Source organism: Erythrobacter sp. SDW2, assembly GCF_021431965.1.
In the GTDB taxonomy this organism is placed as follows: domain Bacteria; phylum Pseudomonadota; class Alphaproteobacteria; order Sphingomonadales; family Sphingomonadaceae; genus Parerythrobacter.
The window spans coordinates 457,543-906,476 of record NZ_CP090370.1; the positions used below are offsets into that span (position 1 = coordinate 457,543).

General features: G+C 65.0%; 441 protein-coding genes, 6 tRNA genes and 4 pseudogenes (2 of these 451 only partly in view). 240 read left to right on the forward strand and 211 right to left on the reverse strand.

Annotated elements, in window-relative coordinates; genetic code table 11:
- Together LY632_RS02190 and LY632_RS02195 are read left to right on the forward strand one after the other, a co-directional pair.
- Positions 1–1,417 carry the 3' portion of an ABC transporter ATP-binding protein gene (locus tag LY632_RS02190; RefSeq protein WP_234092178.1) on the forward strand. The gene continues 290 nt to the left of window position 1, outside the view, so only the last 1,417 of its 1,707 coding nucleotides appear in the window; the start codon falls outside the window, past its left edge; its stop codon occupies positions 1,415–1,417.
- A gap of 138 nt (positions 1,418–1,555) precedes the next feature.
- Positions 1,556–2,053, forward strand: a complete 498-nt coding sequence (locus LY632_RS02195) for a DUF2141 domain-containing protein (RefSeq protein WP_234092179.1) — start codon at positions 1,556–1,558, stop codon at positions 2,051–2,053.
- 3 nt (positions 2,054–2,056) lie between these two features.
- Here the strand turns inward: LY632_RS02195 and LY632_RS02200 are convergent, their stop codons facing one another.
- Both LY632_RS02200 and LY632_RS02205 read right to left on the reverse strand, forming a co-directional pair.
- Complete coding sequence (locus LY632_RS02200; protein WP_234092180.1) at positions 2,057–2,956, reverse strand: hypothetical protein; 900 nt, start codon at positions 2,954–2,956, stop codon at positions 2,057–2,059.
- On the reverse strand, positions 2,953–3,933 hold the full coding sequence (locus LY632_RS02205; RefSeq protein WP_234092181.1) for a diacylglycerol kinase family protein: 981 nt from the start codon (positions 3,931–3,933) through the stop codon (positions 2,953–2,955). Before LY632_RS02205 ends, LY632_RS02200 begins: the two co-directional genes overlap by 4 nt.
- A 167-nt stretch (positions 3,934–4,100) precedes the next feature.
- Between LY632_RS02205 and LY632_RS02210 the strand changes: the two genes are divergently transcribed.
- A complete protein-coding gene (locus tag LY632_RS02210) occupies positions 4,101–5,639 on the forward strand; it encodes a fatty acid--CoA ligase (RefSeq protein WP_234092182.1) in 1,539 nt (512 codons plus the stop codon).
- A gap of 102 nt (positions 5,640–5,741) precedes the next feature.
- Here LY632_RS02210 and LY632_RS02215 read toward each other — a convergent pair.
- Positions 5,742–5,818 (reverse strand) — tRNA-Arg (locus LY632_RS02215).
- Positions 5,819–5,939: 121 nt separating this feature from the next.
- Between LY632_RS02215 and LY632_RS02220 the strand changes: the two genes are divergently transcribed.
- From LY632_RS02220 to LY632_RS02265, 10 genes and pseudogenes are all read left to right on the forward strand, one after another.
- Positions 5,940–6,896: a hypothetical protein gene (locus tag LY632_RS02220; protein ID WP_234092183.1), complete on the forward strand. Its 957-nt coding sequence runs from the start codon at positions 5,940–5,942 to the stop codon at positions 6,894–6,896.
- A 38-nt stretch (positions 6,897–6,934) separates the two neighbouring features.
- Entirely contained in the window at positions 6,935–7,336 is a 402-nt protein-coding gene (locus LY632_RS02225; RefSeq protein ID WP_234092184.1) for a hypothetical protein, read from the forward strand.
- Between the two features lie 40 nt (positions 7,337–7,376).
- On the forward strand, positions 7,377–7,871 hold the full coding sequence (locus LY632_RS02230) for an MmcB family DNA repair protein (protein ID WP_234092185.1): 495 nt from the start codon (positions 7,377–7,379) through the stop codon (positions 7,869–7,871).
- Positions 7,872–7,912: 41 nt separating this feature from the next.
- Positions 7,913–8,635: a sterol desaturase family protein gene (locus LY632_RS02235; protein ID WP_234092186.1), complete on the forward strand. Its 723-nt coding sequence runs from the start codon at positions 7,913–7,915 to the stop codon at positions 8,633–8,635.
- Positions 8,635–9,051 carry a DUF2141 domain-containing protein gene (locus LY632_RS02240; protein WP_234092187.1) on the forward strand — a complete coding sequence of 139 codons (417 nt, stop codon included), beginning with the start codon at positions 8,635–8,637 and terminating at the stop codon, positions 9,049–9,051. The genes LY632_RS02235 and LY632_RS02240 overlap by 1 nt, the downstream gene beginning before the upstream one ends.
- Before the next feature lie 104 nt (positions 9,052–9,155).
- A pseudogene (locus LY632_RS02245) lies at positions 9,156–9,932 on the forward strand (hypothetical protein); the annotation flags it as partial.
- Positions 9,933–11,125: 1,193 nt separating this feature from the next.
- Entirely contained in the window at positions 11,126–12,106 is a 981-nt protein-coding gene (locus LY632_RS02250; RefSeq protein WP_234092188.1) for an alpha/beta hydrolase, read from the forward strand.
- 10 nt (positions 12,107–12,116) lie between these two features.
- A complete protein-coding gene (locus LY632_RS02255; RefSeq protein ID WP_234092189.1) occupies positions 12,117–13,472 on the forward strand; it encodes a M48 family metalloprotease in 1,356 nt (451 codons plus the stop codon).
- Positions 13,473–13,481: 9 nt separating this feature from the next.
- The gene (locus LY632_RS02260; protein ID WP_234092190.1) at positions 13,482–14,198 is read left to right on the forward strand and encodes a DsbA family protein; all 717 of its coding nucleotides are present in this window, start codon (positions 13,482–13,484) and stop codon (positions 14,196–14,198) included.
- Positions 14,195–15,154, forward strand: a complete 960-nt coding sequence (locus tag LY632_RS02265; protein WP_234092191.1) for a hypothetical protein — start codon at positions 14,195–14,197, stop codon at positions 15,152–15,154. Before LY632_RS02260 ends, LY632_RS02265 begins: the two co-directional genes overlap by 4 nt.
- 3 nt (positions 15,155–15,157) lie before the next feature.
- Here the strand turns inward: LY632_RS02265 and LY632_RS02270 are convergent, their stop codons facing one another.
- The gene (locus LY632_RS02270; RefSeq protein WP_234093295.1) at positions 15,158–15,715 is read right to left on the reverse strand and encodes an HD domain-containing protein; all 558 of its coding nucleotides are present in this window, start codon (positions 15,713–15,715) and stop codon (positions 15,158–15,160) included.
- A 177-nt stretch (positions 15,716–15,892) separates the two neighbouring features.
- Between LY632_RS02270 and LY632_RS02275 the strand changes: the two genes are divergently transcribed.
- From LY632_RS02275 to LY632_RS02290, 4 genes are all read left to right on the forward strand, one after another.
- Positions 15,893–17,089 (forward strand): sensor histidine kinase, encoded by a 1,197-nt coding sequence (locus LY632_RS02275; protein WP_234092192.1) that lies wholly within the window; start codon positions 15,893–15,895, stop codon positions 17,087–17,089.
- 3 nt (positions 17,090–17,092) lie between these two features.
- Positions 17,093–17,890, forward strand: coding sequence for a LytTR family DNA-binding domain-containing protein (locus tag LY632_RS02280; protein ID WP_234092193.1), 798 nt, complete (start codon positions 17,093–17,095; stop codon positions 17,888–17,890).
- 120 nt (positions 17,891–18,010) lie between these two features.
- Positions 18,011–18,871 carry a carboxylating nicotinate-nucleotide diphosphorylase gene (gene nadC / locus LY632_RS02285; RefSeq protein ID WP_234092194.1) on the forward strand — a complete coding sequence of 287 codons (861 nt, stop codon included), beginning with the start codon at positions 18,011–18,013 and terminating at the stop codon, positions 18,869–18,871.
- Positions 18,868–19,566 carry a ribonuclease T gene (locus LY632_RS02290; protein ID WP_234092195.1) on the forward strand — a complete coding sequence of 233 codons (699 nt, stop codon included), beginning with the start codon at positions 18,868–18,870 and terminating at the stop codon, positions 19,564–19,566. Before nadC ends, LY632_RS02290 begins: the two co-directional genes overlap by 4 nt.
- Here the strand turns inward: LY632_RS02290 and LY632_RS02295 are convergent.
- Positions 19,563–19,991: a nucleoside deaminase gene (locus tag LY632_RS02295; protein WP_234092196.1), complete on the reverse strand. Its 429-nt coding sequence runs from the start codon at positions 19,989–19,991 to the stop codon at positions 19,563–19,565. The two genes, LY632_RS02290 and LY632_RS02295, sit on opposite strands and share 4 nt — an antisense overlap.
- Positions 19,992–20,045: 54 nt before the next feature.
- Positions 20,046–20,291, reverse strand: coding sequence for a hypothetical protein (locus LY632_RS02300; protein ID WP_234092197.1), 246 nt, complete (start codon positions 20,289–20,291; stop codon positions 20,046–20,048).
- 189 nt (positions 20,292–20,480) lie between these two features.
- Between LY632_RS02300 and rpmB the strand changes: the two genes are divergently transcribed.
- Complete coding sequence (gene rpmB / locus LY632_RS02305) at positions 20,481–20,777, forward strand: 50S ribosomal protein L28 (protein ID WP_234092198.1); 297 nt, start codon at positions 20,481–20,483, stop codon at positions 20,775–20,777.
- Positions 20,778–20,838: 61 nt separating this feature from the next.
- On the opposite strand, the gene LY632_RS02310 is transcribed toward rpmB, so the two are convergent.
- The 4 genes from LY632_RS02310 to xseA are packed head-to-tail and all read right to left on the reverse strand — an operon-like array spanning position 20,839 to position 24,402.
- Positions 20,839–21,813 (reverse strand): esterase-like activity of phytase family protein, encoded by a 975-nt coding sequence (locus LY632_RS02310; protein WP_234092199.1) that lies wholly within the window; start codon positions 21,811–21,813, stop codon positions 20,839–20,841.
- A gap of 16 nt (positions 21,814–21,829) precedes the next feature.
- Positions 21,830–22,660 (reverse strand): M23 family metallopeptidase, encoded by an 831-nt coding sequence (locus LY632_RS02315; RefSeq protein WP_370636583.1) that lies wholly within the window; start codon positions 22,658–22,660, stop codon positions 21,830–21,832.
- A gap of 38 nt (positions 22,661–22,698) precedes the next feature.
- Positions 22,699–22,902, reverse strand: a complete 204-nt coding sequence (locus LY632_RS02320; protein ID WP_234092201.1) for a DUF2093 domain-containing protein — start codon at positions 22,900–22,902, stop codon at positions 22,699–22,701.
- 24 nt (positions 22,903–22,926) lie between these two features.
- Positions 22,927–24,402, reverse strand: coding sequence for an exodeoxyribonuclease VII large subunit (xseA, locus tag LY632_RS02325; RefSeq protein WP_234092202.1), 1,476 nt, complete (start codon positions 24,400–24,402; stop codon positions 22,927–22,929).
- On the opposite strand from xseA, the gene purD reads away from it, so the two are divergent.
- On the forward strand, positions 24,401–25,675 hold the full coding sequence (gene purD / locus LY632_RS02330) for a phosphoribosylamine--glycine ligase (protein WP_234092203.1): 1,275 nt from the start codon (positions 24,401–24,403) through the stop codon (positions 25,673–25,675). The genes xseA and purD overlap by 2 nt on opposite strands.
- On the opposite strand, the gene LY632_RS02335 is transcribed toward purD, so the two are convergent.
- Positions 25,672–26,667, reverse strand: coding sequence for an adenosine kinase (locus tag LY632_RS02335; RefSeq protein WP_234092204.1), 996 nt, complete (start codon positions 26,665–26,667; stop codon positions 25,672–25,674). The genes purD and LY632_RS02335 overlap by 4 nt on opposite strands.
- A gap of 141 nt (positions 26,668–26,808) precedes the next feature.
- On the opposite strand from LY632_RS02335, the gene LY632_RS02340 reads away from it, so the two are divergent.
- Together LY632_RS02340 and LY632_RS02345 are read left to right on the forward strand one after the other, a co-directional pair.
- Positions 26,809–27,516, forward strand: coding sequence for an EI24 domain-containing protein (locus LY632_RS02340; protein ID WP_234092205.1), 708 nt, complete (start codon positions 26,809–26,811; stop codon positions 27,514–27,516).
- Positions 27,509–27,961, forward strand: a complete 453-nt coding sequence (locus LY632_RS02345) for a hypothetical protein (protein ID WP_234092206.1) — start codon at positions 27,509–27,511, stop codon at positions 27,959–27,961. Before LY632_RS02340 ends, LY632_RS02345 begins: the two co-directional genes overlap by 8 nt.
- A 151-nt stretch (positions 27,962–28,112) precedes the next feature.
- Here the strand turns inward: LY632_RS02345 and LY632_RS02350 are convergent, their stop codons facing one another.
- The 12 genes from LY632_RS02350 to LY632_RS02405 form a co-directional block, all read right to left on the reverse strand.
- On the reverse strand, positions 28,113–28,472 hold the full coding sequence (locus LY632_RS02350; RefSeq protein WP_234092207.1) for an iron-sulfur cluster assembly accessory protein: 360 nt from the start codon (positions 28,470–28,472) through the stop codon (positions 28,113–28,115).
- Entirely contained in the window at positions 28,472–28,987 is a 516-nt protein-coding gene (locus tag LY632_RS02355) for an SUF system Fe-S cluster assembly protein (protein WP_234092208.1), read from the reverse strand. Before LY632_RS02355 ends, LY632_RS02350 begins: the two co-directional genes overlap by 1 nt.
- Positions 28,988–28,989: 2 nt before the next feature.
- Positions 28,990–30,237 (reverse strand): SufS family cysteine desulfurase, encoded by a 1,248-nt coding sequence (locus LY632_RS02360; protein ID WP_234092209.1) that lies wholly within the window; start codon positions 30,235–30,237, stop codon positions 28,990–28,992.
- 56 nt (positions 30,238–30,293) lie between these two features.
- A complete protein-coding gene (locus LY632_RS02365) occupies positions 30,294–31,049 on the reverse strand; it encodes a SufD family Fe-S cluster assembly protein (RefSeq protein WP_234092210.1) in 756 nt (251 codons plus the stop codon).
- Positions 31,042–31,803: a Fe-S cluster assembly ATPase SufC gene (gene sufC, locus LY632_RS02370; protein WP_234092211.1), complete on the reverse strand. Its 762-nt coding sequence runs from the start codon at positions 31,801–31,803 to the stop codon at positions 31,042–31,044. The genes LY632_RS02365 and sufC overlap by 8 nt, the downstream gene beginning before the upstream one ends.
- Positions 31,790–32,449, reverse strand: a complete 660-nt coding sequence (locus LY632_RS02375) for a hypothetical protein (RefSeq protein ID WP_234092212.1) — start codon at positions 32,447–32,449, stop codon at positions 31,790–31,792. The genes sufC and LY632_RS02375 overlap by 14 nt, the downstream gene beginning before the upstream one ends.
- Positions 32,446–32,991 (reverse strand): endonuclease domain-containing protein, encoded by a 546-nt coding sequence (locus LY632_RS02380; RefSeq protein ID WP_234092213.1) that lies wholly within the window; start codon positions 32,989–32,991, stop codon positions 32,446–32,448. The genes LY632_RS02375 and LY632_RS02380 overlap by 4 nt, the downstream gene beginning before the upstream one ends.
- On the reverse strand, positions 32,988–34,469 hold the full coding sequence (sufB, locus tag LY632_RS02385; protein WP_234092214.1) for a Fe-S cluster assembly protein SufB: 1,482 nt from the start codon (positions 34,467–34,469) through the stop codon (positions 32,988–32,990). Before sufB ends, LY632_RS02380 begins: the two co-directional genes overlap by 4 nt.
- The gene (locus tag LY632_RS02390) at positions 34,466–34,876 is read right to left on the reverse strand and encodes an SUF system Fe-S cluster assembly regulator (RefSeq protein ID WP_234092215.1); all 411 of its coding nucleotides are present in this window, start codon (positions 34,874–34,876) and stop codon (positions 34,466–34,468) included. The genes sufB and LY632_RS02390 overlap by 4 nt, the downstream gene beginning before the upstream one ends.
- Before the next feature lie 96 nt (positions 34,877–34,972).
- Entirely contained in the window at positions 34,973–35,914 is a 942-nt protein-coding gene (locus LY632_RS02395; protein ID WP_234092216.1) for a helix-turn-helix domain-containing protein, read from the reverse strand.
- 112 nt (positions 35,915–36,026) lie between these two features.
- Complete coding sequence (locus tag LY632_RS02400; protein ID WP_234092217.1) at positions 36,027–36,899, reverse strand: helix-turn-helix domain-containing protein; 873 nt, start codon at positions 36,897–36,899, stop codon at positions 36,027–36,029.
- Positions 36,899–38,728, reverse strand: a complete 1,830-nt coding sequence (locus tag LY632_RS02405; RefSeq protein WP_234092218.1) for a DUF885 family protein — start codon at positions 38,726–38,728, stop codon at positions 36,899–36,901. The genes LY632_RS02400 and LY632_RS02405 overlap by 1 nt, the downstream gene beginning before the upstream one ends.
- A 259-nt stretch (positions 38,729–38,987) precedes the next feature.
- Between LY632_RS02405 and LY632_RS02410 the strand changes: the two genes are divergently transcribed.
- Positions 38,988–40,022, forward strand: a complete 1,035-nt coding sequence (locus LY632_RS02410; protein WP_234092219.1) for a quinone-dependent dihydroorotate dehydrogenase — start codon at positions 38,988–38,990, stop codon at positions 40,020–40,022.
- On the opposite strand, the gene ggt is transcribed toward LY632_RS02410, so the two are convergent.
- Positions 40,019–41,620: a gamma-glutamyltransferase gene (ggt, locus tag LY632_RS02415; RefSeq protein ID WP_234092220.1), complete on the reverse strand. Its 1,602-nt coding sequence runs from the start codon at positions 41,618–41,620 to the stop codon at positions 40,019–40,021. The genes LY632_RS02410 and ggt overlap by 4 nt on opposite strands.
- 275 nt (positions 41,621–41,895) lie before the next feature.
- On the opposite strand from ggt, the gene LY632_RS02420 reads away from it, so the two are divergent.
- Complete coding sequence (locus LY632_RS02420) at positions 41,896–43,701, forward strand: long-chain fatty acid--CoA ligase (protein ID WP_234092221.1); 1,806 nt, start codon at positions 41,896–41,898, stop codon at positions 43,699–43,701.
- Positions 43,702–44,189: 488 nt separating this feature from the next.
- Here the strand turns inward: LY632_RS02420 and LY632_RS02425 are convergent, their stop codons facing one another.
- The 4 genes from LY632_RS02425 to LY632_RS02445 form a co-directional block, all read right to left on the reverse strand.
- Entirely contained in the window at positions 44,190–44,717 is a 528-nt protein-coding gene (locus LY632_RS02425) for a hypothetical protein (RefSeq protein ID WP_234092222.1), read from the reverse strand.
- 135 nt (positions 44,718–44,852) lie between these two features.
- Complete coding sequence (locus LY632_RS02430) at positions 44,853–45,023, reverse strand: CsbD family protein (protein WP_234092223.1); 171 nt, start codon at positions 45,021–45,023, stop codon at positions 44,853–44,855.
- A gap of 161 nt (positions 45,024–45,184) precedes the next feature.
- Positions 45,185–46,162, reverse strand: coding sequence for a sulfur carrier protein ThiS (gene thiS / locus LY632_RS02435; protein WP_305040822.1), 978 nt, complete (start codon positions 46,160–46,162; stop codon positions 45,185–45,187).
- A gap of 17 nt (positions 46,163–46,179) precedes the next feature.
- The gene (locus tag LY632_RS02445) at positions 46,180–46,551 is read right to left on the reverse strand and encodes a MerC domain-containing protein (RefSeq protein ID WP_234092224.1); all 372 of its coding nucleotides are present in this window, start codon (positions 46,549–46,551) and stop codon (positions 46,180–46,182) included.
- A 94-nt stretch (positions 46,552–46,645) separates the two neighbouring features.
- On the opposite strand from LY632_RS02445, the gene LY632_RS02450 reads away from it, so the two are divergent.
- The 4 genes from LY632_RS02450 (at position 46,646) to rpsI (ending at position 49,300) form a co-directional block, all read left to right on the forward strand.
- Entirely contained in the window at positions 46,646–47,725 is a 1,080-nt protein-coding gene (locus tag LY632_RS02450) for a COX15/CtaA family protein (RefSeq protein WP_234092225.1), read from the forward strand.
- On the forward strand, positions 47,722–48,039 hold the full coding sequence (gene cutA, locus LY632_RS02455) for a divalent-cation tolerance protein CutA (RefSeq protein WP_234092226.1): 318 nt from the start codon (positions 47,722–47,724) through the stop codon (positions 48,037–48,039). Before LY632_RS02450 ends, cutA begins: the two co-directional genes overlap by 4 nt.
- A 158-nt stretch (positions 48,040–48,197) precedes the next feature.
- Positions 48,198–48,677 (forward strand): 50S ribosomal protein L13, encoded by a 480-nt coding sequence (gene rplM, locus LY632_RS02460; protein WP_234092227.1) that lies wholly within the window; start codon positions 48,198–48,200, stop codon positions 48,675–48,677.
- Entirely contained in the window at positions 48,677–49,300 is a 624-nt protein-coding gene (rpsI, locus tag LY632_RS02465; RefSeq protein ID WP_234092228.1) for a 30S ribosomal protein S9, read from the forward strand. Before rplM ends, rpsI begins: the two co-directional genes overlap by 1 nt.
- Positions 49,301–49,366: 66 nt before the next feature.
- Here the strand turns inward: rpsI and LY632_RS02470 are convergent, their stop codons facing one another.
- Genes LY632_RS02470 through LY632_RS02480 form a run of 3 tightly spaced genes read right to left on the reverse strand, consistent with a single transcriptional unit; the run spans position 49,367 to position 51,403 of the window.
- Positions 49,367–50,224, reverse strand: a complete 858-nt coding sequence (locus tag LY632_RS02470) for a metallophosphoesterase (protein ID WP_234092229.1) — start codon at positions 50,222–50,224, stop codon at positions 49,367–49,369.
- Entirely contained in the window at positions 50,217–51,059 is an 843-nt protein-coding gene (locus LY632_RS02475; protein ID WP_234092230.1) for a diacylglycerol kinase family protein, read from the reverse strand. Before LY632_RS02475 ends, LY632_RS02470 begins: the two co-directional genes overlap by 8 nt.
- A gap of 41 nt (positions 51,060–51,100) precedes the next feature.
- The gene (locus LY632_RS02480) at positions 51,101–51,403 is read right to left on the reverse strand and encodes a hypothetical protein (protein WP_234092231.1); all 303 of its coding nucleotides are present in this window, start codon (positions 51,401–51,403) and stop codon (positions 51,101–51,103) included.
- Between the two features lie 167 nt (positions 51,404–51,570).
- On the opposite strand from LY632_RS02480, the gene LY632_RS02485 reads away from it, so the two are divergent.
- Positions 51,571–51,876, forward strand: coding sequence for a UrcA family protein (locus tag LY632_RS02485; RefSeq protein ID WP_234092232.1), 306 nt, complete (start codon positions 51,571–51,573; stop codon positions 51,874–51,876).
- Between the two features lie 147 nt (positions 51,877–52,023).
- On the opposite strand, the gene LY632_RS02490 is transcribed toward LY632_RS02485, so the two are convergent.
- The 3 genes from LY632_RS02490 to LY632_RS02500 form a co-directional block, all read right to left on the reverse strand.
- Entirely contained in the window at positions 52,024–52,773 is a 750-nt protein-coding gene (locus LY632_RS02490) for a LytTR family DNA-binding domain-containing protein (RefSeq protein WP_234092233.1), read from the reverse strand.
- Positions 52,770–54,008, reverse strand: a complete 1,239-nt coding sequence (locus tag LY632_RS02495; protein ID WP_234092234.1) for a sensor histidine kinase — start codon at positions 54,006–54,008, stop codon at positions 52,770–52,772. Before LY632_RS02495 ends, LY632_RS02490 begins: the two co-directional genes overlap by 4 nt.
- A 91-nt stretch (positions 54,009–54,099) precedes the next feature.
- A complete protein-coding gene (locus LY632_RS02500) occupies positions 54,100–55,620 on the reverse strand; it encodes a fumarate hydratase (protein WP_234092235.1) in 1,521 nt (506 codons plus the stop codon).
- Between the two features lie 179 nt (positions 55,621–55,799).
- On the opposite strand from LY632_RS02500, the gene LY632_RS02505 reads away from it, so the two are divergent.
- From LY632_RS02505 to LY632_RS02525, 5 genes are all read left to right on the forward strand, one after another.
- Positions 55,800–56,399, forward strand: a complete 600-nt coding sequence (locus tag LY632_RS02505) for a protein-L-isoaspartate O-methyltransferase (protein WP_234092236.1) — start codon at positions 55,800–55,802, stop codon at positions 56,397–56,399.
- 2 nt (positions 56,400–56,401) lie between these two features.
- Positions 56,402–57,865 carry a TolC family outer membrane protein gene (locus LY632_RS02510; RefSeq protein WP_234092237.1) on the forward strand — a complete coding sequence of 488 codons (1,464 nt, stop codon included), beginning with the start codon at positions 56,402–56,404 and terminating at the stop codon, positions 57,863–57,865.
- A gap of 33 nt (positions 57,866–57,898) precedes the next feature.
- Positions 57,899–58,342 carry a DUF2497 domain-containing protein gene (locus LY632_RS02515; protein WP_234092238.1) on the forward strand — a complete coding sequence of 148 codons (444 nt, stop codon included), beginning with the start codon at positions 57,899–57,901 and terminating at the stop codon, positions 58,340–58,342.
- 62 nt (positions 58,343–58,404) lie between these two features.
- Positions 58,405–60,579, forward strand: a complete 2,175-nt coding sequence (locus LY632_RS02520) for a S9 family peptidase (RefSeq protein ID WP_234092239.1) — start codon at positions 58,405–58,407, stop codon at positions 60,577–60,579.
- Entirely contained in the window at positions 60,576–60,947 is a 372-nt protein-coding gene (locus tag LY632_RS02525) for a ferredoxin (RefSeq protein ID WP_234092240.1), read from the forward strand. The genes LY632_RS02520 and LY632_RS02525 overlap by 4 nt, the downstream gene beginning before the upstream one ends.
- On the opposite strand, the gene LY632_RS02530 is transcribed toward LY632_RS02525, so the two are convergent.
- On the reverse strand, positions 60,944–61,237 hold the full coding sequence (locus LY632_RS02530; protein WP_234092241.1) for an Rnf-Nqr domain containing protein: 294 nt from the start codon (positions 61,235–61,237) through the stop codon (positions 60,944–60,946). The two genes, LY632_RS02525 and LY632_RS02530, sit on opposite strands and share 4 nt — an antisense overlap.
- Before the next feature lie 99 nt (positions 61,238–61,336).
- Between LY632_RS02530 and LY632_RS02535 the strand changes: the two genes are divergently transcribed.
- The 3 genes from LY632_RS02535 to xth are packed head-to-tail and all read left to right on the forward strand — an operon-like array spanning position 61,337 to position 62,936.
- Entirely contained in the window at positions 61,337–61,768 is a 432-nt protein-coding gene (locus LY632_RS02535) for a CBS domain-containing protein (protein WP_234092242.1), read from the forward strand.
- Positions 61,769–61,799: 31 nt separating this feature from the next.
- A complete protein-coding gene (gene erpA, locus LY632_RS02540) occupies positions 61,800–62,141 on the forward strand; it encodes an iron-sulfur cluster insertion protein ErpA (RefSeq protein WP_234092243.1) in 342 nt (113 codons plus the stop codon).
- 9 nt (positions 62,142–62,150) lie between these two features.
- The gene (gene xth / locus LY632_RS02545; protein ID WP_234092244.1) at positions 62,151–62,936 is read left to right on the forward strand and encodes an exodeoxyribonuclease III; all 786 of its coding nucleotides are present in this window, start codon (positions 62,151–62,153) and stop codon (positions 62,934–62,936) included.
- 87 nt (positions 62,937–63,023) lie between these two features.
- Here xth and LY632_RS02550 read toward each other — a convergent pair whose 3' ends face one another.
- The 10 genes from LY632_RS02550 to LY632_RS02595 all read right to left on the reverse strand — a co-directional run bounded on the left by LY632_RS02550 (position 63,024) and on the right by LY632_RS02595 (position 69,511).
- Positions 63,024–63,671, reverse strand: coding sequence for a cell wall hydrolase (locus LY632_RS02550; protein WP_234092245.1), 648 nt, complete (start codon positions 63,669–63,671; stop codon positions 63,024–63,026).
- A gap of 201 nt (positions 63,672–63,872) precedes the next feature.
- Positions 63,873–64,211 carry a DUF1491 family protein gene (locus tag LY632_RS02555; RefSeq protein ID WP_234092246.1) on the reverse strand — a complete coding sequence of 113 codons (339 nt, stop codon included), beginning with the start codon at positions 64,209–64,211 and terminating at the stop codon, positions 63,873–63,875.
- On the reverse strand, positions 64,204–64,662 hold the full coding sequence (locus tag LY632_RS02560) for a PaaI family thioesterase (RefSeq protein WP_234092247.1): 459 nt from the start codon (positions 64,660–64,662) through the stop codon (positions 64,204–64,206). Before LY632_RS02560 ends, LY632_RS02555 begins: the two co-directional genes overlap by 8 nt.
- A gap of 16 nt (positions 64,663–64,678) precedes the next feature.
- Positions 64,679–65,140 carry a PTS sugar transporter subunit IIA gene (locus tag LY632_RS02565; RefSeq protein WP_234092248.1) on the reverse strand — a complete coding sequence of 154 codons (462 nt, stop codon included), beginning with the start codon at positions 65,138–65,140 and terminating at the stop codon, positions 64,679–64,681.
- Positions 65,141–65,246: 106 nt separating this feature from the next.
- Entirely contained in the window at positions 65,247–65,816 is a 570-nt protein-coding gene (gene hpf / locus LY632_RS02570) for a ribosome hibernation-promoting factor, HPF/YfiA family (RefSeq protein ID WP_234092249.1), read from the reverse strand.
- A 48-nt stretch (positions 65,817–65,864) separates the two neighbouring features.
- On the reverse strand, positions 65,865–66,560 hold the full coding sequence (dnaQ, locus tag LY632_RS02575; protein WP_234092250.1) for a DNA polymerase III subunit epsilon: 696 nt from the start codon (positions 66,558–66,560) through the stop codon (positions 65,865–65,867).
- Between the two features lie 44 nt (positions 66,561–66,604).
- A complete protein-coding gene (coaE, locus tag LY632_RS02580; protein WP_234092251.1) occupies positions 66,605–67,204 on the reverse strand; it encodes a dephospho-CoA kinase in 600 nt (199 codons plus the stop codon).
- Positions 67,201–68,070 (reverse strand): shikimate dehydrogenase, encoded by an 870-nt coding sequence (locus LY632_RS02585; RefSeq protein ID WP_234092252.1) that lies wholly within the window; start codon positions 68,068–68,070, stop codon positions 67,201–67,203. Before LY632_RS02585 ends, coaE begins: the two co-directional genes overlap by 4 nt.
- The gene (locus LY632_RS02590; protein ID WP_234092253.1) at positions 68,067–68,678 is read right to left on the reverse strand and encodes a nucleoside triphosphate pyrophosphatase; all 612 of its coding nucleotides are present in this window, start codon (positions 68,676–68,678) and stop codon (positions 68,067–68,069) included. The genes LY632_RS02585 and LY632_RS02590 overlap by 4 nt, the downstream gene beginning before the upstream one ends.
- Entirely contained in the window at positions 68,675–69,511 is an 837-nt protein-coding gene (locus tag LY632_RS02595) for a pyruvate, water dikinase regulatory protein (protein WP_234092254.1), read from the reverse strand. The genes LY632_RS02590 and LY632_RS02595 overlap by 4 nt, the downstream gene beginning before the upstream one ends.
- 320 nt (positions 69,512–69,831) lie before the next feature.
- Between LY632_RS02595 and hemE the strand changes: the two genes are divergently transcribed.
- The 5 genes from hemE (at position 69,832) to LY632_RS02620 (ending at position 73,794) form a co-directional block, all read left to right on the forward strand.
- Positions 69,832–70,857 (forward strand): uroporphyrinogen decarboxylase, encoded by a 1,026-nt coding sequence (hemE, locus tag LY632_RS02600; RefSeq protein WP_234092255.1) that lies wholly within the window; start codon positions 69,832–69,834, stop codon positions 70,855–70,857.
- A gap of 23 nt (positions 70,858–70,880) precedes the next feature.
- Positions 70,881–71,324 (forward strand): CopD family protein, encoded by a 444-nt coding sequence (locus tag LY632_RS02605; protein ID WP_234092256.1) that lies wholly within the window; start codon positions 70,881–70,883, stop codon positions 71,322–71,324.
- 173 nt (positions 71,325–71,497) lie between these two features.
- A complete protein-coding gene (rho, locus tag LY632_RS02610; RefSeq protein WP_234092257.1) occupies positions 71,498–72,763 on the forward strand; it encodes a transcription termination factor Rho in 1,266 nt (421 codons plus the stop codon).
- Position 72,764: 1 nt separating this feature from the next.
- The gene (locus LY632_RS02615) at positions 72,765–73,304 is read left to right on the forward strand and encodes an AAA family ATPase (RefSeq protein WP_234092258.1); all 540 of its coding nucleotides are present in this window, start codon (positions 72,765–72,767) and stop codon (positions 73,302–73,304) included.
- An 82-nt stretch (positions 73,305–73,386) separates the two neighbouring features.
- A complete protein-coding gene (locus tag LY632_RS02620; RefSeq protein WP_234092259.1) occupies positions 73,387–73,794 on the forward strand; it encodes a BLUF domain-containing protein in 408 nt (135 codons plus the stop codon).
- Here LY632_RS02620 and LY632_RS02625 read toward each other — a convergent pair.
- Positions 73,791–74,195, reverse strand: a complete 405-nt coding sequence (locus LY632_RS02625; RefSeq protein ID WP_234092260.1) for a nuclear transport factor 2 family protein — start codon at positions 74,193–74,195, stop codon at positions 73,791–73,793. The two genes, LY632_RS02620 and LY632_RS02625, sit on opposite strands and share 4 nt — an antisense overlap.
- A 13-nt stretch (positions 74,196–74,208) precedes the next feature.
- A complete protein-coding gene (locus tag LY632_RS02630) occupies positions 74,209–74,907 on the reverse strand; it encodes a dienelactone hydrolase family protein (RefSeq protein ID WP_234092261.1) in 699 nt (232 codons plus the stop codon).
- Positions 74,908–75,029: 122 nt separating this feature from the next.
- On the opposite strand from LY632_RS02630, the gene LY632_RS02635 reads away from it, so the two are divergent.
- From LY632_RS02635 to LY632_RS02690, 12 genes are all read left to right on the forward strand, one after another.
- Entirely contained in the window at positions 75,030–75,290 is a 261-nt protein-coding gene (locus LY632_RS02635; RefSeq protein ID WP_234092262.1) for a DUF6489 family protein, read from the forward strand.
- A 14-nt stretch (positions 75,291–75,304) separates the two neighbouring features.
- On the forward strand, positions 75,305–76,591 hold the full coding sequence (gene mnmE, locus LY632_RS02640) for a tRNA uridine-5-carboxymethylaminomethyl(34) synthesis GTPase MnmE (RefSeq protein ID WP_234092263.1): 1,287 nt from the start codon (positions 75,305–75,307) through the stop codon (positions 76,589–76,591).
- An 85-nt stretch (positions 76,592–76,676) separates the two neighbouring features.
- Positions 76,677–78,530 (forward strand): tRNA uridine-5-carboxymethylaminomethyl(34) synthesis enzyme MnmG, encoded by a 1,854-nt coding sequence (mnmG, locus tag LY632_RS02645; protein ID WP_234092264.1) that lies wholly within the window; start codon positions 76,677–76,679, stop codon positions 78,528–78,530.
- On the forward strand, positions 78,527–79,183 hold the full coding sequence (rsmG, locus tag LY632_RS02650) for a 16S rRNA (guanine(527)-N(7))-methyltransferase RsmG (protein ID WP_234092265.1): 657 nt from the start codon (positions 78,527–78,529) through the stop codon (positions 79,181–79,183). Before mnmG ends, rsmG begins: the two co-directional genes overlap by 4 nt.
- A complete protein-coding gene (locus LY632_RS02655; protein WP_234092266.1) occupies positions 79,180–79,956 on the forward strand; it encodes a ParA family protein in 777 nt (258 codons plus the stop codon). The genes rsmG and LY632_RS02655 overlap by 4 nt, the downstream gene beginning before the upstream one ends.
- Positions 79,953–80,930 (forward strand): ParB/RepB/Spo0J family partition protein, encoded by a 978-nt coding sequence (locus LY632_RS02660; RefSeq protein WP_234092267.1) that lies wholly within the window; start codon positions 79,953–79,955, stop codon positions 80,928–80,930. The genes LY632_RS02655 and LY632_RS02660 overlap by 4 nt, the downstream gene beginning before the upstream one ends.
- A 312-nt stretch (positions 80,931–81,242) precedes the next feature.
- The gene (locus tag LY632_RS02665; RefSeq protein WP_234092268.1) at positions 81,243–83,807 is read left to right on the forward strand and encodes a hypothetical protein; all 2,565 of its coding nucleotides are present in this window, start codon (positions 81,243–81,245) and stop codon (positions 83,805–83,807) included.
- A gap of 2 nt (positions 83,808–83,809) precedes the next feature.
- Positions 83,810–84,202 (forward strand): response regulator, encoded by a 393-nt coding sequence (locus tag LY632_RS02670; RefSeq protein ID WP_234092269.1) that lies wholly within the window; start codon positions 83,810–83,812, stop codon positions 84,200–84,202.
- 6 nt (positions 84,203–84,208) lie between these two features.
- A complete protein-coding gene (locus LY632_RS02675) occupies positions 84,209–86,806 on the forward strand; it encodes a poly-gamma-glutamate biosynthesis protein PgsC/CapC (RefSeq protein WP_234092270.1) in 2,598 nt (865 codons plus the stop codon).
- On the forward strand, positions 86,803–87,576 hold the full coding sequence (locus tag LY632_RS02680; RefSeq protein ID WP_234092271.1) for a hypothetical protein: 774 nt from the start codon (positions 86,803–86,805) through the stop codon (positions 87,574–87,576). The genes LY632_RS02675 and LY632_RS02680 overlap by 4 nt, the downstream gene beginning before the upstream one ends.
- Before the next feature lie 32 nt (positions 87,577–87,608).
- Positions 87,609–88,430 (forward strand): hypothetical protein, encoded by an 822-nt coding sequence (locus tag LY632_RS02685; protein ID WP_234092272.1) that lies wholly within the window; start codon positions 87,609–87,611, stop codon positions 88,428–88,430.
- Positions 88,427–92,569 carry a hypothetical protein gene (locus LY632_RS02690; RefSeq protein WP_234092273.1) on the forward strand — a complete coding sequence of 1,381 codons (4,143 nt, stop codon included), beginning with the start codon at positions 88,427–88,429 and terminating at the stop codon, positions 92,567–92,569. Before LY632_RS02685 ends, LY632_RS02690 begins: the two co-directional genes overlap by 4 nt.
- A 37-nt stretch (positions 92,570–92,606) precedes the next feature.
- On the opposite strand, the gene LY632_RS02695 is transcribed toward LY632_RS02690, so the two are convergent.
- From LY632_RS02695 to LY632_RS02710, 4 genes are all read right to left on the reverse strand, one after another.
- Positions 92,607–93,539, reverse strand: coding sequence for a hypothetical protein (locus LY632_RS02695; RefSeq protein ID WP_234092274.1), 933 nt, complete (start codon positions 93,537–93,539; stop codon positions 92,607–92,609).
- 2 nt (positions 93,540–93,541) lie between these two features.
- Complete coding sequence (locus LY632_RS02700) at positions 93,542–94,225, reverse strand: response regulator (protein WP_234093299.1); 684 nt, start codon at positions 94,223–94,225, stop codon at positions 93,542–93,544.
- 187 nt (positions 94,226–94,412) lie between these two features.
- Positions 94,413–95,561, reverse strand: a complete 1,149-nt coding sequence (locus LY632_RS02705) for a hypothetical protein (protein ID WP_234092275.1) — start codon at positions 95,559–95,561, stop codon at positions 94,413–94,415.
- Between the two features lie 165 nt (positions 95,562–95,726).
- A complete protein-coding gene (locus tag LY632_RS02710) occupies positions 95,727–96,209 on the reverse strand; it encodes a GAF domain-containing protein (protein WP_234092276.1) in 483 nt (160 codons plus the stop codon).
- A gap of 92 nt (positions 96,210–96,301) precedes the next feature.
- Here LY632_RS02710 and LY632_RS02715 point away from each other — a divergent pair, with 92 nt between their 5' ends.
- Complete coding sequence (locus LY632_RS02715) at positions 96,302–97,780, forward strand: sorbosone dehydrogenase family protein (protein WP_234092277.1); 1,479 nt, start codon at positions 96,302–96,304, stop codon at positions 97,778–97,780.
- Positions 97,781–97,783: 3 nt separating this feature from the next.
- Here the strand turns inward: LY632_RS02715 and LY632_RS02720 are convergent, their stop codons facing one another.
- Positions 97,784–98,608, reverse strand: a complete 825-nt coding sequence (locus tag LY632_RS02720; RefSeq protein ID WP_234092278.1) for a DUF815 domain-containing protein — start codon at positions 98,606–98,608, stop codon at positions 97,784–97,786.
- A gap of 13 nt (positions 98,609–98,621) precedes the next feature.
- Positions 98,622–100,361, reverse strand: a complete 1,740-nt coding sequence (locus LY632_RS02725) for an acyl-CoA dehydrogenase (RefSeq protein WP_234093301.1) — start codon at positions 100,359–100,361, stop codon at positions 98,622–98,624.
- A 65-nt stretch (positions 100,362–100,426) separates the two neighbouring features.
- Here LY632_RS02725 and LY632_RS02730 point away from each other — a divergent pair, with 65 nt between their 5' ends.
- Positions 100,427–101,371, forward strand: coding sequence for an L-threonylcarbamoyladenylate synthase (locus LY632_RS02730; protein ID WP_234092279.1), 945 nt, complete (start codon positions 100,427–100,429; stop codon positions 101,369–101,371).
- Here the strand turns inward: LY632_RS02730 and LY632_RS02735 are convergent, their stop codons facing one another.
- The 6 genes from LY632_RS02735 to LY632_RS02760 all read right to left on the reverse strand — a co-directional run bounded on the left by LY632_RS02735 (position 101,372) and on the right by LY632_RS02760 (position 106,748).
- A complete protein-coding gene (locus LY632_RS02735; protein ID WP_234092280.1) occupies positions 101,372–101,707 on the reverse strand; it encodes a hypothetical protein in 336 nt (111 codons plus the stop codon).
- A 59-nt stretch (positions 101,708–101,766) separates the two neighbouring features.
- Complete coding sequence (locus LY632_RS02740) at positions 101,767–102,588, reverse strand: head GIN domain-containing protein (protein ID WP_234092281.1); 822 nt, start codon at positions 102,586–102,588, stop codon at positions 101,767–101,769.
- 126 nt (positions 102,589–102,714) lie between these two features.
- A complete protein-coding gene (locus tag LY632_RS02745) occupies positions 102,715–103,248 on the reverse strand; it encodes a CarD family transcriptional regulator (protein ID WP_234092282.1) in 534 nt (177 codons plus the stop codon).
- A 267-nt stretch (positions 103,249–103,515) separates the two neighbouring features.
- Positions 103,516–103,854, reverse strand: coding sequence for a ferredoxin FdxA (gene fdxA / locus LY632_RS02750; protein ID WP_234092283.1), 339 nt, complete (start codon positions 103,852–103,854; stop codon positions 103,516–103,518).
- A gap of 40 nt (positions 103,855–103,894) precedes the next feature.
- Positions 103,895–104,161: an RNA-binding S4 domain-containing protein gene (locus tag LY632_RS02755; protein ID WP_234092284.1), complete on the reverse strand. Its 267-nt coding sequence runs from the start codon at positions 104,159–104,161 to the stop codon at positions 103,895–103,897.
- A 13-nt stretch (positions 104,162–104,174) separates the two neighbouring features.
- Positions 104,175–106,748, reverse strand: a complete 2,574-nt coding sequence (locus tag LY632_RS02760) for a helicase-related protein (protein ID WP_234092285.1) — start codon at positions 106,746–106,748, stop codon at positions 104,175–104,177.
- A gap of 195 nt (positions 106,749–106,943) precedes the next feature.
- On the opposite strand from LY632_RS02760, the gene LY632_RS02765 reads away from it, so the two are divergent.
- From LY632_RS02765 to LY632_RS02785, 5 genes are read left to right on the forward strand one after another with little or no spacing between them, the layout of a single operon-like run.
- Positions 106,944–108,587, forward strand: coding sequence for a M23 family metallopeptidase (locus tag LY632_RS02765; RefSeq protein WP_234092286.1), 1,644 nt, complete (start codon positions 106,944–106,946; stop codon positions 108,585–108,587).
- A 40-nt stretch (positions 108,588–108,627) separates the two neighbouring features.
- Positions 108,628–109,623: a porphobilinogen synthase gene (hemB, locus tag LY632_RS02770; RefSeq protein ID WP_234092287.1), complete on the forward strand. Its 996-nt coding sequence runs from the start codon at positions 108,628–108,630 to the stop codon at positions 109,621–109,623.
- The gene (locus LY632_RS02775; RefSeq protein WP_234092288.1) at positions 109,616–110,173 is read left to right on the forward strand and encodes a GNAT family N-acetyltransferase; all 558 of its coding nucleotides are present in this window, start codon (positions 109,616–109,618) and stop codon (positions 110,171–110,173) included. Before hemB ends, LY632_RS02775 begins: the two co-directional genes overlap by 8 nt.
- On the forward strand, positions 110,166–112,400 hold the full coding sequence (locus tag LY632_RS02780; RefSeq protein ID WP_234092289.1) for a spermidine synthase: 2,235 nt from the start codon (positions 110,166–110,168) through the stop codon (positions 112,398–112,400). Before LY632_RS02775 ends, LY632_RS02780 begins: the two co-directional genes overlap by 8 nt.
- The gene (locus tag LY632_RS02785) at positions 112,393–112,971 is read left to right on the forward strand and encodes a gamma carbonic anhydrase family protein (protein ID WP_234092290.1); all 579 of its coding nucleotides are present in this window, start codon (positions 112,393–112,395) and stop codon (positions 112,969–112,971) included. Before LY632_RS02780 ends, LY632_RS02785 begins: the two co-directional genes overlap by 8 nt.
- 559 nt (positions 112,972–113,530) lie before the next feature.
- Here the strand turns inward: LY632_RS02785 and LY632_RS02790 are convergent.
- From LY632_RS02790 to LY632_RS02810, 5 genes are all read right to left on the reverse strand, one after another.
- Positions 113,531–115,126, reverse strand: coding sequence for a cisplatin damage response ATP-dependent DNA ligase (locus LY632_RS02790; protein WP_234092291.1), 1,596 nt, complete (start codon positions 115,124–115,126; stop codon positions 113,531–113,533).
- Between the two features lie 3 nt (positions 115,127–115,129).
- Positions 115,130–116,164, reverse strand: coding sequence for a ligase-associated DNA damage response exonuclease (locus LY632_RS02795; RefSeq protein WP_234092292.1), 1,035 nt, complete (start codon positions 116,162–116,164; stop codon positions 115,130–115,132).
- Between the two features lie 38 nt (positions 116,165–116,202).
- Positions 116,203–116,727 carry a hypothetical protein gene (locus LY632_RS02800; protein WP_234092293.1) on the reverse strand — a complete coding sequence of 175 codons (525 nt, stop codon included), beginning with the start codon at positions 116,725–116,727 and terminating at the stop codon, positions 116,203–116,205.
- 4 nt (positions 116,728–116,731) lie between these two features.
- A complete protein-coding gene (clpA, locus tag LY632_RS02805; protein ID WP_234092294.1) occupies positions 116,732–119,095 on the reverse strand; it encodes an ATP-dependent Clp protease ATP-binding subunit ClpA in 2,364 nt (787 codons plus the stop codon).
- Between the two features lie 139 nt (positions 119,096–119,234).
- Entirely contained in the window at positions 119,235–119,438 is a 204-nt protein-coding gene (locus LY632_RS02810) for a DUF1192 domain-containing protein (protein ID WP_234092295.1), read from the reverse strand.
- Positions 119,439–119,585: 147 nt separating this feature from the next.
- Between LY632_RS02810 and LY632_RS02815 the strand changes: the two genes are divergently transcribed.
- From LY632_RS02815 to LY632_RS02840, 6 genes are all read left to right on the forward strand, one after another.
- Positions 119,586–120,572: an NAD(P)H-quinone oxidoreductase gene (locus tag LY632_RS02815; protein WP_234092296.1), complete on the forward strand. Its 987-nt coding sequence runs from the start codon at positions 119,586–119,588 to the stop codon at positions 120,570–120,572.
- Positions 120,565–121,182, forward strand: a complete 618-nt coding sequence (locus LY632_RS02820) for a glutathione S-transferase family protein (protein WP_234092297.1) — start codon at positions 120,565–120,567, stop codon at positions 121,180–121,182. Before LY632_RS02815 ends, LY632_RS02820 begins: the two co-directional genes overlap by 8 nt.
- Positions 121,183–121,293: 111 nt before the next feature.
- Positions 121,294–122,190 (forward strand): UDP-2,3-diacylglucosamine diphosphatase, encoded by an 897-nt coding sequence (locus LY632_RS02825; RefSeq protein ID WP_234092298.1) that lies wholly within the window; start codon positions 121,294–121,296, stop codon positions 122,188–122,190.
- Positions 122,191–122,231: 41 nt separating this feature from the next.
- Positions 122,232–123,275, forward strand: a complete 1,044-nt coding sequence (locus LY632_RS02830; RefSeq protein WP_234093304.1) for a glycosyltransferase family 1 protein — start codon at positions 122,232–122,234, stop codon at positions 123,273–123,275.
- A gap of 130 nt (positions 123,276–123,405) precedes the next feature.
- Positions 123,406–124,116, forward strand: coding sequence for a DUF1013 domain-containing protein (locus LY632_RS02835; protein WP_234092299.1), 711 nt, complete (start codon positions 123,406–123,408; stop codon positions 124,114–124,116).
- 81 nt (positions 124,117–124,197) lie between these two features.
- Complete coding sequence (locus LY632_RS02840; RefSeq protein WP_234092300.1) at positions 124,198–125,868, forward strand: long-chain fatty acid--CoA ligase; 1,671 nt, start codon at positions 124,198–124,200, stop codon at positions 125,866–125,868.
- A gap of 64 nt (positions 125,869–125,932) precedes the next feature.
- On the opposite strand, the gene LY632_RS02845 is transcribed toward LY632_RS02840, so the two are convergent.
- Positions 125,933–126,328 (reverse strand): polymer-forming cytoskeletal protein, encoded by a 396-nt coding sequence (locus LY632_RS02845; protein WP_234092301.1) that lies wholly within the window; start codon positions 126,326–126,328, stop codon positions 125,933–125,935.
- Positions 126,321–127,424, reverse strand: coding sequence for a M23 family metallopeptidase (locus LY632_RS02850; protein ID WP_234093306.1), 1,104 nt, complete (start codon positions 127,422–127,424; stop codon positions 126,321–126,323). The genes LY632_RS02845 and LY632_RS02850 overlap by 8 nt, the downstream gene beginning before the upstream one ends.
- A gap of 307 nt (positions 127,425–127,731) precedes the next feature.
- On the opposite strand from LY632_RS02850, the gene LY632_RS02855 reads away from it, so the two are divergent.
- From LY632_RS02855 to LY632_RS14310, 22 genes and pseudogenes are all read left to right on the forward strand, one after another.
- Positions 127,732–128,403 carry a nicotinate-nucleotide adenylyltransferase gene (locus LY632_RS02855; protein WP_234092302.1) on the forward strand — a complete coding sequence of 224 codons (672 nt, stop codon included), beginning with the start codon at positions 127,732–127,734 and terminating at the stop codon, positions 128,401–128,403.
- 120 nt (positions 128,404–128,523) lie between these two features.
- A complete protein-coding gene (gene rsfS, locus LY632_RS02860) occupies positions 128,524–128,886 on the forward strand; it encodes a ribosome silencing factor (RefSeq protein WP_234093308.1) in 363 nt (120 codons plus the stop codon).
- A 55-nt stretch (positions 128,887–128,941) separates the two neighbouring features.
- A complete protein-coding gene (locus tag LY632_RS02865; protein WP_234092303.1) occupies positions 128,942–129,364 on the forward strand; it encodes a 23S rRNA (pseudouridine(1915)-N(3))-methyltransferase RlmH in 423 nt (140 codons plus the stop codon).
- A 19-nt stretch (positions 129,365–129,383) separates the two neighbouring features.
- The gene (locus tag LY632_RS02870; RefSeq protein ID WP_234092304.1) at positions 129,384–130,613 is read left to right on the forward strand and encodes a murein hydrolase activator EnvC; all 1,230 of its coding nucleotides are present in this window, start codon (positions 129,384–129,386) and stop codon (positions 130,611–130,613) included.
- Between the two features lie 118 nt (positions 130,614–130,731).
- On the forward strand, positions 130,732–132,069 hold the full coding sequence (locus LY632_RS02875) for a S41 family peptidase (protein WP_234092305.1): 1,338 nt from the start codon (positions 130,732–130,734) through the stop codon (positions 132,067–132,069).
- A gap of 18 nt (positions 132,070–132,087) precedes the next feature.
- On the forward strand, positions 132,088–132,552 hold the full coding sequence (locus LY632_RS02880) for a disulfide bond formation protein B (RefSeq protein WP_234092306.1): 465 nt from the start codon (positions 132,088–132,090) through the stop codon (positions 132,550–132,552).
- Positions 132,553–132,556: 4 nt separating this feature from the next.
- Positions 132,557–133,081 (forward strand): demethoxyubiquinone hydroxylase family protein, encoded by a 525-nt coding sequence (locus LY632_RS02885; RefSeq protein ID WP_234092307.1) that lies wholly within the window; start codon positions 132,557–132,559, stop codon positions 133,079–133,081.
- Between the two features lie 78 nt (positions 133,082–133,159).
- Positions 133,160–133,741 (forward strand): hypothetical protein, encoded by a 582-nt coding sequence (locus LY632_RS02890; protein ID WP_234092308.1) that lies wholly within the window; start codon positions 133,160–133,162, stop codon positions 133,739–133,741.
- Between the two features lie 63 nt (positions 133,742–133,804).
- Positions 133,805–134,926: a non-hydrolyzing UDP-N-acetylglucosamine 2-epimerase gene (gene wecB, locus LY632_RS02895; RefSeq protein WP_234092309.1), complete on the forward strand. Its 1,122-nt coding sequence runs from the start codon at positions 133,805–133,807 to the stop codon at positions 134,924–134,926.
- A gap of 80 nt (positions 134,927–135,006) precedes the next feature.
- Entirely contained in the window at positions 135,007–136,308 is a 1,302-nt protein-coding gene (gene wecC / locus LY632_RS02900; RefSeq protein WP_234092310.1) for a UDP-N-acetyl-D-mannosamine dehydrogenase, read from the forward strand.
- A 191-nt stretch (positions 136,309–136,499) separates the two neighbouring features.
- Positions 136,500–138,416, forward strand: a complete 1,917-nt coding sequence (locus LY632_RS02905; RefSeq protein WP_234092311.1) for a nucleoside-diphosphate sugar epimerase/dehydratase — start codon at positions 136,500–136,502, stop codon at positions 138,414–138,416.
- A gap of 73 nt (positions 138,417–138,489) precedes the next feature.
- A complete protein-coding gene (locus LY632_RS02910; RefSeq protein WP_234092312.1) occupies positions 138,490–139,920 on the forward strand; it encodes an O-antigen ligase in 1,431 nt (476 codons plus the stop codon).
- A 63-nt stretch (positions 139,921–139,983) separates the two neighbouring features.
- Positions 139,984–140,691: a polysaccharide biosynthesis/export family protein gene (locus tag LY632_RS02915; RefSeq protein WP_234092313.1), complete on the forward strand. Its 708-nt coding sequence runs from the start codon at positions 139,984–139,986 to the stop codon at positions 140,689–140,691.
- 134 nt (positions 140,692–140,825) lie between these two features.
- Complete coding sequence (locus tag LY632_RS02920; RefSeq protein ID WP_234092314.1) at positions 140,826–141,776, forward strand: Wzz/FepE/Etk N-terminal domain-containing protein; 951 nt, start codon at positions 140,826–140,828, stop codon at positions 141,774–141,776.
- Positions 141,709–142,923 carry a polysaccharide biosynthesis tyrosine autokinase gene (locus tag LY632_RS02925; protein WP_234092315.1) on the forward strand — a complete coding sequence of 405 codons (1,215 nt, stop codon included), beginning with the start codon at positions 141,709–141,711 and terminating at the stop codon, positions 142,921–142,923. The genes LY632_RS02920 and LY632_RS02925 overlap by 68 nt, the downstream gene beginning before the upstream one ends.
- A 6-nt stretch (positions 142,924–142,929) precedes the next feature.
- Positions 142,930–144,132: a hypothetical protein gene (locus LY632_RS02930; RefSeq protein WP_234092316.1), complete on the forward strand. Its 1,203-nt coding sequence runs from the start codon at positions 142,930–142,932 to the stop codon at positions 144,130–144,132.
- Positions 144,133–144,171: 39 nt separating this feature from the next.
- Positions 144,172–145,056: a sulfotransferase gene (locus LY632_RS02935; RefSeq protein WP_234092317.1), complete on the forward strand. Its 885-nt coding sequence runs from the start codon at positions 144,172–144,174 to the stop codon at positions 145,054–145,056.
- 36 nt (positions 145,057–145,092) lie between these two features.
- The gene (locus LY632_RS02940; RefSeq protein WP_305040823.1) at positions 145,093–146,193 is read left to right on the forward strand and encodes a DegT/DnrJ/EryC1/StrS aminotransferase family protein; all 1,101 of its coding nucleotides are present in this window, start codon (positions 145,093–145,095) and stop codon (positions 146,191–146,193) included.
- Between the two features lie 4 nt (positions 146,194–146,197).
- Complete coding sequence (locus LY632_RS02945) at positions 146,198–146,656, forward strand: hypothetical protein (protein WP_234092319.1); 459 nt, start codon at positions 146,198–146,200, stop codon at positions 146,654–146,656.
- 17 nt (positions 146,657–146,673) lie between these two features.
- Positions 146,674–148,122, forward strand: a complete 1,449-nt coding sequence (locus LY632_RS02950) for an O-antigen polymerase (RefSeq protein ID WP_234092320.1) — start codon at positions 146,674–146,676, stop codon at positions 148,120–148,122.
- Positions 148,119–148,442: pseudogene (locus LY632_RS14305) on the forward strand (hypothetical protein); the annotation flags it as partial. The gene LY632_RS02950 and the pseudogene LY632_RS14305, both read left to right, overlap by 4 nt.
- Before the next feature lie 102 nt (positions 148,443–148,544).
- Positions 148,545–148,679, forward strand: a pseudogene (locus LY632_RS14310) (DapH/DapD/GlmU-related protein); the annotation flags it as partial.
- Positions 148,680–148,702: 23 nt separating this feature from the next.
- Here the strand turns inward: LY632_RS14310 and LY632_RS02960 are convergent.
- From LY632_RS02960 to LY632_RS03010, 11 genes are all read right to left on the reverse strand, one after another.
- On the reverse strand, positions 148,703–150,241 hold the full coding sequence (locus LY632_RS02960; protein WP_234092322.1) for a hypothetical protein: 1,539 nt from the start codon (positions 150,239–150,241) through the stop codon (positions 148,703–148,705).
- A gap of 5 nt (positions 150,242–150,246) precedes the next feature.
- Positions 150,247–151,353 carry a glycosyltransferase family 4 protein gene (locus LY632_RS02965; RefSeq protein WP_234092323.1) on the reverse strand — a complete coding sequence of 369 codons (1,107 nt, stop codon included), beginning with the start codon at positions 151,351–151,353 and terminating at the stop codon, positions 150,247–150,249.
- The gene (locus LY632_RS02970; protein ID WP_234092324.1) at positions 151,350–152,576 is read right to left on the reverse strand and encodes a glycosyltransferase family 4 protein; all 1,227 of its coding nucleotides are present in this window, start codon (positions 152,574–152,576) and stop codon (positions 151,350–151,352) included. Before LY632_RS02970 ends, LY632_RS02965 begins: the two co-directional genes overlap by 4 nt.
- Before the next feature lie 4 nt (positions 152,577–152,580).
- A complete protein-coding gene (locus LY632_RS02975; protein ID WP_234092325.1) occupies positions 152,581–153,174 on the reverse strand; it encodes a sugar transferase in 594 nt (197 codons plus the stop codon).
- An 11-nt stretch (positions 153,175–153,185) separates the two neighbouring features.
- The gene (gene wecB, locus LY632_RS02980; RefSeq protein ID WP_234092326.1) at positions 153,186–154,337 is read right to left on the reverse strand and encodes a non-hydrolyzing UDP-N-acetylglucosamine 2-epimerase; all 1,152 of its coding nucleotides are present in this window, start codon (positions 154,335–154,337) and stop codon (positions 153,186–153,188) included.
- Positions 154,338–154,359: 22 nt separating this feature from the next.
- A complete protein-coding gene (locus LY632_RS02985) occupies positions 154,360–155,475 on the reverse strand; it encodes an NAD-dependent epimerase/dehydratase family protein (protein ID WP_234092327.1) in 1,116 nt (371 codons plus the stop codon).
- Complete coding sequence (locus tag LY632_RS02990; protein WP_234092328.1) at positions 155,472–156,500, reverse strand: polysaccharide biosynthesis protein; 1,029 nt, start codon at positions 156,498–156,500, stop codon at positions 155,472–155,474. Before LY632_RS02990 ends, LY632_RS02985 begins: the two co-directional genes overlap by 4 nt.
- Before the next feature lie 78 nt (positions 156,501–156,578).
- A complete protein-coding gene (locus LY632_RS02995; RefSeq protein ID WP_234092329.1) occupies positions 156,579–157,589 on the reverse strand; it encodes an NAD-dependent epimerase/dehydratase family protein in 1,011 nt (336 codons plus the stop codon).
- Between the two features lie 74 nt (positions 157,590–157,663).
- Positions 157,664–158,467, reverse strand: a complete 804-nt coding sequence (gene fabI / locus LY632_RS03000) for an enoyl-ACP reductase FabI (protein ID WP_234092330.1) — start codon at positions 158,465–158,467, stop codon at positions 157,664–157,666.
- A 21-nt stretch (positions 158,468–158,488) separates the two neighbouring features.
- Positions 158,489–159,346, reverse strand: a complete 858-nt coding sequence (locus LY632_RS03005; protein WP_370636551.1) for a YihY/virulence factor BrkB family protein — start codon at positions 159,344–159,346, stop codon at positions 158,489–158,491.
- A 159-nt stretch (positions 159,347–159,505) separates the two neighbouring features.
- The gene (locus LY632_RS03010) at positions 159,506–160,450 is read right to left on the reverse strand and encodes a DnaJ C-terminal domain-containing protein (RefSeq protein WP_234092331.1); all 945 of its coding nucleotides are present in this window, start codon (positions 160,448–160,450) and stop codon (positions 159,506–159,508) included.
- 99 nt (positions 160,451–160,549) lie between these two features.
- On the opposite strand from LY632_RS03010, the gene gmd reads away from it, so the two are divergent.
- A complete protein-coding gene (gmd, locus tag LY632_RS03015) occupies positions 160,550–161,620 on the forward strand; it encodes a GDP-mannose 4,6-dehydratase (protein ID WP_234092332.1) in 1,071 nt (356 codons plus the stop codon).
- Positions 161,621–161,627: 7 nt separating this feature from the next.
- Here gmd and LY632_RS03020 read toward each other — a convergent pair whose 3' ends face one another.
- Both LY632_RS03020 and LY632_RS03025 read right to left on the reverse strand, forming a co-directional pair.
- On the reverse strand, positions 161,628–162,419 hold the full coding sequence (locus LY632_RS03020; RefSeq protein WP_234092333.1) for a class I mannose-6-phosphate isomerase: 792 nt from the start codon (positions 162,417–162,419) through the stop codon (positions 161,628–161,630).
- Complete coding sequence (locus tag LY632_RS03025; protein WP_234092334.1) at positions 162,419–163,435, reverse strand: mannose-1-phosphate guanylyltransferase; 1,017 nt, start codon at positions 163,433–163,435, stop codon at positions 162,419–162,421. The genes LY632_RS03020 and LY632_RS03025 overlap by 1 nt, the downstream gene beginning before the upstream one ends.
- A 93-nt stretch (positions 163,436–163,528) precedes the next feature.
- Between LY632_RS03025 and pdxH the strand changes: the two genes are divergently transcribed.
- From pdxH to LY632_RS03040, 3 genes are read left to right on the forward strand one after another with little or no spacing between them, the layout of a single operon-like run.
- A complete protein-coding gene (pdxH, locus tag LY632_RS03030) occupies positions 163,529–164,134 on the forward strand; it encodes a pyridoxamine 5'-phosphate oxidase (protein WP_234092335.1) in 606 nt (201 codons plus the stop codon).
- Positions 164,131–165,066 (forward strand): cation diffusion facilitator family transporter, encoded by a 936-nt coding sequence (locus tag LY632_RS03035; RefSeq protein WP_234092336.1) that lies wholly within the window; start codon positions 164,131–164,133, stop codon positions 165,064–165,066. Before pdxH ends, LY632_RS03035 begins: the two co-directional genes overlap by 4 nt.
- Complete coding sequence (locus LY632_RS03040) at positions 165,063–165,869, forward strand: PhzF family phenazine biosynthesis protein (RefSeq protein WP_234092337.1); 807 nt, start codon at positions 165,063–165,065, stop codon at positions 165,867–165,869. The genes LY632_RS03035 and LY632_RS03040 overlap by 4 nt, the downstream gene beginning before the upstream one ends.
- Here the strand turns inward: LY632_RS03040 and LY632_RS03045 are convergent.
- Positions 165,854–166,981: a serine hydrolase gene (locus LY632_RS03045; RefSeq protein WP_234092338.1), complete on the reverse strand. Its 1,128-nt coding sequence runs from the start codon at positions 166,979–166,981 to the stop codon at positions 165,854–165,856. The genes LY632_RS03040 and LY632_RS03045 overlap by 16 nt on opposite strands.
- 16 nt (positions 166,982–166,997) lie before the next feature.
- Between LY632_RS03045 and LY632_RS03050 the strand changes: the two genes are divergently transcribed.
- Positions 166,998–167,369: a hypothetical protein gene (locus LY632_RS03050; protein WP_234092339.1), complete on the forward strand. Its 372-nt coding sequence runs from the start codon at positions 166,998–167,000 to the stop codon at positions 167,367–167,369.
- On the opposite strand, the gene LY632_RS03055 is transcribed toward LY632_RS03050, so the two are convergent.
- On the reverse strand, positions 167,366–168,247 hold the full coding sequence (locus LY632_RS03055; RefSeq protein ID WP_234093311.1) for a GDP-L-fucose synthase: 882 nt from the start codon (positions 168,245–168,247) through the stop codon (positions 167,366–167,368). The two genes, LY632_RS03050 and LY632_RS03055, sit on opposite strands and share 4 nt — an antisense overlap.
- A 56-nt stretch (positions 168,248–168,303) precedes the next feature.
- Entirely contained in the window at positions 168,304–169,458 is a 1,155-nt protein-coding gene (gene mnmA, locus LY632_RS03060) for a tRNA 2-thiouridine(34) synthase MnmA (RefSeq protein WP_370636552.1), read from the reverse strand.
- A 157-nt stretch (positions 169,459–169,615) separates the two neighbouring features.
- Between mnmA and LY632_RS03065 the strand changes: the two genes are divergently transcribed.
- From LY632_RS03065 to LY632_RS03095, 7 genes are all read left to right on the forward strand, one after another.
- Positions 169,616–169,918 (forward strand): hypothetical protein, encoded by a 303-nt coding sequence (locus tag LY632_RS03065; protein WP_234092340.1) that lies wholly within the window; start codon positions 169,616–169,618, stop codon positions 169,916–169,918.
- Positions 169,918–170,217 carry a DUF1153 domain-containing protein gene (locus LY632_RS03070; protein ID WP_234092341.1) on the forward strand — a complete coding sequence of 100 codons (300 nt, stop codon included), beginning with the start codon at positions 169,918–169,920 and terminating at the stop codon, positions 170,215–170,217. The genes LY632_RS03065 and LY632_RS03070 overlap by 1 nt, the downstream gene beginning before the upstream one ends.
- 117 nt (positions 170,218–170,334) lie before the next feature.
- Positions 170,335–170,601 (forward strand): GlsB/YeaQ/YmgE family stress response membrane protein, encoded by a 267-nt coding sequence (locus tag LY632_RS03075; RefSeq protein ID WP_234092342.1) that lies wholly within the window; start codon positions 170,335–170,337, stop codon positions 170,599–170,601.
- Between the two features lie 272 nt (positions 170,602–170,873).
- On the forward strand, positions 170,874–172,118 hold the full coding sequence (locus LY632_RS03080; protein ID WP_234092343.1) for an efflux RND transporter periplasmic adaptor subunit: 1,245 nt from the start codon (positions 170,874–170,876) through the stop codon (positions 172,116–172,118).
- A 6-nt stretch (positions 172,119–172,124) separates the two neighbouring features.
- Positions 172,125–175,607, forward strand: coding sequence for an efflux RND transporter permease subunit (locus LY632_RS03085; RefSeq protein WP_234092344.1), 3,483 nt, complete (start codon positions 172,125–172,127; stop codon positions 175,605–175,607).
- Between the two features lie 65 nt (positions 175,608–175,672).
- Complete coding sequence (locus LY632_RS03090) at positions 175,673–176,884, forward strand: DUF445 domain-containing protein (RefSeq protein WP_234093315.1); 1,212 nt, start codon at positions 175,673–175,675, stop codon at positions 176,882–176,884.
- A complete protein-coding gene (locus tag LY632_RS03095) occupies positions 176,881–177,408 on the forward strand; it encodes a GNAT family N-acetyltransferase (protein ID WP_234092345.1) in 528 nt (175 codons plus the stop codon). Before LY632_RS03090 ends, LY632_RS03095 begins: the two co-directional genes overlap by 4 nt.
- A gap of 22 nt (positions 177,409–177,430) precedes the next feature.
- Here LY632_RS03095 and LY632_RS03100 read toward each other — a convergent pair whose 3' ends face one another.
- From LY632_RS03100 to LY632_RS03110, 3 genes are all read right to left on the reverse strand, one after another.
- Positions 177,431–178,267 carry an energy transducer TonB gene (locus tag LY632_RS03100; protein ID WP_234092346.1) on the reverse strand — a complete coding sequence of 279 codons (837 nt, stop codon included), beginning with the start codon at positions 178,265–178,267 and terminating at the stop codon, positions 177,431–177,433.
- Positions 178,268–178,362: 95 nt separating this feature from the next.
- Positions 178,363–179,292 (reverse strand): electron transfer flavoprotein subunit alpha/FixB family protein, encoded by a 930-nt coding sequence (locus tag LY632_RS03105; RefSeq protein WP_234092347.1) that lies wholly within the window; start codon positions 179,290–179,292, stop codon positions 178,363–178,365.
- 27 nt (positions 179,293–179,319) lie between these two features.
- On the reverse strand, positions 179,320–180,072 hold the full coding sequence (locus tag LY632_RS03110) for an electron transfer flavoprotein subunit beta/FixA family protein (protein WP_234092348.1): 753 nt from the start codon (positions 180,070–180,072) through the stop codon (positions 179,320–179,322).
- Positions 180,073–180,348: 276 nt separating this feature from the next.
- Between LY632_RS03110 and LY632_RS03115 the strand changes: the two genes are divergently transcribed.
- Complete coding sequence (locus LY632_RS03115; RefSeq protein ID WP_234092349.1) at positions 180,349–180,804, forward strand: DUF6265 family protein; 456 nt, start codon at positions 180,349–180,351, stop codon at positions 180,802–180,804.
- 150 nt (positions 180,805–180,954) lie between these two features.
- Here the strand turns inward: LY632_RS03115 and sucC are convergent, their stop codons facing one another.
- Entirely contained in the window at positions 180,955–182,154 is a 1,200-nt protein-coding gene (gene sucC / locus LY632_RS03120; RefSeq protein ID WP_234092350.1) for an ADP-forming succinate--CoA ligase subunit beta, read from the reverse strand.
- 117 nt (positions 182,155–182,271) lie between these two features.
- Between sucC and LY632_RS03125 the strand changes: the two genes are divergently transcribed.
- Positions 182,272–183,072 carry a 3'(2'),5'-bisphosphate nucleotidase CysQ gene (locus LY632_RS03125; RefSeq protein WP_234092351.1) on the forward strand — a complete coding sequence of 267 codons (801 nt, stop codon included), beginning with the start codon at positions 182,272–182,274 and terminating at the stop codon, positions 183,070–183,072.
- A gap of 65 nt (positions 183,073–183,137) precedes the next feature.
- On the opposite strand, the gene LY632_RS03130 is transcribed toward LY632_RS03125, so the two are convergent.
- The gene (locus tag LY632_RS03130) at positions 183,138–183,833 is read right to left on the reverse strand and encodes an OmpA family protein (protein WP_234092352.1); all 696 of its coding nucleotides are present in this window, start codon (positions 183,831–183,833) and stop codon (positions 183,138–183,140) included.
- 177 nt (positions 183,834–184,010) lie between these two features.
- On the opposite strand from LY632_RS03130, the gene LY632_RS03135 reads away from it, so the two are divergent.
- Entirely contained in the window at positions 184,011–185,309 is a 1,299-nt protein-coding gene (locus LY632_RS03135; RefSeq protein ID WP_234092353.1) for a hemolysin family protein, read from the forward strand.
- Between the two features lie 262 nt (positions 185,310–185,571).
- Here the strand turns inward: LY632_RS03135 and LY632_RS03140 are convergent, their stop codons facing one another.
- The 10 genes and pseudogenes from LY632_RS03140 to LY632_RS03185 all read right to left on the reverse strand — a co-directional run bounded on the left by LY632_RS03140 (position 185,572) and on the right by LY632_RS03185 (position 194,727).
- Positions 185,572–185,985, reverse strand: a complete 414-nt coding sequence (locus LY632_RS03140) for a DUF3035 domain-containing protein (protein WP_234092354.1) — start codon at positions 185,983–185,985, stop codon at positions 185,572–185,574.
- Positions 185,986–185,990: 5 nt separating this feature from the next.
- Positions 185,991–186,533 (reverse strand): signal peptidase II, encoded by a 543-nt coding sequence (lspA, locus tag LY632_RS03145; protein ID WP_234092355.1) that lies wholly within the window; start codon positions 186,531–186,533, stop codon positions 185,991–185,993.
- Positions 186,533–189,463 carry an isoleucine--tRNA ligase gene (gene ileS / locus LY632_RS03150; protein ID WP_234092356.1) on the reverse strand — a complete coding sequence of 977 codons (2,931 nt, stop codon included), beginning with the start codon at positions 189,461–189,463 and terminating at the stop codon, positions 186,533–186,535. The genes lspA and ileS overlap by 1 nt, the downstream gene beginning before the upstream one ends.
- Before the next feature lie 58 nt (positions 189,464–189,521).
- On the reverse strand, positions 189,522–190,541 hold the full coding sequence (locus LY632_RS03155) for a glycerophosphodiester phosphodiesterase family protein (RefSeq protein ID WP_234092357.1): 1,020 nt from the start codon (positions 190,539–190,541) through the stop codon (positions 189,522–189,524).
- A 23-nt stretch (positions 190,542–190,564) separates the two neighbouring features.
- Entirely contained in the window at positions 190,565–191,488 is a 924-nt protein-coding gene (locus LY632_RS03160) for a bifunctional riboflavin kinase/FAD synthetase (RefSeq protein WP_234092358.1), read from the reverse strand.
- Positions 191,488–191,952, reverse strand: a complete 465-nt coding sequence (locus tag LY632_RS03165; RefSeq protein ID WP_234092359.1) for a dihydrofolate reductase — start codon at positions 191,950–191,952, stop codon at positions 191,488–191,490. Before LY632_RS03165 ends, LY632_RS03160 begins: the two co-directional genes overlap by 1 nt.
- Before the next feature lie 25 nt (positions 191,953–191,977).
- Positions 191,978–193,036 carry a 5-(carboxyamino)imidazole ribonucleotide synthase gene (locus LY632_RS03170; protein WP_234092360.1) on the reverse strand — a complete coding sequence of 353 codons (1,059 nt, stop codon included), beginning with the start codon at positions 193,034–193,036 and terminating at the stop codon, positions 191,978–191,980.
- A 225-nt stretch (positions 193,037–193,261) separates the two neighbouring features.
- Positions 193,262–193,738: pseudogene (purE, locus tag LY632_RS03175) on the reverse strand (5-(carboxyamino)imidazole ribonucleotide mutase); the annotation flags it as partial.
- A 3-nt stretch (positions 193,739–193,741) separates the two neighbouring features.
- Positions 193,742–194,428: a 2,3-diphosphoglycerate-dependent phosphoglycerate mutase gene (gene gpmA / locus LY632_RS03180; RefSeq protein ID WP_234092361.1), complete on the reverse strand. Its 687-nt coding sequence runs from the start codon at positions 194,426–194,428 to the stop codon at positions 193,742–193,744.
- Between the two features lie 140 nt (positions 194,429–194,568).
- Positions 194,569–194,727, reverse strand: coding sequence for a hypothetical protein (locus tag LY632_RS03185; protein ID WP_234092362.1), 159 nt, complete (start codon positions 194,725–194,727; stop codon positions 194,569–194,571).
- 91 nt (positions 194,728–194,818) lie between these two features.
- Between LY632_RS03185 and LY632_RS03190 the strand changes: the two genes are divergently transcribed.
- The 3 genes from LY632_RS03190 to LY632_RS03200 all read left to right on the forward strand — a co-directional run bounded on the left by LY632_RS03190 (position 194,819) and on the right by LY632_RS03200 (position 197,097).
- Positions 194,819–194,893 (forward strand) — tRNA-Thr (locus tag LY632_RS03190).
- A 114-nt stretch (positions 194,894–195,007) separates the two neighbouring features.
- Positions 195,008–195,553, forward strand: coding sequence for a PH domain-containing protein (locus LY632_RS03195; protein WP_234092363.1), 546 nt, complete (start codon positions 195,008–195,010; stop codon positions 195,551–195,553).
- Positions 195,550–197,097, forward strand: coding sequence for a PH domain-containing protein (locus tag LY632_RS03200; protein ID WP_234092364.1), 1,548 nt, complete (start codon positions 195,550–195,552; stop codon positions 197,095–197,097). Before LY632_RS03195 ends, LY632_RS03200 begins: the two co-directional genes overlap by 4 nt.
- On the opposite strand, the gene LY632_RS03205 is transcribed toward LY632_RS03200, so the two are convergent.
- Positions 197,094–197,408: a GNAT family N-acetyltransferase gene (locus LY632_RS03205; protein ID WP_234092365.1), complete on the reverse strand. Its 315-nt coding sequence runs from the start codon at positions 197,406–197,408 to the stop codon at positions 197,094–197,096. The two genes, LY632_RS03200 and LY632_RS03205, sit on opposite strands and share 4 nt — an antisense overlap.
- Before the next feature lie 49 nt (positions 197,409–197,457).
- On the opposite strand from LY632_RS03205, the gene LY632_RS03210 reads away from it, so the two are divergent.
- Together LY632_RS03210 and LY632_RS03215 are read left to right on the forward strand one after the other, a co-directional pair.
- Positions 197,458–198,453 carry a low specificity L-threonine aldolase gene (locus LY632_RS03210; RefSeq protein WP_234092366.1) on the forward strand — a complete coding sequence of 332 codons (996 nt, stop codon included), beginning with the start codon at positions 197,458–197,460 and terminating at the stop codon, positions 198,451–198,453.
- Complete coding sequence (locus LY632_RS03215) at positions 198,450–199,403, forward strand: DMT family transporter (RefSeq protein WP_234092367.1); 954 nt, start codon at positions 198,450–198,452, stop codon at positions 199,401–199,403. Before LY632_RS03210 ends, LY632_RS03215 begins: the two co-directional genes overlap by 4 nt.
- On the opposite strand, the gene LY632_RS03220 is transcribed toward LY632_RS03215, so the two are convergent.
- Positions 199,400–200,176: an SDR family NAD(P)-dependent oxidoreductase gene (locus LY632_RS03220; protein WP_234092368.1), complete on the reverse strand. Its 777-nt coding sequence runs from the start codon at positions 200,174–200,176 to the stop codon at positions 199,400–199,402. The two genes, LY632_RS03215 and LY632_RS03220, sit on opposite strands and share 4 nt — an antisense overlap.
- 63 nt (positions 200,177–200,239) lie before the next feature.
- Here LY632_RS03220 and pepN point away from each other — a divergent pair, with 63 nt between their 5' ends.
- The 8 genes from pepN to LY632_RS03260 all read left to right on the forward strand — a co-directional run bounded on the left by pepN (position 200,240) and on the right by LY632_RS03260 (position 209,779).
- A complete protein-coding gene (gene pepN, locus LY632_RS03225) occupies positions 200,240–202,870 on the forward strand; it encodes an aminopeptidase N (RefSeq protein ID WP_234092369.1) in 2,631 nt (876 codons plus the stop codon).
- On the forward strand, positions 202,863–203,621 hold the full coding sequence (gene pgeF, locus LY632_RS03230) for a peptidoglycan editing factor PgeF (protein WP_234092370.1): 759 nt from the start codon (positions 202,863–202,865) through the stop codon (positions 203,619–203,621). The genes pepN and pgeF overlap by 8 nt, the downstream gene beginning before the upstream one ends.
- A gap of 216 nt (positions 203,622–203,837) precedes the next feature.
- Entirely contained in the window at positions 203,838–204,416 is a 579-nt protein-coding gene (gene petA / locus LY632_RS03235) for a ubiquinol-cytochrome c reductase iron-sulfur subunit (RefSeq protein ID WP_234092371.1), read from the forward strand.
- Between the two features lie 20 nt (positions 204,417–204,436).
- Positions 204,437–205,729, forward strand: coding sequence for a cytochrome b N-terminal domain-containing protein (locus LY632_RS03240; RefSeq protein WP_234092372.1), 1,293 nt, complete (start codon positions 204,437–204,439; stop codon positions 205,727–205,729).
- Between the two features lie 22 nt (positions 205,730–205,751).
- The gene (locus tag LY632_RS03245; protein ID WP_234092373.1) at positions 205,752–206,606 is read left to right on the forward strand and encodes a cytochrome c1; all 855 of its coding nucleotides are present in this window, start codon (positions 205,752–205,754) and stop codon (positions 206,604–206,606) included.
- Positions 206,607–206,690: 84 nt separating this feature from the next.
- Complete coding sequence (locus tag LY632_RS03250) at positions 206,691–207,227, forward strand: adenine phosphoribosyltransferase (protein WP_234092374.1); 537 nt, start codon at positions 206,691–206,693, stop codon at positions 207,225–207,227.
- Between the two features lie 84 nt (positions 207,228–207,311).
- A complete protein-coding gene (locus LY632_RS03255) occupies positions 207,312–209,183 on the forward strand; it encodes a sodium:proton antiporter (RefSeq protein WP_234092375.1) in 1,872 nt (623 codons plus the stop codon).
- A gap of 20 nt (positions 209,184–209,203) precedes the next feature.
- A complete protein-coding gene (locus tag LY632_RS03260; protein WP_234092376.1) occupies positions 209,204–209,779 on the forward strand; it encodes an OmpA family protein in 576 nt (191 codons plus the stop codon).
- Positions 209,780–209,953: 174 nt separating this feature from the next.
- Here LY632_RS03260 and LY632_RS03265 read toward each other — a convergent pair whose 3' ends face one another.
- From LY632_RS03265 to cysD, 3 genes are all read right to left on the reverse strand, one after another.
- The gene (locus tag LY632_RS03265) at positions 209,954–210,703 is read right to left on the reverse strand and encodes a 3'(2'),5'-bisphosphate nucleotidase CysQ (RefSeq protein ID WP_234092377.1); all 750 of its coding nucleotides are present in this window, start codon (positions 210,701–210,703) and stop codon (positions 209,954–209,956) included.
- On the reverse strand, positions 210,700–212,622 hold the full coding sequence (gene cysN / locus LY632_RS03270) for a sulfate adenylyltransferase subunit CysN (protein WP_234092378.1): 1,923 nt from the start codon (positions 212,620–212,622) through the stop codon (positions 210,700–210,702). Before cysN ends, LY632_RS03265 begins: the two co-directional genes overlap by 4 nt.
- A 124-nt stretch (positions 212,623–212,746) precedes the next feature.
- The gene (gene cysD / locus LY632_RS03275) at positions 212,747–213,658 is read right to left on the reverse strand and encodes a sulfate adenylyltransferase subunit CysD (protein ID WP_234092379.1); all 912 of its coding nucleotides are present in this window, start codon (positions 213,656–213,658) and stop codon (positions 212,747–212,749) included.
- Here cysD and LY632_RS03280 point away from each other — a divergent pair.
- On the forward strand, positions 213,657–214,790 hold the full coding sequence (locus tag LY632_RS03280; RefSeq protein WP_234092380.1) for a hypothetical protein: 1,134 nt from the start codon (positions 213,657–213,659) through the stop codon (positions 214,788–214,790). The two genes, cysD and LY632_RS03280, sit on opposite strands and share 2 nt — an antisense overlap.
- 55 nt (positions 214,791–214,845) lie before the next feature.
- A tRNA-Gly gene (locus LY632_RS03285) sits at positions 214,846–214,919 on the forward strand.
- A 50-nt stretch (positions 214,920–214,969) separates the two neighbouring features.
- Here the strand turns inward: LY632_RS03285 and LY632_RS03290 are convergent.
- Complete coding sequence (locus tag LY632_RS03290; protein ID WP_234092381.1) at positions 214,970–215,365, reverse strand: PilZ domain-containing protein; 396 nt, start codon at positions 215,363–215,365, stop codon at positions 214,970–214,972.
- Positions 215,366–215,427: 62 nt separating this feature from the next.
- Positions 215,428–216,285: a pantoate--beta-alanine ligase gene (gene panC, locus LY632_RS03295; protein ID WP_234092382.1), complete on the reverse strand. Its 858-nt coding sequence runs from the start codon at positions 216,283–216,285 to the stop codon at positions 215,428–215,430.
- 84 nt (positions 216,286–216,369) lie between these two features.
- Between panC and LY632_RS03300 the strand changes: the two genes are divergently transcribed.
- Genes LY632_RS03300 through LY632_RS03320 form a run of 5 tightly spaced genes read left to right on the forward strand, consistent with a single transcriptional unit; the run spans position 216,370 to position 222,323 of the window.
- Entirely contained in the window at positions 216,370–217,182 is an 813-nt protein-coding gene (locus LY632_RS03300; protein WP_234092383.1) for a division plane positioning ATPase MipZ, read from the forward strand.
- Entirely contained in the window at positions 217,179–217,478 is a 300-nt protein-coding gene (locus tag LY632_RS03305) for a J domain-containing protein (protein WP_234092384.1), read from the forward strand. The genes LY632_RS03300 and LY632_RS03305 overlap by 4 nt, the downstream gene beginning before the upstream one ends.
- Positions 217,475–218,878: a phosphoglucomutase/phosphomannomutase PgmG gene (gene pgmG / locus LY632_RS03310; protein WP_234092385.1), complete on the forward strand. Its 1,404-nt coding sequence runs from the start codon at positions 217,475–217,477 to the stop codon at positions 218,876–218,878. The genes LY632_RS03305 and pgmG overlap by 4 nt, the downstream gene beginning before the upstream one ends.
- Before the next feature lie 30 nt (positions 218,879–218,908).
- Entirely contained in the window at positions 218,909–219,829 is a 921-nt protein-coding gene (locus tag LY632_RS03315; protein WP_234092386.1) for a DUF2059 domain-containing protein, read from the forward strand.
- Positions 219,830–219,878: 49 nt separating this feature from the next.
- On the forward strand, positions 219,879–222,323 hold the full coding sequence (locus tag LY632_RS03320) for a ligase-associated DNA damage response DEXH box helicase (protein ID WP_234092387.1): 2,445 nt from the start codon (positions 219,879–219,881) through the stop codon (positions 222,321–222,323).
- A gap of 4 nt (positions 222,324–222,327) precedes the next feature.
- On the opposite strand, the gene LY632_RS03325 is transcribed toward LY632_RS03320, so the two are convergent.
- The 5 genes from LY632_RS03325 to LY632_RS03345 form a co-directional block, all read right to left on the reverse strand.
- A complete protein-coding gene (locus LY632_RS03325) occupies positions 222,328–222,759 on the reverse strand; it encodes a biopolymer transporter ExbD (RefSeq protein WP_234092388.1) in 432 nt (143 codons plus the stop codon).
- 147 nt (positions 222,760–222,906) lie between these two features.
- Positions 222,907–223,377: a biopolymer transporter ExbD gene (locus tag LY632_RS03330; protein ID WP_234092389.1), complete on the reverse strand. Its 471-nt coding sequence runs from the start codon at positions 223,375–223,377 to the stop codon at positions 222,907–222,909.
- A 44-nt stretch (positions 223,378–223,421) separates the two neighbouring features.
- The gene (locus LY632_RS03335; protein WP_234092390.1) at positions 223,422–223,946 is read right to left on the reverse strand and encodes a biopolymer transporter ExbD; all 525 of its coding nucleotides are present in this window, start codon (positions 223,944–223,946) and stop codon (positions 223,422–223,424) included.
- 86 nt (positions 223,947–224,032) lie between these two features.
- A complete protein-coding gene (locus LY632_RS03340; protein WP_234092391.1) occupies positions 224,033–224,821 on the reverse strand; it encodes a MotA/TolQ/ExbB proton channel family protein in 789 nt (262 codons plus the stop codon).
- A 39-nt stretch (positions 224,822–224,860) separates the two neighbouring features.
- Positions 224,861–225,610: an energy transducer TonB gene (locus LY632_RS03345; RefSeq protein WP_234092392.1), complete on the reverse strand. Its 750-nt coding sequence runs from the start codon at positions 225,608–225,610 to the stop codon at positions 224,861–224,863.
- A 353-nt stretch (positions 225,611–225,963) separates the two neighbouring features.
- Between LY632_RS03345 and LY632_RS03350 the strand changes: the two genes are divergently transcribed.
- Positions 225,964–226,776, forward strand: coding sequence for a hypothetical protein (locus tag LY632_RS03350; protein ID WP_234092393.1), 813 nt, complete (start codon positions 225,964–225,966; stop codon positions 226,774–226,776).
- A gap of 68 nt (positions 226,777–226,844) precedes the next feature.
- Positions 226,845–228,179 carry a homoserine dehydrogenase gene (locus LY632_RS03355; RefSeq protein WP_234092394.1) on the forward strand — a complete coding sequence of 445 codons (1,335 nt, stop codon included), beginning with the start codon at positions 226,845–226,847 and terminating at the stop codon, positions 228,177–228,179.
- A gap of 3 nt (positions 228,180–228,182) precedes the next feature.
- On the opposite strand, the gene LY632_RS03360 is transcribed toward LY632_RS03355, so the two are convergent.
- Complete coding sequence (locus tag LY632_RS03360; protein ID WP_234092395.1) at positions 228,183–228,593, reverse strand: hypothetical protein; 411 nt, start codon at positions 228,591–228,593, stop codon at positions 228,183–228,185.
- Between the two features lie 102 nt (positions 228,594–228,695).
- Here LY632_RS03360 and glpX point away from each other — a divergent pair, with 102 nt between their 5' ends.
- Positions 228,696–229,688, forward strand: coding sequence for a class II fructose-bisphosphatase (gene glpX / locus LY632_RS03365; RefSeq protein WP_234092396.1), 993 nt, complete (start codon positions 228,696–228,698; stop codon positions 229,686–229,688).
- A gap of 184 nt (positions 229,689–229,872) precedes the next feature.
- Positions 229,873–230,808, forward strand: a complete 936-nt coding sequence (locus tag LY632_RS03370) for a ribose-phosphate pyrophosphokinase (protein WP_234092397.1) — start codon at positions 229,873–229,875, stop codon at positions 230,806–230,808.
- A gap of 48 nt (positions 230,809–230,856) precedes the next feature.
- Here LY632_RS03370 and LY632_RS03375 read toward each other — a convergent pair whose 3' ends face one another.
- The gene (locus tag LY632_RS03375; RefSeq protein ID WP_234092398.1) at positions 230,857–231,801 is read right to left on the reverse strand and encodes a helix-turn-helix domain-containing protein; all 945 of its coding nucleotides are present in this window, start codon (positions 231,799–231,801) and stop codon (positions 230,857–230,859) included.
- Between the two features lie 109 nt (positions 231,802–231,910).
- On the opposite strand from LY632_RS03375, the gene hisN reads away from it, so the two are divergent.
- The 6 genes from hisN (at position 231,911) to LY632_RS03405 (ending at position 235,804) form a co-directional block, all read left to right on the forward strand.
- A complete protein-coding gene (gene hisN / locus LY632_RS03380; RefSeq protein ID WP_234092399.1) occupies positions 231,911–232,681 on the forward strand; it encodes a histidinol-phosphatase in 771 nt (256 codons plus the stop codon).
- The gene (locus tag LY632_RS03385) at positions 232,678–233,103 is read left to right on the forward strand and encodes a gamma-glutamylcyclotransferase (RefSeq protein ID WP_234092400.1); all 426 of its coding nucleotides are present in this window, start codon (positions 232,678–232,680) and stop codon (positions 233,101–233,103) included. Before hisN ends, LY632_RS03385 begins: the two co-directional genes overlap by 4 nt.
- 133 nt (positions 233,104–233,236) lie before the next feature.
- Entirely contained in the window at positions 233,237–233,440 is a 204-nt protein-coding gene (gene rpmI, locus LY632_RS03390; RefSeq protein ID WP_234092401.1) for a 50S ribosomal protein L35, read from the forward strand.
- A gap of 119 nt (positions 233,441–233,559) precedes the next feature.
- On the forward strand, positions 233,560–233,919 hold the full coding sequence (gene rplT, locus LY632_RS03395; RefSeq protein WP_234092402.1) for a 50S ribosomal protein L20: 360 nt from the start codon (positions 233,560–233,562) through the stop codon (positions 233,917–233,919).
- Between the two features lie 105 nt (positions 233,920–234,024).
- Positions 234,025–234,918 carry an AraC family transcriptional regulator gene (locus tag LY632_RS03400; RefSeq protein ID WP_234092403.1) on the forward strand — a complete coding sequence of 298 codons (894 nt, stop codon included), beginning with the start codon at positions 234,025–234,027 and terminating at the stop codon, positions 234,916–234,918.
- A 37-nt stretch (positions 234,919–234,955) separates the two neighbouring features.
- Positions 234,956–235,804, forward strand: a complete 849-nt coding sequence (locus tag LY632_RS03405) for an AraC family transcriptional regulator (RefSeq protein ID WP_234092404.1) — start codon at positions 234,956–234,958, stop codon at positions 235,802–235,804.
- On the opposite strand, the gene LY632_RS03410 is transcribed toward LY632_RS03405, so the two are convergent.
- The 11 genes from LY632_RS03410 to LY632_RS03460 form a co-directional block, all read right to left on the reverse strand.
- Positions 235,801–236,607, reverse strand: coding sequence for a glycosyltransferase family 2 protein (locus LY632_RS03410; RefSeq protein WP_234092405.1), 807 nt, complete (start codon positions 236,605–236,607; stop codon positions 235,801–235,803). The two genes, LY632_RS03405 and LY632_RS03410, sit on opposite strands and share 4 nt — an antisense overlap.
- Positions 236,604–237,269 carry a hypothetical protein gene (locus LY632_RS03415; protein WP_234092406.1) on the reverse strand — a complete coding sequence of 222 codons (666 nt, stop codon included), beginning with the start codon at positions 237,267–237,269 and terminating at the stop codon, positions 236,604–236,606. The genes LY632_RS03410 and LY632_RS03415 overlap by 4 nt, the downstream gene beginning before the upstream one ends.
- Before the next feature lie 3 nt (positions 237,270–237,272).
- Complete coding sequence (locus tag LY632_RS03420; RefSeq protein ID WP_234092407.1) at positions 237,273–237,839, reverse strand: putative colanic acid biosynthesis acetyltransferase; 567 nt, start codon at positions 237,837–237,839, stop codon at positions 237,273–237,275.
- On the reverse strand, positions 237,836–238,549 hold the full coding sequence (locus tag LY632_RS03425) for a hypothetical protein (RefSeq protein ID WP_234092408.1): 714 nt from the start codon (positions 238,547–238,549) through the stop codon (positions 237,836–237,838). The genes LY632_RS03420 and LY632_RS03425 overlap by 4 nt, the downstream gene beginning before the upstream one ends.
- Entirely contained in the window at positions 238,549–240,717 is a 2,169-nt protein-coding gene (locus LY632_RS03430; protein WP_234092409.1) for a polysaccharide biosynthesis tyrosine autokinase, read from the reverse strand. Before LY632_RS03430 ends, LY632_RS03425 begins: the two co-directional genes overlap by 1 nt.
- Positions 240,718–240,747: 30 nt before the next feature.
- Positions 240,748–241,464, reverse strand: coding sequence for a polysaccharide biosynthesis/export family protein (locus LY632_RS03435; protein ID WP_234092410.1), 717 nt, complete (start codon positions 241,462–241,464; stop codon positions 240,748–240,750).
- Between the two features lie 72 nt (positions 241,465–241,536).
- Positions 241,537–242,832, reverse strand: a complete 1,296-nt coding sequence (locus LY632_RS03440) for an O-antigen ligase (RefSeq protein ID WP_234092411.1) — start codon at positions 242,830–242,832, stop codon at positions 241,537–241,539.
- Complete coding sequence (locus tag LY632_RS03445; RefSeq protein ID WP_234092412.1) at positions 242,819–244,036, reverse strand: nucleotidyltransferase family protein; 1,218 nt, start codon at positions 244,034–244,036, stop codon at positions 242,819–242,821. The genes LY632_RS03440 and LY632_RS03445 overlap by 14 nt, the downstream gene beginning before the upstream one ends.
- A 6-nt stretch (positions 244,037–244,042) precedes the next feature.
- Positions 244,043–244,612 (reverse strand): LptA/OstA family protein, encoded by a 570-nt coding sequence (locus LY632_RS03450; protein ID WP_234092413.1) that lies wholly within the window; start codon positions 244,610–244,612, stop codon positions 244,043–244,045.
- The gene (locus LY632_RS03455; RefSeq protein ID WP_234092414.1) at positions 244,609–245,289 is read right to left on the reverse strand and encodes an LPS export ABC transporter periplasmic protein LptC; all 681 of its coding nucleotides are present in this window, start codon (positions 245,287–245,289) and stop codon (positions 244,609–244,611) included. The genes LY632_RS03450 and LY632_RS03455 overlap by 4 nt, the downstream gene beginning before the upstream one ends.
- An 18-nt stretch (positions 245,290–245,307) precedes the next feature.
- Positions 245,308–245,928 (reverse strand): ribonuclease D, encoded by a 621-nt coding sequence (locus LY632_RS03460; RefSeq protein ID WP_234092415.1) that lies wholly within the window; start codon positions 245,926–245,928, stop codon positions 245,308–245,310.
- Positions 245,929–246,009: 81 nt separating this feature from the next.
- On the opposite strand from LY632_RS03460, the gene ung reads away from it, so the two are divergent.
- A complete protein-coding gene (gene ung, locus LY632_RS03465) occupies positions 246,010–246,696 on the forward strand; it encodes a uracil-DNA glycosylase (RefSeq protein ID WP_234092416.1) in 687 nt (228 codons plus the stop codon).
- 36 nt (positions 246,697–246,732) lie between these two features.
- Complete coding sequence (locus LY632_RS03470; RefSeq protein ID WP_234092417.1) at positions 246,733–247,515, forward strand: enoyl-CoA hydratase; 783 nt, start codon at positions 246,733–246,735, stop codon at positions 247,513–247,515.
- Positions 247,516–247,525: 10 nt separating this feature from the next.
- On the opposite strand, the gene LY632_RS03475 is transcribed toward LY632_RS03470, so the two are convergent.
- The 6 genes from LY632_RS03475 to LY632_RS03500 all read right to left on the reverse strand — a co-directional run bounded on the left by LY632_RS03475 (position 247,526) and on the right by LY632_RS03500 (position 259,477).
- On the reverse strand, positions 247,526–248,425 hold the full coding sequence (locus tag LY632_RS03475) for a sterol desaturase family protein (protein ID WP_234092418.1): 900 nt from the start codon (positions 248,423–248,425) through the stop codon (positions 247,526–247,528).
- 43 nt (positions 248,426–248,468) lie between these two features.
- Positions 248,469–249,689 carry a carbohydrate porin gene (locus LY632_RS03480; protein WP_234092419.1) on the reverse strand — a complete coding sequence of 407 codons (1,221 nt, stop codon included), beginning with the start codon at positions 249,687–249,689 and terminating at the stop codon, positions 248,469–248,471.
- A 167-nt stretch (positions 249,690–249,856) separates the two neighbouring features.
- Positions 249,857–251,293, reverse strand: coding sequence for a glutamate synthase subunit beta (locus LY632_RS03485; RefSeq protein WP_234092420.1), 1,437 nt, complete (start codon positions 251,291–251,293; stop codon positions 249,857–249,859).
- Between the two features lie 105 nt (positions 251,294–251,398).
- Entirely contained in the window at positions 251,399–256,042 is a 4,644-nt protein-coding gene (gene gltB, locus LY632_RS03490; protein WP_234092421.1) for a glutamate synthase large subunit, read from the reverse strand.
- A gap of 236 nt (positions 256,043–256,278) precedes the next feature.
- On the reverse strand, positions 256,279–258,207 hold the full coding sequence (locus LY632_RS03495; protein WP_234092422.1) for a hypothetical protein: 1,929 nt from the start codon (positions 258,205–258,207) through the stop codon (positions 256,279–256,281).
- Between the two features lie 40 nt (positions 258,208–258,247).
- Positions 258,248–259,477, reverse strand: coding sequence for a TIGR04063 family PEP-CTERM/XrtA system glycosyltransferase (locus tag LY632_RS03500; RefSeq protein WP_234092423.1), 1,230 nt, complete (start codon positions 259,475–259,477; stop codon positions 258,248–258,250).
- 64 nt (positions 259,478–259,541) lie between these two features.
- Between LY632_RS03500 and LY632_RS03505 the strand changes: the two genes are divergently transcribed.
- The 8 genes from LY632_RS03505 to LY632_RS03540 all read left to right on the forward strand — a co-directional run bounded on the left by LY632_RS03505 (position 259,542) and on the right by LY632_RS03540 (position 265,389).
- Positions 259,542–259,685 (forward strand): hypothetical protein, encoded by a 144-nt coding sequence (locus LY632_RS03505; RefSeq protein WP_234092424.1) that lies wholly within the window; start codon positions 259,542–259,544, stop codon positions 259,683–259,685.
- Positions 259,682–261,079 (forward strand): putative O-glycosylation ligase, exosortase A system-associated, encoded by a 1,398-nt coding sequence (locus LY632_RS03510; RefSeq protein WP_234092425.1) that lies wholly within the window; start codon positions 259,682–259,684, stop codon positions 261,077–261,079. Before LY632_RS03505 ends, LY632_RS03510 begins: the two co-directional genes overlap by 4 nt.
- Positions 261,080–261,160: 81 nt before the next feature.
- Positions 261,161–261,610 (forward strand): MaoC family dehydratase, encoded by a 450-nt coding sequence (locus LY632_RS03515; RefSeq protein ID WP_234092426.1) that lies wholly within the window; start codon positions 261,161–261,163, stop codon positions 261,608–261,610.
- A 97-nt stretch (positions 261,611–261,707) separates the two neighbouring features.
- Positions 261,708–262,892, forward strand: a complete 1,185-nt coding sequence (locus LY632_RS03520) for an acetyl-CoA C-acyltransferase (RefSeq protein ID WP_234092427.1) — start codon at positions 261,708–261,710, stop codon at positions 262,890–262,892.
- 5 nt (positions 262,893–262,897) lie between these two features.
- Positions 262,898–263,866 (forward strand): hypothetical protein, encoded by a 969-nt coding sequence (locus LY632_RS03525; RefSeq protein ID WP_234092428.1) that lies wholly within the window; start codon positions 262,898–262,900, stop codon positions 263,864–263,866.
- Between the two features lie 59 nt (positions 263,867–263,925).
- Positions 263,926–264,516, forward strand: coding sequence for a hypothetical protein (locus LY632_RS03530; protein WP_234092429.1), 591 nt, complete (start codon positions 263,926–263,928; stop codon positions 264,514–264,516).
- A gap of 3 nt (positions 264,517–264,519) precedes the next feature.
- Positions 264,520–264,750 (forward strand): DUF4126 domain-containing protein, encoded by a 231-nt coding sequence (locus LY632_RS03535; protein ID WP_255695725.1) that lies wholly within the window; start codon positions 264,520–264,522, stop codon positions 264,748–264,750.
- A gap of 102 nt (positions 264,751–264,852) precedes the next feature.
- The gene (locus LY632_RS03540; protein ID WP_234092431.1) at positions 264,853–265,389 is read left to right on the forward strand and encodes a hypothetical protein; all 537 of its coding nucleotides are present in this window, start codon (positions 264,853–264,855) and stop codon (positions 265,387–265,389) included.
- Positions 265,390–265,498: 109 nt separating this feature from the next.
- Here LY632_RS03540 and LY632_RS03545 read toward each other — a convergent pair whose 3' ends face one another.
- The gene (locus tag LY632_RS03545) at positions 265,499–266,752 is read right to left on the reverse strand and encodes a polyhydroxyalkanoate depolymerase (protein ID WP_234092432.1); all 1,254 of its coding nucleotides are present in this window, start codon (positions 266,750–266,752) and stop codon (positions 265,499–265,501) included.
- Between the two features lie 161 nt (positions 266,753–266,913).
- On the opposite strand from LY632_RS03545, the gene LY632_RS03550 reads away from it, so the two are divergent.
- The 5 genes from LY632_RS03550 to LY632_RS03570 all read left to right on the forward strand — a co-directional run bounded on the left by LY632_RS03550 (position 266,914) and on the right by LY632_RS03570 (position 272,605).
- A complete protein-coding gene (locus tag LY632_RS03550; protein WP_255695722.1) occupies positions 266,914–268,761 on the forward strand; it encodes an ABC transporter transmembrane domain-containing protein in 1,848 nt (615 codons plus the stop codon).
- 127 nt (positions 268,762–268,888) lie between these two features.
- Positions 268,889–271,054 (forward strand): M13 family metallopeptidase, encoded by a 2,166-nt coding sequence (locus LY632_RS03555; RefSeq protein ID WP_234092433.1) that lies wholly within the window; start codon positions 268,889–268,891, stop codon positions 271,052–271,054.
- A 79-nt stretch (positions 271,055–271,133) separates the two neighbouring features.
- Complete coding sequence (locus LY632_RS03560) at positions 271,134–271,943, forward strand: undecaprenyl-diphosphate phosphatase (RefSeq protein WP_234092434.1); 810 nt, start codon at positions 271,134–271,136, stop codon at positions 271,941–271,943.
- Between the two features lie 88 nt (positions 271,944–272,031).
- The gene (locus tag LY632_RS03565) at positions 272,032–272,286 is read left to right on the forward strand and encodes a hypothetical protein (protein ID WP_234092435.1); all 255 of its coding nucleotides are present in this window, start codon (positions 272,032–272,034) and stop codon (positions 272,284–272,286) included.
- Between the two features lie 82 nt (positions 272,287–272,368).
- Positions 272,369–272,605, forward strand: a complete 237-nt coding sequence (locus LY632_RS03570; protein ID WP_234092436.1) for a hypothetical protein — start codon at positions 272,369–272,371, stop codon at positions 272,603–272,605.
- Positions 272,606–272,875: 270 nt separating this feature from the next.
- Here the strand turns inward: LY632_RS03570 and phhA are convergent, their stop codons facing one another.
- Positions 272,876–273,814 (reverse strand): phenylalanine 4-monooxygenase, encoded by a 939-nt coding sequence (gene phhA, locus LY632_RS03575; protein WP_234092437.1) that lies wholly within the window; start codon positions 273,812–273,814, stop codon positions 272,876–272,878.
- A gap of 102 nt (positions 273,815–273,916) precedes the next feature.
- On the opposite strand from phhA, the gene ppk2 reads away from it, so the two are divergent.
- Positions 273,917–274,651 (forward strand): polyphosphate kinase 2, encoded by a 735-nt coding sequence (gene ppk2, locus LY632_RS03580; RefSeq protein ID WP_234093319.1) that lies wholly within the window; start codon positions 273,917–273,919, stop codon positions 274,649–274,651.
- Here the strand turns inward: ppk2 and LY632_RS03585 are convergent.
- Genes LY632_RS03585 through LY632_RS03610 form a run of 6 tightly spaced genes read right to left on the reverse strand, consistent with a single transcriptional unit; the run spans position 274,648 to position 279,762 of the window.
- On the reverse strand, positions 274,648–275,502 hold the full coding sequence (locus tag LY632_RS03585) for a MaoC family dehydratase N-terminal domain-containing protein (protein WP_234092438.1): 855 nt from the start codon (positions 275,500–275,502) through the stop codon (positions 274,648–274,650). The two genes, ppk2 and LY632_RS03585, sit on opposite strands and share 4 nt — an antisense overlap.
- Positions 275,502–276,731 (reverse strand): acetyl-CoA C-acetyltransferase, encoded by a 1,230-nt coding sequence (locus LY632_RS03590; RefSeq protein ID WP_234092439.1) that lies wholly within the window; start codon positions 276,729–276,731, stop codon positions 275,502–275,504. The genes LY632_RS03585 and LY632_RS03590 overlap by 1 nt, the downstream gene beginning before the upstream one ends.
- A 3-nt stretch (positions 276,732–276,734) precedes the next feature.
- Positions 276,735–277,973 (reverse strand): CoA transferase, encoded by a 1,239-nt coding sequence (locus LY632_RS03595; protein ID WP_234092440.1) that lies wholly within the window; start codon positions 277,971–277,973, stop codon positions 276,735–276,737.
- Positions 277,974–277,979: 6 nt separating this feature from the next.
- Complete coding sequence (locus LY632_RS03600) at positions 277,980–279,158, reverse strand: acyl-CoA dehydrogenase family protein (protein WP_234092441.1); 1,179 nt, start codon at positions 279,156–279,158, stop codon at positions 277,980–277,982.
- A gap of 14 nt (positions 279,159–279,172) precedes the next feature.
- Positions 279,173–279,412: a hypothetical protein gene (locus LY632_RS03605; RefSeq protein ID WP_234092442.1), complete on the reverse strand. Its 240-nt coding sequence runs from the start codon at positions 279,410–279,412 to the stop codon at positions 279,173–279,175.
- Between the two features lie 20 nt (positions 279,413–279,432).
- On the reverse strand, positions 279,433–279,762 hold the full coding sequence (locus LY632_RS03610) for a hypothetical protein (protein ID WP_234092443.1): 330 nt from the start codon (positions 279,760–279,762) through the stop codon (positions 279,433–279,435).
- A 114-nt stretch (positions 279,763–279,876) separates the two neighbouring features.
- Here LY632_RS03610 and recQ point away from each other — a divergent pair, with 114 nt between their 5' ends.
- The 5 genes from recQ (at position 279,877) to LY632_RS03635 (ending at position 284,200) form a co-directional block, all read left to right on the forward strand.
- Positions 279,877–281,670, forward strand: coding sequence for a DNA helicase RecQ (gene recQ / locus LY632_RS03615; RefSeq protein WP_234092444.1), 1,794 nt, complete (start codon positions 279,877–279,879; stop codon positions 281,668–281,670).
- Between the two features lie 82 nt (positions 281,671–281,752).
- On the forward strand, positions 281,753–282,670 hold the full coding sequence (locus LY632_RS03620; protein ID WP_234092445.1) for an SPFH domain-containing protein: 918 nt from the start codon (positions 281,753–281,755) through the stop codon (positions 282,668–282,670).
- A gap of 24 nt (positions 282,671–282,694) precedes the next feature.
- The gene (locus tag LY632_RS03625; protein WP_234092446.1) at positions 282,695–282,889 is read left to right on the forward strand and encodes a toxin-antitoxin system HicB family antitoxin; all 195 of its coding nucleotides are present in this window, start codon (positions 282,695–282,697) and stop codon (positions 282,887–282,889) included.
- Between the two features lie 3 nt (positions 282,890–282,892).
- Positions 282,893–283,150 carry a hypothetical protein gene (locus LY632_RS03630; protein ID WP_234092447.1) on the forward strand — a complete coding sequence of 86 codons (258 nt, stop codon included), beginning with the start codon at positions 282,893–282,895 and terminating at the stop codon, positions 283,148–283,150.
- Between the two features lie 57 nt (positions 283,151–283,207).
- Positions 283,208–284,200 carry a right-handed parallel beta-helix repeat-containing protein gene (locus tag LY632_RS03635; protein ID WP_234092448.1) on the forward strand — a complete coding sequence of 331 codons (993 nt, stop codon included), beginning with the start codon at positions 283,208–283,210 and terminating at the stop codon, positions 284,198–284,200.
- Here LY632_RS03635 and LY632_RS03640 read toward each other — a convergent pair whose 3' ends face one another.
- The 3 genes from LY632_RS03640 to LY632_RS03650 are packed head-to-tail and all read right to left on the reverse strand — an operon-like array spanning position 284,201 to position 286,556.
- On the reverse strand, positions 284,201–284,701 hold the full coding sequence (locus LY632_RS03640) for a GNAT family N-acetyltransferase (RefSeq protein ID WP_234092449.1): 501 nt from the start codon (positions 284,699–284,701) through the stop codon (positions 284,201–284,203).
- Positions 284,698–285,723, reverse strand: coding sequence for a GTP cyclohydrolase II (gene ribA, locus LY632_RS03645; RefSeq protein WP_234093321.1), 1,026 nt, complete (start codon positions 285,721–285,723; stop codon positions 284,698–284,700). Before ribA ends, LY632_RS03640 begins: the two co-directional genes overlap by 4 nt.
- Before the next feature lie 35 nt (positions 285,724–285,758).
- Entirely contained in the window at positions 285,759–286,556 is a 798-nt protein-coding gene (locus LY632_RS03650; RefSeq protein ID WP_234092450.1) for an exodeoxyribonuclease III, read from the reverse strand.
- Between the two features lie 114 nt (positions 286,557–286,670).
- Between LY632_RS03650 and LY632_RS03655 the strand changes: the two genes are divergently transcribed.
- Entirely contained in the window at positions 286,671–288,134 is a 1,464-nt protein-coding gene (locus tag LY632_RS03655; RefSeq protein WP_234092451.1) for an alkaline phosphatase, read from the forward strand.
- A 284-nt stretch (positions 288,135–288,418) separates the two neighbouring features.
- Here LY632_RS03655 and LY632_RS03660 read toward each other — a convergent pair whose 3' ends face one another.
- The 5 genes from LY632_RS03660 to pabB form a co-directional block, all read right to left on the reverse strand.
- A complete protein-coding gene (locus LY632_RS03660; protein ID WP_234092452.1) occupies positions 288,419–289,099 on the reverse strand; it encodes an outer membrane lipoprotein carrier protein LolA in 681 nt (226 codons plus the stop codon).
- Positions 289,100–289,167: 68 nt separating this feature from the next.
- Positions 289,168–289,335, reverse strand: a complete 168-nt coding sequence (gene rpmG / locus LY632_RS03665) for a 50S ribosomal protein L33 (RefSeq protein ID WP_010233410.1) — start codon at positions 289,333–289,335, stop codon at positions 289,168–289,170.
- A gap of 123 nt (positions 289,336–289,458) precedes the next feature.
- On the reverse strand, positions 289,459–289,875 hold the full coding sequence (gene arfB, locus LY632_RS03670; RefSeq protein ID WP_234092453.1) for an alternative ribosome rescue aminoacyl-tRNA hydrolase ArfB: 417 nt from the start codon (positions 289,873–289,875) through the stop codon (positions 289,459–289,461).
- Positions 289,868–290,533 (reverse strand): RluA family pseudouridine synthase, encoded by a 666-nt coding sequence (locus LY632_RS03675; RefSeq protein ID WP_234092454.1) that lies wholly within the window; start codon positions 290,531–290,533, stop codon positions 289,868–289,870. Before LY632_RS03675 ends, arfB begins: the two co-directional genes overlap by 8 nt.
- A gap of 97 nt (positions 290,534–290,630) precedes the next feature.
- The gene (pabB, locus tag LY632_RS03680; protein ID WP_234092455.1) at positions 290,631–292,433 is read right to left on the reverse strand and encodes an aminodeoxychorismate synthase component I; all 1,803 of its coding nucleotides are present in this window, start codon (positions 292,431–292,433) and stop codon (positions 290,631–290,633) included.
- 129 nt (positions 292,434–292,562) lie between these two features.
- On the opposite strand from pabB, the gene LY632_RS03685 reads away from it, so the two are divergent.
- Positions 292,563–294,089: a helicase HerA-like domain-containing protein gene (locus LY632_RS03685; RefSeq protein ID WP_234092456.1), complete on the forward strand. Its 1,527-nt coding sequence runs from the start codon at positions 292,563–292,565 to the stop codon at positions 294,087–294,089.
- Between the two features lie 12 nt (positions 294,090–294,101).
- On the opposite strand, the gene LY632_RS03690 is transcribed toward LY632_RS03685, so the two are convergent.
- The 7 genes from LY632_RS03690 to LY632_RS03720 form a co-directional block, all read right to left on the reverse strand.
- Positions 294,102–295,493 (reverse strand): ATP-binding protein, encoded by a 1,392-nt coding sequence (locus LY632_RS03690; RefSeq protein WP_234092457.1) that lies wholly within the window; start codon positions 295,491–295,493, stop codon positions 294,102–294,104.
- A 3-nt stretch (positions 295,494–295,496) separates the two neighbouring features.
- On the reverse strand, positions 295,497–296,261 hold the full coding sequence (locus LY632_RS03695; protein WP_234092458.1) for a response regulator: 765 nt from the start codon (positions 296,259–296,261) through the stop codon (positions 295,497–295,499).
- A 24-nt stretch (positions 296,262–296,285) separates the two neighbouring features.
- Positions 296,286–296,837: an EF-hand domain-containing protein gene (locus LY632_RS03700; protein WP_234092459.1), complete on the reverse strand. Its 552-nt coding sequence runs from the start codon at positions 296,835–296,837 to the stop codon at positions 296,286–296,288.
- A gap of 166 nt (positions 296,838–297,003) precedes the next feature.
- Positions 297,004–297,423, reverse strand: a complete 420-nt coding sequence (locus LY632_RS03705; protein WP_234092460.1) for a cupin domain-containing protein — start codon at positions 297,421–297,423, stop codon at positions 297,004–297,006.
- A gap of 3 nt (positions 297,424–297,426) precedes the next feature.
- Complete coding sequence (locus tag LY632_RS03710; protein ID WP_234092461.1) at positions 297,427–297,807, reverse strand: VOC family protein; 381 nt, start codon at positions 297,805–297,807, stop codon at positions 297,427–297,429.
- An 85-nt stretch (positions 297,808–297,892) separates the two neighbouring features.
- Entirely contained in the window at positions 297,893–299,701 is a 1,809-nt protein-coding gene (locus LY632_RS03715; protein ID WP_234092462.1) for an aminopeptidase P family protein, read from the reverse strand.
- Between the two features lie 70 nt (positions 299,702–299,771).
- Positions 299,772–300,992 (reverse strand): hypothetical protein, encoded by a 1,221-nt coding sequence (locus LY632_RS03720; RefSeq protein ID WP_234092463.1) that lies wholly within the window; start codon positions 300,990–300,992, stop codon positions 299,772–299,774.
- 130 nt (positions 300,993–301,122) lie between these two features.
- Between LY632_RS03720 and LY632_RS03725 the strand changes: the two genes are divergently transcribed.
- Together LY632_RS03725 and LY632_RS03730 are read left to right on the forward strand one after the other, a co-directional pair.
- Complete coding sequence (locus tag LY632_RS03725; RefSeq protein ID WP_234092464.1) at positions 301,123–303,285, forward strand: S9 family peptidase; 2,163 nt, start codon at positions 301,123–301,125, stop codon at positions 303,283–303,285.
- Between the two features lie 29 nt (positions 303,286–303,314).
- Positions 303,315–303,683, forward strand: coding sequence for an acyl-CoA thioesterase (locus LY632_RS03730; RefSeq protein ID WP_370636553.1), 369 nt, complete (start codon positions 303,315–303,317; stop codon positions 303,681–303,683).
- 3 nt (positions 303,684–303,686) lie between these two features.
- On the opposite strand, the gene LY632_RS03735 is transcribed toward LY632_RS03730, so the two are convergent.
- Together LY632_RS03735 and ald are read right to left on the reverse strand one after the other, a co-directional pair.
- Positions 303,687–305,354, reverse strand: coding sequence for a diguanylate cyclase (locus LY632_RS03735; RefSeq protein WP_234092466.1), 1,668 nt, complete (start codon positions 305,352–305,354; stop codon positions 303,687–303,689).
- A gap of 139 nt (positions 305,355–305,493) precedes the next feature.
- Positions 305,494–306,609: an alanine dehydrogenase gene (ald, locus tag LY632_RS03740; protein ID WP_234092467.1), complete on the reverse strand. Its 1,116-nt coding sequence runs from the start codon at positions 306,607–306,609 to the stop codon at positions 305,494–305,496.
- A gap of 187 nt (positions 306,610–306,796) precedes the next feature.
- Between ald and LY632_RS03745 the strand changes: the two genes are divergently transcribed.
- Complete coding sequence (locus tag LY632_RS03745) at positions 306,797–308,188, forward strand: OprO/OprP family phosphate-selective porin (RefSeq protein ID WP_234092468.1); 1,392 nt, start codon at positions 306,797–306,799, stop codon at positions 308,186–308,188.
- Between the two features lie 84 nt (positions 308,189–308,272).
- Positions 308,273–309,328 carry a substrate-binding domain-containing protein gene (locus LY632_RS03750; RefSeq protein WP_234092469.1) on the forward strand — a complete coding sequence of 352 codons (1,056 nt, stop codon included), beginning with the start codon at positions 308,273–308,275 and terminating at the stop codon, positions 309,326–309,328.
- A gap of 69 nt (positions 309,329–309,397) precedes the next feature.
- On the opposite strand, the gene LY632_RS03755 is transcribed toward LY632_RS03750, so the two are convergent.
- On the reverse strand, positions 309,398–310,933 hold the full coding sequence (locus LY632_RS03755; protein ID WP_234092470.1) for a DUF389 domain-containing protein: 1,536 nt from the start codon (positions 310,931–310,933) through the stop codon (positions 309,398–309,400).
- Positions 310,934–311,046: 113 nt separating this feature from the next.
- Positions 311,047–313,620, reverse strand: a complete 2,574-nt coding sequence (locus LY632_RS03760; RefSeq protein ID WP_234092471.1) for a TonB-dependent siderophore receptor — start codon at positions 313,618–313,620, stop codon at positions 311,047–311,049.
- Positions 313,621–313,812: 192 nt separating this feature from the next.
- Between LY632_RS03760 and LY632_RS03765 the strand changes: the two genes are divergently transcribed.
- Both LY632_RS03765 and LY632_RS03770 read left to right on the forward strand, forming a co-directional pair.
- Complete coding sequence (locus tag LY632_RS03765) at positions 313,813–314,967, forward strand: DUF2157 domain-containing protein (RefSeq protein ID WP_234092472.1); 1,155 nt, start codon at positions 313,813–313,815, stop codon at positions 314,965–314,967.
- Positions 314,964–315,524 (forward strand): GDYXXLXY domain-containing protein, encoded by a 561-nt coding sequence (locus tag LY632_RS03770; protein WP_234092473.1) that lies wholly within the window; start codon positions 314,964–314,966, stop codon positions 315,522–315,524. The genes LY632_RS03765 and LY632_RS03770 overlap by 4 nt, the downstream gene beginning before the upstream one ends.
- Before the next feature lie 6 nt (positions 315,525–315,530).
- Here LY632_RS03770 and LY632_RS03775 read toward each other — a convergent pair whose 3' ends face one another.
- Together LY632_RS03775 and LY632_RS03780 are read right to left on the reverse strand one after the other, a co-directional pair.
- The gene (locus LY632_RS03775; RefSeq protein WP_234092474.1) at positions 315,531–317,873 is read right to left on the reverse strand and encodes a DNA translocase FtsK 4TM domain-containing protein; all 2,343 of its coding nucleotides are present in this window, start codon (positions 317,871–317,873) and stop codon (positions 315,531–315,533) included.
- Between the two features lie 233 nt (positions 317,874–318,106).
- A complete protein-coding gene (locus LY632_RS03780; RefSeq protein WP_234092475.1) occupies positions 318,107–318,682 on the reverse strand; it encodes a thiamine phosphate synthase in 576 nt (191 codons plus the stop codon).
- Between LY632_RS03780 and LY632_RS03785 the strand changes: the two genes are divergently transcribed.
- Positions 318,666–319,325, forward strand: coding sequence for a YggS family pyridoxal phosphate-dependent enzyme (locus LY632_RS03785; RefSeq protein ID WP_234092476.1), 660 nt, complete (start codon positions 318,666–318,668; stop codon positions 319,323–319,325). The two genes, LY632_RS03780 and LY632_RS03785, sit on opposite strands and share 17 nt — an antisense overlap.
- 9 nt (positions 319,326–319,334) lie before the next feature.
- On the opposite strand, the gene LY632_RS03790 is transcribed toward LY632_RS03785, so the two are convergent.
- The 3 genes from LY632_RS03790 to LY632_RS03800 form a co-directional block, all read right to left on the reverse strand.
- Positions 319,335–320,069 (reverse strand): hypothetical protein, encoded by a 735-nt coding sequence (locus tag LY632_RS03790; protein ID WP_234092477.1) that lies wholly within the window; start codon positions 320,067–320,069, stop codon positions 319,335–319,337.
- A 132-nt stretch (positions 320,070–320,201) separates the two neighbouring features.
- Positions 320,202–322,961 (reverse strand): [protein-PII] uridylyltransferase, encoded by a 2,760-nt coding sequence (locus LY632_RS03795; protein WP_234092478.1) that lies wholly within the window; start codon positions 322,959–322,961, stop codon positions 320,202–320,204.
- Positions 322,962–322,986: 25 nt separating this feature from the next.
- Positions 322,987–324,690 (reverse strand): class I adenylate-forming enzyme family protein, encoded by a 1,704-nt coding sequence (locus LY632_RS03800; RefSeq protein ID WP_234092479.1) that lies wholly within the window; start codon positions 324,688–324,690, stop codon positions 322,987–322,989.
- A gap of 144 nt (positions 324,691–324,834) precedes the next feature.
- Between LY632_RS03800 and lgt the strand changes: the two genes are divergently transcribed.
- The 3 genes from lgt to LY632_RS03815 are packed head-to-tail and all read left to right on the forward strand — an operon-like array spanning position 324,835 to position 327,286.
- Positions 324,835–325,722 (forward strand): prolipoprotein diacylglyceryl transferase, encoded by an 888-nt coding sequence (gene lgt, locus LY632_RS03805; protein WP_234092480.1) that lies wholly within the window; start codon positions 324,835–324,837, stop codon positions 325,720–325,722.
- Between the two features lie 7 nt (positions 325,723–325,729).
- Positions 325,730–326,791 carry a class I SAM-dependent methyltransferase gene (locus tag LY632_RS03810; RefSeq protein ID WP_234092481.1) on the forward strand — a complete coding sequence of 354 codons (1,062 nt, stop codon included), beginning with the start codon at positions 325,730–325,732 and terminating at the stop codon, positions 326,789–326,791.
- Between the two features lie 60 nt (positions 326,792–326,851).
- Positions 326,852–327,286 (forward strand): DUF2147 domain-containing protein, encoded by a 435-nt coding sequence (locus tag LY632_RS03815; RefSeq protein WP_234092482.1) that lies wholly within the window; start codon positions 326,852–326,854, stop codon positions 327,284–327,286.
- Between the two features lie 140 nt (positions 327,287–327,426).
- Here the strand turns inward: LY632_RS03815 and LY632_RS03820 are convergent, their stop codons facing one another.
- Genes LY632_RS03820 through LY632_RS03830 form a run of 3 tightly spaced genes read right to left on the reverse strand, consistent with a single transcriptional unit; the run spans position 327,427 to position 331,293 of the window.
- A complete protein-coding gene (locus LY632_RS03820) occupies positions 327,427–328,974 on the reverse strand; it encodes a glycine betaine ABC transporter substrate-binding protein (protein WP_234092483.1) in 1,548 nt (515 codons plus the stop codon).
- Positions 328,971–329,738 carry an ATP-binding cassette domain-containing protein gene (locus tag LY632_RS03825; protein ID WP_234092484.1) on the reverse strand — a complete coding sequence of 256 codons (768 nt, stop codon included), beginning with the start codon at positions 329,736–329,738 and terminating at the stop codon, positions 328,971–328,973. The genes LY632_RS03820 and LY632_RS03825 overlap by 4 nt, the downstream gene beginning before the upstream one ends.
- Positions 329,739–329,781: 43 nt before the next feature.
- A complete protein-coding gene (locus LY632_RS03830; protein ID WP_234092485.1) occupies positions 329,782–331,293 on the reverse strand; it encodes a sensor histidine kinase in 1,512 nt (503 codons plus the stop codon).
- A 152-nt stretch (positions 331,294–331,445) separates the two neighbouring features.
- Between LY632_RS03830 and LY632_RS03835 the strand changes: the two genes are divergently transcribed.
- From LY632_RS03835 to LY632_RS03870, 8 genes are all read left to right on the forward strand, one after another.
- Positions 331,446–332,612 carry an isovaleryl-CoA dehydrogenase gene (locus LY632_RS03835; RefSeq protein WP_234092486.1) on the forward strand — a complete coding sequence of 389 codons (1,167 nt, stop codon included), beginning with the start codon at positions 331,446–331,448 and terminating at the stop codon, positions 332,610–332,612.
- On the forward strand, positions 332,609–332,899 hold the full coding sequence (locus tag LY632_RS03840; RefSeq protein WP_234092487.1) for a hypothetical protein: 291 nt from the start codon (positions 332,609–332,611) through the stop codon (positions 332,897–332,899). The genes LY632_RS03835 and LY632_RS03840 overlap by 4 nt, the downstream gene beginning before the upstream one ends.
- A complete protein-coding gene (locus LY632_RS03845) occupies positions 332,896–333,846 on the forward strand; it encodes an NAD(P)-dependent oxidoreductase (RefSeq protein ID WP_234092488.1) in 951 nt (316 codons plus the stop codon). The genes LY632_RS03840 and LY632_RS03845 overlap by 4 nt, the downstream gene beginning before the upstream one ends.
- On the forward strand, positions 333,843–335,450 hold the full coding sequence (locus LY632_RS03850; protein WP_234092489.1) for a carboxyl transferase domain-containing protein: 1,608 nt from the start codon (positions 333,843–333,845) through the stop codon (positions 335,448–335,450). Before LY632_RS03845 ends, LY632_RS03850 begins: the two co-directional genes overlap by 4 nt.
- Positions 335,451–335,677: 227 nt before the next feature.
- Positions 335,678–335,986 (forward strand): endonuclease domain-containing protein, encoded by a 309-nt coding sequence (locus LY632_RS03855; RefSeq protein WP_234092490.1) that lies wholly within the window; start codon positions 335,678–335,680, stop codon positions 335,984–335,986.
- A 55-nt stretch (positions 335,987–336,041) separates the two neighbouring features.
- A complete protein-coding gene (locus LY632_RS03860; protein WP_234092491.1) occupies positions 336,042–336,704 on the forward strand; it encodes a 1-acyl-sn-glycerol-3-phosphate acyltransferase in 663 nt (220 codons plus the stop codon).
- Complete coding sequence (locus LY632_RS03865) at positions 336,701–337,513, forward strand: DUF1295 domain-containing protein (protein WP_234092492.1); 813 nt, start codon at positions 336,701–336,703, stop codon at positions 337,511–337,513. Before LY632_RS03860 ends, LY632_RS03865 begins: the two co-directional genes overlap by 4 nt.
- 96 nt (positions 337,514–337,609) lie before the next feature.
- A complete protein-coding gene (locus LY632_RS03870) occupies positions 337,610–338,239 on the forward strand; it encodes a hypothetical protein (protein ID WP_234092493.1) in 630 nt (209 codons plus the stop codon).
- On the opposite strand, the gene LY632_RS03875 is transcribed toward LY632_RS03870, so the two are convergent.
- The 7 genes from LY632_RS03875 to LY632_RS03905 form a co-directional block, all read right to left on the reverse strand.
- Positions 338,240–339,961 (reverse strand): bifunctional UDP-sugar hydrolase/5'-nucleotidase, encoded by a 1,722-nt coding sequence (locus tag LY632_RS03875; RefSeq protein WP_234092494.1) that lies wholly within the window; start codon positions 339,959–339,961, stop codon positions 338,240–338,242.
- 43 nt (positions 339,962–340,004) lie between these two features.
- Positions 340,005–341,183, reverse strand: coding sequence for an NAD(P)/FAD-dependent oxidoreductase (locus LY632_RS03880; RefSeq protein WP_234092495.1), 1,179 nt, complete (start codon positions 341,181–341,183; stop codon positions 340,005–340,007).
- Entirely contained in the window at positions 341,180–342,256 is a 1,077-nt protein-coding gene (locus LY632_RS03885) for an AI-2E family transporter (RefSeq protein WP_234092496.1), read from the reverse strand. Before LY632_RS03885 ends, LY632_RS03880 begins: the two co-directional genes overlap by 4 nt.
- 13 nt (positions 342,257–342,269) lie before the next feature.
- Positions 342,270–343,007, reverse strand: coding sequence for a M50 family metallopeptidase (locus LY632_RS03890; RefSeq protein ID WP_234092497.1), 738 nt, complete (start codon positions 343,005–343,007; stop codon positions 342,270–342,272).
- Positions 343,008–343,031: 24 nt separating this feature from the next.
- Entirely contained in the window at positions 343,032–343,421 is a 390-nt protein-coding gene (locus tag LY632_RS03895; RefSeq protein ID WP_234092498.1) for a hypothetical protein, read from the reverse strand.
- Between the two features lie 58 nt (positions 343,422–343,479).
- Complete coding sequence (gene gyrB, locus LY632_RS03900) at positions 343,480–346,041, reverse strand: DNA topoisomerase (ATP-hydrolyzing) subunit B (protein ID WP_370636554.1); 2,562 nt, start codon at positions 346,039–346,041, stop codon at positions 343,480–343,482.
- Positions 346,042–346,126: 85 nt separating this feature from the next.
- Positions 346,127–346,924 (reverse strand): PIG-L family deacetylase, encoded by a 798-nt coding sequence (locus tag LY632_RS03905; protein WP_234092499.1) that lies wholly within the window; start codon positions 346,922–346,924, stop codon positions 346,127–346,129.
- 94 nt (positions 346,925–347,018) lie between these two features.
- Between LY632_RS03905 and LY632_RS03910 the strand changes: the two genes are divergently transcribed.
- From LY632_RS03910 to guaA, 3 genes are all read left to right on the forward strand, one after another.
- Positions 347,019–348,404: an L-serine ammonia-lyase gene (locus LY632_RS03910; protein ID WP_234092500.1), complete on the forward strand. Its 1,386-nt coding sequence runs from the start codon at positions 347,019–347,021 to the stop codon at positions 348,402–348,404.
- Between the two features lie 70 nt (positions 348,405–348,474).
- Complete coding sequence (locus tag LY632_RS03915; protein WP_234092501.1) at positions 348,475–350,028, forward strand: class I adenylate-forming enzyme family protein; 1,554 nt, start codon at positions 348,475–348,477, stop codon at positions 350,026–350,028.
- A 550-nt stretch (positions 350,029–350,578) separates the two neighbouring features.
- A complete protein-coding gene (gene guaA, locus LY632_RS03920; protein WP_234092502.1) occupies positions 350,579–352,153 on the forward strand; it encodes a glutamine-hydrolyzing GMP synthase in 1,575 nt (524 codons plus the stop codon).
- Between the two features lie 19 nt (positions 352,154–352,172).
- Here guaA and LY632_RS03925 read toward each other — a convergent pair whose 3' ends face one another.
- Positions 352,173–352,646 (reverse strand): hypothetical protein, encoded by a 474-nt coding sequence (locus tag LY632_RS03925; RefSeq protein WP_234092503.1) that lies wholly within the window; start codon positions 352,644–352,646, stop codon positions 352,173–352,175.
- 66 nt (positions 352,647–352,712) lie between these two features.
- Between LY632_RS03925 and LY632_RS03930 the strand changes: the two genes are divergently transcribed.
- The 5 genes from LY632_RS03930 to nth all read left to right on the forward strand — a co-directional run bounded on the left by LY632_RS03930 (position 352,713) and on the right by nth (position 356,165).
- Positions 352,713–352,973 carry a type II toxin-antitoxin system Phd/YefM family antitoxin gene (locus LY632_RS03930; protein ID WP_234092504.1) on the forward strand — a complete coding sequence of 87 codons (261 nt, stop codon included), beginning with the start codon at positions 352,713–352,715 and terminating at the stop codon, positions 352,971–352,973.
- 7 nt (positions 352,974–352,980) lie between these two features.
- Positions 352,981–353,376: a type II toxin-antitoxin system VapC family toxin gene (locus LY632_RS03935; protein WP_234092505.1), complete on the forward strand. Its 396-nt coding sequence runs from the start codon at positions 352,981–352,983 to the stop codon at positions 353,374–353,376.
- A gap of 75 nt (positions 353,377–353,451) precedes the next feature.
- The gene (locus tag LY632_RS03940) at positions 353,452–354,687 is read left to right on the forward strand and encodes an MFS transporter (protein WP_234092506.1); all 1,236 of its coding nucleotides are present in this window, start codon (positions 353,452–353,454) and stop codon (positions 354,685–354,687) included.
- 223 nt (positions 354,688–354,910) lie between these two features.
- Entirely contained in the window at positions 354,911–355,363 is a 453-nt protein-coding gene (locus tag LY632_RS03945; protein ID WP_234092507.1) for a CHRD domain-containing protein, read from the forward strand.
- Between the two features lie 73 nt (positions 355,364–355,436).
- Complete coding sequence (gene nth, locus LY632_RS03950; protein ID WP_234092508.1) at positions 355,437–356,165, forward strand: endonuclease III; 729 nt, start codon at positions 355,437–355,439, stop codon at positions 356,163–356,165.
- Here nth and LY632_RS03955 read toward each other — a convergent pair.
- Together LY632_RS03955 and LY632_RS03960 are read right to left on the reverse strand one after the other, a co-directional pair.
- A complete protein-coding gene (locus LY632_RS03955) occupies positions 356,138–356,545 on the reverse strand; it encodes a hypothetical protein (RefSeq protein WP_234092509.1) in 408 nt (135 codons plus the stop codon). The genes nth and LY632_RS03955 overlap by 28 nt on opposite strands.
- Before the next feature lie 62 nt (positions 356,546–356,607).
- Positions 356,608–356,868, reverse strand: coding sequence for a zinc-finger domain-containing protein (locus tag LY632_RS03960; RefSeq protein ID WP_234092510.1), 261 nt, complete (start codon positions 356,866–356,868; stop codon positions 356,608–356,610).
- 80 nt (positions 356,869–356,948) lie between these two features.
- On the opposite strand from LY632_RS03960, the gene LY632_RS03965 reads away from it, so the two are divergent.
- A complete protein-coding gene (locus LY632_RS03965; RefSeq protein WP_234092511.1) occupies positions 356,949–357,884 on the forward strand; it encodes an ABC transporter ATP-binding protein in 936 nt (311 codons plus the stop codon).
- A 13-nt stretch (positions 357,885–357,897) separates the two neighbouring features.
- On the opposite strand, the gene LY632_RS03970 is transcribed toward LY632_RS03965, so the two are convergent.
- Together LY632_RS03970 and LY632_RS03975 are read right to left on the reverse strand one after the other, a co-directional pair.
- The gene (locus LY632_RS03970) at positions 357,898–358,365 is read right to left on the reverse strand and encodes a hypothetical protein (protein WP_234092512.1); all 468 of its coding nucleotides are present in this window, start codon (positions 358,363–358,365) and stop codon (positions 357,898–357,900) included.
- 86 nt (positions 358,366–358,451) lie between these two features.
- Complete coding sequence (locus tag LY632_RS03975; RefSeq protein ID WP_234092513.1) at positions 358,452–358,610, reverse strand: hypothetical protein; 159 nt, start codon at positions 358,608–358,610, stop codon at positions 358,452–358,454.
- A gap of 169 nt (positions 358,611–358,779) precedes the next feature.
- On the opposite strand from LY632_RS03975, the gene nadB reads away from it, so the two are divergent.
- The 3 genes from nadB (at position 358,780) to LY632_RS03990 (ending at position 362,236) form a co-directional block, all read left to right on the forward strand.
- A complete protein-coding gene (gene nadB / locus LY632_RS03980) occupies positions 358,780–360,381 on the forward strand; it encodes an L-aspartate oxidase (protein ID WP_234092514.1) in 1,602 nt (533 codons plus the stop codon).
- A 20-nt stretch (positions 360,382–360,401) separates the two neighbouring features.
- Positions 360,402–361,100, forward strand: coding sequence for a restriction endonuclease (locus LY632_RS03985; protein WP_234092515.1), 699 nt, complete (start codon positions 360,402–360,404; stop codon positions 361,098–361,100).
- A gap of 248 nt (positions 361,101–361,348) precedes the next feature.
- Positions 361,349–362,236: an alpha/beta fold hydrolase gene (locus LY632_RS03990; RefSeq protein ID WP_234092516.1), complete on the forward strand. Its 888-nt coding sequence runs from the start codon at positions 361,349–361,351 to the stop codon at positions 362,234–362,236.
- Here LY632_RS03990 and LY632_RS03995 read toward each other — a convergent pair.
- Complete coding sequence (locus LY632_RS03995; protein ID WP_234092517.1) at positions 362,233–362,493, reverse strand: hypothetical protein; 261 nt, start codon at positions 362,491–362,493, stop codon at positions 362,233–362,235. The genes LY632_RS03990 and LY632_RS03995 overlap by 4 nt on opposite strands.
- Positions 362,494–363,028: 535 nt before the next feature.
- On the opposite strand from LY632_RS03995, the gene LY632_RS04000 reads away from it, so the two are divergent.
- From LY632_RS04000 to LY632_RS04010, 3 genes are read left to right on the forward strand one after another with little or no spacing between them, the layout of a single operon-like run.
- On the forward strand, positions 363,029–365,068 hold the full coding sequence (locus LY632_RS04000) for a ribonucleoside-diphosphate reductase subunit alpha (protein WP_234092518.1): 2,040 nt from the start codon (positions 363,029–363,031) through the stop codon (positions 365,066–365,068).
- Between the two features lie 18 nt (positions 365,069–365,086).
- Positions 365,087–365,485 carry a membrane protease subunit gene (locus LY632_RS04005; RefSeq protein ID WP_234092519.1) on the forward strand — a complete coding sequence of 133 codons (399 nt, stop codon included), beginning with the start codon at positions 365,087–365,089 and terminating at the stop codon, positions 365,483–365,485.
- Between the two features lie 3 nt (positions 365,486–365,488).
- Positions 365,489–365,785, forward strand: coding sequence for a hypothetical protein (locus LY632_RS04010; protein ID WP_234092520.1), 297 nt, complete (start codon positions 365,489–365,491; stop codon positions 365,783–365,785).
- A gap of 134 nt (positions 365,786–365,919) precedes the next feature.
- Here LY632_RS04010 and LY632_RS04015 read toward each other — a convergent pair whose 3' ends face one another.
- The gene (locus LY632_RS04015; protein ID WP_234092521.1) at positions 365,920–366,162 is read right to left on the reverse strand and encodes a DUF2171 domain-containing protein; all 243 of its coding nucleotides are present in this window, start codon (positions 366,160–366,162) and stop codon (positions 365,920–365,922) included.
- A gap of 110 nt (positions 366,163–366,272) precedes the next feature.
- Positions 366,273–367,517, reverse strand: coding sequence for a diguanylate cyclase (locus LY632_RS04020; RefSeq protein WP_234092522.1), 1,245 nt, complete (start codon positions 367,515–367,517; stop codon positions 366,273–366,275).
- A gap of 253 nt (positions 367,518–367,770) precedes the next feature.
- Between LY632_RS04020 and LY632_RS04025 the strand changes: the two genes are divergently transcribed.
- Together LY632_RS04025 and LY632_RS04030 are read left to right on the forward strand one after the other, a co-directional pair.
- Positions 367,771–368,835 carry a ribonucleotide-diphosphate reductase subunit beta gene (locus LY632_RS04025; RefSeq protein WP_234092523.1) on the forward strand — a complete coding sequence of 355 codons (1,065 nt, stop codon included), beginning with the start codon at positions 367,771–367,773 and terminating at the stop codon, positions 368,833–368,835.
- Between the two features lie 5 nt (positions 368,836–368,840).
- On the forward strand, positions 368,841–370,166 hold the full coding sequence (locus LY632_RS04030) for an AAA family ATPase (protein WP_234092524.1): 1,326 nt from the start codon (positions 368,841–368,843) through the stop codon (positions 370,164–370,166).
- A 302-nt stretch (positions 370,167–370,468) separates the two neighbouring features.
- Here the strand turns inward: LY632_RS04030 and LY632_RS04035 are convergent, their stop codons facing one another.
- From LY632_RS04035 to LY632_RS14355, 3 genes are all read right to left on the reverse strand, one after another.
- A complete protein-coding gene (locus LY632_RS04035) occupies positions 370,469–370,762 on the reverse strand; it encodes a hypothetical protein (RefSeq protein ID WP_234092525.1) in 294 nt (97 codons plus the stop codon).
- Between the two features lie 216 nt (positions 370,763–370,978).
- Positions 370,979–371,332 carry an endonuclease domain-containing protein gene (locus tag LY632_RS04040; RefSeq protein ID WP_234092526.1) on the reverse strand — a complete coding sequence of 118 codons (354 nt, stop codon included), beginning with the start codon at positions 371,330–371,332 and terminating at the stop codon, positions 370,979–370,981.
- Between the two features lie 19 nt (positions 371,333–371,351).
- Positions 371,352–371,837, reverse strand: coding sequence for an SEC-C metal-binding domain-containing protein (locus LY632_RS14355; protein ID WP_370636555.1), 486 nt, complete (start codon positions 371,835–371,837; stop codon positions 371,352–371,354).
- Between the two features lie 38 nt (positions 371,838–371,875).
- On the opposite strand from LY632_RS14355, the gene LY632_RS04045 reads away from it, so the two are divergent.
- Positions 371,876–372,130 (forward strand): YdcH family protein, encoded by a 255-nt coding sequence (locus LY632_RS04045; RefSeq protein ID WP_234092527.1) that lies wholly within the window; start codon positions 371,876–371,878, stop codon positions 372,128–372,130.
- An 18-nt stretch (positions 372,131–372,148) separates the two neighbouring features.
- Here the strand turns inward: LY632_RS04045 and LY632_RS04050 are convergent, their stop codons facing one another.
- The gene (locus LY632_RS04050; RefSeq protein ID WP_234092528.1) at positions 372,149–372,994 is read right to left on the reverse strand and encodes an SDR family NAD(P)-dependent oxidoreductase; all 846 of its coding nucleotides are present in this window, start codon (positions 372,992–372,994) and stop codon (positions 372,149–372,151) included.
- A 79-nt stretch (positions 372,995–373,073) separates the two neighbouring features.
- On the reverse strand, positions 373,074–373,226 hold the full coding sequence (locus tag LY632_RS04055) for a hypothetical protein (RefSeq protein WP_234092529.1): 153 nt from the start codon (positions 373,224–373,226) through the stop codon (positions 373,074–373,076).
- Between the two features lie 203 nt (positions 373,227–373,429).
- Here LY632_RS04055 and LY632_RS04060 point away from each other — a divergent pair, with 203 nt between their 5' ends.
- Both LY632_RS04060 and LY632_RS04065 read left to right on the forward strand, forming a co-directional pair.
- A complete protein-coding gene (locus tag LY632_RS04060; RefSeq protein WP_234092530.1) occupies positions 373,430–374,365 on the forward strand; it encodes a sulfotransferase domain-containing protein in 936 nt (311 codons plus the stop codon).
- Between the two features lie 90 nt (positions 374,366–374,455).
- Complete coding sequence (locus LY632_RS04065) at positions 374,456–374,698, forward strand: hypothetical protein (protein WP_234092531.1); 243 nt, start codon at positions 374,456–374,458, stop codon at positions 374,696–374,698.
- 46 nt (positions 374,699–374,744) lie between these two features.
- On the opposite strand, the gene LY632_RS04070 is transcribed toward LY632_RS04065, so the two are convergent.
- On the reverse strand, positions 374,745–375,275 hold the full coding sequence (locus LY632_RS04070) for a thermonuclease family protein (RefSeq protein WP_234092532.1): 531 nt from the start codon (positions 375,273–375,275) through the stop codon (positions 374,745–374,747).
- Positions 375,276–375,372: 97 nt separating this feature from the next.
- Between LY632_RS04070 and argB the strand changes: the two genes are divergently transcribed.
- From argB to LY632_RS04095, 5 genes are all read left to right on the forward strand, one after another.
- Complete coding sequence (gene argB, locus LY632_RS04075) at positions 375,373–376,278, forward strand: acetylglutamate kinase (RefSeq protein WP_234092533.1); 906 nt, start codon at positions 375,373–375,375, stop codon at positions 376,276–376,278.
- 98 nt (positions 376,279–376,376) lie between these two features.
- A complete protein-coding gene (locus LY632_RS04080) occupies positions 376,377–376,670 on the forward strand; it encodes a YggT family protein (protein WP_234092534.1) in 294 nt (97 codons plus the stop codon).
- Positions 376,667–377,560, forward strand: coding sequence for a bifunctional methylenetetrahydrofolate dehydrogenase/methenyltetrahydrofolate cyclohydrolase FolD (gene folD / locus LY632_RS04085; RefSeq protein ID WP_234092535.1), 894 nt, complete (start codon positions 376,667–376,669; stop codon positions 377,558–377,560). Before LY632_RS04080 ends, folD begins: the two co-directional genes overlap by 4 nt.
- 36 nt (positions 377,561–377,596) lie before the next feature.
- Positions 377,597–378,304, forward strand: coding sequence for a hypothetical protein (locus LY632_RS04090; RefSeq protein WP_234092536.1), 708 nt, complete (start codon positions 377,597–377,599; stop codon positions 378,302–378,304).
- Positions 378,301–378,924 (forward strand): MarC family protein, encoded by a 624-nt coding sequence (locus tag LY632_RS04095; protein ID WP_234092537.1) that lies wholly within the window; start codon positions 378,301–378,303, stop codon positions 378,922–378,924. Before LY632_RS04090 ends, LY632_RS04095 begins: the two co-directional genes overlap by 4 nt.
- Positions 378,925–379,044: 120 nt before the next feature.
- Here the strand turns inward: LY632_RS04095 and LY632_RS04100 are convergent, their stop codons facing one another.
- Together LY632_RS04100 and LY632_RS04105 are read right to left on the reverse strand one after the other, a co-directional pair.
- Entirely contained in the window at positions 379,045–379,650 is a 606-nt protein-coding gene (locus tag LY632_RS04100; RefSeq protein WP_234092538.1) for an LON peptidase substrate-binding domain-containing protein, read from the reverse strand.
- Positions 379,651–379,661: 11 nt separating this feature from the next.
- Entirely contained in the window at positions 379,662–380,582 is a 921-nt protein-coding gene (locus tag LY632_RS04105) for a tetratricopeptide repeat protein (RefSeq protein WP_234092539.1), read from the reverse strand.
- Between the two features lie 215 nt (positions 380,583–380,797).
- Between LY632_RS04105 and LY632_RS04110 the strand changes: the two genes are divergently transcribed.
- A tRNA-Gly gene (locus LY632_RS04110) sits at positions 380,798–380,872 on the forward strand.
- Positions 380,873–381,052: 180 nt separating this feature from the next.
- A complete protein-coding gene (locus tag LY632_RS04115; protein ID WP_234092540.1) occupies positions 381,053–383,224 on the forward strand; it encodes a TonB-dependent receptor in 2,172 nt (723 codons plus the stop codon).
- A gap of 9 nt (positions 383,225–383,233) precedes the next feature.
- Here the strand turns inward: LY632_RS04115 and LY632_RS04120 are convergent, their stop codons facing one another.
- The 6 genes from LY632_RS04120 to putA all read right to left on the reverse strand — a co-directional run bounded on the left by LY632_RS04120 (position 383,234) and on the right by putA (position 390,919).
- Entirely contained in the window at positions 383,234–384,412 is a 1,179-nt protein-coding gene (locus LY632_RS04120; RefSeq protein WP_234092541.1) for a trans-acting enoyl reductase family protein, read from the reverse strand.
- Positions 384,413–384,560: 148 nt separating this feature from the next.
- Positions 384,561–385,748, reverse strand: a complete 1,188-nt coding sequence (locus tag LY632_RS04125) for an acyl-CoA dehydrogenase family protein (RefSeq protein ID WP_234092542.1) — start codon at positions 385,746–385,748, stop codon at positions 384,561–384,563.
- Entirely contained in the window at positions 385,741–386,541 is an 801-nt protein-coding gene (locus LY632_RS04130; RefSeq protein ID WP_234092543.1) for an acyl-CoA thioesterase II, read from the reverse strand. Before LY632_RS04130 ends, LY632_RS04125 begins: the two co-directional genes overlap by 8 nt.
- 11 nt (positions 386,542–386,552) lie before the next feature.
- The gene (dcd, locus tag LY632_RS04135) at positions 386,553–387,107 is read right to left on the reverse strand and encodes a dCTP deaminase (protein WP_234092544.1); all 555 of its coding nucleotides are present in this window, start codon (positions 387,105–387,107) and stop codon (positions 386,553–386,555) included.
- A 56-nt stretch (positions 387,108–387,163) separates the two neighbouring features.
- Entirely contained in the window at positions 387,164–387,691 is a 528-nt protein-coding gene (locus tag LY632_RS04140) for a hypothetical protein (protein ID WP_234092545.1), read from the reverse strand.
- A gap of 57 nt (positions 387,692–387,748) precedes the next feature.
- A complete protein-coding gene (gene putA / locus LY632_RS04145) occupies positions 387,749–390,919 on the reverse strand; it encodes a bifunctional proline dehydrogenase/L-glutamate gamma-semialdehyde dehydrogenase PutA (RefSeq protein WP_234092546.1) in 3,171 nt (1,056 codons plus the stop codon).
- A gap of 172 nt (positions 390,920–391,091) precedes the next feature.
- On the opposite strand from putA, the gene LY632_RS04150 reads away from it, so the two are divergent.
- A complete protein-coding gene (locus tag LY632_RS04150; protein WP_234092547.1) occupies positions 391,092–391,883 on the forward strand; it encodes a hypothetical protein in 792 nt (263 codons plus the stop codon).
- A 6-nt stretch (positions 391,884–391,889) separates the two neighbouring features.
- Here the strand turns inward: LY632_RS04150 and LY632_RS04155 are convergent, their stop codons facing one another.
- The 3 genes from LY632_RS04155 to LY632_RS04165 form a co-directional block, all read right to left on the reverse strand.
- The gene (locus tag LY632_RS04155) at positions 391,890–393,713 is read right to left on the reverse strand and encodes a DEAD/DEAH box helicase (protein ID WP_234092548.1); all 1,824 of its coding nucleotides are present in this window, start codon (positions 393,711–393,713) and stop codon (positions 391,890–391,892) included.
- Between the two features lie 102 nt (positions 393,714–393,815).
- A tRNA-Leu gene (locus LY632_RS04160) sits at positions 393,816–393,902 on the reverse strand.
- A gap of 110 nt (positions 393,903–394,012) precedes the next feature.
- Complete coding sequence (locus tag LY632_RS04165; RefSeq protein WP_234092549.1) at positions 394,013–394,873, reverse strand: MJ0042-type zinc finger domain-containing protein; 861 nt, start codon at positions 394,871–394,873, stop codon at positions 394,013–394,015.
- 154 nt (positions 394,874–395,027) lie between these two features.
- Between LY632_RS04165 and ftsE the strand changes: the two genes are divergently transcribed.
- From ftsE to LY632_RS04185, 4 genes are read left to right on the forward strand one after another with little or no spacing between them, the layout of a single operon-like run.
- The gene (ftsE, locus tag LY632_RS04170) at positions 395,028–395,762 is read left to right on the forward strand and encodes a cell division ATP-binding protein FtsE (protein WP_234092550.1); all 735 of its coding nucleotides are present in this window, start codon (positions 395,028–395,030) and stop codon (positions 395,760–395,762) included.
- Positions 395,759–396,694, forward strand: coding sequence for an ABC transporter permease (locus tag LY632_RS04175; protein WP_234092551.1), 936 nt, complete (start codon positions 395,759–395,761; stop codon positions 396,692–396,694). Before ftsE ends, LY632_RS04175 begins: the two co-directional genes overlap by 4 nt.
- Positions 396,691–397,209, forward strand: coding sequence for a YdcF family protein (locus LY632_RS04180; protein ID WP_234092552.1), 519 nt, complete (start codon positions 396,691–396,693; stop codon positions 397,207–397,209). Before LY632_RS04175 ends, LY632_RS04180 begins: the two co-directional genes overlap by 4 nt.
- Complete coding sequence (locus tag LY632_RS04185; protein WP_234092553.1) at positions 397,206–397,889, forward strand: 1-acyl-sn-glycerol-3-phosphate acyltransferase; 684 nt, start codon at positions 397,206–397,208, stop codon at positions 397,887–397,889. The genes LY632_RS04180 and LY632_RS04185 overlap by 4 nt, the downstream gene beginning before the upstream one ends.
- Here the strand turns inward: LY632_RS04185 and LY632_RS04190 are convergent.
- On the reverse strand, positions 397,886–398,788 hold the full coding sequence (locus tag LY632_RS04190) for a prephenate/arogenate dehydrogenase family protein (protein ID WP_234092554.1): 903 nt from the start codon (positions 398,786–398,788) through the stop codon (positions 397,886–397,888). The two genes, LY632_RS04185 and LY632_RS04190, sit on opposite strands and share 4 nt — an antisense overlap.
- Positions 398,785–399,885: a histidinol-phosphate transaminase gene (hisC, locus tag LY632_RS04195; RefSeq protein WP_234092555.1), complete on the reverse strand. Its 1,101-nt coding sequence runs from the start codon at positions 399,883–399,885 to the stop codon at positions 398,785–398,787. The genes LY632_RS04190 and hisC overlap by 4 nt, the downstream gene beginning before the upstream one ends.
- Before the next feature lie 188 nt (positions 399,886–400,073).
- Between hisC and LY632_RS04200 the strand changes: the two genes are divergently transcribed.
- Both LY632_RS04200 and metW read left to right on the forward strand, forming a co-directional pair.
- Positions 400,074–401,183: a homoserine O-acetyltransferase gene (locus tag LY632_RS04200; RefSeq protein ID WP_234092556.1), complete on the forward strand. Its 1,110-nt coding sequence runs from the start codon at positions 400,074–400,076 to the stop codon at positions 401,181–401,183.
- A complete protein-coding gene (gene metW / locus LY632_RS04205) occupies positions 401,176–401,769 on the forward strand; it encodes a methionine biosynthesis protein MetW (protein WP_234092557.1) in 594 nt (197 codons plus the stop codon). Before LY632_RS04200 ends, metW begins: the two co-directional genes overlap by 8 nt.
- On the opposite strand, the gene fghA is transcribed toward metW, so the two are convergent.
- From fghA to LY632_RS04225, 4 genes are read right to left on the reverse strand one after another with little or no spacing between them, the layout of a single operon-like run.
- On the reverse strand, positions 401,766–402,608 hold the full coding sequence (gene fghA / locus LY632_RS04210; RefSeq protein WP_234092558.1) for an S-formylglutathione hydrolase: 843 nt from the start codon (positions 402,606–402,608) through the stop codon (positions 401,766–401,768). The genes metW and fghA overlap by 4 nt on opposite strands.
- The gene (locus LY632_RS04215; protein ID WP_234093325.1) at positions 402,605–403,108 is read right to left on the reverse strand and encodes a prolyl-tRNA synthetase associated domain-containing protein; all 504 of its coding nucleotides are present in this window, start codon (positions 403,106–403,108) and stop codon (positions 402,605–402,607) included. The genes fghA and LY632_RS04215 overlap by 4 nt, the downstream gene beginning before the upstream one ends.
- Positions 403,109–403,117: 9 nt before the next feature.
- Complete coding sequence (locus LY632_RS04220) at positions 403,118–403,498, reverse strand: VOC family protein (protein ID WP_234092559.1); 381 nt, start codon at positions 403,496–403,498, stop codon at positions 403,118–403,120.
- A gap of 57 nt (positions 403,499–403,555) precedes the next feature.
- Complete coding sequence (locus tag LY632_RS04225) at positions 403,556–404,668, reverse strand: S-(hydroxymethyl)glutathione dehydrogenase/class III alcohol dehydrogenase (RefSeq protein ID WP_234092560.1); 1,113 nt, start codon at positions 404,666–404,668, stop codon at positions 403,556–403,558.
- A 133-nt stretch (positions 404,669–404,801) separates the two neighbouring features.
- On the opposite strand from LY632_RS04225, the gene LY632_RS04230 reads away from it, so the two are divergent.
- Positions 404,802–405,446, forward strand: coding sequence for a carboxymuconolactone decarboxylase family protein (locus tag LY632_RS04230; RefSeq protein WP_234092561.1), 645 nt, complete (start codon positions 404,802–404,804; stop codon positions 405,444–405,446).
- Positions 405,446–405,970 carry a VOC family protein gene (locus LY632_RS04235; protein ID WP_234092562.1) on the forward strand — a complete coding sequence of 175 codons (525 nt, stop codon included), beginning with the start codon at positions 405,446–405,448 and terminating at the stop codon, positions 405,968–405,970. The genes LY632_RS04230 and LY632_RS04235 overlap by 1 nt, the downstream gene beginning before the upstream one ends.
- A 3-nt stretch (positions 405,971–405,973) precedes the next feature.
- Here the strand turns inward: LY632_RS04235 and LY632_RS04240 are convergent, their stop codons facing one another.
- Positions 405,974–407,404, reverse strand: coding sequence for an NAD-dependent succinate-semialdehyde dehydrogenase (locus LY632_RS04240; protein ID WP_234092563.1), 1,431 nt, complete (start codon positions 407,402–407,404; stop codon positions 405,974–405,976).
- Positions 407,405–407,516: 112 nt separating this feature from the next.
- Between LY632_RS04240 and LY632_RS04245 the strand changes: the two genes are divergently transcribed.
- The 4 genes from LY632_RS04245 (at position 407,517) to LY632_RS04260 (ending at position 411,519) form a co-directional block, all read left to right on the forward strand.
- Positions 407,517–407,858, forward strand: a complete 342-nt coding sequence (locus LY632_RS04245; protein ID WP_234092564.1) for a hypothetical protein — start codon at positions 407,517–407,519, stop codon at positions 407,856–407,858.
- A gap of 68 nt (positions 407,859–407,926) precedes the next feature.
- Positions 407,927–408,598 (forward strand): glutathione S-transferase family protein, encoded by a 672-nt coding sequence (locus LY632_RS04250; protein ID WP_234092565.1) that lies wholly within the window; start codon positions 407,927–407,929, stop codon positions 408,596–408,598.
- Between the two features lie 243 nt (positions 408,599–408,841).
- Positions 408,842–409,264: a peptide-methionine (R)-S-oxide reductase MsrB gene (msrB, locus tag LY632_RS04255; protein WP_234092566.1), complete on the forward strand. Its 423-nt coding sequence runs from the start codon at positions 408,842–408,844 to the stop codon at positions 409,262–409,264.
- Between the two features lie 89 nt (positions 409,265–409,353).
- Complete coding sequence (locus LY632_RS04260) at positions 409,354–411,519, forward strand: transglycosylase domain-containing protein (RefSeq protein ID WP_234092567.1); 2,166 nt, start codon at positions 409,354–409,356, stop codon at positions 411,517–411,519.
- Positions 411,520–411,589: 70 nt separating this feature from the next.
- Here LY632_RS04260 and LY632_RS04265 read toward each other — a convergent pair whose 3' ends face one another.
- From LY632_RS04265 to hflK, 3 genes are all read right to left on the reverse strand, one after another.
- Positions 411,590–413,128: a Do family serine endopeptidase gene (locus tag LY632_RS04265; RefSeq protein ID WP_234092568.1), complete on the reverse strand. Its 1,539-nt coding sequence runs from the start codon at positions 413,126–413,128 to the stop codon at positions 411,590–411,592.
- A gap of 144 nt (positions 413,129–413,272) precedes the next feature.
- On the reverse strand, positions 413,273–414,106 hold the full coding sequence (gene hflC / locus LY632_RS04270) for a protease modulator HflC (protein WP_234092569.1): 834 nt from the start codon (positions 414,104–414,106) through the stop codon (positions 413,273–413,275).
- Between the two features lies 1 nt (position 414,107).
- Positions 414,108–415,229, reverse strand: a complete 1,122-nt coding sequence (gene hflK / locus LY632_RS04275) for a protease modulator HflK (protein WP_234092570.1) — start codon at positions 415,227–415,229, stop codon at positions 414,108–414,110.
- 118 nt (positions 415,230–415,347) lie between these two features.
- On the opposite strand from hflK, the gene LY632_RS04280 reads away from it, so the two are divergent.
- From LY632_RS04280 to LY632_RS04295, 4 genes are read left to right on the forward strand one after another with little or no spacing between them, the layout of a single operon-like run.
- Complete coding sequence (locus tag LY632_RS04280) at positions 415,348–416,316, forward strand: Mrp/NBP35 family ATP-binding protein (RefSeq protein ID WP_234092571.1); 969 nt, start codon at positions 415,348–415,350, stop codon at positions 416,314–416,316.
- The gene (locus LY632_RS04285; protein ID WP_234092572.1) at positions 416,316–418,604 is read left to right on the forward strand and encodes a molybdopterin cofactor-binding domain-containing protein; all 2,289 of its coding nucleotides are present in this window, start codon (positions 416,316–416,318) and stop codon (positions 418,602–418,604) included. Before LY632_RS04280 ends, LY632_RS04285 begins: the two co-directional genes overlap by 1 nt.
- 41 nt (positions 418,605–418,645) lie before the next feature.
- Positions 418,646–419,680, forward strand: coding sequence for a ferrochelatase (gene hemH, locus LY632_RS04290; protein ID WP_234092573.1), 1,035 nt, complete (start codon positions 418,646–418,648; stop codon positions 419,678–419,680).
- Between the two features lie 50 nt (positions 419,681–419,730).
- Positions 419,731–421,113, forward strand: a complete 1,383-nt coding sequence (locus LY632_RS04295; RefSeq protein WP_234092574.1) for a cytochrome P450 — start codon at positions 419,731–419,733, stop codon at positions 421,111–421,113.
- Here LY632_RS04295 and LY632_RS04300 read toward each other — a convergent pair.
- Positions 421,110–421,265, reverse strand: a complete 156-nt coding sequence (locus LY632_RS04300) for a DUF1674 domain-containing protein (protein WP_234092575.1) — start codon at positions 421,263–421,265, stop codon at positions 421,110–421,112. The two genes, LY632_RS04295 and LY632_RS04300, sit on opposite strands and share 4 nt — an antisense overlap.
- Positions 421,266–421,321: 56 nt before the next feature.
- Here LY632_RS04300 and LY632_RS04305 point away from each other — a divergent pair, with 56 nt between their 5' ends.
- Together LY632_RS04305 and LY632_RS04310 are read left to right on the forward strand one after the other, a co-directional pair.
- Positions 421,322–422,563 (forward strand): RsmB/NOP family class I SAM-dependent RNA methyltransferase, encoded by a 1,242-nt coding sequence (locus LY632_RS04305; protein WP_234092576.1) that lies wholly within the window; start codon positions 421,322–421,324, stop codon positions 422,561–422,563.
- Positions 422,564–422,681: 118 nt separating this feature from the next.
- The gene (locus LY632_RS04310; RefSeq protein ID WP_234092577.1) at positions 422,682–423,758 is read left to right on the forward strand and encodes a PAS domain-containing protein; all 1,077 of its coding nucleotides are present in this window, start codon (positions 422,682–422,684) and stop codon (positions 423,756–423,758) included.
- On the opposite strand, the gene LY632_RS04315 is transcribed toward LY632_RS04310, so the two are convergent.
- Together LY632_RS04315 and msrA are read right to left on the reverse strand one after the other, a co-directional pair.
- Positions 423,746–424,168, reverse strand: a complete 423-nt coding sequence (locus LY632_RS04315) for a response regulator (protein WP_234092578.1) — start codon at positions 424,166–424,168, stop codon at positions 423,746–423,748. The genes LY632_RS04310 and LY632_RS04315 overlap by 13 nt on opposite strands.
- Positions 424,169–424,257: 89 nt before the next feature.
- Entirely contained in the window at positions 424,258–424,797 is a 540-nt protein-coding gene (msrA, locus tag LY632_RS04320) for a peptide-methionine (S)-S-oxide reductase MsrA (protein WP_234092579.1), read from the reverse strand.
- A 98-nt stretch (positions 424,798–424,895) separates the two neighbouring features.
- Between msrA and LY632_RS04325 the strand changes: the two genes are divergently transcribed.
- From LY632_RS04325 to LY632_RS04405, 17 genes are all read left to right on the forward strand, one after another.
- The gene (locus LY632_RS04325; protein ID WP_234092580.1) at positions 424,896–425,795 is read left to right on the forward strand and encodes a class I SAM-dependent methyltransferase; all 900 of its coding nucleotides are present in this window, start codon (positions 424,896–424,898) and stop codon (positions 425,793–425,795) included.
- Between the two features lie 16 nt (positions 425,796–425,811).
- Positions 425,812–426,663, forward strand: coding sequence for an N-carbamoylputrescine amidase (gene aguB / locus LY632_RS04330; protein ID WP_234092581.1), 852 nt, complete (start codon positions 425,812–425,814; stop codon positions 426,661–426,663).
- Positions 426,664–426,731: 68 nt separating this feature from the next.
- On the forward strand, positions 426,732–427,145 hold the full coding sequence (gene folK, locus LY632_RS04335; protein ID WP_234092582.1) for a 2-amino-4-hydroxy-6-hydroxymethyldihydropteridine diphosphokinase: 414 nt from the start codon (positions 426,732–426,734) through the stop codon (positions 427,143–427,145).
- A gap of 43 nt (positions 427,146–427,188) precedes the next feature.
- Positions 427,189–427,264 (forward strand) — tRNA-Lys (locus LY632_RS04340).
- Positions 427,265–427,360: 96 nt separating this feature from the next.
- A complete protein-coding gene (locus LY632_RS04345; RefSeq protein WP_234092583.1) occupies positions 427,361–429,454 on the forward strand; it encodes a chemotaxis protein CheA in 2,094 nt (697 codons plus the stop codon).
- Positions 429,451–429,894: a chemotaxis protein CheW gene (locus tag LY632_RS04350; RefSeq protein ID WP_234092584.1), complete on the forward strand. Its 444-nt coding sequence runs from the start codon at positions 429,451–429,453 to the stop codon at positions 429,892–429,894. Before LY632_RS04345 ends, LY632_RS04350 begins: the two co-directional genes overlap by 4 nt.
- A 54-nt stretch (positions 429,895–429,948) precedes the next feature.
- On the forward strand, positions 429,949–430,314 hold the full coding sequence (locus LY632_RS04355; protein ID WP_234092585.1) for a PleD family two-component system response regulator: 366 nt from the start codon (positions 429,949–429,951) through the stop codon (positions 430,312–430,314).
- 11 nt (positions 430,315–430,325) lie between these two features.
- Positions 430,326–431,423 (forward strand): chemotaxis-specific protein-glutamate methyltransferase CheB, encoded by a 1,098-nt coding sequence (cheB, locus tag LY632_RS04360; RefSeq protein WP_234092586.1) that lies wholly within the window; start codon positions 430,326–430,328, stop codon positions 431,421–431,423.
- Complete coding sequence (locus LY632_RS04365) at positions 431,423–432,271, forward strand: protein-glutamate O-methyltransferase CheR (RefSeq protein ID WP_234092587.1); 849 nt, start codon at positions 431,423–431,425, stop codon at positions 432,269–432,271. The genes cheB and LY632_RS04365 overlap by 1 nt, the downstream gene beginning before the upstream one ends.
- Positions 432,272–432,389: 118 nt before the next feature.
- Positions 432,390–433,904, forward strand: a complete 1,515-nt coding sequence (locus LY632_RS04370) for a bifunctional diguanylate cyclase/phosphodiesterase (protein WP_234092588.1) — start codon at positions 432,390–432,392, stop codon at positions 433,902–433,904.
- Between the two features lie 13 nt (positions 433,905–433,917).
- Positions 433,918–435,276, forward strand: coding sequence for a methyl-accepting chemotaxis protein (locus tag LY632_RS04375; protein WP_234092589.1), 1,359 nt, complete (start codon positions 433,918–433,920; stop codon positions 435,274–435,276).
- Positions 435,277–435,365: 89 nt separating this feature from the next.
- Positions 435,366–435,851 carry a (2Fe-2S)-binding protein gene (locus LY632_RS04380; protein WP_234092590.1) on the forward strand — a complete coding sequence of 162 codons (486 nt, stop codon included), beginning with the start codon at positions 435,366–435,368 and terminating at the stop codon, positions 435,849–435,851.
- Positions 435,848–438,100 (forward strand): molybdopterin cofactor-binding domain-containing protein, encoded by a 2,253-nt coding sequence (locus LY632_RS04385; protein WP_234092591.1) that lies wholly within the window; start codon positions 435,848–435,850, stop codon positions 438,098–438,100. Before LY632_RS04380 ends, LY632_RS04385 begins: the two co-directional genes overlap by 4 nt.
- Positions 438,101–438,110: 10 nt before the next feature.
- Positions 438,111–438,569: a cytochrome c family protein gene (locus LY632_RS04390; protein ID WP_234092592.1), complete on the forward strand. Its 459-nt coding sequence runs from the start codon at positions 438,111–438,113 to the stop codon at positions 438,567–438,569.
- A 7-nt stretch (positions 438,570–438,576) separates the two neighbouring features.
- Positions 438,577–439,497 (forward strand): XdhC family protein, encoded by a 921-nt coding sequence (locus tag LY632_RS04395; protein ID WP_234092593.1) that lies wholly within the window; start codon positions 438,577–438,579, stop codon positions 439,495–439,497.
- On the forward strand, positions 439,490–440,065 hold the full coding sequence (locus LY632_RS04400; protein WP_234092594.1) for an NTP transferase domain-containing protein: 576 nt from the start codon (positions 439,490–439,492) through the stop codon (positions 440,063–440,065). Before LY632_RS04395 ends, LY632_RS04400 begins: the two co-directional genes overlap by 8 nt.
- A gap of 98 nt (positions 440,066–440,163) precedes the next feature.
- Positions 440,164–443,421 (forward strand): amidohydrolase family protein, encoded by a 3,258-nt coding sequence (locus LY632_RS04405; protein ID WP_234092595.1) that lies wholly within the window; start codon positions 440,164–440,166, stop codon positions 443,419–443,421.
- 6 nt (positions 443,422–443,427) lie between these two features.
- Here the strand turns inward: LY632_RS04405 and LY632_RS04410 are convergent, their stop codons facing one another.
- The 3 genes from LY632_RS04410 to LY632_RS04420 form a co-directional block, all read right to left on the reverse strand.
- Complete coding sequence (locus LY632_RS04410; protein WP_234092596.1) at positions 443,428–444,351, reverse strand: sensor domain-containing diguanylate cyclase; 924 nt, start codon at positions 444,349–444,351, stop codon at positions 443,428–443,430.
- Positions 444,352–444,498: 147 nt separating this feature from the next.
- Entirely contained in the window at positions 444,499–445,161 is a 663-nt protein-coding gene (locus LY632_RS04415) for a helix-turn-helix domain-containing protein (protein ID WP_234092597.1), read from the reverse strand.
- A 96-nt stretch (positions 445,162–445,257) separates the two neighbouring features.
- A complete protein-coding gene (locus tag LY632_RS04420; protein ID WP_234092598.1) occupies positions 445,258–445,956 on the reverse strand; it encodes a queuosine precursor transporter in 699 nt (232 codons plus the stop codon).
- A gap of 161 nt (positions 445,957–446,117) precedes the next feature.
- On the opposite strand from LY632_RS04420, the gene LY632_RS04425 reads away from it, so the two are divergent.
- From LY632_RS04425 to LY632_RS04435, 3 genes are all read left to right on the forward strand, one after another.
- The gene (locus LY632_RS04425; RefSeq protein ID WP_234092599.1) at positions 446,118–447,425 is read left to right on the forward strand and encodes a NupC/NupG family nucleoside CNT transporter; all 1,308 of its coding nucleotides are present in this window, start codon (positions 446,118–446,120) and stop codon (positions 447,423–447,425) included.
- Between the two features lie 9 nt (positions 447,426–447,434).
- Positions 447,435–448,364 carry an isopenicillin N synthase family oxygenase gene (locus LY632_RS04430; RefSeq protein WP_234092600.1) on the forward strand — a complete coding sequence of 310 codons (930 nt, stop codon included), beginning with the start codon at positions 447,435–447,437 and terminating at the stop codon, positions 448,362–448,364.
- Between the two features lie 244 nt (positions 448,365–448,608).
- Positions 448,609–448,934: the 5' end (the start) of a TonB-dependent receptor gene (locus LY632_RS04435; protein ID WP_234092601.1), read on the forward strand. 3,082 nt of this gene lie beyond the right edge of the window; the window shows 326 of its 3,408 coding nt (coding positions 1–326); its start codon is at positions 448,609–448,611; its stop codon lies beyond the right edge, outside the window.

The window sequence follows — 448,934 nt, forward strand, 5'->3', positions numbered from 1 at the left end:
GATGCGGCTTTCGATCGGGATCGTCGATGGCCTGCGTGCCCGTGCCTTCGCCGCCTTGTTGGCCGCCGATTGGCGCACGCTTTCGCGCATGCGGCAGAGCGAGAACCGAGCGATGCTGATTTCCGAGATTGACCGGACAGCCATCGCCATCGACCAGCTCGGCGCGCTGGTGCGGATTGCCGTCGGGCTCGTCGCCATCGGCCTTGCCGCGCTGGCGATTTCGCCGCTGGTGGCGCTGGTGGGAGCGGTTGCGGGAGTGGCGGTGTTCGCGCTCTACGGTGGACTGCGTCGGCGCGCCCGCAGCCTCGGCGAAGCGCTCAGCGTGCAATATCGCGGGCTGCACGGACTGCTCGAGGAAAACCTCGATGCGCTAAGGGCAATCAAGAGCTTCGGCACCGAGCAAGCGGCGCAGGCCCGCGTGCTCGAAGGATTCCGCTCGCTGCGCGAGGTCCGGGTCCGCTTCACCGCCGATACGCTGCTGGCCCGCTCGCTGTTGCAGGTCGGAGGCGCGCTGGTCGTAGCGCTGTGCGTGTGGCTGGCGCTCGAGCGCTGGCAGGTGCCCGCGATCGTCATCCTGCCGCTGGTGGCGCTGTTCGCCCGCGCCTTGCCGCAGCTCGGCGCCCTGCTCGATTGCTGGCAGGTCTGGGCCCACGCCGCGCCGGCGGTGGTGGCTGCCGAAAGATTGATCCGCGAAACCGAGGCTGCCGCCGAGCAACCTCCCGGACAGGTTGCAGACGTGCCGCGCCTGACCCGCACCATTGCCCTGGAAGGCATTTCGCTCGCCCACCGCGAAGGCATTGCAACACTCGCCAATGTCTCGCTGGAAATCGACGCGGGCGAAACGGTCGCGCTGGTTGGCCCCTCGGGCGCCGGCAAGAGTACGCTGGCCGATATCCTTGGCGGCCTTGTCGCGCCCGACAGCGGGCAGGTGCTGATCGACGGCGTTCCACTCGATCCGGCGCGGCGCCATGGCTGGCGGCGGCAGGTCGCCTATGTCGACCAGAGCCCGGTGCTGTTCCACGGCAGCGTGCGCGACAATCTGCGCTGGGCCGACCCGCAAGCGAGCGACGCGCAGCTGGCAGAAGTGCTCGAGATGGCAGCTGCCGGCTTCGTCCACCAGCTTCCCGGCGGGCTCGACTGCCCGCTTGGCGAGCGCGGGCGGCAGCTTTCAGGCGGAGAACGCCAGCGCATCGTGTTGGCCCGCGCCCTGCTGCGTGATCCGGCGCTGCTGATCCTAGACGAGGCGACCAGCGCGCTCGACAGCGCTGCCGACGAGGCCGTGGCGCAAGCCATTGCCGGGCTGGCCGGCCAGCGGACCATCGTCATAATCGGCCATCGCGGTGCGCTGACCGATATCGCCGGCCGCGTCGTGACGCTGGAAGCGGGACGAGTCGTGCCCGGCCGGCGCAAGGCCTGAGCCAATGCTTTCAATTGCTAGCACAGCGAATTCAGCGGCAATTCACCCGCCCGCTCCTAGGTGCGGGGCCGATATGGCGGGGCAATTCCGCGGAACACGAACAAGGGACCGGCCACACTCGAGGCCGGAGAATGACCTATGACGACTTTTGGCAAGCTCGCCGCAACCGGCGCAGCACTGGCTCTGGCAGCAGGCGGGATCGCAGTCCCGGCCATGGCGCAATACCGCCAGCCGATCAGCAACAACATGGCCAAGTGCAACTCCGGCAATGGCCCGGCGGTCAAGGTGACGGTGGCGGGAATCAAGTCCTCTGCAGGCAAGATCCGGGTCCAGTCCTACCGTGCGACTTCGGCTGACTGGTTGCAGTCGGGCAAATGGATCAACCGCATCGAAGCCCCGGCCAAGGCCGGGACGATGACCTTCTGCATGCCGTTCCCGGCTGCGGGCAGCTATGCCATCGCCGTGCGTCACGACGTCAACGGCAATGGCAAGACCGACATCAGCACCGATGGCGGGGCGATGTCGAACAACCCATCGATCAACATCTTCAACCTCGGCAAGCCGAGTTACAAGAAGACTGCCTTTTCGGTCGACGGGGGCGTCGGTTCGATCACCGTCAACATGCGCTACATGTAAGCCTCAGCTGCGCGTCGCATTGCGCGCGCGCAGTACTTCGACGAAGGCACCCGGTGCGGCCAGCAGCGGGTGCTTCTCGCGGAAGGGTGTCACCTCGATAGCGACGCCCGTGTGGCGTTCGACCTTCCATGCCGCATAGCGCGCCGCCCCTTCGAACGTGGTCGTCGCTTTGGCCAACCGCAGCAGGTTGAGTGGTTTGCCCAGACGTCGCCGCTTGGCCCACCAGCGTTGGACGGCCTTGCGCTCGGTCGGCGTCATGGTCGGCACATAGACGCCGGCACGTTCGGTAAAACCGATGCCCGCCGCCTGCAGCGCCAGTGGCAGCAAGCCTTCGAAATGCACGGCATTGGCACTGAGGATCGAGTCCTCCCGCCCCGCCTTCTCGACCCGGAACTCGGCCTGGTAGGTGGCACGAAACAGGCAGCGCCAGTACTCGTCGGCACTTGCGGCCGGCGGTCCGAGCGCGACTGCCAGCCGCGCTGCGGTCTGCGCCGCTGCCGCAATCGCCCGCGTCACCGCATCGCTCTGGCTCTCGTCCGCCTGCCACACCAGCGCGCTGGGCTGGACGAAGCGGGCCCAGATCGTCGTGTCGCGGCTCTCGCCGCGACAGGCTCTGGCGAATTGCTCGAGACTCATGATCGCGACCTTGGCGCGCAAAGTTTTGCCGCCGAGCTCCCGCTCGTGATAGCTGACCCGCGGCCAGATCCGCTCGCGCTGCGGGCCAGGCATGAGCAAGTAGAAATCGAGCACGCCTTCAAGCTCGCCGGTGCGCAGGTTGGAGCCGTAGAACAGCGCCGCGAGCGCGCCTGCGTCCCTGGCGAGCGCGGCGGCGAATTGGCGCACCTCGTCCCTGGCTTCGCGGCCAAGCTGCTGTGCGATCCGATCGTGCAGTGCGCCAGTCACGGTATAACGAAATTGAGCATCGGCCCGGGCGTCACGCAATAGCGCCCGGGCTGGAAGACTTCGCCATCGAGGATAAAGCGGTCGCCCAGGTCGAGCTCGATCCGGTCGGTGCTGCGCCGATGCAGGCCCAGGGCCTCCATTTCGGGCGAGTGGTACCCGCGCATCACCCAGGGCATCCGCGCTACGATGCGGCGGCGCAGATGATCGATCACGGCGAGGCGCAAGGGGCCCGGGAAGTCCCCGAACGGCTTCAATCCGGCGGGGAAAGTCGAGAGCGAGGACAGGAAGATCATCGCCCTTGTGGTCGGATCGCCGAACGGTGCGTGATCGAGTTCTGCCATCTCCTCGCCCAGCAGAATCCGCGCCTTTGCCCCGCGCCGCCATGGATTGGTGTCGCTGCCGAAGAGAGCCTGCATCACGCCCCAGACCGCGGTGACCCCGACCGCCAACCCGTCGAAGGCGCCGAACTTGTGCGCGTCCTGCCCGCTGTCGATGGCGGCCAGAAAAACGCCCGCCCCGAGGATGAAGCCGAGCCGGGTCAGTTCCTGCCCGTCCATCGGGGCCAGCACCATCGGCTGGCGCTGCACGCGGCCGCCGTCGCGATGGGCGATGATCGCCTGCTCCAGGCTCCAGTGCTTGGGCATGCCGAGATCGACCGTCAGTGCATTGGTCTTGCCGCGGGGGAGCACGGCGATGTCGGGCCATTTGTCGCCGAACACCATGGCCCCGCCGGTCAGCGCATCGCGCACCGTGCCGTCACCGCCGTTGATCACCAGCAGTTCGACGCCGCTGTCGACGAAGCGCTGCATCGCGTCCTTCAGTTCACGCCGGCGGCGTGGCTGCTCGACCCGGATGACGGGATAGTCGGGCTCGACTATATTGGCATCGCGGTTGCGGTGGCTGCGCGGGTTGTAGAGCACGCCTGTCACGGGCAAGCCGGGCATTTCGGACAGCTTGACGGGAGCGGGATCGTTCATCGCCGGGCCGCCATGCCGCCAAACGCGCCGTGGTGCCAGTCCCTAAGCGGTGTAATACGCCAATTAACTCGCCCTTTGACTGCCCGCGCGCTTCACGACACATTCGGTTGCAAAGCAAATACCCTTCGCCCGATTCGGAACAGAAGGGACTGACGGAGAGGACCACCATGCCCGATTTTCCCGGCCCCGTGACGCTGGGCCATGCGCTCGCTGCCCAGGCAGACGAACGCGGCGAGCAGGTCGCGCTGCGCTTCGGCGACCGTGTCACCAGCTATGCCGAGTATGACCGGCACGCGACGCAGATCGCCAACGGGCTTGCGGCGATGGGGTTCAAGGAGGGCGACCGGATCGCCTATCTCGGCAAGAACAGCGACCATGCGGTCGAGCTGTTCCTCGGCACCGTGCGCGGCGGATTCGTGTTCGTGCCCATCATCTGGCGGCTCGCCCCGGCAGAGGTCGATTTCATCACCCGCGATGCCGGATCGCCGATCCTGTTCGTCGAGGAAGGCTTCGAGAGCGTGCCTTTCGAAGGCCGCAAGATCGTAATGGAACGCGAATTCGCCGCCTGGCGCGACGCGCAGAGCGATGCGCCCGTAACGACCCCGGTCGAGGTCGGCGATGCCATGCTCCAGCTCTATACCTCGGGCACCACCGGTCTGCCCAAGGGGGTGGTGCTGAGCCATTACAACGCCACTGCCATGCGCCCGATCCTGCGCGCTTCGGGCCTCAGCTGGGCCAGCGCCGATCCGGGCAGCTCGATCATCCTGGCCATGCCCTATGGCCATATCGCCGGGGTTGGCACCGCCAGCAGCGCGCTGATGGCGGGCCAGCAGCTCATCATCCATGCCGAGTTCGATCCGGCCGCGACCATTCGCGATATCCGCGATTACCGGGTCGAGTATATCTTCCTCGTCCCCGCCGCGATCCGCATCGTGCTGTCGCATCCGGACGCGGAGAATGCCGACTTCAGCTCGGTCAAGGGGCTCAACTATGGTGCCAGCCCGATCCCGCTCGACCTGCTCAAGGAAGGGGTCGAACGGCTCAAATGCGATTTCGCGCAGATGTACGGCATGACGGAAACCTATGGCACGGTCGTCAGCCTGCCGCCCGAAGACCACCGGCCCGGCCGGGAGAAAGTCATGCGCAGCGCGGGCAAGGCGCTGCCGGGCAACGAGCTGCGGATTCTCGACGAAAACCTCCAGCCGCTCCCTCCCGGCCAGATCGGCGAAGTGGCGATCAAGAGCCCATCGGTCATGATCGGCTACTGGAACCGCCCGGAAGAGACGGCCAAGACGCTGATTGGCGACGGCTGGCTGCGGACCGGCGACGCCGGGATCATGGACGAAGAGGGCTATCTCTATATCCAGGACCGGATCAAGGACATGATCATCTCGGGCGGCGAGAACGTCTATCCGGCGGAAGTCGAAAGCGCGCTGTTCGGCCATGACGAGGTGGCGGACGTGGCGGTGATCGGCGTGCCCGACGAGAAATGGGGCGAGGCGGTCAAGGCCATCGTGGTGCCCAAACCCGGCTGCTCGCCCGACCCCGACAGCATCATCGCCCATGCCCGCGAACGGATTGCCGGGTTCAAATGCCCCAAGACGATCGATTTCGTCGACGCGCTACCAAGGAACCCCTCGGGCAAGATTCTGCGCCGCGAGCTGCGCGCACCTTATTGGGAGGGTAAGGAGCGGGCGGTGAATTAGGGGCGCGCGGCGACGATCGCGACGCGATTGGTACGACTCCTAACGGCATTGGAAGCGGCATGAAACGCCAAGGGGGCGGCCCTCTCGCGAGGACCGCCCCCTTGGCGCACCCGACAGGATTCGAACCTGTGACCTCTGCCTTCGGAGGGCAGCGCTCTATCCAGCTGAGCTACGGGTGCATCGCGCGAATTGCGAAGCGCGCGTCTAGCAGAGGGGTTTGCGGCTTGCCAACGATAAAACAAAGCCCTTTTCGGCGCGCCAGCTTGCACGATGCGGCAGCGCGTGGTTTGGATGCGGGAGATGGGGGCACAAGACCGACCTGATCCGCTGCTGGCGCGGTCCGTGATCGTGACAGGCACGCATTATTCGACCACCACGCTGGTCGGCGCGTTGCTGCACACTGCGCCGGAATTCCACCTGCTGCACGAACCGCTCAATCCCGAACCGACGCCGAGTTATGATTCGCTCGGTCCGCCGCGCTGGTACGAATATTATGACGACAGCCGCTGGGAAGAGCTGCACGACAATCTGGCCCGGATACTGCAGCGCGGGCCGGTGATACCCGAGTTCCTCGCGCGCCTCGGCCGGGCGCGCTCGCCGAAGCAGCTGGGGCAGGCGTTACGCTATGCACAGCGCAAGTTTCCTGTCCTGCTCGCCCGCAAGCCAGCCATCCTCAAAGGGCCGTTCCTTGCCTTCAGCGCTCTGACATTGCAGCAGCGCGCCGGATGCAAGGTGGTGCTGTGCGTCAGGCATCCGGGGGCCTTTGCCGAGAGCCTCCTGCGCAAGACCGATGGCTTTTGCTTCCGCGACCTCGCCAGCCAGCCGGCGCTGATGGCGATGCTGCCCGATGAGGCTGACGAGATTGCCCGTTCTGCCCGCGAAGATCGCACGCCTCTCGAACAGGCGGCGCTGCTGTGGCGTGTGGTCTATGGTTTTGCCGCCAATCACCTCCTGCCCGATCCGCGGACCACCCTGGTCCGGCAGGAAGATTTCATGGGGCATCGTGACGCCACTGCACGGCGCTTGCTCGCCTTCATCGGGGGAACGGAAACTGCGGCAACCAGGCGGTTTCTGATCCAGAATTTCCAAACCCGGGCGGGCGACAGCGACCGGGACTCCTACATTCGTCGCGATCCGCGCCTCGCGACGATGAAATGGCGCCAGCGACTGAGCGGGGAAGACGTCAAGCTGCTGCAGACGATGACCGCACCGCTGGCAGCCACTTTCGGTTATGGCGAGGCAAGCTGGCAGCATTAGCGATTTGGCAAGCGGTTTGCCGCTAAGGCAGGCTTGTCATGAGCGCCCAGCCCAACACTTTCGTCGTCGATCCCGCCGCAGCTGGCCCGCGCAGCAATGCGCAGTCGCTCAGCGTGCAATGGACCGCCCTGCAGGATGCCGCAGCCGCTGTCGCTGCCCTGGCAGGTCTCGCGCCTGAACGCCCAAGCCCGCAAGTGCGCAACTTCCCGGCCCTGATCAAGGATGTCGGAGGCTGGCGCTTCGATCTCGCCTCCGACCTGATCGGCGATCTTACTGCGATGATGCGTCCGGGCCTGACCGCACTGCTCGCCGTCAATGCGCGCGGCCAGGACGCGACTGCCGCGGCCGTGACCTTGTGGCGCGAGTTTCATCACGCCCGCAATTCGGTGCTGGCGCTGGTGCCTGCAGGTGGCGAGCTGGGGCCGCGCCGCAGCGCCTGATCGCTTGACAGGCGTTCGCCCTCTGTTCCAATGAGGGCGGATGGCGACCACACCCGCACCCGGTTCAGAAGTGACCATCATCGACGCCGCTGCCGTCGCGCGCGGGATCATGCGACTGTTTGCCCGCAACGATATCTGGTGCCTGCCGGAGATGCCGCTGCGGGGCGGCAGGCGGGCCGATCTGATGGGGATCGATGCCAAGGGCCAGGTGGTCATCGTCGAGATCAAGGTCGCGCGCGGCGACTTGCTCGGCGACGGCAAATGGCCCGATTACCTTGAGCATTGCGACCGCTTCTACTGGGGCGTGGCGAATCATCTCGATCATGCACCCTTGGAGACCGAGGCCTATCGGCCGGACTGCTGCGGAGTGATCGTGGCCGACGGCTACGATGCCGAGATCATCCGCCCGGCCCCGACCCACCCGCTCGCCGCCGCACGGCGCAAGGTCGAGGTCGAACGGCTGGCCCGCGCTGCCATGCGGCGGACGACCGTCTGGGGCGACGAAGCCTGCGCAGCGTGGATGCGCGCCGAATAGGGACTTCCCGCCTTCCCGGCAGATTGGCATAGGAGGGGTTCATGTGGACCGCGATCCTCCTTTCCGCGCTGGCGATGACAGTGATCGTCGCCGTGCGCTATCTTGCCGCAAGCGGGATCTTCGCCTGGCTGACCACGCGCGTGCGGCCCGGCTTCTACGACGGGCTCGACCGGCAGATGGCCAGGGAAATCCGCTGGTCGCTGGCCTCGGCAGCGATCTACGGCGTGCCGGCCGGAATCGTCGCCTGGGGATGGGACAGTCTCGGCTGGACCCGCATCTACACCGACTGGAACGACTACCCGCTGTGGTATTTGCCGCTGTCGGTGCTGCTTTACCTCTTTGCCCACGATACGTGGTTCTACTGGACCCATCGCTGGATGCACCGCCCGCGCGAGTTCCGCCTCGCCCATGCGGTCCACCACGCCAGCCGCCCGCCCACCGCCTGGGCGGCGATGAGCTTTCACCCGATCGAAGCGCTGACCGGGGCAGTGGTTATCCCCGCGCTGGTCTTTGTGTTCCCGATCCATGTCGCTATGCTCGGCCTCGTGCTCATGATCATGACGGTGATGGGGGTGACCAATCACATGGGCTGGGAGATCTTCCCGCGCTGGCTCGTTCATTCGCGCTTAGGGAACTGGCTGATAACGGCCTCGCACCACCAGCTCCATCACGAGCGGTATAATTGCAACTACGGGCTCTATTTCAGGATTTGGGATCGCATATGCAGGACGGACAGGGGGTTGGCCGAAGTTTTTCGGCGCTGATGCTGGCGGTTACGGCGCCGCTGCTGGTGGGGAATACTGGGGCACGACAGGATATCAGCGTCACGGTCACCGACCTGCGCTCGGCCGAGGGCAAGGTGCTGGCCTGCCTTACCGCCAATGCCAAGGCCTTCCCAAATTGCGACAAGGATCCCAAGGCGCTGGCAATGACCGTCAAGGCCGGCACCACGGTCAGCTTCACATTCCATGACGTCAAGCCGGGCACCTATGCCATCTCCCTGCTGCATGACGAGAACGGCAACGGCAAAGCCGACAAGGCATTGATGATTCCCAAGGAAGGTTTCGGCTTCTCGCGTGACGCCAGAGTGCGGATGGGGCCGCCCAAGTTCTCCGCCGCCGCCTTCGCCGTGGCTGCCGAGCCGGTCCACCAACGGATCAGGATGCGCTACCTGTTCTGACGTCACCGCGTCGGCACGGCGAAGGTTTCTGCATCCACTTAACGGGATGTTTACTACGCGACGTCAGAACGCCCCTGAACGCCAAGTGAGGGGCATTGCACGTCATGGACACGCTGCGCGGACATATCGGTTCGTTTGACGACGACACCCGCGACGAGGACTACAGCGCCGATACCGGCTCCGACATTGACGGGGACGATATGGGCCGCGAAGCGCCGCCCAGCCCCGTAGGGCAGGACGAGCGCCGCATGCAGGTGCGCGCCTACAACCATTGGGCAAGCCTGCTGGCCGACCGCAACTTCCCTTCGATCGAGGATCTCGATCCCGATGCGCTGCCCGATTTCGGGCCTTACAGTGTGCTGCTCGACTTTACTGGCGGGATCGATAATCCGGCGGTCCAGTACCTGGGGGACGAGCTGGCCGAGGAATGCGGCACCCGGGGGCTCATCCGCACGCTCGACGACGTGCCCAGCCGTTCGCTGCTGAGCCGGATCACCGACCACTATATGCAGATCCTCGCCAACCAGGCGCCGATCGGGTTCGAGGCCGAATTCGTCAACCAGCGCAACGCGACGATCCTCTATCGCGGCATCCTGCTGCCCTTCTCCAGCGACGATGACACCATCGATTTCATCTATGGCGTGATCAACTGGAAGGAAATGGCCGATCAGCTCACCACGGACGAGCTGCTGCTCGAAATCGACCAGGCTCTCGACCCCGCCGGGGAAGAGGAAGTCGAGGAAGAACCGGTTGGCGGGCGTGCTCCGGATCCTGTTGCCGACTGGGCGGATGGTCCTGCCGCTGACGTGCTGTCGCTCGGCGAGAGCGCGATTGTCGAGGAAGCCAGCGAAAGCTGGGACGACGATGAGGCGTTCGACGACGAAGGTGACCTCACCGAATTTGCCCTCCCGGACATCGGCGATGCCGACGAGGAGGACACGATCAACCACGACGCCTACGCTTCGCTGATGCCGAGCGGCGGCGACGAAGATGAGGAAAGCGGCCTGGGCAGCCTGTCCGGCCTCCGCAGCAAGCCGGCCAAGAAACCCCTCGACCTCTCGATCACGCAGTCGCTCAGCCCCTACGACGGAAGCGACGCAGGCAGTGTCGAGGAGCACGACGATTTCCCGACCCCGGCTTTCGGGCAGGAGGACGACCGCTTTGCCAGCCTGCTCGGCAATGCGGCGGAGGAAGACCAGGAAGAAGATACCGACGACTGGACCTCGCCGCTCGATCTGGGTGGCGACATGGAAATCGCCGCGCACGAGCCGGGCGAGGATTCTCTCGCAGTGTTCGAGGAAGCGCCACTGCCCGGAAGCGAGCCGGTATTCGACGAAGAGCCTGTTGCAGAACCTGCGGCAGAGCCTGCCCCACGCGAGATCGAATTGCCGTCGTTTGCGCAGGACGACAGCGAGATGGGTCTCTACGATACCCTCGCCGAAGCGCGCGAGCTGGCGCAGATCGCCACATCGAGCGAAGATCGCAGCCGTGCCGCACTTTATGACGCGGTCAGCCGCGCCTATGACGTCAGCTTGGCAGCTGCAGAATCGCCCGAGGATTTCGCCGAGCTGATCGAGGAAAACGGCCTCACCATGCAGGACCGTGCGCCGATGACGCCGGTGGTCAAGCTGGTGTTCGGAGCCGATTACGACAAGACTCGCCTGACCGAATATGCCGCCGTGCTGACCCATGCCCACCGCCACGGTATCGAGCGAGGCGCGCTCAAGAGCTTCCTCGCCAAGGCTGAAGGTGGCCTCAAGGGAATCGTGGCCGCCGAACGGCGCCTGCGCCGCGAGGAAGAGGGCAGGGAAATCGAGCCGGAAGGCCAGATTCGTTCGTCGCTGGCGAAAAAGCTGCGCCAGCTCGAACTGCACGGGTTCGACGCAGTCGACCCCGTAGGCCCGGAATTCGGTATTGTCGTGATCCGTCGCCTCGGCAATGGCGAAATTGCCGTGCTGGGTGATTGCAGCGACGATATCGCGCTGGTCGAAAAGGCCGCGCGCAAGCTCGTGGGCTAGCAGCACCAACCAATAACTGCATTTGCAGAGCCGCCACTGCCCGCTAGGGGCGCGCGATGGTGCGCGTGCTTGGCAATGGGGCGAGAAGGGGTCGCAAGATGGGCTGGATCGGCTGGATCCTCTTGGCGCTGGCCGTTCTGGCCTTGGGCGTGTTCGGCCTGTGGCGCTGGGCCATGGCGACGCAATCGGTGGCATTGCTCGACCGGGTCGATGCGCTGTTTACCGCCTCGGTCGCGGAGGTTTCCGAACCGGTTGCTTTCGGGACTGCACCGGCGCAGGTGCTGCTGGTCGCCAAGCCGGCCTCCGCCACCGGACCGCTGCCCGTGGTCGTCTTCATCCACGGCGGCAGCTGGTCGCATGGCAAGGCCGGGGAGTACGGCTTCGTTGCCCGCAATCTCTCCGCCCGCGGCTATGTGGGGGTCAGCGCGGGATATCGGCTGGTTCCCGGCGGCGAGTATCCGGCCATGCTGGAAGACGGCGCTGCTGCTGTGCGCTGGGTCCGCGACAATATCGCCCGCTATGGCGGAGATCCCGACCGGATCGTGCTGATGGGTCACTCCGCCGGGGCGTATAATGCGGTCATGCTGGCACTCGACCCGCAATGGCTGGCGGCTGCAGGCGTGCCCGCCACCAGCATTCGCGGTGCCATCGGCCTGGCCGGCCCCTATGATTTTCTCCCGCTCGACAGCGAAGGCACGATCAACGCCTTCGGCAAGGCACCCGATCTGGCAAAGACCCAGCCGATCGGTTTCATCCGCAAGGACGCACCGCCGCTGTTGCTGATCACGGGCGACGCGGACAAGACGGTTCGCCCCCGCAATTCGAAGGTGCTGGCCAAGGCTTTGAGCGACCTGGGAATACCCACCGACCCGGTGCTGGTCCCCGACATGGGGCACGTCGGCATTTTGCTCGCCCTTGCTCGCCCGTTTGAAGGCGACGGTACGGTGAAGAGCGCAATCTTCGATTTCCTCGCCCGCGAGACGGCAACAGCCCGGCCATCGGATTCTTCAGGGGACATTCAGGCCGCCGCACGCTAATCTGCAGGCAATGCGCATCCTTGCCCGCTTAATCGCGCTCCTTTCACTCGCCGCTTTCACCGCCCAGCCGGTGATGGCGCAGTCGATCCTGCGCGATGCGGAGACGGAAGCGGTGTTGCAGGACATGGCCGCGCCGCTGGTGTCTGCCGCAGGGCTGCAGGCTGGCAACGTCGACGTGGTGCTGATCAACGATCCGTCGATCAACGCCTTCGTCGCTGGCGGGCAGGTGGTCTACCTTCACTCCGGACTGATCGACGCAGCCGACAATGCCAATGAAGTGCAAGGGGTCATCGCGCATGAACTGGGCCACATTACCGGCGGGCATGTGATCCGCAGCGCCGACAGCTATCGCGCGGCGACCAATATCACCATCCTCTCGCTGCTGCTCGGCGTAGCCGCCGTCGCAGCCGGGGCAACCGATGCGGGTCTTGCGGCCATGATGGCCGGACAACAGGCGGCGCTGGGCAAGTTCCTTGCCTTCAGCCGGGCCCAGGAAAGTTCGGCTGATGCGGCAGGAGCGGAATATCTCTCCAAGGCCGGAATTTCCGGGCGCGGTTCGCTCGATTTCTTCGGCAAGCTGCTGAACCAGGAATTCCGCTATGGCCGCAGCCAGTCGCCCGAGGCGGAATTCTTCCGCACGCACCCGCTGTCCAGCGATCGCATCAACCGCCTGCGCGAAGTGTATACCGTCGACCCCGCATGGGAAGCACCGGACGATCCGGAGCTCGAGGCCCGTTTCGCGCGGGTCAAGGCCAAGCTCTATGGCTATCTCGCCGAACCCGCTTTTGTCCTGCGTGCCTATCCCAAGACCAGGCAGGACATCCCCGCACGCTACGCCCGCGCCTATGCCTATCACCGCGATGCGCAGGTCGAGAAGGCGTTGGCAGAAGTTGCCGGCTTGCTCGCCTCGGTGCCGGACGACCCCTATTTCCTCGAGCTCAAGGGCCAGATCCTGCTCGAATCGGGCCGCGCCGCCGAGGCGATCCCGGCCTTGCGCGAGGCGACCGAACTGACCGGCAACCACCCGCTTATCGCGACCATCTTCGGCCACGCCCTGATCGCGACCGAGGACCAGACGCACTATGCCGAGGCCGAGAAAGTCCTGCGCGCCGCGGTTGCCCGCGATCGCTGGATGCCCTTTGCCTGGTACCAGCTCGGCGTCGTCTATGCGGCCCGTGGCGATATGCCGCGCGCCCGCCTCGCCACGGCCGAACAACAGGCGATGAACCGCCAGTGGTTCCTCGCGCTGGGCAGCGCCCAGGTGGCCGAAGCGGGCCTGCCCGAAGGCTCGCCCGACTGGCTGCGCGCGCAGGACATCCGCATGCAGGCGCAGGCCGAGCTTGAAGCCGAGCGCGAGCGTCGCTAGCGCCTCGCCATGCAGCGCACACTCCTGACCATCGTTCTGAGCCTTGTCGCCGGTTTTGCCGGGGCAGCCGCCTTCACCTACAGCGGCCTCGGCGACCGCCAGGTCGAGCGCTACCTGCTGGCAAATCCCGAGCTGCTGCCCCGGGTTGTCGCCGAACTGGAAAAGGTCCAGGCGCAGGAACGTCTGGCCAGCGCGGGGATGGACATCTTCAAGCCGTTCGACGGAGCGATCCTGGGCAACCCCAATGGCAAGCACACACTGGTCAAGTTCACCGATTACAATTGCGGTTATTGCCGCGCGAGCGCCGAAGAAGTGCAGAAACTGCTCGCCGCCGACCCCGAACTGAAAGTCATAATCCGCGAATGGCCGATCTTCGGTGGCAGCGACAAAGTGGCCGCCCTGGCGCTCGCGGCGACGAGACAGGGGAAGTACGAAGCCTTCCATCAGGCGCTGTTCGCCGGCGGCGATACCAGCGAGGCTGGCATGGCCGCAGCAGCGCGCGAGGTGGGTCTCGATCTCGAAAAGCTGAAAGCCGACGCCGCGAGTCCGCAGATCGCCTACGAGCTCAACCGCAACACGCAGTGGGCGCAGGAACTCGGCTTCACCGGCACCCCCAGCTGGATTGCCGGCGGGCGCATCATCGAAGGCGCAGTCCCGGCCGAGACGCTGGCCGAAGCCATTGCCGGTGGCGATTCGGGCGGCGGGAGCGGGGCAGGCGGCAAGTGACCTTGCGCCCGGCGTGGCTGGGTGTCTGCTCGCTGCTGGTGGCAGTGGCAGCAAGCGGGGCGTCACCCCTGCCCGCCGGCTTCGCCGAGCTGCGCGCGAAAGACGAAAAGGTGTCGCGGATCGGCTTCGCGCTGGCGACCGGCAATGCTGCCTATTGCGACACGCTGACCCCGGCAACGGGCTTGCTGCTGCACGATGTTGCGACCTATGCCGACGGCGTTTCGTTGCGCGAGACCCTGGGCCTGAGCGGCGATATCGGGGTGCAGGTCGTCGTCCCCGGCTCGCCTGCGGCCAAAGCGCTTATTGCGCCCGACCAGACCATTGCGGCCGTGGCGGGCCTGACCATAACCACTATCCCGACCGAAGACAGGAAGAGCTGGGAACGGCTCGTCGCTGTCAACGAGGCGATGGAGCGATCGCTGGCGCAGGGCGGCACGCTGGCGCTGCAAATTGCAGGGCAGGAGCCGGTCACCCTGGCGGGGGTTCCCGCTTGCGCCACCCGCTGGGAAGTCGGTCCGCTGGGCAAGCGCGCTGTGGCGGACGGCACCCGGGTCGTGATCGGCGAGAAATTCCCCGGCTTCGAGTGGGACGAGGAACTGCTGGCCGCGGTGATGGCGCACGAACTGGCGCACAATGTCCTGAAGCACCGCACATGGCTCGATGCGCGTGGGCGCAAACAGAAGGACATTCGCCTGACCGAACGCGAGGCTGACCGGCTCGCCCCCTGGCTGCTCGCCAATGCCGGCTACGAGCCGGCGGCCGCGCTGCGCTTCATGAAGACATGGGGACCGGACTACAGCGGAGGCTGGCTCTTTCGCAAACGCACTCACGACGGCTGGGACGAACGCGCCGAGGCGATGGAGAGAGAAATCCCACTGGTCGAAGCGCAGCTTGCCAAGAGTGGGCAAGCCGACTGGCGTACCCACTTCGAGCGCGAGATCGCACTGTCGCAATAGGCCCTAAGCGGCCTCTTCGACCGCCTTGGTGTACATCGAATTGATAGGCCGTTCGAACACCCGGCGCACCATCGGTTCGAAGAACTCGAGCGGCTCCGATTCGTAGTCCGGATCGAAGGCGGCCTGGTCGTATTTCTCGCAGAACTCGGCGCAGGCGGCGTAGTGCGGGTGATCCCCGAACCGGTCGCGAATGTTGCGATCCATGCCGAGGTGGTGGAAGTAGTAATAGCCCTGGAACGCACCGTGGTTCTGGCAGATCCAGTGCAATTCTTCCGACACGAATGGCTTGAGGATCGAGGCAGCGACTTCAGGATGGTTGTAGCTGCCGAGCGTATCGCCAATGTCATGCAGCAGCGCCATCACCACATAGGGTTCATCCCGCCCGTCGCGGTAGGCGCGGGTCGCGGTCTGCAGCGAGTGTTCGAGCCGGTCGACCGGGAAACCGCCGAAGTCACCGTCGAGCAGCCGAAGATGGTCGAGCACGCGATCCGCCAACCCCTTGGCGAATGCCGAGTATTCGCCGCCGATGATGGCCCAGTCTTCTGCCGTGCCTTCCTTCATCTCGCGGAACTTTGCCCGCTGATGCGCGCTGTCCGCTGCGTGGCCGGGTTCGTGGCCAGGGTCGGGGTGGTGCGGTGCGTTCATGGCAATCTCTCCTCTGCGCACCCATAATATGGCACAACCGACCGGACTGCAAAATATCTGACGTTTGGAAGCAAAGGCGCTAAGACCCGCATTATGGCTGTCCTGCCCTTTCGCCCCACGCCGTTCTTCGAGAACAAGAACCGGGCCTTCTGGAACCTGCAGTTCGCGGGCTGGGCCGGCGCGGTCGTGCTGCGCTCGATCCAGGGGATCTCGAACGGACAGAGCGCCTCCTACATCATCCTGATGCTGATCGTGGGGGTGACGGGGTTCTCGATCAGCACGGTCCTGTCGGTGATCTACCGCAAGGTCATCAACCGGTCGCCACTGGTCACATGGGGCGTGACGGCAGCGGCGCTGGCAGCGGCCGTGGTCACTTATGCGGTGGTCGAGGCATGGGTCGTGGGACTCTATTTCTCGGACCGCGAAGCCACGCTGACCCAGCTGGTACTGCTCTACCTGTTCTTCGATTTTTCGCTGCTGGGAGCATGGACCGGGCTGTATTACGCGATCAACTTCTTCCTCCAGGTCGAAGAGCAGAACGACCGCCTGCTGCGGCTGGAGGCGCAGGCAACCAGCGCCCAGCTGGCCATGCTGCGCTATCAACTCAACCCGCATTTTCTGTTCAACACGCTCAATTCGATCAGCACGCTGGTGCTTCTGAAGCAGACCGAGCCCGCCAATGCGATGCTGACCCGCCTGTCCGGATTTCTGCGGCATACGTTGATCAGCGAGCCCGGCGGCAAGGTGACCGTGGCGCAGGAAGTCGAGACGCTGAAGCTCTATCTCGACATCGAGCGGATGCGGTTCGAGGAGCGGCTGCGGACCGAATTCGACATTTCGCCCGAAGCGTCCAAATCCGTTCTGCCGTCACTGCTGCTCCAGCCGCTGGTCGAGAATGCGATCAAATATGCCGTCTCGCCGCAGGAGGAGGGCGCGCGCATCAGCCTCTCGGCGCAACTGGTCGGACCAAGGCTTCGCATCACCGTGTCCGACACCGGCCCGGGATTGCAAAGGCCCGAGACGAGGGCCAGCCTGCCCCTTGCACTGGCGGGCAAGCCTGTCTCCACCGGAGTCGGCCTCGCCAATATCCGCGACCGCCTGCAACAGGCCTATGGAGACGACCACCTGTTCGAAATCCGCACACCCGATGATGGCGGTTTCACCGTCGTGATCGAGATCCCCCACGAAACCGCGTTGGACGATGCCGCAACCGCGCTGCCCCCCGCAGCCGCGCCTGTGCTGCATGCCAATGTGGAATCGCTAGATGCGCATCGCGCTACCGGAAGCTGACCCATGACCATACGTACCATCCTCGTCGACGACGAAAAGCTCGCCATCCAGGGCCTCCAGTTGCGGCTGGCCCCGTTCGAAGACGTCGAGATCATCGGCACCTGTTCCAACGGCCGCGAAGCGATCCGCAAGATCAAGACCGAGAAGCCCGACCTCGTTTTCCTCGATATCCAGATGCCCGGGTTCGACGGCTTCAGCGTGGTCAAGGGCGTGATGGAGATCGACCCGCCGCTGTTCGTGTTCGTCACCGCCTACCAGGAACATGCCATCCGCGCCTTCGAAGCCAATGCGCTGCACTATCTGATGAAACCTGTCGACGAGAGTGCGCTGGCCGACACCATCGAGCGTGTGCGCCAGCGACTGGCCGAGAAGCGCAGCGCCGAGGAAGCCGGCAAGCTGATGAACGTCCTCACCGAAGTCGCTCCTGAAGTGGCCGAGGAGATGGCCGAGAGCGCCGAGGAGAGCGGCGAACGCTTCGAGAAGCTTATCAACGTCAAGGACCAGGGCCAGATCTTCCGGGTCGACGTCGATACCATCGAGCGGATCGAAGCTGCCGGCGACTACATGGTGATCTATACGGCCGAGAATTCCCGCATCCTGCGCGAGACGATGAAGGATCTCGAGCGCCGCCTCGACCCGCGCATCTTCCAGCGCGTCCACCGTAGCTGGATCGTCAACCTCGACCAGGTGCGCCAGGTGCGCCCGCACACCAATGGCGAATGTTTCCTTGTGCTGGCCTCGGGTGCGGAAGTGAAGGTTTCGCGGTCGTACAGGGATGTCGTCGCCCGCTTCGTTCACTGATGTCTTCCGCTCGCGCCTCCGCGTGAGCGTCCTCGGTGCTGTTCCTTCGCTTTGCTTAGGGCACCTGCGGGCGCGCGGTCGCGCTTGCCGGACCTCCCCCGGCCCGGTTAGGAGCGTCTCATGGCATTCAGTATCCCCGGCTTCGACCTTGACCGTTTTGTCCGCGACACGCTGGCGGAGGACCTTGGCGAGGGCCTGCCCGGCGGCGGCCATGATGTCACTTCGGAAAGCGTGATCCCGGCCGAGGCGCGGTTCCAGGGGGTGATGGACAGCCGCGACGCCATCGTCGTCGCGGGCCTGCCGGTGGCCGAGGCCTTCTTCCGGGCGCTCGACCCGGCGATGGAGATCGAGATCCTCGCCGAGGAAGGCGCACAGGTGCCTGCGGGCACCGACCTGATGCGCCTTTCCGGCAATGCCCGCGCCATGCTGACGGCGGAGCGCAGCGCGCTCAACACCGTGCAACACCTCAGCGGCATTGCCACCATGGTGCGCGAGTATGTGACGGCGATGGACAATGCGGCCTGCACCCTGCTCGATACCCGCAAGACCATTCCCGGGCTGCGCCATCTCGAGAAATACGCCACCCGCATGGGCGGCGCGGCCAACCACCGCATGGGTCTGTGGGATGCGGCGATGATCAAGGACAACCACGTCCTCGTCGCCGGATCGGTCGGCGAAGCCGTGCGCCGCGCAGTAGACGCCGGGGTGAAGGAGATCATCTGCGAGGTCGACCGGCTCGACCAGATCGAACCGGCCCTCGCGGCGGGCGCAACCCGGCTGCTGCTCGACAATATGGCGCCTGACATGCTGCGCGAGGCGGTCGGCATCGTCGCCGGGCGCGTCCCGACCGAGGCCAGCGGCGGAATCAACTTGCAGACCATCAAGGCCAAGGCCGCGACAGGGGTGGATTACGTCTCCGTCGGCCGCCTGACGCAAAGCGCTCCAGCCGCGGACATCGGATTGGATTTCACGCCACTGTGAGGATTGCTCTCGCCACCATCGTCGCGATGCTCGTCGTTTGCCCTGCGAGCGCCCAATCCTACCAGTGCCGCGTACCGCAAAGCCTGTTGGTCCCGGACGCCAGGCAGGACGGCCCGACCCGCCGCCTGCCCGTCACCGGCTACACCTTCGCGATGAGCTGGTCGCCCGAGTTCTGCCGCACGCGCCAATCATCGCCGCAGCATCGCGAGCAATGCTCGGGTCGCAACGGCCGCTTCGGCATGGTGGTCCACGGCCTGTGGCCCGACGGGCGCTCGGTCTGGCCGCAATATTGCCCCAGCGCGGGGCGTGTGAGTGTGCCCGAGGCGAAGAAGAACCTGTGCATGATGCCCTCCGCCCGGCTGATGGCCCACCAATGGCGCAAGCACGGCGCCTGCATGGCGCGCAGCCCGGAAAGCTATTTCAAGGTCACCCGGATGATCTGGGGCAGCATAGCGCACCCCGACTACGACCGGCTGAGCCGCGAGGACGGGCTGACCGCCGGCAAGATCCGCGCCGCCTTCCAGCTCGCTAACCCCGACTGGCGACCGGAGCGGGTCGGGATCAGGCTCAACGCGCGCGGCTGGCTGGAGGAAGTGCGGCTCTGCTACGGCAAGGACTGGCTGCCGACCCGGTGCAGGCGCAGCCAACTCGGCGCGGGCGACAATGTGAAGGCGAAGATCTGGCGGGGACTCTAGCGACGGCTCGCAAAAAACGACCGCAACAGTCCCGCCGCTTCCTCCGCCCCCATGCCGGAATAAACCTCCGGCGCATGCAGGCACTGTTCCTGCTCGAACACCCGCGCGCCGTGTTCGACGGCGCCGCCCTTGGGATCGCTGGCGGCGTAATAGAGGCGGGCGATGCGCGCATGGCTGATCGCGCCGGCGCACATGGCGCAGGGCTCCAGCGTCACCCACAGGTCGCAGCCTTCGAGCCGTTCCTGGCCGAGCGCCTTCGCCGCCGCGCGAATCGCGGCGATTTCGGCATGAGCGGTAGGGTCGTGGTCGGTGCGGGGCGAGTTGTGGGCCACTGCCACGACGGAATCGCCGCGCATGACGACGGCACCGATCGGCACCTCACCCTGCGCGGCGGCCTCGCGCGCGGCATCGAGCGCGCGCAACATGGGCGACGGGACCGGCCAGCGTGGGCGCGGCCCCGTCATGCCCGGATCGGGCCTTTATTCGTTCCCGGTGACCGGTTCGCCTTCTGCATCGTCAGGCATTTTCACGTCGACATCGGGAACGTCAACGGTGACTTCCTCGGTGCCGACATCGACGTCGGCGGTTTCGACGTCGTATTCGGGCATATTGCCCCCTTCGACCTTGACCTCGGGCACTTCGGCTTCTTCAGTCTGGTCGACATCGCACGCAACGACGCCAAGGGCGAGACCGGCAGCAGCGGCGAGGGTGGCAAATTTCTTCATCGTGTTTCTCCCCAGGGGATGTCTTTATCGAATGCGGTCGCGGCCGCGGCGATGAGGAGATAACGGAGCGTCGGCACAAATGTTCCGTCACCCCCGATCAGCCAAAGGAGCGGTTGACGATTCGCCCCTCCCCCGCTATGCGCGCGCCTTTCCCGGCATTGACCGATATTTTTTGAGAAGAGACGAACCATGTCGCGCATCTGCGAACTGACCGGCAAGGGCCGCCAGACGGGCCACAATGTGAGCCACGCCAACAACAAGACCAAGCGCGTGTTCCTGCCCAACCTGCAGAACGTCACGCTGCTGAGCGAGAAGCTCGACCGCGGCTTCAAGTTCCGCGTGTCGACCCACGGCCTGCGTTCGGTCGAGCGCAATGGCGGGCTCGACAACTGGCTGCTCAAGACCAAGGACGAGAAGCTTTCGGCCAATGCGCTCAAGGTGAAGCGCGAGCTGAAGAAGGCGCTCAAGACGGCGGAAGCCGCCTAAGCCGGAACTGACCGGAATTCGCAAAGGGCGCGCGGGGCAACCTGCGCGCCCTTTGCCGTGTCTATTGCGGCAGTTTGCCGTCCCAGCGCAGCCGCACCAGCAGGGTGCGCTGGAGCACCGCGCCATTGTCGTCCGAAATCATACTGATGGTGACCGGGTAGCCATTGCCCGGATCGACCGCCAGACCTTCGAAATTGTCGGTCGGGAACGGTGGCTCGAACCTGGCAAGCTCGCGCAGCGGCCACAGCTTGTCTTCGGCGATACCCTTCGGGTCGCCGATAAACAGCGCCACCTCGAACACCGGCCAGCCAAGCGCCAACCGCCGCGCAAGCACCAGCACGCGCCCGTCGGGCAATTGCGCCATGTCGGTAGGACGGAAGCGATCGGGTACGGCAAAGGCAAATTCGACGGGTTCTTCTCCATCGAGCGGATCGCGCGCCCACAAAAGCCCGGGGAAAGCATCCGCAAACCAGCCGGAGCGGCTCTCGCGCAATATGATGAAGCGCCGGTCGGCGAGCCGCAACATCGCCTCGGGCCCGCTATTCTCGCCCCAATCGGCCATCGCCCTCGGCCTGATCCTTGCCGGATGGGCTAGTCCCGCATCACGCCGCTCGACCATGTTGAGGCCTTCATAGGCGAGCCAGACCTGCCCGCTTGCGGGATCGTGGGTGATCGATTCGATATCGAGCGAGTATTCCTGTCGCGCAAAATCCGGGTCGCCAAGGGCGGCAAGGCGGAAACCCAGCGGTCCCCCGGCGCCTAGGGCAAAGCGCATTCCCGCCCCGCGGTCGCTAGCAGCGAACATTGTCCCATCGCCCAGCGCTATCAGCCCCGAGTAGCCTCCGAAGCGGGTGTTGCGACTCTTGAGCTGCCACATGCCGACCACTTCGAGCGGGCCGACCCGCTTCACTGCGGAATCGAGGGCGGTCGCCTCGACCCCGGAACGATAGTCGATCGGGCGGGGCGCGCACCGCACAAAGGTGCCCGGCCCCAAAGCCAGGCATACCAGCGCCAGCATGAACAGCCTGAGCTTCATCGCCCGGCGCTGTGGATCAGTTCATCGGCCCGGTAAAGAGCAGCGGATCGAGCCGGGCGTCGTTCCATTTCATGCTCCAGTGCAGGTGCGGGCCGGTGGCGCGCCCGGTGGCACCGATCTTGCCGATGGTTTGCCCCTGCGTCACCACGTCGCCCTCGCGCACGAGGATATCCGAACAATGCAGGAAAGCGCTGTTGAGGCCGTTGCCATGATCGATGATCAGGAGATAGCCCTCGAGCGAGAAGGGTGTCGTCGCCGCCAGCGTCACCACCCCGTCGGCCGGGGCGACAAACGGCGTGCCGCTCGCACCGGTCGCAATATCGAGGCCCGAGTGGTAAGCGCCCGGTTCGCCGCGATAGATGCGCTGTGAGCCGAAACGGCCGGAAATCCGTCCCTTCACCGGCCAGATGAATTTCTGCGCCCAACCCCGGCTGTCGGCCCCGACCGAACGTGCCGCCTCGATCCGCTTGAGCTCGGGCTCGCGGATTTTCCAGAAGGCCTCGCTCATGCCTCCGGGCTTACGGGCAATATTGACGCGTTCGATCTGCCAGTCGCGCGGGGCGACGGTGATCGGGGCGGAATTCGCGCCGCCGTCGCTCAGGGTCGCCACCAGTTCCGCAGAAAGAGCAGCATCGCGATCGAAAGCAGCGAAAAAGCGTCCTTCGTTATCAAGCGGCAGGGCAGTGTTGCCAAGCCGCAAGCGCAGGGTACGGGGCGGGGCCTTGCCCCTTATCCAGCCACCCTGTTCGAGCTCGCCTTCGATCAGGAAGTCGCTCGGTGTAGCTTCGGCGGCAGTGACAGGACCCGCGCCGCCCGACACCACCACCGCGCCCCCGGCCACGGTCAGAGTGGCACAAGCGAATGCAATCGCCCGATACGCGCACATCACTCCTGCCCGGTCAGGCGGCGGGTGGCGATTTCGGCGCTGGCGTAGGCTTCCTGGCGCTCGACACTCCAGTAGCGCAGGTCTTCGAGCGGGATTTCGGCCTCGGTCACGGCGCACAGGACGTAGCGACCGGCGCGCAGGACGCGGAAGCCGTTCGGGCCGTACTCGAGCCGGGCAGGCTGGTTGCGGGATGACATCAACATGGGTGCAACCCTAGCAGGCCAAGATTAACCGAACAAATCTTCCTGTGCCCCGCCGAGCGACCGAGGGGGCGATTTCCGCGCCGGTTTGGATATAGGCGGCTTGGGGCCAGGCGATCCGACCGGCACCACCGCCAAGGCACCATCGGCGAATTCGACCGACAATTGCGGCTCCTTGCCAGCTGCGGCCTTGCTCCGCACCAATGCACCCGAGGAATCATGCACCAGCGCATAGCCGCGCTGCAGCGGTGCCTTGGGGTCGAGCGAGGCATGGACCCGGCCCAGCGATAGGAGTCTCTCGGATGCTTGCCGGAACCGCTGTTCCACCAGCGAGGGCGACAGCCGCACCTGTGCCAGTGCGCGCTGGCCATCGCGCAGACTGCGCTCGAGCATTTGCGGCGAGAGCCTCAACGCCCCGAGCCGTTCGCGCCCGGCGCTGGCGCGATCCTTCAGCGCCCCGCGCAACCGTTCGGCCTGCTCGTCGAGCTTCTGTGCCTGCGGTTGCAGCAGCGCCTCGATCTTCGGCAGCCGCTCCGCCCGCGCCTGCAAGCGCTCGCGCCCCAGAGATAATGGGCGTAAGACACCGCGCTGCTGCCGGGCGGCAAAATCGCTGAGTGTCGCCGCAAGTTCGCCGCGCACCGGAACCGCAATCTCTGCAGCCGCCGTCGGCGTCGGCGCGCGGCGATCCGCGGCATAGTCGACCAGCGTGGTGTCGGTCTCGTGACCGACCGCGCTGATCACGGGAATTGGCGATTCGGCGATGGCGCGGACGACGACTTCCTCGTTGAAGCTCCACAAGTCCTCGATCGAGCCGCCCCCGCGCGCGACGATCAGCAGGTCGGGGCGCGGAACCGGTCCGCCCGGCGCGATCGCACCGAAGCCGCGCACCGCCTGCGCCACCTGCTCGGCCGCGCCCTGCCCTTGCACCAGCACCGGCCACACCAGCACATGCGAAGGGAAACGGTCGGCCAGCCGGTGGAGGATATCGCGGATCACTGCGCCGGTCGGCGACGTCACGACGCCGATCACCTTGGGCAGGAACGGCAGGGGGCGCTTGCGCTCTCGCGCGAACAGCCCCTCGGCCTCCAGCCGCAGGCGGGTTTTCTCGAGCAGCGCCAGCAGCGCGCCCTCACCCGCCAACTCGAGGCTTTCCAGCACGATCTGGTATTTCGAACGGCCGGGAAAGGTGGTCAGCTTGCCCGTGGCGATCACTTCCAGCCCGTCCTCCGGCACGAATGCCAGCCGTCCGGTGGTGCCCTTCCACATGACGCCGTCGATCAGCGCCTTGTCATCCTTGAGCGCGCAATAGAGGTGGCCCGATGCCGCGCGCTTGACCCCCGACAGCTCGCCGCGCAGCCGGACATAGCCGAAGCGGTCCTCGACCGTGCGCTTGAGCAGCGCGGACAAGGCGCTGACTGTCAGCGGCTCGGCGTTGTCGCCCGCCCGTTCCCGCGCTACCAGCCCGCCAGCACTGTCATCATCGTCTTCGTAGGGGCTTGGCATGAATATCCTTCTGATCGGCGCGGGCGGGCGCGAACATGCGCTGGCCTGGAAGCTGGCGCAATCCCCGACTCTGACGAAACTCTACTCTGCCCCCGGCAATCCCGGTATCGCCGAGGAGGCCGAGCTGGTCACGCTCGATCTGGCCGACCATGCGGCGGTGAGAGGCTTCTGCCAGGACAAGGACATCGGGCTGGTCGTGGTCGGCCCCGAGGCTCCCTTGGTCGATGGTCTGGGCGATTCGCTGCGCGCTGCGGGCCTTGCGGTGTTCGGACCGGACAAGGCCCCGGCCCAGCTCGAAGGCAGCAAGGGCTTCACCAAGGACCTGTGCGAGCGGGCGGGAATCCCGACCGCAGGCTATGTCCGCACTTCCTCGCTGGAACAGGCGACCGAAGCGCTGGGCCGCTTCACCCCGCCCTATGTGCTCAAGGCCGATGGGCTTGCAGCTGGCAAGGGCGTGGTCATCGCCGAGACCCGCGACGAGGCCGAGGCGGCTCTGGCCGACATGTTCGGTGGCCAGTTCGGGGAAGCGGGTGCAGAAGTGGTGATCGAGGAATTCATGGCGGGCGAGGAAGCCAGTTTCTTCGCGCTGACCGACGGCACCACCGTCATCCCCTTCGGCACGGCGCAGGATCACAAGCGGGTGGGCGACGGCGACACTGGCCCCAACACCGGCGGGATGGGCGCCTATTCTCCCGCCCCGGTGCTGACCAAGGAATTGCAGCGCCAGGTGATGCGCGAGATCGTCGAGCCTACCGTCGCCACGCTGCGGGCCGAGGGCATGCCCTATGTCGGCGTGCTCTATGCCGGGCTGATGCTCACCTCTGAGGGGCCAAAGCTGATCGAGTACAACGCCCGCTTCGGCGATCCCGAGTGCCAGGTGCTGATGAAGCGGCTGGACGAGGACCTTGCCGCGCTGCTGCTGGCCTGTGCCGAAGGTCGATTGGCGGAGTTCGGCGAGGCGAAGATGCTGCCGGAGACGGCTCTGACCGTGGTGATGGCGGCCAAGGGCTATCCCGGCACGCCCGAGAAGGGCGGCAGCATCGAGCTCGGCTCAGCCGAGGCCGAGGGTGCCAAGGTCTTCCATGCCGGAACCGCGATGCAGGACGGCCGGCTCGTCGCCACCGGCGGCCGCGTGCTCAACGTCACCGCCATGGCCCCGAGCGTTACCGAAGCGCAGCGCAAGGCCTATGCGGCGGTCGATGCGATCACCTTCCCCAGCGGCTTCTGCCGAAGGGATATCGGGTGGAGAGAGGTGGAGCGGAAGCGAGGCTAACCCAGCTTTTCCGCCATCAGCGCCTGCAGGTCCGCCTCGGGGCGCGGGCCGTAGTGGCTGATCACTTCGGCGGCGGCGATGGCGCCGCGCTTGAGGCAGCGCTGAAGCGCTTCGCCGCGGGCATAGCCGGCGAGGAAACCGGCGGCGAACTGGTCGCCGGCGCCGGTGGTGTCGACGACCTTGTCGATCGGCTCGGCGGCGACTTCGGCGCGTGTCCCGTGAGCGATGGCGATGGCGCCCTTAGCGCTGCGGGTGGCGACCAGCACGGGGACCTTGCCCGCAACCGCAGCGACACCGGCTTCGAAGTCGCTCTCGCCGGTCAAGGTCGCCAGCTCATGCTCGTTGACGAACAGGATGTCGATCACCCCGTCCTCGATCATGGCGCGGAAATCGTCGCCGTGACGGTCGATGACGAAGCTTTCGCTGGCGGTGAAGGCGACCTTGCGCCCGGCCCTGCGGGCCACCTCGATCGCGCGGCGCATCGCCTTGCGCGGCTCTTCCGGGTCCCACAGATAGCCTTCGAGATAGAGGATCGCAGCCGACGCGATCAGTTCCTCGTCTAGAGCGCTGGCAGGCAGGAACTGGCCCGCGCCGAGGAAGGTGTTCATGGTCCGCTCGCCATCGGGAGTGACGAAAATCAGACAGCGGCCGGTCGGCGGCTCCTGCTCCAGCGGCGGGGTGTCGAAATCGATGCCCGTCGCGCGCATGTCATGGGTGAAGACCTCGCCCAGCTGGTCGTTGCAGACCTGGCCGACGAAGGCGCATTGCAGGCCCAGCATCGAAGCGCCTGCCAGCGTGTTCGCCGCCGAGCCACCCGAGACCTCGCGTGCCTGGCCCATGGCGGCATAGAGCGTCCTCGCCCCCTCGGCATCGACCAGCGTCATCCCGCCGCGATTGAGCCCGAGCTCCTCGATCAGCTCGTCCGAGCAGGAGGCGATCACGTCGACCACGGCGTTGCCGATGGCGATGACGTCGTAGCGGGGTTCGGTCATGGAAAATCCGTCTGTTGGGAAAGGGAGAGAATGACCCGGCGCGCCTAGCCGCTCGCCATGCACAGGCCAAGCCCTGTTTGGCGCGGACCGGAGGAGAGCGATTGACTTGGCAGGTGGCCCGACTCACAAGCATTCGAGAGCATGATGAGCCTCCCGAAAGCACTCGCCCGCGCCGCGGGGCAACTTGCAGACCCGGCGATCCTGCGGGTGCTGGCCAAGAGCATCGTCACTACCTTGGCGATTTTCGCGGTGTTCGGCGTGGCGCTGTGGTTCGCCGTCGACCGGGCGACCGCCACCTGGCTGCTGCCGATGATGCCCGCCGACTATGGGCCCGGAGTGACGGCACTCGTGACTACGGCGATCCTGCTGGTAAGCGGCTGGCTGCTGTTCCGCATCGTGGCGCTGGCAGTGCTGCAGTTCTTCGCCGACGAGGTGGTGCTGGCGGTCGAACGCAAGTATTATCCGCAAGCCGCCGCGAGCGCCAGGCAGCTGCCGTTTCGCGAGGACCTGCGCAACAGCCTTCGTGGCCTGGGCCGCGCTCTGCTGTTCAATGCGCTGGCATTGCCCGTGGCGCTGGTGCTGCTGTTCACCGCGATTGGCCCGGCGGTTGTGTTCCTCCTCGTCAACGCCGTGCTGCTGGGGCGCGAGCTGACCGAGATGGTGTGGCTGCGCCATCGCACCGGATCGCAGGACGCGCTCCCGCTCGGCGGGCCGAGCCGGTTCCTCCTTGGGGCGGCAGTCACCGGATTGCTCGCAGTGCCTTTCGCCAACCTGCTTGCTCCGGTAGTGGGGGCGGCAGCGGCCACCCATCTCGTCCATTCGCGCAAGGATCGCACCTCGCATGCGTAAGTACCTGTTTCTCCCCCTTGGCCTGATGCTCGCCGCGTGCGGCGGGACCGGGACAAGGGTCGCCAGCACCGGCGCGCCGGTGACGAGCGCCCCGCCACCGCGCGTCGTGACCGAACGTGTCCCGCCGACACGCCCTGCCCCGCCGCCGCCACAGCAAGCCGTCGGCCAGCTGGCACCGAAGGTCATGCAGCTGCCTGGCCTCGAAGGCGTGATCGGCGCCAATGCGAAGGAGTTGCAGCGCCAGTTCGGGGTCGCCCGGCTCGACGTCTACGAGGGCGATGCGCGCAAGCTGCAATTCGTGGGCGAAGCCTGCGTGCTCGATATCTATCTCTATCCGCTCAGCCGGGGTGCGGAGCCGACCGCGACCTATGTCGATGCCCGCCGCTCGAGCGATGCGCTGGATGTCGACCGCGCCGCCTGTGTCGCGGCGCTGAGAGGACAGTAGGTTTCCCGGCGAATTTCGTCAGGGCGGAGCGGAACCGAAGGTGTCCATCGGACAAAAACGTGCTCGACCGAGAGCCGGCGCGCAGCGGACGACCAGTCCGTGAGCACCGCAAGCGCAGGGCGGGTGCGTTTGCAGCCCGCCCTGGCGGAATTCAGACCATGAAGGATTCGCCGCAGCCGCAAGCGCCCTTGGCATTGGGGTTCTCGAACACGAAGCCGGCGGTGAAATCGTCCTCGACCCAGTCCATCGTGCTGCCGACGAGGTAGAGCACGCTGGCACCGTCGATGTAAAACACGCCGCCGGGGGTCTCGATTTTCTCGTCGAACTTCGCCTCTTCGCTGACGTAATCGACCGAATAGGCGAGGCCCGAGCACCCGCGGCGCGGGGTCGAGAGCTTGACGCCGATCGCATCGGCAGGCGCCTTGCCCATCAGCTCGGCAATGCGGGCCTCGGCGCGATCCGTGAGGACGACGGCGGCTTTCGGGGCGGGGCGGGTTCTGGTCTCGGGCATCACAGCATCCCCAGCTCGAGGCGGGCCTCGTCGCTCATCAGGTTCGGGCCCCAGGGCGGGTCCCACACCAGCACCACCTCGGCATCGCGGATGCCGGGCACGCTGGAGGCACGCAGCTCGACTTCGCCGGGCATGGTTTCGGCGACCGGGCAATGCGGGGTGGTGAGCGTCATGGTGATGGTCGCGTCGCCTTCGTCATCGACCTCGACCCCGTAGATCAGGCCCAGGTCGTAGATATTGACCGGGATTTCGGGGTCGTAGATCTCTTTCAGCGCGGCGATCACCGCTTCGTTGAGCTCGCCGCCGGGTGCGCCTGCGGGGACATTTTCCGGCTTCTTCTGCAGGAAGCCCTCGAGATAGTCGCGCTTGCGCTCCATTGTCTCGCGCGGAGTCTCCTCGACATCCTCCACTTTCGCGCGCGGCGGCTTTGTCAGCGTCGCGGCCTCGGCCTCGCTCAGCACCTGCTCGTTCGGAGCCGGGGCGGCGACATAGTCGTTCTTCGTTTCGTCGTTCATGGTCATGCTCCGGCGAAGATCCTCCGGGTCCGTTCGATCCCGCGCAGCAGCGCGGCGATATCGCTTTCGTCGCTGTAGAGCCCGAAGCTGGCCCGCGCTGTGGCGGGTACACCGAGATGCTCCATCAGGGGCTGGGCACAGTGATGGCCGGCCCTGATCGCGACATTCTCTTCATCCAATATGGTGCCGAGGTCGTGCGGATGCACCCCGTCCATCGCAAAGGAGAGGATGCCGGCGCTCGATTCCGGGCCGAACAGGCGGATAGAGTTGATCTGGCCGAGCGCCTCGCGCGCCTGCCGCACCAGCGCGTTCTCGTGCGTGTAAAGGCTCTCCATGCCCCCCAGGCCGGCAGCGGTCTCGACGTAGTCGATCGCGGCGTGCAGCGCGATGGCCTCGGTGATCATCGGCGTCCCGGCCTCGAACCGCTGCGGCGGCGGGGCATAGGTGGTCCGCTCGAACGTGACCCTGTCAATCATCGCGCCGCCACCCTGGTACGGCGGCATGGCATCCAAGATCTCCTCGCGCGCCCACAGCACCCCGATGCCGGTCGGGCCATAGAGCTTGTGGCCGGAGAAGACGAAGAAGTCGCAACCCAGCTCGCCCATATCGAGCCGCATCCGCGGCGCGCTCTGGCAGCCGTCGAGCAGGAGCCTTGCTCCGACAGCATGGGCTGCCTTCGCTGCACGTTTCGCGCCCAGCACCGAACCGAGGACGTTCGAGACATGTGCCAGCGCGACGATCTTGTGCGCCTCGGTCAGGTTCGCTTCGAGCCAGTCGAGATCGATCCGGCCATCATCGGTCAGCGGGCAGACATCGATTTGAGCCCCGGTGCGCTGGGCCACCATCTGCCAGGGGACGATGTTCGAATGATGCTCCAGCACGCTGAGCATGATCCGGTCGCCCGGTTTCAGGTTTTCGCCACCCCAGCTGCTGGCGACGAGATTGATCCCCTCGGTCGCGCCGCGCACGAACACTATTTCGGTCTCGCTTCTGGCGCCGATAAACTGCGCCACCCGCCGCCGTGCCGCTTCATAGGCAAGCGTCATCTCGGCCGAGCGGGCATAGACCCCGCGGTGGACGGTGGCATAGTCCGGCCCCAGCGCCCGGGCCATGGCATCGATCACCGCCTGCGGCTTCTGCGCGGTCGCTGCAGTATCGAGATAGTGCCACGGCTGGCCCTCGCGGGTCAGCAGGCCGGGGAAGTCCGCACGCAGATGCGCCCCCGCGCAGGCGGGGGCCTCAGGCCGCATCGCACCTTGCCGCCTGGGGTCCCCGCCTTCGCGGGGACTCACAGATGTCGAACTGCTCACACCGCGTCCCCCAGCGCATCGAGCGCGGCGTCTAGCAGGCGCTCCTGTTCGCCATCGTCGCCAATCGCCACCAGCGCATCGGCGATAAAGGCCTGCACCAGCAGCCGCTTGGCCACCTGCGGCGGCAGCCCGCGCGCGGCCATGTAGAAGCGTGCCGCTTCGTCCAGGTGGCCCACAGTCGCCCCGTGGGCGCACTTCACATCATCGGCAAAAATCTCCAGCTGCGGCACGGCGTTTGCGCTCGCACCCTTTTCCAGCAGCAGGCCCTTGAAGTCCTGCGCCGCGTCGGTCTTCTGGGCGTCGCGGGCGACCTTGATCTCACCGAGGAAATTGCCGGTGCCATGTCCCCAATGGACGCTGCGAATGGTCTGGCTGGAAGTGGCCTCAGGCTCGGCATGGACGACCTGCGTCACGAATTCGCGGGTCGCCTCACCGCCGCCAATTGTTACCCCGCCGAATTCGAAATGCGCGCCCTTGGCGAGCATCACTTCCACTTCCACCCGGCAAGACTCGTTACCTGCAATGACAGTGAACATCTCCGCTCGCGCGCCCTCGCCGAGCGTCAGGCGGACGCGGTGCAGTTCCGGGCTGTCGCTACCGACCACCATGCAGTGCGCACGGGCTTCCCCGGCTGCGAGAGTAATGTCCTTCCACTGCCCAAGCGCGTCCACGCCGAGCCGCTCCAGCGCGCCGATATCGGCATATCGCCAGGCCTCGTCACGACGGGAGGGCAAGACCGCTGCGTCAGGCATCAGCCATCACCGCGTCATAGCCTTCGTTCTCCAGCCGCAGGGCCAGTTCCGGCCCGCCGGTCTGGATGATGCGGCCGCCGGCCAGCACCGAGACCTTGTCCGGCTTCACCACGTCGAGCAGGCGCTGGTAGTGGGTGATCAGCAGCACGCCCTTGTCGGGCGAACGCATGATCGCATTGATGCCCTCGCCCACCACGCGCAGCGCGTCGATGTCGAGGCCGCTGTCGGTCTCGTCGAGCACCGCAAACTGCGGATCGAGGATGCCCATCTGGACCATCTCGGCACGCTTCTTCTCGCCGCCCGAAAAGCCGACGTTCACGTGCCGCTTGAGCATGTCCATGTCGAGTTTGAGCAGCGCGGCCTTGTCCTTGGCCAGCTTGAGGAATTCGCCGCCCGACAGCGGTTCTTCCCCCCGCGCCTTGCGCTGGGCGTTCAATGCCTCGCGCAGGAACTGGACGTTGGATACGCCCGGGATTTCGACCGGGTACTGGAAGCCGAGGAACAGGCCCGCCGCGGCCCGCTCATGCGGGTCCATCGCCAGCAGATCCTGACCGTTGAAGGACACGCTGCCACCCGTCACTTCATACCCGGGCCGTCCACCCAGCACATAGGCGAGCGTCGACTTGCCCGCGCCGTTGGGGCCCATGATGGCGTGCACTTCGCCCGCCGCGACCTCCAGGGTCAGGCCCTTGAGGATCGGCTTGGCATTCTCGCCCTCACCAACTGTGGCGTGGAGGTTCTCAATCCTGAGCATTGGTCTGTTCGGCTTTCTGCTGGGCTTCCCGCTCGTTGGCCGCAGCGCATGCGCTGCGTTCGAGCGTGATGAGTTCGTTGTAGCGATTGAGCTGGTCGCGGTAGCGCGCCAGTGCCGCCTGTTCCTCGGGCGTCTGGTCGCTCTTGCCGACCAGCGCCTCGATCCGCAGTTCCTCGGCCTGCATGTAGCTGGCGCGCTGGTCGATCAGCGTCTGGACCCCGGCGGCGCAGCTGCCGTCGAGCGAGTAGCCTGCCGAATTGGCCAGCCGGGTGCGGACCGAGAGATCGAGGCTCTTGCCGCGCGCAATGTGAATGCGGCGGGCGCGGTCGAAGATATAGGCGACTTCCGACGGCGGCGTGGCATCGGCCCCGCCGCTGGCAGCGAGCGCGGCGTTGGCTTCGGCCTCCAGCGCCACCGCCTTCTTGGCGCAGCGGGGGATGTCCTTCTCGTATTGCGAGCCAAACGAGATATCGTTGCCGATGGCGTAGGACCCGCCGCGCAGGCAGTTGTAATATTCGCTGACATAGGGCTCGATCCGCACCGGATAGTCGAGCGTCCAGGTCGTCGGATCCTCGGGATAGATCGCCAGCACGGTATCGCCCGCCTGCTGGGCGACCATGACGAAAGCGAGAGCGGTGGCAATCATGCGCGGGGTCCTTTGCTGCGCGGTGCGGCGGGGTTGCGGGGCCGCGAATAGTCCTGCCTGGGGTTCTCCGCGGCGTGCTTGCGCGCCGCGTTCTTCTTGTCGCCGATGCGCATCCGCATGCCGGCGGTGATGCGGGCGAGGACGGCGTCCATGTTCTCGAGGATATCCTCGGCCTTGATCCGCATCACGCGGATGCCAACGGCCTCGAGGCTCTTGTCGCGGCGCTTGGCGACGGTTTCGTTCTGGCCCGGCTCGTCGATGCTGATCGCCATGCCGAGGCTGTGGCAGTTGAAATCGACGATCGCGCTGCCAACCACGGCGAAGCGCTTGAAAGTATGGCGGCCGAGATCGGCCTTGGCGAACTTCTCCGCCAGCGCCTTGTGCGCCGGCGAGGCCTCGCGCCGCATCTGCCGCGCCATATCGTGCAGCGCATCGAGCCGGGACTCGGAGATTTCCCACCCGCGGCCACGCTTCTTGATGGCAGGGGCGGTATCGGCAGTTTCCGAGGGATCGGGGAGCTGGAGGGTTTTGCGGTCAGTCACCCCACACTCCCCTCAAGCGAAATTGCCAGCAGCTTCTGCGCCTCGACGGCAAACTCCATCGGCAGCTCCTTCAGCACGTCCTTGGCGAAGCCGTTGACGATCAGCGCCACGGCCTCTTCTTCCGGCAGGCCACGCTGCATGGCGTAGAACAGCTGGTCGTCGCTGATCTTGCTGGTCGTCGCCTCGTGCTCGATCTGCGCGGTCGGGTTCTTGACCTCGATATAGGGCACGGTATGCGCGCCGCATTTGTCGCCCAGCAGCAGGCTGTCGCACTGGGTGAAGTTGCGGACGTTGTCGGCATTGGGCCCAACCCGCACCAGCCCACGATAGGTGTTGTTCGATTTGCCCGCCGAAATGCCCTTGGAGATGATGGTTGAACGGCTTCCACGCCCGTTGTGGATCATCTTGGTGCCGGTATCGGCCTGCTGGAAGTTGTTGGTCACGGCGACCGAGTAGAACTCGCCCACGCTGTCCTCTCCATTGAGGACGCAGGAGGGATATTTCCACGTCACCGCGCTGCCGGTTTCGACCTGGGTCCAGCTGATCTTGCTGCGCGCGCCCTGGCACAGCCCGCGCTTGGTGACGAAATTATAGATCCCGCCCAGCCCCTCGGCATTGCCGGGGTACCAGTTCTGCACCGTGGAATATTTGATCTCGGCATCGTCGAGCGCGACCAGCTCTACTACCGCGGCGTGGAGCTGGTTCTCGTCGCGCATCGGGGCGGTGCAGCCTTCGAGGTAGCTGACATAGGCGCCCTTCTCGGCAATGATCAGCGTGCGTTCGAACTGGCCGGTGTTCTCGGCATTGATGCGGAAATAGGTGCTGAGCTCCATCGGGCAGCGCACGCCCTCGGGGACATAGACGAACGTACCATCTGAGAAGACCGCGCAATTGAGCGTGGCGAAGAAGTTGTCGTGCTGCGGCACGACCTTGCCGAGCCACTTCTTCACCAGTTCCGGGTATTCCTTGATCGCTTCGCTGATCGAGAGGAAGATCACCCCGGCGCGCTTCAGCTCCTCGCGGAAGGTGGTGGCGACGCTGACGCTGTCGAACACCGCATCGACCGCAACCTTGCGCGCGCCCTCGACCCCGGCGAGCACTTCCTGTTCCGCCACGGGAATGCCGAGCTTGTCGTAGACCGCCTTGATCTCGGGATCGAGCTCGTCGAGGCTCGCCAGCGTCGGCTTCTTCTTGGGCGCAGCGTAGTAGAACGCGTCCTGGTAATCGATCCAGGGGTAGCCGACCTTGGCCCAATTAGGCTCTTCCATCGTCTGCCACAGGCGGAACGCCTTGAGCCGCCATTCGAGCATCCATTCGGGCTCGCCCTTCTTGGCACTGATGAAGCGGACCGTGTCTTCGCTGAGGCCCTTCTCGGCGAATTCGGTCTCGATGTCCGCCGACCAGCCGTGTTCGTACTCGGCGGCCTTGGCGGCTGCTTCCCTAGCTTCGCGGTCTTGGATGTCGATGTCTTCGCTCATGCCACTTCTTCAATTCTTGCCAGCTGGGTCAGCGGGATCGCCGCCAGCGCGCCGCGCAGCGCCTCGTTCACCAGGGGCCAGTGCGGCTTGACGGTGCAATTGTGATCGACCGAGCATTCGGTCCCGTCGACGCAGGCTGTCAGCGCAATCGGGCCTTCGACCGCCTCGACAATGTCAGCCACAGTGATCGCTGCCGCCGGCCTTGCCAGCTGCAATCCGCCGCCAGCCCCGCGGACGGAGCGCAACAGGCCCGCTGCCGTAAGCTTGCTGACCAGCTTCTGCACCGTCGGCACCGGCAGCCCCGTTTCCGCCGCCAGTTCCGCCGCGCTGGTGCGCGCGCCGCCGCAATGACGCGCGGCGGCGCTCATGGTGACCACGGCATAGTCGGCTAGGTTGGAAAGGCGCATATCTAAATCGGACCAATTCGTTCCGATTAGGCAGCTAAGGTCGGTTTCCCGCCATTTCAACGCAAATCCGCTTGTTGCGAGTCGTTAGCATCTGGCTCAGATCGACGGATCGAAATCGACCCCGCCGGCATCTACGATGCGGAAATTGCGCGTGTCGAGCAGCTTGTTGAGGATCGGATTGTCGCCCCCGCCCAGCCGTGATGGGGTGCGACCCACGAAGACCCCGATCTCGCGGATCAGGTGCGACTGGTCGTAGAAATACTCCTGCACCGCTGTCACCTGCTCATCGGTGGTTTCTGGCGACGTCAGGATCGCAGCGGCGCGCACCGCGCGATACTTGCGCTTGAGGGCGCGCGGATTAAGACCGAAATAGCGTTCGACAAGCCGCTGCGTCTGGCGCCTGGAGTAGCTCGACACCGCATAAAGCGCTTCGAGCTCAGGATCGAGCGAAGTGCCGAGCCAATGGACGACCGATTCCACCAGCTGCGCATGGCGGGCGACCACTTTCTTCACATGGGCGGCGATAAAGGCGCAGAGCTCCTCGACCATGGCCGCCTGTTCGATCGCCCCTGCGACATACCGCTGGCGCAGCGATTCAAGCGGAGCCTCGTCCCGGAGCAGTTCCTCGATCGAAAAAATGCGATTGCCGTGCTCGTCCGCCGGCAGTCCGGTCAGCGCGGCCCAGCCGAGCGGCGTCAGCGCAGCGCCCAGCGAGTGGAACCCTTCGGTAAAACGGAACGGGACCGCCATGCTGGTGGGCGATTGCAGCGAAAATGGCGGAATCGGGAAATCAGCGTGGCCATCGATGTCGGCAACGCCGCGCCCCTTCAGGACCAGCAGGATCTTGCCGACATCGGCCGGTTGGATGTCCTGGATGGCCGGTTCATCGCAGCGGAAATGGAACAGCGTCGTGACATAGCGCTGCAGATTGGCAGGCGGATCGAAGTAGTCGATGGCAACACGACCGGGGATGAGGCCGACCGCCCCCTCTCCAGACCTTCGCGGGTTTGCCCCGCCTGTTCCGACCCCCACTTCCATAGAGCGACTATGCGACCTTTTTTTGCCCTGAGCGCCTGTGTGCACATTTTGCCAATATGTCCAATTTTTTACGTCTTTATACCAAGCGCTGCAGGGAACCTGGTCCCGCCGGTCAGGCGGCGGTCGTAGCCCCGAAAAGGTCTATCATGCCATATCCGTCCGGACCCAATGTATCGCTTGTTACGCTACTTTCGGTACCAAGCTTGTTCGGCGTGCGCCCGGTAAACAGCCGAATCTCGCGGATCATGTGTGCCTGGTCGAAGAAGGCGCCGGTTACTTCGTCCTGGTATTGCTGCCGCAGGTCGGGCTGCGAAAGGAAGGTTGCGGCCCTGATCGCGCGATAGCGCCTGACCAGGCGCGCCGGCGGCTTGCCGAAATAGCGTTTGGACAACCGCTGGACCTGCCGTTCCGACAGGCCTGTCTTGGCCAGGAGCTCGGGTAGATCGGGTGAAAAGCTTGAACCGAGCCAAGCGATCATGGCTGCGATGAACTCCGAGTGTGCCGGCAGGATCGGCTGCACAGCCTTGCGCACGATGCCTGCCAGCATTTCGCATGCAGCCTCCGCATCGATGTGCCCTGCTGCGAAGTCCGCACCGGCCTTTTCCAATGCTTCGGCAAGATCGCGCGAGAGCACTTCGGCTGCGTCCATCTTGCGATGTCCGAACTTGTCCACGGGAAGGCCTGCCACGGCGGCCCAGCCTTCTGCTGTGAGCGAAACCCCGCACGCCCGCACCGGTCCGGCCATGGCAAACGGCGCAGCCTCCTGCATCGGAGCGACAAGGAAGGCCGGGCTTGATCGTGCAACTTCGCCAGGCGCGAACTGCATTCGCGCCTCGCCGCTGCCGAAGGCGATCATCTGCGCCGAATAGGCCGGCAGGATATCGTCGAGCCGCGCCTCATCGGTTTCGAACACGAACAGCGTGTTCACATAGGGGGCGAGGTCGGCCGGCGCAGCAATGAAGCGGAAACGGAACTTCGGCTCCATCACTCCCCCTGCTTGGTCTGGCCCTTCTTGGACTGGTCGATCCAGCCCAGGACGTTCTCCTCAAGGATCGAAAGCGGCACCGGGCCACTGCGCAGCACCACATCATGGAAGGCGCGGATATCGAAGTCTTCGCCCAATTCCGCCTGCGCCTTGCCGCGCAATTCCATGATCTTGAGCTTGCCTATCATGTAGGCGGTCGCCTGACCCGGATAGACGACATACCGCTCGATCGCCTTGCGGATATCGCCTTCGGGATTGGGCGTATTGTCGGTGAGATACTGGATCGCTTCCTCGCGGCTCCAGCGCTTGTGGTGGATGCCGGTGTCGACCACCAGCCGGCAGGCACGCCAAAGCTCCATCCCCAACCGACCGAAATCGGAATAGGGATCGGTGTAGAAGCCCATGTCCTTGCCCAGCTCTTCCGAATAGAGCCCCCAGCCCTCGGTATAGGCCGTCACCCCGCCAAAGCGGCGGAACGGCGGGACATCGCCCAGTTCCGTCTGGATCGCGCGCTGCAAGTGGTGGCCCGGCAGACCCTCGTGATAGGCCAGCGCTTCAAGCTCGTTCTTCGACATGTCGCGCAGGTTGTACAGATTGACGTAATAGGTCCCCGGACGCGAGCCATCCGGTGCGGGACTGTTGTAGAACGCCTTGCCCGCGCTCTGTTCGCGGAAGGCCTCGACCGGCTTCACCACCATTGGCGCCTTGGGCAGCGTGTTGAAGAACTCAGGCAGTTTCGCTTCCATCGCGTCGAGCTTGGCCTGCACATCGGCGAGATAGGCTTCGCGGGTGTCGTAGAAGAACTGGTCGCCATTGCGGGTGTATTCGAAGAATTCCTGCAAGGTGCCTTCGAAGCCAACCTGCTTCATGATGACGCGCATCTCGTCATGGATACGGGCCACTTCGCGCAAACCGATGGCGTGAATCTCGTCGGCGGTAAGATCGGTGGTGGTATAGTTGCCCAGCAGCGCCTCGTAATAGGCCGCACCGTCGCGCAGGCGCCATATGCCGTCCTCGGTCGGGGCAATCGCCTGCTGGCGCTTCATTTCGACGAGCAACCGCTCGTACGCCGGGCGCACGGAACGATCCCACGCCACGACAGAGGCATTGATGAGCTCCATCTTGGCTTCATCGTCGATGTCGAGGGCATTCACCTTGGCAGCGAAATCCTCGAGCACGGCGTTGCTTTCGCCGGGTCGGATCAGGTTCTCGATGTCGGAGATGACATAGGGATAGACCCAGTCGGGGGGCATGACGCCTTTTGCTGACCGCTCGCGTGCTTCCGCAGTCAAAGTGTCGAGTACCGTGCCCAGACCCTCGATCCGACTTACATAGTCGGCCGCCTGTTTCTCGGTCGAGACGCGGTGAATGTTGATAAGGAACGCCGGCAGGTCGGCCTGTGCGCCGTTCATCTGGTCGAACAGATAGCCGTTCTCGCGGTAGGGCCAGCTTCTGGCGCTGCGCTTGGCGGCTGCCTCGAACAACCGGAACGACAGCGCATCTTCGGCAGGCAGTGCGGCCGGATCCCAGGTTTCGCGCATGGTTTGCGCTGCCCGCTGCTGCAATTCGTACTGCTTGCGGTCGCCCTCGTCGGAGAAATCACCCCAGCTGCCGTAGTCTTCGTCGCGAACCCCGCGATAGGCCTTGCTCATCGGGGAAATGGCCAGCTGGGCCGCATCGTATTCGTCGAAGAAGGTGTTGATGTCCTTTGCAGCGGGGACGTTTGCCTCAGGCGGGGCGCTGGCGCTGGCCACTTCACCGGGCACCTGGCCACAGGCAGCCAGGGCCAAAGCGGCGACGGACAGGCTGAACAAATGAATGGATTTCATGCGGAATCTCCCCTGGAACCGATTCCCCGAATCGGCGTCATGCAGGGAACGCATAAAAAAGGGGGCGGCTCCCGGCAAACCGGAAACCGCCCCACAAAGTTGAGGAACTCGTTGCATCGCTGCCTCGAGCCCTTCGGGTCGCGAGAGGGAGATTACCAAAGCGGGTGATTCGGTGATTGTATGAAAACGACAAAGCCGGAATTCGCGGGAATCGACCCCGCTCGACAGGGCCAGCGGGGGACGGCATAGGGCGGGCACCATGCTTTTCCCGCTCCTCCGCCCTTTCATCCACGCCATCGATCCCGAGCGGGCGCATCGTCTCTCGATCGAAGCGCTCAAGCTTTTGCCTCTGCCGCCCATGCCTGCCGGTGACGAGACACTGGCGATCGACGTCGCGGGTGTCCGGTTTCCCAATCCGGTCGGCATTGCTGCAGGTTACGACAAGGATGCCGAAGTGCCCGACGCGCTGCTGGGGCTCGGCTTTGGCTTTGTCGAAGTGGGTTCGATCACTCCGCGTCCGCAGGAGGGCAACCCCAAGCCGCGCCTGTTCCGCCTGAGCGAAGACCGGGCGGTCATCAATCGCATGGGGTTCAACAATGCCGGGGCCGATGCGGCAGAGACTCGCTTGAAGCGCCGCAAGCCACGCGGCGTGTTGGGCATCAACATCGGTGCAAACAAGGATTCCGCCGACCGGGTGGCCGATTATGCCGATATGACGCGGCGGATGGCCCCTTATGCCAGTTACCTGACCGCCAATATCTCCAGCCCCAACACTCCCGGCCTGCGGGCCTTGCAGGACGAGGGTGCGTTGACGGAATTGCTCGATGCGGTGATGGAAGCGCGGGGCACCGATGGCCCGCCGGTCTTCCTCAAGGTCGCCCCGGACCTGGAGCCCGCCGATATCGATGCCATCGCCCGGATCGGGATCGACAAGGGGCTGGGTGCGCTGATTGTCTCCAACACCACTATCTCGCGTCCGCCGCTCATCTCGCGGGATGCGGGCGAAACCGGCGGGCTGTCAGGCGCCCCCCTCAAATCGCTCGCCCTCCAGCGGCTCCGCGACTTCCGCAAGGCTACGGGCGGCGAGCTGCCCTTGGTCGGAGTTGGCGGAATCGGGTCGGTCGACGACGCGTGGGACCGCATCCGTGCCGGGGCCAGCCTGGTGCAGGTCTATTCGGCGATGGTTTACGAAGGACCGGGCCTTGGCCGCGTCATTGCCAAGGGGCTGGGACACAAACTCAAACAGCACGGCATGACCTCGCTACCCCAAGCGGTCGGCAGCGAAGCGCCCTAGCGGCCGCCGATCAGCACCACGCCTTCACGGCGCGGGTCGTAGCCGCCGTCGATTTTGCCATCGCGGATCAGCACCCCGTGCACGCCCGAATCCTCGCCCTGCCCGGGTGTGAGGACAATCCCGCGCTCGGCGAGGCCCGCTAGCACGGCGGGAGCGAACAGATCCGTCTCGGCGCCGATCCGATTGCCGCGTGCCACCAGGTTGGGCTGCGCCAGCGCCTCCTGCATCGACATGCCCCAATAGACCGCCGCGACCAGCGTCTTGCCAACATAGGCAGGGATCGAATTGCCGCCTGCGGACCCGATCGCCCCGGCGAACTTGCCGTTGGCGTCCAGCAGGATCAGCGGCACCATCGACGAGCGCGGCCGCTTGCCCGGTGCCACCGCATTGGGGGCTTCATCGCCATTGGGCTGGAGCGGGTTGAAGCTGAAATCGGTCAGCTGGTTGTTGAGGAAGAAACCGTCGACCATCCGGCCGCTGCCGAAAATCGATTCGACCGTGGTGGTAATCGACAGGACATTGCCCTTGGCGTCGCGGACGATGAAATGCGATGTCCCGGCCGGTTCGCGGGTCAGGTCGGCCACCACAACCTTGGCCCCTGCCGGAACCCCCGGCTCTACGGTCTCCGCCGCCTTCGGCCCGATCAGTTTCGCGCGGGCATCGATATAGGCCGGATCTAGCAGGCCCTCGACCGGGACATCGACGAAGTCCCCGTCCCCGAAATAGGCATCGCGGTCGGCATAGGCGAGGCGGCTCGCCTCGGCGAAGAGATACCACGCCTGGGGATCGCCCGGGCCGCGCTCGCCGATATCGGTGCGGTCGAGCAGGCCGAGCAACTCGATCATCGCCGCACCGCTCGATGGCGGCGGCGGGGCGCAGACCTTGTAACCGTGCCACGGGCCACACACCGGCTCGCGCCTGGCCGGTTTGTAGGCGGCAAGATCAGCCATGGTCATGGTCCCGCCCAGCGGTGCGGCGCGGGTCTTCTGGACGATCTGCGCCCCTGTGGTCCCGCTATAGAGTGTGTCGATCCCGTTGCGCGAAAGGCGCCGCAGGAACTCGGCATAGGCTGGGTTCCTGAGCAGGTCTCCCGCCTGCATGCGAGTGCCGTCGGGCCGCGAGAAATAGGCCTTGGCGTCGGGCTGTTGCAGCTGCGGAAAGGGCCCTTGCAGGAAGCGTCCCAGACGGGGCGAAATGGTGAAACCTTCGTCGGCGGTCTTGATCGCGGCATCGAACAGCCCGTCCCACGGCAAGCTGCCGTGCTCGCTGTGCAGCATGGCCAGGGCCGCCATCGCGCCAGGAACACCGGTGGCACGACCGCTCACCACGGCGCTGCGGAAATCGATCGGCTGCCCACTCTCGTCGAGGAACATGGTCCGGCTAGCCTGCGCAGGGGCCGTCTCTCGCCCGTCGTAGATTGTGATCTTGCCGGTTGCCGCGTCGTAGTAGTTGAGGAAGGCACCCCCGCCGACACCGGAGGATTGCGGTTCCACCAGCGACAACATGGTCTGTACCGCCAGTGCCGCGTCCGCAGCGCTTCCGCCCCGCTCCAGCACATCCATCCCTGCCTGTGCGGCAAGCGGATTGGCCGCGATCACGAAAGGCCGGACCGACGTGCCGGCTACTGGCGCAAAAGCCGCGGTGGAAACGGAGTCGGAATGCGGGGCGCAGGAAGCGAGTGCCAGGGCGACTACAGCGGAGCAAAGGCGAAGCAAGGTCATGGACCGGCTCTTAGGCAAGCCGTTTTGCGGTGGCAACGCAGGATGGGCCGCGATGGATGTGCGGGTTCGGCAGTGGCGGGGTTGCCGCTGCGACAGCGGAAGCTTAGAGCGCCAATGACCGTTGCAACGGCACAAGACCTGCGGAGGACGCCTTGGATTTGTCAGAGCTGGAATCGACGAAGAATCTCGTCGAGCTGTTCCTCAAACGCGCGAACGAGGGCGGTAACTCCCCCTTTCTCGGCGCCAAGCGCGGCGGACAATGGGTGACGCAAAGCTGGCGCGATGTGGCCGACCAGGTCTGCCTGCTGGCCGAGAACCTGCGCGCACTCGGCTTGAACGACGGCGACCGGGTCATGCTGGTGAGCGAGAACCGGCCCGAATGGTGCATCGCCGACCTCGCCATCATGGCCGCCGGCTGCATTACCGTGCCGGCCTATGTCACCAACACCCAGCGCGACCACATGCACATCCTCGACAATTCGGGCGCGCGAGCAGTGATCGTCTCGACCCAGAAACTGGCGGACCCGCTGCTGCCGGCGATCATGCACACCGGCATGGCCGAACATTTCATTTCGATTGAGCCAGCCAAGCCGCACCAGTCGGGCAATCTGGTGCAGCACGACTGGCCCAGCATGCTGGCGGGCGATGCCGCCGCAGCGCGCAAGGCGGTCGAGGCCCGCATCGCCGGGATCGGGCGCGAGGCGACCGCCTGCATCATCTATACCAGCGGCACCGGCGGTGCGCCGCGCGGGGTGATGCAGCACCACGGGTCGATCCTGTGCAATGTCGCCGGCGCGGCGGAAATACTCAGCGAGGACTTCGGCCTCGACAAGGACGAACGCTTCCTGTCATTCCTCCCGCTCAGCCACGCCTATGAGCATACCGGCGGACAGTTCCTGCCGATCGGGGTCGGGGCGCAAATCTATTATGCCGAAGGGCTGGAGAAGCTCGCCAGCAATATCGAGGACACCCGTCCGACGATCATGGTCGTTGTCCCGCGCCTGTTCGAAGTGCTGCGCACGCGGATCATGAACCAGCTATCCAAACAGGGCCGTGTCGCAAACTACCTGATGGACCGCGCCCTGAGCATTGGCGAAAAGAAAGCCGAGGGCCGCGCCCGAAAACGCGACGTGCCGATGGACATGATCCTCGAGAAGCTGCTGCGGCCCAAGATCCGCCAGCGCTTCGGCGGCCGGATCAAGGCGATGGTATCGGGCGGCGCACCGCTCAGCCCCGAAGTCGGCGTGTTCTTCGACTCGATGGGCCTCACCATGCTGCAGGGCTATGGCCAGACCGAGGCCGGCCCGGTGATCAGCTGCAACCGGCCCAAGGCGGGCCTCAGGATGGACACCGTCGGCCCGCCGATGCGCGGGGTCGAGGTCCAGATCGCCGAGGACGGCGAGATCCTCGTGCGCGGCGAGCTGGTGATGCACGGATACTGGCAGAACGAGGCCGAGACGAGGCGCACGCTGGTGGATGGCTGGCTCCACACCGGCGACATCGGCCATATCGACGAGGCCGGGCGGATCGTCATCACCGACCGCAAGAAGGACATGATCGTCAACGACAAGGGCGACAACATCGCCCCGCAGAAGGTCGAGGGCCTGCTGACTCTCCAGCCCGAAATCGGCCAAGCGATGGTGGCAGGTGACAAGCGGCCCTATATCGTCGGCCTGATCGTTCCCGATGCGGAATGGGCGCTGGGCTGGGCCAAGGCCAATGGCAAGAAGTTCGACCTCGAGGAACTGCAGGACCTGCCCGAGTTCCGAACCGCGGTTCGCGCGGCGATTGACCGGGTCAACCACGACCTGTCGGTGATCGAGAAGGTCCGCGGCTTTGCCTTCGCCGACGAGCCCTTCACCATCGAGAACGAGGAACTGACCCCCAAGCAATCGATCCGCCGCCACAAGATCAAGCAGCGGTACCAGGAGCGATTGGATAGGTTGTATCGGGGTTAAGCTTGGCGAAGCCGGTTCATTAGCCCAACGTCCCCGCAGATGTTCCTTACCTGATCTTTGATCGAGCGCGAATCTGCCGAGACTTGACGCAGGATTTCTGACCTCTCTGTTTGGGTCCAGACACGGTCCGGGGATGGATCATCGGCATCGCGGGGCAAATGGCGTGTGACGACGACCAGTTCTCCACCTTGGTCACGCAGGAGGGTAATAGTTGCATGGGCCAGCAAATGTCGAATTGGTCGATTGGCACACCACCTTGCGATTCGACCGTGAAGAGCATTGCAACGCCGGTCGTCCGAAGATTTTAGTCGCTTCCGGATAGCTTCAAGGTGCCCAAGAGAGCCATTTGTCACGGGCATTCCTAGAGCAATCGAGAGGTTCCCGATGGCCTGTTCTGCGGTAGCGAAATGCGTCAGTACTTGTCCGAGCCAAGCGAATGGCTCCGGGCAAGTTGATGCACCGCTTATGGGGAGTTGCTCCACTGAACCCTAAGCCGCCTCAGCCTCGATAAACTCCGGATAGAAGGTCGGCTGCTGGCTCGACCAGCCGGGCGCAGTGGCGGCGGCTTCGCTCAAGCTTTGCAGCAGGATCTTGCGGCGTTCCGGGCGGATGTCGGGGAGCGCGGCGGCGGCGACGAAGGCGCTGGGCAGCCACGGGCGGACCTGTGCGCCGAGCAGTCGTTCGTAGAGGAAGCGGAAGGCCGAGAAACCCTCGATCCGTTCCTGCCCCAGGTCGAAGGTCGCCAGGTGGATCAGCGTGCCGAGAAACCCGTCGATCCGGTCGCCCGGGCCGAGATCGGCCACATCCTCGCGCAGGCGCTTCAACTCCTGGTAGGCGACATACTGGCTGCGGATGGCGATATTCTCGTCTGCATTGCGGGCCCACACCTTGAACGCGTCGCAGCGGCCGAGCCCGATGTCGAGACTGCGGCGGATATAGCGCTGTTCGCACGGCGTGAAGCTGGCGAATTCGCGCATCTCGGCAATGCTCAGCGACTGGATACCGGTAGAGGCCATTGGTCGATTCCCCATATTGCAGAGGGAATGTCGCCCAAGATGGTTAACAATGGGTTAGGCATGGCCTCAGAAATGAAGCCACATGAAAAGGGGCCACGCAGCGCGTGGCCCCTCTTCATGGTCGATTGGCCGGGATCAGACCCTGTCGCCGAGCGCACCCTTGATCGAACCCTTGACCTGCTGGGCTTCGCCCTTGCGCTCCTGCGCCCGACCTTCTGCACGCGTTTCGGGATCGTTTGAGGCCTGCTTCACCTTGCCGACCGTTTCGTTGGCCATCCCCTTGGCTTTGTCTTTCAATTCACCCATTGTCTTTCTCCTGTCGATGTTGTTGCCGCCGGCCACCCGAGGGAGGGGGTTGGGGGTGGGCGAGCCGACGGCAAGTCGCAGGACTTGCGACTCGTGAAATCAATGGTTTGACAGGCAGCTTGTTCCGGCAGTTGCGCTGAAGAGTGGGCCTCGCGCGATGGTCAGATGAGGCCAGCCAGAGGGCTGGAAGGATCGGCATATTTGCGCGTGCCCATCCGGCCCGAGAGATAGGCTTCGCGCCCTGCCTCTACCGCCAGCTTCATGGCGCGCGCCATGCGGATCGGGTCCTTGGCCTCGGCAATGGCGGTGTTCATCAATACCCCGTCGCAGCCGAGTTCCATCGCTACGGCGGCGTCGCTGGCGGTCCCGACCCCGGCATCGACCAGCACCGGCACGCTCGCCCCTTCGACGATGAGGCGGATCGTTACCCGGTTCTGGATCCCGAGCCCCGAACCGATCGGCGCGCCGAGCGGCATCACCGCGACCGCCCCGGCATCCTCGAGTTGCTTCGCGGCGATGGGATCATCGGTGCAATAGACCATCGGCAGGAAGCCTTCCCTGGCCAACACCTCGCAGGCGCGGATGGTCTCGACCATATTGGGATAGAGCGTGCGCGCCTCGCCCAGAACCTCCAGCTTGACGAGGTCCCAGCCGCCGGCTTCGCGCGCCAGCCGCAGGGTGCGGATCGCATCCTCGGCGGTAAAGCAACCGGCGGTGTTGGGGAGGTAGGTGATCCTGTTCGGGTCGATATAGTCGGTCAGCATCGGCGCCTTGGGGTCGCTGACATTGACCCGGCGCACGGCGACAGTGACGATCTCCGCGCCGGAGGCCTCGACCGCTGCGGCGTTCTGTTCGAAATCCTTGTACTTGCCGGTTCCGACGATCAAGCGAGAGTTGAAGGTGCGGCCCGCAACCGTCCAGCTGTCGCCCTGCCCACCCCCGACGAAATGAACGATCTCGAGCGTATCGCCGTCACTCAGAGCAATGTCCTCCAGCTGCGAGCGCGGGGCAATCCCGCCATTGTGCTCGACCGCGACCTTTTCAGGCACGAGTTCGAGTTCGCGCACAAGCGCTGCAATCGTCGGAGCTGAGGTGCGGCGGGTCTCGCCATTGACGGTAAGGGTCAGCTGTTCGCTCATGCGGAGCGAGATAGCGGTCAATGCGAATGGCGCAAGTTCAGGATGTGACCGACCGACACCAGTGCAACGCCGATGATGGTCAGCACCGCTTCCTCGACCCCGTGCGGGGCGGCCAGTGCCCCGCCCATGAAGGTGAGGCCGGTCATGGCGATGACGAAAGGCGCCCGGCGGCGGTGCCGGATCGCACCCCAGCCGATGGCGACACCGGCGATGACGCAGGCGATGGCCAAGCCCCAGCGATGGATCGCCGGCGAGAGGAACCATTGCCCCCCGATGCCCAGCGCGGAAATCACCGCGATGCTGGCAAGGCAGTGGATCAGACACAGGCCGGACAGGAAAATGCCGGCGCGGTCGAGTCGCGACCGGAAAGAGGGAATCGGCTGATTCATGCTGCCGGCCATGTATGTTACGGTATATCTTTTCGCAAGGCCTGTTGCACCGAAGCGGCTTGAATCGTTCGCCCGGTGAGACCATTGGGCCAGCATGGCTACCCCCAGTGAAGTTCCCCCTCTCTCCACCCGCACCCCTGCTCCGGCTGCGCTGGCTCGCTGGCTGTGGGTCGTCGCAGCTATGGTGATAACGATTGTTGCCATCGGCGGGATCACACGGCTGACCGAGTCGGGTCTGTCGATCACCCAATGGAACCCGGTCACCGGCACGCTGCCGCCGCTGAGCGAGCAGGCCTGGCAGGCCGAGTTCGCCAAGTACCAGGCCACGCCCGAATACCGTCTCGAAGCCGGCCCGGCGGGCATGACGCTCAGCGACTTCAAGTTCATTTTCTTCTGGGAGTGGTTTCATCGTCTGATGGGGCGGATGATCGGGCTGGCTTTCGCCCTGCCCCTGGTTTGGTTCTGGATCAGGGGCCAGATCCCCCTGGGCTACAAGCCGCGCCTCGTCGCCTTGCTGGCACTGGGCGGCCTGCAGGGCACTTTCGGCTGGCTGATGGTCCGCTCGGGCCTGTCGGGCGACATGACCGACGTCAGCCACTTCTGGCTGTCCGTCCACCTGCTTACCGCGCTGTTCACCCTGTCGGGGCTGGTCTGGACCGCGCTTGACCTGCGCCGGCTCTCGCGGATCCCCGATGCCAGGCCGGCACGTCTTACAGGGGTCGCATTCGTCACCGCCGTGATCCTGTTCGTACAATTGCTGCTGGGCGCTTGGGTCGCCGGGCTGAATGCCGGGCCAGTCTCGGGCGGCGGCTTCCCCAATGGCTGGCCGGGCATGCAGGGCAAGTTCTTCCCCGATGGCATCGACTGGTCGCAAGGGCCCTTTTACGCTTTCACTCATGACCCCTACCTGCTCCACTTCCTTCACCGCTGGTGGGCGTGGGTGGCTGTCGCGGCGCTGGTGGTGCTGGCGCGCAAGGTCCGCCCCTTCGACCGGCGCGTTTCGATCGCGGTGCACACCGCATTCGGGACGCAGATCGTGCTCGGAATCGCCACCGTGCTGACGGGAGTGGCGCTTTGGATCGCGGTCGCGCACCAGCTGGTCGGTGCGCTGCTGGTCGCCGCCACTGCCTGGGCCGCCCATGCCGTGGGCACCGCGCGCAATACGGCCCGATGACGGCGCTGATCTACGCCCCTTTCCCAGACCGCGAAAGCGCGCGGGCAGTGGCCGGGACACTGCTCGGCGATAGGCTGATTGCCTGCGCCAACCTGCTTGGTGAAGTGGAGTCGCTCTACGAATGGAACGGCGAGCAGGGCGAGGGCCGCGAGATCGGAGTGCTGTTCAAGACCGATGGCAGCTTGCTCGAGCGCGCCGTGGCGCGGATCGAAGCGCTCCACCCCTACGACACGCCCGCAGTGCTGGGCTGGAAATGCGATGCGGCGGGTGCGGAAACAGCCGCCTGGCTCCGAGCGCTCAAGCACAGGCAATAGCGAGCGGTATTATTTTACCTCTCCTGAAACCCGCAAGTTTGCTTGACTTTGCGCCCTATCCCGACCAATTGGCGCGCCTTGAGCGGGCCCCTGACGGGATTCGCGCATCGCCTGTGGTTTTGCTCCAGGCGTCGAAACACTAAGGAACGAGACCAGCCATGAAGGCGCTTACGAAAGCGACCCGGTCGATCAAGCCGGCCGAGGTCGAAAAGAACTGGCACGTGATCGATGCCGAGGGTCTGGTGGTCGGTCGCCTCGCTGCGATCGTCGCCAACATCCTGCGCGGCAAGCACAAGCCGAGCTACACCCCGCACGTCGATTGCGGCGACCACGTCATCATCCTCAACGCCGGCAAGGTGAAGTTCACTGGCAAGAAGATGACCGACAAGGTCTATTACAAGCACACCGGCCACCCGGGCGGCATCAAGGAAACCACCCCGGCCAAGGTGCTGGAAGGCCGCTTCCCCGAGCGCGTGCTGGAAAAGGCTATCGAGCGCATGATCCCGCGCGGCCCGCTCGGCCGGGCGCAGATGAAGGCGCTGCACATCTATGCCGGCACCGAGCACCCGCATGACGGCCAGAAGCCGGCTGTGCTCGACGTTGCCTCCATGAACCGCAAGAACAAGGTCACCGCGTGATGGCTGACGAAAAGAAGCCCGAAGAAACCACCCCGGAAACCCCCGTGGAAACTGGCGCGGAAACCCCTGCGACCGAAACTCCGGCGGTTGAAGAGACTGCTGCTGCTGAAGAAGCCAAGGCCGAGAAGGTCACCGACCTTGCCGACCTCGGCAACATCGCCGGCGATGCCCCGCAGGCTGATGCCGCGGCAATCGCCGCCAGCTCGGCACCGCTGCGCCAGCAGGAGCTCGACAAGCAGGGCCGTGCCTATGCCACCGGTCGCCGCAAGGACGCTGTGGCCCGCGTATGGGTCAAGCCGGGCAAGGGCACTGTCACCGTCAACGGTCGCGACCAGGAAATCTACTTCGCCCGTCCGACGCTGCGCCTGATCATCAACCAGCCGTTCGCGATCACCGATCGCGAAGGCCAGTATGATGTCATCGTGACCGTCCGCGGCGGCGGCCTGTCGGGCCAGGCCGGTGCGGTCAAGCACGGCATCGCCCAGGCCCTGTCGAAGTACGAGCCGGAACTGCGCAGCACCGTAAAGGCTGCCGGCTTCCTGACCCGCGACAGCCGCGTGGTCGAGCGCAAGAAGTACGGCAAGGCCAAGGCCCGCCGCAGCTTCCAGTTCTCGAAGCGCTAATTACTGCTTCCAGTTGGAACACGAGAGGGCGGCCCTGCGGGGTCGCCCTTTTCGTTGCGTGCTGGGTCAGTGCACCGGCGGATCAACGGCCGGGACAGCACCGATGGGAGCGACCGGCTCACCCGGATGGCGCGGCGGGAGTGCATCGGGCGGAACGTCCTCGATCATCATGTCGCGTGTCGCCACCTGTTGCAGGTTGCGGACTTCGACGGCCAGTTTGCCTCCAGACCACGTAAGGGCATTGAAACTCGGGGGAGTCGAGCGGGTCCGCTGCGATAGGGTGCCGGCTCCGATCATTCGCACCGGGCCATTCGCCGTTTCCTCCGTTATATCGAACGCGTCATGGACATGTCCGCTGAGCACGGCCTCCACTGGCCGGGTTGCCAGCGCTTCAAGAGCGCGAGTGCCGCCGCGGGTAAGGGCCGTTCCCTGAGTGCCGACCTCCCGCAGCGGGTGGTGCACGGCGATAAGGGCGCGTGTGCCCGGTGGCAGTGCGTCGATGGCGGCCAGACACAGATCGAGCGCAGCAGGTGTGACCCACCCCTTCGACCAGTTCAGCCGTGGCTGCGCCCGCGTCGCCGTCTTGAGCGGGATGATGGCGAGACCAGGCAGGTCCAGCTCCCGCTCGACCATCTCCCGCATCCCGCGGAACCGGCGATAGGGGGCGAAGAAGCGCTCGATCGGATTGAAGTACGGCATGTCATGATTGCCGACGCCAACAGTCACCGGCACGCCAAGCGCGGTGATCCACGCCGTTGCCGCTGCAAACTCTCGATGCCGCGCCCGCATCGTAAGGTCGCCGGTAATCGCGACAGCAGCAGGCCGGTGGCGCGCAACCTCGTCAGCAAACCATGCGATCGCCTGCTTGTCTTCAAGGCCGAAATGGATGTCGGAAACGTGAAAGATCAGGGTGGTGTCAGCCATTGGCGGCGGTCACTAGCAGATCGACGCGGCTGCTGCCCACCGCCAATCTGGCCTGACGCACCTCTTCTGCCGGCTCGCCGTCAATGAGCATCCCAACCATGCTCCCGTCCACGGCAGCCAAAGTTATGCTGCCGTCAAGCTCGAAGGTTTCGTGAGGGCCCGAGCGGAAATCGTGCCTGAGCAGTGCAGCGAGTCCGATGGCAAATTCGCCCAGATCGTCGGCATGGTATCCGCATAGCTCCATTCGGTCGGTTGTCGGCAGAACTTCGATGAGCGGATAGCCTTCGCGCCGTCCGATTTCCGGCGCGTAGCATGCGACGCGTGAATCCGAGCTGGTAGTGGAGAATGCACGCACAGCCGATCCGGCGAGCTCGGCAATATTGAGATCGCGCATCGCCTCGCGGACCTCGTTCCACGATGTCCCCGGTCCGATCATGACCCCTGCAAGGGAATCTCTTGAGCCCGTTCGGACAACGGTGGGGCGAGTCCGCCTCGCATGGCCAGCGGCCACCGCTTCGAGAATTGCCATTGCATCGGCGTCGCCGTGCAATCGCCTGGAGGCAAGATTCATCGTGCCGCCCGGCAGGATCAGCACCGCGCCTTCCCAGCCGGCCAGATTGTTGACGACCCCGTGGATGGTCCCGTCACCACCGAACACCGCCACGATATCGTCCTTGCCCAAACTGGAAGGTAGGGGACATTCGGTGTCGGGTAGCAAAACCGATTCAACCGAGCCCAGGTTCAGCACGCGTGCACGCGCCAGCAATTCATCGATCACGGACTGGTCGAAGCTGCCGCTGCGGCAGTTGGCAACCAAGATGAAACGAGGGTTCATGGCCCTTCAAGCGTGTCGGCAGGCAATGGTTCCCGTTGGATTCAGAGTCGCTTTGAAAGAATAAGCCACGCGGCCACGGCGTTGAGTCCGGAATAGGCAGCATAGGCCCAGATAACGCCGGGATAGCCCTTGTCCGCCAGGAACAATGCCGCCAGCAGGACGACGAACTCGGTCAACAGCGATGCCTTTCCGCCCAGTGCTGCTGTGAACCACGCCGAGCTACCGAGCAGCGGGTGACCGCTTGCCAACACCGCCTTGTGCATCGCGAAATTGGCGATACCGAGCAGGAAGATCGGGACGAGCAACATCATGCCATAGTGCCGCATTCGCTCGTCGGTTGCCAAGTAGCGTTCGTCCCGTCTTTTCGCCAACCGGTCCGTTACCGTCCCCACCCGTCGAGCCGATGACGCGTGTAATCGAACCCTCCGCGCACGCCTTCGATCAAAAGCGTAGACCCGTGTTTGCGAGTGGCCACCCCCCAACGGGCCATCGCAAGACGGAGGAAATTGCCATGAAGACCCCCATGATTGCCCTTGCAGCGGCGGCCACCTTGCTGACCGGTGTTCCGGCGCTGGCCGATGACGCCGCTCCGGACATGGTCGTGCGCTACGCCGACCTCGATCTCACAACCGAAGCCGGTCAAAAGACTCTCGAAAGCCGGATCGATGCCGCAGCGAAGAAATATTGCGGTGTTGGCGAACAGCGCACCGGTACGCGGATGAAGTCCTCGCAGGCAACCCGCTGCTATCGCGATGCCAAGCGCCTCGCCAACCAGCAATTCGCCGCCATCATCAGCGATGCCAGGCGCGGCGGCTAAGCCATTGGCTGGCTGACGCGACTCCAGCCATCCAGACGGTACCGGTCAGCCGGCCGGTACCAGCACCCCGAGCCGGACGCAGTCCCCCGGCTCGGGGTTTTCCTTTTGGGGGCGGGCAAAGGGTCGAACGTGGATGTCTCCGGCGCCTTACCGCCCGGCCATCGCCTTGACCTTCGGCAGATAGGTGCGGCCGATACGCAGCGCCTCGCCATCTTCCAGCTCGACGGACCACACGCCCAAGCCATCATGGCGCAGGCCGCGAATGCGGTCCTTCCGCAGGATGGTCGAGCGGTGGATGCGGATAAAGTCCGCCGGATCGAGCCGCTTTTCAAGGCCGGCGATGGTCTGGAGTAGCAGGTAGGTCCGCGCGAGGTCGCCTTCGCCGACATGCAACCGGACATAGTCGCGCTCGGCATCTATCCGGCCGACCTGCGCGGTTTCGATGCGGATCAGTTCGGAACGATGCGGCACCCACAGTTCCTGCAACCATTCGCTGTTGGTTCCGCTGCGCACCTCGCCGCGGCGGGCGACGGCGCGGTCGATCGCGCGGGCCAGCCGGTCCTGTGCCACGGGCTTGAGGACATAATCGACTGCGTCGGTATCGAAGGCCTCGACCGCAAAGTGATCATGCGCGGTGACGAAGATCACCGCCGGGTGCGTCTCGTGCTTGCCGAGCTTGCGCGCGACGCCGAGCCCGTCGAGCCCGGGCATGGTCATGTCGAGCAGCACCAGATCGGGTCGCAGAGCTTCGACCAGCCGCAGGGCGGCCTCGCCGTCGCTGGCGGTGCCGACGACACTCAGCGCGGGGATCTTGGCGCAGATGACCTGCATCCGCTCGACCGCGAGCGGTTCGTCATCGACAATCAAGGTGCGCAGCGCGGGGGTGGGATCGCTCATGCCGCAGCCTTTCGTTCAATGGGCAGCCGCAGTTCGCTGACATAGCCATCCTCGACCGGACCGGAAGTGATGGTGGCATCGCGGCCGAAACGAGCCTCGATCCGGTCCTTCACATTGGCGAGGCCAATGCCGAAGCCGGGTTTCGTTCCCTTGGGCACGCCGGGACCGTCATCGGTGACGCGGATCACCAGCCGGTCAAATTCCTCGTCGGCGCTGACCACCACGGAAACGGGACGATTGACCGGGGCAACGCCGTATTTGACCGCGTTCTCGACCAGCGGCTGCAGGATCATGCCCGGCACCCGGCACGAAGCGAGCGCGGGCGGCAAGTCGAAGCGGACCTTGAGCCGTTCGGGGAAGCGCAGCATCTCGATATCGAGATAGTGCTGCTGCAGCGCGAACTCGTCTTCCAGCCGGACATCGGCGGTGGTGTCGTCAGCCAAGCTGTGGCGGTAGAAATTGCTCATCGCCTGGATCATTTCCTCGGCCCGCTCGGCCTTGCCGGTCATCACCAGCGAGGACAGCGAGTTGAGCGTGTTGAACAGGAAATGCGGGTTGACCTGGTAGCGTAGGGACCGCAGTTCGGCCGCCTTGGCGGCGCTGCGGAAGCGCTCCCCGCGCCGCTCCGCCGCCTGCGCTCGCGCCCCGGCCAGCAAAGCGAGATAGAGCGCCGCCCAGGCGAGCAGCAGGAAGTAGCGGCTCAGCGCGAGCTCGACGAGGCCGATCCACTGCTCATCCTTCGCGCTCGATGCAGGAAGGACGACTTGCGCCGTCGCGCCGTCGGGACCGAGCGCCCCGTCGGTATCGGGCGAATCCGGAACGGGGGCTTCGATGATGATATTGCCCGCTTCATCGCGGCCGATCTTGAAGCCGCGGTTCTCCGCCATCCTGCTTTGGACTTGGTCCTGCACGGGTGCGAACAGCATCTGGTTCGCTTGGGCGGTAAGGATGGCTGTCGGTACGGCCAGCACCAGCGCCGCCACCACCTGCATCCACATCCGGCGATGGTCAAACAGCCGCAACAACATCCACATCACGAAAGTGATGCCTGCACCCGCCAGACAAACCAGTGCCCGCCGCCACAGCAATTCGCCGAAGAAATCGAGCCCGACAATCGAACTGCGCAAGGTGATCAAGACGAAATAGCAGAACCACAGGCCCGCGATCGACAGCAGCACCTGGCGCAGCGGAACCCGCGCCATTTCGTCCGCTTCCTGTGTTTCTTCTGCAAGCATGATGTCAGCGAGCCTCTAGACCCATGCGTCCTTTCGAAACAGCCCCGTGGTCGAAGCGACTCGGCACTTGGTCGAGGGAGGTTGCCGCCAGTCAGGCCAGCAAATGTTCCTCGGCGATGCGTTTCTTCCATTGCGCCGGGGCCAGCGTGTGGACATTGTTGCCGCGCGCATCGACCGCGACGGTCACCGGCATGTCCTTGACGGTGAACTCGTAGATCGCCTCCATCCCGAGATCCTCGAACGCCACGACCTTCGATTCCCTGATCGCCCGCGCCACCAGATAGGCCGCGCCGCCGGTCGCCATCAGATAGGCGACCTTGTAGCGGCTGATGACCTCGACCGCATTGGCGCCGCGCTCGGCCTTGCCGATCATGGCGAGCAGGCCAAGGTCGAGCATCATCTCGGTGAACTTGTCCATCCGGGTGGCGGTGGTGGGGCCGGCCGGGCCGACGACCTCGCCCATCACCGGATCGACCGGGCCGACGTAATAGATCGCGCGGCCCTTGAAGCTGACGGGCAGTTCCTCGCCCTTGGCCAGCATGTCCTGGATGCGCTTGTGCGCGGCGTCGCGTCCGGTCAGCATCTTGCCCGAGAGCAACAGCCGGTCGCCATGCTGCCAGCTGTTGACTTCTTCCTGCGTCAGGTGGTCGAGATCGACGCGCTTGGCCGCAGCATCGGGTTCCCACTGGACATCGGGCCATTTCGACAGGTCTGGCTGCTCCAGGTAGGCCGGTCCGCTTCCGTCGAGCGTGAAGTGTGCATGGCGGGTGGCGGCGCAGTTGGGGATCATCGCGATCGGCTTGCCCGCCGCGTGGCAGGGCGCATCGAGAATCTTGACGTCGAGCACGGTCGATAGCCCCCCCAGCCCCTGTGCCCCGACGCCTTGCGCATTGACCGCATCGAAAATGTCGATCCGCAGCTGTTCCAGATCGGTTTGAGCCCCGCGCTGCTTGAGCTGGGCCATGTCGATCGGTTCCATCAGGCTCAGCTTGGCCAGCTTCATGCAGTGTTCCGCCGTGCCGCCGATACCGATGCCGAGCATCCCCGGCGGACACCAGCCGGCACCCATCGAAGGGATCTGTTCGACCACCCAATCGACGATATTATCGCTGGGGTTCATCATCTTGAACCTGGACTTGTTCTCGCTGCCGCCGCCCTTGGCCGCGACGTCGACCGACACCGTGTTGCCCGTCACCATCTCGACGCTCAACACGCAAGGCGTATTGTCACGGGTGTTGCGGCGGGTGAAGGCGGGATCCGCGAGGATCGAGGCACGCAGCTTGTTCTCGGGGTGATTGTAAGCGCGGCGGACGCCTTCATCGACCACTTCCTGCAGGCTCAGCTTCGAATCGAGCCGACAGCCCTGGCCCCATTTGACGAAGACGTTGACGATCCCGGTGTCCTGGCAGATCGGCCGGTGCCCTTCGGCGCACATTCGGCTGTTGGTCAGGATCTGGGCAATGGCATCCTTCGCCGCCGGGCCCTGCTCGGCCTTGTAGGCTTCGCCCAGCGCGAGAATGTAGTCCATCGGGTGATAGTAGGAGATGAACTGCAGCGCGTCGGCGACGCTTTCGATCAGGTCTTCCTCCCGGATAACCGTCATGTCGCTCATCGAAGCCATACTCCTTCTCGTAGAACCACTGTCCTTGTCGGCGCCCACGCCGCGCTAGGCCCATAATCGCACGGGGCGCAAGGCGTCAAAGCGCTTGGCGCACATGGCGTCTGTCTTTAAAGCGGCAATTGACGAGCTGTATTGTTGGTGTAATACAGCTGGCACAAGCTTGAGGTACCATGATCGACACTGCCACCTGCCCGCTGGATTTCGCCGCCGCCCGCAAGGCCATGCTGGACAGCCAGCTACGCACCTCGGGCGTCAACGAGCCCTTCGTGCTCGCTCGCATGGGTGCGGTTGCGCGCGAAGACTATGTCCCGCCCGAAGCGCAGGGCTATTGCTACATGGATCGCGCGATCGCGCTGCCGGGCAATGGAACGCTGGCCCAGCCGGTTTCGCACGGCAAGATGCTGACCGCTGCCCGGCCCGGTGCGGGCGAGAGCGTGCTGGTGGTCGACAACGGCAATGGTTACCTGACCGCACTGGTCCAACCGCTCGCCGGCAAGTGCGACAGTGTGTCGGTTGAAGACGCGGCCGCGGGCAAGAAGCGCGGCAGCTATGACCTGATCCTGGTGGATGGTGCGATCGAGACTTTCCCGGCAGCGCTGGCCAAGCGGCTGGCCGATGGTGGCCGTGTGGTCACCGGCCTGATCGACAATGGCGTGACCCGCCTCGCAGTGGGCCGCATGGCTGGCAAGGACGTGGCCTTCCGCAATATCGAAGACATCGCCCTGCCACGCCTCACCATCTTTGACGCACCCAAGGGCTGGAGCTTCTGACCATGAACCGTTTCGCCCGCAAGGCCGCCTGGCTGGGAGGCGCAGCGCTGCTCGTCGCTGCTCCGGCGCAGGCCGATACGCTGCGCGAGGCGCTGGTGGAGGCCTACAATACCAATCCGACCCTCGCCGCAGCCCGCGCCCAGCAGCGGGCCGAGGACGAGAACCCCAATATCCAGCGTGCGCAGGGCTTGCCCAATGTCACGGCGACCGGCCAGTATGTCGAGTTCGTCAAGCCTTCGCCCAATTCCTTTGCGCCGACCGAACGTCTGTTCAGCGTCGGGCCGGACCTGACAGTCCCGATCTATTCGGGTGGCGCAGTAAAGAACGGCATTGCTGCGGCCAAGGAACGTGTCGTGGCCGGCCAGGCGAGCCTCCGGGGAACCGAATCGGCGATCTTCAGCCAGGTTGTGGCCGCCTATATGGACGTGCTGCGGACCCAGGCGCTCGTCTCGCTCAACGCCAACCAGGTCGATGTCCTGTCTGTCAACCTGCAAGCGACACAGGACCGCTACGAAATCGGCGACCTGACCCGGACCGATGTCGCCCAGTCCGAATCGCGACTGGCGCTTGCGACCGCGGATTTGCGGAGTGCCCAGGCGAACCTGATCCTGGCACGTGAAACCTATATCCAGCTGGTCGGCTCGGCGCCCGACGAACTGGAGCCGCCTCCGCCGCTTCCCGGACTGCCCGCCAACCCGATCGTTGCGGTCGACACGGCATTGGAGAACAATCCCGACCTGCTCGCCGCGCGCCAGCGGGCCGAAGCTGCCGGCTTCGATACCAAGGCTGCCGGTGCCGGGAGGATGCCGAGTGTCTCGGTGTTCGCCGGGCTCGATTACAACGACTATTTCGGGACGCTGCAGGGCGGTGCTCCCGGCCTCTCGCAGACCGAGACCACTGCGAGCACGGGCGTTCGTTTCTCGATCCCGATTTTCCAGGGTGGCCTGCCCGCCGCTCGCCAGCGCCAGGCCGCCGAGCGCGAGAACGCCGCACTGGAGCAGGTCATTGCAACCGAGCGTGACGTCATCGCCCAGACCCGCGCCGCGTTCTCGAGCTACCAGGCATCGCTGCAGGTGATCGAAAGCTCGCAAAAGGCCGTCTCTGCCGCCGAGCTCAGCCTCGAAGGCGTGCGGGCAGAAAATTCGATCGGCAACCGCACCATTCTCGATGTGCTCAATGCCGAACAGGAACTGCTCCGCGCCCGCGCCCAGCTGGTGACGGCACGGCGCAATGCCTATGTCGCAGGCTTCTCGCTGCTTGCCGCGATAGGCAAGGCCGAGGCGCGCGACCTCGGCCTCGACGGCGGCGCGCTCTACGATCCGCTGACCAATTACGAGGCCGTCAACGGCCGCATCTGGGACTGGGACCGCCCCGACGATGCCGCCGCGACGTCAACGAGAACCGTTGACATTCCCCCGGCAAACGCAGAGATTCCACAGGACGCGGCGGGGTTGCCGCAGCCATAGGGTCTGCGAATCACGATTCAGGGGGGATACGGCATGCGCCAGCAGGGCGAAGCCTCGGTCGAGGAAATTCTCGAATCGATCAAGAAAGTGATCGCGCGCGACAACCGCGATGGCGCGCTCGACGCGCGTCGTCGGCGCGAGAGCGAAGCTCAGGCGGAGGAGCTTACCGACGAGGGCGCGGAAGAGGTGCTTGAACTCGACGCCGATGCGGTGGTCGAGGATGGAGAGGCCGAAGGCGCCCCGCTGCTGACCGAAGCCGCTCGCGAATCGATGCGCGACAATCTTGCCGCGCTGGCAATGCTCGCCGAACCTGGTGCCAGGCCGCAGATCGTCCGATCGGGCGAGACTTCGCTCGAGGGGCTGGTGCGCGAAATGCTGCGCCCTATGCTGAGCCAGTGGCTCGACACCAACCTGCCGCCGATGGTCGAGCAGATGGTGCGCGACGAGATTGCCCGGATCGCCGGCAAGAAGGGCTGACGCGCCCTTCGCATCGGGAAAAATCCTTGCAGGCAGGCGTTGAGGGCTTAGACCCGCGCCCCATGACAAAACATCTCGGGACTGCGCTGGCCCTCTGCCTCGCGACATCGCTTTCGACCCCGCTGCTGGCGCAAGAGGCCGACCCCGCGCCCATGACCGCGCGCGACCTCGTCACCATGCCGCGCCTCGGCGCGCCGGCGGTGTCGCCCGACGGCAAATATGCCGTCTATTCGGTCACTGTGACAGACGAGGAGACGCTGGCGCGCAAGAGCGAGCTCTACCTGCGCAACCTGACCGATCTCGATTCGGCGCCGGTCAAGTTGGACCTCGGCGAATCGGCTTTCGGCGTCACTTTCGGGGCTGATGGCCTGCTCTACTTCCTCTCGGACCGTCCCGACGAAGGCACCACCGACAGCGAAGGAACCACGGAGGTCTGGCGCGCGGTGCTCGAAGCCAATGGCAACGTCACCGGACCGATGCAGGTGACCAATATCAGCACCCCGGTCGAAGGCTTCACGCTATCGCCCAAGGCCGACGCGATTGCGCTGTGGGCTCCGGTGTCGCGCGACTGCGAAGCGTTCGGCTGCGGCACAGATGGCACGGCGCACCTGCCCGGTCCCGGCAACGGCCGCCTCTATGACGCCAATGACGGCTTCGTGCGCCATTGGGACGAATGGGAGACGCCGGGCACCTACAGCCGGATCTTCGTTTTCGGGCTGGAGGACGGCAGGGCGGTGGGCGATGGCGAACCACTCGATGGCCCGGCGGACGTAGATGGCGCTCTGACCGGCGATGCCCCGACCAAGCCCTTCGGCGGGGCTGAGGAAATCGCTTGGGCCCCCGACGGGTCGGCGGTCTATTTCACCGCCCGACTTGCCGACGCCCGGGAACCGTTGTCGACCAACCTCGACATCTATCGCGCCGCGCTCGATGGCGGGCCGCCAGAGAACCTCACTGCAGACAACCAGGCAACCGATACCACGCCGGCGGCTTCGCCCGACGGGCGCTACCTCGCCTGGCTGGCGATGGAGCGCCCGACCTATGAGGCCGACCGGCTGCGGATCATGCTGCGCGACCTCAAGACCGGCGCTGTCCAGGAGCTGACGCAGGACTTCGATCGCAGCTTCGGCTCGCTGGCATGGACACCCGATTCGAAATGGATCGTTGCCACCGCGCAGGACGTGCTCGACACGCCCGCTTTCCGGATCGATCCGAAGAGCGGAAAGGTCGAAAAACTCGATCTGATGGCGGGCAACGAGGCCCATATCGGCAATGTCGTGCCCTTGGCGGGCGATCGGCTGCTGTTCACCCGCGATTCGATCGGAGCACCGGCCGAGCTGTTCCTGTCCGCCGAGTGGCAACAGGCCAAGCCACTGACCCAGGTAGCCTCGTCCAAGGTCGGCGCGATGGCTGCGACTGTAACCACCCGCTTCAGCTTCGCCGGTGCCAATGGCGATACCGTGTGGGGCCAGATCACCAAGCTGGAGGATTTCGACGGCGCGATGCCCGCGATCCTCTACATCCACGGCGGCCCTCAGGGTTCGTTCAACGATGCCTGGTCGACCCGCTGGAATCCGCGCGTGCTGGCGAGCCAGGGCTATGCGGTGATCTCGGTCGATTTCCACGGCAGCACCGGATACGGCGAGGCCTTTACCGATGCGATCAACCGGGACTGGGGCGGCAAACCGCTGGAGGACCTGCAGAAAGGTCTCGCTGCCGCGCTCGCGCTCGATCCGCAAATCGATGGCGACCGCGCCTGCGCCATGGGCGCGAGCTATGGCGGCTACATGGTCAACTGGATCGCCGGCAACTGGCCCGACCGGTTCGACTGCCTGGTCAACCACAACGGCCTGTTCGACAACCGCGCGTTCTATTTCTCGACGGAAGAAAAATGGTTCCCGCGCTGGGACTTCGGCGGCTCCTATGCCGAATCGGCCGCAACCTATGAGAAGTGGAATCCGGTGAACCACATCGATGCGTGGAAGACGCCGATGCTGGTGGTGCTGGGCGAGAAGGATTTCCGAGTCCCCTATACTCAGGGACTGGGTGCCTTCACTGTGCTGCAGGAAAAGGATATCCCGGCGCAGTTGCTGGTCTTCCCGACCGAAAACCACTGGGTGCTGGGCGCCAAGAATTCGCTGCAGTGGCACGATACGGTGTTCGCGTGGCTTGAGCGCTGGCTGAAGTCCGACGACGAGCAAACGAGCGAGGGCGAGGGCGAGGGCGAGGGCGAGTGACATCCGAGCGCCAGCTCGACAAGGCCCGCACCGCGCTCGGCTTCATCGGCGGCGAGACGCTCACCCGGCACATCTTCCTCTGTGCGCTGAGCGAGAAGCAGAAATGCTGCCACCGCGAGGATGGCGAGCGGGCGTGGAAATATTTGAAGCGGCGCTTCAAGGAGCTCGAACTGAACGAAAGGTTCGGACTCCAGCGGACCAAGGCGGATTGCCTGCAAGTCTGCGCCGCCGGGCCAGTCGCGGTCGTCTGGCCCGACCGGATCTGGTATCATTCCTGCGATGAAGCTGCGCTGGAGGCGATCATCCAGCAGCACCTGATCGGTGGCGTGCCGGTTGAACAGTACCGGCTTCGCACAGCAGAGGATTAGTCCTCGCCGTTCCTGGGCAGGCGGTTGTCGACCGAATCGTCATGTCCCGTGCCGTTGCTCAGGAACACCAGCCCCATCAGCGCGCTCATCAGCATCATCGAGAAACCGATCCCGAGGCCGACCGCGATGAAAAAGTGCGGCGAGACATCGTTGTTGTTGGTGTAGAGCAATGCCAGCGCGATCACGACGACGCCAACGGTCGCCAGAAACATGAAGCGCATCAGCCGGCGATAGCGGGCCCAGGCGAAAGCCGCGTTTTCGGGATCGTCGAGCGGGGATTTGCCAACCATGCGCGCCTCCTGAACCTCTCGCCGCAGACAGTAAAGCGCGGGATTCGCCAAAAGCGCCAATCCGTGTCATCTTCCGTGATGTTGTGAAGGAGGAGCGAGATGGAAATCGGACATCTGATCGCCGGGCGCAGCCCCTCGGACATCATCAGCGTCGATGCGGGCCAACCGGTCCGCGAGGCTGTGGCGATCCTTGCCGGCAAGCGGATCGGGGCGCTGCCGGTGATGCAGGACGGCAGCATCGTCGGCATCTTTTCGGAGCGCGACGTGGTCTACCGCATGGCCGAGGAAGGCACTGCCTGCCTCGACAAGCTGGTGGCTCAGGTGATGACCGCGCCGCCGATCTCGGTCGAGAGAAACACGACGGTAATCGAAGCGCTGGGCCTTATGACCCGTCGGCGCATTCGCCACCTGCCGGTGATGGACAATGGCAGCTTTGTGGGCTTCGTTTCGATCGGCGACCTGGTGAAATCGCGGATCGACGAGGTCGAGCACGAGGCGCAGGCGATGCGCGAATATATCACCACGGCTTGAGACGCGACCCGGCAAGGCCTACATCACCGCCATGAGCGAGACTGCTACCCTCAACCCGGCCCTGACCGAATCCGCCGCCGCGCGGGTGCGCCGGATCGCGGAGAAGCAGGGCAAGCCCGCTATCTTGCGGCTCGCCGTCGAGGGCGGAGGCTGCTCGGGCTTCCAGTACAAGTTCGAATTGGCCGATGCGGTGGAAAGCGACGACACCCAGACGCAAACCGACGGTGTTACGCTGGTGGTGGATCCGGTCAGCCTCGATCTTGTTGCCGGGTGCACCGTCGATTTCGTCGAATCGCTCGGAGGGGCGGCGTTCCGGGTGGAGAATCCGCAAGCCGCCGCAGGTTGCGGTTGCGGTTCGAGCTTCGGCATCTAAGGTCCGCGCATGCGGATCGCTACATTCAACATCAATGGCATCAAGGCGCGGCTGCCGCGCCTGATCGAATGGCTCGAGGAAACACGGCCCGCGGTCGCCTGCCTGCAGGAAATCAAGACGCAGGACGAAGGCTTCCCCGCCGAGGAACTCGAGAAGATCGGCTATCACGCGATCTGGCACGGGCAGAAGAGCTTCAACGGCGTGGCGATCCTCGCCGACGGGGTGAAACCGGTCGAGGTGCAACGCGGACTCGGCATCGATGGCCCGAAGGAGGGCGAGGGCGAGCAGGCGCGCTATCTGGAAGCCGAGGTCAACGGCGTGCGCATCTGCAACCTTTATCTCCCCAACGGCAACCCCCATCCCGGACCCAAGTTCGACTACAAGCTGGCGTGGATGGAGAAGTTGCGCGCGCGCATGGCGGAGATCTGGGCCGAGGAAATGCCGGCCGTGGTGCTGGGCGACTTCAACGTCATCCCGGAAGACAAAGACGTCTGGTCGCCCAAGGCCATGGCCGACGATGCGTTGATGCAGCCGGAATCGCGCGATGCTTACCACCAACTGCTGGCTGACGGCTGGACCGACGCGATCAACGCCCGCAACCCGCGCGGTGGGGTCTGGACCTATTGGGATTACCAAGCCGGCGCGTGGCAGCGTGACCATGGCTTCCGCATCGACCACTGCCTGCTCTCGCCCGAGCTGGCCGACCGGCTCGTCGCCTGCGGGGTCGACAAGGAATACCGGGGGCGCGAGAAGGCGAGCGACCACACGCCGGTGTGGGTCGAAGTCGCGGTCTAGCCGCCAAATGCGAGAAGACCCCGCCGCCGCACATGCGACGACGGGGGCTCCTGCGACCCTATCCCTTCGGGAGAGGAAGGGACGGGCTTAGCGGTAGAAAATGTGGGTGCTGATCGTTGCCAGCGCCTGTTTGCGATAGCTCCACTTGGGCTTCACGTAGTTGGCGTGGAAATAGAGCGCGTCACCGGCCGCGCTGTCCCACAGGCCCTCATGGGCGATGCGGGCTATCTTGACCGCCTGCTGCCAGACGAGCGAGCGGCGCTTGATCGACGGCATGCGGCCACCCTTGACGAAAGAGAATTGCGAGCGCTGGTACACCACGCCGCAATAGTCCGAGGGGAACAGGTCGGACTCGGCGCGATTGATGACGACCTGCGCTACCGCCAGCTGGCCCGCAAGCGGCTCGCCGCGCGATTCGAAGTAGATTGCGCCGGCCAGGCATTCCATCTGCCGCGACAGCTGCGCCGGGGCGTCGAGCCGGGCGACGAGCTGGGCAAGGCTTTCGGCCTCGACCTCGGTCTCTGCGGCGGGTGCTTCGGCTTCAGGCAGCGGCTGGACGACTTCCTGTGCCACGAACTTCGGAACGGTCTCTTCGACCAGCGGGGCTGCGACGTCGGCAGAAGGGGTCGCCTCGGTCGCTTGCGCGTTGGCACCCGAAAGCTCGGTGTTGCCAGCGATGGTGGCGAGGCCGACGGCAAGGGCGGCCACGCCCGCGAAATGGGTCTTGCGACTCATGAAACTCGGTCAATATGCGGTGAGCGCACCTGGCGCAGGCTGGAACCTGTCTCGCGTTGTTTGCGTTACTGGGGGGTTGTTCGTTGCTAGCCTGCCGGCCGCTCCCCGTCTGCGTGCTAATGCTGCAACCGGAATGTTGCGGCACCGCCTGCGCACATGGAGAACGGCGCGCCAAATAGGTTTCGGGACGCTTAAGTCAACTTAACGCGGCAGCGATGCGATGAACCGTGCCGGATCCGCGATGTCTACCTCGAGGATCCAGAGATCGCTGTCCTGGCGCTGCCGTTTCGCCAAATAATCGGAGAATTCCGTTTTTTTATCAATATCTTCCATGCACGAAAGGGTCCAGGCTCGGCTTCCGTCGAGCTGGGGCATCCTTTCGTAAAATTGCGCGGACGAGCCACTTTCTATGGTTACCAGTGCGATCGTCCCGGCGTCACGCTCACCTTTGGCAAGCACGGTGGCAAAACCGCCCCTAGCCTCGACAAGCCGGATCAGAGCGGACACTTCGAGATGCGCGGGAAGGCGCGAATCAGGCATTGGAGCTCGTGTCCGCATATCCGGGCAGGCCCGACAGCGGAATATGCGAACGCATGAAGGTCCCGGTGCCGCGGCCGATTTCCTCGCCCTCATGGTCGACCAATCGTGATTCCGCCACGAACACGCGGCGCTTGCCACTGATCCAGCGGCCCTCGGCGACCACCTCCCCGACGCGCACCGGCTTGGTGAAATGGAGGTTGAAAGAGGTCGTCAGCAGGAAGCGGTCGGTCACCAGCGTGTTGGCGGCGTAAAAGGCCGCATCGTCGAGCATCTTGAAGTAGATCGTGCCATGCGCAGCACCGGCGGCATGGTAGCTCTCCTCGGTGATCTGGAACACGATCCGCGAACGGCCCTCGCCTTCGACATGAAGCTGCGATTCAAACAGCCGGTTGATCGGCGCAGAGGTATAGAGCCGTTCCAGCGCGCGGTAATGGAGACTCGCCCCGCCCATCGCTTGAGCGCCATCCTCAGGCAGCGGCACGTTCGACCGCATTGGTGATCAGCGCGTAGAGCGCGGCGTTGTCCGGGGCTTCGGCCAGCTGCCGGTGCACCTCTTCATCGCGCACCAGCCGCGAAATTGCGGCGAGGGCATGCAGGTGGGTCGCCCCGGAATTGGCCGGGGAGAGGAGGCCGAAGACAAGGTCGACCGGCATGCCGTCAGCCGAGCCGAAATCGCACGGCTCTTCCAGCCGGAGCAGCGCCACCTTGGGGCTTCGCAGGTCTTCGAGTCGGGCATGCGGAATGGCCGCGCCGCGCCCGAACCCGGTGCTGCCCAGCTTCTCGCGCTCTTCAAGGCCTTCAAGCACCATTCCGGCGTCGAGACCGTAAACTTCGGCAAAATGCTCCGCCAGCAGCGCCAGGATTTGAGGCTTGCTGGTCGCGGCAACACTCTTCACCGCTTCTGGTGGAAATCGAAACAGGGCGTCCATAACTAAGCGGGTGGTCTTTCGACAAACAATCGGGAGAATGAAAACCACGCCCTTCCAGGGGCTTGTGGTCACGTTGGAGTTGCTTGGAGTCCTGCCGCAAGCAAGCTCAGTGCGGCTCAACCCATCCGATCGCGCCGTCGCGGCGGCGATAAACCATATTGTGCCGCCCGGTGCCAGCATTTTTGAAGAACAGCGCATTGGTGTCGCGCAAGTCCAGCATCATCACCGCATCGGCGACGCTCGCTTCGGGAATGTCCACCTTGGTCTCGGCCACGATCGGCAGCGCGCCTTCCTCTTCGAGCTCTTCGATATCATCGGGCTCCGGGACAAAAATTGTGTAAGCCGCTTCTTCCTCGCGCAGGGCATGGTCGGCCTGTTCGTGGCGATCCTTGATCCGGCGCTTGTAGCGGCGCAGCTGCTTGTCGATCTTTTCCGCCGCAGCATCGAGCGCGAGATGCGCGTCCTGCGCCTGGCCATGCGCCTTGAGCACCAGCCCCTGCATGACATGGGTCACGATATCGCAGACAAACGCACCGGCCGGAGCCTTGCCGAAAGTGACATGCGAGCTGAGCGCGCGGCTGAAATACTTCTCGACGATGGCGCCCAGACGTTCGGCAGCGTGATCCTGCAAGGCGACCCCGGTATCCATCTGGTGGCCCGAAACACGAATATCCATCGTTGCCTGTCTCCTTGCTGTTGGATGTTCAAACCTACACCGGGCGGGTTAACGCCCATTGTTCCACAACGGGTCCGCGATCCCTTCGAGAAATGCCTTGTGCCGCGCGAGTTCCTCTTCGCTCGCCGTATGGGGGCGCGGCGCACGGAACACCCGCTCGATCGTCTGCATGGTTATGGCCGTCCCCGAAGCGCCGACTGCTTCGACTTCGGCATCGAGCACCAGCCCGATCTGCCGCCCGCCGAGCAGCTCCAGATAGACCTGCGCCAGCAGCTCGGCGTCGAGCAGCGCGCCGTGTTTCACGCGGTGGCTGCGGTCGATGCCGTAGCGGGTGCACAAAGCATCGAGCGAAGCCTTGGCCCCGGGATGCTTCTTGCGGGCGATGGCAACGGTATCGACCATCCGGTCAAGCGCAATCGGCTCGCGCCCGCACAGCGCCAGCTCATTGTTAAGGAAGCCGAAGTCGAATCCGGCATTATGCGCCACCAGCGGCGCATCGCCGAGGAATTCGAGCAAGGCGTCGGCCCCGTCGGCAAACAGCGGCTTGTCGGCGAGGAAAGCGGAGGAGAGGCCGTGCACTTCCTCCGCAGCGGAAGGCATGTCACGCTGCGGGTTGTAATAGGCGTGGAAGACCTCGCCGGTCGGAATTCGGCCCATCAACTCGACACATCCGATTTCCACCAGCCGGTCCCCTGTCTTGGGGTCCAAACCGGTGGTTTCCGTGTCGAAAACGATTTCACGCATTGGTTACACTATCGGCCCGATGGCGCGAGTCTGCAAGGGGTGGATTAACCTGCCGGCCGTGCAAGCAGATCGATCAGCGCGGCCACCTCGGCGCCCGTTTCCTCCAGCGTGCGTCCGGTGTCGATGACGTGGTCGGCACGGGCGCGTTTGTCCGCATCGGGCACTTGCAGCGACAGGATATGCTCAAATTTCTGCTCGGTCATGCCCGGGCGGGCGAGCACTCGCCGCCGCTGATCCTCCGCCGGGGCGGAGACGACCACCACGGTATCAACCGCTTCATGCCCGCCCTTTTCGAACAAGAGCGGAATATCGAACACCACCATCGGCCTGTCGGCATTCTCGGCCAGAAATTGCGCGCGCTTCTGGCCGACGGCGGGATGGATCAAAGCTTCGAGCCGCGCGAGCGCTGCCTTGTCGGCAAAGACCTGCGCGCCGAGCGCTTCGCGCTTCACGCCGTCCGGCCCGGTCGATCCCGGGAAGGCGGCCTCGATCGCATCGATCAGCTCGCCTTCCGGCCCCTGCATCCCGCGCACTTCGGCATCGGCGTCGAACACCGGCACGCCGGCCGCCTCGAACATGGCGGCGACGGTCGACTTGCCCATGCCGATCGAGCCGGTGAGCCCGATGATAAGGGGCCTTTTCATGCCAGCAGCCTTTCACGCAGTGCCGCGTCGTGGTCGCGCGGCGGGGCGACGCCGAAGAATTTCTGGAAGGCTTCGGCTGCCTGGCCGATCAGCATCGAGAGGCCGTCGATCGTCCCGAAGCCAGCCGCTTCGGCGCCTTCGAGCAGGGGCGTTCTGGCAGGTGACGTCACGATGTCATAGACAATCGCTCCCGGCGGGGCATGCGACAGGTCGAAGGCCAGCGGCTCCTGCCCCGCCATGCCCAGCGGCGAAGCGTTGACGACCAGGTCAAGCAAGCCTTCGCGGTCATCGAAGTCGAAATCGGTCGGCGCGGCGAAATGATCGAGCCGCGGGGTGTGATGGTCGCCGCCGGGCGCAAGCTCGTCGAGCAAGGTCCGCGCCTTGGCCGGATCGCGCCCGGCGAGCACCAGCGTGAAGCCCTCGCCCGCCAACCCCGTTACGATCGCCCGCGCCGCTCCGCCCGTGCCGAGAATGCGCGCCATGCGGTAGAGGTGCGGTTCCTTTAGCCGGTCCCGCAATGGCTCGAGGAATCCGCCGACATCGGTGTTATAGCCCTTCAGCGAGCCATTATCGCCTCGCACCACAGTGTTTACCGCCCCGACCCGCGACGCGAGCGGATCGAGCCGGTCGAGCAAGGGAATGATCGCCTGCTTGTGCGGCATCGTGACATTGCAGCCGCGCCACTGTGCGTCTCCCCGTCGCTGGGTGAGATAATCCTCCAGTTCCGCTGGGCTGACATGACAGGCCCGGTAATCGGCATGGAGCCCGAGCTGGTCGATCCAGAACCCGTGAATCACGGGCGACTTCGACTGCGCAATCGGATCGCCGATCACTTCGGCATATGGTCTTCCTGGGGGCTTGCTCATGCCTCGAGCACACCGCGTTCGCGCAACGCCTCCAGCACCGCCAGCAGCGGCATGCCGAGCACGGTGAACTGGTCGCCGATGATGCGCTCGAACAACTGCACCCCGCGCGCCTCGATCCGGAACACGCCGACACAAGCTGCGACCTCGGGCCATTCGGCATCGAGATAGCTTTCGATGAAGCTGTCCGAGAGCTCGCGCACATGCAGCACCGCCAGCCCGTGATCGATCCAGGTGATCCGGCCATCGACGGCCAGCGCCGCGGCGCTGTGCAGCCGCATCGCCTTGCCGGAGAAAAACCGCAAATGCTCGGCCGCCTGTTCGCGGCTGGCCGGCTTGTCGAAGCGGCGCCCGTCGACCTCCACCAGACTGTCGCTGCCGAGCACCAGCCGGTGCGGATCGGCCGCGGAGACCGCCACGGCCTTGGCCGCCGCCAGCGCCTGCGCGATCTCCCCGGGTTCTGCCTCTTCCATTGCTGCTTCGAGCGCACGTTCGTCGATCTCGGCGGCACGGATCTCGAAATCCACGCCCGCCGCTCCGAGCATGGCCCGGCGCGAAGCACTCTTGGAAGCAAGGATCAGGGCCCGTCCTGAGCTTTGTCGAAGGGTCATATCGGCCGCTCCTCCGGCTTGCTGTCGACGTGGCGGTCGTTGTGCAGCCGGATGATGGCGGCAGCGGTTTCCTCGATCGAACGGCGCGTCACATCGATCACCGGCCAGTTGTTGTCGGCGAACATGCGGCGGGCGAATTTCACTTCCTCGGATACCCGGTCTTTCTCGACATAGGAGGTCTCGGCCTGCTCGTTCAGCGTCAGCAGCCGGTTGCGGCGGATCTGCACCAGCCTCTCGGGAGCGGTCGTCAGCCCGACGACCAGCGGATTCCTGAGCTGGTAAAGCTTGGGCGGCGGCGGGCTTTCGATCACCAGCGGGATATTGGCCACCTTGTAGCCGCGATTGGCGAGATAGATGCTGGTCGGCGTCTTTGACGAACGGGACACGCCGGCAAGGACGATGTCCGCCTCTTCCCAGTTTTCCCAGCCGACTCCGTCGTCATGGGCGATGGTGTACTGGATCGCTTCGACGCGCTTGAAATAGGCTTCGTCCATGCGATGCTGGCGGCCGGGGCGGCCATGTGCCTCTTGCCCCAACTGGACTTCCAGTGCGGCGGTAACCTCGTCGAGAGCATCGACCGCCGGCAGCGACAACTGGTTGCAATGCTCGCGCAGCGCGGCCCGCGTTTCCGCATTGACCAGCGTGAACAACACCAATCCCGGATTGGCACTGAGTTCGGGGATGATCCGCTCCAGATGCTGGCGCGAACGGACCATCGGCCAGAAATGGCGCACGACGTCCGCGTTCTCGAATTGTGCCAGCGCCGCCTTGGCGATCATCTCCAGCGTCTCGCCGGTCGAGTCCGAGAGAAGATGGAGGTGGATACGCTTCATGGTGAACGGAAATTCCAGCTGTGGAGAAGCCCCAGCATAAACCACGGGATGGATTGGCGGACAAGCAGCGGAGAGGATTCCACCCCCGCTGTCCGCGATTCCGCCAGCCGGGATGCCGACAGGCTCAGCTGGTTTTGCGCAGGCTGGGGATAGTGGGGAGAAGTTTGCTTTGACTCACGGAATGTGCAGAGTCGCGGCGTTGTTTGGGGGTGGCACGGTCGGGAGAAATCGGGCAGGCATGGCTTATGCCCGATATCCACAGGGCCAACTGACTCCATCATCCTATTATAAATATCATTTTTGATTGGATTCTAGACCCGATGCCTGGCCTTCTTCTCGACACTTTGCGCGGCAAGCGCGGTCCGCGCACCCCGCTCTGGCTCATGCGGCAGGCAGGGCGGTACCTGCCCGAATACCGCGAGCTGCGGGCGGAGAAGGGCGGCTTCCTCGAACTGGTCTATGACAGCCCGGCGGCCTGCGAGATCACGCTCCAGCCGATCCGGCGGTTCGGATTCGACGGGGCGATCCTGTTCTCCGACATCCTGATCGTGCCGCATGCGATGGGCCAGAACCTGCAATTTCTCGTCGGGGAAGGTCCGCATCTGTCGCCGAAGCTGGAAGACAGCGAGCTGGAAGCTCTGGTGAGCGCCAAGCACCATCTCGATCCGGTCTATGAGACCGTGCGCCTGTGCCGCGCCGCGCTGGGCGATGAAACCACGCTGCTGGGCTTTGCCGGCAGCCCCTGGACGGTTGCGACCTATATGGTGGCGGGCGAGGGCAGCCGCGATCAGCAGGCCGCCCGCAGCATGGCCTATGCCGATCCGGGCAAGCTGCAGGCGATTGTCGATGCCATCGTCGACGTGACGATCGAATATCTCATCGGTCAGATCGATGCCGGGGCCGAAGGCGTACAGCTGTTCGACAGCTGGGCCGGGAGTCTGGCGCCCGACCAGTTCGAGAAATGGGTGGTTGCGCCCAACGCGAAAATCGTTGCCGCGCTCAAGGCGGCGCGGCCCGATACGCCGATCATCGGCTTTCCCAAGGGGGCAGGGGCGAAATTGCCCGCCTATGCCGCGGAAACCGGGGTCGATGCCATGGCGCTCGACGAAACGATCGATCCGGTCTGGGCCGACAGCGTGCTGCCCGAAGGGATGCCGGTGCAGGGCAATCTCGATCCCTTGCTGATCCTTGCGGGCGGGGAGCAACTGACCCGCCGGGCGCACGTCATCCTCGAGAGCCTCAAGGGCCGGCCGCATGTGTTCAATCTCGGCCACGGGATCGATCGTCACACGCCCATCGCCCATGTCGAGCAGCTGGTTGCGGCAGTCCGCAATTGGCAGGGTTAGCGCTTTCAGGCTAAGGCAGCGTCATGCAGGAATTTCTCGCGATGACCTATTACTGGCTCAAGGCCGGCCATGTGATCTTCATGATCTTCTGGATGGCGGGGCTGTTCATCCTGCCGCGGCAGATGGTCTATATGCATACCAGTGTGCCGGGTTCGGATGAAGAAGCGCTGTGGGCGGAACGGACCGGGACGCTGTCCAAGGTCATCCTCATTCCCAGCATCATCCTCGTCTGGGTGCTAGGGCTGGCACTGGCGGTCAGCATCGGGGCTTTTTCGCAAGGCTGGTTCCATGCCAAGTTGCTGCTGGTGCTGATCCTGAGCGGCTATCACGGCTGGATGAGCGCCATCGCCAAGAAAATGGCCCGCGGCGAGCGTCCACTGGCCGAGAAACAGCTGCGCCTACTCAACGAAGTGCCTGCGATCATTGCTATCGTGGTGGTCATCCTGGTGATCGTGAAGCCGTTCTAGACGGCGGGTCAACCGAACCAATCGGCGATTGACGCGCTTCGGCGGCAATCGTATCTGCAAACTCACTGGCCCGGGTATGCCACGTCCATAGTGCGTCTGCCCCGTCTCGCTTTCCCAAAGCCCGATGAGACCGGCCGGCCAATCTCTCTCATTCCCTCACGGAACAAGACACAATGCATCTCAGAGACCTCAAAGCGAAAACCCCGGCCGAGCTCGTCTCCATGGCCGAGGAACTCGGTGTCGAAGGCGCGTCGACCATGCGCCGGCAGGACCTGCTGTTCAGCATCCTGCGCGAACTCGCCGAAGACGAAGAATATGACGAGAAGATCATGGGCATCGGCACCATCGAAGTGCTGCAGGACGGCTTCGGCTTCCTGCGCAGCCCCGAGGCGAACTACCTTGCCGGGCCCGACGATATCTATGTTTCACCCAACCAGGTCCGCAAATGGGGCCTGCGCACCGGCGACACCGTCGAAGGCGAGATCCGTGCGCCCAAGGAAGGCGAACGCTATTTCGCGCTGACCAGCCTCAAGGCGGTCAATTTCGACGATCCCGATGCGGTCCGCATGCGGACCAATTTCGACAACCTCACGCCGCTCTATCCGGACGAGAAGCTGATCCTCGACACGGTCGATCCGACGGTGAAGGACAAGTCGGCCCGCGTGATCGACATCATCAGTCCGCAGGGCAAGGGCCAGCGCGCACTAATCGTCGCCCCGCCGCGGACCGGCAAGACCGTGCTGCTGCAGAACATCGCCAAGGCGATCACCGACAACCATCCGGAAGTGTTCCTGCTGGTGCTGCTGGTTGACGAGCGGCCCGAGGAAGTCACCGACATGCAGCGCAGCGTGAAGGGCGAGGTCATCTCCTCGACCTTCGACGAACCGGCCCAGCGCCACGTCCAGGTCGCCGAAATGGTGATCGAGAAGGCCAAGCGCCTGGTCGAGCACAAGCGCGACGTGGTGATCCTGCTCGATTCGATCACCCGCCTCGGCCGGGCCTACAACACCGTCGTCCCGAGCTCGGGCAAGGTCCTCACCGGCGGTGTCGACGCCAATGCCCTCCAGCGGCCCAAGCGTTTCTTCGGCGCGGCGCGCAATATCGAGGAAGGCGGCTCGCTCTCGATCATCGCCACTGCGCTGATCGATACCGGCAGCCGGATGGACGAGGTGATCTTCGAAGAGTTCAAGGGCACCGGCAACTCTGAGATCGTGCTCGACCGCAAGGTTGCCGACAAGCGCATCTTCCCCGCGCTCGACGTCGGCAAGAGCGGTACCCGCAAGGAAGAGCTGCTGGTCGAGAAGGACAAGCTTTCCAAGATGTGGGTCCTGCGCCGGATTCTCATGCAGATGGGTACCGTCGATGCGATGGAATTCCTTCTCGACAAGATGAAGGATTCGAAGACCAACGAAGACTTCTTCGACACGATGAACCAGTAGCATGGAACCGCTCGCGCCCCGCCGCATCGCCATCATGGGTGCGCCGGGGGCGGGCAAGTCCTCGCTCGTTTCAGCCCTCGCGTGCCGCGGCTGGCGCGTCGTTCCCGAAAGCGCCAGGATAATCCTGCAGCAGCCCGGCGGAATGGAGCTGCGCGCGAACGATCCGCTGGGTTTTGCCATGGCCATGCTCGCGGCCGGGCGCGACGCGTTCAATACAGTCGAGCCGGGGGAAACGGTAATCTTCGACCGCGGCCTGTGCGACATCGTGGCCTTCCTGCGCATCGGCGGCCAAGCTGTGCCCGAGAAACTGACTCTCGCCTGCCGCGAATTGCGCTTCGACGCCCCGGTGCTTCATGCGCCAGCATGGAAGGCGATCTATCGCCCCGATGCGGAGCGTATTCAGCGTTGGGACGAGGCGCTGGAGAGCGACCGGCAAAATCTTCGGGCATGGCGCGATTTTGGCTATCGCCCGATCACGCTGCCGCTGACGGATCTTGGCGGGCGGATCGACTGGTTCGAAGCGCTGTTACGCTCGGGCTGACTGAAGCCGACACAATTTGATGCCGTGCGATTCAGTATCGCTTTACTTTATGTCGGTAGGACAAAGCTTTAGGAGCAGACCGATGCAGCAATTGCTTTATAGCTCCGAAGCAAGCGAGCCTATAGCTTCGGAAGAGATTTTTCGCATTATCGCGACTTCGGCGCGCAACAACGGCGCTCGCGGGATTACCGGATTCCTTGTCCACACGCGCAACCATTTTTTGCAGTTGATCGAAGGGGAAGCAGCGGCCCTGGACGCACTGCTCGAAGATCTGGCCGACGATACGCGGCATTGCAGGCTGGAGATCCTCTCGCGAGGCGAGATAGCTGACCGAAGCTTCCCCAAATGGCGAATGGAGCGGGTTTCGCTCAGCGGCGGCGATTTAGACGCGTTCGTCGATATGCTGCGGCGCGCGAATGTGAGTCCCGAGGTTTGCAGGCAGGCGCAATCCTTTATGGCAACCGCGGGACATGCTTCCAAACCCGGCTAGTCCGGCTGCATTCGCTGCAGCATCGCCGCCATCTGCTCCCAGACTTTGTTCACGGCCTTGAGCGGCCGCACCATGACCTTGAAATCGGTGATCAAGCCGTCCTCGTCGAAGGTCAGCAGGTCGATGCCGTTGACGTGGATGCCGTCCATCTCGGCAGTGAACTCGAGCAGCACATGGGGCCCGTCGGCCATTTCGCGGACATAGTTGAAACTGCTCTGGCCCAGCGTGCCTCCGGCTGCGGTGAGATAGGCCATGACGATCGCCTTGCCGTGCTGCGGGGTATGGACGACGGGGGAGTGGAACACGCAATCGTCATGGAGGATCCTGGCCAGCGCCTCGGGCGAGCCGTGGCTGTTGGCGATGTAGTCGTGCCAGATGGCGAGACCGTCATGGCTGCTCATGGCTGTTTCTCCCTCAGGCGAGATGTTCGGCGAAGAATGCATCGGTGCGCGAATCGGCCAGTTGTGCGCCAGCCTCGTCGCGGCGGTTACCGAACTGGGTCGCGAAACCGTGGTCGAGCCCTTCGTAATCGTAGAGCGTTACCTTGGGGTGATCGTCGAGTCCCGCGTGCATCGCCTTTTGCGCCTCGGCATCGACGAAGCCGTCGGCTGTCGGGATGTGCAGCATCAGCGGATTGGCGATGGCATGCGCCTCGCGCAGCATGTCGGGCACGCCGACCGCGTAATATCCGACCGAGGCATCGGCATCGGTGCGCGCCGCTGTCATATAGGCGAGCTTGCCGCCGAGGCAGTAGCCGACCGCGCCAACCTTCTTGCCGCCGGTTTCCTGGCGCGCCCACTTGATGGTCGATTCGATGTCCCTGATCCCTTCATCGGGATTAAAACGGCCAAAGTAATCAAAGGCTTGCTGGAGTTGCGCCTCTACGTCGGGGTCGAGTTCGATATCGTCGCCCAGCATCCAGAACAGGTCCGGCGCCACTGCCAGATATCCTTGCTTTGCGAGCAGGTCGCACTTGTGGCGAATCCCGGGGTTCACGCCGAAGATTTCCTGGATCACGACAACTGCCGCCTTGGGCTCGCCGGAGGGCCGTGCCACGTAGGCCTTGAAGCTGTGCTCGCCATAATGCGAAGCGATAGTGACATAGTCGGACATGGGGGCTCTCCTGGCAATGAATCGTTGTGGCAAGGCCTATCGCTTGCACAGGCCGCTTGGCAAATCCAATTCGTGGCCCAAATAGGACAGGCGCATAATCGCGACTCGCGGGAGAAATGGCCATGAAGGTGAATATCGAGATCGACTGCACGCCCGAAGAGGCGCGGACATTCATGGGCCTGCCCGACGTCAGCAAGGCCAACAGCGTCTATGTCGACACCATGGCCAAGGCGATGAAGGGCGTGACCAACCCTGATCAACTACAGGAAATGGCCAAGGCCATGGCCCCGATGGGGCAGGTCGGGCTGAAAATGTTCCAGAACTTCGTCGAAGGCAGCATGGCCGCGAGCGCCGCGCGCAATGCCAAGAAGGACGACGACTGAGTCACCGGTTCCACGTGGAACAGTCCCCTGAGACTATTGTCGCGCTGTCGAGCGGAGCGCCCCCGGCCGCCATCGGCATCATCCGTGTGAGCGGACCACGGGCAAGTGTGGCGCTCGAAGCGCTGGGTGGAAGCCTGCCAGCACCGCGTCGCGCTGCCGTACGGATCTTGCGCAATGCCGCTGGTGCGGTGCTGGATGAGGCGCTGGCGCTTTGGTTGCCCGGTCCCAACAACGCGACAGGCGAGGATTGCGTCGAACTCCATTGTCATGGGGGCAGGGCAGTGATCGCGGCAGTGGAGAACGCCTTGCTCGCAATTCCGGGACTGCGCCGTGCCGAACCGGGCGAATTCACCCGGCGGGCTTTCGCCAACGGGCGGATGGACCTGGCTCAGGCCGAGGGACTTGCCGACCTGCTGTTCGCCGAGACCGAGCTGCAGCGGCAAGTGCTGCAAGCGGTGGCGGGCGGTACGCTCTCTGCGCAGTTCGAGGATTGGCGCTCGCGGGTGCTCGGTTTGGCCGCGCAGGTCGAGGCAGCGCTCGATTTCGATGATGAGGACGATGTCACGGGACTGGAAGGCGCTTTCTTCATCGCAGTGGAAGCTCTGAGGGATGAAATCGGCTTGTGGCTGGCGCGCCCCAAGGTCGAACGGTTGCGCGATGGGGTTCGGGTCGTGCTCGCGGGCCCGCCGAATGCCGGAAAGTCCACACTTTTCAACGTTTTGCTTCGAAGCGAGGCAGCTATTACCTCGCCGGTTGCCGGGACGACGCGTGATGTGCTCGAGCGTCCGGTCGCGTTCGCTGGGATTCCCTTCACCCTGGTCGACACGGCGGGGCTGCATGACGGCGCAGAGGATGCGATCGAGACCATCGGCATCGATCGTGCCCGCGCCGCGCTGGAGCAAGCCGATATCGTGCTCTGGCTCGGGCCGGAGGGCGAAGGCCCGGCCAAGGCTTGGGAGATCGAGGCCATGGCCGACGATCCGGCGCATGCAGCGAAGCGTGATCCATTGGCCAGGCTGTCCGCCAGGACGGGGGACGGCGTGCCAGCCCTGATCGACCGGCTGGTCAAGGCGGCGCGGAAATTGCTCCCCAAGCCCGGCGAGGCGGCAGTCAACGCCCGGCAGCACGCCCTGCTTGCAGACGCTGAAGCTGCTCTTAGCGGGATCGCTCCCACTCTCGACCTGCTTGTCCTCGCCGAACGCCTGCGCACCGCCCGCTTTGCGTTCGACCGTCTGATCGGCCGAGCCACCACCGAGGATATGCTCGACGCGTTGTTTGGGCGGTTCTGTATCGGCAAGTAGCATCGGCCAGCCTGTTCCACGTGAAACAATCATGGCCGCCGAAACAGGGTGTTTTTCGCCTGCGCTAATCTGTATGGGGCGCCGCATGCACTCGTACGACATCATCGTGGTCGGCGGCGGACATGCCGGCGTCGAGGCGGCCTGTGTCGCTGCCCGGATGGGTGTGCGCACCGCGCTGGTCAGTTTCGAGCCCGAAAAGATCGGCGCGATGAGCTGCAATCCGGCCATCGGCGGCCTGGGCAAGGGGCATCTGGTGCGCGAGGTCGATGCGTTCGACGGCGTGATAGCCCGCGCCGCCGATGCCGCCGCCATCCATTACCGCATGCTCAATCGCTCCAAGGGCAGCGCCGTGTGGGGGCCGCGGGTGCAAGCCGATCGCGCGCTATTCAAGGCGGCGGTGCAAGCGATTGTGGCGGCCGAGCCCAATCTCACAGTGGTTGCGGGGGAAGTGGCGGCGCTGCGCTTCGCGGGAGACAGAGCGGCGGGGATCGAACTGGGCGATGGCTCGGCGCTTGAGGCCCAAGCGGTGATCCTCTGCACCGGCACCTTCCTCGGCGGGCGGCTGTTCCGCGGCGAGGAGCGGCTGACCGGGGGCCGGATCGGGGAGAATGCCGCGTCGCGCCTGGCGGAGCAGATGTATGCGCTGGAACTGCCCATGGCGCGGCTCAAGACCGGCACGCCGCCGCGCCTCGACGGGCGCACCATCGACTGGGCCGCTCTGGAGGAGCAGCCTTCCGACGGCGAAGGCTGGACCATGTCGGCGCTTACGCCGCATCGCTCCAATCCCGAGGTGTTTTGCGCCATCACCCGCACCAATGCTCGGGCCCATGATATCATTCGCGCCAATCTCGACCGCTCGCCGCTGTTTTCGGGCGCGATCGGGGCGGCGGGGCCGCGCTATTGCCCTTCGATCGAAGACAAGATCCACCGCTTCGGCGACCGCGATGGGCACCAGGTCTTCCTCGAGCCCGAGGGTCTCGATACGCACCTGGTTTACCCCAACGGTATCAGCACCTCGCTGCCAACCGATGTCCAGCTCGCCATGCTGCGGGCGATGGATGGCTTGTCTCACGTGGAATTGGTCGTCCCGGGTTATGCCGTCGAGTACGACCATATCGATCCGCGTGCACTTACGAGCGGGCTTGAGCTGAAGGACGTACGCGGGCTCTATTGCGCCGGGCAGATCAACGGCACCACCGGGTATGAAGAAGCAGCGGCACAAGGGCTGGTGGCCGGCATCCACGCCGCCTGTGCGGTGCAGGGCAGGGCGGCGCCTGCGCTCGACCGTGCCAACAGCTATCTGGCCGTGATGCTCGACGACCTGACGTTGCAGGGCGTGACCGAGCCTTATCGGATGCTCACCTCGCGCGCGGAGTACCGCCTGAGACTGCGTGCGAACAACGCCTCGACGCGGCTGACCCCGCTGGCGCTTGAACTTGGTTGCGTCGGCGAGGCACGGCGGCAATGGTTCGAGGAGCGCCGGGTGCGGCGCGAAGGAATCGTAGCTGCGCTCGATACACCGGCGACAGCGAACGAAATCAACGCGCTCGGCCACAATGTGCGGGTCGATGCCGGACGCATGACGTTGCGTGAGTGGCTCCGCTTTCCGGACATCAATCTCGGCACCCTTGCGCCGCTGTTGCCACAGCAACCGCTCGACGAAGAATTGGCCAGCGAGATCGAAGAAGAAGCCGTCTACGCCCCCTATCTGGCGCGACAGGAGGCGGAACTGCGCGAACTGCGCGCCAACGAGGCGGTGATGCTTGACCCCGGGTTCCCCTTTGCCGAGGTGCCGGGGCTTTCGAATGAGATGGTAGAGCGACTTTCCAAGGCGCGGCCCGAGACACTTGCTGCCGCAGGGCGCGTACCGGGCGTGACTCCCGCGGCCCTAGCCGCAGTCTTGGTCCACGCCCGAAAGTTCGGGCAGAAGGCGGCGTGATCGCTGATGAACAGCAAGCGCGCGCCTTCGTGGCCGAACGCTGCGATGCCTCGGCAATGGAGCGGCTCGGGACGCTGGTGGACGCGCTACGCGAGGAGAACCAGCGCCAGAACCTCGTCTCGGCAGCCTCCCTTGCTCATGTCTGGCAGCGCCATATCGCCGACAGCGCGCAATTGCTCGACCATGTTCCACGTGGAACACTCGGGGGCGCGCTATGGATGGATTTGGGTGCAGGCGCAGGCTTTCCGGGGCTGGTGATCGCCGCGATGTGCCCTGAAGTGCGCGTGCTGCTGGTCGAATCGCGGAAGCGGCGCATCGAATGGCTCGATTCGATGATCGACCGGCTCCTCCTGTCCGGATGTTCGGTCGCGGGGAAGCGGCTGGAGGTGCTCGAAGGCCCGCCAGCTCGTGTCATATCGGCACGCGCCTTTGCCCCGCTCGACAAACTCCTGCGCTTGTCCGCAAGGTTTTCCACCGCCGACACTTGTTGGGTCTTGCCCAAGGGGCGGTCTGCCGCGCTAGAATTGCAGGGACTGAGCGGAAAGTGGCAGAAATTGTTCCACGTGGAACAATCGGTCACCGATCCCGAGGCGGCCATCCTGGTCGGACGCGGCACCGTTAAAGGCCAAGGGAAGGGAAGCAGCGCAAAATGATCACCATCGCGATCGCCAACCAGAAGGGCGGGGTCGGCAAGACCACCACTGCCATCAACATCGCCACCGCAATGGCGGCGACCGGATGGAAGACGTTGTTGATCGATCTCGACCCGCAGGGCAATGCTTCGACCGGCATGGGCGTCCGCGCCGAAGAGCGTACCACCTCGAGCTATGACCTGCTCGTCGATGGTCTGCCGGTAGGGGAGTGCACCGTGGCGAGCAGCATCCCGGGGCTTGACATCATTCCTGCCACCCAGGACCTCAGCGGGGCGGAAGTCGAACTGGTGTCGATCGAAGACCGTACCGACCGGCTGCGGCAGGCGTTGGATGGCTACAAGGATCATGACGTCTGCTTTATCGATTGCCCGCCTTCGCTTGGCCTGCTCACGCTCAACGCGCTGAGCGCTGCCGATACCTTGCTGGTTCCGTTGCAGTGCGAGTTCTTTGCGCTCGAAGGTCTCAGCCAGCTGCTCCAGACGGTCGAACGGGTGCAGCAGCGTTTCAACCCGGATCTCGGCATCATCGGGGTGGCGCTAACCATGTTCGATCGCCGCAACCGCCTGACCGACCAGGTCGCTGACGATGTCCGCGATTGCCTGGGAGAGCTGGTTTTTCAATCGGTTATCCCGCGCAACGTGCGCCTCTCGGAGGCTCCGAGCCACGGTCTCCCGGCACTGGTCTATGACCATTCCTGCGCCGGCAGCCGAGCCTACATGGCGCTGGCGCGCGAGCTGATTGGCCGCCTGCCCGAACAGAGGAAAGCCGCATGAGCGACCAGCGCCCGACCGATCCGATCCGCATCACCGCGCCGCGCCCGGCCGATGCCAAGAAGCGCCTCGGCAGGGGTCTCGGCGCGCTGATGGGCGAGATGCGCCGCGAGGAGCCCCTTGTGACACCGTCCGCATCTGCCGCAACCGGCGATGCGCCTGCCACTGCCGCGCCGGCAGACGGGCTCGCTACCATCCCGGTCTCGAAGATCTCGCCGCTGCCGGGCCAGCCACGTACGCACTTCGACGAAGAGGCTCTGGCCGAACTCGCGGCCTCGATCGAAGCGCGCGGGGTGATCCAGCCCATCATCGTCCGGCCAAAGGGTGAGGGCACCTACCAGCTTGTCGCCGGCGAGCGCCGCTGGCGTGCGGCGCAGAAGGCGCGGCTGCACCAGATGCCCGCCATCATCCGCGAGCTGGATGAGCACGAAGTGATGGCCCTGGCGCTGATCGAGAACATCCAGCGCGAGGACCTCAACCCGATCGAGGAGGCGCGGGCCTACCACCGTCTGTCCGAGGACGAGGGGATGAGCCAGGCCGAGATCGCCAAGCTGGTCGACAAGTCGCGCAGCCATGTGGCGAACCTGCAGCGACTGCTCGTTTTGCCGGAGGATGTGATCCGGCTGGTCGAGCAGGGAGCGCTCTCGATGGGCCATGCCCGGGCGTTGATCGGCTATGACGAAGCCGGCGCGCTTGCCCGCGAAGCGGTCGCGCAGAAGCTGTCGGTGCGCGAGGTCGAGAAGCGGGTACGCAAAGGTTCGGCGCCTGCCAAACCGGGCACCACCGTGCGTAGCTCGCGCGACCCGATGAAGGATGCCGACATCGCGGCGGTACAGGGTCATCTCGAGGAATTCCTTGGCCTCCCGGTCAAGATCAAGGCCGATGCCGATCCGCGGTCCGGCGCCGTTACCATCCGTTATCGAACGCTGGATCAGCTCGATTTGATCTGTCAGCGACTGACCGGCGGCGATATTTGATTTTAAATCATAGCTTTAATAGAAAAAAGCGGTGGTCGGGTGCCCATTGCCCATAGCCCGTCGGAATGCCTCGCTCCTAACTCCAAATTAACCACGGCGGCCTAGGCATTTCCCCTGAGTAGAGGCCTGATCCACCCAACTGGTCAGGCCATGGACAGCTGGGGTTCGGACAATGGGTTATCGACATGACAGGGCGGCATCGCCTCTCTGTGACTGTTGCCGAGCCAGCCGGCCAAAGTCGCGCAGCGCAACTTCCCGCATGATTGACTGCGAGGCCTTCGTTTGAATCCTGCGAAACTCCCTGTTCGACCCATGCGGTCGCTGCGCCGCCTCGCGCGTCTGCTCGCCCGCGAGGGTGTCGGGAGTTGGGTGTCAGTCGCCCTGGTGGTCCTGGTACTCGGCTTGCTTCACCAGTTCGGTACATTTCGCATTGTTGATGGCCAGCTGTTCGATCTGGCGACAACCCAGGCATCGGGCACCGCACCGAGTGTGGTCATTGTCGAGCGCGATCGCCAATTCGAGCGACTTGGCCGGCACGGAGTCACGAAGCTGGAAAACGAACTGGCCAAGCTCGAGGTCGAGCGGATCGGTTACCTAGGTCTACGCCAAAGTGTCTCCGCGCCTGCACTCGCTGGTCGGATCGTTGTCGGCATGGGGCCCGAAGCCGTCCCGGCAAGCGAGACCTGGCAAATCCCGATGGTTTCCCAGCGGCCCGGCCAAACCGCCGCAGCACGGATCATGATGCCAGCGGAATATGGCATCTATCGCCGTCAGGTAATGGCCATTCCCGGGAAGGGCGGCGCGCTCGCATCGTTCGAAGCTGCCGTGGCGGGTGCGGGGCCGAGGGTCGGCGACATCTTCTACATTCCCATGCCGGCACGCCAAAGCCTCCCGGTGATCACCGCCAGCCAGGTTATCGAGCAACAGTTCGCGCCGGGAGCGCTTGCCAGGACGGTGGTCATCGTCGCGGGGCAAGAAGCCTTGCAGGGAACGCTGACGACCCCGATCTCGCCAGATGCGCGCAGGACCAGCGAAGCCCAGTTTCGGGGATTCGCGATCCAGGCGCTGCGCAATGGCACTGCCGTTCGTCTCGCCCAGTCATGGCAGGCATGGCTCATCCTCGCAGCCTTGGGGGCGATCATGGGAATCGCCTATCATCGGAGCGACCCCAAACGACTGGCGCTGGCGTTCCCGCTTGCTGTCTCGATCCTCACGCTCGTGCTGGGATGGACGGCGCTGACGTTCGCCATGCGTTTGCTGCCGCTGAGTGCCATGTTCCTGCTGCCCTGGGTCGTCACCTTCCTGCGGATCCTCGGACGCGAACAGGCCCAGGACCGACGCCTCGAGATTACCGCAGCCCGCGCAGTGCAGCACGCCTTCGGGCGCTCGATGCTGCGTGAAGGCGCCCGACTGCCCGAATTCCTCGCCAACGCAGCGCGTCTAGCGGCAGTCGAGCACAGCCTGGTCATCGAACGCAAGGGCGAGAGGGCAATCGCCTATCTCCATCCCCTCAATGCCGACCCCGGCGACATCACTCTGCCGCCCAAGGAACTGGCGCAACTTCTCGATCGCCTGCGCGAACGGCATGCCACGGTCGACGCCAATCACGTCGTCGCAGGGTGGACAGGGCAGGTCCGCCTGACCTGGCTCGGAGGGACGGGACGAGACCTCTACTGGCTCTACACCTTCCCGCGCACGGGCGATCGGCGCAAGTCGGCGATGCTGGTGCGTGCCATCACCGCCTCGTTCCGCGAGTTGTTCAGCTGGCGGGCCAATCTCAACGCGCGGCAAGATCTCGACCATCGCTTGACGCCCATCGACGACAAAGTCGCGAGCGCGATCTCGCTGGTGTCGAATTCGTCCGAACAGATCAGCCATGGTTTCGACACCATCGGGACAGCGGTGATGATCTTCCACATGGTCGGCTCACCGATCCATGCCAACGCCCCGATGCGCGATATCTACCGCCAGGCCGGACTGACCGTCACCGACGCCTCGTTGACTGATGCGCTGCTTCGTTTGACCGAAATCGACCTGCCGCGGATCGACGCGATGCTGCAGGACCTGCTGATTCACGGCGGCGAAATGCGCGTGCCCATGCGCCAACTCGGGCCCGAAGAGCGCATTTTCCGCATTGCTGCGCCAAAACGCATTGCCCGTGCGCGGGAGCGCGTCATTGTGCTCGAAGCGATCGATGTCTCCGAACTCCATCGCGCGGCGGACCTGCGACAGGCGGTGGCGCTGTTCATGGACCTGCAGCTGCGCAACGATTTCGAGGCGATCATGCTGGGCGCCGACCTTGCCGCCGATCCGCGGATCACACCCGACAAGGTACGCCCGATCGTATCACGCATCGCCGATACCACCCGCCGGGCCATCGGACGGCTCGACCAAGTGGCCGACCTGGTCCGGCGCGACATCTCGAACCTCGAACATGCCTGCTATCCCGTCGATGCCGCGGCCATCGTTTCCGAGGCAGTCGAACGCACCGCTGAATTCGCGACAGAGCTTTCCGTCGAAGTTGAGACTGAGCTGCCCGGCGCATCGGGCTTTACGGTGGCCGAGCCGGTTGCCCTGGGGGCTATGTTGCGGGCCATGCTTCGCGTGCTGATCGCCGACACGCCGCAGGGTGACATGGTCAAACTGAAGCTCGAGGAACTCGAAGGGCGCACGTATATCCGGATATCCGGCGGCTTCGGCATCGCCTTGGAGCGATTGTTGCAGCTATTGTCGAACCACGAGAGCGAAGCAGCCGGTGACTATCGCACGATTGCCGAGGGCATGGCCCTGGCGATGCAGTGGGATGCCAGCGTCTCCTATTGGGGGCGCGAGGCCGACGGCTTCGGTTTCAACGTGAACCTCAAGCGGATTGGCTAGTCATGCCCGACCTCCTGCCGAAGATACTCGTCGTCGACGATGACACCATCCTCAGCGGATTGTTGCAGCTGACGCTGGAGCTCGAAGGCTACGACGTCGAGACGGCAGTCGACGGAGCCGAGGCGCTGGCGGCGCTGCAGAACAACAGCTTCGATCTCATCATCCTCGATATCGTCATGCCGAAGATGGACGGGATCAGGTTCCTGCGGGTGTTCCATGACCGCTCGATTGCTGAAGGAAAGGCACAACCGCCGATCCTGGTTATCTCGTCCGCCGTTGATGGCACCTTGACCGAACAGCATCGCGCTTTGGGCGTGGTCGGCATTGCCCGCAAGCCGATCGAACCGGCAGCGCTGGTCAATCGCGTAGGCGAGGCGCTCGCCGCCGGGATATAGCGGCGGATGGATATCTTCCCGCTGGCGATATTCCCTGATGGCGGCCTTGCCAGCTCGGTCATAACGACCGTGTGGGTAGGCGTTTTCGTCCTGTGCTTCTTCAACCTGCGTTTCGGGTGGGTGCTGTCGGGACTGGTCGTTCCAGGCTACCTTGTTCCGCTGCTGATCGTTAAGCCGATCGCGGCGGCAGTGATCGTCGTCGAAGCGATCCTCACTTATGCGATTGTCTGGATCTTCTCCGAGAAGATCAGTCGCGGCCGCTTCCCGGCGTTGTTCGGGCGCGACCGCTTCATGGGGCTGGTGCTGGCCAGCATCGCCGTTCGGCTATCGTTCGATGGCTACCTGTTGCCGCTGCTGGCGGACTGGCTGCTGGAGAATTTCGACCGCCGGTTCGACTGGAACGACAATCTCCAGAGCTTCGGTCTCGTCATCATCTCGCTGCTTGCCAACCAGTTCTGGAAGCCGGGGCTGGGGCGGGGACTGGCAGCCGCCGTGGTGACCATCGGGCTGACCTACCTGATCGTGCGCTACGGCCTGATGGAGCTGACCAATTTCCGCATGAGCGGGGTGAGCTATCTGTACGAAGGCCTGGCCAGCTCGATCCTCGCCAGCCCCAAGGCCTATATCATCCTGGTCATTACCGCGATGCTCGCGAGCCAGGTCAATGTTCGATACGGCTGGGACTTCTCGGGCATCCTCATCCCCGCGCTGATCGCGCTGCAATGGTACCAGCCGACCAAGGTGCTGACCTCATTCCTCGAGGCCATCGTCATCTATTTCATCGCCCGGCTGATCCTCAAGCTGCCGGTCATGGCCAATGCCACGATCGAGGGCGGGCGCAAGCTGCTGCTGTTCTTCAACATCAGCTTCGCATGGAAGATGGTGGTCGGCTGGGTGATCGTGTGGTGGGGGTTCGACGTCAAGACAACCGACCTCTACGGCTTCGGCTACCTTCTCTCGACGCTGATTGCGATCAAGGCGCACGACAAGAACATCTTCCCGCGCCTCGCCCGCTCGACCCTCCAGGTCAGCCTGGCCGGGGCGGTGCTGGGGAACCTCATCGGCTTTGGCCTGTCCGCCGTGGTCTCGCGGGCCCAGTCCACGGCAAGTGCCGAGGCGCTCGACGGGGCGGGCGCAGAGCTCACGCCGCGTCTCAACGCGCTTGTCGTCAGGTCGGTGGGCGATGCGTGGGTGCGAAAAGTCCGCGCCGACGCCCAACCCCTCAGCGCGCCTGCCACAGAAACGCTGCACGACCTGATCGAGCTGTTCGAGGCCAGCATCCCTGCCAGCAGTCCGTCATTCGACCTGACTGCGAGCGACTGGCGCGTGCAACGAGTGGAGGGCGGGCGCTTCGCCATCATTCGGGCCGACGAGGCAGGCGAAGAACTGCTGGTCTATGATCCGAAAGCCCGGCGGGAACTCGCGGTGATAGTCCCCGATCCCACCGAGGCACCCGGACTTGCCGCAGCCGCGCTGCAGCTCCAGCGCAGCCAGGATGCCCGCTGGCTGATCCTTGCCGCCCCGACCGGTGCTGCGGAAATCGCCGGCAATCCGGTGATCGAAACTTTCCGGGCGACATCGACCATGGCCCGCCTCACGGTTGTCGCCGGTCCAGCCAGCGAAGGCGCGCGTGCGGTGTTTGCCAACCGGGCCGCAGGGACCGTCGATCTCGCCGCATTGCGCACTGCGGTTCGGGGCCTCTCGGTCTCGCTTCGCCCCCTGCCGGGTGAGGTTGTCGGCGACGAGGGCGAGATCGCGCTGGACAACGCGGCGCTGGCGGCGCTTTCGCGCCTTGCCAGCGCCCCCGACGTGGCTGGCACTGCCATTCCGCCGTGCAGCACGCCGTCTGCCGGGAATCTCTCCAAGGGATGGGACGAACTCGGCCAGCTTGCGTTCTTGCGTTACGAGGTGGCCGCCCCGCTGCTGCAGGGTGTCGATGGCGGCATGTCTGCCGATGTGGCACGGGCCTCGGCCGGGCTGGGCGGCTTTACCCTCGACCAGTGCCGCCTGGGGACGCGCGTGCAATGGCGCCTGTTCGCGCCTTTCCGGGACGAGGGGTATCTGTTCCTCGCGCGGGGGCAGGCGCCGGCGAAGGTAGTGCTCACCTATCGCGACCCGCTCACGCCCTTTGCTGCCCGTGCCGGGGCGGCGGTGGCTCGCGAATGGGGGGCGGACGCGCTCCTGATCGGTCCTGAAACCGATTCGCTGTTCCGGCCCGCGCTCTCGTCGTTCGATGTGCTTTGGCAAGAGGTGGCAAGGCACCAGCGGCCGGTCGATGGTGTATCGGTGTTCCAGCTCCGGCTCGCGCCACATTCGGCCCAGCGATTGCGTGGCAGCTCGGACGTGGTGGTGGCGCGCGATATTGTCGCCACACCCGATACCGAATTCCTGCCTATTGTATCGGCCTTGCGCATGGCAGGGCTGCGCGCGATTCTCGCCGGCACCGATGACGCTTCCGCCGGGTTCGAAAAGCGTCCAGGCACCGCTTTGCGTTATCTCGATCAGGTGAGCGGACGCCGCTACGCCATCGGCTGGGTCATGGTCGAACCGCCTCCGCCAGTGCCTGTTGTCCCGCCTCCGGCACCCGAGGAGTTGCGCCGATGAGCCTCAGCACCCTGTCTCGCGCTGCGCTCGTGTGCCTGCTGCTGGTCATCTCTGCGCTGGTCGGGCTGATCTACGGCCCTGCGATCGCCCGCTATGTGGCTGATGCCCAGAACTCGACTACGGTCGATGCCGAAATCGATAGCCGTGCCATCGTGTACCGGCTGGAGCAGGACAAGCCGGTAACCTTCGTCTTTTCGCAGCCGGTGGATCAGGTCCGCCTGCTGGCGCAGACGGCAGTCGGCCGGCAATCCCGCGCCGATCCGGCGGGATTTGTCTATACGCTCGAAGTGCGACTCTTCTCCGGCACCGGCGAAGAGGTCCTGCGCCAGCAGTTCAGCCTTCATTCCGATGCGCCCGATACGGTCTATGCCACGGGCGAAAACTGGCGGTTCTTCCGCAACCGGCCGGAAATGGTTGCCGGGATGGACGATGTGGTGGTGGCCGCGCCTTCCCCGGCGGTCCGGGCCGAATGGCGGCTGGTCGATGCCGATCCCAAGATCCTGGCTGTCGATATCCGGGTCTATGAACGCCAGCCACTGCTCGCATCCAATGCGATCACCTCGTTCCACCGGCGCAGCGCCGAAGAGCAGGCCAAGCTGGCCGAGGCAAACGCCTTTCCCCCGGACATGCTGACGGGTGAAGAGATCGCCAACATCACCGCGAACATGTGGCGGCCGCTCGGCCCGATCGGGATAGCCGGGCGCGACTACCGGCCAATGGTGCTCTACGAGGGAACCCGGCGGCCCCGAAGGGGTGAGGACGGAGGGTGAAGCGCGGCCATGTCTTTGCAGGAGTCCTTGCCTTGGCGCTGAGCGCAGGCCTTGCCGCGCTGCTGTTCCCGTCGCTGCGCGAAGCGGTTGGCATAGCAACGCCGGATCGTGCGGCCATGTCGGCCAGCAAGCGCCTGTTCGACGCAGCGCTGGCCGGTGAAGCCAGCTCCGGTTTCCAAGGTACGGGCCTGCGCGCCCGCACTCCTCCGGAAGGCTGGGAGGGAGTGGTCTATTCCGAGCCCGAGGGACAATGCCGGGGCCGCGGAATCTATCTCGTGCGCAGCGGGAGTGTGCAGCCCCTGGCTATCACCGCGCCGCATCGCGGGGCGGATCGCAACACAGGTACGCTTGCGGCACAGCTGTTCCTCGAATCCGCTGCGGTAGCGGCAGCGTGGAACTCTGCGCCGCGTAGCCCGACCGCTACATGCCCACACGCAATCGACCTCGCCAAGGCCCCCGAGCACCCGTTCACCGCCTTCGCGCTGTCCTTTGCCCGCCGGCATCCGAAAGGGCGGATCGTCCAGCTCCATGGCTTCGATCGTGCGAAGCGTGCGACGGCAGCCACCAGCGAAGCGGCGATGATCATCTCCAATGGCACCATGACGCCCGATCCCGCCTTACTCGACCTCGCCGATTGCCTCAGCGTGGTGCTCGATCCCGCACCGGTGCTGGTGTTTCCTTATGAAGCGAAGGAGCTGGGCGCGCTGAAGAACGCCCAGGGCCAGGCACTGCGGGCAGCGGGCTTCGCGGGCTTCGTCCACCTGGAGATGGCCGGCGACCTGCGACAGCGGCTGGTCGATGACCCAGCCCTCCGTGAACGGTTCTCAAGCTGTCTGCAGGGCATTCCGGGATGACCGAGGCTTTGACCCTCGACCTGGCCGAGCGGCTCGAGCGGGGTTTCGCGCCCAAGCTCGCCCCGGTCTATGCCGATTTGCGCGACGAGGTTCTCGCCTATGCAGAAGACCGCGCCGAGCCTTCGCCTGCCCGGCGCCACGCCGAAGTGCTGGCGCATTTCTGCGAGCGGCAGATCGAAGCCATCGCCAGCCTGGCCAAAGCGGAGGCGGCGTTCCAGGCCCGTATCGTCAATGCGCTCGACGAGGCCGAGCAGCGCGCAGCCGTGCTGGCCTTTGCCGAGCAGATCGGCGCAGACTCCAAACAGTTGCGCAAGGACGCCAAGGCCTTCGATGCATTCTTCGATGCCGATGCGGTGCTCGAACGTTTTGGCAAGCGCGGGGGGGAGCGCGAACGTGCGCTTGCCTATGGGCTCGACCGCCTTGGCGTCGCCATGGGCGATGCGATGCGCGAAGATCCGGGCATCGGTTCCAGCGCCTTCTATGCCGAGGTCTTCCTGCCGCTGATGGCGAGGATGCGCGGCTGGCCGGGCGATCCCCGGGTCAGGCTCGGCGCGCATCGCTGCGTCAGGCTGCTGGCCGAGGGGTTGGCTCAGGAGCCGGAGGAACCGTGGTTCGACCAATTGCTCAGCGCCACCCGCCGTGTCTGTCTTGATGAAAGCGAGGACGTGTGGACCCAGTGCGAGGCCATCGATGCGCTGCTCGAGCTTTCGCCCGAGTCGCTCCCCTCGGTGATTGACCGGCGGCTGACGGCAGAACTCGAGTCGCGCAGCGACGGTCAGCGCGACAAGGCACTGTTCGTCCAACGCCACCTGGTGCGGCTGGTTTGTCGCAACTTCCACCGTTCGCCGCGCTTTGCCCGCTATCTCCCGGTGCTCTCCAACAGTCGCGAAGGGGCGGTACGGCAGGTTTTCGCCGAGGGCCTGCACCTGCTGCCGGCAGAACAGGCGAAGGGCTTGCTCACGCGTCTGAGGGTGGATCGCGACCGCCAAGTGCGTGCCGCGATCTTCGCCAGTCCGGGGCCGATCCTGGGGCTGGTCGGCCCGGAAGGCTACCTCCCCCATATCTGCCGCATCCTGACTCACGAGAATGACGAGTTCGTGCTACGGATTGCGTTGGATGCCGCCGGTGCGACCATGGCATGGCTGCGCGAACAGAGGCACGCCGGGCTGGAGAAGGCTTCCGCGACGCTGGGCGATGCGCTCGACCAGCTGCAACACCGGACCCAATCGACCAAAGTGCTGCGCTGGCTCGATGAAGCCCGCGAACGCATCTGGCTTTTCTCCTCGGTTGCGGCGCTGGAGGTCGCGGAACACCTCCACTCGATCATCGACGGCCAGCGCGAAGGCACGGTCCGCAAAGCCCGCGCGCTGCGACCCTACCTCGAGGAAGACCGCGAACTGGTCGGCCGGGTGATGGCGATAATTGCGCAGCGCGACTTTGGTCTTTCGCTCGAACCCGGCCGCTTCCCCGGCTTGCAGCGCGGCGAATTCTTCAAGCGGCGGCTGTGGCGCATTCTGTTCGAAGGCGGGAACAGCGCGACCGACAAGCGCCAGGCCTTCCGCCATGCGATAGGCCGCCATTACTACGGCACGATGTGGGCACCGAGCGCGCGCATGTCCGAACTCGCCCCGACAAAGGTACCGGGCGAGCCACTGTTCGAAAGCAGCGAGGGGGGCTGGCGCAACTACCTGCCGTTGCTCGACCAGGCGCTGGCTGTGCTCGACCGAGGCGGATCGGCGGAGATCTTCACCAGCGCCGGGATTACCACCGTCACGGCCCCTTCGGGCGTAATCCGCCGCGCCAAAGGCTTCTGGCGCATCTCGCGCGACTTCCCGCGCCTGGCGGCGTTGCGAAATCGCGAACCCGAGGCCTACCTCGCCGAATTGCGCAAGCTGGGCCTGGAAATCGAGTTCCGGGCCTACTCTCTTGGCGTCAAGGAGGCCAACCCGCGGATCGTCAAGCTGTTCAGCGCCGGCGGAATTCTCGCCGCGCTGCCGCTGTTCTGGGACCGGGCGCTGGCCTATTTCTCCACCGTCTATGAAAACAACCTGATCGAGCTGGCGATCTTCCTTGCGCTCGCCTGTCTGTGGTTCTTCGGGCGGCACATGGCGCTGGGCTGGCATGCCCGGCGCTTGCGCAGCCGCCTGCCGCTCTCGCTCGGCGGGTGGGGTACACGCGGCAAGTCCGGGACCGAGCGGCTCAAGGCCGGGCTGATCAACGCGCTCGGCCCGTCGATCGTTTCCAAGACCACCGGTTGCGAGGCGATGTTCCTGCTCGGCACGCCCTTCGGCGAGCTGACCGAGATGTTCCTGTTCCGCCCCTATGACAAGGCAACGATCTGGGAGCAGTACCAGCTGCTGCGCACGTCGGACGGGCTCAAGACCCGCGTGTTCCTGTGGGAATGCATGGGCCTTAACCCGTCCTATGTGAAAGTGCTGCAGCAGGACTGGATGCGTGACGATATCGGCACCATCACCAATACCTATCCCGACCACGAGGATGTGCAGGGCCCGGCCGGGCGCAACATCCCCGAGGTCATGTGCGAGTTCATCCCGCATGATTCCTTCCTGCTCACGACCGAGGAGGAAATGTACCCGATCCTGACCGAAGGGGCCGCCAAGGCCGGTACGCGGATCCAGCCGGTGACGTGGAAGGAGGCGGGGCTGATCCACCAGACCCTGCTCGATCGCTTCCCCTACGAGGAGCACCCCTACAATATTGCGCTGGTCACCGCGATGGGGGCGGAGCTGGGGCTGGAGGCAGATTTCTGCATCAAGGAAATGTCGGACCGGGTGGTGGCCGACCTTGGCGTGCTCAAGACCTATCCGCGCTCGCACATCAACGGACGCACTCTCGAGTTCGTCATGGGCATGTCGGCCAACGAACGTTTCGGGGCGATGGGCAACTGGACCCGGATGGGCTTCATCGACCACGATCTGGGCCGCGATCCCGAGATCTTCGTCTCGACCATCGTCAACAACCGCGCTGACCGCGTACCGCGCAGCCGCGTCTTTGCGCGTATGCTGGTGTTCGATGTCGCGGCCGACAAGCATGTGCTGATCGGCTCCAATATCGAGGGCCTGCTGGGCTTCATCGACGAGGAGTGGGAAGCCTACTCGAGCCAGCTCACGCTGGAGGACAAGGAAATGGACCCCTCGGCCAAGCTGGTCCAGCTGGCCAAGCATCAGCGGATCGCAGTGTCTCAGGAGGAGCTCGACGGGCGCCTTGCGGCGATGGTCAATGGGGTTACGAAAGGTGTTGCTATTGCGCCTGTGCTGGAAGCCGCGCGGGCAGGGGGACTGGCGGCGAAGCTTCAGCAGCTCGATGTCCCGCAGGCAGAGGCAATTGCCACCTTCTACGCCGCGCAGGCCGAGTTTCACGCCGAATATGCCAGGCTGGCCGAAGATGTCCGGGCCGGCCGCGGCAATGATGCGGCGGTGCGGGGACTTTTGGGCAAGGCGTTCAAGGCCAAGCTGGTGCCGGTGTTCGACTATTACATTAAGGGCGAGATGATCGTCCGGCTGGTCGCCGACCAGACCCCGCCGGGCCTCGTCAACCGCATCATGGGGATGCAGAATATCAAGGGCACCGGGCTCGACTGGGTTTATCGCTGGCAGGCGTGGGAAGTGGCATGGAGGGCCTGCGAGCAACTGCGCGACGACGATCCGGGCACGGTCGAGAAGGGCTATCGCTTCCTCGCTTCGTTCCAGGAATTCGGCGCGCTGAGCGACCGCGCGGTGCGCGAAGCGATTGCGGCTCTGCGCGAGCGGCTCGACAGTGTCCCGGCTATCTCTGCTCCCCAGCTCGATGCGCTCGAAGCGCGCGTGGACGATCAATTGCGCCAGTACGAAGGTCAGGATGCCGTCGCCAGCGCTGAGGAGCCCAAGGAGACCGGGTGGCTTGCAGCGCAAATGGGCAAGTTGCTCGATTTCACCGAAGCCTTTGCCGATGCCGGTGACGCGGTGCGGCGGCGCAAGGCGGCCGAGCGCATCTACGTTGCGCTCATAGCCGAGCAGATTTCCAGCCAGCGGGCGGCAGCCGAGCTCAAGAAGCTCACTTCAAGGCAAAAGGGCGGCTGGCTGGCCAAGGATCTGAAAGAATGGCCGCAGAAGTTGTCTGCAAAGTTGCGCGGAGGATGACTGTTTCACCCGCACAGGTCGCGCGGCGCAACTTTTCCTAGAAGCGGAAGCCCGCTGTTACTCCGACCCGGAAGGCGTCGTGGTCGTATCGGACATCGTTGGAGGTGCGGAGGCGATACTGCGCATTGGCCTCGGCGTAGAAGCCGCGCGTGTCGCTACCATAGCTGAGCTCGAGCGCCGGGCCGACATAGCTGTCCTGGCGCAATTCGCCTTGCGGGTCACCCCGGGCGATCCGCGCGTCATAGGACCAGCTACGGTACTCGACCGATGGTTTCAGACGCAGTCGTTTGGCTATCGGATGGCTGTACTCCACCTTCGCGGTGGTGCGATCATATGCGCGGGCAGGCGAGGTGTCGCTGTCGATTTCCTCGTAGGCGAGGTCGAAGCGCAACCAATGGTACGAACCGAAGCGACGGTTGTACTGGCCGGCAAAGCGCCATCCCTTGCCCTTGGGCTTGTCGCTGAGATCGTATTCGCGCCAGCGGTAGTCGGCAAAGGCCCGCAGGCGATCATTGCCGTGTTCCCATTGCAGCCGCACGCCGACACTGGTCTGGTCTGCGCGTGTGGATTCGAGCAGCGCGATGTTCTCGATCCGGCGGAACCGCAGCCGAATCTCGAACGCTTCGGACAACTCCTGTCTGAGCTCGATGGCCCCGCCATAGCTGGTGCGGTCCTGGTGGATGGGATCGGAATAGTCGTAATATCCACCTTCGACCTCGACGCGGGCACCGGTGGTCTTGCCAAGGTCGAAGTCCAGCCCGGCTTCGGCGCGAAACGCGACCCCCGAGCTGTCGAAGCCCTCGCCCTGGTCGACCGCAAGATCCGATTCGACGAGCCGGAACTCGATCTGCCCGGTGGGATCGACCTTGATGCCGCCTTCTTCTTTCGCGGACGCCGGCGCGCATGCCGCCATGACGGCGGTACCCAGCACAAGCTGCACGCAGCGCGCGATGAAGCGAGGCCAGCGCATGGTCAGACTTGCTGTCCCAGAATAATGGCGGCCTGCTTTATCACCGTGCGCGGATCGTCTCCGTCGAACCAGGCGGCCATCAGCTCGATCTCGAAGCCACGCGCTGCCTCGCCTAGCGCCGGTTCGCCGAACGAGCCTGCGGTTCCTGCCAACTGGTGCAGTATCCGGCGAAGTTCGTGCAAATGATTCTCTGAAAGGTCCGGCTTGGCCAGCGCTTCCTCCAGCGCCGTGATGGTCGACTGCTTGCGTTGGCGGAATTGTTCGGTCAGCGCGTCGTAGGCGGCGGCGCGCAGTTTCTGGGCCCGGCCCTCGGTGCCATGCCCCCAGGCATGGAGCGTCGCACGCAGGTCGGCCAAGGCGACCGGTTTCTCGAGGAATGCCTGCATTCCCGCCTTGCGGTAGCTGCGCACCTCTTCGAGGTCGGCAGCTGCAGTGATGGCGATAATCGGCAGTTCGTCGGCATCGATTCCCTCGCGCCGCAATCGGCGGGCGGTTTCGATCCCGTCGAGGATCGGCATCATGATATCCACCAGCAGCAGCGAGTAGGGCTCTCCCTCTTCGTTTGCCGCCTTGATCATCTCGATTGCTTCCAGCCCGTTCGGGGCGACGTCCATGGAAATCCGCAGACGCTCCGCCATGACCTGCATCATGTCGGCGCTGATTGCAGTGTCCTCCGCCAAGAGCACGCGCAAGGGCGCAGCGCCTGCAAAACTGCCCGCAACGGGCGCTTTGCCGGACGATGCGCGAACCCAATCCTTGGCAGGCACTTCTTTCACATGCCGGCCTATCGCAGCATATGGTTAACGCCGACCTAAGGGCTGGGCCTTAGCGTTGGGGGATTGCCCCTTGACGCCGTGCCTTCGGGACCGGGTCTTACTTACCCTTGATATACCTGATCGGCTTGGGCTTCGGCGCGGTCTTGATGGTGCGCACCTTGGGCTTCGCGGCCGGCGCAGGCGGCGGCGTGGCCTTGCGATAGGTCACGACCTCCTCCTCGACCCAGGTTTCGCGCACCACTTCCCGCACCACTGGAACCAGCGGAGTGCTCTGCGTGACGACGACAGTGGTTTGCGGGACTACGACATAGCCCTGCCACCAGCCGCCCCAGCTGGCGCTCGACCAATGGCTCTGCCATGCGCCGCTCTGCTGCCAGCGCCCATCCCAGCCGCCCCACATCGGGCCGGGGTAGGGGTAGTAGCCCTGTGCGGGCCAGTGGCCGCCGCGGGCGTAGGAGTCTTCATAGGTCCGCAGCCAGTTCTTGCAGTCGCGCTTGGTCCCGTCGCCCTTGCCGAGCGCGATCGCCTGACCGATGAACAGGCCAACGAGGCCGCCGACACCGCCGCCGATGAGCGCGCCGCCCAGCTTGTCGCCCGCCTTGGCGATGCTCCGGCCGATTAGGGCGCCGCCAGCTGCCCCGAGCAGGCCACCTGCGACTGCGCCCTGGTCGGCCCGCTTGCGACGATCCTTCAGATAGGCACGACAATCCGCGATCCATGCATCGCGGTCGATAACCGGCGGCATCGGCGGATAGTACGATCGATAGCCATAATTGCCCTGCGGGCCGGCATAACCGGCCGGCCCGTAGCCTTGGTAGTAAGGATAGCCGGGGTGCGGCGGAGGCGGGGCAGGGCGGGCATACTGCGGCTCGGGGTAGCGCGGCTCCTGATATGGCGCTGGCGCATAATCGGGCTGGCTGTACCGCACGGGCTGGCCCTGGTATTGAGGATATGCAGGCCCGGCGCGGGCATAGTCGATGTCGGGTCGGTAATCGTCGTCGTCGCCAAGATAGGCATCATAGCCGGTGTCGTAGATCTCGTACTCGGCCTCGGGGGGCAGCTGCTGGACCACGGGCTGGCGGACATAAGCCGGCTCGGGGGGCGGCTCGGCATATTGCGGCTGCGGGTCCTGGTAGACCTGCCCTTCGTATCCCATCTGCTGCGCCTGGGCGGGAACAGCGGTTACCAGTGCGGTGGCAATGGCGCCGCTGGCGGCCATCATGCGGGCGGGAATGGCAAAAGACATGGGCTTTCCTCTTCGCGAATCCACGACTCGCGCGCAGCTGCGCAACCGTAGGCGTTAAGGGAAAAGTTACCATAAGCATGCCGGGAGTCACGATTGACTCACGAATTCAGGGTGCTCTGTCCCGTTTCGGGTCGGAATTTTGGCTAACCCGCCTTACGATATCGCTCAAATGCGCTGGGCGATCCGCGCCGCCAGCGCTTCGATTCCTGCGGCGTCTACCGCACCAAAGCGAGCTTTCTCGGGCGCATCGAGGTCGATCACTGCAATGACCTTCCCATCGCGCAACACGGGCACCACCAGTTCCGACTGGCTCGCCGCATCGCAGGCGATGTGGCCGGGGAAGGCATGGACGTCCTCGACCAGCTGGGTTTCGCCGGTCGACGCTGCCGTGCCGCACACGCCCTGGCCCAAGGGGATACGGATGCAAGCCGGGCGCCCGATAAATGGGCCCAGCACCAGCTCTCCGCCGACCATGCGGTAAAACCCGGCCCAGTTGAGCCCCGGCACGAACTCCCACAGCAAGGCGGCGAGATTGGCCATATTGGCGACAGCGTCGGGCTCGCCGGCGGTCAGCGCGTCGGCGGCGTCGGCCAGCTGGCGATAGCGTTCGGCAGGTTCAAGCTCCGCCGTAGGGGCAAAATCATACATGCAGCGCGATCTAGGCCAGTTGGCCGGTCTTGCAAGCGCACAGCTGAGCAAAACAATTGCCGCCCCCGCGTAGCTCGCCTATCTCGCACGCCATGAGCAAGCTGCAGAAGATCCTCCTCACCCTCCTCGTCATTCTCGCCGTCCTCGCCGGGCTCGGCTACTGGTTGACCCGCGGCAACACCGCCGAACTGCCGGTCGAAGCCGTCACTGGCAAGGACCCGACGCTGGTGGAGCCCGAGGAAGAGACCATCCCCACGGTCAAGATCGCCAAGCCGGTCGGTTGGGCTGAGGACGAGGTGCCAGTCGCGGCCGAGGGGCTGGAAGTGAAGCGGTTTGCCGAAGGGCTCGATCATCCGCGCGTGCTCCACCGCCTGCCCAATGGCGACATACTGGTCACGCTCACGCGTGCGCCGAAGGTCGAGAGCGAGGGTGGCGGCCTGATGGATGCCATCAAGGACTGGATCGCAAGCTGGCTGATGTCGGAAGCTGGCGCCAAAGGCGAATCGCCCAATCAGTTGGTGTTGCTGCGCGATGCCAATGGCGATGGCGTGGCCGAAGTGCGCAAAGTATTGCGCGACGATCTCGATTCGCCTTCGGGCATCGCCTGGCGCGACGGGACGCTTTATGTCGCCAACCACAACGCGCTGCTCAGCTTCGACTACGAACTGGGCAGCGATACCGTGGCCGGAACGCCGCGCAAGCTGATGGACCTTCCGCCCGGTGGCGGTCACTGGATGCGTAATATCGAGCTCAACGCTGACGGCACAAAGCTTTACATCGCGGTCGGTTCGGTCTCGAACATCGGCGAGCAGGGCATGGAGGTCGAAGAAGGCCGCGCCATGATCTGGGAGTACGATGTCGCCAGCGGTAGCGCGCGGCCCTTCGCCGTCGGCCTGCGCAATCCCAATGGGCTCGACTTCAACCCCAGCTCGGGCGAACTTTGGACAACGGTCAACGAGCGGGACATGCTCGGCTCCGACCTGGTGCCCGATTACCTGACCAATGTTCCGGTGGGCGCGCAGTACGGCTGGCCGTGGCTTTACTGGAAAGACAACCTTGACGGCCGGGTCGATGCGCCGCGTCCGCCGTTCATTGTCGAATATACCCGCCGTCCGGAATTCGCCCTCGGCCCGCATGTCGCTGCACTGGGGCTGGTGTTCAGCGCCGAGGGGAACCTGATGGGCGAGAAGTTCGGCCGCGGCGCTTTCATCGCCCGGCACGGTTCCTGGAATCGCAAGCCGCCCTCGGGTTACGACGTGATCTACGTTGCCTTCGACGAACGCGGCAATCCGCTGGGCAAGCCGGTGCCGGTGCTGACCGGCTTTCTCAAGGACGATGGCACAACGCGCGGGCGACCGACTTGGGTCGAATGGGGCGGCGATGGCTCGTTGCTCGTAAGCGACGATACCGCCGGGATCATCTGGCGGGTCGTAGCACCCGGCGCGAAACCGGCTGCGGCGATCCCGCGCAACCAGCCGGTAAAGCTCAAGCCGCGCGTCTCGCTCGATGGCGATCCGTCGGCCAGTTTCGGCGACGACTTTGCCCGCAAGAGCAATCCGCTCGGGCAATAGGCGCTAGAATGACCGGCCAGAGCGTCCGGCGAGTTCGGTGACGAATTGCCACGCGGTCCGGCCGGATCGCGCACCCCGCTGCATCGCCCAGGCGAGCGCTTCGCCCTCTTCGAACGCCAGCCCGCGAGGTTCGGCATAGGCGTGAACAATCGCGAGGTAATCGCCCTTGCTGCAGGGATGGAAGCCGATCGACAGGCCGAAGCGGTCGGCCAGCGCCAGCTTGTCGTCGAGCAAGTCGCGCTCGTTCATCGCATCCTCGGCCTCCCCCGCCTTGCGCGCGACGATCGAGCGGCGGTTGGTGGTAACGGCCAGCCGCGCATTGGCGGGCCGGGCATCGACGCCGCCCTCCAGCCAGCTGCGCAGCAGGCGCGGACCCATGGCGTCATCCTCGGCAAAGGCGAGGTCATCGATGAACAGCAGGAACTGCCGTTCGATCCCGGCCAAACGGTAGAACAGGCGGGGCAGGTCCTCGAGTGCGGTCACGCCCAGTTGCACCAGCGCGAGGTTGGACCCGCTCGCCTGCGCTGCGGCCACCGAGGAGCGGATCAGCGCCGACTTGCCCATGCCGCGCGCGCCCCACAGCAGCATGTCGTGTGCCGCGTAACCTTCGGCCAGGCGGGCGACATTCTCGACCACGAGATCGCGCTGGCGATCGATCCCGCGGAACACACCCAGCGGCGGGGCGGCGATGGCCGCAACCGGATTGGCTCGGTTGTCGCTCCAGCTATAGGCGGGGGCAGCGAGCCAATCGGTCGGCTTGCGCCGGTCGGGAGCCAGCCGCTCCAGCGCATCGGCGATACGGGCCAGCGGATCTTCCTGGTCGCTCACCGGCAGAGCCACCTCAGGCTGTCAGCTTTTCGGCATCGAGCGCATAGAGCAACTCCGCCCCTTCGGTGGCCGAGGCCTTGAGCCCGCCCGCCTCGGGCACGATCCGGTCGAGGAAGAAGCGCACGGTCACCGGCTTGGTCGCGGCCAGCGCCGGTGCCGCCCCGGCTTCCACCGCAGCAAGCTGCTTGGTCAGTTGCCACCCGGCGACTGCCACCGAGCACATGGTGGTGAAGGGCACGCTGCCGGCCAGCCGGTCATCGAGGCTCGCCTCGCCGCGCATCCATTGCGCCACCGCCAGGCAATCCTCTGCCAGAACCTTGAGCCCTTGCTCGCCACTGGCATCGCGGGCAATCTCGGCCAGAAGGCCGGCCAGCGCTTCGCCATCGGCCAGCGCCAGCTTGCGCGTGACAAGGTCGGCGGCCTGAATGCCGTTGGTGCCTTCGTAGATCGGTGCGATCCGCGCATCGCGATAATGCTGCGCGGCACCGGTCTCCTCGACGAACCCCATGCCGCCGTGGACCTGCACGCCAAGGCTGGCGACCTCGATGCCGATATCCGTGCCCCAGGCCTTGAGCATGGGGACCAGCACTTCGGCACGCTGGCCGGCGCTCTCGTCGCCGAGCGTGCCGCGATCGACCTGCCCGGCGGTGTAGTAGAGCAGCGCCCGTGCGCCTTCGGTCAATGCCTTCATCCGCAGCAGCATCCGCCGTACATCGGGGTGTTCGACAATAGCGACCGGAGATTTGTCGGGCGAACCTGCGCGAGCCGACTGCACGCGGTCGCGGGCATAGGCCAGCGCCTGCTGGGTGGCGCGCTCGCCGATCTGGACGCCCTGGTTGCCGACATTGATGCGCGCGTTGTTCATCATGGTGAACATGGCGGCGAGGCCGCGGTTCTCCGCGCCGACCATCTCGCCCAGGCATTGGCCGTTGTCGCCATAGGACATGACGCAAGTCGGCGAAGCGTTGATGCCGAGCTTGTGCTCGAGACTGACCGGACGCAGGTCGTTGTGCGGCCCGAGCGAGCCATCGGCATTCACATGGTACTTGGGAACGATGAACAGCGAGATCCCGCGCGTGCCCTCGGGCGCCCCGGGGGTGCGGGCCAGCACCAGATGGATGATGTTCTTGGCCAGTGTATGGTCGCCCCAGGTGATGTAGATCTTCTGCCCCTGGATCAACCACTTGCCGGCATTCTCGCCCTCCGTGACCGGCGTGGCGGTGGCGCGCAGTGCTCCGACATCGCTCCCGGCTTGCGGCTCGGTCAGGTTCATTGTGCCCGACCATTCGCCGCTGACGAGGCGGGGCAGGTATTTCCGCTGCAAGTCGCTGCTGCCGTGGTGCTCCAGCGCTTCGATCGCGCCGACGCTCAGCATCGGTAGCAGGTTGAAGGCCATGTTGGCGGTGCCGAGGTTTTCCAGCACGTTGCAGCCGAGCGTGAAGGGCAGGCCCTGTCCGCCGAACTCGGTCGAGGAGGCGATGCTGTTCCAGCCCTGCTCGACATAGGCCTGATAGGCTTCCGCAAAGCCATCGGGCAGGCGCACGACGCCGTTCTCGAGCCGGGCACCCTCGAGGTCGCCGATACGGTTCAGGGGTGCCCATTCGCCCGCCGCAAACGCCCCTACGCCCTCTACAATTGCTTCAACCATGTCGGCCTCGGCAGCGGCGAAGCGTTCGCTTCTGGCCAGCTCCGCAATCCCGGCATTGGCGCGAATGGCGAGCAGCTGGTCCTGGGTTGGCGGGGTATAGGGGATCACTATGCGGGTCCTCTTGGGCTATCGTGCTTGGAATCTCGGCGCGAGAGATATAGCGCGCGGGCATGACGGGCAAGAACGCTACGGAAACGCTGCCGGCCGATGCCGAGGGGATCGCGCGGGCGGTGGCAATCCTCGAATCGGATGGCCTCGTCGCGGTGCCGACCGAAACCGTCTATGGCCTTGCCGCGCGGGCCGACAGGCCTGAAGCGGTGGCGAAAATCTACGCTGCCAAGGGGCGGCCGAGCTTCAATCCCCTGATCGTGCATGTCGCGGACCGTGCGGCGGCCGGGCGGCTGGTCGAATTCGATGACCGGGCGCAGCGCCTGGCGGACGCGTTCTGGCCCGGGCCGCTGACTCTCGTGCTCCCTTTGCGACCGGACAGCGGACTGGCGGGAGCCGTCACCGCCGGCCTGCCCACTCTGGCAGTGCGGGTGCCCGATCATCCCGTGATGCTGGAGCTTCTGCGCCGGCTTGGTTCGCCATTGGCCGCGCCTTCTGCCAATGCCAGCGAGACGGTCAGCCCGACCAGCGCGGCGCATGTGCGCAAGACGCTCGAAGGGCGGATCGATGCGGTGATCGATGCTGGCGAGACCCGCCGTGGAGTGGAATCGACCATCGTGGCATTGCGCGAGGGAGGTAGCTGGAGCCTGCTCCGCGAAGGTCCGATTTCGGCCGCGGAGATTGCCGCGCTGTTTGGCCGCGAAGCTGTCGCCGCATCGGGAAGCGTTGAGGCGCCGGGCCAGATGGCGCGCCACTATGCGCCGGGCAAGCCGATGCGGCTTGATGCCATACGGGCGGAGGAGGATGAGTTCCTGCTGGGTTTCGGCAGCATTGCCGGCGACTGGTCGCTGTCCCGGGCAGGCGATCTCGCCGAGGCGGCGGCGCGGCTGTATGCCGGGCTGCATGTAGCGGCCGAGGCGGACCAGCCGCGCATAGCGGTGGCGCCCATTCCCGATGACGGGATCGGCAGGGCCATCAACGACCGGCTGCGCCGCGCCGCAGCCTGACTACTCGTCCCGCTCGGGCTCGGCCGGCAGCGAGCGCAGGATGACCTGCAATTCCTCGTAGGTCTGCCGCGCCTCGTCACACGCGACGCGGTCGCCATCGAGGCATTTCCTGCGCTGCTTCTCGTATTGCCGCTCGAGTTTGCCTGCCCGCTCCTCGCGCTGGCGCAATTCGCGGCCGCGCTTCTCGTCGGCTTCCGACTGGCTGGTGGTGGCAAGGTCGACGCCCTTGCTCGCCGCCCTGACCGGCAGGGTGACGACATCGACGGCGGCCTTGGCAAGGCAGCCTTGCAGCGCAAGGCCGCCAAGAATCAGCAGAAGGGGGGCAGCAATGCGCATGGACGGCTCCTTACCGACCGGGCTGTAACCCAGGCGGCGTGAGCCGTCCATGAATGGTCTTATTCGTCCGGTTCCGGTGCCTCGGGAGTTTCGGGTGCCGTCGGCGCGGCAGGTGCCGTCGGCGCCCCGGGCGCTGCCGGCGCGGCGGCCGGCTTGCAGTTCAGCGTGCCCGAACCGAAGGCCTTGATGTTGCACTTGGCGGTGCCGGTAACGGTGATGTCGCCCGAACCGGCGATATTGGCCTCGACTTCACCGTCGGAGGCGAATTGGGCATCGCCCGAGCCGCCGACGTTGATTTCCGCCTTGTCCACCTTGAGCCCGGCCATCTCCGCCTTGCCCGAACCGCCGACGGTCATTTGCAGCCGCTCGACCGTGCCCTTCGCCAACACCGTGCCGCTGCCGCCGATGGTGATCTCCAGGCTTTCGCCTGCGAGCGTCCCGACATCGACCGTGCCCGAGCCACCGATGGTCACCTCGGCCTTGCTCGCCATGCCCGGCAGGGTGGCGGTGCCCGAACCGGCGATCACCACCTCTTCCGGCAGCGGCATGGTTACGCGGACGGTCGCGGTGCCGCCGTCCTTCCAGCTGTTCTTCTCGCGCATGATGCCGAGCGTGCCTTCTTCGAGGTTGAAGCGCAGCGCATCGACCGCCGCCTGGTCGCCTTCGACCTTGATGTCGAGCTTCGCGCCTTCGGTCACGACGAGCGTGTCAGGGCCGGCCAGGATCACGCCCCTTGGCGCGTCGCCGCTCATGTCGAGGTCGGCCAGCGGCACGCCGTCCTTGTCGCCGATGCGGATACTCATGCCGTCGCACCCGGCAACCGTCAGGCCGAGACCGATCGCCGCCACCGGCAGCAGCTTCTTGAAGAATGAGTTGAACATGGGGGTCCTCCCGAAAGCAATCTGTGTTGCTGATATAATACACCAAGACCACGTCCGCAACCCGTATGCGAAAAGGGCCGCCCCTGGCGGAGCGGCCCTCGTCGGTTTGCGCATGTCGGTTGTCGATCAGGCGTCTTCGGCGGTCTCGTAATATTGCGGCGCGTGTTCGCGCAGCACATCGAGGATCTTGCCGAGCGCGGTCGGTTCGTCGGTCTTTTCCATCGCCGCCAGTTCGCGGGCGAGGCGGCTGGAGGCCGCTTCGAAGATCTGCCGCTCGGAATAGCTCTGCTCGGGCTGGTCTTCCGGGCGGAACAGGTCGCGGGTCACTTCGGCGATCGAAACCAGGTCGCCCGAATTGATCTTGGCTTCGTATTCCTGCGCCCGGCGGCTCCACATGGTGCGCTTGACCTTGGGCTTGCCCTTGAGCGTCTCCATCGCTTCCTTGAGCGTCTTGTCGCTCGACAGCTTGCGCATGCCGATGGCTTCGACCTTGTTGACCGGAACGCGCAGGGTCATGCGTTCCTTCTCGAAGCGGAGCACGTAGAGTTCGAGCTGCATGCCGGCGATTTCCTCGCTCTGGAGCTCGATCACACGGCCAACGCCGTGCTTGGGGTATACAACATAATCGCCAACATCGAAGGCGGGAGCATTGGCTGCCATCTATAGTCCTTTCATCCTGTCGGGCCGAACCTTGCGACAGTGAAGCTCTCTGACGGCCACGCCATGCGGGCCGGGGTGCGAGCCGAATTGTCGAAGATGTGCGATCCAGCCTTTCCAGATTCTGCCGCCTGCGGAATCGAGGCGCGGGCGGTTGATGCATTATATAACAGATTCGCAACAAAATTGCCAGTGCACGACGCATCGCGCCGATTCCGCATCCGGAATCGGCGCCTGCAGCAGCAGCAATGTTGATTCAAGGGCGGAAAATCAGTCGCCTTCGCCGGGTTCGGGGCTGAAGTACTTGTCGTACTTGCCCTCTTCGCCCTTGTGCTCGTCGGCCTCGGCCGGCGGATCCTTCTTCTGGGTGATGTTGGGCCATTCGGACGAGAACTTGGCATTGACCTCGAGCCATTGCTCGAGACCGTCCTCGGTATCGGGCAGGATCGCTTCCGCAGGGCACTCGGGCTCGCACACGCCGCAGTCGATGCATTCCGAAGGGTTGATGACGAGCATGTTCTCGCCTTCATAGAAACAGTCGACCGGGCAGACCTCGACGCAGTCGGTGTACTTGCACTTGATGCAGGCGTCGGTGACGACATAGGTCATGGCAGGCGGTTCCCCCTAAAGGCTGGTCTTCCCCGCATCGCTATGGCGCTCGCCCGATTTGGTCAAGCACGTGATAGCAGCTTTGTGCTTCGGACGGCGGCCCGCGCCGTTGGGGCAGGGTGAGAATCTCTGCCACCAGCACGGAACTGCCGCGCGGAAGCGTCAGGACGTCGCCCGCTTTGACGGCATGGCTGGGGTGAACGGTCCGCAGGCCGTTGATTCGCACATGACCCTGTTCGACCATGGCGCGGGCAAGGCTGCGGGTCTTGACGAAGCGCAGCCGGACCAGCGCGAGGTCAAGTCGCACAGGCAGCGGCGCCTTACCGGACGAGCTTTGCCAGGTCGGCGAAAGGATTGCCCGGAACGGGGCCTTCGCGCTTGGCAGCAGGTGCCTGCTTGGCATGCCTGGGCGGCTTGCCCTTGTTGCCTCGCTTGCCCGCCTCCTTGTGCTGGCCACGATCATGCTGGGGATTGGAGCCCGGACGGTTGGGACGCCAGCTCCAGCTATCGGGCGCGGCCGGGCCGAACGCACCCTCGGCCAGCGGCCTCGCGCGGTGCAGACGAAAGCCGGCCGCGCCGAGCAGACGTTGGAAGCTCGCTTCGCTGAGCCCGGTCGAGATGGCGAGGGCGGGGTCGATCCGCACGCTTCTGGCGTCGGGTTTGCGGCTGCGGGCCTCATGCGCTGCGCGCAGCAGCTTCTCGGCCACATCGACGCGGATCAACTGGTCGCCGGCCGGTCGATAGCCGGCAGGAATCTGCCTGGCACCCGGAAGCACGGACCGCATCGCCGCTTCCAGCGGCCGCCGATCGAGACCTGCCTTGTGGAACGCGGCGCGCGCGGCGGGCTTGAGCAGGGCCGAGGCGAAAACGTCGAGCGCGCCGAACACAACGCCCAGCTTGCGCAGATAGGGCCGGACTTCCTTGGGCAGGTGGACGATGCCCGCTTGCTCGCGGGTGGCGAGGCCGTGACCTGCGATCAGGTTGAGCAGCAGCGCCCGCGCCTCTGTTCCCGCCGCCGGGTCCTTCGAGGCGGCCTGCAGCGAGGCCAGCGGTTCCAGCGGAGCGAGCTGTCCCTTTACCCACGCGCCCAGCGCAGCGAGGAACTGCGTCCGTTCCTGCTCCTCGATCCGGTCAAGCTCGCGCGCCGCAGCGACCCGTGGTTCCAGTGCCGATGCCGTCTGTTCCAGCCTGGCAATCTCCTGCCCGGCCCAGCGCACCACGCCGCGCTCCAGCGTTGCTGCCGCGAAACCGCTTTCGCGCAGTTTTCGGGCCTCGTCGGCCAGGATCCGCGGCAGGGCCTTCTCGGCGGCCGAAAGCAGCATCTTGCGGTCGGCGAGGTTGGCCTGCGCATCGACCGCGAAGCGGAACCCCGTGACCGTGCCGATATGCTCGCCTTCGACCAGCAGCCCGCCGTCCTCGGCCAGCGTGACCGGCAGCAGCTTGGGGTCATTGCCCAGGTTCTTCATCAGGATCGCGGTCCTTCGATTGACAAAACGTTCGGTCAGCCGCGCGTGCAGGGCATCGGAAAGCTTTGCTTCCACGCCGCGTGCGCGCGCTGCCATCTCGTCGCGGGCGAGCACCCAGTCGGGCCGCTGGCAGATATAGGCCCAGCTGCGGATCGCCGCGATCCGGCCCTGTAGCGTGGCAATGTCGCCTTGCATATTGTCGAGCTCGGCAATCCGCGCCGCGACATAGTCGGCGCCGAGATAGCCGGCTCCCAGGTCTTGCCACAGGCGGGCGACGAAACGGGCATGGGTATCGGGGCCCGACTGGCGAAAATCGGGCAGCGAACAGGCCTCCCAGAAGCGGCGGACATGGCCGGCACCCTTGATCGTGGTGGCGAGGGGTTCCTCGGCCAGTTTCTTGAGCACCGTGAGATCGATTGCCTCGGGGGCACCGCGCAATGCCGCCTCGCCCGGTTTGGCCTCCAGGTCGGCGATCAGCGTCGCAAGGCTGTCGAACCGCGGTTCCGGGTCGCGCCAATAGAGGTGTGTCAGCGGGGCGAAGCGGTGCTCCTCGATGGCATAGACTTCTTCTGCGGTCAGCTCGGGCACCTGTCCGCGCTGCCCGGCCAGAGTGCCGAAGGTGCCGTCCTTCTGGTGCCGCCCGGCGCGCCCCGCGATCTGGGCCATTTCCGCCGGGGTCAGCCGTCGCTGACTCACTCCGTCGAACTTGGTGAGCGAGGCGAACGCGACGTGGGCGACATCGAGGTTGAGACCCATGCCGATGGCGTCGGTGGCGACGATGTAATCGACCTCGCCCGACTGGAACAGTTCGACCTGCCGGTTGCGGGTCTCGGGGCTGAGCGCCCCCATCACCACGGCCGCGCCGCCGCGAAATCGCCGCAGCATCTCTGCCAGTGCATAGACCTGCTCGGCGCTGAAGCCGACGATGGCGCTGCGCGGCGGCAGGCGCGAGAGCTTGCGCGGGCCGATATGGGTGAGGGTGGAGAACCGCGGCCGGGATTCGACCCGCACCTCGGGCACTAGCTGGCGCAGCACCGGCTCCAGCGTCGAGGCGCCGAGCAGCATGGTTTCCTCGCGCCCCCGGGCGTGGAGCAACCGGTCGGTGAAGATATGCCCGCGCTCGCGGTCGGCGGCGAGCTGGGCCTCGTCCAGCGCGACGAATGCGTGACCGCCGCCCGTTCGGGGCATCGCTTCGGCGGTGCACAGGAAATAGCGCGCTTGCGGAGGCTCGATCCGTTCCTCGCCGGTGATCAGCGCGACCTGGCGTTCGCCCTTGATCCGCACCACCCGGTCATAGACCTCGCGCGCCAGCAGCCGCAGCGGGAAGCCGATCGCTCCGCTCGAATGGCCGCACATCCGCTCGATGGCGAGATGGGTCTTGCCGGTGTTGGTGGGCCCGAGGACCGCCCGGATGGTGCTGTCGGTCACGCCTTGCGATGTGGCATTGCGCGGGCGCTGCCGCAAGCAAAGCCGGCCGCTACCCACAACAGCGGTGGATTCGTCGCAAACCTGACTCGACTGGCCGCGCCTTAAACCCAAGTTAACTTTAATCCGCCAAGCCCTTCGGCCATGGAGCAAGACGGGTCGGGTCGCACGGCGTGACAGCTTCCGGCTCCGGGATCGATGGAGGACGGCCTGTACCAGGCACGTGCAGAGACAGCAGCCGGGATCTTGCCCGGTGACACGGCGAGCGGTGACTGGCGCGCCGCCGCGCTGTCGCATGCCCAGATGATCGACGACGCAGCCCCGCGCATCATCCAGCGCGCCCGCACCCTCCGCGAGAAATTCGACGGCTGGAAGTTCGAGGCGAGCGAGAAGCTCGACCGGATGGACCTCGCCCCGGACCTGGCGGAAGCGATCGGCAGCGCCCGTTGGCTGCGCGGCATGGCGACCCTGATCGGCCTCGGCGCTTTCGCTCTGTCGTTCTGGCCCACCCTCTCCCCGCTCGAAGCAGCGCCCGCCCAGCGGCTCGACCAGACCGCACGCGAGGAATTGCGCAGCCATGCCATCATGCCGCTGGCGCTCGGCGGCGACACCGGCAGCCGGATGAGCGCAACCGCGCTGGTCGAAGACCTGCCCGCAGCGCCCGAACGCCCGCAGATCCAGCTGGTCGCCACGCTGGTGCAGGGCGACAGCTTCGGCCGTATGCTCCAGCGCGCCGGGGTCGGCACGGACGAAGCCGGCCGCGTGACCCAGATGGTGTCTCGGGCAATCCCGCTCGGCGAAATCGCTGCGGGCACCCAGCTCGACATCACCCTCGGTCGTCGGCCTGCGCCCGGCGCGACCCGCCCCATTGACGCGATAGAATTCCGCGCCCGGTTCGACCTTGCGCTGGCCATCAGCCGCGATGCGGGCGGCAACCTTGCGCTGGTGCGCAAGCCGATCCGGGTCGACGACACCCCGCTGCGGATTCGCGGCACGGTCGGGACCAGCCTCTATCGCTCGGCGCGTGCGGCGGGCGCGCCCGCCAGTGCGGTGCAGCAGTATCTCAAGGCGATCGGCGAGAACGCCGATATCGACAGCGCAGTCCGTGCTGGCGACACTTTCGACATGATCGTGACCTATCGCCGTGCAGCCACCGGCGAACGGCAGGCGGGGCAGCTGATCTTTGCCGGGGTCGAACGCGCCGGCAGGCCGACCACCCAGCTGATGCGCTGGGGCAGCGAGGGCCGGTTCTTCGAAGCCAGCGGCATCGGCGAGCAGAAGAGCGGGCTGATGGCCCCGGTTCCCGGTCCGATCGGCTCGCGCTTCGGCATGCGCAAGCACCCGATCCTGGGCTATCGCCGGATGCACAGCGGGCTGGACTATCGCGCCGCCTACGGCACGCCGATCCGGGCGGTGACCGACGGCAGGGTGCTGTCCGCCGGGCGGGCCGGCGGCTGCGGTATCGCGGTCAAGCTCGGCCACGGCGGCGGCCTTCAGACCCGCTATTGCCATATGAGCCGCATGGCGGTGAGCGCCGGCCAGACGGTCCGCCGCGGCCAGGTGATCGGCTATGTCGGCTCGACCGGGCTTTCGACCGGGCCGCATCTGCACTTCGAGATGTTCCGCGGCGGCCGCGCCGTCGATCCGCAGTCGGTCAGCTACGTCACCCGCGCCCAGCTTTCGGGCGAGGAACTGGCCCGGTTCCGCAGTACTCTGGCCCAGATCAAGCAGATCGAAGTCGGCGCGGCGCTGGCCGACCTCGAAAAGCGCCCGGAAGAGCAGGACGAGCCCAAGCGCGAGATCGACAAGCTCGCCAATCGCCAGAGCAAACTGGTCGGCTAGCAATTGCGTGGAGGCGCGGATTGCGGCAACACCGCGAGCCATGACCGCCAGCTATCCCGCCACCCGCCTGCGCCGGACCCGTGCCTCCGCCTGGAGCCGCGCCATGTTCCGCGAGACGCAGCTATCGCCCGCCGACCTGATCTGGCCGATGTTCATCATCGAAGGGCAGGGGCAGGAGGAGCCCATCGCCAGCCTGCCGGGCGTCTCGCGCTGGTCGGTGGACGGCATCGTGGCACGGGCGAAGGAAGCGGTGTCGCTCGGCATCCCGTGCATCGCGCTGTTCCCCAACACCCCGCCGGCCCTGCGCAGCGATGACGGCAAGGAAGCCTACAATCCCGACAATCTGATGTGCCGCGCGATCAAGGCGGTGAAGGACGCCTGCGGCAGCGATCTCGGCGTGCTGACCGATGTCGCGCTCGATCCCTATACCAGCCACGGCCAGGACGGGCTGCTCGATGACAAGGGCTATGTCGCGAACGACGCCACGGTGTCGGTGCTGGTCGACCAGGCGGTCAACCAGGCCGAGGCCGGGGCCGACATCATCGCCCCGTCCGACATGATGGACGGCCGCGTCCGGGCCATCCGCATGGCGCTGGAGATGGGCGAGCACCACAATGTCCAGATCATGGCCTATTCGGCCAAATATGCCTCGGCTTTCTATGGCCCGTTCCGCGACGCGGTGGGCAGCGGGGGGCTGCTGAAGGGCGACAAGAAGAGCTACCAGATGGACCCGGCCAACGCGCTGGAGGCGCTGCGCGAGATCGAGCTCGATATCGCCGAGGGGGCAGACAGCGTGATGGTCAAGCCGGGGCTCGCCTATCTCGACATCATCTGGCGGGCCAAGGCGACGTTCGGCGTGCCGGTGTTCGCCTATCAGGTGAGCGGCGAATATGCCCTGATCGAAGCCGGCGCAGCGGCGGGCGTGGGTGACCGGGATGCGCTGCTGATGGAGAAGCTGGTGGCCTTCAAGCGCGCCGGGTGTTCGGGTGTTCTGACCTATCATGCGCCGGTGGCCGCCCGCATCCTGAATGGCTGACTTCCGCCACGAAACCGAACGGCTGGTGCTGCGCGACTGGCAGGACGAGGACTGGCCGCAGTTCTGGCAGGGCACCAACACGCCCGAGGTCATGCGCTGGCTCGGCGGCGTGTGCGACGATGCCAAGCGCGACGCGGCGCAGGAACGGCTGCTCTCCTACCAACGCGACCACGGCCACACTTTCTGGTGCGTCGAGCGCAAGGCGGATGGTGCGGTCCTCGGCTTCTGCGGGCTCAAGCGGTCGAACCAGGCCGGCGGGCCGATGGGCATGATGGAGGTCGGCTGGCGGTTGCGACAGGATGCGTGGGGGCAAGGCTATGCGAAAGAGGCGGCTGCCGCTTCGCTCGGCCTCGCCTTCGACCACTTCGGTGCGGAGGAGGTCATCGCCATGACCGTCGATGGCAATGCGCCGAGCTGGGGGCTGATGCTGCGGCTGGGTATGCGGCGGCGCAAGGATCTCGACTTCGCCAATGACGATTTCGATCCCGGATCGGGCGTCATCATCGTCTATTCGATCGACCGCGATAGCCGGGAGGCGCGGCGTGGCTGAGTTGGGGTTCGACCGGGTGATCCGCACCAACCGCTGGCTGTTCGTCTGCACAGTTCTCGCCGGCAGCTTCCTGCTGTTCCTGGTCCAGCCGATGGTGGCGCGGATGGCGCTGCCGCGACTGGGCGGCGCCCCGGCGGTGTGGAACAGCGCCATGCTGGTCTACCAGGCCTTGCTGCTGGCCGGATATGCCTATGCCCACCTGATCGGACGCTTCTCCATCAGGCGGCAGGCCAGCATCCATCTCGCGGTGCTGTTGCTGGCGGCGCTGACTCTGCCGATTTCGCTGGCCGACTTGCCGCCCGCGGCCAGCGGGTGGGAAGCAGCCTGGGTACCGCTGTTGTTTGCACTGACCATCGGCCCGGTGTTCTTCGCCGTCTCGGCGCAGGCGCCGCTGATGCAGCGCTGGTACGCCGCCGATCCCGCCGCCGGCGATCCCTACTGGCTTTACGCCGCCTCCAACCTCGGCAGTTTCGCCGGGCTGCTGGCCTATCCCTTGCTGTTCGAGCCGTTCATCCGGCTGGGCGGGCAAAGCTGGGTGTGGACGCTCGGCTACGGCGTGCTGATCGTGCTGGTGATGCTGGCCGCGTGGTCGCGCCGTAACGCCGGGGCGTCGCCTGAAGCCGCCGCCGATGCGCGCCCGGCGGAGCCGATCGGATGGCGGCGCATCGCCTTGTGGCTGGCGCTGTCGGCGGTGCCTTCCGGCCTGATGCTGTCGACCACCACCCACCTCACCACCGACATCGTGGCGATGCCGCTGCTGTGGGTCATTCCGCTCGGGCTGTACCTGCTCAGCTTCAGCATAGCATTCCGGGAAGAAAGCCGGATCGGTTCGTTCCTCGTCCTGGCGGCGCCGCTCATCGCGCTGTTCACCGGTGGCCAGGCGATGGCGTCGTCGAGTGGCGGCAGCTTCCTCTATGCGCTGGCCTCGCTGCTGCTCCTGATGGCCTTTGCCGTGGCGCTGCATCACCGCCTTTATGCCGACCGGCCCGGGCCGGAACGGCTGACGCTGTTCTACCTCGTCATGAGCGCCGGCGGCGCGCTCGGCGGCCTGTTCACCGCCTTGATCGCGCCGATGGTGTTCGACTGGGTGTGGGAGCATCCGCTGCTGATCCTCTCCGGTGCCGCCTTGCTGCCGCGCAGCGCCTGGAGCGGATGGTATGAGCGGCTTGGCCTGGGCGAGGAGCGCCGTCGCACCGTGGTGCTGGCGCTGCTGCTGGCGGTGTTCGCGGGCGGCTACTGGATGCAGGAGCAACTGATGCGGGGCAATGACCTCGGCGTGACGCTGGCGATGTGCATGCTGGCCGCTATCGGCTTGCTGCTGCTGATCGATCGCCCGGCGTTCCTGATCGCGCTGCTGGCCATGATGCTGGCGCGCAGCGGCTTCGATACGGTCGAGCAAAGCTGGGCAGGTGCCCGCGAGCGCAGCTTCTTCGGCGTCTATGCCGTGCGTGAACAGGAGGAGCAGGGGTTTCGCGACTTGGTCCATGGCACCACGCTGCATGGCCGCCAGTTGCTGCACCCGGCGAGGGCGCTGGAGCCGACGACCTATTACACGCGCAATGGCGGGGCCGGGCTGGTGCTGGCCCATGCGCCCGAGCTGGTCGGGCCGGAGGCGCGCATCGGGGTGGTCGGGCTCGGGGTCGGCACGCTGGGCTGCTATCGCCAGCCGGGACAGCAGTGGGAATTCTTCGAGATCGACCCGGTCGTGCTGGAATATTCGCAGGCCGGCCATTTCACCTTCCTCGAACGATGCACACCCGACGCGCCGACGCATATCGGCGATGCCCGGATCGTGCTGGAAGACATGGAGCCCGCGCGGTTCGACATCCTTGCCATAGATGCCTTCAGCTCGGATGCGATCCCGCTCCACCTGATGACGCGCGAAGCCTTCGGCATCTATAGCCGGGTGCTGTCGGAGGACGGCATCCTGCTGGTGCATGTGTCGAACCGCTTTCTCGATCTTGCCCCCATGGTCAACGGCCTCGCCCGCGCCAACGGGATGGAAGGGCGCATCAGGCGCGACACCGGCCGGTTGAGTCCCGCCGCATCGCCATCCTGGTGGATCGCGCTGGCCCGGGACGAGGCTTTGCTGGAGCGCTTGCCGAAGCCCGAGAAGGGCGACTGGGACCGGTTGCCGGACCCGCCTAAGCGGGTATGGTCCGACGATTTCGCTTCGATCCTTCCCTTCCTGCAATGGGAATCCATGCTGGAGACAAGTCATGACTGAGAGCCACGGCGACAGATTTCCGGGCGTCCGCATCATCCCCATCCACGGCAAGACGCCGCAGATCCACGAGACTGCCTTCATTGCCCCCGGCAGCGTGCTGATCGGCGATGTCACCATCGGGGCCGACAGTTCCATATGGTACAATTGCGTGCTGCGCGCCGACGTCAGCCGGATCGTCATCGGCGCGCGGAGCAATGTGCAGGACGGCAGCGTGCTCCATTGCGACCCGCCGCGTCCGGGCGATCCGGACGGCAGCCCGCTCATCATCGGTGACGATGTGCTGATCGGGCATATGGCGATGGTGCATGGCTGCACGATCCATGATCGCGGCTTTGTCGGCCTCGGCGCGATTGCCATGAACAAGGCGGTGATCGGCAGCGACGCCATGCTGGCGGCCGGCGCGATGCTGACCGAAGGCAAGGTGATGGAGCCGCGCTCGCTGTGGGCGGGGCGTCCGGCCAAACCCTTGCGCGACCTCGACGATGCCGCCGTCATGGGCATGCGGATGGGCGTGGCGCACTATGTTGAGAACGCCCGGGCGCATAGGGCGGCGGTTGAGAAACTCGGTTGATTTTTAGCCGATGAGAATCAATGCGTTGGCGTCAAAGGGGTGGAAAACCTTCCTGAAACAGGAAGGCTCGACTCGCGAATCGCGCTCTCAAAGGGAATCATAGGCTTGACGTGGTTGGGAGCCGAGTCGTTACCTCGGCTCCCTGACCATTCCGCTACGATTTTCAGCAATCGCCAGCGGGCATGGGCTCTTGCAAGCTCGGATACGTTATCCGATCCGGCTCTAAGGTCAAGGCGATTGCGACCCTTGAAAGGGCAAAGCAATGTCTGTGATTCTTGTTACTTACGACCTCAAATCGCCGGGCCGAGACTACTCGACTCTCCACGATTTCCTGACAGCGCACACGTACTGCAAAGGCCTTGAATCAGTATGGCTTCTCGACACACAACAAAGCGTTCTGAAAATCAGGGACGAGTTGCGTGCAAGAACGGATGCCAACGATAAAATTTTCGTAGTCAAACTCGGGCGAGATTGGGCTTCATATAATTACTATTGCGCCGAATGGCTGAACAAGCCTGAGAGAACCTTCTAGACGGCATTGTCGCGGGCATTGGCCACCTCAATCGCGGATCAACGCCCGCAGCGTCTCGATCCGGTCGGCCTCGTGCACCGGCTTGTCCCAGCGGATGCGGTGGATGCGGGGGAAGCGCATGGCGAGCCCGCTCTTGTGGCGCTTGCTTTCATGCACGCTGTCGAAGGCGACCTCCAGCACCAGTGTGCGCTCGACCTCGCGCACCGGACCGAAGCGATTGAGCGTCGTCTGCCGCACCAGCCGGTCGAGCTTCTTCAGCTCCTCGTCGGTGAAGCCCGAATAGGCCTTGCCCACCGGCAGCAGTTCCGCGCCCGCATCGGGGTCGCCGTCCCAGCAACCGAAGGTGTAGTCGGAATAGAAGCTGGAGCGCTTGCCGCTGCCGCGCTGGGCATACATCAGCACGCAATCGACCAGCAGCGGATCGCGCTTCCACTTGTACCACAGCCCCACGCGCCGCCCGGCGACATAGGGCGAGTCCCGGCGCTTGAGCATCAGCCCTTCGATGGCGTCGTCGCGCGCCGTCTCGCGGATCGCGGCGAGGTGCTCGAAATCGCGCGCCTCGACCACCTGGCTCAAGTCGAAATGGCTGTCGGGCAGGCGGGCCACCAGCGCTTCGAGCCGGTCGCGCCGACCAGTCCAGGGTTGCTCGCGCAAATCCTCGCCTTCGACGATCAGCGCATCATAGAGCCGCACGAAAGCGGGGTATTCGGCCAGCATCTTCTTGCTGACGGTCTTGCGCCCGAGCCGCTGTTGCAGGGCATTGAAGCTCGCCGCGCCGCCTTCCTCGCCACCCTGGTGCGTGCCCCGGACGAGCAACTCGCCGTCGAGCACCGCGGGGAACGGCAGCCGGTCCAGCAGTTCGGGAAAGGTCGCCGAGATATCGTCGCCCGAGCGCGAGTAGATGCGGGTCTCGTCGCCCGCGCGGACCAGTTGCACGCGGATCCCGTCCCATTTCCACTCGGCGACATAGTCGGCCAGATCGACCACCGTTTCCTCGAGCGGGTGGGCCAGCATGAAGGGGCGGAAGGTCGGCAGGTTCTCGGTTTCGGGCGGCTCCGCGCCATCTGCGGCCCAGGCGAACAGCTCGGCATAGGGCGGGGCGAGGCCGTGCCAGTATTCCTCGACCTGTTCGACATCGACCGCGAACGCCTGCGCAAAGGCGACCTTGGCGAGGCGGCTCGAAATGCCGATCCGCATCGCGCCCGTGGCCAGCTTGAGCAGCGCAAAGCGACCCGAAGGATCGAGCCGGTCGAGCAACTCGGTCAGCACTCGGGGCGCGGTCGCACGGGTGGTGCCGGATAGTATTTCCACGGTTTCGCTGACTGTCGGCGGCGGTGCTGCCTCGCCCTCTGGCGCCGGCCACAGCAGGCTCGCTGTCTCTGCCGTATCGCCCACGAAGTCGCGGCTCAGCGTCCACAGCACGGGGTCGATCCGCTCCTGCATCAGCCCGCGAATGGTGGAGCTTTTCACGGCAGGAAAGTCGAGCCCGTCGGTCAATGCCGCTAATGCCCAACCGCGATCCGGATCGGGCGTGCCTCGCAAGTACTGCGCGATCAGCCGCAGCTTCTCGTTGCGGCTGCGGGTATAGACCAGCGCGTCGATCAGGGCGGCGAATTCCTCCACCCGTCAGTCGTCCTCATCCTCGTAACCCACCAGCGCCAGCGCGCGCGCCTTGCGCTGGTGCAGCTGGTGCCAGCGCAGCAGGGCTTCCTCGCGGCCGTGGGTGATCCAGCTTTCCTGCGGGTCGACCTCCTCGATCGTGCGGGTCAGCTCGTGCCAGTCGGCGTGGTCGGAGATCACCAGCGGCAGCTCGACATTGCGCTGGCGGGCGCGCTGCCGGACGCGCATCCAGCCGCTCGCCATGGCGGTGACCGGATCAGGCAGGCGGCGGCTCCAGCGGTCGTTGAGCGCGCTGGGAGGACAGACCACGACATGGCCGCGCAAGTCGTCCTGGCCCGCATCGCCGACCAGCCGCAGATCGCCCAGGTCGACGCCGAGTTCCTCGTAGAGGCGGCACATGCGTTCCATCGCCCCGTGGAGGTAGATCGGCCGGGTGTGCCCTGCGCGGCGCAGTTCGGCGATCACCCGCTGGGCCTTGCCCAGCGCATAGGCACCGACCAGCACGCAAGCGTCGGGGTGCGCGACGAGCCGATCGAGCAGCTTGGCGATCTCCTGCTCGATCGGCGGGTGGGTGAACAGCGGCAGACCGAAGGTCGCCTCGGTGATGAAGATGTCGCAAGGTGTGACTTGGAACGGGGCACAAGTGGGGTCCGGCCGCCGCTTGTAGTCGCCGGTGATCACAACCCGCTCGCCCGCATGTTCGAGCAGGATCTGGGCGCTGCCGAGCACATGTCCGGCGGGAACGAAGGTGGCGTCGACCCCGCCCTGCAGCCGGATGGTCTCGCCATAGGCGGCCGGTATGGCCTTGTGCAGCACTTCGCCGGCACCGTTCTCGGCACCGGTGCGATAGCGCAGTTCCATGATCGCCAGGGTCTCGGGCGTGGCGATGGTTTGTCCGTGCCCGCCGCGGGCATGATCGGCGTGGCCGTGGGTCACCAGAGCCCGATCAACCGCGCGTGCCGGATCGACCCAGCAATCCGCCGGGACCACATGGATCCCCCATGGCTCGGCCTTGATCCAGGAAAAGGGGGCGCTCCGCATGTCGCTACAACCCGGCAAGCGGGGCCGGCGTTCCGCTCCTATTGCTCGGCAACGGCTTCGATAGTGCCCCAGCAGTCTTCGGCATCCAGCAGGTGGGAGCGAGTCCCATCGGCATGGGTCATGATAGTCCCGCCGTCGCAGACCATGGCGCGCTTGCCTTGATCCATGAAGATGAGCTGGAAGCCCGCATCCTTGCGCGGATAACGTGAGGTGTCGACAGCGCGGCCCATACAATCTGGACCCTCGGATGACGAAAGATACTCGAAGAAAACGAAGTACCCCAAGTCTTCGAATGATTCGTATTTCCAGCGCGCCGGAACCCGCTGTTCCCCACTGACGATCAGGCCGGTTCCATCGGCGTTAAAGGTCCAGCTTTCGAAGCATTCCGGCTTGCCATCCGGCCCCTTCCTGGTGGCTGCGAACTGCCATGTGCCTATTTCTATCAGTCGCGGGGCCACCGTTTCGGGGACTTGAACCCAGGGCTCGTCCTCGGCCTGCGCAGGCAAAGGGGCCACGTGCGCGAAAAGAAGTGTGGCGATTGCCGCCACAGCCGGAAAACGCATCGCCTCAGCCCTCGCTGTCGCCCGCCTCGGCCTCGGGTGCTGTCTTCGCCGCGGGCTTCTTCTTCGCCGGAGCCTTGCGCTTCGCCTTGACCTTGGGCGGGGCCGGGGTCAGTTCGAAGCTCGGCTTGCCGTCCTTGATGCTGACATGGACTTCGCCGCCATCGGCGAGTTTGCCGAACAGCAGTTCCTCGGCCAGCGGCTGCTTGATCTTCTCCTGCAGCACGCGCGCCATCGGGCGGGCACCGTAAAGCTTGTCATAGCCCTTGTCGCCGAGCCATTCGCGGGCGGTCTTGTCGAACTGGATGTCGACGTTCTGTTCGGCCAGCTGCAGTTCGAGCTGGAGAATGAACTTGTCCACCACGCGGGCGATGGTGTCCTTGCCGAGATAGCCGAACGGCACGATCGCATCCAAGCGGTTGCGGAATTCCGGGCTGAACATCTTCTTGACCGCTTCGTCGCCGGCATCTTCCTTGCTGACATCGCCGAAGCCGATGCCCTGGCGGGCCATGTCGCTGGCCCCGGCATTGGTGGTCATGATCAGCACGACATTGCGGAAATCGACGGTCTTGCCGTGGTGGTCGGTCAGGCGGCCGTTGTCCATCACCTGCAGCAGGATGTTGAACAGGTCGGGGTGGGCCTTCTCGATCTCGTCGAGCAGCAGCACGCAGTGCGGGTTCTGGTCGACCGCATCGGTCAGGAGCCCGCCCTGGTCATAGCCGACATAGCCCGGAGGCGCACCGATCAGACGCGAGACGCTGTGGCGCTCCATGTATTCCGACATGTCGAAACGCTTGAGCTCGATCCCCATGATGCTGGCGAGCTGGCGCGCGACTTCGGTCTTGCCGACCCCGGTCGGACCGCTGAACAGGAAGCTCCCGATCGGCTTGTCCGGATCGCGCAGGCCCGCGCGGCTCAGCTTCATGGCGGTGGCGAGGCGCGTCACCGCGGCATCCTGCCCGAACACGACATGCTTCAAGTCGCGCTCGAGGTTTTCCAGCGCCTTCTTGTCGTCGCTCGAAACACTCTTCGGCGGGATACGCGCCATCGTCGCGATGACGGCCTCGATCTCGCGTGCGGTGATCTTCTTCTTGCGCTTGGAAGGCGGCACCAGCATCTGCATCGCGCCGACCTCGTCGATCACGTCGATCGCCTTGTCGGGCAGCTTGCGGTCGTTGATGTAGCGCGCCGACAGTTCGACCGCGGTCTTGATCGCGTCCGGGGTATAGGTGACCTTGTGGTGGTCCTCGAACGCCGAACGCAGGCCCTTGAGGATTTTGATCGTATCCTCGACCGTCGGCTCGTTGACGTCGATCTTCTGGAACCGGCGCAGCAGCGCGCGGTCCTTCTCGAAGTGGTTGCGGAATTCCTTGTAGGTGGTCGAGCCGATGCAGCGGATCGTTCCGCCGCTCAGCGCCGGCTTCAAGAGGTTGGAGGCGTCCATCGCCCCGCCGCTGGTCGCCCCGGCCCCGATCACGGTGTGGATCTCGTCGATGAACAGGATCGCGTCGGGCATCTTCTCGAGCTCGTTCACGACCTGCTTGAGGCGTTCCTCGAAGTCGCCGCGATAGCGGGTGCCGGCCAGCAGCGCACCCATGTCGAGCGAGTAGATGACGGCCTTTTCCAGCACTTCGGGCACGTCGCCTTCGACGATCTTGCGTGCCAGGCCCTCTGCAATGGCGGTCTTGCCGACACCCGGATCGCCGACATAGAGCGGGTTGTTCTTCGACCGGCGGCACAGGATCTGGACCGTGCGGTCGACCTCCGGCCCGCGGCCGATCAGCGGATCGACCTTGCCGTCGAGCGCCTTCTTGTTGAGGTTGACGGTGAACTGGTCGAGCGCGGTTTCCTTGCCGCCCTTGCCATCTGCGGCCTTTTCCTCGGCCTGGCTTTCCTCGCTGCCCTGCGGCGGCTTGGATTCGAGCTGCTTGCCGCCCTTGCCGATGCCGTGGCTGATGAAGCTGACGGCATCGAGGCGGCTCATGTCCTGCTGCTGCAGGAAATAGACCGCATAGCTGTCGCGTTCGCTGAACAGTGCCACGAGGACATTGGCCCCGGTGACCGTGTCCTTGCCGCTCGACTGGACATGCAGGATGGCGCGCTGGATCACCCGCTGAAAACCGGCGGTCGGCTGCGGTTCGCTGCTGTCCTCGCTCTGGAGCGACTGGTATTCCTGGTCGAGATACTGCCGCACCACGCCGGTCAGTTCCTCAAGGTCGACGCCGCAGGCATTCATCACCTCGGCCGCGTCCTCGTCCTGCACCAGCGCCAGCAGCAAGTGCTCCAGCGTGGCGTATTCATGGCGCCGTTCGCGCGCCGAATCGATCGCGGCGTGGAGCGTCTTTTCGAGGTTCTGGGCGAAACTGGGCATCAGCGTACTTTCTGGCGGCGGGGGAAAGACTCCCTCACGGGAGAATATGAACAGGCATGGTTAACCAAAGCTATATTCGTCGGCCTGCCATCGACAGCATCGATATGGTGGCCCGCGGCGCGATTGCGAGCCTGCATCATCAAGACGAAGGCTTCCCGAACAATGCATCGGCGGCGGCGCGATGTGCGCCTGCCTTGTCGCGGTGAGCCTTTACGCGTTCGATCTCGGCTTCGAGCAAGGCAATCCGCTCGGCCAGCTCATCCTGTGAGTAAGGCCCGAGGTCTTCCCTCGCCAGAGTGCTGGCGGCATCGCCTCGGGGCCGGGGACGGTCGTCGTCATCCATCGATACCTATAATCATCTTGCCGGGCGCTTGCTGTCAACTGGCCACAAGGCTAGGTGCGTTTCGGGCGAAAAGCTGAGGCTTTAGGGCGACAGCTTGTGATGCGAATTGGGGGACAGACTGGCGTGGCGCAGCAAATTCCAGCAGAAATGACGGCAATCGGTTTCGATGCGCCAGGCGGCGCGGATGTGCTCCGGCCGGAAACCGTTGCCGTGCCGCGGCTCAAGCAAGGGGAAGTGCTGATCCGCGTGGGCTGGGCCGGGGTCAACCGCCCCGACTGTATCCAGCGCGCCGGGCATTATCCTGCCCCGCCGGGCGCTTCGCCGATCCTCGGGCTGGAGGTTGCGGGCGAGATTGTCGCGCTCGGTGAAGGGGTCGACCCGGAGCGTCTGGGCCAGACGGTCTGTGCGCTGACACCGGGCGGGGGCTATGCCGAGTATTGCGCAGCGCCGATCGGGCATTGCCTGCCAGTGCCGGACGGGCTCTCGCTCAAGGAAGCGGCGGCGCTGCCGGAAACGTTGTTCACCGTGTGGCACAATGTCTTCCAGCGCGGAATGGCACGCGAGGGCGAGACGCTGCTGGTCCATGGCGGCACCAGCGGGATCGGCACAATGGCGATCATGCTGGCCAAGGCGTTCGAAATGACCGTTATCGTAACCTGCGGTGACGAGGAGAAATGCGCAGCGGCGCGGCAGGTCGGGGCGGACCACGCGATCAACTACAAGACGGGTGATTTCGTCGAGCAGGTGCAGGCGATCACCGGCGGGAAGGGTGTCGAGATCGTGCTCGACATGGTCTCGGGCGATTATGTCCCGCGCAACCTCAAGTGCCTCGCTGAGAACGGTCGGCACGTGACCATCGCGATCCTCGGCGGGATGCAGGCAACGATCAACATGGCGGTGGTGATGAGCCGCCGCCTGACGCTGACCGGCTCGACCCTGCGCCCGCGCTCCGACGCCTTCAAGACCGCATTGTGCGAGGAGATCGAGCAGGTTGCCTGGCCGCTGGTCGCCGACGGCACGATCCGGCCGGTGATGGACAGGTCCTTCCCGCTGGCCGAGGCCGCCGCCGCCCATGCGCGGATGGAGGCAGGCGACCATATCGGCAAGATCGTGCTGGAGGTAGGCGGTGACTGAAGAACTGACGCTCCACGAGGATCCGCGCAGCGGCAATTGCTACAAGATCAAGCTGACCGCAGCGCTGCTCGGCCTGCCGCTGGCGATCCGGCAATACGATATCCTCAAGGGCGAAACCCGCACGCCGGAGTTTCTCGAAACAGTCAACACCCACGGGCGCATCCCGGTGCTGCAGGTCGGAGATCGCTTCCTGCCGGAAAGCAACGCCGCCTGCTGGTATCTCGCCGAAGGCACAAGGCTGGTCCCCGAGGATCGCTTCGAACGGGCGCAGATGCTGCGCTGGATGTTCTTCGAGCAATACAGCCACGAGCCCAATATCGCGACGCTGCGGTTCTGGTGTGCCTTCGTCGGGCAGGCCAATCTCAGCGAGCAGCAGCGCAGCCAGATGCTGCCCAAGCGGATGGCCGGGCAGGAGGCGCTGGCGACGATGGACGGGCACCTGCAAGGTCGCGACTGGTTCGCCGGCAATGCCGCCTCGCTCGCCGACATCGCGCTGTTTGCTTATACCCATGTGGCCGAAGAAGGCGGTTTCGAGCTTGCGACCTATCCTGCCGTGCAGGCCTGGCTGGCGCGGGTGCCGACGCTCAAAGGTTTTATCCCGCTGGCGTGACCGGTGTCGCGGCGCTGTAGCAATTGCGCCAAACCGTCACCGCATTGTGAGTCCCCCGTAACAATCATGCGGCATGAGGACCGTTGATATCAACGGATCCAGGAGCATTCGATGCTCGACGATGTCGCCAAGCATTTGCCCGACGATTTCTCCAACATTGCGGAGTTTCCGCCCGTAGAGCCGTCGGTGCCGGAAAGGCAGGTCGACGAACGGCGACGCTATCGCACGATCTGGATCAGCGACGTCCATCTCGGCACCAAGGGCTGCAATGCCCAGCTGCTGATCGACTTCCTCGACCATACCGACAGCGAGACCATGTATCTCGTCGGCGACATCATCGACGGCTGGCGGCTCAAGAAGAAGTTCTACTGGCCGGCCGAACACAACGACATCGTCTGGCGCGTGCTCAAGCGCGCCAAGCGCGGGACCCGGATCGTCTATATTCCGGGCAACCATGACGAGATGATCCGGCCGTTTTGCGGGATGGACTTCGGCGGAGTCGAAATCCGCCGTGCGGCCTTCCACGATACCGCCGACGGCCGCCGCCTGATGGTGCTCCATGGCGACGAATTCGATACCATCATGCTCGCGCACCGCTGGCTCGCATTCGTCGGTGACGCGCTTTACCACCTCATGATGAAGCTCAACAATTGGGTCGCCCGGGTGCGGACCATGCTGGACTTGCCCTATTGGTCGATTTCCAAGGCGGCCAAGCACAAGGTCAAGAACGCGGTCGAGTTCATCTCGAAGTACGAGGAAGTGGTTGCCCGCGCCGCCGCCGAGCGCGGCGTCGACGGGGTCGTTTGCGGCCACATTCACACCGCCGAGTTCCGCCGCTTCACCCATAACGGGCGCGAGGTCGAATACTGGAACGACGGCGATTGGGTGGAGGGCTGCAATGCCCTGGTCGAGCATTTCGACGGACGCATGGAGATCCTCCACTGGCCCGACGAGATAGCCAGGCGCGAGGTCGCGCAAACGGCCGACACGCTCAAGGAGGCGGCGTGAACCACCCGCTGCCCATCGGCGCTGCGGAGCGGATCGGCACCATGAAGGCGGCGCTCCCGGTCCACAGCATCGCCATCGTCAGCGACGCGTGGTTCCCGCAGATGAACGGCGTCGTCCGCACGCTTTCAACGACAGTCGAGGTGCTGTGCAGGCGGGGCTATGACGTCACGGTCATCTCGCCCGACCAGTTCCGTTCCATGCCGTGCCCGACCTATCCGGAAATCCGCCTGGCGCTGAGCTGGCCGGGTTCGGTCGGGCGACAGCTGGCCAGGCTGGCGCCCGACGCCATCCACATTGCCACCGAGGGGCCGCTGGGCCTTGCCGCGCGCAAGTACTGCCTGCGCAAGAAGGTGCCGTTCACCACCGCCTATCACACCCAGTTCCCCGATTATGTCGCGCGCCGCACCGGACTGCCGGCCACCACCTTCTGGCCCTACATCCGCTGGTTCCATGGTCCCGCCAGCGCGGTCATGGTGGCGACCGAGAGTATCCGCAAGGAACTGCGCGGGCAGGGCCTCGACCATCTCCATCACTGGAGTCGCGGGGTCGATCTCGATTGCTTTGCGCCCGATGCGCTGCCGCCGCCCGAATATGCCGCGCTGGAAGGGCCGATCCTGCTCTATGTCGGCCGGATCGCAGTCGAGAAGAACATCGAGGCTTTCCTCGAATGCAGCTATCCCGGCACCAAGGTGGTGGTCGGCGACGGTCCGGCGCGCGCGGCGCTGGAAGCGAAGTACCCCGCCGCCCGCTTCCTCGGGCGCAAGAGCGGGCGCGAGCTGGCGGGCTGCTACGCCGGGGCCGACGTGTTCGTCTTTCCGTCGCGGACCGACACCTTCGGGCTGGTGATGATCGAGGCGCTGGCTTGCGGCACTCCGGTCGCGGCCTATCCGGTCGCGGGACCGATCGACATCGTGACCGACAAGGTTGGCGCGCTGTCGGAAAATCTCGATCGCGCTATTGCTGCAGCACTCTTCAGCACGCGTGCCGACTGCGCCACCTATGGCGCGGAGTTCAGCTGGGAAGCGGCCACGGCCCAGTTCCTGTCCGGCCTGCGCGCTTTCGAAGCGGAGCGGCTGGCCGAATAGGGAGGAGCGAGCGAAGGGCATCGAATCCTTGCCCCCGGCGTCCCGATGCCCTAAATGGCCCCGCAAGCGGCCGCTCCGGAAGGGGCGGCCCTTCTGTTTTCGCCTCCTTATTTCACAGGGTAGAAATCCCATGGCCGACCAACCCAAACCGCTGATGCCACATGCGACCGCCACCTGGCTGGTCGACAACACCGGGCTCGGCTTCGACCAGATCGCCGAGTTCTGCGGCCTCCACATCCTTGAAGTGCAGGCGATGGCCGATGACCTCGCCGGTTCGAAGTATACCGGCCGCGACCCGGTCCATGCCGGCGAGCTGACCCAGGCCGAGATCGAGCGCGGGCAGGCCGATCCGTCCTATGTCCTCAAGATGCAGAAGGCACCGGTCGAAGTGACCCGCACCAAGGGGCCGCGCTACACCCCGGTTTCGAAGCGGCAGGACAAGCCGGACGGCATCGCCTGGATCCTGCGCAACCACCCGGAAATCTCCGATGCGCAGATCGGCAAGCTGATCGGCACCACCCGCAACACCATCGGCGCGATCCGCGATCGCAGCCACTGGAACATCTCGAACATCCAGCCCAAGGACCCGGTGACGCTGGGCCTGTGCTCGCAGCGCGAGCTTGATGCCGTGGTTGCCAAGGCCGCCAAGAAGGCCGGAGCGACCGAGGGTGCGGTCCCTGCCGGCGAAACCACCAGCGATCGCGAGAAGCTGATCGAGGAACTGCGCGCCGAGCGTGAAGCCGCCGAAAAGGCCGCCAACGAAGCTGCGCAGGAAGCCGAAGCCGCCGCCTGGCTCGAAGCCAAGCGGGCCCAGGAAGCCGAAGGCGACGCGGGCGAGTAATCGCTGCCTTCAGAACAATTTGAATTCGTTGAGCCCACCTTTCGCCTTGCGGGAGGTGGGCTTTGCATTCATGCTGCTGACATGGATGTCAGTAAGGTCGCCTATCACCATCCCCTGCCGTGGGATACGCAGTTCCCGCTGTTCACATTGCCCCAGCTGCTTGAGCGGACGGTGCGAGCCAACCCGGCGGCGCCGTTCCTCCACTTCCTCGGGCGGACCTACAGCTACCGGGAAATCTACTCGGAAGCGCGTCGTTTCGCGGCTGGTCTCGCTGAAACAGGGATCGCCAAGGGCGACCGCGTCGGCCTCTTCCTGCCCAATGTCCCGATCTATGCCTCGGCCTATTATGGCGCGATGATGGCCGGGGCGGTGGTGGTCAACTTCTCGCCGCTCTACACCGTCGAGGAACTGGCCTGGCAGGTCGAGGATTCCGGCACACGGCTGCTGGTGACGGTGGATGTGCCCGAACTCTATCGCACGGCGAGCGCCGTCCTGGCGGACTCCTCGCTCGAAACACTGGCTGTCGGTTCGCTCGCAGCACAGCTCCCTTTCACCAAGGGACTGCTGCTCCGGACGCTCGGCCGCAGCAAGATCGCCAAGGTCGCGTTCAACGGGTCGACACGGACATGGGCTTCACTAACGCCCGACCGCGAACCGCCTGCGATTTCGCTCGAAGCGGCGGAGGACCTCGCGCTCCTCCAATACACCGGCGGCACCACCGGGCGGCCCAAGGGCGCGATGCTGGGCCACAGCCAGCTTGCCACCAACGCGCAGCAGGTCGCCTCGATCAATCCCTTCGGCAACCCGGCAGGCGAGGTTTTCATGGGCGCGCTGCCGTTCTTCCACGTCTTCGCCAACACCGCCTTGCTCAATCATGCCATGGTGAGCGGTGGTTCGATTGCCATGGTGCCGCGCTTCGAAGCGAAGCAGGTGTTGCAGACGATCCAGAAATATCGCTGCACCGGCTTTCCCGGTGTGCCGACCATGTTCCAGGCGCTGCTGGATCATCCCGATCTGGCGAAGACCGACCTGTCCTCGCTCAAGGTCTGCATTTCGGGCGGCGCACCCATGCCGGCACCCGTGCACGACAAGTTCGAAGCGGTGACAGGCGTGCGGCTGGTCGAAGGCTACGGCCTGACGGAAACCTCGGGCGTGGTTTCGGCCAATCCCTATGTGGGGACCCGCAAGAAGGGCACCATCGGCCAGGTGGTGCCGGGCACCGACGTGTTGCTGCTCGACAAGGAGGATCCCGCGAAGCTTGCGCCCGATGGCGAGCCGGGTGAACTCGCGATCCATGGTCCGCAGGTGATGCGCGGTTACTGGAACCGGCCCGACGCCGCGGCTGACACCTTCGTCGACCACAATGGCAAGCAATGGCTGCGCACCGGCGATGTCGCCACCATCGATTCCGACGGCTTCCTGTCCATTGTCGACCGGATCAAGGACATGATCGCAGTTGGTGGCTTCAAGGTGTTTCCAAGCCAGGTGGAGGATGTCTTGCTGGAGCATCCTGCGGTCAAGGAAGCGCTGGTGATCGGTGTGCCCGATACCTATCGCGGGGAAGTTCCGCGTGCCTATGTCACCTTGCAGGCAGACGCGGGTGCAGACGGCCCGGCGCTGGCCGAATGGCTCAATGCGCGGGTCGGCAAGCATGAACGGGTAGACGAGGTGGTGGTGCGCGATAACCTTCCCAGGACGCTAATCGGCAAGCTCGATCGCAAGGCACTGCGCGCTGAGGTGCTGCCCCGATAGGAAAAGGGCCCGGATCGCTCCGGGCCCCCTGCGATCGATGCTGCGATCGATGCTGCGATCGAACCTAGTTCGCGGCGGCGAGCGTCGGTGTGCCGTCTTCGCTCGCCAGCGAGACCGGGGCCGCCTTGCCATTGCTGCGCGGGGCGAAGCGGCCGTCGACAGCGGCTCCCTGCTCGATGGTCAGTGCGTCGTAATGCACGTCGCCGGTAATGGTGGCCGTGCGCAGGATCACCAGCTCGCGCGCGTCGATCGAGCCTTCGACCTTGCCGGCGAGACGGGCGCTCTCGGCCTTCACCCCGCCCTTGATGGTCGAGGTTTCGCCCTGCACCAGCGAAGCGCAGGTGATGTCGCCTTCGATCGAACCCTCGACATGGAGTTCGGTCGAGGCCGAAATGTCGCCCTTGATGATAACATCGCTGCCGATGACGGAGAAGCTGCCGGATGCGCCTGCCCTAGCCACGGGTGCGCTCCTTGGCGGGCTGGGCTCCGGTGCGGCGGACTTCTTTGAGAACATTGGGTGCAGCCTTCAGGAAGGGACGGGGATCGATGGCGCGACCGTTGATGCGCACTTCGAAATGGAGATGCGGCCCGGTCGACCGGCCGGTGCTGCCGATGGCGCCGATGATATCGCCGGCCTCGACCCTGGTGCCGACCGTGGTGGCGAAGCGCGACATGTGGGCATAGCGGGTCATCAGGCCATTGCCGTGGCTGACCTCGACAACATTGCCGTAGCCCGACTTGCGCCCGACGAAGGTCACCACGCCCTTGGCGGCGGCATAGATCGGCGCACCGATCGGGCCCTTGAAATCGAGGCCGGAGTGCATTGCGCCGCGACCGGTGAAGGGATCCCGGCGATAGCCGAAGCTCGAGGTTACCATCGGCGCGCTCGCCGGCAAGACCTGCGGAATGCCCTCAAGGCTGCGCTCAAGCGCCGACATGCGGGCGAGGCTGAGGCCGAGACGCTCGAAGCGCGGGTCGATTTCGCCCTTGGCGCCGGTGGCGAGAAGCTCGAGCGGACCACCCATGGCCTCCATTTCGGCTCCGGCGAGCATGGCCTGCGGATTGAGGCCCAGCTGGCGGATCGCCTGCGCAGCGCGGGCGGCGCGGAGGTCGGCAAAACGCGTCAATCGTTCGACATAGGCGAGCTGACGGGCTTCGAGTTCGGCCAGCGCGCGCGCCTGCGGGAACGCGGCGCTGACCTTCTCGACGGTCTTCGCGGCTTCGGTCGAGCTGTCGGAAACGGTGTCTTCGCCGTCGATCTTGATGTCGTCGGGCAAAGCCGGGGTCATCGCTTCGAGAAAGTCCTGCCGCTTCTCCAGGTCTTCGGCGACGGCGTTGAGGTCGTCACCATAGTCCTGGATGCGTTCCTGCGCGGTGGCGACGCGGGCCTGTTCTTCGAGCAGCGACATCCGGTCGGCCTGGGCGCGGTACTGGAGGTAGCTCATCGCCCCCATGCTGACCGCCCACACCAGCAGCGCCACCACCACACCGGCGGCGGCGAGCTTCTGCACCCTGGACGATACCTTGATGAAACGGACCTGGCCTTGCGAGCGCATGAAGAACTCGCGGTCGGGAAACCAATTCGCGACCCTTGCGGCAAATCCGCTGTTTTCCAGCTTGTTGTACAATGCGACCCCGTCTCGAGTGTCCAATTCTTCCCCGCAGCGCGGCTAGCAAGGGATTCGCATAGGGTCGAATCCGGTTTCACCCGATACCGCCGAGTCGGGCGACTCGCGCGGTAAACGGATTCTTGGAGCGGGAACCAATCCCGATTCGTCCCGTGAACGCTCTCAAACTGGCGAAAATATCCAACTGCCGAAACCGCTTGGCCCCTCATGATCGATTCGTTACCCACAGGCCAATATGAGTGCGCAGGTGCGAACAGGATTGCTGGGCGGGAGTTTCAACCCGGCCCATGGCGGGCACCGGCGCATCTCGCTGTTTGCCATGACGGCGCTCGGGCTCGACGAGGTCTGGTGGCTGGTTTCGCCCGGCAACCCGCTCAAGCCGCGGGCAGGGATGGCCCCGCACGAAGCGCGCTATCGCTCGGCGCTGGCACAGGCGCGGCGCGCACCAATCCGGGTCACGGCGATCGAGGCGCAGCTTGGCACCCGCTACACCATCGATACCTTGCGGGGGCTGGTACGGCGCTATCCGGAACGCGAATTCGTGTGGCTGATGGGGTCGGATAATGTGGCACAATTCCATCAGTGGAAGGCCTGGCGCGCCATAGCGAGGCTGATGCCGATTGCGGTGATCGCCCGCCCCGGGTATGATGGTGCGGTCGCTGTCAGCCCTGCAGCGGCATGGTTGCGGCGACATCGTGTCGCGGCGAGCAGTTTCAAACAGGGCCAATGGAGTGCACCGACCCTGGTGAACCTGCGTTTCGATCCGGATCCAAGATCGGCCACGGCCATCCGCCGCGCCGATCCTGACTGGGCGTCACGCCTTCCCACCGGAAAACTGTTCGACCAGGTCACGCACCGTTCCATATTCGGCCATTGTAACTCCGGGGAGCATGAGCCCCGCGCATGATGCCCTCACGGACTCGCAATCGGCTCACTCGCTTCCCATTTACCCGCCATGACAGGAGTATCCAACTCGCCCATGACACCGGCGCACACCATCACGCCTATTGCAGGCACTTCGCCCGCCATGCCTGAAGCAGACCCCGGTTCGCTTCATGCGCTGGTGCTCGAACAGCTGGAAGAGGATCAGGCCCAGGACGTGGTCTCCGTTCCCCTCGAAGGCAAGAGCTCGATTGCCGATCACATGGTGATTGCTTCGGGTCGTTCGACCCGCCAGGTCGCCTCGATCGCACAGAAACTCGCGGAAAAGATCAAGCAGGCCGGCTTCGGCCCGGTCCGGCTCGAAGGCTTGCCCGCTGCCGACTGGGTGCTGGTCGATGCCGGCGATGTCGTCATCCACCTGTTCCGCCCCGAAGTGCGCAGCTTCTACAACCTCGAGCGCATGTGGTCGTTCGGGGATGCGCCCGCGGCTGCCATCGGCACAGCTTGAAGCCAACCGACCGGGCGGCGTTGCTGGGGACGTTTCGCCTGACTAGAAGCGCCCCATGCAACTGCATGTGATCGCTCGCGGAAAAATTGCCCGTTCGCCGGAGGGCGAACTTGTCGACCGTTATGCCAAGCGGATTACCTGGCCCCTCAGGCTGACCGAACTACCGGACACCGGCGGCCGCATCCCCGATCCCCAATCACCCCACAAGACGGTGCTGCTCGACGAACGCGGGAAGGACTTATCGTCGGAACAGCTTGCTGCCATCCTCGAACGCTGGCGCGATAGCGGCACACGTGAAGCACGCTTCGTGCTTGGTGCGGCGGACGGACATGCGGACGTAGAGCGCCTGTCGGCCGACCTGCTGCTGGCCTTCGGCTCCGCCACCTGGCCGCACCTGCTTGCCCGCGCCATGCTGCTCGAACAGCTGTACCGCGCCACCACCATTATCGCAGGTCACCCCTACCATCGCGCCGGATAATCGGGCAAAGCACGGCGTCATGACGGCAGGCCGCGTTCTCCTTGCAGTGCTGGGGCTCCTGGGCGCCGGTGCGCTTGTCCTGGCGACAGGCGGCGTGACGGCGCAGGATGTCGACGGGTTCGAGGATGCGGCAGAAATCCGGCAAGCCATCGCCGCCGCGCGCGCCGAAGCAGCCAGGGCCGCCAGTCGCGGCGCAAAGCTGGAGGCTGGCGCGCGCGAAACCACCGAGGCAGCCGACAAGACCGCGCAAGAGGCCGCCGCGCTTGCTGCCCGCATCCAGCAATCCGAAGCGCAGATCGCCGCGGCCGAAGGGCGGGTTGCGCTGATCAACAGCCAGCGGCGCGCGCTGCTCAAGCGCCTGGCCGAACGGCGCGAACCGCTGGTGCGCCTGACCGCAGCTTTGCAGAACTTTGCCCGCCGACCGCTGGGCCTTGCCGTACTCAAGCCGGGCTCGCTGCAGGAAACGGTCTATCTGCGCGCCATGCTGGAGACGACCCTGCCGCAAGTGCGCCAGCGCACTTCCGCCTTGCGCGGCGAGATCGAGCGCGGGCGCAAGCTGGAGAGCGAAGCCGCCAAGGCGCTGGCGGCGCTGCGCAAGGAACAGGATACACTGGATACACGGCGTGACCGGCTGGCCGCGCTGGAGACCCGCCAACGGCTCGCAGCCCGCAGCGCCAGCGGCGATGCCGCGCGCGAGACCGACCGCGCACTGGCATTGGCAGAAGAAGCCCGCGATCTGGGCGGACTGGTCGACCGGCTCGCCAAAGCCGGCTCGTTGCGCAGCGAATTGGCCGCCCTTCCCGGCCCGGTCCTTCGTCCCGCGTCGCCGGTCGCCGCACGCGTAGTCGCAGCACCCGGTGCCGCCACACCGGCTGGCGGGCTGGCGCCGGTCGATATCCAGTTGCCAGTCGCCGGGCGAACAGTGGCCGGTTTCGGCTCTCCGACCGAGAACGGGGTTCCGTCGCAGGGTCTCACGATCGCCCCGCGTGGCGGAGCCCAGGTTGTTACACCGGCTGCGGGCCGGGTGGTCTTCGCCGGGCCCTATCGCGGCTTCGGACGAATCGTGATTATCGAGCACGGCGCCGGCTGGACCAGCCTTGTGACCGGCCTGGCCCGAACCGACGTCGATGTCGGCGAGGAACTGGTAGCCGGCGCCCCGCTCGGCATCGCTGCGCCTGTGCGTCCTGAAATCACGCTCGAACTGCGGCGCGACGGTACGCCGGTCAATCCACTCGACTTCATCGGCTAGGCCGGTTTTTCAGGAATTCGACTGGCGTTGCCCCGCACAGGGACGAGCGACTTCACCTCATCTGGCGTTCATCCGCGCGGCGCGATAGAAGCGCAAGCGAAAGCGAGAGAGATTGCCGATGAAACTTGCCCCGCTGCTGCGTTCCGCCGCCCTCGTTACTGCCGTGGCGCTGATTCCGGCCACCACCGCCACCTTCGCCCAGGTCGATGGCCGCGTCGGTCCGGAATTCGCCCGGCTGTTCGAAGTCTACCAGCGCATCCAGGCAAGCTATGTCGAACCGGTCGACAAGGACAAACTGGTGCGCGGCGCGATCGACGGCATGCTGGCCTCGCTCGATCCGCATTCGGCCTATCTCGACGGCGGCGACCTTCAACGGCTCGAAACCATGATCGACGGCAAGTATTCGGGTCTCGGCCTGTCGGTCATCCAGGAAGATGGCGCGGTCAAGGTGATCAGCCCGTTCCGCGGCAGCCCGGCTGACCAGATGGGCATCAAGGCAGGCGACTTCATCACCCATCTCGATGGCGAGCTGATCGTTGGCGGCAGCCTGGACGAGGCGGTGCAGCGGATGCGCGGCGTCGCGGGGACTTCGATCAAGCTGACCATCTTCCGTCCGGGCCGGGACGAGCCCTTCGATGTCACCGTCACCCGCGGGGTGATCGAACTCGAGCCCGTCACCTACGAACTCAAGGACGGCAATATCGGCTTCATCGCGGTCAACGAGTTTTCCAAGGACGTCGGCAAGGATGTCTACAATGCCTGGCGCGAATTGCAGAAGAAAGCGGCGGGGCGGGTCAACGGCCTGGTGCTCGACTTGCGTACCAACCCCGGCGGCTCGCTCGACGAAGCCGTGGCGCTGAGCGACCTGTTCCTCTCCGAAGGCCGGATCGTGTCGCAGCGCGGACGGGTGCGCGGGGAGAATTATCTCTATGATGCCGAGACTGTCTATCGCGGCGAGATTGCCACCGATGTACCGATGATCGTGCTGATCGATGCCGGTTCGGCCTCGGCCTCGGAAATCGTCGCCGGAGCGCTGCAGGACCACCGCCGGGCGCTGATCATGGGCCAGACCAGCTTCGGCAAGGGCAGCGTCCAGTCGCTGCTGCCGATCGGGAACGATGCCGCGCTCAAGCTGACGACGGCGCGTTACTTCACGCCCGCAGGCAAGTCCGTGCAGGAAGGCGGTATCGAGCCCGACATCACCGTGCCGCAAATCTCCGATCCCGACTGGGAGAAACGCGCCAAGTACCAGCTGCGCGAATCCGATCTGCGCGGCCATCTGGTCAATGATGCGAGCCTCAAGGACGAGGAGCTGGAGAAGGACAAGCTGCAGGATCCACGCTTCCAGCAGACCGCCGCCCAGCTCAAGGAACAGGGGATCGAGGATTTCCAGCTCTATTACGCGCTCGAAACCTTGCGCCGCACGACCAAGGCAACAGTTGCGCTGCGACCCTGACGACAGCATAGGGCGGGCATGAGTTCGACCACGTCTTTCGCGCGCGCGCGCCTGCTCGCGCTGGTCATTCCGGCGGCCTTGCTCGCCGGGGCCTATATCTCGCAGTACGTCTTCGGGCTGTTCCCGTGCGAGATGTGCTGGTGGCAGCGCTGGCCGCATTTTGCGGCGGTCGCGCTGGCGGGGCTCGGCTTTGTGGTGGCGCCCAAGCGGATGTGGGTGGCGCTGGCGGCGCTGGCGATCATCGCGTCGGGGGCCATCGGCGCCTTCCATGCCGGGGTCGAATATGGCTGGTGGGAAGGGATCACCGGCTGCACCAGCCATGCGCCCGCTGGCGGCGATCCGCTGGAGGCCGTGCTCAATTCGCCACTGATCCGCTGCGACGTTGCGCCGTGGACGCTGCTGGGCATCTCGCTGGCGGGTTGGAACTTCCTGATCTCGACCTTTGGCGGTCTTGCCGTTCTCGCGCTTCTGGCCAAGAAGTGAGCGCATGACGGACAAAACCACCCTCGAACGCATGATCCGGGTCGATCAGGCCGGCGAATTCGGCGCGACCCGCATTTACGAAGGCCAGCTCGCCGTAATGGGCGACCGCGGCCCGCATTCGGGCGAGATCGCGGCAATGGCGCGGCAGGAAGCGGGGCATCGCAAGCGGTTCGACGCGCTGATGGCCGAGCGGGGTGTGCGCCCGACTGCGCTGCAGCCGTTCTGGTCGGTGGCCGGATATGCCTTGGGTGCGGGCACGGCCCTGCTCGGCCCCGAAGCGGCGATGGCCTGCACCGCCGCGATCGAGACCGAGATCGACAAGCACTATTCGGACCAGCTCGACCAGCTTGAGGCCTCTGGTGCCGATCCAGAGCTTGCCGCCATGATCCAGGAATTCCGCGACGACGAGCGCGAGCACCGCGATGCGGCGCTGGCGATGGGGGCGGAGAAGGCTCCGGCCTATCCACTGCTGTCCGGCCTGATCCGGCTGGGCTGCCGCGCCGCGATCAGGATCAGCGAACGCATCTGACGGGCGCTTCAGGGTGCATTCACGGCGCGGGTGCACTATATCGGCGAGACAAGACCCCAATTCTCGAGAGGTTTCGCCATGACCGGCCGCATCACCACGCTGACCTTCGCTCCTTTGCTTGCCGCTCTCGTCTTCGGTGTCCCTGCTGCCGCGCAGGACACAGGCGGCGACAAGGTGCGGATGAACATCGTCTATGGCGATGACGAGGTGGAGGAATGCCCCGAAGGCATGATCTGCGTCACCGGCATCCTTCCCGAAGAAGAGCGGTATCGCATCCCGGAGGCCCTGCGCTCGAGCGACGATCCGGCCAACACTGCCTGGGCCAAGCGCGTCGAAGCGTTCAAGTTCGTCGGCGATTTCGGCACCTTGTCGTGCTCGCCGAGCGGGGCAGGCGGCTACACCGGCTGCACGCAGGAAATGATCGACGCCGCCTATGAAGCCCGGGCCAATGCGCCTGGTGTCCGTTTCGCCAAGCTGATCGAAGCCGCCCGCGCCGAGCGCCTGTCGGAAATCGACGCCGAGGCCGCCGCCGAGCAGGAGCGCGTCGAATCGATCGAGCGCGCCTATATGGAACGGCTCGAACGGGAGCGTGACGCCGAGGATGCGGCGACGGCCGAACCCTTGCCGCAGCCCGAAAGCAGCGAGACGCCCGAAGGGTAGTCGCCGTAAATTCTTTGCGCGGGCTAGCCAGCGCTTAAGGTTTCAGGGTTAATGGCGCGGGTCATGAGCAACACGCGCAAAATCGTCACCATCTTCGGCACCCGCCCCGAAGCGATCAAGCTGTTTCCGCTGCTGCATGTGCTGGAAGCCGATCCGCGCTTCGACAGCCGGGTGCTGGTCTCCGGCCAGCATCGCGGGATGCTCGATCAGGTGCTGGAGATTGCCGGGATCACGCCGCACCATGATCTCGACGTGATGCACCCCGACCAGACGCTCGATGCGCTGACCGCGCGCCTGCTGACCGGCATCGGCGCGGTGCTTGATCTCGAGCAGCCGGACTGGGTCGTGGTGCAGGGCGATACCGCAACGGCGATGTGCGGTGCCCTGGCTGCATACTATCGCAAGCTACCGGTCTGCCATGTCGAGGCGGGGCTACGCAGTGGCGATGTCTATCATCCCTGGCCGGAGGAGGTGAACCGCAAGGTCATCGGCAGTTTCGCGGCGCTTCATGCCGCGCCCACCGAAACCTCGGCCGATGCCCTCAGACGCGAGAATGTCGATCCGGCAATTGTCCATGTCACCGGCAATACGGTGATCGACGCATTGCACTGGATCACCGCCAGGGTCGCGGCGGAGCCGGGGCTGGTGAGCGGGTTATCGGAAGTCGAGGCACGGTTTGCGGGCAAGCGCATCATCGGCGTTACCAGCCACCGGCGCGAGAATTTCGGCGTTGGGATGCGTAATATCGCCAATGCGATCAAGCGCTTGGCTGCGCGTGAGGATGTTGCACTGATCTTCCCGGTCCATCTCAACCCCAACGTCCGCGCAATCATGAACGAGGAACTGGCGGCGCTGGACAACGTCGCCCTGCTCGAACCGCTCGACTACCCGCATTTCGCGCGGCTGCTCGACATTTGCACGCTGGTGCTGACCGACAGCGGCGGCGTGCAGGAAGAAGCGCCTGCGCTGGGCAAGCCGGTGCTGGTGATGCGCGAGACCACCGAACGGCCCGAAGGGGTCGAGGCGGGCACGGCCAAGCTTGTCGGTACGGACGAGGACACTATCGTCCGCGAGGTCGAACGGCTGCTGGATGACGACGCGGCCTATGCCGCCATGGCCAAGGCGCACAATCCCTTTGGCGACGGCAAGAGCGCGGCCCGGATTGCCGACTTGCTCGCCCGCTGAATCACCGGCTCCATTACCGTTATCTTTACCTCGTTCTGCCAAGGACTGTCCGGACATCCTAACGGACAGGAACCCATTGAATGCGCGGCGAAACCAAACCCCAGGTCTGTGTCGTAGGGCTCGGCTACATCGGGCTGCCGACGGCGGCGATCATCGCCCGGGCCGACTGCCCGGTAATGGGGATCGATATCTCGCAGCATGTGGTCGACACCATCAATCGGGGCGAAATCCATATCGAGGAAGTCGATCTCGACGGCCTCGTGCGCGGCGTTGTGCAGCGCGGGCTGCTCAGGGCCTCCACTCAAGTCGCACCGGCCGATGTGTTCGTGATCGCGGTGCCGACCCCGTTCGAGAAGGACGGCCACCACACGCCCGACACGTCCTACGTTATGGCCGCCGCGACCGAAGTTGCGGGTGTGCTCAAGAAGGGCGACTGCATCATCCTCGAATCGACCTCGCCGGTCGGTACGACCGAGGCGATGCGTGACCTGATCGCGGGCCTGCGACCGGACCTGAAGATGCCCGGCAAGACCGAGGAAACCCCGGACGTTTCCATCGCCTATTGCCCGGAACGCGTTCTGCCCGGGAAGATTCTCGAGGAACTGACCCACAACGATCGCTCGATTGGCGGAATCACCCCGCGCTGTGCGCGCAAGGCGCTGGCTTTTTACAAGCGCTTCGTGCGCGGCACCTGCGTCACCACCGATGCCCGCAGCGCCGAGATGACCAAGCTGGTCGAGAACGCCTATCGCGACGTCAACATCGCCTTTGCCAACGAGCTTTCCATGATCGCCGACCACATGGGCCTCGACGTCTGGGAAGTGATCAAGCTCGCCAACCGCCACCCGCGTGTGAACATATTGCAGCCGGGTCCGGGTGTGGGCGGGCACTGCATTGCAGTCGATCCGTGGTTCATCATCAACGGTGCGCCCGAGCAGTCGCCGCTGATCAGGACTGGCCGACAGGTCAACGATGCCAAGATGCACCATGTCGTGGCGCAGGCCGAAGCGCTGATCGAAGCCCATCCCGGTGTGCCGGTCGCTTGTCTGGGGCTCGCCTTCAAGGCCAATATCGACGACTTCCGCGAAAGTCCGGCTCGCTTCGTCGCCTCGCGGCTGGCGCACAGGTTCGGTGAACGGATCGCCATTGTCGAGCCCTTTGCCGGGCAACTGCCGGTCGAATTTTCCGATACCGGGGCGACGCTGGTCGATCTCGACCATGCGCTGGAGAACTGCGGCATACTGATCGTTCTGGTCGACCACGACATCTTCAAGGCCGTCCCGATCGAAGAGCGCAGCGGGGCGATCGTCTATGACACCCGCGGCATCTGGCCCGACCAGCCCGCCATACCCCAGACATCCGGACTGCGTCTCGCAAGCTAGCCTCCCTCCGGCCCTTTTGTCATGCAGAAGCCACGAAACCTTGCCACGGCGCGCCTGGTAAACTAAGGGCCGTCACCTGCTGCTTTTGGCGGCACAAGGATTTCAATGCCTTGCTGGTGGGTTGCGGCATTTGTGATGGTAATGTCCGAGGAAATATCTCCGGGCATGGTGACACAGGGACGGCTCGGCCGATGCAATGGCTACTTGATGTTCTGATCGGCACTTTAGTGCGCGCGCTCGAACGCGTGGCTGTGTTCACCCGCGGGCAGAAGCGGTTGACAGTGCTCGCGCTCGACCTGGTGCTGCTCGTCCAGTCGGTGTGGATGGCCTATTCCCTGCGGATGGGGGAGTGGGCGTTCTGGAACGACCCGATCCTCAAGTTCGGCGGTACAGCCCTCGCAGTGATGCTGCCGGCGTTCATATGGTCGGGTGTCTACAACACCATCTTCCGCTACGCTGGGGTCGGAATGTTGCGTACGCTGGTGCGCGCGTTTCTGATCTATACGGCCGTTCTGGCCGCTGTTTTCACCTTCTATGGCATCCCAACCGTGCCGCGTACGCTGGGCCTGCTGCAGCCGATGCTGTTCTTCATCTTCGTTGCGGCCTCGCGCGTGATCATCCGGGCGCTGATCGTCGACGTGCTGGAGCGCCGCAAGTTCGGTGGCGACGTTCGCCGGGTGCTGATCTACGGTGCGGGAAGGACCGGTCAGCAGTTGGCGAGCACCATGCGCAGCGACCCTCGCTTCCAACTTTGCGGCTATATCGACGATGACAAGCGGCTCGACGGGCAGCGTCTGGATGGCCTGCCCGTTTGCTGGACCGGCGAGCTGGAGAAGCTGATCGAGCGCCAGGAGGTAACCGATATCCTGCTCGCTCTGCCGGGCGTTACACGCAAGCGGCGGCGCCAGATCCTCAAGAACCTCGGCGAATTCAACGTGCTGGTGCAGACGCTGCCCACCATGAGCGAAATCGTCGATGGCAAGGTCTCGTTCAGCGATATCCGCCCGCTCGATATCGAGGACCTGCTGGGGCGCGAACCCGTCCAGCCCAACGAATTGCTGCTCGGCCGGACGGTGGTGGGCAAGACTGTCATGGTCACCGGTGCCGGCGGCTCCATCGGCAGCGAACTGTGCAGGCAGATCGTCATGATCGGGGCGCGCAAACTGGTATTGTTCGAAGTTTCGGAATTCGCGCTCTACGCGATCCACCAGGAGTTGACGAAAAAGCTGGCGGCGGAATCGCGCAGCTTGGAACTGGTGCCGGTGCTCGACTCGATCCAGGCGGCCGAGCGGCTCGACCAGGTCTTTGCCGAGCATTCGGTCGACACGGTCTACCATGCCGCGGCCTACAAGCATGTGCCGCTGGTCGAAGCCAATCCGATCGCGGCAATGCGCAACAATATCGTCGGGACCCGGACGCTGGTGGAAGCATCGGCGCGCGCCGGGGTTGCCGACTTCATCCTGATCTCGACCGACAAGGCGGTGCGGCCGACCAATGTCATGGGCGCATCCAAGCGCGCGGCAGAGCAGGTGGTGCAGGCCTTTGCAGCGACCAGTGCGAAGACCCGCTTCTCCATGGTCCGTTTCGGCAATGTGCTGGGCTCGAGCGGCTCTGTCGTGCCGCTGTTCCGCCGCCAGATCGAGGCCGGCGGCCCCATCACGCTGACACACAAGGCGGTGACCCGCTACTTCATGACCATTCCCGAGGCGGCCAATCTCGTGATCCAGGCGGGAGGGCTTGCCAGCGGTGGCGAGGTCTTTGTGCTCGATATGGGCAAGCCGACGAGGATCTCCGATCTCGCTCGCTTGATGGTGCGGCTATCCGGCCTCACTGTGCGCGATGCTCAGCACCCGGATGGGGATATCGAGATTGTCGAAGTCGGTCTGCGGCCCGGGGAGAAGCTTTATGAGGAACTGCTGATTGGCGAAAAGCCGGAAGAGACCAAGCATGCCCGGATCATGAAGGCGCACGAGGACTTCATGCCCTGGCCCAGGCTCGACGCTGCCCTCAAGCAGTTGGCCGAGACCGATGATCCGGAGCAGGCCATCGCCTTGCTCCACCGCATCGTGCCGGAATTCGAACACAACCGAGACAACAAGGTCGCATAACGGCCCAAGCGAGCGGCTAAGGCAATGCCCCAAGGCGTTGACCGTCATGCTCACTTGGGCCAAGCCCCCGATAATGCCCACAATGACAGCCCAGCCCAAAACACGGCTTTCCCGGTTCTATTCGCCGACTGCCCGCTTCGCCGCATTGGCGAGCTTCGTCGTGCTGTTGTTCGTGCTCGGCGGCAGTTCGCGGCACGATGTCCCTTCACTGGTCATCCTGCGTCCGCTGGCCGCGCTGTTCCTCGCCTATGCCGCAGCCGGCATGACTCGCGAGCAATGGCGGCTGGTGCGCGTCCCGATCCTGCTGCTCGCGGCGCTGGCACTTGTTATCTGGCTGCAGCTGGTTCCGCTACCACCGTCGTTGTGGTCCGGCCTGCCCGGACGCCAGCCCATCGCCGAGATGGGGCAGGCGCTTGGCATGGATGGCCTCTGGCGCCCGCTCTCGATGTCGCCTGCCAAGACCTGGAATGCGCTCTTTTCACTTCTGGTTCCCGCGGCCGCATTGGCGCTGTTTGCGATTCAGGAGCCCGAGGGGCGGCGGCAGGTCTGGAGCGTGGTCCTGGTCATGGCGCTGGTGAGTGCGGCCCTCGGCGTTCTGCAGATCACCACCGGGGCCTTCTATTTTCATGCATTCAGCCCGTCAGGTTACGCCACCGGCCTGTTCGCCAATCGCAACCACCAGGGCGTTTTGCTGGCGGCCATGCTGCTGGTCGCGGCCTGGCAGTTCGGGGCCATCCGGCCGCGCCAGAGCGGCGCCGGGATGAAGGGCCTGCTGGCGCTGGCGCCGCTGGTGTTTCTTGTGCCGGTGATCTTCCTGGCCGGATCGCGCGCCGGTCTGATTTGTGCCGGACTCGGGCTCCTGCTGGCAATGGGCCTTATCGCGCAGGCGCCGCTTGTCCCGCAGAACTTTGCCCTCGGTAAACAGGTGAGGCTGTCACGCACCGCCCTGCTCGGCGGGCTTGGGCTATTCCTCGCTGCGCTGGTGGGAATAGTGATCCTGTCGTCGCGCGCACTGGCACTTGACCGGTTGTTCGATGACGGGGCGCTGGAGAACCTGCGCGTCCAGGTTTTCCCGACCTTGACCGAGATGGCGGGTGACATGGTCGTCTGGGGCTCGGGCTTCGGATCGTTCGAATATGTCTATCGGATCTATGAGCCGGTGGCGCTGCTGGGTCCCAAATATCTCAACAATGCGCACAATGACTGGCTCCAGTTCGTGATCGAAGGCGGCTTGCCGGCGGTCGTGATCCTGCTCGGCAGCGTGCTGGCCATGGGTGTGAAAACATTCGCGGCATGGCGCGCGGAGGCGGGAGAATTGCGCCGCCGCCGCCTGATGGCAGCAGGCATAATGCTGTTGCTGGCGGTTGCGAGCCTGGTGGATTACCCGGTGCGGGTTCCCAGCGTCATGGTGGTCGCCGCGCTGGCCTTCGCTACCTTGTGGATCGAGCGCGAACCGCTCAGCAGCGGTCAGCCGGAGGGCCGCGAAGGACGCCGGAATCGCTAGCCGATTTGCGGTTTACGCCGTGGCATGCACCCTCTAGTTGGAACGAAAGCTTGGATTTGATCGATGGTAAGAATGCTCTTCCTGGCCCTTTTGGCCACAGTGATTTCGGGCTGTGCCAGCGTGCCGCCGCTCGGCGGTGAAGGTGTGGAAGTTATCGCCGGCAACGAGCTGCCGGCGCCGACCCGGACCGATCTGTCGGCCAACACGCGGCCATACCTGATCGGCCCCTTCGACAAGCTGACGATCGACGTTTTCGGGGTCGACGAGCTCAAACGCGAAGTTCAGATCGATGCCAGCGGTCGACTGTCGTTTCCGCTGATCGGTGTGGTAGAAGCTGCCGGGCGCACGCCCCAGGAACTCGCCACCGATATCGAGACCAGACTACGAGGCCGATACGTGCGTGAGCCGCAGGTAACGGTCAATCTGGAAGAATCGGTGGGCCAGGTGGTTACCGTGGACGGAGAGGTCGAGAAGCCGGGTCTGTTTCCGGTGGTCGGCCGAATGACTCTGATGCGTGCCGTGGCGCAGGCCGGCGGCGTAGCGGAATACGCCAATCTAGAAGATGTCGTCATCTTCCGGGAAGTGGACGGACAGCGACTGGTCGGGGTCTATAGCCTCAAGGGCATTCGCCGTGGCAATTATGCCGACCCGGAAGTCTACGCCAACGACGTGATTATTGTCGGCGATTCCCCCACCCGCCGGATGATCGACCAGATCCTGGGCCTTGGCCCGCTCCTCACTACGCCGCTGATTGTGGCCCTGCGCCAATAATTAACAGGACCGCATAGACCATGGCCAACGGCTACCCCGCAGCATCGCTTGCCCCGCACGTCGGGACCGGGATCTATCCCGAAGTTGACACCGAATACACCCAGCGCCGCCTCGGCCTGCCGCCGGCGGAGCAGTTGTTCCGGATCATCAACAACCACAAGTGGGCGGTCCTCGCGATCATCGCCGCTTCGCTTATCGCAGGCCTCGTGGCGACACTGCTGACGACACCGCTGTATACTGCCAGCGCGCGGATCGAGATCAGCCGCTACGACGCCAACATCACCAATGTCGAAGCCGTTGACGAGGTGGACCGTTCGCGTGACCAGGAATTTTACGACACACAGTACGCGTTACTCCAGGCGCGTTCGCTGGCGACGCGGGTGGCGCGTGACCTCGGCCTCGCCAATGACGAGGATTTCTTTACTACTTTCGGCGTCTCGACCGATAGCACTGTCCAGATCGAGCAAGCGAACGAGACAGCCATCAACAATGGGCGCTCGTCGGCCCGGCTCGAAGCGGCTGTCGGCATCTTGCTGCAGAATGTCAGTATCGCGCCAATTCGCGGTTCCAGCCTGGTGGACGTCAAGTTTACGAGCCCTGACCGGGAACTGTCGGCTCGCATTGCCAATAGCTGGGTAGACCAGTTCATGGCGGCAAATCTTGCCAAGCGCTCTGCATCCACGGTTGATGCACGCAAGAAGCTCGAAAAGGAGCTGGAGGCTCAACGGATCAAGCTTGAAGAATCGGAAAAACGACTCGTAGACTACGCCTCCGCCAACGAAATCGTGACCTTCGGCGGCGCCGAGACACCCGGTGGGGAAATGACCCAGCGGACCACTTTGGTGTCTTCGGATCTGCAAGCGATGAACCAGGCATTGGCAGAGGCGAGGGCGGACCGTATCCGGGCAGAAAGCGCCTGGCGCCAGAGTTCGGGCACCCGCGAAGCCTTGAACAATCCTGCCATCAACGCCCTCCGCCAGCGGCGCGCACTGGTGGTTGCGGAACGCGAAAAAACTGTTGGCGACTTTCGAGCCGGCCTATCCGGCGGTGGAGCAGCTGACTTCGGAAATCGCCGCGCTCGATAAGAGTATCGCACAGGAAGAAGGCCGGGTTCGCTCGGTCGGTCGGGAATCCTACAACGAGGCGTTGCAGCGTGAACAGCAGCTGGCAGCGCAAGTGCAGGCCTTGAAAGGCCAGTTCGCGGGCCAGAACCAGGCTTCCATCCAGTACAATATCTATCAGCGCGAGGTGAACACCAACCGCCAGCTCTATGATGCGCTGCTGCAGCGTTACAAGGAAATCGGTGTCGCCGGCGTCGGGGCGAACAATATCTCGATCGTCGATCGGGCGACGGTACCAAAGCACCCATCGAGCCCAAACCTGCTCCTCTACCTCGCCGTTTCCTTGCTGGCGGGCCTTGGCCTGGCAGCGGCCTATGTGTTCTTGCGCGAACAGCTCAACCAGAGCCTGCGCGATCCGCAGGACGTGAAGCGCCTGCTTGGCTTGCCGACCCTCGGGGTGGTGCCGGCACTCGAGGAAGAGCGGCTGTCGGAAGACCTCAACGATGTGAAGTCGATCGTGTCGGAAGCCTACTTCTCGATCGGCACCAGCCTGTCGTTCCTGACCGGCCATGGTACGCCGCGCTCGATGCTGTTCACCAGCACAATGCCCAACGAAGGCAAGTCGACCTCGGCCGTGGCGCTGGCTCGCGTGCTGGCAAGAACCGGCAAGCGCGTGCTGCTGATCGACGCCGACCTGCGCAACCCGTCCGCGCACCTGTTCATCGGAGATGGCCGTGCGGTGGGTCTCAGCAACTATCTCGCGGGTGAAGACGATGTGGCGAGCCTCGTGCAGCCGACCGACGTCGACAACCTGTCGTTGCTGGCCGCCGGTCCGATCCCGCCGAACCCGGCCGAATTGCTGACCGGACCGCGGCTGGCCGAACTGCTGCAGTCCGGCAACCAGCCGTTCGACCACTATGTCGTCGACGGTCCGCCGGTGCTCGGGCTTGCTGACTCCCCGCTGATTGCCTCGACGGTGGAAGGGGTAATCTTCACCATTGAAGCCAACGGCAGCCGCCTGCGGGCAATCGAAACTGCGATCCAGCGGCTGCGCGATGCCAATGCCAATGTCTTCGGCGCGATCGTGACCAAGGTCGACAATCGCAATTCTAGCTACGGCTATGGCTACGGCGACAAGTATGGCTACGGCTACACCTACGGAAAGAACTGACGGTCCATGGCGGGGTTCAGTTTCTCGGCCCGCACCGGCCTGATCTGGCTAGCAGGGCTGCTGGCAGCGGCGTTTTCAGCCATGGCTGCGTCGGGCTCCATCGCCAGCGCCCGCGCACCACTGGCTGTGGTCGACATGGTGCCTGAAAGCGGCCGGGTCTATGCCGAGGCGGCAGATGCCATCCTCAAGCAAACGATCAAGGATAACCAGGGCGCCTTGCCCGACCAGATCCCGCAGGCCTCGATCGACTATTCACGGCGCGCTTTTGCGCTGGAGCCGCTGGCCGTCCAGGCCCCGCGCATCATCGCATTGTCCCGCCAGGCCGAAGGCAATGACGACGAGGCACGACGGATCATGCGGCTGCTGCCAGCGATTTCCAAGCGCGAGGCAGCGGCCAATATCTGGCTGAGCCAGGATTATGCGCAGCTGGGGGACGACGCGACCGCCTTTACCTATTTCGACATGACCCTGCGCGTCAGCGAGAGCTCGGCTCCGCTGCTGATACCCCCGCTGGTCAAGGGGCTGGAGCAGGAACAATTGCGCGCGCCGCTGATCAAGTTGCTCGAGGCGCGACCGGCATGGCAAGACGACTTCTGGCTCGAAGCGGTCCGACGCCCCGAGGTTGCCTTGCCGGCGATGCGCCTGCGGATGGAGCTGGGCAAGCAGCAGGGCAGGGCGCTGGAAGTCGACCGCGGCCTCATTGGCAATCTCGTCGCCGAGAACAAGTTTGCCGATGCGCTGTCCTATTATCGCTTTCTGACCGGCAAGCAGGGTGCCCGCGACCTGTCCTTCCCGTTCGAACGCGCCCCCACTTTCCCTCCGCTCGACTGGGACCTGGTGACCGACGGCGATTTCAGCAGTTCGATCGAGCCGGCGGCGGGCAAGATGATGATCTCGGCTGCACCGGCCACCGGCGGCGTAGCTGCGCGGCGGCTCGTTGCCCTGGAGCAAGGTGCCTACCGAACCTCCGTCCTTTTCACCGCCACAAATCCCGGCGATGTCACTATTTCGCTTAACCTGCGCTGCGCCGAAAACGATGGCGAAGCGATCCGGTCGGCACCCTTCGCCGCAGCGAGCGAAGCGGCACAGGTCCTGCGATTGCCAGCAGGCTGCCGCTACTACCTGCTTGAGATTGCCTACCGCAATGATGCACCGATCGATGGCGTCGATATTGCCATCGATTCCATTACCCTGCGCAAGGAATCCTGACTCCCCGGGCGGAGGAAACTCCGGCCGACGCCAGTGACTATGAGCCGAGCCGATCTGCCTTTTCGCCCGCTGATCATCATCGGCGCGGGCCGCTCCGGGACCAATATCCTGCGTGACGCGCTGTGCACGCTGCCGGGGTTTGCGACGTGGCCATGTGACGAGATCAACCCGATCATGCGGCATGGCAATATCGGCATGCCACATGACCGCTTCGATGCCACGCAGGCACGCCCGGCCGTGGCCCGCTTTATCCGCGGGGCTTTCAAGCGCGAATGGGAACGGCAGGGCAGGCCGGCGTTCCTGGTCGAGAAAACCTGCGCCAACAGCCTGCGCGTGCCTTTCCTCGCCGCGATCTTCCCCGAAGCGCAGTTCGTGTTTCTCCACCGGCATGGCGGCGATGTGCTCGCTTCGGCGCGCAAGCGCTGGCGCGGTGAAATGGAAATCCCCTCGCTGCCCTATTACTGGTCGAAGATCCGCTTCACGCCGCTGCGGGATCTACCGGTCTATGGCTTGCGCTTCCTCAAGGCGCGCGCGCGGATGCTGGCCGGCCAGGCGGAGCACATGGCCAGCTGGGGGCCGATAAGCCCGGCGATGCTCGACCTGCCCCCCGACGCCGGTCTCGATTTGATTTGCGCGCGGCAATGGGCCGATTGCGTGACCATCGCCCAGGACGATCTCGCCCGGCTTCATCCGGAACGGGTGCATGGCCTGGCCTATGAATCCTTCGTCACACAGCCGGCCCGGGCGCTGGAGGCGATTGCCGCCTTTGCCGTCGCCGATGTCTCGTCGGCGGATTGTGCTGCGGCCGCTGGCAATGTCCGCACCAGTTCGGTCGGTAAAGGGGCAGCGGCGCTTGCCAGCGCCAGCGCCGACGTCATTGCCATTGTCCGGCCGGTACTCGACCGGCTTGGCTATTCGGACTAGAGGCCCGTCATGCGCATCTGGCTATCACGACCCCACATGGGCGGCACCGAGCAGGGCTATGTCGCGAAGGCGTTCGAAAGCAATTTCATCGCTCCCCTCGGCCCGTTGCTGACCGAATTCGAGGAACGCTTTGCCGAATACCTCGGTGACGGGGTCCATTGCCTCGGCCTGTCGAGCGGTTCGGCGGCGTTGCACCTGGCCCTGCACATGCTCGACCTCGAGCAAGGGGACGAGGTCTGGGTCTCGTCGATGACCTTTGCCGGCGGATGCTTCCCGATCCTTTACGAAGGCGCGACCCCGGTGTTCTTCGACCTTGCCCGCGAAAGCTGGACCGTCTCGCCGGACCTGCTGGAAGAGGCGCTGGCAGATGCAGCCAAGCGCGGCAAGCTGCCCAAGGCGATCGTCCCGACCGATCTTTACGGCATGGGCTGCGATCTTTCGCGGCTGGAGCCGCTGGCGGCGCAATACGGCGTCAAGTTGATCGTCGATGCGGCGGAAAGCGCCGGCGCCAGCGTGCATGGGCGCAAATGCGGCAGCGGTGGCGATGCCTCGATCCTCAGTTTCAATGGCAACAAGATCATCACCACCAGCGGCGGCGGCATGCTCGTCTCGCGCGATCAAGCACTGATCGACCGGGCCCGGTTCCTTTCGACCCAGGCGCGCGATCCGGCCCCGCACTACGAACACAGCGTCTATGGGTTCAATTACCGTCTGAGCAATGTCTGCGCCGGGATCGGCCTCGGCCAGTTCGAAGTGCTCGACCGGCGCGTCGAACAACGCCGTGCGGTATTTGCCCGCTATGTCGAGGCCTTGTCGGACCTGCCCGGCGTCAGCTTCATGCCGGAGCCCAACTGGTCGCATGGTTCGCGCTGGCTTTCGGCCATGCGGGTCGATCCGGCGGTGGGCGTCGTCTCCCGCGAGGACATCCGCCTGGCATTGCTCGAATACCAGATCGAAAGCCGCCCGCTGTGGAAGCCGATGCATATGCAGCCGCTGTTCGATGGGACGCGCTATGTCGGCGAAGGCTTCGACGAGCTGCTGTTCGACCAGGGCCTGTGCCTGCCCTCTGGCAGTGACATGACGGCCGAAGAGCAAGGCGAAGTGATCGAGCGCGTCCGCGCGGTGTTCGGGGGCTGAACCGGTGCTGATCGAACAAAGACCGGCGCGTTGGTGGAACCTGCTCAACAGCGCGATCCCGTGGGATTTCTATCCGCTGGTTAAGACTCATCGCAAGAGCGGCGGCACCTGGCTGGCGCGGATGCTGGCCGAGCCTCGCTACGAAACAATGATGGCCGATACCGGTGCAGACTCGTTCCGCATCCGGCTGGGGATGGGCGGCAACAGGAACATGGAAGAGTGCCGTGCACTAGCAGAGCGGTACAGTTTCGAGCGCCAGGCCGATCGTCGCCCCGGCCTAGCCGACAACAGCAGCTTCCTGCGCAAAGGCGTGGGCCCATGGGCCTGTGAACCAGGGCGTGGTGCCTGCATGAGCGTGAAGTCTGTTCCCGATGGCAATCCACCAGCAATCGCCAGGCAGCGACTTGCCAGTTCACATAATGGTGCCAAGTTCAACTTGATGCGCCTCGCTGCAGTTGCCTGACTGCAGGGGAGATCGGCATGGCAAGTGTACATCATCCCTCTCACCGCGACTGGATCCGCGATCCGCGCAGCTTGCCGCGCAGCGGTGACTGGATGGCGTTCTATACGACGATTACAGTCGTCTCGGCCATCGTTACGGGTTTTTCCTGCTATGCCTTGCCCGAACTCACCAACTTCTACATTGCCAACTTCCTGACCCAGCTCGGCCTGCTCTGGCTGTGCCTCTCGGTCAAGGAGCAACGGCCGGTTTCCCTGGCCAATACGCTGTTCGCGCTATGGTTCATCTATAATCTGGTCCGGGGTGCGCAGCTGACGCTGGCCGATCACACCGGGGATGTGCGCCTTTATCTGTTCACGTTGAGCGATGACGAGATCACCCGCGGGGCAGTTATGGTTACCGCTTTCGTTTTTGCCATGGCGCTGGGAAGCCACCTTCATTTCGGGGGCATCAGGAAGGCTCCCACCCGACTCTTCGAGGGCATTCGATTTGCTGAAGCACAGGTCATCCCCTTGGCGGCTTTTGCCATGGTCCTGAGCGTGGCAGCCATCTTCCTCAGTACGTCGCAAGACGCATTGTCGGCGAAACGGGTGTACGAAACTGCCAGCGGGGTGACCACCCGCTTCGGACCGCTCACCTTCCTCCTGCACTCCGTGTTGTTCTACATCATGGGTCTGAGTTATTATCTCTTCTATTCGAAGGCGAGGGCGCGATACATCCTTATCTGCGGTGTCGCTATCACGGTCGCGGCATTGGTCATCAGCCTGCGAACCTATCTCATCTTTTTCATCTTGCCCTATGCAATGGCAGCAGCGAAACGTCTGACAATTCGTGACTTTGCGCTGATCGTCGCTGCCACTCCCTTTGTCGCCTTCTTCGTTGGCTATGTCACCTTCGAGCGCAACACGATCGGTTCCAAGGTGGAGATCGAACCGATCGAGTATGTTTCGGTCGCACTCGACGGGATCACGCTGAATGCGAACTATGGCGGCTATCTCTCCACGACGATGTCGAGCGTGGCGATCGAAAACAAAGCCCCGACCCTGTACGGAAGGACGCTGTTTGTGGATCCCGTCATGCAGTTCGTGCCGCGAACATTCTGGCCGGACAAGCCAGAAGAGCTGGGAGGCGAGCTACGCCCGTATCTCCAGGACGAAGCGCTGTTGCAGCGCAATATCGTCGGGGGTGTGCCACCCGGCATCGTCGCAGAAGCATGGCTGAACGCCCGAACGATCGGCATCATCCTGCTCGGACTGATCGTCGGCTTGATGACAAAGACACTGGCACTGGCGCAGAATCGAAGCCTGGACGCAAAACTCAACGCGATCCTGTCGTTGATCGCCGTTGTGGCGGTGTTTTTCTGGTTCGGTGGCCACTTTGCGCGCTTCTTGATGACGATGGTGCAGTTCTTCGCCTTGGCGATACCTGTGGGCTTCCTGCAAAGATATCTCTCTGGCTTCGTGCGATGAGCGTGTTCCTGTTTCAACTCCTCTTTCTCGTTGCCTCGGCAGCTGGCTGGGGCGCCGGGTTCTTCTCGGTTTTCGCCTCGCCAGACCATCGCTTCGCGGTCGAAAGACGAATCAGGGGTGCCATACTGCGCCTTTGGTTCAAGTCACCCGGCCTCAGTATCGGCAGGGTTCGGTTCGAGGATCCCCGCCGCATTGTCTTGGGCGCTGGGGTGAAGCTCTATTGCCATTCCGCCCTTGTTGCCGGGTCGAAGGGTCACATAGCAATAGGCGCAGGTTGTCATATCGGATACAATTGCGTTCTCGCTGGGACCGGCGGCATCTCGATCGGAGAGCGGTGCAATATCTCCTCGAACATTTGCATCTATTCGGTCACCGATGAACCATTCGGCAGGGATGGCGGCCCGCGCAGTGCGCCGGTGGTAATCGGCGACGACGTGCTGATCGGGGCGGGGGCGGTCATTCTGCCGGGTGTAACGATTGGCGCCGGTGCGGCGGTCGCTGCGGGCGCTGTTGTTAGCAGGGATGTGGCACCGGGAACAATCGTCGGCGGCGTTCCTGCCCATCCTCTGAGCACCCGGTCCTAGGCCCCGGAGGTTCTCGTGCCGCGCAAGTAGAGCGCGACATCAGCCAGCGCAATCAAACCGACGATGCTGCCGCTGATGATCACGGCGGCAAGCGGATGGAGCGCGGCCAGTCGGTCGTGAAGGGTCAACGAGACCGCCGCCGAGAGGGCCGGAGCGGGCATGCCCCTCAGGATAGGTGCGAGCAGTGTCCTGACCGGAACGCCCGTTTCCTTGGCATAAACTTGCGGCACGATCAGCAAATGGCCGATCGCGAGCAGTCCGCTGAACAGGAACGCCAGTCCCAGAGGCGTGACAAGACCAAGTTGGCCCAATACAAGCAAGGCTGCAGCGTTAGCCGCCGCCAAAGTGGCGGTATAGCGCACGTAAAGCCGGTTCTTGCCTGTTCCGTCGAGCGCACCGGCCCAGCCATCCGACAGGGCGATCGCGGCGATGCCGAACAGCATCACCAGCACCAGCGACCGGGTCAGTTCCAGCACCGAAGCATCGGGTACGCGCCCGCCCACCCACAATTGCAGCAACTCGTCGAGCCAGACCGACAACATCACGATGGCGCTGCCCGAAATGATTGTCTGCAGGTAATTGCTCAGCGCCAGGATCCGGTCGAAACCGCCGCCCCTGTCGGCCTCGCGCGCGCCGAAGCGGAACTTTGCCGCAACCGCATCGAGTCCCATGACGATCCCCGCCGTCAACTGGCGAACCATGCCGATCAACTGAACCGTCAGGCCAAAGGCGATGGTCGCTGCCGCGCCGAAATGGGCGTTGATGAAGAAGGTGTCGAACCTGAGGTAGAGATTGAACGAGAACACCAGCGCCAGCGCCCACAGGATCGAACGGGTCAATGCCTTGCGCTTGTCGAGGGCTCCCCAGCTCCAGCCCGGGCGAAGCAGTTCGGGCGCCTCGCGAACGATCCGCCATGCAGCGAACAGGTAGAGCGACGAGGTGAGCGCGGCGCTGGCCAGGCCGAACAGAATCAGGGCGCTCCCACCTTCGAAACCCGGGGCCAGCAGCACGAGCGGCAGCAGCACCGCGATGAAATCGGCCACCCGCTCCAGCGTCATCAGCGTGTTCATGCGGCCGAATCGCTGCATTACCATCAGCATCGTCAGCAGGGGCGAGATCAAGACAGTCGCCGCAAGGATCACGGCACGGGCACCCACGAACACCCTTGCCGCCCCGATGTTCTCCGCTGCGATGTCGAGCCGGGGCAGTGCCAGCGCCAGCATCGCCATCAGCGCCAGCCCGACGAGGCAGGCGACCGCCGAAAGCGCCATGGCCTGACGGAAGACGCCACGGAATGCCTCGTGTCCTCCGGCCTCATCCCGTCCAGCCCATGCTTCTGACAGGTGCGAGGTAAGGGCAATCCGCAAGAGCTCGCGCAGCATGATGCCGACACCCGCCCCCACCGTGACGATGGTGAAGATGTTGAAGATATCGCTGCCGTAGTTGAGTAGCTGCCGTACCAGCAGCAGGCCGATGACGAAGCCTGCCATCAGCCGCAGGTAATTTCCGGCAATCCTGGTGACTTCCGACCGCATCGGTATCAGCCTGCAGCGTGCGCGAGTTCATCGCACAGCGCGACGATGGCATCGGCGCAGCTCTCGGATTCGAACCGTTCCACCCACGCCAGCCCCTGGACCTGCCGGGCCTTGCGGAAAACGGGATCGAGTAGGCGCTCGACATGATCGGCAGCGGCAGCGACATCGCCCGGCGGCACCAACAGCCCGGCAGCGCCGACGCTTTCGCGGATCGAGGACACGTCGGTCGCGATGGCGGGACAGCCTACCGCCATGCTTTCCAGCGCGACCATGAAGAAGCTTTCGAGCTCGCTGAAAGAGACCAGCGCCAATGAGTTGGCCAATTCGGCAAACAGGCGCGGGCGGTCGACATAGCCGACAAAGTCGATGCTCTCCTGCCCCAGCGCATAATCCTTGCGCGCAGCGACATGTTCGTTGGCATCGAGCGCTTCGGGGGTGATGCCAATCAGCTTGAGACCGACCGGATTGTCCGGATGCCGCTCTGCCAGCAGGCGGTGCAGGTCGAACAGGTATTCGTTGTGCTTGTGCAGGGCCGGGCTGGTGACTGCCGCGATGGTGCGTGCGGGCATAGCGGGAATCGCCGCCTCGCGCGGCAATTCGACACCGATGTAGCGGACATGCGGGTTGCGGATCGCGCTGCCATGGGCCTGCCGTGCCAGATCGCGAATGTGCTCGCTTTCGAAGATGTTGACTGCGCTTCGCGTCAGCGCCGCCCTGGCATAGCGCGACTGGATCAGCGCCCGCGTGAAACCTACTGCGCCCCGGCGCTCGGCGAAAGGCAGGAAGGGGATGACGTTGATGTGATACGTCGCTTGCGGCAGGCTCGTCGGGATCCAGTAGTTGAACCCGAAGGCGGTGTCGCAGCGCTTCTCGGCCATCAGCCCGTCCCACTGCGCGTGGCGCACCTTGAGCGCGCCGAAAGCGCTGGCGGCGGCGGGGATATAGGTGAAGCGGACCTCGTCGCCAAGTGCCGCACCGCGCTCGCCCATGTCGGGTGTACCGGTGAAGATCTCGACGCCGTGCCCGGCGCGGGCAAAGGCGCGGGCAAGCCGCAGCATCACCGTCTGGCCGCCACCCTTGCGGATGTTGAGCCCGTCGAAGGCGATCCTCATGGCCGCGCTCCTTCAAGCCCGCCGATCATGGCGCTCCAGCGGTCCAGCACCGCGGGACGGTCTAGCTTGGTGGCGAACCATTCCGATGCCTTGCCGCGCATGGCGGGAAGATGTGCCCGCTCATCGCCGATTCGGCAAATCGCGGCGGCAATCGCTGCCGGATCGCGCGGTGCGACCCAGCCGAGACCGTTGTCGGCCACCATCCGGGCGAGCTGGCTCTCCGGCTCGACCACGCACAGCAGCGGCAGGCCGAGGCCGAGATAGGTCAGCGTCTTGGACGGGAAGGCCAGCCGGTAGAGGCCGGGCTCGAGGCTGACGATGCCGACATCGGCTGCGGCAATCTCGGCCCGGGCGGCCTCGAACGGGCGGTGGGGTTCGAACACCACCGCGCGCAGACCCGCCGCTTGCGCCTTGAGGCCCGCCAGCGCCTTGCCTTCGCCCATGAAGACCAGCTCGATATCCTGCCGCTGTGCCTCGACCAGCTTCATCGCTTCGACCAGCAGGTCGAGCCCCTGGAACTGGCCGAGGTTGCCGGCGAAGATCAGTCGCACCTTTTCGCGCACCGGAGGCGGGGGCAGGGCTGCCTTCGCGTCTTCGCCCGCGAAGTTCTCCAGCATGAAATTGTTGATCACCTCCAGTTCGCCGCGCGGGCTGGCGAGCCCACGCACGGTCGCCGCCATATCGTCCGACAGTGCCACCAGCACATCGGCATGGGCGCGGTTGCGGCGCTCAATGCCGGACAGCATGCGGTCGAGCAGGCCGCCTTCCTTCCAGATCCCGCTGTGCCCGCCCAGCTCGGGGTACAGGTCCTGGCAGTGGTAGAGGAATTTGGCGCCGAACAACGCTGCGATCCACCGCCCGATCATCCCTTGCGCAACGGGCGGGATCGTGGCGGTCCAGACAAGGTCATAGCGCTCGCCCTTGAGCCGCCGCCACAGCGCCTTGAGCAGCAGGCGGATCGGGAATGCCAGCTTGTCGAGAACCCGCACGGGTCCGATACGCCGGAAACCGGGCAGCACGCCGAACCGCTCCACCCTGATACCGTCCACCATCTCGCGGCGCCGCATGCGGAGGGCAAGATCACTCTGCTTGTAGCTCGGCTCCTGCGTCCAGATCGTCACCTCGTGGCCTTCGGTCGCCAGCCGCCGTGCGATGCTACGCAGCATCGAGGCGTAAGGCGGACTGTCGGGCCAGAAATGGCGGTAGAGGATGAGGATCTTCACCGGCCTAGCGCCTCGCCACTGTCTGCCAGATCATCGCGATGTCACGGGCAAGGCTGTAATGGTGGAGATAATCGCGATTGATCGCGACCTTGTCGGGCCAGATGACCTCGCGGTTGTAGGCCTCTGGATCGTCAGCCTCGGAGAGAAGCTGTTCCTCGTTGCGGTATTTGAGCGTGGCGGGGCCAGTGATGCCCGGGCGCAGCTCCAGTACTTCACGGTCTGCGCCTTCAAGCGTATCGGCAAAGCCCGCGACATCGGGGCGGGGGCCGACGAAGCTCATCTCGCCCTTCACCACGTTCCACAGCTGCGGCAGTTCGTCGATCTTCCAGCGGCGCAGCCTGGCGCCGAGCGGGGTGATGCGGGCATCTCCGACTGTCGTCACAGATGTTCCTTCGACCGCGCGCATGGTGCGGATCTTGTAGACAGTGAAGGGTCGGCCATGGCGCCCGATCCGCTGTTGGCGGAAGATGCCGCTGGCCCCGGTGTCGCGCCGTGCCAGCATGGCCGCAATGGCGATCACCGGCGCGCTGACGACCAGCCCCGGCGCTGCCAGCGCGAGGTCGAAGGCCCGCTTGGTAAACCGTTGCGCCGGGCTCATCGCCGCGAACCTCAGATGTAGTCGTGCATGCGGATGCCGTCCCAGCCGTTGGACAGCCGGGCGGTGCCGAGGATCAGCTTGACCACGCGTTCGGAGGTATTGGTAATCGCGTAGTCCTCCGGGATCGGGCAATGTTCGCCCGCCGCCTCCCGTGCGGCGTGGATCTTGGTCACCAGCTCGACCGCTTCGCCGATGGTGCCCGCATCGAGCCCGGTGACGACGATATTGCCGGTGTCCATCGCCTCGGGGCGCTCGATTGCGTCGCGCGGGGTGATGGCGGGAAAATCGAGGATCGAGCTTTCCTCGGCAATTGTGCCGCTGTCGCTGATGGCGCAGAAGGCGTTCATCTGCAGGTGGTTGTAATCGTGGAAGCCGAACGGCTTGAGGTCGCGCACGCGGCTGTCGAACTTCACGTCCATCGCGTCGAGCCGCTTGCGGGTGCGTGGGTGGGTCGAGACGATCACCGGCACGTCATAGCGCGCGGCGAGGCCGTTCAATGCCTCGACCAGCTGCGCCAGCCGCGGCTTGCTGTCGACATTCTCCTCGCGGTGGAGCGAGACGATGAAATACTTAGCCTTCTCCAGCCCCAGCTGGCCCAGGATAGCCGAGGCTTCGATCTGCGAACGGTAGGTCTCCAGCACTTCGCGCATGGGCGAGCCGGTCAGATAGACCCGGCGGTGCTGCATGCCTTCGCTCAGCAGATGGCGGCGGGCGTGCTCGGTATAGACCAGGTTGAAGTCGCTGATGTGGTCGACCAGCCGGCGGTTGGTCTCCTCCGGCACATTACGGTCGAAGCTGCGGTTGCCGGCCTCCATGTGATAGACCGGGATCTTCATCCGCCGGGCCATGATCGCGGCGATGGCGCTGTTGGTATCGCCCAGCACCAGCAGCGCATCCGGCCGGTGTTCCTTCAGTTCCTTCTCGGTCTCGATCAGGATGCCGCCCAGCACCGCGCCAAGGCTGGAGGTGTCGACGCCGAGAAAATTGTCCGGCTTGCGCACGCCGAGGTCGCTGAAGAACACCTCGTTGAGCTCGTAGTCCCAGTTCTGCCCGGTGTGGACGATGCGGTGCTCGGTATGCTCGTCGAGCCGCGCCATGACCCGGCTGAGGCGGATGATTTCGGGGCGGGTGCCGAGGACGGTGGTGACTTTGAGTTTCGTCATGGAAGCTTGCTCCTAGGCGTCCTCAGACCGGGTCGGCATAGGTGTCGGGATTGGCGGGGTCGAACATGCGGTGCGACCAGAAGAAGGTGATGACCTCTTCGTCGCCGACGTTCTCGATATTGTGGGTGTGGAGCGGGATCTGGTCGATCGCGGCGGGTTCGTCGCCCGAGACGCGGAACTCGTGGACCTCGTCGGTCAGCACCTTGCGGATGCGGATTACCGCTTCGCCCTTCACCACCAGGAACCGCTCGATCAGGTCGTAGTGGAAGTGATCGCCACGCGTCTTGCCGGGGTGGGTGGTTGAAAGGAAGGTGTGGCTGGCATTGCCGCCCTTGGCGCTCTCGAACAGCCTGCCGCGATGGTCCTCGTTGACCTTGAGCCTGAACGGATAATGCGCCGGATAGGCGGCGGTGCGGTAGCTGTTGAACAGCGCCAGGTCGAACGGGTCGGAAACGTCCGGGATGATGTTGCCGATGTAGAGCGCGTGGAAGCGCTTGAGCTTCTCGTAGAGCTCGACCACCCCGGTGTCGCGGCCATGCGGCGCCAGCTTGCCGACCCTGCCGTGCAGCACCGCGTCGATCGCCATCTGTGCCGCCTCGCCGGCATGGAGCAGCTGGACGCGGCCTTCGGGGTTGAGCGTCGGCTCCCCGCCCTGCCAGATCTGGTCGATCAGCGTGGCGGTGACATTGTTGTAATAGGGCTTGGCGCATTCGCCGAAGATATGCGGCAGCACCAGGTCGGTGAACTTGGGTGCGAACGCCGCCAGCAGTTCGCCCGCGATCCGCTTCGAGCGGCCATAGAAAGTGTCATGCGCAGCATGGGTCGAATTGGCATAGACGACATGCGGGGCGATCCCTGCTGCCTCGCAACCCGCGATCAGTTGGCGGGCGATGGCCGGGTTGCCTGCCTCGACCTCGGCTTCCTCGCCGCGGTTGATCCCGGCGAAGTGGAGAATCGCCTCGACGCCCTGCAATGCGTCGGCCAGCGCGGCAGTGTCCTCGAAGGTGGCCCGGTCGATCTGCACCAATTCATGCTCGGGATCCTCGCCGCGATAGCGCGCGGCGCAGGCCTGGGCGTGGATCCGGGCCGCGGCGTGCCAGCCGAGCAGGCCCTTCGCCCCGGTGACGGCGATCTTCATCGCGCGGCCTGCCAGCTTTCCAGCTCCGCCCGCACTTCGGGCAGCGACAGCAGCAATTCCTTCACGCCCTCCACGGTCAGCCGCTCGGCATTGTGCGAATGGAAATCCTCCTGCGGCGGTTTGTGTTCGGTGTCGCCTTCGGAGAAATAGGCCGAATAGTTGAGATCGCGCTCGTCGAGCTGCAGCCGCCAGTATTCGCCCAGATCCTCCGCCGTCGCCAGTTCCTGCTGGCTGGCGAGGGTTTCGTAGAGTTTCTCGGCATGGCGCCAGCCGATCACCTTGACCTCGTGGTCCGGTACTTCGAACAGTTCGAGCAGCGCGGTGACAAGGTCCTCGATGGTCGAGGCCGGGGCCTTCTTGATGAACAGATCGCCCTGCCGCGCCTGGGCGAAGGCGAAGCGGACCAGCTCGACGCTATCGCGCAGCGGCATCAGGAAGCGGGTCATCTTCGGCTCGGTCACCGTGATCGGATCGCCCGCCTTGATCTGCCTGATGAACAGCGGGATCACGCTGCCGCGCGAATACATCACATTGCCATAGCGGACGCAGGAGATCGTCGTCCCGCCCGCCCCCACTTCGCGCGCGGCGGCCTGGGCGTGCTTTTCCATCATCGCCTTGGACATGCCCATGGCATTGATCGGCTGCACCGCCTTGTCGGTCGAGAGGCAGACGAGGCTCTGCACCCCGGCCTCGATCGAGGCGCGAATGACGTTTTCCGAACCGATGATATTGGTCCGCACCGCTTCCAGCGGGAAGAATTCGCAACTCGGCACCTGTTTGAGCGCCGCGGCATGGAACACCGCATCGACGCCTTTCAGCGCCCGCTCGACGCTGCCGCGGTCCCGTATGTCGCCGATGTAATAGCGCACCCGCGGATCGCGCAGGGCATTGCGCAGCGCGTCCTGCTTTTCTTCATCGCGGCTGAGGATGCGCACTTCGGGCACGCCGTCGTCGAGCAGCGCCCGCAGCATGGTTTTGCCGAACGAGCCGGTGCCGCCGGTGATAAGGATGGAATTGAGGCTCATCGATGTCCCGTCAGTGATACCTGGCGTGTTTCGATGCGGCCCTAAACGCCCCTCCCCCCAATGGGAAGGGCGCATTTGTTACATCGGGCGCGATTGGCCGTGATAGGCGCAGTACCATTCGACAAACCGAGGCACGCCGACGTCGACGGCGGTAGTCGGCGCATAACCGAGGTCGCGCTGGATCGCGCCGATATCGGCATAGGTCTTGTGCACGTCGCCCGGCTGCATCGGCAGCATTTCGAGCTCGGCCTTGCGCCCGCAGGCCTGCTCCAGCACTTCGATGACACGCATCAGATGCTCGCTTCGATTGTTGCCGATGTTGTAGAGCGCATGCGGCTTCACCGAGCCGCCGGCCTTTTCCTCCCCGTCATTGGCAGGTGGATGGTCGAGCGCGGCGACGACGCCCGAAACGATATCGTCGATATAGGTGAAGTCGCGGTACATATCGCCGTGATTGAACACCGGGATGCTCTCTCCCGCGAGGATGCGGCGGGTAAAGTTCCACAGCATCATGTCGGGCCGGCCCCAGGGGCCATAGACCGTGAAAAAGCGCAGGCCCGTCAACGGCAGGCGGAAGAGGTGCGCGTAGGTCTCGCTCATCAGCTCGTCGGCGCGTTTTGTCGCGGCATAGAGCGAGACGGGGTGATCGGCCCGGTCCTCGACCGCGAAGGGCAACTTGGCGTTGCCGCCATAGACCGAGCTGGAGCTGGCATAGACCATATGCGCCGCGCCCCGGTGCCGGGCGATCTCCAGCAGGTTCAGGTGCCCGACCAGATTGGACTGCACATAGGCATGCGGGTTCTCGATCGAATAGCGCACCCCCGCTTGCGCTCCGAGATGGACGATCCGCTCGAACGGCTCGTCCGCCAGTGTCCGTGCCAGCAGCGCGTAGTCGGCGAAATCGAGCTTGTGGAAGACGAAGCGCTCACCCCCCTCGCCACGCAGGCGGGCGAGACGAGCTTCCTTGAGGCTGACCTGGTAGTAGTCGTTGAGATTGTCGATCCCGACGACTTCGTCCCCGCGCGCCAGCAGGCGGGCTGCGAGTTCCGCGCCGATAAAGCCCGCTACCCCGGTAATCAGTACGCGCATCGTGTTCCTTTCGACCCCGGGCTGCCCGTTGACAGCTAGGGGTGCCCGCCGCTTCTAGCGGCAAGTCGTGAAAGTCAGCTTACGGTGATATCCGGGGCGTCTTCCTGCTTCATCCCGACAACGTGATAGCCGCCATCGACATGGTGGGTCTCGCCGGTCACACCGGAGGAGAGGTCGGAAAGGAAGTAAAGCCCCGAACCGCCGACATCCTCGATCGTGATATTGCGCCGCAGCGGCGAGTTGTATTCGTTCCATTTGAGGATGTAGCGGAAGTCGCCGATCCCGCTCGCCGCCAGCGTCTTGACCGGGCCCGCGCTGATCGCGTTGACGCGGATGTTCTGCGGGCCGAGATCGTTGGCAAGATACTTCACGCTCGTCTCCAGCGCCGCCTTGGCGACGCCCATGACGTTGTAATGCGGGATGACCTTTTCCGCGCCGTAATAGGTCAGCGTCACGATGCTGCCGCCGTTGGGCATCATTTCCGCCGCCCGCTTGGCGACGGCCACCAGGCTGTATGCCGAGATGTTCATGGTCATCAGGAAATTCTCGAGGCTGGTGTCGACATACTTCCCGCGCAGTTCGTTCTTGTCGGAAAAGCCGATCGCGTGGACCACGAAATCGATCGTCTCCCACCGGCGCTTCAGCGTATCGAAGGCGCGGTCGAGTGCTTCCATATCCGACACGTCGCAATCGAAGCAGAAATCGCTGCCGAGCTGTTCGGCCAGCGGAACAACCCGCTTCGCCAGCGCTTCGCCCTGATAGGAGAAAGCCAGCTCGGCCCCGTGCTCGGCCAGCTTCTGGGCGATACCCCAGGCGAGCGACTTGTCGTTGGCGAGCCCCATGATGAGCCCGCGCTTGCCTGCCATCAGACCGGTCATATCCAGATTACTCCCTGCCCATCATTCTTGGATCGCATGGCCTTCGACCCCGGTCTTGTCGGCGCGGTCGCTTTCTTCCTCGGGCGTCTCGGCCAGCGCCGCATTCAATTCCGCGCCGATAACGACCCCGAGCCCGACAAGCCAGAAAAAGAACATCGCGACCATGATCCCCGCCAGCGAGCCGTAGGTCAGATCGTATGAAAAGAACCGTGCGAGAACAATGGGCATGGCGAGCGTGACCGCGATCCACCAGACTGTGACGAGCAATGCGCCCGGCCACTTGGGATAGCGTTTTCCGCGATACTTGGCCGGGGTCAGCGTAAGAAACAGCAGGAAGATCGATCCGTACAATCCCAGCGCGGGGACCAGCCGGGACAGCGTCAATTCGCTCAGAATGTTCGCCAGCTGGGGCACGTAGGCGCCGATGAACTGTTGCGCCGCAGTGATCATGAAGCTGGCGATCAGGGACAGCATCAGCAGCAGCACTGCTCCAACGATCACCCCCATCGAAAGCAGGCGGTATTGCCAGAAGGCCCTCACAGCGTGGGTGCCGTAGGCGCGGCGCAGGATATCGCGGATGGTCTCGATCAGGCTGCCGACGGTCCACAGGCCGACCGCGCCCCCGATCCACAACAACCAACCGCTCCGGGCGTCGAGAACTTCGCGCGCCACGGGCCCGATCGTTCTGGCGACGGTGGGCGGCAAGGCCCGCAGGACCGCATCCAGCGTGGCCGCCCGCTCGCTGTTCTCGCCAACAAAGGAGAAAATCGCGGCGCCGGTGATGAAAAACGGGAATATCGCAATCATCGCCAGATAGGCGAGATTGCCGGCGTGGATGAACCCGTCGTTATAGGTGCCGACCGCGACCCTTTTGAACACCTCGAAGGCGCGCGTGCCGGGGCCGACTTCGCGGACTATCCGGCCTTGCAGGCTCGCCTCGTGGCGGCGCGCCTCGGGGGTCGGAGACTGGACTTCACGTTCCTCGGGGTCGGGAATGTCATCCTCGGGGATACGGCCCTCCCTTTCCGGCTGGTGCGGCTAGACACCTAGAATGACGCGCGGATTGGCCGAATCGTTCCAGTCTTTCAACCTCTCGCTGAGTTCGGTGAGGTCTTCGGGCAGGCTGATTTCCAGCTTGACCAGCTGGTCGCCGCGCTTGCCCGACTTGTCGCTGAAGCCCTTGCCGCCCAGCCGCATGACTGTGCCGCCCGACGTGCCGGGTTTGATGGTCAGCATCACCGGCCCATCGACCGTGGGCACCTTGACCTTGGCCCCGTGGACCGCCTCACTGAGCGTCAGCGGCAGGTCGAGCCGGACGTTGTTGCCGTCGCGCTCGAAGAACTTGTGTGGCTCGACGGTGATGGTGACGATCCCGTCGCCGGCTCCGCCCGGGCCCTGTTCGCCCTTGCCCTTGAGCCGCATCTGGGTGCCGTCCTCGACCCCGGCCGGGAGCTTCAGATCGATGGTCTTGCCATCGGCCAGAGTGATCCGCTGGTCGCGCCGGGTCGCCGCGTCGACGAAAGGCACCTTGAGCCGGTAAGCGATGTCGCCGCCCTTGCGCGGCGGTGGCGGGCTGCGCCGACCGAACGGCGAACCGCTGCTGCGGGCACGGCCGCCCCCGCCGCCGAACAGCCCGTCGAATATGTCGCCGAGGTCGATGTCGTCGGTGCCGAAGCCCTGGAAATCCTCGGGCCGGTACTGCCGCTGGCCGCCCCCGCCTCCGAAGCCACCACGACCCATCCCGGAGAAGGGATTGGCCGGGTTGCCGTCGGCGTCGATCTCGCCGCGGTCGAACTGTGCCCGCCTGGCCTTGTCGGACAGCAGGTCATAGGCCTGCGTCACCTTGGAGAACCGCTCGGCGGCGTCGGGCTTGTCCTTGTTGCGATCGGGATGCAGCTCCTTGGCGAGCTTGCGATAGGCGCTCTTGATCTCCGCCTCGGTGGCGGTGCGCGATACGCCAAGGGTGGAATAGGGATCGGCCATGCTGTGTTAGCTAGGTGTAACAGTGGACAGGTGCAAGCATCCCTTTACCGTGCGTTCCAGCCGGTTATGGAACCGTGAAGGATCGAACGGGAGGCCGCATTGGCGGAAGCAAACGGAAAACGCGCGCTGATCACCGGTGTCACCGGACAGGACGGGGCCTATCTCGCGCGGCTGCTGCTGGAGAAAGGCTATGAGGTCCACGGGCTCAAGCGGCGTTCCTCCAGCTTCAACACCGGCCGGATCGAGGACATCTACCAGGATCCGCACGAACCCGATCCGCGCCTGATCCTGCACTATGGCGACATGACCGATGCGACCAACCTCATCCGCATCGTGCAGGAGAGCAAGCCACACGAGATCTACAATCTCGCGGCGCAAAGCCATGTCCAGGTCAGCTTCGAGACGCCCGAATACACCGCCAATGCCGATGCCATCGGGCCGCTGCGCCTGCTGGAGGCGATCCGCATCCTCGGGCTGGAGCAGCACACGAGATTCTACCAGGCCTCGACCTCGGAGCTGTACGGACTGGTGCAGGAAGTACCGCAAAGCGAGCGTACGCCGTTCTATCCGCGTAGCCCCTATGGCGTGGCCAAGCTCTATGGCTACTGGATCGTGGTCAATTACCGCGAGGCTTACGGCATGCATGCCTCCAACGGCATCCTGTTCAATCACGAAAGCCCGCTGCGCGGCGAGACCTTCGTCACCCGCAAGATCACCCGCGCGGCGGCGGCGATTTCGCTCGGGCGGCAGGACCGGCTCTATCTCGGCAACCTCGATGCCAAGCGCGACTGGGGCCATGCCCGCGAATATGCCGAAGGGATGTGGCGGATGCTGCAGCAGGATGTGCCCGACGATTACGTGCTGGCGACCGGTGTGACGACTTCGGTGCGCGATTTCACCCGCTGGGCCTTCGAGGATGCGGGGATCACGCTCGAATTCAGCGGTGAGGGCGTCGACGAGAAAGGCATCTGCGCTGCCACCGGCAAGGTGCTGGTCGAGGTCGACCCGCGTTATTTCCGCCCCGCCGAGGTCGATTTGCTGATCGGTGATGCCGGCAAGGCGCGCGAAAAGCTCGGCTGGGTCCCGCAAATGGGCGTGCGCGATCTCGCGCGGGAGATGGTCGCTGCCGATCTCGAGGTGATGCGGGCGGACACCATCGCCAAGGACTAGCGTGCCGCTACGTCGGCTGGGTGAGCAACGCCCTGCCCGAAGTGCAGGTGATGGACGCGATATCGTCGACCAGAGCGCAGGATCCGGCAGGAACAGCCGCGCCCGCGACGGTGTAATCGCCTTCGATCGGGATCAGCAGCAAGCGGTCCCGATATCGCGCCATGGTTTGCTCGCCGGGCACACCGGCGATCCGGTCGAGCCGGAAGTGTCGGCCCTCGTGCAAGGTGCGTTCATCCCATGGTCGCCCGCCGTCGCGGGCGCGCTTGGCGTAAGTCTCACGCTTCGCCACCGCCAGCGCCTCGTCAAGATGCAGCGGGCGCGGGCGACCGTAGTCATAGAGGCGATAGGTGATGTCCGAATTCTGCTGCACCTCGATCAGCGAGATACCCGGGCCGATGGCATGGATCGTTCCCGCTGGCAGGTAGAAGAAGTCCCCCGGCGCAACTTCGTGCCAGGTGAGCATCTGCTCGATCGAACCATCGAGCGCCGCTGCGCGCAGGGCATCCTCGCTGACCTCTTCGGCGAGCCCGATGGCGAGTTGCGCGCCCGGTTCGGCATCGAGGATGATCCAGCACTCCTCCTTGCCGCGCATGCCCTCGGGAGCCTGCGCGTCGCTCGGGTGGACCTGGACCGAGAGCTTCTCGCTGGTGAACAGGTATTTGACCAGCAGGTCAGGCAGCTCGGCAGGCGGATCGAACCAGATTTCCCCGATGCGTGTGTCGCTGTCATCGGCGAAGGGGGCGGGCAGTTGTTCGCGGCCCCAGACCTTTTCGACCCTGTGGGTAGGCAGCAATTGCATCACTGGCCCTTGGCTCCCGGCAACTTGCCGACGCTCTGTGCGCCTTCACGGGACATCACCAGCACTTCGTCACCATCGACCACCACGATGATGTCGCTGAGGCCGACGACGGAGACGCGCGGGCCGTCGCTGTCGATCACGACATTGGCGGCATCGAGCAGGTCGGCGCGCCCTACAGATTTCTCACCGCGCGCTTCGACCAGCGCCTGCCAGTTGCCGATATCGGACCAGCCCATCGCCACCGGCACCATCGCCTTGCGGCCAGTGGGTTCCATCACGGCGTAGTCGATGCTGTCGCCTTCGATGGCGGCGAAGGCAACGCTGTCTGGCCGAAACGCACCGCCGGTTTCGGAGCCCCCTGCCACAGCCTTGGCGACAGCTGCTGCCATGGCCGGGCGATGCGCGGCGAGTTCTTCGAGCAAGCGGCCGGCGGTGAACAGGAAAATTCCGCCGTTCCAGCTGTATCCGCCATCGGCGAGGAAGCCTTGCGCGGTTGGGAGATCGGGCTTCTCCACGAAGCGGTCGATCCTGTATCCCCCCGCGAGCGGTTCGCCGCGCTTGATGTAGCCGTAGCCGGTCTCCGGTCGCTCGGCGGCGATACCCATGCTGACCAGCCAGCCTGAGCGGGCCAGCCCTGCCCCGACTTCAGCCGCCGCGACAAATGGGGCAGTATCGGCGATGTAGTGATCGCTCGGGCACACCAGCATCACGGCATCGGCCGGTAGACGATGTGCCGCGAGTGCGATGGCTGGCGCGGTGTTGCGACCCATCGGTTCGGCCACCACCGACAGGCCTGCACCGCCCTGTTCGCGGATCAGCGGCAAATACGCTTCGCCTGTCACCACCATCGGTGCGGCAAAGCGGGCCGTGTCGGCGACACGATCGAGCGTCTGTTGGAACAGCGTCCGTTCGCCCAGCAGCGGCAGGAACGGCTTCGGCTTCGCCGGCCGGCTGCGCGGCCACAGCCGCGTGCCGCCGCCGCCGCACAAAATGACAGGATGGATCAGGGCATTCATTGCCCAGCCCGTTACCACAAATTCTCCCAAGAAAAGGTGTCATTGCAGTGCATGGGTGACGGGAGTAGGCGCGTCGATGAAGGAAACAGGCCCATGACACCGCTCGAAACCAGCGAAATTCCCGATACCGATCCCATCGCACTGTTCGCTGCCTGGATGGCCGAAGCCCGCGCCAGCGAGATCAACGATTCGAACGCCATGGCGCTGGCGACGGCGACGCCCGAAGGCGTTCCTTCGGTGCGGATGGTGCTGCTGAAGGATCACGGGCCGCAGGGCTTCACCTTCTATACCAATGCGGAAAGCCGCAAGGGGCAGGAGATCCGCGCCAATGCCCGCGCCGCGCTGCTGTTCCACTGGAAGAGCCTGCGCCGCCAGATCCGCATCGAAGGTCCGCTGAGCGAAGTCGCACCGGAGGTGGCGGACGAGTATTTCCATTCGCGGGCGCGCGATTCGCAATTCGGCGCCGTCGCTTCCGACCAGTCGCGCCCGCTCCCTGACCGGCGGGTTTTTGTCGATCGCTTTGCCGAGGCACAGGCGCGTTTCGGCGATGGCGAGATCGAGCGTCCCAGGCACTGGACCGGCTTCACCGTCACGCCGGAACGGATCGAGTTCTGGCAGGACCGGCCCAACCGTCTGCACGATCGTCGCCAGTTCGTCCGTTCGGGCGGGGGCTGGACCAGCACCTTGCTCTACCCATGAGCGAGAACCGCCACCTGCTTGCCCGAAGCGCTGCCGTGGCATCGATCACGGTCGCCGTGATCCTGGTGATGCTCAAGACCTGGGCGACGCTGCGCACCGGCTCGACCGCCATGCTCGGCAGTCTCGCCGATTCGGCGCTCGACCTCATCGCCAGCCTGGCGACGCTGGTCGGGGTCTGGATCGCTTCGCAGCCAGCCGATGACAACCATCGCTTCGGGCACGGCAAGGCCGAGGCGCTGGCGGCGATTTTCCAGGTCATGCTGATCGCGCTCTCGGCCTCGGGCATCGCCTTTCGCGCCGTCAGCAAGCTGATCGAAGGCGGCCGGGTCGAAGCGGCACCCGAGGGCATGGCCGTCTCGGTCATTGCCATTCTCGCCACGCTGCTGCTGCTCGCATGGCAGCGCTATGTCATTGCCCGGACCCGCTCGGTCGCGATCGGGGCCGACCATGTCCACTACCAGTCCGACCTGCTGCTCAACCTGGCGGTCATCGCCGCGCTGGCGCTGGACCAGTATGCCGGTTTCACCAAGGCCGATCCGCTGTTCGGGCTCGCCATTGCCGCATGGCTGCTGTGGGGGGCATGGAATGCGGCGGGCGAAGCGCTCGACCACCTGATGGACAAGGAATGGCCGGAGGAGCGGCGCGAGGCCTTCCTCACCGTGCTGGCCAAGCATCCCGATATCCGCGGCGTGCATGACCTGCGCACCCGCACCAGCGGGGCGGACGATTTCGTGCAATTCCACATGGCGGTCGATCCGCACCTGACGATCGCCGCCGTGCATGATCTGATGGACGATGTCGAAGCCCGCATCGCGCTGGATTTTCCCGATGTCGAAGTGCTGATCCACCCCGACCCTGTCGGCCTGCAGCGCGAAGAAGGCGTTGCGGGAGAAGAACTGCTGCCGGAAACCGCCAAGGGAGTGACTTCGTGAAGATACCTTACTGGCATGTCGATGCCTTCGCCGACCGCCCCTTTGCCGGCAACCAGGCGGCGGTGATGCCGCTCGCCAGCTGGTTGCCGGATGGGGTGCTGCAGGCAATCGGTGAGGAGAACAACTTCGCCGAGACGGCCTTTCTCGTCCCTGATGCGACGGGCGAGGCGGACTACGAGCTGCGCTGGTTCACCCCTGCTTGCGAAATCCGCCTGTGCGGCCATGCCACGCTGGCGAGCGGGCATGTCGTCTTCACCGCGCTCGGCGGCCACCGCGACGCGGACCGGGTCACCTTCCGCACCCGCAAGGCGGGTATCCTCGAGATGCAACGGGTCGCAGCGGGCTATGAACTGGCACTGCCGGTGATCCCGACCGAGCCGGGCGAATGGCCGGAAGCTGTCGCCTTGCTGGGCGCAACGCCGAGCGAAGTCTGGCTCAATCCCGACCGCTACGGTATCTACCTGTTCGACAGCGAAGACCAGGTCCGCGCGCTCGACCCCGACCTGCGCGGCTTGGGGGCGCTGGGCGACGACCAGTTCATCTGCACTGCTCGCGGCAGGGATACCGATGTGGTGAGCCGCGTGTTCGTGCCCGGTGGCGGGGTCGACGAGGACAGCTTCACCGGGTCGGCCCATGCCGCGCTGACCGCCTTCTGGGCGTACAAGCTCGGGCGCGACAGCTTCACCGCCTTCCAGGCTTCGGCCCGCGGCGGGCACGCCACCTGCCGGTTGGACGGCGACAAGGCCTGGCTCGGCGGACCTTGCGTGACGGTGGTGGAAGGGAGCTTCTACCTCGCGGGGTAGAGCTCGACGACGTCCTTCAGCTGTCGCAGCAGCACTGCGCGTTGCTCGGCGTCCGAATGGCCGAGCCGCACCACCGTCAGCCGCTGGCGCGGCGACACGAGGATGTACTGTCCCATGTGCCCGATGGCGGCGAACAACCCCTCGGGCTCGGCAATGGGATAGAGCGAGTCGGTATCACGGTCGGCCTCGGTGTTGAGCCACGTCTGCGCCCCGTAGAAAGCGCTGCGGGGGCTGGGGGAGGTCATGAACTCGATCCATTTGCGCGGCACCAGCTGGGCCCCGCTGACCGAACCGCCATTGCGCAGGAACTCGCCGAACCTGGCCCAGTCGCGCGCGCTGGCATGGATCAGGCTGCCGCCGACCAGCGTGCCGTGGGCGTCGAACTCCGGTACGACACTCTTCATTCCCAGCGGGTCGAACAGGCGGGCGTGGAGGAATTCGCTCACCGCCCTGCGCCGCACTTCCGGGTCCTCGCTCCCCTGTGTCAGCACCCGCGCGGCGATATCGGCGAGGATGACCGTGGTGTTGCTCGAGTATTCGAACTTTGCGCCGGGTTCGGCCTCGAGCGGTTGCTCCTCGGCCCATTTGGCCATGTCGTCGCGCCCGTCGAGAAACAGCATCCGCACTTCTGACGATTCGTAGGGCGGGTCGCCGGCCTCGGTGTGGCGCAGCCCGCTGCGCATCTGCAGCAGCTGGCGCAATGTGATCGCTCCGCGCGGGTCGCCCGGGCGCTGCCATTCGGCGATCGGCGGGCTCTGGTCGAGTTGCAACTGCCCGTCGGCGACCAGCATGCCGATCATCACCGCGGTGACCGTCTTTGCCATCGACCAGCTGACGAAGCGGGTGTCCTCGTCATAGCCGGGGGCATAGCGCTCGGCTGCAATCCGGCCGTTGTACATCACCACCGCGGCGCGGGTTTCGCCCAGCGCTTCATTGGTGAACAGGTCGTCGAGCTGGCGCGCCAGTTGCTCGTCGGGCGCGCCGGGGTCCTTGCCGACGGCGGCCAGCGCTTGCTCGCTCAGCGCCTGTTCGACCGGCGGTGCCTCGCCGCACGCGACAAGGCTTGAGGCGAGAGCCAGCATGGCGATAAGGGGGGCGACGCGGCGCTGCATGGGGCAGGCCTCTCGCATGACAGGAATCGCCTTGGCAACGTCAAAATCCGCTTCCGGGAAAACACCGGGCCAGGCCCGTCGCTGGCCCACGGTGCTGTTCGTGCTGCTGGTGCTGGCAGCGGGGGTGTTCCTGTGGTTCCGCACGCCGATCACCGGCTATGCCCAGACCGCCAGCGCCTATTCGGCCCGGGTCGCCTGCTCGTGCCGATTCGTCGCCGGACGGACGATGGAGGATTGCGCCAAGGACAAGCTCGCCGGGATGGAGCTGGTTTCCCTGACCGAGAACGAGGAGGAAAAGAGCGTTACCGCGCGCTTCCTGCTCGTTGCCAGCGATACCGCGCGGATGCGCGACGGCTATGGCTGCGTGCTGGACAAGTGGAATCGCTAGGCCGCGTTGGCGAGAAACCAGCGATAGGCATCGGCAATGCCCTGATCGAGGCCGATGCGCGGCCTCCAGCCCATCGCCGCGATCTTCGACCCGTCCATCAGCTTGCGCGGCGTGCCGTCGGGCTTCGAGGTGTCGTGATCGATCCGCCCTTCGAACCCGACCGACCGGCACACCGCCTGCGCCAGTTCGTTGATCGTCAGGTCGGTGCCCGAGCCGAGATTGACATGCTCCTCGCCCGAATAATGCGTCAGCAGGTGGACGCAGCCATCGGCGAGGTCGTCGACATGCAGGAATTCGCGGCGCGGAGTGCCGCTGCCCCACAGCGTGATCGATTCGGCCCCGGCCAGCTTCGCCTCATGCGCCTTGCGGATCAGCGCGGGCAGGACATGGCTCGATGCGAGGTCGAAATTGTCCCCCGGACCATAGAGATTGGTCGGCATGGCGCTGATGAAATCGCGACCGTACTGGCGGCGATAGGCCTGGCACAGCTTGATCCCGGCGATCTTGGCCACGGCATACCATTCGTTGGTCGGCTCGAGCGGGCCGGTCAGCAGCGCGTCTTCGGTGATCGGCTGGGGCGCCAGGCGCGGGTAGATGCAGGACGATCCGAGAAAGAGCAGCTTGTCGGCATCGTGGCGATGCGCCGCCTCGATGACGTTCGCCTCGATCATCAGGTTGTCATAGAGGAATTCGGCCGGGCGGGTGTCATTGGCGAGGATCCCGCCGACCCTGGCCGCAGCGACGATGACGGTGTCCGGCTTGTTGTCGGCGAACCATTGCCGCACCGCGCCCTGTTCCCGCAGATCGACCGAACGGTCGGCAGTCAGCACCAGGCAGCCTTCGCCCTCCAGCCGCCGCACCAGCGCCGCGCCGACCATGCCGCGATGCCCCGCGACATAGACGCGGCGCCCGGCGAGCGGGTAGATCGCTTCGCTCAAGCGGCTTTCTCCGTCGCTTCGATCCAGCCCCCGCCGACAACGCGATCACCGGCATAGAGCACCGCTGCCTGTCCGGGAGCGACGCCATACTCAGGTGTGGCAAAGCGAATCCTGGTGGTGGCGCCGTCGCCCAGCGGCCCCTCCAGCGTTACCGGTACCGGCCTCGCCAGCGAGCGGACCTTGGCCGTCAGCGGTGCATCTGGCAGCGGGCCGATGCGGTTGGTTTCGATCAGCGTGGCGGAGGACACCGCCAGCATCGCCTTTGGCCCGACCTTGACCGCACCGGCCGCCGCATCGAGCTCCACGACATAGAGCGGCTCCGGCTGGCCGCCGATCTCGAGCCCGCGCCGCTGGCCGACGGTGTAATGGATGATCCCCTTGTGCTCGCCCAGCGTCTCTCCGGTCTGCGCGTGAATGATGGCACCCGGCGCACCGCCTTCAGGGCGCAGCTTCTTGACGATCCTGGCATAGTCGCCGTCGGGCACGAAGCAGATGTCCTGGCTGTCGGGCTTGGCGGCATTGCGCAGGCCGGCCGCTTCGGCCAGTTCACGCACCTGCGCCTTGGGCAGGTCGCCCAGCGGATAGCGCAGGAAGTCGAGCTGCGCCTCGGTCGTGCCATAGAGGAAATAGGACTGGTCGCGCGCCGGATCCAAAGCGCGATGCAGTTCCGGCCCCGCTGCACCCATCACCCGGCGGACATAATGCCCGGTCGCCAGGCAATCCGCCCCCAGCTCGCGCGCCATGCGCAGCAGGTCCGTGAACTTGGGCCCCATGTTGCAGCGGATGCAGGGCACCGGAGTGCGTCCGGCGAGATAGTCGTCGGCGAACTGTTCGACCACTTCCTGGCGAAAGGCGCTTTCGTGGTCGAAGACATAATGCGCGATGCCCAACCGGTCGGCCACGGCGCGGGCGTCGCGGATATCGTCGCCGGCGCAGCACGCGCCCTTGCGCCCGGTTGCCGCACCATAATCGTAGAGCTGCAGCGTGATGCCGATCACTTCGGCCCCGCTGGCATGCGCGAGCGCTGCCACGACCGACGAATCGACCCCGCCCGACATCGCCACCACGATGCGGCAATCGGTGGCCGCGTGCGGTAGGTCGAACATGTCAGCTGCCTGTGCAGCAGGTGGCAGGAGCGCGTCGGTTTTCATGGGGGCATTCATGACGGCTGCGCCCATACACGCAGGCGGGGGTGCGGGAAAGGGGCGGGGCGGCAACCCGGCGGCAAAGGTTACTCCCGCGTTGTACAATCCTAATCGCCGGTAAACCTCGGCTTTACCCGATCTTGACGGACCCGGATGTAAAGCGGTGAACATGTACGAAAGCACATTCGAAATTCCGGGCCAGACCGACGCCGTCGCCGAACAGGCGCTGGCGGCGATTGCCTGGCCGGTACTGGTCGCACGGCTTTCGGCCCGGCGCGACCTGCGGTGCGTTCTGCTGGCTGGCGAAGCCGGCGCCGCGGCGAGCTTCAACCCGGCGGCAGCAGCCATGCTATCGCAATGGGGAGTAGGCAAACGGGATGTTAACCGAGATGTTTTAGCTCATGGCAAATATCCATGGGCCAATGGTGTCGCTCCCCCAGCGGCAGCAGGCGACCGAGAGTTTTGATGATCGAGAACCAGAAAATCCGACCGGCACAGGTAATCGGCCCGCTTGGCGAGCCGCTCACCATGGCTGACCTGCCGAGCCCCAACACCCGCCGCTGGGTGGTGCGCCGCAAGGCAGAGGTCGTTGCGGCCGTCAACGGCGGCATGCTGACGATCGACGAAGTGCTGGAGCGCTACAACCTGACGCTGGAAGAGTTCGCCTCGTGGCAGCGCGCGGTTGACCGTTCCGGTATGCAAGGGCTTCGGGTCACCCGGATCCAGCACTACCGCGATCTCTACGAACGCCAGTTGAAGTACTAGTTCACTGCGCTATCCGCCTTAAATCAATGGCTTAGAATCTGACGCACTTGCGCGCCGGGAACCACCCGGCGCGCTGTTCGTATTCTGGACATAGCAAACAGGATACGGAGAATCACAATGGGTTGGATTGTCGCAATCATCGTGGGCGGCGTCGCCGGTTGGCTCGCCAGCATGGTCATGAATCGCGATGCCTCGATGGGCATTTTCCTCAACATCGTCGTCGGTATCATCGGGGCGCTGATCGGCAATGCCGTGCTGGCGCCGCTGCTCGGCTTCGGCGGCAGCATCCAGACTTTCGACCTGGGCGCTTTCGCGATCGCCGTTCTCGGCGCCATCGTGCTGCTGGCGGTGCTGAACCTGGTCCAGCGCGGCCGCGTGCGGTAACACGCCACACAGCCAGAATAACCTGGGGCGGGGCTGCAGCGATGCAGCCCCGCCTTGCGTTTGTGGCCCTTCTTTCCCTTGTATCGGGTCCCTGTCGCCGGTCCGCTCCATTGCGCTGTTGGTAGAGCGCGCGATTGCCTTGGCCTTGGCACGGGCCTAGGGGCAGCAAGGCAAACAGGCCCGTTTCCGCCACCACTCCCTCCTGGCTTGCGCTTGGTGACTTAGTCAGATAATACAGTGGTGGTACGGATATTGCCGGTGATGGGAAGACGATGAACTACCAGCATAGCGAAATTCGCAGCGATACGCCTGCCCAGGTGGCGGGCGAGACTTATGCTGCCAAGCGATGGAACGAGCAGCGCAGCCTGCCGTGGCGCTGGATCATTCTCGGTATCCTGGTCGTCGGCGGCCTGGTGGCGGCCTATCTGTTGCTGGGCGCGGGCGAAAGCACCGCCGTTCCGGCGGCCGACCGTAACGAACAGGCTCCACGCATCACCGTTGTCGCCCCCGGCACGACCGCGATCGAAGGCGCCATCAATGCCACCGGCACGCTCGCCGCGCGTCGCGCCATGCCGGTCGGCGTGGTCGGCGAAGGCGGCCGGGTCGTTTCGGTTCCGGTCGAGCAGGGCCAGTGGGTCCGCGCCGGGCAAGTGCTCGCTTCGATCGACCGTTCGGTCCAGAGCCAGCAGGCGCGCAGCGCGGCCGCCCAGATCGAAGTCGCCAGGTCCGATGCCAATCTTGCACAAGCCAATCTGGATCGCGCGCTGCAGCTGGTCGACCGCGGATTCATCTCCAAGGCCGAAGTCGACCGCCTGACCGCGACCCGCGATGCCGCCCGTGCGCGGGTAGCGGTGGCGCAGGCGCAGTATAACGAACTGCTGGCCCGCAACGCGCGGCTCAATATTCTCGCTCCTGCTTCCGGGCTCCTCCTCGAACGCAATGTCGAGCCGGGCCAGACCGTCAGCGCCGGTTCGCCAGCGCTGTTTGTCATCGCCAAGGGCGGCGAGATGGAACTGCTGGCGCAGGTCGGCGAGACCGACCTCGCCAAGCTGACGCCAGGCGTCAGTGCCACGATTACCCCGGCTGGCATGGACAAGAGCTTCACCGGCCAGATCTGGCAGCTGGAACCGACCATCGACGCCCAGACCCGCCAGGGCACCGCGCGAATCGCGCTCAGCTACGCACCCGGACTGCGGCCCGGCGGCTTCGCGACCGCGACCATCAACAGCGGCACCATCGTCGCACCCATGCTGCCCGAATCCGCCATCCTGTCGGATGACAAGGGTGCCTTCGTCTACATCGTCGACAAGGACAACAAAGTCCGCCGCCGGGGAGTGACCACCGGCATCGTTACCCCGGGCGGGGTCGCTATCGTCAGCGGCCTGACCGGTGCGGAAAAGGTCGTGCTGCGAGCAGGCGGTTTCCTTACCGAAGGCGAAACCATCGTGCCGGAACTGCAGGGTGCGAAGAAAGCCCCGGCAGCCGCAGCGCAACCGAAGACGGCAACCAAGGGCTGATCCGGCATGGACTTTAGCAAGATCTCAGCCTGGTCGATCCGCAACCCGGTGATCCCGCTGGTGATGTTCACCGCGCTGCTGTTCGCCGGCCTGCTGAGCTTTGCCCGGATGGACGTGGTCAACAACCCGGATATCGAGTTCCCGGCCGTCAACGTGTCGATCTCGCAGCCCGGTGCCGCGCCGACCGAGATCGAGAACCAGATCACCCAGCGGGTCGAATCCGCCGTCCGCTCGATCAACGGCGTGAAATCGATCAATTCGACCGCCAGCGAGGGCAGTTCCAACACCTTCATCGAATTCGCCATCGGCACCGACCCCAACGACGCGACGGCGGAGGTGAAGAACGCGATCGATTCGGTCCGCGGCAGCCTGCCCGACGGGATCCTCGAACCGCGCATCAGCAAGGAGGAGGTCGCCGGCGGCTTCCTCGGCATCTATGCCGTCGAGGCCGACGACATGACCATCGAGCAGCTCAGCTGGTTCATCGACGATTCCATCGCCAAGCGCCTGCTCGGGATCGAGGGCATGGCCGAGGTCAACCGCTTCGGCGGGGTCGACCGCGAGATCGAAGTGATCCTCGACCTGCCCAAGATGCAGGCGCTCGGCGTCACCGCCAGCCAGATCAACCAGGTGCTGCGCCAGACCAATATCGATGCCGCTGGCGGCGCGGCCGAAGTCGGCGGCACCCGCCAGTCGGTGCGCGTGCTGGGCAGTACCGAGACCGCCTTCGAGCTGTCGCAGCGACAGATCCAGCTCGGCAACGGGCGCACCGTCAAGCTGTCCGAAGTGGCGACGGTCCGTGACGGGTACAGCGAGCAGACCTCGATTTCCGAAGTCGGCAGCAAGGAAGTGGTCAATTTCGCCATGTCGCGCGCCAAGGGCGCGTCGGACGTGACGGTGTTCTACGAAGCCAAGGACGTCCTCGCGGAAATCGAGGCCGAGAACCCGGGGATCAAGTTCATCCCGCTGTTCAACACGGTGAAGTACACCGAAGAGCAGTATTCGAGCTCGATGGCGGCGATGATCGAAGGCGCTATCCTTGCCGTCGTGGTGGTGTTCTTCTTCCTGCGCGACTGGCGGGCAACGGTCATCTCCGCCATTGCCATCCCGCTCTCGGCGATCCCGACCTTCTGGTTCATGGACCTGCTCGGCTTCAACCTCAACCAGCTCTCGTTGCTGGCGCTGGGGCTGGTCGCCGGTGTGCTGGTCGACGACGCCATCGTCGAGATCGAGAATATCGTGCGCCATATGCGCATGGGCAAGAGCGCCTACCAGGCCAGCATCGACGCCGCCGACGAAATCGGCCTGCCAGTGGTGGCGACGAGCTTCTGCATCGTTGCGGTGTTCCTGCCGGTCGGCCTGATGCCGGGCATTTCGGGGCAGTTCTTCAAGAACTTCGGCATCACCGTGGTGATCGCCGTGCTGATGTCGCTCGCCGTGGCGCGCATGATCACGCCGATGCTGGCGGCCTATTTCCTCAAGGCGCACGGTGAGGCGTCGCATGGCGAAGGTCCGCTGATGGACCGCTATATGGGCATCCTGCGCTGGTCGCTGGACCGCGGCAAGCTGTTCGCCCGCCGCGAGGGGCTGGAGCCGCCGAAACGGCGCTGGGCCTATGTGCTGAGCTTCATCCTCGTCATCCTGCTCATGATTGTCACGCCGGCCTTCGCCAGTTTCTCGCTGTCGGGCGCGCTGATGCAACTGGGGCTGGCTGACAAGCTGACCGCAGCGATTTCCAGCGATCCCCAAGCCGGCTTCGCCCAACTCGCGGGCCGCCTGCTCAACCTGTTGATCCTGGCGGTCGTGCTGTTTGCAGGATTCGTCGCGGGCTATCTGGTGCTCAAGCTGCTGGGCGCGATCTGTCGGCTGTTCGGCGACCGGTTGCGCCAGTCGTGGCAGTATCTCGAAGCACGGTTCTACGATCATCGCGTGTGGATGCTCATGACCGGCTATTTCGCGCTGCTGCTCACGGTGCAGCTGTTCGGACTGGTCCCGGCGCAGTTCCAGCCGACTATCGACGACGACAACAGCCGGATCGAGATCGAGATGGTGCCCGGCACCACGCTGGAAACCACCAAGGCGGTGGCCGACCGGGTGGCGGCCCTGCTGGAGGGCCAGCAGGAAGTGGAGCGGGCGCTGGAGCGCGTGCGCGAAGGGGCGGCAACGATCTATATCTCGCTCAGGGCCGACCGTGAGCGGACCTCGATCCAGTTCGAACGCGATCTCGCTCCCGAACTGGCCAAGATTCCCGACGCCCGGATCCGCTTCCAGTCGCAATCCGGCGGCTTCGGCAGCGGACGCGATATGACGATCATGCTGGCCGGGTCCGACCCCGAACTGCTGGAGCAGACCGCCGCCACGTTGGTCGAGCAGATGAAGGGCATCGATTCGCTGGTCGCACCGCGCATCAGCGCCGACATCAACCGGCCGGAGATCATCATCACCCCGCGCCCCGCACTCGCGGCCGAGCTCGGCGTGACGACGGCGGCGCTGAGCCAGACGATTCGCATCGCGACGCTCGGCGAGATCGAGCAGAATGCGGCCAAATTCTCGCTCTCCGACCGGCAGATCCCGATCCGGGTCAAGCTGCCCGAGGAATCGCGCGAAAGCCTGAGCACGATCGAGAATCTCCCGGTCCAGACCCGCACCGGCGGCACTGTGCCACTGTCGCGCGTGGCCGATATCAGCTTCGGTTCGGGCCCGACGGCCATCCAGCGCTACAACCAGAACCGCCGCGTACTCGTCGGGGCCGACCTGGCCCAGGGCGTCGTCAAGGGCGAGGCGCAGGCCGAGATTGATGCCCTGCCGATCCTCAAGGACCTGCCCCAAGGCGTGATCCGCGACGTCGTCGGCGAAGACGAATGGCAACAGGAGCTGGTCCGCAGCCTGACGATTGCCGTGGTTGCCGGTGTGCTGCTGGTGTTCGCGGTGCTGGTGCTGCTCTACAAGCGGTTGATGAGCCCGCTGGTCAACATGACCTCGCTGGCGCTGGCGCCGCTGGGCGGCATCTTCCTCGTCTGGATGGTCGGCCAGCCGCAGTCGATGCCGGTCTATATCGGGATCCTGTTGCTGCTGGGCATCGTCTCCAAGAACTCGATCCTGCTGATCGACTTCGCGATCGAGGAAATGGCCAAGGGCACGCGCAAGTTCGAAGCGATCATGGACGCCGGGCACAAGCGCGCCCAGCCGATCGTCATGACCACCGTGGCGATGACTGCCGGGATGGTCCCGATCGCCTTCTCCGGCCTGCTCGGTTCGGGCGACGGGGCCTGGCGCGCGCCGATGGGGACCATGGTGATCGGCGGGCTGATCATGTCGACGGTGCTGACGCTGCTGATCGTCCCGGCTGGCTTCAGCCTGGCCGACGGCTTCGAAAAGCGGGTCGGCCCGTGGCTGCGCAACCGTTTCCTCACCTACAAGCCCGGTGACGACAAGTACGACGAAAAGCATGGCGGAAGCCCCCCGCCCGAGGCTATTCCGGCCGAGTGACGACCGAGCAACGCACCATCATCGCCGCCAGCGGCCAGGAGCTGCTGGCGGATCGTGCGCGCAACATGCGGATCACCGCCACGCTGATGCTGGTGTTCATGGCGGCGGTGTTCGTTATCACCCACCGCCTGCTCGATCTCCATCCGGCCTGGGGCTACGTCAACGCTTTCGCTGAAGCCGCCATGGTCGGCGGGCTGGCAGACTGGTTCGCGGTCACCGCGCTGTTCCGCCATCCGCTCGGCTTGCCCATCCCGCACACCGCGATCATCCCCGAGAACAAGGACCGCATCGCCGACACCATGGCGCAGTTCCTGCGCACCAATTTCCTCACCCCCGCCGTGGTGGCGCGGCGGATGCAGGGGATGAATGTCGCCAAGGGCGTGGGCGACTATCTCGTCGCCCCGGGCGAGGAAGCCCGCAGCCGCATTACCGGCGGGGCAGCCGAACTGCTGGCCGAAGTGCTCGAATCGCTCGACCCCGACCGGCTGGGCAACCAGGTGCGGCAGGGGCTGGCGGGCCAGCTTGCGAAGATCGATGTCTCGCCGCTGGCCGGGCGCATGCTCGAAGGGGCGATTGCCGACAAGCGGCACATGCCGCTGATGGACGGTTTCATCCGCTGGGCCGGGCTGACGCTGGAGGACAACGAGGAGACCATCCGCCAGATCATCCACGACCGCGCCAATGCCGTGCTGCGCTGGACGGGTCTCGACGAGCGGATCTCGGCCTCGGTGCTCGACGGGCTCTATCGCCTGCTGGCGGAAGTGCTGGTCGATCCCCAGCATCCGCTGCGCGGCAAGATCGAGGAAGGGCTGGAAAAGCTCGCCAGCGACTTGCAGACCGATCCCGCGACGCGCGAGAAGGTGGAGGAAATCAAGCGTGACCTGCTCTCCAATCCGGCAGTGGCCGAATGGTGGCTGGGCGTGTGGGAACGCATCCGCCTGTCGCTGATCCGCCGCGCGCGCGAGCCGGACACCGCGCTGGGCGAGGAAATGCGCAAGATGCTGGGCGAGCTTGGCGCTGCCCTGCAGCAGGACGAGCGGCTGCAGCACCAGATCAACCGTTTCGCGCGCCGCACCGCCGTCGGCATCGCCACCCGCTACGGCGACGAGATCGTCCGCCTGGTCTCCGAAACCGTCAAGCGCTGGGATGCGACCACCGTCACCGACCGGATCGAAGGTGCGGTCGGCCGCGACCTGCAGTTCATCCGCATCAACGGCACGCTGGTGGGCGGACTGGTGGGGCTGACTATCCACGCCATTGTCCAGTTCACCGGATGAGCGGGCCGTTCCTCGTCACCGAGCGGCTGGAACTGCGGCAGCCGGTCAGGGACGACCTCCATCCCCTGTTCGAAATCATCGCCGAGCCGGAAACGCGGCGCTATCTCGGCCCCGAGCCCGCGATGCCGGACCATTTCATGCGCTTCACCCGCAATGCGGGCAGCTGGACGCTCTATGGCTATGGCACGCTGATGGTGCGCGAGCGCGGCGGCGACGGCACGCTGCTCGGCAATTGCGGCATCTTCCATTCCTGGCGCGGGCTCGGCGAGGACTTCGACGACAAGCCCGAGGCCGGCTGGATCCTGCGCGAATCCGCGGTGGGCAAGGGCTATGCGGGCGAGATCATGCGCGCGGTGCTGGCGTGGTGGGATGCCGAGTTCGCGGCCGAGCTTGTTTGCCTTATCGACCCCACCAATGTGCCTTCACTCAAGCTGGCAGCCAAGCTGGGCTTCGCGCCGATGCGCGACGGACAGATGCCGGATGGAAGTGTGGTGAAATTGCTGCGCAGGGTGCCGCCACGCTGACCGGCGCGGCCACAGTGCCGTTTCAATAGACGTCGTACCGGATGCTCAAAACGATATAGGACGCGGCGGGCTTGTCTTCGTGGTCCCTCGCCGGGTCGAATCGGGCGATGCGGAGCAGGTTTTCGCAGGCACTGCCAAACCGGTCGGCATCGGCTGATTTGACGGTGGTGCAGGCCGTTGGCCGCCCGGCAGCGTCAACATTGAAGCGCAGCCAGATGCGGCCGTCGAACCCTTCACGCAGTTCGCGGACCGGGAACCGGATATCGTTGACCCAGCTCGCCTGATCGCGGACCTTGGGACCCGCAACCAGGGCCCGCTGCTCGTCCGGATCGAAGTCCCAGCTTTCGACCATTGCATCGACGCATTGATCGAGCACCGCAAATGCCTCACCGAATTTGGGCAGGGGAAAGCGAAGATAACTCCCGGGATGCTGCTCGATCCGCAGCCATTCCGCGTCTGCGGCAGTCATTGGCACCGTCGGTGTGTCGGCCTCCGTTACCTCAGCCTCCCTGTCCTGGCCCGGCGGGGCCAATCCGCGTGAGCTGAGCAGCATGGCCTCGCCCACTCCCTTGATTCGGCCGCGCTCGACCTCTCGTTCGTGAGGGGGAAAGAAGGGGCCGAATTGTACGCTGGCGCTGGTTGCCTTGGCCCGTGTCACAGCCTCACCCGCAACAGTAATGGAGAAGCTATTCCGCTCGCCAAAGTGCTCGATTGCGAGGACGGCCTGCTGTCCATCCGCGCTATAGCTGCGTGACAACCGGCATATCCCGTCGGTCAATTCGACGTGCCAGCCGGAAACGGGCTCCAGCCGTGTGGTCTCTTCAAGCGCCAGCGCAGGCGATGCGATCGCCCCGAGCAACAAAGAAGGGGCCGCACAGAGTACGGCCCCTCTTCGAAGTAAATTCCCAAGCATCCGGCAATTTTATCCTGCCCCAATGCCGGTTGCAATCGAAGTTACAGCTTGTTCGTCAGCTCCGGCACGATCTTGAACAGATCACCCACCAGGCCGATGTCCGCGACCTGGAAGATCGGGGCGTCCTCGTCCTTGTTGATGGCGATGATGGTCTTGGAATCCTTCATCCCGGCAAGGTGCTGGATCGCGCCGGAGATGCCGATGGCGATATAGACTTCGGGGGCGACGATCTTGCCGGTCTGGCCGACCTGGTAGTCGTTGGGGACATAGCCTGCATCGACCGCGGCACGGCTGGCACCGATCCCGGCGCCGAGCTTGTCGGCGAGCGGGGTGATGACTTCCTCGAAGGTCGCGCTGTCCTTAAGCGCGCGGCCGCCCGAGACGATTACCTTGGCGCTGGTCAGTTCGGGGCGCTCGCTCTTGGCGATTTCGCTGCTGACGAAGCTCGAGAGGCCGGCATCGCCGGGGCCGCTGACGGCCTCGACCGTGCCGCTGCCGCCTTCGGTCGCCGCCTTGTCGAACGCCGTGCCGCGCACGGTGATGACGAGCTTGGCATCAGAGCTGGTCACGGTGGCGATGGCGTTGCCGGCATAGATCGGACGGGTGAAGGTCTTGTCGCCTTCGACCGAGAGGATGTCCGAAATCTGCATCACGTCGAGCAGCGCAGCGACGCGCGGGGCGATGTTCTTGCCGGTGGTGGTGGCGGGCGCAACGAAGGCGTCGTGGCTGTCCATCAGCGATGCCACCAGCGGCGCGACGTTTTCGGCCAGCGCGTGCTCATAGGCGGCGTGGTCGGCGAGGTGGACCTTGCCGACACCCGCAATCCTGGCGGCGGCGTCGGCAACGGCTGCACAGCCCGAGCCGGCGACCAGCAGGTGGACTTCGCCGAGCTTCGAGGCGGCGGTCACGGCCGACAGGGTGGCGTCCTTGACCGAGGCGTTGTCGTGTTCGACCCAAACGAGAGTTTTCATCTGTGAATCCTTTCCTGTCAGGGCCGCTTACGCGATCCCGAGCGCCTTGATCTTGGCGACGAGCGCATCGACGTCGGCGACCTTCTCGCCGGCCTGGCGGACCGGCGGTTCGGCGACCCGGACGGTGGTGAGGCGCGGGGTGATGTCCACACCGAAATCGGCCGGGGTCTTGGTGTCGAGCGGCTTCGACTTCGCCTTCATGATGTTCGGCAGCGAGGCATAGCGCGGCTCGTTCAGCCGCAGGTCGGTGGTGACGATCGCGGGAAGCGACAGCTTGACGGTCTGCAGGCCGCCGTCGATCTCGCGCTTCACGATGACCGAATCGCCCTCGACTTCGACGGTGTTGGCGAAGGTGCCCTGCGGACGGTTCATCAGCGCGGCGAGCATCTGGCCGGTCTGGTTGCTGTCGTCGCTGATCGACTGCTTGCCCAGCAGGATCAGGCCGGGCTCTTCCGCCTCGGCAATGGCCTTGAGGATCTTGGCGACCGCCAGCGGTTCGACCTCGACATCGTCATCGACCTGCACCAGGATCGCCCGGTCGGCGCCCATGGCGAGCGCGGTGCGGAGCGTTTCCTGCGCCTTGGCCGGGCCGACGCTGACGGCGACGATCTCGGTCGCGGCACCCTTTTCCTTGAGGCGGATCGCCTCTTCGACGGCGATTTCGTCGAACGGGTTCATGCTCATCTTGACGTTGGCCAGGTCCACGCCCGTGCCATCCGCCTTGACCCGCGGTTTGACGTTGTAGTCGATCACCCGCTTGACGGGCACGAGGATTTTCATGGGAGTTCCTTCCTCTCAAAGAATCACGAACGGCAATCTTGGTCGTCCGCCTAGCTTGCGTTTACGTAAACGTCAAGCAAGGCAGTTGGAACCGAATGTTGCCTTGGCAACTCCCCTCCACCTCCACCGCGCCAAGGTCAAGACTGGCTTTGGGCCAGACTGTGCTACAACTTGGCGGGGATGATCGAGCCGCAGGAGGGTTGCATGAATTGCAGGAGCATTGTGACGCTGATGTTGGGCCTATGCGCCGCCCCTCTGGCGCCGCAGGAGACGCGCGTGGGCGAGCCCGGCTTCGAGCCGCCGCCCGCCACCATCGCCGATGCGGCATGGCTGGTCGGCCAGTGGAGCGGCGAGGGTATCGGCGGTGCCGAGGCGCACGAAAGCTGGCTAGCGCCCTCGGGCGATACCATGGTCGGCACCTTCGTGCAGGAAACCGCCGATGGCGGGATCATGTTTACCGAGCACATGTACCTGATGGAACAGGATGGTTCGCTGGTGGTGAAGCTCAAGCACTTCAACCCCGACCTCACCGGCTGGGAGGACAAGGACGGCATGGTCACCTTCCGCCTGCTTGCGGCGGAACCCTGCGCACTCTATTTCAGCGCGCTGACCTACCGCTGCATTGATCCTGCAGCCGGCCCGGCAAGCGGTATGGTGGTCGCGGTGCGAATGAAGAGCGACAAGCCGGAACCGCAGGAACTGGTGTTCCGGTTCCGGCGTAGCGGAGATTGATCGGGCCTCGAGCCCAATCCAGCCGACAGATTCGCCAAGCAACGTCATTGCGAGCCGCAGGCGAAGCAATCCACGGACTGGCCGTCCCATCGGGAACGGCAGATCATGAATTGCCGCGTCGCTGCGCTCCTCGAAATGACGAGGAGAGGGTTACGCCGCTTTCTTGACCTCGGCGACGATCTTCTTGGCTGCATCACCGAGGTCGTCGGCGCTGACGATGGCGAGGCCCGAATTGTCGAGGATCGCCTTGCCTTCGTTGACATTGGTGCCTTCGAGGCGAACCACCAGCGGGACCGAGAGGTTCACATCCTTCGCCGCCTGGACGATGCCGTTGGCGATGACGTCGCACTTCATGATCCCGCCGAAGATGTTGACCAGGATGCCCTCGACCGCCGGATCCTTGAGGATGATCTTGAACGCCGCGGTCACCTTCTCGGTGGTGGCGCCGCCGCCCACGTCGAGGAAGTTGGCCGGGAAAGCGCCGTTGAGCTTGATGATGTCCATCGTCGCCATGGCAAGGCCCGCGCCATTGACCATGCAGCCGATATTGCCGTCGAGCTTGATATAGGCAAGGTCGTATTCGCTCGCTTCGACTTCGGCCGGGTCTTCCTCGGTCTCGTCGCGCAGCGCCTCGATGTCCTTGTGACGGTAAAGCGCGTTGGAATCGAAGCTCATCTTGGCGTCGAGCACGGTCAGCTTGCCATCGACGGTTTCGACCAGCGGGTTGATCTCCAGCATCGAGCAGTCGGTCGCCATGAAGGCGTCATAGAGCTGCTTGGCGAGCACCTGCGCCTGCTTGTTGAGATCGCCCTTGAGCTTCAGCGCGAAGGCCACCGCGCGGCCGTGGTGCGGCTGGAAGCCCTGCGCCGGATCGACGGTGAAGGTGGTGATCTTCTCGGGCGTGTCATGCGCGACGGCCTCAATATCCATACCGCCTTCGGTCGAGACGACGAAGGCGACGCGGCCGGTTGCGCGATCGACCAGCAGCGAGAGGTAGAATTCCCTGGCTATATCGACACCGTCGGTGACATAGAGGCGGTTGACCTGCTTGCCCGCCTCGCCGGTCTGGATCGTCACCAGCGTGTTGCCGAGCATTTCGCGGGCATTGGCTTCGACCTCCTCGAGGCTCTTGGCGAGGCGCACGCCGCCCTTGGCATCGGCGCCGAGTTCCTTGAACTTGCCCTTGCCGCGGCCACCGGCGTGGATCTGGGCCTTCACCACATACAGCGGCCCGGGCAGCTGCCTCGCTCCGGCCACGGCTTCCTCGACGGTGAGCGCGGCATGGCCGGCGGGCACGGCGATGCCGTATTTCGCGAGCAGTTCCTTGGCCTGGTATTCGTGGATGTTCATGGGAAGCGGGTCCTGTCCGTCATTGCTGCGGGTAAATGATGCGAGCGCGCCTAAGCATGGATCGGCGCGCTTGAAAAGTGTGCAATCGGGCCGCATGGGCGCGCAGAGCCAGATACGATGATCGACCACGCCCGCCTCCAGTCCATTGTTCGCGAAGCCGCCGCCATTGCCCATGCCGCCTGGCCGGGAGCCGGCCATGCGCTGGAAAGCTGGGACAAGACCCCGGGCAACCCGGTCAGCGCGGCGGATATGGCGGTCGACAGCTTCCTCAAGCGCGAGCTGATGGCGCTGCTGCCTTCGGCCGGGTGGCTATCGGAAGAAACCGTCGATGCACCGGGGCGGCTGGACAATCGCCTGATCTGGCTGGTCGATCCGATTGACGGGACGCGCGACTTCATCCGTGGTCGGCCCGGCTGGGCCGTGTCGGTCGCGTTGATCAGCGAAGGGCGGCCGCTGATCGGCATGCTCGGCGCGCCGGCGCGGAACGAGGAATGGATCGCCATTGCCGGGCAGGGTGCGCAGCGCAATGGCGCGCCGCTCGAGGCCTCGCGCCGGACGAAATTTGCCGGAGCGCGCGTGCCGACCGATTCGCTGATGAAGGAAGACCGGCTGCTTGCCATGGTCGAGAAGCCCAACAGCATCGCCTTGCGGGTGGCGATGGTGGCTGCGGACGAGGCAGACCTCGTCGCCACTCTGCGCTGGGGTTACGAATGGGACATCGGCGCTGCGGCCCTGATCGCACGCGAGGCGGGAGCGGCGACGACAGACGCCTTCGGTGCGCCGCTTGCCTACAACAAGCGCGATCCGCGCGCCTTCGGCCTGCTCGTCAGCGCTCCGGGAATTCATGCTGAGGCGGTCCAGCACCTCGCTACCCGTGCCAAGGCTATAGTGGCCAGTCAGCGTGCCGAGATCGGGTGAAACGCGAAAGGGCCGGCATTGCTGCCGACCCCACGCTTGCTGCCAGGAATGGCAGGAATTGGCGATCAGTTGCCCCGCGCAGCCTGCACGTCGGCCTGGCTGACCGGGATGATCTTGATTTCGACCCGGCGGTTCAGCGGTTCGGCGACATTGTCGCCGGTCTTCACCCGCAGATACTCATAGCGTTCGCCGAAGCCCTGGGTGGCAAGTCGCGACCGCGCCACGCCGCGGGCGGCGAGATAATCGGCCACTGCCTGCGCGCGCTGCTCCGACAGGCGCTGGTTGAGCGCGTCGGAGCCGGTCGTGTCGGTAAAGCCGTACACGTCGACGAGGCTGTTGGGGTATTTGATCAGGCTGTCCGCCACCGCATCGAGCGTGGTGTAGAAACCGGGGTTGATGCTGGCCGAACCGCTGGCGAAGGTCACACCGTCGGGCAGGCGGACGAGAATCGCGTCCTGGTCGCCAATTTCCTCGACGTCGACGCCGGCGCCGGAAACCGACTCGTCGAGCTCCTTGATCTGGTCATCGAACTGCTTGCCGATCACCGCGCCAGCGCTGCCGCCGATACCGGCACCGATGATGCGCGCGGTGTTGCCGCCGATCGCGCCGCCGAGCAGATAGCCGAGCGTCCCGCCCAGCGCCGCGCCGATGGCAGTGCGCGAGACCTTCTTCTCGCCGGTGTTGGGATCGGTCACGCACGCGGAAGTGCCCAGCAGGGCGATCGATGCAACCGAGGCCATGATGATTTTTGATGTTTTCATTTGACGTCCCTCTTTCTCTACGCGGCAGCCCCCGCGCGGGATTTACGCAGCAATCACGGCGTTTTCATGTCTCAAACCATTCTTGGCCCTGCCTGGTTCCGAAACCGTGGTCGAAACTGGCGCGATCGGGCGAGTCAGGCTGGCACACGCGCCGTTTTGTGCTAGCGCATATTCGCCGTGACACCCTTTCCCTGGCCTGACTTGTTGATCATCGCCGCGCTGATCCTGCTCAACGGGATTTTCGCGATGTCCGAGCTCGCGATTGTCTCGGCCAAGCACAATGTGCTGAAAACAAAGGCTGAAAAGGGGAGCAGCTCGGCCAAGCTGGTGCTCGAACTGGCGGCGAACCCGGGTAAATTCTTGTCAACGGTGCAGATCGGCATCACGCTGGTCGGCATTATTGCGGGTGCCTATTCGGGAGCGAGCCTGGGCGGGCCGGTGGGCGAACGGCTGCAGGCCTGGCTGGGGTTGGAGGCTGACGACGCCGCCCAGCTTGGCTTCGGCGTCGTTATTGCCCTGGTAACCTACCTCAGCCTCGTGGTCGGCGAACTGGTGCCCAAGCAACTGGCCTTGCGCGCGGCGATACCGATCGCGCTGGTGATGGCACGGCCGATGGTGTGGCTGGCGCGGATTGCGGCACCGATCGTGTGGATTCTGGATACTTCTTCGGGGGCCATTGTCCGCCTGTTCGGGGTTCGCCCGGCGGGCCAGTCCTCTGTTACGGCCGAGGAACTGCAGATGATGTTTGCCGACGCGACCCGCTCGGGCGTGCTGGAGGAAGAGCAGAGCGCCATACTGACCGGCGTGGTCCGGCTGGCCGAACGTCCGGTGCGTGAAGTGATGACGCCGCGCACCGATATCGACTGGATCGACGCCGGGGCGAGCGAGGCCGAGATTGCGGCAACCATCGCCGAAAGCCCGCACTCGTTGCTGCCGGTTGCGGAAGGCTCGCCCGACAAGATGCTGGGCGTGGTCAAGGTGCGCGAAATCCTCGCCTCGCAAGTGGCCGGTCAATCGGTGGACCTCGCTGCGCTGACGAAAAAGGCCGAGGTGATCCCGGACCAGCTCGATGCGATGGACGCGTTGCGAGTCCTGCAGCAAGCCGAGATCGCCATGGCCATGGTGCATGACGAATACGGCCACCTCGACGGGATCGTGACCCCCATCGACCTGCTCACCGCTATCGTCGGCCAGTTCGCCAGCGACCAGGACCAGGGCGAGGTGCCGGAAATCATCGAGCGTGAGGACGGCTCGTTGCTGGTGTCGGGCGCGTTACCAGCCGACGCGCTGGCCGACCGGCTGGGCATCGAATATGGCGAAGACCGCGAATTCGCGACCGTGGCAGGCTACGTCCTGGCGGTGCTCAAGAAGCTGCCCGAGGAAGGCGAACACTTCCACGACCAGGGCTGGCGCTTCGAGATCGTCGATATGGACGGGCGGAAGATCGATAAATTGCTGGTCAGCGAAGAAGGGTGATCCTTGTTTTGCGCACGCCATCCGGGGCGATATATTCTCGCTCAAGGGGCCTGAAGGACCCATCGCCGCGGGCGGCCGGTCGGTCGGCCTCGCACTCGCCTGCTGCTCGCGTTTGAGGAATTGTCCCGACATTGCTGGGTTGCGGCATCACCGGGCCGGCGGAGGCCCGGCAAGGGCGACCGCCCGTCCGCAGGCGCCCGTAGCGAAGCGAAGGAATAGCGCCGAGGACGCACCCGCGGAGGCGGGTGCGCAATCACGAGCTTCAGCCCGGAATAACGCTCTGAGCAGCCTGGCCGTCGCCCTCCGGCGCGGCGATGATGTCGCGGGTTACGCGACCCTTGGCGACGGTGTTGGTCTGCGGATCGCCCACGGCCGAGCGGATGCCCGGTTCGGCGCTGCCCGCGCGGCTGATGGCGGTGCTTTCGACCGGGCTGCGCGGGGCAGGGCCGCCGAACAGCACGTCGAGCGCCTGCTCGGCCGCGGTGCCTTCATTGGGGCGAGGGGCACCCGGGGTAGGCGGCTCGAGGTTGAAGTCGGGCGGCACCACCAGCGGCGCCTGCCGCTGCACGGCGAACTCGTCGGGCCGTTCGCGGCCGAGGATGCCTCCGCCGCTGCCACATGCGGCGAGCATGGCGCTGGCACCGGTCAGCAGGATCAGGCTGGTGGTCTTGTTCATCGCTCTCAACTCTCTGCCGGAAGCTGGTCCGGCGTCTCGGGATCGGCTGGTGTTTCCTTCTTTTCGGGCACCAGGAACGATCGGGCAAGGATAATCAGCACCCCGATGGTAATCGCGGCGTCGGCAACATTGAAGATCAGGAAGGGGCGGAATTCCCCGAAATGCAGGTCGGCATAGTCGATCACATAGCCCCAGGTGTAGCGATCGTAGATATTGCCGAGCGCCCCGCCGAGGATCAGGGAAAGGCCGAAGATGTCGCCCTTGGCCTTCTCGCGCAGCAGCCAAACCAGCACCACGACCGCGATCAGCGCGGTCGCTGCCACCAGCGCCCAGCGCATTTCGGTGCTGGTCGCTTCGAACATGCCGAGCGAGATGCCGAAATTGCGGGTCCAGCGCAGGTCGAAGAAGGGCAGCAACTCGTAAAGACCCTCGGGACGGTTCCGGAGGTCGAGCTGTACCCGCACGACCCATTTGATGTACTGGTCCACCGCGCAGACGGCCAGCGCCAGCACAATGCCCCACAGGCGGCGTTTCCCGATCGTGCCCATCAGCGCACACCCTCCCCAACGACATCGGCACAGCGCCCGCACAGCGCGCCGTCTTCTGCCACTTCGGGCAAAAGACGCCAACAGCGGCCGCATTTGTGGTCGGTCGAACGGGTTACGGTCACGGTATCGCTATCGCTGCGCGTGACTGACGCGGTGATGAACAGTTCGGCCAGGTCCGCATCGCTGAAGCCTTCGGGCACCGCGCCGGCAGGCACGATCACGTCGGCCTCGTTGCTGGAGCGGATCACCTTGTCGCGGCGCAGCGGCTCGATTGCCTCGTTGACCCGCTCGCGCAAGGCGCGGATCGCGGCCCAGCGTTCGCCATCGGCCTCGATCCCGGGAACGCGCGGCCATTCGAGCAAATGGACACTGCCGCCGTCGGGATAGCGCGACTGCCAGACCTCTTCCGCCGTGAACACCAGCACGGGCGAGGCGTAGCGCACCAGCGCGTGGAACAGGATGTCGAGCACGGTGCGATAGGCATTGCGCTTGTCGCTATCCTTGCCGTCGCAATAGAGGCTGTCCTTGCGGATATCGAAGAAGAAGGCGCTGAGGTCTTCGTTGCAGAACTCGACCAGCAGGCGGGTGTATGTGTTGAAGTCGTAGGTCTCGACCGCGTGGCGAAGCTTTCCGTCGAGATCGGCCAGCAGCGCCAGCACATAGCGCTCCAGCTCGGGGATCGAACCGGCATTGCCCATGTCGCCGACAAAGCCGTCGAGCGCACCGAGCAGGTAGCGGAAGGTGTTGCGCAGGCGGCGGTACTGGTCGGCCACGCCCTTCAGGATCTCGTCGCCAATGCGGTGATCCTCGGTGAAATCGACCGATAGCGCCCACAGGCGGATGATGTCCGCCCCGTATTCCTCCATCACCTTCAGCGGATCGACCGTGTTGCCGAGGCTCTTGGACATTTTCTTGCCCTTGGCGTCCATGGTGAAGCCGTGGGTCAGGACCTGGTCATAGGGCGCGCGGCCGCGGGTGGCGCAGCTTTCCAGCAGGCTCGACTGGAACCAGCCGCGATGCTGGTCGCTGCCTTCGAGATAGAGATCGGCGGGCCAGCGCTGATCCGGCCAGCGGTCCGATTCCAGCGTGAAGACATGGGTGCAGCCCGAATCGAACCAGACGTCGAGAATGTCGGTGACCATCTCGAACTCGTCGGGGTTGTGATCGGGGCCGAGGAATTCCGCCTTGCGGCTTTCCTCCCAGGCATCGACGCCCTGCTCGCGCACGGCAGCGACGACGCGGGCGTTGACCGCCGGGTCCTGCAGGTATGTGCCGTCGGGGCGGACAAACAGCGTGATCGGCACGCCCCAGGCGCGCTGGCGGCTCAGCACCCAATCGGGGCGGCCTTCGACCATCGAGCGGATGCGGTTGCGGCCCTTCTCGGGGAAGAACTTGACACGGTCGATCTCCGCCAGCGCACGCTCGCGCAGGGTCGAATGGTCATGGCTGACAAACGGCGCGACCGCGCCGCCGAGCGGGCTGGCGGGTGCCACTTCGAAATCGCCCACCCCCAGCGGCTGGTCCATCGGCACGAACCACTGCGGGGTGCAGCGATAGATCACCTTGGCCTTCGAGCGCCACGAATGGGGGTAGCTGTGCTGGTAATCGGCACTCGCGCTCAGCAGCGCGCCTGCTGCGCGCAGGTCCGAGCAGATCGGCCCGTCAGGCGCGTTGAAACCGGCGTTGATGACCGCGCGGCGACGCGGCTTGCCCTCGGCATCGACGTCACTCGCGCCCAGCCACAGCCAGTCGTCGCGATAGACCCCGCCGTCATCGACCGCGAACACCGGGTTGATGCCGTGGGCCTTGCAAAGGTCGAAATCGTCCTCGCCATGATCGGGCGACATATGGACGAGGCCGGTGCCGCTGTCGGTGGTGACGAAGTCGCCCGGCAGCAGCGGGCGCGGCGCGGCGTAGAACCCGCCGAGGTGGTGCATCGGGTGGCGGACAATGGTGCCAGCGAGGTCGGAGCCTTTGATTGTCTTACGGTAGGGGCCGTCCGCCGCGATAAGCTTGGTGCGCTTCTGGAATTCCTCAAGTAGCTGAGCTGCAATCAGGAAACGCTTCTGACCGTGTTCGTCGAACGCAGTGCGCGGCGGCACTGCCGCAGGCTCAATATCGTATGGACCGCCCGCAGCAATCGAGAAGAGGTAATACTCAACCTCCGGCCCATAGGCCAAAGCCTGGTTCACCGGGATCGTCCACGGGGTCGTTGTCCAGATCACCGCATGGGCACCGACCAGCTCCGCGATCGGGCTCTCGGTGATCTCGAACGCCACATCGATCTGGGTCGAGGTGATGTCCTCATACTCGACCTCGGCCTCGGCCAGCGCGGTCTTTTCGACCGGGCTCCACATCACCGGCTTGGCGCCGCGATAGAGATTGCCCGCTTCGGCAAACTTCATCAGCTCGGCAACGATGGTCGCTTCGGCGTCGAAATCCATCGTCAGATAGGGATTGTCCCAGTCGCCCTGGATGCCGAGCCGCTTGAACTGTTCGCGCTGCACATCCACCCAGTGCTGGGCGTAGGCGCGGCATTCGGCGCGGAATTCCTTCGCCGGGACCTCGTCCTTGTTCTTCTTCTGCTTGCGGTACTGTTCCTCGACCTTCCATTCGATCGGCAGGCCGTGGCAGTCCCAGCCGGGCACATAGGGTGCATCCTTGCCCAGCAGGCTCTGGCTGCGCACGACCATGTCCTTCAGCACCTTGTTGAGCGCGTGGCCGATATGGATCTCGCCATTGGCGTAGGGCGGGCCGTCGTGGAAAATGAACTTCTCGCGCCCCCGCCGCGCCTCGCGCAGCTGGCCATAGACATCCTCAGCCTGCCAGCGCGCCAGAATGCCCGGCTCCTTCTGCGGAAGGCCGGCTTTCATGGGGAAGTCGGTCTTGGGAAGGAAGACCGTGTCGCGGTAGTCAGGCTGTTCAGGCATAGGAGAGCGCCGTTAGGGCAATTGTGCCCTGCGATAAAGGGCGAGTTCGCGCCCGTGGCTACTTGTTGCGTCGCCGCTCCAGCGCGGCTTCGGCTGCCTCGACCTCAAGCTCGCGGCGGTTGTCGAACCGCGGCACCCGCGCCGGGATCACGGTGAAGCTGTCCTCGACCAGGATGAAGCCGTTGAAGGTCCGGGGGATATCGCCGAGCTGCTCGGGCAGGGTGAGGCCGCGCAGGGGCGCGTCCGGGTCATAGGATTCGACCACCACGATCCGCCCGCCGTGCTCCTCCATCCGCTGGATCAGCCGGTTGGGCCAGCCCCACAGGGTCCACTGGCTGTCGAGCGGGACCAGCATGGTCTTGCCCTTGCAGCTTTCGGGCAGGATCGATGTCCAGCCGGCCAGGCGGTAGTCGCTGGTGCATTGCCAGGCTTCCTCGCGGGTCCAGCTCCATGCGTCGGGATAAAGCTCGCGCATCCGCGCAACAGGCTTTGCCGCCCCGTAAAAGGCATCGCGCGCCTCGACCGGATCGCGCCCGGCGGCCTTATACTTGGCCGCCAGCAGGTCCGCATCACCCGCCTCGTCGGTGGTGAAGCGCACCATCAGCCGCGTCCGGCGCGGGGTATAGATGAGCATCTCCTCGAAGGTCGCGATCTTGCCCGCGCCCAGCCCGCGCAAGGGGAAGCTCTGGCCATCGGCGGTGTAGCCATGGCCGACATCGAGCGCTTTCAATTCCGCCAGTGTCTTGCTGCGCACCGCGCCTGTGCCGTCGGTGCGGCAATCGAGCGTGTCGTCGGCGTGAAAGACAAGCTCGCCGTCGCTGCTGCGGGTCATGTCGAGCGAAACAAGATGCGCCCCGAGCTGCACCGCGCGCGCAGCGGCGGCGGCGGTGTTGTCGATCAGCTTGTGATAGGGCTCGTCGATCCTGCTGGCGGTGCAGTCACCGGTCTTGACGCCCGCGTCATCGGCGACTTGCGCGATCCCGCGATGCGCGATCAGCATCGGCACCCCGCTTGGCGAAGTGGCGATCCAGCTGGCATTGACGACGGTGAAGACGAGAAATCCGATAGCCGCTGCCATGGCAGCGCCCCTGACCCATGGATTCACGCAAGCAGTTCCTTCGCCCGGGCGCAGTCCGCCTCCATCTGTTCGACCAGCGCCTCGAGCGTGTCGAACCTGGCTTCGGACCGCAGGAAATGATGAAATGCGACTTCTATTTCCTGCCCGTATAAGTCACCTTTGAAATCAAAGAAATAGGGTTCGAGCAATTCTTTGGGCGGCTCGAACTGCGGGCGAATGCCGATATTGGCCGCGCCTTTGAGTATTTGCCCGGTGGCGAGAATGCGCCCGGTCACGGCATAGATGCCATAGCGCGGGCGCAGATAGCTCTCGATGCTGAGATTGGCGGTGGGATAGCCGATGGTCCGCCCGCGCTTGTCGCCATGCTCGACCACGCCGCGAATGGCGAAGGGGCGGGTCAGCAGGCGGGTAGCGGTCTCGCAGTCGCCTTCGCGCAGCGCCTCGCGGATGCGGCTGGAGGAGATCACCCCGTCCTCGCTCACGGCCTCGACCACGCGGCTTTGGAGGCCGTGTGCGCCGCCGAAGCACTTCAGCAGCTCGACATTTCCCTTCGCCCCCTGTCCGAAGGTGAAATCGCCGCCGGTCACCACGCCATGCGCACCGAAGCGGGTGAGCAGGATCTCGGTAATGAAATCCTCGGCGGTGGTGCCCGCCAGGTCGCCATCGAAATGGAACACCAGCATCGCTGTCGCTCCGGCGGCGAGGTAGAGTTCCTGCCGCTGCTCCAGCGTGGTCAGGCGGAACGGCGGCGTGTCCGGGCGGAAAAACCGCACCGGATGCGGATCGAAAGTGGCGATGATGCTGGGTCGGCCTTCGGCATGCGCCCAGCGGATCGCCTCGCCCGCCACCGCCTGGTGACCACGGTGGAAGCCGTCGAAATTGCCCAGCGCGATGACGGCACCGCGCAAGGGGTCAGCCACAGGGTTCCGGTGATCGAGCCAGCGCATCAGCGGCGCTCATAGGTGATGTAGGAGAAGGCGGGAAGCATATCGGTGGCCGCATGGTCCTCGCGCGTCACTTCGCGCCAGCTTTCGCTGGGCGGGTCCATGAAAGTATCGCCATCATAGTCCGCATGGAGCTGCGTCACCTCGATCCGCGCGGCGTCGGTTTCGAACAGGCGATAGATTTCCGCCCCACCGATGATGGCGACGGGTGCCTTGCCAGCGAGCGCCAGCGCCTCGGCCTTGGAGTGGACCACTTGCGCGCCTTCGGCCTGCCAGTTCCGCGCCCGGGTGAGCACGATATGGCGGCGACCGGGCAGCGGTGAGGGGAAGCTGTCGAAGGTCTTGCGGCCCATGATCATGGCGTGCCCCATGGTCAGCGCCTTGAACCGCTTGAGATCGGCGGGAAGATGCCAGGGGATCGCCCCGTCCCTGCCGATTACGCCGTTCGCCGCTCGGGCGTAGATCATGAAAGGAGACGGCAGCTCCGGCACATCAGGCGTCCCACACCAGCTGCGTCGCATGGCCCATCTTGCGCCCTTCCCGCGCTTTGGCCTTGCCATAGAGATGCAGGTGGGTCGCCGGGTCGTCGAGCCAATGCGCCGCGTCGTCGGCATCCTGGCCGACGATATTGGTCATGACGATACCGGGGCTGACGGTGCGGGTGTCGCCCAGCGGGAGGCCGCAGATGGCGCGGATGTGGTTCTCGAACTGGCTGGTGGCCGCGCCTTCGATGGTCCAGTGGCCCGAATTGTGGACGCGCGGGGCCATTTCGTTGAACACCGGCCCATTCGCCGTGGCGAAGAATTCCAGCGTCAGCACGCCGACATAGCCGAGCGCATCGGCGACCTTGCCGGCCAGCCTGCGCGCTTCCGCGATATGGCATTCGACCAGGCGGCCCGCCGGCAATGTCGAGGTATGGAGCATGCCGTCGCGGTGGACATTGGCAGTGCTGTCCCAGAACACCTTCTGCCCTTCGGCGCTGCGGGCGAGGATGACCGAGAATTCGGCGTCGAATTCGACCAGCCCTTCGTAAACGCATGGTGCGCCGGGCAGCGAGATCCCTTCCGCATCGCGCGAGGTGCCGATCCGCCACTGCCCCTTGCCGTCGTAACCATCACGCCGGGTCTTGAGAATGCCGGGCGTGCCGATCCGCTCCAGTGCGTCCATCAGATCCGTCCGCGAATCGACCGGAGCGAAAGGAGCCGCGCGGCCACCGAGCCGCTCGACGAAACGCTTCTCGTTGAGGCGGTCCTGCGCCGTTTCCAGCGCGCGCGGATGCGGCACCAGCAAAGCATCGACCGGCGCGAGTGCGCCCGCCGGGACGTTCTCGAACTCCCACGTCACCACATCGCATTTCTGGGCGAAAGCAGCCATGGCGAGTGTATCGTCCCACCCGTTGACGAACACATCGTGGCACACGTCGCCCACGACATTGTCCGCCTCGGGAGTGTAGGCGATGCAGCGATAACCCATCTGCGCGGCGGCCATGGCCATCATCCGGCCCAGCTGGCCACCGCCCAATATGCCGATTGTCCCCCCTGGCTTGATCACTATTGGAACCTATTTCCCGCTTGTGAGCTTGGCGACGAAGGCTGCCACGCTTCCATACTCTTCCTTTACCCGCATCTGTACTTTGCGCATCATGTCAGAGCCTCGCTCGGGCCATCCATGGGCCTCGAACATTTCAAGAAATCCGCCGAAATGTTCCTTGGCCAGACGGCTGATAGCTTGCGCATCACCTCCCTGGGAGAAAGTCGGCGGTTGCTGATCGTCAACCGGCTTCTCCGCCACTGCCTCGGTCCGCGCGGCGCGCCAGGCTTTGAGCTTGTCCGCCAGCACGTCGTCCGATGTCGCAAGAATGCTGGCAGCCAGCAGCCCGGCATTGGTTGCCCCCGCTTCGCCGATGGCCAGCGTCCCGGTCGGCACGCCTGCAGGCATCTGGACGATGGAGAGCAGGCTATCCATCCCGCTCAGCGCCTTCGACTGCACCGGCACGCCCAGCACCGGCAGGTGGGTCATCGCGGCGACCATGCCGGGCAGGTGCGCCGCGCCGCCTGCGCCAGCGATGATGACCTTGAAACCATCGGCTTCAGCATTCTTGGCAAAATCCGCCATCCGGTCCGGCGTGCGGTGGGCGGAGACGATCCGTGCGTCATAGGCCACCCCCAGCTCGTCGAGCACTTCGGCGGCGCAGCGCATGGTCGGCCAGTCCGACTGGCTGCCCATGATAATGGCGATTTTTGCCCCGCTCATGGCTCACATGTCCTTCAGGTAAGTGCGTTCACCGGGATGCATATTCGCATCGAACTCGTAAACGATCGGCTGGCCGGTGGGAATCTCCAGCCCGGTGATGCCCTCGTTCGAAATGCCCGAGAGATGCTTGACCAGCGCCCGCAGCGAGTTGCCATGGGCGCTGATGATCACGGTCTCGCCGCTCGCCAGCACCGGCAGGATCGCGCTTTCCCAATAGGGCAGCACGCGCTCGATGGTCAGCTTGAGGCTCTCGGTCGCAGGAATGGCGATCCCGGCATAGCGTGGATCGCTGGCGAGGTCGTAGGTGCTGCCGGCCTCAAGCACCGGGGGCGGGACGTCGAAGCTGCGGCGCCAGATATGCACCTGCTCGTCGCCGTGGCGCTCGCGGGTCTCCTGCTTGTCGAGCCCGGTAAGCCCGCCATAGTGCCGTTCGTTGAGCCGCCAGTCCTTGGTTTCCGGGATCCACAGCCGCCCGCAATGCTCCAGCGCGAAATGCAGTGTCTTGATGGCGCGGGTCTGGAGCGAGGTGAAGGCCACGGTCGGCAGCACGCCCTTCTCGCGCAGCAGCTCGCCGGCGGCCCGCGCTTCGGCTTCGCCCTGCTCGGTCAGATCGACATCCCACCAGCCGGTGAACCGGTTTTCGAGGTTCCACTGGCTCTGGCCGTGGCGGACGAGAATGAGGGTGGGCATATCTTCTCCGGATTGCGATTCCGGCCCTCTCCCCCTCCCAGCCACCCGATACCGTAGCGGTCATCATATCGGGTGGCCGGGAGGGGGAGAGGGCTGGCACCGCCCCCGCGTTGGCGGGACAACAAAGCGAGCACGCCGCGTTAGCTTGTGGACTCGGGATTGGAAACCCCGCTGTCGCCTGATTCGGTCGCGCCGCTGCCCATTTCGCGGGCCTGCGCCTTCCGGCGGCGCAGGTTCTCGCGCAATTTGGCCGCGAGGCGCTCCTCGCGCGACATATTCTTGTCCGGCGCTTCACTCATGCGAAATGCTTTGCCGAATATGTCCTCCAACCTCAAGCTTGGCTTGACAATCGGGGCACTCGCGACAATAGGCCGCGCCTCGTTCCGGTTGGCTGCTGTAGCTCAGTGGTAGAGCGCACCCTTGGTAAGGGTGAGGCCGGGAGTTCAATCCTCCCCAGCAGCACCAGGATGTTCGCGCTATCGCATCGCTGGATGAGCGCGCCTGTATTTGCGCTATCGCATCGCTGCTTGAGCGCAGTCCCTCCTTGAAATCGCGACTGTCTTACTCCATTCATACACCATGGATGATGGGAACAACGAGGCTGCGCCTGTCGCGCCTGTGACCAATGCAGTCGCTGCCTATGAGCCAGAGACCTTCGAGGATGCCGACGGGATCCTGACCAGGGTCCATCCCAACCATGAAAAGCAGCTGCGGGCCGAGGGCGCGATTGTTGCGCTGGTCGTGTCGGTCGCGGCGCTGGTCGCCGATGTGGCCATCGCGGTTCCGCCCGGGGCGATCTTCGTGCCGGTGCTGGCGCTGGTCGGGCTGGTGCTGTGGCGGATGCCGCACCGCCGTTTCATCGCGCGCGGCTATGCGCTGGAAGCGGACCGGCTGCGGGTGGTGCGCGGGATCCTGTTCCGTTCGGACACGGTGGTGCCGTTCGGGCGGGTCCAGCATATCGACGTCGATCGCGGGCCGCTGGAACGCTATTTCGGGCTCGCGACGATCACGCTGCATACGGCGGGGACCCACAATGCCTCGGTCAAGCTGCCCGGGCTGCTCCATGAAACCGCACTGACGATCCGCGAAGAGATCCGCGCCCATATCAAGCGCGAGGCACAGTGAATCCGGTTGCCCTCGGCGGCGGCGAACCACGCCGCACCCACCCGCTCAGTTTCGCGGTCAAGGCATCGCAAGTGCTGCCGCAGCTGGTCGTGCCGCTGGGCTTTGCCGGATATAGTATAATCGGCAGTGACTATTCGGGGCTGGCGGCGAAACTGGCACTGGGCGCGCTGGTGGCCATCGCGGCGATCCTGCTGCCGTCGTTCCTGCAATGGCGACGCTTTACCTACCGGGTGGGCGAAAACGACATCCGGGTCGAAAGCGGGGTGCTGTCGCGCGCCGCGCGCTCGGTACCCTACGAGCGGATCCAGGACGTCAGCCTGGAGCAGAAACTGGTTCCCCGGCTGCTCGGGCTGGTGCAAGTCAAGTTCGAGACCGGCGCGGGCGGCAAGGAGGAACTGGCGCTTTCCTGGCTGTCGCAGGCCGAAGGCGAAGCTCTGCGCGAACTGGTGCGCGAACGGCGCGAAGAAGGGGAAGCCTCCCCCATCGCCGATGCCGAGGCGAAGCCGCAGGAAAACGCTGAACTTCTGTTCCATATGCCGCCGCCTCGCCTCCTCAAGTTCGGCCTGTTCGAATTCTCGCTGGCGGTCTTCGCGGTGCTGGGCGGCCTTGCGCAATATGCCGAAACCTTCCTCAATATCGAGGTCTGGGATCCGGACATCTATCTCGACTGGTTTGCCGGGCCCGGGCACTGGCTGCTCGAACTGGGACTGGTGGCGCAGGTCATCGGTGTCTTCGCCGGACTGGCCACTCTGGTGCTGATCGGACTGGTTACCGGCGTCGTGCGGACGGTGCTGCGTGACTGGGATTTCCGGCTCGAGAGGACCGCCAAGGGATTCCGCCGTCGCCGCGGACTGCTGACGCGCACCGATGTCGTCATGCCCGCGCACCGGGTGCAGGCGCTGGAGATCGGCACCGGGATCGTCCGTCGTCGCTGGTGCTGGTCGGGCCTCAAATTCGTCAGCCTGGCGCAGGATGCCGGCTCATCAAGTCATGTAGTCGCTCCCTTTGCGCAGGATAGCGAACTCGAACCGATCATCCGGGCCGCGGGTTTCCATCCGCCGGACGAGGGACTGGATTGGCAGCACCGCACCCGTGCCTATCGCAACGCCAGCATGCTGATCGATGGCGGTACGCTCGGACTGCTGTCGGTGATCCTGCTGGTGCTCTCGCAGGTGCTGGTTGATTCCGAAGCTTTCAATGGCCGCTGGTACATGGCGCTGATACCTGCGGCCTTCGGTCTGGCGCTGGCGGTGCGGCAGTATTTCCTGTGGCGGCACGACCGCAACGCCTTCGATGAAAGCCAGGTCTATCGCCATCACGGCTGGCTTTCGCCCAATACGCGGATTGCCAGCCGGGTGAAGCTGCAATCGGTCGAGATCAAGCAGGGGCCATTGGGCCACCGGCTGGGTTATGCCTCGCTCCATCTGGGCCTTGCAGGCGGCAGCTTTGCCATCAACGGCATCCCGCTGCAGCGCGCCCGCGAACTTCGCCGCGCCGTGCTCGATTCGATTTCCGGGACCGATTTCTCGGAGCTCGCCGGCTAGGCGCGCAGGTCCGCCCAGTCCGGGTGTTCTTCGAACTTCTGCGCGACATAGGAACAGCGCGGGACGATCCGGAAGCCCAGCCGCCGCGCATCGGCAACGAAGCGTTCGACCAGCAGCGCCGCAATGCCGCGCCCCCCGATCGCCTTGGGCACCACTGTATGGGTCGCGATGCGGACCTCGTCCCCGTGCTCGTCGCTCGGCTCCCATTCGAGCATGCCGTGATGCGGGCTGCCTTCGATCTGCGCGACATACTTGCCGCCTTGCCCCACGACATGGTGGAGGATGGTGACCTCGTCCGGCGAATCGCTCATCGCATTGCTCCTTCTTGCCAACAACGCTGGCGGCGCTAGGGGCGTTCCGATGCGTTTTCTCTCCGATAATGCCGCAACCGTCCACCCCAAGGTGTGGGACGCCCTGCGCGCCGCCGATGCGGTCGACACGCCCTATGACGGCGACGTGCTGTCGCAGCGGCTCGACGAAGCCTTCGGCGTGGTGTTCGGGCGCGAGGTAGCGGCGCTGTGGGTGGCGACCGGAACGGCGGCCAATTGCCTTGCGCTGGCCAGCATGGTCCCGCCACACGGTGGGGTCGTCTGCCACCGCGAAGCGCATATCGAGATGGACGAAGCGGGCGCGCCCGGCTTCTACCTTCACGGGGCCAAGCTGATGCTGGCGGAAGGGGAGGGGGCCAAGCTGACCCCGGGCGATATCGCGGCGGTGATCGACCCGATCCGCGACGACGTCCACCAGGTCCAGCCGCATGCGGTCTCGGTCACACAGGCGAGCGAGTATGGCCGGGCCTACCGGCCGGAAGAACTCGCCGCCATAGGGGCGCTGGCAAAGCAGCGCGGTCTCGGCCTGCATGTCGATGGGGCGCGCTTCGCCAATGCGGTAGCGTTTCTCGGCTGCACGCCGGCCGAAGCGGTCGGCCCTGCGCAGGCGCTGAGCTTCGGCTGTGTCAAGAACGGCGGCATGAGCGCCGAAGCGATCGTGTTCTTCGATCCCGCGCTGGCCGATGTCGTGCGCTATCGCCGCAAGCGGGCGGGCCATCTGCAAAGCAAGGGCCGCTTCATGGCCGCGCAGTTGCTGGCCATGCTCGAGGGCGATCTGTGGCTGGAGAATGCGCGGAAGGCCAATGCCGCCGCGCAGGCCATCGTCGCCGAGGCGGGCGGGCGGCTGATGCACCCGGTCGAAGCCAACGAGGTCTTCATGCGGCTCACCCCGACCGAGCGCGAAGCACTGCGGGGGCAGGGTTTCGAATTCTACGACTGGGGCGCGGATGCGGCCCGCTTCGTGGCCGCTTGGGACAGCGACCCCGTTGCCGCGCAGGCGCTCGGCAAGGCCATCGCCAGCCTGTGAACGACAGCACGCCCTCGATGCTGCACCCGCGGGTGCTGGTGCCCTTCATGCTGACCGGCATAATCTGGGGTTCGACCTGGTTTGTCATCACCGGGCAGATCGACGGCGTGCCGCCCGCATGGGGTGTGTTCTACCGCTTCCTGCTAGCGACCCCGGCGATGTTCCTGCTGGCAGTCGTGACCGGCAAGAGCCTGCGGCTGGGCAGGCAGGGTCAGCTGCTCGCCGTGGGCGTCGGCCTCGCCCAGTTCTGCGGCAACTTCCTGTTCGTCTATCATGCGGAACTGCACATCACTTCCGGCATTGTCGCGGTCATGTTCGCGCTGCTGATGGTGCCCAATGCGATCTTCGCCCGCTTCGTGCTGGGCGAAAGAGTGCAGGGCGGCTTCGTGCTGGGGAGTGCGGTGGCGATTGTCGGCGTGGTGCTGCTGCTGGTGCACGAATGGCGCTCGGCTCCGATGGGGGACAACGTGGCGCTGGGGATCGTGCTGACCGTGGGCGGCATCCTTGCCGCCTCGCTCGCCAATGTGGTGCAGGCCAATGACGTTGGGCGCAAGCTGCCGATGGTCAGCCTGCTGGCCTGGTCGATGGTCTATGGCGTGATCGCCGATGCCCTGTTTGCCTGGGTCACGGCGGGACCGCCGCCTTTGCCGCAGGACTGGCACTTCTGGGCCGGGACCGCCTATCTCGCCATCATCGGCTCGGTGGTGACCTTCCCGCTGCACTACAACCTCGTGCGCGAGATCGGCGCGGGCAAGACCGCCTACAACTCGCTCGTCACCGTGTGCGTGGCGATGCTGCTGTCGACCCTGTTCGAGGATTACCGCTGGAGCGGGCTCGCCATCGGCGGCGCGGCGCTGGCGCTACTGGGCATGGTCATCGCGCTCCGCTCACGCAAGGCCAAGGGCTTCAAGGTCGGGCAGGCGAGCAGTTTCCGGCACGATACCGACTAAAGCAGCGCCGCCAGCCCGCTGCGATAATCGGGATACTTCGGTTCCCACCCCAGCACCCGTTTCGCCTTGCCGTTCGCCACCCGGCGGTTCTCGGCATAGAAGCCGCGTGCCATGAGGGAGAGGTTGGCTTCTGCCATGCTCTGCAGCGGCGGCGGGGCCGTTCGCAGAAGGCGGCATGCCTCCTCGATCACGCTGTTCTGGCTGCACGGCAGGTCGTCGGCGAGGTTGTAGGCCCCCGGCGGTGCATCCAGTCCCGCCAGTACGCCGCTGACGATATCGTCGACATGGACCCGGCTGAAGACCTGGCCCGGAATATCGATCCTGTGCGCCTTGCCTTCACGAACCCGGTCGAGCGCGCTGCGCCCCGGGCCGTAAATCCCCGGCAAGCGGAACACGCGTGCACCACGCTCCAGCCAGAGCGCGTCGCAGTCCGCCCGCGCCGAGCGGCGACCGCCGCCCGTCGGTGCGCTCTCGTCCACCCAGGCACCCTGCGCATCGCCATAGACGCCGGTGGAGGAGAGATAGCCCAGCCAGCCGTGCTTCAGAGCATCGCCATAGGTCTCCAGCACCGGATCGGCCCCGCTTTCGCGTCCGGGCGGGACCGAGGACAGGACATGGCTCGAGATTTGGAGCCCCTCCCGCACCGCGTCCTCCTCATCGAACCGCACTGTGCCGTCGCGGCCGGTCGAGACCACGCGCCACCCCTCGCGCTCCAGCGCGGCGGCGATCCGTTTGGCCGTGTAGCCCAGCCCGAAGATGAACATTTGTTTCATGCTAGCGTTCTAGCCCCTACATGCCCCTTCGAAAGCCCGAAAAGAAAGAGTAGGTTCGCCCCCATGGACGTTGCACGCAATCCGGAAATGGCAGACGCTGCCCCCACGCCGCACGAACCGCCGGTTATCCGGCGCGAGGATTATCGGCCTTTCCCCTGGCTGGTACCGGAGATTGCACTCGATTTCGACTTGGGGCTCGAGGCCACCCGCGTGGTCGCGAAGCTGACCGTGGCCCGCAATGCCAAGGCCGATGCCTTGCCCACGATCCGCCTCAATGGCGATGGGCTCGCGCCGCTTTCGGTCAAGGTCGATGGCGAACCGGTCAGCGACTGGTCAATGAATGGTGACGACCTGATGCTGCCGCTGCCGGGCGAAGCGCACACCATCGAGATCGCGACCCAGATCGATCCTGCCGCCAATACCCAGCTGATGGGCCTCTATGCCTCGAACGGGATGCTCTGCACCCAGTGCGAATCGGAAGGGTTTCGGCGGATCACCTTCTTCCCCGACCGGCCCGATGTGCTCTCGACTTACACCGTGCGGATGCGCGGGCCCAAGGCGCAATTCCCGATCCTGCTGTGCAACGGCAACAAGATGGCCGAGGGCGAGGATGGGGCGGACCATTGGGCCGAATGGCACGATCCCTGGCCCAAGCCGAGCTACCTCTTTGCGCTGGTGGCAGGTGATCTCGTCGCCAACAGTTCCAGCTTTACGACCATGTCCGGCCGCAAGGTCGAACTCAACGTCTGGGTGCGCGAGGCCGATTTGCCGCGCACCGACCATGCGATGGAATCGCTCAAGAAGAGCATGAAGTGGGACGAGGAGGTCTTCGGCCGCGAATACGATCTCGACCTGTTCAACATCGTTGCGGTGAGCGACTTCAACATGGGGGCGATGGAGAACAAGGGGCTCAATGTCTTCAACACCAAATATGTGCTGGCCGACCCCGACACCGCCACCGATGCCGATTTCGACGCCATCGAAGGCGTGATCGCGCACGAGTACTTCCACAACTGGTCGGGCAACCGCGTCACCTGCCGCGACTGGTTCCAGCTGTCGCTGAAGGAAGGCTTCACCGTGCTGCGCGACCAGCTGTTCAGCCAGGACATGCAGGGAGAGGCGGTCAAGCGGATCGAGGATGTGCGGGTGCTGCGCAGCGCCCAGTTTCCCGAGGATTCGGGCCCGCTGGCCCATCCGATCCGGCCCGACAGCTACCGCGAGATCAGCAATTTCTATACCGCCACGGTCTACAACAAGGGTGCTGAAGTCATCCGCATGATGCGGGTGATGGCGGGGCCGCAGGCTTTCCGCCAGGGCACCGACCTCTACTTCGACCGCCACGATGGCGAAGCCGCCACCTGCGAGGATTTCGTCAAGGCGATGGAAGACGGGGCCGGTCTCGACCTCGCGCAGTTCCGGCTATGGTACTCACAGGCCGGCACGCCCAAGGTCGATGTCGCGCTGACGCATGAAGGCAGCACCGCAACGCTCACGCTCCGGCAGACTGTGCCGCCGACCCCGGGCCAGACGGCCAAGCTGCCGATGCCGATCCCGCTGAAGATCGCGCTGTTCGACCGCGATAGCGGCACGCATTCGGGCGAGCAGCTTCTCATTCTCGACAGCACCGAGAAGGTGCTGGCGTTCGAGGGTTTCACAGCCCCGCCGGTCCTTTCGATCAACCGCGGCTTCACCGCTCCGGTCGCCATCGAGCGGCAGGTCCCGCGCGAGGACCTCGTCTTCCTCGCCGCACGCGACGATGACAGCTTTGCCCGCTACGAAGCGATGCAGGAACTGGTCGTCGGCCATCTCGTCGCGGTGCTAGGGGATGGCCTGTCGCAGGCCGAACAGGCTGCCGGGCAGGACGCCATTGCCGGGGCTTTCGGTGCGATCCTGACCGACGCTGAGCTGGACGATTCGATGCGCGGCGAGCTGATGATGCTACCCAGCCAGACCTATCTGATGGAACAGATGCTGGTCGCCGATCCGGGCCGCATCCATGAGGAACGCGAGGCGCTGAAGGCCTGGCTGGGTACCCGTTTCAAGGCCGAACTCGAAGCGCTGCATGACCGCGTCTCGGCGGTTCCCTACAGCCTCGAAGGTGCGGCGCGCGGCGCGCGCAAGGTCAAGACGCAGGCGCTGGTCTATCTGGCGGCGGGTGACCCTGCCGCCACCGCCAAGCGCGCCTGGGCGCAGTTCGAGGCGGCGGACAACATGACCGACCGCCAGGGCGCGCTGATGGTGCTGTGCGGGCTCGAAGGGATCGAGCGGACCAACGCGCTGATCGCCTTCTACAACCGCTATCAGGGCAATGAGCTGGTGATCGACAAGTGGTTCACCCTGCAGGCGCTTTCGCTCCATCCCCATGCGCTCGAACATGTGAAGGCGCTGGCAAAGCATCCGGACTTCACCTTGCGCAACCCCAACCGCGTGCGGTCGCTCTACATGGCCTTCGCCGGCAATCCCGGCGCGTTCCATGCGGCTGGCGGCGAGGGCTACCGGATGCTGGCGGACCTGATCCTCGCGCTCGATCCGATCAACCCGCAGACGGCGGCGCGCTTTGTCCCGCCGCTGGGACGCTGGCGGCGGATCGAGCCGGGCCGTGCGGCGCTGATGCGGGCCGAGCTGGAGCGGATTGCCAGCAAAAAGAACCTGTCGCGCGATACATTCGAGCAGGTCAGTCGCAGTCTTGACTGACACGCTCGACATAACCCGGTCGGCCTTGCTCGGCGGGCTGCCGCATGGCTTCCTTGGCCGGGCTGGCGGGGTCAGCACCGGCGAGGTGGCAGGTCTGCAGATGGGTTTCGGGGCAGAGGATGCTCCCGAGCATGTGGCCGACAACCGCCGCCGCGCAGTCGCGGCCATACTGCCCGGCGCGGCGCTAGTGATGCCTTATCAGGTGCATTCGCCCGACGCGGTGGTGGTCGACGTGCCGTGGAGCCACGAGGACCGCCCCCGCGCCGATGCGGTGGTGACCGACCGGCCGGGGCTATTGCTCGGCGTGGTGACGGCCGATTGCGCCCCTGTCCTGCTGGCGGATCACGAGGCCGGGGTGGTCGCTGCCGCGCACGCTGGCTGGCGCGGGGCGCAGGGCGGGGTGATCGAGGCGACACTTGAAGCGATGGAGCAGCAAGGAGCACAGGCGGGGCGAATTGTCGCGGCGATCGGGCCGTGCATTGCGCAGGCCAGCTATGAAGTCGATGCCCCGTTCCGGGCCCATTTCACCCCCGATGACGAATGCCATTTTGCCGCTGGCCGCGAGGGGCACTGGCAGTTCGACCTGGAAGGCTATGTCGCGGCGCGGCTGCGCACCTGCGGCGTGGCCGCGGTCGATCCGCTCGCGCTTGATACCTACACGTTGGAAGATCGCTACTATTCCTTCCGCCGGGCAACCCATCGCTGCGAAGCGAATTACGGGCGGCAGGCCTCGCTGATCGGGCTGGCCTGACCGCTGTCACGCAAGTTGCATGAATCTGCACAAGACCTGCCCAAAAGGCCATTGGCAGATGCGGCCAATCGGGCTAGGAGCGCGCCCAAACAGGCGCAGGCCCCATTGACGGGGGAATGCGAAGGGGCCGTTTCCCTGACGCATTCGCACCGGTTCCTGGATGATTTTCTGAACTTTGCCGCGCCGGATGGCGTGGTGATTGGCAAGGCAGGACTGATGGCTGACAATTCGGGCGCCGCTGCGGCGGATGTCGTAACCGACCAGAACGAAGGCGGCGTCGACCGCCGTGACTTCATCAATATCGCTGCGATCAGCGCTGCCGGCATCGGCGGGCTCGCGGTGGTCTATCCTTTGGTCAGCCAGATGGCGCCTTCGGCCGACGTGCTGGCGGAAAGCTCGACCGAGCTTGACGTGTCGGCGATCCAGCCGGGCCAGGCGATCAAGGCGGTGTTCCGCAAGCAGCCATTGTTCGTGCGCCGCTTGACCGCGGAAGAGATTCAGGCTGCCAATGCCACCCCGCTGGGCGAACTGCGCGACGCACAGACCCTGGCTGAGCGGACCAAGGAAGGGCACAACGACCTGCTCGTCACCATGGGCGTCTGCACCCACCTCGGCTGCGTGCCGTTGGGTGCCGCCGAAGGCGAGAACAAGGGCGAGTTCGGCGGCTATTTCTGCCCCTGCCATGGTTCGCACTACGACACCGCCGGCCGCATCCGCAAAGGCCCGGCACCGACCAATCTGGAAGTGCCGGAATACGCATTCTCGCCTGACGGCGCCAAGATCACCGTCGGCTAAGAAGGACGAAAGACAGAGCCATGAGCTTTCCCTGGGCCAAGCAATATACCCCCACCAACCCGCTGATGCAGTGGATGGACGAAAAGCTGCCGTTGCCGCGGCTCGTCTACAACGCTGTCGGTGCGGGCTACCCGGTGCCGCGCAACCTCAGTTATTTCTGGAACTTCGGCGTCCTCGCCGGTTTCTGCCTCGTGCTGCAGATCATCACCGGCGTCGTTTTGGCGATGCATTATGCGGCTGATGCGACGGTTGCTTTCGGCAAGGTCGAGCACATTATGCGCGACGTCAACTGGGGCTGGATGCTGCGCTACATGCACGCCAACGGTGCCAGCTTCTTCTTCATGGTGCTCTACATCCATATTTTCCGCGGCTTCTTCTACAGCTCGTACAAGGCTCCGCGCGAAATGATCTGGTTGCTCGGCGTGGTGATCTTCCTGCTGACCATGGCGACCGCCTTCATGGGCTATGTGCTGCCGTGGGGCCAGATGAGCTTCTGGGGTGCCAAGGTCATCACCGGACTCTTTGGCGCGATCCCGCTCGTCGGCGAGCCGCTGCAGGTCTGGTTGCTTGGTGGCTTCGCGCCTGACGATGCGGCGCTCAACCGCTTCTTCTCGCTGCACTTCCTGCTGCCCTTCGTGATTGCAGGGGTTGTCATCCTGCACATCTGGGCGCTGCACCTGACGGGTTCGTCGAACCCGACTGGCGTCGAAGTGAAGAGTGAAAGCGACACCATCCCCTTCCACCCGTACTATACGGCGAAGGACGGCTTCGGGCTGGGCGTATTCCTGATCCTGTTCGCGGCCTTCGTGTTCTTCATGCCGAACGTGCTCGGCCACCCGGACAACTACATCGAGGCGAACCCGCTTTCGACCCCGGCACACATCGTCCCCGAATGGTATTTCTACCCGTTCTACGCGATCCTGCGCGCCTTCACCTTCGACTTCATCCTCCCGGCCAAGCTGTGGGGCGTGCTGGCAATGTTTGCCGCGATCCTGGTGTGGTTCCTGCTCCCGTGGCTTGACCGCTCGCCGGTTCGTTCGGGCCACTACCGCCCGCTGTTCCGGAAGTTCTTCTGGTTCGGCCTGATCCCCTGCATGATCGTCCTGTTCATCTGTGGTGGTGCGCCGGCAGCAGAACCCTTTGTGATGATCAGCCAGATCGCCACGGCCTACTACTTCCTGCACTTCTTCGTGATCATCCCGCTGATCTCGTCGTTCGAGCAGCCCGAACCGCTACCCTATTCGATCACCGAAGCGGTGCTCGGATCGGACAACGATGCCGTTCTGGGCGAGAACAAAGCGCCTGCGGCCTGAAGCGAATAGGATAGACAAGACCATGATCCGCCTCTTTTCCATCGCCGCCGGCCTCGTTTTCACGATCGTCGTGCTTACCGCATTCGGTTTCGGTGCCTACACCGCCGCGACCGAACCGGTGGTCAAGGACGCCGCGCACGAGTTCTACCAGAAGCCCAAGGCCCCGGCCGGCGGCTTCTCCTTCGACGGCCCGCTCGGCAAGTGGGACCAAGCTCAACTGCAGCGCGGCCTCAAGGTTTACAGCGAAGTCTGCGCCGCTTGCCATAGCCTCAAGTATGTGGCGTTCCGCAGCCTGACCCAGCTTGGCTACACCGAAGGCCAGGTGAAGGCTTTCGCCGCATCGAAGCAGGTTCCCGGAATCGACCCGGTGACCGGCGAGGCGACCACCCGTCCGGGCCTGCCGACCGATCACTTCCCGTCCCCCTATCCCAACGAAGTTGCGGCGCGTGCGGCGAACAACAACGCCATCCCGCCGGACCTTTCGCTGATGACCAAGGCGCGTCCTGACGGCACCAATTACGTCTATTCGCTGCTGGTCGGTTACGGCGAGGCGCCGGCCGAGCTGAAGAAGGAGTTCCCGGAATTCGAAACGCCGCCGGGGCTGAACTACAACAAGTACTTTCCCAACCTCAACATCGCCATGGCGGCTCCGCTTGCGATCGACGACCAGGTGACTTACGACGATGGCACCAAGGCGACCGTCGACCAGATGGCGCAGGACGTTGCTGCTTTCCTGACCTGGACCGCCGAACCCTCGCTGGTGAAGCGCAAGCAGACCGGCTGGGCCGTCCTCGGCTTCCTGCTGTTCGCCACCATCCTGGCCTATCTGTCGAAGCAGCAGATCTGGGCCGCAGTGAAGCCCAAGAAGGCCAAGTAAGCCCTCCTGCGGTTCACACCCTGACACCGAAGCGCTCCTCCATCACTCGATGCGAGGGGCGCTTTGCTTTCCAGTGGAGCGAAAATGACCCCTGACGCGCTCAAAACCCTGATCCGGACCGTGCCGGACTTTCCCGCGCCCGGTATCCAGTTCCGCGACATCACTACCCTGCTCAGTCATGGCGAAGGCCTCGCCGCGACCGTGATGCACCTCGCCGGCGCCGCCCACCTGGCAGGCGCGGAGGCGATTGCGGGGATGGAGGCGCGCGGCTTCATCTTTGGAACCGGTGTGGCGGTGGAGTTGGGGATCGGCTTCATTCCCGTGCGCAAGCCGGGCAAGCTGCCGGTCGTCACCATCGGGGTCGACTATGCCCTCGAGTACGGGACCGACCGGCTGGAAGTCGACCCGACCGCGATCAGCGCGGGCCAGCGGGTCGTGATTGTCGATGACCTGATCGCCACCGGTGGCACCGCACTGGCGGCAGCAAGACTGTTGCGACAGGCGGGGGCCGTGGTGGAGCAGGCCCTGTTCGTGATCGACTTGCCCGAACTCGGCGGGGCCGACCGTCTGCGCGAGGCCGGAGTCACGGTGGATGCACTGATGGCCTTCGACGGCCACTGATCACCGGACCCACCCGAACCGGGAAAGATTCGGCTGCTCGCTCATTGGTCTGGTAACACGCCAAGGGGGGCCTAGACTGGCATCATGGAATCGCAGGCAACCGTAATCGCCGCCATCGGCGTACTGGGCATCGGCGCGCAATGGATTGCGTGGCGTACCGGCTGGCCGGCGATCGTGCTGATGCTGCTGGCGGGTTTCCTCGCCGGACCGGTGCTCGGCGTCCTCGATCCCGAGGCAACCTTCGGCGACTTGATGGAGCCGATGATCAGCATCGGCGTTGCCCTGATCCTGTTCGAAGGCGGCCTGAGTCTTGACCTGCGTGAGCTGCGCCACTCGGGCAGCGCGGTGTGGCGGCTCGCCACGATCGGCGTGTTCGTCGGGTGGTTCCTGGGAGCCATGGCCGGGTACTATGTCGCCGGCCTCGTCTGGCCCGTCGCGGTGCTGTTCGGCGGCATTCTCATCGTAACCGGGCCGACGGTCGTTATTCCGATGCTGCGCCAGGCGACAATCCAGCCCCGTCCTGCATCGATCCTCAAGTGGGAAGGTATCGTCAACGATCCCACCGGCGCGCTGTGTGCGGTTATCGCCTATGAGTACTTTCGCAAACTGGCAGAAAGCCCCGGCGCCTCGCTGTTCGAGGTCGTCCCGCCGCTCATCATCGCCGCCGCATTGTCTGGCGCGATCGGCTATGCTGCTGCGCGGGCCATTGCCTGGCTGTTCCCGCGCGGTGCCATTCCCGAATACCTAAAGGTACCTGTGCTGTTTATCGCGGTCATCGGCGTTTTCGTGCTGTGCAACAGCATCGAGCACGAGGCCGGACTGGTAGCGGTTACGGTGATGGGCATCGCCTTGGCCAACATGAACGTCTCGAGCCTGCGCAGTGTCCATCCGTTCAAGGAAAACATCGCCGTCCTGCTGGTCTCGGGCATCTTCATCCTGCTCGCCGCTTCGCTCCAGCGCGAGGAACTGGCCTATCTCCAGTCGAGCTGGCGCCCGCTCGCCTTTATCCTCACACTCCTGTTCCTTGTCCGCCCACTGACCGTGCTCATCAGCCTGCTCGGCAGCCCGATCCCGTGGAACGAGCGGCTGTTCGTGGCCTGGATCGCCCCGCGCGGCATTGTGCTGGTGGCCATCTCGGGCTTGTTTGCCCTGCGTCTGGGTGACCTCAACATCGAAGGCGGGCAACTGCTGATCGGGCTGAGCTTCGCCGTAGTGGTGGCGACGGTCATTGCGCACGGCTTCACCGTCAACCTTGCTGCGCGCCTGCTGAATATCAAGGGCACCACGCGCCCCGGGCTGATGATTGTCGGCAGCACGCCATGGACGATTGCGTTGGCCAAGCAGATGCAGACGCTCAAGACACCGGTAATGGTGGCGGACCCCAGCTGGCAACGGCTCGCCCCGGCCCGGCGCGAAGGCATTCCCTACTATCACGGCGAAATTCTCAACGAAGCGACCGAGCACAATCTCGATCTGACGCCCTACAGGGTGATGGTCGCGGCAACCGATAACGAGGCTTACAACGCGCTCGTCTGCAACGAATTCGCGCACGAGATCGGCCGGGACAGCGTCTACCAGCTGGGCCAAGCGGAGGACGACGACCACCGCAAACTACCCGAAAGCCTCCGCGGTCGTGCGTTGTTCGAATCCGGTTTCGGCGTCACCGACGTCAACGAGCGACAACAGCAGGGCTGGGTCTTCCGCAGGACCCGGTTGACCGAAGAATATGATTTCGATGACGCTGTCGCCGATCTGCCGGAGGATGCCCATCTCCTCTTGCTGTTGCGGGAGGCGAGCGGCGTGATGCGGTTCTTCACCCACGCCGCCCGGCCGGAGCCGAGGGCGGGCGATATCGTCCTGTCGTTCGTACCGCCGCAGGCCCGCACCACGGATGAGGTCGCCAGCCGCCGACAGGGCAAGACCGGCGGGCGCGGCAAGGGCGCGGTGCCGGCATGACAGTTTCAGGAGACCATTCCATGTTTCGCACTTCCGCCGTCCTGTTTTTCGCGCTCCTGCTCGCCGGGTGTGGCAGCGGGGACAGCGCGCCGACGCCGCAGCCAACCACCAGCCCTGCAGTGGAGCCAACCGGCGAAGCGGTCTCGATCCTGCGGCCCGACGTCGAGGTGCCGGGTATGGTGCCGCTCGAACCGGCCCGGCTGGTAGTGAGATTCGCCGAAGGCGCCGAACTCGACGAGACCGCGAAAGAAGAACTCGCAAAGCTGGTTGAGACGCGCGCGATGAAGGAAGGCGGGCCCATCACCATCGGCGGGCACAGCGACGCGGGCGGCAATGACGCGGTCAACCAGCGTATCTCGCAGGAACGCGCCGACGCGGTAAAAGCGTGGCTGGTCGCGCAGGGTATCGACGCAGCCCGGATCAGGACCATCGCCTTCGGGGAGCAGAACCCGATTGCTCCCAATGCATTACCCGATGGTGAACCGGACGAAGTCGGCCGTGCAGCCAACCGCCGTGCCGAGGTGCTGGTGGATGTTCCCGAAGGTTCGCAGAAGCCAGCATCTCAGGAGCCTTCCCCAAGAGATTCCTCAAGCTGACTCCGGCAGGCCTCGCTGGAGGGCATTTTCCTAAATGGCAGGGGCCGCGTAACAGTTTTGCAAGCTCTTTTCCGTCGTCCGACGCATCACCGTGCACTTCGTCCCGATCCCAGACTTGTCGCCGTGGGATGTTGGTGTGAACTTGGTGTGACCTTTGGCGCAGATATACGATCGTCAGGCCAGCGCAGCGAAGACCCGCTCGGTCCACTCCCTGCGGCAGACCAGCAGGTCGGGCAAATAAGTGTCGGCCTTGTTGTAGCGCAACGGCGAACCGTCGATGCGCGAACAGAACAGCCCGTGCGCTTCGGCCACGGCGACGGGCGCGCAATTGTCCCATTCGTGCTGTCCGCCGGAGTGGAGATAGATTTCCGCCTCGCCGCGCACCACCGCCATGGCCTTGGCCCCGGCCGAGCCCATCGGCACGAGTTCGGCCCCGATCTTCTCCGCCACCGTCACGGCTTCCGCAGCCGGACGGGTCCGGCTGACGAGCATGCGCGGCTTGTCGGCCAGTGGCGGCAGGGCTTGTGGCTGGTCGGATCGCAACACGGTGCCGCCATTGAGGCCAGGCAGGGCCACCGCGCCGACCGTCGCCACGCCGCGCAGGGCCATGCCGACATGCACCGCCCAATCGCTGCGTTCCTCGCCATACTCGCGGGTGCCGTCGACCGGATCGATGATCCAGACGCGCTCCTTGGACAGGCGGGCATCGGTGTCCTTGCTTTCTTCCGACAGCAGGCCGTCCTCGGGCCGCTGCTGGCGCAGGGCATGGACAAGGAACTGGTTAGCGGTTTCGTCACCCGCTTTGCCCAGCGCCTTGCCGGACACGAGCCCGCTGCCGCGCACCTCCAGCAGGATGCGCCCCGCCGCTTCGGCCAGCGCCGCCGCCAGTTCGCCATCGGTCATCGCCACGCCCCCTTTGCTCATTTCAGCGGCAAGATCTGGGCGATGACATAATCGGCGGCTTCTTCAACCGTCATTTCCACCGTGTTGACCCGTATTTCGGGCGCTTCGGGCTCTTCGTAGGGGCTGTCGATCCCGGTGAAGTTCTTGAGCTCGCCGGCGCGGGCCTTCTTGTAGAGACCCTTCACATCGCGTGCCTCGGCCACTTCGAGCGGGGTGTCGACGAAAATCTCGATGAACTCGCCTTCGGGCAGCATTTCGCGCACCATCCGCCGCTCGGCCCGGAACGGGCTGATAAAGGCGGTGAGGACGACCAGGCCGGCATCGACCATCAGCTTGGCCACCTCGCCGATGCGGCGGATGTTCTCGATCCGGTCGGTTTCGGTGAAGCCGAGGTCCTTGTTGAGACCGTGGCGGACATTGTCGCCATCGAGCAGGAAGGTGTGCCGGTTCATCAGGTTGAGCTTGGCCTCGACCGCATTGGCGATGGTCGATTTGCCCGAACCCGACAGGCCAGTGAACCACAGCAGCCGCGGGGTCTGGTTCTTCATCGCCGCATGGTCCTCGCGGGTCACGGTGGTCGGCTGCCAATGGACATTGTCGGCCCGGCGGAGGCTGAAATTGAGCATGCCGGCGGCGACCGAGGCGTTGGTGATCTTGTCGATCAGGATGAACCCGCCGAGCGCGCGGCTGTCCGTGTAAGGCTCGAACACGATCGGGCGGTCGGTGTGGATTTCCGCCACGCCGATCGCGTTGAGGCCCAGCGTCCTGGCCGCCAGATGATCCAGCGTGTTGACGTTGAGTTCGTATTTGGGGACCTGCACCGTGGCGGTCACATTCTGCGCGCCGAGCTTGAGCCAGTAGCCGCGGCCCGGCTTCATCGCTTCCTCGCTCATCCACACCAGCGTCGCTTCGAACTGGTCGGACGCCTGCGGCGGATCGCCTGCAGCAGCGATGGTGTCGCCGCGCGAACAGTCGATCTCGTCGTCAAGGCAGATAGTAACCGATTGACCGGCCACGGCTTCGTCGAGTTCTGCACCCATGGTCACGATGGACTTGACCGTGCTGGTCTTGCCAGAGGGCACGACCCGGATCGCGTCGCCCGGCTTGACCGTGCCGCCGGTGATCAGGCCGGAAAAGCCCCGGAAGTCGAGGTTGGGGCGGTTGACCCATTGCACCGGCATACGGAACGAACGCTGTTGCGCCGCGACATTGGCGATCTCGACCGTTTCCAGATGGTGGATCAGGCTCGGCCCGGTGTACCACGGCGTGTTGGCCGAAGGCGCATCCGTGATGTTGTCGCCCTTGAAACCGGAAATGGGAATGGCGGTAAAGGCCTCGATCCCGGCCTGCCGGGCAAAGTCGGCATAGTCGCTGACGATCCGGTCGAAGATGGCCTTGTCGTAGCCGACCAGGTCCATCTTGTTCACCGCCAGCACCAGTTGCTTGATGCCGAGCAGGTGGGCGATGGTGCTGTGGCGCTTGGTCTGGACCAGCACGCCCTTGCGCGCATCGATCAGGATAACGGCGAGATCGGCGGTCGAAGCGCCGGTGACCATGTTGCGGGTGTATTGTTCGTGCCCCGGGCAATCGGCGACGATGAACTTGCGTTTCTCGGTCGAGAAAAAGCGATAGGCGACATCGATAGTGATACCCTGCTCGCGCTCGGCGGCGAGACCGTCGACGAGCAGGGCGAAATCGATCTCCTGCCCCTGCGTGCCGACCTTCTTGCTGTCATGTTCCAGTGCGGCGAGCTGGTCTTCGAAGATCATCTTCGAATCGTACAGCAGCCGCCCGATCAGGGTGGATTTGCCGTCATCGACGCTACCGCAGGTGATGAAGCGCAGCAGGCTCTTGTGCTGGTGCTGGTCGAGATAGGTGTCGATATCCTCGGCAATGAGCGCATCGACCTGGTAGGCGGGTTGGGGGGAATGATCGGTCATTGTTCTACCCTCGTCATCCCAGCGAAAGCTGGGATCGCTGTCGGTTGTGCCGGAGCTTGCGGCGCGCGGCCCCGGATCAAGTCCGGGGTTGACCCTTCGTCACCCTGAAGGGTGACGTGGCAGGTCAAAAATACCCCTCCTGCTTCTTCTTCTCCATGCCCGCCCCGCCTTCGTCCTTGTCGATGACGCGGCCCTGGCGTTCGCTGGTGGTGGTGAGCAGCATTTCCTGCACCACTTCGGCCAGTGTCGCCGCCTCGCTCTCGACCGCGCCGGTCAGCGGGAAGCAACCGAGCGTGCGGAAGCGGACCGAGCGGGTGGCGATTTCCGGCTTCTTGCCCATCACGCGTTCCAGCCGCTCGATATCGTCGGCCATGAACAGCCCGCCCTCGTACTCGTAGGTCGGGCGCGGGGCGGAGAAATAGAGCGGCACGATCTCGATATTCTCGGCCATGATGTATTGCCAGATGTCGAGCTCCGTCCAGTTGGAGAGCGGGAACACGCGGATGCTCTCGCCCTTGGCCTTGCGGGCGTTGTAGACGTTCCATAGCTCGGGCCGCTGGTTCTTGGGGTCCCAACCGTGGCTGGCGGTGCGGAACGAGAAAATCCGCTCCTTGGCGCGGCTCTTCTCCTCGTCCCGCCGCGCACCGCCGAAGGCCGCATCGAAGCCGTAGTGGTCGAGCGCCTGTTTGAGCCCCTCGGTCTTCCACATGTCGGTGTGCAGCGGACCGTGATCGAACGGATTGATCCCGCGATCCGCCGCTTCGGGGTTCTGCCACACCAGCAGCTCCATCCCCGCATCCTGCGCGCTCTTTTCGCGCAAAGCGTACATGTCCTTGAACTTCCAGGTCGTATCGACATGCAGCAGCGGGAAGGGCGGCGGCGAGGGATAGAACGCCTTCTTGGCCAGGTGCAGCATGACAGCGCTGTCCTTGCCGATCGAATAGAGCATCACCGGCTTGGTCGCTTCGGACACGACCTCGCGCATGATGTGGATGCTTTCGGCTTCGAGCCTCTCGAGATGGGTCAGGCGGCGCATGGTCTTCCTCTATCGCGGGGTCGCGTGGCAGGCGCTGTGGCAGAGCGCAATTGCGCTGACAGTTCCCATATGGGATATAGTAACGATGGCCGTCACCCTGCTCGAAGCCCAGGACCTCGTCGCGTTGCTCCATCGCGGCACGTTGGCGAGCGAGCCGTGGGGGGATTTTCTCTCCGCCTTGCGGCGCCGGATGGGCGCGGATCGGGCGCTGATCTTTCTCGCCAGTACCAATGGCGCCGAGCTCAGCCGGATCGAGCCTGGCAGCCCCGCCGCGCTGCAAGTGGAAGACATAGCTGTGCTGACGTCCCGGCACAGCCCGGTCAGGCCCAAGCGGGTGTTTGCCGGTCCCGATCTGGAAGACGTTCCGGCCCTGCCGCAACTGCGAACCTCGCTGGGCGTTTCCCATCTTCGGCTGCTGCGGGTGGACGAGAGCGGCGGTGCGTCAGCCTTGTTGGTCATCGGCAAGAACGGCGAGGACTTCGCGGCGGCCGATGTCTCGCTGCTGGCCAATCTGGCCGACCATCTCGAGATCGCCCTGCGCACCTGGGCTGCGCTCGAGCAGGAGCGGATGCGCGCGGGGATCAGCGGCGAGGCGATCCGGCGGCTCAATTTCGGCTGGTTCCTGCTCGACCGCAGCGGGGTGATTGTCGATTGCAGCGCCGAGGCCGAAGCGCTGCTGCACGAGCGCCGCGCCGTCTCGCGCACGCCGCGCGGGCTGCTTCTGCCTGATCGGCGCGAGGCGCAGGGCGCGTTGCGGCGCTATCTCGAACGGCTGGGGCGGGGCGAGATGGCCAGTCGCGCGGTTCACCTGTCGGACGAACCCTGGCTCGACATGCTGCTGACTCCGCGCGGTGGCGGTGCCCAGATGGTCGCCGCCTATGTCCACGGGGAAGCGCCGACCAGTGCCGAACGCAGCGCACAATTGATGCAACTGTTCGGTCTCAATGCGAAAGAGGCACAGCTGGCGTTGCTGATCAGTCGCGGGGTGACGATCAACGAGGCCGCTGGACAGCTCGGCCTGACCCGGGAAAGTACGCGGCTCTATTCAAAGCGGCTCTACGCCAAGACCGGGACACGGGGGCAGGCCGATCTGGTCCGGCTCATCCTTGCCAGTGTAGTCGCGCTCTCTTGAGGCAAATATTGACGAATCCGCGAGCATAGGCGAAAGGCGCTGCTCCGCTGGAGATGCGGGTATAGCATAGTGGTAATGCTCCAGCCTTCCAAGCTGGCTAGAGGGGTTCGATTCCCCTTACCCGCTCCAACCTTGCCCGCTCCAACCTTACCCGCTCCAGCGATGTCTCGCTTGTGGGCTCAGCTTCGGCCCTTGGCCCAATCGGCGGCATACAGCGCCATATCGCGCAGCTTGCCCCCTTGGGCGATATAGTCTTCCTGCAGAAGTGCGGTGCCCTTTAGCTCCGCTGGCGTGACCACTTCCTCGAATGCGATGCCGCCGACGTGCTGCGACAGCCACACCAGCTTGCCGAGCTTCTCGTTACCTCCCCATTGCAGCACCACCGTTTCGCCGGGTTGGGGATCGGGACGGCGGGAGGCTTCCTCGTCCACCTCGATCCGCCCGCCGTGGGGCGAGAGGTCGAGCAGGACGACCGGATAGGTGCCCGACAGGGTAATGCACCGTGCCGGCAGGCTGGTCTGCAGCCGCTCGGGATCGCGCCGCCGATCGGCGCCGGGAGAATCGGGGCTGTCCATGGCGGGCTTCTTACGCGCGTCCCGCTTAACGCAGGCCGCAGGGATGCGGTTAAGGCCGGGTTTCAGCCACCGACGACCATATTGTCGATCAGACGCGTGCCGCCGATCCGAGCGGCGACCAGCAGGCGCGCCTGGCCACCGGGCAAGGCATCGATCCGCGCCAGAGTGTCGGGCTCGGCCAGCGCGGCATAATCGATGCTGTCGAACCCCGCCTGCAGCAGCGCCCCTTCGAGCGAGGCCAGGGTCGGCGCGACTGCGGCACCATTCTCGATTGCCCCGATCGCTTCCTTCATGGCGCGCGGCAGCACGGCTGCGGCAGCGCGGTTCGCCGGCGAGAGGTAGCGGTTGCGGCTCGACATCGCCAGCCCATCGGCCTCGCGCACGGTCGGGACGCCATGGATGGCCGAGACATGCGGCTGCGTCAGGTCGAGGTCGCGCGCCATGGCGCGGATCACCGCCAGCTGCTGGAAATCCTTCTCGCCGAAGAAGGCCTTGTCGGGCAGGACCTGCTGGAACAGCTTGCACACCACCGTGGCCACCCCGTCGAAGTGCCCGGGACGCGAGGCACCACAAAAGTCGGCGCTGACCACACTGACCGAGACATGGGTGACAAAGCCTTCGGGATACACCTCGCTCACTGGCGGAGCCCACAACACCGCTACCCCTTCCGCTTCGAGCATGGCGCTGTCCTGGGCCAGCTGGCGCGGATAGGCGTCGAGGTCCTCGTTCGGGCCGAACTGGGCCGGGTTGACGAAGATCGAAGCGACGACATGGTCGGCATGGCGCTTCGCTTCGCGCACCAGCGCCAGGTGCCCTTCGTGAAGCGCGCCCATGGTCGGAACCAGTGCCACGGTGCTGCCATCCGCCCGCAGCTGCGCCACGGCGTTTCTCAACACATCCAGCCGATCGATGGTTTGCACGGCCCGTGGCCCTCCCGTATGTTTCGCCCCAGAAGCTGACGGCTCGCCCTAGCGCGCCCGATCCACCCTCGAAAGGCCCAAGTCGTGACTACCCATCGCCCGCACCGCATCGTTTTCGCCAACGAGAAGGGCGGCACGGGCAAATCGACCACCGCCGTCCACGTCGCTGTGGCCCTCGCCTACAAGGGTGCGCGCGTGGCGGCGATCGATCTCGACCATCGCCAGCGGACCATGCATCGCTATTTCGAGAACCGGGTCGAGACCGAGCAGCGGCGCGGCGTGTCGCTCCCCGGTGCCATCTGCGAGGTCTTCAGCGACAACAATGTCCAGCGTCTGGAGGTGCTGGCGGACAAGCTCGGCCGCGAGGCCGATTTCCTGATCTTCGACACGCCGGGACGCGACGATCCGCTCGCCCGCCACGCCGCGACCGAAGCGGACACGCTGGTCACCCCGCTCAATGACAGCTTCGTCGATTTCGATCTCATCGGCCAGGTCGATGCCGAGACCTTCAAGGTCCGCCGTCTCAGCTTCTATGCCGAACTGATCTGGGAAGCGCGGCTGAAACGCAGCAAGGCGACGGTCGAGCAGCAACGGCGCGAGATGGACTGGGTCGTGGTCCGCAACCGCACCGGCTATACCGAAGCACGCAACATGCAGCGCATCGAACGCGCGCTGACCGAGCTGAGCAAGCGGGTCGGCTTCCGTGTCACCGCCGGGCTTTCCGAACGCGTGATCTACCGCGAACTCTTCCCCTCCGGCCTGACCCTGCTCGACAAGGGGCACCTGGGCGATCTCGGCACCAGCCACCTGGTCGCGCGGCAGGAACTTCGTCAGCTGGTGATGGGGCTCAACCTGCCGATGCCGGCCGATGCCCAGCCGACCCTCGAACTCGCATGATCCGCTTCCTTGTCATCGCCGTGGTGCTTTCGGTCCTGTGCAGGTGGGCGCTGGGCAAGTGGCCATGGGAGTATCTGGCGCGAGGGCGGTCGACCCGCAGCCAGGCAATCCTTCGCGCGCGGCGGCTGTTGGCTGTTCCCGAGAATGCCAACCATTCCGAAATACTTGCCGCGCATAAGCGGCTGGTCGCCATGGTCCACCCGGACCGGGGGGGCACCAGCGAACAGGTGCACGAGGCCAATGCCGCGCGCGACCTGTTGCTCGATGAACTGCCACACGAGGTGCCCCCGCAATGAAGCATGCATTCCACCCCACCATCCTGCGCGAATACGATATTCGCGGGATCATCGGCGAGACGCTGTCGGCAGACGATGCCCGCGCCATCGGGCGCAGCTTTGCCACCCTGCTGCGGCGGGCGGGCGGCAAGACAGTGGCGGTCGGCTATGACGGGCGAGTGAGCTCGCCGGTGCTCGAGCACGCGCTGGTCGAAGGCCTCACCGCCAGCGGCTGCGACGTGGTGCGGATCGGCATGGGGCCGACCCCGATGCTCTATTTTGCCGAAGCCTCAAGCGAACAGGTGGATGGCGGCATTCAGATAACTGGCAGCCATAATCCCGCCAATTACAATGGCTTCAAGATGGTATTCCAGGGCCGGCCGTTCTTTGGCCGGGATATCCAGGACCTCGGGCAGGTCTCTGCCGAAGGCGACTGGTTCGACGGCACCGGCACGGCGCGTACGCTCGATATCCAGGAAGACTATGTTGCCCGGCTGATGGGCGCGCTCGACGGGATCGACCTGGCCAGGCTCGAACGCCTCCGCATCGGCTGGGACGCGGGCAACGGTGCGGCCGGGCCGGTGCTGGATATGCTCGCCGCGCGGCTGCCCGGCGAACACCATCTGCTCTATACTGAAGTCGACGGACATTTTCCCAACCACCATCCTGATCCAACGGTCGAGGCCAATCTGGCCGACCTCAAGGCGCTGGTCGCCGAAAAGAAACTCGACTTCGGAGTGGCATTCGACGGCGACGGCGACCGGATCGGGGCGATCGACGGCATGGGCCGCGTGATCTGGGGCGATCAGCTGCTGATGATCTATGCCGAAGATCTGCTTGCAAACCTGCCCGGTGCCACGATTATAGCCGATGTGAAGGCCAGCCGTGCGCTGTTCGAGCGGGTCGGGCAGCTCGGCGGCAAGCCGCTGATGTGGAAGACCGGCCACTCGCTGATTAAGTCCAAAATGAAGGAAACTGGCAGCCCGCTGGCCGGCGAAATGAGCGGCCACGTGTTCTTCGCCGACACATATTACGGTTTCGACGACGCGCTGTATGCGGCGCTGCGCCTGATCGCAGCGAGTGCCCGGTTGGGCAAGACGGTTACTGATCTGCGCGGGGCAATGCCGGCGCTGGTCAACACCCCCGAGCTCCGCTTCCAGGTCGACGAGAGCCGCAAGTTCGCGGTGATCGACGAGGTCAGGGCGCGGCTTGCCGAAACCGATGCCGAGGTAAACGATACCGATGGCGTGCGCGTCACCACGCCCGATGGCTGGTGGCTGCTGCGCGCGTCGAACACACAGGATGTGCTGGTTGCCCGGGCTGAGGGTGAGAGCGATGCGGCAGTCGAACGCCTGATGGCGCAAATCGACGAGCAACTGGCGCTATCCGGGCTGGTGCGCGGCGAGCAGGCAGGGCATTGAGGGATTTCGAAAATTCAGGAGGGAAGGGTTATGCTGCGTAAAGTTCTTCTGGCGCCGCTGGCTGGCGCATTGGTTCTCGCTGCTGTTCCGGCGGTGGCGCAGGACGGTGACGAACCGATGGTCGAACAGAGCATTCAAATTGCCGACACCGACACCGACACCGATGCACCTGAAGAAACTGCTCCCAATCCCTTCGCCATGCTTGCCGGGATGTTCGCGGTCGAACCCCTGACGCCAGAGCAGGAGGCCCGTTTGCCGCAAGCCACTGCCATAATCTCCAAGCTGGTTCCCGAAGGGTCGCTCGGTGAAATGATGGGCAAGACCTTCGACAATTTCATCAAGCCTTTTGGCGACCTGCCGAAATCCTCGGCGGTCGAGCGGGCGGCCAACGGCATCGGTGTCAGCCAGTACGACCTCGAACTCACCGACGAGCAGGCGCAGGAAATCGCCGACATGTTCGATCCCGCCTACGAGGAACGCGAAGCGCGCGAAATGGCGCTGCTGCCGGAAATGATGAACACCATGATGACGGCGATGGAGCCGCCCATGCGCAAGGCCATGGCGGAACTCTACGCCATCAATTTCACCGGGGCCGAACTGAGCGACATCGATGCCTTCTTTTCGACCCCGACAGGCGCGATCTATGCTCGCAAGTCCTTCACCATGGCGAGCGATCCGCGCATCGTTGCCGCTTCGATGGAGGCTCTCCCTGCGCTGCTTGGCCCGATCGGCAGTATGGAAGAAAAGGCCAAGGCCGCCACGGCCGATCTTCCGCCGGCACGGGCCTTCGCGGAGCTGACAGCAAGGGAACGTGCCCGCATCACGGCTCTGACGGGTTTCTCGGCCGAGGAGATCGAGGAATGGCTGTCGATGCGCGACACGATGGAGGCGGTCGAATGGGATTCCGAGGCCGTGACGACAGGCGATGCTTCGGATTCGGTCGAAGACTAACCGCTGACCGGACTGGCCCCATTTATTCTCCCGGTGCATTGACGGGAGAATGAAGGTGTCCGTTCCACCCGAAATCGAACGCTGGTTTGCCGGCCGCGGGTGGCGTGTGCGGCGGCACCAGGCGGAAATGCTGGCAGCGGCGGACAGCGGCCGACACGCTTTGCTGGTGGCGGATACCGGCGCGGGCAAGACCCTGGGCGGGTTCCTGCCGACGCTGGCGGATTTCTGCCCCTCCCGGTTGGGTGGCAAGGCGTTGCCGGATGGTCTGCACACGCTCTACGTCTCGCCGCTGAAGGCGCTGGCGCATGATGTGCAGCGCAATCTCCTCACGCCCGTGGAGGAAATGGGACTGCCGATCCGGATCGAGACCCGCAGCGGCGATACCCCGTCGGACCGCAAGAAACGCCAGCGGGCCAAGCCGCCGCATGTGCTGCTTACGACCCCGGAAAGCCTGTCGCTGCTGTTGAGCTATCCCGACAGTATCGAGCTCTTTTCGGGTCTCGAACGCATCGTGATAGACGAGGTCCACGCCTTCGCCACCGGCAAGCGCGGCGACCTGCTGGCGCTCAGCCTCTCTCGGTTGCAGGCCATAGCGCCGGAGCTGCAGCGAGTGGCCTTGTCGGCAACGCTCGCCAATCCCGAGGGATTCCGTGAATGGCTCGCCCCATGGGGCGATATCGACAGCGTTGCCTTGGTCGAGGGCGAAGCCGGTGCGCCGGCCGAAGTCGAGATCCTCCTGCCTGACGAGGAACGGGTACCGTGGGGCGGGCACGCCGGGACCTGGGCCGTGCCGCAGGTCTACGAGACGATCCGCAAGAACCGCACGACGCTGATTTTCACCAACACGCGCTTCCTGGCGGAATATCTGTTCCAGCAATTGTGGGACATCAACGACGATCTGCTGCCCATCGGGATCCACCATGGCTCGCTCAGCAAGGAAGCCCGGCGCAAGGTCGAAGGCGCGATGGCGCGGGGCGAGTTGCGGGCACTGGTCGCGACGGCGAGCCTCGATCTGGGGGTCGACTGGGGCGATATCGACTGCGTGGTGCAGATGGGCGCTCCGAAGGGCTCATCGCGCCTGCTCCAGCGGATCGGGCGGGCCAACCACCGGCTCGACCAGCCGAGCCGCGCGCTGCTGGTGCCGGGCAACCGGTTCGAATTCCTCGAGGCCCAGGCGGCCAAGGATGCGGTCGACCAGGGCCAGCGCGATGGCGAGGCGTTCCGGCCCGGCGGGCTCGATGTGCTGGCGCAGCATGTCATGGCCTGCGCCTGTGCCGCGCCTTTTGCCGAAGCCGAACTCCTGGCGGAGGTGCGATCGTCTTTGTCCTATGCCTGGGTCGACGAAGTGGTGTGGCAGCGGGTGCTCAATTTCGTCGCCACCGGGGGCTATGCGCTCAAGGCGTATGACAAGTTCCGCCGCATCGTCCGCGACAGGGCAGGCGTATGGCGGCTGGCGCATCCCGAACTGGCGGCCAAGCACCGGCTCAACGCGGGGATCATCCTCGATTCCGAAATGCTGGAAGTGCGTTTCCGCAATGGCCGCTCATTGGGCAAGGTGGAGGAACGCTTCGCCGCTTCGCTGCGGCCTGGTGACACCTTCGCCTTTGCCGGGCAGGCGCTTGAGGTCGAGCAGCTGCGCGACATGGAAATCGTGGTGCGGGCGACCGCCAAGTCGGCGATGATCCCCAGCTATGGCGGCGCGCGCATGCCGCTGACGACGCATCTGGCCGACCGGGTGCGGGCGATGCTGGTCGATCGTGCGGGTTGGGCGCGTTTCCCGGATGACGTGCGCGAATGGCTGGAAGTGCAGGACTGGCGCAGCCGGATGCCGGGGCCGGACAGGTTGCTGGTGGAGAGCTTCCCCCACGCTCAGAAGCACTACACGGTGTACTACACCTTCACCGGGTGGAACGCGAACCAGTCGTTGGGCATGCTGATCACCCAGCGGATGGAAGCGCGCGGCCTAATGCCGGGCGGGTTCGTCGCCAACGACTATTCGCTGGCGGTCTGGGGGCTGAAACCCGTCACCGATCCCGCGCCACTGCTCTCGCCGGACATTCTGGCGCATGAGTTCGTCGAATGGGTGCAGGACAGCTACCTGCTCAAGCGTTCGTTCCGCGAAGTGGCCGTGATCGGCGGCCTGGTCGAGCGCCAGCAGCCCGGAAAGCGCAAGAGCGGGCGGCAAGTCACCTTCTCGACCGACCTGATTTACGATGTGCTGCGGAAGTACGAGCCCGACCATGTCCTGCTCGAAGCCGCCTGGGCCGATGCGCGCGAGCGGTTGACCGATATCGGTCGGTTGCAGGACCTGCTTGCGCGTTCGGAGCACCAGCTGGAACATGTCACCCTGGAGCGGGTCAGTCCGCTGGCGGTCCCGGTGATGGTGATGATCGGCCGGGAGAGCATGCCGCAGGGTTCGGTCGATGACGAACTGCTGCTCGAAGCCGAGAGTCTCGCCAGCGCCGCGATGCGGGTGGACGATCCTCTCGGCTAAGGCATTACTTGTCGAGTGTTCCGTACCGTTCGTTACCCACGAAGGCGAATTTCCGGATGCCCGAGTCCTTGATGAGGGCGATGGTCTTGGCGGAGCGGTCGTAGCTGGCGGCCGCTGCGGGCTCGAAGCGGACTTCGGGTTGGTCGGGCCGGGCAGCGGCGGCTGTCAACTGGGCTCCGAGAACCTCGTGCGAAACCGGCTGGCCGTTCCAGAACAACCGGTCCTGGGCATCGATGGTCACGGCGTTGCGATCGACCACCGCAAGGGGCGCATCGCCTGCCGCCGGCAATTCGACCTGTGTCGAGTGGGTCATCACGGGGACGGTCAGGATCAGCATCACGATCAGGACTAGCAGCACATCGATCAGCGGGGTCATGTTCATCTCGCCGGTCGTGGTCTTGGGCAGGCGGGTGAAATAGAGCTTGCGGCGTCTCATTTTCCTCTCTCCCTTCATGTTACAGCATAACATAACAGAGAGCATTGGCAAGATGGGTCCGAAGCGGTTGGATGCCCGCTTGTCCGGGCACGAAAAAGGGGGCGGATCGCTCCGCCCCCTCTTCGATTTCGCGAAGGCGATGACTGCTTACTGAGCGCCGCCGTTGAAGGCCGGTGCACTGGCATCCTTGCCGAATGAGCCGAACTGTTCGTTGCCGACAAATCCGAACTTGGTCACGCCGGAGCCCTTGATGATCTGCAGCACCTTGGCCGACAGGTCATAGCTGGCCTGGCCTTCCGGTTCGAACTGCAGTTCGGGTTCGGGATCCATGCCCCTGGTCTCGTTGAGATACGTGACAAGGGTGCTCTGGTCGACCACGGCCCCGTTCCACAGGATTTCGTTCTGCTGGGTGAGAACGATCTTGTTCTTGACCGGATCGATCGCGTCGGGCGGCGGCGGATTGGGGTTCGGGCTCGGCAGGTCGATGTCGACCGAGTGGGTCGCGACCGGGATGGTGATGATGAACATGATGAGCAGCACGAGCAGGACGTCGATCAACGGCGTCATGTTCATGTCGGTCATCGGCATGCCATCGTCTTTGCCACCTGACATTGCCATGGTGTGGTACTCCTCTTGTCTCTAACTGCGGTCGGTTGCGGCCCTTAGGGCTCGACCGGGTTGGAGATGAAGCCAACGGTGGGATAGCCCGCCCGCTGGACAGTGTAGATGGTGCCGGCCACGCAGCGCCACGGGGCATTTTGGTCCCCGCGGATGTGGACCTGCGGAATGAGCTCGGGGTTGTCGAGCATCGCCTGCTCGCCGCCGGCCCGTTCCACGATCGATTCAAGCCGCTTTTGCGCGGTTTCGAACAGTTCGTCCGAAGTCACCGGCGAAATGTTGTTGAAGTAGACCCGGCATTCGCCGTCGCGGGCCGCACCTTCGAAGCCGGGAGTGCCCGCACTGCGGCCGGCGGCATCGGTGGTGCTGACCGTGAGCGAGAGGTTCTCGACCTTGTCCTTCGATTCAACCGATTCGAAGACAGGGATCTTGAGCTTCTCGATGGTCTGGATCGCGACCGGGACCGCGATCAGGAAGATGATCAGGAGAACCAACATCACGTCCACCAGCGGGGTGGTGTTGATGTCGGACATCGGCGTCTCGTTGCCGCCTCCTACAGAAATCGCCATGACTACATCCTATCCGTCTGTGGTCGTCTCATAGGGTTGGAACCAGGGGGGACAGGCTCGCGCCCGCCACCCCGGTTCCATACGACTTACTTCTTGACCGGGACGCCGCCGGCAGTGGTCGCCGGAGCAGCCGGCTTGGCAGCCGACTTGGCAGCCGGTGCGGCAGGCACGGCCGGCTTGATGGCGCCGTTCGAGTTGAGGTTGGCGAGCAGGTCGGTCGAGAAACCGGTCAGGTGCTCGGCGATCCGCTTGTTGCGGGCCTGCAGCCAGTTGTAACCGAGAACGGCAGGCACAGCGACCAGCAGACCGATGGCGGTCATGATCAGCGCCTCACCGACCGGGCCCGCAACCTTGTCGATCGAGGCCGAACCGGCGAGACCGATGTTGATCAGCGCACGGTAGATCCCGATAACGGTACCGAGCAGACCGACGAACGGTGCGGTCGAGCCGACCGATGCGAGGAACGACAGACCGCCGGCCAGCTTGGCGTTGATGAGGTCTTCCGAGCGCTGCAGCGAACCGTGGAGCCAGTCGTGGGCTTCGAGCTTGTCGGTCATCTTGGCGTGGCTTTCGTCGGCGGCGATGGCATCGTCGACGACCTGGCGCCAGGCGCTGTTCTTTTCGAGCTTGGTAACGCCGTCACGCAGGGTGGGGGCACGCCAGAAGCCGGGCACCTGGGTCTTGTACTGCTTCATGATCTTGTTCTGCTCGAGCAGCTTGGTGATCAGGATGTAGAACGAGCCAACCGACATGATGACGAGCACGCCAAGGATCGACCAGGCGATGACGCCGCCCTGTTCCATGGCTTCCATGAAGCCGAATTCGGTCTTGGGCGCACCGTCGGCCGCGGCGGCAGTAAGAAGTTCGATAATCATTTGCGAGTTCCTCTCGAAAGAAGCTGAATCAGATGGAAATTATTGCGGGATTTCCCACTTGACCGACTGGGTATAGGTGCCGGAGGTCGGCTTGCCTTCTCCATCGGTCGCGGGGTTGAAGCGGGCGCGACGCATCATGTTCTTGCACGTCGCATCATCGAGCAGGCCCGAACCGCTTGAACCGGTCACGGTGCAACCCGTCGGCTCACCTCTGGCGTCAACCGTGATTCGGACGGTGGTGATCCCCTGCTGTTCTTCACGCAGGGCGCGCGAAGGATAGTCATTCTGGGTCACCCAGCGGCCGGCATTGCCCCTGGGCGTTGGCGGCTTGGGCTGAACACGCGGCTTGACGGGAGGGCAGGTCGCATTGACCGGAATGACCTGGCCACCGGGGCATGTCTTGGTCGTCGGACCGCAGGAGGCGGTCTTGTCGATTACCCGACCGTCGGCGCATGTCTGCTTGCCGGCAAACGGGTCAACCCGTTCATCGCGTTCAACCTCTTTGTCCGTCGTATCGTCGAGCTGGTTGTCCGGCTTGAGGTTGAACGGGCTCGGAGGAACCACGACCGGCGGCGGTGCCGTTTCGGGGATTTCCTCGGGCGGGGGCGGGGGCTCTTCCTCAGGCTCGGGCTCTTCCACGTCGATGGTCGTAACCCGTTCGACGACGGCTTTCGCCGCCTCGTAGGCAAGACCGGTGACGAGGGTATAGCCGATTGCAACGTGAAGGAGAGCAACTAGGACGATGGCAATCATCCGATTGCCGCTCATCTGTTGGTCAGCGTAGGCCATGCAGTCGCATCACTCCGTCTGCGCCGGTAATTCCGGCTCTCAAATGTCCGGCGGCTGCACCGGACGGCGATCCTTCCATCCATCTCGAAATGCCGCACTACTCCGATTCGGCATTGCGCCGATCGGGCCGTGCCCTCAAGATGGAATCAGTCCGGGAAGTATGTTTCTCCAGCCCCGAACCGGCCAAGCCTTAGCTATTGTGCCGTGCAGGCGCAAACGCTTTATCGGTTAAGCCCGGATTCACCGTCGTGCCACGACCCTTAGGCGATATGTCCAGAACCATGCCCACAAAAACCGAAACTCTTCCGCACCAGCCTTTCGGGCGCACGATTCGTTCGCTGGCCCTTGCTGCCATGCTGACCGGCCTTGCGCCGGTCCAGGTCTCGGCCCAGCCCCTGCAGCCGGCGGCCCAGCCGACCTATTCCGACCTCGCCGACCTGTCCGATGCGGCCCAGCTGGTGGTGCGGGCCAAGGTCAACAAGCAGGTCAAGGTCGATCCGGAGCGGGCGGTCGGGGTCGCTCCCGGCTATGCCCGGCTCTACATCGAGGCGGAAACGCAGGCGCTGATCGCCGGCAATGTGCCGCTCGGCCAGGGGCTGCGCTATCTTGTCGATGTCCCGCTCGACGCCAAGGGCAAGGTGCCCAAGCTCAAGAAGAGCGAAGTCATCCTGTTTGCCCGCACCGTGCCGGGGCGGCCCGGCCAGATCCAGTTGATCGCGCCGGACAGCCAGCTGCCCTGGAGCGCGGAGCTCGAGGGGCGATTGCGCCCGATCCTCGCGGCGCTGGCCGCGCCCGATGCGCCGCCCGAGGTCAGCGGAATCCGGGACGCGCTGTCGGTCGCGGGCAATCTCAGCGGCGAGTCCGAGACCCAGGTCTTCCTGCGCACGCCGAATGGCGCACCCCTCGCCTTGAGCGTGGTCCGGCGCCCGGGATTGGCGCCCGCTTGGGGCGTGTCCTATTCGGAAATCGTCGACCAGGCGGTGCGTGCGCCGCAGCCGCAAACACTGGGCTGGTACCGGCTTGCTTGCTTCCTGCCAGCGAGCCTGCCCCCGGCGGCCAATCTTTCGCCCAACCAGGTCGACCGTGCGCGGGCCGAGGCGGACTATCGTTTCGTCCTCCAGCAGCTCGGGCCGTGCGAGCGCACGCGCAAGCCGCCGGTTATTTAGGTCAGCTGTCGCAGCGCCAAGATTAAGTGCTTCCCTTGCGCGCGGGGCTCTCGCTAGAGCCAGCCGCCATGATCGACCCGGCCAAACCCGCAGCCCCCAGTGCGCCATTGCGCCTAGCCATCGCCGGTCTCGGCACGGTCGGCGCAGGGGTTATCCGCCTGCTGGAACAGAACCGAGCCCTGGTGGAAGCCCGGGCCGGACGCCCGATCGAAGTCGTGGCGGTCAGCGCGCGCGACCGGGGGCGCGATCGCGGGATCGACCTTTCGGCCTATCGCTGGGACGACGACATGGCGCGGCTGGCGGCCGGCGACGATGTCGATGTGGTGGTGGAACTGGTCGGCGGCTCGGACGGGCCCGCTCTGGCACTGGCGCGCGACACGCTGGGGCGCGGCAAGGGGCTGGTCACCGCCAACAAGGCGATGATCGCGCATCACGGAATGGAGCTCGCCCGCTTGGCCGAGGATGGCGGCGCTGCGCTGCGGTTCGAGGCGGCCGTCGCGGGCGGGATCCCGGTGGTCAAGGGCCTGCGCGAAGGGGCTGCGGCCAATGCTGTCCAGCGGGTCTATGGCATTCTCAACGGCACCTGCAATTACATCCTCACCACCATGGAGGCGAGCGGCGCGGACTTCGGCGAAACGCTGGCCGAAGCGCAGCGGCTGGGCTTTGCCGAAGCCGATCCGGCGTTCGACATCGACGGGGTCGATGCCGCGCACAAGCTGGCGATCCTGGCCGCGCTGGCGTTTGGCGCCGAGATCGATTTCGCCAGTGTCGAGATCGAAGGGATCCGCCGGGTCCGCGCGGTCGATATCGCCCAGGCTGATGCGCTGGGCTATGTCATCCGCCTGATCGGTGTCGGCGACGTCGAGGAAGGCGAGGGCGGCCCGAAGCTGCTCCAGCGTGTTCGCCCGTGCCTTGTCGCCAAGGACCACCCGCTCGCGCCGATCACCGGACCGACCAACGCGGTGGCGGTCGAAGGCAATTTCTCCGGTCGCCTGCTGTTCCAGGGGGCGGGTGCGGGCGACGGCCCTACCGCCAGCGCCGTCGTGGCCGACCTGATCGATCTGGCGCGGGGCGATACCGCCAGGCCTTTCTCCGTCCCTGCCGCCTCGCTCGCCGCCATGCCCAAGGCCGATTCCGGCGCCCGCGAGAGCCGCAGCTATATCCGCTTCATGGTGGCCGACCGGCCCGGCGTGCTGGCCGAGATCGCCGCCGCCATGCGCGATGCAGGGGTTTCGATCCAGAGCCTCATCCAGGAGGGTGAAGCGAACGGCAAGGACGGCGTGCTGGTGGCCATGGTCACCCACACCGGCCCGGTGCGCAATGTCCGCGCAGCCGTGGCACTGCTGGAGGGCTCCGACAGCCTCGTCGAAGAGCCTCTGGTAATGCCGATCCTGCGCAGCTAGCGCCTATTCCGGCACCTCGCCCTTGGCGATCTTGTCGGCATCGGAACCCGGCGGCGGCTCGGGCAAGGCGGTGATGTCGAAATAATAGACCGGTGGCGGCGGGCACGGCGGGATGAAGCAGCCGGTCGCCACGACAGGGCCCGGGTACTTCGTCCCGACGTCAGGTGCAGTGCCGTCCCATCCCAGCTGGCTGTTGTCACCCCTGTCGGAACTCGACGGGACGCGGAACTGCGATTGTTCCTCCAACGGGGCGCAGACCACGATGACGCCGGGATCCCCGTCGGAGCATTCGACCGGGACTTCAGGTTCGGGTGCCGGCGGTCCGTACAGCGCCTGTGCGTCGGCGAGAGCCTGTTCGGCAGTGGCAGCGGGTGTCTCCGCTTCGGCCGCCTCTTCAGGGGCAGCCTGGCCCATCAGCAGAAGGGCTGCACATGTGGCAATCGCCGCGCGTCGTATCGACAATGCCACACTCCCGGTCTAGGCGCGCCCAAACGCCTGAGAGGGACTGAATCGGATATGAACACTGTTACCGCCGACCTGCGCCAGGAAAGCGAACTCGACCGCGTCCTCGTACTGGAAATGGTTCGCGTCACCGAAGCCGCTGCCATTGCCGCCTCAGCCCTGATCGGACGCGGCGACGAAAAGGCCGCCGATGCTGCCGCGGTCGAGGCGATGCGCAAGGCGTTCGACAAGCTCTACATGGACGGCACTGTGGTGATCGGCGAGGGCGAGCGCGACGAAGCGCCGATGCTCTATATCGGCGAGAAGGTCGGCGGCGCACCGGGCAAGGGGCCCAAGATCGACATTGCGCTCGATCCGCTCGAAGGCACCACCATTACCGCCAAGGCCGGGCCCAACGCGCTCGCCGTGCTGGCGGCGGCGGAAGAGGGCAACCTGCTCAATGCGCCCGACACCTATATGGACAAGCTCGCCGTCGGCCCGGGCTACCCGGACGGGATCATCGACCTGGCCAAGTCGCCGACCGAAAACGTGCGCGCGGTGGCCGAAGCCAAGGGCGTCGAGCCTTCGCAGATCAATGTCTGCGTGCTCGACCGGCCGCGCCATTCGGCGCTGATCGAGGAGCTGCGCGCGCTTGGTTGCGGCGTGGTGTTGATCGGCGACGGAGATGTCGCGGGTGTGATCGCCGTGACGGACCCTGACACCACCATCGACATGTACATGGGCCAGGGCGGTGCGCCCGAGGGTGTGCTGGCCGCCGCGGCGCTGCGCTGCGTCGGCGGACAGTTCAACGGACGCCTCGTTTTCCGCAACGACGACGAAAAAGCCCGTGCCCGCAAATGGGGCATCCCCGACAGCGAGTTCGACCGCATCTACAAGCTCGAGGAACTGGCCAAGGGCGACTGCATCTTTGCCGCCACCGGGGTGACGTCCGGCTCGCTGCTCGACGGGGTCAAGCGCCGCCGCGACGGTGTGCTGACCACCGACAGCGTGGTGATGCGGGCATCGTCGGGAACCGTGCGCTGGATCAAGGGCGAACACCGGATTTAGTTGTTCGCAGACAGGACCGCAGCGCCCACGAGCGCGACGGTCTTGCGCACCGTCAAACAACAACATGCGCTGGATCAAGTGCGAGCATCGGATCTGATCGGGGCAAACGGCGCCGCACTCTGTTGCATTCCCGTGACGCGGCGCTAGGCGGGACGCACCAACTGCCTGCGGGGATTCGCGCACCATGAAGATCATGTCCGGCAACTCGAACCTGCCGCTGGCCCGGGCGATTGCCGCCTATCTCGAAATCCCGCTGACCGATGCCAGCGTGCGACGCTTTGCCGACGAGGAAATCTTCGTCGAGATCCACGAGAATGTCCGCGGCGAGGATGTGTTCCTGGTCCAGTCGACCAGCTTCCCGGCCAATGACAACCTCATGGAACTGCTGATCGGGATCGACGCGCTGCGCCGCGCCTCGGCCAAGCGGATCACGGCCGTGGTGCCATATTTCGGCTACGCCCGGCAGGATCGGAAGCCCGGCCCGCGCACGCCGATCTCGGCCAAGCTGGTCGCCAACCTCATCACCGAGGCCGGGGCCGATCGGGTGCTGGCGGTGGATCTCCACGCCGGGCAGATCCAGGGCTTCTTCGATATCCCGACCGACAACCTCTACGCCGCGCCGACCATGGCCGCGGACATCCAGGCGCGTTACGGCGAGCGCGAGCTGATGGTCGTCAGCCCCGACGTCGGCGGCGTGGTTCGCGCCCGCGCGCTGGCCAAGCGGCTCGACAATGCCCCGCTCGCGATCGTCGACAAGCGCCGCGATCGCCCGGGCGAGAGCGAGGTCATGAACATCATCGGCGAGGTCAGGGGCCGCCACTGCATCCTGATCGACGACATCGTCGATTCTGGCGGGACGCTGTGCAATGCGGCGCAGGCCTTGCTCGACCAGGGGGCGGCCACGGTTGCGGCCTATATCACGCACGGCGTGCTGTCGGGCGGCGCGGTGGCCAGGGTGGAAGGTTCGGCGCTGACCGAGCTGGTCATCACCGACACCATCGGCGCGACCGATGCTGTGACCGATGCCAAGAAGATCCGCACGCTCACCATCGCCCCGCTGATCGGCGAGGCTGTGCGCCGGATTGCCGACGAGAGTTCGGTCTCGAGCCTGTTCGACTGAGTCTTGTTCGCTTCGCGACTTCTGCACCGGCCTCGCTGAAACAGAAAATCACTGCCAGGGGCGTCGTTTGCCCTCTTCCAGCCGGTCCAAAGCTTCCAGCCGTCGGGCCTGGCGCGCCTCAAGCGTGATTGTCATCAGTGGCTGAGGGGTCCGGACGAACTGCATCGGGGTCATCGCGAACATGGCCGAGAAATCGCGGATCAGATGCGACTGGTCGAAATAGCGCAGCGCCAGTTCCTGCGCCTCCGCCAGATCTGCCACCCCGCGCAGATGCGCTGCCATGTCGAGCGCCCGCGCGCGGCGCAATACCTGCTTGGGGCTGAGGCCGAAATCGCGCTTTGACACGCGTTCGAGTTTGCGCTTGTCGACTGCCAGCCGGTCGGCGCATGCGGTAACCGTCAGGCTCGGATCCTCGAACGCCAGCCGATAGAACCGCTCGGTCGTGCGGTTGGGCGGCTTGCCGCCCGCCTGGGCCACCAGCGCCTCCATGCAATCTTCCAGCGCATCCATCCATTGTGCCACGTCGGCCGCCGGGTCGAAGCGGTCCATCAGCGCAGCCTCGTCCCAGCCCAGCGCGGGATAGGGCAGGATCCGGTCCATTATCGATTCCGCGCTCGGCCCGCCCAGCGCATGGCAAGCCCCCGGTTTGAGCGCGAGGCCGACGGTGGCGAAGCTGCCCCGCACGCTGACCGGCATGCGGCGGCTCTGGGGACCGAAGAACAGCGCTTGCCGGTGGAACAGGTGCGAACCGTCGGCATCGTCGGCATGCCAGTCGCCATCGAGCAGCACTCGCAGCATCGGGCTGTCGCTGAATATGCCGCAGGAAATGATCGCCATCTCCGGTGCGACCATTCGGATGCCGTAGATATGCGAGACCCACGGACGCAGGCTCTCGCGCGGTGGACGATTGAACGAGATCGCTTGCCCGTCGCGGGTGGTGTCGTGTTGCGACCCCGCCTTGCGGGTTCGGCCGCGTGGCTGCTCGAAACCCATGCCGACCCTCCTGCCTGCGGCCAGCCGTAGCACAAAGACAGGCGGGCGCAATGCGCCGAATGGGCGTCGTGCTTGACGCGGTGGCCCCGGGCGGGGCAGGGCGCAAGCCATGGTCACCGCCGCAGATATCGCCCTTGCCCACCGTCTCGCCGAAGCCGCGCGGGCCGAGATCATCCCGCGTTTCCGCAAGGTCGAGGCCGAACGCAAGACGGACACGTCACCCGTGACCGAGGCTGACCGCGCCGCAGAAGAGGCGATGCGGCGCATTCTCAAGGCCGAAGTGCCGCAGGACGGCGTGGTGGGCGAAGAGTTCGGTACCGAAGAAGGGCGCTCGGGCAGGCAATGGGTGCTAGATCCGATCGACGGGACGACCGCCTTCCTCGCCGGGCGGCCGCTCTTCGGCACGTTGATCGCTCTGCTGCACGATGGATTCCCGGTGCTTGGCCTGATCGACCAGGCCATTCTCGGCGAGCGCTGGCTCGGCGTTGCCGGTAAGGGCACGACCTTCAATGGTGATCCGGTCCACACCCGCGCTTGCAAGACCATGGAGGAGGCGACCATCGCCACCACCGGGCCGCATTACTTCACCATCGAGCAAGGCAACCGGTTCATGGCGCTGGCCGGCACGACCGACCACAAGCGCATGGTCATGGGCGGCGATTGCTACAACTATGCCATGCTGGCGAGCGGGCATATCGACATCGTGGTCGAAGCTGGGCTCAAGCTGCACGACTATGCTGCGCTAGTGCCGGTGGTCGAAGGCGCTGGCGGGGTCATGTCCGATTGGAACGGCGATCCGCTGCATGCCGGGTCCGACGGCCACGTCATCGCGCTGGGCGATCCGGCGCGGTTGGAGGATGTGGTGGAGGCGCTGGGGTGAGCGAGGGCAAAAGCCGCCCGCTGTTTTTCTACGGCGTGCTGCAACCCGACCTTGCCGAAGGGGCAGTCGCCGATCTCGTGGCCGGATTGGGACCGGGTACGCCTGCGTTCACGACGGGCCAGCTCTATGTCGTGGAAGAGCGCGGCGGGTGGCATCCGGCCCTGGTGTATGATCCATCCGGCGCGCCGGTAAGGGGTCAGCTGTTCGATGGCAGCGGCGTCGACATTGCCCCACTCGATGCATTCGAGCTTGAAGGGATCGACTATGATCGCCGTGCCATCGCCGTCCGTCCCGAGGGCGGGCACTGGACCAGCGCCGAGGCCTATTGCTGGCGGCGACCCGTTACTGGGCTGGAGTCGATCGATCATGGCGATTTTGCCCGCTGGTTGCAGGAGACCGGCCTGCCGGTCCTGCGCGGCTAGCCCGCCCGAATCGCTTGCATTCTGCGCCCGGGCCGCTATGTGCGCGCCCTTCACTGACACGTGATTTCACCGCCTGCCTGGCGACAAGGGCTGCCAGGGCCGGTTCGGACGTGTCTCTGCCAAGGAGATGAAAATGCCCAAGCTGAAGACCAAGAGCGGCGTGAAGAAGCGCTTCAAGCTCACTGCCACCGGCAAGGTCAAGCATGGTGTCGCCGGCAAGCGCCACCGCCTGATCAGCCACAACGCGAAGTATATCCGCACCAACCGTGGAACCACCGTCCTGTCGGAAGCCGACACCAAGACGGTGAAGAAATGGGCCCCCTACGGGCTTGATTGATAGCTACGCGGCCTAGCCAGCCCGCTCCCCCGCCCTGCCACCCGGACTGTACCGGGTAGGTTCCGGGTGGCAGGGCGGGGGTGCGGGCCGGAGCCGGATTTAACGGAAGGAAAAACGATATGCCTCGCGTAAAACGCGGTGTTACCACCCGCGCCAAGCACAAGCGGATTCTGGACCAGGCCAAGGGCTATCGCGGTCGCCGCAAGAACACCATTCGCATCGCCCGTCAGGCCGTCGAGAAGGCCGGCCAGTATGCCTATCGCGACCGCAAGGTGAAGAAGCGCAGCTTCCGCGCCCTGTGGATCCAGCGTATCAACGCTGCGGTCCGCGCCGAAGGCCTGACCTATTCGCAGTTCATGCACGGCACCAAGCTGGCCGGCATCGAGCTCGACCGCAAGGTCATGGCCGATCTCGCCATGAACGAAGGCGCTGCCTTCAAGGCGATCATCGCCCAGGCCAAGGCAGCCCTGCCAGCCTGATGCGCGGTTGAGCGCTGCAATTCCAAGGGGCGCTGCGGCTTGGCCGTGGCACCCTTTTGCAATCGGTTGCTTGGATGATTGCGACAGGTTAGAACCCTGGTCTCAATGAGCGCTCATCCTGGCCTCGACGTCCGCTTCTTTCCTGCGCCGGCAGGCATGGCAGAGTGCATTACCACGATCTATCGAATTGAGTTCGATCCCAGCGTTGGCGAGGTCGTGTCCGACTGGCTCTTGCCCGAGTGGTGCAACCTGCGCTTCATCAGCGCCGACTCATCCGGACCCGTCGTTGTCGGTGATCATGAGGCACGGGCTGGGGGGTTCGTCGCGACAGGCCCCATCAGCAAGGCATTGTCGATCTCAACCGGGCCAGTCCGGCTGTGGGGAATCGGGCTCTTTCCGCTCGGCTGGAGCACGCTTGTCCGGGGCGAGGCCAGCGATCTGGCAGATTGTGTCTTTGATGGCGCAGACCATCCAGCCTTCGCACATTTGGCTGGCTGCTCCATCGCGCTGGCACGCGGCGAAGGCGACGATTGGGCCGAGTATCGCGAACTATGCCATGCGCTGTCCGAGCAGGCCAAGCTTCCGCGAGACGAACAGCGCATCCGTGCTGTCCAACGGGCAATGATCGATCCCTATCTGCTGCAAATTCCCGACTTTGCGGCGCGGGCGGGGGTCAGTGTTCGCACACTGGAGCGGGTTTGCCTCAAGTATTGCGGCTTCAGCCCGAATGTCATCCTGCGCCGCCAGCGGCTCGTGCGCAGCTTGGCCGCTTTCATCAACGAGGGCGATGTCCGCTGGAGCGAGGCGATCGACCGGCATTATCATGACCAGTCGCATTTCGTGCGCGAGTTCCACCACTTCATGGGAATGAGCCCGAGCGAATATGCCGGGCAGGATCATCCCGTCATGCGCGCCTTCATGCAGAACCGGCAGGATGTCTGGGGCACGCCGGTCCGGGCCGGAACCCCGCAGAAGGCGAGCGTCCTGGCCAGCGACTGATCGCGGGATAGGCCATGGCCCGCTGTCCCGCTTCGTCATGCCCGAGGCTGATCTCGCGCCTTACGTCACAACGCTCTACCACATGGAAGTCGGCCAGATAGGCGAAGGATTTCTGGCAGACTGGCTCCATCCCGAATGGGGCAATCTGAGATTCCGTGACGGCAGCCCGGTGGAGGCCGCGGTCGGTGACGCACCGCTCGCCGCTGTCCCGCAAGCGGTGATGACGGGGCCGACCAGCGTGTGCACCCGTTTTCGCGTCAGGCCGGGCCGGTTCTGGGGCGTGGGACTGCTGCCGCTCGGCTGGGCCCATTTCTGTGGCGGTGATGCGTCGGACTATCGCGACCGGTTCTGCGATGCGCGGGCGGACGAGGCCTGTGCGGCTATCGCTGCGATCGGCGACGGTTTGTTCGATGGTGTCGTAGATGTCGTTCGTGAGGCGGAGCATTTGCAGGCCGGTTTGCGCCGCTTGCTGGACCGGCAGGTCAGCGGCGAGGACCGGATCGCCAAGGTCACTGCGGCGTTGGTCGATCCCGCAGTGTCGAGCGTGGCCGAGTTCGCCGATCACACCGCGATGTCGCCGCGCACGCTGGAGCGCCTGTGCCGCCGGGTGTTCGGCTTCCCGCCCAAGCTGCTGCTGCGTCGCCAGCGCTTCCTGCGCAGCCTGGCCCGCTACATGATGGACCCGAGCATGAGCTGGCTCGGCACCCTCGATTCCGGCTATCATGACCAGGCCCATTTCGTGCGCGACTTCCACCGCTTCATGACCATGAGCCCGAGCACCTATGCCAAGCTGGAGCACCCGATCCTGATGGCGGCGATGCGCGGGCGGATGGAGGCAGCAGGGCAGGCGATGCAGGTGCTGCACCAGCCCGCCGCCAAGGCCTAGGCGGAACGGAACAGCGGCCCTTTGCGGAGTCGCTCAAGCGTGCGCTCCGGGTGCCGCAGGTGCTTGGCGAGCCGCAAGACTTTCGCCGCCAGCCGGTCGCCCGGCCCCATTGGGCGCCCCGTCAGCCGTTCGAAATTGCGCAGCGCGTTGGCGTGGTGCCGGTCCGCCAGCTTGCCCGACATGGTGATCGAATCCGCGTGAAGCCGGTAACAGCCGAGGAAATCGTCGACTGTCTCGATCCGCGCACCGGACAGGAAGAGCGAGGTCAGCAGGCCGCCATCCCAGTTGCCGCGGTCACTGGCGTCGAAACCGCCCGATTTGCGATAGGCTTCGGCGCGGATGAAGGTCGCCGGCTGGATCTGGACATGCGCCCCGGTGGCGACGGCATAGCGGGTGAAAGGCTCGGACCAGACACGTCGGATGGCAGCGCCGTGCTCGTCGATCACCCGGGCATGGCCGCAGGCGACGTCCGCCTGCGGGTGCCGCGCGAACCAATCGGCCATGCGGGCGAACGCGCCGGGCAGGACGAGGTCGTCCGAATTGAGGTAATAGAAGATGTCGCCTGCCGCCCGGGCAAAGCCCTTGTTGAGGCCATCTGCCGGCCCGTCATCGGGTTCGAACACCGCGGTGATGCGCGGATCGTCATAGCTCGCAATCAGCTCGCGGCTGCCATCGGTCGAGCCGGGATCGCAGACGATGTATTCGATCTCGACACCTTCCTGCGAGAGGACGGAATCCATCGCCGCAGGCAGGAATTGCGCCTGGTTGAACGAGATAGTGACGACGCTGAACCTCAGACTCATGCGATGAAGCCGCTCGCGCGCTGGAAATAGCCGAGATCGGACGGCAGCTCGCCCACACGCGTGGCGGGATTGCCGCGATAGAGGCCGTGTGATTGGGCGTCGTCGCCCTCGTAGACGGACCCGGCACCCAGCACCGAGCGATCGGGCAGGCTGCTGCCCTTGAGCAATATGCAGCGCGACCCGACAAAGGCGTATTCGCCAACGGTGACCGGGGCTGCGTCTTGCCTTGAGGCGCGAAAATCGAAACTGTGGCTGATGACCTGCGAATGCCAGCCGGCGAAAGTGGCGAAAGCGCCGATACGCACACCCCCGGTGCAGTCGATCAGATGGCGGTGCGTGATAGCCGCCTCGCGTTCGATGATGAGGCTCGGATCGCGCTGCGGCAGGTGCACAAAATGGCCCGGTGTGTCCTTGGGCACCGCGGTGATCCAGTTGAGATTGCCAAGCCGGGCGTTCTCGCCCAGCTCCAGCCGCGAGAGCCCCTTCACGACGGTCAGATTGCCGATCACCGCCCCATCGCCCAGCGCCAGCGCATGCGCGCCGATAAGCGAGCGCCCGATGCGTGCGCCGCGCCCGATCGTGAACCCCGGAATCAGGCCGAGCAGCAGCCTGCGCAGGAACCACGGCAAGGGCCAAAGCAAGAGCTGAAACACTATCCGCATGGCTTAACGCACCTGCCTCTCGGCCACTTGCGCCGCGGGGTTGCCGGCCCAGACAGTGGCGGGCGGAATGTCCTTCATCGCACAACCACGCGCGCCCAGGACCGCATCCTTCCCGATAGTAACTCCCGGTCCGACAAAGGCCTCTGCCGCCACCCATGCCCCGGCTTCGATCACGATGGGGCGGGTAACCAGCTGGTGTGCCGGATCGCGGTGGTCATGATCACCGGAACAGAGAAAGGCGCGTTGTGAGACGATCGCCCCTTCGCCCAGTGCGATGCGGGCTTGGTTGTAACATTGCACGCCCGGCCCGATCGAACTCCACGGTTCCATCACGAGGTTGCGTGGCAGCCAGATGCGTGCGGAAGGATAGACCCGGGCGCCCGTGCCAAGTTGCGCTCCGAACAGTTGCAACAGGAACCTTCGCCAGCCCCAGCCGAAAGGAGGAGGGACGAGCCATCCCGACAGCCGCCAAATCACTGCAAAAGCCGCTCGCTCGACCCGGTTGCCGAGCGAGAAACTCGGCCCGCCATGGCGCGATCCGGTCTGCGCCGCATCGAGGGGTTCGCTCACGGCTGGATAACTTTCATAGCGGCGCGAAGACGGTCTTTTTCCGGTCCCGGGATTTCGGACAGGGCGATGCCTTGGGCGGTGGCGGCGAGAAGATCGCTCCGCCACGGGCCTGCGTCCTTGTCGAGCGCCCTGGCCATGGCGACCCGTCCGGCCAGGACGGCGAGGTCGTCAGTGGGTTGGCGCAGGGAAACGATCCACCACAGGGCCCCGGCACCCTTGCTCGCGCGCGCCGCCATGGCCTCGCTGCCTCCCGGAGTTTTCAGGATCAGGTTCGCGGCTGCCGATGCCGGACCGCCGCCACGCGTGCGCCCCAAGGCATCGATCCGCTGTGCGGCGATTTCCGTTTCGCCATTCTCCAGTGCCAGCGCAGCCAGCCGAGCGTTGGTGATCTGGTCCCGCCAGCCGAGCGCAGCCCCTAGGTTGAGCGCAGCGGTGGGATCGGCAATCGCGCCATTTTCGGCGGCCAGAGCCAGGGCCGGTTGGCCCAGCGGCATGGCGTAGAGGGCACGCTTGGCGAACAGTGCCGAGGTCTGGCGGGCAGTGGGCGCTTCGTCCCGCAATGCGGCCCTGGCGGCGGCCAACTGCAGCGCGGCATTGTACGGAGCCAGCGCTGCGGTGGCAGCAGAGGCAGGCACCGCCTGCGGTCCGAGCAGCACAGCCCCTGCGAAACCCGCCAGCGTCGTCAGGCCGAGCGCAAGCGCACGGCGCATCAGTGCCGCTCCGCCTCGTAGCTGTAGTAATAGCCGTATTCGTAGCCGTAGCCTGCGCTATGCGGGTCGAACTTGTTGAGCACCGCCCCGTCGATCACGACCTCGTTGTTGCCCAAGCGCCGGATGGCGGCGGCGGTACGGCCCTGGCTAGCGCGCCCGGCTTCGATCACGAAGATCAGGTGTTCGATCTTCTGCGCCAGCAGCACGGTGTCGGCGAGACCCATCACCGGCGGACCATCGAACACCACCACGTCATACTTTTCGCGTGCCCAGCTGCGGAATTCCTCGAACGAAGGTCCCGAGAAATATTCGGGCACCGAAGGCGGCAGCGGGCCGGAGGCTATCAGGTCGAGGTTGGGCATGACTTCGATGACGGCATCCCCCGGAGCGATCTGGCGGGTCAGGATATCGGTCAGGCCCTTCTCGCGGCTGACTCCGAAGATCTGGTGCTGGGAAGGACGGCGCAAATCGGCATCGACCACCAGCACCTTGCGGCCTTCGCGGGCAAAGCTGCGGGCAATGCCGTAAGCGATCAGGCTCTTGCCTTCGGACTGCTGGCTGCTGGTGATGAGCAGGTCGCGCTTGTCGGCTCCGGCACCCAGCAGGCCCAGCGACGTTCGCAAAGCGGCGAACGCCTCGGACACGCTCGATTTCGGATTGCTGAGCACTTCGCCGACATCGCTCTTGCCATCAAGCCGGGGGACGCTGCCCAGAAATGGCAGTCCGAAGCGATCGGAAATGTCGTCGGGCGTCCGTGCCGCATCGTCGACGAATTCGCGCAGGAAGACATATAGCCCGGCCAGCACAGCACCGATCATCAGGCCGAGCGCGATGTTGACCAGCGGCTTGGGCCGGACCGGTGCGGCTTGCGGTTCCGCGCGGTCGATGACCGAGATATTGCTGGTTGTGATCCCGGCCGATGCGCTGACCTCCTGGAACCGCTCCAGCAGGCCGTCATACATGTTACGGCGGGTTGCGCTCTCGCGGGCGAGGATATTGAATTCGATCCGGCGTGCCTGCTCGGCGGCCGTCCCGCTGCGCAGACCCGCAACGTCGCGCTCCAGCGCCTGTTCGTTGCGCAGGGCGGCCTGGTATTGCTGGCGCAGCGAACCGCGAATGTCGGTGACGGCACGGTCGAGATCGGTCCGCAGCGAGGCAATCTTGCGGTCATGCTCCTGCATGATCGGGTGTTCGTCCTTGTAACGCGTGGCATCGCGGCTGCGGTCGGCTTCGACGACGGACAGTTCGCGTTGGAGCTGGCTGACATAGAGGTTGGACTGGACCTCCGGGATCTGGAACGGATCGCCGCCGGTTGCAGCGCGATAGCGTTGCTCGGCGGCGATACGGTCGGCCCGCACCTGCCCCAGTGCATCGGCGGTGTTGACCAGGGTGCGCTGGGTCAGCGACATCGGCGCTTCATCCGCACTCGTACCGCGATCGAGGTTCACCAGGTTGTTGTTCTGGGCATAATTGACCTGCGCGCGCTCGGCCTCTTCCAGGGCCTGCTTGGCGTCGGCCAGCTGCCCGGCAAGGTACTCGCGGGCATAGGATGAGGAATCGAACCGCCGCTCCAAATTGGCGGCGATGAAGGCCTGGGCATAGCCGTTGGCAATGACCGCTGCGTATTCCGGATCGGGGCTCTCGAACGTCAGATCGAGGATCCGGCTATAGCGCGGCAGTTCGGCGCTGACATTGCCTTCGAGGATGGAGGCAATGGCTTCGCGGCGGGTTTGCGCCATGGTCTTGCCGGGCGCGGCGACGGTGGGGGCAGGAACCTGCATCCGCTGGAAGAAAGTGTCGTCCTTGGCCAGCTCTTCGCGCTCGACCAGCTTGAGCGCGGTGCCGCGGCTGAGCAGAACGTCGATCTGGGTCTGGAGAAAGCGCTCCACATCCCAGTCGACCGAGCGAAAGCTGGGTGAATCGTCCCCCAGCACATCGTTGGTATCGCTGTCGATCTGCAGGGAGGTGCGGGCGCTGTAGACCGGCGTCGTCATCATCGTCAGCGCAATGGCTGCCGCCAGCACCAGCGCGATGATGCCGCCGACAACAAAACGGTGGCGATAGATCGCGGCCCACACCCGCCGCAGGTCGATGCCGAGGCTCGGCATGCCTTGCTCGTCGGCGAAAGCATCGCGGGCGGGATCAAGCGGCTTGGCGGGCGCATTCACGGGCGGAAATGTCCTTTGTTGGGCATCGCGTCAGTTGCCGTTGCCATCGGTGGTGGTGCCGTTGTTGCCGCCATTGCTGTCCGACAGGATGGCGAAGGTCTGGAACAGGTTGAGCAGCGGCGCGGCCTGCAAGGCATCGCGATAGGCCTGCTTGAGGCCGTCGGTGCCGACAATGACCTGGTCCCCGGCGAGGATTTCTATGTCCGGGGCGAGGCCCGCACTGATCGCGCCAAGATCGAACATAGCGCCGACGCGGTCGCCATTGTAGCGGCGGAAAACCACCACCTGGTCGTATTTGGCGGTGTTGGTGACCCCACGCGCCAGGGCAACAGCGTCGATCAGCGAGATACGTCCCGGTATTTCATAGACGCCCGGCTGGGTCACGGCACCTGCTACGGTGACCTGTTGCTGGGCCGACTCGAGGATCGAAACCGTCACGCTCGGATCGATCAGGAAGCGCGCCGCGAAACGCCGTTCGAGGTCGCGCGCGAATTCGGCAGCGGTCAGCCCGGCCGCATCGACCGGGCCCAGCAAGGGAACCTGGATATTGCCGTCGGGATCGACGATCGACTTCTCGATCGACAATTCTGGCTCGCGATAGACGGTAATGCTGACAACATCGCTGGGGCGGATTTCGACGCGGCGCGGAGTGACGATATTGCCTTCAGGGATGGCCGCATAGGCAGCCTCGCCCGCCGGGACGACCGGCTTGGGTCCGGTGCCGCACGCCGCCAGCAGGGCGGCCACGACCACCGTTAAAAACGCGTTGTATCCCGCTAAGCGCATCCCGACCCCTTCATTCGTCCCACCGCCCCTGTGTTACCCATCCATGGCCTTGGCTGGCAATGGCTTTCGGCTATTATCCTGCGTTGCGAAGGCCAAGGCAATAAGTGCGGCAAGGGCATCCGTCCGCAGCGGGTAGTCGACCGCCGAATGCAGCAGCAGGATTGCCGCCACCCACCACAGGCTCCACAGCCGTGGGGAAACCCCGCCACGCCAGTGCATGGCCGCCAAAGCGAGCAGCGCGAGAGGGGCCGCCAAGCCTGCGATCAGACCCAGCGCCCCGCCTTCCAGCAAGAGCTGCAAATAGTCGTTGTGCGCGGCTACCACATAACGCTGGTTCAGCGTGTCGAGGTCTTCGAACCCCATGAACACCGGCACGAAGCTGCCCCAGCCCGATCCGGCGGGGAAATAGCTTCGTGCTGCGGCCCAGGTCGTCTCGGCCATGTCGACCCGCTGGTCCTGGGCAAGCGTCGCAAACCGGTCGAACACCGGCGCGAGCGCGGGCAGTTGCAGCAAGGCCAGCCCGCCGAGGCCCAGCAACACGACGCCCCCGATGACAAGGCGTGCGGAAGGGCGAAGCCACAGCAAGGGTGTCACGATCAGTGCGAGTGTTCCCAGCGCAATGCCGGCCCGTGATGTCGTCGCCAGAATGCCGGTAAAGAGAACCAGTCCGGCAGCGAGCGCCATCAAGCCGGCCCTGCGGTCGTCATCGCTGGCCCTTAGAGCCGGCAGGAGCACCAAGGCGCAGGCAAGGAAGGCGGCCTGATGGTTGCGGTTGGCGAAGAGGCCAGTGGCGGCCCCTGCGTGCTCGATGTCATAGAGCGTCATGCTGCCGGTAAGCCGCTGCAGCACGCCGAACACCGCAGTAACCAGCGCCAGCGCGACAATCGCCAGCAGCAGCTTGCGCTGTTCCTCGCTCTCAAGACGACCGACGGCCACAAGCAGGATCAGCGGCGCGGCCAGCGAAGCGAGCGCGGTTGCGGCGGCGCCGGGATCCAGCGCCAGCGGTCGCCAGCCTAGCGGCAAGCCTGCGACTTCCAGAACCTGGACCGCCAGTTCGCGCCCCGGCAACGCAGTCCAGACAACTGGCGGGAGGGGCACCAGTTGCAGCCACGCGAGGGCATAGAGCGCCAGGGCCAGCAGCGCGATCCAGCCTGGTCTGTGGCTGCGCGCGCCCATCAGCAACAAGGCGAGGGTCGGCAGGCTGGCGAAGAAGCACAGCAAGACATGCAGCGGGCGCGCAGTCCCGCCCACGAGCAGGGCCACGGTGAGCTGGAACGCCACCGCAGTAAACAACCAGTCGCGCGATGCAGGTCGATCAGCGCCCGCCATCGAGCCATTCTCCGAGACGGTTGGTTCCGCGTGCAACGGCGCGCACTTCACCGCTCGAAAGTGCACTGGCGGATTCGCCCAGCCTGCGGGCCGCCCAGCGGGCAAAGCTCTCGCTCGGTCCTTCTGATACGCCTTCACGATGGATACCGCGGTCCTTGCCGCGCATCCGGTCCAGCGCCGCAATGGCCGCGCCGCGCAGCCCGTCTTCCCGCAACCTGTTCGTGACGCCCGCCACCATGCCCACCGCCTTGCGCGCTTCAAGGTCCTGCAGCAACAGCTCCGGCGCATTCACCCACACCTCCGGGGCGATGGTGAGTGTGCAACCGGTCTCTGCCAGCAGCCCCCTGCGGCAGTAGCGATCGGCCAAATGGAACAACAGCCCCGCGCCACGCGCCCAGCCGCCGCTTTCGGCCCGTTGCCAGAACGACGGCCAGTCGACGCCGCCTAGCCTCACTATCGCGGCGATATCCAACAGCGTTACCGGCCCGCCGTTGAGCCGGTTGGAATAGGCCCCGTGCACAACCGCATGGACCAGGCGATCCTCGGCCGAGAGATAGGTCACCGGATCATCGCCCGTTGGGGCGGCGCGGGCTAACATGGCGGCGCTTTCGTCAGCAGGCATCGGCCAGCCGATGGCCTCGCTGCGCTCCCACAGCCGCATATGCAGCTCCAGCCGGACACCATCGGGCGCCAGCAACGGGGGCAGGTGCTTGTCGTGGGCCAGCGATCGCTCGGGCGTGCGGGCGGAAGCTTCCTCCTGCCGATAGCCTTGGGCGAGGAGCAGTTTGAAGGCATCAAGCGCTCGCTCCTCCCCTACCAGCAGGTCGACATCGCGCATCGGACGTTCCGCCGGGGCGGCATAGGCGTGCCAGGCCGCCCATGCCCCCTTGAGCGCCACGGCGCGGATGCCGCGGGAGGCCAGCAGTCCGTTCGTCTCGAGCAGCACCTTGCGCTTGGCCAGCGCGCGGATGCCGCTGGCGCGATGCGCCTTGCGCCATCCCTCGCGGATGAACCTGGGGATCGCGAGATTGACCAACTCGCGCTCGCCGTGGGCATGGAGAATGGGCTGCAGCCGGTGTTGTGCGGCCATTGCATCGAGTATGCGCCAGTCATGCTCGCCGAGCCCTGCGACGAGCTCCGGAGAGTGCCTCCAACCGATCAAATCCAGCAGGATGCGCCGCAACTCGTGGGGGCGCAGCGCCATAGCGTATCAGCCCTGCGGGACGGAGAATGTCCCCCGGACGCGGCCGCCTTGCTCGGTCGTGACCGGCCCGCCGTCAGGTGTCGTTGCCCCGGATGCGCGCCCGTCGATGCTGGCGACGCCTGAATCGAGGTTGATGACCAGCCGCCCGCCGCTCAGCCGGTCGCCGCCACGGCTGAGCTGGACATTGCCGGCCATGGTGATGATCCTGCTGTTGAGGTCATAAACCGCCGTCCCTCCGGAGGCGCGGTCGCTGCCGCGGGTCACGACCACCCCGCCGGTGGCGGTGATGCGGGTGACGTCGAGCGCGCCGGAATCGTCGTAATTGACCACCATCCGGTCCGAGCGGACGGTCAGTCCGGCCTGGTTGACGATGACACTGCCTGACAGGATCACACGGTTTTCGCGGTCGCGCACTTCCAGCCGCCCGGCATCGAAATCGACCGGCGCGCGCGAATTGTGCCCCCCGAAGGTCTGCGCGTTGAGCTGGATACCGCCGGCAACGGCGCAGGTGGCAGCAAAGCCGATCGCGAACAGACGCAGCTGGCGGCCGGACTTGGAGACTGGGAAGGCGGTCATTGCGGTATCCTCATGGACTGGTTCACGCGGCCCGGGACCATGCGCAATTTCGCATTTCCGTCCAGCGCAACGGTGCGTGCTTCGAGATCGGCTTCGAGCCGGTCGGCCGAAAAGGTCCCGGCCGGGATCGCACCTTCCACTCCGCCGGAACCCGTCAGGCGCTTGTCGGCAAGGTCGATGCTGACCCCATTGGCGACGAAGCGATAGCCATCGGCGGCAATCAGGACCAGCGGACCACTGACCTTGAGCACTTCGTCCCTGATCGTGTAGGCGCCGCCTTCGGCCGTTAGCTGCCCCGGCCCGTCATTGAGCAGGATGCGGGCGATCACGTCCTTGAGTCTGACCACACCTTCGGCGCTCGATCGTTGCACCGCTTCGTCGGCGGTCAAAGAAAAGGGGCGGCCCTGATTGTCGGTTCCGCGATAGAGCGCGTTGTCGACCCGCAGCCGCTCGTCGATCTGGGCTACCTCGTCGCGGTCGAGCAGGAACGACACTTCACCGCGCGGCGAAAGCGGGGTGATCACCATCAGTGCGGCGACGATTCCCACGCCGATCGGCAAGGCGGTGCCGAGGAACTTGACCAGCGCATCGTGGAAGCCGCCGGGCGCAGCAAAGGCCTGGCGCCCGCGGCGCAGTTCCTTCGCATCTGGCGTTTCGATCCGGGGTGCCTGGTCCATGACTGCGTGTGTCACTGCCTACATGTGGCTGAATATATCATGTTCTTCCCACCCGGCGAGGTCGAGCCGCGCCCGGACGGGAAGGAAATCGAAACAGCCCTGCGCCATGGCGGTGCGGCCTTCGCGTTCCAGCCGATCGACCAGGATGGAGTGCATCCGGTGGAGGAAGCGCACGTCGCTGGCGGCATAGTCGCGCTGGGCATCGTTGATCGCCGGGGCGCCCCAGTCGCTCGATTGCTGCTGCTTGGAGAGGCTCTCGCCGAGCAGTTCCTCGACCAGGTTCTTGAGGCCATGACGGTCGGTATAGGTGCGGGTCAGCTTGCTGGCGATCTTGGTGCAGAAGACCGGCGCGGCGGTGACGCCGAGGTAATACTCGATCGCGGCCAGGTCGAAGCGGGCGAAGTGGAACAGCTTGAGCCGCTTCGGATCGGCCAGCAGCGCCTTGAGATTGGGCGCGGCATAGTCGCTGCCCGGGGCGAAACGGACGAGGTGCTCGTCGCCGCTGCCATCGCTGATCTGGACCACGCAGAGCCGGTCACGCCGGGTGACGAGGCCCATGGTCTCGGTATCCACCGCCAGCGGCGCATCACCGGTCAGCACGCCTGCGGGCAGGTCTTCTTCATAAAAATGTACAGCCATATGCTGAAGGCCTCTAGGCCGATTGGGAAAAGAGGGAAAGGGGACATGGTGAGCGGGCCGCCGAAGGGCTAGCAGCAGGCCATGGGCGATGCAGTTCCTCCCAGCTGGCAAGCCGCGCTTGAACCGGCGCTGACCACACCCGAAGCTCGGCGGCTGGGCGGCTGGCTGCGGGCGGAAGAGGACGCGGGCAAGGCGATCTTCCCGCCGCGCGGCAGCCGGCTCAGGGCGCTGGAGCTTACTCCGCTGCACGAGGTCAAGGTCGTGATCCTGGGGCAGGACCCGTATCACGGGCCGGGGCAGGCGCATGGGCTGAGCTTTTCGGTACCCGAGGGCGTCCCGCCGCCGCCCAGCCTCGTCAATATCTACAAGGAGCTGGAGGCAGATCTCGGCATTCCGCGGCCCGGCCACGGCACGCTGGAACATTGGGCGCGGCAAGGCGTGCTGCTGCTCAACGCCTCGCTGACGGTCGAGGCGCACAAGGCCGGGAGCCATGCCGGGCGCGGGTGGGAAGCGATCACCGATGCGGCGGTGGCGGCGGTGGCCAAGGGTGACCTGCCGACTGTGTTCATCCTGTGGGGCAGCCATGCGCAGAAGAAGGCGGGCCATATCCCCGAATTGGCGAGCGGGCCGCATCTGGTCATCCGCAGTCCGCACCCAAGCCCGCTCTCGGCCCATCGCGGGTTCTTCGGCTCGAAGCCCTTCAGCAAGGCCAATGCCTTCCTCGAGGCGCAGGGGCGGGGCACGGTGGATTGGTCCTTGCCCGGCTGACGCGCGCTTGCCATGCATCGCCGAGAGGAGAATGCCATGAGCGAAGCGCTGGTCCTGTGCGAGATTGCGGACGATATCGCCACCGTCACGCTCAACCGTCCGCATGCGATGAATGCGCTGTCGAAGGCGCTGCGACACCGCCTGTTCGAAGTCATGACCGCGGTCGATGCCGATGACAGCGTGCGCGCGGTGATCCTGACCGGGGCGGGGACAAGGGCCTTTACCGCCGGGCTGGACCTCAAGGAACTGGGCTCGACCGCAGGCGCGCTGGGCGCCGCCAATGCTGCCGGCGCGGACGAGAACCCGGTCAAGGCGATCGAGCTCTGCCGCAAGCCGGTGATCGGGGCGATCAACGGGGTCGCCATTACCGGCGGCTTCGAGGTCGCGCTCGCCTGCGATGTGCTGATCGCCAGCACCAATGCCCGCTTCGCCGATACCCATGCGCGGGTCGGGATCTATCCCGGCTGGGGGCTGAGCCAGAAGCTCAGCCGCATGATCGGCATCTCCCGCGCCAAGGAACTGAGCTTCACCGGCAATTTCCTCGATGCGGAGACGGCGAAGGCATGGGGCCTGGTCAACCACGTCGTCGCGCCCGACGAACTGCTCCCGCTCGCCCGCAAGCTCGCCGCCGACATGGCGACGATCGATCCGGCCTTCCTCGCCAATTACAAGGCGCTGATCGACGAAGGCTACGCCGCGACCTTCGGCGACGGGCTGGCGCTGGAGAACGCCCGCTCGAGCGCTGCCAATGCGCAGGTTTCGCCCGAAGAGGTCGAAGCACGGCGGATGGCGGTGCAGGAGCGCGGGCGGGGGCAGTAGTGCCGAAGGGCTATGCCGCTCGGGGCACCGCGTACTTCGGACAGTCGGATCGGCAGATCCCGTCATGCGACCATTCCGGCGGGCGCCACAGATAGGCCAGTCTATCCTGCCACCTATCGGCAGTAACGACACGGTCGCGCAGTTGGCGCAGTCCTGCGAACTGGGCGGTCAACGGATTGTAATCGTAAACCGGCTTGACCAGCCCGGGATTGGGCTCTTCGCCGAGGTATGCCGCGCTGCCGAACAGCCGGTCGAACAGCAGTGTTACCTGGCTGTAGTTGCGATCGATGTATAGCGGCTGGTTGGCATGGTGGATCTTGTGCATCTTGGGCGTCATCAGCACCCGGTCCAGCCAACCGAGTGGCGGAACGTAGCTAGCATGATTCCAGATGCCATAGGCGTGGGCGAGGACGCTGACGGCGATAAATATGACCGGATCGATCCCTATCAGCGCGGCGGGGAGCGCAAACAGTACCTTGAGCTGCCCGTCGAGAAAGAATCCGCGCGCAGCGGTCGAATGATTGAATTCGTTCGAGGAATGGTGAACCGCATGGAATGCCCACAGCAGGCCGACGCGGTGTGCCAACCGGTGATCCCAGTAATAGGCTAGCTCGTGCAGCAGGAAAGCGAGCGAAATCGCCAACAGTATCGGCAGGGTGTCGAACAGGCGCGCATTGTCGAAGACGGCGACATAAAGGGCCAGCGGCACAAGCAGGCCGATGACCAGATTGAGCGTGCTCGACATAAGGTTGAGCCCGATGGAATTGAGCGCATCGCGGTTATCGTAGGCGGGATTGCCGCGAATGGCCCATAGTCGCTCAACAACGACGCTGCCGAAATAGACTGCCGCAAGGATCGACAATGCGGCCGGCCCGCCGATGAAATTGATCGCGTCTCTCAGGCTCTCCATTTCCCGAGGCTATCACGCCCGTGGGCAAAGGCAAGCGGGCCGCTCAGAACCGCGTCACCGCTCTCAGCCCCACGGCCCACCCCGGCTTGCGTCCCGCCACAGTGCTGTCGATATACTGCACATCGGCGGTGATGCGCAGCGGTTTGGCGACCTGCAGGGTGTAGAACGCCTCGACGCCTTCCTCGTCCTCGAAACCAACGAAGGGTGCGAGGTCGTCGACCAGCTTGTCGCTCAGCGAATAGCGGAACCAGGCGAGGCCGAAGTGGTCCTGCGGGCGGAACGGGACGTCGCCCGAGATGCCGAAGATGCCGCTGACGTCGAGCGGAGTCGGGTCGCCGTCGGAGAAGAACACCTGCCCGAACGCGCCCCAGCCCTTGCCCGGGGCGTCCTTGTAAAGGCCGAGATACTGGTAAGCGGCCAGCACCACACTCGCCTGCCCCCGGGCATTGCCGAAGCTGCCGCCCGGCACCGGGCGGAGCGCGGCGGGCAGCACCTCGACCGGCGGCCCCTTGCGGGTCGTGCCCGACAGCTTGATCGCGTAATAGCCCGGCTTGCCGCCCAGCTTGACCGGGAATGTGACCGAGGCCAGCGCGCCGACGCCGGTCGAGAACGGGCTTTCGAACCCGGTATCCTGTGTCTGGATCACCGGATCGAACACCCACAGCCGGTAGAGCGCCCCCTTGGTCGGCACGGTCAGCATCGCGCCGAGCATGGATTGCGGCACGATGGTACTGGGCGGGAGCGCGAAGGCGAGGTTCTCGAACCCTTCGATCCCGCCGCCGCCGACCACCGGCAGCCCGGCGGCAATATCGAGGACGTTGACCTTGCCCACTTCAAGCGAAGTGCCCGACTGCCAGGTCTTCTTGACGCTCAGCGACAGGTCGAACTGGGTACCGTCATCGGTCGGATAGAACAGCCCGGTCTGGACCGGCAACACGCCGATCTCGCCATTGATGCTCTGGCCGTAGCGCAGCTCGGGGTGGATGTTGACGGTGAAGGAATCGTCGAGGCCGATCACCGATCCGGGGACCTTGGCGTAAATGTCGACGCGCCCGCCGTAGCGCCAGCGGTCGTCGATCCCGTTACGGATCGAGGTCCCGAGGAACTGGGTCCAGACGAATTCGACGTCGGGTTCCTTCTTTGCCGGCTGGGTGACCCCAGGTGCGGCCGGAGGGAGAGCGACGGACGTGTCGGCCGCGGCCTCACCGGGCTCTTCGGGATCAGCTGCATCCTGCGCGACCACAGCAGCAGGTGATACAGACAACAAAAGGAAGCTGCCCCAACCCGCAGCAGCGCGCATACGCAACGAGAATCCCTCCCAGATTTCAAGGCCGCACTGTTGTGCCGGCCGGTTGCGCGATCGAGCCTCCAGCCTAGCGGAAAGCCCTTATCGCACAAGCACCTTGCCGGAATCGGCGGGAAGAAATCCGTTCAGCGCGGCAGTTCGGTTACGCCCATCAGCGCTTCGTCGACCGCCCGCGCACACTGGCGGCCTTCGCGGATCGCCCACACCACCAGGCTCTGCCCGCGGCGCATGTCACCACAGGCATAGATCCCCGGCTCGCTGGTGGCGTAGCTGTCGGTGTCAGCCGCGACATTGCCGCGCCCGTCTAGCGAAACACCTGCCTTGTCGAGCAGGCCGCGCTTCCTCGGGCCGGTGAAACCCATGGCGAGCAGGATCAGGTCGGCGGGCAGGGTGAACTCGCTGCCCGGGACTTCCTGGATCTTGCCGTCCACCCATTCGATGCGGACACATTCAAGCCCGGTCACGGTCTCGCCATCGCCGACCACGCGCTTGGTCAGGACCGACCAGTCGCGGTGCACGCCTTCCTGGTGGCTCGACGAAGTGCGCAACTTCAATGGCCAGTCGGGCCAGGTCAGCGCCTTGTCCTCGTGCTCGGGTGGCTTGGGCATGATTTCCAGCTGGGTGACCGATGCAGCACCCTGCCGGTTGGAGGTGCCGACACAGTCGCTCCCCGTATCGCCGCCGCCGATGACAATGACATGCTTGCCGGTTGCGGTCAGCGTGCCGCGCGGCGCGGCGCGGACCTCGTCGTCGCCCGCGTTGCGCTTGTTCTGCTGGGTCAGGAATTCCATCGCGAAGCGCACCCCGGCCATTTCCGCGCCCGGGATGTCGAGCGCGCGCGGTTCTTCCGCGCCGCCGGACAGCACGATGGCGTCGAAGTTCTCCTGCAGCGCCTTGAAGCTGACCTCCACGCCCACTTCGGCGCTGGTCTTGAAGGTCACGCCTTCGGCTTCCATTTGCACCGCCCGCCGGTTGATGAGGTGCTTCTCCATCTTGAAGTCGGGGATGCCGTAACGCAGCAGCCCGCCGATCCGGTCCTGCTTTTCGAACACCGTCACCGCATGGCCCGCGCGGGCCAGTTGCTGCGCGCAGGCGAGGCCGGCCGGGCCGCTGCCGATCACGGCGACGGACTTTCCGGTCTGTTTTTCAGGCACCTGCGGCTTGATCCAGCCTTCGCGCCAGCCGCGATCGACGATGGCGCATTCGATGCTCTTGATGGTCACCGGCTGGTCGATCAGGTTGAGCGTGCAGCTCGCCTCGCACGGGGCGGGGCAGATGCGGCCGGTGAACTCCGGGAAATTGTTGGTCGAATGGAGGACCGTCAGCGCGTTCTTCCAGTCGTTCTCGTAAACGAGATGGTTCCAGTCCGGGATGATGTTGTTCACCGGACAGCCGTTGTGACAATAGGGAATGCCGCAATTCATGCAGCGGCTGGCCTGCGCGGCGAGCTCCTCTGCAGGCGGTTCGATCGCGAATTCGCGATAGTTCTCGACGCGCTTTTCAGGTGCGATGTAGTCGCGCTCGCGGCGGTCGAGTTCGAGGAAGCCGGTTTCTTTGCCCACGAGGTCAAATCTCCGATTTGGCCGAAGCCCCTGCGAAAGCAGGGGTCGTTCTGATACGATAGCGATCCCAGCTTTCGCTGGGATGACGGTAGAAGCTGAGAGCCATCACTCCGCCGCTTCCATGGCGGCTTCGCTCTGCTCTTCCTCGAGCGCCTTGAGCGCGCGGCGGTAATCGGTCGGCATGACCTTGACGAATTTGGCGAGGGCAGCATCCCAGTCCTCCAGCAGCGCCGCCGCCTTGGGCGAGCCGGTGTGGAGCTTGTGCCGCTCGACCAGGATGCGCAGCCGCTCCCCATCGTGCCGCAGCATGTCGCCCATGCCGAAATCGTGCACGCTGGCGGGGCGCTGGCGGGGCCTGCCAGCGCCGTCCTCCGCGTCAGGCTCGCCCGTAATCCGTTCCAGCTCGACCTGGGCCGGGTTGACCATGTCGGCGAACGCCCCGTCCTCGTCGAGGACATAGGCGATCCCGCCGCTCATCCCGGCCGCGAAATTGCGCCCGGTCTTGCCCAGCACGACCACCACGCCGCCGGTCATGTACTCGCAGCCATGATCGCCGGTGCCTTCGACGACGGCAATCGCGCCCGAGTTGCGGACCGCGAAACGCTCGCCCGCGACGCCCTGGAAATAGGCCTCGCCGGCGATCGCGCCATACAGCACGGTGTTGCCGACGATGATGTTCTCGCCGGGCGTCCGGGTAGTGCCATCGGGCTGGCGGACGATGATGCGCCCGCCGCTGAGGCCCTTGCCGACATAGTCGTTGGCATCGCCGGTCAGATCAAGCGTGACGCCGTGGGCCAGCCACGCGCCGAAGCTTTGCCCCGCGACGCCCTTGAGGTTGACGCGGATGGTATCAGGCGCGAGGCCTGCGTGGCCGTAGCGCCGCGCGACCTCGCCCGAAAGCATGGTGCCGGTGGTGCGATTCACATTCCGGATGGAGCGATCAAGCACCACCGCCTCGCCCCGCTCCAGCGCGGGCTGGCAGGCAGCGATCAGCTCGTTGTCCATGGCGCTGTCGAGGCCATGCTCCTGCGTCAGCGTGTGATGCAGTGCGGCGCCTTCGGGAAGCTCGACGCGGTGCAGCAGGCGCGACAGATCGACCCCTGCGGCCTTCCAGTGCCGTTCGACCCGGCGCATGTCGAGCCGGTCGACCCGGCCGATCATTTCCTCGACCGTGCGGAAGCCAAGCTCGGCCATGATCGCCCGCAGTTCCTCGGCGACGAAGAAGAAGTAGTTGATCACATGCTCGGGCGTACCGGTGAAGCGCGCGCGCAGCACCGGGTCCTGGGTCGCGACGCCGACAGGGCAGGTGTTGAGATGGCACTTGCGCATCATGATGCAGCCGGCCGCAATCAGCGGTGCAGTGGCGAAACCGAACTCGTCCGCGCCGAGCAGCGCGCCGATGGCAACATCGCGCCCGGTCCGCAGCCCCCCATCGACCTGCACCGCGATGCGGCTGCGCAGATCGTTCAGCAGCAGCGTCTGCTGGGTCTCGGCAAGGCCGATTTCCCAAGGGGACCCGGCGTGGGTCAGGCTGGTCAGCGGAGACGCGCCGGTGCCGCCTTCATAGCCCGAAATGGTGACATGATCGGCCTTGCACTTGGAAACGCCCGCCGCGACCGTGCCGACCCCGACTTCGCTGACCAGCTTGACCGAAATGCGCGCGCTCGGCTGCACATTCTTGAGGTCGTGGATCAGCTGGGCGAGGTCCTCGATCGAATAGATGTCATGGTGCGGCGGCGGGCTGATCAGACCGACGCCGGGGGTGGCATGGCGGACCGCGCCGATGCGCTTGTCGACCTTGTGGCCGGGCAGCTGGCCGCCTTCGCCGGGCTTCGCGCCCTGCGCCATCTTGATCTGGATATCGTCCGAATTGACGAGATATTCGGTGGTCACGCCAAAGCGGCCGCTGGCGACCTGCTTGATCCGGCTGCGCATCGAATCGCCATTGTCCATCGGCTGGAAGCGGAACGGCTCCTCGCCGCCTTCGCCGGTGTTGGAGCGCCCGCCGATGCGGTTCATGGCGATGGCGAGGGTCGAGTGCGCTTCGTGGCTGATGCTGCCGAAGCTCATTGCCCCGGTGCTGAAGCGCTTCACGATTTCGCTGGCCGGTTCGACCTCGTCGAGCGGGATCGGACCGCCTTCGGCCGGCTTGAACTCCATCAGCCCACGGATTGTCAGCAACCGCTCGCTCTGCTCGTTGATCGAGGCGGCGAAGTCGGCGTAATCCTTGTAGCTGTTGCCGCGGACAGCGTGCTGCAGCGAGGCGATGTTCGACGGGGTCCAGGCATGGTCCTCGCCGCGCAGGCGGAACTGGTAGATGCCGCCGATATCGAGCATCTCGCGGTGCAGCGGATCGTCGCCATAAGCGACCTCGTGCCGCCGCACGGCTTCCTCGGCCACTTCCTTCAGGCCGATGCCTTCGATGGTGGTGGCGGTGCCGGTGAAATACTTCTCGATGAACTCGCTCGACAGGCCGACCGCGTCGAAAATCTGCGCACCGCAATAGGACTGGTAGGTCGAGATGCCCATCTTGGACATGACCTTGAGGATGCCCTTGCCGACGGCCTTGATATAGTTCGCCTGCACCTTTTCCGGCGCGACATCGGGATGGCGGCGCTGGCGCTGATCTTCGAGCGTTTCGAAGGCGAGATACGGATTGATCGCTTCCGCGCCATAGCCTGCCAGCACGCAATAATGATGCACTTCGCGCGCTTCACCGGTTTCGACCACCAGCCCGGTCTGCATCCTGAGGCCCTGCCGGACGAGGTGGTGGTGTACCGCAGCCGTTGCGAGCGCGGCCGGGATCGGGATGCGGTTTTCGTTCTGGGTCCGGTCGCTGAGGATCAGGATATTGGCGTCCTGCAACACCGCCTCGGTCGCGGCCCAGCACATTTCCTTCAATGCCATCTCGAGGCCGTCGGCCCCGGTGGCGGCATCCCAGGTGATATCGACCGTCGCGGTCCGGAAGGCACCGTCGAGGGCGATCTCGACCGAGCGGATCTTGGCCAGATCCTGATTGGTGAGGATCGGCTGGCTGACTTCGAGGCGCTTGTGCGTACCGGCATCGCGGCCGAGCAGATTCGGGCGCGGGCCGATCATCGAGAGCAGGCTCATCACCAGTTCTTCGCGGATCGGGTCGATCGGCGGGTTGGTGACCTGGGCGAAGTTCTGCTTGAAATAGTCGTAGAGCAGGCGGCTCTTCCGGCTCAGCACCGCGATCGGCGTGTCGGTGCCCATCGAGCCGATCGGATCGTCGGCCGCCAGGGCCATCGGCTCGAGGAAGCGGGTGATGTCTTCCTGGGTGTAGCCGAAGGCCTGCTGGCGATCGAGCAGCGTGGTTTCGACCGGCGGAATCTCCGCCAGCTCGGGATCGACCGTGCCGAGGTCTTCGAGCTTGTACTGCGCGCTGTCGAGCCAGTCGGCATAGGGCTCTTCGGCGCTCAGCTTCGCCTTCAGCTCGGCGTCCTCGATGATGCGGCCTTCCTCGAGGTCGATCAGCAGCATCTTGCCCGGCTGGAGCCGCCACTTGCGGGTGATGTCTTCCTCGGCGAAGGGCAGTACGCCGCTTTCCGAGGCGAGACAGACGATGTCGTCCTTGGTGACGCAATAGCGGGCCGGGCGCAGGCCGTTGCGGTCGAGGCAGGCGCCGATCTGGCGGCCATCGGTAAAGGCGACTGCGGCGGGTCCGTCCCATGGCTCCATCAGCGCCGCGTGATACTCGTAGAAAGCACGGCGCCCCTGGTCCATCAGCGGGTTCTTGGCCCAGGCTTCCGGCATCAGCATCATCATCGCATGGGCGAGGCTGTAGCCGCCGACCAGCAGCAGCTCGAGCGCATTGTCGAGGCAGGCGGTGTCCGACTGGCCGTGCGGGATCAGCGGCCACATCTTGTCGAGGTCCGGCCCCAGCAATTCGCTTTCCATCGTACGGCGACGGGCGTTCATCCAGTTGACGTTGCCGCGCACGGTGTTGATCTCGCCGTTGTGCGCCATGAAGCGGTAGGGGTGGGCGAGCCGCCAGCTGGGGAAGGTGTTGGTGCTGAAGCGCTGGTGGACGAGGCCGAGCGCCGACTGGCAATCGGGATCGCGCAGATCGTCGTAGAACGAGCCGACCTGCGTCGCCAGCAGCAGCCCCTTGTACACAATGGTTCGCGAGCTGAAGCTCGGGATGTAGGTTTCGGTCAGCGCGGGCAGGTCGTGCTTCTCCGCCAACTTGGCGAGCGGGTTCAGAGTCTGCTTGCGGATCACCACCAGCTTGCGCTCGAACGCATCCTGGCTCGCGCAATTCGGCCCACGTGCTATCACGCATTGGCGGATCACCGGCATGGAGGCGATCACCGCCTCGCCGAGCCCGTCGGTCGTGGTCGGGACATCGCGCCAGCCGATCACCTGTTGCCCCTCCTTGGCGGCAAACTTCTCGAGCTGGCCGACGACGAAATCGCGCGCCGCCTCGTCCTGCGGCAGGAAACACATCGCCACGCCATACTCGCCGGCAGCGGGCAGATCGCGCCCTGCGGCGGCTGCCCAGCGGCGGAAGATCGGGTCGGGCGTCTGGATCAGGATCCCCGCGCCGTCGCCCAGCAGCGGGTCGGCCCCGACCGCGCCGCGATGATCGAGGTTCTCGAGGATCTGCAGCGCCTGTTTGACAATGGCATGGCTCCGCTCGCCTTTGATATGCGCAACGAAGCCGACGCCGCAGGCGTCATGCTCGTTGCGCGGATCGTACAGGCCCTGCGGGGCGATGGTGGCCATTGCATTCTTCCTGTCATTTGCCCCGCACACGCCGATAGCGGCGGGGCGCGGCAATTAAGCACGCGTCTCGACGGGCGATCCCGGACCGAAACTTTCGCGAACTGGCCTTGTGAAGACAGGAAGTGTTTTTTGCAAGTGCGAAGCGGCGAAGATTAGCTTCACCCGACGCAAGAACGCCCCGCGCTAGGGCGGGGCGTTCCGGGTACGCGAATGCGTGATCTGGTATGCCTTTCGCGTCAGGCGGCGCCGCTCATCCGCTGGAGCTTTTCCAGCGCCTCGCGCAAAGCCCGCTCGGTTTCCGCCGGGTCGGCGGGTCTCTGGGCCGGCATGGTCGGCACGGCGCGGGAGAGGCCGCCGGGTGCCTCGATACCAACCGGTGCATCGAAGGGGCGCGCGGCATTGGTCGTCGGGGCTTGCTGGCCCGGGAACACCACCACCGCTTCGGGCGCGCCAGCGAGCGCTGCTTCGTCGTCTTCCTCGACCCGCGGGAACTCGCGATGGATGCCGAGCGGGCTCTTCATGCTCAGCAGCGAGCTGTATGCATCATCATTCCCGTCGTCGTCTTCGTCCTCGGCTCCGGCGAGCGGATCGGCAAAGGCGGCAGGCATGGCAGGCTCGGCAGGCGCAGCGAAGGGTGCCGGTGCCGGGGCCGCTGCGACTTCTGCCGGTCGCGCGAACATCCGCTCGGGCACGCCAAACGAGAAGCCTGGCGTGGCGGCGAAAGGATCATCCTCGCCGTCATCTTCTTCGAACGCGCCAAGGTCGAGCGGGCGCAAGGCCGCAGGCAAAGGATTGGTGCGCTCGGCCGCAGACGCGGCGATCTCTGGTGTCGGTTGCGGTGGTGCGAACGAGGGCATGGCTATCGGTGCCTCCGACGCGGAGGCAGCGGCCGGGTCTTGTTCTTCAGGCTGGGCAAGGCCGAAGGGAACAGCGGGTTCGGCCTGCTCGAAGGGGTCGTCGGTGGCTGGGGTCGGGGCGGGCGCGGCATCGTGGGCCTGCATCGCGCGGGCAAAGCGCGCGATCAGTTCCGACATCGAGAGCTCGGCCAGCGCAGCAGCAGGAGCAGCAGGCGCGGCTTCTCCTGCGCTGGGCGCTGCCGCGAAGCCAGTCGGCGCGAAGGAATGCGAAGCGAACACCGGGGCCGGGGGCGGGGCAAATGGCGCAGGCTGCGGTGCGCCGAAGACCTGGCGCGGAGCTTCCTCGGCAGGCGGCGCAGTATGGTTGCCGAAAGGGTTGTCGCTGGCACTGGGGGCGGGCTGGCCACCACGGCTGTTGCTGCTCATGCTGTCTTCCTCGTGCGGCATGCCGAACAGGACGGGACCGGGTTCGCGCGGCGTTTGGTCATCCTGTGCCGGGCTGGCATGGTAGTCGGCACCGTCACCGCCCATGTCCGGCTGTACGGGGAAGGCGAGCGGCACATCGAACGGGCGCGGAGCTTCGGCCGTGGCCGGGTTGCGCAGGTCACCGAGAATTTCCCCGTGCTCTTCGGCATGGAGTTCGGCCAGGTCGGGCGCGTCCGGGACGAGATTGCTGCCGTCGCGGCGATTGGCGGGATCGGCGGTCTCGAACTCCAACGGACCGTCGAACGAACGGATTGCGGCCTGCTGGCCCCGCTCGCCGGGATAACCTTCGCCTGGCAGCGGGACGTGAGAGAGATACTGGCTCGTGCCCGAGTCGTCCGTCACCGACAAGGCCCGGCGGCGTCCGGGTAGCGGCGGCTTGCCGGCCTGGGCGGGCTGGTCATCGTCGTCGGCAACCGGCCCAAGGCCTTCTTCGCCCAGCTCCTCGGTGGCGACGATCGGACGCTTGGCAGGCGCTTCTTCCTGATTGCGGGCGGCCTTGCGCGGGCTTTGTGCCGGTTTGGTAGCGGTCTGCGATTCGACCACCTTGCGGGCGACAAAAATGCCCGCAACCACACCGAAGACTGCTGCCATGGCGGCAAGGGTCAGTTTGGCGGTAATACCGATCGGCGGGGCGGCGGCCGGAACAACAACGGCTATACCGGTCGCATCGACCAGCCTTTCGATCAGGATGTCGGGCAGCACCAGCGTGCCGATGCCGAACAGCGCGGCAAACCACAGGGCGACAATGGCCGGGAATGCCGGATGGGCGCTTATCGGCGGCTGGCCCGCCCCCTTGCGCTGTGCCGTTCGTGCCTTGCTCATTCGAAACGTCCTGTTGCCCGGGATCGTGTTCCAGCTGCCGTCAGGCTGCCTTCGACACGGGTCCATTGGGCACAGGGGCTAGCAAATGATGGTAAACGCTTTGATAACGATCCACATTGCGGGCCCAGTCATGCGCACTGGCGACATGCCTTGCGGCCCGTTCGCGCATCGCTGCCCAGCTTCCCTGGCGCCGGGCGAGATCGTCCAGCGCTTCGGCCATGGCGGTTGGATCATCCGCCGGGAACAGTGTCCCGGTGATACCGTCGGCGATCAGCTCGCGGTGACCGCCGACGTCGGAAGCGGCCACCAGCCGCTGCTGCGCCATGGCCTCGAGCGGTTTCAGCGGTGTGACGAGATCGGTCAGCCGCGAGCGCTTGCGCGGATAGGCGAGGATGTCGATCAAGGAGTAATAGCGTTCGACTTCGCTATGCGGCACGCGCCCGGTGAAGTGGATCGCACCGTTTGCGGTACTTGCCGCAGCCTGCGCTCGCAGGGCGGCCTCCATCGGCCCCCCGCCGACCAGCAGCAACTGCGCCCCCGGTTGGCGATCGATCAGCAGCGGCATGGCGGCGATCAGATCGTCGAGCCCCTCGTAGTCGTAGAAGCTGCCGATGAAGCCGATCACGGGGCCGGTCTCGATGGCGAGCTCGGCCGCCAGCGCGTCATCACGCGGGGCAGGCTCGCCGAACAGCGCCATGTCGACCCCGTTGGGCGAGAGTCCGATCTTGCCGGCCGAGTGCCCGCGCGCGATCAGATCCTCGCGCAGCCCGTTGCAGATGGTGAACACGGCATCGGCCTGCGCCACCACGCGGTTTTCCAGCGCGCGGGTCAGCCGGTATTTGAACGAGCCTTCGCTGCCCGTGCCATTGCCGACCGCCGCATCTTCCCAGAAGGCGCGGACTTCATAGACCACCGGGATTCCCAGCAGCTGCCCAGCGCGCACTGCCGCCATGCCGCACAGCGCGGGCGAATGGGCGTGCAGCACATCCGGCCGCCATTCCTGCGCCAGAGCGATGATCGCCTCGGTCAGCCGGGCGATCTCCCGGAACTCGCGCACGCCCGGCGGGCCGGACACAGTGCCGCGGGTGCGGTGGAATGTCAGCCCGTCGATCTCTTCCATATCCGGGCCGTCCTCGCTGTGCCGCAGCCCGGTGATGGCGCGCAATTGGATCCCCTGGGCCTGCTGGCTGGTCAGAATCGCGCGGGTGCGGAAGGTATAGCCGCTGTGGAGCGGCAGCGAGTGGTCGAGGACATGGAGCACACGGGTCATGGCCAAAGCATTAGCGCCAATGTGCTTAACGCCGCGTCAACTCCAAGCTGCTAGCCGCGAGCACATGATCGACATGTTCGCCCTGTTGCTGGTGCACGGCCTGCTGTTCCTGGCCGCCTTCAGGCTGATGATGGACGATAGCGTCGATCACGATCCGGTGTTCGATCCGCCTCCCGGCGAAAGCCCCGGGAGCAGTCCCGGCGAATGACCGACATCTTCTTCCTCGGCTTTTTCGGCCTCATCATGGCGTTGGGCCTCAGACGCCCGTTCCTGTGGGTGCTGGCCTATCTGTGGGTCGATATCCTCGCCCCGCAGAAGATCGCTTTTGGCTTCTTCGCTTCGGTTCCGGTCTCGCTGATCGCATTCTGCGCCGGCTTTGCCGGCTGGCTGCTGACCGACAGCAAGAAGGGGCTGCGCTTCACCTTGCGCCAGGGGCTGCTGCTGTTCCTGCTGGTGTGGTGCTATTACACGCTGCAGGGCTCGGCTTTTCCCGAACCCGCCGGGACCAAGTGGGACTGGGTGTGGAAGTCGCTGTTCTTCGCCATCTTCCTGCCTTTCACTCTGTTCACCCGCAAGCGCATGGAAGGTGCCGCGCTGGTGATCGTGCTGACCGTGGGTGCGATCGCCATATCCGGCGGCATGAAGACCGTCTTCGGCGGCGGCGGCTACGGCGTGCTGTCGCTGTTCGTCAACGACAACTCGGGCATTTACGAAAGCTCGACCATCTCCACCGCGGCAGTGGGGATCATCCCGCTGATCCTGTGGTTCACCCGCCACGGCAGGATCTTCGCGCCCGACTGGCGGGTCAAGGCGTTCTCCTACTGCCTCATCCTGGCATGCCTGATGATCCCCATCGGCACGGTCTCGCGCACCGGCCTGCTGTGCATCGCGGTCTTGCTGCTATTGGCCTTCCGCGATGTGAAGCGGCGCGCGGCCTTTATCGTCGCCGGGGCCTCGCTCGGGCTGATGGCCTTGCCGTTCATGCCGCAGAGTTACTGGGATCGCATGTCGACCATCGGCCAGGCCGACGGCGACGAATCTGCCTCGACCCGCGTCGCCGTTTGGGAATGGACACTCGACTATGTGGCCGAGAATCCTACCGGCGGCGGCTTCGATGCCTACCGCGCCAACAAGTTCACTTACCGCCTGCCGGTCCGCAAGGGCGAAGGCAATATGAGCTCGGTCCGTTACGAGATGGTGACCGACGAGGGGCGTGCCTACCACTCGGCCTTCTTCGAGGTGCTCGGCGAACAGGGCTATCCCGGCTTCGCCGCCTGGCTGGCGCTGCAACTGATGGGCCTGTGGCAGATGGAGAAGATCCGCCGGCGCTGGAAAAAGCGTACCGGGCCCGACCAGCAATGGCAGGCCCCGCTCGCCACGGCGCTGCAATATGCGCACATCATCTATCTCGTCGGCGCGGCGTTCCAGGGGATCGCCTACCAGCCGTTCATCATGATGCTGATCGGCCTCCAGATCGCCTTTCACAGCTACTGCCAGCGGCTCGATTCGCCCGCCAAGCTGCCGATCGGAGCGCAGCTCCGGGCAGCATCCGCGACGCAGGCCCCGCAGGACGTAACGGCAAGCCGCGCCGCATTGCGCTAGCCCCTCCTATCGGCCATGAACGGGCGCAACCGGCGCGCCGTTCAAGAGTCGCGCCACCCACATGGCCAGGAGGAAATGCCAATGAGCCCGCAGGACGTTGCCGCCAAGACCGGCGAAGTGATCGGCACCAGCGAATGGGTCGAGATGACCCAGGACAAGGTCAACATGTTCGCCGATGCCACCGGCGACCACCAGTTCATCCATATCGACGAAGAGAAAGCCAAGCTGACGCCGTTCGGCGGCACCATCGTGCACGGGTTCATGACCCTGTCGATGATCCCCTATCTCGGCGCCAACAGTTCGACGCCCAAGATCGACGGCGTGAAAATGGGCGTCAACTACGGTGGCAACAAGACCCGCTTCATCAGCCCGGTCCGCGTCGGCAAGCGCATCCGCGGCCACTGGAAGCTGCTCGAAATGGTCGAGAAGCGCCCCGGCCAGTGGCAGCAGACCTGCGAGATCACCATCGAGATCGAAGGCGAGGAAAAGCCCGCGTTGATCTGCGAATGGATCACCCAGCTGTTTGTCTAACGCGTCGTCCCAGCGCAAGCTGGGACCGCTTTCGGCCGAATGCCAACCCGACAAAGATCCCAGCTTGCGCTGGGATGACGACTTGAAGGAATTCCCCATGTCACGTGACGCAGTCATCGTTTCCACTGCCCGCACCCCGCTGACCAAGGCGGCGCGCGGTTCGTTCAACAACACCCTGGCCCCGACGCTGGGCTCGTTCTCGGTCAAGGCAGCGGTCGAGCGCGCCGGTCTTGAAGGCGGCGAAATCGACGACGTGCTGTTTGGCGCGGCGATGCAGCAGGGTTCGCAGACGATGAACGTGGCGCGCCTGATCGCGCTGCGCTCGGGCCTGCCGGTGACCGTGCCGGGCATGTCGATCGACCGTCAGTGCTCCAGCGGCCTGATGAGCATCGCCACCGCCGCCAAGCAGATCATCGTCGACCGGCAGGACATCTGCGTCGCCGGCGGGATCGAAAGCATCTCCAAGGTTTCGGGCAGCGGCAAGGCCTTCATCGAGACCGATCCCGAACTGCTGGAAATGCACAAGGACACCTACATGCCGATGATCGGCACGGCGGAAGTCGTGGCCAAGCGCTATGGCATCAGCCGCGAGGCGCAGGACGAATACTCGCTCCAGTCGCAGCAGCGCACCGCCGCTGCGCAGGCCGCGGGCAAATACGACGACGAGATCGTCCCGTGCAAGGCGACCATGGCGGTGATGGACAAGGAAACGAAGGAAATCTCCTTCAAGGAAGTCGTCGCCGACAAGGACGAATGCAACCGCCCCGACACCACGCTGGATGGTCTCGCCAGCCTCAAGCCGGTGATGGGCGAAGGCTACACGATCACCGCCGGCAATGCCTCTCAGCTCGCCGACGGATCCTCGGCCTGCGTGCTGATGGAAGCCAAGGTCGCGAAACAGCGCGGGCTACAGCCGCTCGGCCGCTATGTCGGCATGGCGGTGGCCGGCACCGAGCCCGACGAGATGGGCATCGGTCCGGTCTATGCCATCCCCAAGCTGCTCAAGGCGTTCGACCTCAAGATGGACGACATCGGCCTGTGGGAACTCAACGAAGCCTTCGCCGTGCAGGTGCTCTATTGCCGCGACAAGCTGGGCATTCCTGACGAACTGCTCAACGTCAACGGCGGCTCGATCTCGATCGGCCACCCCTTCGGCATGACCGGCGCCCGCTGCGCCGGCCACGCGCTGATCGAAGGCAAGCGCCGCGGCGTGAAATACGCCGTGGTCACCATGTGCATCGGCGGCGGCCAGGGCGCAGCCGGGCTGTTCGAGGTGTTCTGACACCGATGAAAACGATCGTGGCGCGGGCCGTCGTGGCCTGCCTTTCGACCATGCTCTGCGCCTGTGCCACGGTCGCGGATACGCCTGATACGTCTCGCCTCGGGTTCACCGACCTGACCGGGCAATTCGACGCCGCCTACAAGGCTGCGCCGCAGGACGATGCGGCGCGGCTGGAGGCGCTGGGCGGGGCCTTTGCCGATGACCTGCCCGGGTTCTACGACCCGGCGCGCTTCGGCGAAGATGCCGATGCCTATCGCCGCATGGCGGCTCGCTTCCTGGCTGCCTATCCCGCCCGCCGCGGCGAGATTGGCGAGGTCGCGCAGCGTTTCGGCGCCATGTTCGATCCGGCGGTGGCCGATTTCGAACGCCGGGTAGGCCCTCTTCCCACCGATATGCCGGTCGTCCTGGTCGTATCGATGGGCGAGTTCGACGGCGCGACCAGGACGCTCGGCGGGCGCGAATACCTGCTGTTCGGGGCCGACATGATCGCCGAGATTCACGACGGCGAAGCGCGTGCCTTCGTCCAGCATGAATTGTTCCATATCTACCACAGCCCCCGGATGGGCCAGTGCGAGCCGTTCTATTGCAGCCTCTGGACCGAAGGGCTGGCGGTCTACGCCGCCCGGACGCTCAACCCCGAGGCCACCGACGCGCAGCTTTTGCTGACCTTGCCGGAGCCGATCCGCCCGGCGGCCGAGCAGCATCGCCGCGAAGCCGTCTGCGCCACCCTGGCGAGGCTGGACGAACGGGACAGCAAGGATTGGGGCGCCTTCTTTTCGGGCGCGCGCCTCAACGAACGATTACCACCGCGCTTCGGCTATCTGGTCGGGTTGTGGGTGGCGCAGGAACTTGGCAAGACGCACAGTCTCGAACAGATGGCGCAGTGGCAGGGGCCGGATCTGCGCGCGCGGATCGGCGTTGCGCTGGAGAACATGGCCGACTGCGGCGGGGCGGCGACGGGCGCGAGCAATTGAGACTGCGGCCGGGCGGGACCGGCGCGCGCCGCCACATAGGGCAAGGAAGGACAAGCGAGATGCGATTGGCCATACTGGCACCGATCTTCGGGGCGATTGCGCTGTCGGCCTGCGGCGGGGAGCCTGCCGAAACGCCGGAGCCGGGCACCACCGTCGGTGAAGAGGCCGGGGCGGAGCTGACGGGCCTTGCCTCGACCTACACGGCGCTCGATCTCGACAAGTGCCAGCTTGTCAGCGAGCAGGCCGAGGAAGGCACTAGCGCCGAATGGCGCTGCGAGGGCTTCGGGGATCTGCCGCTGCTCGTCTCCGAGGGCGATGGCCGCTTCGATCTCGACGCCGGGGTGAAGAACGAGGCATTCGAGACCATCGGCGCGTTCAATTCGCTGGGCGACAACGTCGAATGGCGGCTCAGGGACGGCAAGCCCTTCGCGGTGATCTTCCGCTATCTCGATGCGACCGAGGAGGCCAAGGGCCGCACGGTGCTGGCGGTCGAGAAGGTCGGAACTGCGGCCACAACTGGATGCCGGGTGGCGCAGGTCGCGGGCGATGTGCCCGATGCCAACCAGGTCGCGCGCGATCTGGCCGACAGCAATGCGGCCGATTTCACCTGCGGCACGACCGAGATGGCACTGGCCGGCAACGCACAATAGCCGCTGCTTGACACGAGCCCCGAACCGGTCAGCAATATCGCCGTCTCCAGCATGGAGGACGTTGCGACCATGGGGCTGCTGTGGCTCGAATATGAATATCCGCTTGCGGCGGGCGTGGTGGCGCTGGCGTTGCTGACGTTGGCCGTCGCGCTCTTGCTGTGGGCGCGAAAGATGATCAAGCGCCTGTTCTTCAGAGTGCCGAAGGTCGAGGGGGTGGGTCGGGGCTCACCGTAATCCGGGTCTGCGTTCGGGATGCGGGAATGGGCCAACGACTACCCACGATTAGGGTGGATTTCGGAATGGCGGCTTTGTGATGATCTATGGTATTGGTCCAGCATGACAATTCGCTCCGCCCTTCTTTGCTCTTTTCTGTTCACTGTGACGGGTTGTGATCAATCTGCTGAGGTACGAAGGTTAGAACAGTCATCATCAACCTCCGAAGCGCGAAAGTTAGAACGGCCATCATCGACCTCCGAGGTCCGGAAGATCAAAGACCCATTCCCGAATGCATCCGAAGTTCGACTATTTGTTGAAGTTGATTACCCGAAGGAGAGTGGTAACCCGATATTCAGCAAAGAGAATGGCGTGATTTTGAGTGATGCCGATCGCTTGCGATTCGAGGATGCATTGCGTTTTGTACCGATGCCTGAAGCAATGGCCGCGTGCTTCGTTCCTCACCATTTTTTCCGCTACTTCGACGACAAGGGAAAGCAGGTTGGCGAGGTGGCCGTGTGCTTCTGCTGCGCAGGAACCTCTGCATCAGGCGGCGACAAGCTAAAGCCAGAGCCAGATGAAATCCTTGATGCCGATATGAAGGCTTTGGAAGCTCTAGTGCTAGACTTGGGTGAGTCCACACAAGTCCTTTGCGAATAACAGCCGAACGACCGCCTCGGGGTAGTTTGCAGACAGTCGGGTTTCGTCTCCGAAATCCAGGAATCTGAGCGTCTGGATTGCGCCCTAAGCGCCGTAATCTGCCCGCCGATCAAGCCGCAGTCTTCGCCGACCGGTGCTCCGCGATAAACTCCTCCACCACCGGCGCAATCCGGTCTCGCCATTTGCTGCCGTTGAAGATGCCATAGTGCCCCGCCCCTTCGGCAAGGTAATAGCGCTTCTTCGCCTCGGGCAGGCTGGGCGTCAGCTTCAGCGCGGCTCTGGTCTGGCCGATGCCGGAGATATCGTCGCGCTCGCCCTCGATCGCCAGCAGCGCGGTGTCGATGATCGCGCTTAAGTCGACCGGCTCACCCTTGTGCAGGAAGGTGCCGTTCGGGAGCGAATGCTTCTGGAAGACTTCCTCCACCGTCTGGAGGTAGAATTCCGCCGTCATATCGCAGACGCTGCGGTATTCGTCGTAGAAGTCCTTGGTCGCCTGCGCGCTGGCATCGTCGCCGACGGTGAGATGCTTGAACATCTCGTAATGGCTCATCATGTGGCTGCCGAGGTTCATGGACATGAAGCCGGCCAGCTGCAGGAAGCCGGGATAGACCTTCCGGCCGGAGCCCGGATAGTTCATCGGCACGGTCGCGATCACGCTCTGGCGGAACCAGGCGATGGGGCGCTCCATGGCGAGATCGTTGACCGAGGTCGGGCTCTCACGGGTGTCGATCGGGCCGCCCATCATGGTCAGCGTCGCGGGGCGGAACGGGTCGTGGCGCGCGTTCATCAGCGCTGTCGCGGCAAAGGCCGGGACCGAGGGCTGGCACACCGCCATCATATGCGCGCGGCCGCCGGTGGCATCGGGGCCGATGAAGTCGAGGAATTCGACCAGGTAATCGATATAATCGTCGAGATCGAAGGTCCCGGCACTGGTCGGCACCATCCGGGCATCGGCCCAGTCGGTGATATAGACTTCGCAGCTTTCGACCATCCGCTCGACCGTACCGCGCAGCAGCGTGGCATAGTGCCCGCTCATCGGCGCGACGATCAGCAACGAGGGGGCATCATCGGGCAGGCCGTCACGGCGGAAGCGGAGCAGATCGCCGAACGGCTTCTCCAGCACCCGCGCCTCGCGCACCACGAAAGGCGCGCCGTCCACTTCGACCATCTCGATGCCGAAGGCCGGCTTGCCGCGATCCTGCGAGGCATGGGCGAACACATCGAGCGCGCTGGCGACGACCGGGCCCATGCTGGTGTAGGACCAGGGATTGACCGGATTGGTCAGCCATTCGGCGGAGATGGCTGCGAGTGCGCTGGCGCTGTGCAGCCACGAGCGCTGCAGTTCATAGGCGTGATAAAGCAATGCGTGTCCCCTGCGAGAGGCTCTCCGGCCCCCTGAACGGGCTCTCCCGGCCCTCGTGGCCAGGAACTTGGACCCGAAATACCGATTGTGCAATGCACAATTGCTGAATGAAACCGGTCGCAGTGGATTTTCGCTCCGCAAGCGACTAGGCGACAGGGCGAATGTCCCAGACCGATCCCACACCCGAAGCACTGCCCGTCGTCACCCGCCTGTTCGAAGGCGAGCCCGAGGAAAACGCGACGCCCAAGCGCCGCTCGCTCGGCCCCTTGCGCATGATCTTCGCCGAAGCGGCGAAATACCCCGACAAGGTGGCGCTGGCCTTCCTCGCGCTGCTGGTCACGGCGGCGGCGACGCTGGCGATTCCGGCGGGTTTCAAGATGATTATCGATCGCGGCTTCGCCTCTGGCGGCGATCCGGCCGATATCGCCCGCTGGTTCCGCTACCTGCTGATGATCGTCGGTGTGCTGGCGCTGGGTACGGCGCTGCGGTTCTACTTCGTCAGCTGGATCGGCGAGCGGGTGGTGGCCGATATCCGCCTGAAAGTGCACGCCAACCTGCTGCGGCAGGAACCGGGCTTCTACGAGGAGAACAGCCCCAAGGAAATCTCCAGCCGGATGACCAGCGATACTGCCATTATCGAGCAGGTGGTGGGCACGACGGTATCCGTCGCCCTGCGCAACATCCTGATGGCGATCGGCGGCGCGGCTTACCTGTTCTATCTCGCCCCTTCGCTGACGCTGGGGATGCTGCTGGTGATCCCGGCGGTGGTGATCCCGATCACCGTATTCGGGCGGCGGCTGCGCAATGTCTCGCGCACCAGCCAGGACCGCGTGGCGGACGTCGGCGCGATGGTGACCGAAGTGCTCAGCGCCATGAAGATCGTCCAGAGCTTCAACCAGGAGGGGCGCGAGACCAGCCGCTTCGGCGAGGCGGTGGAGAGCATTTTCTCCGTCGCCAAGCGCCGCATCCTGATCCGCGCGGTGATGACCTCGATCATCATCCTGTTGATCTTCGGCTCGATCACCCTGCTGATGTGGCGCGGCGCAGTGGGGGTGAGCGAAGGCACGATCTCGGGCGGGACCATCGCCGCTTTCGTCATCACCGGCGGTCTGGTGGCGGGCGCGTTCGGCGCGTTGACCGAAGTCTATGGCGATCTGCTGCGCGGCGCGGGTGCGGCGAGCCGATTGAACGAACTGCTCACCGCGCAGCCGATGATTGCAGCCCCGGCGCGGGCGCAGTCGCTGCCCACACCTGCGCGCGGCAGCCTGTCGTTCCGCAATGTCACCTTCCGCTATCCCACCCGCCCCGATGCCCCGGCGCTGAAGGATTTCACGCTCGAGGTCGAACCGGGCGAGACCGTCGCCATCGTCGGCCCCTCGGGCGCGGGCAAATCGACCATCTTCCAGCTGGCCGAACGGTTCTACGACCCGCAGGCCGGGACGGTACGGATCGACGGCATCCCGCTGACCCAGGTCGATCCGGCCGAGGTCCGCCAGCGGATCGCGCTGGTGCCGCAGGACGGGGTGCTGTTCAGCGCCGATGCGCGCGACAATCTGCGCTACGGCAACTGGGACGCCAGTGACGAGCAGATCTGGGAGGCAGCCCGCGCCGCCAATGCCGAACGCTTCCTGCGGGACCTTCCCGATGGGCTCGACACCTTCCTGGGTGAAGACGGCACGCGGCTGTCGGGCGGGCAGCAGCAACGCATCGCCATCGCCCGCGCGGTGCTGCGCGATGCGCCGATCCTGCTGCTCGACGAGGCAACCAGCGCGCTCGATGCCGAGAGCGAGCGGCTGGTGCAGGATGCGCTCGAGCACCTGATGCAGGGCCGCACCACGCTGGTCATCGCCCACCGCCTCGCCACCGTGCGCGCGGCCGACCGGATCGTGGTGATGGAGGACGGCCAGATCGTCGAGCAGGGCACCCATGCCCAGCTGAGCACGGCCGGGGGTCTCTACGCGCGCCTGGCCAAGCTGCAGTTCGACCATCCGCAGGCGGGGGCGGCCTGATTCTAATCGACGGAGCGCAAGGGCGCGCCGACCAATGACAGCGCGGATTCCCCCGTCCGCGCTATGACCCTCGTGCTGCTCCCGGCAGGTCGCGCAGGGAGCCAACCGACCATAAGGGGGTCCGTCCATGATCCGTACCGTTTTCGCCACAACCGCGAGCGCGCTGGCGCTGGCTCTCGCTGCCCCGGCGCTCGCCGCCGATAACGGCGATTCGATCGATCTACTGTTCGACGATGCCGCGCCGGAAGCTGCCCCGCAACCGGCCACGCCGACAATGAGCTTCGGCACGTGGGGCGTCGACACCTCGCTGTTGTCCGACACCATCAAGCCGGGCGACGACTTCTTCGGTTACGTCAACCAGGAATGGCTCGATGCGAACCCGCTGCCGGCCGAATACAGCCGCTTCGGCGCCTTCAACCTGCTGCGCGAGAAATCGACCTCCGACATCAAGGCGCTGATCGACGGCATGGTCGAACACGAGGCGCATCTCTCCGCCAGCGACCGCCGGGTCGTCTCGGCCTACAAGGCCTATCTCGATACCGATGCGATCGAGGCCGCAGGGCTAGCCCCCGCGCAGCCCGCGCTAAACGAGATCGCCGAAGCGGCTTCGCTGGAGGACCTCGTCAAGGTATGGAGCGTGCCCGGCATGCCCGGCCCGGTCGGAGCCTTTGTCACGGTCGACCAGAAGGCACCCGACACCTACACCACCTATGTCGGCACCGGCGGGCTCGGCCTGCCCGACCGCGACTACTACCTCGACGAAACGGAGAAGGGGAAGGCGATCCAGCAGGGCTATCGCGGCTATCTCGCTTTCCTGCTGGGCGAGGCCGGCTATGCCGATCCGGCGGCCACCGCTGCGGCGGTCTATGCCTTCGAGGATAGCATCGCCCGCACCGTATCGTGGGACCGCGCGGTCAGCCGCAACCGCGATCTGACCTACAATGCCGCGAACCCGGAAGAGCTGCTGGCGATGGCGGGCGACTTCCCGCTGGCGACGATGCTCGCGGCCACCGGCTTCGACAAGGCGACCAAGTTCGTGGTGCCGCAGGTCCCGCCGACCGACGAGGAGGTCGCCGCGCTGGGCCTGACACCGGACGTGGTGGCCAAGATCGGCAAGGGAACGCCGGGCATGTTCGCGCTGCTCGCCGCGACTCCGCTCGACACGCTCAAGGCCTGGACCGCCGCGCGCTTCCTCTCCAGCAATGCCGATGTCCTTCCCAAGCGCTTCGACGATGCCAATTTCGCTTTCTTCGGCAAGGCGCTGCGGGGCCAACCCGAGCAGCGCCCGCGCTGGAAGCGCGCGACGGACGAGACCGAAGGGCTGCTCGGCGAAGTGCTCGGCAAGGCCTATGTCGAACGCTACTTCCCGCAGGAAAACAAGGCGGCAATGGACGAACTGGTCGGCAATCTGCGGCTCGCCATGGCGCAGTCGATCGACGAGATCACCTGGATGGGCGATGCCACCAAGGTCGAGGCGCGGGCCAAGCTCGATGCCTTCGATCCCAAGATCGGCTACCGCGAGAACCTCGAGACCTATGAGGGGCTGGAGATCGGCAGCGATCCCATTGCCAACCGCATGGCCTCGGCCAAGTGGGAGTTCGAAGACAATATCTCGAAGCTCGGCCAGCCGATCGACCGCACCGAATGGGGCATGCTGCCGCAGACGGTGAACGCCTATTACAACGCGACCAAGAACGAGATCGTCTTCCCGGCCGGCATCCTGCAGCAGCCGTTCTTCGGCATCTCGGCCGATCCAGCGGTCAACTACGGCGCCATCGGCGGGGTCATCGGCCACGAGATGGGCCACGGCTTCGACGATCAGGGCTCCAAGTCCGACGGCACGGGCGAGCTGCGCAACTGGTGGACCGATGCCGACCGCGCCGAGTTCGACAAGCGCGGCAATGCGCTGGTCGAACAGTACAACGCCTTCTGCCCGCTCGACGACGGCACAACCTGCGTCAACGGCCGGCTGACCTTGGGCGAGAACATCGGTGACCTCGGCGGCCTCAGCCTCGCCTACCGCGCCTACAAGATCCACCTCGATGGCAAGGAAGACAAGGTGATCGACGGTCTGACCGGCGACCAGCGCTTCTTCATCGCCTGGGCGCAGGTGTGGCGCAGCCAGCAGCGCGAGGACAATGCCCGCCAGCGGTTGCGGACCGACAGCCACAGCCCGGAGGAGTTCCGTACCAACGGCGTCGTGCGCAATCTCGACGAATGGTACGAAGCTTTCGCCATCACCGAGGACGATCCGATGTACATCCCGCCCGAACAGCGCGTGCGGATCTGGTAAGGTCAAACCGCCCGCAAAATCGGTACGGGGCCGCCAAGTTCCTTGACTTGGCGGCCCCCAGTCTTTTGAGCGGCATCCCATGGACAACACCGTCACTGCGATCCTGCTCGGCATCCTCGAGGGCTTCACCGAGTTCCTGCCGATATCCTCGACCGGGCACCTGATCCTGGCGCAGGCCTTCTTCGGTTATGACCCGGAAGAATGGCGGCAGTTCAACATCGTCATCCAGCTCGGAGCGATCCTGGCGGTGGTGGTCAGCTACTGGTCGACCTTCTGGTCGATGGGCACGGGCCTGCTGCGACTGGAGGCAGAGGCAGTCCGCTTCGTCCGCAATATCCTGCTCGGCTTTGTGCCGGCGGCGGTGATCGGGCTGCTGGCCAAGGATGCGATCGATGTCATGCTCGGCAGCCCGATGGTGGTGGCGGTGGCCCTGGTGGTCGGCGGCATCGCGATCCTGGTGCTGGAGAAGATCATTCCCGCGCGGCCGGACAACGGCGTTGCCGCGCTGCCGTGGCAGACCGCGATGGCGATCGGGCTGGTGCAATGCCTTGCCATGATCCCGGGCACGAGCCGCTCGGGTGCGACCATCATGGGCGCGCTGGCGATGGGCGTGGGCCGCAAGACCGCAGCGGAGTTCTCGTTCTTCCTCGCGGTGCCGACCATGCTGGGCGCGGCGACGGTGAAGATCCTCGACGAACCGGCGCTGCTGGCAGGCCAAGCGGCCATCGGCTGGGGCGAGATCGCGCTCGGCTTCGGGGCGGCTTTCGTCACCGCGCTGGTCGTGATCCGGGCCTTCGTCGCCTATGTCAGCAAACGCGGCTTTGCGCCCTTCGCGTGGTACCGGATCGTCCTCGGGGCCTTTGCCATCTGGTGGTTCGCTGCTGGCTGAGAATGCCTTCAGGCAAGGGCGTAACCGGCGGAACCAATCGACCTTGAGTCACGTTGCAACAGGGAACCCCCTAATTGCAATAGCGGCCATGACCTTACTCGTAATCCTCACCCTCGGAATGGCGCTGGGCTGGCTTGCCGCGATCCTGCTGCGTCACGATTCGTTCCGGCAAAGCTTCGCCGACATTGTGACCGGCGCACTCGGCTCGCTGGGTGGCTACCTGGTCGCGGGCGGACGCCCCGATTCGCACGCGATAGGATTCGAATTGCTGATGCTGGGGGCCCTCGGCGCGGGACTGTTGCTCGCCGCTGTCGCGTTTTTGCGCCGTCAAACCGCACGTTGACACATTTCGGACATTTTTCGCTTCGCAAGCGGCAATCGCGTTGCTATTGGGGGCGTCCCAATCCAACTAGGGGAAGATTACCATGAAGAAGTTTGCTCTGATTTCGGTCGCCGCTCTCGGCCTCGGCCTCGCTGCTTGCGCTGAAGAAGCTGCTGAAGCTCCGGCTGAAGAAGCACCGGCCATGGAAGAAGCCGCTCCGGCCATGGAAGAAGCCGCTCCGGCTGCTGAAGGCACCGAAGCTGCTCCGGCTGCTGAAGAAGCCGCTCCGGCTGAAGAAGCTGCTCCGGCCGCTGAAGAAGCTGCTCCGGCCGCCGAGTAATCGGACCGAAGCTTTCGCTTCAAAGCAAAGCATTCAAAAGACCGGTGAGGGAGCGATCCCTCGCCGGTTTTTTGTTCTGTGGCCGCTGTGTTGCGCACCCGCCTCCGCGGGTTCGTCCTCGGTGCTGTTCCTTCCCCCGGTTCAAGTCCGGGGTCCGGGCACCTGAGGACGGCCTTGCAGGTGGCCGTCGGCCAGCTGCGTCTTTGACTTCGCTTCCGGCCTTGCGGGGCCTCCACCGGCCCCGTTTTCATCACGTCTGGAAGAATTGTTTCAGACCGGCAACGCGCCGGAACCCCTGCCGCCGCGCAGCCAGTATTCCTGCGTGCCGCAGTGCAGCACGTTGTCGACGTCGATCACCGCCGAATTGGCATAGGTGAAGCTGGCCGGCAGGCTGCGGTACAGCCGGTCGAAATCGCGCTCGACCGTCTGGCGGTAGAGATCCTCGAAACTCTCGATCACGAAATAGGTCGGCTGCAAATCGTCGATGGCGTAATCGGTGCGCATGACCCGGTCGACGTTGAGCATGATACGGTTGGGGCTTTGCGCCTCGACCGAGAACACTGCCTCGGTCGGGCCTGACAGGATGCCTGCACCATAGGCCCGCACGACATCGGGAGCTTCCTCGATCAGGCCGAACTCGACGGTGTACCAGTAGAGCGCGCCCAGCGCCTTCAAGTGGTTGTAACGCATCGCCTTCCACCCGGCCTTGCCATATTCCTGCATGTAATCGGCAAAGACCGGATCGGTCAGCATCGGCACATGGCCGAACACGTCGTGGAACACGTCCGGTTCCTGGATGTAGTCGAAGGTTTCGCGGGTGCGGATGAAATTGCCCGCCGGGAACCGCCGGTTGGCCAAGTGCCAGAAGAACACGTGATCGGGGATCAGCATCGGCACCGGGACGACGCTCCAGCCCGTCATTGCGCCCAGATTCTCGCTGAGCCTGCCGAACTCCGGCACGCCGCCGCTGAGATCGAGCTTTTCGAGCCCTGCCATGAATGCGCTGGCGGCGCGGCCGGGCAGAACCTCCATCTGGCGCGCGAACAGGTCTTTCCAGATCTGGTCTTCCTCGCTCGTGTACACAGTCTGGGCAGGCTCGAGCCAGTCCTCGCCGACATGCGCCGGGCGCTTGAGCGGCGCGGTGAAGACATCCGCCGGCAATTCGGGCAGGATGCTGAAATCCTGCGGAGGGTGTGCGAGAGAAGCCATGGTTTCAGTTGTAACCAATAGCACGCTGGGTGCAATTTTTCAATTGGGGAGCGCGCTTTGGATAGACTGAAGAAGAAGCGGTACGAGGCTCTGCTGGAGCCGATGGAACAGGAACTCGTCGGTATGGCGCGCTGGGCCAAAGCCAGCGGCGCGCGCATCTGCGTCCTGTTCGAAGGGCGCGATACGGCAGGCAAGGGCGGGGCTATCCGGACGGTCAGCGAACGGCTCAATCCGCGCCAGTGCCACATAGTGGCGCTGGCCAAGCCGACAGAGGCGGAGCAGACGCAGTGGTATTTCCAGCGCTATGTCCCGCATCTGCCGAGCGCGGGCGAGATCGTGCTGTTCGACCGCAGCTGGTACAACCGTGCCGGGGTCGAAAAAGTCATGGGCTATGCGACCGACGCGCAGGTCGAGGCGTTCCTGCGCGACGCGCCTCGGTTCGAACGGATGCTGGTCGATGACGGTATCCTGCTGTTCAAATACTGGCTGACGACCGACCAGGACAAGCAGGAAGAGCGGCTGAGGGAACGGCTCGATGACCCGCTCAAGCGCTGGAAGCTCTCGCCGATCGATCTGGCCGCGCGCGAGAAATACGACGCCTACACCGAGGCGCGCGAAGCCATGCTGAAGGCAACGCATACCGACCATGCGCCGTGGACGCTGGTCGACTTCAACGACCAGAAGCGCGGGCGGCTGACGCTGGTGCGCGACTTGCTCGAACGGCTGCCGGATACGCATGCGGAGCCCGAGCCGCTCGACTTTCCCGAGCTGGGCCGAGAGCCGCAGAAGGAGCGGTTCGGCGTGCTGCAACCCATCGAGGATTTCCCTCTCGATTAGGCCAGCGAAGCCGTCGCCTTCACCGTCTGCCGCCCGTCGCTGGCGAACGAGCCGAGTTCGATCCCGTCGCCCGACTGCCTGAGCGCCAGTGTCAGCGGTTCGCCGCAGATCGCGGGGCTGACGGCGCGAAAGTTGAAGCGGGTGAGGCGGTTGTCGCCAAACTCCTCCGCCGCCAGTTGCAGCAGCAGCGATGCAATCAGCGGGCCGTGCACCACCAGCCCGCGATAGCGCTCCACATCGCGCGCATAGGGCAGATCGTAATGGATGCGGTGGGTATTGAAGGTCAGCGCCGAATAGCGGAACAGCAGCGTCTCCGATGGCGTGAGGGTGCGGGTGCGATCCCAGCCTGTCCCGTCGAAGCTGCCTTGGCCGGGCTCCGGCGGGCTGAGCGGCGCATCGGGCGCGGCCTCATCGCGGTACACCAGCGTCTGCTTCTCGATCACCGACAGAGTGCCATTGGCGGACGTTTCGTGTTCGACCTCGACGAACACGAGTTGCCCGCTGGCCCCGTCCCTCTCCGTGATCGAGACGATCCGGCTGGTCCGCGAAACGACCGCTCCGATGGCCAGCGGGGCGCGAAACCGGATATCGCTCGCGGCCCACATCCGGCGGGGCTGCGACACTGGCGGAAAGAAGCTTTGCGGCGAATCGTCACGGCTCGGGTGACCGTCGAGGCCCAGACGCCTCGTCGGCGCTTCGGGCGTGCAGAGCGCGAAGTGGATCCCCTGCGGCATGAGTGCTGGCTGCGGCCTTACTAGATCGAAGGTCGCCAGCCAGCGGGCGGCGAGCGCCTCGTCGAGCCGGTCGCTCTGCCGGACCTCGCGCCCGATCCAGCTGTCCCACTGGCCCATCAGGCCGCCCGCTCAAAGATTGCCGCGATGCCCTGGCCGCCGCCGATGCACATGGTCTCGAGCCCGAAGCGCACCTCGCGGCGGTGCATTTCGGCCGCCATGTCGGCAAGGATCCGCCCGCCGGTCGCACCGATCGGATGGCCGAGCGAAATGCCCGAGCCGTTGACGTTGACAATTGCGCGGCGGCTGTCGTCGGCGCTGAAGCCCCAGCCCTTGAGCACCGCCAGCGCCTGCGGGGCGAAAGCCTCGTTGAGTTCGATCAGGCCGATATCGTCCCAGCCCATGCCCGTGCGCGCAAACAGCCGCTCGACCGCCGGGACCGGGCCGATGCCCATGCGGCTGGGATCGCAGCCCGCCGCCGCCCAGCCGTGGAACCACAGCGACGGGGTGAGGCCCATTTCCTCGAGCTTGTCCTCCGCCACCACCAGGCAGGCGGCCGCCGCATCGTTCTGCTGGCTGGCGTTGCCGGCGGTGACGATGGCTTCGGGATCGCGCTTGAGGTCGATGGCGCGCAGGGCGCCGAGCGTCTCCATGCTGGCATCGGCGCGGTAACCCTCGTCGTGGTCGAACACGACCGGATCGCCCTTGCGTTGGGGGATCTCGACCGGGACAAGATGGTCGGCGAACTTGCGCTCCGCCCAGGCTTTGGCGGCATTCTGATGCGAGCGGACGGCAAAGGCATCGGCTTCCTCGCGGGTGATGACATAATCCTTGGCAAGGTTCTCCGCCGTCTCGATCATGCCGGTGATGACGCCGAAGCGTGCGATCGGCTGGCTCATCAGCCGGCCCCGCGAGAGGCGGTCATGCAGCACCATGTCGCCCGCCCGCACCCCGCCGCGCAGGGCGGTGGTGTAGTGCTCGACATTGGACATGCTCTCGCAGCCGCCCGCGACCACCACGTCGGCCATGCCGGTCTGCACCATCATCGCGGCATTGGCGATGGCCTGCACGCCCGAGCCGCAGCGCCGGTCGAGCTGGTAGCCCGGCACTTCCAGCGGCAGGCCGGCGGCGAGCCAGCTCCAGTGGCCGATGGCCGGAGCCTCGGCATTGCCATAGCCCTGGCTGAACACGACGTCATCGACACGCTCGGGATCGATCCCGCTGCGCTCGATCAGTGCCTTGAGAATGACGGCCCCCAGCGCGCCCGCATCGAGCGGGGCAAGTGCACCGCCAAACTTGCCGACTGCCGTGCGTAGGGGTGTGCAGATAGCAACGCGGCGATTGGTCATGGTCTATTCCTTGTCGGACAGGCGAACGGTCCCCGCGTCCACCAGCTTGGCAATGGCACCGGACGAGAGGCCCAGCCGCTCGGCCAGCACTTCCTCGCTATGCTGGCCCAGGTAAGGTGCGGGAAGCGGGTCGCCGACGTCCTTCTCGGGCAAATTGGCGAAGCTGCGGGTGGCAGGGTATTCGAAACCGGAGGGGTTGGCCGGCGAAGGACCGAACAGCGGATTGTTCGTCACCAGCTGCGGATCGTTCGCCGCCTCGTGCATCGTGCGGTAACGCTCGTAGGTGCAGCCTTGCGCGCTCATGCGGGCGGACAGCTCTGCCCAGTCGAACCCGGCTGCGGCCTGTTGGAACACATCGAACAGGCGGTGGCGATTGACGAAGCGCGGGGTGTCGCCGTCGGCGAAGCGTACGCCCAGTTCCTGCTCCAGCGCAGCGACCTCGCTCTCGACTCCGAAGGCGGCGAGCAGCCCGGTCCATTGCTTGGGCGTCAGCGCGGCGACCATGAAGCGGACCCCGTCGCTGGTGCGGAAATCGCGTCCGAACGCGCCCCATATGGCATTGCCGAGCCGCTCGCGGTCGCTGCCGCGATAGAGCATTTCCGCCATCGAGCCGCTGTTGGCGAAGGTGCCCACAGCCACATCGCCCAGCGGCACGCGCACCTCGCTGCCTTCGCCGGTGGCATCGCGGTGGCGCAGTGCGGCGAGCAGGGCGAAGGCACCGTAAGCCCCGGTGATGAAGTCCCACGCCGGGAGCACCTGGTTGACCGGGGGCGCGGTCTTGGGGTCCCAGTCCTCCGGCCCGCACATCAGCGGATAGCCGGTTGCGGCGTTGACGGTGAAATCCATTGCCTGCCGCCCGTCGTGCCAGCCCATGATGCGGACCGAGACCAGATCGGGTCTGCCCCCCAAGGCAGGGTCGCTCATCGCGGCATGGCTGAGGAAGCTCTTCTCCGGCAGATTGGTGACGACCTGGCCGGTCACCCGCGCCAGTTCGACCAGCAGCTCGCGTCCTTCGCCCGATTGCAGGTCGAGCGCGACCGACTTCTTGCCCCGGTTGAGGTTCTCCCAGCTGAGCGAACGGCCCTCTTTGGTCAGCAGGTAGCGATCATAGTCGAGCCCGCCGGCCTTGTGGTCGACGCGGATGACTTCCGCACCCATCTGGGCGCAATAGAGCCCGATGGTGGGCGACGCGACGAAGCTCGACACCTCGATGATCGAGAGGTCGCTCAGCAGCTTGTACATCTGCGCTCAGCCGTTCTGCGCCGACCAGTCGCGCAGCATGTGCTTGGCGATCTGGAGATAGAGGATCTGCGTCGTGCCTTCGTAGATGCGATAGATGCGCGCATCGCGGAAGAAGCGTTCGGCATCGTATTCGGCGAGGTATCCGGCGCCGCCATAGATCTGCACCACCCGGTCGACCACGCGGCCGCACATTTCGGACGAGAAGACCTTGAAGGCCGCCGCCTTGCGCAGGATGTTCTCGCCCCGGTCGGCGCGTTCGCAAACGTCCTTCATCATCGCTTCGGCGGCGTAGATCTCCATCTCGCTTTCGGCCAGCATCTGCTGGATCAGCTGGAAATTGGCGATCGGTTCGCCGAAGGCCTTGCGCTCGTTGGCATAGCGCAGCGCGCTGTCGAGCGCGCGGCGGGCATAGCCGGCCGCTGCGGCACCCACCGAAATCCTGCCGTTGTCGAGGCTCTTCATCGCGAAGATGAAGCCCTTGCCGGTCTCGCCGCCGAGCAGCGCCTCGCCCGGAACATGCACGTCGTCGAGCATGATGTCGGAGATATGGCTGCCTTCCTGGCCCATCTTCTTGTCGGGGCTGCCGGTCGAGACGCCCGGCGTGTTCATGGGCACGATAAAGGCACTGACATGGGCGTTCTTGGGCAGCGCTTCCTTCTCCGTGCGCGCCATGATCAGCGCGACATCGGCATGCGGGGCGTTGGTGATGTAGCGTTTCGAACCGTTGAGGATCCAGCCATTCCCCGACGGATCGGGCCGCGCGGTGGTGGCCATGGCGGCGCTGTCGGACCCGCTGCCCGGCTCGGTCAGGCCAAAGCAGGCGATCTCGCCGGCGGCGATGCGCGGCCACCATTCGGCCTTCTGGGCCTCGGTCGCGCCGTTCTTGATCGCGGAATTGAACATGCCGACATTGATCGAGAAGATCGAGCGATAGGCAGGGGCAGCATAGGCCATCGTATTGACGACCCGCGCATATTGCGAGGTGTTGAGCCCCGCACCGCCATATTCCTCGGGCACGGTCAGGCCGAACAGCCCCATCTCCTTCATCTCCTGGACGATCTCGTCCGGGATGCGGTCATTGGCGATGACGTCCTTTTCCGCCGGGATCAGCCGCTCGCGGACATAGCGTTCGAGCTGCTCGATAAACTGTTCGAAGATCTCGGGGTCCATCCCGTTGTCGGCCATCGGGCTCGTTCCTCTCAAGGTAATTGTTCTGTCGGTGCCGCGTCGGCAGCGGCGGCCTCGCCAGCTTCCGGCTGCGGGCTCGGATCAAGAGCCTCGGGAGGCAGCTTGCGCTCCTCCAGCATTTCAGCGGCCTCATCGAGCGCCTTCGCTTCGCCCACGGTCACGCCTCCCGGGCCAGGGTCGTTCTCGCCCGGGCCGCAAGCGGACAGCAGCGCCAGCATCACCGCAGCGCAAGCCAGGCGATGCCTGCCCATGAAGCCGAACCGCACCGGACCTATTCTTCGACCGGCTCGGCCGCGCCGGTCGCCGGTTCGTTGCCCTTGGCGAGTTCGGCCTGGATTTCGGCGGCCAGAGCAGCCGCCTCTTCGCTCTGCTCGGTGTTCGACTTGATCTCGACCGGAGAAATGTCCTGCTCCTCTTCTACAGGTTGGGGCGCGACAGCGGTGTCTTCCACCGGCCCTTCGGTGACCGGTTCCATGGTTTCCTCGGCGATCACTTCCACGCTCTCGGCGGTGGTGTCTTCAGAGACATCGTCCGAACTGCCGCAGGCGGCGAGGGCAAGCGATCCGGCGACGACGAGGCCGAAGCGAAAAGCGGTATTCATGGCGGTTCTCCTGACTGCAGTTTTCCCGACCCTAGCGGGCGAGGATTGGCGAGGCCAAGGGAAAAGTGCGCCGTTCGCGTTTGCCTGCCGGGCTGCCTGTGCCATGGCGGACCTGTGGTTGCTTCCCTCGAAATTGCCCGGCTCGACAAAGCCCGCGAACGCCTGCGCGCGCTGTTCGGCTATGACGATTTCCGCGGTCGCCAGCCGGAGGTGATCGAGCGCGTGCTGGCGGGCCAGTCGACGCTCGCCGTCATGCCGACCGGTGCGGGCAAGTCGCTCACCTACCAGCTGCCCGCGACCATGCTTGACGGCACCTGCGTGGTCATCTCGCCACTGATCGCGCTGATGCACGACCAGCTGCGCGCGGCCCGCGCCAACGGCATCCGTGCTGCGACGCTTACCAGTGTCGATACCGACTGGCGCGAGACGATGGACGCGTTCCGCAGCGGCGAGCTCGACTTGCTGTATGTCGCACCGGAACGTGCCAGCCAGTCCAGTTTCTGCGATTTGCTGACCGCTGCGCCGGTCAGCCTGTTCGCCATCGACGAAGCGCATTGCGTTTCCGAATGGGGGCACGACTTCCGCCCCGACTATCGCCAGCTGCGCCCATTGATGGACCGCTTCGGCGATGTCGCGCGCCTGGCGCTGACGGCGACTGCGGACCATCATACACGGGCCGATATCCTCGAACAGCTGGGCATCCCGCAGGACGGCCTGATCGTCGCCGGGTTCGACCGGCCCAACATCCGCTACGCCATCCGCCACCGCGACAATCCGGTCCGGCAGCTGACCACGCTGATGCGCGAGCAGCCGGGCCCGGGGATCGTCTACGCTCCGACCCGGCGCAAGGTCGAGGAGCTGGCCGAGAAGCTGGCGGCAGCGACGGGACGCGAAGTGCTGCCCTATCATGCCGGGCTCGAGCCGCAGCAGCGGTCCGATCACCAGGCGCGCTTCGTGGCGAGCGAGGACATGGTGATGGTGGCGACCATCGCTTTCGGTATGGGGATCGACAAGCCGGATGTCCGCTTTGTGGCGCATGCCGGCATCCCCAAGTCGATCGAGGCCTATTACCAGGAAACCGGCCGCGCCGGGCGCGACGGCGACGCCTCGCTGGCGCTGATGCTGTGGGGTGCAGAGGACTTTGCCCGCGCCCGGATGCGGCTCGCCGAAGTGCCCGAGGACCGCCGCGATGGCGACCGCCAGCGGCTCGATTCGCTCAGCACGCTGGTCGAGACGGCCGGGTGTCGCCGCGCGGTGCTGCTCAGGCATTTCGGCGAGGACCCGCCGCAGAGCTGCGGCAATTGCGACAATTGCCTCGAAGCGCCCGGCGTGATCGATGCGACCGAGCTGTCGCGCAAGCTGCTCTCGGCGGTTTATCGCACCGGGCAGAGCTTCGGCTTCGGCCATATCCAGAAAGTGCTGACCGGCGATGCCGACGAGCGCATCCGCCAGCGCGGACACGACGGCCTCAGCGTTTTCGGGATCGTCGGAAGCGAGGAGGCGTCCATGTTGCGCGCGGTCAGCCGGGCCCTGCAGGCACGCGGTTCGCTGGTCGCGACAGAGCATGGCGGCCTTGCGCTTGGCGGCGATGCCAAGGACATCCTCAAGGGCGAGCAGGCGGTGATGATCGTCAAGCCGCCCAAGCCTGCGCGCGGCGGACGCAAGTCACGTGACGGGGGCGTCAATCCGGTCGGCGACCCGCTGTTCGATGCGCTGCGCGAATTGCGGCGCGATCTGGCGATCGAGGCGGGCTTGCCGCCCTATGTCATCTTCCACGACGCGACCTTGCGCGAAATGGCGCAGGTTCGCCCTGCGACACTGGCTGAGCTGGGCCGGGTCGGCGGTGTCGGAGCCAAGAAGCTCGAGGCCTATGGCGACCGCTTCCTCGACTGCATTCGGCGGCACTGATGGCCACCTGACAGGTTGCGCTTGACTCTGTTCCGGGACGATATAAATATGATATCATAAATATATCGAACGGAGGGCCATCATGGTCAATCAGCTTCAGGGAATGAACGTCAGCAGCGAACGCTCTGCCAAGACGTATAATGGCTATATCATGCTGCTCGTTCTGGCGGTGTTGGCGGCGCTGTCGGTCTGGCTCATCAGTGGCGGCATCCCGCCGGAAGGGGCAGACAAGGTTGCCAAGCTGGTCTTTGTCGGCATGTTCATCGGGGCGATCCTGGGCATCATCCTGCTCGCTTCGGGCTTTTTCATGATCCAGCCCAACCAGACGGCAGTCGTCACCCTGTTCGGCGCCTATAGCGGGACCGAGCGGACCGAGGGGCTGCGCTGGGTGTGGCCGTGGATGATGCGCAAGAAGATCAGTGCGCGGGCGCACAATGTCCATTCGGAGAAGGTCAAGATCAACGATTTGCGCGGCAATCCGATCGAGATCGCCTGCAATGTGGTGTGGCGCGTGCGCGATACGGCGCAGGCGGCGTTCGACGTGGACGATTACAAGACCTTCGTCGAGATCCAGATCGAGGCCGGGCTGCGCACCGTCGGCGCGCGGCACCCCTATGACGACATGAGCGACGAGGACGAAACGACGCTGCGCGGCAGTGCCGATGTGGTCAATGGCGAACTTTGTGCCGAACTCAACGAACGGTTGCAGGTGGCCGGGATTGTGGTCGACGAGGCCGGGCTGACGCACCTCGCCTATGCGCCCGAGATCGCCGGGGCGATGCTCCGCCGCCAGCAGGCCGATGCGGTGATCGCGGCGCGCAAGAAGGTGGTGATCGGCGCTGTCGGAATGGTCGAGGATGCGCTCGCCAAGCTGCGGGCAGACGGCATCGTCGACCTGGACGATGAGCGCAAGGCGGCGATGGTTTCCAACCTCATGGTCGTGCTGTGTGGCGACCGCGAGGCGCAGCCGGTGGTCAACACCGGCACGCTGTATCAGTAGGGCGCTGCGCGGCGACGAGATCCGATGTCTGCGAAGAAAGCCTTCCCCCTGCGGCTCGATCCGGCGGTCCATGCCGCGATCGAGCGGCTGGCCGCGGCCGAACTGCGCAGCGCCAATGCCCAGATCGAGATGCTGCTGCGCGAGGCACTGGCGGCCCGGGGGGTCGAGGCTGGCAAGACCAAGGCGCCGCGTCGCGGCAGGCCGCCCAAGGAGGAATAGAACATGCTGCACAAGTTCTTCGAGGAAGGTGACTGGTTTGCCGCCAAGGCCCACGGCTACGGCGCTGGCCTGCCGATTGCGTGGCAGGGCTGGGTTCTCCTGTTTGCCTATGCCGGCGCGATGATCGGGATAGGGCTGCTTATCCCGGGCGGGGGATATGCTGGCCTGGTCTTCGGCCTGACCGGCATGGCGCTCGCATCGGTTGCTTTCACGCTCATCGTGAGGAGGCGGACCAAGGGCGGCTGGAAGTGGCGCCCATAGGTGGCGCGCCGGCAAAACTTAGCAGGCCGTTAACCCTTTTTCGCTAGGCAGGGCGGCATGGACAACCACGCCCGCCTTCCGCTGACCCGCAGTTCGCGCCGCTCCAACTGGCTGCTCGGTGCCATCACCGTTGCAGCCATCGCCCTGATCCCGGCCGCCGCGGTGTTCGCGCAAGGCGCACCCGCGCCCTTCACGGTTGTGGAAACGGGGCAGGGCTTCGGCAGCCTGCAACAGGCGGTCGACGCCATCGGCAACGGCCAGGGCACCATCGCCATCGCGCCCGGTGTCCACCGCCAGTGTGCCGTGCAGCAGTCCGGCAGCGTCTCGTTTCTTGCCAGCCAGCCGGGCCAGGCGATCCTCGACGGGGTCGAATGCGAAGGCAAGGCCGCACTGGTGCTGCGCGGACGCGAAGCGAGCGTCTCGGGCGTAGTATTTCGCAACATGGCGGTGGCCGACTTCAACGGCGCAGGGATCCGGCTCGAAGCCGGAAACCTGACTGTCGCCAACAGCTGGTTCGTCGACAGCCAGCAGGGTATCCTGACCGCGCATGATCCGAACATCACGCTGGTGGTAGACCGCTCGACCTTCTCGAGCCTCGGCACCTGCGAGGGCGACGGTGGTTGCGCGCATTCGATCTATACCGGTACCATCGGGCGCCTGCGCGTGACCCGCAGCCGCTTCGAACGCGGCACCGGCGGGCACTATGTCAAATCGCGCGCCCGGGTGACCGAAGTGGCATCGTCCAGCTTCGACGATTCCGCCGGGCGCTCGACCAATTACATGATCGACCTGCCGCAGGGTTCGGTCGGCCAGATCACCAACAACTGGTTCGTCCAGGGCCGCGACAAGGAGAACTACTCCGCCTTCATCGCGGTCGCAGCGGAAGAGGGCGACCAGCCGTCGGCCGGCCTGCTGATCGCGGGCAATGATGCCCGTTTCGTTCCCGGCCTGCAGCGCAGTTCGGTGTTCGTCGCCGACTGGAGCGGGGCTGCCCTCAAGATCGAGGACAACGACCTCGGCCCCGGCCTCAAGCTGTTCGAGCGGCGCTGATCAGCCGAATGCCGGGGCAAGCACCAGCTTGCCCGACGGCATGTCGCCCTCCAGCAGCAGCACCTGCAGGAAGGGATCTAGCGCTTCCGACAACACCAGTTGGTGGTCGAGGCTGAAGCCGAAGCGGCTGTAATAATCGGGGTTGCCGACCAGCGCGATACCTTGCGCCCCGCTGCCCTTGAGCCGCGCGATCCCTTCCTCGATCAGCGCCGAGCCGATCCCGGCGGATTGACCGCTGGGAATGACCGAAACCGGTGCCAATTGATACCAGTCGCCACTCGCCCCCTCCACCGTGACCGGTGAGAATGCGACATGACCGATGATCGCCCGGTCGGCATTCTCGGCCACCAGCGACAACACCAGATCGCCGTCGGCGCGCAATTTTTCGACCAGTTCGCCCTCGTCGCCATCGGCGTGGGGGGCCGAATGGAACGCGGCATCGGTCAAGGCGCGAATGGCCCGCTCGTCGCCCGCTTGTTCGGGCCTGATGCTGACGCTCACGGCAGCAGATGCCCGGCGCGGTCACGCTTGGTGTCGAGATAGCGGCGGTTGTGCGGATTGGATGGCAGCGCATGATCAACCCGGCGTGCGATCGAAATACCTTGCTGTCCCAAGGCGACGACTTTCCTTGTGTTGTTGGTGAGGAGTCCGATCTCACCGATACCCAGCAGTTTAAGCATCCGCGCAGCGGTTGTAAAATCCCTTGCTTCGTCGGGCAGGCCGAGCCGCTCGTTGGCCTCGATCGTATCGAACCCCTGATCTTGCAACCGATAGGCGCGCATCTTGTTGACGAGACCGATCCCGCGCCCTTCCTGCCGCATGTAGAGCAGGACGCCGTACCCCCCGTTTTGCGCTTCCTCGGCCATGCGCGACAGCGCCGCATCGAGCTGTGGCCCGCAATCGCATTTGAGGCTGCCGAGGATATCGCCGGTCAGGCATTCGGAATGGAGCCGCACCAACGGAACCTTGCCTGCCATCTGCTTGCCGATGATCAGCGCGCAATGCTCGCGCATGTCATCGGGCTTGCGGAACACCACCAGCTCGCAATCCTCGTTGGTGGCAATCGGCAGGCGCGCGCGGGCGGCGATCTGCAGCTTGTCCGGGTCGGCCCATGCGGCGACATCGGCGGGGCTGACCGGCTGCGCTTCCCCCGCATGCTCGGGAGCAACCATGAAGGCGGGCAGGATGCCGGCGATCCGCGCCAGCTCTAGCGCGGCGGCGGCGGCCTCCGGCCATTCGAGCGGATCGGCTTTGAACGGCCCCTTGAGCGGGTGGGCCAGGTCCAGCGCCGGGTCCGCGACCGCCAGGGCCCGGTCGAGATCGAACCTCTCCGCTCCCCGGATGAGCACCGGGGCGTGCGGGACTGCCGCTTCGAGCTGGTTGACGAGTTTGAGAGTGGCCGCGCGCGCGGCCGAGATCAGCATATGCCCGCTCGTCGCCTGCCGCGCGATGGCGGTTTCGACCGGCAAGAGAGTTCCCGCGCCCTCGACCTCGATCGGCCAGCCGTGCCGCAGCGCGTCGATGGCCTGTGCCGCCCGGCGTGAAGGCGACGGGCGGCTCAGAAGGTGAACTCCGTGGTCAGCGGGATATGGTCGGACGGCTGGGTCCAGTCGCGCGCATCCTCGAACACGCTGTGCGCGGTGGCCTGTGCGGCCAGTTCCGGGCTGGCCCACATGTGGTCCAATCGCCGCCCGCGATCCCCGTCGCGCCAGTTCTTCGCGCGATAGCTCCACCAGCTGTAATAGCGCGCCGGGGCAGCGATATGCTGCCGCCCGATATCGGCCCAGCCATGCGCATCCATGAACCGCTGCAACGTCTCGATCTCCACCGGGGTATGGCTGACGACCTTGAGCAGCTGCTTGTGGTTCCAGACATCGCTTTCCAGCGGGGCGATGTTGAAGTCGCCGACGATCAGCGTCGGCCGGTCGACCTTGTCGGCCCAGCGGGTCATGCGTTCCAGGAAGTCGAGCTTTTGCCCGAACTTCGGGTTGATCGTGCGATCCGGCTCGTCGCCGCCGGCGGGGATATAGACGTTCTCGATGATGGTGCCCTTTCCGGGGCCATGCGTCAGTTCGACGCCCACATGCCGCGCCTCGCCATTGTCTTGCCAGTCATACCGCGAGAACTCGGTGAACGGCACCCTGCCCACTGTCGCGACGCCGTGATAGCCCTTCTGCCCGTGGACCGCGAAATGCTCGTAGCCGAGCGCGCGGAACGCCTCGTAGGGGAACTGGCTTTCCTGGCACTTGATTTCCTGCAGGCACAATATGTCCGGGGCCTGCTCCGCCAGAAAGCGCTCGACAATCGGCATCCGCAGGCGGACCGAATTGATATTCCATGTCGTGACCGAAACCATGGCGCTGCCTTAGGTCGCACCATTGCCAGCGGCAAGGGAGGCTTTCGCGCTTTCGCTTTCCTGTCATGTAAAGCCGCGATAGCAAGCGGCAACGAATTGACCGGGAGACTTCGGATGCGCCTGCCCAAACCCATCTTGCCGACTCCCATGCTGGTTGCCGCACTGGCCTTGCCGCTTGCCGCCTGCGGGGCGGCCTATGCCAAGGACCCGGTGGAGAGCGTCGCCGCCGCGCCGGTGGCGAAGCAGGGCGCAAAGGAGAGCAAGGCCAGGAACGTCATCCTGTTCATTGGCGATGGGATGGGAATTTCGACGGTCACCGCCGCACGCATCTATGCCGGGCAAAAACTGGGGCAGAGCGGCGAGGAATATGTCCTGCCGTTCGAGACCTTCGACCATGTGGCGCTGGTCAAGACCTACAACACCAACGCCCAGGTGCCCGACAGCGCCGGAACGGCGAGTGCGATGAATACCGGGTTCAAGACCCAGATCGGCTTCCTCGGTATCGGTCCCGAGGCCAGGCGTGGCGACTGCCTCAGCGGCAAGCAGTACGAACAGGCGCTGTTGAGCGAACAGGCCAAGGCGCGTGGCCTCGCGCTCGGCATCGTCAGTACGGCGCGAATCACCCATGCGACCCCGGCGGCGGTCTATGCCCGCAGCACCGACCGGGACTGGGAATCGGATGCGGCCATCCCGGAACGCCAGCGCGGCCTCGGGTGTGACGATATCGCTCAGCAGCTCGTGAACACGGATTTCGACGTGGCGCTGGGCGGCGGTCGCGCAGCCTTCTTCGGCTCGACCAAGGGCGGCAGGCGGCTCGATGCGGGGGCGGACCTTCCTGCCGCGTGGCAGGCGCGCACCGGTGGCAGCTATGTCGAAAGCGCCAGCGCGATGATGGCCGCACCGATGGGCAAGCCGCTGCTGGGCATCTTCTCGCCCAGCCACATGGCCTACACCGTCGACCGCACGCCCGACAGCAGCGAGCCGACGCTGACCGACATGACCAGGGAAGCGGTCACGCGGCTGGGGCAGGATCCTGACGGCTACTACCTGATGGTCGAAAGCGGGCGGATCGACCATGGTCACCATGAAGGCAAAGCGGGTTATGCGCTGGAGGAAGCCGTCGAGTTCGCCCGGGCGATACAGTGGGCGATCGACAACACCGATCCCGAGGAAACGCTGATTCTCGTCACCGCCGATCACAGCCACGTCTTCACCATCGCCGGCTATCCGCGCCGGGGGAACGACATCCTCGGGCTCGTCATCCCACCGGAGGGCGGGGGCGAGGACGGGGGCGATACCGACGGCGGGCCGACCCTGGCGGCGGATGGCAAACCCTATACCACCCTGGGATATGCCAATGGGCCGGGAGCTGTGGCCATCGGCACCGAAGGCGGGCGGCCGGTTCCCGAAACCGGGGTCAGGGCCCGCCAGCAGGCGCTGGTACCGGGGGGATCGGAAACCCATGCCGGCGAGGATGTCGCGCTTTACGCCCGCGGCCCGGGGGCTGAACGGGTGCGCGGGGTGATCGAGCAGAACCTGATCTACCGCATCATCGTCGCCGCGCTCGGCTGGGAGTAATCTGCCCCACGGACCGGCGACGGCGGCCTGCAAGCGCGTCGGAGGCGTGCGGAAAACCGATGGCGCACAAAAAACCCCCGTGCCGGGGGCAAGTGGCACGAGGGTTCCATGTGAGCGTTCGTCACGCTGTTGTACAAGGGGACTTCGCGGAAGAACGAGGCAACAGGGGGGAAACCCGTCTTCCATCCGCCTTGTGCAACAAGATTACTGCTTCGCGCCTTTCAGGGCAATGAACGGTCTGTCACGCTTTGTCGCAACAGCCCGTCATTCCCCGGACGAAGCGTTTATCCCGGGCGACGGGTCGTCCGGCGCGGATCCTTGTAGGTGAAGGTCGAGTCGGACACAGCGACACCGTACCGGTGATTCGAGAGCCGCACCGTGGTGCGATTGTTCTGCGCATCGAGCGCCACCCAGTTGGTCAGCTGCCACCCGCCGGGTGCGCTGGCCTTCCTGGTGAAGATCAGCGTGATCACGCCGAACTCCGGCTTCTTGGGATCGCGCACTTCGACGCTCAGCACGCCCGCGGCGCTGGGCACCAGCTTGCCGTACCTCTTCACGTCGCGATTGGGGTCGAGCAGCGCCCCGAGCGGCGAATTGCCGATCGGCCAACGCTGGACCTGGTTGACCTCGTAATCGATCAGCGTGAACGACTTGCCGTTCGAAACAAGCAGCAGGGGCACGCCCTTTTCATATTCGAAGCGGATCTTGCCCGGGCGCTTGAGCGTCATGGTGCCGCTGACGGTCTGGCCCTTGCGGTCGGTTTGGGTGAAGCTCGCCTTCATGGTGCTGATGCCGCGCAGCGCGGCGACGGCATCGTCGAGCGTGCCGGCCGACTGCGCATAGGCAGGCGTCGGCAAGGCGACCATCGAGGCGGGCAGGGCCGCCACGGCGAGGGTTGCAGCAAGCGCCGTGCCGGCCACAAGGCCGGGCGACGCGAGGCGGAATTTCTTGATCATGGTGTTCATGCCTTCGTCTCTATCCACGAAGGGGTGAACTGTCACTGACGGAAGGTGGTTCCGACCGTTCAGGAAGCTTACTTGATCTTGGCTTCCTTGAACTCGACGTGCTTGCGCACGACCGGGTCGTACTTGCGGAAGGTCATCTTTTCGGTGATGTTCCGCGGATTCTTCTTGGTGACGTAGTAGAAGCCCGTGTCTGCGGTCGAGACGAGCTTGATCTTGACGGTTGCGGGCTTCGCCATGGTGCTTTCCTAAGAATCGTAAGGGGCCATATCGGCCAAAAAATACAGGCGGCGCGAGCCCGCACCGCCACATCGGGCGCGCAATTGGGCGATTCCCCCGTGAAAGTCAAGCCGGAACCGTGGCTACCAGTCCTTGGTGCTCGGCTTGCCGCGGTTGGCTTTGACCTCGCCGCGCACCTTCTTGGCTTTCAGCCGCTGGACCTTGCCAAGCCGGTTGACCCGGCTCTTGGCCCGCACCTTGGGCTGGCGGTGCGCCTCTTCGAGCAGGGTCTCGAGCTTCTCGCGGGCCAGTTGCCGGTTGGCCTCCTGCGTCCGGTGCTCGCGCGCGGTGATGAGCAGGTCGCCGGCCACCGTCAGCTTGCTGCCCGCCAGCGTGCGCAGGCGCGCAAACACCGGCGGGGGCAGCCGCAGGCGGTAGATATTGACCCTGAGCTGGACCTCGGTCGCGACCTTGTTGGCGTTCTGCCCGCCCGGCCCGGATCCGGCGAGGAAGCTCTCCTCCGCCAGGGCATGGGCGCGGGCGATCAGGTCGCTATCCATTGTCCGGCCCATCCGGCGCCCCGAGGGCCAGGAAATCGGCCGGCAGCGGCGCGGTGGCGACGACCGGCGGCTTGCCATCGCGCTCGACCGTCAGACCAGCGGCATGGAGCATGGTGCGCGGCCCGCTCGCGGCATCGCCGTAAACCGGATCGCCCAGCAGCGGCAGGCCGAGGCCCGAGGCGGCATGGACGCGGATCTGGTGGGTGCGGCCGGTTTCGGGCAGGAATTCGACCAGCGTGCCGCGTTCGAGCCGCTGGACTACGCGCCATCGCGTCAGCGAAGGCTTGCCCTTCTTCGCCGGGATCATGCGCCAGCCCTTCTCGGCGCTGCTGATCTTGCTCAGCGACAGCGCGATCTCGCCCTCATCGGCCTCGGGCACGCCCGCCACGATGCCGAGATAGCGCTTGGCAACTTTCCGCTCTTCGAACGCGCGGGCGAAGCGCGACAGCGCCTTGGGATTGCGCGCCAGCAGCAGGCAGCCGCTGGTGTCGGTGTCGATCCGGTGGACCGGCACCGGCGGCCTCTGGAAGCCGAGCTTGAGCATCTCGAGGTGGTTGGCGAGCGAAGGCCCGCCCTTGCGCGGCGGTTCGATCGGCAGGCCAGCGGGCTTGTCGATCACCAGCGCTTCGCCGTCTTCGAAGAGAATTGGGATTTCCATCAAAACTTCCGTTCGCCCTGAGCCTGTCGAAGGGCCGGCACCATATGCGCTGCAAACTCCGTGGCTGGGCTTCGACAAGCTCAGCCCGAACGGACCTTTAGGTAAGAAGTTCTGCCTTCACCAGTCCGCGCACGGCATTGCCGAGGAAGAAGCCCTTTTCGAGATCGTCGATCCGGACCTCACCTTCGACCGCCGCCGCTTCGGCCAGCAGCGAAGCGCGCAGCACCCCGGGCAGCAAGCCAAGCGAGGCGGACGGGGTAACCAGCACCCCGTCCTTCTCGACGAACAGGTTGGTGATGCAACCTTCGGTCAGCAGGCCATCGTCGCGCAGCAGCAGGCATTCGCCCGCCCCTGCCTCGCGCGCCACGGCCAGCGCCTCCTCGTAGAAACCCCGGTCGCTGGTCTTGTGTCGCAGCCGCCAGTCGCCGGCATCGACCGGCAGCGGCAGGATCGCGCATCGCACAGGCTCTGCCCACGGCTCGCCCGGCGGCGCGGCTTCCAGCGTCGTTGCCCCGCTGCGCGCGCAGGTCAGCCGCAGCCGGGCTGGCGCTTCGAGATCGAAGCATAGCGCCTGGATCGCGTTGCGCGCGGCGTGGCGATCGAAGGCAAATCCCAGTTCGCCCGCGCTCGCCTTCATCCGTTCGAGGTGGGCTTCAAGATAGGCTATGCCGGCTTCCGGATCGAATTTCATGGTCTCGATCAGGTGGAAGCCGGGCGCCGTGCGATCCGGCCCGCTCGCCCGGGCAAAACCACCCTTGAGGATCGTCTCGCGCCATTCGGCCTTGGATTCGCTGTCGGCGACGATGGCGGATCCGACACCCAGCACGGCCTTGCCGCGCTCGTTTTCGATCGGGGTCAGCCGCAGGGTGCGGATGGCGACGTTGAATGCCGCATCGCCGCTAGCATCTATGCGCCCGATCGCGCCGCAATATGGCCCGCGTGCATCGCGCTCCACCTCGTTGATCAGTTCCATCGCCCGGATCTTGGGCGCGCCGGTGATCGAGCCGCAGGGGAACAGCGCCCGCACCAGGTCGAGCGCGCCCTTGCCCGGCTGCAACCGGGCGTGGACCGTGGTCACCATCTGGTGGACGGTGGGATAGCTTTCGACCGCAAACGGCCTTTCGACCGACACGCTCCCTGCTTCGGCCACCCGGCTGAGATCGTTGCGCATCAAATCGACGATCATCAGGTTCTCGGCCTTGTCCTTCTCGCTGTGCTGCAAGTCGTCGCGCAGGGCGGCATCGGTCGCCGGGTCTGACGAACGGGGGCGGGTGCCCTTCATCGGCTTGGTCCGCGCTTCGCCCCCCTTGAGCGACACGAACAGCTCGGGCGAAAGGCTCAGCAACCAGTGCGCGCCGTCGAATATCATCCCGCCGTAGCCGGCCTGCGCCGCCCGCCGCAGCGCGGCATAGAGCGCCACCGGATCGCCCGAGTATGCACCGGCGAGCGGCAGGGTGAGGTTGGCCTGGTAGATGTCGCCCGCGCGGATCGCCTCCTGCAAGGTGGAAAAAGCCGCGTCATAGGCGCCTTGCGAGACCTGCGGATCGAGCGGGCCGAGCGTTGCATTGCCCTGTGCCCGCGCGGCGAGCCAGCCGGGAACCTCGCCGGGTTCCAGCACTGTTTCGCTGGCAAACAGGCCCAGCCAGACCAGCGGTCCGGCTGCGCCCGTGCGCGCCGCAGCCAGCGGCGCCAGCTTCGGCTCGACGGCAAGGCCCGCTTCATAGGCGAGGTATCCGGCCAAGGTCCCGCCTTGCCCGGCCTGCGCCGCACGGGCCGCTTCCAGCACCGCCTCGACCGCTTCGGCCCGGTGGGCGATGAACACCGCCGAAGCACGTTCGTACAGATGGGCCTGCGCCGCGCCATCCGCACGCGCGTCGTCCAGCAGCACGAAGGGAGCCATGGTTTGTCCAGCACCAGCCATCTTCCCCGCCATAGCCGAGGGCGCGCGAAATGGAACCGTGCTTGACCGCATGCCACTTCACGCGCCACAAACCGCCCAACGCATGAATCGCGGGGGTCTTACGTCGACATGAGCCAGATTTTCCTCGGCCTCGCAGCCAATGGCGAGAAGCAGCATCTCGATCTCGGCCGCGCCAATCGCCACGGGCTGATTGCCGGCGCGACCGGCACCGGCAAGACCGTGACGCTGCAGGGCCTCGCCGAAAGCTTCTCGGCCGAAGGTGTGCCGGTGTTTCTGGCCGACGTGAAAGGCGACCTGTCAGGTATCTGCATGGCCGGATCGCCCCAGTTCAAGCATGCCGACAAGCTGGAAAGCCGGGCCAGGGAACTGGGCATGGACGACTATGCCTATTCCGACAATCCGGCGGTGTTCTGGGACCTTTACGGCGAACAGGGCCACCCGATCCGGACCACGGTATCGGAAATGGGGCCGCTGCTGCTGGCCCGCCTGCTCGATCTCAACGAAACGCAGGAAGGCGTGCTGCAGATCGTCTTCCGTTATGCCGACGAGAACGGGCTGCTGCTGCTCGATTTCGGCGACCTGCAATCCCTGCTGCAATGGGCTTCGGAAAACTCGGGCGAACTGAGCGGCAAGTACGGCAATGTCACCAAGCCCACTGTCGGCACGATCCAACGCCAGCTGTTGAGCTTCGAGGCCCAAGGTGCTGACAAGTTCTTCGGCGAACCCGCGCTGGAGATCGACGATTTCCTCAAAGTCGACGAGCAGGGCCGCGGCTACATCAATATCCTCGCCGCCGACCAGCTGATGCGCAGCCCCAAGCTTTATGCCACCTTCCTGCTCTGGCTGCTGGCCGAACTGTTCGAGTCGCTGCCCGAAGTCGGCGATCCGGACAAGCCCAGGCTGGTGTTCTTCTTCGACGAGGCGCACCTGCTGTTCGACGATGCGCCCAAGGCGCTGCAGGACAAGATCGAGCAGGTCGTCCGCCTGATCCGTTCCAAGGGTGTGGGCGTCTATTTCGTGACCCAGAACCCGATCGACATTCCGGAGGAGGTCGCCGGGCAGTTGGGCAACCGGGTGCAGCATGCGCTGCGGGCCTTCACCCCGCGCGACCAGCGGGCGATCAAGGCGGCGGCGGAAACCTTCCGCATCAATCCCGAGCTCGACGTCGAGAGCGTCATCACCGAACTGAAAACCGGCGAGGCGCTGGTTTCCACCCTGGACTCGGAAGGCGCTCCGACGGTGGTGCAACGCACGCTGATCAAACCGCCACGCAGCCGCCTGGGGCCGGTCACACCCAAGGAACGTGCCATCGTCCAGTCGATCAGCCCGGTCGACGGCAAATACGATTCCGCGGTCGATCGCGAGAGCGCCGAGGAAGTGCTCGCCGCCAAGGCCGCCGATGCGGCCGCGACCGCACAGGAAGTGGCGGAAAAGGGTGCCGAGGAAGTGGGCAAGCGCGAACGCAAGACACCCTCGATGTGGTCGAAGGCCGGCAAGGCCGCGGCGACCGCTGCCGCAGGGTCGCTGACCTCGATCGCGGTGGCGACGGTGCTGGGCAAGAAATCCAGTGCCAATCCGGTGCAGACCGGCGTGTCGGCCTTTGTCCGCAACATCATCGGCGGGCTGATGCGCTAGGTCAGGTGGGGATCAGGCGGCGGGGAGCCTGATCTCCGCCCGCAGGCCGCCTTCGGGGCGGTTTGCCAGCCCGAGTTCGCCGCCATGCTGTTCGGCGATGGCGCGGGCGAGGGTGAGGCCGAGCCCGGCCCCGCCGGTGGCGCGGTTGCGGCTGGCTTCGCCGCGCTGGAAGGGTTCGAGCATGGTCGCAATCTGGTCTGGCGGGATGCCGGGGCCCTGATCTTCGACCCGCAGCACCACCATGCCATCCTCGCGCAACAGGCTGACCTCGGCAGTGCCGCCATAGCGCAGCGCGTTGGAGATGAGGTTGCGCAGCGCCCGCCGCAGCCAGGTCACCTGGACCGGCAGCACCATGCGTTCGCCGCCGGTGAAGGACACCGCCTCGCCCATGTCCTCGAATTCCTCGACCACCGCTTCGGCCAGCGCGCCGATCTGGGCCGGCTCGGGCGGAGCCTTGGCCCGGCCGATCCGGGCGAGCGAGAGGATGTCGTCGAGCGAGCGGGTGATGTCCTCGATGCCTGCCGCCATCTTTTCGCGCTGGCTCGCGTTCTCGACCGATTCGATGCGGACGCGGAGCGCGGTGAGCGGCGTCTTGAGATCGTGCCCGATGGCGCCGAGCATCACGTCCTTTTCGTCGAGCAAGGCCGAGATGCGCTGCTCCATCGCATTGTGGGCCTGTTGCAGCCGCTTGATGTCATCGGGGCCGCCGGGCGCAAGCGGCGCGCTCGCATCCTGTGTGCGGGCAAAGCGTTCCGTCCGCTCGGTCAGTGCGGCAAGCGGACGGGTGATCCGGCGCAGGAGCAGATAGAGCACGCCGGTCAGGACCAGCACCAGCACCAGCGTCTGGACGATGATTCCGCCCACCACCCGGGCCTCGCGCGGTGGCACCACCACGCGCGCGACCTGCCAGGAACCGGAGGCTTCGCGCTGTATCGCTGCCACCAGAACCCGTCGGTCTGGCCAATCGGTCTGGATTGCGAACCGCGGATTGCCCTGGGCGCGTTGCTGCAACACGGGATCGTCGCCAGCCCGCCGCATGATGACGAGGGTGGTTGCGGGATCGACACCTTGCCCCGCCAACACCTGCTCGAGTGCGCTTGCGGCCGCCGCATCGTTACGCTCGCCGGGTAGAAGCGGCAGCGCCGTGGTCACTTCGCCTCGCAAGGGCCGGATCTGCAGCGGACCCTCGGCGGCCCGCCGGACGCGCCGCGCAATTCTCCGTTTCCCTTCGTTTGGTCCGGGGTCGACCAGCAGGCTGATGGCCGCAGCGTTGAGGACGGCAGCTTCGCGGCGGCTTTCAGCGGCGCGATAGAGCAGCACTGCCGACACGGCCTGTGCGACGAGCAACGCCAGCGCGACGGCCAGCAGCGTCTGGCCGAGCAGGTTGCGGGGCCACAGCCGCACGGCTCAGTCCGCGCCTGGCGCGATGCGGGTGACATTGGCGGCGAAGCGATAGCCACCGCCGCGGACAGTCAGGATGAGCTGCGGATCGCGGCTATCGGCTTCGATCTTGCGGCGCAGGCGGCTGATCTGGTTGTCGACCGCCCGGTCGAACAGATGCGCTTCGCGGCCCTGGACCATGTCGAGCAGCCGGTCGCGGTCGAGTACGCTGCGTGGATGATCGAGGAATGCGCGCAGCAAGCGGAACTCGGCGGTCGAGATCGAGACCACCGTGCCATCCGGATCGGTCAGTTTGCGTTTGAGCGGATCGAGGTGCCAGCCCTCGAACGCGTACAGCATGTCTTCCTGCGCGGTTGAATCACTTGTACCGCCGTTGTGGCGCCCCGCCCGGCGCAGGACCGAGCGGATGCGGGCGACCAGTTCGCGCGGTTCGAAGGGCTTGGCGACATAGTCGTCGGCGCCGATCTCGAGCCCGACGATGCGGTCGGTCGCTTCGCCCCGCGCGGTCAGCAGGATGACGGGCAACCGCTTGTATTCGGTCAGGAACCGGGTCAGCGACAGCCCGTCCTCGCCCGGCATCATGACGTCCACCAGGGCGATGTCGGGCGCTTCGTTGAGCAGGACGCTGCGCGCGCCGGCGGCGCTGGCGGCTTCGGAAATGCGGAACCCCTGGCCGGTGAGATACTCGGCCAGGGGTTCGCGCAGACTCTGCTCGTCATCGACCAGCAGCACGTGAACAGGCTTTGGGACCAGCGCGGGGATGTCACTCATGGCCATTTCCCGCGCCTCGCCCGCTTACTGCTCGCCGCGCTTGCCACGCCATTCGGCGCGGACAGCCTTGCGTTCTTGGGCGGAGATCGTGCCGTCGCTGTCGGCGTCCGCCCGGTCGAACCGGGCCAGCGCGGCGGTCTGCATTTCGGCCTTGGTCACCTGGCCATCGCCATTGGCGTCGGCGCGCTTGATCATGCCTTCGGGGCCGCCGCGACCGCTTCGCATACCGCGCATACCCATGCGTTCGCCGCCACGCCGCTCACCGCGCATTTCGCGACGCTCCGCGCGCTTTTCGGCGCGAGCTTCATGGGCTGCCATGAATTCGGCCTGGCTCAGCATGCCGTCGCCGTCGGTGTCCATGGCGGCAAAGCGCTTGGCCATACGGGCGGCCTTGTCGGCTTCGCTCAGCACGCCGTCGCCATTGGCATCCATGCGGGCGAAGGCTTTGTCGGTTTTGGCAATCACGGCATCGCGGGTTGCAGGGGCGCGCTCGCCGGTTTCACCCATCGGCTGGGCGATGGCGGCCCCGGTCGCGATCAGCGAGCCGGTGGCGAGAATGAGGGCAATCTTTTTCATCGTGCTAACTCCGTAGTCGAAAACGACGGAGCTGCGAAGCGGGTGGGGGAGGGGGAGGAAGGGTCAGCCCGCTGCGCAGCTCACGATTGCCCTTCTAGGCCGAGTGTGTCGCAGGAGTTTGCCCGATCCAGGGAAAAATGTCGCCGTTTGTATCAGCCGTGGCGCTTCATTCATCAGTCGGAAATTCTGAACGGCTGCGGTGCTCGGTCCCTTCACCGGCGGTGATGAACACAGCGGTCGCCGTCCCCCCGGTATCGGCGGTGTGCCACACGCCCGGCGGATTGATGGCATATTCGCCCGCGCCGATCGTGACCCGTTCGCGCCGCCCGTTCGGATATTCCTGCGTCAGCGTCATTTCCCCTGCCGTGCAGAGCACCACTTCGGCGCCGTGAGGATGGACCTCCCAACTGTCCCAGTCGCCGTCGAAAGTGTACATCGAGACCAGCCGGCCTTCTGCCCCGTCACTGCCATGGCGTGCCCCATAGCCTTCATACCAATGGAAGCCGTCAAAGGGCGGTTGGGGCACGGCGGTGGCGCCGAGCCCCAGATGGATGAAACTGTCGCTCAGCTTCGCCCCTTCGCCCATCGCTCAGCCCGCCTGGATCATGCAGAAGGCATTGAGCTTGTTGCCATCCAAATCGCGGAAATAGGCGGCATAGAAACCCTCGTCACCGCGCGGGCCGGGCTCGCCTTCGCAGGTGCCGCCATTGGCCAGCGCGATGTCGTAGATTTCCTTGACCTTGTCGGGCGTTTCGACCTCGAGCGCGACCATGACCCCGTTGCCCACGGTTGCGGGATTGCCGTCGAACGGCTTGGTCAGCCCGATGCCGGCCGGACCGCCCCATGAGCCCCAGGCGATGAAGCCGTCGAATTCCATCATCCGCCCCACGCCCATCGCCTTGGCAATGGCATCGTAGAACGGCGCGCCCTTGGCGAGATCGTTGGTGCCCAATGTGACGTAGCCGATCATATCCCTGTCCTCCTCAAACCCGACTCGCCCCTGCGACTCGGAACAGTTGGAACATTACAGGAACAAACGGGCCTCGCCAAGCTTGTTAGAGCGGCTCGGTTTGCTCCATCAGCCAAGCCAGCGCCTCGCCCTCCATTCGCGGGGCGAGCAGGGCGCGGGTGTCGGTATGATACCGGTCGAGCCAAGCGCGCTCGCTGTCCGTCAGCAGCGCCGGTTCGATCAGTGTGCGGTCGATCGGGACCCAGGTCAGGTTCTCGAACCCGAACCAGCGGCCCTCATCCGCGCCCTCTATCTTGCGTTCTTCGGTCAGCACGAGGTTCTCGATCCGAATCCCGAAGGCCCCTGCTTTGTAATAGCCAGGCTCGTTGGAGAGGATCATGCCGGGAAGGATGGTCTCCAGCGTCCCGGCCTGCGCGCCGTTGACCTTGCCGATCCGCTGCGGCCCCTCGTGAACCGAGAGGAAGCTGCCAACCCCGTGGCCGGTGCCATGGGCATAGTCGGTCCCCGCCTGCCACAGCGCGTGGCGGGCGAGCGTATCGAGCTGGCCGCCGCAGGTCCCTTCGGGAAAGACGGCCTCGGCGATGGCGATATGGCCCTTGAGCACGCGGGTGAAGCGGTCCTTCATCTCCGGCGTCGGTTCACCTGGGCCAATCCAGACGGTGCGGGTAATATCGGTCGTCCCGCACGGATATTGCCCGCCCGAGTCGACGAGATAGATGCTCCCCGGCGGGATCGGAATATTGCTGTCCTCGTCCACCTTGTAATGCGGCAGCGCGGCGTGGCCGGCAGCGGCGGAAATGGTGTCGAAGCTGGTGTCGCGCAGGTCGCCGTGCTGCTGGCGGAATTCGAGCAGTTTGGCCGCCGCGGCCAGTTCATCGATCCCGCCCTTGGGCGCCTCGATGCCGAGCCAATGGAGGAATTTGCTCACCGCCACGCCATCGACCGCCTGCGCGTCGCGGTGGCCCTGTGCCTCGATCGCGTTCTTGCGCGCCTTGGGCAGGATGGTCGGATCGCGCTGCATCACCACCGCAGCACCTGCTCCTTCCAGTGCCAGCGCAATGCCCGCCACGGCATAGTCGGGATCGATCGCCACCCGCTTGCCCTTGAGTTCGGCCAGTGCCGGTTCGAAGTCCAACCGTTCCCGGATAGTCACCGCATTGCCGAGATGCTGGCGCAGTTCGGGCGTGACCTTCTCGCTGGCGATGAACAGCTCGGCAGTGCCATCCTCATGCGCCACGACATAGGACAGCGCGACCGGGGTGTGGCTGACGTCAGCACCACGAATGTTGAGCAACCAGGCAACGGAATCGAGTGCCGAGATCACCGCCGCGTCGAGCTTCCTGTCCTTGAGCCACTGCGCCACTTCACTGCGCTTCTCGGCATGGCTGCGCCCGGCGAGTTCATCGTTCTGGATCGTCGCCACGGCAGCGGAGGGCTCCGGCCGGTCCTGCCACACGGCGTCGATGGGGTTGCTGCCGACCGGCACCAGTTCCGCGCCCACTTCGGCCATCATCTTCGCCGTTTGCTGCATCCAGCCGCGCGAATGGAGCCATGGGTCGAAACCGATCTTGGCGCCCTCGCCGGCATTCTCCGCCAGCCATTTGGCCGGGCTGGTCGCAGGCACCGACTGGTATTCGAACAACCGCCCATCGACCTGCTCGCGCACCTGCACGGTGTAGCGCCCGTCGACGAAGATCGCCGCCCGGTCGAGCATCACCGCCGCGCTCCCGGCCGAACCGCCGAAGCCGGTCAGCCATCCCAGTCGCTGGGCATAGTCGCCGACATATTCGCTCATATGCTCGTCGCTGATCGGCACGACGAAGCCGTCGAGGCCGCGTCGCTTCAATTCCTCGCGCAGGGCGGCAAGGCGGGCTTCATGGGTTTGCATCAACATCGCTGGGAACTCTCATTGGCACTCGGTGTCCTGCAAGCATAGGCCCATTCCAGCGCTGATTCCAGCTTGGCTACTGTTCGCCAGGCGCTGGCCTATTGACCACACTGGCTTCGCGAGCGGCCGACCAGTTGTAGAAGCCCTCGTTCGCCGGGCGCCCGAACATGTCGCGCGTGGGAACGAACCAGGCGCGCTGCTTCAGGATATTACACGCAGCGACATCGCCTGCGTCTGATCCGCTGGATACGCTCAACCGGCACGCCACAGCCTGCCCCTGCGCATTGACGGACAAACCAACCGTCAGGTTTGTCGGGCCGGGGACAGGGACTGCTCCGCTCGCGGCCATGATCAAGTCGTAGAGTTCGTTGCGGGTTTCCGGTCGCAGCTCGACACGCGGATCGGCCGATCTGTCTGGCACAGTGTAGGAAAAGCTCTTCCCTTCGACCAGGACGAGCATCATCCCGTGCCGCATGTAAGCCGGCGTGCCAATGTTCCAGCGCGGCTTGAGCTCTTTCGAGACCCATTTGCAGGCGGCCTTGTCGACCCGTTGGTCGCCGCCGCTTTCCAGCACTTCACAGCCGGGCCGCGAACTGTCTGCGGCCCCGAAGAAAATGCCGACCCAGCGCGCACCAGTTGCGTTCTCCGCCGGTAAGCGAACGGGTCGAACGCTCGCCATGAAGGGCGAGGAATGGGCGAGTAGCCAATCGTGCTCCGGCGGCCACGGCATGCTGGAAAGCGGCGGCGGCGGAGGGGGCGGTGCGGGCGAAAGCAGCGCTTCTGCGAAAAAGCCCGGCGGCGGCGCTCCCTTGGCGACGGAGCGGCGGGCATACCATAGGGCAATGCGCGCTTCTGCACGGGTCGGGGTGCCATCCTGCGCCAGCGCCGGATGGAAACGGGGTTTCTCACCCAGCCATGTGCAGAGTTCGTCAGCGGCGAGCGGCAAGACCGAGTCCGCTCTGAAATCGCAGGCCGTCACTGTGCCTGTCGCGTCGATTGCAAGCCACGCCGATGCGCTGACCATCGTTTCGGGCTGCTGCCGGTAGGCGGCGACCAGCGGCGAAGTGGCCGTGAACCACTCTTGCGGTTTGGTCTTCACCATCGGCGGGCGCAGCGGTCCGGCGGGATCATGCACCGAGACATAGCGCGGGCCAACATCGATGGTGAGCTGCGCATAAAGATCCTTGTCCGGAACAGGGCTTTCGATCTGAATCGGGACCGGCGCGCTTTCCTGTGCAGCAAGGGGATGAGAAAGTGCCGCCGCCGCAAACAAGCTGATGGAACGGGCATGACTCATACTGTGCGACCCCCCCTTTGGACACGCTCTTATGAAATGGCGCCTGTCACTTGCCAAGCGAAGCCTTGCGCCACGCTTCGCCGCGACCTAGCTGTCAGGCCAGACCTAGCCGCCTCCGGGAAAACGCCAAATGATCCGTTTGCTTGCCAGCCCACTCGCGCTTGCCGCCAGTCTTGCCTTGCTGCCGGTGGCCGCTACCGCCGAGACCACAGTTGAGGAATCCACCCAAGTGACCGCACCCACCAGCCCGCCCAAGGCGGAGAAGCGCGAATACAGCTACACCCGCCACGGGATCACCATCGAAGACCCGTATTTCTGGCTCAAGGACCAGTCCTATCCGGTGGTCGATGACAAGGATGTGCTGGACTACGTCAAGGCCGAGAACGCCTGGTTCGAAGCATCGATGGAGCCGCAGAAGGCGCTGGTCGAAACCCTGTTCGAGGAAATGAAGGGGCGGATCAAGGAAGACGACAGCTCGGTCCCGCAGAAGGACGGCGACTATGTCTACTGGTCCAAGTTCGACGAGGGGCAGGAATACCGGAAGCATTACCGCCGCCCGGTGGCAGGCGGCGAGGACCAGCTGATCCTCGACGAGAACCAGCTGGCCGAAGGGCTGGAATACTTCCGTCTCGGCGCCGCCTCGATCAGCCAGAACGGGCGCTATCTCGCCTATTCGACCGACACCAACGGATCGGAACGCTACACCGCCCGGATCAAGGATCTCGAGACCGGCAAATTGCTGCCCGACGAGCTCACCAATCTGCGCGGCGGGCTGACCTGGGTCGCGAACGATACCGCGCTGGTCTACGGCCCCTCGACCGAGGAATGGCGCACGCTCGAGGCCAAGCTGCACGTGATCGGCACCCCGGTCGACAGCGATGTCACGCTATACAAGGAAGAGGACCAGAGCTTTTCGGTTGGCACCGGCCTGACCGCGCAGGAAGACTGGCTGGTGATCGCCACCGGGGACAACGAGACCAGCGAAGTGCGGCTGGTGCGCGCCGACAACCCGACCGGCGCGCAGATCCTCGTCAAGCCGCGCCGCAAGGGTGTGGAATATGATGTTGACGTGCGGGACGGTAAGCTTTTCGTCCATACCAATGACGATCACATCAACTTCCGCCTGGCCACCGCCTCGCTCGACACGCCGGACGTGTGGCAGACGCTGATCGCCGGATCGGACGAATTCTATCTCCAGGGATTCTCGCTGTTCAAGGACTTCTACGTCACCGAAGGACGGCTCGACGGCTTGGACCAGATCCAGCTGCGCTCCTACGATGACGCCGGCCGGATCACCCCGATCGCTTTCCCCGAGGCGAGCTATACCACCGGGCTCTCCAACAATCCCGAGTATGACGTGAGCAAGTTGCGGCTGGCCTATGAAAGCATGGTCACGCCGGACTCGGTCTATGACTATGATGTGCGCACGGGCAAGCTGGAGCTGCTCAAGCAGCAGGAAATCCCCAGCGGCTACGACGCCTCGCTCTACACGACCGAACGCGTGATGATCACCGCCCGTGACGGGACCCAGGTGCCCGTGAGCATCCTGATGCGCAAGGACCGGCCAGCGGGTGCGGGCCCGCTGCACCTCTATGCCTATGGGGCCTATGGCTATGCCGTGCCGCCGGGCTTCTCGACTTCGCGGCTCAGCCTGGTCGATCGCGGCATGGCCTATGCTATCGCCCATATCCGCGGCGGTGATGATCTGGGGCGGCGCTGGTATCTGCAGGGCAAGCTCAACGAGCGCTGGAACACCTTCAACGACTTCGTCGATGTGGCCAAGGGTCTGATCGACAAGGGTTATACCGAGAAGGGCCGGATCACCGCCAGCGGCGGCTCGGCCGGCGGCGAGCTGATGGGTGTGGTCGTCAACACCGACCCCGAGCTGTGGGGCGCGGTGGTGGCGCATGTGCCCTTCGTCGATGTGCTGAACACCATGCAGGACGAAAGCCTGCCACTGACCCCGGGCGAATGGCAGGAATGGGGTAACCCCATCACCAGCAAGCAGTCCTTCGCCTATTTGCTGAGCTACTCGCCTTACGATCAGGTGGTGGCGCAGGACTATCCGCCCATGCTCGTCACCGCCGGGCTCAACGATCCGCGCGTGACCTATTGGGAACCGGCCAAATGGGTCGCCAAGCTGCGCGAGGTGAAGACAGACGACAACGTGCTGCTGATGAAGACCAACATGGGCGCCGGGCATGGCGGCAAGTCGGGCCGCTATGCTTCGCTCTACGAAACGGCGGAGGAGTTCGCCTTCATCCTGTGGCAGCTGGGTTTGGTCGAGGAGTGACGGAGCCCTTCCGCAGGACTTTCACTGCCGTGCCCAGACACATCGATGTCTTGGGCCACGTCAACAATGCGGTGTGGGTGGAGTGGGTGCAGGACATGGCAACCGCGCATTGGGATGCCGTGGCCGCCCCTGAGCACGCGCGCGACTACATCTGGCTCGTGGTCCGGCACGAGATCGATTATCGCGGCAATATCGGTGAGGGCGAGACCGTGACGGGGGAAACCTGGATTCCGGGTGACCCACAGGGAGCTACCTCGGCGCGGCGGGTCGATTTCCGCAATGCGCAGGGCAAGGTGATCGTCTCCGCGCTCACCACCTGGGCTATGCTCGACCGTGAGACGAAACGGCCGGCGCGTGTGCGGCCGGAAGTGGTCGCACCGTTCCGGCTCGACGCTTGAAACCTAGGCCGCTGCGCGCCGGTCCGAGGAACGGCGGCGGAACGAACGCACGCGCTCGCTGACCATGCGGTTGCGGCCGGTTTCCTTGGCTTCATAGAGCAGCCGGTCGGCATGGCGGTAGATGTCTGCAAAGCCCGAGTTGGGCAGTGCACCCTGAGGGACAACAACCAGGCCGATGCTGGCGGTTACCATGTGATCAAGCCCGTCGACCTCGCGCGCGATCCGGACAGGAATCGACTGTCTTACGGCCTCCGCCCGCGCTTCGCTCTGATCTCCCTTCATCAGCAGCAGGAACTCCTCGCCGCCAAAGCGGAAAGCGAGGCATTGGGGGCATTGCGAAAGAATGGAAGCCACCGTCCGGAGCACGGCATCGCCGGTGTCATGCCCGTGGGTGTCGTTGACGCGCTTGAAGTGATCGAGATCGACCACGGCGAAAGTGTCGTAACCCTCCGCGCGCAGCTCGTCGAAGCGGGCATCGATGGCGCGACGGTTGAGAAGTCCGGTCAGCGGGTCACTGTTCGAGAGTTCATCGAGCTCCGACACTTCGGCGCGGGCCACATCGCGTTCGCGCTTCAACGTCATGAAACGGTCGCCCACGCCCATGGCGGTGGCGATCATTTCGGTCAGCATGCCGATGTAGAACGCCGTCAACATATCGTCAGGACGCACGCCAGGCATGAAATTGGTCACGATCCCGCCCCAGCTGGAGGTCATCAGCGGAAGCCAGCCGATGAAGACATAGAGGCCCGCCCGGCTGCGCCGCCAGGCTGCTTGCAGGATCACGAAGGTCAACATCAGATAGGGCACCATGACCCCGATCATGTGGAGCGTGGTGCTGACATCGCGCAGCGCCGGGATCGACAGGGCATGGAGGCCGGTCAGGATAATCGAGCCGACCGCGATCCAGGGGATCGCCCGCAGCGCCCAGCCCGATAGCTTGCCCGGCTCGATAAAGGACCGCATGAACATCATTGCCGACCCGATCGAAACGGTCAGCCCCATGATCAGCAGGACGCGCCATGTCTCGATACTGATGTCGAACAGGGCATTGATGATCCCCGAACGCACCGACAACAGCAGGCCGAAGCTGGCCGCCATGGCAATGTGCCAGGCGAGGAATGTCTCGCGCAGCACCCTGTAGAAGGTGATGTCGAAGACGATCGGCAGCAGCACCATGCCGAGCAGGATGGCGATCAGGAGGAGGCCGTGCTGGACAGCGGGATCCTGTGAAGGATCGCTGTCCTGCAATTGGGAGTTGATCACCAACGGAGCGTGGCTGGGTCGGTCGATGATGACGACGTACTGGCCGCTCGCCTGTCTGGTCGAAGGCAACCGGGCGATGATACTCGGCTCTGTCGGCATACCTTTGACGTCGTCGGTCGATAGGCTTCGCACTTGCCAATTGCCACCACCTTCGCCGACAGCCAGAGTGAGCGATGCGAACTCCCCCAGGCGCGAAACGAAGTACCGGGGCTGCTCCGCGCCAGCCGCGATCGAAAACCGTACCAGGACGCGCTCGGCCTCGGCATTTACGGTCAGCTGCTTGAGCCTCCCCGGATCATCGGTGCAGTGCCAGTCGATCGGTCCGGCTAGCAAGGTTCGGATGGGGATTTGTGGCTCGGCGTTGGCGAGACAGGTGGGATATCGCGGGCCGTCACTCTGGGCCTGCAACGGTTGTACCGCGCAGATTGCCAGCAGGCACGCCAGCACAAATTGAAAGGAACGGACCCACCCGACCATGGCTCCGGGCGCTAGCCGGAAGGTCTTAGTATCCCCTTAAAATCGGCGGAAAATGCGTGCCGGCGCAGCGCTATCTGAGTGCATCCGCAACCGCCAGGTATTCGTAACCAAGCTCTTCGGCCACTGCCTTGTAGGTCACCTTGCCGGCATGAACATTGAGTCCCTCGGCCAGGTGCGGATTGGCCCGCATGGCCTCCTTCCAGCCCAACTCTGCCATGCGCAGCGCGTGCGGCAGGGTCACGTTGTTGAGCGCATAGGTGCTGGTGCGCGCCACCGCGCCGGGCATGTTGGCGACGCAGTAATGCACGATATCGTCAACCACATAGGTCGGCTCGGCATGGGTGGTAGGCTTCGAGGTTTCGAAGCAACCGCCCTGGTCGATCGCGACATCGACCAGCACCGCGCCGGGCTTCATGCAGCCAAGCATTTCGCGGGTGACCAGCTTGGGCGCGGCGGCACCCGGGATCAGCACGGCGCCGATCACCAGTTCGGCCTCGCACAGCATCTGCTCGATGTTCGCCTGGTTGGAGAAGCGGGTCTTGGCGCGGCTTTCGAAATGGGTTCCGAGCCGTTCGAGCACTTCGGGATCGCGGTCGAGAATGGTGACATCGGCGCCGAGGCCAACCGCCATCTGGGCCGCGTTGAAGCCGACCACGCCGCCGCCGATGACCATCACCCGGCCCGGCAGCACGCCCGGCACGCCGCCCAGCAGCACGCCGCGCCCGCCGTGGGCTTTCTCCAGTGCGGTCGCCCCGGCCTGGATGCTCATGCGTCCCGCGACCTGGCTCATCGGCTTGAGCAGCGGCAAGGTGCCGCCCGGCCCGGTGACGGTTTCATAGGCGACTGCGGTCACGCCCGACTTGACGAGGTCGGCGGTCTGCTCGGGATCGGGGGCGAGATGGAGATAGGTGTAGAGGATCTGCCCTTCGCGCAGCTTGGCCCGCTCGACGGCTTGCGGCTCCTTGACCTTCACCACCATCTCGCATTCGGCAAAGATCGGATCCGGGCCATCGACGATGCTCGCTCCGGCGGTCTGGTACTGCGCATCGGTTGCGCCGATGCCTGCCCCGGCACCGCTCTCGATCCAGACGTCGTGACCGCGCAGCACCAGCTCGCGCACACTTTCAGGGGTCAGCCCGACGCGGTATTCGTGGTTCTTGATTTCCTTGGGGCAGCCGATGCGCATGGCGCTTCTCCTTGGGGGTCTGCAATGCCGCGCTCGTTACAGTTGAAACCAGTTTGCCGCAAGCGGGCCGTGATGGGGACGCGGCGGGAGATTGTCACACTTCTGCAATGCGGCGGTAGTGAAGACGACACAAACGCAACCTAACGGGCACTGCATTGTCACAGACGCCATGCAAAGGTCATACTCCGTGAGCCGAATTCTCCTTGCAACCGCCTCGCTGGCAGCGATCTGCACCGCGACCCCGGCGCTGGCGCAGGACGCCGACACCTCCGCCGTGCTGCAGGAACTTGCCGAAATGCGCGCCAAGATGGACGCGATGGCGAGCCGTATCGAAACCCTCGAAGGCGAACTCAAGGCGGCGCGCAGCGAAGCTGCTGCCGCCGCCGAAACCGCGACGATTGCGGCCACGACCGCGACCAAGGCCGAAAGCTCCGCAACCGAAGCCGCGGCCAAGGCCGGCGGCACGGAGATCTCCTGGAAAGGCGCGCCCGAACTCAAGGGCAAGGGCGGCTGGAGCTTCAAGCCGCGCGGTCGCCTGCAGTATGATGCGGGCATCGTTGCCGCACCGGATTCGACCGGCCGCAAAGATGGTTTCGGCAATGAACTGCGTCGCGGTCGTCTGGGTGTGCAAGGAGATGTTCCCGGCGGATTCGGCTACAAGTTCGAAGTCGATTTCGACGGTAGCGCAGTGGCCATCACCGATGCCATTGTCACATACGGGGATGGCGATCTGGAACTGCAGTTCGGGCAGCATAACAACTTCCAGGGGCTGGAAGAGCTGACCAGCAGCCTGTTCACCTCGCATCTCGAGCGTGCGGCCTTCACCGACGCCTTCGGCTTCCAGCGCCGGATCGGTGCCTCGGCCACCTACAACGCAGGCGATTTCCTGATCCAGGGCGGCATTTTTACCGACGCCATCCCCGACCTGCCCAACAGCAATTGGGGGACATCGGGCCGCGTGGTCTATGCTCCGAAACTGGGCGATGCGCAGCTCCATTTCGGCGCTTCGGGTCACTATTACGATCTCGGCACGGGGAGCACAGTTCGCTATCGGCAGCGTCCTGCCGTCGGGTTCACCGATGAGCGCTTCATCAACACCGGCAGCTTCGGTGCAACAGCCGAAAACGGCCTCGGGCTCGAGGCAGCGTTCGTCAGCGGCCCTTTCCACGCTGCCGCCGAAGGCTACTGGCAGTCCGCCAACCGACCCGGCGCTCTGGTCGATCCGACTTTCTTCGGCGGCTATGCCGAGGTCGGCCTGTTTCTGACCAAGGGCGACAGCCGCGGTTACAAGGACGGCAAGTTCGACCGTGTGAAGCCCAGCAAGGAAGTGGGTGAGGGCGGTATCGGCGCTATCCAGCTCAACCTGCGCTATGACCGGCTCGACCTCACCGATGGCACGATCGTCGGCGGGACCCAGGATGGCCTGCTCGCCTCGCTGATCTGGACTCCGACCGATTTCACCCGCTTCATGGTCGGCTATGCCCGCCTGATGTACTCCGACGCCTTCTACGCGGCGGCGGGCGGCGACCGTGACTACTCGGTCGATTCGCTCGGTGTGCGGGCCCAGATCGACTTCTGATCAACCAACTCTCCCAAGCTGTAATCTCACTGTCACGCTTGAAACCTAATGGCACCGACAGTTCCCAACCAAGGACCCTGAACAATGAAACTCATGAAGACCCTTGCTCTCGCTACGGCAGCCAGCCTCGCCCTGACCGCTTGCGGCGGTGCGGGCAGCGGCGGCGGCACCCGCGATGCGGTTCGCGCGGTCGGTTCCTCGACCGTGTTTCCCTTCGCCAAGCTGGTTGCGGAAACCTTTGCCCGCAACAACAGCGGCTTCACCTCGCCGCTGATCGAATCCACCGGCACTGGCGGCGGCATCGAGCTGTTCTGCAAGGGTGAAGGGGCCGATACGCCTGACATGGCTCATGCCTCGCGCCGCATGAAGCCAGCCGAATTCGACACCTGCGCTGCCAATGGCGTCAACGACATCCTCGAAATCCAGGTCGGCCTCGACGGCATCGCCTTTGCCAGCGCCAAGGGCGGGATCACCATGAACCTGACCCCGGACATCGTTTATCGCGCGATTGCCGCCAACCCCTATGGCAAGGAACAGACCGCCCAGAAGTGGTCGGACGTCGATCCGTCGCTGCCCGACCTGCCGATCCTGGTCTACGGCCCGCCTTCGACCTCGGGCACCCGCGACGCGCTCAAGGAACTGGTCCTTGAAGCCGCCTGCAAGACCAACCCGGAAATGGAAGCCCTGAAAGAGAAGGACGAGGACGCTTACAAGGCGACCTGCACCGACGTCCGTTCGGACGGCAAGTATGTCGACCAGGGCGAGCAGGACAACCTCATCGTCCAGAAGATCGAAGGCAACAAGGACGCCGTCGGCATCTTCGGCTACTCCTATCTCGAAGAGAACCTGTCGAAGCTGCAGGGGCTGACCATGAACGGCGTCGAGCCGACCTACGAGAATATCTCGAGCTTCGAATATCCGGGTGCCCGCCCGCTGTTCGTCTACGTCAAGAAGAACCATGTCGGTGCCATCCCGGGCCTCGCCGAATACCTCAAGCAATGGACGCTGATGTGGGGCAAGGACGGCGAGCTGGCCAAGGTCGGCTTCGTCGCTTCGCCCGAAGCCGAGCAGGCTGCCAATGCCGCCAAGGCGACCGGCCTCGAGCCGCTGCTGACCAAGGCCGACCTCGAAAAGAAGTAAGCCTTACGGCCGCCAAGGCCAGAAATCCGAAGGCCGGGGACCTCAAGGTTCCCGGCCTTTCCTTTTGCCCTATCCGGCAGGCATCGATTTCCAGCTGGTGTCGATCCGGTCAGCCGGGCCGTTGTCGCGGGTCTCGACGGGAATGCCGGCCTTCCTGTAGCGCTCGGCCAACGCTTCGAGCGCCTCCCCGCGTCCGCTGAGAACAATCGGCAGGCCGATCCGGCTCGCTGCCCACTGGACCAATGCGGCGGCGTTCTTGCCCTGTTCGTCAGGTGCGCCATCGGCAAGGGTGATGTCCGGCAGCTCTGCCATCGGAGGGCGCAGGCGCACATCCCAGCCTTGCATGGACCCGATAGCCCGCTGCTCCAGCATCCGGTAGCCCTGCAAACCCAGCCCCGGCAATGCCCGGGCATTGGCCATGGCCCGGCGATTGTCCCGGTCGATGGTGATCTCGCTGGCAGGCACGCCGGCAACGAGCGACAGCCGCTGGGCCAGCCCGGCCACCTGTTCGGCGTTCTTGCGAGCAGCCTCTTCCTCGCGCGCCCGTTCGAGCTGGGCTTCCTCGGCAGCGCGGGGATCGTTGCTGACCTTGAACTGGTCGATCTCGACCTCGACCGGGCGACCCAGCAACCTTTCGAGCCGGCGCGACACGTCAATGTCTGCCTGCCGCGCGAACTGCGGGGTCAGGACCGAGGCCTCAATCCGCAGCGGAGCTGTATCATACTTGATGTCGAGTTGGTCGATCCGGGCCTCTTCGACAAAGGCTTCATCGATAGTGGCGCGGATCTGGCGCGAGGCGTTGGCCTCCCAGGCGATAGTCCTGAGTGTCAGGGCCAGCGGCACCGCCAGCAGAATGAAGCTGAAAGCGATGACCACGTCCTGCAGTCGGTTCTGCTTGTCGGTCAGCCGCGAGCGGAAGCCATAGAGCCGGGCCATGATCGCCGCGGTGAAGGCGATGGTCATGAGGTTAGTGACGAACAGCATCAACGCTCCGCCAAACACCGTCCAGTTGAAGGTAGCGAGGCCGAAACCGACCACGGCCAGCGGCGGCATCAAGGCAGTCGCAATGGCGACGCCGACAATGGTGCCCATCTTTCCGCGGATGGTTGCATAACCACCGGCGAGGGCAGAGAACAACGCCACCAGCAGGTCGAACAGGTTGGGCCTGGTGCGTGCAGCGATTTCCTCGGTCACGGTCTGCAACGGAGAAAGCAGCACGATCAATGCGCAGAACCCGATTGCCAAGGCCGAGCCGATAGCGAGCGCCTTGAGGCAGCGACGCAGCCACACCACGTCTCCGGTGGCCATGGCGAAGCCCGAGCCGATGATCGGGCTCATCAGCGGTGACAGGAGCATGGCCCCGATGACCACGGCCGGCGAACTGAGAAGCAGGCCGAGCACCGCGATGCCGGCCGACATCATGGTCATGAAAATATAGTGCGAGGTGAACATCGTTTCGCCGCGAATGCTTTCGATCACGGCATCCTGGTCGACATCCTCGACCACCGCTTCGCGCCACCAGGTACGGAAGTGTACCAGCGCCCGAAGCAGGGTGTAGTTGGTGGTCTTGCGTTCTGAGGATGGGGCGGATTCTTGCGTGTTCATGGCCCGGCTATAATCCAACTTCCCGCCCGGGCACGTAAATTTCGCTATCCCTCAAATGCATCGCCCCGGACCGCATGGGCGATCCGGGGCGTGCATTGACGAACTGCGGGCGGTCAGAAGTCGACCGAGACGCGTCCGTAAATGAACCTGCCGCTGAAGCCGAACGGCGACTGCGACGAATAGGGCAGGAAACTGTTGTTGAGGCCGAAGTTGAACCCGTCGACCGTCCCGAAGGGCAAGCGGTCGGGATACTCGTCGAGCAGATTGTTGGCACCCACGGCCAGCTGGACATTCTCCAGCGGATTGACCCGCAGCTCGAGGTCGAGAACCCACTTCGGCGATAGGGTGATGTCACCCGGCGCGGTGCCCTTGGCGACGGTAATGTCACTGGTGCTGCCGGTCGGCAGGAACACCGAGCCATAGCGGTTGCCGCGCAGAGTGGCACCGAAGGGCTCCAGGTCCCAGTCCAGCCCGAAGTTGAACTTGTTCGAAGGCTGGCCGTCGGTCAGGCGGAAGCTCTCCGGCCGCGCGAACAGGCGCTGCGCGGTGAAGCCGCTGAATGTCCGGCGATCGGTGATCTTGGTGTCGTTGATATTGTAGCCCGCGGTCAGCGTGAAGCGGCCGATCCCGAAATCGGGAATGCGGTAGCTGGCGACAACATCGAGACCCTGGGTGCGGGTATCGATCCCGTTGATGAAGAAGCGGGCCGAAGTCCCGACCACGCCCGCCGCCTGCAGGATCGCGACAACGTCGGCCCCTTGCAGGTTCTCGGTCAGGACGATGCGGTCCCTGATCTCGATATTGTAGTAATCGACCGTGACATTGAGCCCGGGCACCATGGTGAAGACCACACCGCCACTGAGGTTGAGTGACTTTTCCGCCTCGAGCGGTTCTGCCCCCAGCGCCACCGCAATCGGCGAGTCGACCGGGAAGGTGCCGATCTCGATCAGACCGACGCCCGGTACATTGTTGGTCGAGGTGGTCGAGAAGAATTGCTGGGCCATGCCCGGAGCACGGAAGCCGGTGGAGACAGAGCCGCGCAGGGCGAAGCCGTCGATCGGCTCGAACCGTGCGGCAGCCTTGCCGTTGATCGTGCTGCCGAAGTCCGAGAAGTGCTCGAACCGGCCTGCGACCTGGATATTGAACGCATCCGACAGGTCGGTGTCGAGCTCGACATAACCGGCGAAGCTGTCACGCGACCGGTCGATGGCGGTGGTGGGCGAGAAGCCGGGGAACACCTGGGCACCCGGTGCAGCGCCATTGCTGAGCGCGAACGGCCCGGCGATATAGCTGGCAGGTTCGCCCGCAATGATCTTGTAGTTCTCGTTGCGCCACTCTGCCCCGACCGCCAGCGATGTATCGCCGATGCCGAGGTTGAGTTCCCGCTGGGCGTCGAAGTTGACCGCCAGCTGGCCCGAGCGCAGGCCACCGGCATCGAATTTGCGCGGGCTTGCTGCGCTGCCGAGCGACACGTTCCAGCTGTTCGATACGCCGTAATCGAGCGCGTTGGTGCCATAGGTAAGCGACAGGTCGATGTTCCAGCCAGAGGTTTCGCCGCGCACGCCGACAGCCGCCGAGATGTCCTCGATCGTGCTGTCGATCTGCGGCAGGAAGCCGTCGGGATAGAATGGTACGAAGGTGGTGGTCGATGCCGCCCAGTCGCGGTTACGCGCGTCGAGCGATCGGCGATAGAAGCCGGTGCCGTTGGCATCGCGGATGCCGTAGCTGCCGAAGGCATAGAGCTCGAACGCATCGCCAAGATCGGCCCCGGCGTTGACGAAGAAGTTGAAGTCCTTCGATTCGCCATCGCCGAAGCGGTGGCTGTAGCGGTCGAAAGTGGTTTCGCGCGGATCGCCGGCGCTGAAATACTGGCGGCGGATATCCGGACCCGAACGGTTGGTGGGCGATCGATCCTTGTACTCGGCGGTCCAGTTGAAATAGGCCGTGTCGCCCAGCGGCAGGCCGATATTGGTGGCGATTGTCCATGTGTCGCCGTCGCGCCGTTTGCGGTCCGCGCCGGTGAAGGTGATCACCGGATCGCCGCTTGCCCCGGTCGTCGGAGCCACCGTGGCGACGACATCGACGCCCTCCATCGTCGTGATGTACTTGCCGAAGGTCGCCTGGGCTCGGCCGCCTTCGCGTTTCTTGAGCTGGATGTTGATGACCCCGGCAATGGCGTCGGAGCCATATTGCGAAGAGGCCCCGTCTCGCAGCACTTCGATCCGCTCGATTGCGAGCGGCGGAATGGTGTTCATGTCGACACCGGCCGACCCGCGACCGACCGAGCCGTTGAGGTTGAGCAGCGAGGACAGGTGGCGGCGCTTGCCGTTGACCAGCACCAGCACCTGGTCCGGTGCCAGGCCGCGCAGCGTGGCGGGGCGCAGCGAGTCGGTGCCGTCGGTCAGCGAAGGCTGCGGGAAGTTGAACGAGGGGACGAGGTTGTTGAGCAGGCGGTTGGTTTCGGTCGTGCCCTGGTTGAGCAAGGAGTCCGAAGAAATCACGTCGATCGGCACGGTGCTGTCGGCAATCGTCCGGTCCGTTCGCCGGGTACCGGTGACGATGATGATATCGCCCTCGTTTGCGGTGCCGGCCGCGTCTTCATCCTGGGCATGGGCAGTGGCCGGCATGGTGGCGAAAGCGAGGGCCGAGAGGCCGCAGCCGAAGAGCCAATTGCGACGATACGTCATGCACGTGTTCCCTCTGTTTGTCTCAAGATGCCAGACTACGCTGCGGCGCAACATTCAGGCAGGTTTTCTTTTGATATCGAAACGTTTGCAGGCCGATTGTCGTATTGTTGCAACATTCAACCCCGGGGGTGATTGCGAGAGCCGGAGCCTGGCTGGCTAGGCAAGGCTGCCGACTGCGGCTAGTCTTCGGCCATGAGCAGCCGCAAGATCGATGCCTGGGTTTCGGCCGGGCTGATCGACGAACCGACCCGCAACCGCATCCTTGCCTATGAGGAAGCGCATTCGCGTCCGCTGGCGCTATGGGCGATCATCGGCATCGGCGTGCTGGCAATCGGCCTTGGCGTAGTCTCCGTGGTTGCGGCCAATTGGCAGGACGTGCCCGGACAGGTCAGGCTGGCGATCCATCTCGCGCTGATCGCCGCGCTGGCCGCCTTCGTCGCGCTGCGCGGTGAGCGGCTGGAGCAGGAGCATCCCTGGGGCCTCGAGGCGGCGCTGTTCGTGTTCGGCGTGCTCGGCCTCAGCTTCGTCGGCCATATCGGTCAGGTCTACCAGACCGACTCCCCGCTGTGGCGCCCGCTGGCGGCGTGGCTGGTGCTGTTCGCGCCTCTGCTGTTGCTGCGCGGGCAAAGCTGGATCGTGGCGCTGGGGCTGATGGCGGCGGCGATCGGCACGGCCTGGGAATATGTCTCGACCCTGGCGCAATGGACGCCGATGGGCGAGCCCGATGCCCCGTGGCTGTGGATGAGCCTCGTCACCGCGCTTCCGGTGCTGATTGCCCCGGCGGCCGCCTGGCTGCGCGAACGCAGCCCGCGCGAGGCGTTCTGGACCCGGCTCGAACAGCTTGCCATCGCCTACGCGCTGGTCGGGGCTTCGCTGCTGTGCGTCATCGCCTCGGCTGGCGAGGTCGAGCAAGACATGCTGGCGATCGGTCCGCAGCTGCTGCGCGCCGTCATTGCCCTGGTTGCAGCAGGCCTGGTCGTCATGCTCCACCGCTCGCAATCGGGCACGGCTGCCGCGGCGATCCTGGCCGCTTGCGGGGTCGGCGCGCTGCTCGCCTCGCTGTTCAACGATCTCGACGTGCTGGCCGGCCTGCTGTTCATGGCACTGTGGGTGGCGGTTGCGGGCGCGGCGCTCTACGCCGGGTGGCGCGGCATGTTCCAGCTGGCGGTGGCGGCGGTGGCGCTGAGGCTCATCGTCCTCAGCTTCGAGCTGGCGAGCGACCTGCTGACCAGCGGCTTCGGCCTGATCATCGCGGGGCTCCTGATCCTCGGTGTGGCGTGGGGTGCGGTGAAGGTCTCGCGCACCTTCGCTCCGCCGAAGCAGGATAGCGGGGAGGGCGCGGCATGAAACGCAAGGCAACCGTTGCCGCACTCGCGCTGCCGCTTGCGGGGCTCACGGGCCTGTGGGCCTGGACCGACAGCTGGACCCGCGAGGGCACCGACTGGGAAGTGCCGGTGCAAGGCTACGACCCGCGCGACCTGCTGCGCGGCCACTATATCCAGTTTCAGTACGACTGGCCGGGCGAGAGCGTTACCGATGACAATCGCTGGTGGCTCGGTTCCTTCTGCATCGAAGGCACGGCGCCGACCATCGAGCGTATCGTCGTGCGCGACGATATCGAGGGCTGCGCCCATTTCGCCAGACCCGAAGCCGCCTCGATCTACGGTGGCCAGGGGCTGCAACGCGGGCGGCTCTATGTCCCGCAGACCCGCGCGCGCGAGCTGGAACAGAAGCTCGCCGATCCGGAGCTGCGCGGCATCGTCACCGTGCGCCAGCGCACCGACGGCCGCATCCTGCCGCAGAGCATCCGCTTTCGCCCGCTGACGGCAGAAGAACGGGCGGAGCGGGAGGCCCGGCGCGAAGAAGACACGCGCCCGCCGCCGGCGATCATGCAAAGTCGGTAGGGGCCGCTAGAGCGGGTTGCCTTCGGCATCGCGGTAGATGTCGCGGCGGCCGACATGGTTGGCCGGACCGACGAGGCCGTCCGCCTCCATCCGCTCGATCCATTTGGCGGCGGTGTTGTAGCCCACGCCCATCTGGCGCTGGAGCCACGAGCCAGACGCCTTCTGGTTCTCGATCACGATCTGGCAGGCCTGGCGGTACTTGCGCTCTTCCGGATTGTCGGAAGCGGACAGGTCGTCGTCGAAACTCAGGCCGAAGCCTTCTTCCGGCTCCTCGGTCACGGCGTCGACATACTCGGGGCTGCCCTGCGCTCGCCAGTGGTCGGCGACGGCCTCCACTTCCTCGTCGCTGACGAAGGGGCCGTGGACGCGGATCATCGCGCCGGTGTTGGGCTTGTAGAGCATGTCGCCCTTGCCCAGCAGCTGCTCGCTGCCCTGCTCGCCCAGGATGGTGCGGCTGTCGATCCGGCTGGTCACCTTGAAGCTGATGCGGGTCGGCAGGTTGGCCTTGATGACGCCGGTGATGACATCGACCGAAGGGCGCTGCGTCGCCATGATCAGGTGGATGCCCGCCGCGCGGCTTTTCTGGCTGAGCCGCTGGATCAGGACTTCGATTTCCTTGCCGACGGTGACCATCAGGTCGGCCAGCTCGTCGACGATCAGCACGATCTGCGGCAGCGGCTGGTAATCGAGCTGCTCTTCCTCGTAGATCTCGTCGCCCGTATCGGGATCGAAGCCGGTCTGGACCCGGCGCCCGAGCGGTTTGCCCTTGGCGGCGGCGGCGCGGACCTTCTCGTTGAACCCGGCGATGTTGCGCGAGTTGATCGAGCTCATCATACGGTAGCGCCGCTCCATCTCCTCGACCGCCCATTTGAGCGCGCGGACCGACTTGGCCGGCTCCGTAACCACGGGGCTGAGCAGGTGCGGGATATCGTCGTAGGTCTTGAGCTCGAGCACCTTGGGATCGATCAGGATCAGGCGGCATTCCTCGGGCGTGAAGCGGTAGAGCAGGCTCAGCAGGATCGCGTTGAGTCCTACGGACTTGCCCGATCCGGTGGTCCCCGCGACCAGCAGGTGTGGCATGGCGGCGAGGTCGGCTACGATCGGCTCGCCCGCGATATCCTTGCCCAGGATCATCGGCAGCGCGCCCTTGGCATCGGCGAAGGCGGCGCAGCTGGCCAGTTCCTTGAAATTGACCGTCTGGCGGTGCTGGTTGGGCAGCTCGATGCCCATCACCGTCTTGCCCGGGATCGGGCTGACGCGGGCGCTGATCGCGCTCATATTGCGGGCAATGTCTTCGGCAAGGCCGATGATGCGGCTGGCCTTGATGCCGGGGGCCGGTTCCAGCTCGTACATGGTGACCACCGGGCCGGTGCGCACGGCGGTGATCTCGCCTTTGACGTTGAAATCGTCGAGCACGGTCTCGAGCAGACGGGCGTTGCGCTCCAGCGCCAGCTTGTCGAGCTTGGGCGCAGGCTCGCCCACCGCATCGGCCAGCAGGTCCAGGCTCGGCAGTTCGTAGTCGGCGAACATGTCGCGCTGCTTGGCCTTGGGCATGACCGCCTTTCTCGGCAGGGCGGAGGGGTCGGAAATTTCCGGCGCGCGGCGTTCGGCCGGCTGGGCGATGGCCTCGGGCTCGGCCTTGACCCGCTCGTTGCCCTTGGCGCGCGGCTGGATGATCGCGGGCTTGGGCAGGGCGACTTCGGGCACGAAGGGCATGTGGCGCAGGAAGCGCGGGAGGGTCAGCAGCGCGCGCCAGTCGATGGCGAAGACGCGGGTGACCAGCGCCAGCCCGCCGCCCAGCGCCAACAGCGCCAGCGCAAGGACGATCCAGCCCGCCGCCTCTTCGCCGAACCGCGCCGCCACCGCCTGGATCGCACCAGCGCCCATCAGCCCGGTGATGCCGCCCATCGAGGCGGGCATGGTGCCGCTCTGCGGGTCGATAACCAGCGCCAGCACAGTCGAAAGCAGCGCCATGGCCAGCAGCAGCATCAACACCGGCTGCCACCAGCGGGTGTCGGTATCGACGTCCTCTTCCTCGACATCGCGCCACAGCTTGCGGGCGATGACATAGAGCAGCGGCAGTAGCAGCACGGCGGTCCAGCCGAACAGGAACAGCACCCGCTCAGCCGCCCAGGCGCCCGATGCGCCCATCCAGTTGGCGATATCGGTCGCGGCGGCGGCGGTCGAGGGGCTGGGGTCGGTCTGGGTATAGCTGGCGAGCGCGAGGCCGAGGAAGATCGTCGAGCCGAACAGCACCACCGCCCCGGTTATCTGCGCGGCACGGCGCAGCGAACGCCGGAACGCGGCGCGCCAGTCGGCCTGCGGTTTGCTCATCGCACGTGTCGCCATGGGGGCTTCCCTTCCTGTCGGAACACATCATGAATCCTTGGCGAGTCCGGGTCAAGCAGAAGGCGGTGAGGCGAGGTTTTGTTTCGCGCCAAGCCGCCAAGGCGCGAAGAGAGCGCACAATGCGGCGCCGCCGCCCTGTCATATCAAGTGTGCCGATAGCCGAATCGTCGAAATTCAAGTGCGGCTTCGCCGCAGGCTCAAAATCTTCGCGTCTTGGCGTCTTGGCGCGAACCTCAACTCAGCCCATCGATTGCAGCCCACCCAGGCCATTGCAGGGCAGTAGCCCGATGCGCGTTCATTCCCCCCAGCGCGATCACCGGCATCTGCGCATGGCGCGCAAGGTAGCGGAAACGGAGGGGGCCAAGCGTGGGCGCGCCGGGGTGCGAATTGGTCGGGAACACTGGCGAGAGCATCACTGCATCGGCGCGGGCGTGGTTGGCTGCGGCGATCTCGGCCATGTCGTGCGCGGTGGCCACGGTGACCATGTCGCTGCGGGTGGGATAAAGCGAGCGCGCCGCCCCATAGACTCCGTCCGCGCCCCATTCGCGCGCGGTCAGCGTACTGTCGGCGAGGATCAGCAGGTGACCCCTCGCCCGGGCAATCCGTCGCAGTGCCATGAAGCGGGCAATGCGCTCCTCGGGCGCAAGGTGGTAGTGCCGATAGACGAAGCCCGATCCCGGCGGCAGCGTGCGCAGCCGATCCTCCAGCACCGCGTCGTTGCGCGCATCGCTCAGGAGCCACAGGAACGGGAGGGACTGGAACTGTGCCACGCCCCCGCTATAGCGCGCACAAATGATTGAACCAGCCACGCCCCTCGAAGAAATCCGTGCCCGCATCGCCAGGGCCTGCAAGATCGCGCAACGCTCGCCCGACGACGTCACGCTGATCGCGGTCAGCAAGACCCATCCGGCCGAGGCGATTGTACAGCTGCTGGAACAGGGCCAGCGCGTCTTCGGCGAGAACCGCGTGCAGGAAGCGCAGGGCAAATGGCCCGAGCTGCGCGAGGCCTATGCGGACGTGGAGCTCCACCTCATCGGCCAGCTGCAATCGAACAAGGCCGGGGAGGCGGTGGCGCTGTTCGACTGCATCCACTCGCTCGACCGCCCGAGCCTCGTCACCGCGCTGGGCAAGGCGATGGCCAAGGCGGACAGGCAGGTGCCCTGCTTTGTCCAGGTCAATATCGGCGCCGAGCAGCAGAAGGGCGGCTGCGCGATTCCCGAGGTCCCCGCGCTGCTGGCTCAGGCGCGCGACGCGGGCATCCCCGTGGCGGGCCTGATGTGCATCCCGCCCGCAGAGATCGAACCCGCACCCTTCTTCGCCCTGCTCGACAAGCTGGCGCGGGACAACGGGCTGGAGGGGCTCAGCATGGGCATGAGCGGCGATTTCGAGACTGCGATCATGCTCGGCGCGACCTATGTGCGGGTGGGGACGGCGCTTTTCGGGGAACGTTGAACCGAGAGACTAGGAATCGGGCTTTGGTCCGACCTCAACCGTTCCCGGAGTCGAATCTCCTTCTGCCCTCTGTCCGCTAGCAGTTAATGTTGTAGCCTCCAACGGAGCATTCTGAATGACATTTCGGGCAAGTGTCATGATATTGTCGGGAGCGCATTGGTCCTGATTATCAATGAGATGCTCCATTGCTTGCTCAAATGTGATGTTGGTTTGCGAAAGAGCCTTCTCAGCGTGGACCTTTTGGGCTTTGAGGGTAAGTGCTTTCACTGCACCGAAGTTTTCCGCACCAAATAGGAAATGCTGATCATAAAGGTTCAGGCCTGCTGTCGTCGCGGCGGACGCAACGGCGAGCGCCCCGACCAAATCCTCTTTACTGCCTGGCGAGTTAGCGAAATTTGTTAATCCGATTATGCCGGTTATTACAGTGGTAATCGGTTGTATAGTTCCTCTAAAAATTTGAGACTTTCTCTGGTTTTGGACCATCTGATTGAACCAATTACCACAGAATGAGCGGTTATACATAAATCCGCTTCTCAACATCGGATAAACTTCTTGATTTGTGGCATAGGGATTGGCTTGCCTCGCGGCGAGGGCGCGAGCAAAATCCGCCTCGAACATCTTCACATCGGATGTCGTCAGCTCACTTGGCCTCGCATCTTTGCCAATCAATCGCTCTGGCCCCTGAAAACTATAGCAGCCGCTGACCAGAAAAGGCAGTGCCACCGCCATTAGAGTCCGTTTCATTGTCAGATTCCCCCGAGTATTTGATCCCGCTGTCCCCTCAGGGTAATTAAGCTAAGAGCAAATGATTCGGGAAGAGAAATTAACTCAAAAAAGATCTCGGTGAATTAAATGCGGCTTGCAGCAATGTCAGGTCTAAGCCGGCTCCAGCTGCGCCTGCCGTTCGTCGCTTGCCGCTTCGATCAGGCTCTTGCGGATATTCTCCATCCGCGCGGCGTCGGTCACTTTCGAGCCGGTCAGGTCGGTGACGTAGAAGGTGTCCGCCGCGCGCTCGCCGTAGGCCGTGATGTGCGCCGAGTGAACCATCAGCTGGCATTCGAACAGCGCCCGGCCGAGCCGGTTGAGCAGCGCGGGCCGGTCGCGCGCGTTGACTTCGACCACGGTAAAGCGGCTCGAGGCGTCGTTGTCGAACCCGACCCAGGGGCGCACGTCGAAGGCGTCGGCGCGGGCGCGGGGGAGGGGGCGCTTGGCGAGTTTCGGCACCAGCTCGCCGCGGTTGGCGATGGCGTCGGCGATGGCCCGCTCGATCCGTTCGAGCTGGCGCGCCTCGGCAAAGCTCTTGCCCAGCGGATCCTGCACCAGGAAGTTGTCGACCGCCCAGCCGTTGCGGGTGGTGTGGATGCGCGCGTCGATGATGTTGCCACCGGCCAGGTGGATGCCGCCGGCGATGCGGTAGAACAGGCCGGGGTGGTCGGGCGCGATCACCGTCACCAGCGTCGCCCCGCGCTCGGCATCGAACTCGCAATGGATCGAGAGCTGCTCGTCGCGTGCCTTGGCGGCATCGTACTGAACGATATTGCGGGCAATCACATCGTCGGGTTCCGCGATCCAATAGGCATCGTTGAACAGCTTGCCGTGTTTCGCCAGCAGGCCTGCCTGCGCGCCCAGCGCCGCGCCGACCGCTTCCTTGCGCGCGGCGACGCGTTCGTTGCGGTGGTGCGGGATATGGCCCAGCCGCAGCCGCTCGTGCGCCGCGTCGTAGAGCTCGCCCAGCAGCTGGCCCTTCCAGCTGTTCCAGGTACCGGGGCCGACCGCGCGGATATCGACCGCGGTCAGGATCATCAGGTGGCGCAGGCGTTCGAGGCTCTGCACTTCCTTGACGAAATCCTCGATCGTCTTGGGATCGGTCAGGTCGCGCTTGAAGGCGGTGGCGCTCATCAGCAGGTGCTGCAGCACCAGCCACGCGACGAGGTCGGTTTCGGCCTCGCTCAGGCCGAAGCGCGGGCACAGCTCGTGCGCGACCTCGGCCCCCAGCACCGAATGGTCGCCGCCGCGGCCCTTGGCGATATCGTGCAGCAACACCGCGACATAGGCCACACGGCGGCTTTCGACCTGGTGGATCAGCCTGGTCGAACGCGGATGGTCCTCGGCCAGCTGGCCCTTCTCGATCTGGTTGAGAAAGCCGACGGCACGCAGCGTGTGCTCGTCCACCGTGTAGTGGTGGTACATGTTGAACTGCATCTGCGCGTTGACGCGGCCGAAATCGGGCACGAAGCGGCCCATCACCCCGGCCTCGTTCATCCAGCGCAGCACCATTTCGGGATCGTTCCGGCCGCTCAGCAGATCGAGGAAGATGGCATTGGCGCGGGGGTCCACGCGCACGTCGTCCTTGATCAGCACGCTGTCGCGGTCAGCCTGGCGCATGGTGCTGGGCTCGATCTCGAGCCCGTTGGCTTCGGCGATCTGGAAGATCTCGACCAGTCGCACCGGATCCTGCCGGAACCAGTCGTCCGACGGCGCGGCGATCCTGCCGCCGAACACGCGGTAGCCTTTCAGCATACGCGGTTTGGCGTTGAAGCCGGCGAAGAAGCCGGTCCGCGCGCGCTTCCTGTCGAACTGCTGGTCGAGCTGGGCGAGGAACACGCCGGTCAGCGAGCCGACCCGCTTCGCCTGCAGGAAATAGAACTGCATGAAGCGTTCGACCGCGCTCTTTCCCGCCCGGTCGCGGAACCGCATCCGCTCGGCAATCTGCTTCTGGAAATCGAAGGTCAGCCGATCCTCGGGCCGCCGGGTCAGCTCGTGCAGATGGCACCGCACCGCCAGCAGGAAGCCGTCGGCGCGGCGGAAGCTGTGGTATTCGGCCGGGGTCAGCAGCCCGGCATCGACCAGCTCGGCGGCGTTGCGGACGCGGTGGATATATTTGCCGATCCAGTACAGCGTCTGCAGGTCGCGCAGCCCGCCCTTGCCTTCCTTGACATTGGGCTCGACCACATAGCGCGTGCCGCCCGCCTTCTCGTGCCTTGCATCGCGTTCGGCGAGTTTCTCGGTCACGAACTGGCGCTCGCTGCCGTGGACGACTTCGGACCAGAACCGCGCCCGCGCCTCGTCGTACAGCTCGCGGTCGCCCCACAGGTAGCGCGCTTCGAGCAGCGCCGTGCGAATGGTGAGGTCTTCCTTCGCCATCCGCACCATCTCGTCCGGCGTACGGCTCGACTGCCCGACCTTGAGCCCCAGGTCCCACAGGAAATAGAGCATCGCCTCGGTCACCTGCTCGCACCACGGCGTGCGCCTGGCGGGGTGGAGGAAGGCGATATCGACATCGGACTGCGGCGCCATCTCCGCCCGTCCGTAGCCGCCGACCGCGAGGATCGCGAGCCGTTCGGAGGCCGAGCGGTTGGCCACCGGATAGACGTGAGTGGTGACATGATCGAACAACAGGCGAACGATCTGGTCGACCAGGAAGGCGTGCCCGGCGGTGATCTCGTGCCCGGCACTGGGCTTCTCGATCAGCCGGGCCGACAGCTCCTTGCGCCCTGCCGCCAGCGCATCGCGCAGCAGGCCGAGAACATCGGGGCGGGCCTTGTCACCCCTTTCCGCCACCAGCGCTTCGATCGCCGAAGCGATGCTGCGACGGTCGATGATGGCGCGCTGGCGGGGGACATTCTTGCTCTTCAAGGGCGCTGCCTTGCCAACGGACCGGCTACGCCGCGTCGATCATGTCGGCGTATTCCTTGGTGTATTTCTCGCGCAAGGACCGCTTGTCGACCTTCTGCGTACCAAGGCGCGGGAGGGTCTCGTCGGCCTGCCAATAGACCACCGGCTGCTTGAAGCTGGCGAGACGGGTCGAGAGGAAATCGCGCAGCGCCTCCTCGGTCAGGCCGGTGCCCGGCTTGGCCAGGAACACCGCGCCGACGATTTCGCCATAGCGTTCGTCGGGCAGGCCGAAGACCGAGCATTCGGCCACGTCGTCATGGGCGTAGATCGCTTCCTCGACCTCGATGCAGGTGATGTTCTCGCCGCCGCGGATGATGATGTCCTTCTTGCGGTCGACGATATAAAGATAGCCGTCCTCGTCGACGCGGCCCAGGTCGCCGGTGCGGAAGTACATGTCGTCGGTGAAGGCGGCCTCGGTCGCTTCGGGGTTGTTGTAATAGCCCATGAAGTTGCACACCGACCGCATGCAGACCTCGCCGATCTGCCCCTGCGGGACCGGCTTGCCATTGTCGTCGAGGATGGCGAGATCGACCAGCGGGCGGCTCGGCTTGCCGGTGCTGGAGGGCTTGGCGAGATAGTTCTCGTTGAAATTGCCGCAGCCGACGCCGTTGGTTTCCGTCAGGCCATAGCCGAGCAGCGGATTGCCGGTGGGGAAGGCGTCCTTGATCTTGGCGACATGCTCGACCGGGCGTGGCGCGCCGCCGGCGGCCCAGCCGGAGCAGCTCGAAACGTCATACTGGTCGCGGTTGGGGTGGGTCGCCATTTCGTAGGTCATCAGCGGGACCCCGGCGAAATAGCTGACCTTCTCGTCCTGGATCAGCCGCAGCGCCTCCTCGGCATCCCACTTGGGCATCAGCACCAGCTTGCGGCCCAGCGCATAGCTTTGCAGCAGCAGCGGGACTTCGCCGGTGACATGGAACAGCGGCACGGCCAGCAGGGCGCAGGCCTGCGTGGTCGGGGCATCGCCCGAACTGTCGAGATAGGTGAAGGCCATCAGCGACTGCAGCGCATAGCTCATCGCCCCGTGGACCACCCCGCGATGGTCGGACCAGGCGCCCTTCGAACGCCCGGTCGAACCCGAGGTGTAAAGCACGGTGCACAAATCGTCCGGCCCGACATCGAGCGGGTTGACCGTGGCCGGATCGCCCCAGGTCTCCTTCAGGCCCTCGGCCGGATTGCAGTCATGGTCGAACAGCACCAGCTTGCCGCCGTGCTCGATACCCTTGAGGCGGGCGGCGCGGCCGAGGTCGGCGAACACCAGCTTGCTTTCGACCAGGTCGATCGCGTCGGCCAGCTCCTCGCCGTTGGAGAAGCCGTTGAGCAGGGTGGCGCAGCCGCCGCCCATGATGATGCCCATGTAAAGCACGATCCAGTTGGCCGAATTGCGCGCGGCGATGCCGACGCGGTCGCCCTTCTGCATGCCGTGGATGTGCTTGAGCCCGGCAGCGACTGCCATGGCGGCGGCCCAGGTTTCGCCAAAGGTCAGGCGGCAGCCGCCATCGACGAGGAAGGTCGCGTCCTTGTGCTGGTTGCAATAGTGGGCGAAATAATGCGCCAGGCTGGGCGGCGCATTCTTCAGCGCCGGCATTTCCACGCCATTGCGGACAAAGGGTACGGTCTCGGCCGGCGCACCGGGCGCGACAAGCTTGTCCATGATGGCATCGAGCGTAAGGTCGAGCTGGCTGGGCATTTTTTCTGTCTCTCTCCAAGTTTGCGCCGCTTATGCCTTCTCCTTCGGGGTTCCACCGGAACCCGGCCTGTGCCAAAGCCTTTCGCGAAGAGAAAAAGGGTTGCGCGCCTTTCCCGTCTGCAACCCATGTAAGAGGGATTCTCCGTGCTGTCACTATTGGCCGAAGCGGCTTCGCAGCCGATCCATTGGACGGACCTCGGTCTCAAGCCGTACCTGTTCGAAATCGGCAGCTTCCAGCTGCGCTATTACTCGCTGGCCTACATCCTCGGGCTGTTCTTCGCCTACTGGCACTTGTCGAAGATGATCAAGGCGCCGGGCGCACCGATGGCGCAGCCGCACGTCGACGACCTGTTCTTCTATTGTACGCTGGGCGTGATTCTTGGCGGACGCCTCGGCTATGCCGCATTCTACACCGGCGGCAGCAGCACCCAGCCGAGCATGTTCACCAACTTTACTCCCGGCGAAACCATCAGCTGGGACCTGCTGCGGCTGTGGGACGGAGGCATGAGCTTTCACGGCGGGGTAATCGGCGTGGTGGTTGCAATCCTGTTCGTTTCGTGGCGCAACAAGCTCAACTGGCTCAGGGTGTGCGACTATATCGCGGTCAATGTGCCGTTCGGCATGCTGCTCGGACGGCTGGCCAATTTCGTCAATGGCGAGTTGTACGGGCGGGTGACCGACGTGCCGTGGGCGATGGTCTTCCCGACCGGGGGCGAATTGCCGCGCCATCCCAGCCAGCTCTACCAGGCGGGGCTGGAAGGCCTGCTGATGATGGTGATCCTGCTGCTGCTGTTCTGGAAGACCAGGGCCCGGTGGAAACCGGGCGTGCTGGTGGGCGTGTTCACGGTCGGGATCGCGACAGCGCGCTTCATCAACGAATTCTTCCGCGAACCCGATGCGCAATTGGCCCAACTCGCTGCCGACACCGGTCTTAGCCAGGGCCAGTGGCTTTCGATCCCAATGATCCTCGTCGGTCTGGGTGTCATTGTCTATGCGTTGATGCGCAAGCCGGCCTCCGCCTCGGCAAGCTGAGCCGCCGATGGACGATGCGCGCGCCGATCTGGGCGAGATGTTCCGCCGCCTGATCCGCAACACGGGGCCGATCTCGCTGACCCAGTTCATGGGCGAGAGCAACGCGCGCTATTACGACAGCAAGGATCCGCTGGGGCAGGGCGGCGATTTCGTCACCGCCCCGGAAATCAGCCAGATGTTCGGCGAGCTGATCGGGCTGTGGCTGGCCGACATGTGGATCAAGGCCGGGCGCGAGGAAGACGTCGCCTATGTCGAGCTCGGGCCGGGTCGAGGGACTCTGGCCAGGGACGCACTGCGGGCGGCGGCCAGATACGGTTTCGAGCCCGAGGTGCACCTGGTCGAAACCTCGCACGCGCTGCGCGAATTGCAGGGCAAGGCGCTGCCACAGGCGCAGTTCCATCATGACCTGACGACCGTGCCGATGGACATCCCGCTGCTGATCGTCGGCAACGAATTCCTCGACGCGCTGCCGGTGCGGCAACTGGTGCGGGCGGAGAACGGCTGGCGCGAACGCCGGGTCGGGCTGGAAGGCGAGGCCTTCGTGTTCGTGGCGGGCGGCCAGCCGATGGATTCGGTCGTCCCGCCCGACTGGAAGGATGCTGCTCCCGGCACCATCCTCGAGACCTGCCCGGCAGCAGCGGCAGTCATCTACGAGGTTGCCGGCCGGTTGGCCGAGCAGGGCGGTGCGGCGCTGTTCTTCGATTACGGCCATGTCAAACTGCAGGCAGGCTCGACCTTCCAGGCGGTGAAGGCGCACCGGAAGGTCGATCCCTTTGCCGCGCCGGGTACGGCGGACCTCACCGCGCTGGTCGATTTCGAGACGCTGGCCCGCGTCGCCCAGTCGCGCGAAGTGCGGCATATCGGCACCACCACGCAGGGCGCCTGGCTGCGCGCGCTCGGGATAGAGGCGCGAGCGCAGGCGCTGATGGACAAGGCCCCGCACTATGCCGCCGAAATCCACCAGGCGATGGTGCGGCTCATCGCCCCCGACCAGATGGGCGAGCTGTTCAAGGTCATGGGGCTGGCCGGTCCGGGCTGGCGCGATGGGGCCGGTTTCAGCACCGATTAAGCCGGCGAGATGCAACCATCTCGCCCAGTCTCGCGTATCTTCAGGGTAAGGAGTCCCCCAATGAACCGCCTCGCCCTATCGCTCGCCGCCTTTGCTGCCCTCGTGATGACGGCTGTTCCTGCGCTCGCCTACTTCGCCCCGGAACCGATCACCGGGCGCTGGATGACGAAAGAACGGGACTCGATCGTCACTATCTCCAAATGCGGCGCGACCTATTGCGGGCGGCTGAGCCAGTATCTCGTCATGCCCAAAGGCGGGGTGGACCAGAAGGACATCAACAACCCCGATCCGAAGCTGCGGACCCGCAAACTGCTCGGCGTTGCGCTGCTGACGGGCTTCAAGCCCGACGGCAAGGTCTGGCGCGGCACGATCTACGACCCGCGCAACGGCAAGAGCTATCGTTCGGTGGTGCGCCTGAAGAGCGCCAATGTGCTGGAGGTCAAGGGCTGCGTCGGCCCGTTCTGCCAGACCCAGAACTGGACCAGGGCGAAGTAAAATGGAGATTGGGCCCGGATCTCCTACAAGACCCGTTCGCCCTGAGCCTGTCGAAGGGCAGTCGAGACGCTTTAGCAACTGAGGTGGTTGGGCTTCGACAAGCTCAGCCCGAACGGAAGTTGGGGTGGAAGTCTGACTATCTAGAGCCCGATCCGCTGCGCGATCATCGCGGCGGCCTGATCGGGCGTCATCTTTTTTGCATCCGTACGGTCAACCGCAAGGTTGGCCTCGCGCATCAACTCGACCTCGATCTTGCCGATCAGCGGTTCGAGCGCCGCCTTGAGCTTCGCGTCGCCCGCGCGGCCCGGCGTGAGCATCACTAGCGCGTCATAGCTCGGCAGCGCGCCCTTGGGGTCGTCCAGGATCACCAGATTGTCCGCCGCGATCCGCCCGTCCGAGGTATAGGCGCTGATCACATCGGCCTCGCCGGATTTCAGCGCATTGTACATGAAGGTCGGGGCGAAATTGCGCTGGCGGGCGAAGCGCAGCCCATAGGCATCGCGCACCGCCGCCCATTCGGGCCGTTCGAACCATTCGGGATCGCCCCCGGTGACGAGCTGCGGCGCGACCGGCGCAAGATCGGCAATGCTGCGCACCCCCAGCTCCTCGGCCCGGTCGGCCCGCATGGCCAGCGCATAGGCGTTCTCGAACCCCAACCGGCCCAGCACCAGCGTGCCGGTCTGCTGCGCTTCCCAGTCCCTGATGATGCGATACATTTCCTCTCGTCCCGGGTTGTCGGCGCGCTTCAGATTATTGGTCCAGATCGTGCCGGTATAGTCGATCGAGATATCGATCGCCCCGGTGCTGACCGCATTGTGCACCACCGCCGAGCCGAGCCCGTCGCGGTACTCGATCCGGTAACCCGCCTTTTCCAGCTGCGAGCCGATCAGCCGGGCGAGAATATACTGTTCGGAGAAGCTCTTGGCGGCGATCACCACCGTTTCGCCCGAGCGTTCGCGCACGGGGCCATAAAGTGCCCAGGCCGAGGCGAAGATGCCCAGCGCCGCCACCGCTGCGCCGCCCCATACCCAGCCGCGCTTGCGCACGGCAAAGCCATGTTCGATGCTGCCCAGCAGCGCATCGGCAACCAGCGCCAGCGCGGCCGAGGCCAGGCACCCGGCGAGCACCAGCGACCAGTTTTGCGTCTGCAATCCGGCAAAGATCGGATCGCCCAGGCTCGGCGCACCGATGGTGGTGGAAAGCGTCGCTGCGCCGATGGTCCAGACGGCCGCGGTACGGATGCCCGCCATGACATAGGGCGCGGCGAGCGGGGCCTCGACCAGCCGCAGCTTCTGCCACTTGGTCATGCCGACCCCGTCGGCCGCCTCCAGCACTCCCGGCTCCATGTTCTCGCGCGCGGTCACGGCGTTGCGCAGCATCGGCAGCAACGCATAAAGCGTCAGCGCCAGCAGCGCGGGCAGGAAGCCGAGCGTGGGCAACCCCTCGCCGAACACCGCCCGCAGGCTCAGCAGGATCGGGAAGAACAGCGCCAGCAACGCCAGCGCCGGCATCGTCTGGACCAGGCTGGCAAGACCGAGCGAGATGCGCCGGACTGTGGCATTGCGGCCCGCCCAAACAGCCACCGGCAGGGCGATCACGATGGCGAGGCCGATGGCGCTTGCGGCCAGCAGCACGTGCGCCGCCGCCTTGTCGCCGAGATCGGCGAGGGTGGTCCAGATGTCGTTCACCGCTCGAGCTCTGCAAGTGCTTCGGCTTGGGCACGCGGCACGGCCACCAGGCCTTGCGCGACTTCGCCGCCAGCACCGCCCAGCAGAGCCCGGGGTGTCTCGTCGGCCACGATCCTGCCGCGATCCATCACCAGCACCCGGTCGGCCAGCAGCAGTGCCTCGGCCATGTCGTGGGTGACCAGCACGGTCGTGAGGCCGAGCGTCCCGTGCAGCGTCCGCACCCGTCGCCCCAGCGCGTCGCGGGTGACCGGGTCGAGCGCGCCGAAGGGCTCGTCCATCAGCAACAGGTGCGGCCCGCCGGCCAGCGCCCGCGCCACCCCGATCCTTTGCCGTTGCCCGCCTGAAAGCTCGTGCGGCATCCGCTTGGCGTAGCTGCCGTCCAGCTCGACCAGTTCGAGCAGTTCGGCGATGCGCCCGGCACCAAGCTTCTCGCCCGTCAGCCGCGGGCCGATGGCGATATTCTCTGTCACGCTCATATGCGGGAACAGGCCGATCGACTGGAACACATAGCCGACCTTGCGCCGCAGGGCGGGGAGCGGTTGCGCAGCGACTTCCTCGCCTTCGAACAGCACCGTCCCTGCGGTCGGTTCCACCAGCCGGTTGACCATCTTGAGCAGGGTCGACTTGCCGGAGCCCGAGGCACCCACCAGCGCCACGAAGCTGCGCGCCGCAATATCCAGCGAAACATCGTCGACCGCGCGAACCGCGCCGTAGCTCTTGCCTACGCTTTCGAACTGCACTGCTGGAATGGAGGCCCCCGTCATGCCCCGACCCTAGGGCCGACAGGCGAGTAGCGAAAGGCCGACGTCAGGACTCAAGCGAACCGAGCGGGATCGTCAGGTTGACTTCCAGCCCTTCGGGCAGCCAGCGATGCTCGATCGCGCCGTTGAGCTGCGACTGTGCGCTCATGCGGAGCATCCGCGAGCCGAAGCCTTCATCCGAAGGCGGAGAGACCGCCGGGCCGCCGCGCTCGACCCAGCCGATGCGGACCACATCTTCGCCCTTGTCGAGCGTCACTTCGACCCGGCCTTCGGCTACCGACAATGCACCGTATTTGGCGGAATTGGTCGCCAGCTCGTGGAAGATCAGCGCCAGCGGCGTGGCAGCGCGGATTGCAAGATTGATCCGGTCTCCGGTGATATGAACCTGTTCGCCTTCGCCCGTGCCGTAGGGAGCGGTCAGGATAGCGAGCAAGCCGCGCATGCTGCTGTCGGTTATCGCCCGCAGCGGCATGACGTAATCCTGTGCCCGACCCAGTGCGCGCACCGTCTCGCTCAGCTCGTCGGCAAACGCCTTAGCCTCGGGCCTGTTGCGGCTGCGCAGCGCGATCAGGCCGTTCATGACCGCGAAGATGTTCTTGATCCGGTGCGCCAGTTCGTTGGCGAGGATCTCCATCCGCTCGCCTTCGCGGTAGTTGTCATCGATGTCGGTCAGCGTGCCGAACCACAGCGCAGTGGCCGGATCGTCGCCGGATGGTAGCGCACGGGACAGGACCCACCGCCAGGTCCCGTCGGCCCGACGCAGCCGCCACTGGTCTTCGAGCGGGGAGCAGCTGGCCACGGCGGCAGCGAATTTCCTGGCCGATGCGTCCCAATCGTCCGGATGAACGAACTGCCGCCAGCCATCGGCAGTGGTCGGCGGTTCGCTGCCGGTCATTTCGTACCAGCGCGCGTTGAAGCGGTCGAAAGTGTGGTCAGGCGTCGCCGACCATGCGATTGTCGGCACGCTATCGAGCATGAACCGCAATTGTGCCACTGCCGATTCGCGCGTCTTGACACCCCGGACTGCCCCGCGTTGGGCTTCGAGCCGGCGCATGACTGCGCGGGCCAGCACCGTCAGACCCTCGCACTGGACCGAGTCGAGTCCATCGCTGCGCGGAACCCTGTCGATCACGCATAGCGATCCCAGCGGCGCGCCTTCCGAGGTTATCAGCGGAGCCCCGGCGTAGAAGCGGATGTGCGGTTCGCCGGTCACCAGCGGATTGTCGGCAAACAGCGGATGACTGCGGGCATCGCTCACCACCAACAGCTTGTCGCCCAGCATGGCATGGGCGCAGAAGCTGGTTTCGCGGGGCGACTCCGAGACATCGAGGCCCATTCCGGCGAGGAACCGCTGCCGCTTCTCCTCGACGATGGAAACCAGCGCTATCGGGGCATTGCAGAGCCTGCCGGCGAAACTGGCAATCTGCGCCAGCTCTTCGTCCTCGACCAGCGAATCGAGGCCGAAGCCGGCCAGCACCTTCAGCCGCGCGTCTTCGTCGCACATCGCCGGTGCAGGGAGTGTGCCCGCAGGCCACAACGACGGAGCAAAAGTTTTCATCTATCTTCCGACGAGCGCAGTTGCCACGTTCCAGACGCTGATACAATTCTTTGTTATAGCGTCGTTCTCTTCGACCCGACAAAATTTCATTTGCAACCGGTTTGCGCGCACGGCCCGCCTTGCTATGCGCCGCTGCAAGGAGACCAGAGCCCATGCGTGCCACCCCCGACTTCGATTTCCAGCTCGGCGAAAGCGCCGAGATGATCCGCGAAACCGTCGGCCGCTTCGCCGACGAGCAGATCATGCCGCTGGCCGACAAGGTCGACCGCGAGGACTGGTTCCCGCGCGAATTGTGGACGCAGATGGGCGAGCTGGGCCTCCACGGGCTGACGGTGGATGAGGCAGACGGGGGGCTGGGGCTCGGCTATCTGGAACACGTCATCGCGGTCGAGGAAGTGAGCCGCGCCAGCGCTTCGGTCGGGCTCAGCTATGGCGCCCATTCCAACCTCTGCATCAACCAGATCCGCCGCTGGGGCAACGAGGAGCAGAAGGCCAAGTACCTGCCCGGGCTGATCAGCGGCGAACACGTCGGCTCGCTCGCCATGTCGGAAGCGGGCGCGGGTTCGGACGTCGTCTCGATGAAGCTGAAGGCGGACGCCGTCCAGGGCGGCTACGTCCTCAACGGCACCAAGTTCTGGATCACCAACGCACCCGAAGCCGATACGCTGGTGGTCTATGCCAAGACCGACGGCCAGGCCGGATCGCGCGGCATCACCGCCTTCCTGATCGAGAAGGGCGACGCAGGCTTCTCAATCGGCCAGAAGATCGAGAAGGTCGGCATGCGCGGCAGCCCCACGGCGGAGCTGGTGTTCGACGATTGCCACATCCCCGAAGAGCGCATCATGGGGCCGCTGAACGGCGGCGTCGGCGTGTTGATGAGCGGGCTCGATTACGAGCGTGTGGTGCTGGCCGGCTTGCAATTGGGCGTGATGCAGGCCTGCCTCGACACGGTGATCCCCTATCTGCGGGAGAGGAAGCAGTTCGGAAAGCCGATTGGCTCGTTCCAATTGATGCAGGCCAAGGTCGCCGACATGTATGTCGCCCTGCAATCGGCCCGCGCCTACACCTATGCGGTGGCCAAGGCTTGCGACGCGGACCAGACCACCCGCTTCGATGCGGCGGGCTGCATCCTGCTGGCGAGCGAGAACGCCTTCCGTGTCGCAGCGGAAAGCGTGCAGGCGCTGGGCGGCGCGGGCTACACGCTCGACTGGCCGGTCGAGCGGTACATGCGCGATGCCAAGCTGCTCGATATCGGCGCGGGGACCAACGAGATCCGCCGCATGCTGATCGGGCGCGAGCTGATCGGCGCGGCGGGGTGAGCGACACGCTCCTCACCGCGCTGCAGTGGTATGGCGCTGCAGCTGGCCTCATCGCGGCGTTGATTGTCTCGCTCAACCTTGGCACAAGGCCGACCGGCTGGGGTTTCGTGATCTTCGTTACCTCGTCGATCGCGCTGATCGCATGGGGCTTCCTCAGCGACGAGGCCGAGGGGATCGGCTGGCAGAACATCGGATTGCTGGCGATCAATATCGTCGGGGTCTATCGCTATCTCTTTACCGGCACTGCGAAAGAGGCGGATGGCGCTGCGCCGGGCGAGGCCAGATGAAAATCCTGCTGACCGGTTCTTCGGGCTGGCTCGGCCGATTCCTGGCCCCGCAGCTACGCGCTGCCGGGCATGAGGTTGTGGGTCTCGACATCGCTTCGGGGGCGGACACGCAGCATATCGGCTCGGTCGCCGACGCTGCGCTGGTGGACAGCATCGTCGCCGACGGGATCGAGGCGATCATCCATGGCGGCGCGCTGCACAAGCCTGACATCGCACGTTATCCGAAGCAGGCCTTCATCGACACCAATGTCACCGGCACGCTCAACCTGCTCGAAGCGGCGGTGCGGGCCGGGCACGATCGCTTCATTTTCACCTCGACCACGTCGCTGATGGTGTCGCAGCGGGTCCGCGATGGCGGGCAGGGCGAAGCCTTCTGGATGGACGAGAGCTTCTACGACGGGCCGCCGCGCAATATCTATGGCGTGACCAAGGCGGCGGCAGAGAATCTGTGCCGGATCTTTGCCGCCGAACAGGGCATGGATATCGCCATTCTGCGCACCGGGCGCTTCTTCCCCGAGGACGACGATACCCATCATGTGCTCTCGGGCGAGAACATGAAGGCCAACGAGTTCCTCAACCGCCGCCTCAGCGCTGCCGATGCGGCGCGGGCCCATGTGGTGGCGCTGGAGACAATCGCCGGGCTGGGCTGCGAGACCTTCGTGCTCTCGGCGCCGCCGCCGTTCACACGCGACGAAGCTGGAGAGTTGGCCCGCGATGCCCGCGCAGCGATCGCACGCCATTTTCCCGATGCCGCCGAACTCTATGCCGCGCGCGGCTGGGATCTGCCTGCGAGCATCGACCGGGTCTACGATCCGGCCAGGGCCGAGCGCCTGCTGGGCTTTCGCTGCCGCACGGATTTCGCCAGCGTGCTCGATGCGATACGCACGGACCGCCCGTTGCCTTTCGACCACGATCCGGCCTATTTGCCGCCCAAGGAATTTGCATGACCGCACCTGTCCTCACTTCCAAACTCGATCGGGATAGTCCGGAGGCGAAAGCGCGCTTCCAGCACAACAAGGCTCTGGCCGATGACCTGCGCGCCAAGGTCGCCGAGGCCGCATTGGGCGGGCCGGAGAAGCATCGCGAGCGGCATGTCAGCCGCGGCAAGCTGCTGCCGAGGGATCGGGTCGAGCGGCTGCTCGATCCGGGTTCGCCCTTCCTCGAGGTCGGTCAGCTGGCCGCCAACGGGATGTACGAGGGCGACGTCAACGGCGCGTCGATCATCTGCGGGGTAGGGCGCGTCTCGGGCCGGCAGTGCATGATCGTGTGCAATGACGCGACCGTGAAGGGCGGCACCTATTACCCGATGACGGTCAAGAAGCACCTGAGGGCGCAGGAGATCGCGCAGGAGAACCGCCTGCCGTGCATCTATCTCGTCGATAGCGGCGGGGCGAACCTGCCGCATCAGGCGGAGGTGTTTCCGGACCGCGACCACTTCGGGCGCATTTTCTTCAACCAGGCCAACATGAGCGCACTCGGCATCCCGCAGATCGCCTGCGTGATGGGCTCCTGCACCGCGGGCGGGGCATACGTGCCCGCCATGTCCGACGAGACGGTGATTGTCCGCAACCAGGGCACCATCTTCCTCGCCGGCCCGCCGCTGGTGAAGGCCGCGACGGGCGAGGAAATCAGCGCCGAGGACTTGGGCGGCGGCGACCTCCACGCCAAGAAGTCGGGCGTGGTCGATCACCTGGCCGAGAACGACGAGCACGCGCTCACCATCGTGCGCGATATCGTCAGCCATCTCGGCGCGAATACCGGGGCGGCGGCTGACATTACGCTCAAGGACCCGCGCCCGCCCAAATTCGATGCCGACGATCTCTATGCCCTGATCCCCGAAGATGTTCGCGCGCCCTATGATGTGCACGAGGTGATCGCCCGGATTGTCGACGGCAGCGAGTTCCACGAGTTCAAGCAGCACTACGGCAGCACCCTCGTCTGCGGCTTCGCGCATATCTGGGGGATGCCGGTCGCGATCCTCGCCAATAACGGCGTGCTGTTCTCCGAAAGCGCGCAGAAGGGCGCGCATTTCATCGAGCTCGCCTGCCAGCGCCGCATTCCGCTGCTGTTCCTGCAGAATATCAGCGGCTTCATGGTCGGCGGAAAATACGAGGCGGAGGGCATCGCCAAGCATGGCGCGAAGCTGGTCACCGCGGTCGCCACCGCGACCGTGCCCAAGGTCACCGTGGTGATCGGCGGCAGCTTCGGCGCGGGGAACTATGGCATGTGCGGTCGGGCCTACTCACCGCGTTTCCTGTTCACTTGGCCCAATGCCCGCATCTCGGTGATGGGGGGCGAGCAGGCCGCAAGCGTCCTCGCCACCGTCCACCGCGATGCCGACACGTGGACGCCGGAACAGGCCGAGGCCTTTAAGCAGCCCATCCGCCAGAAATACGAGGACGAAGGCAACCCCTACTACGCCACCGCGCGCATGTGGGACGACGGCGTGATCGACCCGGTGCAGACGAGGGATGTGCTGGGGCTGGCGCTGGCGGCAACGCTGGAGGCCCCGATTGCCGAGCGGCCGGCGTTTGGTGTGTTTAGGATGTGAAGAGGCAGGACGGCTTCGATCCTCCCCGGAACGGGGAGGTGGCAGCGCGTAGCGCTGACGGAGGGGTCGATAGCGCGACATCTCGTTCGCCGGACAGCGACCGGCCCCTCCACCTCCCTGCTGCGCAGGGCGGTCCCCCTCCCCGTTCCGGGGAGGATCGGGTGCGGCACCGGACTGTCGGCGCGCCGCCGGAGACCGTGAAAGCGGCGCGAGGGTTGCGCAAGAATATGTCACTGCCCGAGGTGCTCCTGTGGCAGCAGCTCAAGGGCTGCACGCCCAAGTTCCGGCGGCAGTTCGGGATTGATCGCTACGTAGCGGACTTCGCCTGCACATCAGCGCGGTTGATTGTCGAAATCGAAGGCATCGCGCATGACATGGGCGACAGGCCCGAGCGGGACGAGATCAGGACTGCCAAGCTAAAGAGTTTGGGATGGACGATTGAGCGCATCGCGGCACGGGCAGTTCTGGATGACCCACAGGCCATTGCCGAAGCGCTGCTCAAGCATGCCGAGAGTATGGAACAAAAATCGGCCTGAAACCCTCTCCCATTTCGCTCCGTAGCTGCTAGTCCGTAGCGTCAGGGGAGAGAACATGTCGCAAAAGTCGTCCGAGCGTTTGGGCTACAAACGCTCCATCCTGTCGCGGATCGTGCGGCGGATCATCCTTTTCATCTGGACCCTCAAGGGCTGGAAGATCGACGGCGGCCTGCCGAAGGATCTGCGCAAATACGTCATCGCCGGTGCGCCGCACAGCTCGAACTGGGACTTCGTGTTCTTTACCGGCGCGACCGCTGTCGAGGGCATCGAGCCCAATTTCATGGGCAAGCACACCCTGTTCAAAGGCGTGATGAAGAACTTCATGTACGATATGGGCGGTATTCCGGTCGACCGGACCAAGCGCGCCAATGTGACTCAGCAGGTGGCGGAGGAATACGCCCGGCGCGACCATCTGGCTTTGGTGATCGCGGCAGAGGGAACGCGCAGCTCCAACGGCGAGTGGAAATCGGGTTTCTACAACATCGCCCGCGCCGCCAATGTGCCGATTGTCGCAGCCTGGGTCGACAACGACACCAATACGCTGGGCTTCAGCGATCCGATCTGGCCGACCCAGAGCTATGCCGAGACCTTGACCCGTATTGCCGCCTTCATGCGCTCCAAGCTACCCGAACTGGAACGCTACAAGGTGCTGGAAGCGCAGGCCGCGCGCCTGCTGGCCGAGGAAGCCAGGGAAGCCAACGGGGAGAACGCCGCATGATCGAAGCGCTACTGACCAATGCGGCCGTGCTACTCGCCGCCACATTGGTGATGTGGGCCATCGCTGTGAAGATCCACGATGCCTCGATCGTCGACTCCTACTGGGGCGGCGGAATGGCGCTGATGGCGGCGGTTAGCTGGTTCCAGCTCGCCCAGCCCGGCCTTGCCGCCCATGCCATTGCCGCCATGGCGATCATCTGGGGCGTGCGGCTGGCGCTGCATATCTTCACCCGCTGGCTCAAGGAAGGCGAGGACCAGCGCTACAAGCGGATCATGAAGAAGGCGCGCGAAAACAACACCTTCGCCTTCACCGCGTTGACCAAGGTATTCCTGGGGCAGGCGGTGCTGCTGTTCGCGGTCTGCTCGCCTGCGCAGGTCGGCATCCTTGCCAGCGCAGCGCCTGCACCGCTGGCACCCTTGGCCTATGCCGGGATCGCGCTGTGGGCCTTCGGCATGTTCTTCGAGACCGTCGGCGACCTGCAATTGCGCGCCTTCAAGGCCGACCCAGCCAATGAGGGGAAGATTCTCGACACCGGGCTGTGGCGCTATACCCGCCACCCGAACTATTTCGGCGATGCCTGCGCCTGGTGGGGCATCTGGCTGGTGACCGCCTCGATCGGGTGGGACTTGGCGCTCTATACGCTGATCGGGCCGGTGTTCCTGACCTTTACCCTCACCAAATGGTCGGGCGCGGCGCTGCTGGAATACGGGATGAAGAAGAAGCGCGGCGATGCCTATGCCGACTATGTCGCGCGCACGAGCGCCTTCATTCCTCTCCCTCCTAAATTGCCCCCCAAGCAACAGCGGTGAAAAAATCGGCCATTCGCTTGGCCGCGATCTTGGGCTAGGGGTTTAACCCGGCGGCAGCGTTCCTACATGGAGCCGAGCTTGAGGGAGCCCCCACCGGTGAGCGAAGACGAGATCCAGCAAGAACGCCAACGCCTGGCCCGCCTGGCGATGGACATCATGGAACGAACCGGCGAGGAAGTGACCCGCGCCAAGCTTGCCAGCGAGCTGCGCGTCGCCCGCGCCCGGATCGATGTCGTTTTCCCTGAGGAAGGCGACCTGCTCGAAGCGGTAACCGGCGAATGGTTCGCCCCCAAGCTGGCGGTGATGGACGAGGTCATGGCCAGCGATCTGCCGCCGCGCCGCAAGATGTACGAATTCTTCGCCCGCCGCTTCCTGCTGCTGCGCGACCAGTTCAAGGACGATCCGGCCACCTTCAATCTCTATATCGAGATGGGCGAGCGTTACTTCGACTACGCTCGGTCCTACATCGACCTTGCCGACCATTACCTGTGCGAACTGATCGCAGAGGCGCAGGCAGACGGGCATTTCGACGGCCTTGGCATCAACGAAGTGCTGTCGATCATCAACCAGACCGTGGTCTGCTACATCCAGCCCTATATGATCGCAATGATCCACCAGAAGCTGAGCGAGGAAAAGCTCGCCCGCATCATCGACACGCTGTTCGACGGTCTTTCGGTCGCCGACCGCGGGGCCAAGGGTGTCTCGGGCCTGCGCGCCGCGAGCTGATCAGCCGCCGATCACCGTGACCCGCCCGGTTGCGGGTAGCTGCACCACCTCCGTCGAACGGAACAGCGCTTCGATCGCATCGAGATCGAGCGGGCCGATCACCGCATCCGTGCCCGCCTTGAGCGCGCTGAAGCCATCGCCGCCGGTAGCCATGAAGCTGTTGACCGAAACGCGGTATTCCTTGACCGGGTCGATCGGCGCCCCGTCCAGAGTGGCGGAGACAACCCGCTGGCCTTCGGGACGCGAGGCGTCGAGGGTCATGGCGAAGCCCTTGCTCACCGACAGTATGTTGATGTTGTTGGGGTTGGCGAACTGCTGTTCCAGCACGGCCAGCAACTGCGCGCCGGTCAGCGTGCCCGTAACCACCGTGTTGCCGAACGGCTGGATGGCGTAAATGTCTCCGAAAGTGACGGTGCCGTCGGCCTTTGGGTTGAGGTCGGCACGGATACCGCCCGGGTTCATCAGCGCGATCTGCGCCCCGGCATCGCGCGAGGCGGCGAGCTGGGCATCGGCGATGAGATTGCCCAAGGCGGTCTCATAACTGCCGCGCAGGGCCGGGCCGGACAGCTTGCCGACCGGACGGCCGGCAACTTCGGCCGAGGCGGCGACATAGCGTGCGACATAGGCTGCGACCTCGGGGACAGGCGCGAATTCCTCATAGGCCGGATTGGCCGGGCGCCCTTCGCCCGCGCTCTGCACCGGCACGTTGCGGGCGGTCACGCCCACGACATCATTGGCGCGCGGATCGACCGTCAGCGCGATATCGGTCAGCATCCGGCCATAGGACCCGGCGCTGGTCACGGTAAAATTGCGAGATGGGTCCACCGTGCCGAAATCGCAGACATAAGCCTGGTGCGTGTGCCCCGAAATGACGAGATCGATCCGGGGATCGAGCTGCTCGAGGATCGCGCGCAGATCGCCCGCCATGCTGCCGCAGCCGTTGAAGCCGTCACCCGGCTCGGGCACCAGACCCTGGTGGATGGCGATGATGATGGCGTCGGCACCTTCGGCTACCGCCTGCGGGATAAGGGCGTTGATCGACTGGGCTTCGTCCTCGAAGGTCAGCCCGGCAATGCCGCCGGGGGTCACGATCTCTGCCGTGCCCCTGAGCGTCAGCCCGATCACTGCCACGGTGACCTCGTTCTCGCCCTCGCCGAAGCGCTTGAAGCCGATGCCGGGAAACAGCGTGGTGCCGTCCTCGGTAAAGACATTGGCGGCGAGGAAGGGGAAGTCGGTCCCGGCGAATTGCGGCTCGACCGCGCAGGGTTCACGCAGAGTGAACTTCTCGCAGCCGCCTTCGCGCAGGCGCTTGAGTTCGCGCCAGCCGCGGTCGAATTCGTGGTTGCCAACCCCCGCGAAATCGAGCCCGATCCGGTTCATCACGCCCACTGTCGGCTCGTCGAGGAACAGCGAGCTGGCCAATGGGCTGGCGCTGATCAAATCGCCCGCGGCGATCACCAGGCTGTATTTGTCCTGCCCGCGCAGCTTGGCCACGGCATCGGCCATCCACGCTGCGCCGCCGGCATAGACTTCGGCCCTCTCGCCGCCGCCCAGTTCCAGCATCATTGGGCGGCTGGCAGGTTCGAGATTGCCATGGAAGTCGTTGAGTCCGACCACCCGGACTGTGACCGGCGCGGCGGGTGCGGTCGCAGTTTCCGGAACGGTGGCACAGGCGCCCAGCGAGAGGGCCAGCAGCGAAGCGGTTAGGGTGCGGATCGTCATGTCCCAACCCATGCGATGGGAATGCGGCAAAGGAAAGACTGTCCTACAGCGCCTGTGCGCAGGCGTGTCCGCTCGCCCAGGCCCACTGGAAGTTGTAGCCCCCGAGCCAGCCGGTCACATCGACCGCCTCGCCGATGGCGTAAAGTCCCGGAACCTTGGTAGCTTCCATCGTCTGGCCGGAAAGCTCCGCCGTGCTGATTCCCCCGGCGGTGACTTCGGCCTTGGCGAACCCCTCGGTGCCATTGGGGCGGAATTCCCATCGCGCCAGCCGCTCCTGCGCCCGGCGCAGCGCCTTGTCGGCGATGCCTTGCAAGGGGCCGGAGAGGCCCAGCCGCTCGGCCAGCACGCCAGCCAAGCGCTCGGGCATATACTTGCGCAGGATCGACGTTGCGGTGGCATTGGGAGTCGCTATCTTGCGCGCGACCAGCCAGTCGCCCTTTTCGCCGGGACAGAAGTCGAGCCAGACGGGTTCGCCATGCGCCCAATAACTGGAAGCTTGCAAGATCGCCGGGCCTGAGAGCCCGCGATGGGTCAGCAGCGCCGCCTCGGCAAAGCTCGCCGTGCCAGCCCGTGCGACAACATCGCTGGCCACACCCGAAAGCTCGCGGAACAGCACGTCCTCGCCGCCCAAGGTCAGCGGCACCAGCGCCGGGCACGGTTCGACGACCTTGAGCCCGAACTGCCGCGCCAGCCGATAGGCATAGTCGCTCGCCCCCATCTTGGGGATCGACGGCCCGCCAGTGGCGATCACGAGTTTGTCGGCGGTATTGGCCGTGCCCGATGCCATGACGGCGAAACGGCCAGCATCATGCACCACCTCGGTCACATCCTGTCCGGTGAGAATGGTGACATCGCCTTTCGCGCATTCGCTTAGCAGCATCTGGACGATCTGTTTCGATGAGCCGTCGCAGAACAGCTGCCCCAGCGTCTTCTCGTGCCAGGCGATGCCATGGCTTTCTACCAGGCCGAGGAAATCGCGCGGGGTGTAGCGGCGCAGCGCCGACTTGGCGAAATGCGGGTTGGCGGACAGGTAGTTCTCCGGCCCCGCGCCGATATTGGTGAAGTTGCACCGCCCGCCGCCGGAAATGAGGATCTTCTTCCCCACCGCCTCGGCCCGCTCCAGCACCAGCACCCGCCGCCCGCGTTGCCCGGCCTGAGCCGCGCAGAACAGCCCCGCCGCCCCGCCGCCGAGGATGATGGCGTCAAAGCTGTTAGCGCTCATGCCTCGGGAGCTGCTTCCGCGCGCTGTTCGGTCAGGATCGACCAGCCGGCCAGGAACAGGCCTGCCACCAGCGGGCCGACGACGATGCCTGACATACCGACTGTGGCAATCCCGCCCAAGGTGGTGACGAGAATAACCCAGTCGGGAATGCCCGTGTCGCGGCCGACCAGGATCGGACGCAGTGCATTGTCGACCATCCCGATCACCGCGACTCCGGAAATGATGACGACGACTCCCTGCCAGATCGCGCCGGTCGCCAGCAGCCAGATCGCTGCCGGAACCCAGACGATTGCCGGGCCGACAGCGGGCAGCAGCGAGAAGATGCCCATCAGCACTCCGAACAATGCCACCGACGGCATGCCGACGATCCAGAAGGTGATGGCCCCCAAGACGCCCTGGACCAGCGCGACGACGCCCGATCCCTTGACCGTGGCTCGCACAATGGCGAGGAACCGCTCGGCCAGCCGGTCGGCGATCGACCGCTCCAGAGGCAGGGCACGGACCACCGTTCGCCCGATGGTCCTGCCGTCGCGTAGCAGGAAAAAGGTCACATAAAGTCCGACGCCGAAAGCTAGGAACCAGCTGAGTGCGCTGCCGCCAATGGCGACGGCCCGACTGGCAATCAGGCCTGCGCTCTCAGTGACAAGGTCTTGCAAGCGGCCCTGCACCATGGCGAAATTGCCGAGGCCCTGGCTGCGCAGCGCGCCGCGCAGCTGTTCGGGCAGGGCGTTGAAGATTTGCGTAAACCATGCCGCCACGTCGATTTCGCCTTCCTGGAACGCGACGACCAACAGGGCGGCCTGTTCGACCACGATGGCGCCGATCCAGAGTGCCGGTACGAGGATGGCGAAGGTGATCACCAGCAACGCGGCAAGCGCACTCTGGTTGGGGCTGTCGGGCCGTTTGATCTTGAACCAGTTGTAAAGCGGCTGGAACATGATCGCCGCCAGCGTGGCCCACAGAAGCGGGGCGATGAAGGGCCAGGCCACCAGCGCCAGCCCGCCGGTCACCAGCACCAGGAACAGCAAGAATCCGAGCCGCTCGATATCGCTGCCAAAGGGCGTGGTCTGCATTGCCTGGAACCCCTTACCAGCGCCGCGGGGTGCGCTTCTCCGACAGCGAATAGCGCAAGGATGTACCCAGCATCAATGCAGCCAGTGCAATTATCAGACCCGCCCACAGCCAGTGCGGCAGCAGCAGGTATTGCTCGATGGCGCCGGTGTCCGACAATTGCGGCCGGCCCCCGATTACCGCGCCTTCGGTCAGCAGGTAATCCCATTGCTGGAACATGCTGAGCGCGGCTTGCAGGCCCAGGAACTGGAGCGCGAAACGTTCCATCCACGGCTTGCCGCGCATGGCGATCAGGGTCAGCAGCCCTGCAATGCCGGGCAGCACGATCCAGCCGACGGTGGAGCGGACCCAGATCAGCGTCGAGAGGGCGATCAGCCCGGCCAGCGTCAGCAGCACCGGCTTCCACAAGCGTTGGTGCGGGGAGGCCATGATCAATCCCGAACCCACGATGGCCGGGCCGATCGGCCCTGCAGCGGCGATGGTCGCATGAGCGAACCGGCTGGCATCGACGGGGAAGAAATACTGCGCATAGCCGGATCCGTTGGGCAACAGCACCAGTCGCTGGAAATCGAACCCCATCAGCATCGCAGCGAGGCCATGGCCCATCTCATGGAACCACGTGCCCAAGATCATGAAGGGGTAGAGCACGATATTGCCGAACGGCACATGCGGCAGCACCAGCAGCGCACCTGCCGCAAGACCGAGATAGCGAATATGTTCCTGCCGCGAATGGATGGCGAGCGCGCTGTTCATGGGATGCGGGTCTCCTTCGTCACCTCACAAGGTGATATAGGCAAGCAATACAGCCATTGCCAGAGTGGGCAGCGCCAGCAGGCGATAGGCCGCAAGCGGGATCCGCTCGGCCCACCATACCGCATAGCGATTATGCCAGCGCATCGGTACCGCCAGGATCAGAATCGAACTGGCAACGAGGAACCAGCCGCCGATTTCCAGCAAATGCGGGGCCTTGGCCAGTGGCGCGCGCAAGACCATGGCCAGGCCGACTATGGCGCGGGGCACATGCTCGCCCAGCTGCCAGCGCCAGTTGCTGCCCATCGACGCCAAGCCTTCCCGCGCGCGATGGGGGCGGGCCAGGCAGACCAGCGCGACAAGGGCCAACCACGCCGCACCTGTCAGCACAACGAGCAGGGCGGCGGTGCCGATCACTGGAGATCAGACGTCGAGGTCGGCGACATTCAAAGCCCCAAGTCGAACCTTGATGTCGTCAGACATCGAGGTTCGCGACATTGAGAGCATTGTCCTGGATGAATTCGCGGCGCGGTTCGACCACATCGCCCATCAGCCGGGTGAAGATCTCGTCGGTCACGTCGGCGTCCTCGACCTTCACCTGCAACAGCACCCGCGCCTCGGGATCGAGCGTGGTTTCCCACAGCTGCTCGGCGTTCATTTCGCCGAGGCCCTTGTAGCGGGCGATCGACAGGCCCTTGCGCCCGGCGGCGAGGATCGCGTCGAGCAGCTGGGTCGGGCGGCTGATGGCACCGTCGCCGCTGGCGACCACCATTTCGGTTTCTTCGCCTTCGGTCTCCGCGACCGGCTCGGCCTCGACCGCTTCGGCACTGACCCGGGTCAGCCTCGAAGGGTGGACATAGGCTTCGGCCTGTTCGCTCGCGAGCTTGTGCAGTTTGCGTGCCTCGGCGCTGTCGAGGAACTTGGCTTCGATCTCGTGCACGTCGGTCACGCCGCGCCACAAGCGGTCGAAGCGGACCGAGCCATCCTCACGCAACTGCGCCGTCCAGCGCGCATCCTCGTCGCCGGCGGCCAGCCGCATGGCGGCGAGTTCCAGCGCCTGCTGGCGGGTCGATGCATCGAGCTGCGGGTCTAGTGCGCCCGACAGCGCCATCTGCTCGATGATGCCGGTGTCGTATTTGCGCGGCACGAAGGCCATCAGATTGCGGATGCGCAGCGCATGTTCGACCAGCACCCGCAAATCGCCATCGGCGCGCGAGCCACCGGTGGTCTCCAGCATGCGGCCCTGCAGGCCGGCATCGACCAGGTAACGATCAAGCGCGGCCTGGTCTTTCAGATAGACTTCGCTGCGGCCCTTGCTGACCTTGAACAGCGGCGGCTGGGCGATGAACAGGTGCCCGGCCTTGACGATCTCGGGCATCTGCCGGTGGAAGAAGGTGAGCAGCAGCGTACGGATATGTGCGCCGTCGACGTCGGCGTCGGTCATGATCACGATCTTGTGATAGCGCAGCTTGTCGAGATTGAACTCGTCGCGCAGGCCCGTGCCCATCGCCTGGATCAGCGTGCCGACTTCTTTCGACGAGATGATCCGGTCGAACCGGGCGCGCTCGACGTTGAGGATCTTGCCCTTGAGCGGCAAGATGGCCTGCGTCTTGCGGTCGCGGCCCTGCTTGGCCGAACCACCTGCCGAATCGCCCTCGACCAGGAACAGTTCGGACTTGGCCGGATCGCGTTCCTGGCAATCGGCCAGCTTGCCGGGCAGGCTGGCGATGCTCATCGCGCCCTTGCGGCTCATCTCGCGGGCCTTGCGCGCCGCTTCGCGGGCGGCGGCGGCATCGATCACCTTCTGGATGATGGCCTTGGCATCGGCGGGGTTTTCCTCCAGCCACTCGGTCATCTTCTCGCCCATCAGGCTTTCGAGCGGCTGGCGCACCTCGCTGCTGACCAGCTTGTCCTTGGTCTGGCTGGAGAACTTGGGGTCGGGCAGCTTGACCGAGACGATAGCGGTGAGGCCCTCGCGCATGTCCTCGCCGCTGAGGCTGACCTTCTCCTTCTTCATCAGTCCGCTGGCGGTGGCATAATTGTTGAGCGTGCGGGTCAGCGCGGCGCGGAAAGCCGCCAGATGAGTGCCGCCGTCGCGCTGCGGGATGTTGTTGGTGAAGCAGAGGACGTTTTCGTAATAGCTGTCGTTCCATTGCAGCGCGACATCGATGCCGATGCCGTCCTTGTCGGCGCTCACCGCGATGGGCTCGGCCACCAGCGGTTGCTTGTTGCGGTCGAGGTACTTCACGAAGGCCGCGATCCCGCCCTCGTAGTAGAGGTCGTGCTCCAGCGTTTCCTCGTGGCGCTTGTCGCGCAGCTTGATGCGCACGCCCGAGTTGAGGAAAGCGAGCTCGCGGTAACGGTGCTCCAGCTTCTCGAAGTCGAACTCGGTGACGTTCTTGAATGTATCCTCGCTCGCCTTGAAGGTCACCCGCGTGCCCTTCTTGAAGCCATCGGGGTCGGCATTCCCGTCCACCTTGGGTGCATCGCCGATGACGCGCAGGCTTTCGACCGCATCGCCGTGCTCGAAGCGCATCCAGTGCTCCTGGCCATTGCGCCAGATCGTCAGTTCGAGCCATTCGGAAAGCGCGTTGACCACCGACACGCCGACGCCGTGCAGGCCGCCGGAAACCTTGTAGGCATTGTCGTCGCTGGTGTTCTCGAACTTGCCGCCGGCGTGGAGCTGGGTCATGATGACCTCGGCCGCCGAAACGCCTTCTTCCTTGTGCATGTCAACCGGGATGCCCCGGCCGTTATCCTCCACGGACACGGACCCATCGGGATTGAGCTCGATCAGCACCAGGTCGCAGTGGCCCGCCAGCGCCTCGTCGATGGCATTGTCCGACACCTCGAACACCATGTGGTGCAGGCCGCTGCCGTCGTCGGTATCGCCGATATACATGCCGGGCCGCTTGCGGACCGCGTCGAGGCCCTTGAGGACCTTGATCGAATCGGCGCCGTATTCGCCCATCTGCTTGGCGTTCTGGGGCGGGTTTTCCGGGGTGGTCTGGCCGTTCTCGGCAGGGGTGTCGTTCATGCCGATTATATAGGCTCTGACGGCGCGAAACCCAAGCAAATGGCCGGTGATCGGGGCAGTTTTCCACCGCACGGGGCGGGCAGGGTTATCCCGGCATTTCCGGCGTGATCGCGGGCGCGGCCAAAGCCTCGCGCAGATGCAGTGCGCCGCCCCACACGCTCTGGTCGAACAGCGGGATCAGCCCGGCGCGAACGGTCTCGTCGAACTGGGTCTTGTGGCACTGCAAAGCTGCGCTCGCCGCTGCGAGATCGGCAGGCTCATAGGGCATCGCGATCGGTAGCAACGCCGGGTCGAGCGTGGCCCACGATTGGATCTCCGGCACCGGCGGCAGGGTTCCGTTGCGGAAGCCCGGATAGAGCAATTGCGGGCGGCCCGCGCCCATGCGCTGGATCACTTCGGTGGTAATGGCACTGACCATCCGGTGATCGGCATGGCCATAGCCGCCATCCGGACCCCAGGTCAGCGCGAGGTCATAATCGCCGCCGCCCAGCAGCGCTTCCAGCTGCGCCTCGAACCGCTGCGCGCTGCTGTCGGGCAAATGGGCCAGAGTGCCAAGCGTGCCGTCGCCCAGCCCGAAGAAATGCGTCACGCTGGCTTGCAGCGCCGCCGCCGAACACCGCGCTTCACCCTGGCGCACCCGGGCCAGCGCCGCGCCTTTCTCCATACCGCTCACGCCCGGGCCCTGATCGCCGTCGGTGGCGAAGACCAGCGTCAGCTCGGCCCCTTCGCGCGCCAACCGCGCCAGGACGGGAGCAATAAAGACCTCGTCATCCGGATGTGCGACGATGGCGATGACCCGCCGCGGCGTGCTGTCCTGCGCCAGTGCGCCGCTCGCCGTCATCGCCATAGCGGCCAGCGCCAGTGCCGTGATGATCGTCCGCATGTCTGCCCCCCTCGGCCATTCCGCTCTGGCCAAATCCTCGCGCGCACCCTAGGCGTCCGGCCACGGCTTGCAAGCACAGGAGAGACCCGCGCGCATGCTTTCGGTGCTCGATATCTTCCGGATCGGGATCGGCCCTTCGTCATCGCACACGGTCGGGCCGATGCGGATTGCGGGCATGTTCGTCCGCGCACTCGCCAAGACAGGCAAGATCAAGCGGACGGCGCGGGTCGAAGTCGAGCTGCAGGGCTCGCTGGCGCTGACCGGCGTAGGCCACGGCACGGTCGATGCGACCATGCTCGGGCTGATGGGCTTTCGCCCCGACGCGACCGATCCGGACGAGGCGGCGGTGGCGATTGCCGCGCTCCGCGCGAGCAAGAGGATGGCGCTCGGCGGACAGCACGATCTCGCCTTCGATCCCGCCGCGGATATCGATCTTGCCGGGCATATCATCCCGGACCTGCATCCCAACGGCATGCGGCTGGTGGCGCTGGATCCTGCGGGCGAGGTGCTGCTCCAGCGAACCTCTTACTCGACCGGGGGCGGCTTCGTCGCTTCGGAAGCGCAACTGAAGCGCAAGCCCAAGGACGACCGGATTTCTACAGGGAACAAGGTGCCTTTCGAATTCGGCTCGGCGGCGGACTTGCTGGCGATTTGTGCGAGTGAGGGGCGCTCCATCGCAGAAATCGTTCTCGCCAACGAAGATGCGATGCGGCCCCGCGCGAAGACCGAGGCGGGGCTCGACGCGATCGCCCAGGCGATGGCGCAATGCGTCGCGCGCGGGCTGGTCCAACGCGGCACCCTGCCTGGGGGCCTCAAGGTCCAGCGCCGCGCACCCGACCTGTGGGACAAACTCTCGGCCAACCCCCAGTCCAACGAACGTGAGCAGCTGTTCGACTGGCTCAATTGCTATGCCATGGCGGTGAACGAAGAGAACGCCGCCGGGGGCCGGGTGGTCACCGCGCCGACCAATGGCGCGGCCGGGATCATTCCGGCGGTGATCCGGTTCTATTGCAATGATTCGACCGAGCAGCCCTGCCGCGACAAGACCCGCGAGTTTTTGCTCACCGCAGGCGCCATCGGGCTGCTTTACAAGCAGCGCGCCAGCATTTCCGGGGCCGAGATGGGTTGCCAGGGCGAAGTTGGCGTGGCTTGTTCGATGGCTGCCGGCGGCCTCGCAGCGGTGTGGGGCGGCACGCCCGAGCAGATCGCCTGCGCGGCGGAAATCGGCATGGAGCACAACCTTGGCCTGACCTGCGATCCGGTCGGCGGGTTGGTGCAGGTCCCCTGCATCGAACGCAACGCCATCGGCGCGGTCAAGGCGGTCAACGCTGCCCGCCTCGCGCTCCACCGGACCGAGGCCGAAACCTGCGTCAGCCTCGACCAGGTGATCGAGACCATGCGCCAGACCGGGCTCGACATGAGCACCAAATACAAGGAAACCAGCCAGGGCGGCCTGGCGGTCAATGTGATCGAGTGTTGAGGCTGCCGGGCGGTCCGGCCCAAGGATAAGTATCTCGACAAAACCTTGTTGCGCCATAAGAGTGGTGGGCATGGGAGAGAACACAGCCGCCGCCGCGCTTGCCGAACCGTTCGGCAATTTTTCGCAGATCCTGTCGCAATGGGCCGCCGCCCAGCCGGACAAGCCCGCCATCCGCGATGACGGCGGCGAACTGACCTGGGGCGAGCTGGACGACCGCGTCGAGCGGCTCGCCGCGCGGCTTGTCGAGACCGGGCTGCAGAAGGGACAATCGGTCGCCATCCTCGGCACCTCATGCATCGCCTATGCGCTGGTGTTCCTTGCCGCAGTGCGCGCGGGCGGGGTTGCTGCGCCGCTGACGACCAGCGCGAGCAAGGAACAGCTCTCGGGCATGGCGGCCGATTCGGGCGCGCAGCACCTGTTCATCGATGCAGCGAAGAGCGCCGAGCTGGGCGCTGATTTCGCCACCGGGCTCGTGCATATCGCGCTGGAGGAAATCGGGCACTGGATGGCGGCCACAGGGACGAAAGCGCCCGGGTTCGAACCCGATCCCAAAGACCACTTCAACATCATCTATTCCAGCGGTACGACGGGCATCCCCAAGGGCATCGTTCATTCGCACCAGATGCGCTGGCGGCAGTTCGGGGCGACGGCGGCCTCGTTCCTGGGATCGGGCATGCCGGTGGTCTCGCTCGCATCGACCCCGCTCTATTCCAACACCACCATGGTCGCCTTCCTGCCGCCGCTGCTGGCAGGCGGCACGGTGCGGGTGATGGGCAAGTTCAACACGGTCAAATGGCTGGAGCACGCGCAGGCTGACCGGACCACGCTGACCATGCTGGTGCCGGTGCAATACCAGCGGCTGATGGCCGAACCGCGCTTCGACGAATTCGACCTGTCGTCCATGATGCTCAAATACTGCACCAGCGCGCCCTTCTCCCCCGAGCTCAAAGCCGAGGTGCTGCGGCGGATGCCGGGCGGGTTGATCGAGATCTATTCCATGACCGAGGGCGGCGTGGTCTGTCTGCTGCCCTGCCACGAATTTCCCGACAAGCTCCACACCGTGGGTCGGCCCGCGCCCGGCAGCCAGCTGAAGGTGCTCGACGACGAGGACCGGCCGGTGCCCCCGGGGGAAGCGGGCAACCTCATCGGACTCTCGCAGACCATGATGGCCGGCTACAAGAACCAGCCCGGCAAGACCCGCGAAGGCTATTGGACCGATCCTGAAACGGGCGAGGTTTGGCAGCGGATGGGCGATATCGGCCGGGTCGATGCCGATGGCTTTGTCGAGCTGGTCGGCCGGGCCAAGGACATGATCATCTCGGGCGGGTTCAACATCTATCCCAGCGATCTCGAAGCCGAACTGGCCAAGGACCCGCGCGTGGCGGAAGCGGCGGTGATCGGGATCCCGTCGGAGCAATGGGGCGAGACTCCGCTCGGCTTCGTCCGGCTGGCCGATGGCGTGGCGAAAAGCGAGGTCGGCGATATCCTTGCCGTCACCAATGCGCGACTGGGCAAGACCCAGCGGCTTAGTGCGCTCCAGGCCATCGACGAGATGCCGCGCAGCCATATCGGCAAGTTGCTCAAGACCGAGCTGCGCGAGCTCGCCGATCGCCTGACCGCGTAGTCTCGCCAATGCAGCGAAGTTGTGCGGCGCGCCTCGGGGGGGAGGGGTCAGGCGCGCCGCACCTGCGCGACCCGGAGGCTTTAGCGCTCTGGGTACACCTCGGGTCCGTTCGGAAAGGCGCGGCGGTTACACGGAGTAGTCGTGGAAATGGAAATAGGGCCGCGAGACGCTGGTCGCCGGGGGGAGGGGGAGAGAGTTGGCGACCGCGTCTCGCGGCTTTACCGATCGTTGCCGCGCCCATGGCAGCGGTTTCGATCGTCCGGCTGCCGAGGGATCGAGCAGCCTGAGGGAGCCGGGGCGAGCATTCGGGGGGGGGAGAGGAGGGCTCGCCGCCGGCTTCGAGGGGTGAAATAATCTTTCGCGCCGCTTTCTAAAAGTGAGAAAACACGCAGGTCAGTTGCGTTGGACGCAACATACTTGACAGGTTTTGTTCATCTGCGTGCGTCTGTCGCAATGTACGGTCCAACAAGGACCTCGCTGGGCTTGCTCCGGTGGGATAGATTTCCCTGCGGCTGGACAGCCTTCGTGCCCTTGCTTACCGCGCTCGGCCATGGACGACGCTCATCTCCCCGATTCCATCCTCATCGTCGATTTCGGCAGCCAGGTGACCCAGCTAATCGCGCGCCGCGTGCGCGAGGCCGGAGTCTATTCCGAAATAGCGCCTTTCACCCAGGCCGAGGCGGCGTTCAGGCGCATGAAGCCCAAGGGGATCATCCTCTCCGGCTCGCCCGCCGGTGTGCCGGAAGAGGGAAGCCCGCGCGCGCCGATGGCGCTGTTCGAGGCGGGCGTTCCGATCCTCGGCATCTGTTACGGCCAGCAGGTCATGAGTCATCAGCTCGGCGGCGAAGTGCGCCCCGGCCACGAAGTCGGCGACGGGGGCGAATTCGGCCGTGCGTACCTGACCGTGACCAAGGACTGCGCCCTGTTCGACGGGCTCTGGAGCGTCGGCGAGCGCCACCAGGTGTGGATGAGCCACGGCGACAAGGTCACCCGCTTCGCCCCCGGCTTCGAGATCGTCGCCATCAGCGACGGCGCACCCTTCGCGGTGATCGCAGACGAGGAGCGCAAGTTCTATGGCACCCAGTTCCACCCCGAGGTCGTCCACACACCCGACGGCGGGAAGCTGCTGGCCAATTTCGTGCACAAGGTCTGCGGGCTCAAAGGCGACTGGACCATGGCCGCCTATCGCGAGACCAAGGTGCGCGAAATCCGCGAGCAGGTGGGCGGCAGCAAGGTCATTTGCGGCCTCAGCGGCGGCGTCGACAGCTCGGTCGCTGCGATCCTGATCCACGAGGCGATCGGCGAACAGCTGACCTGCGTCTTCGTCGACCACGGGCTGCTGCGGCTGGGCGAGCGCGAGCAGGTCGAAACCATGTTTCGCGACCATTACAACATCCCGCTGGTGGTCGTGGATGCCGAGCAGATGTTCATGGAAGGCCTCGCCGGCGTCACCGACCCCGAGGCCAAGCGCAAATTCATCGGCAAGACCTTCATCGATGTGTTCGAAGCCGAAGCGAAGAAGATCGGCGGCGCCGATTTCCTCGCCCAGGGCACACTCTATCCCGACGTGATCGAGAGCGTCAGCTTCACCGGCGGGCCGAGCGTGACGATCAAGAGCCACCACAATGTCGGCGGGCTCCCGGAGCGCATGAACATGAAGCTGGTCGAGCCGCTGCGTGAACTGTTCAAGGACGAGGTGCGCGTTCTGGGCCGCGAGCTGGGCCTGCCCGATATCTTCGTCGGCCGCCACCCCTTCCCCGGCCCCGGCCTGGCCATCCGCATCCCCGGCGAAGTGACCAAGGAACGCTGCGATATCCTGCGCAAGGCCGACGCCATCTATCTCGACGAGATCCGCAAGGCCGGGCTCTATGACGCGATCTGGCAGGCCTTCGCCGTGCTGCTGCCGGTCCGCACCGTGGGCGTGATGGGCGATTATCGCACCTACGACAGCGTCTGCGCCCTGCGCGCGGTGACCAGCACCGACGGGATGACGGCGGACGTCTATCCCTTCGACGCCGCCTTCCTGACCGGCTGCGCGACGCGCATCGTCAACGAGGTGCAGGGGATCAACCGGGTGGTGTATGACTATACGTCAAAGCCGCCGGGGACGATCGAGTGGGAGTGAAGCGTCTCCGTTCCGCTGCTTAACGCCTGAAAACCGCTACTTTGTTCAACACGTAGTGGCGGCCTGCAATCGCCATGAGCGCACCGATGAGTGCGAATGCGATGCCGAAGCCGAACAGCAAGGGCTCGCGAACGGGTTCATCACCGTAAGCAAGGGCGAAGAGGATGGATGCCGTCAGTGCGCCGGCGAAACCCGCTGCGCCAACCGAATCGCCAAAGATTCTGCTTATCGTCGTCCCCACGGCAATACCAAGCGGCAACGCAACAATGATGCCCAGAATGAGGCCGATCAATCCTCCCCAGAAGAGCGTGCCAAGAATTGCAGAAGGGTCATCCGTGAGCCTGTTGAAACCGAACAGGATGCCAACAAAACCGATAGCGGTGACGAGGCCACCTAAAGCCGAGGCAACCAATGCGATTGACACGACGTCGCCGAAATCCAGTTGCCTTGCCACATGTTCAAGGTAGCTTGCGATCTGGTCGAGGCCAAGCACTATTGCCGGGCTTCGACCGAGGGACCCAAGCTTGACCAACCCCCTTGACCAACCTACCCTCACGCCATGACCATCCACTTCAACATCGGCGAGGCCAAGGCGCAGCTTTCGAAGCTGATCGCGGCTGCCTTGCGCGGTGAAGAAGTGGTGATCGACAAGGATGGCGTGCCGCAAGTGCGGCTGACGCCGGTCCCTGCCGCGCAAAAGCTCGACAAGGAAGAACGGCGTCGGCGTATCGACGAGATGCTCGCGCGGGTCGATGCCATGCCGATGGATCGCACCACCAGCTGGGAACTTGAATACGACGAGTTCGGCCTGCCGAAATGATCCCGAAATGATCGCGGTCGATACGTCGGCCCTCATGGCTGTCCTGCTGGGTGAACCCGAACAGGATCACATAATATCGCTGTTGGAGCGGGCAGACGGCGTCGTCATCAGCGCAGGGACCTTGGTCGAGCTAAGGTTGGTGGCTTATCGCAGATTTGGTGCGCCGCTGGCTGCCGAAGTTGATGTGTCACTTGGGCTGTTCGGTATCGCCATCATTCCTGTCGACCGCGAACAGGCCGATATCGCTCACACGGCCTTCACCCGGTTCGGCAAGGGCACCGGCCATCCGGCGCAGCTCAACTATGGCGATCTGTTCGCCTATGCGCTGGCCAAGAGCCGCAATATCCCCCTGCTGTTCAAGGGCGCGGATTTCGTCGCGACGGATGTGATCGCCGCCGCCTAAGCCGCAACGAAAATCGCGTGTCGCGCTGCCCGCAGCCTGCTAGCGTGATGCAGGGTCGGAATGGGGAGGTGCACTGTGGCGACTTCGGCTGAAAAATCACGCGTTTCGGGCACGCGGCTGTTCTGGGTGGTGATCCTGCTCGCGCTGTCGGTGCTGCTCAATTACGTCGACCGAGGCGCTATCGGGGTCGCGGCGCCGCTGATGATCGAAGAGCTCGATTTCACCGCGACCGAGTTCGGCACCGCGGTCTCCGCCTTCTTCTGGGTCTACGCGCCGTTGTGCCTGTTCGTCGGCTGGCTGTGCGACCGGTTCTGCGTCTACCGCATGTTTGCCGCCGGGATCGCGCTGTGGGCGCTGGCGACGCTGCTGACCGGCTTCGTCAACGGGCTGGTGCTGCTGATCGTGCTGCGGCTGCTGCTGGGGCTGGGCGAGAGCATCGCCTTTCCCGGCAGTTCCAAGATCTTCGCCGCCGAGGTGCCGGCGCATCATCGCGGCAGCGCCAACGCACTGGTCGGCGCGGCGCTGGCGTTCGGGCCGGCGGTGGGCGTGCTGACCGGCGGGGTGATCCTGGAGACCATGGGTTGGCGGCCGATTTTCTGGATATTCGGCCTCGTCACCCTGCTGTGGCTGGTGCCCTGGCACTTCGCCTCGAAGCCCTTGCGCAGTGACAGCGTGACGACCCCGGTGGTCGATCCGGTGCCGATGAAGCGGCTGTTCGCCATTCCTACGCTGTGGCTGATGGGCGTGGCCCATTTCATGTCGAACTACGGCTTCTACTTCCTGCTCGCCTGGCTGCCACTCTACCTGACCAAGACGCTGGGCTATTCGATTGCCGAGATGACGCTGCTGACGACGCTCAACTTCACCACCCAGGGTGTCTCGGCGCTGGTGGCCGGGCGGCTGTCCGACATGGCGGTAACGCGCGGCGCGGACGAGGCGCGCGTGCGGCGCTGGCTGATGGCGTTGGGCCAGGCGCTGGCCGGTGGCGCGATTGCCGGGCTGTGGTTTGCCGAAGGGACCTGGCAATTGGGCGCATGGCTGGTGATCGCCGGGATCGGGGCCGGGCTGGTCTCGGTCAACCTGTTTGCCGTGGCGCAGATCTTTGCCGGGCCGCGCGCCGCAGGCGGCTGGGTCGGCATCCAGAACGCCATCGGCAATGCTTCGGGCATCGTTGGCCCGATCGCGACGGGGATTATCGTCGACCAGCTCGGCTCCTATGGGCTGGCCTTCGCGCTGGCGGCAGGGATTTCGGCTGCCGGTGCGCTGTGGTGGTGGCTGGTAATACCTCCGATCCGGCAGATCGAGACCTGAGGCAAAGCCAGGCGGCGGCGCGCACTTCCTGGCCGATCCGTTTGATCCTTTCGCGTGTCCGCATCAGCAGCGCGACAGTTCGACCTGCATGGACGTGGTGCCGTGGGCCAGACAGGCCGGGACCCGCTTCGGCTCGCCTAGCACATTCACCGGGGAACGCTCTGGCCTCCCGAGGCGTTGAACAGGCACGGACGGGAGCACAGCAATGTCCCCGGAGAGAACAATGAAAACCGCAATTGTATTGATCGCTTCCGCCACTGCCACGCTGGCCCTGGCAGGCTGCGCGACCTTGGAGGAAACACTCGCCGAAGAAAGCTCGGAAACATACTATGCCACGCTGACGGGCGCGAACGAAGTCGGCGGCGGCGACAGCGACGGATACGGCAGGGCGGAAATCTCCATCACCGACGAATTTGGCCAGATATGCTGGGACCTCAACGATGTTCGCGGCATCGGCCCGATCACCGCGGCTCATATCCATCTCGGCGCAGCCGGGACCAACGGGCCCCCAGTCTTCACCCTGCGCCGTGCCAATGAAGGCGGCTATAAGGGTTGCACCGACGGGAGCGAATGGCAGGAGGACCGGATCGAGGGCAACCCCGAAGCCTTCTATGTCAACGTCCACACAGCCGAGTATCCCAACGGCGCGATCCGCGGTCAATTGAGCCGCAACTAGGTCCGCCAGCGATCGCATCGAAATGCCGGAAACGTCTTGTCGCGCGGCACATGTCGCGCGACAACTGTTCCCCATGCAACTCGATCTCGGCCCCGATCCGCGCACCGATGTGCTGCGCCGTTTGCACACTGCGCTGATTGGCAGGCTCGGGCGCATCGTGCGCCCGCCCGACAAGCGCCGCAGCCCTGAATGGGTGCTGGTTCATGGCGTGATCGGCGCACAGACCAAGACGGCGGCTTCGAACGCTTCGACCGACGGGCTGCTGGCGGACTATGGCTGCTGGGAAGCGGTTGCGTCAGCGCCGGTTGGGGAACTCGAGGCCCCGCTACAGCGCCAGACCTTTCCCTCGGTCGCGGCGCAAAGGCTCAAGGATTGCCTCGGCGCGATCATGGCCGAGCGCGGCGCGGTGGATTTGTCACACCTCTCCGACCTGGAGACCGACGCGGCGATGGCTTGGCTCGAACGCCTGCCCGGCGTCGCGCGCAAGAATAGCGCCGGGGTGATGAATGCCTCAACCTTGGGGCGAAAGGCGATGGTGATCGACGGCCATCACCGCCGCATCATGCAGCGCATGGGCATCGTGCCGGAGCGCGCCGACACCACCCGGGCCTACGACACACTGATGCCGCTGGTCCCGACCGAGTGGACTGCGGCAGATATGGACGAACACCACTTGCTGCTCAAGAAACTGGGGCAGAGCCTGTGCCGCCCGCGCGCGCCCGATTGCACCGAATGCCCGGCGCGCAGTGGTTGCGCGACCGGGCGAAGGGCAAATCAGGCGCCCTTGTCAGGCAGATTGTAGGGAATGAAGTCGGACAGGAAGACGTTGCCGGTGTAAAAGCCGCCGACCGGGTCGATCGTGGTGACAATGTCGCTCTTGCACACGCTCGAGCCGAACTTGCGGAAGACCAGCGCGTCCCGATCATCGAGCGATTCCGGATCGCGGGTATAATTGACCCATACGGTGCGGCCGACCTTGTAGACGATCGCGGTCTTGTCGATCACCTGGAAGCTGCGCACCGGATAATCGCGGATGCAGCTCTTGGGCTCGCCGGCCACGCGGCCTTCGATCAGCTTGGCCAGCTTGGCCTCGCCCTTGGACATCTCGTCGGCATGCACGGGTGCGCCGCCGATCATGGCGAAGGCGGCAAGGGCCACAGCGGAAAGAAAGGTCTTGGTCATCACGCTTCTCCTAGAAGCGCGACTCATACCACAATTGGCTGAACTGGGGCTGACTTTTTACGTCAGCGGTGGCCGGGATCGGCGCCCTCCGAAATGTCGGGCAAGCTCGCCTGGTCGGCAGCGTCGGCCGGGCCGCCTTCGAGCACGAAGCGGCGGTCGCAATAGCCGCAGTCGACATAGCCATGCTCGTCGATCTCGAGATAGATGCGCGGATGGCCGAGCGCGGCCGGGCGGTAATTGACGCCCCCGCGGATATCGCTGGCGCCGTCGCAACTGACGCGGCGGGTGGTGACCTTGACGACTTCGGGCGGGGCTATGCTCATGCGGCTGCGAATAGTGGCTTGGCCTGCGCGAAGCAATCCGGTCTTTGCAGCTCGCGCGGCTTCGGCCTAGAGGCAGGTGCATGACAAAGCTTCCCGCCATTTCCATCCGCGACCTGCAGAAGACCTATGCCGGGGTGAAGGGTGAGCCTGGCAAGCACGCTCTCAAAGGTATCAGTTTAGAGGTGCCGCAGGGAGAGGTCTTCGGCCTGCTCGGCCCCAACGGGGCAGGCAAGTCGACGCTGATCAATATCCTCGCCGGGCTCGTGACCAAGAGCGGCGGTGAGGCCGAGATCTGGGGCTTCGACATCGACGCCAACCCGCGCAATGCCAAGCGTTCGATCGGCATCGTCCCGCAGGAAATCGTCTTCGATCCCTTCTTCACGCCCTATGAGGTGCTGGAAAACCAGGCCGGTTTCTACGGCGTGCCCAGGGCCGAGCGGCGCAGCGAAGCCCTGCTGGAGGCAGTGCACCTCGCCGACAAGCGCAATGCCTATGCCCGCACGCTCTCTGGCGGGATGAAGCGCCGCCTGCTGATCGCCAAGGCGATGGTCCATTCGCCGCCGATCCTGGTGCTCGACGAACCGACCGCCGGAGTCGATGTCGAGCTGCGCCGCCAGCTGTGGGAACTGGTGACCGAACTCAACAAGCAGGGTGTCACCATCGTCCTCACCACGCACTATCTGGAAGAAGCGGAGCAGCTGTGTGACCGCATCGCCATCATCAATCACGGCGAGCTGATCGCCAACAAACCGACCAGGGACCTCGTCGGCATGGCGCGCGAGAAGATCGTCCGTGTCAGTGTCGACAAGGACCTTGGCGGCCCGATCATGGAGCCTGGTTTCGCCAGGGCGGAAGTGCTGGAGCCGCGCACGCTCGAAATCACCTACAACCGCGACGCCATGAGCGCCGGGCAGGTACTCGCCATCGTGCAGCAGCATGGTTACGGCATCGAGGATGTGACCACTCGCGAGGCGGACCTCGAGGACGTGTTCGTGCAGTTGACGGGCGCCGGTTGATCGGATCTGGCGCTCAGCCGACCTTCCACCAGATTTCACCGCCCTTCACCTCGATCAGCCACTCGGCTTTCTCGGCGGTTATGTAGGGGCGCCAGGCTGCCTCGAAAATGGCGTCGATATGCCGTTCGAAGGCGGCCCGCGTCAGATCCAATTGGAACTGCTCGCAAACGAGAATACGGTCCTCCGGCCCCACGATGCCGCAGAGTATCTCTGCAACCTTCGCAAGCTTCTGCCTGTCGTCGTCGAAGCCATAGGCCCATTGTACGTCGTCGATCTCGCGCCATTGCACATAGCTGGCTCGGGTAAGCCAGCTCGGGCCCCAGCGCTTGGCATCGGCCAGACTTCGCAGATTGAAGTCTTCTCCGGCCTCCAGCAAGGTCGAAAACGCCGGTTCGGCACGGTCGCGCAACTCCTTTACGGCGAGACGTGCGCGATTGAACTGGCGCTTTTGTTCGATCAGCTTGCGACGTTCGGAGTCCATTGCACTCTTGCACACGTTGCGCTCGCTGCATTCAAGCGAAAAATATGGTCGGCTCCGGGATGATGTGGCTCCGGCTGCACCCGAACCTAGCGCGGCCTGTGCCCCAGCCCCGCATCGTGCAGCGGGGTCACGATCCAGTGGCCGGGGGATTCCTCCTCCAGCACCTGCCTGCAACTACGGCAGCGCCCGATGGAGCGGCCGTACATCAATTGGACGGTGCGCTTGTCGACATTGTGTCGGCCCAAGGCACAGCGAATTCGACCGATTACCATCGGTTGCGACCTCCCGGTATCATGCCCCCGGTGTTTGGCCCTGTCGCGAGTGCCGCTATCGCAACCGCGGTGAACGGGAAGTGTCCCGGCGACAAGGCGTTCTCTGCTTGCCGCCAATCGTTGGCGGCGGCATGACACGTCCATGACACAGGCTTCCCACGACGTCCTCATCATCGGTTCCGGTGCCGCCGGGCTCACCGCCGCGTTGGCGCTGGCGGAATCGAAGCGCGTGCTGGTGCTGGCCAAGGGCTCGCTGACCGGCGGCTCGACCGCGTGGGCGCAAGGCGGAATTGCCGCCGTGCTCGACGAAGGCGACACTTTCGAGAACCACATCCGCGACACCATGGTGGCCGGGGCCGGGCTCAACCGGCTGGAGACAGTCGAATTCGTGGTCGAGAACGCGCCGCGGTCGATCGAGCGGTTGATCGAGCTGGGCGTGCCCTTCAATCGCGAGAAGTTCGGCGAGGATGCGGGCGACCTCCACCTCACCCGCGAAGGCGGCCACAGCCATCGCCGGATCGTCCATGTCGACGACGCGACCGGCTGGGCGGTGCAGGCGGCGCTGGTCAAGGCGGCCGAGGATCATCCCAATATCACGCTGCTGCCGGGGCGCACCTGCATCGACCTGATCACCAGCCGCAGTGGCGAGCGATACTCGGGCGATGGCCACGTCTGGGGTGCCTATGCGCTGGACGAGGCGAGCGGCAAGGTTGAGGCGCATGTTGCCCGCGCCACCATTCTCGCCAGTGGCGGGGCGGGGCGGGTCTACCAGTTCAGCACCGCCCCGCGCGGCGCGACGGGGGACGGGATCGCCATGGCCTGGCGCGCCGGGGCACGGGTCTCCAACATGGAGATGATGCAGTTCCACCCGACCTGCCTCTACAATCTCGAGGTCAAGAACTTCCTCATCACCGAGGCGGTGCGGGGCGAGGGCGGGCGGCTGTTCAACCCGGTGACGGGCGAGCGTTACATGGAACGCTATGACCCGGAGCGACTGGAACTCGCGCCCCGCGACATCGTCGCCCGCGCCAATGACGACCAGATCAAGCGTTACGGCCTCGACTATGTCCATCTCGACATCAGCCACCAGCCGGCCGATTTCGTGAGGGGGCATTTCCCGACCATTTACGAGAAGCTGATGGGCCTCGGCATCGACATGACCAAGGAACCGATCCCGGTCGTCCCGGCGCAGCACTATACCTGCGGCGGGGTGCTGGTGGGGCTCGATGCGCGGACCGACCTGCCCGGGCTATGGGCGGCGGGGGAATGCACCGAGAGCGGGCTCCACGGGGCCAACCGCCTCGCTTCCAACAGCCTGCTCGAATGCTTCGTCTTCGGCGAGGCGGCGGCGAAGGATATCCTCGCCCGCTGGGGCGATCTCGCCCCGCCGCCGCCGATCCGCGAATGGGACGCCAGCCGGGTGACCGATTCCGACGAGGAAGTCGTCATCAAGCAGAACTGGACCGAAATCCGCCGCTTCATGTGGAACTATGTCGGTATCGTCCGCACCACCAAACGCCTCGAACGCGCCGCCCACCGCATCCGCATGCTGGGGCAGGAGATCGAGGATTATTACGGCAGTTTCCGCGTCACCTCCGACCTCATCGAACTGCGCAATTTGCATCAGAGCGCCGATCTGATCGTCCAGAGCGCACTCAAACGGCACGAAAGCCGCGGGCTGCACTATACGCTGGATTATCCGGAGACGGACGCGGTGGCGCGGGATACGGTGCTAGTGCCATGACTCTCAAGAGGCCAGACCCAGTGACGTATGGCCTCCCAGAAGAGTTTAGTGCACGAAACGCGTCTCAAATCATAAAGGCATGGGATGATAGATCATTTAAAATAGGGATGTATATTTCTCTTTTTATTTTTATCGGCATTACGGTGAATTGCATAGGTTCGATCATTGAGCTCACTTTATTCGAATTTATTATGGGATTTCTGTTTTTAGGAACACCTACTATAATTCTAGTAGGATTTGGGGGGCAAATAGGAGCAATCGCACTTCTTCGGCTGTTTCAGCCTCAAAGCCTTGAAGGCGCTCGAAAGTTCTTAGATGATACGAACGTCTGGGAGTATAATTCCAAAGAAACGGGCGCCGGTTTTTGGAAGGGGCTGCGTGGCATCGATTTTGAACGAGCATTGGCCAGGATGCTTTCCTCAAGAGGTGTAGATTGTCGAATGACAAGGGTCACAGGTGATGGTGGTGTCGACTTGATCATTCAACTGTCTGGGTGCGTGTACTGGGCACAATGCAAGGGGCATTCGACGAAGGTTTCGGTGGCTGCAATACGCGAGATTGCTGGTGCATGTGTGAACTCTCAAGCTCGACCTTTGGTCTTTGCGGTCAATGGGTTCACAGCACCAGCCGTCGAGGCTGCATCAATTCGATCGGTAAAGCTCTACGACACAGATGACATCGTGCGTTTGGCTCAGAGAGCTCGTATCGAAGCGATCTAAAATGCGTTGATCGGCTAGTCTGTTAGGTTTGTCGGAGAGTTTACCGCACTCATAGACAGTTTGTTGCCTTCAATAGCATCAGCTGCCATCCCCCCCCTCAACGGGAGCGGCGCTTCAGCCCCCAGCACAGACCCCCAATGGTCCCGCGCCGCTCCCGCCCCCTTCTCCCTAGAACGGGCCGCCATCTTGCCCGCCGCCCGCAACTGCGCCATGCAGCTGACGCAAACGCAGCAGGGGAGAGCGCGCACGTGCCCGATATTATCGCCAACGGTATCACCATCCATTATGACGACCACGGGCCCAGGGACGCCGATCCGATCCTGCTGATCATGGGCTTCGGCGCGCAGATGACGCTGTGGCCGCAGGAACTGGTCGATGCGCTGGTCGGGCACGGTTTCCGCGTCATCCGGCACGACAACCGCGATATCGGGCTCAGCCACAAGTTCGACGGGGTCAAGGCCCCCGGCATGGTGCGCATGGCACTGATGCGCAAATTCGGCTTCAAGCCCAAGGCGCCCTATGGCCTGCATGACATGGCTGATGACAGCGCCGGGCTGCTCGAGGCACTCGGCATCGAGCGCGCGCATATCGTGGGCGGCAGCATGGGCGGGATGATCGCGCAGCATGTCGCCGCGCGCCATCCGCACAAGACGAAGACGCTGACCTCGATCTTCTCGACCACCGGCCATCCCAAGCTGCCGGCGGCCAAGAAGGAAGCGATGGAAGTGCTGGTCAAGCGCCCCGCCTCGCTCGACGAGGAAGTGCTGGTCGCCCACGGCAAGAAGGTCTCGCGCACTATCGGCAGCCCCGGCTATCCCTCTTCGGAAGAGCGGCTGGAGGCCAATGTGCGCGCCGCTGTGCGCCGCAGCGTCTATCCCGAAGGCCCATTGCGCCAGATGGCGGCGATCATTGCCGACGGTGACCGGACCAATATGCTGAAGGACATCACTGCCCCCACGCTGGTGCTGCATGGCGAAGACGATCCCCTGATCCCTGTCGCCCACGGTCACGCCACGGCGGCGGCGATTCCCGGCGCCAGGATCAAGACCATTCCCGGCTGGGGGCACGACCTGCCGGTCGATCTGGTGGACGAGCTGGCGGCGGAGATCGCCGCACATGCCAACGGAGCTGGCTAGGAATCGGACTCGTTGGCTTGCTGCAGCGTCGCTTTGCGGCGTTGCAGTTCAGTGCGCAGCCACGCCCACCAGAGGCCGTTGACCGGCCCCGAGATCATCCATGCGTTGCGATCGGTGATAAAGGGGATATCGGGCAGGGCAATGAACTGCGCCGCCGCCGCGCAGCTCAACGCGAACCACGCTAGCGCCAGCCAGCCGAGAGTGCGTTCGTAATGCAGCGCGAAGCGCACCAGCGGGTTTAGCAGACGATCCGGCATTTTCATTTCCCCACCCGATCTGATTCCGAAATTGCGCGTCAGGCTAGCGAAAAAACACCGCTTGAGTCGAAAGATTCAATCACCACATTTTTCTTCACAGATTGATTTTGGGGCTTGCGCGCTGCGCGACTCAAGCTTTTCCCGCGCGTCGCTGCGTATGAGAAGGGCAATACACCTGCCGGTGGACCGCGCAGGTGCCATTAATTCTTCATTTACCCACTTGCGCCGGAGTCGCGCCTGATTCAGTATCTAGTGGTTCGCCGACAGCGCGAGCCCCAAAACCTAGTCCAATTGGCCCGCCAGTGCGGATTCCCGCACTTGGGAAAGGAGTCGGTCCGGCAAGGGGGCGGAGGGGCTTTCCTGTGGGTGAATCGGGGGACAGTCAGGGGACGGCAAAAGCACCACTTCTGGCTTTCTGTCATAGCGACGGGCTCTTCGGGAATCGCTCTCGGATTGGCGCTCGACGGGGCAGAACGAATATGGAACAAAGGGCGACTCGCGAGTCGCTCGTTAGATGAGAGCGGGGCAAGGAAAGATGGATTTCAAGGCAGGGGACGACCGGGTGATGGACGCGGATTTGTTGAGCGGCACGGAAGAAGCGACGGAATCCCCCACCGCAAGCCCCGCCAAGAAGGCAGTGAAAATGGAAACGCAGGATACGGGTAGCGACGAACTGGTGGCGGATGCCGCCGCAGGCGCCATGGCGGAAGTCGCCAAGGCTGTCGCAGCACAGGATTCCAAGTCCAAGGGGGAAGACAGCAAGAAGATCAACGATCGCCGCTTCACGATTCAGACCGACGAATCGCGTGACGCGCTGCTGACCGAATTCGGCAAGGAAACGCTGATCGACCGCTACCTGCTGCCGGGTGAGAATTTCCAGGACCTGTTCGCCCGCGTCGCCGACGCCTATGCCGACGACCAGGATCATGCCCAGCGGCTCTACGACTACATCTCGCAGCTGTGGTTCATGCCGGCCACCCCGGTGCTCTCCAACGGCGGCACCAACCGCGGCCTGCCGATCTCGTGCTACCTCAACTCGGTCTCGGACAGCCTCGACGGCATCGTCGGCACCTGGAACGAGAATGTCTGGCTGGCTTCCAAGGGCGGCGGCATCGGCACCTATTGGGGCAATGTCCGCGGCATTGGCGAGCCGGTCGGCCTCAACGGCAAGACCAGCGGCATCATCCCCTTCGTCCGGGTGATGGATTCGCTCACGCTGGCGATTTCGCAGGGCAGCCTGCGGCGCGGTTCGGCCGCTTGCTACATCGACATCCACCATCCGGAGATCGAGGAATTCCTCGAGATCCGCAAACCTTCGGGCGACTTCAACCGCAAGGCATTGAACCTGCACCACGGCGTGCTTATCACCGACGAGTTCATGGAAGCTGTGCGGAGCGGCAGCGAATTCAACCTGATCTCGCCCAAGACCGGCGAAGTGCGCGGCAAGGTCGATGCCCGCGCGCTGTTCCAGAAGCTGGTCGAGACCCGCCTCGCCACGGGCGAGCCCTATATCGTCTTCTCCGACACGGTGAACCGGATGATGCCCAAGCATCACCGCGATCTCGGCCTCAAGGTCTCGACTTCCAACCTGTGCTCGGAAATCACCCTGCCCACGGGGGTCGACCATTTGGGCAACGATCGCACCGCCGTGTGCTGCCTCAGCTCATTGAACCTCGAGAAGTGGGACGAGTGGAACGGCGAGCGTGCCTTCGTCGAGGACGTCATGCGCTTCCTCGACAACGTGCTGCAGGACTATATCGACCGCGCTCCGGAAGAGATGGCCCGCGCAAAATACTCCGCCATGCGCGAACGTTCGGTCGGCATGGGGGTGATGGGCTTCCACTCCTTCCTCCAGTCGAAGGGGCTGCCGCTCGAAGGGCCGATGGCCAAGGCGTGGAACCTCAAGATGTTCCAGCACATCAGCGCCAAGGCCAACGAAGCATCGATGGTGCTGGCCGAGGAACGCGGGCCGTGCCCCGACGCCGCCGACATGGGCGCGATGGAACGCTTCAGCTGCAAGATGGCGATCGCGCCGACCGCCTCGATCAGCATCATCTGCGGCGGCACCAGCGCCTGCATCGAGCCGATCCCGGCCAATATCTATACCCACAAGACGCTGTCGGGCAGCTTCATCGTCAAGAACCCGTACCTGGAAAAGCTGCTGCGCAAGAAGAGCAAAGATTCGGTCGCGGTGTGGAACTCGATCCTCGAGAAGGGCGGCTCGGTCGCGCATCTCGATTTCCTCACCCCGGACGAGAAGGCGGTGTTCAAGACCAGCTTCGAAATCGACCAGCGCTATCTGCTCGAATTCGCCGCCGACCGTTCGCCCTATATCGACCAGGCCCAGTCGCTGAACCTGTTCATCCCGGCCGATGTCGACAAGTGGGACCTCGCCATGCTGCACTTCCAAGCGTGGGAGAAGGGCATCAAATCGCTCTATTACCTCCGCTCGAAATCGGTGCAACGCGCCGGTTTCGCCGGCGGGGTGGAGGCGGACAACACGGCTGACGCGCCCAAGATCGAACTCAATGCGGGCGAGCAGACCGATTACGAGGAGTGCCTGAGCTGCCAGTAAAGGGTTGAGGGTCGCACCATGAACAACGCCGTTCGCAACCCAGGTTGCCTTATTGTCGGTGCTATAGTCGCAGTGCTGATAATCCCCGTTCTGTTACTGGCGTGGCCACAATACCGGGTCTATTCCGAACGCCTCGCCGGGGAGGCGGCGCTCGCTGAAGCCCAGTCGTCGCGCAAGGTCGCCATTCTCGAGGCCGAAGCGAAAAAGGAAAGCGCGATCGCGCTGGCCGAAGCGGAAGTGATCCGGGCCGAGGGCGCGGCCAAGGCCAACCGAATCCTCCAAGATTCTCTCGGTGGCCCGGACGGCTATCTCCGTTACCTCCAGATACAGGCTCTGGAGGATACTGAAGCCAGCCTCATCTATGTCCCGACGGAGGCGGGCTTGCCAGTGACGGAGTCAAGGCGAGTGGGGCAGTAGGCGATGGAGCGAGCGGCCGCCAAGGGTGTTGTAGTCATCGCCGCCACTCTCCTCCTCGCCGCCTGCGCCTCGCAAAGCGACGCCGGGGTCGCCAGGGAAGCGGGCAGCCCCGGCTTCTGGTGGGGGCTGTGGCACGGGTTCATTTTCCCGTGGTCGTTCATCGGCTCGCTGTTCAGCCCCGATATCGCGGTCTACGCCGTGCCCAATCGCGGCGGGTGGTACGATTTCGGCTTCTTCCTCGGCATCACCGTGCTCGGCGGAGGCAGCTTCTTCGGTTCGAAGAAGCGCAGGAAGGACTGATCCCCGAGGACGGCGTGCATAGGAAACCCCGGCCCCGCGCCACCCGTTGAGGACAGGGAAGCAGGGACCGGGGGGTGCCGCCCGTCCCGCTATGGGGACAGGGGCATCATGGGCGCGATAGCCAGTTGCTGCGCTCAGGCGCCCATGCTGGCCTTGTTGCCCAGGCCCGCAGGGATGCGGGTATCCTGTTTCAGCCAAGCGCGGTTTTCGTCGATCTTCTCGACATCGTCCACGCGCAGGAAGTGGTGCATATCGTCGGCGCTGTCCGATTTGGTCAGCTTGATCTTGTCGCCCTCGACTTCGTCGACCGTCCCGACATGCTGTCCGGCAGCGTTGACGACTTCCATGTGTTCCTTGATACGAATCTTCTCGAACATGAGAGACTCCTTTCTCTTTCAATTGCTTACATTGAACCAACGGGCGGAAACGGCATACGTTCCGCAACTCGTCGGGGCTCAGCAACGGCTCGGGGAAAGATAATGGGCCGCTAACCGGCGAGGCGGTCAATCCGCAGTTCGATTTTCTCGGAAGACACCACCCGATTGCGCCCGTCGCTCTTGGCGCGATAGAGTGCGCGATCGGCGCGGGCGGTCAGTTCGCCAAGGTCGACCTTGGCCTCCGGTCCGGCCGAGGCGAGGCCGATGCTGGTCGTGATGCGCTGGGACAGATTGTCGCGCACCGGGATATCGAGCGCGCAGATCGCGCCGCGCACGTCCTCGGCGAGGCGCTCGGCCTCGGCCACCGAAACGGAGTGGAAGGCGGCGATGAACTCCTCGCCGCCGAAGCGGGCGACGATGCCATCGACGCCGCTGAAGCCGGCCTCGAGGCAACGCCCGACATGGCGTAGCGCGCGGTCGCCGGCCTGGTGGCCGAACTCGTCGTTGAAGCGCTTGAAGTGATCGAGGTCGATCATCATCACCGTGACCGACAGCCCCGGTGCGCGCGTCGATGCCGCAAAGCGGTTGTCGAAGCTGCTGCGGAACGAGCGGCGGTTGGCTAGGCCGGTCAACGCATCGCTTTCCGACAGTTCGCGCAGGATCCGCACATTCTGCTCCAGCTCGGCGCGGGTGAAGCTGTCGCGCAGGCCAAAGAGGAAATTGCGCGCCGCGGTTTCGCTGTGGCGCACCGCAATCACCAGCGCCGCCCCGCCGACCAGCAGCGTCATCACCATATGCTCGAGCATGAGCAGCGGAGGCAAGGCTTGCGGCCCCATGCCGACGCCCAGCACCGCCAGGCAGTAGACCCCGGCAAACACGACCAACTCTTCGCGCTGGTAGGGCAGCAGCATCAGCGCCATCGCCAGCATCAAGGTGGTCGACATGGTATAGCGCGTCGCCGTCGCCGGGTCGGCGAAACCCGCGAGGTGGACCACGATCGCCGCGAAGGCGATCAGCGTGTAGCCCACCGCCAGCTTGAGCTGCCCCAGCGGCATCTTGCGGGCAAAGGCAATGCTGATCGCTGCCACCGGCATCACCAGCAAGGCCCGCAGCAAGGCCCCCCGCGCCATGTTGTCCGGTATGATCAGGAAATCGAGCGCGATCGAGAGCAGGGTGACGAGCAGGCCGACGATCTGCAGGTGGCGCAGCTCCCGCCGTCCGGTGTCGCGCCGGTCCTCGGCATAGGCCTCGCGCAGCAGCTTGGGCCAGGCCGCGACGCGCGACCGCTGCGCCACGGCAAGCTCCACCGCTTCCTCCAGCGGAGTGCGGCGCGGCATGGACGGGGCGGCGGTCATCGAACGAAAGGCGATCCTGTTGCAAATCCGCTTGCCGCACGCGGGGATGTCTGCCCTATCCGGCCGGCGACAAGTCAGGGGGAATCTGTCGCAGAAATGTGTTAAGGCGGGGTTTGTATCGGCCCCCGCAAGCGGCCTGTCCGAAGGCCCCCGAAAGGGGTGGAAAAGACCCCGACTTTCGGCCGGGCTTGCTATCGAATCACCGATGTGATTCCTATGTTGGAAATTCACGCCGATCCGTTGGAGACACAAGATGTCGTTGCTCGAAGCCCGCAAGACCTACAAGCCCTTTGAATATCCGTGGGCTTACGAGTTCTGGAAACGGCAGCAGCAGATCCACTGGATGCCGGAAGAAGTACCGCTGGGCGAGGATTGCCGCGACTGGGCGCAGAAGATCTCCGAGCACGAGCGCAACCTGCTCACCCAGATTTTCCGCTTCTTCACCCAGGCCGATGTCGAGGTGCAGAACTGCTACCACGAACATTACGGCCGCGTGTTCAAGCCGACCGAGATCAAGATGATGCTCGCGGCCTTCTCCAACATGGAAACGGTCCACATCGCGGCCTACTCGCACCTGCTCGACACCATCGGCATGCCCGAGGCGGAATACAGCGCCTTCCTCGAATACGAGGAGATGAAGGACAAGCACGATTACCTGCAGCAGTTCGGGGTTGATACCGACGAGGATATCGCCCGCACGCTGGCGGTGTTCGGCGGCTTCACCGAAGGGATGCAGCTGTTCGCCAGCTTCGCCATGCTGATGAACTTCCCGCGCTTCAACAAGATGAAGGGCATGGGCCAGATCGTCAGCTGGTCGGTCCGCGACGAGAGCTTGCACTGCGAAGGCATCGTCCGCCTGTTCCACGAATTCGTGCGCGAGCGGGACTGCCTGACCAAGGCGGTCAAGGAAGACATCATCGACATCTGCCAGAAGACCGTGCGGCTGGAAGACAACTTCATCGACCTGGCGTTCGAGATGGGCCCCGTCAGCGGCATGAGCGCCAAGGAGATCAAGCGCTATATCCGCTACATCGCGGACTGGCGCCTGGGCCAGCTGGGCCTGCAGCCGATCTACATGATCGAGGACCACCCGCTCCCCTGGCTCGCCCCGCTGCTCAACGGGGTGGAACACGCCAACTTCTTCGAAACCCGCGCGACCGAATATTCCAAGGCCGCGACCAAGGGCAACTGGAACGACGTGTGGTCAAGCTTCGACAAGCGCCAGAAAGCCAAGGCCGCGAACGAGGAAGACGCTGCGGTTGACGAGGGGCCGGACATGTTTGGTGAGACGGCCAGCGGGAGTGTGGCGGCGGAGTAGGGTGATTGAAACTCTCACTAAGCAACTATCGATGTTTCGCGAGGACACCGGACATTGAGGTTCGCCCGCTCACACTGATTGTTGGCGAAAACAGTTCAGGCAAAACATCGTTAATGGCAGCCCTTCGATTCAGCCTCGAGCTCTCCCGCTCTCCCGCCAGTTCTTTCTTCAACGTTTATCCATTCGATCTCGGGCCATATGACGACATCGTTCATCAGTCTGGAGAGATTTCGACAACCAAGCGCTTCTCTTTGTGCATCGAAAAGTATGTTAGGTTGGCCGATGCTCGATATTTTCCGCATCCACATGAAAATGACAAGAGAGACTATTTAGTTAAAACTACTTTCTTCTTCAAATCAAACTATGGCGACACCGTTCTCTCAAGTGTCCGTCTGGAGTGTGAAGAAGATCAAATGGATGTTCGCTTCGATGACGTTATGCGAGTTACAATAGTCTCTGGCGAATTTCGTTCCGAGATGTCGCAGCCCAATATGTTTGGACAAGGATCGGCAAACTCCGCGGTCAGCCTTCAGAATTCATTTTATCTTCTCATGGGGCTGCGGTTTAGAGCTGACGAAGAGAAGAAGAGCTCAATCGAAAAGCAGAAGATACAATTTTTCGCAAGTCTTTACGATGCTTTTCTGTCCGACAACCATCATGTGGTTGCCACCCCGCCTGTGCGATCAGTTCCGAGAAAGGTTTATACCGCATCTGACGACTCTTCCATTGAGAGGGGCGAGAGCGCTCCGCATGAATTGAGTAAAATTAAGAGATCGGATAAGAAAAGATGGGTAAAGCTCAATCGTGAACTTAATAGAATGGGTAAGCAGTCGGGACTTTTCAGCAAACTAGATGTGAAAAAGCTTACACAACAGGACTCTGGTCCTTTCCAGTTGAAGGTAACTGTGCGCGGACGCTCTACGCCAATCGCGGACGTCGGCTATGGAGTGAGTCAATCTCTACCAATATTTGCAGACATAATTAATCACAAGGGTAGCAAATCAGCTCTACTGCTCCAACAGCCTGAAGTGCACTTGCATCCACGAGCTCAGGCAGAGCTAGGGACTATTTTTGCCGAGTATGTAGCGGCGAGTTCACGCGGGGTCGTCATTGCAGAAACCCATAGCGATCATTTAATCGATCGACTTCGAATTGAGGTGCGGGAGGGGCGGCTGAACTCAAATTTGGTAAACATGGTGTTTCTGGAGCCAGGTGTTGAGGAGGTTGCTGTTCATCAATTAAATTTGGACGGACAAGGGAATATTATCGGCGCTCCCGCAGCATACAGGAGTTTCTTCATCCGCGAGCAAGAGCGCGTTCTCGGGTTCTAATGCCTATCGTGATTGACGCAAATGCGGCAAATGGCCTCGCAGCCGCGGGTTGTGACACTAGTCGTGCTCTGATTAATTGGGTGCGATCTGGTGGGATAGTAGAGAGTGGGGGACACCTACAGACTGAACTAAGGAGGACGAATATTCGGAATCTTTTGGCGCAATGGAGCGCGGCCGGCCGACTCTTCGTTTATCCGTCCAGTCAGGTAGAAGCGACACAAAATGAAGTGTCACCGTCCTGCAAGTCAGATGATCCCCATGTCGTTGCTATATTGAAGATTGGCCGATCGCAGATCTTGGTCTCAGGCGATGTTGATTTGCATGCCGATGCGCGAGATATAAATTTGGTTGGGAAGAAATGCAAAATTGTCAATTTCAGAGATGGCTCGTTTTCGAACGTTAGAGTTGTTCGAAGTTTGCTGCGGAATTTTGGTTGACCACATAAGGTTGAAGTTTCTAAGTGCCTTATGAACACATCTTCGCAGCGGGCCAATCGGCACCGCGTAGCAATCCATCCGCCGCTCCGGCCTCTCGTGCCAGCTGACATTCACCGCCCATAGCTGGCGCTGCTGGCTGACTGCTGGCGCGTGGCCCACCCCCGGCCGCTGTTCCTTCGGAACGCCTTCGGCTCCGCGCGGGCGGGAGGGGAGAAGAGGGTCCCATTCCTTACTTAACGGTACAACAAGGTCCCCCTCCCGCTTGCGGGAGGGGTTAGGGGTGGGCGCGGGGCCACTCACGTCGCTTTGCCCGCCCTGCTGCGGCTAGGCGGCAGAGCCGCCAAGTCTCGCTTCCCTCCTGCGGGCGGGAGGGACCTAGCGGCGCAGCTTTTCGATCTCCTGCTGGATGGCGCGGGCTACGGCCTCTGCATCCTGCATCACATCGGCATTGGTGAAGTGCAGTACGTGGTAGCCGCGCGCCTTGAGGTCGGCATCGCGGCGGACGTCGCGGTCGGGATCGACATCGTGGCTGTGGCCGTCGAGCTCGATCACCAGCCTGAGCTCGCGGCAGAGGAAATCGGCGAACCACGGGCCGACGGGCATCTGGCGGCTGAACTTCACCCCCAGGCCCGAGCGCCCGAGAAATTCCCACAGCCGCCGCTCGGCCGGGGTGGCGGCGTTGCGCAGCTCGCGCGCGCGGCTGGTGTTGCGGGGTTGCCAGTCGGGCATAGGGTGTTTTTGCCCACCCCTAACCCCTCCCGCAAGCGGGAGGGGGACGTTGAAGCTCCGTTGCGTCGATATTGGCGCAATCTTCCCCCTTCCCGCTTGCGGGAGGGGCCGGGGGGTGGGCGCGGCGCGCACGGTTCTCACCGCCAGTAATCCCGCCGCTCGGCCCCGTCGAAACCGGCCCGAGCGCAGGCAGCAGCGCTTGAAACCTCTTCCCTGAACCGCACGGGCACGGGTCTTCGCGCCCGAGTTTCTCGAGCAGTTCGATCGCGCCGCCTTTGATGCTGCGAACCCCGCGCTTGACCTTCGTCTCGCTGGGGAAGCCCTTACGCCGCTTGGACGTCCGCTCGAAAGCAGGGGAGGGCATCGTGGTCGTGATGCTTTGGCATGGTCGCCTCCTTCTCTTGGCTGAGGGCGGCGCGCCTAGCGCGCCGGACGGGCGCAGGCAAGGGCGCAACCCCACCCAAACTTGATCCAGCTCAAAGCCGCGCCGCCTTTCCTGCCGCATGGTGTCTCCACCAGCCACGCCGCAGGAGAGGCACTTTCATGTCGCAGCACACCCCCAACGAGCTTACCGAGGTCTTCAAGCGCGATCGCGACCTGCTCACCCGGCTCAAGCAGGACGATGCCCGTTTCGCCCGGCTGGCGGAGGAGTATCACGCAGTGAACCGCGAGGTGCACCGGATCGAGGCCGAGGTCGACGCGGCCAGCGACGAGCGCACCGAGCAGCTCAAGCGCCAGCGGCTGGGCCTGCTGGACGAGATGACCGCCACCGTCACCAGGGCCCGCGCCGCCGCCTGACGCGGCGCGCCCGCGCCGTCAGCGTTGGGGCACGCGGTCGCGGATGCGGTCGAACCCGGCTTTGATATTGGCAAAGCGCGCCTCGATGTAGGGTTCGAACTGGGTGTCGGTGAAGATGTAGTCCCAATTGCCCTCGATCCCCTCGCGCACCAGTTCTCCGACATAGCGCGGGTCGATTCCATGCTCGATCGCGGCGCGGGCCTGCTGGACCAGTTCGGGCGCGTCGGCATCCTCGCTGACCTGCTCGATCGTGCCGAAGCGTTCGGGCAGGTTGCGGCGCGAATCCATGATCCGGGTGCGGATGAAGCCCGGGCACAGCACGGAAACCCCGATGCCGCGCGGGGCGAGATCGACCCGCAGGCCCTCGCTCAAGGCAACGACGCCGTATTTGGTGACGTTGTAGGACGGGCCGGTCGCGGCGATCAGCCCGGCGATGCTGGCGGTGTTGACGATCTGCCCGCCTTCGCCGTGGCGTTCCATCAGCGGGCCGAAGATCTCGATCCCCCACACCACGCTCATCAGATTGACCCCCAGCGCCCAGTTCCAGCTCGCATCGGTCCAGTCGCCATAGCCCCCGCCGCCGCCGACCCCGGCGTTGTTGACGAGGATATGGACCTTGCCGAAGCGGGCGATGGTCTCTTCGGCCGCCCCGCGCAACTCTTCCTTGAGGCTGACGTCGGCACGCACCCCCGCGACATCCGCGTTGGTGCCCGCGAGGCCTGCCACCGCGTCGTCGAGCGCGAGCTGGTCGATGTCGCACAGCATCACCTTGACCCCGGCGGTGGCCAGCGCCTGCACTATACCCAGCCCGATCCCGGACCCCGCTCCGGTGACGAATGCGATCTTGCCTTCGAGTTGCTGCATGTTGCTTCTCCCTCCGGCTGCTGCATGGACCGCGAGGGCGACGCAGGCAATGCCGCATACGCAGGTGTCCGGGGGTGGGCTAGTCTCGTCGATCCTCGCCGCTGCGGCGTTCATGCTTGCGGCGTTCGGGCCCGTCGTAAGGCAGGTCGGCCTTGCGACGGTCACCTTCCCTCCGGTCGCCACCGCGGCGTTCGCCCTTGCTCTTGCCAATATCGTTTCCGTGAGCGGTCATGCCAGTCTCCATGCTGCCAATTGAACGGTCGCGCGTTGGGCTGCGACCGGAATGCGCCCGATATTTGCAGGATTTGTAACACGTTTGCCGCGCCGCGCTATCCCGTTGTACTTGCTCTTTCCCCATGCTTTGCTTGGCCTTTGGTCGCAGTTGTGCCAGCATCCGCTGCAAGGGTCGCTCCTACGGCGGATAAGGGGCGGGATATGGCAGGCGGCTTGGGGCGGCGGGCGCACAGCCCGGAAGAGATGATCGTCAACATGGGCGCGCTGATGGAAGGCGACCGGCCGAACCATCGCAGCTGGGCGCCACCTCCCGAAGGATCGCCCCGCGATGTCTTCATCACCAGCTGGGGCAAGAGCGGCACCACCATGATGCAGCAGATGTTCCACCAGATTCGCATGGTCGCCGCCACCGGCGCGGGCGACATGGCCTTCGACGACATCAGCCGGATGACCCCGTGGGAAGATACCGCCTTCATGCTCGATCTCGACATGACCATGCCGCAGCGTGCCGCCCCGCGCGGCTTCAAGTCGCACCGCGAATATGAGCGGTTACCGGCGGGGCAGCGCTATGTCGTGACGCTGCGCGATCCGAGGGAATGTTACGTCTCGTTCTACCGCTTTTTCGACGGCTGGCACATCGAGAGCGGCGCGCTGACGCTGGAGCAGTTCTGGCCGCTGTTCATGGGCGGGGGGCCGGGCGGCTGTGACTACTGGACCCACCTGCTAAGCTGGTGGGCGCGGCGGGATGAGGAAGACAGCCTGGTCGCGTCCTACCGCTGGGCGGCGAAGAACCGACGGGCGATGATCGGGCGGCTGGCGGACTTCCTCGAGCTGGCGCTCGATACGGCGCAGGTCGATATTGTCGAGGAGATGAGCTCGCGCACGTTCATGCACGCGCACAAGGACCGCTTCGACGACGCCATGATGTGCGCCCTGATGGAACAGCGGCTCGGCATCCCGGCCGACAGCGATTCGACCAAAGTGCAGGCGGAGGGAAGCAGGGCGGAGGCGCTGCCGCCAGCACTCGCCGAACGGCTCGATGCGATCTGGGCCGAACGTGTTGCGCCGGTGACCGGGCATGCCGATTTCGCCTCGCTCGGCAGGGAGCTGGACGAGCGGATGGGGCCGGAGGTCTGAATCCCGGTACCGCCTTGCGCCCGCCCTGCCGGGAGGGCTACGATGTCCGGGGTTGCCGGACCCCGCCGGCGACGCAACCGGAGAATGCCGATGAAACCGCCGATCCCAGCCCTCCTGCCCGCCGTCCTGTTGATGGGCCTTGCCGCCTGTTCCGAACCCGCCGAGCCGACCTACGAAGTCGATGCGACCGACGAGAGCGGCGGCGAACTGATCGCGACCACGCCGGATCCCGATGCGGTGCCGGTCGACACGCCGGACGTGAAAATGACGAATATTCCGCCGGATGCCACGCCTGCCGCGGGCAGGGAAGAGAAAGCACCCGGCACCGAGTGAGGCCGCTTCCGCAGGGAATCGCAGCAGGGCGCGCCGAACCGGCTCTCTATCTGCACCACTCCACGCGGGAACTGGCCCAGCTGCTGTCTTCGGCCAGGCCCTGAGCGACCATCTCTTCGCTCAGCCATTCGTCGCGGCCGCCGGTCACGCGCCACGCGGCGCGCAACTCGCGGCCATATTTGTCGTGCGCCGGGTCGTCGCCGCCGTCGATATAGAACGGCCCGCGGTTGAGCCAGGCGAGCAGCGCACCGCGTGCTTCGCGAGCCTTGAGCCGCTCGTCCTCGCACGTCCCGTCTAGCTCGGGCGCGTCGAAGCCGGTCAGGCGGATGCGGCGGTCGCCATAGGCAATGGTGTCGCCATCGATGACGCAGGCCCCGGTGTCGTGGACCCCGCAGAGCGAAAACTTCGCCTCGGTCAGCGTGGCGTTGCGCAGCGATGTCGGCATCCCGCTGAGCCACAAGCTCACGCCGATAATGGCGGCGACCACCAGCCACGGCCGCAGCGCGCGCGAGCGGGCGGACCAGCGTCGCTGGCGCTGCCATTTGCGGTCGAACTGCGGGGGACGGATCACGGCCATGCGCCGCCCCTACACCAGCGCTGACCGGGTTGCATCGCGCGCTTCCCTATTTCCCACGCCTGCGCTAGGCGCGGCGCGTCTCCAACGAGGACCTGCAATGGCCGATAGCGCGACCGAACCCAACATGCTGGCAAAAGCCGAAGTGCTGATCGAGGCGCTGCCCTATTTCCAGCGCTACGCCGGGCGCACTTTCGTGGTCAAATACGGCGGCCACGCGATGGGGGATCCGGAGGCAGCGAAGGATTTCGCCGAGGATATCGTACTGCTGAAGGCGGTCGGCATCAATCCGGTGGTGGTCCACGGCGGCGGGCCGCAGATCGGCGCCATGCTCAAGAAGCTGGGGGTCGAAAGCACTTTCGTCGATGGGCTCCGGGTGACCGACAAGGCCACCGCCGAAGTGGCCGAAATGGTCCTCTCCGGCGCGATCAACAAGGAACTGGTCGGCTGGATCGCAGGGGCAGGCGGCAAGGCGATCGGGATTTCGGGCAAGGACGGCGGGCTGGTGACGGCGCGCAAGGTCGAGCGGACCACGCGCGACCCCGACAGCAATATCGAGCAGGTGGTCGATCTCGGCTTTGTCGGCGAGCCGAGCCATGTCGATACCACGATCCTCGATACCGCGGTGGCCGCCGGGATGATCCCCATCGTCGCGCCGATCGGCGCGGGCGAGGACGGGCACACCTACAACATCAATGCCGATACCATGGCCGGCGCGATTGCGGCGGCGCTGGGCGCGGCGCGGCTGTTCCTGCTGACGGATGTGCAGGGCGTGCTCGACAAGCAGGGCACGCTGCTGACCGATCTTACCCCCGCGCAGATCGCCGCGCTCAAGGCTGACGGCACGATTCAAGGCGGGATGATCCCCAAGCTGGAGACCTGCGTTCATGCGGTCGAGGCCGGATGCGAGGCGGCGGTGGTGCTCGACGGGCGGGTGCCGCATGCCATGCTGCTGGAATTCTTCACCGCGCGCGGCGCGGGAACGCTGATCCGCGCGGAAGATTGAAGCAGGGTACCAAGCGTATTATATTGTTGATACACCCTCGCGGTCTCGGGTAGGGTCCTGCCAAGACTGCCCCACTCGGTTCGAAAGGTAAGCAAGCTTTGCTGCTCTACACAATTTACCAGATCCTCGAGGTCATCACCAACGTCTTCGTGATGCTGATCATCGTGCAGTTCATCATCGGGCTGCTGCTGGCATTCAACGTCATCAATACCAGCAACCAGTTCATCGTGGCGATCTATCAGTCGATCAACTCGCTGCTGGAACCGGTGCTGGCCCCGATCCGGCGGGTTATGCCGAGCACCGGCGCGATCGACTTCTCACCGCTGGTGCTGCTGATCGGCCTGCAAGTGGTGATGATCATCCTCTGGAACGTGATCACGGCGACGGCATGACCGCAGCGATCATCGACGGGAAGGCCTTCGCCGCCAAACTGCGCGAGCGGGTGGGCGAGCTGGCCGCGGGCTTCGAGGCGCAGGCGGGCCGCAAGGCGGGCCTCGCCGTGGTGCTGGTGGGCGATGATCCCGCGAGCCAGGTCTATGTCGCCTCCAAGGCCAAGCAGACGGTCGCTTGCGGCATGGCGAGCTTCGAGCATCGTCTGCCCGCCGACACGTCGCAGGGCGACCTCGAGGCGCTGGTCGACCGTCTCAACGCTGATCCCTCAGTCGACGGTATCCTGGTGCAACTGCCGCTGCCCAAAGGTCTCGATGAGCAGGCCGTGGTCGCGCGGATCAGCCCGGACAAGGATGTCGACGGGCTGACCCCGACCAGCACCGGGCGGCTCGCGCTCGGCTTGCCGGGGCTCGTGCCATGTACCCCGCTCGGCTCGCTGATGCTCTTGAAGGACCGGCTGGGCGATCTTTCCGGGATGGATGCGGTGGTGATCGGTCGCTCGATCCTCGTCGGCAAGCCGATGGCGCAGCTGCTGCTGGCCGAGAATTGCACCGTCACCGTGGCCCACAGCCGCACCCGCGACCTGCCCGACGTCGTCCGGCGCGCCGATATCGTCGTTGCTGCCGTGGGCCGGGCCGAGATGGTCAAGCCCGACTGGCTCAAGCCCGGGGCGACGGTGATCGATGTCGGGATCAACCGTCTGCCGCCCGAGCCGGGGGCGGAAAAGGGCCGGCTGGTGGGCGATGTCGATTATGCCGGTGCCAGCGAAGTAGCGGGCGCAATCACCCCGGTTCCGGGCGGGGTCGGCCCGATGACCATTGCCGTGCTGCTCAGGAACACGCTGGTGGCGGCGCATCGCAATGCGGGGCTGGCGGTTCCGGCAGAGCTTTAGGCTTACAAGTTCGGCGCGAAGGGTTAGGGGGAGCGAATGCTGAAAGCCGTTTCCGCCGTCGCCCTTGCCGCCCTGCTCGCCTCCTGCGCCGGCGGCCCGCCCCGCACCCCGCGCGGATTTATCGATTATGCGCTGGCAAATTCGCCGAACAACGCGAGCCCGGGCAAGATCGTCGCGGCCGAACTCGCCTTCGCTCGCCTCGCGCGCGAGAAAGGGCAGTGGACCGCTTTCCGCGAATTCGCGACCGACGATGCGGTGATGTTCGTGCCCGAACCGGTCAATGCCCGCGACTGGCTGGCGAACCAGAAGGACCCGGCGGAGGCCGTGCAATGGCAGCCGCACCAGGTCTGGATGAGCTGCGACGGGTCGATGGCGGTGACCAAGGGCGCGTGGCAGCGGCCCGACGGCAGCTTCGGCTATTTCACCAGGGTTTGGGAACGGCAGCAGGACGGCGAGTACAAATGGGTGCTCGACCAGGGCGATGTGCTGGCAGAGCCGCTCGCGGAGCCGGATATCGTTCAGAGCACAGTGGCGGATTGCAGCCTGCAGCCCGCCCAAACTATTCCTTACCCGGAGCAGCCCACGCAGAAGAAGTTTTCCGGCGTGTCGGATGATGGACGATTGAAGTGGGACATGCGTGTCGCGCAGGATCGGGCGCGCAAGCTCATTGTCTCGATCTGGTCCGGAACCCAATGGAGTGTGGCACTCACCAGCGATGTGGCTGCCCCCACGACCAAGCCATGACCGAACTCTTCATCTCCGCCTTCATCACCCTGTTCGTGGTGATCGACCCGCCGGGTTGCGCCCCGATCTATGCCGGACTGACCAAGGGCGCCTCGCCCGCGCAGGCGCGCAGCATGGCCTTGCGTGCCACGGTGATCGCCTCGATCATCCTGCTGATCTTCGCGTTGTTCGGGCAGCAATTGCTGGCCGCGCTGCATATCGAGCTCGACAGCTTCCGCATTGCCGGCGGGCTGATGCTGTTCTTCATCGCCTTCGACATGGTGTTCGAAAAGCGCACCCAGCGCCGCGAGGAACGCGCCGAGAAGATCGCCGCCACGCCGGAGATCGAAGACGTCTCGGTCTTCCCCATGGCCATGCCGATGCTGGCAGGTCCCGGAGCGATCGCGGCGATCATGCTGCTGATGAACGAGGCGCCTCACTGGAACGGGCGGCTGGTGGTGCTCGGTGCTCTGGGCGCGGTGCTACTGATCACCGCCGCGGCGCTGGTTGCCGCCGGCCCGCTGATCCGTGTGCTGGGCGACCGGGTCGAGGCGGTCATCACTCGCCTTCTCGGCGTGTTGCTCGCAGCACTGGCCGCGCAATATGTGATCGACGGGCTCAAGAACAGCTTCGGGATTTAGGGGCTGGAAACGGTCGCAATGCGACCGCAAGGCCGACCGGCCGCCCGGAGGGGTGGCCCCGCAGGGGTCGGGCCCCCGGAGGACAGCCAAGCCGACGGAGGTCGGCGCCGGCGCTTGAGGCTATTGAAGAGTCACCCGATCATCGTCGCCATCGCGGCGGCCGAAGAAGTACATTAGCTGGATCAGCAGTTCGCAGCGCGCGGCAAGGTCGGGCGCTTCGAGTAGCGCCTGCTTGCTGGCCTGGTCGAACGGGGCGATCTGGCTGACGCCGTTGATCAGGGTCTGGTCGTCGAGGTTCTGGACCGAATCCCAGTCCACCGCATAACCCTGCGCATCGGCGAAGCGGCGCGCCTCGTGCTCGAACCCGGCGCGCTCGATGTGGCTCAGCACCTGGTCGCCGTCTTCGGGGATCAGTTCGGCCTCGATCTGGCGGAACGGGGTCTGGACATCGAGTTCGCGCAGCAGGCGGAAACGGCTCTCGCCTTCGAGGATGAGGTTGTAGCGCCCGTCATCGAGCGCCTCGATCTCGTCGATCCTGCCGACACAGCCCACCGTATAGAGCGGCGCGCCTTCGACCGCTTCCTGCGGCTGGATCATCGCGATCCGCCGGTCGCGTGCCAGGGCATCGCCGACCAGCGAGCGGTAGCGCGGCTCGAAGATATGCAGCGGCAGGTGCAGCCCTGGAAACAGGATCGCGCCGGAAAGGGGGAATATGGAGAGGCGCATGCTGCGCGTCCTTACCCGAACAGAATCTTGGACAGGCGGCGGCGGGTTGCGACCACCCACGGGTCTTCCAGCCCGACGGCTTCGAAGATCTGCAGCAGCTTGGTCCGTGCCGCGCCCTCGTTCCATTCGCGGTCGACTTCGAACATCGCAAGAAGTTCGTCGGCTGCGGTATCACGATCACCTGCGGCGAAAGCGGCCTCGGCATAGGCAAAGCGCGCGTCCATATCGCCGCCCGCAGCCTTGTCGCGCAGCGCCGCCAGCTCACTGTCGTCGACCTTGTTGGCCGCCAGCTCCAGCGCAGCCTTGACCCGCTCGATGGCCGGGTCCTTCGCCACATCCTCCGGCATGTCGGCCAGCATGGCTTGCGCTTCCTCGCTGTGACCCATGGCGATCAGTGCGCGCAGATTGCCCGACATCGCCGCGGCATTGGTCGGCGCGAATTCGATCACCTGCTGGAAGATGCCCGCCGCACGCTCGTTGTCGCCGCCGGCCAGCACTTCTTCGCCCATGGCAACGAACTGCTCGATTTCTTCGGGCGAGGGGCCTTGCGTTGCGCCCTCGGTGCCTTCGGCTCCCGGCTGGATTGGCAGCTGGGCGAGGATCTGGTCGAGCATCTGCTTGAGCTGCGATTCGGTCCGGGCGTTGGTCAGATCGGCCACCGGCTGGCCCTGGAACATGGCGTAGACTGTCGGGATCGAGCGGACCTGGAACTGCGCTGCGATGAACTGTTCCTCGTCGACATTGATCTTGGCCAGCACCACGCCCTTGTCGGCATATTCGGCCGCGACCTTTTCCAGTGTCGGGGCCAGCGCCTTGCACGGGCCGCACCATTCGGCCCAGAAATCGAGCACCACCAGCCTGGTCATCGAGGGTTCGACCACATCCTTGCGGAACCGGTCGACGGCCTTCTGTTCTTCGATGCTGAGACCCATGCTGGCCAAGAATCTTCCCCTTTGGTTCGGCGCGCCATCCACTTTGGGCGCGACTCGCTGCCTGCGCAATGTGGGCCTTCAGCCGCATTTGTGAAGGGCGAAGCGGTGGTGTGCGAAGAATCGAATTTTCCCCTTGCCGGGGCGCGAGGTCGCTGCTAACCGCGCGCTTCCCCGGCGATGGAAGGCTTTTAAGCCGCATCGCGGAACGTCAGTGAGCGGGCGTAGCTCAGGGGTAGAGCACAACCTTGCCAAGGTTGGGGTCGGGCGTTCGAATCGCCTCGCCCGCTCCATTTCCAGCAGACAAGACATTCGTCTCCCAGCGATCTCGTTTCATCGAGATTTCGCTTGCGTCGGCGCGAGCGGGGTGCTTTTGCGCCCCCAGGAAATGTAACGGTGTAACATTACGCATCGTACGATGTTCATCCCCCGGCCCACGAGGCAATCAAACAGAATTGAAAGAGATCGCGCCCATGACACGTACCGCCCCGCTTTCCCGCCTTGCGGTGTCCACGCTCGCCTTCGCCACGGCCATCGCCTCGCAACCCGTGCTGGCGCAGGACGCACAGCAGCCCGAAAGTGTCCGTTCGCAGCCGGATGATGACCTGCATACACGCCGGGGCGACGATGGCGAGATGATCGTCGTGACCGCTGCAGGACTGACCCAACTCGACGTGCTGGCGGGCACATCGGTGGTCGAAGGGTTCGAGCTGCAACGCTCGATCGAAGCCAACATCGGCGAAAGCCTGGTCAAGCTGCCCGGCGTCACCGCCAGCGGATTTGCCCCCGGTGCCTCGCGCCCGGTGCTGCGCGGCTTCTCGGGGGATCGTGTCCGTGTGCTGGTCGACGGGCTCGGAGCAATCGACGCGTCCAACACCTCGGTCGACCATGCGGTGACCATTGATCCGCTCACCGCCGAACGGATCGAGGTGCTGCGCGGTCCCGCTGTGCTGCTCTATGGCAGCCAGGCCATCGGCGGGGCGGTCAATGTCATCGACAAGCGGATCCCGCGCCGGATGCCGGAAGAAGACATCCATATCGACGGGCTGGTCCGCGCCGACACCGCGCTCGATGCGCGCGAGGGCGGGCTGTCGGTCGATTTTCCGCTCGGCTCGATGTTCGCCCTCCACGCCAGCGGCTCGTACCGCACCACCAACGACATGGAGATCCCGGATTTCGCTGTCGCGCCTGACTTGCGCGCCGACCTGTTGGCCGATGCCGACGAGGAAGAGGCCGAAGGCGAATTCGACGAGGCGGACGAACTGCGCGAAGCCGCCAACCAGCGCGGCACGGTGCCGGGCACCGCGACAGAGACGTGGACCGCCAATGCCGGGCTGACCTTGTTCGCCGGTGAGAGCAATCTTGGCTTTGCCGTCGGCTGGTACGACAGCTTCTACGGCATTCCGATCCGGCCCGGTGCGGGCCATCACCATGGTGAGGAAGGCGAAGCCGGAGCGGCTGACGAAGAGGGCGAGGAATCGGTCTCGATCGGCCTCAAGCAGTTCCGTGCCGACTTGCGCGGCTCGCTCGATCTGGGCGAAGGCTTTTTCGGCGAACTCGCCACGCGGGCGGGCTTCAGCGATTACACCCACACCGAATTCGAAGGCGATGAAGTCGGCACCGTGTTCGATGTCCAGGGCCTCGAAGCCCGCGCGGAATTGATCCAGAACCGCAAGGGCGGCTGGGGTGGGTCGACCGGAATCCAGTACTATACCCGCGACTTCGACGCCTTCGGGGCAGAAGCCTATGTGCCCAAGAACGTCACCAACCAGTTCTCGGTATTTACCCTGCAGGAATTCGAAACCGGTCCGGTGCAATTCGAGCTAGCCGGTCGGTTCGAGACCAGCGATGTCCGCGCGCCCACGCTCGGTATTACCCGCAGCTTCGATACCCTGTCGGGCGCGATCGGAATCGCCCACGAGACCGAAGATGGCCTGCGCTTCGGCCTCAACGGGAGCCGTGCCGAACGTGCGCCGAGCGCCGAAGAGCTGTTCTCCAACGGCCCGCATATCGCGACCCAGGCGTTTGAAGTCGGCGACGTTACGCTAGGCAAGGAAAGCGCGTGGGGCGTCGAAGCTTTCGTCCGCGGTCGCCTCGGCCCCGCCACGATCAGTGTGGCCGCTTTCAAGAACTGGTTCGATGACTACATCTATCTCAGCGAAACCGGCCTTGAGGAAGACGAGCTGCCGGTGTTCGAATATCTGCAGGCCGATGCCACCTATTGGGGGCTGGAAGGCGAAGTCGAGTTCCCGCTCATCGACACCGGTCCGCTACGCCTCACCGCCGATCTGCGTGGGGAGTATGTGCAGGCCGAACTGGCCGACGGCACGCCGCTGCCGCGCATTCCCCCGCTCAGCCTGATGGGCGCGCTGGAGGCAGACTTCGAAGCCTTCAATGTGCGCGGCGAAGTCGAATGGTTCGACGGTCAGGACAAGACCGCCCCGTTCGAAAGCGCGACCGAGGGCTTTACCCTGGTCAACGCCTCGATCGCCTGGCGGCCCTTGCGCGGCAACAACAACGTCACTCTGCTGCTGAAGGCCGAGAATCTGTTCGACGTCGACGCCCGGCGCCACGCCAGCTTCACCAAGGAATTCGTGCCGCTGACCGGACGCAATATCCAGGCCAGCGCACGCTTCAGCTTCTAGGCGAATGGACTAGTCTTCGACCTCGAAGCTGATCTCCGCATTGGCTTCGAGGCGTTTGACGAGGTCCTCGCCGAGGAACGCACCGGGCGTGCCGACGCCGCCCGCTGCCTTGCAGTCGAGCAAGGCCATGCCGGTCTCGGCCAGCATCCGGCTGGTCGAGCCGTAGCCGGGATCGTACTTGCCCTTGACGCCGAGGCGCAGTTCCTCATCCCCGTGCCCGGTCTTGCCGATGAACAGCACGTCGTAAAAGCCGTCTTCGCGCTGCTGCCTGGTCGGGCCTTCGCCCGGCTTGGGCGGCTTGGCGCCGAAGGGGTTCTTGAGCATTTCGGTCACGGCGTTGGCCGCAGCCTTGCCCGCCTCGCCCGGACTGGTCAGCATCATCTCGTCGTATTTGAAGTTCTCGCCATAGGGGTGGCCGAGCAGGAAATTGGTGCGGTGGACGTTCTTGGTGTTGATCGTCGCCATGATGAAGGGCGCGGCCCATTTGCCGGTGTCTTCGTCGAATTCCGGGATCAGGCCTGTGGGCTGGTTCGGCCCTTCGAAGCCCGGCGTGAGGCCGAACGGGCTGGAGAGGATCGGGATCAGCTTGGGATTCTTGGCGACGGCCTTGACCGTGGCGGTGAGGCTGGCTGCGGTTCCGCCCGAAAAGGTCCCGGCCATGGCACGCACGCGGCCCTTCACGCGGCTGCACGGGCGGCCGAACTTTTCCTGCGAGGCCTTCTGCAGCATCAGCACGCCCAAGTCGAAGGGGATCGAATCGAACCCGCTGGAGAAGCAGATGCGCGCGCCGCTGGTCTTGGCCGCTTCGTGATGCTGGTCGATCTTTTCGCGCATCCAGCCCGGCTCGCCGCACAGGTCGGCATAGTCGGTGCCGGTGGCGACGCAGGCCGCGACCAGCTCGTCGCCATAGAGCTGGTACGGGCCCACTGTGGTCAGCACCACCCTGGTGCGCTTGCACATGGCGGTGAGGCTGTCGGGGTCCGAGGCGTCGGCGACCACCAGCGGGGTGGAGGTGGGCGCACCGATCTCGTCGCGCACTTCCTCCAGCTTGGAAAGACTGCGGCCGGCCATGGCCCACTTCGGCGCGTCCGCACGGTCGCCGTAGTGACGGACGAAATGCTCGGCCACCAGGCGCCCGGTGTAGCCGGTTGCACCATAGACGATGATATCGAATTCGCGGTCAGACATAAGCCATCCTCTCTCCGTCACCCCCGCGAAAGCGGGGGTCCCGCTGTTCTTCAGGGATGCTCTCAAACCAAGCGGGACCCCGGATCAAGTCCGGGGTGACGTGTTTGGTAATGGGTTTTCCCGCAGCGGGAGTCAAAGCGTTCCCATGTCAGAACCGGAATTGCCGGCTGGCAAGGTCGTACATGATCTCTTCCGAGCCGCCGCCGATCGCCATCACCCGCACTTCGCGATAGATCCGCTCGACCCGCCCGCCGCGCATGAAGCTGGCGCCGCCCATGATCTGGCACGCCTCGCGGGCACAATATTCCATCGTGTGGGTCGCCTGCACCTTGAGCAGGGCGAAGTCGCCGGGGAAGGCGCAGCCGGTCTTCACCGTCCAGGCAGCATGGTCGATCATTGCCTGCGTCGCCTGGATCATCTGCAGCATGCGGGCGAGCTTGTGGCGGATCGCCTGCCGCGTCACCAGCGGCCGCCCGAAGGTCTCGCGCTGGCGCGCCCAGTCGAGTGCGTCTTCGTAGCAGAGCCGCGAATAGGCCGCCGCCTGCTGTGCCATGCCGAGCCGCTCGCCGTTGAAATTGCGCATGATCCCGCCGAAGCCCTGGTTCTCGGGACCGATGAGGTTGCCCACCGGCACTTCGACCGCATCGAAGTGGATCGTCGCCGTGTCCGACGCATGCCAGCCCATCTTGGCCAGCGGGGTGCGGGTCACGCCGGGCCGGTCCATTTCGACCAGCAGCAGCGACACCCCGCCCATGCCTTCGCCCCCTGTGCGCACCGCCAGCGTGATGTAGTCGGCGCGCATCCCGCTGGTGATGTATGTCTTCTCGCCGGTAACGACATAATGGTCGCCGCGCCGCTCTGCTTTGGTGCGAAGCTGGGCCACGTCGGACCCACCGCCCGGCTCGGTGATGCCGAGGCAGATGATCTTCTCGCCGCTGAGCACTTGCGGAGCGATCCGCTGCTGCATTTCGGGGCTGCCCATGGCGATGATCGGCGGCAGGCCGATGCCATGGGTCAGCAGCGAGGCGGGGATGCCACCAGCACCCGGCCGGCACATTTCCTCCGACTGGACCAGCGAATGGAAGACGTCGAAGCCGCCCTCTTCGATCGTTCCGCTGCCGCCGAGATGCTCGGGATAGCCGAGGCCGATCACACCTGCCTCGGCGGCCCTGCGGTGCAACTCGCGTGGTAATTCGCCCGCCGCTTCCCATTCGGCGACATGCGGCATGATCTCGCGGGCGACGAAGCTCCGCACGCTCTGGCAAACCGCCTCGTGCGTTTCGTCGTAATGCGGCGAGCGGGCGCGCCATTGGTCGAACAGCGGGGTTTCAGCCATCGATCGCTCCCATGGGTATGCGCGGCAGCACGCCCGACTGGCTCGAGATCGCCAGTAGCCGCCCGTCCTCGGCGTAGTGCCTCGCCGAGCCATGGACCACGCCGCGAGAGTAGGCCGCGAACTCGGTGACCGACAGCACCCAGCCTGGCTCGCAGCCCTGCACGAACCGCAACATAGCATCGAGGCTCGACGATCCCGGCCCGCGCGATCCGGGGTGGGCACCGAGGAAGAAGTCGGAGATGATTGCCAGCCATCCCGCATCCACGGCGAAGCCGGCGCGGCTACGGGTCCAGATCGCCTGCATGCCGCGCGCCGTGTCTTCGGCGGCGATGCGATAGTCCATCTGGTCGAGCAAGCCGCCCGGCGCGACCGGGTAGGTGTGGGCGCGCTCGGCGCTGGCATCCGGGCCGGGCACCTCGGGCATTGCGGCGAACAGCGTCTGTTCAGCTGGCTCGCGCGCGCCCAGCGCCGCACTGGCGCGATGGGTGGGGCGGCCGTTGACGCTGGCATGGGCGGCGTATTGCGCCACTGCCCGCCCGCCGCCGCACTGCTTGCAAGCTATGTCGAGCTGTTCGGCGTGCTGGGTCGGGCTGAGGAATTGCACATGCGCGAATTGCAGCGGCAGTTCGCTGTCCAGTTCCATCGCATCGATCAGCGCGCCGAGCGCGACCCCGCCCATGATATGCGGCGCGCCTTCCGGCCCGACGGTGGCAGCAGGCATCACGGGCAAGAGGTAGCGTCCCTTTCCCTCCCCCGGCACACAGCGCCAGAACGGGATCTTCCAAGTGCTCACTACCCCGGTGCCTAAAGCCTGGGGAGCGTAACGCCGCGCTGACCCATGTACTTGCCCGCGCGGTCGGCATAGGTGACTTCGGGCCGTTCGTTGCCTTGCAGGAACAGGAACTGGCACGCGCCTTCGTTGGCGTAGATCTTGGCCGGTAGCGGCGTGGTGTTGCTGAACTCCAGCGTCACATGGCCTTCCCAGCCCGGCTCGAGCGGGGTGACATTGACGATGATCCCGCAGCGGGCATAGGTGCTCTTGCCCAGACAGATTACCAGTACATCCTCGGGGATGCGGAAGTATTCCACCGTCCGCGCCAGCGCGAAGCTGTTGGGGGGGATGATGCAGACATCGGTCTCGCGGTCGACGAAGCTGTTGCTGGCGAAATCCTTGGGATCGACCACCGCGCTGTCGACATTGGTGAAGATCTTGAACTCGGGCGCCACCCGCGCGTCATAGCCGAAGCTGGACAGCCCGTAGGAAATGCACCCCTCGCGCCGCTGCGCCTCGACGAAGGGCTCGATCATCCCTTCGTTCAGCGCCTTGTCGCGAATCCATTTGTCGGAGAGGATAGCCATGGCGGCACGATTCCCGAGTGTCGCGTGTGCGGCAAGCGCGCGGGGGAAATATCCCCCTATTTGATTTGCTTCGCCCCCAGGCTCGGATTGAGCCCGGTCACATGGTTGAGCCACTTCTTGGGCCGTCGCAGCATGTCCTTGGGATAGCTGACCTTGAGCCCGACCAGCTCCGCCATCTTGCCGACGAAATGGATGCAGTTGCGTGTTTCGAGGTCGTAATACTTGCCCGGCGCATCGCGCCAGGCGGCGACCTCCTGCTTGATCCGGATATATTGCGCGTCGCTGATGGTCACGGTGAAGTGGCGGTTGGTCTTGGGGATGGTCTTGGGTTTCTCCGAGATCACCGTGTGTCGCACCGGGCCGTTGAGGATCGCGGGCGTGGTCTTGAGCGCGGAAAAGCCGTAGTTTTCGTTGACCGCAGTTCCATTGGCGAGCGTCCCTTCGAGCACGATGAAGGCGTGGGGATAGCGCCCGAACAGCACCGATCCGTCGAAGGAATGGAAGTGCATTTTCACTTCTGCCATGGCCGCAGGCGACCAGGCGAGCGCAAGAAAGGCGACGAGAAGCTTGAGATAACGGCCCATGGGTGGGCGTTCTAACGGGGGAATCGGAGGAAGGTAACCCCCGATTCCCGTGTCTTGCTATCCTGCAAGCAGCGTCGCGTTGCCGCCTGCCGCTGTCGTGTCGATGCACACCACCCGCTCGGTGGCGAAACGGGCGACATAGTGCGGGCCGCCGGCCTTGGGCCCGGTGCCCGACAGGCCCTCGCCGCCGAACGGCTGGCTTTCCACCACCGCCCCGATCTGGTTGCGGTTGACATAGAAATTGCCGACCCGCGCCCGCGCCTCGACGAAGCGGCGGGTCGCCTCGATCCGGCTGTGCAGGCCCAGCGTCAGGCCGTAGCCGGTGGCGTTGATGTCCTCGATCACCTGCTCCAGCTGGTCGGCGCGGAAGCGCGCGACGTGGAGGATCGGACCGAAGTTCTCGCGCCTTAAGTCGAGGATCGAGCCGATTTCCATGATCGTCGGGGCGACGAAGCAGCCGTGCGCCGCGCTGCGCGGCAGCTTGCGCCGCCACAGCGTGTGCCCGGCCTTCTTGCGCCGGGCGACATGGCGTTCGAGCGCGGCGCGCGCGTCGGGATCGATCACCGGGCCGACATCGGTCCTGAATTCCGCCGGATCGCCGATCTCCAGCGCTTCGAACGCGCCGCGGATCATCTCCAGCATGCCGTCGTAGACGTCGTCCTGGATATAGAGCATGCGCTGTGCCGAACAGCGCTGCCCCGCGCTCTGGAAGGCGCTGGCGACGACATCGCGCGCGACCTGTTCGGGCAGGGCCGAGCTGTCGACGATCATCGCATTCTGCCCGCCGGTTTCGGCAATGAAGGTCGCGATCGGCCCTTCGCGCGCCGCGAGTGTGCGGTTGATGGCGCGCGCCGTCTCGGTCGAGCCGGTAAAGGCGACCCCGGCAAGGCGCGGGTCCGAGGTGATCATCTGGCCGACGTCGCCGGCGCCGGGGAGAAGCTGGAACACTTCCTCGGGGATGCCTGCGTCGTGACACAGCTTCACGGCCAGCGCAGCGATCAGCGGGGTCTGCTCGGCCGGCTTGGCGACCACCGTATTGCCGGCGGCGATGGCGGCAGCGGCCGGCCCGATGAAGATCGCCAGCGGGAAATTCCACGGGCTGATCGTGGCGAAGACGCCGCGGCCCGCCAGATGCAGCCGGTTCTCCTCACCGGTCGGGCCGGGCAGGATGGTGGGGGCGACGAACTGGCGGCGCGCCTCGACCGCGTAGTAGCGCAGGAAATCCACCGCCTCGCGCACTTCGAGTACGCCGTCGAGCACGGTCTTGCCTGCCTCGCGGCGGCACAGGCTGAGGAATTCGTCGGTGTGCGCTTCGAACAGGTCGGCGGCTTCCTCGAGCAGCAGCGCGCGCTTCTCGCCGCCCAGCGCATTCCAGCCCGGCTGGATGCGTTCGGCACGGGTGATCGCGTCGCGCACCTCCTCCTCGGTCGAATCGCGCCGGGTACCGACTTCGTGGCCCAAGTCCTGCGGGGCGTTGATCGGGGCTTCCTCGCCCGCCTGCGCGGCCGGGAACGTCGGCCCGGCGTACCAGTGCCGCTCCTCCAGCGCCTCGAGCCGGGCGAGCAGCGGTTCGCGCACCAGCGGGTCGGCGAGGTCGACGCCGGCACTGTTCTTGCGGCCGGGGAAGATGTCTGCGGGCAGGGCGATGTCAGGGTTGCGGCGCGGCTCCAGCGCAGCGAGTTCCGCCACCGGATCGCCGGCCAGCTCGACCGCGGGCACTTCGGCATCGGCCATGCGGTTGACGAAGCTGCTGTTGGCGCCGTTCTCCAGCAGGCGGCGGACGAGATAGGCCAGCAGGTCCTTGTGCACGCCGACGGGCGCATAGATGCGCACGCGCGTCTTGCGGTTGCCTTCGCTGGCAGCGAGCGCCTCGTACAGTTCCTCGCCCATGCCATGCAGGCGCTGGAACTCGAAATCGGGACCTTGTTGGCCAACCGCTTCGCTGTTCGAGGCCATGGTGCCGGCCAGCGCCTTGATCGCCCCCACCGTATAGGCATTGTGCGTGGCAAAAGCCGGATAGATGGAATTCTGCGCCTCGAGCAGCTTGGCCGCGCAGGCGAGATAGCTGACATCGGTCGCGACCTTGCGGGTGAAGACCGGGAAATCCTTGTAACCGCCGACCTGGCTCAGCTTGATCTCGCTGTCCCAGTACGCGCCCTTGACCAGCCGCACCATCAGGCGGCGATTTTGGCGGCGGGCCAGCTTGATGACCCAGTCGCACAGCGGGGCGGCGCGCTTCTGGTAGGCCTGGATGACGATACCGAAGCCTTCCCAATTGCTCCCATCATCTTTGGCGAACAGCGCGTCATCGGCCACCAGTTGCTCGATGATGTCGAGCGAGATTTCCAGCCGCTCGGCCTCCTCGGCGTCGATGTTGAAATGCATGTTGGCGGCGCGGGCCTGCATGGCGAGATCGCGCAGCATCGGCACCAGCGCGGCGACTGCCGCCTCCTGGTGGAACACGTCGTATTTGGGATAGAGCGCCGAGAGCTTGACCGAAATGCCCGGGCTCGAGAGCATCGAGCCGTCGCTTTCCCGGGCCAGCCGGGCAATCGCGGCGGCGTAGGACTGGCGATAGCGTTCGGCATCGGCGAAGGTCATCGCCGCCTCGCCCAGCATGTCGAAGCTGTGGGTCAGCCCCTTGGCCCGCTCCGGCCGGGCGCGCTTCAATGCCTCGTCGATGGTGCGGCCATAGACGAACTGCCCGCCGAGAATCTTCATCGCCTGCAGCGTGGCCTTGCGGATCACCGGCTCGCCGAGCCGGTTGATGGTGCGCTTGAGCGTCTTGCCCATGCCGCGCTGGTGCTGCTCGGGTCGCTCCAGCACTTCGCCGGTCAGCATCAGCGAGAAGGTCGCCGCATTGACGAAGGTCGAGCTGCTCTCGCCCAGATGCTCGCCCCAGTCGATATCGCCCAGCTTGTCGCGGATCAGCGCGTCGGCGGTGGCGTGGTCGGGCACGCGCAGCAGCGCTTCGGCGAGGCACATCAGCGCGATGCCTTCCTCGGTCGCGAGGCCATAGGTGTGGAGGAAGGCGTCGATCCCGCTCGCCTTGCGGCTGCGCGCGTCCTCGATCAGGCGGACGGCCAGCGCTTGCGCCGCGCCATGCACGCTTTGCGCGGGGGCCGCTTGTTTCAGCCGTTCGGCAACGCAGGCCTCCTCTTCCATACGATAGGCCTGGCGCAGGGCGGTGCGGTCGAGCGGGGTGAATTCTGGCATGGTTGTGGTCATCTCTCGGTGTGGCGAGTCACGGATATTGGCCGCCCGTGGACCCGAAAACAGGCGCGATCAAGGGGCCTCGCATTGGTGCAAAGGAGCCGCTATCGCTGCCGCAACAAATGAACATGCGCGGGGGAAAGAACGCGATGGATATTGCGAAGCCCGGACCGGACGGCGAGGCCTGATGGCGCAGCTGGCGGGGACGCATTTCTGCACCGCGCACGAGGTGCTGCGCGATGGGTCGGTCGCGCTGGCCTGTTCGGACGATGTCGCGGCATGGCCCTGGCTGGCGCTCGACCCGCACCATCCGATCGTGGTGCAGACGATAAACTTTTGGGCCTCGGTCGAGGCGGGACTGGCCAAGCGAAACTGGGCCGATGGCCAGTGGACCGCGCTGACCGAGATGGAATGGCAGTGCGGCGCGCCCGGCTGCGGCCATGCGCATCATGGCCTGGCGGATTATTACGAGGATGGGGGCAAGCAGCGCTTTCGCATCACCCTTTTCGATAAGGCCGGACGGCTGGTTTATCGCATGAGCGGCGCGGGCGTGGTCTTCCGCACCCGCAACTTTGAAGGCTGGCGAGCGGAGGCGAAAGCAGCGGCGGGCAGGGAGCCCGCGTCCTTCGTGTTCGCAGCAGACCAAGCCATCCACGCACCTGTGGCAGGCGGCAGTTTCCTTAACGCCGATGATCCGGGGCTCGCGCTGGTTACGCCCGAAAATGGCCTCCCGCCCGGCCACCCATATATGAGTGGCTCCGGCGACCACGTGAACGCGACCCACCTGGCCGAAGCGGTGCGGCAATTTGCCGCACTGGCGCTGGGCAAGCGCGCGACCCTGCCGAGCGGCGGGGAGATGCATTTCCGGCGTTATGTCGAGCTTGGCGTGCCGTTCGAGATTGCGGTGAGTGAGGGTGAGGCCTTCATTCTGTCGCAAAACCACAAGCCTTGTTGCCTGGTACGCTTCGACTACGCCTGACGCTACTTACCGACTCTTCGGCTTTCCCTTGAATGGCGGCTTGCCGCCCCCGGGACCCTTGCGATGGGGCTTGGGCTTTACCCGCGGACGCTCGCCGCCTGGGCCTCGTTCCGTCCCGCCCGGACCACGCGCATTGTCGCGGCGTTGCGGCGGACCCCTTCTGTCATCACGGCGACCATCGCGTGGCTCTTCACGCCTGTTGTCGCGTGCGGCATCGCGTGGGGCTTCGTTGGAGGGCTCGATCAGGATCTTCTCCTGATCGTCTTCGCTTCCGGCGGTGCGCTCGACGGCGGCAGCGAATTTGCCCGCAACGGTTCGCGGTATCTGGAAGAAGGTCTCGTTGGCGGCGATGCGGATCGCGCCGATTTCGTTGCGGGTGATGTGCCCGCGGCGGCACAGCAGCGGCAGGATCCAGCGCGGATCGGCGTTGCGGCGGCGGCCGATGTCCATCCGGAACCAGACCGTGTCCTCGAAACCGGGGCGATGGCGCTCTTGCTGCGCGGCGCGGCGAGCTTCCGGCGTGTTGGCGAGCAGGTCTTCCGGCTCAGGCAGCTTGGCCCGGTGCGACGCCACCAGCATGGCGGCAATGTCCTCGGGGCTCTTCTCGGCGAGCAACCGCTCGGCCAGCTCGCGGTCACCTTCGTCGATCTCGACCGGCTGGAGCAGCACGTCGAGCAGCCGCTCGCGGTCCCTGGCCTTGATCGACTCGCGGTCGGGCGCGTCGGTCCATTCGGCCTCGATCTTCGCCCGGCGCAGCATCTCCTCGACCCGGCGGCGGCGCGAGAACGGGACGATCAGCACGGCGGTGCCCTTCTTGCCCGCACGACCGGTGCGGCCCGACCGGTGCTGCAGGGTCTCCGCATCGCGCGGGATCTCGACATGGACCACGAGGCTCAGCGTCGGCAGGTCGATCCCGCGTGCGGCAACGTCGGTCGCTACGCAGACCCGGGCACGGCGATCACGCAGCGCTTGCAGCGCCTGGTTGCGTTCCTGCTGCGAATGCTCGCCAGACAGGGCCACGACGGCGAAGCCGCGCTCCTGCAAGGTGGCGTGCAAGTGACGGACATTGTCGCGCGTGGCGCAGAACAGGATTGCCGTCTCGGCCTCGTGGTAGCGCAGAAGATTGACCACCGCGTTCTCGATCTCGGGCGGGGAGACAGTCACCGCCTGATAGGCGATGTCGCCATGCCCGCGCTGGTCGCCCAGCGTCGCGATCCGCAGCGCGTCGCGCTGGTACCGCCGCGCCAGCGCTTCGATCGGCTTGGGCATGGTGGCAGAGAACAGCAGCGTGCGGCGGCTGTCGGGCGTTGCGTCGAGGATTTCCTCGAGCTCCTCGCGAAAGCCCATGTCGAGCATCTCGTCGGCTTCGTCGAGCACCACGGCGGCGAGCGCCGACAGGTCGAGCGCCCCGCGCTCCAGATGGTCGCGCAGGCGCCCTGGTGTGCCTACCACGATGGTTGCCCCGCCGCGGAGCACCTGGCGCTCCTTGGTCGGGTTCATGCCGCCGACGCAGGTGGCGATGCGCGCGCCTGCGGCCTGGTAGAGCCAGGCAAGCTCGCGGCTGACCTGCAAGGCCAGTTCGCGCGTGGGGGCGATGACCAGCGCCAGCGGCCCGGCGGCGAAGCGCAGCTTGCCGGCTTCGTCGAGCAGCTCGCTCGCCATGGCGAGTCCGAAGGCGACGGTCTTGCCGGACCCGGTCTGGGCCGAGACGACCAGATCTCGCCCCGCCGCTTCGGGTTCGAGCACGGCGGCCTGCACCGGCGTGGCCTCGGCATAGCCACGCTGCGCCAGCGCGTCGCGCAGGCTGGCAGGAAGATTGGTGAAAATCATGATCGGATCTCGCAAGGGTCAGCCGCGGCGCAGCCAAGACGTCAGGTGCAGCGACGCGGCGGTGGGGTGCCCGCAGGCAAGTCCGACACTGTCGAAAAAATTTGGTGCGGTCGAGAAGACTCGAACTTCCACGGGCTTTCGCCCACAACGACCTCAACGTTGCGCGTCTACCAGTTCCGCCACGACCGCACACAGTCAGGGCTGCCCAAATGCCGGCCCCGGGGTGGTAGGAGCGCGCCCCTAGCAGCGAGTCCGCAGGGCTGCAAGCGGGTTTGAGCTAAATCCGCGCGGTGGTTCGATCAGCTCGGGCTCCAGCCGATGCGGGCGCGGCGGGTGCGCTTGGGCACTTCGTTGGTGGCTTCGTTGATCGTTACCGATTCCCCCGGAGCGAGGGTCGCCACCGGCGGCTTCACCTCGAAGCGCCACACGCGGGTATCGTTGGCGTCATAAAGCGCCACCAGCACATTGGGCACGCGGCGGGTCTCCCGCCCGATATTGGTGATGGTTCCGCTGATCGCAAACAGGATGCTGCCGTCGGACATCACCCGGCGATCCTGCTTGCCGGCAGGAAAATCGAGCCGCAGGTCGGGCTGGTCGACACCGAAGGTCGGCTTGCTGACCGGCAGCCAGTCCGGCGTGCCGTAATAGGATATCGCGGCGATGGTTCCTGCTGCCACCAGCGCAAATAGCGCGGCAATGGCGGTCCAGATCTTTAGCGGGTTACGGCGGGCCCGGAACGGCGGCTCGTAGTCGAACTGCGAATAGTCGTCTTCCTGATCGGGCACGGGAGGGGGAGGCGGGGTCGCTTCCCCAACGGGCGGTGGACCTTCGAACACGCCTGCCGGTCCAGGATCGGCCACGGGCGGCGGTGGCACAGCCTCGTCGACCTTGTCCTGTTGCGGACGCGGCGTCGGCGCGGGCGCATCCTCGACCCGTGGTTCGGGGCGCGGCGGGGGAGGCGGCGGTGGCGGTGGCGGTGGCGGTGGTGGAGATGGTGCTGGCGGCGTGGCCCCCACCTGCGTCCCGGTCAGCTCCGGCTCGGGCCCGTCCTGGAACCAGCTGTGCTTGCACTTGGCGCAGCGCACGGTGCGCCCGTCGACACCTATGGCGCTGTCGGGCACCACATAGCGGGTGGAGCAGGCGGGGCAGGCGATGATCATCCGGGTACTGCCTTACGCTTCATGGCGAATCGCTGGCAAGGGCGCCTGCGGTGGATGCAATTGCGCTTGGCGCTTTTTTCCACATGGAAGCCTTGCTACAGGCCCTTGCGACGATGCCCGTTGCCACCTTGACCCATTTCCGAAAGGCCGAACGATGAGCGAAGGCGACGAAGAAGTCGTGACCTTCGACAATGTCGGCCTGCGTTACGGCACCGGCAAGGAGATCCTCAGCGACATCAGCTTCACCTTGTGGCCGGGCAGTTTCTACTTCCTCACCGGGGCGAGCGGCGCGGGCAAGACCTCGCTGCTCAAGCTGCTGTATCTCGCCCAGCGCCCTTCACGCGGGGTGATCCGCATGTTCGGCACCGATGTCATCACTCTGCCGCGCGCGCGCCTGCCCAATTACCGGCGGCGGCTGGGGGTGGTGTTCCAGGACTTTCGGCTGGTCCCGCACCTGTCGGCCTATGACAATATCGCGCTGCCGCTGCGCGTCTCGGGCGTGCCCGAGGCGGAACTGGCCAAGCCGGTCACGGACATGCTCGAATGGGTTGGCCTGGCCCACCGTGCCGAGGCCCGCCCGGCGACGCTCTCCGGCGGCGAGCAGCAGCGCGTCGCCATTGCCCGCGCGGTGATCGGGCGGCCCGACGTGCTGGTCGCCGACGAGCCGACCGGCAACGTCGATCCCGACATGGCGGTCAAGCTGCTGCGGCTGTTCGAAGCGCTCAACAGGCTCGGTACCACCGTGGTGGTGGCGACTCACGACCTTCACCTGCTGCAAAAGGTGCCGCAATCGATGATCATGCGGCTCGACAAGGGCCGGCTGTCCGATCCCACCGGCATGTTGCGCAATCCGCCGCGCAGGCCAGCGGGCATGAAAGGGTTCCCGTGAGCAGCGTCCCGCCGAATACCAAGGGCAAGCTGGGCCGCGGGCTGGTGCCGTTCCGCGGCGACCGTGCAAGTCAGCTGTTGCCTCAGGGCAGCCTTGCCGGCCCGGTGCCGTGGGTCATCGCGATGATGGTTGCGCTGACGGTGGTGGCAACGGCGGCGGGCCTGGCGCTCACCAACCTCGCTGCCGGAGCGCGATCGGAGCTGTCGGGCGGAGCGACCGTGCAAGTGGTGCAGGCCGACCCCGAAGAACGCGAACGACAGGCGGCTCGCATCGAAGAAGTGCTGGCCGGCTTTGCCGATGTGGCGACGATCCGGCAGGTGCCGCAAAGCGAGCTCGAACAGTTGCTCGAACCCTGGCTCGGCGCCGGGGTGGACCGCGAGGCAGTGCCGATCCCGGCGCTGATCGACGTGCGCCTGCGCGAGGAGGCAACGCCCGCCAGACTTCGGCGGATGCGGGCCGCTATCATGCAAGTCGCTCCGGATGCGCGGATCGATGCCCAGTCGACCTGGCTGCGGCCGGTGTTCTCCGCCATCACCTCGCTGCAATGGCTCGCCATCGCTCTCGTGGTATTGCTGGCAGGAACGAGCACGGCGGCGGTGTTCCTCGCGGCGCGCAGTGCGCTCGGGAGCAACCGCGATACCATCGAGATTGTCCACCTGCTGGGCGGCACCGATGTCCAGATCGCCCGCGTGTTCCAGCGCACGGTCGCGTTCGATGCCACGCTGGGGGGCGCGGTCGGGCTGGTGCTGGGTATAGCGGCAGTCCTGTTCCTGGGGCAGCAGTTCGCGGCGCTCGATAGCGGCATGGTCACTGGCGGCGGGCTGCGCTGGTATGACTGGCTGGCGATTGCCGCGGTGCCCGTCGTTACCGTGGCGTTGGCCATGGTAACGGCACGGCTGACGGTCGTTGCAGCCCTAAGGAAGATGCTGTGATCTGGCGCGCGTTATTGCTGGTGCTGGTCAGCTGGGCGATCGGCTTCATGTGGTTTGCGGTGAGCCTGCCGCAGCCGCTGGCGGACAAGACCACCGATGCCGTTATCGTGCCGACCGGCGGGGCGGGACGGATTGCGCATGGTCTCGAGATCCTCGAAGCAAAGCAGGCGCGGCTGATGCTGGTCACTGGCGTCGATCCCGACGTCAAGCCGGCCGAATTCGCCGCCGAGTTCGACGTCTCGATGCAGCAGATGCAATGCTGCGTTGTGCTGGGCTACATTGCCGAGGACACGCGCGGCAATGCGCAGGAAACCGCCGACTGGGTGGCGACCAACAAGATCAAGTCGCTGCGCCTGGTCACTTCCGACTGGCACATGCGGCGCGCGGCCGGGGAACTGCGCAGCAAGCTGCCGACCAATATCGCCGTGGTCGAGGATGCGGTGGCGACCCAGCCGACGCTGTTCACCCTGTTCCTCGAATACAACAAGCTGATCGCCAGCTGGTTTTCGCGATGACCATGCTGCGCAGTGCCCTGTTCTATCCGGTCTATTATGCCGGCAGCGCGGTCTATGTGATCCTGGCGCTGCTGGCCTTCCTGGTCGACCGCAAGCTGTTCCGCCGCGCGGTCAAGGGCTGGGCGGGCTATCACCGCGATTGCCTGCGGGTGATCGTCGGCATCCGCATCGCCATCGAGGGAGAGCAGCACGATGGCCCGGCGCTCTATGCGATCAAGCATGAGAGCTTCTTCGAGGCACTCGATGCGCCGCAGATGTTCAGCTTCCCGGTGGTCTTCGCCAAGAAGGAGCTGTTCAGCATTCCGGTGTGGGGCTTCTTGGCGCAGAGATACGGGCTGGTGCCCGTCGCACGTAACGAAGGCGCGAAGGCCTTGCTCAGGATCATGCGCGAGGCCCGCCGCAAGGCCGACGAGGGCCGTCCGCTGGTGATTTTCCCCGAAGGGACCCGCGTGCCGCATGGCACCCATGGCAAGCTGCAATCCGGCTTTTCGGGCATCTACAAGATGGTCGGCCTGCCGGTGGTGCCCGTCGCGGTAGACAGCGGCCCGCTGTATCACAGCTGGGTCAAGCGGCCGGGGACCATCACTTACAGGTTCGGCGAACCGATCCCGCCGGGACTGCCTCGCAACGAGGTTGAGCGGCGGACGGAGGTGGCAATAAACGCGCTCAATGCGGCCTAATGATTCCGCCCGAAGTCGGGCTTGGCGTCGTCCTGACCCTCGTCGATGATCGAGCGGCGGATGGCGCGGGTGCGGGTGAAGAGGTCATGCAGCGTCTCGCCGTCGCCTGAGCGGATCGCGCGCTGGAGCGCGGTGAGGTCCTCGGTAAACCGGTCCAGCATCTCCAGCACGGCGTCGCGGTTGCTCAGAAACACGTCGCGCCACATCACCGGATCGCTGGCGGCGATGCGGGTGAAGTCGCGGAAGCCCCCGGCGGAGTACTTGATTACCTCGCTGCGGGTCACGCCTTCCATGTCCGACGCGGTGCCGACGATAGTGTAGGCAATCAGGTGCGGGATATGGCTGGTCACGGCGAGCACGATGTCGTGATGCTCGGCATCCATGATTTCGACCTTCGCGCCAAGTGCCTGCCATAGCCCGGTCAGGCGCTCGATTGCTTCGTCCGGTGCGCCTTCGGGCGGGGTAAGGATGCACCAGCGGCCTTCGAACAGTGTCGAGAAGCCTGCGTCCGGTCCGCTCTGCTCGGTCCCGGCAACAGGGTGCGCGGGGATATTGATGTGATCGGGCAGCGCCTCGGCCAGCGCCTTCTGGACCGAACGCTTGGACGAGCCGACATCGCTGACGATCGCTTGCGGGGGAAGGGCGGGGGCGAGTTCGCGTGCCGCCTCGCCCATGGCGCCGACGGGGACGCACAGCACGACAAGATCGGCCTGCGCGACGGCTTCGGCGGCGCTGTCGTACACTGTGCCGACCAGCCCGCGCTCGGCGGCGCGCTGGCGGGTCGCAGGGTCGCGGTCGTAGCCGGTGGTTTCGACTTGCGGCAGGCGCTCGCGCAGCGCCAGGCCGAGTGATCCGCCGAGCAGACCGAGCCCGATGATGGCGACCCGCTGAAAACTCACTGCGCCGCCTCCGCAGCGCTCGCGATTGTGCTGGCGATCGCGTCCATGTCAGCAGTCGTGCCGATCGTGATGCGCAAACCGTGGGGCAGGCCCTGTCCGGGCAAGTGGCGAACGGCGTAGCCCGCGTCAGCCAGCGCTTCGAGCGCGGCGGCGGCCGTCAGCGCGCCTTCGAACAGCACCAGCACGAAATTGGCCTTGCTTGGCAGCGGACGGATGCCGTGGTTGCCCAGCGCGGCCATGGCATCGCTGAAGCGCGCCAGTTCGCGGGCGTTGTGGTCTCGGGTGGCGGTGATGAAAGACTGGTCGCCCAGACCCGCCAAGGCCGCCGCCTGCCCGGCGTTGGTCACGTTGAACGGCCCGCGGATGCGGTTGAGCGCATCGATCAGGTGCGGCGCGCCGGTTGCCCAGCCAATCCGCTCGCCCGCGAGGCCATAGGCCTTGGAGAAAGTGCGGGTGACGAGCACGTTCTCATGCGCCGCCGCCAATTCAAACCCGCCGTCATCCTCCTCGGGCGCGAGATATTCGGCATAGGCCTGGTCGAGCACCAGCAACACGTCGGCGGAAAGGCCCGCATGCAGCCGCGCGATCTCGGCGCGGGGCAGGAAGCTGCCGGTCGGATTGTTGGGGTTGGCGACGAACACCACCCGGGTCCGCTCGCTCACCGCCGCCAGCAGCGCATCGACATCGGTGGCATAGTCGCTGTCGGGCGCCTCGACGGGCGTCGCGCCGCAGCGGCGCGCGGCAATGTCATAGACCGCGAAGCTGAAGCGGCTGAACAGCACGTCGTCGCCGGGACCCGCGAAAGCCTGCGCGGCGAGGTTGAGCAGCTCGTCCGAACCGGTACCGCAGACCACGCGTTCGGCATCGAGGCCGTGGACTTCCGCTATCTTGCCGCGCAGCGCTCGCGAGTCCGGATCGGGGTAGCGCGCAGGGCCGGCATTGGCGGCCAGCGCCTCCAGCGCGATAGGCGAGCAACCCAGCGGATTCTCGTTGGCGGACAGCTTGACGAGCTCGTGCCCGCCCTTGCCGGTGGACTTTCCGGGCACATATGCGTGGATGCCAGCGATCCAGGGCTTGATGGTGGGGCGGCTTGTCATTGTGCGCGCCTCCTAGAGCAACGCGTTGACACGGCAAAAAAGAAAATACAGCCCCCTTCGGCTGTTTCCTTTCAGCAAACGCTCTGGGCAGGCTTGGACAAGCTCAGGGCGAACGGCTAGGGGCAATTTCCAATATCCGTTCGGGCTGAGCCTGTCGAAGCCCTGTCCTTCCTTCAGGTAACTCTCGAGTGTCCAATCCGCACCAAACCCTCGCGCTGCCCCAGCCGCTGCCGCTCGACAGCGGGCAGTTGCTCGAGCGTGTCGAGATCGCCTATGAGACCTATGGCGAACTGGCGGCGGACAGGTCCAATGCCATCCTCGTCTGCCACGCGCTGACGGGTGACCAGTATCTTGCCAGCACCCATCCGGTTACCGGCAAGCCGGGCTGGTGGGAGCGGATGGTCGGGCCGGGCCTGCCGATCGATACGGATCGCTATCACGTTATCTGCGCCAATGTGATCGGCAGCTGCATGGGCTCGACCGGGCCTGCCAGCCTCGCGCCCGACGGCCAGCCCTATGGCATGCGCTTTCCGGTCATCACCATTCGCGACATGGTGCGCGGCCTCATGGGATTGCTCGACGGTTTGGGGATCGAGCAGCTGCATGCCGTGGTCGGCGGGTCGATGGGCGGGATGCAGGCCTTGAGCCTCGCCGCCAATTTCCCGGATCGCGCCGCGCGCGTGCTGGCCATCGCCACCACCGCGCGGCATTCGGCGCAGAACATCGCCTTCCACGAGGTCGGGCGGCAGGCGATCATGGCCGATCCCAACTGGCGCGAAGGAGACTACTACACCGACGGCAAGGCACCGGACGCCGGCCTCGCCGTGGCGCGGATGGCGGCGCATATCACCTATCTCAGCGAGGAAGGGCTGACCGAAAAGTTCGGGCGGCGCTTGCAGGATCGTGACGCCAAGACCTTCGGCTTCGACGCCGATTTCCAGGTCGAAAGCTATTTGCGCTACCAGGGCAGCGGCTTCACCCGCCGGTTCGATGCCAACAGCTACCTCTATATCACCCGCGCGATGGACTATTTCGATATCGCCGAGGAGCATGCCAAAAGCGGGAACGAGGGAAAGCTCGCCGATGCCTTTGCCGGCACCAAGGCGCGCTTCTGCCTCGTCAGTTTCGACAGCGACTGGCTCTATCCGACGGCGGAAAGCCGCCACGTAGTCCACGCGCTGAACGCTGCGGGCGCGTCGGTCAGTTTCGTGGAGCTCAGCGCGCCTTTCGGCCACGACAGCTTCCTGCTCGATGTCCCGGCGCTTGACCGGGTTGTAAAGGGCTTCCTCGATGGCTGACGGCCTGCGCCCGGACCTGCGTACCATTCTCGAGCGGATCGAACCCGGCAGCCGTGCGCTCGATGTCGGCTGCGGCGACGGGGTGCTGATGGCGGCGCTGCGCGACAGCAAGCAGGTCGACGCGCGCGGGATCGAGATCAATGCGGAATGCGTCGAGCGCTGCGTCGGGCAAGGTCTCAGCGTGGTCCAGGGCGACGCCGACCGCGATCTGGCTTTCTATCCCGACGGTGCCTTCGACTACGCCATCCTCAGCCAGACGCTACAGACCGCCGCGCGGCCTGACCATATGCTGGCCGAACTGCTGCGGGTCGGCCGCCGCGCCTTCGTCAGCTTCCCCAATTTCGCCTATTGGCGGATGCGCTGGGCGCTGGTGAGCCGCGGTCGTATGCCGGTAACGCGCCACTTGCCCGTCAGCTGGTACGAGACGGCGAACATCCACCATGTGACGGTGAAGGACTTCGAGGAACTCGCCGCCAGCCTCGGCATACGGATCGAGAACCGCTGGTTCTTTACCCAGGAACGCGAAGTGTCGGGCGGCGGTGCCAACTGGCGCGCGGAGTATGCGCTGTTCGAGGTTAGTCGCTAGGCTCTTAGTCGCTCCGCATGCCACTTCACATGCTCGGCCATGAAGGTCGAGATGAAGTAGTAGGAGTGGTCGTACCCCTCCTGTAGCCGGATAGTCGGTTCCATCCCCGCCCTAGCGCAAGCCATGGCGAGCAGGCCGGGGCGTAGCTGTTCTTCGAGGAAGGTGTCGGCGGTCCCCTGGTCCACCAGCAAATGATCGTGCCGGGCGCCGGCTTCGATCAGCGCGACGGCGTCATATTCGCGCCATGCCGCACGGTCCTCGCCCAGATAGCGGCCCAGCGCCTTCTCGCCCCACGGCACCTGGCCCGGCGCGACGATGGGCGCAAAGGCGCTGATCGAGCGGAAGCGGTCGGGGTTGCGCAAGCCGATGGTCAAGGCCCCATGGCCGCCCATGGAGTGCCCGGTGATCGACTGGCGCGCCATGTCGAGCGGGAAATGTCCGGCGACAAGTTGGGGCAGCTCGCGCTCGATGTAGCTGCGCATGCGGTAATGCTTTGCCCAGGGCTCCTGCGTCGCATCGACATAGAAGCCTGCCCCCTTGCCGAAATCATATTCGTCCTCGGCATCGGGCACATCGTCGCCGCGCGGGCTCGTGTCGGGCGCGATGAAGGCCACGCGGTGCTGCGCGCAGGCGGCGCGGAATTCACCCTTCTCGGTGACGTTGGCGTGAGTGCAGGTGAGGCCCGAAAGATACCACAGCACCGGCAAGGTTTCGCCTTCGGCATGGGAGGGGAGGAAGACCGAGAAGGTCATTTCCGTGCCGGTTTCCGTCGATTGGTGCGAATAGACGCCCTGCATCCCGCCGTGGCTGCGGGTCTGGCTGATGGTTTCGAGGGTCATGCGGCGTCCTTTGTCGGGATAGGGGCGATCACCGGCGCATGGCCCCAATGCCGCAGCAGGCGCAAGATATCAGCGCCCGAAAGCCCCACTGTCGCGGTGTTGCGCAGTGGGTGGACATTGACCAGCTCCGCCGCCACCAGCCCGGCGTCGAGCACCACGGTGACGCTGCCGTGCGCGGCATTGATCATGGCGAGGGGAGTAACGGAACCGGGCGCGAGGCCGATCAGGCGTAACATGTCCTCGGCATTGCCGAAGCTCACCCGCTTGCAGCCGATGGCCTCGGGCAGGCGCTTCAGATCGACTCGGATATCGGCGGGCACGGTCACGAGCCAGTAGGCGCCGCCCGCATCCTTCAGGAACAGGTTCTTGGTGTGCTCACCGGGAAGATGCGCCTTGATGTCCGCGCTTTCCTCGACGGTAAAGACCGCCGGGTGTTCATACACCCGGTGCGGGATCGAATGCGCGGCGAGGTCCACCATCAGGCCCTGCTCGCCGCGCATCTTCAAATGTCAGCCCATCCGGTGAAGGGCGCAGAGCTTGTTGCCGTCCGGATCGCGCAGATAGGCAAGATACATCGGCATCGGCCCGCCTTCGCCGCGCACTCCCGGCGGATCCTCGATCGCGGTGCCGCCATTGGCAACACCCGCTGCGTGCCAGGCATCGGCCTGCTCAGGGGTCATTGCGAAGCCGATGGTGCAGCCGTTGCCAGCGGAGGCCGGCTGGCCATCGATGGGAGTGGTGACGAGGAACAGCCCGCCATTGTGCATATAGATCAGGCGGCCCTTCTCGTCCTTGAAGCCTTCCTTGCCGCCGATGGCGGTGAAAGTCGCGTCATAGAACTTCTTGGACCGGTCGATATCGTTCGAACCGACCATCATGTGACTGTACATTCGCGCTCTCTCCTCTTCGAGTTGCGATTTGCTACCTGTGCGTAGGCGCGAGTCGGGTCAATAGACAACCACGCTGCGGATGGACTTGCCTTCGTGCATCAGGTCGAAGGCGGTGTTGATCTCTTCCAGACCCATCACGTGGGTGATCATCGGGTCGATCGCGATCTTGCCGGTCATGTACATGTCGACGATCTTGGGAACATCGGTGCGGCCCTTGGCCCCGCCGAACGCGGTGCCGCGCCAGTTGCGGCCGGTGACGAGCTGGAACGGACGGGTGGCGATTTCCTTGCCTGCCTCGGCCACGCCGATGATGATCGAAGTGCCCCATCCGCGGTGGCAGGCCTCGAGCGCGGTGCGCATCACATCGGTGTTGCCGGTGGCATCGAAAGTATAATCCGCGCCGCCATCGGTCATGGCGACGATCTTCGCGACGATATCCTCGCGGCTCATGCCCTTGCTGTTGAGGAATTCGGTCATGCCGAACTTGCGGCCCCATTCTTCGCGATCGGGGTTGATGTCGACGCCGATGATCCTGTCGGCCCCGGCCAGCCGTGCGCCCTGGATCACGTTGAGGCCGATGCCGCCGAGGCCGAACACCACCACATTGTCGCCGACCTGCACCTTGGCGGTGTTGATCACCGCGCCCACGCCCGTGGTGACCCCGCAGCCGATGTAGCAGCTGGTCTGGAACGGCGCGTCCTCGCGGATCTTCGCTACCGCGATTTCAGGCAGCACGGTGAAGTTCGAGAAGGTCGAGCACCCCATGTAGTGGTAGATCGGCTGGCCCTTGTAGGAAAAGCGCGTGGTGCCGTCCGGCATCAACCCCTGGCCCTGCGTGGCGCGGATCGCGGTGCACAGGTTGGTCTTGCCGCTGAGGCACGATTTACACTGGCGACATTCGGGGGTGTAGAGCGGGATCACATGGTCGCCGGGTTTCACCGAAGTCGCCCCCGCGCCGACCTCGCGCACAATCCCGGCGCCTTCATGGCCCAGCACGCTAGGGAAGATGCCCTCGCTGTCGAGCCCGTCGAGCGTATAGGCATCGGTATGGCAGATGCCGGTCGCCATGATCTCGACCAGCACTTCGCCCGCCTTCGGACCTTCAAGGTCGAGCTCGACGATCTCGAGCGGCTTCCTGGCTTCGAAGGCAACGGCGGCGCGGGTCTTCATGGGGCAGTCTCCAACTATCGATTGGCGCCGGACTAGGCGCTTGGGCGCGGCAAGGTCAATCGCGCTTTCCGCCTTGGCGAGCCTCTGTGCCTGCGATACGTCCGGGCATAGAGGGCAGGAGAGGGAGAGTTCCATGCCGCGACTGAGACAGGCCGGGCGCGAAGCGGGCAATCCCTATGCCGACCGCATCTTCACCCTGCTGTTTGGCGAGCGCGATCCGATTTCCCAGCCGGGCACCGCAACCGGCACGCCGGGCAATTGGTGGACGGTGTTCAACATTGTGCCCGATGCGTTCAGGCACACCACCGAAGGCTTCCAATTCTACCGCTCGCCCGAGCGCAATATCGATCCCAAGCTGCGCGAACTAGGGCAAACGCGGGCAGGATACGTCGTGGGTTCGCAATTCGTCTTTTCGCAGCATTGCAAGGCCAGCCGTGATGCGGGCCTGACCGAAGAGCAGGTGCAGGCGATCCCGCACTGGTCGGTGGCAGGCTGCTTCAGTGACATCGAGCGGGCGGTGCTGGCCTATACCGATGCGCTGGTGCTGCAACGCGGGCGGGTCCCCGATGGTGTGTTCGCTGTGCTCAAGGCGCATCTCTCGGACGAGGAAATCCTCGAGCTGACCTACATCACCTGTACCTACATGATGCATGCGGTGATGAGCCGCGCGCTGCGGCTGGAGTATGACGATGTCGATGACCGCATCGTCGAAGTTCCTGCACCGGGCGACGGCTCGCAGGACGTCATGGCGATGGTGGACACCGAGGAGGACGACTGATGGCCTATCACCATTTGGCGCTGGCCGCGAAGGACATGAAGGCGACCCACGAATTCTACGAAGGGATCATGGGCTTCGAACTGGTCAAGGTCGAGGTCGCACCGATCATGTCGGGCGGCTGGGGGAAGCACTTCTTCTACCGGATGGACGGCGACGACAGCCGCTTCATCGCCTTCTGGGAACTGCACGACGGGCCGGGGGCGGACGAATACATCTTCGACCTCAACAAGGCCGCCAAGCTGCCACCGGCGACCAACCACTATTCCTTCGCCGTCGGTAGCGAGGAGGAGTTCGCCGAGTGGCGCGAGAAGTGGCGCAGCGCGGGGCTGAAGGTGTTCGAAATCGATCACAATTGGTGCAAGTCGATCTACACCCAGGACCCCAACGGCAATGCGGTCGAATTTTGCCTTACCACCGGCGAGTTTACCCCAGCCGACCGCGCGCGGGCCTTGGCGGCGCTGGAAGAAACCGAGTTCAATCCTTCGCCGCCGCCCGCGATGATGAAGATGTGGGAGCCGGCCTGAGCGTCAAGCGCTTTCGTGGACGGTCTTGCTGACGAGGCAGGCGGCGACGCCATCGGCCCCGTCTTCGAGGCCATAGCCTGACCATTTGACCCCGCCGAACGGCGCATCGGCGGCGCTGACCGTCCCGCCGTTGAGGGCGATCATGCCGGCCTCGATCTCGCTCGCCAGCCGCATCTTGCGCTTGGCATCCTGGGTCCAGGCATAGGCGGCGAGGCCATAGGGCAGGCGGTTCGCCTCCCCGACCATCGCATCGTATCCCGACATCGGGTTGATGATCGCCACCGGACCGAACGGTTCGTCGTTCATGATCGCGGCATCGGTCGGCACTTCGGACAGCACGGTCGGCTGGTGGAAGAAACCCTGGTTGCCGATCCGCTCGCCGCCTGCCAGCAGCTTGGCGCCGTGCTCGCGCGCATCGGCGATCTTCTTCTGGATGCCGTCGGGTCCGCGCTCGCTGGCCATTGGCCCCATCTGCGTGTCGGTGTCCATGCCATTGCCGACCTTGACCGCCTTCGCCCGCTCGACAAAGCCGTCGCGGAAGCGCTCGAACACGTCCTCCTCGACCAGGAAGCGGGTCGGGCTGACGCAGACCTGTCCGGCATTGCGGAACTTGGCCGCCGCCATGGTATCGAGCGCCTTGTCGATATCGGCATCGTTGAAAACCAGCACCGGGCCGTGGCCGCCCAGCTCCAGCGTGGCGCGCTGCAGGTTCTCGGCCGCCAGCTTGGCCAGCTGCTTGCCGACCGCGGTCGAGCCGGTGAAGGTGATCTTGCGGATCACGGGGCTGCCCATCAGGTGTTCGCTGATTTCGGCGGGCACGCCGAACACCGCCTGGCAGACATCGCCCGGCACGCCCGCGTCGAGCATCGCCTGGACCATGGCGAGCCCGCCGGCAGGGGTCTCTTCCGACGGCTTGACGATGACCGAGCAACCGGCCGCGAGCGGGCCGCCGATCTTGCGCATGACGTTGAGCGCCGGGAAGTTCCAGGCGCTGAAGCCCGCCACCGGACCGACCGGTTCGTGCCGCACCTCGACCCGCTGGCCGTCGGGGCGGACCAGCGTCTTGCCATAGAGCCGCTTGCACTCGCCGGCGTAGAATTCGAGCAGCATGGCGCAATAGATTACTTCGCCGATGGCTTCCTTGTGCGGCTTGCCCTGTTCGCGGGTGATGGCAGCCCCGATGTCCTTTGACCGTTCGCGGATCAGCCCGGCGGCCTTGCGCAGCACGGCTTCGCGCTCATCGGCACCGGTGGTGCGCCACGTGGCAAAGCCGGCCTGGGCATTGGCGAGCGCGGTATCGAGGTCGTCGGCCGTGGCGCGGGGCAAGGCGGCAATGGCCTCGCCCGTCGCCGGATCGAGTACGTCGATCGTCTCGCGACCCGAGGAGACGGCGTGGCCGCCGATCAGCAGCGAAAGTTGGGGGTAGTTGCTCATGGAAATCCTCTCGGGCTGGGCAGGGGTTCGATTGTCACGCCCATCTGGGCGCAGGGTATACCTTAGTAAAGGGGCAGCATGGGTTCAGGTTCCGCGCTATAGGGCAGGAACCATGCTGAACTTCCTTTTTGCAAGCACCCTCGCTCTTGCCGCCCCGGCTGCGCCGCAGCTCAACCTGCAACAACAGGCGAGCCTGCGTTGTGCCGCTGCCTTTGCCGTCGTCGCCACAAGGCAGGAGCGCGGCGACGCGGCGGTCAGGGCGTGGCCGGTGATGAACCCGCGCGGGAAGGAGTTCTTCGTCCGCGCCGGGGCCCAGCTGATGGACGAGACCGGCATCACACGCGAGCAGCTCAGCGCCTTGTTTGCGGTCGAGGCGGAGGGCCTGAAGGACGAGCGGAAACTCGCCGAGGTCATGCCCGGATGCCTGCTGCTGCTCGACGCATCGGGAATTTGACGCACTGTGCCGGATAACCGCGCGATACGTGTTGTTACGCTTCGCATGTTGCGGCATTGAGATCGGCCATGTGGCGCGTCTATTGCTTCCCCCTCTGCCCCTTCAGTCGCAAGATCCGGCTCCTGCTGGGCGAGAAAGGCGTGGGCTATGAAGTCTGGCGGACTGATCCGTGGGACGCCGACGACGAATTCTGGAACATGAACCCGGCCGGGCGAACCCCGGTGGTGCGCGATGCGGCCCGTGACATCACGCTGGCAGACAGCCGCGCGATTGCCGAATATTTCGAGGAAACCGTCGACCGCGCACCGATGATCAACGGCACCGCGGCCAACCGTGCCGAAATCCGCCGGCTGGTGGCATTGTTCGACGAGAACTTCTTCGCCGACGTCACCCTCCCGCTGCTGCACGAGCGGATGAAGAAGCGGCTGATCCTGCGCGAGCCGCCCGACAGCCGCGTGCTGCGCGAAGCGATGAAGCTGGCGCACGGTCATCTCGACTATATCGACTGGCTGGTCGATACCCGGCCCTGGCTGGCGGGACCGCAGATGAGCCTCGCCGACCTCGCTGCTGCAGCGCAGATTTCCGTCGCCGACTATCTCGGCGGGATCGACTGGAAGGGTCACGACCAGACCCGCGACTGGTACACCGCCTTCAAGAGCCGCCCGAGCTTCGGCCCGCTGCTGGCCGAGCGGATGGAGGTGATCCAGCCGCCGACGCATTACGCGATGCTTGACGCTTAGTTTGCCTTTCGCAGCCGCCTCCGCGGTTGCGTCCTCGGGGCTGTTCCTTCGCTGCGCTACGGGTCCCTGCGGGCGCGCGCCTCCGTCGGGCTATCGCCTGGCGGCTGTTTGAGCCCACGCGCTTGCGGGGCCTCCACCGGCCCCGATGTGAAATCGGTGTAATCTCACGACCTGGTCGGGCGAATAGGGGGGTGTTGGCGCTTCCACCGATGATGCCTACATTTCCCCCGAAGGAGACACCCGATGACCGATCCCAAGGCCATGCCCGACAACCAGTGGCGCGAAAAGCTGAGCCCCGAGCAGTACCACATCCTGCGCGAAAAAGGGACCGAGCGGGCCTTTACCGGCAAGTACGACAAGCACTACGACGCCGGCGAATATTACTGCGCCGGCTGCGGGGCGAAGCTGTTCGAGAGCGATGCCAAGTACAACAGCGGCTGCGGCTGGCCGGCCTTCACCCGCCCCAGCGATGGCGATGCCGTGGCCGAGCATCGCGACACTTCCTATGGCATGATCCGCACCGAAGTGACCTGTGCCAATTGCGACGGGCACCTGGGCCACGTCTTCCCCGACGGTCCGCGTGACCAGGGCGGCTTGCGCTACTGTATCAACAGCGCCGCGCTCGACTTCGAGCCGGCCGAAACATCTGGCGACAAAAGCGAATAGGTCGTTCACCCCGCGTTAGCCTTGCTCTATGCATGGGCGGAACGAGACAGCATGCCCGAAGGCGTGCATGACGGGGTGGTTCGACCAGAATGGCGCAGCGCGGCAGCCGCCGGAAGGCAGCGGAACAGGCGAAACGGGCAAACGGCCCCAGCGGGCCGCCGAGCCGGGCGAAGCTGTGGTTCAAGCGGATCGCCATTGGCGGGGCCGTGGTCGGCTTGCTCGGCGCGCTGTTCCTGGGTCTCGCCGTGCTGTTTGCCGCGCGTTCGTTGCCCAGCTACGCCCAGCTCAAGGCGACACAGAACGCCCAGACCATAGTCGTACGGGCGCGCGACGGGACGGAGATCCTCGAGCTCGGGCCGAGTTTCGGCAAGTGGATCCCGCACCAGCAAATCCCGCAGGTGATGAAGGATGCGATGGTCTCGGTTGAGGACCGCCGCTTCTACTCGCATTTCGGTATCGACCCGCTGGGTCTGATGCGCGCGGTTTATGAAGCGGTGACCGGCGACAAGCGCATTTCGGCGACATCGACGATCACCCAGCAGCTCGCCCGCAACGTTTTCCTGAATTCCAATCGCTCGCTCGATCGCAAGCTGCGCGAAGGTGTGCTGGCCATGGCGCTGGAGAGCAAATTCTCCAAGGAGCAGATCCTCGAGCTCTACCTCAACAAGGTCTATTTCGGCGGCGGGGCCTATGGCATCGACAGCGCCAGTCGCAAGTTCTTCAGCCATCCCGGCACCGAGCTGAGCACCGCCGAGGCCGCGATCATCGCCGGCCTGGTCAAGGCGCCGAGCCGCTACTCGCCGACCGCCGATGTCAATGCTGCCGTCGGCCGGGCCAAGGTCGTACTGCGGCTGATGCGCGAGCAGGGCCGGATCAGCGAGAGCGAAGCGCAGGTCGATGTCGACGCGGTCAAGCTCAAGGTCGATGCCAACCAGAACTCGGTCCGCTACTTTACGGACTGGGCACTGCCGCAGCTCGATATCCTGCTGCCAGAAACCTTCGAGCCGATCGAGGTCTGGACCACGATCGATGTCGGTATGCAGCGTGCGGCGCAGGCGGCAATCGAGGCGAACTCGCCTGCCGGGGCGCAGGGCGCACTGGTCAGCATGGACCGCGACGGCGCGGTGCTCGCGCTGATCGGCGGCAAGGACTATGTCGAGACCAGCTTCAACCGCGCCACCACCGCGCTCCGCCAGCCGGGCTCGTCGTGGAAGCTGTTCGTCTATCTTGCCGCGCTGGAAGCAGGCTATACGCCCGAAGATACGGTCAAGGACGTGCCGGTGACGATCCAGGGCTGGAGCCCGCGCAATTCGGGCGGCGGCTATTCCGGCGAAATGAGCCTGCGCAGTGCCTTCGCTTTCTCCAAGAACACTGTCGCGGCGCAACTGGGCAATGAAGTCGGCTTCGGCACGGTCTCCTCGATGGCCAAGCGGTTCGGCATCACGACGGAGATTTCGACTGTCCCGTCGATGGTGCTCGGATCGAACGAAGTCCGGTTGCTCGACATGACCCGCGCCTTTGCGGCGATTTCGGCTTACGGCAATTCGGTCGAGCCCTATGGCATCGTCAAGGTCACCACCGCCGATGGCGAAGTGATCTACCAGCACCAGAAGGCCCGCACGGTAAAGCTGGTGCCGGATTACGTGGCTGCGGGAATGGTCGACCTGCTGCAGGCGGCCGTCCAGACCGGGACCGGTCGCGCAGCCCAGATCGGGCGTCCGGTCGCCGGCAAGACGGGAACCACCAGTTCCAACAAGGACGGTTATTTCGTCGGCTTCTCCAGCGGCATTACCACCGGCGTGTGGATGGGCCGCGATGACAGCAAGGCGGTCGGGGGCCTGCAAGGCGGGCGCGCCCCGGCCCAGGCGTTCGCCGCTTTCATGCGCTATGCCGTCAAGGGGCGCCCGGTCGAGAATTTCAAGGTGGAGACCAACCTGCCCGAATGGCAGACCGAGCCCGACGACGAGTTCTACTTCGGCGACCCCGACGAGTATTACTACATCGACGAGCAGGGCAATCTGATCGAGCCGGGCCGTGTCGAAGGGCCACGCGGCGAAGGCTTGCCGCCCGAAAGCGAACTCGGGCCAGGGGAGGCGAACCGCCAGCGGCGGCCTCCGCCGGAGCCGGCTACGGATGGTGCCCCGCAAGCCGCGAGCGACGATTTCCTCAACCGTGCGACCGGCGGCAACGAGCCGCAGCGCCAGCCGCCGCCGCAACCACGCCCTTCCCCGCCTCCGCCGCGCCAGCCGCAATAGGTCGCTACCCAGACGCAAAACCCCGCCGGATCGCTCCGGCGGGGTTTTCGTTGTCGGGTGATCCGCCGCGTTACTTCTGGATGCGGACCGCGCGGAAGAACGGCGGGGCGCCGCGGCGCTGGATGTTCAGCAGGATCGAATCGCGCCCGGCTTTCTCGGCCTCGGCGATGATGGATTCGAGATCCTCGACACTGGCGACCGGCTTGTAGTTGGCACCCACGATGATGTCGCGGCGGCGAATATCCTTCGCCGCAGCGTCGGAACTCGGATCGACCACGGCGATGGCGAGGCCCTTGACCGAAGAACCGACACCCAGCTGCCGGGCGATTTCGGCGGTCACCGGCAACACGCCCAGGCCCAGCTTCTCGGCAATGCCTTCGCTGCCCTGTATGTCGGGCGTCGTCGGATTGTCCTGGCTCTCGTCATCGGAGAAGACCTGCGACTGGCGAATCTGGTCCTCGCTCGGACGCTTGCCGACTGTCACATTCAGGGTGCGGGTCGCACCTTCGCGGACGATCTGCACGGGGATGGTGGTGCCCGGCTCGATATTGGCGATCAGGAACGACAAGGTCTGGTCGGGCGTCACGTCCTTGCCGTCGATCTTGGTGACGATGTCGCCAGGCTTGATCCCGGCCCTGGCTGCCGCTTCGCCTTCCACCACGTTCTGGACGAATTCGCCGCGGTTCTTGGGCAGGCCCAGCGCGCTGGCGACGTCTTCCGTGACCGGCTGGATCGTCACGCCGAGATACCCGCGTTCGATCGCCACGCCGCTGCGCAACTTGTCGACGATCGGGGCTGCAATATCGGCGGGGATGGCAAAACCGATCCCGACACTGCCGCCCGACGGCGAGTAGATGGCGTTGTTGATGCCGATGACATTGCCCTGCATGTCGAACAGCGGGCCGCCAGAATTGCCGCGGTTGATGCTGGCATCGGTCTGGATGTAGCGGTCATAGGCCCCGCCGCCGGTGTTGCGCAGCTGGGCCGAGACGATCCCGCTGGTCACGGTGCCGCCAAGGCCGAAGGGATTGCCGATGGCGATCACCCAGTCACCGACGCGGGCCTGGGCCGAATCGCCAAACTGTACGAACGGGAAAGGCTTCGTGCCGCTGATCTTGAGCACCGCCAGATCCGACTGGGCATCGGCCCCGACCAGTTCCGCTTCGTATTCGGTGCCGTCGGGCGTGGTGACGGTGATCGCTTCCACTGTCGCCCTGCCCTCGGGACTGATCACGTGATTGTTGGTCACGACATAGCCGTCGGCCGAAATGATGAAGCCCGAACCGAGCGACTGCGCCTCACGCGTCTGCGGCGTCGACGGCTGGCCACGCTGCGAGAACAGGCCCTCGAACGGCGTGCCGGCGAAGGGGTTGCGGGTGTCGACCTCGACACGCTGGCGCGTCGAGATGTTGACCACCGCCGGCTGCAATTGCTCGGTCAGGTCGGCAAAGCTTTCGGGAGCGCCGGGACGGGGGACCACGCCCACCATCGCCCGGTCGTCATTGACAGCCACTTGCGCACCGGCCGGTTGGCCGGTCACCAGGGAAATCGTCGCGCCGCCCAGCAGCAGCGCAGTGCTCAGGCCATATGCGTATCGCACGGGTTTCACCTTCTTTCGTTCCTCTTCAATTCACCTGCTGCAGTTACGCACCAGGCCGTCGTCCGGTTTCAGCCCCGTTTGCGGCATACACTCTTGTGCCGCTGAACGGGCGTTTAACGACAGCTGTAGTCGTGCCGCCCGAACGGGACGAAACTACTGCCCGCGGAACTGCCGCAGGTATTCGTTGTCGGGCGACAGGATGATCGCGCTGTCGCCCGTTCCCTCGCCCTTGGCGAATGTCGCCTCATAGCTCTGCATGGCGCGGTAGAAGTCGTAGAACTGCGGGTCTTTGCCGAAGCTGTCGGCATAGATCTTGGCCGCCTGGGCATCGGCTTCCGCGCGGATCACGGTTGCGTCCTGAGCGCCCTCGGCCCGGATCGTCAGCGCTTCGCGCTGGCGGTCGGACCGCATGCGGTCAAACGCGGCCTGCAGCGGCTCGCCATCGGGCAGGTCGGTGCGCTTGATCTGGACGTCAATCACTTCCGCCCCGTATGCACGCGCCTGTCGGTCGAGGTTGGCCTTGACGGTAGCCAGTGCCGTACCGCGCTCGGCGGTCAGCATGGCCTGGAACGTCCGGCGGCCGAGTTCCTGCCGCAGCACGGAATTGAGGATCGGCTCAAGCGCTTCACGCACGCCCTCGGTGCTGCCCGCACGTTCCACCATGCGGATCGGATCGACGATGCGGAACCGGGCATAGGCGTTGACGACCAGGCGTTGCTGGTCGTTGGAGAGCACTTCCTCGTCCCTCATTTCGAGGTCGAGCACGCGCTTCTCGATCAGCTCGACCGACTGGATCAGCGGAACACGGAAGTAGAGCCCGGCATCAGTCTTGCCATTGGGCGTGTTGACCGTGCCGACCGGGCGACCGGTCTGGATCACGACGGCCTGCTGTTCTTCGGGCACCACGAAAGCGCTCATGAAAAAGCCTACCACCGCGATGGCGACAGAGATGAAGACCAGCTTGTAGTTTTCCCACATGGTGTTCATGTCACTGCCTCCCCGTGACAGTGGTTGTCGGGGCCGGTTCCGGCTGGGAGCGTCGCTTGATCTCGGGCAGGGGCAGGTAAGGGGTCACCCCGCGCGTTTCGACGACGGTCTTGTCGGTGACGCTCAAGACGCGCTCCATGGTTTCGTAGTAAAGACGCTGCCGGGTCACTTCCGGGGCGAGCCGGTATTGTTCATAGACCTTGTCGAAAGCCTCCGCTTCACCGCGGGCGAGCGACAGCTGTTGCTGGGCATAGCCGCGCGCCTGGTTGCGGGCGGCGTCGGCGTTCTGTTCGGCGACAGACACGTCCTTGAACGCGTCGTTGACGTCGGCCGGCGGGTCGGCCTTGGCAATTTCCACCCCGAGCACGGCGATCCCGGCCCGGTAGCGGTCGAGCGACTGCTGCATCCGGCGCCTGACGGCTTGCTCGATCTCTGCCCTGCCTTCGCCGGAAAACGTCTGGTCGAGGGTCTTTTCCGCAACCGAGGCGCGCATGGAGGCTTCAGCCACTTCCTTGATCGTCTCTTCCGGCTCGACCAGAGAGAACTTGAAGCCGCGCAGGTCCTTGATGTTCCAGCGCACGACATACGTCAGGTCGACCAGGTTCTGGTCACCGGTCAGGATCAGCTTCTGCTGCTGGGGACCGCCAGGCAAACGATCCTGCCTTACGCCCTGGACATCCTCGACGTCGACGGTTTGGATAGGGAACGGCAGGGTGAAATTGAGCCCAGGATTGAGGGTGCGCGAATAATCGCCCAGCGTCTTGACCACCGCCTGTTGCTTCGGGCCGATCTGGTGGACCGAGGTCAGGCCGAGACCGAGGATGACCAGCCCGCCCAGGACGACCGGGAACCAGCTCTTGCCACCGGGCCGCTGCGGCAGGCGGAAATTCGGGCCGCGCCCGCCACCGCCACCGCCGCTGCGCCGCGGGCCTTCGGGGCCGCGGTTCTTGAAGATATCCTCGATACTGGCCGATCGGCGCGGCTCGTCCCCGCCGGGCGGAAGCCACGGATTGCGCGGGCCGTTGGGCTTGCCGGGGCCGGAGTCGTCTCCGCCGCCATTGCCCCCGTCGCCGGATCCACCACCACCACTAACTTTGCCGCCCCACGGACTCTTGCCGGCCATCGCCGATGCGGTCCATGTGCGGAACCTGTCAAAACTCTCCATGCCTGTCTGTATAGGTGTCCCTCACCAGAAAAACAGGGGTGGCAGGCGCAAAATTGCTGCTAGGGAGCCGCGCCATATGGATGAGAGTGCACTGAAAGCCGCCCTGCCCGCCGAAATCGCGGCAAGAGCGACGTCGATCAAGGACCGCGAAGGCACTGTCACGGCCATCTTTGACGGGGCGGGCCTCGATGCCGCTGCCTGCGCCGCGCTGGAGGCAGATGCCAAGGCGGCGCTCGAAGCGGTCCCCGGTGTGGCCAGCGTCCGCACCGCCGTGATGGCCGACCGGGTCCGTCGCCGCATCATCGCGGTGGGATCGGGCAAGGGTGGGGTCGGCAAGTCGACGCTCACGGCGAACCTCGCGGTCTCGCTCAAGCGCATGGGGCGCAAGGTCGGGGTGGTCGATGCCGACGTCTATGGCCCCTCGCAGCCGGTCCTGCTCGATAGTGCCGACAAGAAGCCGCAGGCCGAAGGGCAGAAGTTGCAGCCGGTCACCGGCACGCTGGACATCCCGATGCTGTCGATGGGGCACTTGGTCCCGCCGGGCCGGGCATTGGCGTGGCGTGGGCCGATGGCGGGTGGCGCGCTGACCCAGCTGATGGAGGCCGACTGGGGCGACGTCGAACTGATCCTGATCGACCTGCCGCCGGGCACCGGCGACGTGCAGCTGACTATGGTGCAGAAGCACAAGCCCGATGGCGCGGTGATCGTTTCCACCCCGCAGGATCTTGCCCTGATCGACGCTGCTCGGGCCGGGCAATTGTTCGATACCGCCAATGTGCCGATCATCGGGCTGGTGGAGAATATGGCAGGCTATACGTGCCCGCATTGCGGCGAGGTTTCCGACCCGTTCGGGCAAGGCGGTGTGGAAAGCGCGGCGGCGAGGCTGGAATTGCCGTTTCTCGGGCGTATTCCCCTGTCCATGGATATCCGCATGGCCAGCGATGCCGGGACCCCGCCGGCTGCGAGGGACGACGCGAGTGGCGCGGCCTTTGCCGCCGTTGCGGCGAAGCTGGCCGACTGGTTGGACCGGGAGCCCCAGGGCTGATGGTCCTGCTTAGCCGGCGCGGAGTGCTCGCCGGGGCGGCGGTCGGTGGCGGGCTGCTGGTGGCCTGGGCGCTGTGGCCGCGCAACTATCGCACCGGGCTGGAGCCGGGCGAGAACGAGGCCGGGTTCGATGCCTGGCTCAAGATCGCGCCTGACGGGATTGTCACGGTCGCACTGCCGCAGCTGGAGATGGGACAGGGTGTCTCGACGATTCTTCCGCAAGTGGTGGCGACCGAACTCGGGGCCGACTGGCGGCAGGTCGCGGTGCAGCCGGTCGCGCCGAGCGGGGCCTATACCAACGTGCCGCTGGCGGCGAAATGGGGCCGGTTGTGGTTGCCGTCCTTGACGCCCGGCTTCGTCGAGACCCGGCCGGAGGACCTGGTGGTACGCCGCTGGGCCGAGGCCAACCGCTTCATGGCAACCGCCGAGGGCACGTCGCTGGCGGCGTTCGAGCAGCCTTGCCGCGAGGCAGCGGCGGCCGCGCGCAGCATGTTGGCACAGATCGCGGCGGATCGCTGGGGCGTGTCGTGGGAAGAATGCGACGCGGCTGCCGGGTTCATCGTCCACGGCAACAAGCGGCTGCGGTTTGGCGCGCTGGCGCAGGAAGCCGCAGAGCTCGACCCGCCTGATCCTGCACCGCTGCGGGTCGATGCGGCGGCGGAACAGCCGGTCGAAGGACAGAATGACGTGTCGACTTCGCTGCCGCGGCTCGACCTGCCGTCCAAGGTCGACGGTTCGCACCTGTTTGCTGGCGATGTGCGCTTGCCCGGCATGCTCTACGCCGCGATCCGTCATGGCGCGGTCAACCAGTCGCTGCTGGGCAGTTTCGATGCCGAGGATGCGCGCAAGATCCCGGGCTATGTCGGGGCGGTCAAGGGCAAGCGCTGGCTGGCGGCGGTGGCGGAGAACTGGTGGGCGGCCGAGCGCGCGCTCGACGCCATGAACCCGCGTTTCTCGACCGTCGAACGGATCGACAGCGCCGAGATCGAAGCGCGCATGTCCGAAGCGCGCGAGAGTGCCAGCAGCTATCGCATCGCCCAGCGCGGCGAGGGTGCCGACAATATGGGCACGCCCGACCTGACGCTGCATTACGATATATTGCCGGCGTTGCACCTGCCGCTCGAAACCGCCAGCGCTACCGCCTGGCTGCGCGATGGGCGGCTGGAGCTGTGGCTGGCGAGCCAGGCACCGGAGAAAGCGCGCGCCGCAGTGGCGGCAGCGGTCGGCCTTTCGACCGAGGATGTGATCCTTTATCCCATGCCCGCCGGCGGCAGCTTCGATGCCCGCCTGGAGCATGCCCACGCCATCGAGGCTGCGCTGATCGCGCGCGAGACGGGCAAGCCCGTGCAATTGGTATGGTCGCGCTGGCAGGACGCGCTGGCGAGCTATCCCCGCGCTCCGGTCGCGGCCAAGGTCAGCGCCCGGCTGGCCGAGGACGGGACCATCGGCATCCTGCGTACAAGGCTCATCACCCCGTCGTGGGGCCGCGAGTTCGGTGCACGATTGTTCGACAACCGCACCAGCTGGGCTGCCATCGACGATAGCGAAGGCAAGTCGGATCCAATGGTCGGCGAAGGGGCAATGCCGCCCTATGCCATCCCCGACGTGGTGGTGGATCATGTCCCCTTCCGCACCGGGCTCCCCGCAGGCAAGATGCGCGGGCAGGCGCATGGCTACACCGCCTTCATCATCGAAAGCTTCATCGACGAGGTGGCGCATCGCCACGACCGCGAACCGCTGTCCTACCGGATCGGGCTGCTAGGCGAGGATGTGCGGTTGGTCGAATGCTTGCAGCGCGCCGCGCGGCTGGCCGAGTGGGGCGGAGGCGAAAGTGGCGCGGGGCAGGGGCTCGCCTGCCACCGCATGGGAGAAGGTGAGGAAGCGGGCCAGGGCGGGGGACGTATCGCCTGTGTCGCCACTGCCAAGCAGGAGGAAGGCGGCGTCCGGGTGACAGGCTTCAGCGTGGCGGTCGACATCGGCCGGATCGTCAATCTCGACATCGCCCGCCAGCAGATCGAGGGCGGGCTGGTTTACGGGACCGGCCTCGCACTGGGGTCGACCACGGCGTGGGAGCGTGGGCTACCGGTCAATGCCCGGCTCGGCAGCATGGGCTTGCCAGTGCTGGCCGACAGCCCCGCAATCGAGATCGACTTCATCGCCAGCGACGCCCCGCCGTTCGATCCCGGCGAGCTGGGGGTTGCCGTGGCTGCTCCGGCCATCGCCAATGCGCTGTTTTCCGCGACCGGATTGCGCCTGCGCCAGCTACCGCTCTTGTCGGGCGGACTTTAGTTCCGCTTGACGCGGGCTGCGCATTCGGGTTGGCGGCCCGCATGACCTGGCAAGCCCAATCGCTCCCTACCGACCACAAACCCGTCAAGAGCGGGCGGATCGGCGTGTTGCTGGTCAATCTCGGTACCCCCGACGCGCCCGATGTCGCCTCGGTGAAGCGCTATCTGCTCGAATTCCTGTCCGACCGGCGCGTGGTGGAGATCCCGCCGATCGCCTGGCAGCCGATCCTGCGCGGAATCATTCTCAACACAAGGCCCAAGCGCAGCGCCGAGGCCTATCGCAAGGTCTGGACCGAGGAAGGCTCGCCGCTGGCCGTGATTACCCGCAAGCAGGCCGAAGGCTTGCAGGAGCGGCTGGGTGGTGCCGTTCATGTCGACTGGGCCATGCGCTATGGTCAGCCGTCGATCCCCGATCGGCTGAAGACGATGGCCGAGGCCGGATGTGACCGGATTCTGTTCGCCCCGCTCTATCCGCAATACTCGGGCGCCACCACTGGAACGGCGGTCGACAAAGCGGCAGACACGCTCAAGGAAATGCGCTGGCAGCCCGCGCTGCGTATCCTGCCGGCCTATCACGACCGTGCCGGCTATCTCGACGCGCTGGAGGCCGACACGCTGCGCCAGCTAGAAGCGCTCGATTACGTTCCCGAGGTGCTGCTCTTGAGCTTCCACGGCATGCCGCTGCGCACGCTGGAACTGGGCGATCCCTATCACTGCCAGTGCCGCAAGACCTCGCGCCTGCTGGCTGAACGGCTGGCGCGTCACGAGAAGTGGGCCGGCCTGCGTGTCGTCACCACCTTCCAGAGCCGTTTCGGTCGCGCCCAATGGCTTGAACCCGCGACCGATGACACGATCATGGCCGAGGCCAAGGCCGGGACGAAGCAGATGGCGGTGGCCATGCCTGGCTTTTCCGCCGACTGCCTCGAAACGCTGGAAGAGATCGCCATGGAAGGCCGCGACGAATTCGTCGAAGCAGGCGGCGAGCGCTATGCCGCGCTGTCCTGCCTCAACGACAGCGACGCCGGGATGAGCATGCTGGAGGCGCTGGTACGGCAGGAATTGTCAGGCTGGCTTTAACCGCGAATTGGTAGTGATTTGCTACTGACATTGGTGTAATGAGCCGCGCCATGGCTACCCTCGCAGCAGAAACCGCCCCCGCCCCGATCCACTGGACCGAAGGCAATCCCACTGCCGCCGACCTCGCCCATATTCCGGGTGACGGCGGCTGGCCGCTGGTCGGCAACACCTTCCGTATGCTGGCCGATCCGCATGCCTTCGCCCGGCGGATGTATCAGACCCACGGCAAGGTCTACAAGAACCGCGCCTTCGGCGGCTGGCAGGTGGCGATGATCGGGGCCGAAGCGAACGAGCTGATGCTGTTCGACCGGAACAAAATCTTCTCCAGCGAGCAGGGCTGGGGGCCGATCCTCGACCAGCTGTTCCCGCGCGGACTGATGCTGCTCGATTTCGACCATCACCGGGCCGACCGGCGCGCCCTGTCGATCGCTTTTAAGCCCGAACCGATGCGGCACTATGCCGGCTCGCTCAACCGCGGCATTGCACAGCGGATGACCGAATGGGGGGAAGGTCCGCTACAATTCTATCCCGCGATCAAGCAGCTGACGCTCGACCTTGCTGCGGACAGCTTCCTCGGCCTACCGTTCGGACCGGAAGCGGACGCGATCAACAAGGCGTTCGTCGACATGGTCCAGGCCTCGGTCGCGCCGATCCGCAAGCCGCTGCCCTTCACCGCGATGAAGCGCGGGGTCGATGGCCGCAAGTTCCTGGTCGATTACTTCACCAGGGAGACGCACCGGATTCGCACCGAAGGCGGCGGGCAGGACATGTTCAGCCAGTTCGCCACCGCCGAATACGAAGACGGCAGCCAGATGCCGGTCGACGAAGTGGTCGATCACATGAATTTCCTGATGATGGCGGCGCATGACACCATCACCTCCAGCGCCACTTCGCTCGTCTATCTGCTGGCGAAGAACCCCGAATGGCAGGAAAAGCTGCGGCAGGAACTGACGGCGATTACCGGCGGCGAAGGCAAGGAACTGGCCTACGACCAGCTCGGCGAGCCCGAGCTGACCGAAATGGCCTTCAAGGAAGCGCTGCGGCACATCCCGCCGGTCCCGTCGATGCCGCGCCGCGCGCTCAAGGCCTTCGAATATGCCGGCTATGAAATCCCGGCCGGGGTGGGCGTGGGGATCAACATCCACATGGTCCACCATATGGAGGAATATTGGGACAGCCCCTACGACTTCGACCCGCTGCGTTTCACCGCGGACAAGGTGAAGGCGCGGCACAAATACGCCTGGGTCCCCTTCGGCGGCGGCGCGCACATGTGCCTTGGGCTGCACTTCGCCTATATGCAGATCAAGATCCTGATGGCGCATATGCTGACCCGTTACCGGATCGAAGTGGCCGACGGCTATGATCCAGCGTGGCAGGCCTGGCCGATCCCCAAGCCGAAGGACGGCTTGAAGATCTCGCTGAAGAAAATCTAGAAATCGATCGCGATGCCGTCCTTGACCCAGTCGCCGTAACGGGTCGGGCTGAGCTCCTCTTCTGCCTTGACCTTCTCCGGCTTGGGCGCAGGTTCGTCGGTCCAGTGGGCCGGTTTCTTGAAGTCCTTCGGGCGTTGGGTGGCACGTTTCATGGTGCAGGGATGCGCGCACTGGCGCTCGGTTGCAATACCGACTAACCGCCGCCCGCATGGCCCAACCGACCGGAATTCACGCCCGCCGCGCCGCATTGCAGATGCTCGATGCCGTGTTGCGCCGGGGCGAAACGCTCGAACAGGCCGAAGGGCCCGCACTCAAGACCGTCCGCAGCGCGCCGGACAAGGGTCTCGCTCGCGCCCTTGCCAATGAGACGCTGCGCTGGCTCACCGATCTCGATTCGCTGATCGACAGCGCGACCAGGCAGCGCCTGCCGGAAGATGCCAAGGTGCGCACCGTGCTGCGGCTGATGCTGGCGGGCTGGCTGCGGCTGGAGACCCCGCCGCACGCGGTGATCGCCACCGGGCTGCCCCTGCTTGCCGGTGGGCCAAGGCGGCTGGCGCATGGCGTCTTCTCGACCCTCGACAAACGCGGCGCGCAATTGCCGGCGGAGCCGACCCTTCCGGAGCGGGTGCGCGAACGCTGGGGCGAGCGAACCGCCAGCATCGCCGCTGGCCTCGCCGAACCGCCGCCGCTCGACCTTACGTTGCGTGAACCCGGGGAGACGCAGCATTGGGCCAACCAGCTGGCGGGTGACAGCACCATACCCGGCCATGTGCGCCTGCCGCGCGGCTCGGCAGTGGAGACCCTACCGGGCTTCAAGGACGGCGCCTGGTGGGTGCAGGATCTCGCCGCCTCGCTCCCCGCCCGGCTGCTGGGGCAGGGCGAGGGAAGGCACGTGCTCGATCTTTGCGCTGCGCCTGGAGGCAAAACGCTGCAACTCGCCGCTGCCGGGTGGAAAGTGACCGCACTCGATCTCAGCAAGCGGCGGCTGGAACTGCTCAAGGACAACCTCAAGCGTACCGGTCTCAAGGCCTCGCCGATCCGCGCCGATGCGCTGACCTGGGAAGCGAAGCACCAGTTCGACGCCGTCCTGCTCGATGCGCCCTGCACCGCGACAGGCACCTGCCGCCGCCATCCCGATGTGCTGCACCGCATCGGCCAGCGCCAGATTGCAGAGATGGCGGAGCTTCAGGCTGCGCTGCTGGCACGCGCCACAAGCTGGCTCAAACCCGGCGGGACACTGGTTTACGCGGTGTGCTCGCTGGAACGTGAAGAGGGCGAGGAGCAGGCGGTGCAAGTGACGCTGACCCCGCTTCCGGTGGGCACGGGCGAGTTGCCCGGCGGCATCGCGCCGACCGCCGAGGGTTGGCTTCGCACCGAGCCCGGAATGCTGGCCGATCGGGGCGGCCTCGATGGGTTCTTCGTCGGACGATGGACGAAGCCCGTATCCTGAACACCGGCGGGAACCTTTGCCGGCTCGCGTCGTTCGCTTGGAAGTTTAAGCAGGGTCAAATGCAACACCCCATCCGGTTCTCGACTATTGTCGGCCCTCTGGCGGGCCCGGTCCGCGCGTGAGCGGAGCGCCTGTGTCCTCGTCCGCGCAGCGTCCTGACGGCGATTCGGCGCCCGGCGCCGAGCGCCCGCTGAGCGAAGCCTATGCCCTCGAAAGCGCGGGTGCAGCCTTCCACGCGCTCGCCGACACCATGCCGCAGATCGTCTGGTCGACTTTGCCCGATGGATCGCACGATTACTACAACCGGCATTGGTACGAATTCACGGGCGTACCCGCGGGTTCGACCGACGGCGAAGGCTGGGCCGAACTGTTCCATCCCGAAGACCAGCCCAATGCCTGGGAAAACTGGCGCCGGAGCCTCGAGACAGGCGAGCCTTACGAGGTGGAATACCGGCTTCGCCATCATTCCGGGGAATATCAGTGGATGATCGGACGGGCCTTGCCGATCCGGGGTGACGACGGGCAGATCGAGCGCTGGATCGGTACCTGCACCAATGTCAACGAACACAAACGGGTCGCCCTGCTCAACCAGATACTCGGGCAGGAACTCAGCCACCGTATCAAGAACATCTTTGCCATCATCTCCGGCCTCGTCAGCCTGACGGCGCGCAACAACCCCGGCTTCTCGGACATTGCGCAAGAACTGCTGGGCCGGATCTCGGCGCTGGGCAGGGCGCATGAGCTGGTACGCCCGCACAGCGACAGATCCCGCCGCGAAATCGGTGACGTAACACTGCTGAAGCTGATCGAGAGGATCTTCTCGTTTTACCCCGCTTATGACGAGGGGCGTGTCCGGATCGAAGGGGGCGATCTCGAGATCGCGAGCAGCGCGGCGACGCCCATGGCCCTGCTGCTGCACGAGCTGGCGACCAATGCCATCAAGTACGGTAGCCTGTCGGTTCCCGGGGGCACGCTGACCATCAAGCTCGTCGACCTGGGCAATACGATGCAACTGCTCTGGACGGAAAGCGGGGCGCCGAAATCGGAGGAAGAGGAGATCGTCCCCGGTTTCGGCAGCAGGCTGGTCGACCTCGCCGTTCGCAACCAACTTGGCGGCAGTTATACGCGAGCTTGGAAACGGGATGGCCTGCAGCTGGATGTCACCATCGACAAGGCCCGCATTCAGGCGGCGTGAGAATCCCCAAACAGCCGCAGAACGGGGGGCGGGGGAGGCGTAAGACCATTGCGACGGCGCTCGACGAAATCGATCAGCTGGCGCAATTCGCCCACGCCAACCGGCTTCTCGACCGCTCCGATCGTGCCGGACACGCCTTCGCCAAGCTGGGCGGTATTCGCTGTCACGAAGATTACCTGCACGCCGAACTCCGCTGCCAGGCGTCGGCCGATCTCGGGCCCGGTGGCCCCATCCGCCAGGTTGACGTCGACCAGCGCGATATCCACAGTCGCCGCGTCGCGCGCCTCAGCAAGGGCGCTGCTGAGGTTGTCGGCAACACCTATCGGAATGTGACCGAGGTCACGCACGACCTCTTCCATTTCGAGAGCGATCAGGAATTCGTCTTCAACGATCAGAACACGGGCGGGCATGACTAACTACATGATTTTGCTAGATGGGTCTGGGTTTCGTATCAAGATAACGCCGTGCTACCCGCCCGGTTCCGAAAATGTGGCCGCTGTCAGCCCTTGACCTTGTCGGCAAAGCTCTTGCGCAGCTTCATGATCTTGGGCGGGATGACCGCGAGGCAATAGGGATTGCGCTGGCCTTCGCCGTCCCAATAGTCCTGGTGGTAATCCTCCGCCGGATACCATTCGGTCGGATCCTCGATGGTAGTGACGGCGGTTTCGCCTACGTGCTCGGCATTCCAGCGGGCGATGGCGGCTTCGGCCTCGGCGCGCTGGTCGGGATCGAGCGGGAAGATCGCACTGCGATACTGCGTGCCGACGTCATTGCCCTGGCGGTTGAGCTGGGTCGGATCGTGGGTGCCCAGGAACACGTCATAGATTTCGGGCAGCGAGATGGTGGCAGGGTCGAATGTCACCCGGATGGCCTCGGCATGGCCGGTGGTGCCGGTGCAGACCTCCTTGTAGGTCGGGTCGGCCTTGGTCCCGCCGATATAGCCGCTCTCGACGTCGCTCACGCCGATCACGTCCTTGAACACTGCTTCGGTGCACCAGAAGCAGCCGCCCGCGATAATCACTTGTGCCGTATTGCTCATTGTAATCTCCATGGCATTGCTGCGAAGATAGGATCGGAAACCAGATTTGCCATTGCGGCGTTTGGTCTGTGTCCGGAAATTTATGGGGGTTCGTTACAATGAAAAAATTGCTGTTCGCCGCTGCCGCTATTGGCGGTCTCGCTGTCGCTGCGCCGGCCTTTGCCGACCACCACGATTCAGGTGGAATGGACCACGGTGACCATGACAAGAGCGATCATGAGGCGCATGGGCCCGAAATGTTCATGCAGCACCACGGTGAAGCGCTCGGGGCTGCCATCGCTCACCCGAGCCGCGCCGAAGATGCCAAGCGCGACCAGTTCCGCCATCCGGCCGAAACGCTCGCCTTCTTCCATGTCGCGCCGGACATGAAGGTCGGCGAGTATGCGCCGGGTGGTGGCTGGTATTCGCGCCTCCTCGGTCACTATCTCGGCGGCGAGGGGCAATTGGTAGGTCTCTATGCCAATCCGCAGACCGCCTCTGCCGATCCTGCCCGCCAACAGCGTATCCGCGACCAGGCGGCCGGTTTTGCTGACGAGGTTGCCGGGTACACCGGCCTGTCGGCAGATCGCTTTGCAGGCATGACTCTGGAATCGATTCCCGATGACCAGAAGGGCACTTTCGACCGTATCCTCGTCATCCGCGGCCTCCATGGCATTACCCGCACCGGCACTGCCGACACCGAGATGCGGGCGATGCGAGAGCTGCTCAAGGACGATGGCATGCTCGGCATTGTCCAGCACCGTGCCAAGCCCGATGCTCCGTGGAGCTACGCAAACGGTACCAAGGGCTATCTCAAACAGCAGGACGTGATCGATTTCATGCGCCTCAACGGTTTCGAGCTGGTCGGCACGAGCGAAATCAACGCCAACCCGATGGACACCGCCGACCACGCCGAGGGCGTCTGGGAGATGCCGCCGGTGCTGGGCACCAAGCGTGAAGACCTGAAAGACAAGGGCGAAAGCGATCGCATGACGCTCTTGTTCAAGAAGGCCAAGTAAGACTAGAGGGCGGCGCATGCGTGAAGTCACCGTCGCCGCCCTCCAGCTGCCCCTCGGTAGCGATGACGAGCCGACCAATATCGCCGCTGTCGGCGAACTGGTCGAACAGGCCGCCGCGCGCGGGGCCGAGATCGTGCTGCCGCCGGAACTCTTCTCCGGCCCCTATTTCTGCCAGACAGAGGATGAGGCGCTGTTCGCGCTCGCCCGGCCGACGCTGGAGCATCCCTCGGTCATCGCCATGCGCAAGCTGGCGGCGAAGCTGAAAGTCGCGATCCCGACCAGCTTCTTTGAACGTGACGGGCATCATTATTACAACACGCTGGCCATGATCGGACCCGACGGCGAGGTCATGGGCACCTACCGCAAGAGCCATATCCCCGACGGGCCAGGTTACGAGGAGAAGTTCTACTTCCGCCCAGGGAACGACGGCTTCAAGGTGTGGGACGTATGTGGCACCAGCATCGGCGTCGGCATCTGCTGGGACCAGTGGTACCCGGAATGCGCGCGGGTGATGGCGCTGATGGGCGCGGAACTGCTGTTCTATCCCACCGCTATCGGCTCCGAACCCTATGATGCGGAACTCGACACCAGCCACATGTGGCAGCGTGCGATGCAGGGCCATGCGGTCAGCAACTGCATGCCGGTGATCGCCGCCAACCGGATCGGGACCGAAGGCGAGGCGAGCTTCTACGGCCACAGCTTCGTCACCAACGAATGGGGCGACAAGGTCGTCGAATTCGGCGCGAGTGAGGAAGGCGTGCTGGTAGTGACGCTCGACCTCGACCAGGCGGCCAAGCACCGCGCCGGGATGGGCTTCTTCCGCGACCGCCGTCCGCAGCTCTACAGCCGCATCTGCGAGGATGTCTGAGCAGCACCTACCTGATCGCGCTGGGTTCCAACCGGCGGCACCACCGCTATGGCCGCCCGCGCGAGATCGTGCGAACGGCGATGGAAGAACTGGCGGCGCTGGGCACTGTCACTGCCCGCTCCGCGGTAATCTCGACCGCGCCGATGGGCCCTTCGGCGCGCCGCTTTGCCAATGCCGCGCTGCTTCTCGACACAGAGCTTGATCCTGCCTCGCTGCTGGCAGCACTCCAGCGGACCGAACGCGAGTTCGGTAGAAGGCGCTGGCGGCGCTGGGGCGACCGCGTGATCGATCTCGACATCGTGCTGTGGAGCGAGGGATCGGTAAGCTCATCATTGCTGACGATCCCCCATCAGGAATTCCGCGGACGAGACTTCGTACTTGTCCCGGCGAGCAACATCGCCCCCGGCTGGCGCGATCCGCGCACCGGCCTGACGCTGTTGCAGGCAAAAGCCCGCTTGACCCGCAAGCGCCCGCTCCCCTAGGGGAAGCGCCCGAGCCGCCCATAAGTGGGCCGGCCGCCCAGGTGGGCCCTTAGCTCAGTCGGTAGAGCAACTGACTTTTAATCAGTAGGTCGCTGGTTCGAACCCAGCAGGGCTCACCACCTTTCTCCGCATGACAGGTTCTTTTACGGGCCTTACCCTCCGTTAACCATCCGTCTCCATAAGGCGTCTCCAATGGCCGAGATTTGGGGACGGTAATGGACGATCTGCTGGCAGAATTCATCGCGGAGACCCGTGAAATGCTCGAGGCGCTGGGGGGCGAGCTCGTGGCATGGGAAGCTGCGCCCGACGACCGCGAGCGGCTCGATGCGATCTTCCGCTTCGTCCACACCGTGAAGGGCAACTGCGGCTTCTTCGATTTCCCGCGCCTTGAAGCGCTCAGCCACGCCGCCGAAGATGCGCTGGGCGAGGTCCGCGCCGGACGCCGCCTGCCGGACGAAGCGCTGGTCAGCGCGGTGCTCGCCATCATCGACCGGATCGGCGCGCTTACCGATGCCGTGGAGGCTGGTGAGGAAATCCCCGAACAGGGCGACGAACGCCTGATCGCCGCGCTGGCGCATGATCCGGACAAGGCCGAGGCCGCCTCGCTCGCCAAGCCGCAGAAGGACAGCGAAGGCAAGAACCGGGCAGCCGGTGGCAACCAGCGCTCGATCCGCCTGCCGGTCGAACTGCTCGACCGGATGATGAGCGGGGTTTCCGATCTGGTCCTCGCCCGCAACGATCTCTCGCGCGTCCTGCGCGAACTGGGTGCCGATCCGCGCATCGACGGTCCCTTCGAACGCATGACCGCGATCCTTGACGATGTCCGCGATGCCGCGACACGCATGCGCATGCAGCGCATCGAATTCCTGTTCTCGGCCCTGCCGCGCCTCGTCCGCGATCTCGGGCAGGAACTGGGCAAGCAGGTGATGGTCGACCTCGAAGGCCAGGACGTCGAGCTCGACCGCGAAATGATCGAATCGATCCGTGACCCGCTGACCCACATCATTCGCAACGCCATCGACCACGGCCTCGAAACGCCGGCCCAGCGGATCGAGGCGGGCAAACGCGAGATCGGGGTTGTGTCGATCTCGGCGCGCCAGGCCGGCAACCAGATTTACCTCGTCGTCAGCGATGACGGGCGCGGCATCGATGCCGACCGGCTGGTCAAGAAAGCACTGGAGAACGGCATCGTCACGCAGGAAGACGTTGCCGGCATGTCGCTCGCCGACAAGTATAACCTGATTTTTGCGCCGGGTCTCTCGACGGCCAGCCGGGTCACCTCGATCTCCGGCCGCGGCGTCGGCATGGACGTGGTCCGTGCCAATATCGAGAAGATCGGCGGTTCGATCGGAGTCTCCAGCCAGCCGGGCGCGGGCGCGACGATCCAGATGCGCCTGCCGCTGACACTCAGCATCATTGCCACGCTGACGGTGACCAGCGCCGGCCAGCGTTTCGCCTTGCCGCGGTCCGGCGTCGAGGAAGTCATTTATGGAGGTGATCCCGACCTCGGCTACACCGAGCTGGGAGACGGCCGCTTCATCGATTTCCGCGGCCAGCGCATCCCCTGCGTGCCGCTGTCGGAGGTACTGGGACAGGACAACGACCTGCCCATGCTTGCGCGCACCTTCATCGTGATCCGCCATTCGCCGACCGAAGTCAGCGCGATCGTGGTCGACAAGGTGCTCGATCACGAGGAGGCGGTTATCAAACCGGTCGCTCCGGCGATCACGGCAACGCGCCTCTATACCGGTGCGACCCTGCTGTCGGACGGTACCCCGGTGCTGGCGCTCGATATCGCCAATATCGCAGTCGATCACCGGATCGTGACCGACGGCCGCTCGCGGGCGATGGCGCTCGATGTCGATCAGAAGGTTGAGATGGCGCGCGAAGATGCCCAGCGCGTGATGCTGTTCGTCGACCGCGACGGGCAGCAGCGCGCTGTCGAGATGGACTTCGTCGAACGTATCGAGACGATCGCAACCGAGATTGTCGAGCGCCATGCCGGCAACAGCCGCGCGGTCATCGATGGCAAGCTGCGGGTCCTTGCAGGGACCGACGACCGCGAACTCGAAACGGCCAAGCTGCGGCTCCTGCGGCTCCTGCGGCTGCGCGACGAAGCCCGCGAGGCCTTCTACGTCGTGCGTGCGATCATCGATGTCGCCCCGCTCGAAGACGCGATCAAGGAAGGTGCAACCGAAGCCGATACGCGCGGTTATGTCGTGGTTGGCGGTCGCGCGACGCCGCTGCTCGATGCCGCCGCAGTGGTCGCCCAATGGGGCGATGTGCGCGAACAGGAGACACAGCGATGAACGGTGAACTCTTGCTGGTGGCAAGTGTCGCCGGACGCAATATCGCGCTGCCTGCGGCCGATGTCGCTTCTGTGAGCGAGTTGGAGAAAATCACGCTGGTGCCGCGCGCCCCTGACTGGATCGAAGGGATCGGGGCCCAGCGCTCGCGGGCGCTGACCGTGGTCAATTGCCACCGTGCCATCGGCCTGCCTGGCGAGGCCAGAATGGACGCCGACGAGACACGCTGCATTGTCGTCAAGCTCGACGAGCATCTCTATGCCCTTCGGGCCGACCGGATCCTCGATGTCACCATCGCCCAGAGCGATGTCGGACAAGCACCTGCCGGTCTCGGTGCCGAATGGCGAAGGGTCGCCACCGGCGTGATCGAGACCGTTTTCGGTCCTGCCGTCATGCTGGACCTGGCCGCCATTATCGCCGGTCCCGAGCGGCTGGCGGCTTAATCACCTGGTTACCATGTCGCGCTATGACGGCTGCGACCAACAAGGAATGCATCAATGAAGTCGTGTCTGATCGTCGATGATTCGCGGGTGATCCGGAAGGTTTCGCGCCACATTCTCGAAACCCTGGGCTTTGCCGTGGAAGAGGCCGAACATGGCCAGGAAGCGCTCGCCAAGTGCAACGAGGCGATGCCAGACGTGATCCTGCTCGACTGGAACATGCCCGTCATGAGCGGCATCGAATTCATCACCCAGTTGCGTTCGCGCCCCAATGGTGGTGAGCCCAAGGTGGTGTTCTGTACAACCGAAAACGACGTCGCCCATATCCGCGAAGCGATCGACGCGGGTGCGGACGAATATGTGATGAAGCCGTTCGATCACGAAACCCTGCAGATCAAGCTCCAGCTGGTAGGCTGCGCCTAAGGGGGCCCGTCATGGGCTCTGCCCTCGCACAAGACCGGCGCGGAGATAGCCCCGCTCGCAAACCCGGGCAGATCCGGGTGATGGTGATCGACGATTCGATCACCGCGCGTTCGGCGCTGGCCCGCACCATCGAGGCCCGCCGCGACATGACCGTAGTGGCGACCGCCGGTAGTGCGGAGGTCGGCCTCGAACTGCTCGATGACAAGCGTGCCGACGTTATCCTGCTCGACCTCGAGATGCCGGGCATGGGCGGGCTCAAGGCGCTTCCAGCCATCCTCGCCAAAGCGATGGGTGGCAAGGTCCTTGTCGTTTCCACCCTGACGACCGCCGGCGCCGAACCGACGCTGGCCGCGCTGGCAATGGGTGCGGCAGATACGCTGGCCAAGCCGAGCGCAGGCAATTTCGGCGAAGAATATCGCGGCGAACTGCTGGGCAAGATCGTGGCCCTCGCCTGCTCGGGGGGTGCGGTCCAGTCTCGCGAACATACACAGACGGTCGGCGCGCCTTCGCGTCCTTTGCACATGTCCCGGATCAAGCCCGGCGTCATCGCCATCGGTGCTTCGACCGGCGGCATACATGCGCTTGGCCGGTTCTTTGGTGCGCTGCCGCAGTCGGTGACGGCTCCGATCCTGGTCACCCAGCATTTGCCGCAAGCCTTCATGCCCGTCTTCGCACGGCAGATCGCCACCATGTCGGGTCGCCATGCCGAGGTTGCCGAAGAGGGCATGCCGCTCAGGAAAAGCCATGTGCTGATCGCTCCGGGTGACGGGCATCTGTTGCTGCGCGAAAGCAGGGATGGGACTGTCGTCACGATTCAAGATTTCTCTGCACCGAGCGGTTGCCGCCCCTCGGTCGACCCGATGCTGGAATCGGTCGCGAGGCACTTCGGAGCGGCGGGGCTTGGCGTTGTGCTTTCGGGCATGGGCCGCGACGGGACCATCGGAGCGAAGTTTCTCAGTGACGCCGGCGGCACGCTGTTGGCGCAGAATGAAGAGAGCTGTGCCGTGTTCGGCATGCCGCGCGGGATCGTCGAGGCCGGATTCTCGGCTCTGACCGATACGCCCGAGGCCCTGGCAGCCTGGATTGCCAAGCGGGCGGGGGTCGCCTGATGGACGTCAACTCCGCCTCGCTCCAGATCATTGCCGACCTGCTACGCGCGCGCACCGGACAGCATCTGGGCACGGGCCGCATGTGGCGCATCCCGGGCGCGCTGTCGGGCATCTTCCGCGAGCATGACATCTCCAATGTCGACCAGCTGGTCTGCCTGCTGGCGGAACCGCGCGCCGAAAAACTGGCGCGTGACGTGGTCGAAGCCCTGCTCAACAACGAGACCTATTTCTTCCGCGACAAGGTCATGTTCGACATGCTGGCGGAGCAGGTCCTGCCCAAGCTGTGGCAGCAGCGCGCCAACCAGCGCAGCCTGCGGGTATGGTCTGCAGGCTGCTCGAGCGGGCAGGAGCTCTATTCCATAGCCATGCTGCTGCTGGCCCAGCGCGAACGCTGGGCTGGATGGAAGCTCGAGCTGATCGGGACCGACATTTCGCACAAGATCATCACGGCCGCGCGGCAAGGCTGCTTCTCGCAGTTCGAGGTTCAGCGCGGGCTGACCGTGGCGCAGATGCTGGGTTATTTCGATCAGAAGGACGAAGGCTGGTGCCCGCAGGCAGAGCTGCGCAAGATGGTGACTTTCCGCGAACATAACCTGCTTGATCGCCCGCCGGTCGAAGGGCCGTTCGACCTGGTGCTGTGCCGCAATGTACTGCTCTATTTCGATCCGTTGACCCGGGGCCGGGTGTTTGACCGGTTGCGCGAAGGGATCGCGGTGGATGGCCTGCTGATGCTGGGGGCTGGGGAAACGGTAGTCGGCCAGACGGAGCGCTTTGTTCCCGCACGCGATGGTTCGGGCCTTTATTTGCCCCAATCTCAGGCGAGCGAGCCTGCCCGCCGTCGCGCATAACCGGTTCCAAAGCAATCTGGGGCTTAGGGTAAACAGAGGCTTTACGCTTGGTTAGCCTTTGCCCGTTACACCCGTCGCTGCGCAGGACAGGCGCGGAGTTCGCAAGGTTGGTGATGCAGTGAAGGCTATCCGTCCCGAAAAATGGTCGACGAAGCAGCTCGTCTTCGCTCCGATAATCGTACTGTCGGCAATTTTCGCCCTTACCGTAGCGTTGATGGTGGCTTTTGACGGCAACACTCGCTTCCCCTGGCAAGTTCTCGCCGGGATGGGCTTGCTTGCCTATGCCGCTGCCATCTGGGCTCTTGTCCGCTGGGGCTATGCCGGGGTCGACCGGATCGAACAGGTCGGCAAGGTAGACAGCCTGACAGGCCTGCCCAATCGCCGCGCGGTCCACGGCGATATCGCTCGCGATGCGCGTGACAATCAGGACGTCGCCGTGGCCCTGATCGACCTCGACGGGTTCAAGTCGGTCAACGACCACTATGGCCATGGCATCGGCGACATGTTGATCAAGGCAGCGGCCAAGCTCATTTCCGAAACCTGCGGCAAGGATGCGCGGGTCTATCGCCTCGGCGGCGATGAATTCGCGCTGGTGGTGATCGGCTCGATTGCCGGCAACGTTCTGGAAGGTCTCAGTCGCACCGTGATCGAACAGTTCCGTTCGCCGATGATGATCGACGAACGCCGCATCGCGATCGGCGCCAGCATCGGCCTTGCCCGCAGCAATGGCCGTGACGGGCTGTCGAGCTCCGAACTGCTGCGCCGTGCCGATGTGGCGATGTATGCTTCCAAGCGAGGCGGCAAGATGCGCTGCACCTGGTATATCGAGGAATTCGACCGCAATCGCGAGGCGCGTCGCGACCTCGACAACCAACTGCGTGCGGCGCTCGCCAACCAGGAATTCCGGCTGCATTACCAGCCGCTTGTCGACGCCAATTCGGGCGAGATCGTTGCAGTGGAATCGCTGCTGCGCTGGGAGCGACCGGACGGCAAGCCGATCGGCCCCAATGTCTTTATCCCGGTGGCCGAGGAATCGGGCCTGATCAACGCTATCGGCCTGTGGGTGCTGCGCCGCGCTTGCACCGATGCGCGCGACTGGAACGACCTCAAGCTCTCGGTCAACATTTCGGCAGCCCAGCTGCGCAATCCCGAATTTCCGATCCACGTCGGCCAGGTGCTGGAAGAAACCGGGTTCCCGGCCGATCGGCTGGAACTGGAAGTGACCGAGACCTGCCTCGTGCTGGATCCGGTGGTGGTTGGCCGCAGCCTCGATGTGATCCGCCAGTTCGGGGTCAGCATTTCGCTCGATGATTTCGGCACCGGCTATGCCTCGATCGGCTTCCTGCGCCAGTTCCGCTTCGAAAAGCTCAAGCTTGACCGCTCGCTGGTGGTCGACGCGCAGGGCGACGACGGCAGCCGGGCAATGATGCTGTCGAGCATTTCACTGGCCCGCGCGATGGCTATGGGCGTCACTGCCGAAGGCGTCGAAACCGAAGATCAGGCCGCCATGGTGCGGGCTGCCGGGGCCGACCATATCCAGGGTTGGCTCTATTACCGCGCCATGCCGAGCGACCAGATCGACCGGCTGCGCGATAAATTTGTGGTGCCAGGACGTACGGGCACCAAGGGATAACGAAAGGGATACGATGTCGGCTGTTGATGAATTGACACGCGAATGGGCCGGAACGGAGATTCTTTCGGCTCCGACTGCCCGCAACGTCGAGTTGCGGGGCAACCGGACCATCCTCGAACGCGCCTACGGAGCGCTTACCAGCAATCAGAAAATGGCGCTGTCGGTTGTCCTGCCGATATCGTTGATCGTTCTCCCGGGCGCCATTGCCATGGTTGACCTTGCCGGTTCGGCAAGGGTGCTGGTGGCCGGCGCCATTGTCTTTGGCGTCGTCGCCATGCTTATCTTCGGTTGGGTGTTGTCACGAGAAATCCTCGGCGTGACGAACGTCCTCGGCAACTCGCTCTACCGGATCGCCGATGGCGACGTCGATTTTTCCGTGCCATGCCGCGACCGCACGGACGAATACGGGCACATGGCGCGCGCGATCGAGGTCTTGCGCATCAATACGCAGAATCTCGTCTCCATGTCCGAGCAGGAACAGCAAGCCCAGCGTGAACAGCAGCACAGTCGCGAGCGGCAGGTCGCACAGCTGCTCGAGCTGGCCGATCACTTCGACCGCACCGTGGCCGACGTCGTCAGCGGGGTTGCTGCGGCCGCATCGCAGCTCCACGCGACGGCCAGCGACATGTCGCGCACCGCCGAACAATCGACGGACCGCTCGGAAGAGGTCGCCCGCTCGATGGAGGAAGCCGCCGCCGGTGCTTCGGCCGCTGCTGCCGCCAGCGATGAATTTGCCATGTCGATCGGCGAGATCAGCCGCCAGGCAGCGGATTCCGCTGAAATGGCGCGCAAGGCCCGCACCACTGCGGGCGAGGCGGACGAGACGATCTCCGCGCTTGACCAGGCAGCGACCCAGATCGGCCAGGTTGTCGAACTCATCTCGACCATTGCCAGCCGCACCAACCTGCTCGCGCTCAACGCTTCGATCGAGGCGGCCCGCGGCGGCGAAGCCGGGCGCGGCTTTGCCGTAGTCGCTTCTGAAGTGAAGGAACTGGCAAGCCAGACCACCCGCGCGACCGAGGATGTCGCAGCGCAGATCAAGGCGATCCAGGAATCGACCGGCGCCAGCGTTTCGGCGCTGCGTTCGGTCAGTGGCGAAATCCAGCAGATCGAATCAACCGCGATCGCCATCGCCTCGGCGGTGGACCAGCAGTCCGTCGCCGGTCAGGACCTTGCCCGCAGCATCGACCGCGCCGCCCGCAACAGCGAGAATGTCGGCCAGCATGTTCGCGAAGTGCGCGAAAATGCGCTGCGCACAGGCTCTGCGGCGGCCCAGGTGCTCAACTCGGCCAGCGAGCTCGAGAAGCAGGCCTCGACCCTGCGCACACAGGTTGACGGCTTCATGGCCAAGATCCGGGCCGGTACTGCCTGATAAGCCCTTTGGCGGCATTGCGCCGTTCCGCATCCACGGGCATATTGGTTGCGTCTCGCAACGAATATGCCCGTGGGGAGCTGGCCGCGATGATCGAATTCACCGTCAATGGAGAGCCTGTTTCGGTCGAGGCCGATCCGGCTATGCCGATCCTGTGGGTCGTGCGCGAGAAGCTGGGCATGACCGGCACCAAGTTCGGTTGCGGCATCGCCCAGTGCGGGGCCTGTACCGTGCACCTCGATGGCCAGCCGATCCGCAGCTGCTCGACTCCTGTTTCCGAAGCGGCGGGCAAGGCTGTCACCACCATCGAGGGGATCGCCGGGCCCGAGGGCGAACTGACCAAGTTGCAGCAGGCCTGGATCAGCGAGCAGGTGCCGCAATGCGGCTACTGCCAGTCGGGCCAGCTTATGTCGGCCACTGCGCTGCTGCGTGACAATCCCAACCCTTCCGACGCCGATATCGATGCGGCCATGAGCGGCAATATCTGCCGCTGTGGCACCTACACCCGCATCCGCCGCGCGATCAAAGTGGCCGCCGGCCAGATCCCGGCCCGGACCGAGGAGGGCGCGGCATGAACGAGCAGACTTCCCTTAAGCCGGAGCGCAGCCGCTTGGCCAAATGGTCGCGGCGTGGATTTATCGGCGCGGGCGTGCTCGCTGGCGGTGGTCTGCTGATCGGCGTGGGCGTACGGCCGGGCAACCCGGTCGGCAAGCTCGGCCCCATTGTCGCAGGCGGCGAGGGGGAGAGCCTCGTCAACAGCTGGGTCAAGATCGACTCCGACAATATCGTTACCGCCATCGTGCCCCATTGCGAAATGGGGCAGGGCGCGCATTCGGTGCTGGGGCAGATGCTCGCTGACGAACTCGATGCCGCGTGGGACAAGGTTCGCGTCATGCAGGCCCCTGCGGACGGCAACTATGTCGTCACGGATACCGCGCGCATGTTCGTCGCGCCCTTCACACTCAACGCTGCCGACTGGATCGAGCCGACCTGGAACGGCCTGTTCACGCAGATCGGCAAGCTGGCCGATGCGATGATTACCGGCGGCAGTTCTTCGATCCGCACCACCGGGCAGCACCAGATGCGCATCGCGGGCGCCGCGGCGCGCCAGATGCTTGTTGGCGCAGCGGCGGATGCCTGGGGAGTCCCCGCCTCGGAGATCACCACGGCGGACAGCACGCTGTTCCACAAGGCATCGGGCAAGTCCGCGCCCTATGCCGAATTCGCCAGCGCGGCGGCCGAGCAACCGATGCCGCAGACGCCGAAGCTGAAGGACGTCAGCGAATACCGGCTGATGGGCAAGAGCAAGGCCCGCACCGATATTCCCGCCAAGGTCGACGGCAGCGCCAAGTTCGGGATCGATGCCGAGCCGGACGTCGAAGCGCTGGCCTATGCTGCCGTGTGCCGCCCTCCCGTGCCGGGCACAACGGTCACATCGATGGATTCGACCCAGGCGCAGAAGATGCCCGGCGTGCTGCAGATCCTCAACATGGGTGACCACGTCGCCGTTGTGGCGGAAAGTTACTGGCAGGCCGAGCAGGCACTGGGCACGGTGCGGGCCGAGTGGACCGGGTCCGAAAGCCCGATCAAGACCACGGCCGACCAGTTCGCCGCCTTCGCCAAGGCGCTCGCTGAGGCAGGTGACAACGGCGGTACCGAGGCTGCGGGTAAGGGCGATGCGGCGGCTGCCTTCGCGGCATCGGCCAGAACTCTGGAGGCCGAATACAAGGTTCCCTTCCTCGCCCATGCGCCGATGGAGCCGATCAACTGCACCGCCAGCTTCAAGGACGGCAAGTGCGAGATCTGGACCAGCACGCAGGTGCCGCTGATGGCGCGCAGAGCGGCGGCGGGTGCCATCGGGGTCGATGTCGATGACGTCATCGTCCATCACCCGATGCTGGGCGGAGCCTTCGGGCGGCGGCTGGAAAGCGAATATGTCACCATGGCGGCGCGGATTGCCAAGGCGACCAAATATCCGGTCAAGATGATCTGGAGTCGCGAGGAAGACACGCAAAAGTCGATCTATCGCAATGCCGAGCTCTGCCGTTTCAAGGTCGGGCTCGACAAGGACGGCTCGCTGGTCAGCTACAGCAGCGCATTCACCCAGCGCAACGATCCGCCCCAGGCCTGCGTCCCGGCGGGCTATGACATTCCCAATCTCTCGGTCCGGGTAGCCGAGGCACCGCTGCACCTGCCCTTTGCGGCGTGGCGCTCGGTCGATCATTCGCAGCACGGCTTCTTCATCGAAAGCATGATCGACGAAGCTGCGCATGCGGCGGGCAAGGATCCGCTCGAATATCGCATCGCCATGTTGTCCAATGCGCCGCGCCACAAGGCGGTGCTGGAAAAGCTGCGGCAAGCGAGCGCATGGGACACCCCGGCGGGCGAGGGCAAGGGCCGCGGTGTGGCCATGGTCGAAAGCTTCGGCACGATCGTCGGTCAAGTCGCCGAAGTTGACATGACCGGCGGCAAGCCGCGCGTGACCAAGGTCTGGGCGGTGGCCGATCCGGGCTATGTCATGAACCCCGATGGCTTTCGCAACCAGATCGAGGGCGGTATCATCTTCGGGCTGACGGCCGCTCTTTATGGCGAACTCGACCTGCAGGACGGCGCGGTCGTGCAGAGCAATTTCCACGACTACCGCATGATGCGCATGGACGAGGCACCCGATATCGAAGTGGCGCTGATCAACAGCGGGCCGGTGCCGGTGGGCGGCGCGGGCGAACCCGGCCTGCCACCCGCCGCGCCCGCGCTCACCAACGCCATTTTCGCTGCGACGGGCAAGCGCCTGCGCGAACTGCCGATCGCCAAGCAGTTTGCCTGAAGGGATTACCATGTCGATGCGCCTGACTGTCACCGTTCTTGCCGTTCTCGCCCTGGCCTCCTGCGGCGCCGAAGAACAACCGCCCGTCGAACAGATCGTGGTACGCGAACCGGGCCAGCCTGCGGCACAGCCGGGGGCGGAGGCGGCGGCAGGCTCTTCCGACTTGGTCGCCGCGGGCAAAGCCGCCTTTGCCAGCTGTGCGGCCTGTCATTCCGTCGATCCGACCGGGGCGTCGGGCATCGGGCCCAATCTGCATGGCGCGTTAGGCCGCAAAGCCGCGGCGGTGGAAGGCTTCGCTTATTCCGATGCGCTGGCGAATTCGGGCCTGACCTGGACGGAGGGCGAGCTTGACGCGTTCCTTGCCGGTCCGGCGACCAAGGTGCCCGGCACATCGATGGCGGCCGGGGCAGTGAGCGACGCGGCGACCCGCACGGCCATCATCGCCTATCTCGCCACGCTGACCGGCTAGGCCCGCCTTGGACCAAGGCCGCGTTTTCGCCTTTCTGCAGGCACGACAGGCAGCGGGCCAGCGCTGCGTGCTGGTGACTGTGCTCAGCGTCGAAGGCTCATCCATGCGCAATCCGGGCACGCATATGGGGGTGGCCGAGGACGGCAGCTTTGCCGGGTCGCTGTCAGGCGGCTGCATCGAGAACGCGGTGGTGGCCGAGGCGCTGGCGACACTGACAGCAGGTGCTCCCCGCGTGGTCCGGTTCGGCGCCGGCTCGCCCTTTGTCGATATCAAGCTGCCCTGCGGCGGGGGGCTCGATATCCATTTCCAGCCCCTCGATGGGCCAGGTCTGGTCGGTCGGGCCTGCGAAGCGATTGCCGCGCGCGAGCCGTTTTCCATCAGGATCGACGAAGAGGCACGATTTCTTGCAGGTTGGCATCGGGGCGATCGCGCCTTCGGCCATTGGCCCGAACTGCGCCTGCTGATAGTCGGCCATGGTGCAGGGGTAGAAGCGCTGGCAAGGCTGGCGCGCGCGATGGAATTGGGTTGCCATGTCCTGACCCCCGATCCGCGTATCCTTGCCAGCCTTGGAACGCAGGGACTGGCCGTCACAAAGCTGGAAAGGACCAGCGACACCCATCTGCTCGCCAGCGACCCGTGGACTGCCATCGTGTTCCTGTTCCATGACCACGACTGGGAAGCGCAGCTGATGGCGCAGGCACTCGCTTTGCCGCATTGCGCCCTCAGCGCGATGGGCAGCCGAAAAGCGCATGCAGCGCGGTGCGAGGCATTGGCCAGCGCTGGCGTGGGCGCTGACGCCATCGCTTCGATCCGGGCGCCGCTGGGCCTGTTCCATTCCTCGCGCGACCCGGAGACGCTGGCGTTGAGCGCGCTGGGCGAGATCGTGCAGGCGTACCTGTCGGCGGATTTCGGGGCCCGGATTGGCTAGCCTGCAGCCAGTGGCCGTTGCGGTGCTGGCAGCGGGCCAGTCGAGACGGTTTGGGGCTGACGACAAGCTGGCGGCGCAATTTCGCGGGACGATGCTGGGATTGCACGCGTGCCGCACACTCTCGCTGCTCCCTTTCGCCCAACGCTGGGTGATTGCCTCGGACGCGCGGCATCCTTGCGGCAAGGGTTGGCGCGAAGCCGGATTTACTGTTGTTCCCAATCCGCATGCCGGGACTGGCATGGGCAGCTCTGTCGCACTGGCCGCGAAGCTGGCCCAGGACGCAGGCGTAACTGCACTGCTGATCGCGCTGGCGGATATGCCCTTGGTTCCCGCATCCCATTTCGCTGACTTGCTGGAGCATGCACGCCCCGATGCGCTGGTCACATCGCACAATGGTACGTCGCCAACGCCGCCTGCGCTTTTCGGTAGTGCCCATTTTCCGCAACTTAAGGAAGCGACCGGCGACACCGGGGCGCGGGCCTTGGTCTCTGGCGCGGAAGCTCTCACCTGCGAATCCGAATGGCTGGTCGATATCGACGACCCTTCGGCGCTCGCCCGCTACTCTTGACCGCCGCGCCATGACGTTCGTCGAACGCGGCATTGGCATTGCTGTGCGCGCTGCCTAGAACTTCGCGCCAACAGAACATCCAACCGGGGGATTGTCTCATGAAAACTATTCACGCCCTGCTGGCGACCAGCGCGCTTGTGCTGTTGCCGGCCACCGCCTTTGCCCAGGACGCCGCGCCGGAGCCTGCCGAAGCGGCCGCGCCCGCTGCTGCATCGGCAGAGGACGCCAAGAAAGACGAGAAGTGGGACGTCAACGCCCCCCAAGGCGCCACCATCAGGCAGGTGCCGATCCAGACCGATGAAGGCACCTGGATGGATGTCGATGTCTCGCCTGACGGACAGACGCTCGCCTTCACCCTACTGGGCGATATCTACACCATGCCGATCTCGGGCGGTACGCCGACGCGGATTGCGGAGGGGATGGCGTGGGAGGTCCACCCGCGCTTCTCGCCCGATGGCAAGCGGATCGCCTTCACTTCCGACCGCGGCGGTGGCGACAACATCTGGCTGATGAACGCGGACGGCAGCGACAAGAAGCAGCTGACCAAGGAAGACTTCCGTCTGCTCAACCAGCCGAGCTGGAGCCCGGATGGCGAGTACATCGTCGCCAAGAAGCATTTCACCACCGGCCGCTCGCTCGGCACGGGCGAAGTCTGGCTCTACCATGTCTCTGGCGGGGGCGGCGTCAAGCTGGTCGAGCGGCCCAACGAGGCGCACCAGAAGGAACTGGGCGAACCGGTCTATGCGCCCGATGGCAAGTCGATCTATTTCACTCGCAACGACACCGGCGGGCCGATTTTCGAGTATGCGCAGGATTCGAATGCCGGCATCTTCGTGATCGAGAAATACGACATCGAAAGCGGCGAGCGCAGCACGGCGGTCGATGGCTATGGCGGCGCGGTTCGTCCGGCTCCGTCGCCAGATGGCAAGAGCATCGCCTTCGTCCGCCGAGACAAGGACCAGTCGCAGCTGTGGATCAAGGATTTGGCCAGCGGCGCGGAAAAGATGATCTACGGCAAGCTCGACCTCGACGTGCAGGAGACCTGGGCCGTCACCGGTGTCTATCCCAACATGGACTGGACCCCTGATGGCCGGTCGATCGTGTTCTGGGCCGGTGGCAAGCTCCGCCGCGTAGACAAGGACGGTTCGGGCGAAGCGGTGATCCCGTTCCGGATCGACGATACCCGCGACATCGCCGATGCGCCGCATCCGGTGATCCCGGTCGCGCCGGAAAGTTTTACGACATCGATCCCGCGCTTCGCTACGGTTTCACCCGATGGCTCTTCTGTCGTCTACGAAACGCTGGGCAAGCTTTATACCCGGCCGGTGAGCGGAGGCACGCCCAAACGGCTGTTCTCGGCCGAGGGGCTGGAGGCCTGGCCGTCGTTCAGCCGCGACGGCAAGAGCATCACATTCGTGCGCTGGACCGACGACGGACTGGGCAGGGTCGTCGTTGCCAATGCCAACGGCGGGGGCGAGCGGGTGGTGACGAGCCAGCCGGGGCATTATGCCGTTCCGAAATTCTCTCCCGACGGCAAGACCATCGTGTTCGAGAAGCGCGGCGGGGGTTACCTCACCGCGCCGGAATATTCCGACGCGCAGGGTGTTTATCGCGTCGCTGCGAGTGGCGGCACGCCTGCACTGGTGTCCGATAGCGGCGCTGCGCCGCAGTTCGGGGCCGACAACGACCGGCTGTTCATGGTCGAAGGCGGCGGGGGCGGCATCTCGCTGGTTTCAACCGACCTGAGCGGAGAAGCCAAGCGGACCCATGCCAAAGGCGACCTGGCCAGCGAATTCCACGTCTCGCCCGACGGCAAGCTGCTTGCCTTCCGCCAGAACTACGAGGTCTTCGCGATGCCGCTGATGCCCGGCGGGCAAGCGGTAGGCGTGGGCGAGAATGGCGGATCGCTGCCGGTTACCAGAGCCTCGACCGGAGGGGCGGACTACATCGGTTGGGCCGACGGCGGCAAGACCCTGACCTGGACGATGGGGCCGGTGCTTTACCGGGCTAACACCGATGCGTTTTTTGCCGACGCGCCGGGGTCGGGTGCGAAGTTCACGCCGCCATCCGACGGTATCTCGCTGGCCATGACCCAGCGTGCGGCCAAGCCAAGCGGGACCGTGGTGCTGACGGGGGCCAAGCTCCTCACCATGGCGGGCGACGGTGCTGGCGCAATCGAGAACGGCACGATCGTGATCGAGGGCGATCGCATCACGGCGGTGTTCGACAGCACGACCGCCCGCTTCGCCCCGCCGGCCGGGGCGAAGGTCATCGATATGTCAGGCAAGGTCATCATGCCGGGCCTGGTCGATGCCCATGCCCACGGACCGCAGGGGGTTGGTGACCTGATCCCGGAACAGAACTGGTCGCTGATCCAGAACCTCGCACTTGGCACAACGACGATCCACGATCCCTCGTCACAGGCGAGCATGATCTTCGCCGCATCGGAGCGCCAGCGGGCCGGTATGCTGCTGGGGCCGCGGATCTTCTCGACCGGCGAGATCATCTATGGTGCCAAGTCGCCCAGCGTCTATGCCCGCATCGACAGTTATGAAGACGCGCTGGCCCATGTCCGCCGGATCAAGGCCCAGGGCGGCATCTCGGTCAAGAACTACAACCAGCCGCGTCGCGAACAACGCCAGATGGTCGTCCGCGCCGCCGCTGAAGAAAACATGCTGGTTGTGGCTGAGGGCGGCTCGCTGTTCGGCATGGACATGAATCTGGTGGCCGACGGAAATTCTACGGTCGAGCACAATGTCCCGGCTGATGTGTTCTATGAGGACGTGCTGCAGTTCTTCGGCCAGAGCAACAGCAACTACACCCCGACGCTGGTGGTGACCTATGGCGGGCTGGCGGGAGATCCCTACTGGCGGCAGGCGACGGATGTGTGGCTCAATCCGCTGATGGTTCATACGCCGACCAAGATGCTGCTTGCCGAAACGGCGCGTCGGACGAAGGCGCCTGAATGGGCCTTCGTCGATGACAATGCGGCGCGCGAAGCCAAGAAACTGGCGGACCGCGGCGTGAAGGTCAGCATCGGCGCGCATGGCCAGCAGGCCGGGATTGCGGCGCATTGGGAGCTGTGGAGCTTCGTGCGCGGCGGCATGACCCCGGTCGAGGCGCTGCGGGCAGGAACCATCGTTCCCGCGCAATCGCTTGGCATGGCGGCGGATATCGGCAGCCTCGAAGTCGGCAAGCTCGCCGACCTGGTAGTGCTCGATGCAGACCCCAGCGTGGATATCCGCAATTCGGACAAGATCGCCCAAGTGATGCTCGGCGGTCGGCTCTACGATGCCAAGACCATGGACGAGGTCGAGACCGGCACTGCCAAGCGCAAGCCCTATTGGTGGGAATGACCGAGCCTAGCCCGCGCGCCTGAGCATCTGCTGCGGCGCGCGGGTTATGGCCGGGCGAGTCGGACGCTCGTGCCGCAGCCGCCCGCTGTTCTTGCCCAGCACCAGCGCCAGTTCGGTACGGCGCAGCGTGTCTTCGGCGCAGCGACTGAACTCGGCGATCCCGGCAGAGGCAGAGAGGGGCAGGGTGACCTTGCCCGCGCGCAATTCAGCGGCAAAGACATGCTGAACCTCGTGGCACAGGCGGGATGCCTCGGCGTGACCGGTATCGACCAGCAGCACGGCAAAGCAGCTTCCGCCGATACGGGAAACGGTATCGCCCTTGCGCATCACTGTGCGAAGGACCTCGGTGAAGCCGGCCAGCACTTCGTCCCCGAAGCGATGCCCCAGCCGGTGGTTGATGGCGCGGAAATGATCGATCGCCAACAGCGCCAGGGTTCCCTCAAGGCCTTGCGTCGTCACATGGCCAAGCATGGCATCGAAGGCGATGCGATTGGTCAGGCCCGTCAACGGGTCGGTCATGCGCGCGGTAAACAGCCGGTCCTCCAGCATCCGCCGTTCATGCACGTCGTGCAGAATGCCGAGCACGTCGCGTCGTCCGTCTCGCTCGCGTGCGGGGACGAGTCGCATCGCATACCAGCGACCGTCGTGCGATCCGCCCGCGACTCGGAACTCGGTCCAGCCACGCTCGGCGTTGCCTGCTGCGGCTAACGCCAGCTCCGCCTCCACCGCGCGCAGGTGATCATACGCCACCAGGTCCTGCAGTCGCGGCGGGATCAGGACTGCGGGAAGGGGCTCGCCAAGCATGGCAATGCCCTGCGAGGCATGGACGATGAAGCCGTCGCTATCCGTCTTGAAGAGAATGTCACTTGCAGTACCCGAAACCAGCTCGCACAGTTGCGCGAGTTCCCCTGCTGAAAAATCCAGCATCATACTATCTTTGCCCCCAAAGACCCGCCCGCAATGTTCTTGCGACCGCTATTTATAGTTTCCCTGTTAGTCGATTTATATAACTTGCCTTACTTAAGAATCGACTTGATTGGTATTAACTATAATTTGCAGACGCGGGCAATGATTCTCTTAAAGGTCGATCATGATCCTTACTTGTTGTGGGCTGCACCCGTAGGCATCGGCGATGACCTGGCGGGCTTCGGCGATGGCTGCTTCGGCGTGGCTGATGTCGCGGCCCGTGATGAGTTCGGCCTCGGCCACGCCCAGTGTGTCGGCCAGTGCGCCGATGCGGCTGGCAACGGGTTGTGATCGGTCATGTTCCCACGCCCAGACGGTTGGCTTGCTGACGCCCAACTGCTCCGCCACCTGTGCCAGCGTTAGCCCGCGCTTCTGCCGCAAGGTGGCAAGCCGCTTGCCGAGCGAGCCGAGCGCGGGGCCCTGCGCTGGTGGCGTTTGCTCGGGAGGGGCGATAGCGCTCTTGAGCTCTGATGCGCTGAGCACGGCGAGTGACAGTGGCTGGTCGAAGCGGCAGCCGTGGAGCGAGGCGCTGCGCCACACGACACGGGCTGGCGTCGGGCCCGCAAGCGGCAGGTCGATCATCACTTTTTCGCCCTTTTCCAGCCTCACATCGCTCTCCAGCATCAGCCCGCTGGCGGAGATGTTGTGCAGCCGCACCAGCGTTTCTTCGCCATTCGCCCGCAGGCCCTCCGTGGCGAGCCGGACCGCCCGGCGCGGCGAATCGCGCCCACTATCGGCATTGGATGTTGGAACGAGAAGTCCGGGAATGGCCACGTCGAGATTCTCCTGTTGGGGGAGGAGAAAGCTCGGCCCGATAGCGTTAAGCCGGCGTTAGGAGACGAAGTTAACGGCGCGCAAACGTTACCTGCGTCAGCGGAACCGGCGGTCGAGCCACTTCGCGCCTAGGACACCGCCTGTGATCAGAAACGGCACCAGGACAAAGCTGAGCGTCACCTTGGCCAGCACTTGCCCGATCAGCAGGTTGGTGATGTCGAATTCGCCATAAAAGGCGAGAGTGACGAAGATGACTGAATCGATTGCTTGGCTGAGCGCCGATGCTACCGCACCGCGGATCATCAGGCTGGCAGTGCTTCCGTCCGGCCCGGCCTTGCCCGCCAGCTTGGAGAAGATCCAGATGTTGAGCAGCAGCGACGTGATGTAGGCGGCAGGCCCCGCCATCAGGATACGCGGAGTTTGGCCCAGCACGCGCTCGAACGCGGCGAGGTCCTCGCCGCGGAACTGGATCATCTCGGGCGAGGGCGGTAAGCTCAGGACAAGCCCGATCAAGGCCGCCGAGAGCGCCAGCGGCAGGAAACCGATCCAGACCAGCTTGTTGGCAGTGGCCTTGCCGTAGAGCTGGGCGATGGTGCTGGAGATTACCACCAGCAGCAGGAACGGGAAAATTCCCGCTTCCACGGCCAGCGGGCTTGGCCATAGCTGTACCTGCTTATAAGCGACCACGCCTGCCAGCACAGTCATCCCGCCGTAGAGCACGAGATAGGTAAAAAGGCCGACGGGGAGGCGGGGTGCGGCACTGGCTTGCGGCGCGGCGGCGGTGGTCTGTTCCATTGCGGAGGCATAGGCGAGACAAGGGCCCCAAGGGAAGAGTCTGCCACCCGGCCGCGGCGTAGTTTCCCACGGCTGGACATTCGTGCCCCGTCCCTGCGATTGACTGTCAAGCGCCGAGCGGCGAAGGGGGCAAAGTTCTTCTTCGTTACGAAAGAAACTGCATGCCGCCCTTCGTGACCAGCATCCTCGGTATTCTTGCCATCCTCGGCCTCGCCTTCCTGCTGTCGAGCGGCAAGAAGCGGATCAAGCTGCGGATCGTTGGGGCAGCGTTTGCCCTGCAGGCGCTGATGGCGTTCCTGGTGCTGGGCACCAGCGGCGGACGGCGGGTGATCCAGGGTATGGCCGATGGTGTCGCCGCGCTGCTGAGCTATGCCAACAAGGGAACGGAGTTCCTGTTCGGGGCCGACAATCCGCTCGCCAACACCTTCGCGCTGGGCGCGCTGCCCGTGATCGTGTTCTTCGCCGCGCTGGTCTCGATCCTCTATTACCTCGGCATCATGCAGCGGGTGGTGCGCTGGGTCGGTGGCGCGATCGGCTGGGTTACCGGGATCAGCCAGGTCGAATCACTCGGCGCGGCGGCGAACATCTTCGTCGGCCAGTCGGAAAGCCCGTTGGTGGTGCGGCCTTATCTCGCCGCACTCAGCCCAAGTCGTCTCTTCACATTGATGGCGGTCGGCATGGCCGGGGTCGCCGGGACAATCCTTGCTGCGTATGCCGGGCTACTGGGCGAGGAATACCTGCCCTACCTGCTCGCCGCCGCCTTCATGTCGGCCCCGGGCGGGATCCTGATGGCCAAGATCATCATGCCCGACGAGGACGGCGGCACGCCCGAGGCGGAAGGCAACATCACGCTCCCCGCCGCGCGCATCAGCGGCGACGGACCGGCGGCGATCACCGAGGGTGACAAGCCGCACGAGGTCGCCGTGGCCGAGACTTTCGAGGAAGGGCACCGCCCCGCCAACATCATCGAGGCGGCCGCGCAAGGGGCACAGACCGGCGTCAAGCTGGCCGTTGCCGTCGGAGCCATGGTGCTTGCCTTTGTGGCACTGGTGGCGCTTGCGAACGGCCTGCTGGGTGCAGTTGGCGGTCTGTTCGGATTGCCCGATCTCAGCTTCCAGCAGATCCTGGGCTACGTCTTTGCCCCGGTCATGTTCCTGATCGGCATTCCCTGGGCAGAGGCGGGCACCGCCGGGGGGCTGTTCGGAACCAAGATCGTGCTCAACGAATTCGTCGCCTTCATCGAGCTGGGCCAGCTGGAGACGCTTTCTGAACGCAGCCGCGCCATCATCACCTTTGCGCTATGCGGCTTCGCCAATTTCAGCTCGATCGCGATCCAGATGGCAGTCACCGGCGGGCTTGCGCCCAATCAAAGACCGGTTATTGCCAAGCTCGGTATCAAGGCCCTTGCCGCCGGCTCGCTCGCCAATTTGATGAGCGCAGCACTGGCGGGTCTGTTCCTCCCCTATTAAGTAGACGCCATGCCAACTATCGCTTCCGTTTCGCTTGACCAGCCGCTCGAGAGTATCGCCGACGAGCTGGGCCATTCCTTCGCTGAATTCGGCTTCGCGGTGATCCGCGACCATGGCATTCCGCAAGAGCTGATCGACCGTGCCGAGGAAATGTCCAAGGCCTTCTTCGCGCTGCCTGACGAAACCAAGCTGCAGTACAAGATCCCCGGCGGCGGCGGTGCGCGCGGCTATACGCCGTTCGGGACCGAGAAGGCCAAGGATGCCAAGGTCCATGATCTGAAGGAATTCTGGCATGTCGGCCGTTCGCTGCCGGAAGGCCACCCGCTGGCCGAATTCATGGCGCCCAATGTGTGGCCGCACGAGGTCGAGGGTTTCGAACAAACCTTCGAGGCACTCTATGCAGCATTCGAAAAGGCCGGCCTGCGCGTACTGGAGGCAATCGCCATCCATCTCGGGCTGGATCGCAACTACTTCGAAGACACCGTCAAGGACGGCAATTCGGTGATGCGGCTGCTGCGCTATCCCCCGCTCGAAGGCAAGGAAGCCGAAGGCGCGATCCGCGCCGCAGCCCATGGCGATATCAACACCATCACGCTGTTGCTGGGTGCGGAGGAAGCCGGGCTGGAACTGCTGACCAAACAAGGCGAATGGCTTGCCGTGAACCCGCCGCCGGGCGCGCTGGCGGTCAATATCGGCGACATGCTCGACCGGCTGACCAACGGCAAGCTGCGTTCGACCACCCACCGCGTCGTTAACCCGCGCGGCGAGGCGGCCTACCGGGCGCGTTACTCGATGCCGTTCTTCCTGCATTTCCGGCCCGACTTCATGATCGAGCCGCTGGCGTCATGCCCCGAGTCCGTCACCGGCAACGTGCCGCAGCCGCCGATTTCGTCGCACGAGTTCCTGCTCCAGCGCCTGCGCGAGATCAATTTGGCCTGAGAACTGTGCCGGAGCTGCCGGGGGAGTCAGAATCTCTGATTGTGTTGCATTGCAGCAACATACGTAAGTCCCTGCAAATCCGAAGATTTCCAAGAGAATCGGCCTACTGTGGCAGGTGGATAAATCCGTGCCATGCCACTGTAACAATTCACCTCTCTGGGCCATAGGCGAGTACCGGCCTGGGTTCCGGCTCACCAGATTCGATTCAATCGTTCGTCCACGAGCTCTCCAAAAGGGGTAGTCCATGAAGCTCAAATATCTCCTCGCCGCCACCGCTGCGAGCATCACCACCGCTGTCGTGCTTCCGGCACCGCTCGCGGCTCAGCAGATCACTTCGGGTATCGAAGGTACCGTCACCGATGACAGCGGCGCTCCGCTGGCCGGGGCAACCGTTGTCATTACCGACACCCGCACCGGCACCTCGCGTACGCTGACCACCGGCGCCGAAGGCCAGTTCCGCGTCGACAGCCTGGTCACCGGCGGCCCCTACACCGTCACCGCCAATTCGGGCGGCTTCCAGGGCCAGACCATCGAAGAAGTCTACATCAACCTTCAGGGTAACTCGCAGCT

Excerpts from the sequence above, each read along its gene's own strand:
- LY632_RS04345 (WP_234092583.1), top strand. The coding sequence starts at position 427,361 with ATGGACGATCTGCTGGCAGAATTCATCGCGGAGACCCGTGAAATGCTC.
- LY632_RS02605 (WP_234092256.1), top strand. The coding sequence starts at position 70,881 with ATGCAGGAATTTCTCGCGATGACCTATTACTGGCTCAAGGCCGGCCAT.
- pabB (WP_234092455.1), bottom strand. The coding sequence starts at position 292,433 with ATGGCTCCCTTCGTGCTGCTGGACGACGCGCGTGCGGATGGCGCGGCG.
- fghA (WP_234092558.1), bottom strand. The coding sequence starts at position 402,608 with ATGACCCTCGAAACCATCAGCCAGACCCGCAGCCACGGCGGGATGCAG.
- LY632_RS02535 (WP_234092242.1), top strand. The coding sequence starts at position 61,337 with ATGGAAATCGGACATCTGATCGCCGGGCGCAGCCCCTCGGACATCATC.
- LY632_RS02715 (WP_234092277.1), top strand. The coding sequence starts at position 96,302 with ATGAGCAAGCTGCAGAAGATCCTCCTCACCCTCCTCGTCATTCTCGCC.
- LY632_RS03340 (WP_234092391.1), bottom strand. The coding sequence starts at position 224,821 with ATGATTATCGAACTTCTTACTGCCGCCGCGGCCGACGGTGCGCCCAAG.
- LY632_RS03220 (WP_234092368.1), bottom strand. The coding sequence starts at position 200,176 with ATGAAACAAATGTTCATCTTCGGGCTGGGCTACACGGCCAAACGGATC.
- LY632_RS03505 (WP_234092424.1), top strand. The coding sequence starts at position 259,542 with ATGATCGACATGTTCGCCCTGTTGCTGGTGCACGGCCTGCTGTTCCTG.
- LY632_RS04280 (WP_234092571.1), top strand. The coding sequence starts at position 415,348 with ATGGATGAGAGTGCACTGAAAGCCGCCCTGCCCGCCGAAATCGCGGCA.
- rplT (WP_234092402.1), top strand. The coding sequence starts at position 233,560 with ATGCCTCGCGTAAAACGCGGTGTTACCACCCGCGCCAAGCACAAGCGG.
- LY632_RS02870 (WP_234092304.1), top strand. The coding sequence starts at position 129,384 with ATGACGGCAGGCCGCGTTCTCCTTGCAGTGCTGGGGCTCCTGGGCGCC.
- LY632_RS02665 (WP_234092268.1), top strand. The coding sequence starts at position 81,243 with ATGCGGTCGCTGCGCCGCCTCGCGCGTCTGCTCGCCCGCGAGGGTGTC.
- LY632_RS03755 (WP_234092470.1), bottom strand. The coding sequence starts at position 310,933 with ATGAACACGCAAGAATCCGCCCCATCCTCAGAACGCAAGACCACCAAC.
- LY632_RS03325 (WP_234092388.1), bottom strand. The coding sequence starts at position 222,759 with ATGAGACGCCGCAAGCTCTATTTCACCCGCCTGCCCAAGACCACGACC.
- hemE (WP_234092255.1), top strand. The coding sequence starts at position 69,832 with ATGCCTGGCCTTCTTCTCGACACTTTGCGCGGCAAGCGCGGTCCGCGC.
- LY632_RS02910 (WP_234092312.1), top strand. The coding sequence starts at position 138,490 with ATGCCCACAATGACAGCCCAGCCCAAAACACGGCTTTCCCGGTTCTAT.
- mnmG (WP_234092264.1), top strand. The coding sequence starts at position 76,677 with ATGCACTCGTACGACATCATCGTGGTCGGCGGCGGACATGCCGGCGTC.
- LY632_RS02530 (WP_234092241.1), bottom strand. The coding sequence starts at position 61,237 with ATGGTTGGCAAATCCCCGCTCGACGATCCCGAAAACGCGGCTTTCGCC.
- petA (WP_234092371.1), top strand. The coding sequence starts at position 203,838 with ATGGCTGACAATTCGGGCGCCGCTGCGGCGGATGTCGTAACCGACCAG.
- LY632_RS04405 (WP_234092595.1), top strand. The coding sequence starts at position 440,164 with ATGAAAACTATTCACGCCCTGCTGGCGACCAGCGCGCTTGTGCTGTTG.
- hpf (WP_234092249.1), bottom strand. The coding sequence starts at position 65,816 with ATGGATATTCGTGTTTCGGGCCACCAGATGGATACCGGGGTCGCCTTG.
- arfB (WP_234092453.1), bottom strand. The coding sequence starts at position 289,875 with ATGGATAGCGACCTGATCGCCCGCGCCCATGCCCTGGCGGAGGAGAGC.
- LY632_RS03320 (WP_234092387.1), top strand. The coding sequence starts at position 219,879 with ATGAAGGTGTCCGTTCCACCCGAAATCGAACGCTGGTTTGCCGGCCGC.
- LY632_RS04250 (WP_234092565.1), top strand. The coding sequence starts at position 407,927 with ATGTGGCGCGTCTATTGCTTCCCCCTCTGCCCCTTCAGTCGCAAGATC.
- LY632_RS04090 (WP_234092536.1), top strand. The coding sequence starts at position 377,597 with ATGCTGAAAGCCGTTTCCGCCGTCGCCCTTGCCGCCCTGCTCGCCTCC.
- LY632_RS04120 (WP_234092541.1), bottom strand. The coding sequence starts at position 384,412 with ATGTCTGACCGCGAATTCGATATCATCGTCTATGGTGCAACCGGCTAC.
- LY632_RS02310 (WP_234092199.1), bottom strand. The coding sequence starts at position 21,813 with ATGAAGCTCAGGCTGTTCATGCTGGCGCTGGTATGCCTGGCTTTGGGG.
- LY632_RS03045 (WP_234092338.1), bottom strand. The coding sequence starts at position 166,981 with ATGCAGCGCCGCGTCGCCCCCCTTATCGCCATGCTGGCTCTCGCCTCA.
- LY632_RS04350 (WP_234092584.1), top strand. The coding sequence starts at position 429,451 with ATGAACGGTGAACTCTTGCTGGTGGCAAGTGTCGCCGGACGCAATATC.
- LY632_RS03960 (WP_234092510.1), bottom strand. The coding sequence starts at position 356,868 with ATGAGCATAGCCCCGCCCGAAGTCGTCAAGGTCACCACCCGCCGCGTC.
- LY632_RS04245 (WP_234092564.1), top strand. The coding sequence starts at position 407,517 with ATGCTGAACTTCCTTTTTGCAAGCACCCTCGCTCTTGCCGCCCCGGCT.
- LY632_RS02775 (WP_234092288.1), top strand. The coding sequence starts at position 109,616 with ATGGCTGACTTCCGCCACGAAACCGAACGGCTGGTGCTGCGCGACTGG.
- LY632_RS03595 (WP_234092440.1), bottom strand. The coding sequence starts at position 277,973 with ATGTACAAGCTGCTGAGCGACCTCTCGATCATCGAGGTGTCGAGCTTC.
- LY632_RS04040 (WP_234092526.1), bottom strand. The coding sequence starts at position 371,332 with ATGCCCGACTGGCAACCCCGCAACACCAGCCGCGCGCGCGAGCTGCGC.
- LY632_RS02810 (WP_234092295.1), bottom strand. The coding sequence starts at position 119,438 with ATGGATGACGACGACCGTCCCCGGCCCCGAGGCGATGCCGCCAGCACT.
- LY632_RS02250 (WP_234092188.1), top strand. The coding sequence starts at position 11,126 with ATGGTGCGCGTGCTTGGCAATGGGGCGAGAAGGGGTCGCAAGATGGGC.
- LY632_RS03855 (WP_234092490.1), top strand. The coding sequence starts at position 335,678 with ATGTCACTGCCCGAGGTGCTCCTGTGGCAGCAGCTCAAGGGCTGCACG.
- LY632_RS03330 (WP_234092389.1), bottom strand. The coding sequence starts at position 223,377 with ATGGCAATGTCAGGTGGCAAAGACGATGGCATGCCGATGACCGACATG.
- LY632_RS02255 (WP_234092189.1), top strand. The coding sequence starts at position 12,117 with ATGCGCATCCTTGCCCGCTTAATCGCGCTCCTTTCACTCGCCGCTTTC.
- LY632_RS03450 (WP_234092413.1), bottom strand. The coding sequence starts at position 244,612 with ATGACCGCCTTCCCAGTCTCCAAGTCCGGCCGCCAGCTGCGTCTGTTC.
- LY632_RS03050 (WP_234092339.1), top strand. The coding sequence starts at position 166,998 with ATGACAGGAATCGCCTTGGCAACGTCAAAATCCGCTTCCGGGAAAACA.
- LY632_RS03705 (WP_234092460.1), bottom strand. The coding sequence starts at position 297,423 with ATGGGCGAAGGGGCGAAGCTGAGCGACAGTTTCATCCATCTGGGGCTC.
- nadB (WP_234092514.1), top strand. The coding sequence starts at position 358,780 with ATGACACAGGCTTCCCACGACGTCCTCATCATCGGTTCCGGTGCCGCC.
- LY632_RS02500 (WP_234092235.1), bottom strand. The coding sequence starts at position 55,620 with ATGAGCGACATGACGGTTATCCGGGAGGAAGACCTGATCGAAAGCGTC.
- fabI (WP_234092330.1), bottom strand. The coding sequence starts at position 158,467 with ATGACCGGTCTGATGGCAGGCAAGCGCGGGCTCATCATGGGGCTCGCC.
- LY632_RS03470 (WP_234092417.1), top strand. The coding sequence starts at position 246,733 with ATGAGCGAAGCGCTGGTCCTGTGCGAGATTGCGGACGATATCGCCACC.
- LY632_RS03510 (WP_234092425.1), top strand. The coding sequence starts at position 259,682 with ATGACCGACATCTTCTTCCTCGGCTTTTTCGGCCTCATCATGGCGTTG.
- LY632_RS02865 (WP_234092303.1), top strand. The coding sequence starts at position 128,942 with ATGCAACTGCATGTGATCGCTCGCGGAAAAATTGCCCGTTCGCCGGAG.
- LY632_RS02365 (WP_234092210.1), bottom strand. The coding sequence starts at position 31,049 with ATGCCTGACGCAGCGGTCTTGCCCTCCCGTCGTGACGAGGCCTGGCGA.
- LY632_RS02965 (WP_234092323.1), bottom strand. The coding sequence starts at position 151,353 with ATGAGGATCGCCTTCGACGGGCTCAACATCCGCAAGGGTGGCGGCCAG.
- LY632_RS02735 (WP_234092280.1), bottom strand. The coding sequence starts at position 101,707 with ATGCGCATTGCTGCCCCCCTTCTGCTGATTCTTGGCGGCCTTGCGCTG.
- LY632_RS02840 (WP_234092300.1), top strand. The coding sequence starts at position 124,198 with ATGGATGTCAGTAAGGTCGCCTATCACCATCCCCTGCCGTGGGATACG.
- LY632_RS02205 (WP_234092181.1), bottom strand. The coding sequence starts at position 3,933 with ATGAACGATCCCGCTCCCGTCAAGCTGTCCGAAATGCCCGGCTTGCCC.
- LY632_RS03695 (WP_234092458.1), bottom strand. The coding sequence starts at position 296,261 with ATGAGTGACATCCCCGCGCTGGTCCCAAAGCCTGTTCACGTGCTGCTG.
- rpmG (WP_010233410.1), bottom strand. The coding sequence starts at position 289,335 with ATGGCGAAGCCCGCAACCGTCAAGATCAAGCTCGTCTCGACCGCAGAC.
- LY632_RS02495 (WP_234092234.1), bottom strand. The coding sequence starts at position 54,008 with ATGCTTGCAGAAGAAACACAGGAAGCGGACGAAATGGCGCGGGTTCCG.
- LY632_RS02795 (WP_234092292.1), bottom strand. The coding sequence starts at position 116,164 with ATGCGGAGCGCCCCCTTTTCCTGGATCAAGGCCGAGCCATGGGGGATC.
- LY632_RS02355 (WP_234092208.1), bottom strand. The coding sequence starts at position 28,987 with ATGAACGACGAAACGAAGAACGACTATGTCGCCGCCCCGGCTCCGAAC.
- LY632_RS04055 (WP_234092529.1), bottom strand. The coding sequence starts at position 373,226 with ATGACCGCTCACGGAAACGATATTGGCAAGAGCAAGGGCGAACGCCGC.
- LY632_RS03350 (WP_234092393.1), top strand. The coding sequence starts at position 225,964 with ATGCTGACCGGCCTTGCGCCGGTCCAGGTCTCGGCCCAGCCCCTGCAG.
- LY632_RS03405 (WP_234092404.1), top strand. The coding sequence starts at position 234,956 with ATGCCCGAGGCTGATCTCGCGCCTTACGTCACAACGCTCTACCACATG.
- LY632_RS02815 (WP_234092296.1), top strand. The coding sequence starts at position 119,586 with ATGACGGCAATCGGTTTCGATGCGCCAGGCGGCGCGGATGTGCTCCGG.
- LY632_RS04295 (WP_234092574.1), top strand. The coding sequence starts at position 419,731 with ATGGCTACCCTCGCAGCAGAAACCGCCCCCGCCCCGATCCACTGGACC.
- LY632_RS02220 (WP_234092183.1), top strand. The coding sequence starts at position 5,940 with ATGGGGGCACAAGACCGACCTGATCCGCTGCTGGCGCGGTCCGTGATC.
- phhA (WP_234092437.1), bottom strand. The coding sequence starts at position 273,814 with ATGGCTTCTCTCGCACACCCTCCGCAGGATTTCAGCATCCTGCCCGAA.
- LY632_RS03375 (WP_234092398.1), bottom strand. The coding sequence starts at position 231,801 with ATGGGTTTCGAGCAGCCACGCGGCCGAACCCGCAAGGCGGGGTCGCAA.
- LY632_RS03590 (WP_234092439.1), bottom strand. The coding sequence starts at position 276,731 with ATGACCAATCGCCGCGTTGCTATCTGCACACCCCTACGCACGGCAGTC.
- LY632_RS03765 (WP_234092472.1), top strand. The coding sequence starts at position 313,813 with ATGAGCAGCCGCAAGATCGATGCCTGGGTTTCGGCCGGGCTGATCGAC.
- LY632_RS02565 (WP_234092248.1), bottom strand. The coding sequence starts at position 65,140 with ATGGACGCCCTGTTTCGATTTCCACCAGAAGCGGTGAAGAGTGTTGCC.
- LY632_RS14355 (WP_370636555.1), bottom strand. The coding sequence starts at position 371,837 with ATGCGGCAGGAAAGGCGGCGCGGCTTTGAGCTGGATCAAGTTTGGGTG.
- LY632_RS04150 (WP_234092547.1), top strand. The coding sequence starts at position 391,092 with ATGGCGCAGCTGGCGGGGACGCATTTCTGCACCGCGCACGAGGTGCTG.
- LY632_RS03850 (WP_234092489.1), top strand. The coding sequence starts at position 333,843 with ATGACCGCACCTGTCCTCACTTCCAAACTCGATCGGGATAGTCCGGAG.
- LY632_RS02590 (WP_234092253.1), bottom strand. The coding sequence starts at position 68,678 with ATGACCCTTCGACAAAGCTCAGGACGGGCCCTGATCCTTGCTTCCAAG.
- LY632_RS02630 (WP_234092261.1), bottom strand. The coding sequence starts at position 74,907 with ATGTCCGACTATGTCACTATCGCTTCGCATTATGGCGAGCACAGCTTC.
- LY632_RS03105 (WP_234092347.1), bottom strand. The coding sequence starts at position 179,292 with ATGAAAACTCTCGTTTGGGTCGAACACGACAACGCCTCGGTCAAGGAC.
- sufC (WP_234092211.1), bottom strand. The coding sequence starts at position 31,803 with ATGCTCAGGATTGAGAACCTCCACGCCACAGTTGGTGAGGGCGAGAAT.
- LY632_RS03530 (WP_234092429.1), top strand. The coding sequence starts at position 263,926 with ATGCGATTGGCCATACTGGCACCGATCTTCGGGGCGATTGCGCTGTCG.
- LY632_RS03830 (WP_234092485.1), bottom strand. The coding sequence starts at position 331,293 with ATGAAAACTTTTGCTCCGTCGTTGTGGCCTGCGGGCACACTCCCTGCA.
- LY632_RS02950 (WP_234092320.1), top strand. The coding sequence starts at position 146,674 with ATGGCAAGTGTACATCATCCCTCTCACCGCGACTGGATCCGCGATCCG.
- LY632_RS03550 (WP_255695722.1), top strand. The coding sequence starts at position 266,914 with ATGTCCCAGACCGATCCCACACCCGAAGCACTGCCCGTCGTCACCCGC.
- LY632_RS03540 (WP_234092431.1), top strand. The coding sequence starts at position 264,853 with ATGACAATTCGCTCCGCCCTTCTTTGCTCTTTTCTGTTCACTGTGACG.
- LY632_RS03280 (WP_234092380.1), top strand. The coding sequence starts at position 213,657 with ATGGTCTTCCTCTATCGCGGGGTCGCGTGGCAGGCGCTGTGGCAGAGC.
- wecB (WP_234092309.1), top strand. The coding sequence starts at position 133,805 with ATGAGCAACACGCGCAAAATCGTCACCATCTTCGGCACCCGCCCCGAA.
- LY632_RS02675 (WP_234092270.1), top strand. The coding sequence starts at position 84,209 with ATGGATATCTTCCCGCTGGCGATATTCCCTGATGGCGGCCTTGCCAGC.
- LY632_RS02340 (WP_234092205.1), top strand. The coding sequence starts at position 26,809 with ATGATGAGCCTCCCGAAAGCACTCGCCCGCGCCGCGGGGCAACTTGCA.
- wecB (WP_234092326.1), bottom strand. The coding sequence starts at position 154,337 with ATGACGAAACTCAAAGTCACCACCGTCCTCGGCACCCGCCCCGAAATC.
- LY632_RS04050 (WP_234092528.1), bottom strand. The coding sequence starts at position 372,994 with ATGCAGCAACTCGAAGGCAAGATCGCATTCGTCACCGGAGCGGGGTCC.
- LY632_RS03890 (WP_234092497.1), bottom strand. The coding sequence starts at position 343,007 with ATGAACAGCGCGCTCGCCATCCATTCGCGGCAGGAACATATTCGCTAT.
- LY632_RS03345 (WP_234092392.1), bottom strand. The coding sequence starts at position 225,610 with ATGGCCTACGCTGACCAACAGATGAGCGGCAATCGGATGATTGCCATC.
- LY632_RS04060 (WP_234092530.1), top strand. The coding sequence starts at position 373,430 with ATGGCAGGCGGCTTGGGGCGGCGGGCGCACAGCCCGGAAGAGATGATC.
- LY632_RS04230 (WP_234092561.1), top strand. The coding sequence starts at position 404,802 with ATGCCGCGACTGAGACAGGCCGGGCGCGAAGCGGGCAATCCCTATGCC.
- LY632_RS02835 (WP_234092299.1), top strand. The coding sequence starts at position 123,406 with ATGGCCGACCAACCCAAACCGCTGATGCCACATGCGACCGCCACCTGG.
- dcd (WP_234092544.1), bottom strand. The coding sequence starts at position 387,107 with ATGGCTATCCTCTCCGACAAATGGATTCGCGACAAGGCGCTGAACGAA.
- LY632_RS04430 (WP_234092600.1), top strand. The coding sequence starts at position 447,435 with ATGCCAACTATCGCTTCCGTTTCGCTTGACCAGCCGCTCGAGAGTATC.
- LY632_RS03090 (WP_234093315.1), top strand. The coding sequence starts at position 175,673 with ATGCGGATCACCGCCACGCTGATGCTGGTGTTCATGGCGGCGGTGTTC.
- LY632_RS03630 (WP_234092447.1), top strand. The coding sequence starts at position 282,893 with ATGCTGCACAAGTTCTTCGAGGAAGGTGACTGGTTTGCCGCCAAGGCC.
- LY632_RS03335 (WP_234092390.1), bottom strand. The coding sequence starts at position 223,946 with ATGGCGATTTCTGTAGGAGGCGGCAACGAGACGCCGATGTCCGACATC.
- msrA (WP_234092579.1), bottom strand. The coding sequence starts at position 424,797 with ATGAGCAATACGGCACAAGTGATTATCGCGGGCGGCTGCTTCTGGTGC.
- putA (WP_234092546.1), bottom strand. The coding sequence starts at position 390,919 with ATGACCACAACCATGCCAGAATTCACCCCGCTCGACCGCACCGCCCTG.
- hisN (WP_234092399.1), top strand. The coding sequence starts at position 231,911 with ATGGTCACCGCCGCAGATATCGCCCTTGCCCACCGTCTCGCCGAAGCC.
- LY632_RS02515 (WP_234092238.1), top strand. The coding sequence starts at position 57,899 with ATGCGCCAGCAGGGCGAAGCCTCGGTCGAGGAAATTCTCGAATCGATC.
- LY632_RS04300 (WP_234092575.1), bottom strand. The coding sequence starts at position 421,265 with ATGAAACGTGCCACCCAACGCCCGAAGGACTTCAAGAAACCGGCCCAC.
- sufB (WP_234092214.1), bottom strand. The coding sequence starts at position 34,469 with ATGAGCGAAGACATCGACATCCAAGACCGCGAAGCTAGGGAAGCAGCC.
- LY632_RS03070 (WP_234092341.1), top strand. The coding sequence starts at position 169,918 with ATGATCGAGAACCAGAAAATCCGACCGGCACAGGTAATCGGCCCGCTT.
- rho (WP_234092257.1), top strand. The coding sequence starts at position 71,498 with ATGCATCTCAGAGACCTCAAAGCGAAAACCCCGGCCGAGCTCGTCTCC.
- LY632_RS02680 (WP_234092271.1), top strand. The coding sequence starts at position 86,803 with ATGAGCCTCAGCACCCTGTCTCGCGCTGCGCTCGTGTGCCTGCTGCTG.
- LY632_RS02670 (WP_234092269.1), top strand. The coding sequence starts at position 83,810 with ATGCCCGACCTCCTGCCGAAGATACTCGTCGTCGACGATGACACCATC.
- LY632_RS03710 (WP_234092461.1), bottom strand. The coding sequence starts at position 297,807 with ATGATCGGCTACGTCACATTGGGCACCAACGATCTCGCCAAGGGCGCG.
- gltB (WP_234092421.1), bottom strand. The coding sequence starts at position 256,042 with ATGGCCACCATCGCCCCGCAGGGCCTGTACGATCCGCGCAACGAGCAT.
- LY632_RS02485 (WP_234092232.1), top strand. The coding sequence starts at position 51,571 with ATGAAGACCCCCATGATTGCCCTTGCAGCGGCGGCCACCTTGCTGACC.
- LY632_RS03955 (WP_234092509.1), bottom strand. The coding sequence starts at position 356,545 with ATGACCAAGACCTTTCTTTCCGCTGTGGCCCTTGCCGCCTTCGCCATG.
- LY632_RS03790 (WP_234092477.1), bottom strand. The coding sequence starts at position 320,069 with ATGAAACGGACTCTAATGGCGGTGGCACTGCCTTTTCTGGTCAGCGGC.
- LY632_RS03010 (WP_234092331.1), bottom strand. The coding sequence starts at position 160,450 with ATGGCCGATCCCTATTCCACCCTTGGCGTATCGCGCACCGCCACCGAG.
- LY632_RS02585 (WP_234092252.1), bottom strand. The coding sequence starts at position 68,070 with ATGAGCAAGCCCCCAGGAAGACCATATGCCGAAGTGATCGGCGATCCG.
- LY632_RS04365 (WP_234092587.1), top strand. The coding sequence starts at position 431,423 with ATGGACGTCAACTCCGCCTCGCTCCAGATCATTGCCGACCTGCTACGC.
- LY632_RS04115 (WP_234092540.1), top strand. The coding sequence starts at position 381,053 with ATGACACGTACCGCCCCGCTTTCCCGCCTTGCGGTGTCCACGCTCGCC.
- LY632_RS02990 (WP_234092328.1), bottom strand. The coding sequence starts at position 156,500 with ATGAGCCTCAATTCCATCCTTATCACCGGCGGCACCGGCTCGTTCGGC.
- argB (WP_234092533.1), top strand. The coding sequence starts at position 375,373 with ATGGCCGATAGCGCGACCGAACCCAACATGCTGGCAAAAGCCGAAGTG.
- LY632_RS03675 (WP_234092454.1), bottom strand. The coding sequence starts at position 290,533 with ATGGAAATCCCAATTCTCTTCGAAGACGGCGAAGCGCTGGTGATCGAC.
- LY632_RS04100 (WP_234092538.1), bottom strand. The coding sequence starts at position 379,650 with ATGCGCCTCTCCATATTCCCCCTTTCCGGCGCGATCCTGTTTCCAGGG.
- LY632_RS03455 (WP_234092414.1), bottom strand. The coding sequence starts at position 245,289 with ATGGACCAGGCACCCCGGATCGAAACGCCAGATGCGAAGGAACTGCGC.
- LY632_RS03460 (WP_234092415.1), bottom strand. The coding sequence starts at position 245,928 with ATGGCTGTACATTTTTATGAAGAAGACCTGCCCGCAGGCGTGCTGACC.
- erpA (WP_234092243.1), top strand. The coding sequence starts at position 61,800 with ATGAGCGAGACTGCTACCCTCAACCCGGCCCTGACCGAATCCGCCGCC.
- cysN (WP_234092378.1), bottom strand. The coding sequence starts at position 212,622 with ATGACCGATCATTCCCCCCAACCCGCCTACCAGGTCGATGCGCTCATT.
- LY632_RS04410 (WP_234092596.1), bottom strand. The coding sequence starts at position 444,351 with ATGATGCTGGATTTTTCAGCAGGGGAACTCGCGCAACTGTGCGAGCTG.
- LY632_RS03835 (WP_234092486.1), top strand. The coding sequence starts at position 331,446 with ATGCGTGCCACCCCCGACTTCGATTTCCAGCTCGGCGAAAGCGCCGAG.
- LY632_RS03785 (WP_234092476.1), top strand. The coding sequence starts at position 318,666 with ATGATTGAACCAGCCACGCCCCTCGAAGAAATCCGTGCCCGCATCGCC.
- LY632_RS03815 (WP_234092482.1), top strand. The coding sequence starts at position 326,852 with ATGAACCGCCTCGCCCTATCGCTCGCCGCCTTTGCTGCCCTCGTGATG.
- LY632_RS04390 (WP_234092592.1), top strand. The coding sequence starts at position 438,111 with ATGTCGATGCGCCTGACTGTCACCGTTCTTGCCGTTCTCGCCCTGGCC.
- LY632_RS04185 (WP_234092553.1), top strand. The coding sequence starts at position 397,206 with ATGACCATGCTGCGCAGTGCCCTGTTCTATCCGGTCTATTATGCCGGC.
- LY632_RS03775 (WP_234092474.1), bottom strand. The coding sequence starts at position 317,873 with ATGGCGACACGTGCGATGAGCAAACCGCAGGCCGACTGGCGCGCCGCG.
- LY632_RS02320 (WP_234092201.1), bottom strand. The coding sequence starts at position 22,902 with ATGTTGATGTCATCCCGCAACCAGCCTGCCCGGCTCGAGTACGGCCCG.
- gpmA (WP_234092361.1), bottom strand. The coding sequence starts at position 194,428 with ATGCCCACCCTCATTCTCGTCCGCCACGGCCAGAGCCAGTGGAACCTC.
- LY632_RS02210 (WP_234092182.1), top strand. The coding sequence starts at position 4,101 with ATGCCCGATTTTCCCGGCCCCGTGACGCTGGGCCATGCGCTCGCTGCC.
- LY632_RS03125 (WP_234092351.1), top strand. The coding sequence starts at position 182,272 with ATGATCGACCACGCCCGCCTCCAGTCCATTGTTCGCGAAGCCGCCGCC.
- LY632_RS02995 (WP_234092329.1), bottom strand. The coding sequence starts at position 157,589 with ATGCGCGTACTGATTACCGGGGTAGCGGGCTTTATCGGCGCGGAACTC.
- LY632_RS04010 (WP_234092520.1), top strand. The coding sequence starts at position 365,489 with ATGGAGCGAGCGGCCGCCAAGGGTGTTGTAGTCATCGCCGCCACTCTC.
- LY632_RS04385 (WP_234092591.1), top strand. The coding sequence starts at position 435,848 with ATGAACGAGCAGACTTCCCTTAAGCCGGAGCGCAGCCGCTTGGCCAAA.
- coaE (WP_234092251.1), bottom strand. The coding sequence starts at position 67,204 with ATGAAAAGGCCCCTTATCATCGGGCTCACCGGCTCGATCGGCATGGGC.
- LY632_RS02240 (WP_234092187.1), top strand. The coding sequence starts at position 8,635 with ATGCTGGCGGTTACGGCGCCGCTGCTGGTGGGGAATACTGGGGCACGA.
- LY632_RS03720 (WP_234092463.1), bottom strand. The coding sequence starts at position 300,992 with ATGAGTCATGCCCGTTCCATCAGCTTGTTTGCGGCGGCGGCACTTTCT.
- metW (WP_234092557.1), top strand. The coding sequence starts at position 401,176 with ATGGCTGACGGCCTGCGCCCGGACCTGCGTACCATTCTCGAGCGGATC.
- LY632_RS03130 (WP_234092352.1), bottom strand. The coding sequence starts at position 183,833 with ATGAAAACATCAAAAATCATCATGGCCTCGGTTGCATCGATCGCCCTG.
- LY632_RS02885 (WP_234092307.1), top strand. The coding sequence starts at position 132,557 with ATGACGGACAAAACCACCCTCGAACGCATGATCCGGGTCGATCAGGCC.
- LY632_RS03495 (WP_234092422.1), bottom strand. The coding sequence starts at position 258,207 with ATGAGCAAGGCACGAACGGCACAGCGCAAGGGGGCGGGCCAGCCGCCG.
- LY632_RS03610 (WP_234092443.1), bottom strand. The coding sequence starts at position 279,762 with ATGAATACCGCTTTTCGCTTCGGCCTCGTCGTCGCCGGATCGCTTGCC.
- LY632_RS02960 (WP_234092322.1), bottom strand. The coding sequence starts at position 150,241 with ATGCGGTCGGAAGTCACCAGGATTGCCGGAAATTACCTGCGGCTGATG.
- LY632_RS03500 (WP_234092423.1), bottom strand. The coding sequence starts at position 259,477 with ATGACCCGTGTGCTCCATGTCCTCGACCACTCGCTGCCGCTCCACAGC.
- LY632_RS04215 (WP_234093325.1), bottom strand. The coding sequence starts at position 403,108 with ATGCGCGGCGAGCAGGGCCTGATGGTGGACCTCGCCGCGCATTCGATC.
- LY632_RS03760 (WP_234092471.1), bottom strand. The coding sequence starts at position 313,620 with ATGACGTATCGTCGCAATTGGCTCTTCGGCTGCGGCCTCTCGGCCCTC.
- LY632_RS03305 (WP_234092384.1), top strand. The coding sequence starts at position 217,179 with ATGATCCGCTTCCTTGTCATCGCCGTGGTGCTTTCGGTCCTGTGCAGG.
- LY632_RS03700 (WP_234092459.1), bottom strand. The coding sequence starts at position 296,837 with ATGAAAAAGATTGCCCTCATTCTCGCCACCGGCTCGCTGATCGCGACC.
- LY632_RS03930 (WP_234092504.1), top strand. The coding sequence starts at position 352,713 with ATGACCATCCACTTCAACATCGGCGAGGCCAAGGCGCAGCTTTCGAAG.
- guaA (WP_234092502.1), top strand. The coding sequence starts at position 350,579 with ATGGACGACGCTCATCTCCCCGATTCCATCCTCATCGTCGATTTCGGC.
- LY632_RS04165 (WP_234092549.1), bottom strand. The coding sequence starts at position 394,873 with ATGATCATCGCCTGCCCCGCCTGCTCCACCCGCTATGTGGTGCCCGAC.
- gyrB (WP_370636554.1), bottom strand. The coding sequence starts at position 346,041 with ATGAACGACACCCCTGCCGAGAACGGCCAGACCACCCCGGAAAACCCG.
- LY632_RS02225 (WP_234092184.1), top strand. The coding sequence starts at position 6,935 with ATGAGCGCCCAGCCCAACACTTTCGTCGTCGATCCCGCCGCAGCTGGC.
- LY632_RS03140 (WP_234092354.1), bottom strand. The coding sequence starts at position 185,985 with ATGAACAAGACCACCAGCCTGATCCTGCTGACCGGTGCCAGCGCCATG.
- rpmI (WP_234092401.1), top strand. The coding sequence starts at position 233,237 with ATGCCCAAGCTGAAGACCAAGAGCGGCGTGAAGAAGCGCTTCAAGCTC.
- hemB (WP_234092287.1), top strand. The coding sequence starts at position 108,628 with ATGACCGCCAGCTATCCCGCCACCCGCCTGCGCCGGACCCGTGCCTCC.
- pgmG (WP_234092385.1), top strand. The coding sequence starts at position 217,475 with ATGAAGCATGCATTCCACCCCACCATCCTGCGCGAATACGATATTCGC.
- ppk2 (WP_234093319.1), top strand. The coding sequence starts at position 273,917 with ATGGAACAGGAACTCGTCGGTATGGCGCGCTGGGCCAAAGCCAGCGGC.
- LY632_RS02705 (WP_234092275.1), bottom strand. The coding sequence starts at position 95,561 with ATGTCTTTTGCCATTCCCGCCCGCATGATGGCCGCCAGCGGCGCCATT.
- xseA (WP_234092202.1), bottom strand. The coding sequence starts at position 24,402 with ATGCCAAGCCCCTACGAAGACGATGATGACAGTGCTGGCGGGCTGGTA.
- fdxA (WP_234092283.1), bottom strand. The coding sequence starts at position 103,854 with ATGACCTATGTCGTCACCGACGCCTGCATCAAGTGCAAGTACACCGAC.
- LY632_RS03995 (WP_234092517.1), bottom strand. The coding sequence starts at position 362,493 with ATGCCGGATCGTCTGCTAAACCCGCTGGTGCGCTTCGCGCTGCATTAC.
- LY632_RS02655 (WP_234092266.1), top strand. The coding sequence starts at position 79,180 with ATGATCACCATCGCGATCGCCAACCAGAAGGGCGGGGTCGGCAAGACC.
- LY632_RS04045 (WP_234092527.1), top strand. The coding sequence starts at position 371,876 with ATGTCGCAGCACACCCCCAACGAGCTTACCGAGGTCTTCAAGCGCGAT.
- LY632_RS04305 (WP_234092576.1), top strand. The coding sequence starts at position 421,322 with ATGGCCCAACCGACCGGAATTCACGCCCGCCGCGCCGCATTGCAGATG.
- rpmB (WP_234092198.1), top strand. The coding sequence starts at position 20,481 with ATGTCGCGCATCTGCGAACTGACCGGCAAGGGCCGCCAGACGGGCCAC.
- LY632_RS02390 (WP_234092215.1), bottom strand. The coding sequence starts at position 34,876 with ATGCGCCTTTCCAACCTAGCCGACTATGCCGTGGTCACCATGAGCGCC.
- LY632_RS02890 (WP_234092308.1), top strand. The coding sequence starts at position 133,160 with ATGACCGGCCGCATCACCACGCTGACCTTCGCTCCTTTGCTTGCCGCT.
- LY632_RS02875 (WP_234092305.1), top strand. The coding sequence starts at position 130,732 with ATGAAACTTGCCCCGCTGCTGCGTTCCGCCGCCCTCGTTACTGCCGTG.
- LY632_RS04095 (WP_234092537.1), top strand. The coding sequence starts at position 378,301 with ATGACCGAACTCTTCATCTCCGCCTTCATCACCCTGTTCGTGGTGATC.
- LY632_RS02375 (WP_234092212.1), bottom strand. The coding sequence starts at position 32,449 with ATGATTGCCACCGCTCTCGCTTTCGTCATGGTCGCCCAGCAGGCGGGC.
- LY632_RS03415 (WP_234092406.1), bottom strand. The coding sequence starts at position 237,269 with ATGCGGATAGTGTTTCAGCTCTTGCTTTGGCCCTTGCCGTGGTTCCTG.
- wecC (WP_234092310.1), top strand. The coding sequence starts at position 135,007 with ATGCGCGGCGAAACCAAACCCCAGGTCTGTGTCGTAGGGCTCGGCTAC.
- LY632_RS03260 (WP_234092376.1), top strand. The coding sequence starts at position 209,204 with ATGTTTCGCACTTCCGCCGTCCTGTTTTTCGCGCTCCTGCTCGCCGGG.
- LY632_RS03520 (WP_234092427.1), top strand. The coding sequence starts at position 261,708 with ATGTCACGTGACGCAGTCATCGTTTCCACTGCCCGCACCCCGCTGACC.
- LY632_RS03195 (WP_234092363.1), top strand. The coding sequence starts at position 195,008 with ATGGATGATGGGAACAACGAGGCTGCGCCTGTCGCGCCTGTGACCAAT.
- ftsE (WP_234092550.1), top strand. The coding sequence starts at position 395,028 with ATGAGCGAAGGCGACGAAGAAGTCGTGACCTTCGACAATGTCGGCCTG.
- LY632_RS03880 (WP_234092495.1), bottom strand. The coding sequence starts at position 341,183 with ATGAGCGCTAACAGCTTTGACGCCATCATCCTCGGCGGCGGGGCGGCG.
- LY632_RS02335 (WP_234092204.1), bottom strand. The coding sequence starts at position 26,667 with ATGACCGAACCCCGCTACGACGTCATCGCCATCGGCAACGCCGTGGTC.
- LY632_RS03660 (WP_234092452.1), bottom strand. The coding sequence starts at position 289,099 with ATGAACACCATGATCAAGAAATTCCGCCTCGCGTCGCCCGGCCTTGTG.
- LY632_RS02395 (WP_234092216.1), bottom strand. The coding sequence starts at position 35,914 with ATGGAAGTGGGGGTCGGAACAGGCGGGGCAAACCCGCGAAGGTCTGGA.
- LY632_RS03725 (WP_234092464.1), top strand. The coding sequence starts at position 301,123 with ATGATCCGTTTGCTTGCCAGCCCACTCGCGCTTGCCGCCAGTCTTGCC.
- LY632_RS04020 (WP_234092522.1), bottom strand. The coding sequence starts at position 367,517 with ATGACCGCCGCCCCGTCCATGCCGCGCCGCACTCCGCTGGAGGAAGCG.
- LY632_RS02940 (WP_305040823.1), top strand. The coding sequence starts at position 145,093 with ATGGGCGGCACCGAGCAGGGCTATGTCGCGAAGGCGTTCGAAAGCAAT.
- LY632_RS03905 (WP_234092499.1), bottom strand. The coding sequence starts at position 346,924 with ATGCGGACGATCATCACGGCACTGGCGCTGGCCGCTATGGCGATGACG.
- LY632_RS04140 (WP_234092545.1), bottom strand. The coding sequence starts at position 387,691 with ATGGGCCGTTATCTCAAGCTTCTCGTCGCCTTTCTTGCGCTCGCCTGG.
- LY632_RS03440 (WP_234092411.1), bottom strand. The coding sequence starts at position 242,832 with ATGGCGGGCGCTGATCGACCTGCATCGCGCGACTGGTTGTTTACTGCG.
- LY632_RS02880 (WP_234092306.1), top strand. The coding sequence starts at position 132,088 with ATGAGTTCGACCACGTCTTTCGCGCGCGCGCGCCTGCTCGCGCTGGTC.
- LY632_RS03945 (WP_234092507.1), top strand. The coding sequence starts at position 354,911 with ATGAAAACCGCAATTGTATTGATCGCTTCCGCCACTGCCACGCTGGCC.
- LY632_RS03315 (WP_234092386.1), top strand. The coding sequence starts at position 218,909 with ATGCTGCGTAAAGTTCTTCTGGCGCCGCTGGCTGGCGCATTGGTTCTC.
- glpX (WP_234092396.1), top strand. The coding sequence starts at position 228,696 with ATGAACACTGTTACCGCCGACCTGCGCCAGGAAAGCGAACTCGACCGC.
- LY632_RS03525 (WP_234092428.1), top strand. The coding sequence starts at position 262,898 with ATGAAAACGATCGTGGCGCGGGCCGTCGTGGCCTGCCTTTCGACCATG.
- LY632_RS03655 (WP_234092451.1), top strand. The coding sequence starts at position 286,671 with ATGCGCCTGCCCAAACCCATCTTGCCGACTCCCATGCTGGTTGCCGCA.
- LY632_RS04155 (WP_234092548.1), bottom strand. The coding sequence starts at position 393,713 with ATGATTTTCACCAATCTTCCTGCCAGCCTGCGCGACGCGCTGGCGCAG.
- LY632_RS03245 (WP_234092373.1), top strand. The coding sequence starts at position 205,752 with ATGATCCGCCTCTTTTCCATCGCCGCCGGCCTCGTTTTCACGATCGTC.
- nadC (WP_234092194.1), top strand. The coding sequence starts at position 18,011 with ATGGCATTCAGTATCCCCGGCTTCGACCTTGACCGTTTTGTCCGCGAC.
- LY632_RS04000 (WP_234092518.1), top strand. The coding sequence starts at position 363,029 with ATGGATTTCAAGGCAGGGGACGACCGGGTGATGGACGCGGATTTGTTG.
- LY632_RS02550 (WP_234092245.1), bottom strand. The coding sequence starts at position 63,671 with ATGAGTCGCAAGACCCATTTCGCGGGCGTGGCCGCCCTTGCCGTCGGC.
- LY632_RS04425 (WP_234092599.1), top strand. The coding sequence starts at position 446,118 with ATGCCGCCCTTCGTGACCAGCATCCTCGGTATTCTTGCCATCCTCGGC.
- LY632_RS03845 (WP_234092488.1), top strand. The coding sequence starts at position 332,896 with ATGAAAATCCTGCTGACCGGTTCTTCGGGCTGGCTCGGCCGATTCCTG.
- LY632_RS02260 (WP_234092190.1), top strand. The coding sequence starts at position 13,482 with ATGCAGCGCACACTCCTGACCATCGTTCTGAGCCTTGTCGCCGGTTTT.
- LY632_RS03020 (WP_234092333.1), bottom strand. The coding sequence starts at position 162,419 with ATGCAATTGCTGCCTACCCACAGGGTCGAAAAGGTCTGGGGCCGCGAA.
- LY632_RS02555 (WP_234092246.1), bottom strand. The coding sequence starts at position 64,211 with ATGCCTGATTCGCGCCTTCCCGCGCATCTCGAAGTGTCCGCTCTGATC.
- LY632_RS04015 (WP_234092521.1), bottom strand. The coding sequence starts at position 366,162 with ATGTTCGAGAAGATTCGTATCAAGGAACACATGGAAGTCGTCAACGCT.
- LY632_RS03355 (WP_234092394.1), top strand. The coding sequence starts at position 226,845 with ATGATCGACCCGGCCAAACCCGCAGCCCCCAGTGCGCCATTGCGCCTA.
- LY632_RS02475 (WP_234092230.1), bottom strand. The coding sequence starts at position 51,059 with ATGAACCCTCGTTTCATCTTGGTTGCCAACTGCCGCAGCGGCAGCTTC.
- LY632_RS03965 (WP_234092511.1), top strand. The coding sequence starts at position 356,949 with ATGACAAAGCTTCCCGCCATTTCCATCCGCGACCTGCAGAAGACCTAT.
- LY632_RS02695 (WP_234092274.1), bottom strand. The coding sequence starts at position 93,539 with ATGCGCTGGCCTCGCTTCATCGCGCGCTGCGTGCAGCTTGTGCTGGGT.
- LY632_RS02765 (WP_234092286.1), top strand. The coding sequence starts at position 106,944 with ATGGAGGACGGCCTGTACCAGGCACGTGCAGAGACAGCAGCCGGGATC.
- LY632_RS03935 (WP_234092505.1), top strand. The coding sequence starts at position 352,981 with ATGATCGCGGTCGATACGTCGGCCCTCATGGCTGTCCTGCTGGGTGAA.
- LY632_RS03515 (WP_234092426.1), top strand. The coding sequence starts at position 261,161 with ATGAGCCCGCAGGACGTTGCCGCCAAGACCGGCGAAGTGATCGGCACC.
- LY632_RS03075 (WP_234092342.1), top strand. The coding sequence starts at position 170,335 with ATGGGTTGGATTGTCGCAATCATCGTGGGCGGCGTCGCCGGTTGGCTC.
- LY632_RS03910 (WP_234092500.1), top strand. The coding sequence starts at position 347,019 with ATGCTTTCGGTGCTCGATATCTTCCGGATCGGGATCGGCCCTTCGTCA.
- LY632_RS04225 (WP_234092560.1), bottom strand. The coding sequence starts at position 404,668 with ATGAAGACCCGCGCCGCCGTTGCCTTCGAAGCCAGGAAGCCGCTCGAG.
- LY632_RS02745 (WP_234092282.1), bottom strand. The coding sequence starts at position 103,248 with ATGGCAGCCAATGCTCCCGCCTTCGATGTTGGCGATTATGTTGTATAC.
- LY632_RS04380 (WP_234092590.1), top strand. The coding sequence starts at position 435,366 with ATGATCGAATTCACCGTCAATGGAGAGCCTGTTTCGGTCGAGGCCGAT.
- LY632_RS03810 (WP_234092481.1), top strand. The coding sequence starts at position 325,730 with ATGGACGATGCGCGCGCCGATCTGGGCGAGATGTTCCGCCGCCTGATC.
- LY632_RS03770 (WP_234092473.1), top strand. The coding sequence starts at position 314,964 with ATGAAACGCAAGGCAACCGTTGCCGCACTCGCGCTGCCGCTTGCGGGG.
- LY632_RS03445 (WP_234092412.1), bottom strand. The coding sequence starts at position 244,036 with ATGGCGCTGCGCCCCCACGAGTTGCGGCGCATCCTGCTGGATTTGATC.
- LY632_RS03370 (WP_234092397.1), top strand. The coding sequence starts at position 229,873 with ATGAAGATCATGTCCGGCAACTCGAACCTGCCGCTGGCCCGGGCGATT.
- LY632_RS03620 (WP_234092445.1), top strand. The coding sequence starts at position 281,753 with ATGGTCAATCAGCTTCAGGGAATGAACGTCAGCAGCGAACGCTCTGCC.
- LY632_RS02350 (WP_234092207.1), bottom strand. The coding sequence starts at position 28,472 with ATGCCCGAGACCAGAACCCGCCCCGCCCCGAAAGCCGCCGTCGTCCTC.
- cutA (WP_234092226.1), top strand. The coding sequence starts at position 47,722 with ATGACGGCGCTGATCTACGCCCCTTTCCCAGACCGCGAAAGCGCGCGG.
- LY632_RS03600 (WP_234092441.1), bottom strand. The coding sequence starts at position 279,158 with ATGGCCGACAACGGGATGGACCCCGAGATCTTCGAACAGTTTATCGAG.
- hemH (WP_234092573.1), top strand. The coding sequence starts at position 418,646 with ATGACCTGGCAAGCCCAATCGCTCCCTACCGACCACAAACCCGTCAAG.
- LY632_RS02975 (WP_234092325.1), bottom strand. The coding sequence starts at position 153,174 with ATGAGCCCGGCGCAACGGTTTACCAAGCGGGCCTTCGACCTCGCGCTG.
- LY632_RS02825 (WP_234092298.1), top strand. The coding sequence starts at position 121,294 with ATGCTCGACGATGTCGCCAAGCATTTGCCCGACGATTTCTCCAACATT.
- LY632_RS04005 (WP_234092519.1), top strand. The coding sequence starts at position 365,087 with ATGAACAACGCCGTTCGCAACCCAGGTTGCCTTATTGTCGGTGCTATA.
- LY632_RS03605 (WP_234092442.1), bottom strand. The coding sequence starts at position 279,412 with ATGGGCAGGCATCGCCTGGCTTGCGCTGCGGTGATGCTGGCGCTGCTG.
- ung (WP_234092416.1), top strand. The coding sequence starts at position 246,010 with ATGGGCGATGCAGTTCCTCCCAGCTGGCAAGCCGCGCTTGAACCGGCG.
- LY632_RS02490 (WP_234092233.1), bottom strand. The coding sequence starts at position 52,773 with ATGAGCGATCCCACCCCCGCGCTGCGCACCTTGATTGTCGATGACGAA.
- LY632_RS03715 (WP_234092462.1), bottom strand. The coding sequence starts at position 299,701 with ATGTTGATGCAAACCCATGAAGCCCGCCTTGCCGCCCTGCGCGAGGAA.
- LY632_RS02235 (WP_234092186.1), top strand. The coding sequence starts at position 7,913 with ATGTGGACCGCGATCCTCCTTTCCGCGCTGGCGATGACAGTGATCGTC.
- LY632_RS03250 (WP_234092374.1), top strand. The coding sequence starts at position 206,691 with ATGACCCCTGACGCGCTCAAAACCCTGATCCGGACCGTGCCGGACTTT.
- LY632_RS03160 (WP_234092358.1), bottom strand. The coding sequence starts at position 191,488 with ATGCGCTGGCTCGATCACCGGAACCCTGTGGCTGACCCCTTGCGCGGT.
- LY632_RS04240 (WP_234092563.1), bottom strand. The coding sequence starts at position 407,404 with ATGAGCAACTACCCCCAACTTTCGCTGCTGATCGGCGGCCACGCCGTC.
- LY632_RS03185 (WP_234092362.1), bottom strand. The coding sequence starts at position 194,727 with ATGAGTGAAGCGCCGGACAAGAATATGTCGCGCGAGGAGCGCCTCGCG.
- hflK (WP_234092570.1), bottom strand. The coding sequence starts at position 415,229 with ATGGCCGGCAAGAGTCCGTGGGGCGGCAAAGTTAGTGGTGGTGGTGGA.
- LY632_RS03585 (WP_234092438.1), bottom strand. The coding sequence starts at position 275,502 with ATGGGCCAGTGGGACAGCTGGATCGGGCGCGAGGTCCGGCAGAGCGAC.
- LY632_RS02985 (WP_234092327.1), bottom strand. The coding sequence starts at position 155,475 with ATGAAGATCGCCGTCACCGGGGCGAAGGGCCTGCTCGGCTGGCACGCC.
- LY632_RS03650 (WP_234092450.1), bottom strand. The coding sequence starts at position 286,556 with ATGGTTTCGGTCACGACATGGAATATCAATTCGGTCCGCCTGCGGATG.
- ileS (WP_234092356.1), bottom strand. The coding sequence starts at position 189,463 with ATGCCTGAACAGCCTGACTACCGCGACACGGTCTTCCTTCCCAAGACC.
- LY632_RS04285 (WP_234092572.1), top strand. The coding sequence starts at position 416,316 with ATGGTCCTGCTTAGCCGGCGCGGAGTGCTCGCCGGGGCGGCGGTCGGT.
- LY632_RS03475 (WP_234092418.1), bottom strand. The coding sequence starts at position 248,425 with ATGGAGAGCCTGAGAGACGCGATCAATTTCATCGGCGGGCCGGCCGCA.
- ald (WP_234092467.1), bottom strand. The coding sequence starts at position 306,609 with ATGCGCATCGGCTGCCCCAAGGAAATCAAGAACCACGAATACCGCGTC.
- LY632_RS04105 (WP_234092539.1), bottom strand. The coding sequence starts at position 380,582 with ATGGGTCTCAGCATCGAAGAACAGAAGGCCGTCGACCGGTTCCGCAAG.
- nth (WP_234092508.1), top strand. The coding sequence starts at position 355,437 with ATGCAACTCGATCTCGGCCCCGATCCGCGCACCGATGTGCTGCGCCGT.
- LY632_RS02270 (WP_234093295.1), bottom strand. The coding sequence starts at position 15,715 with ATGAAGGAAGGCACGGCAGAAGACTGGGCCATCATCGGCGGCGAATAC.
- LY632_RS02410 (WP_234092219.1), top strand. The coding sequence starts at position 38,988 with ATGCTTTTCCCGCTCCTCCGCCCTTTCATCCACGCCATCGATCCCGAG.
- sucC (WP_234092350.1), bottom strand. The coding sequence starts at position 182,154 with ATGAACATCCACGAATACCAGGCCAAGGAACTGCTCGCGAAATACGGC.
- LY632_RS03165 (WP_234092359.1), bottom strand. The coding sequence starts at position 191,952 with ATGATCTACGCCCGAGCGGCGAACGGCGTAATCGGCAGGGACGGGGCG.
- LY632_RS03255 (WP_234092375.1), top strand. The coding sequence starts at position 207,312 with ATGGAATCGCAGGCAACCGTAATCGCCGCCATCGGCGTACTGGGCATC.
- aguB (WP_234092581.1), top strand. The coding sequence starts at position 425,812 with ATGCGTGAAGTCACCGTCGCCGCCCTCCAGCTGCCCCTCGGTAGCGAT.
- LY632_RS02230 (WP_234092185.1), top strand. The coding sequence starts at position 7,377 with ATGGCGACCACACCCGCACCCGGTTCAGAAGTGACCATCATCGACGCC.
- rsfS (WP_234093308.1), top strand. The coding sequence starts at position 128,524 with ATGCCTGAAGCAGACCCCGGTTCGCTTCATGCGCTGGTGCTCGAACAG.
- LY632_RS03685 (WP_234092456.1), top strand. The coding sequence starts at position 292,563 with ATGAGCCAGATTTTCCTCGGCCTCGCAGCCAATGGCGAGAAGCAGCAT.
- pdxH (WP_234092335.1), top strand. The coding sequence starts at position 163,529 with ATGACACCGCTCGAAACCAGCGAAATTCCCGATACCGATCCCATCGCA.
- LY632_RS03155 (WP_234092357.1), bottom strand. The coding sequence starts at position 190,541 with ATGGCAGCGGCTATCGGATTTCTCGTCTTCACCGTCGTCAATGCCAGC.
- LY632_RS02730 (WP_234092279.1), top strand. The coding sequence starts at position 100,427 with ATGACGGGCAAGAACGCTACGGAAACGCTGCCGGCCGATGCCGAGGGG.
- LY632_RS03035 (WP_234092336.1), top strand. The coding sequence starts at position 164,131 with ATGAGCGAGAACCGCCACCTGCTTGCCCGAAGCGCTGCCGTGGCATCG.
- LY632_RS02800 (WP_234092293.1), bottom strand. The coding sequence starts at position 116,727 with ATGCGTTTTCCGGCTGTGGCGGCAATCGCCACACTTCTTTTCGCGCAC.
- LY632_RS02470 (WP_234092229.1), bottom strand. The coding sequence starts at position 50,224 with ATGGCTGACACCACCCTGATCTTTCACGTTTCCGACATCCATTTCGGC.
- LY632_RS02785 (WP_234092290.1), top strand. The coding sequence starts at position 112,393 with ATGACTGAGAGCCACGGCGACAGATTTCCGGGCGTCCGCATCATCCCC.
- LY632_RS04375 (WP_234092589.1), top strand. The coding sequence starts at position 433,918 with ATGTCGGCTGTTGATGAATTGACACGCGAATGGGCCGGAACGGAGATT.
- LY632_RS03400 (WP_234092403.1), top strand. The coding sequence starts at position 234,025 with ATGAGCGCTCATCCTGGCCTCGACGTCCGCTTCTTTCCTGCGCCGGCA.
- LY632_RS02595 (WP_234092254.1), bottom strand. The coding sequence starts at position 69,511 with ATGAAGCGTATCCACCTCCATCTTCTCTCGGACTCGACCGGCGAGACG.
- LY632_RS04125 (WP_234092542.1), bottom strand. The coding sequence starts at position 385,748 with ATGGCTGAAACCCCGCTGTTCGACCAATGGCGCGCCCGCTCGCCGCAT.
- rpsI (WP_234092228.1), top strand. The coding sequence starts at position 48,677 with ATGGCTGACGAAAAGAAGCCCGAAGAAACCACCCCGGAAACCCCCGTG.
- LY632_RS03570 (WP_234092436.1), top strand. The coding sequence starts at position 272,369 with ATGAAGAAGTTTGCTCTGATTTCGGTCGCCGCTCTCGGCCTCGGCCTC.
- LY632_RS02740 (WP_234092281.1), bottom strand. The coding sequence starts at position 102,588 with ATGTTCAACTCATTCTTCAAGAAGCTGCTGCCGGTGGCGGCGATCGGT.
- LY632_RS03360 (WP_234092395.1), bottom strand. The coding sequence starts at position 228,593 with ATGGGCCAGGCTGCCCCTGAAGAGGCGGCCGAAGCGGAGACACCCGCT.
- hisC (WP_234092555.1), bottom strand. The coding sequence starts at position 399,885 with ATGACAAGCCGCCCCACCATCAAGCCCTGGATCGCTGGCATCCACGCA.
- LY632_RS03865 (WP_234092492.1), top strand. The coding sequence starts at position 336,701 with ATGATCGAAGCGCTACTGACCAATGCGGCCGTGCTACTCGCCGCCACA.
- LY632_RS02710 (WP_234092276.1), bottom strand. The coding sequence starts at position 96,209 with ATGTATGATTTTGCCCCTACGGCGGAGCTTGAACCTGCCGAACGCTAT.
- cheB (WP_234092586.1), top strand. The coding sequence starts at position 430,326 with ATGGGCTCTGCCCTCGCACAAGACCGGCGCGGAGATAGCCCCGCTCGC.
- LY632_RS04235 (WP_234092562.1), top strand. The coding sequence starts at position 405,446 with ATGGCCTATCACCATTTGGCGCTGGCCGCGAAGGACATGAAGGCGACC.
- LY632_RS02275 (WP_234092192.1), top strand. The coding sequence starts at position 15,893 with ATGGCTGTCCTGCCCTTTCGCCCCACGCCGTTCTTCGAGAACAAGAAC.
- LY632_RS02690 (WP_234092273.1), top strand. The coding sequence starts at position 88,427 with ATGACCGAGGCTTTGACCCTCGACCTGGCCGAGCGGCTCGAGCGGGGT.
- LY632_RS03210 (WP_234092366.1), top strand. The coding sequence starts at position 197,458 with ATGCGTTTTCTCTCCGATAATGCCGCAACCGTCCACCCCAAGGTGTGG.
- LY632_RS03085 (WP_234092344.1), top strand. The coding sequence starts at position 172,125 with ATGGACTTTAGCAAGATCTCAGCCTGGTCGATCCGCAACCCGGTGATC.
- xth (WP_234092244.1), top strand. The coding sequence starts at position 62,151 with ATGCGGATCGCTACATTCAACATCAATGGCATCAAGGCGCGGCTGCCG.
- LY632_RS03080 (WP_234092343.1), top strand. The coding sequence starts at position 170,874 with ATGAACTACCAGCATAGCGAAATTCGCAGCGATACGCCTGCCCAGGTG.
- LY632_RS02635 (WP_234092262.1), top strand. The coding sequence starts at position 75,030 with ATGAAGGTGAATATCGAGATCGACTGCACGCCCGAAGAGGCGCGGACA.
- LY632_RS03205 (WP_234092365.1), bottom strand. The coding sequence starts at position 197,408 with ATGAGCGATTCGCCGGACGAGGTCACCATCCTCCACCATGTCGTGGGG.
- clpA (WP_234092294.1), bottom strand. The coding sequence starts at position 119,095 with ATGCCCAGTTTCGCCCAGAACCTCGAAAAGACGCTCCACGCCGCGATC.
- LY632_RS02360 (WP_234092209.1), bottom strand. The coding sequence starts at position 30,237 with ATGCGGCCTGAGGCCCCCGCCTGCGCGGGGGCGCATCTGCGTGCGGAC.
- LY632_RS02915 (WP_234092313.1), top strand. The coding sequence starts at position 139,984 with ATGGTAAGAATGCTCTTCCTGGCCCTTTTGGCCACAGTGATTTCGGGC.
- LY632_RS02905 (WP_234092311.1), top strand. The coding sequence starts at position 136,500 with ATGCAATGGCTACTTGATGTTCTGATCGGCACTTTAGTGCGCGCGCTC.
- msrB (WP_234092566.1), top strand. The coding sequence starts at position 408,842 with ATGACCGATCCCAAGGCCATGCCCGACAACCAGTGGCGCGAAAAGCTG.
- LY632_RS04220 (WP_234092559.1), bottom strand. The coding sequence starts at position 403,498 with ATGTACAGTCACATGATGGTCGGTTCGAACGATATCGACCGGTCCAAG.
- LY632_RS02620 (WP_234092259.1), top strand. The coding sequence starts at position 73,387 with ATGCAGCAATTGCTTTATAGCTCCGAAGCAAGCGAGCCTATAGCTTCG.
- LY632_RS02520 (WP_234092239.1), top strand. The coding sequence starts at position 58,405 with ATGACAAAACATCTCGGGACTGCGCTGGCCCTCTGCCTCGCGACATCG.
- LY632_RS02195 (WP_234092179.1), top strand. The coding sequence starts at position 1,556 with ATGACGACTTTTGGCAAGCTCGCCGCAACCGGCGCAGCACTGGCTCTG.
- dnaQ (WP_234092250.1), bottom strand. The coding sequence starts at position 66,560 with ATGCGTGAAATCGTTTTCGACACGGAAACCACCGGTTTGGACCCCAAG.
- folD (WP_234092535.1), top strand. The coding sequence starts at position 376,667 with ATGACCGCAGCGATCATCGACGGGAAGGCCTTCGCCGCCAAACTGCGC.
- LY632_RS04325 (WP_234092580.1), top strand. The coding sequence starts at position 424,896 with ATGAAAAAATTGCTGTTCGCCGCTGCCGCTATTGGCGGTCTCGCTGTC.
- rplM (WP_234092227.1), top strand. The coding sequence starts at position 48,198 with ATGAAGGCGCTTACGAAAGCGACCCGGTCGATCAAGCCGGCCGAGGTC.
- LY632_RS02830 (WP_234093304.1), top strand. The coding sequence starts at position 122,232 with ATGAAGGCGGCGCTCCCGGTCCACAGCATCGCCATCGTCAGCGACGCG.
- LY632_RS02930 (WP_234092316.1), top strand. The coding sequence starts at position 142,930 with ATGGCGGGGTTCAGTTTCTCGGCCCGCACCGGCCTGATCTGGCTAGCA.
- LY632_RS03425 (WP_234092408.1), bottom strand. The coding sequence starts at position 238,549 with ATGCGCCGTGCGCTTGCGCTCGGCCTGACGACGCTGGCGGGTTTCGCA.
- LY632_RS02280 (WP_234092193.1), top strand. The coding sequence starts at position 17,093 with ATGACCATACGTACCATCCTCGTCGACGACGAAAAGCTCGCCATCCAG.
- LY632_RS02855 (WP_234092302.1), top strand. The coding sequence starts at position 127,732 with ATGAGTGCGCAGGTGCGAACAGGATTGCTGGGCGGGAGTTTCAACCCG.
- LY632_RS02935 (WP_234092317.1), top strand. The coding sequence starts at position 144,172 with ATGAGCCGAGCCGATCTGCCTTTTCGCCCGCTGATCATCATCGGCGCG.
- LY632_RS03265 (WP_234092377.1), bottom strand. The coding sequence starts at position 210,703 with ATGAGCAAAGGGGGCGTGGCGATGACCGATGGCGAACTGGCGGCGGCG.
- LY632_RS02850 (WP_234093306.1), bottom strand. The coding sequence starts at position 127,424 with ATGCGCTCGCAAGGCCAGGTCCGTTTCATCAAGGTATCGTCCAGGGTG.
- LY632_RS03560 (WP_234092434.1), top strand. The coding sequence starts at position 271,134 with ATGGACAACACCGTCACTGCGATCCTGCTCGGCATCCTCGAGGGCTTC.
- LY632_RS02560 (WP_234092247.1), bottom strand. The coding sequence starts at position 64,662 with ATGGGCGGGGCGAGTCTCCATTACCGCGCGCTGGAACGGCTCTATACC.
- LY632_RS02510 (WP_234092237.1), top strand. The coding sequence starts at position 56,402 with ATGAACCGTTTCGCCCGCAAGGCCGCCTGGCTGGGAGGCGCAGCGCTG.
- LY632_RS03240 (WP_234092372.1), top strand. The coding sequence starts at position 204,437 with ATGAGCTTTCCCTGGGCCAAGCAATATACCCCCACCAACCCGCTGATG.
- LY632_RS02405 (WP_234092218.1), bottom strand. The coding sequence starts at position 38,728 with ATGAAATCCATTCATTTGTTCAGCCTGTCCGTCGCCGCTTTGGCCCTG.
- LY632_RS03110 (WP_234092348.1), bottom strand. The coding sequence starts at position 180,072 with ATGAAAATCCTCGTGCCCGTCAAGCGGGTGATCGACTACAACGTCAAA.
- LY632_RS04065 (WP_234092531.1), top strand. The coding sequence starts at position 374,456 with ATGAAACCGCCGATCCCAGCCCTCCTGCCCGCCGTCCTGTTGATGGGC.
- LY632_RS03875 (WP_234092494.1), bottom strand. The coding sequence starts at position 339,961 with ATGACGATCCGCACCCTAACCGCTTCGCTGCTGGCCCTCTCGCTGGGC.
- LY632_RS03800 (WP_234092479.1), bottom strand. The coding sequence starts at position 324,690 with ATGCCCAGCCAGCTCGACCTTACGCTCGATGCCATCATGGACAAGCTT.
- hflC (WP_234092569.1), bottom strand. The coding sequence starts at position 414,106 with ATGAACACCATGTGGGAAAACTACAAGCTGGTCTTCATCTCTGTCGCC.
- LY632_RS02450 (WP_234092225.1), top strand. The coding sequence starts at position 46,646 with ATGGCTACCCCCAGTGAAGTTCCCCCTCTCTCCACCCGCACCCCTGCT.
- LY632_RS02445 (WP_234092224.1), bottom strand. The coding sequence starts at position 46,551 with ATGAATCAGCCGATTCCCTCTTTCCGGTCGCGACTCGACCGCGCCGGC.
- LY632_RS03290 (WP_234092381.1), bottom strand. The coding sequence starts at position 215,365 with ATGGACAGCCCCGATTCTCCCGGCGCCGATCGGCGGCGCGATCCCGAG.
- LY632_RS02425 (WP_234092222.1), bottom strand. The coding sequence starts at position 44,717 with ATGGCCTCTACCGGTATCCAGTCGCTGAGCATTGCCGAGATGCGCGAA.
- LY632_RS03915 (WP_234092501.1), top strand. The coding sequence starts at position 348,475 with ATGGGAGAGAACACAGCCGCCGCCGCGCTTGCCGAACCGTTCGGCAAT.
- LY632_RS03565 (WP_234092435.1), top strand. The coding sequence starts at position 272,032 with ATGACCTTACTCGTAATCCTCACCCTCGGAATGGCGCTGGGCTGGCTT.
- pepN (WP_234092369.1), top strand. The coding sequence starts at position 200,240 with ATGGACGTTGCACGCAATCCGGAAATGGCAGACGCTGCCCCCACGCCG.
- LY632_RS02625 (WP_234092260.1), bottom strand. The coding sequence starts at position 74,195 with ATGAGCAGCCATGACGGTCTCGCCATCTGGCACGACTACATCGCCAAC.
- lspA (WP_234092355.1), bottom strand. The coding sequence starts at position 186,533 with ATGGGCACGATCGGGAAACGCCGCCTGTGGGGCATTGTGCTGGCGCTG.
- LY632_RS02300 (WP_234092197.1), bottom strand. The coding sequence starts at position 20,291 with ATGAAGAAATTTGCCACCCTCGCCGCTGCTGCCGGTCTCGCCCTTGGC.
- cysD (WP_234092379.1), bottom strand. The coding sequence starts at position 213,658 with ATGCGCCGCCTGACCCATCTCGAGAGGCTCGAAGCCGAAAGCATCCAC.
- LY632_RS03885 (WP_234092496.1), bottom strand. The coding sequence starts at position 342,256 with ATGCAGACCACGCCCTTTGGCAGCGATATCGAGCGGCTCGGATTCTTG.
- LY632_RS02295 (WP_234092196.1), bottom strand. The coding sequence starts at position 19,991 with ATGTTGCGCGCGCTCGATGCCGCGCGCGAGGCCGCCGCGCAGGGTGAG.
- LY632_RS03825 (WP_234092484.1), bottom strand. The coding sequence starts at position 329,738 with ATGACGGGGGCCTCCATTCCAGCAGTGCAGTTCGAAAGCGTAGGCAAG.
- LY632_RS02345 (WP_234092206.1), top strand. The coding sequence starts at position 27,509 with ATGCGTAAGTACCTGTTTCTCCCCCTTGGCCTGATGCTCGCCGCGTGC.
- LY632_RS03625 (WP_234092446.1), top strand. The coding sequence starts at position 282,695 with ATGTCTGCGAAGAAAGCCTTCCCCCTGCGGCTCGATCCGGCGGTCCAT.
- LY632_RS03555 (WP_234092433.1), top strand. The coding sequence starts at position 268,889 with ATGATCCGTACCGTTTTCGCCACAACCGCGAGCGCGCTGGCGCTGGCT.
- LY632_RS03055 (WP_234093311.1), bottom strand. The coding sequence starts at position 168,247 with ATGGTCGGCGCGGCGCTGGTGCGGCGGCTGGAGGGCGAAGGCTGCCTG.
- LY632_RS04070 (WP_234092532.1), bottom strand. The coding sequence starts at position 375,275 with ATGGCCGTGATCCGTCCCCCGCAGTTCGACCGCAAATGGCAGCGCCAG.
- LY632_RS02660 (WP_234092267.1), top strand. The coding sequence starts at position 79,953 with ATGAGCGACCAGCGCCCGACCGATCCGATCCGCATCACCGCGCCGCGC.
- LY632_RS03860 (WP_234092491.1), top strand. The coding sequence starts at position 336,042 with ATGTCGCAAAAGTCGTCCGAGCGTTTGGGCTACAAACGCTCCATCCTG.
- thiS (WP_305040822.1), bottom strand. The coding sequence starts at position 46,162 with ATGAGCGAACAGCTGACCCTTACCGTCAATGGCGAGACCCGCCGCACC.
- LY632_RS02505 (WP_234092236.1), top strand. The coding sequence starts at position 55,800 with ATGATCGACACTGCCACCTGCCCGCTGGATTTCGCCGCCGCCCGCAAG.
- LY632_RS03095 (WP_234092345.1), top strand. The coding sequence starts at position 176,881 with ATGAGCGGGCCGTTCCTCGTCACCGAGCGGCTGGAACTGCGGCAGCCG.
- LY632_RS02400 (WP_234092217.1), bottom strand. The coding sequence starts at position 36,899 with ATGGAGCCGAAGTTCCGTTTCCGCTTCATTGCTGCGCCGGCCGACCTC.
- LY632_RS03970 (WP_234092512.1), bottom strand. The coding sequence starts at position 358,365 with ATGGACTCCGAACGTCGCAAGCTGATCGAACAAAAGCGCCAGTTCAAT.
- LY632_RS04260 (WP_234092567.1), top strand. The coding sequence starts at position 409,354 with ATGGCGCAGCGCGGCAGCCGCCGGAAGGCAGCGGAACAGGCGAAACGG.
- LY632_RS04315 (WP_234092578.1), bottom strand. The coding sequence starts at position 424,168 with ATGCCCGCCCGTGTTCTGATCGTTGAAGACGAATTCCTGATCGCTCTC.
- LY632_RS03025 (WP_234092334.1), bottom strand. The coding sequence starts at position 163,435 with ATGAATGCCCTGATCCATCCTGTCATTTTGTGCGGCGGCGGCGGCACG.
- LY632_RS04355 (WP_234092585.1), top strand. The coding sequence starts at position 429,949 with ATGAAGTCGTGTCTGATCGTCGATGATTCGCGGGTGATCCGGAAGGTT.
- LY632_RS02615 (WP_234092258.1), top strand. The coding sequence starts at position 72,765 with ATGGAACCGCTCGCGCCCCGCCGCATCGCCATCATGGGTGCGCCGGGG.
- LY632_RS03635 (WP_234092448.1), top strand. The coding sequence starts at position 283,208 with ATGGACAACCACGCCCGCCTTCCGCTGACCCGCAGTTCGCGCCGCTCC.
- mnmA (WP_370636552.1), bottom strand. The coding sequence starts at position 169,458 with ATGAAAACCGACGCGCTCCTGCCACCTGCTGCACAGGCAGCTGACATG.
- LY632_RS03410 (WP_234092405.1), bottom strand. The coding sequence starts at position 236,607 with ATGAGTCTGAGGTTCAGCGTCGTCACTATCTCGTTCAACCAGGCGCAA.
- purD (WP_234092203.1), top strand. The coding sequence starts at position 24,401 with ATGAATATCCTTCTGATCGGCGCGGGCGGGCGCGAACATGCGCTGGCC.
- LY632_RS04420 (WP_234092598.1), bottom strand. The coding sequence starts at position 445,956 with ATGGAACAGACCACCGCCGCCGCGCCGCAAGCCAGTGCCGCACCCCGC.
- LY632_RS04025 (WP_234092523.1), top strand. The coding sequence starts at position 367,771 with ATGTCGTTGCTCGAAGCCCGCAAGACCTACAAGCCCTTTGAATATCCG.
- LY632_RS03750 (WP_234092469.1), top strand. The coding sequence starts at position 308,273 with ATGAAACTCATGAAGACCCTTGCTCTCGCTACGGCAGCCAGCCTCGCC.
- LY632_RS02430 (WP_234092223.1), bottom strand. The coding sequence starts at position 45,023 with ATGGGTGAATTGAAAGACAAAGCCAAGGGGATGGCCAACGAAACGGTC.